Source organism: Flavobacterium ajazii, from assembly GCF_010614725.1.
In the GTDB taxonomy this organism is placed as follows: domain Bacteria; phylum Bacteroidota; class Bacteroidia; order Flavobacteriales; family Flavobacteriaceae; genus Flavobacterium; species Flavobacterium ajazii.
Genome location: NZ_JAAEHL010000003.1, coordinates 1 through 461,373, shown reverse-complemented (window position 1 = coordinate 461,373; position 461,373 = coordinate 1). Strand labels below are relative to the sequence as shown.

The 461,373-nt window shown below is 33.6% G+C and carries 389 protein-coding genes, 10 tRNA genes, 1 other RNA gene and 3 pseudogenes (1 of these 403 only partly in view); 207 read left to right on the top strand and 196 right to left on the bottom strand.

Annotated features, from left to right (window positions below; translation table 11 throughout):
* The 3 genes from GWR14_RS07430 to GWR14_RS07420 form a co-directional block, all read left to right on the top strand.
* Nucleotides 1-381: the end of an undecaprenyl-phosphate glucose phosphotransferase gene (locus tag GWR14_RS07430; protein ID WP_163408394.1), read on the top strand. 1,038 nt of this gene lie to the left of the window's left edge; only the last 381 of its 1,419 coding nucleotides appear in the window; its start codon lies off the left edge, out of view; its stop codon occupies nt 379-381.
* A 131-nt stretch (nt 382-512) separates the two neighbouring features.
* Nucleotides 513-1,304 carry a polysaccharide biosynthesis/export family protein gene (locus GWR14_RS07425; protein ID WP_163408393.1) on the top strand — a complete coding sequence of 264 codons (792 nt, stop codon included), beginning with the start codon at nt 513-515 and terminating at the stop codon, nt 1,302-1,304.
* A 12-nt stretch (nt 1,305-1,316) separates the two neighbouring features.
* The gene (locus GWR14_RS07420) at nt 1,317-3,707 is read left to right on the top strand and encodes a GumC family protein (RefSeq protein ID WP_163408392.1); all 2,391 of its coding nucleotides are present in this window, start codon (nt 1,317-1,319) and stop codon (nt 3,705-3,707) included.
* 74 nt (nt 3,708-3,781) lie between these two features.
* Here GWR14_RS07420 and GWR14_RS07415 read toward each other — a convergent pair whose 3' ends face one another.
* Entirely contained in the window at nt 3,782-4,519 is a 738-nt protein-coding gene (locus tag GWR14_RS07415; protein ID WP_163408391.1) for a tyrosine-protein phosphatase, read from the bottom strand.
* Nucleotides 4,520-4,709: 190 nt separating this feature from the next.
* On the opposite strand from GWR14_RS07415, the gene GWR14_RS07410 reads away from it, so the two are divergent.
* The 13 genes from GWR14_RS07410 (at nt 4,710) to GWR14_RS07350 (ending at nt 14,674) form a co-directional block, all read left to right on the top strand.
* A complete protein-coding gene (locus GWR14_RS07410; RefSeq protein ID WP_246236298.1) occupies nt 4,710-5,894 on the top strand; it encodes a BamA/TamA family outer membrane protein in 1,185 nt (394 codons plus the stop codon).
* Nucleotides 5,895-5,924: 30 nt separating this feature from the next.
* On the top strand, nt 5,925-7,088 hold the full coding sequence (locus GWR14_RS07405; protein WP_163408390.1) for a glycosyltransferase family 2 protein: 1,164 nt from the start codon (nt 5,925-5,927) through the stop codon (nt 7,086-7,088).
* Between the two features lie 83 nt (nt 7,089-7,171).
* Nucleotides 7,172-8,494 carry a dihydrolipoamide acetyltransferase family protein gene (locus tag GWR14_RS07400; RefSeq protein WP_163408389.1) on the top strand — a complete coding sequence of 441 codons (1,323 nt, stop codon included), beginning with the start codon at nt 7,172-7,174 and terminating at the stop codon, nt 8,492-8,494.
* A 162-nt stretch (nt 8,495-8,656) separates the two neighbouring features.
* Complete coding sequence (locus GWR14_RS07395) at nt 8,657-9,427, top strand: 3'-5' exonuclease (protein WP_163408388.1); 771 nt, start codon at nt 8,657-8,659, stop codon at nt 9,425-9,427.
* A gap of 86 nt (nt 9,428-9,513) precedes the next feature.
* A complete protein-coding gene (locus tag GWR14_RS07390; RefSeq protein WP_163408387.1) occupies nt 9,514-10,125 on the top strand; it encodes a fumarylacetoacetate hydrolase family protein in 612 nt (203 codons plus the stop codon).
* Nucleotides 10,125-10,466 carry an Hpt domain-containing protein gene (locus GWR14_RS07385; protein ID WP_163408386.1) on the top strand — a complete coding sequence of 114 codons (342 nt, stop codon included), beginning with the start codon at nt 10,125-10,127 and terminating at the stop codon, nt 10,464-10,466. Before GWR14_RS07390 ends, GWR14_RS07385 begins: the two co-directional genes overlap by 1 nt.
* A gap of 174 nt (nt 10,467-10,640) precedes the next feature.
* On the top strand, nt 10,641-11,891 hold the full coding sequence (locus tag GWR14_RS07380) for a CinA family nicotinamide mononucleotide deamidase-related protein (protein WP_163408385.1): 1,251 nt from the start codon (nt 10,641-10,643) through the stop codon (nt 11,889-11,891).
* A gap of 74 nt (nt 11,892-11,965) precedes the next feature.
* Nucleotides 11,966-12,202 (top strand): 50S ribosomal protein L28, encoded by a 237-nt coding sequence (rpmB, locus tag GWR14_RS07375; RefSeq protein WP_008468080.1) that lies wholly within the window; start codon nt 11,966-11,968, stop codon nt 12,200-12,202.
* 27 nt (nt 12,203-12,229) lie between these two features.
* Nucleotides 12,230-12,412, top strand: a complete 183-nt coding sequence (gene rpmG / locus GWR14_RS07370) for a 50S ribosomal protein L33 (RefSeq protein ID WP_011963553.1) — start codon at nt 12,230-12,232, stop codon at nt 12,410-12,412.
* A gap of 74 nt (nt 12,413-12,486) precedes the next feature.
* Nucleotides 12,487-12,639 carry a DUF4295 domain-containing protein gene (locus GWR14_RS07365; protein WP_070261881.1) on the top strand — a complete coding sequence of 51 codons (153 nt, stop codon included), beginning with the start codon at nt 12,487-12,489 and terminating at the stop codon, nt 12,637-12,639.
* A 270-nt stretch (nt 12,640-12,909) separates the two neighbouring features.
* Nucleotides 12,910-13,863, top strand: a complete 954-nt coding sequence (ftsY, locus tag GWR14_RS07360) for a signal recognition particle-docking protein FtsY (protein WP_163408384.1) — start codon at nt 12,910-12,912, stop codon at nt 13,861-13,863.
* Nucleotides 13,864-13,869: 6 nt separating this feature from the next.
* Nucleotides 13,870-14,049, top strand: coding sequence for a hypothetical protein (locus tag GWR14_RS07355; protein ID WP_163408383.1), 180 nt, complete (start codon nt 13,870-13,872; stop codon nt 14,047-14,049).
* A gap of 28 nt (nt 14,050-14,077) precedes the next feature.
* On the top strand, nt 14,078-14,674 hold the full coding sequence (locus GWR14_RS07350; protein ID WP_163408382.1) for a Zn-dependent protease: 597 nt from the start codon (nt 14,078-14,080) through the stop codon (nt 14,672-14,674).
* 17 nt (nt 14,675-14,691) lie between these two features.
* Here the strand turns inward: GWR14_RS07350 and GWR14_RS07345 are convergent, their stop codons facing one another.
* Nucleotides 14,692-15,756 carry a serine hydrolase domain-containing protein gene (locus GWR14_RS07345; RefSeq protein WP_163408381.1) on the bottom strand — a complete coding sequence of 355 codons (1,065 nt, stop codon included), beginning with the start codon at nt 15,754-15,756 and terminating at the stop codon, nt 14,692-14,694.
* A 227-nt stretch (nt 15,757-15,983) separates the two neighbouring features.
* Here GWR14_RS07345 and GWR14_RS07340 point away from each other — a divergent pair, with 227 nt between their 5' ends.
* The gene (locus tag GWR14_RS07340; protein WP_163408380.1) at nt 15,984-16,424 is read left to right on the top strand and encodes a hypothetical protein; all 441 of its coding nucleotides are present in this window, start codon (nt 15,984-15,986) and stop codon (nt 16,422-16,424) included.
* The gene (locus GWR14_RS07335) at nt 16,405-16,701 is read left to right on the top strand and encodes a DUF721 domain-containing protein (RefSeq protein ID WP_163408379.1); all 297 of its coding nucleotides are present in this window, start codon (nt 16,405-16,407) and stop codon (nt 16,699-16,701) included. Before GWR14_RS07340 ends, GWR14_RS07335 begins: the two co-directional genes overlap by 20 nt.
* Before the next feature lie 142 nt (nt 16,702-16,843).
* Here GWR14_RS07335 and GWR14_RS07330 read toward each other — a convergent pair whose 3' ends face one another.
* From GWR14_RS07330 to bshC, 3 genes are all read right to left on the bottom strand, one after another.
* Nucleotides 16,844-17,263: a nucleoside-diphosphate kinase gene (locus tag GWR14_RS07330; RefSeq protein WP_031456090.1), complete on the bottom strand. Its 420-nt coding sequence runs from the start codon at nt 17,261-17,263 to the stop codon at nt 16,844-16,846.
* 175 nt (nt 17,264-17,438) lie between these two features.
* Nucleotides 17,439-18,710 (bottom strand): acyltransferase family protein, encoded by a 1,272-nt coding sequence (locus GWR14_RS07325; protein ID WP_163408378.1) that lies wholly within the window; start codon nt 18,708-18,710, stop codon nt 17,439-17,441.
* Nucleotides 18,711-18,879: 169 nt separating this feature from the next.
* On the bottom strand, nt 18,880-20,469 hold the full coding sequence (gene bshC, locus GWR14_RS07320; RefSeq protein ID WP_163408377.1) for a bacillithiol biosynthesis cysteine-adding enzyme BshC: 1,590 nt from the start codon (nt 20,467-20,469) through the stop codon (nt 18,880-18,882).
* Nucleotides 20,470-20,742: 273 nt separating this feature from the next.
* Here bshC and GWR14_RS07315 point away from each other — a divergent pair, with 273 nt between their 5' ends.
* From GWR14_RS07315 to GWR14_RS07300, 4 genes are all read left to right on the top strand, one after another.
* Nucleotides 20,743-22,020 (top strand): MFS transporter, encoded by a 1,278-nt coding sequence (locus GWR14_RS07315; protein WP_163408376.1) that lies wholly within the window; start codon nt 20,743-20,745, stop codon nt 22,018-22,020.
* Nucleotides 22,021-22,613: 593 nt separating this feature from the next.
* Complete coding sequence (locus tag GWR14_RS07310; protein WP_163408375.1) at nt 22,614-24,005, top strand: RtcB family protein; 1,392 nt, start codon at nt 22,614-22,616, stop codon at nt 24,003-24,005.
* A gap of 3 nt (nt 24,006-24,008) precedes the next feature.
* A complete protein-coding gene (prfH, locus tag GWR14_RS07305; protein ID WP_163408374.1) occupies nt 24,009-24,698 on the top strand; it encodes a peptide chain release factor H in 690 nt (229 codons plus the stop codon).
* Nucleotides 24,699-24,731: 33 nt separating this feature from the next.
* Complete coding sequence (locus GWR14_RS07300) at nt 24,732-25,256, top strand: tetratricopeptide repeat protein (protein WP_163408373.1); 525 nt, start codon at nt 24,732-24,734, stop codon at nt 25,254-25,256.
* Nucleotides 25,257-25,304: 48 nt separating this feature from the next.
* On the opposite strand, the gene GWR14_RS07295 is transcribed toward GWR14_RS07300, so the two are convergent.
* The gene (locus GWR14_RS07295; RefSeq protein ID WP_163408372.1) at nt 25,305-30,953 is read right to left on the bottom strand and encodes an Ig-like domain-containing protein; all 5,649 of its coding nucleotides are present in this window, start codon (nt 30,951-30,953) and stop codon (nt 25,305-25,307) included.
* 122 nt (nt 30,954-31,075) lie between these two features.
* Here GWR14_RS07295 and GWR14_RS07290 point away from each other — a divergent pair, with 122 nt between their 5' ends.
* Nucleotides 31,076-33,280: a B12-binding domain-containing radical SAM protein gene (locus GWR14_RS07290; protein ID WP_163408371.1), complete on the top strand. Its 2,205-nt coding sequence runs from the start codon at nt 31,076-31,078 to the stop codon at nt 33,278-33,280.
* Here GWR14_RS07290 and GWR14_RS07285 read toward each other — a convergent pair whose 3' ends face one another.
* From GWR14_RS07285 to GWR14_RS07275, 3 genes are read right to left on the bottom strand one after another with little or no spacing between them, the layout of a single operon-like run.
* Nucleotides 33,281-34,045, bottom strand: coding sequence for an MBL fold metallo-hydrolase (locus GWR14_RS07285; RefSeq protein WP_163408370.1), 765 nt, complete (start codon nt 34,043-34,045; stop codon nt 33,281-33,283).
* A 54-nt stretch (nt 34,046-34,099) separates the two neighbouring features.
* The gene (locus tag GWR14_RS07280) at nt 34,100-34,783 is read right to left on the bottom strand and encodes a response regulator transcription factor (protein ID WP_163408369.1); all 684 of its coding nucleotides are present in this window, start codon (nt 34,781-34,783) and stop codon (nt 34,100-34,102) included.
* The gene (locus tag GWR14_RS07275; RefSeq protein WP_163408368.1) at nt 34,770-36,041 is read right to left on the bottom strand and encodes a sensor histidine kinase; all 1,272 of its coding nucleotides are present in this window, start codon (nt 36,039-36,041) and stop codon (nt 34,770-34,772) included. The genes GWR14_RS07280 and GWR14_RS07275 overlap by 14 nt, the downstream gene beginning before the upstream one ends.
* Before the next feature lie 165 nt (nt 36,042-36,206).
* On the opposite strand from GWR14_RS07275, the gene GWR14_RS07270 reads away from it, so the two are divergent.
* Entirely contained in the window at nt 36,207-36,620 is a 414-nt protein-coding gene (locus GWR14_RS07270) for a DUF1573 domain-containing protein (RefSeq protein WP_163408367.1), read from the top strand.
* A gap of 131 nt (nt 36,621-36,751) precedes the next feature.
* Nucleotides 36,752-38,329 (top strand): L,D-transpeptidase family protein, encoded by a 1,578-nt coding sequence (locus GWR14_RS07265; RefSeq protein ID WP_163408366.1) that lies wholly within the window; start codon nt 36,752-36,754, stop codon nt 38,327-38,329.
* Nucleotides 38,330-38,497: 168 nt separating this feature from the next.
* On the opposite strand, the gene GWR14_RS07260 is transcribed toward GWR14_RS07265, so the two are convergent.
* A complete protein-coding gene (locus tag GWR14_RS07260) occupies nt 38,498-39,010 on the bottom strand; it encodes a C40 family peptidase (RefSeq protein WP_163408365.1) in 513 nt (170 codons plus the stop codon).
* A 180-nt stretch (nt 39,011-39,190) separates the two neighbouring features.
* On the opposite strand from GWR14_RS07260, the gene GWR14_RS07255 reads away from it, so the two are divergent.
* From GWR14_RS07255 to bglX, 3 genes are all read left to right on the top strand, one after another.
* On the top strand, nt 39,191-40,285 hold the full coding sequence (locus tag GWR14_RS07255; RefSeq protein WP_163408364.1) for an SGNH/GDSL hydrolase family protein: 1,095 nt from the start codon (nt 39,191-39,193) through the stop codon (nt 40,283-40,285).
* Nucleotides 40,275-41,651 carry a sialate O-acetylesterase gene (locus GWR14_RS07250; protein ID WP_163408363.1) on the top strand — a complete coding sequence of 459 codons (1,377 nt, stop codon included), beginning with the start codon at nt 40,275-40,277 and terminating at the stop codon, nt 41,649-41,651. Before GWR14_RS07255 ends, GWR14_RS07250 begins: the two co-directional genes overlap by 11 nt.
* 247 nt (nt 41,652-41,898) lie before the next feature.
* Nucleotides 41,899-44,193 (top strand): beta-glucosidase BglX, encoded by a 2,295-nt coding sequence (gene bglX / locus GWR14_RS07245; protein ID WP_163408496.1) that lies wholly within the window; start codon nt 41,899-41,901, stop codon nt 44,191-44,193.
* A gap of 205 nt (nt 44,194-44,398) precedes the next feature.
* On the opposite strand, the gene GWR14_RS07240 is transcribed toward bglX, so the two are convergent.
* The 8 genes from GWR14_RS07240 to GWR14_RS07205 all read right to left on the bottom strand — a co-directional run bounded on the left by GWR14_RS07240 (nt 44,399) and on the right by GWR14_RS07205 (nt 55,148).
* Nucleotides 44,399-46,387: a glycoside hydrolase family 97 protein gene (locus tag GWR14_RS07240; RefSeq protein WP_163408362.1), complete on the bottom strand. Its 1,989-nt coding sequence runs from the start codon at nt 46,385-46,387 to the stop codon at nt 44,399-44,401.
* Nucleotides 46,388-46,463: 76 nt separating this feature from the next.
* Nucleotides 46,464-47,753 carry a glycoside hydrolase 5 family protein gene (locus GWR14_RS07235; RefSeq protein ID WP_163408361.1) on the bottom strand — a complete coding sequence of 430 codons (1,290 nt, stop codon included), beginning with the start codon at nt 47,751-47,753 and terminating at the stop codon, nt 46,464-46,466.
* Between the two features lie 112 nt (nt 47,754-47,865).
* Nucleotides 47,866-49,113: a glycoside hydrolase family 26 protein gene (locus tag GWR14_RS07230; RefSeq protein ID WP_163408360.1), complete on the bottom strand. Its 1,248-nt coding sequence runs from the start codon at nt 49,111-49,113 to the stop codon at nt 47,866-47,868.
* An 8-nt stretch (nt 49,114-49,121) separates the two neighbouring features.
* On the bottom strand, nt 49,122-50,144 hold the full coding sequence (locus GWR14_RS07225; RefSeq protein WP_163408359.1) for a carbohydrate binding domain-containing protein: 1,023 nt from the start codon (nt 50,142-50,144) through the stop codon (nt 49,122-49,124).
* Between the two features lie 29 nt (nt 50,145-50,173).
* A complete protein-coding gene (locus GWR14_RS07220) occupies nt 50,174-51,361 on the bottom strand; it encodes an AGE family epimerase/isomerase (protein WP_163408358.1) in 1,188 nt (395 codons plus the stop codon).
* 6 nt (nt 51,362-51,367) lie between these two features.
* Entirely contained in the window at nt 51,368-52,555 is a 1,188-nt protein-coding gene (locus GWR14_RS07215) for a glycoside hydrolase family 130 protein (RefSeq protein WP_163408357.1), read from the bottom strand.
* 25 nt (nt 52,556-52,580) lie between these two features.
* Nucleotides 52,581-53,972 carry an MFS transporter gene (locus GWR14_RS07210; protein ID WP_163408356.1) on the bottom strand — a complete coding sequence of 464 codons (1,392 nt, stop codon included), beginning with the start codon at nt 53,970-53,972 and terminating at the stop codon, nt 52,581-52,583.
* Nucleotides 53,973-54,008: 36 nt separating this feature from the next.
* Nucleotides 54,009-55,148 (bottom strand): glycoside hydrolase family 26 protein, encoded by a 1,140-nt coding sequence (locus GWR14_RS07205; RefSeq protein ID WP_163408355.1) that lies wholly within the window; start codon nt 55,146-55,148, stop codon nt 54,009-54,011.
* A 305-nt stretch (nt 55,149-55,453) separates the two neighbouring features.
* On the opposite strand from GWR14_RS07205, the gene GWR14_RS07200 reads away from it, so the two are divergent.
* The 10 genes from GWR14_RS07200 to GWR14_RS07155 all read left to right on the top strand — a co-directional run bounded on the left by GWR14_RS07200 (nt 55,454) and on the right by GWR14_RS07155 (nt 74,154).
* Complete coding sequence (locus GWR14_RS07200; RefSeq protein WP_163408354.1) at nt 55,454-56,332, top strand: AraC family transcriptional regulator; 879 nt, start codon at nt 55,454-55,456, stop codon at nt 56,330-56,332.
* A 314-nt stretch (nt 56,333-56,646) separates the two neighbouring features.
* Nucleotides 56,647-59,844, top strand: a complete 3,198-nt coding sequence (locus GWR14_RS07195; RefSeq protein ID WP_163408353.1) for a SusC/RagA family TonB-linked outer membrane protein — start codon at nt 56,647-56,649, stop codon at nt 59,842-59,844.
* 11 nt (nt 59,845-59,855) lie between these two features.
* Entirely contained in the window at nt 59,856-61,454 is a 1,599-nt protein-coding gene (locus GWR14_RS07190) for a RagB/SusD family nutrient uptake outer membrane protein (protein ID WP_163408352.1), read from the top strand.
* A 17-nt stretch (nt 61,455-61,471) separates the two neighbouring features.
* Nucleotides 61,472-62,515 (top strand): IPT/TIG domain-containing protein, encoded by a 1,044-nt coding sequence (locus GWR14_RS07185; RefSeq protein WP_163408351.1) that lies wholly within the window; start codon nt 61,472-61,474, stop codon nt 62,513-62,515.
* An 89-nt stretch (nt 62,516-62,604) separates the two neighbouring features.
* Nucleotides 62,605-63,837 carry a glycoside hydrolase family 27 protein gene (locus GWR14_RS07180; protein ID WP_163408350.1) on the top strand — a complete coding sequence of 411 codons (1,233 nt, stop codon included), beginning with the start codon at nt 62,605-62,607 and terminating at the stop codon, nt 63,835-63,837.
* A 10-nt stretch (nt 63,838-63,847) separates the two neighbouring features.
* The gene (locus GWR14_RS07175) at nt 63,848-64,813 is read left to right on the top strand and encodes a glycoside hydrolase family 5 protein (protein WP_163408349.1); all 966 of its coding nucleotides are present in this window, start codon (nt 63,848-63,850) and stop codon (nt 64,811-64,813) included.
* A 576-nt stretch (nt 64,814-65,389) separates the two neighbouring features.
* Entirely contained in the window at nt 65,390-66,445 is a 1,056-nt protein-coding gene (locus tag GWR14_RS07170) for an outer membrane beta-barrel protein (protein ID WP_163408348.1), read from the top strand.
* 319 nt (nt 66,446-66,764) lie between these two features.
* A complete protein-coding gene (locus GWR14_RS07165; RefSeq protein ID WP_163408347.1) occupies nt 66,765-67,211 on the top strand; it encodes a T9SS type A sorting domain-containing protein in 447 nt (148 codons plus the stop codon).
* 2 nt (nt 67,212-67,213) lie between these two features.
* Nucleotides 67,214-73,588, top strand: coding sequence for an RHS repeat-associated core domain-containing protein (locus tag GWR14_RS07160; protein ID WP_163408346.1), 6,375 nt, complete (start codon nt 67,214-67,216; stop codon nt 73,586-73,588).
* A gap of 8 nt (nt 73,589-73,596) precedes the next feature.
* Nucleotides 73,597-74,154 (top strand): hypothetical protein, encoded by a 558-nt coding sequence (locus GWR14_RS07155; protein ID WP_163408345.1) that lies wholly within the window; start codon nt 73,597-73,599, stop codon nt 74,152-74,154.
* A 686-nt stretch (nt 74,155-74,840) separates the two neighbouring features.
* On the opposite strand, the gene GWR14_RS07150 is transcribed toward GWR14_RS07155, so the two are convergent.
* The 5 genes from GWR14_RS07150 to GWR14_RS07130 form a co-directional block, all read right to left on the bottom strand.
* Complete coding sequence (locus tag GWR14_RS07150; protein WP_163408344.1) at nt 74,841-75,752, bottom strand: N-acetylmuramoyl-L-alanine amidase; 912 nt, start codon at nt 75,750-75,752, stop codon at nt 74,841-74,843.
* 33 nt (nt 75,753-75,785) lie between these two features.
* Nucleotides 75,786-76,331 (bottom strand): hypothetical protein, encoded by a 546-nt coding sequence (locus GWR14_RS07145; protein ID WP_163408343.1) that lies wholly within the window; start codon nt 76,329-76,331, stop codon nt 75,786-75,788.
* 33 nt (nt 76,332-76,364) lie between these two features.
* The gene (gene rimO, locus GWR14_RS07140) at nt 76,365-77,678 is read right to left on the bottom strand and encodes a 30S ribosomal protein S12 methylthiotransferase RimO (protein WP_163408342.1); all 1,314 of its coding nucleotides are present in this window, start codon (nt 77,676-77,678) and stop codon (nt 76,365-76,367) included.
* Nucleotides 77,679-77,892: 214 nt separating this feature from the next.
* Complete coding sequence (locus tag GWR14_RS07135; protein ID WP_163408341.1) at nt 77,893-79,401, bottom strand: OmpP1/FadL family transporter; 1,509 nt, start codon at nt 79,399-79,401, stop codon at nt 77,893-77,895.
* 49 nt (nt 79,402-79,450) lie between these two features.
* Nucleotides 79,451-80,425 carry a hypothetical protein gene (locus tag GWR14_RS07130; RefSeq protein WP_163408340.1) on the bottom strand — a complete coding sequence of 325 codons (975 nt, stop codon included), beginning with the start codon at nt 80,423-80,425 and terminating at the stop codon, nt 79,451-79,453.
* Between the two features lie 102 nt (nt 80,426-80,527).
* Between GWR14_RS07130 and proS the strand changes: the two genes are divergently transcribed.
* From proS to rpsT, 4 genes are all read left to right on the top strand, one after another.
* Nucleotides 80,528-82,006 (top strand): proline--tRNA ligase, encoded by a 1,479-nt coding sequence (gene proS / locus GWR14_RS07125; protein WP_163408339.1) that lies wholly within the window; start codon nt 80,528-80,530, stop codon nt 82,004-82,006.
* A gap of 78 nt (nt 82,007-82,084) precedes the next feature.
* Nucleotides 82,085-82,156 (top strand) — tRNA-Glu (locus tag GWR14_RS07120).
* Nucleotides 82,157-82,202: 46 nt separating this feature from the next.
* Nucleotides 82,203-82,274, top strand: a tRNA-Glu gene (locus GWR14_RS07115).
* Between the two features lie 152 nt (nt 82,275-82,426).
* Nucleotides 82,427-82,678: a 30S ribosomal protein S20 gene (gene rpsT, locus GWR14_RS07110; protein WP_091492106.1), complete on the top strand. Its 252-nt coding sequence runs from the start codon at nt 82,427-82,429 to the stop codon at nt 82,676-82,678.
* 176 nt (nt 82,679-82,854) lie between these two features.
* On the opposite strand, the gene GWR14_RS07105 is transcribed toward rpsT, so the two are convergent.
* Together GWR14_RS07105 and GWR14_RS07100 are read right to left on the bottom strand one after the other, a co-directional pair.
* A complete protein-coding gene (locus GWR14_RS07105) occupies nt 82,855-83,484 on the bottom strand; it encodes a TetR/AcrR family transcriptional regulator (RefSeq protein WP_246236297.1) in 630 nt (209 codons plus the stop codon).
* A gap of 24 nt (nt 83,485-83,508) precedes the next feature.
* Nucleotides 83,509-84,261, bottom strand: coding sequence for an SDR family oxidoreductase (locus GWR14_RS07100; protein WP_163408338.1), 753 nt, complete (start codon nt 84,259-84,261; stop codon nt 83,509-83,511).
* 230 nt (nt 84,262-84,491) lie between these two features.
* Here GWR14_RS07100 and GWR14_RS07095 point away from each other — a divergent pair, with 230 nt between their 5' ends.
* Complete coding sequence (locus GWR14_RS07095) at nt 84,492-86,861, top strand: GAF domain-containing protein (protein ID WP_163408337.1); 2,370 nt, start codon at nt 84,492-84,494, stop codon at nt 86,859-86,861.
* A gap of 83 nt (nt 86,862-86,944) precedes the next feature.
* Here GWR14_RS07095 and GWR14_RS07090 read toward each other — a convergent pair whose 3' ends face one another.
* Entirely contained in the window at nt 86,945-88,123 is a 1,179-nt protein-coding gene (locus GWR14_RS07090; protein WP_163408336.1) for a Pycsar system effector family protein, read from the bottom strand.
* Nucleotides 88,124-88,148: 25 nt separating this feature from the next.
* On the opposite strand from GWR14_RS07090, the gene GWR14_RS07085 reads away from it, so the two are divergent.
* Nucleotides 88,149-91,883: a metallophosphoesterase gene (locus tag GWR14_RS07085; RefSeq protein ID WP_163408335.1), complete on the top strand. Its 3,735-nt coding sequence runs from the start codon at nt 88,149-88,151 to the stop codon at nt 91,881-91,883.
* 68 nt (nt 91,884-91,951) lie between these two features.
* Here the strand turns inward: GWR14_RS07085 and GWR14_RS07080 are convergent, their stop codons facing one another.
* Nucleotides 91,952-92,809: an SdiA-regulated domain-containing protein gene (locus GWR14_RS07080; protein WP_163408334.1), complete on the bottom strand. Its 858-nt coding sequence runs from the start codon at nt 92,807-92,809 to the stop codon at nt 91,952-91,954.
* 11 nt (nt 92,810-92,820) lie between these two features.
* The gene (locus GWR14_RS07075; protein WP_163408333.1) at nt 92,821-93,873 is read right to left on the bottom strand and encodes a hypothetical protein; all 1,053 of its coding nucleotides are present in this window, start codon (nt 93,871-93,873) and stop codon (nt 92,821-92,823) included.
* 97 nt (nt 93,874-93,970) lie between these two features.
* Between GWR14_RS07075 and GWR14_RS07070 the strand changes: the two genes are divergently transcribed.
* From GWR14_RS07070 to GWR14_RS07060, 3 genes are all read left to right on the top strand, one after another.
* Entirely contained in the window at nt 93,971-94,876 is a 906-nt protein-coding gene (locus GWR14_RS07070; protein WP_163408332.1) for an ABC transporter ATP-binding protein, read from the top strand.
* Between the two features lie 7 nt (nt 94,877-94,883).
* The gene (locus GWR14_RS07065) at nt 94,884-95,720 is read left to right on the top strand and encodes an ABC transporter permease (protein WP_163408331.1); all 837 of its coding nucleotides are present in this window, start codon (nt 94,884-94,886) and stop codon (nt 95,718-95,720) included.
* A gap of 93 nt (nt 95,721-95,813) precedes the next feature.
* Entirely contained in the window at nt 95,814-100,337 is a 4,524-nt protein-coding gene (locus tag GWR14_RS07060; protein WP_163408330.1) for a T9SS type B sorting domain-containing protein, read from the top strand.
* 112 nt (nt 100,338-100,449) lie between these two features.
* On the opposite strand, the gene typA is transcribed toward GWR14_RS07060, so the two are convergent.
* Nucleotides 100,450-102,246: a translational GTPase TypA gene (gene typA / locus GWR14_RS07055; RefSeq protein ID WP_163408329.1), complete on the bottom strand. Its 1,797-nt coding sequence runs from the start codon at nt 102,244-102,246 to the stop codon at nt 100,450-100,452.
* A gap of 382 nt (nt 102,247-102,628) precedes the next feature.
* Here typA and GWR14_RS07050 point away from each other — a divergent pair, with 382 nt between their 5' ends.
* Together GWR14_RS07050 and GWR14_RS07045 are read left to right on the top strand one after the other, a co-directional pair.
* A complete protein-coding gene (locus GWR14_RS07050; protein WP_246236296.1) occupies nt 102,629-104,122 on the top strand; it encodes a PAS domain-containing sensor histidine kinase in 1,494 nt (497 codons plus the stop codon).
* Between the two features lie 3 nt (nt 104,123-104,125).
* On the top strand, nt 104,126-104,533 hold the full coding sequence (locus tag GWR14_RS07045; protein ID WP_163408327.1) for a response regulator: 408 nt from the start codon (nt 104,126-104,128) through the stop codon (nt 104,531-104,533).
* Between the two features lie 69 nt (nt 104,534-104,602).
* Here GWR14_RS07045 and GWR14_RS07040 read toward each other — a convergent pair whose 3' ends face one another.
* From GWR14_RS07040 to GWR14_RS06985, 12 genes are all read right to left on the bottom strand, one after another.
* Entirely contained in the window at nt 104,603-105,661 is a 1,059-nt protein-coding gene (locus GWR14_RS07040; RefSeq protein WP_163408326.1) for a nucleoid-associated protein, read from the bottom strand.
* Nucleotides 105,662-105,705: 44 nt separating this feature from the next.
* Nucleotides 105,706-106,065, bottom strand: a complete 360-nt coding sequence (locus tag GWR14_RS07035) for a four helix bundle protein (protein ID WP_163408325.1) — start codon at nt 106,063-106,065, stop codon at nt 105,706-105,708.
* A gap of 115 nt (nt 106,066-106,180) precedes the next feature.
* Nucleotides 106,181-106,723 carry an IS1096 element passenger TnpR family protein gene (locus GWR14_RS07030; RefSeq protein WP_163408324.1) on the bottom strand — a complete coding sequence of 181 codons (543 nt, stop codon included), beginning with the start codon at nt 106,721-106,723 and terminating at the stop codon, nt 106,181-106,183.
* Nucleotides 106,724-106,913: 190 nt separating this feature from the next.
* Nucleotides 106,914-107,513 (bottom strand): HPP family protein, encoded by a 600-nt coding sequence (locus GWR14_RS07025; protein ID WP_163408323.1) that lies wholly within the window; start codon nt 107,511-107,513, stop codon nt 106,914-106,916.
* A 102-nt stretch (nt 107,514-107,615) separates the two neighbouring features.
* The gene (locus GWR14_RS07020; RefSeq protein ID WP_163408322.1) at nt 107,616-108,896 is read right to left on the bottom strand and encodes a chloride channel protein; all 1,281 of its coding nucleotides are present in this window, start codon (nt 108,894-108,896) and stop codon (nt 107,616-107,618) included.
* Between the two features lie 340 nt (nt 108,897-109,236).
* Nucleotides 109,237-109,626 (bottom strand): SMU1112c/YaeR family gloxylase I-like metalloprotein, encoded by a 390-nt coding sequence (gloA2, locus tag GWR14_RS07015; RefSeq protein ID WP_163408321.1) that lies wholly within the window; start codon nt 109,624-109,626, stop codon nt 109,237-109,239.
* A gap of 9 nt (nt 109,627-109,635) precedes the next feature.
* Complete coding sequence (locus GWR14_RS07010; protein WP_163408320.1) at nt 109,636-110,178, bottom strand: type II toxin-antitoxin system VapC family toxin; 543 nt, start codon at nt 110,176-110,178, stop codon at nt 109,636-109,638.
* Entirely contained in the window at nt 110,165-110,518 is a 354-nt protein-coding gene (locus GWR14_RS07005; protein ID WP_163408319.1) for an STAS-like domain-containing protein, read from the bottom strand. Before GWR14_RS07005 ends, GWR14_RS07010 begins: the two co-directional genes overlap by 14 nt.
* Before the next feature lie 46 nt (nt 110,519-110,564).
* Entirely contained in the window at nt 110,565-111,446 is an 882-nt protein-coding gene (locus GWR14_RS07000) for an ATP-binding protein (protein ID WP_163408318.1), read from the bottom strand.
* Between the two features lie 92 nt (nt 111,447-111,538).
* Nucleotides 111,539-112,096: a sugar O-acetyltransferase gene (locus GWR14_RS06995; RefSeq protein WP_163408317.1), complete on the bottom strand. Its 558-nt coding sequence runs from the start codon at nt 112,094-112,096 to the stop codon at nt 111,539-111,541.
* Nucleotides 112,097-112,099: 3 nt separating this feature from the next.
* Nucleotides 112,100-112,558, bottom strand: coding sequence for a YciI family protein (locus tag GWR14_RS06990; RefSeq protein ID WP_163408316.1), 459 nt, complete (start codon nt 112,556-112,558; stop codon nt 112,100-112,102).
* Nucleotides 112,559-112,568: 10 nt separating this feature from the next.
* Nucleotides 112,569-113,027 carry a DinB family protein gene (locus tag GWR14_RS06985; RefSeq protein ID WP_163408315.1) on the bottom strand — a complete coding sequence of 153 codons (459 nt, stop codon included), beginning with the start codon at nt 113,025-113,027 and terminating at the stop codon, nt 112,569-112,571.
* A 140-nt stretch (nt 113,028-113,167) separates the two neighbouring features.
* On the opposite strand from GWR14_RS06985, the gene GWR14_RS06980 reads away from it, so the two are divergent.
* The 7 genes from GWR14_RS06980 to GWR14_RS06950 all read left to right on the top strand — a co-directional run bounded on the left by GWR14_RS06980 (nt 113,168) and on the right by GWR14_RS06950 (nt 119,381).
* Nucleotides 113,168-115,333, top strand: coding sequence for a TonB-dependent receptor (locus GWR14_RS06980; protein WP_163408314.1), 2,166 nt, complete (start codon nt 113,168-113,170; stop codon nt 115,331-115,333).
* A 225-nt stretch (nt 115,334-115,558) separates the two neighbouring features.
* Nucleotides 115,559-116,179, top strand: a complete 621-nt coding sequence (locus tag GWR14_RS06975) for a hypothetical protein (RefSeq protein WP_163408313.1) — start codon at nt 115,559-115,561, stop codon at nt 116,177-116,179.
* 21 nt (nt 116,180-116,200) lie between these two features.
* On the top strand, nt 116,201-117,559 hold the full coding sequence (locus GWR14_RS06970) for a 2TM domain-containing protein (RefSeq protein WP_163408312.1): 1,359 nt from the start codon (nt 116,201-116,203) through the stop codon (nt 117,557-117,559).
* The gene (locus GWR14_RS06965; RefSeq protein ID WP_163408311.1) at nt 117,559-117,861 is read left to right on the top strand and encodes a 2TM domain-containing protein; all 303 of its coding nucleotides are present in this window, start codon (nt 117,559-117,561) and stop codon (nt 117,859-117,861) included. The genes GWR14_RS06970 and GWR14_RS06965 overlap by 1 nt, the downstream gene beginning before the upstream one ends.
* Complete coding sequence (locus GWR14_RS06960) at nt 117,852-118,169, top strand: 2TM domain-containing protein (RefSeq protein ID WP_163408310.1); 318 nt, start codon at nt 117,852-117,854, stop codon at nt 118,167-118,169. The genes GWR14_RS06965 and GWR14_RS06960 overlap by 10 nt, the downstream gene beginning before the upstream one ends.
* 20 nt (nt 118,170-118,189) lie before the next feature.
* Nucleotides 118,190-118,558, top strand: a complete 369-nt coding sequence (locus GWR14_RS06955; protein ID WP_163408309.1) for a 2TM domain-containing protein — start codon at nt 118,190-118,192, stop codon at nt 118,556-118,558.
* Nucleotides 118,559-118,613: 55 nt separating this feature from the next.
* Complete coding sequence (locus GWR14_RS06950; protein ID WP_163408308.1) at nt 118,614-119,381, top strand: LytR/AlgR family response regulator transcription factor; 768 nt, start codon at nt 118,614-118,616, stop codon at nt 119,379-119,381.
* A 77-nt stretch (nt 119,382-119,458) separates the two neighbouring features.
* Here the strand turns inward: GWR14_RS06950 and GWR14_RS06945 are convergent, their stop codons facing one another.
* Nucleotides 119,459-120,484: a COX15/CtaA family protein gene (locus GWR14_RS06945; RefSeq protein WP_163408307.1), complete on the bottom strand. Its 1,026-nt coding sequence runs from the start codon at nt 120,482-120,484 to the stop codon at nt 119,459-119,461.
* Between the two features lie 15 nt (nt 120,485-120,499).
* Nucleotides 120,500-121,933: a CCA tRNA nucleotidyltransferase gene (locus tag GWR14_RS06940; RefSeq protein WP_163408306.1), complete on the bottom strand. Its 1,434-nt coding sequence runs from the start codon at nt 121,931-121,933 to the stop codon at nt 120,500-120,502.
* A gap of 346 nt (nt 121,934-122,279) precedes the next feature.
* On the opposite strand from GWR14_RS06940, the gene yaaA reads away from it, so the two are divergent.
* A complete protein-coding gene (yaaA, locus tag GWR14_RS06935) occupies nt 122,280-123,038 on the top strand; it encodes a peroxide stress protein YaaA (protein ID WP_163408305.1) in 759 nt (252 codons plus the stop codon).
* Nucleotides 123,039-123,198: 160 nt separating this feature from the next.
* Here yaaA and GWR14_RS06930 read toward each other — a convergent pair whose 3' ends face one another.
* The 26 genes from GWR14_RS06930 to GWR14_RS06805 form a co-directional block, all read right to left on the bottom strand.
* Nucleotides 123,199-124,788, bottom strand: coding sequence for an MDR family MFS transporter (locus tag GWR14_RS06930; RefSeq protein ID WP_163408304.1), 1,590 nt, complete (start codon nt 124,786-124,788; stop codon nt 123,199-123,201).
* Nucleotides 124,789-124,791: 3 nt separating this feature from the next.
* On the bottom strand, nt 124,792-125,871 hold the full coding sequence (locus GWR14_RS06925; RefSeq protein WP_163408303.1) for an HlyD family secretion protein: 1,080 nt from the start codon (nt 125,869-125,871) through the stop codon (nt 124,792-124,794).
* A gap of 12 nt (nt 125,872-125,883) precedes the next feature.
* Nucleotides 125,884-127,206 (bottom strand): TolC family protein, encoded by a 1,323-nt coding sequence (locus GWR14_RS06920; RefSeq protein WP_163408302.1) that lies wholly within the window; start codon nt 127,204-127,206, stop codon nt 125,884-125,886.
* Nucleotides 127,196-127,825 carry a TetR/AcrR family transcriptional regulator gene (locus tag GWR14_RS06915; RefSeq protein ID WP_163408301.1) on the bottom strand — a complete coding sequence of 210 codons (630 nt, stop codon included), beginning with the start codon at nt 127,823-127,825 and terminating at the stop codon, nt 127,196-127,198. The genes GWR14_RS06920 and GWR14_RS06915 overlap by 11 nt, the downstream gene beginning before the upstream one ends.
* A gap of 148 nt (nt 127,826-127,973) precedes the next feature.
* Nucleotides 127,974-128,291 (bottom strand): type II toxin-antitoxin system RelE/ParE family toxin, encoded by a 318-nt coding sequence (locus tag GWR14_RS06910; RefSeq protein ID WP_163408300.1) that lies wholly within the window; start codon nt 128,289-128,291, stop codon nt 127,974-127,976.
* Nucleotides 128,282-128,524, bottom strand: coding sequence for a hypothetical protein (locus GWR14_RS06905; RefSeq protein ID WP_163408299.1), 243 nt, complete (start codon nt 128,522-128,524; stop codon nt 128,282-128,284). Before GWR14_RS06905 ends, GWR14_RS06910 begins: the two co-directional genes overlap by 10 nt.
* Before the next feature lie 124 nt (nt 128,525-128,648).
* Nucleotides 128,649-129,410, bottom strand: a complete 762-nt coding sequence (gene trpA / locus GWR14_RS06900) for a tryptophan synthase subunit alpha (protein WP_163408298.1) — start codon at nt 129,408-129,410, stop codon at nt 128,649-128,651.
* 114 nt (nt 129,411-129,524) lie between these two features.
* Nucleotides 129,525-129,842: a gamma-glutamylcyclotransferase family protein gene (locus GWR14_RS06895; protein ID WP_163408297.1), complete on the bottom strand. Its 318-nt coding sequence runs from the start codon at nt 129,840-129,842 to the stop codon at nt 129,525-129,527.
* A gap of 163 nt (nt 129,843-130,005) precedes the next feature.
* Nucleotides 130,006-131,187, bottom strand: a complete 1,182-nt coding sequence (trpB, locus tag GWR14_RS06890; RefSeq protein WP_163408296.1) for a tryptophan synthase subunit beta — start codon at nt 131,185-131,187, stop codon at nt 130,006-130,008.
* A gap of 12 nt (nt 131,188-131,199) precedes the next feature.
* A complete protein-coding gene (locus tag GWR14_RS06885; protein ID WP_163408295.1) occupies nt 131,200-131,832 on the bottom strand; it encodes a phosphoribosylanthranilate isomerase in 633 nt (210 codons plus the stop codon).
* 18 nt (nt 131,833-131,850) lie between these two features.
* The gene (locus GWR14_RS06880) at nt 131,851-132,390 is read right to left on the bottom strand and encodes a hypothetical protein (protein ID WP_163408294.1); all 540 of its coding nucleotides are present in this window, start codon (nt 132,388-132,390) and stop codon (nt 131,851-131,853) included.
* 12 nt (nt 132,391-132,402) lie between these two features.
* Nucleotides 132,403-133,182, bottom strand: a complete 780-nt coding sequence (gene trpC, locus GWR14_RS06875) for an indole-3-glycerol phosphate synthase TrpC (protein ID WP_163408293.1) — start codon at nt 133,180-133,182, stop codon at nt 132,403-132,405.
* A gap of 56 nt (nt 133,183-133,238) precedes the next feature.
* Nucleotides 133,239-133,607 carry a four helix bundle protein gene (locus GWR14_RS06870; RefSeq protein WP_163408292.1) on the bottom strand — a complete coding sequence of 123 codons (369 nt, stop codon included), beginning with the start codon at nt 133,605-133,607 and terminating at the stop codon, nt 133,239-133,241.
* A gap of 5 nt (nt 133,608-133,612) precedes the next feature.
* Nucleotides 133,613-134,605: an anthranilate phosphoribosyltransferase gene (gene trpD / locus GWR14_RS06865; RefSeq protein WP_163408291.1), complete on the bottom strand. Its 993-nt coding sequence runs from the start codon at nt 134,603-134,605 to the stop codon at nt 133,613-133,615.
* 48 nt (nt 134,606-134,653) lie between these two features.
* Nucleotides 134,654-136,345, bottom strand: coding sequence for a right-handed parallel beta-helix repeat-containing protein (locus tag GWR14_RS06860; RefSeq protein WP_163408290.1), 1,692 nt, complete (start codon nt 136,343-136,345; stop codon nt 134,654-134,656).
* Between the two features lie 116 nt (nt 136,346-136,461).
* Nucleotides 136,462-137,028, bottom strand: coding sequence for an anthranilate synthase component II (locus GWR14_RS06855; protein ID WP_163408289.1), 567 nt, complete (start codon nt 137,026-137,028; stop codon nt 136,462-136,464).
* An 84-nt stretch (nt 137,029-137,112) separates the two neighbouring features.
* Nucleotides 137,113-138,513: an anthranilate synthase component I family protein gene (locus tag GWR14_RS06850; RefSeq protein ID WP_163408288.1), complete on the bottom strand. Its 1,401-nt coding sequence runs from the start codon at nt 138,511-138,513 to the stop codon at nt 137,113-137,115.
* A gap of 299 nt (nt 138,514-138,812) precedes the next feature.
* Nucleotides 138,813-140,090: a hypothetical protein gene (locus GWR14_RS06845; RefSeq protein WP_163408287.1), complete on the bottom strand. Its 1,278-nt coding sequence runs from the start codon at nt 140,088-140,090 to the stop codon at nt 138,813-138,815.
* Between the two features lie 235 nt (nt 140,091-140,325).
* Nucleotides 140,326-140,892 (bottom strand): YceI family protein, encoded by a 567-nt coding sequence (locus GWR14_RS06840; RefSeq protein WP_163408286.1) that lies wholly within the window; start codon nt 140,890-140,892, stop codon nt 140,326-140,328.
* A gap of 33 nt (nt 140,893-140,925) precedes the next feature.
* The gene (locus GWR14_RS06835; protein ID WP_163408285.1) at nt 140,926-141,558 is read right to left on the bottom strand and encodes an NAD(P)H-dependent oxidoreductase; all 633 of its coding nucleotides are present in this window, start codon (nt 141,556-141,558) and stop codon (nt 140,926-140,928) included.
* A gap of 4 nt (nt 141,559-141,562) precedes the next feature.
* Entirely contained in the window at nt 141,563-142,024 is a 462-nt protein-coding gene (locus tag GWR14_RS06830) for a MarR family winged helix-turn-helix transcriptional regulator (protein ID WP_163408284.1), read from the bottom strand.
* A 286-nt stretch (nt 142,025-142,310) separates the two neighbouring features.
* Nucleotides 142,311-143,888 carry a glycerol-3-phosphate dehydrogenase/oxidase gene (locus GWR14_RS06825; RefSeq protein ID WP_163408283.1) on the bottom strand — a complete coding sequence of 526 codons (1,578 nt, stop codon included), beginning with the start codon at nt 143,886-143,888 and terminating at the stop codon, nt 142,311-142,313.
* Between the two features lie 246 nt (nt 143,889-144,134).
* Nucleotides 144,135-144,908, bottom strand: a complete 774-nt coding sequence (locus GWR14_RS06820; RefSeq protein WP_163408282.1) for an alpha/beta hydrolase family protein — start codon at nt 144,906-144,908, stop codon at nt 144,135-144,137.
* 82 nt (nt 144,909-144,990) lie between these two features.
* Nucleotides 144,991-145,467 carry a DUF6691 family protein gene (locus tag GWR14_RS06815; protein WP_163408281.1) on the bottom strand — a complete coding sequence of 159 codons (477 nt, stop codon included), beginning with the start codon at nt 145,465-145,467 and terminating at the stop codon, nt 144,991-144,993.
* Between the two features lie 10 nt (nt 145,468-145,477).
* Nucleotides 145,478-146,041, bottom strand: a complete 564-nt coding sequence (locus GWR14_RS06810) for a YeeE/YedE family protein (protein WP_163408494.1) — start codon at nt 146,039-146,041, stop codon at nt 145,478-145,480.
* Between the two features lie 219 nt (nt 146,042-146,260).
* Complete coding sequence (locus GWR14_RS06805) at nt 146,261-147,679, bottom strand: MBL fold metallo-hydrolase (protein WP_163408280.1); 1,419 nt, start codon at nt 147,677-147,679, stop codon at nt 146,261-146,263.
* A gap of 200 nt (nt 147,680-147,879) precedes the next feature.
* Here GWR14_RS06805 and GWR14_RS06800 point away from each other — a divergent pair, with 200 nt between their 5' ends.
* From GWR14_RS06800 to GWR14_RS06765, 8 genes are all read left to right on the top strand, one after another.
* Nucleotides 147,880-148,473 (top strand): HD domain-containing protein, encoded by a 594-nt coding sequence (locus GWR14_RS06800; RefSeq protein WP_163408279.1) that lies wholly within the window; start codon nt 147,880-147,882, stop codon nt 148,471-148,473.
* Nucleotides 148,474-148,742: 269 nt separating this feature from the next.
* Nucleotides 148,743-150,089, top strand: coding sequence for a cytochrome ubiquinol oxidase subunit I (locus GWR14_RS06795; RefSeq protein ID WP_163408278.1), 1,347 nt, complete (start codon nt 148,743-148,745; stop codon nt 150,087-150,089).
* Between the two features lie 2 nt (nt 150,090-150,091).
* Nucleotides 150,092-151,168, top strand: a complete 1,077-nt coding sequence (gene cydB, locus GWR14_RS06790; protein WP_163408277.1) for a cytochrome d ubiquinol oxidase subunit II — start codon at nt 150,092-150,094, stop codon at nt 151,166-151,168.
* Nucleotides 151,169-151,334: 166 nt separating this feature from the next.
* Nucleotides 151,335-152,516: a DNA cytosine methyltransferase gene (locus GWR14_RS06785; RefSeq protein ID WP_163408276.1), complete on the top strand. Its 1,182-nt coding sequence runs from the start codon at nt 151,335-151,337 to the stop codon at nt 152,514-152,516.
* Nucleotides 152,494-153,570: a restriction endonuclease gene (locus GWR14_RS06780; protein WP_163408275.1), complete on the top strand. Its 1,077-nt coding sequence runs from the start codon at nt 152,494-152,496 to the stop codon at nt 153,568-153,570. The genes GWR14_RS06785 and GWR14_RS06780 overlap by 23 nt, the downstream gene beginning before the upstream one ends.
* A gap of 69 nt (nt 153,571-153,639) precedes the next feature.
* Nucleotides 153,640-154,206: a hypothetical protein gene (locus GWR14_RS06775; RefSeq protein ID WP_163408274.1), complete on the top strand. Its 567-nt coding sequence runs from the start codon at nt 153,640-153,642 to the stop codon at nt 154,204-154,206.
* 435 nt (nt 154,207-154,641) lie between these two features.
* Nucleotides 154,642-155,046, top strand: coding sequence for a hypothetical protein (locus tag GWR14_RS06770; protein WP_163408273.1), 405 nt, complete (start codon nt 154,642-154,644; stop codon nt 155,044-155,046).
* Between the two features lie 231 nt (nt 155,047-155,277).
* Nucleotides 155,278-155,664, top strand: a complete 387-nt coding sequence (locus tag GWR14_RS06765; protein ID WP_163408272.1) for a helix-turn-helix transcriptional regulator — start codon at nt 155,278-155,280, stop codon at nt 155,662-155,664.
* Nucleotides 155,665-155,907: 243 nt separating this feature from the next.
* Here GWR14_RS06765 and GWR14_RS06760 read toward each other — a convergent pair whose 3' ends face one another.
* Together GWR14_RS06760 and GWR14_RS06755 are read right to left on the bottom strand one after the other, a co-directional pair.
* The gene (locus GWR14_RS06760; protein WP_163408271.1) at nt 155,908-156,699 is read right to left on the bottom strand and encodes a sulfite exporter TauE/SafE family protein; all 792 of its coding nucleotides are present in this window, start codon (nt 156,697-156,699) and stop codon (nt 155,908-155,910) included.
* Nucleotides 156,700-157,040: 341 nt separating this feature from the next.
* Nucleotides 157,041-157,676 (bottom strand): Crp/Fnr family transcriptional regulator, encoded by a 636-nt coding sequence (locus tag GWR14_RS06755; RefSeq protein ID WP_163408270.1) that lies wholly within the window; start codon nt 157,674-157,676, stop codon nt 157,041-157,043.
* Nucleotides 157,677-158,054: 378 nt separating this feature from the next.
* On the opposite strand from GWR14_RS06755, the gene GWR14_RS06750 reads away from it, so the two are divergent.
* From GWR14_RS06750 to GWR14_RS06710, 9 genes are all read left to right on the top strand, one after another.
* Nucleotides 158,055-158,366 carry a rhodanese-like domain-containing protein gene (locus GWR14_RS06750; RefSeq protein ID WP_163408269.1) on the top strand — a complete coding sequence of 104 codons (312 nt, stop codon included), beginning with the start codon at nt 158,055-158,057 and terminating at the stop codon, nt 158,364-158,366.
* A 71-nt stretch (nt 158,367-158,437) separates the two neighbouring features.
* On the top strand, nt 158,438-160,018 hold the full coding sequence (locus GWR14_RS06745; RefSeq protein WP_163408268.1) for an NADP-dependent glyceraldehyde-3-phosphate dehydrogenase: 1,581 nt from the start codon (nt 158,438-158,440) through the stop codon (nt 160,016-160,018).
* A 316-nt stretch (nt 160,019-160,334) separates the two neighbouring features.
* The gene (locus GWR14_RS06740) at nt 160,335-161,795 is read left to right on the top strand and encodes a glycosyltransferase (RefSeq protein ID WP_163408267.1); all 1,461 of its coding nucleotides are present in this window, start codon (nt 160,335-160,337) and stop codon (nt 161,793-161,795) included.
* 67 nt (nt 161,796-161,862) lie between these two features.
* Nucleotides 161,863-162,267, top strand: a complete 405-nt coding sequence (locus GWR14_RS06735) for a GNAT family N-acetyltransferase (RefSeq protein ID WP_163408266.1) — start codon at nt 161,863-161,865, stop codon at nt 162,265-162,267.
* A 100-nt stretch (nt 162,268-162,367) separates the two neighbouring features.
* On the top strand, nt 162,368-164,632 hold the full coding sequence (locus GWR14_RS06730) for an acyl-CoA dehydrogenase family protein (protein ID WP_163408265.1): 2,265 nt from the start codon (nt 162,368-162,370) through the stop codon (nt 164,630-164,632).
* A 43-nt stretch (nt 164,633-164,675) separates the two neighbouring features.
* Nucleotides 164,676-166,319, top strand: coding sequence for a DUF6377 domain-containing protein (locus GWR14_RS06725; RefSeq protein WP_163408264.1), 1,644 nt, complete (start codon nt 164,676-164,678; stop codon nt 166,317-166,319).
* Between the two features lie 185 nt (nt 166,320-166,504).
* Nucleotides 166,505-168,721, top strand: a complete 2,217-nt coding sequence (locus GWR14_RS06720) for a glycoside hydrolase family 3 C-terminal domain-containing protein (RefSeq protein ID WP_163408263.1) — start codon at nt 166,505-166,507, stop codon at nt 168,719-168,721.
* 204 nt (nt 168,722-168,925) lie between these two features.
* A complete protein-coding gene (locus GWR14_RS06715) occupies nt 168,926-170,068 on the top strand; it encodes an acyltransferase family protein (RefSeq protein WP_163408262.1) in 1,143 nt (380 codons plus the stop codon).
* Nucleotides 170,069-170,219: 151 nt separating this feature from the next.
* On the top strand, nt 170,220-170,717 hold the full coding sequence (locus GWR14_RS06710; RefSeq protein ID WP_223150966.1) for a hypothetical protein: 498 nt from the start codon (nt 170,220-170,222) through the stop codon (nt 170,715-170,717).
* 47 nt (nt 170,718-170,764) lie between these two features.
* Here the strand turns inward: GWR14_RS06710 and tyrS are convergent, their stop codons facing one another.
* From tyrS to GWR14_RS06690, 4 genes are all read right to left on the bottom strand, one after another.
* Nucleotides 170,765-171,967: a tyrosine--tRNA ligase gene (gene tyrS / locus GWR14_RS06705; protein WP_163408261.1), complete on the bottom strand. Its 1,203-nt coding sequence runs from the start codon at nt 171,965-171,967 to the stop codon at nt 170,765-170,767.
* 224 nt (nt 171,968-172,191) lie between these two features.
* The gene (locus GWR14_RS06700) at nt 172,192-173,298 is read right to left on the bottom strand and encodes an NADH:flavin oxidoreductase (protein ID WP_163408260.1); all 1,107 of its coding nucleotides are present in this window, start codon (nt 173,296-173,298) and stop codon (nt 172,192-172,194) included.
* A 6-nt stretch (nt 173,299-173,304) separates the two neighbouring features.
* Nucleotides 173,305-173,604 (bottom strand): ArsR/SmtB family transcription factor, encoded by a 300-nt coding sequence (locus GWR14_RS06695; protein WP_163408259.1) that lies wholly within the window; start codon nt 173,602-173,604, stop codon nt 173,305-173,307.
* 78 nt (nt 173,605-173,682) lie between these two features.
* The gene (locus GWR14_RS06690) at nt 173,683-174,618 is read right to left on the bottom strand and encodes an alpha/beta hydrolase (protein WP_246236294.1); all 936 of its coding nucleotides are present in this window, start codon (nt 174,616-174,618) and stop codon (nt 173,683-173,685) included.
* Nucleotides 174,619-175,082: 464 nt separating this feature from the next.
* On the opposite strand from GWR14_RS06690, the gene GWR14_RS06685 reads away from it, so the two are divergent.
* The 9 genes from GWR14_RS06685 (at nt 175,083) to GWR14_RS06645 (ending at nt 186,181) form a co-directional block, all read left to right on the top strand.
* Nucleotides 175,083-176,660, top strand: coding sequence for an MFS transporter (locus GWR14_RS06685; RefSeq protein WP_163408257.1), 1,578 nt, complete (start codon nt 175,083-175,085; stop codon nt 176,658-176,660).
* Nucleotides 176,661-176,703: 43 nt separating this feature from the next.
* On the top strand, nt 176,704-178,020 hold the full coding sequence (locus tag GWR14_RS06680) for an MFS transporter (protein ID WP_163408256.1): 1,317 nt from the start codon (nt 176,704-176,706) through the stop codon (nt 178,018-178,020).
* An 87-nt stretch (nt 178,021-178,107) separates the two neighbouring features.
* The gene (kduI, locus tag GWR14_RS06675) at nt 178,108-178,947 is read left to right on the top strand and encodes a 5-dehydro-4-deoxy-D-glucuronate isomerase (RefSeq protein WP_163408255.1); all 840 of its coding nucleotides are present in this window, start codon (nt 178,108-178,110) and stop codon (nt 178,945-178,947) included.
* A 2-nt stretch (nt 178,948-178,949) separates the two neighbouring features.
* The gene (locus GWR14_RS06670) at nt 178,950-179,741 is read left to right on the top strand and encodes a gluconate 5-dehydrogenase (RefSeq protein WP_163408254.1); all 792 of its coding nucleotides are present in this window, start codon (nt 178,950-178,952) and stop codon (nt 179,739-179,741) included.
* A gap of 21 nt (nt 179,742-179,762) precedes the next feature.
* Complete coding sequence (gene uxaC / locus GWR14_RS06665) at nt 179,763-181,169, top strand: glucuronate isomerase (protein ID WP_163408253.1); 1,407 nt, start codon at nt 179,763-179,765, stop codon at nt 181,167-181,169.
* A 13-nt stretch (nt 181,170-181,182) separates the two neighbouring features.
* A complete protein-coding gene (locus GWR14_RS06660; protein ID WP_163408252.1) occupies nt 181,183-182,205 on the top strand; it encodes a sugar kinase in 1,023 nt (340 codons plus the stop codon).
* Nucleotides 182,206-182,211: 6 nt separating this feature from the next.
* Nucleotides 182,212-182,880: a bifunctional 4-hydroxy-2-oxoglutarate aldolase/2-dehydro-3-deoxy-phosphogluconate aldolase gene (locus GWR14_RS06655; protein ID WP_163408251.1), complete on the top strand. Its 669-nt coding sequence runs from the start codon at nt 182,212-182,214 to the stop codon at nt 182,878-182,880.
* 211 nt (nt 182,881-183,091) lie between these two features.
* Complete coding sequence (locus GWR14_RS06650) at nt 183,092-184,534, top strand: tagaturonate reductase (protein ID WP_163408250.1); 1,443 nt, start codon at nt 183,092-183,094, stop codon at nt 184,532-184,534.
* 33 nt (nt 184,535-184,567) lie between these two features.
* On the top strand, nt 184,568-186,181 hold the full coding sequence (locus tag GWR14_RS06645) for a UxaA family hydrolase (protein WP_163408249.1): 1,614 nt from the start codon (nt 184,568-184,570) through the stop codon (nt 186,179-186,181).
* A gap of 132 nt (nt 186,182-186,313) precedes the next feature.
* On the opposite strand, the gene GWR14_RS06640 is transcribed toward GWR14_RS06645, so the two are convergent.
* Nucleotides 186,314-187,342, bottom strand: a complete 1,029-nt coding sequence (locus GWR14_RS06640) for a LacI family DNA-binding transcriptional regulator (RefSeq protein WP_163408248.1) — start codon at nt 187,340-187,342, stop codon at nt 186,314-186,316.
* Nucleotides 187,343-187,629: 287 nt separating this feature from the next.
* On the opposite strand from GWR14_RS06640, the gene GWR14_RS06635 reads away from it, so the two are divergent.
* The 7 genes from GWR14_RS06635 to GWR14_RS06605 all read left to right on the top strand — a co-directional run bounded on the left by GWR14_RS06635 (nt 187,630) and on the right by GWR14_RS06605 (nt 196,562).
* Nucleotides 187,630-189,066: a glycoside hydrolase family 28 protein gene (locus GWR14_RS06635; protein ID WP_163408247.1), complete on the top strand. Its 1,437-nt coding sequence runs from the start codon at nt 187,630-187,632 to the stop codon at nt 189,064-189,066.
* Nucleotides 189,067-189,157: 91 nt separating this feature from the next.
* Entirely contained in the window at nt 189,158-190,369 is a 1,212-nt protein-coding gene (locus GWR14_RS06630) for a glycoside hydrolase family 88/105 protein (protein ID WP_163408246.1), read from the top strand.
* A gap of 29 nt (nt 190,370-190,398) precedes the next feature.
* Nucleotides 190,399-191,631, top strand: a complete 1,233-nt coding sequence (locus GWR14_RS06625) for a glycoside hydrolase family 88/105 protein (protein WP_163408245.1) — start codon at nt 190,399-190,401, stop codon at nt 191,629-191,631.
* 10 nt (nt 191,632-191,641) lie between these two features.
* Nucleotides 191,642-193,267: a glycoside hydrolase family 43 protein gene (locus GWR14_RS06620; protein ID WP_163408244.1), complete on the top strand. Its 1,626-nt coding sequence runs from the start codon at nt 191,642-191,644 to the stop codon at nt 193,265-193,267.
* A 41-nt stretch (nt 193,268-193,308) separates the two neighbouring features.
* Nucleotides 193,309-194,403 (top strand): pectate lyase, encoded by a 1,095-nt coding sequence (pelA, locus tag GWR14_RS06615; RefSeq protein ID WP_163408243.1) that lies wholly within the window; start codon nt 193,309-193,311, stop codon nt 194,401-194,403.
* Between the two features lie 50 nt (nt 194,404-194,453).
* Complete coding sequence (locus GWR14_RS06610; RefSeq protein WP_163408242.1) at nt 194,454-195,803, top strand: glycoside hydrolase family 28 protein; 1,350 nt, start codon at nt 194,454-194,456, stop codon at nt 195,801-195,803.
* A 15-nt stretch (nt 195,804-195,818) separates the two neighbouring features.
* Complete coding sequence (locus GWR14_RS06605) at nt 195,819-196,562, top strand: rhamnogalacturonan acetylesterase (RefSeq protein ID WP_163408241.1); 744 nt, start codon at nt 195,819-195,821, stop codon at nt 196,560-196,562.
* 94 nt (nt 196,563-196,656) lie between these two features.
* On the opposite strand, the gene GWR14_RS06600 is transcribed toward GWR14_RS06605, so the two are convergent.
* On the bottom strand, nt 196,657-197,598 hold the full coding sequence (locus GWR14_RS06600; RefSeq protein ID WP_163408240.1) for a LysR substrate-binding domain-containing protein: 942 nt from the start codon (nt 197,596-197,598) through the stop codon (nt 196,657-196,659).
* 109 nt (nt 197,599-197,707) lie between these two features.
* Between GWR14_RS06600 and GWR14_RS06595 the strand changes: the two genes are divergently transcribed.
* The 4 genes from GWR14_RS06595 to can all read left to right on the top strand — a co-directional run bounded on the left by GWR14_RS06595 (nt 197,708) and on the right by can (nt 201,060).
* The gene (locus GWR14_RS06595) at nt 197,708-198,187 is read left to right on the top strand and encodes a Dps family protein (RefSeq protein ID WP_163408239.1); all 480 of its coding nucleotides are present in this window, start codon (nt 197,708-197,710) and stop codon (nt 198,185-198,187) included.
* Nucleotides 198,188-198,320: 133 nt separating this feature from the next.
* Entirely contained in the window at nt 198,321-198,605 is a 285-nt protein-coding gene (locus GWR14_RS06590; protein ID WP_163408238.1) for a hypothetical protein, read from the top strand.
* A 77-nt stretch (nt 198,606-198,682) separates the two neighbouring features.
* Nucleotides 198,683-200,332 (top strand): SulP family inorganic anion transporter, encoded by a 1,650-nt coding sequence (locus GWR14_RS06585; RefSeq protein ID WP_163408237.1) that lies wholly within the window; start codon nt 198,683-198,685, stop codon nt 200,330-200,332.
* A gap of 92 nt (nt 200,333-200,424) precedes the next feature.
* Nucleotides 200,425-201,060 carry a carbonate dehydratase gene (can, locus tag GWR14_RS06580; RefSeq protein ID WP_163408236.1) on the top strand — a complete coding sequence of 212 codons (636 nt, stop codon included), beginning with the start codon at nt 200,425-200,427 and terminating at the stop codon, nt 201,058-201,060.
* A gap of 44 nt (nt 201,061-201,104) precedes the next feature.
* Here can and GWR14_RS06575 read toward each other — a convergent pair whose 3' ends face one another.
* Nucleotides 201,105-202,307, bottom strand: coding sequence for an LETM1-related biofilm-associated protein (locus GWR14_RS06575; RefSeq protein ID WP_163408235.1), 1,203 nt, complete (start codon nt 202,305-202,307; stop codon nt 201,105-201,107).
* Nucleotides 202,308-202,428: 121 nt separating this feature from the next.
* On the bottom strand, nt 202,429-202,956 hold the full coding sequence (locus tag GWR14_RS06570; RefSeq protein ID WP_163408234.1) for a superoxide dismutase family protein: 528 nt from the start codon (nt 202,954-202,956) through the stop codon (nt 202,429-202,431).
* A gap of 214 nt (nt 202,957-203,170) precedes the next feature.
* Here GWR14_RS06570 and GWR14_RS06565 point away from each other — a divergent pair, with 214 nt between their 5' ends.
* The 4 genes from GWR14_RS06565 to GWR14_RS06550 all read left to right on the top strand — a co-directional run bounded on the left by GWR14_RS06565 (nt 203,171) and on the right by GWR14_RS06550 (nt 205,691).
* The gene (locus GWR14_RS06565; RefSeq protein ID WP_163408233.1) at nt 203,171-203,605 is read left to right on the top strand and encodes an META domain-containing protein; all 435 of its coding nucleotides are present in this window, start codon (nt 203,171-203,173) and stop codon (nt 203,603-203,605) included.
* A 34-nt stretch (nt 203,606-203,639) separates the two neighbouring features.
* On the top strand, nt 203,640-204,161 hold the full coding sequence (locus GWR14_RS06560; protein WP_163408232.1) for a DUF4251 domain-containing protein: 522 nt from the start codon (nt 203,640-203,642) through the stop codon (nt 204,159-204,161).
* Between the two features lie 43 nt (nt 204,162-204,204).
* On the top strand, nt 204,205-205,122 hold the full coding sequence (locus GWR14_RS06555) for a transporter (RefSeq protein ID WP_163408231.1): 918 nt from the start codon (nt 204,205-204,207) through the stop codon (nt 205,120-205,122).
* 77 nt (nt 205,123-205,199) lie between these two features.
* Nucleotides 205,200-205,691 carry a hypothetical protein gene (locus GWR14_RS06550; protein ID WP_163408230.1) on the top strand — a complete coding sequence of 164 codons (492 nt, stop codon included), beginning with the start codon at nt 205,200-205,202 and terminating at the stop codon, nt 205,689-205,691.
* A 135-nt stretch (nt 205,692-205,826) separates the two neighbouring features.
* Here the strand turns inward: GWR14_RS06550 and GWR14_RS06545 are convergent, their stop codons facing one another.
* The 7 genes from GWR14_RS06545 to GWR14_RS06515 form a co-directional block, all read right to left on the bottom strand.
* Nucleotides 205,827-207,632: an acyl-CoA dehydrogenase family protein gene (locus tag GWR14_RS06545; protein ID WP_163408229.1), complete on the bottom strand. Its 1,806-nt coding sequence runs from the start codon at nt 207,630-207,632 to the stop codon at nt 205,827-205,829.
* Between the two features lie 58 nt (nt 207,633-207,690).
* Complete coding sequence (locus GWR14_RS06540) at nt 207,691-208,041, bottom strand: four helix bundle protein (protein ID WP_163408228.1); 351 nt, start codon at nt 208,039-208,041, stop codon at nt 207,691-207,693.
* Between the two features lie 144 nt (nt 208,042-208,185).
* The gene (locus tag GWR14_RS06535; RefSeq protein WP_163408227.1) at nt 208,186-209,367 is read right to left on the bottom strand and encodes a thiolase family protein; all 1,182 of its coding nucleotides are present in this window, start codon (nt 209,365-209,367) and stop codon (nt 208,186-208,188) included.
* 92 nt (nt 209,368-209,459) lie between these two features.
* Nucleotides 209,460-211,850: a 3-hydroxyacyl-CoA dehydrogenase/enoyl-CoA hydratase family protein gene (locus GWR14_RS06530; protein ID WP_163408226.1), complete on the bottom strand. Its 2,391-nt coding sequence runs from the start codon at nt 211,848-211,850 to the stop codon at nt 209,460-209,462.
* Nucleotides 211,851-211,902: 52 nt separating this feature from the next.
* Complete coding sequence (locus tag GWR14_RS06525; protein WP_163408225.1) at nt 211,903-212,388, bottom strand: MarR family winged helix-turn-helix transcriptional regulator; 486 nt, start codon at nt 212,386-212,388, stop codon at nt 211,903-211,905.
* A gap of 239 nt (nt 212,389-212,627) precedes the next feature.
* Nucleotides 212,628-213,641 (bottom strand): helix-turn-helix transcriptional regulator, encoded by a 1,014-nt coding sequence (locus GWR14_RS06520; RefSeq protein ID WP_163408224.1) that lies wholly within the window; start codon nt 213,639-213,641, stop codon nt 212,628-212,630.
* Nucleotides 213,642-213,850: 209 nt separating this feature from the next.
* Complete coding sequence (locus GWR14_RS06515) at nt 213,851-214,465, bottom strand: HD domain-containing protein (protein ID WP_163408223.1); 615 nt, start codon at nt 214,463-214,465, stop codon at nt 213,851-213,853.
* A gap of 123 nt (nt 214,466-214,588) precedes the next feature.
* On the opposite strand from GWR14_RS06515, the gene GWR14_RS06510 reads away from it, so the two are divergent.
* From GWR14_RS06510 to GWR14_RS06425, 18 genes are all read left to right on the top strand, one after another.
* Nucleotides 214,589-216,106 (top strand): TROVE domain-containing protein, encoded by a 1,518-nt coding sequence (locus GWR14_RS06510; protein WP_163408222.1) that lies wholly within the window; start codon nt 214,589-214,591, stop codon nt 216,104-216,106.
* A 784-nt stretch (nt 216,107-216,890) separates the two neighbouring features.
* Nucleotides 216,891-217,430 carry a hypothetical protein gene (locus tag GWR14_RS06505; RefSeq protein WP_163408221.1) on the top strand — a complete coding sequence of 180 codons (540 nt, stop codon included), beginning with the start codon at nt 216,891-216,893 and terminating at the stop codon, nt 217,428-217,430.
* A 3-nt stretch (nt 217,431-217,433) separates the two neighbouring features.
* Nucleotides 217,434-218,171, top strand: coding sequence for a hypothetical protein (locus tag GWR14_RS06500; protein WP_163408220.1), 738 nt, complete (start codon nt 217,434-217,436; stop codon nt 218,169-218,171).
* 65 nt (nt 218,172-218,236) lie between these two features.
* The gene (locus tag GWR14_RS06495) at nt 218,237-219,253 is read left to right on the top strand and encodes a T4 RnlA family RNA ligase (protein ID WP_163408219.1); all 1,017 of its coding nucleotides are present in this window, start codon (nt 218,237-218,239) and stop codon (nt 219,251-219,253) included.
* Between the two features lie 72 nt (nt 219,254-219,325).
* Nucleotides 219,326-220,603: a methyltransferase domain-containing protein gene (locus tag GWR14_RS06490; RefSeq protein WP_163408218.1), complete on the top strand. Its 1,278-nt coding sequence runs from the start codon at nt 219,326-219,328 to the stop codon at nt 220,601-220,603.
* A gap of 5 nt (nt 220,604-220,608) precedes the next feature.
* Nucleotides 220,609-221,793 carry a DNA ligase-like domain-containing protein gene (locus tag GWR14_RS06485; protein ID WP_163408217.1) on the top strand — a complete coding sequence of 395 codons (1,185 nt, stop codon included), beginning with the start codon at nt 220,609-220,611 and terminating at the stop codon, nt 221,791-221,793.
* A 7-nt stretch (nt 221,794-221,800) separates the two neighbouring features.
* The gene (locus tag GWR14_RS06480) at nt 221,801-222,706 is read left to right on the top strand and encodes a phosphatase domain-containing protein (protein WP_449528530.1); all 906 of its coding nucleotides are present in this window, start codon (nt 221,801-221,803) and stop codon (nt 222,704-222,706) included.
* 102 nt (nt 222,707-222,808) lie between these two features.
* Nucleotides 222,809-223,609, top strand: coding sequence for a TatD family hydrolase (locus GWR14_RS06475; RefSeq protein ID WP_163408215.1), 801 nt, complete (start codon nt 222,809-222,811; stop codon nt 223,607-223,609).
* A gap of 96 nt (nt 223,610-223,705) precedes the next feature.
* On the top strand, nt 223,706-224,422 hold the full coding sequence (locus tag GWR14_RS06470; RefSeq protein WP_163408214.1) for a DUF434 domain-containing protein: 717 nt from the start codon (nt 223,706-223,708) through the stop codon (nt 224,420-224,422).
* A gap of 4 nt (nt 224,423-224,426) precedes the next feature.
* The gene (locus GWR14_RS06465) at nt 224,427-225,113 is read left to right on the top strand and encodes a hypothetical protein (RefSeq protein ID WP_163408213.1); all 687 of its coding nucleotides are present in this window, start codon (nt 224,427-224,429) and stop codon (nt 225,111-225,113) included.
* Nucleotides 225,114-225,115: 2 nt separating this feature from the next.
* Nucleotides 225,116-226,486, top strand: coding sequence for an SDR family NAD(P)-dependent oxidoreductase (locus GWR14_RS06460; protein ID WP_163408212.1), 1,371 nt, complete (start codon nt 225,116-225,118; stop codon nt 226,484-226,486).
* A 78-nt stretch (nt 226,487-226,564) separates the two neighbouring features.
* Nucleotides 226,565-226,638 (top strand) — tRNA-Ser (locus GWR14_RS06455).
* A gap of 266 nt (nt 226,639-226,904) precedes the next feature.
* Nucleotides 226,905-226,977, top strand: a tRNA-Asp gene (locus tag GWR14_RS06450).
* 16 nt (nt 226,978-226,993) lie between these two features.
* Nucleotides 226,994-227,065 (top strand) — tRNA-OTHER (locus tag GWR14_RS06445).
* 399 nt (nt 227,066-227,464) lie between these two features.
* Entirely contained in the window at nt 227,465-228,217 is a 753-nt protein-coding gene (locus tag GWR14_RS06440) for a nucleotidyltransferase domain-containing protein (protein ID WP_163408211.1), read from the top strand.
* Between the two features lie 292 nt (nt 228,218-228,509).
* Entirely contained in the window at nt 228,510-229,622 is a 1,113-nt protein-coding gene (locus GWR14_RS06435; protein ID WP_163408210.1) for a hypothetical protein, read from the top strand.
* On the top strand, nt 229,619-230,098 hold the full coding sequence (locus GWR14_RS06430; protein WP_163408209.1) for a three component ABC system middle component: 480 nt from the start codon (nt 229,619-229,621) through the stop codon (nt 230,096-230,098). The genes GWR14_RS06435 and GWR14_RS06430 overlap by 4 nt, the downstream gene beginning before the upstream one ends.
* A complete protein-coding gene (locus GWR14_RS06425) occupies nt 230,095-232,044 on the top strand; it encodes a DUF3732 domain-containing protein (RefSeq protein WP_163408208.1) in 1,950 nt (649 codons plus the stop codon). The genes GWR14_RS06430 and GWR14_RS06425 overlap by 4 nt, the downstream gene beginning before the upstream one ends.
* A gap of 140 nt (nt 232,045-232,184) precedes the next feature.
* Here GWR14_RS06425 and GWR14_RS06420 read toward each other — a convergent pair whose 3' ends face one another.
* On the bottom strand, nt 232,185-232,583 hold the full coding sequence (locus tag GWR14_RS06420) for a helix-turn-helix domain-containing protein (RefSeq protein WP_163408207.1): 399 nt from the start codon (nt 232,581-232,583) through the stop codon (nt 232,185-232,187).
* 167 nt (nt 232,584-232,750) lie between these two features.
* Between GWR14_RS06420 and GWR14_RS06415 the strand changes: the two genes are divergently transcribed.
* The 16 genes from GWR14_RS06415 (at nt 232,751) to GWR14_RS06340 (ending at nt 245,737) form a co-directional block, all read left to right on the top strand.
* Nucleotides 232,751-232,912: a hypothetical protein gene (locus tag GWR14_RS06415; protein ID WP_163408206.1), complete on the top strand. Its 162-nt coding sequence runs from the start codon at nt 232,751-232,753 to the stop codon at nt 232,910-232,912.
* Nucleotides 232,909-233,991: a nucleotidyltransferase domain-containing protein gene (locus GWR14_RS06410; RefSeq protein ID WP_163408205.1), complete on the top strand. Its 1,083-nt coding sequence runs from the start codon at nt 232,909-232,911 to the stop codon at nt 233,989-233,991. Before GWR14_RS06415 ends, GWR14_RS06410 begins: the two co-directional genes overlap by 4 nt.
* Before the next feature lie 787 nt (nt 233,992-234,778).
* Nucleotides 234,779-234,852 (top strand) — tRNA-Arg (locus tag GWR14_RS06405).
* A gap of 20 nt (nt 234,853-234,872) precedes the next feature.
* Nucleotides 234,873-234,945: transfer RNA gene (locus GWR14_RS06400), tRNA-Asp, on the top strand.
* 102 nt (nt 234,946-235,047) lie between these two features.
* Nucleotides 235,048-235,119: transfer RNA gene (locus GWR14_RS06395), tRNA-Ile, on the top strand.
* A 23-nt stretch (nt 235,120-235,142) separates the two neighbouring features.
* Nucleotides 235,143-235,215, top strand: a tRNA-Leu gene (locus tag GWR14_RS06390).
* Between the two features lie 135 nt (nt 235,216-235,350).
* Nucleotides 235,351-235,929, top strand: coding sequence for an RNA ligase 1 family protein (locus GWR14_RS06385; RefSeq protein ID WP_163408204.1), 579 nt, complete (start codon nt 235,351-235,353; stop codon nt 235,927-235,929).
* Nucleotides 235,930-236,026: 97 nt separating this feature from the next.
* Nucleotides 236,027-236,617, top strand: a complete 591-nt coding sequence (locus GWR14_RS06380; RefSeq protein WP_163408203.1) for a 3'-5' exonuclease — start codon at nt 236,027-236,029, stop codon at nt 236,615-236,617.
* Between the two features lie 11 nt (nt 236,618-236,628).
* A complete protein-coding gene (locus GWR14_RS06375) occupies nt 236,629-237,411 on the top strand; it encodes an ATP-grasp domain-containing protein (protein ID WP_163408202.1) in 783 nt (260 codons plus the stop codon).
* Between the two features lie 119 nt (nt 237,412-237,530).
* Entirely contained in the window at nt 237,531-238,097 is a 567-nt protein-coding gene (locus tag GWR14_RS06370; RefSeq protein ID WP_163408201.1) for a metallophosphoesterase family protein, read from the top strand.
* A gap of 22 nt (nt 238,098-238,119) precedes the next feature.
* Nucleotides 238,120-238,665, top strand: coding sequence for a 3'-5' exonuclease (locus GWR14_RS06365; RefSeq protein ID WP_163408200.1), 546 nt, complete (start codon nt 238,120-238,122; stop codon nt 238,663-238,665).
* Between the two features lie 241 nt (nt 238,666-238,906).
* Nucleotides 238,907-239,533 carry a hypothetical protein gene (locus GWR14_RS06360; protein WP_163408199.1) on the top strand — a complete coding sequence of 209 codons (627 nt, stop codon included), beginning with the start codon at nt 238,907-238,909 and terminating at the stop codon, nt 239,531-239,533.
* A 36-nt stretch (nt 239,534-239,569) separates the two neighbouring features.
* On the top strand, nt 239,570-240,700 hold the full coding sequence (locus GWR14_RS06355) for an AAA family ATPase (RefSeq protein ID WP_163408198.1): 1,131 nt from the start codon (nt 239,570-239,572) through the stop codon (nt 240,698-240,700).
* Between the two features lies 1 nt (nt 240,701).
* Nucleotides 240,702-241,400 carry a hypothetical protein gene (locus tag GWR14_RS06350; protein ID WP_163408197.1) on the top strand — a complete coding sequence of 233 codons (699 nt, stop codon included), beginning with the start codon at nt 240,702-240,704 and terminating at the stop codon, nt 241,398-241,400.
* A 7-nt stretch (nt 241,401-241,407) separates the two neighbouring features.
* Complete coding sequence (locus GWR14_RS06345; protein ID WP_163408196.1) at nt 241,408-243,966, top strand: ribosomal protein L7/L12; 2,559 nt, start codon at nt 241,408-241,410, stop codon at nt 243,964-243,966.
* Nucleotides 243,938-245,737 carry a hypothetical protein gene (locus tag GWR14_RS06340; RefSeq protein ID WP_163408195.1) on the top strand — a complete coding sequence of 600 codons (1,800 nt, stop codon included), beginning with the start codon at nt 243,938-243,940 and terminating at the stop codon, nt 245,735-245,737. The genes GWR14_RS06345 and GWR14_RS06340 overlap by 29 nt, the downstream gene beginning before the upstream one ends.
* 70 nt (nt 245,738-245,807) lie before the next feature.
* Here the strand turns inward: GWR14_RS06340 and GWR14_RS06335 are convergent, their stop codons facing one another.
* Both GWR14_RS06335 and GWR14_RS06330 read right to left on the bottom strand, forming a co-directional pair.
* A complete protein-coding gene (locus GWR14_RS06335) occupies nt 245,808-247,589 on the bottom strand; it encodes an AMP-dependent synthetase/ligase (RefSeq protein WP_163408194.1) in 1,782 nt (593 codons plus the stop codon).
* Nucleotides 247,590-247,727: 138 nt separating this feature from the next.
* The gene (locus tag GWR14_RS06330; RefSeq protein ID WP_163408193.1) at nt 247,728-248,177 is read right to left on the bottom strand and encodes a hypothetical protein; all 450 of its coding nucleotides are present in this window, start codon (nt 248,175-248,177) and stop codon (nt 247,728-247,730) included.
* 248 nt (nt 248,178-248,425) lie between these two features.
* On the opposite strand from GWR14_RS06330, the gene GWR14_RS06325 reads away from it, so the two are divergent.
* Nucleotides 248,426-249,130 (top strand): toxin-antitoxin system YwqK family antitoxin, encoded by a 705-nt coding sequence (locus tag GWR14_RS06325; RefSeq protein ID WP_163408192.1) that lies wholly within the window; start codon nt 248,426-248,428, stop codon nt 249,128-249,130.
* A gap of 98 nt (nt 249,131-249,228) precedes the next feature.
* Complete coding sequence (locus GWR14_RS06320; protein WP_163408191.1) at nt 249,229-249,786, top strand: DUF4956 domain-containing protein; 558 nt, start codon at nt 249,229-249,231, stop codon at nt 249,784-249,786.
* Here GWR14_RS06320 and GWR14_RS06315 read toward each other — a convergent pair whose 3' ends face one another.
* Nucleotides 249,787-251,661 carry a PEP/pyruvate-binding domain-containing protein gene (locus tag GWR14_RS06315; protein WP_163408190.1) on the bottom strand — a complete coding sequence of 625 codons (1,875 nt, stop codon included), beginning with the start codon at nt 251,659-251,661 and terminating at the stop codon, nt 249,787-249,789.
* A 142-nt stretch (nt 251,662-251,803) separates the two neighbouring features.
* Between GWR14_RS06315 and mnmA the strand changes: the two genes are divergently transcribed.
* From mnmA to GWR14_RS06295, 4 genes are read left to right on the top strand one after another with little or no spacing between them, the layout of a single operon-like run.
* Nucleotides 251,804-252,991, top strand: coding sequence for a tRNA 2-thiouridine(34) synthase MnmA (gene mnmA, locus GWR14_RS06310; protein WP_163408189.1), 1,188 nt, complete (start codon nt 251,804-251,806; stop codon nt 252,989-252,991).
* Nucleotides 252,992-253,037: 46 nt separating this feature from the next.
* Entirely contained in the window at nt 253,038-254,639 is a 1,602-nt protein-coding gene (locus GWR14_RS06305) for a S8 family serine peptidase (RefSeq protein WP_163408188.1), read from the top strand.
* A gap of 9 nt (nt 254,640-254,648) precedes the next feature.
* The gene (locus GWR14_RS06300; protein ID WP_163408187.1) at nt 254,649-255,593 is read left to right on the top strand and encodes an NAD(P)H-dependent flavin oxidoreductase; all 945 of its coding nucleotides are present in this window, start codon (nt 254,649-254,651) and stop codon (nt 255,591-255,593) included.
* 17 nt (nt 255,594-255,610) lie between these two features.
* Entirely contained in the window at nt 255,611-256,021 is a 411-nt protein-coding gene (locus GWR14_RS06295; RefSeq protein ID WP_163408186.1) for a hypothetical protein, read from the top strand.
* An 82-nt stretch (nt 256,022-256,103) separates the two neighbouring features.
* On the opposite strand, the gene GWR14_RS06290 is transcribed toward GWR14_RS06295, so the two are convergent.
* Nucleotides 256,104-256,538: a DUF4268 domain-containing protein gene (locus GWR14_RS06290; protein WP_163408185.1), complete on the bottom strand. Its 435-nt coding sequence runs from the start codon at nt 256,536-256,538 to the stop codon at nt 256,104-256,106.
* A gap of 94 nt (nt 256,539-256,632) precedes the next feature.
* Between GWR14_RS06290 and GWR14_RS06285 the strand changes: the two genes are divergently transcribed.
* Together GWR14_RS06285 and GWR14_RS06280 are read left to right on the top strand one after the other, a co-directional pair.
* Complete coding sequence (locus tag GWR14_RS06285; protein WP_163408184.1) at nt 256,633-257,283, top strand: NUDIX hydrolase; 651 nt, start codon at nt 256,633-256,635, stop codon at nt 257,281-257,283.
* Nucleotides 257,284-257,409: 126 nt separating this feature from the next.
* The gene (locus GWR14_RS06280) at nt 257,410-258,240 is read left to right on the top strand and encodes a lysophospholipid acyltransferase family protein (protein WP_163408183.1); all 831 of its coding nucleotides are present in this window, start codon (nt 257,410-257,412) and stop codon (nt 258,238-258,240) included.
* 33 nt (nt 258,241-258,273) lie between these two features.
* On the opposite strand, the gene GWR14_RS06275 is transcribed toward GWR14_RS06280, so the two are convergent.
* From GWR14_RS06275 to GWR14_RS06265, 3 genes are all read right to left on the bottom strand, one after another.
* Nucleotides 258,274-258,906, bottom strand: a complete 633-nt coding sequence (locus GWR14_RS06275) for a hypothetical protein (RefSeq protein WP_163408182.1) — start codon at nt 258,904-258,906, stop codon at nt 258,274-258,276.
* A 9-nt stretch (nt 258,907-258,915) separates the two neighbouring features.
* Complete coding sequence (locus GWR14_RS06270) at nt 258,916-259,410, bottom strand: RNA polymerase sigma factor (protein ID WP_163408181.1); 495 nt, start codon at nt 259,408-259,410, stop codon at nt 258,916-258,918.
* A gap of 93 nt (nt 259,411-259,503) precedes the next feature.
* Complete coding sequence (locus GWR14_RS06265; protein WP_163408180.1) at nt 259,504-260,565, bottom strand: DUF3810 domain-containing protein; 1,062 nt, start codon at nt 260,563-260,565, stop codon at nt 259,504-259,506.
* Nucleotides 260,566-260,741: 176 nt separating this feature from the next.
* Between GWR14_RS06265 and GWR14_RS06260 the strand changes: the two genes are divergently transcribed.
* The gene (locus GWR14_RS06260) at nt 260,742-262,202 is read left to right on the top strand and encodes an aminoacyl-histidine dipeptidase (protein ID WP_163408179.1); all 1,461 of its coding nucleotides are present in this window, start codon (nt 260,742-260,744) and stop codon (nt 262,200-262,202) included.
* Between the two features lie 56 nt (nt 262,203-262,258).
* Here the strand turns inward: GWR14_RS06260 and GWR14_RS06255 are convergent, their stop codons facing one another.
* From GWR14_RS06255 to GWR14_RS06235, 5 genes are all read right to left on the bottom strand, one after another.
* On the bottom strand, nt 262,259-263,533 hold the full coding sequence (locus tag GWR14_RS06255) for a porin (protein WP_163408178.1): 1,275 nt from the start codon (nt 263,531-263,533) through the stop codon (nt 262,259-262,261).
* Nucleotides 263,534-263,808: 275 nt separating this feature from the next.
* The gene (locus GWR14_RS06250) at nt 263,809-264,582 is read right to left on the bottom strand and encodes a carboxypeptidase-like regulatory domain-containing protein (protein ID WP_163408177.1); all 774 of its coding nucleotides are present in this window, start codon (nt 264,580-264,582) and stop codon (nt 263,809-263,811) included.
* A gap of 173 nt (nt 264,583-264,755) precedes the next feature.
* Entirely contained in the window at nt 264,756-266,642 is a 1,887-nt protein-coding gene (locus GWR14_RS06245) for a DEAD/DEAH box helicase (RefSeq protein WP_163408176.1), read from the bottom strand.
* A 194-nt stretch (nt 266,643-266,836) separates the two neighbouring features.
* Complete coding sequence (locus GWR14_RS06240) at nt 266,837-267,415, bottom strand: non-canonical purine NTP diphosphatase (protein WP_163408175.1); 579 nt, start codon at nt 267,413-267,415, stop codon at nt 266,837-266,839.
* Nucleotides 267,381-267,785 carry a ribosomal maturation YjgA family protein gene (locus GWR14_RS06235; protein WP_246236292.1) on the bottom strand — a complete coding sequence of 135 codons (405 nt, stop codon included), beginning with the start codon at nt 267,783-267,785 and terminating at the stop codon, nt 267,381-267,383. Before GWR14_RS06235 ends, GWR14_RS06240 begins: the two co-directional genes overlap by 35 nt.
* A 153-nt stretch (nt 267,786-267,938) precedes the next feature.
* On the opposite strand from GWR14_RS06235, the gene GWR14_RS06230 reads away from it, so the two are divergent.
* Both GWR14_RS06230 and GWR14_RS06225 read left to right on the top strand, forming a co-directional pair.
* Complete coding sequence (locus GWR14_RS06230; RefSeq protein WP_163408174.1) at nt 267,939-268,388, top strand: YhcH/YjgK/YiaL family protein; 450 nt, start codon at nt 267,939-267,941, stop codon at nt 268,386-268,388.
* Between the two features lie 17 nt (nt 268,389-268,405).
* Complete coding sequence (locus tag GWR14_RS06225; protein WP_163408173.1) at nt 268,406-268,810, top strand: hypothetical protein; 405 nt, start codon at nt 268,406-268,408, stop codon at nt 268,808-268,810.
* 49 nt (nt 268,811-268,859) lie between these two features.
* Here GWR14_RS06225 and GWR14_RS06220 read toward each other — a convergent pair whose 3' ends face one another.
* Entirely contained in the window at nt 268,860-270,374 is a 1,515-nt protein-coding gene (locus tag GWR14_RS06220) for an FMN-binding glutamate synthase family protein (protein WP_163408172.1), read from the bottom strand.
* A 33-nt stretch (nt 270,375-270,407) separates the two neighbouring features.
* A complete protein-coding gene (locus GWR14_RS06215; RefSeq protein WP_163408171.1) occupies nt 270,408-271,181 on the bottom strand; it encodes an NYN domain-containing protein in 774 nt (257 codons plus the stop codon).
* A 284-nt stretch (nt 271,182-271,465) separates the two neighbouring features.
* On the opposite strand from GWR14_RS06215, the gene GWR14_RS06210 reads away from it, so the two are divergent.
* Both GWR14_RS06210 and GWR14_RS06205 read left to right on the top strand, forming a co-directional pair.
* Nucleotides 271,466-272,725: an aminotransferase class I/II-fold pyridoxal phosphate-dependent enzyme gene (locus GWR14_RS06210; RefSeq protein ID WP_163408170.1), complete on the top strand. Its 1,260-nt coding sequence runs from the start codon at nt 271,466-271,468 to the stop codon at nt 272,723-272,725.
* 111 nt (nt 272,726-272,836) lie between these two features.
* Nucleotides 272,837-273,316, top strand: coding sequence for a hypothetical protein (locus tag GWR14_RS06205; RefSeq protein ID WP_163408169.1), 480 nt, complete (start codon nt 272,837-272,839; stop codon nt 273,314-273,316).
* A 71-nt stretch (nt 273,317-273,387) separates the two neighbouring features.
* Here GWR14_RS06205 and GWR14_RS06200 read toward each other — a convergent pair whose 3' ends face one another.
* From GWR14_RS06200 to GWR14_RS06190, 3 genes are all read right to left on the bottom strand, one after another.
* Nucleotides 273,388-274,602: an RsmB/NOP family class I SAM-dependent RNA methyltransferase gene (locus tag GWR14_RS06200; protein ID WP_163408168.1), complete on the bottom strand. Its 1,215-nt coding sequence runs from the start codon at nt 274,600-274,602 to the stop codon at nt 273,388-273,390.
* 137 nt (nt 274,603-274,739) lie between these two features.
* Nucleotides 274,740-276,704, bottom strand: coding sequence for a KUP/HAK/KT family potassium transporter (locus GWR14_RS06195; protein WP_163408167.1), 1,965 nt, complete (start codon nt 276,702-276,704; stop codon nt 274,740-274,742).
* Nucleotides 276,705-276,834: 130 nt separating this feature from the next.
* Nucleotides 276,835-278,160 carry a hypothetical protein gene (locus GWR14_RS06190; protein WP_163408166.1) on the bottom strand — a complete coding sequence of 442 codons (1,326 nt, stop codon included), beginning with the start codon at nt 278,158-278,160 and terminating at the stop codon, nt 276,835-276,837.
* Between the two features lie 122 nt (nt 278,161-278,282).
* Here GWR14_RS06190 and GWR14_RS06185 point away from each other — a divergent pair, with 122 nt between their 5' ends.
* Complete coding sequence (locus tag GWR14_RS06185; protein WP_163408165.1) at nt 278,283-279,344, top strand: VPS10 domain-containing protein; 1,062 nt, start codon at nt 278,283-278,285, stop codon at nt 279,342-279,344.
* A gap of 119 nt (nt 279,345-279,463) precedes the next feature.
* Here GWR14_RS06185 and GWR14_RS06180 read toward each other — a convergent pair whose 3' ends face one another.
* From GWR14_RS06180 to GWR14_RS23895, 5 genes are all read right to left on the bottom strand, one after another.
* The gene (locus GWR14_RS06180; protein WP_163408164.1) at nt 279,464-279,922 is read right to left on the bottom strand and encodes a sensor of ECF-type sigma factor; all 459 of its coding nucleotides are present in this window, start codon (nt 279,920-279,922) and stop codon (nt 279,464-279,466) included.
* Nucleotides 279,923-279,938: 16 nt separating this feature from the next.
* Complete coding sequence (locus GWR14_RS06175; RefSeq protein WP_163408163.1) at nt 279,939-280,349, bottom strand: hypothetical protein; 411 nt, start codon at nt 280,347-280,349, stop codon at nt 279,939-279,941.
* A 33-nt stretch (nt 280,350-280,382) separates the two neighbouring features.
* Nucleotides 280,383-280,925: an RNA polymerase sigma factor gene (locus GWR14_RS06170; RefSeq protein ID WP_163408162.1), complete on the bottom strand. Its 543-nt coding sequence runs from the start codon at nt 280,923-280,925 to the stop codon at nt 280,383-280,385.
* Between the two features lie 66 nt (nt 280,926-280,991).
* A complete protein-coding gene (locus GWR14_RS06165) occupies nt 280,992-282,131 on the bottom strand; it encodes an SRPBCC family protein (RefSeq protein ID WP_163408161.1) in 1,140 nt (379 codons plus the stop codon).
* A 184-nt stretch (nt 282,132-282,315) separates the two neighbouring features.
* Complete coding sequence (locus tag GWR14_RS23895) at nt 282,316-282,504, bottom strand: hypothetical protein (RefSeq protein ID WP_163408160.1); 189 nt, start codon at nt 282,502-282,504, stop codon at nt 282,316-282,318.
* Between the two features lie 80 nt (nt 282,505-282,584).
* Here GWR14_RS23895 and GWR14_RS06155 point away from each other — a divergent pair, with 80 nt between their 5' ends.
* Complete coding sequence (locus GWR14_RS06155) at nt 282,585-282,968, top strand: pyrophosphohydrolase domain-containing protein (protein ID WP_163408159.1); 384 nt, start codon at nt 282,585-282,587, stop codon at nt 282,966-282,968.
* A 57-nt stretch (nt 282,969-283,025) separates the two neighbouring features.
* On the opposite strand, the gene GWR14_RS06150 is transcribed toward GWR14_RS06155, so the two are convergent.
* A complete protein-coding gene (locus tag GWR14_RS06150) occupies nt 283,026-284,096 on the bottom strand; it encodes a branched-chain amino acid aminotransferase (protein WP_163408158.1) in 1,071 nt (356 codons plus the stop codon).
* A gap of 307 nt (nt 284,097-284,403) precedes the next feature.
* On the opposite strand from GWR14_RS06150, the gene mnmD reads away from it, so the two are divergent.
* The gene (gene mnmD, locus GWR14_RS06145) at nt 284,404-285,069 is read left to right on the top strand and encodes a tRNA (5-methylaminomethyl-2-thiouridine)(34)-methyltransferase MnmD (protein ID WP_163408157.1); all 666 of its coding nucleotides are present in this window, start codon (nt 284,404-284,406) and stop codon (nt 285,067-285,069) included.
* Between the two features lie 165 nt (nt 285,070-285,234).
* Complete coding sequence (locus tag GWR14_RS06140) at nt 285,235-285,432, top strand: hypothetical protein (protein ID WP_031457182.1); 198 nt, start codon at nt 285,235-285,237, stop codon at nt 285,430-285,432.
* Between the two features lie 180 nt (nt 285,433-285,612).
* Here GWR14_RS06140 and GWR14_RS06135 read toward each other — a convergent pair.
* From GWR14_RS06135 to GWR14_RS06115, 5 genes are all read right to left on the bottom strand, one after another.
* Nucleotides 285,613-285,686 (bottom strand) — tRNA-His (locus GWR14_RS06135).
* 77 nt (nt 285,687-285,763) lie between these two features.
* Nucleotides 285,764-286,480 carry a bacillithiol biosynthesis deacetylase BshB1 gene (gene bshB1 / locus GWR14_RS06130; protein WP_163408156.1) on the bottom strand — a complete coding sequence of 239 codons (717 nt, stop codon included), beginning with the start codon at nt 286,478-286,480 and terminating at the stop codon, nt 285,764-285,766.
* 81 nt (nt 286,481-286,561) lie between these two features.
* Complete coding sequence (locus GWR14_RS06125) at nt 286,562-287,638, bottom strand: chorismate-binding protein (RefSeq protein WP_163408155.1); 1,077 nt, start codon at nt 287,636-287,638, stop codon at nt 286,562-286,564.
* The gene (locus GWR14_RS06120) at nt 287,631-289,646 is read right to left on the bottom strand and encodes a M48 family metalloprotease (protein ID WP_163408154.1); all 2,016 of its coding nucleotides are present in this window, start codon (nt 289,644-289,646) and stop codon (nt 287,631-287,633) included. Before GWR14_RS06120 ends, GWR14_RS06125 begins: the two co-directional genes overlap by 8 nt.
* 66 nt (nt 289,647-289,712) lie before the next feature.
* Nucleotides 289,713-290,141 carry a PaaI family thioesterase gene (locus GWR14_RS06115; protein WP_163408153.1) on the bottom strand — a complete coding sequence of 143 codons (429 nt, stop codon included), beginning with the start codon at nt 290,139-290,141 and terminating at the stop codon, nt 289,713-289,715.
* Between the two features lie 128 nt (nt 290,142-290,269).
* Between GWR14_RS06115 and GWR14_RS06110 the strand changes: the two genes are divergently transcribed.
* The 5 genes from GWR14_RS06110 to GWR14_RS06090 all read left to right on the top strand — a co-directional run bounded on the left by GWR14_RS06110 (nt 290,270) and on the right by GWR14_RS06090 (nt 303,711).
* Nucleotides 290,270-291,781, top strand: coding sequence for a hypothetical protein (locus tag GWR14_RS06110; protein WP_163408152.1), 1,512 nt, complete (start codon nt 290,270-290,272; stop codon nt 291,779-291,781).
* A gap of 300 nt (nt 291,782-292,081) precedes the next feature.
* Nucleotides 292,082-293,926: an endonuclease gene (locus GWR14_RS06105; RefSeq protein ID WP_163408151.1), complete on the top strand. Its 1,845-nt coding sequence runs from the start codon at nt 292,082-292,084 to the stop codon at nt 293,924-293,926.
* Between the two features lie 231 nt (nt 293,927-294,157).
* Entirely contained in the window at nt 294,158-297,811 is a 3,654-nt protein-coding gene (purL, locus tag GWR14_RS06100; protein WP_163408150.1) for a phosphoribosylformylglycinamidine synthase, read from the top strand.
* Nucleotides 297,812-297,956: 145 nt separating this feature from the next.
* Complete coding sequence (locus GWR14_RS06095) at nt 297,957-298,580, top strand: Crp/Fnr family transcriptional regulator (RefSeq protein ID WP_163408149.1); 624 nt, start codon at nt 297,957-297,959, stop codon at nt 298,578-298,580.
* A gap of 217 nt (nt 298,581-298,797) precedes the next feature.
* Complete coding sequence (locus GWR14_RS06090) at nt 298,798-303,711, top strand: FG-GAP-like repeat-containing protein (RefSeq protein WP_163408148.1); 4,914 nt, start codon at nt 298,798-298,800, stop codon at nt 303,709-303,711.
* Between the two features lie 239 nt (nt 303,712-303,950).
* On the opposite strand, the gene GWR14_RS06085 is transcribed toward GWR14_RS06090, so the two are convergent.
* Together GWR14_RS06085 and GWR14_RS06080 are read right to left on the bottom strand one after the other, a co-directional pair.
* Nucleotides 303,951-304,991: an AMP-binding protein gene (locus GWR14_RS06085; protein WP_163408147.1), complete on the bottom strand. Its 1,041-nt coding sequence runs from the start codon at nt 304,989-304,991 to the stop codon at nt 303,951-303,953.
* Nucleotides 304,992-304,997: 6 nt separating this feature from the next.
* Nucleotides 304,998-305,951 carry a CPBP family intramembrane glutamic endopeptidase gene (locus GWR14_RS06080; RefSeq protein WP_163408146.1) on the bottom strand — a complete coding sequence of 318 codons (954 nt, stop codon included), beginning with the start codon at nt 305,949-305,951 and terminating at the stop codon, nt 304,998-305,000.
* Between the two features lie 111 nt (nt 305,952-306,062).
* Between GWR14_RS06080 and GWR14_RS06075 the strand changes: the two genes are divergently transcribed.
* Complete coding sequence (locus tag GWR14_RS06075; RefSeq protein ID WP_163408145.1) at nt 306,063-306,413, top strand: ArsC/Spx/MgsR family protein; 351 nt, start codon at nt 306,063-306,065, stop codon at nt 306,411-306,413.
* 89 nt (nt 306,414-306,502) lie between these two features.
* A complete protein-coding gene (locus tag GWR14_RS06070) occupies nt 306,503-309,025 on the top strand; it encodes an outer membrane beta-barrel family protein (RefSeq protein ID WP_163408144.1) in 2,523 nt (840 codons plus the stop codon).
* A gap of 140 nt (nt 309,026-309,165) precedes the next feature.
* Here GWR14_RS06070 and GWR14_RS23890 read toward each other — a convergent pair whose 3' ends face one another.
* On the bottom strand, nt 309,166-309,345 hold the full coding sequence (locus GWR14_RS23890) for a hypothetical protein (protein ID WP_078226371.1): 180 nt from the start codon (nt 309,343-309,345) through the stop codon (nt 309,166-309,168).
* A gap of 333 nt (nt 309,346-309,678) precedes the next feature.
* On the opposite strand from GWR14_RS23890, the gene fumC reads away from it, so the two are divergent.
* Both fumC and GWR14_RS06060 read left to right on the top strand, forming a co-directional pair.
* The gene (gene fumC / locus GWR14_RS06065; protein WP_163408143.1) at nt 309,679-311,064 is read left to right on the top strand and encodes a class II fumarate hydratase; all 1,386 of its coding nucleotides are present in this window, start codon (nt 309,679-309,681) and stop codon (nt 311,062-311,064) included.
* 285 nt (nt 311,065-311,349) lie between these two features.
* Nucleotides 311,350-313,371: a M13 family metallopeptidase gene (locus tag GWR14_RS06060; RefSeq protein WP_163408142.1), complete on the top strand. Its 2,022-nt coding sequence runs from the start codon at nt 311,350-311,352 to the stop codon at nt 313,369-313,371.
* Between the two features lie 75 nt (nt 313,372-313,446).
* Here GWR14_RS06060 and GWR14_RS06055 read toward each other — a convergent pair whose 3' ends face one another.
* Both GWR14_RS06055 and GWR14_RS06050 read right to left on the bottom strand, forming a co-directional pair.
* Nucleotides 313,447-314,334, bottom strand: coding sequence for an alpha/beta hydrolase (locus tag GWR14_RS06055; RefSeq protein WP_163408141.1), 888 nt, complete (start codon nt 314,332-314,334; stop codon nt 313,447-313,449).
* A 63-nt stretch (nt 314,335-314,397) separates the two neighbouring features.
* Nucleotides 314,398-315,600 (bottom strand): NAD(P)-dependent oxidoreductase, encoded by a 1,203-nt coding sequence (locus GWR14_RS06050; protein ID WP_163408140.1) that lies wholly within the window; start codon nt 315,598-315,600, stop codon nt 314,398-314,400.
* 239 nt (nt 315,601-315,839) lie between these two features.
* Here GWR14_RS06050 and GWR14_RS06045 point away from each other — a divergent pair, with 239 nt between their 5' ends.
* Together GWR14_RS06045 and ssrA are read left to right on the top strand one after the other, a co-directional pair.
* Nucleotides 315,840-317,042 (top strand): serine hydrolase domain-containing protein, encoded by a 1,203-nt coding sequence (locus GWR14_RS06045; RefSeq protein ID WP_163408491.1) that lies wholly within the window; start codon nt 315,840-315,842, stop codon nt 317,040-317,042.
* A 68-nt stretch (nt 317,043-317,110) separates the two neighbouring features.
* Nucleotides 317,111-317,507: a transfer-messenger RNA gene (ssrA, locus tag GWR14_RS06040) on the top strand.
* Here the strand turns inward: ssrA and GWR14_RS06035 are convergent.
* From GWR14_RS06035 to GWR14_RS05880, 32 genes are all read right to left on the bottom strand, one after another.
* A complete protein-coding gene (locus GWR14_RS06035; protein ID WP_163408139.1) occupies nt 317,462-319,018 on the bottom strand; it encodes a recombinase family protein in 1,557 nt (518 codons plus the stop codon). The genes ssrA and GWR14_RS06035 overlap by 46 nt on opposite strands.
* A complete protein-coding gene (locus GWR14_RS06030; protein ID WP_157505961.1) occupies nt 319,002-319,157 on the bottom strand; it encodes a hypothetical protein in 156 nt (51 codons plus the stop codon). Before GWR14_RS06030 ends, GWR14_RS06035 begins: the two co-directional genes overlap by 17 nt.
* A gap of 74 nt (nt 319,158-319,231) precedes the next feature.
* Nucleotides 319,232-319,516, bottom strand: coding sequence for a hypothetical protein (locus GWR14_RS06025; RefSeq protein WP_163408138.1), 285 nt, complete (start codon nt 319,514-319,516; stop codon nt 319,232-319,234).
* A gap of 11 nt (nt 319,517-319,527) precedes the next feature.
* Entirely contained in the window at nt 319,528-320,583 is a 1,056-nt protein-coding gene (locus tag GWR14_RS06020) for a hypothetical protein (protein ID WP_163408137.1), read from the bottom strand.
* Between the two features lie 9 nt (nt 320,584-320,592).
* On the bottom strand, nt 320,593-321,390 hold the full coding sequence (locus GWR14_RS06015) for a hypothetical protein (RefSeq protein WP_163408136.1): 798 nt from the start codon (nt 321,388-321,390) through the stop codon (nt 320,593-320,595).
* Between the two features lie 28 nt (nt 321,391-321,418).
* Nucleotides 321,419-322,264 (bottom strand): conjugative transposon protein TraN, encoded by an 846-nt coding sequence (gene traN, locus GWR14_RS06010; protein WP_163408135.1) that lies wholly within the window; start codon nt 322,262-322,264, stop codon nt 321,419-321,421.
* An 18-nt stretch (nt 322,265-322,282) separates the two neighbouring features.
* A complete protein-coding gene (traM, locus tag GWR14_RS06005; RefSeq protein WP_163408134.1) occupies nt 322,283-323,569 on the bottom strand; it encodes a conjugative transposon protein TraM in 1,287 nt (428 codons plus the stop codon).
* Between the two features lie 4 nt (nt 323,570-323,573).
* On the bottom strand, nt 323,574-324,068 hold the full coding sequence (locus GWR14_RS06000; RefSeq protein WP_163408133.1) for a hypothetical protein: 495 nt from the start codon (nt 324,066-324,068) through the stop codon (nt 323,574-323,576).
* Between the two features lie 14 nt (nt 324,069-324,082).
* Nucleotides 324,083-324,691: a conjugative transposon protein TraK gene (traK, locus tag GWR14_RS05995; RefSeq protein ID WP_246236291.1), complete on the bottom strand. Its 609-nt coding sequence runs from the start codon at nt 324,689-324,691 to the stop codon at nt 324,083-324,085.
* Nucleotides 324,692-324,720: 29 nt separating this feature from the next.
* Nucleotides 324,721-325,785, bottom strand: a complete 1,065-nt coding sequence (gene traJ / locus GWR14_RS05990; RefSeq protein ID WP_394367934.1) for a conjugative transposon protein TraJ — start codon at nt 325,783-325,785, stop codon at nt 324,721-324,723.
* A gap of 144 nt (nt 325,786-325,929) precedes the next feature.
* Complete coding sequence (locus tag GWR14_RS05985; protein ID WP_163408130.1) at nt 325,930-326,565, bottom strand: TerB family tellurite resistance protein; 636 nt, start codon at nt 326,563-326,565, stop codon at nt 325,930-325,932.
* Nucleotides 326,562-327,191, bottom strand: a complete 630-nt coding sequence (locus GWR14_RS05980) for a hypothetical protein (protein ID WP_163408129.1) — start codon at nt 327,189-327,191, stop codon at nt 326,562-326,564. The genes GWR14_RS05985 and GWR14_RS05980 overlap by 4 nt, the downstream gene beginning before the upstream one ends.
* A 15-nt stretch (nt 327,192-327,206) precedes the next feature.
* Entirely contained in the window at nt 327,207-327,893 is a 687-nt protein-coding gene (locus tag GWR14_RS05975) for a conjugal transfer protein TraI (protein ID WP_163408128.1), read from the bottom strand.
* Between the two features lie 25 nt (nt 327,894-327,918).
* Nucleotides 327,919-330,390: a TraG family conjugative transposon ATPase gene (locus GWR14_RS05970; RefSeq protein WP_163408127.1), complete on the bottom strand. Its 2,472-nt coding sequence runs from the start codon at nt 330,388-330,390 to the stop codon at nt 327,919-327,921.
* 39 nt (nt 330,391-330,429) lie between these two features.
* Nucleotides 330,430-330,747, bottom strand: a complete 318-nt coding sequence (locus tag GWR14_RS05965; protein ID WP_163408126.1) for a DUF4133 domain-containing protein — start codon at nt 330,745-330,747, stop codon at nt 330,430-330,432.
* Nucleotides 330,748-330,757: 10 nt separating this feature from the next.
* Nucleotides 330,758-336,328, bottom strand: a complete 5,571-nt coding sequence (locus tag GWR14_RS05960) for an Eco57I restriction-modification methylase domain-containing protein (protein WP_163408125.1) — start codon at nt 336,326-336,328, stop codon at nt 330,758-330,760.
* Nucleotides 336,329-336,366: 38 nt separating this feature from the next.
* Nucleotides 336,367-336,795 carry a DUF1896 family protein gene (locus GWR14_RS05955; RefSeq protein WP_163408124.1) on the bottom strand — a complete coding sequence of 143 codons (429 nt, stop codon included), beginning with the start codon at nt 336,793-336,795 and terminating at the stop codon, nt 336,367-336,369.
* An 11-nt stretch (nt 336,796-336,806) separates the two neighbouring features.
* Complete coding sequence (locus GWR14_RS05950; protein ID WP_163408123.1) at nt 336,807-337,151, bottom strand: DUF4134 domain-containing protein; 345 nt, start codon at nt 337,149-337,151, stop codon at nt 336,807-336,809.
* A 137-nt stretch (nt 337,152-337,288) separates the two neighbouring features.
* The gene (locus GWR14_RS05945) at nt 337,289-337,768 is read right to left on the bottom strand and encodes a hypothetical protein (protein WP_163408122.1); all 480 of its coding nucleotides are present in this window, start codon (nt 337,766-337,768) and stop codon (nt 337,289-337,291) included.
* Nucleotides 337,769-338,157: 389 nt separating this feature from the next.
* Nucleotides 338,158-338,250 (bottom strand): hypothetical protein, encoded by a 93-nt coding sequence (locus tag GWR14_RS23885; RefSeq protein WP_236010701.1) that lies wholly within the window; start codon nt 338,248-338,250, stop codon nt 338,158-338,160.
* Nucleotides 338,251-338,622: 372 nt separating this feature from the next.
* Complete coding sequence (locus GWR14_RS05935) at nt 338,623-338,958, bottom strand: RteC domain-containing protein (RefSeq protein ID WP_236010700.1); 336 nt, start codon at nt 338,956-338,958, stop codon at nt 338,623-338,625.
* 254 nt (nt 338,959-339,212) lie between these two features.
* Entirely contained in the window at nt 339,213-339,362 is a 150-nt protein-coding gene (locus tag GWR14_RS05930; protein ID WP_157505960.1) for a hypothetical protein, read from the bottom strand.
* A 124-nt stretch (nt 339,363-339,486) separates the two neighbouring features.
* The gene (locus GWR14_RS05925; protein WP_157505959.1) at nt 339,487-339,759 is read right to left on the bottom strand and encodes a hypothetical protein; all 273 of its coding nucleotides are present in this window, start codon (nt 339,757-339,759) and stop codon (nt 339,487-339,489) included.
* 16 nt (nt 339,760-339,775) lie between these two features.
* Nucleotides 339,776-339,922: a hypothetical protein gene (locus GWR14_RS05920; RefSeq protein WP_157505958.1), complete on the bottom strand. Its 147-nt coding sequence runs from the start codon at nt 339,920-339,922 to the stop codon at nt 339,776-339,778.
* A 193-nt stretch (nt 339,923-340,115) separates the two neighbouring features.
* Nucleotides 340,116-340,517, bottom strand: a complete 402-nt coding sequence (locus tag GWR14_RS05915) for a TfoX/Sxy family protein (protein WP_209445165.1) — start codon at nt 340,515-340,517, stop codon at nt 340,116-340,118.
* Nucleotides 340,462-340,836 carry a nuclear transport factor 2-like protein gene (locus GWR14_RS05910; RefSeq protein WP_031457135.1) on the bottom strand — a complete coding sequence of 125 codons (375 nt, stop codon included), beginning with the start codon at nt 340,834-340,836 and terminating at the stop codon, nt 340,462-340,464. The genes GWR14_RS05915 and GWR14_RS05910 overlap by 56 nt, the downstream gene beginning before the upstream one ends.
* A 140-nt stretch (nt 340,837-340,976) precedes the next feature.
* Nucleotides 340,977-341,441, bottom strand: a complete 465-nt coding sequence (locus GWR14_RS05905; RefSeq protein ID WP_051872963.1) for a DUF6434 domain-containing protein — start codon at nt 341,439-341,441, stop codon at nt 340,977-340,979.
* A 63-nt stretch (nt 341,442-341,504) separates the two neighbouring features.
* Nucleotides 341,505-342,617 carry a hypothetical protein gene (locus tag GWR14_RS05900; RefSeq protein ID WP_031457134.1) on the bottom strand — a complete coding sequence of 371 codons (1,113 nt, stop codon included), beginning with the start codon at nt 342,615-342,617 and terminating at the stop codon, nt 341,505-341,507.
* A 318-nt stretch (nt 342,618-342,935) separates the two neighbouring features.
* Entirely contained in the window at nt 342,936-343,133 is a 198-nt protein-coding gene (locus GWR14_RS05895) for a hypothetical protein (protein WP_031457133.1), read from the bottom strand.
* A gap of 125 nt (nt 343,134-343,258) precedes the next feature.
* The gene (locus GWR14_RS05890) at nt 343,259-344,437 is read right to left on the bottom strand and encodes a serine hydrolase domain-containing protein (protein ID WP_031457132.1); all 1,179 of its coding nucleotides are present in this window, start codon (nt 344,435-344,437) and stop codon (nt 343,259-343,261) included.
* Nucleotides 344,438-344,618: 181 nt separating this feature from the next.
* Nucleotides 344,619-345,227, bottom strand: coding sequence for a hypothetical protein (locus tag GWR14_RS05885; RefSeq protein ID WP_031457131.1), 609 nt, complete (start codon nt 345,225-345,227; stop codon nt 344,619-344,621).
* 107 nt (nt 345,228-345,334) lie between these two features.
* Nucleotides 345,335-346,162: a LytTR family DNA-binding domain-containing protein gene (locus GWR14_RS05880; RefSeq protein ID WP_031457130.1), complete on the bottom strand. Its 828-nt coding sequence runs from the start codon at nt 346,160-346,162 to the stop codon at nt 345,335-345,337.
* Between the two features lie 318 nt (nt 346,163-346,480).
* Here GWR14_RS05880 and GWR14_RS05875 point away from each other — a divergent pair, with 318 nt between their 5' ends.
* Both GWR14_RS05875 and GWR14_RS05870 read left to right on the top strand, forming a co-directional pair.
* Nucleotides 346,481-346,831, top strand: coding sequence for a hypothetical protein (locus tag GWR14_RS05875; RefSeq protein ID WP_163408121.1), 351 nt, complete (start codon nt 346,481-346,483; stop codon nt 346,829-346,831).
* Nucleotides 346,832-346,892: 61 nt separating this feature from the next.
* On the top strand, nt 346,893-347,219 hold the full coding sequence (locus GWR14_RS05870) for a helix-turn-helix domain-containing protein (RefSeq protein ID WP_031456883.1): 327 nt from the start codon (nt 346,893-346,895) through the stop codon (nt 347,217-347,219).
* A 204-nt stretch (nt 347,220-347,423) separates the two neighbouring features.
* Here the strand turns inward: GWR14_RS05870 and GWR14_RS05865 are convergent, their stop codons facing one another.
* The 3 genes from GWR14_RS05865 to GWR14_RS05855 form a co-directional block, all read right to left on the bottom strand.
* Complete coding sequence (locus tag GWR14_RS05865) at nt 347,424-348,512, bottom strand: PepSY-associated TM helix domain-containing protein (RefSeq protein ID WP_031456884.1); 1,089 nt, start codon at nt 348,510-348,512, stop codon at nt 347,424-347,426.
* Between the two features lie 21 nt (nt 348,513-348,533).
* The gene (locus GWR14_RS05860) at nt 348,534-350,666 is read right to left on the bottom strand and encodes a TonB-dependent siderophore receptor (RefSeq protein WP_163408120.1); all 2,133 of its coding nucleotides are present in this window, start codon (nt 350,664-350,666) and stop codon (nt 348,534-348,536) included.
* Between the two features lie 106 nt (nt 350,667-350,772).
* Nucleotides 350,773-351,150, bottom strand: coding sequence for a hypothetical protein (locus GWR14_RS05855; RefSeq protein WP_031456886.1), 378 nt, complete (start codon nt 351,148-351,150; stop codon nt 350,773-350,775).
* Between the two features lie 189 nt (nt 351,151-351,339).
* On the opposite strand from GWR14_RS05855, the pseudogene GWR14_RS24110 reads away from it, so the two are divergent.
* The 8 genes and pseudogenes from GWR14_RS24110 to GWR14_RS05825 all read left to right on the top strand — a co-directional run.
* Nucleotides 351,340-351,579: pseudogene (locus GWR14_RS24110) on the top strand (IS1595 family transposase); the annotation flags it as partial.
* Between the two features lie 78 nt (nt 351,580-351,657).
* Nucleotides 351,658-351,753, top strand: a pseudogene (locus tag GWR14_RS24105) (IS1595 family transposase); the annotation flags it as partial.
* A gap of 680 nt (nt 351,754-352,433) precedes the next feature.
* Nucleotides 352,434-352,940 carry a hypothetical protein gene (locus tag GWR14_RS05850; RefSeq protein WP_031456887.1) on the top strand — a complete coding sequence of 169 codons (507 nt, stop codon included), beginning with the start codon at nt 352,434-352,436 and terminating at the stop codon, nt 352,938-352,940.
* Between the two features lie 198 nt (nt 352,941-353,138).
* Nucleotides 353,139-354,764: a tetratricopeptide repeat-containing sensor histidine kinase gene (locus tag GWR14_RS05845; RefSeq protein WP_246236290.1), complete on the top strand. Its 1,626-nt coding sequence runs from the start codon at nt 353,139-353,141 to the stop codon at nt 354,762-354,764.
* On the top strand, nt 354,751-355,497 hold the full coding sequence (locus GWR14_RS05840) for a LytR/AlgR family response regulator transcription factor (protein WP_031456889.1): 747 nt from the start codon (nt 354,751-354,753) through the stop codon (nt 355,495-355,497). The genes GWR14_RS05845 and GWR14_RS05840 overlap by 14 nt, the downstream gene beginning before the upstream one ends.
* A 217-nt stretch (nt 355,498-355,714) precedes the next feature.
* Nucleotides 355,715-357,043 (top strand): beta-1,3-glucanase family protein, encoded by a 1,329-nt coding sequence (locus GWR14_RS05835; RefSeq protein ID WP_031456890.1) that lies wholly within the window; start codon nt 355,715-355,717, stop codon nt 357,041-357,043.
* A 331-nt stretch (nt 357,044-357,374) separates the two neighbouring features.
* On the top strand, nt 357,375-357,893 hold the full coding sequence (locus tag GWR14_RS05830) for an AidA/PixA family protein (protein ID WP_031456891.1): 519 nt from the start codon (nt 357,375-357,377) through the stop codon (nt 357,891-357,893).
* A gap of 94 nt (nt 357,894-357,987) precedes the next feature.
* Nucleotides 357,988-358,443, top strand: a complete 456-nt coding sequence (locus GWR14_RS05825; RefSeq protein ID WP_031456892.1) for a hypothetical protein — start codon at nt 357,988-357,990, stop codon at nt 358,441-358,443.
* Nucleotides 358,444-358,671: 228 nt separating this feature from the next.
* Here GWR14_RS05825 and GWR14_RS05820 read toward each other — a convergent pair.
* The 5 genes and pseudogenes from GWR14_RS05820 to GWR14_RS05800 all read right to left on the bottom strand — a co-directional run.
* Nucleotides 358,672-358,942 (bottom strand): annotated as a pseudogene (locus GWR14_RS05820) (hypothetical protein); the annotation flags it as partial.
* Nucleotides 358,943-359,201: 259 nt separating this feature from the next.
* Nucleotides 359,202-359,750 (bottom strand): hypothetical protein, encoded by a 549-nt coding sequence (locus GWR14_RS05815; protein ID WP_031456894.1) that lies wholly within the window; start codon nt 359,748-359,750, stop codon nt 359,202-359,204.
* Nucleotides 359,751-359,781: 31 nt separating this feature from the next.
* Complete coding sequence (locus tag GWR14_RS05810) at nt 359,782-360,462, bottom strand: hypothetical protein (protein ID WP_031456895.1); 681 nt, start codon at nt 360,460-360,462, stop codon at nt 359,782-359,784.
* Nucleotides 360,463-360,570: 108 nt separating this feature from the next.
* Complete coding sequence (locus GWR14_RS05805; protein ID WP_157505946.1) at nt 360,571-361,434, bottom strand: helix-turn-helix domain-containing protein; 864 nt, start codon at nt 361,432-361,434, stop codon at nt 360,571-360,573.
* 337 nt (nt 361,435-361,771) lie between these two features.
* Entirely contained in the window at nt 361,772-362,488 is a 717-nt protein-coding gene (locus GWR14_RS05800; protein WP_157505947.1) for a hypothetical protein, read from the bottom strand.
* Between the two features lie 354 nt (nt 362,489-362,842).
* On the opposite strand from GWR14_RS05800, the gene GWR14_RS05795 reads away from it, so the two are divergent.
* On the top strand, nt 362,843-364,531 hold the full coding sequence (locus tag GWR14_RS05795; protein WP_163408117.1) for an AraC family transcriptional regulator: 1,689 nt from the start codon (nt 362,843-362,845) through the stop codon (nt 364,529-364,531).
* Between the two features lie 104 nt (nt 364,532-364,635).
* Nucleotides 364,636-364,812, top strand: a complete 177-nt coding sequence (locus GWR14_RS05790; protein ID WP_031456899.1) for a histone H1 — start codon at nt 364,636-364,638, stop codon at nt 364,810-364,812.
* A gap of 248 nt (nt 364,813-365,060) precedes the next feature.
* Here GWR14_RS05790 and GWR14_RS05785 read toward each other — a convergent pair whose 3' ends face one another.
* The 11 genes from GWR14_RS05785 to GWR14_RS05735 all read right to left on the bottom strand — a co-directional run bounded on the left by GWR14_RS05785 (nt 365,061) and on the right by GWR14_RS05735 (nt 377,107).
* Nucleotides 365,061-365,681 carry an NADAR family protein gene (locus tag GWR14_RS05785; RefSeq protein ID WP_163408116.1) on the bottom strand — a complete coding sequence of 207 codons (621 nt, stop codon included), beginning with the start codon at nt 365,679-365,681 and terminating at the stop codon, nt 365,061-365,063.
* Between the two features lie 20 nt (nt 365,682-365,701).
* Nucleotides 365,702-366,760, bottom strand: a complete 1,059-nt coding sequence (locus tag GWR14_RS05780) for a phosphoribosyltransferase-like protein (RefSeq protein WP_031456901.1) — start codon at nt 366,758-366,760, stop codon at nt 365,702-365,704.
* A 171-nt stretch (nt 366,761-366,931) separates the two neighbouring features.
* Nucleotides 366,932-367,354, bottom strand: a complete 423-nt coding sequence (locus tag GWR14_RS05775; protein ID WP_163408115.1) for a hypothetical protein — start codon at nt 367,352-367,354, stop codon at nt 366,932-366,934.
* Nucleotides 367,355-367,803: 449 nt separating this feature from the next.
* The gene (locus GWR14_RS05770) at nt 367,804-368,136 is read right to left on the bottom strand and encodes a hypothetical protein (protein ID WP_163408114.1); all 333 of its coding nucleotides are present in this window, start codon (nt 368,134-368,136) and stop codon (nt 367,804-367,806) included.
* A gap of 314 nt (nt 368,137-368,450) precedes the next feature.
* Nucleotides 368,451-369,509 (bottom strand): HNH endonuclease domain-containing protein, encoded by a 1,059-nt coding sequence (locus tag GWR14_RS05765; RefSeq protein WP_163408113.1) that lies wholly within the window; start codon nt 369,507-369,509, stop codon nt 368,451-368,453.
* Nucleotides 369,510-369,598: 89 nt separating this feature from the next.
* Complete coding sequence (locus tag GWR14_RS05760; protein WP_223150965.1) at nt 369,599-370,156, bottom strand: MltR family transcriptional regulator; 558 nt, start codon at nt 370,154-370,156, stop codon at nt 369,599-369,601.
* Between the two features lie 99 nt (nt 370,157-370,255).
* Entirely contained in the window at nt 370,256-371,770 is a 1,515-nt protein-coding gene (locus tag GWR14_RS05755; RefSeq protein WP_163408112.1) for a hypothetical protein, read from the bottom strand.
* Between the two features lie 195 nt (nt 371,771-371,965).
* Entirely contained in the window at nt 371,966-372,583 is a 618-nt protein-coding gene (locus GWR14_RS05750) for a hypothetical protein (RefSeq protein WP_163408111.1), read from the bottom strand.
* Nucleotides 372,584-372,766: 183 nt separating this feature from the next.
* A complete protein-coding gene (gene herA, locus GWR14_RS05745) occupies nt 372,767-374,521 on the bottom strand; it encodes an anti-phage-associated helicase HerA (protein WP_163408110.1) in 1,755 nt (584 codons plus the stop codon).
* A gap of 2 nt (nt 374,522-374,523) precedes the next feature.
* Complete coding sequence (locus GWR14_RS05740) at nt 374,524-375,756, bottom strand: DUF4297 family anti-phage-associated protein (protein ID WP_163408109.1); 1,233 nt, start codon at nt 375,754-375,756, stop codon at nt 374,524-374,526.
* Nucleotides 375,757-375,928: 172 nt separating this feature from the next.
* Entirely contained in the window at nt 375,929-377,107 is a 1,179-nt protein-coding gene (locus tag GWR14_RS05735; RefSeq protein WP_163408108.1) for an ATP-binding protein, read from the bottom strand.
* Nucleotides 377,108-378,155: 1,048 nt separating this feature from the next.
* On the opposite strand from GWR14_RS05735, the gene GWR14_RS05730 reads away from it, so the two are divergent.
* The 3 genes from GWR14_RS05730 to GWR14_RS05720 are packed head-to-tail and all read left to right on the top strand — an operon-like array spanning nt 378,156 to nt 385,253.
* Nucleotides 378,156-381,188 (top strand): SusC/RagA family TonB-linked outer membrane protein, encoded by a 3,033-nt coding sequence (locus GWR14_RS05730; RefSeq protein WP_163408107.1) that lies wholly within the window; start codon nt 378,156-378,158, stop codon nt 381,186-381,188.
* 15 nt (nt 381,189-381,203) lie between these two features.
* Nucleotides 381,204-382,610 carry a RagB/SusD family nutrient uptake outer membrane protein gene (locus tag GWR14_RS05725; RefSeq protein ID WP_163408106.1) on the top strand — a complete coding sequence of 469 codons (1,407 nt, stop codon included), beginning with the start codon at nt 381,204-381,206 and terminating at the stop codon, nt 382,608-382,610.
* Nucleotides 382,611-382,622: 12 nt separating this feature from the next.
* On the top strand, nt 382,623-385,253 hold the full coding sequence (locus GWR14_RS05720) for an alpha/beta hydrolase family protein (protein ID WP_163408105.1): 2,631 nt from the start codon (nt 382,623-382,625) through the stop codon (nt 385,251-385,253).
* Nucleotides 385,254-385,304: 51 nt separating this feature from the next.
* Here GWR14_RS05720 and GWR14_RS05715 read toward each other — a convergent pair whose 3' ends face one another.
* From GWR14_RS05715 to GWR14_RS05705, 3 genes are all read right to left on the bottom strand, one after another.
* Nucleotides 385,305-385,592, bottom strand: coding sequence for a DUF6520 family protein (locus GWR14_RS05715; RefSeq protein WP_163408104.1), 288 nt, complete (start codon nt 385,590-385,592; stop codon nt 385,305-385,307).
* Nucleotides 385,593-385,671: 79 nt separating this feature from the next.
* The gene (locus GWR14_RS05710; RefSeq protein ID WP_163408103.1) at nt 385,672-387,183 is read right to left on the bottom strand and encodes a MauE/DoxX family redox-associated membrane protein; all 1,512 of its coding nucleotides are present in this window, start codon (nt 387,181-387,183) and stop codon (nt 385,672-385,674) included.
* Nucleotides 387,184-387,520: 337 nt separating this feature from the next.
* Nucleotides 387,521-387,811, bottom strand: coding sequence for a hypothetical protein (locus GWR14_RS05705; RefSeq protein ID WP_317041411.1), 291 nt, complete (start codon nt 387,809-387,811; stop codon nt 387,521-387,523).
* Nucleotides 387,812-388,495: 684 nt separating this feature from the next.
* On the opposite strand from GWR14_RS05705, the gene GWR14_RS05700 reads away from it, so the two are divergent.
* The 5 genes from GWR14_RS05700 to GWR14_RS05680 all read left to right on the top strand — a co-directional run bounded on the left by GWR14_RS05700 (nt 388,496) and on the right by GWR14_RS05680 (nt 394,394).
* Nucleotides 388,496-388,888 carry a plasmid mobilization protein gene (locus tag GWR14_RS05700; protein ID WP_187356524.1) on the top strand — a complete coding sequence of 131 codons (393 nt, stop codon included), beginning with the start codon at nt 388,496-388,498 and terminating at the stop codon, nt 388,886-388,888.
* Complete coding sequence (locus tag GWR14_RS05695) at nt 388,873-390,177, top strand: relaxase/mobilization nuclease domain-containing protein (protein ID WP_163408101.1); 1,305 nt, start codon at nt 388,873-388,875, stop codon at nt 390,175-390,177. The genes GWR14_RS05700 and GWR14_RS05695 overlap by 16 nt, the downstream gene beginning before the upstream one ends.
* A 17-nt stretch (nt 390,178-390,194) precedes the next feature.
* Nucleotides 390,195-392,177 (top strand): conjugal transfer protein MobC, encoded by a 1,983-nt coding sequence (gene mobC, locus GWR14_RS05690; protein ID WP_163408100.1) that lies wholly within the window; start codon nt 390,195-390,197, stop codon nt 392,175-392,177.
* Between the two features lie 184 nt (nt 392,178-392,361).
* Complete coding sequence (locus GWR14_RS05685) at nt 392,362-392,895, top strand: DUF4062 domain-containing protein (protein WP_163408099.1); 534 nt, start codon at nt 392,362-392,364, stop codon at nt 392,893-392,895.
* Nucleotides 392,892-394,394: an RNA-binding domain-containing protein gene (locus GWR14_RS05680; protein WP_163408098.1), complete on the top strand. Its 1,503-nt coding sequence runs from the start codon at nt 392,892-392,894 to the stop codon at nt 394,392-394,394. Before GWR14_RS05685 ends, GWR14_RS05680 begins: the two co-directional genes overlap by 4 nt.
* A gap of 125 nt (nt 394,395-394,519) precedes the next feature.
* Here the strand turns inward: GWR14_RS05680 and GWR14_RS05675 are convergent, their stop codons facing one another.
* Together GWR14_RS05675 and GWR14_RS05670 are read right to left on the bottom strand one after the other, a co-directional pair.
* Nucleotides 394,520-396,517, bottom strand: a complete 1,998-nt coding sequence (locus GWR14_RS05675) for a DUF262 domain-containing protein (protein ID WP_163408097.1) — start codon at nt 396,515-396,517, stop codon at nt 394,520-394,522.
* An 8-nt stretch (nt 396,518-396,525) separates the two neighbouring features.
* A complete protein-coding gene (locus tag GWR14_RS05670; RefSeq protein WP_163408096.1) occupies nt 396,526-398,178 on the bottom strand; it encodes a DUF262 domain-containing protein in 1,653 nt (550 codons plus the stop codon).
* 649 nt (nt 398,179-398,827) lie between these two features.
* On the opposite strand from GWR14_RS05670, the gene GWR14_RS05665 reads away from it, so the two are divergent.
* The 21 genes from GWR14_RS05665 to GWR14_RS05565 all read left to right on the top strand — a co-directional run bounded on the left by GWR14_RS05665 (nt 398,828) and on the right by GWR14_RS05565 (nt 416,856).
* Nucleotides 398,828-399,214 carry a single-stranded DNA-binding protein gene (locus GWR14_RS05665; RefSeq protein ID WP_163408095.1) on the top strand — a complete coding sequence of 129 codons (387 nt, stop codon included), beginning with the start codon at nt 398,828-398,830 and terminating at the stop codon, nt 399,212-399,214.
* 31 nt (nt 399,215-399,245) lie between these two features.
* Nucleotides 399,246-400,307 carry a DUF932 domain-containing protein gene (locus GWR14_RS05660; protein ID WP_163408094.1) on the top strand — a complete coding sequence of 354 codons (1,062 nt, stop codon included), beginning with the start codon at nt 399,246-399,248 and terminating at the stop codon, nt 400,305-400,307.
* A 47-nt stretch (nt 400,308-400,354) separates the two neighbouring features.
* Nucleotides 400,355-400,561, top strand: a complete 207-nt coding sequence (locus GWR14_RS05655) for a hypothetical protein (protein WP_083480911.1) — start codon at nt 400,355-400,357, stop codon at nt 400,559-400,561.
* Between the two features lie 4 nt (nt 400,562-400,565).
* Nucleotides 400,566-401,105 carry a PRTRC system protein E gene (locus GWR14_RS05650; protein WP_031456922.1) on the top strand — a complete coding sequence of 180 codons (540 nt, stop codon included), beginning with the start codon at nt 400,566-400,568 and terminating at the stop codon, nt 401,103-401,105.
* Nucleotides 401,099-401,317: a PRTRC system protein C gene (locus tag GWR14_RS05645; RefSeq protein WP_031456923.1), complete on the top strand. Its 219-nt coding sequence runs from the start codon at nt 401,099-401,101 to the stop codon at nt 401,315-401,317. The genes GWR14_RS05650 and GWR14_RS05645 overlap by 7 nt, the downstream gene beginning before the upstream one ends.
* Nucleotides 401,318-401,320: 3 nt before the next feature.
* Nucleotides 401,321-401,497: a hypothetical protein gene (locus GWR14_RS05640; RefSeq protein ID WP_163408093.1), complete on the top strand. Its 177-nt coding sequence runs from the start codon at nt 401,321-401,323 to the stop codon at nt 401,495-401,497.
* Between the two features lie 38 nt (nt 401,498-401,535).
* Entirely contained in the window at nt 401,536-402,465 is a 930-nt protein-coding gene (locus GWR14_RS05635; protein WP_163408092.1) for a hypothetical protein, read from the top strand.
* On the top strand, nt 402,462-403,178 hold the full coding sequence (locus GWR14_RS05630; RefSeq protein WP_031456925.1) for a PRTRC system protein B: 717 nt from the start codon (nt 402,462-402,464) through the stop codon (nt 403,176-403,178). The genes GWR14_RS05635 and GWR14_RS05630 overlap by 4 nt, the downstream gene beginning before the upstream one ends.
* Entirely contained in the window at nt 403,175-403,978 is an 804-nt protein-coding gene (locus GWR14_RS05625; RefSeq protein WP_031456926.1) for a PRTRC system ThiF family protein, read from the top strand. The genes GWR14_RS05630 and GWR14_RS05625 overlap by 4 nt, the downstream gene beginning before the upstream one ends.
* Nucleotides 403,979-404,481: 503 nt before the next feature.
* Nucleotides 404,482-405,672, top strand: coding sequence for a hypothetical protein (locus tag GWR14_RS05620; RefSeq protein WP_163408091.1), 1,191 nt, complete (start codon nt 404,482-404,484; stop codon nt 405,670-405,672).
* Between the two features lie 10 nt (nt 405,673-405,682).
* Nucleotides 405,683-406,180 (top strand): DUF4280 domain-containing protein, encoded by a 498-nt coding sequence (locus GWR14_RS05615; RefSeq protein WP_163408090.1) that lies wholly within the window; start codon nt 405,683-405,685, stop codon nt 406,178-406,180.
* Nucleotides 406,181-406,182: 2 nt separating this feature from the next.
* Nucleotides 406,183-408,303: an OmpA family protein gene (locus GWR14_RS05610; RefSeq protein ID WP_163408089.1), complete on the top strand. Its 2,121-nt coding sequence runs from the start codon at nt 406,183-406,185 to the stop codon at nt 408,301-408,303.
* Nucleotides 408,242-409,036 (top strand): hypothetical protein, encoded by a 795-nt coding sequence (locus tag GWR14_RS05605; RefSeq protein WP_163408088.1) that lies wholly within the window; start codon nt 408,242-408,244, stop codon nt 409,034-409,036. The genes GWR14_RS05610 and GWR14_RS05605 overlap by 62 nt, the downstream gene beginning before the upstream one ends.
* 6 nt (nt 409,037-409,042) lie before the next feature.
* Nucleotides 409,043-410,041: a hypothetical protein gene (locus GWR14_RS05600; protein WP_163408087.1), complete on the top strand. Its 999-nt coding sequence runs from the start codon at nt 409,043-409,045 to the stop codon at nt 410,039-410,041.
* Nucleotides 410,042-410,047: 6 nt separating this feature from the next.
* Nucleotides 410,048-411,037 (top strand): hypothetical protein, encoded by a 990-nt coding sequence (locus GWR14_RS05595; RefSeq protein ID WP_163408086.1) that lies wholly within the window; start codon nt 410,048-410,050, stop codon nt 411,035-411,037.
* A gap of 6 nt (nt 411,038-411,043) precedes the next feature.
* Nucleotides 411,044-412,033, top strand: a complete 990-nt coding sequence (locus GWR14_RS05590; protein WP_163408085.1) for a hypothetical protein — start codon at nt 411,044-411,046, stop codon at nt 412,031-412,033.
* Nucleotides 412,034-412,039: 6 nt separating this feature from the next.
* Nucleotides 412,040-413,026, top strand: a complete 987-nt coding sequence (locus GWR14_RS05585) for a hypothetical protein (protein ID WP_163408084.1) — start codon at nt 412,040-412,042, stop codon at nt 413,024-413,026.
* A 5-nt stretch (nt 413,027-413,031) separates the two neighbouring features.
* Complete coding sequence (locus tag GWR14_RS05580) at nt 413,032-414,015, top strand: hypothetical protein (protein WP_163408083.1); 984 nt, start codon at nt 413,032-413,034, stop codon at nt 414,013-414,015.
* Between the two features lie 3 nt (nt 414,016-414,018).
* A complete protein-coding gene (locus tag GWR14_RS05575; RefSeq protein ID WP_163408082.1) occupies nt 414,019-414,732 on the top strand; it encodes a hypothetical protein in 714 nt (237 codons plus the stop codon).
* Entirely contained in the window at nt 414,719-415,885 is a 1,167-nt protein-coding gene (locus GWR14_RS05570) for an outer membrane protein assembly factor BamB family protein (protein ID WP_163408081.1), read from the top strand. Before GWR14_RS05575 ends, GWR14_RS05570 begins: the two co-directional genes overlap by 14 nt.
* Before the next feature lie 269 nt (nt 415,886-416,154).
* Nucleotides 416,155-416,856, top strand: coding sequence for a hypothetical protein (locus GWR14_RS05565; protein WP_163408080.1), 702 nt, complete (start codon nt 416,155-416,157; stop codon nt 416,854-416,856).
* 615 nt (nt 416,857-417,471) lie between these two features.
* Here the strand turns inward: GWR14_RS05565 and GWR14_RS24010 are convergent.
* Nucleotides 417,472-419,637, bottom strand: coding sequence for a TonB-dependent receptor (locus GWR14_RS24010; protein WP_163408079.1), 2,166 nt, complete (start codon nt 419,635-419,637; stop codon nt 417,472-417,474).
* A gap of 1,468 nt (nt 419,638-421,105) precedes the next feature.
* On the opposite strand from GWR14_RS24010, the gene GWR14_RS05555 reads away from it, so the two are divergent.
* From GWR14_RS05555 to GWR14_RS05545, 3 genes are read left to right on the top strand one after another with little or no spacing between them, the layout of a single operon-like run.
* Entirely contained in the window at nt 421,106-421,297 is a 192-nt protein-coding gene (locus GWR14_RS05555; protein ID WP_163408078.1) for a hypothetical protein, read from the top strand.
* A gap of 54 nt (nt 421,298-421,351) precedes the next feature.
* Nucleotides 421,352-423,145 (top strand): T9SS type A sorting domain-containing protein, encoded by a 1,794-nt coding sequence (locus tag GWR14_RS05550; protein WP_246236289.1) that lies wholly within the window; start codon nt 421,352-421,354, stop codon nt 423,143-423,145.
* Nucleotides 423,146-423,177: 32 nt separating this feature from the next.
* On the top strand, nt 423,178-424,683 hold the full coding sequence (locus GWR14_RS05545) for a hypothetical protein (protein ID WP_246236288.1): 1,506 nt from the start codon (nt 423,178-423,180) through the stop codon (nt 424,681-424,683).
* Nucleotides 424,684-425,119: 436 nt separating this feature from the next.
* On the opposite strand, the gene GWR14_RS05540 is transcribed toward GWR14_RS05545, so the two are convergent.
* From GWR14_RS05540 to GWR14_RS05525, 4 genes are all read right to left on the bottom strand, one after another.
* Nucleotides 425,120-426,394 carry an NHL domain-containing protein gene (locus tag GWR14_RS05540; RefSeq protein WP_163408076.1) on the bottom strand — a complete coding sequence of 425 codons (1,275 nt, stop codon included), beginning with the start codon at nt 426,392-426,394 and terminating at the stop codon, nt 425,120-425,122.
* A gap of 268 nt (nt 426,395-426,662) precedes the next feature.
* Complete coding sequence (locus tag GWR14_RS05535) at nt 426,663-427,538, bottom strand: type IX secretion system membrane protein PorP/SprF (protein WP_163408075.1); 876 nt, start codon at nt 427,536-427,538, stop codon at nt 426,663-426,665.
* A gap of 87 nt (nt 427,539-427,625) precedes the next feature.
* A complete protein-coding gene (locus GWR14_RS05530) occupies nt 427,626-428,312 on the bottom strand; it encodes a T9SS type B sorting domain-containing protein (protein ID WP_163408074.1) in 687 nt (228 codons plus the stop codon).
* A gap of 137 nt (nt 428,313-428,449) precedes the next feature.
* Entirely contained in the window at nt 428,450-438,406 is a 9,957-nt protein-coding gene (locus GWR14_RS05525) for a LamG-like jellyroll fold domain-containing protein (protein ID WP_163408073.1), read from the bottom strand.
* A gap of 240 nt (nt 438,407-438,646) precedes the next feature.
* Here GWR14_RS05525 and GWR14_RS05520 point away from each other — a divergent pair, with 240 nt between their 5' ends.
* A complete protein-coding gene (locus GWR14_RS05520) occupies nt 438,647-439,897 on the top strand; it encodes a helix-turn-helix domain-containing protein (protein WP_031456942.1) in 1,251 nt (416 codons plus the stop codon).
* A gap of 389 nt (nt 439,898-440,286) precedes the next feature.
* On the opposite strand, the gene GWR14_RS05515 is transcribed toward GWR14_RS05520, so the two are convergent.
* From GWR14_RS05515 to GWR14_RS05465, 11 genes are all read right to left on the bottom strand, one after another.
* A complete protein-coding gene (locus GWR14_RS05515; protein ID WP_163408072.1) occupies nt 440,287-441,348 on the bottom strand; it encodes a lipase family protein in 1,062 nt (353 codons plus the stop codon).
* 30 nt (nt 441,349-441,378) lie between these two features.
* Entirely contained in the window at nt 441,379-441,963 is a 585-nt protein-coding gene (locus tag GWR14_RS05510) for a phage tail protein (protein ID WP_163408071.1), read from the bottom strand.
* Between the two features lie 154 nt (nt 441,964-442,117).
* On the bottom strand, nt 442,118-442,816 hold the full coding sequence (locus GWR14_RS05505) for a hypothetical protein (protein ID WP_163408070.1): 699 nt from the start codon (nt 442,814-442,816) through the stop codon (nt 442,118-442,120).
* Nucleotides 442,817-442,843: 27 nt separating this feature from the next.
* Nucleotides 442,844-443,692: a T9SS type A sorting domain-containing protein gene (locus GWR14_RS05500; RefSeq protein WP_163408069.1), complete on the bottom strand. Its 849-nt coding sequence runs from the start codon at nt 443,690-443,692 to the stop codon at nt 442,844-442,846.
* Between the two features lie 64 nt (nt 443,693-443,756).
* Entirely contained in the window at nt 443,757-445,406 is a 1,650-nt protein-coding gene (locus tag GWR14_RS05495; RefSeq protein WP_031456947.1) for a hypothetical protein, read from the bottom strand.
* A gap of 1,747 nt (nt 445,407-447,153) precedes the next feature.
* Nucleotides 447,154-447,612 (bottom strand): GNAT family N-acetyltransferase, encoded by a 459-nt coding sequence (locus GWR14_RS05490; RefSeq protein ID WP_031456948.1) that lies wholly within the window; start codon nt 447,610-447,612, stop codon nt 447,154-447,156.
* Between the two features lie 46 nt (nt 447,613-447,658).
* Nucleotides 447,659-448,033, bottom strand: coding sequence for a hypothetical protein (locus GWR14_RS05485; protein WP_031456949.1), 375 nt, complete (start codon nt 448,031-448,033; stop codon nt 447,659-447,661).
* 81 nt (nt 448,034-448,114) lie between these two features.
* Nucleotides 448,115-448,678 carry a hypothetical protein gene (locus tag GWR14_RS05480; protein WP_163408068.1) on the bottom strand — a complete coding sequence of 188 codons (564 nt, stop codon included), beginning with the start codon at nt 448,676-448,678 and terminating at the stop codon, nt 448,115-448,117.
* Nucleotides 448,679-448,762: 84 nt separating this feature from the next.
* Nucleotides 448,763-449,209 (bottom strand): DUF1569 domain-containing protein, encoded by a 447-nt coding sequence (locus GWR14_RS05475; RefSeq protein ID WP_031456952.1) that lies wholly within the window; start codon nt 449,207-449,209, stop codon nt 448,763-448,765.
* 587 nt (nt 449,210-449,796) lie between these two features.
* Complete coding sequence (locus GWR14_RS05470) at nt 449,797-450,435, bottom strand: LuxR C-terminal-related transcriptional regulator (protein ID WP_163408067.1); 639 nt, start codon at nt 450,433-450,435, stop codon at nt 449,797-449,799.
* The gene (locus tag GWR14_RS05465; RefSeq protein ID WP_163408066.1) at nt 450,432-452,426 is read right to left on the bottom strand and encodes a tetratricopeptide repeat-containing sensor histidine kinase; all 1,995 of its coding nucleotides are present in this window, start codon (nt 452,424-452,426) and stop codon (nt 450,432-450,434) included. The genes GWR14_RS05470 and GWR14_RS05465 overlap by 4 nt, the downstream gene beginning before the upstream one ends.
* 273 nt (nt 452,427-452,699) lie before the next feature.
* On the opposite strand from GWR14_RS05465, the gene GWR14_RS05460 reads away from it, so the two are divergent.
* Both GWR14_RS05460 and GWR14_RS05455 read left to right on the top strand, forming a co-directional pair.
* The gene (locus GWR14_RS05460) at nt 452,700-453,194 is read left to right on the top strand and encodes an outer membrane beta-barrel protein (RefSeq protein WP_163408065.1); all 495 of its coding nucleotides are present in this window, start codon (nt 452,700-452,702) and stop codon (nt 453,192-453,194) included.
* 274 nt (nt 453,195-453,468) lie between these two features.
* On the top strand, nt 453,469-453,816 hold the full coding sequence (locus GWR14_RS05455; RefSeq protein ID WP_246236287.1) for a hypothetical protein: 348 nt from the start codon (nt 453,469-453,471) through the stop codon (nt 453,814-453,816).
* Between the two features lie 241 nt (nt 453,817-454,057).
* Here GWR14_RS05455 and GWR14_RS05450 read toward each other — a convergent pair whose 3' ends face one another.
* The 4 genes from GWR14_RS05450 to GWR14_RS05435 form a co-directional block, all read right to left on the bottom strand.
* Nucleotides 454,058-456,265 carry a patatin-like phospholipase family protein gene (locus GWR14_RS05450; RefSeq protein ID WP_163408064.1) on the bottom strand — a complete coding sequence of 736 codons (2,208 nt, stop codon included), beginning with the start codon at nt 456,263-456,265 and terminating at the stop codon, nt 454,058-454,060.
* Nucleotides 456,266-456,354: 89 nt separating this feature from the next.
* Nucleotides 456,355-458,928: a hypothetical protein gene (locus GWR14_RS05445; RefSeq protein ID WP_163408063.1), complete on the bottom strand. Its 2,574-nt coding sequence runs from the start codon at nt 458,926-458,928 to the stop codon at nt 456,355-456,357.
* 255 nt (nt 458,929-459,183) lie between these two features.
* On the bottom strand, nt 459,184-460,119 hold the full coding sequence (locus GWR14_RS05440) for a PorP/SprF family type IX secretion system membrane protein (protein WP_163408062.1): 936 nt from the start codon (nt 460,117-460,119) through the stop codon (nt 459,184-459,186).
* Between the two features lie 3 nt (nt 460,120-460,122).
* Nucleotides 460,123-461,373 (bottom strand): gliding motility-associated C-terminal domain-containing protein (locus GWR14_RS05435; protein WP_163408061.1); only part of this gene is annotated, 1,251 nt, incomplete at its 5' end.

Below are 461,373 nucleotides of genomic sequence, written 5' to 3'. Positions count from 1 at the left end.
CTGCAAGCAGCAAAAGGAGATCAACGTATTACTAAGTTTGGTGCTTTTATGCGTAAAACGAGTATAGATGAACTGCCACAGTTTTTCAATGTTTTTTTAGGCGATATGTCTGTGGTAGGACCGAGACCCCATATGGTCAATCATACGAAGCAATATACTGATTTGATAGGAAATTACCTGGTACGTCAATATACGAAACCTGGTATTACAGGCTGGGCTCAGGTAAATGGCTACCGGGGTGAAACCAGAGAGCTTATCGATATGGAAAACAGAGTAGAATATGATATCTGGTATATTGAAAACTGGAGTATTTTGTTAGATATCAAAATCATAATTAAAACTATTATTAATGTAGTGAAAGGTGAAGAAAATGCTTATTAGAGTTTATATCTTTATTGTAGATAAAATCGATATTACAGATAAAAATCAGTTTATTGATTATCCTGACAATTATCATATAGATAAGAAAGTAAAAGCTATTCTTTATATTTGCGGTATAAACCAAAGTCCTAATGAATTTCAATTTTTTTAAATTTAGAAAAACAAGTCTGTTTTATCTTACTGTGTTTTTGTTTTTTTCCTGTGCCTCAAAAAAAGATATAGTATATTATCAAAATATTGATGGGACTAATATTTCGCAAAATATAGCCTCTTATGAAATAAAAATTCAGCCGGATGATTTATTAATGATTATAGTTTCTGCTGAAGATCCTGAAATTGCGATTCCCTTCAATTTAACTTCGGTTATAGTACCTAATGCAAACAATTTAATGGCAGCAGGAGGTCAGCAAACACAACAGTCTTATCTGGTTGATAAAGAAGGAAATATCGAATTTCCTGTTTTAGGGAAATTACAAGTGGGGGGGCTGACCAGGACAGAAGTTTTAAGATTACTTAGAGAAAAAATCTCTGTTTACATTAAAAATCCAATTATTAATCTTCGAGTCATTAATTTTAAGGTTTCCCTGCAGGGCGAAGTCAATATGCCCGGAACTTATTCTGTCGCTTCCGAAAGAATTACGCTGATTGAAGCTTTGTCTATGGCAAAAGACTTAAGTGTTTACGGTAAGAGGGATAATATTCTGATTATACGCGAAATTAATGGTATAAAATCATATAATAGGGTTGATATTACTAAAGCAGATTTTATTAATTCGCCCTTTTATTATCTGGCCCAAAATGATGTGATATATGTAGAGCCTAATAAAACCAAAATAAATGCTGCTGCGGTCGGTCCTAATACATCTGTTATTATATCGGGACTTTCAATTTTAATATCGCTTTGCGTTCTAATATTTAAATAAAAATACAGACAAATGCAAGATTTTTATAATGAAGTTATAGAAGATGAAATTAATGATGTAAATCTTCGTGAACAACTGGATAAATATTTAATCCACTGGAAATGGTTTGTTTTAAGCATTTTTCTTTGTTTGGTGTTAGCAGTTTTGTATTTGCGATACACTTCACCTAGTTATGAAGCCAGTACTTCTATATTGGTAAAAGATGAGAATAAAGGAGGGATGCTTTCTGAATTATCTGCTTTTTCAGACTTAGGATTAGGCGGTGGCTCTGTCAATAATTTGGATAACGAGATAGAGGTTTTAAAGTCAAGGACTTTAGTTGAATCAACTGTGAAAAAGCTTAATTTAAATATTAATTTGCAGGTAGAAGGTAATGTTGTAGATAGAGATATATATGGGGGAAGCCCTGTGAACGTTTATTTTTTGAATGAGACAGAATTATTTGATGAAGCAAATGTGGTTTTAAAATTAGATTTGTTGTCTAATGATTTATTTTCTTTAGAAAATGAATTAATTGAAAAAAAAGGGGGTGAAAATGTTATTTTAACAACAAAAAAACAATTTAAGTTTAATGAAAAAATAGCTACCCGTATCGGAACACTGGTTATCGGGAAAACCGCATTTTATAATAAAAACAGTGTTGGAAAAGATAAGTTTATTCGAATTATAATCAGTCCAATTGAGAATATTACAGCAAGTTTTAGAGGAAGAGTAAAAGTTGAACCTGTTAGCAAAACAAGCAGTGTGGTTACCGTATCTATGACTGACCCCGTTCAGAAAAGAGCTGAGGACTTTCTGGATAATATGATTCAGATTTATAATGAAAATGCAGCTGAGGATAAAAATTTTATTTCTGAAAATACTTCTAAATTTATCTCTGAACGTTTAACGTTGATAACTCAGGAATTAGACGGTGTAGAGCAGGATGTGGAAAGTTTTAAAAAATCAAACAGACTGACAGATATCGAATCAGAGGCTAAACTTTTTATTGAAGGTTCAAATGAATACGATAAAAAAGGGGTAGAAACTGAAATACAACTGAATGTAGTTTCGTCATTACTTGATTTTATTAAAAAAAGCACCAATTCAGATTTGTTGCCAACCAATATTATAACAGAAACCGGAGAAGCGGGTGGATTAATTACATCCTATAATCAGTTAGTTTTAGACCGTAATCGAATTCTAAAATCGGCTACGACTGAAAACCCTTCTGTTATAAAATTAGACCAGCAGATTTCTGCATTAAAGGCAAATGTGGCTACAAGTCTGAAAAGGATGCAGTCTAATTTGCAAATTCAAAACCGGGATTTAAAAAGTCAGGAAAGTATCCTGAATAGTAAAATTGGCAAAATACCGGTACAGGAGCGCCAGTTCAGGGTAATTGCCAGACAACAAAAAGTAAAAGAAGAACTGTACTTGTATTTGTTGCAGAAACGTGAAGAAACAGCCATTTCATTAGCGGCTACTGAACCCAATGCTCGTATTATAGACGCAGCAAAAGCCAATAAAATTCCGGTTAGTCCAAAGAAAAAAGTTATTTATCTTGCCGGCTTGTTAATAGGTTTGTTAATTCCTTTTGGTATTATATATGGATATGATTTACTCGACACCAAAATCAAAAGCCGATTAGATCTTGAGGGCAAAACCCAGATTCCTTTTATTGGTGATATTCCGACTTCAGATAATACCAATGAATTGATCAAGGCAGAAAGCAGGACCAGTTCGGCTGAGGCTATTAGGATTGTTAGGACCAATCTTGAGTTTATGCTGACAAATGTTCCTGAGGGCATTGCTAAGACCATTTTTGTAACTTCTACATTTCCCGCAGAAGGTAAAACGTTGGTTTCTGTAAATCTTGCTGCGACATTTGCTTTGTCTGGCAGAAAAGTTTTACTGGTAGGTATGGATATTAGAAATCCGAAATTTTCGGACTATTTTTCAGTACCGAATTTTGGATTAACTAATTATTTGTCTTCAAACGAGACTGACCTTAGCAAATATATTGTTAAACATGATGATTATGAAAATTTCTACATATTGCCATCAGGTGTAATACCGCCAAATCCTGTTGAATTGTTGATGGGCAAAAAAGTTGATAGTCTTTTTGAAACATTAAAAAAAGAATACGATTATATTATTGTAGATACAGCTCCTGTAAGTTTGGTAGCTGATACATTACTAATAGCTAAAAAAGCAGATACTTTTGTTTATGTAATGCGTGCAAATGTTCTTGAAAAGAGAATGATATCTATTGCAAATACTTTTTATAAGGAAAAGAAATTGCCAAATATGTGCCTGGTTCTTAATGATACAGATTCAACCAAAGGTTATGGCTATGGCTATGGATACGGGGTGAAAAGAGAGAAAAAAATATGGTATAAGAAAATCAAAGACATAAGTTAATAAGGATATGTTTCATAAAAAAAAGGTTCAAATTATTTGAACCTTTTTTTTATGAAACGATTTGAAGATTTATTTTAAAATTTAAAAAACTGATTGTTAGATATGATTTTTTTTAAGCCTTCAGAATCTTTTAATTTTATCCTTTGTTCAAACGCTGCTATGTGATTGTCGTGATGTACATCGGTGCCTACAAAATCATACATTCCTTTCTTTAATAACTGTTCGGCAATTTTAGTTACTTCTTCCCCATAATAGCCTACAACAGCCAATAAGTTTAATTGAAATAAACAGCCTGCCTTTTTTAATTTATCGTACTCAGTAATGTTTTTGTGGTAAAACAAATAACGTTCCGGATGTGCTAAAACAGGAATATATCCTGCCACCTGTAAATCAAATAAAATTTTATACAATTGGACCGGAGCATTCATGTACGACATCTCTACTAATACATAATTGTCTTTTAAGGTAAGAAGCTTTTCATCTTTGAAGTGTTTTTCAAACCAATCGTCCATGAAGTATTCTGCCGCTGCGAGGAAAGGTTTTGTAATGTTGCTTTCGGTTAACAGTTTACTTGTCTCGGTATGATTATCCTGAATTGCCTGTGGGGAGTTATTCCAAATATAATGGCTGATATGAGGTGTAGTTATGAATTGTGAAACCCCAATCGTTTCCAATGATTTTATTAATCTTTTAGTTTCAGATATTGTTTTTGCACCATCATCAATTCCGGGCAATAAATGCGAATGGATATCGATATAGCCGCCTGATAGGAGATCCTTTAAATAAGGCTTTTGTTTTAAGAATGATAACATAGGGCAAAAATAGAAAAAATCAGAGAGATGTGGCTACAACTGTAAAAGATTTGATTATTCATTTTAAAGGAATAAAATTCGGTTTTAGTTAAAATAGTAATTTAAAAATTATTTGTTTTATTGTTTGATAATTAGTGAGTTATGATTTTTTAATATTCTAAATTTGTAAGAATAATTTTTATAGATAAATATGGTGTCAATTTATAAATTTTACAAAATCTGGATTTTACTCTTTTTAATGCCGGTTTGTCATGCTCAGAAAGATACACTCTCCTATAAAGAAAAAGATATTCTCGATGTAGTTTATAAAATATTTAACAAGAATGACACCCTGAAAAAAAACAGGGATAAAAAAATTGCGTTTTCTTTATTGCCTGCACCTGTGAATGTTAGTTCCAGCTCAGGGTTGGTGATTTCGTTTCTAACGACTTTTTATTTAGGAGATTCAGAAACGACAAAGATGTCGCAGGTTTCTTTTACTCCTTACTTTAGTTTTACCAATCAGTATGTTTTTCCAATTCAGTCCTATGTTTATACTAAAGATAATGAATGGAGTTTTATCGGGGATTATCGGTTTTTGATTTATCCGCAGCCTACATACGGACTTGGTAATCACTCAACAAAAGATGAAATGTCCACATTAAATTATGAGCAATGGCGTTTTTATCAGTTTATCACAAGAAAAGTAAAAGGAAATTTTCAAATGGGACTAGGCTTCTTATACGATAATTATCAAAATATTAGCGAAGAATCTTATATTGATACAGAAACGGATTATTCAAAATATATGAATGGTGATTTTACCGATGCCAGTTCTTTTGGCTTTGCAGTACAGGCTTTGTATGATTCCAGAAAGAATATAATTAATCCGGAACAGGGAGCTTATATTGAAGCCGATTTTAGACTTAATACCAGTGGAGTAGAAAATAAGAAGTGGAAATCTATTTATCTTGATGCGAGAAAATATCATTCTTTTAGTAAAATCAGACATGAAATTTTAGCTTATCGCGCATTTTATTGGTCAACTTTTTCAGGGAAACCTCATTATCTGGATCTGCCAAGTATTGGTTGGGATCGTGACGGAAGAACAGGAAGGGGATTTACAAGAAACAGATTTAGGAGCAATGCCCTTATTTATTTTGAAACGGAATACAGAACAGATATTTCTAAAAATGGTTTTTTCGGAGCTGTGTTTTTTTCTAATATTTCATCGGTTTCAAAGTTCGAAACGTATCAGTTTCATCAATGGAACCCGGCTGTGGGAACCGGCCTTCGGGTTAAATGGAATAAAAAAAATAACAGTAATCTGGCATTGGATTATGGAGTTAGTAAAAACGACTGGTCTTTACGTTTGGGTTTAGTTGAAAATTTTTAACTTTCCCCAATATTTCAACTTAATTTTTTTATGCAATTATCAGTTATTATTCTTAATTATAATGTACGCTATTTTTTGGAACAATGCGTATTAAGTGTTCAGGAAGCACTTTTTGCAATTGATGGGGAAATTATTGTAGTCGATAATAATTCGGATGATGATAGTTGTTTAATGATGAAAAGTAGATTTCCGGAGGTAACGCTAATTGAGAACAAAGAAAATTCAGGATTTCCAAGGGGAAACAATATTGGGGTAGCTCATGCTAAAGGAAAATATATTTGTATTCTAAATCCGGATACAGTGGTTGCAGAAGATACTTTTGTTAAAATTTTGGCTTTCGCCGAAAAAAAAGTAGATCTCGGAATTGTTAGCTGTAAACTTATTGACGGAACAGGGAATTTTCTGCCTGAAAGTAAACGTGGAACTCCAACGCCCTGGGTCGCTTTCACAAAGATTTTTGGATTGTATAAAATTTTTCCAAATCAAAAGCTTTTTAATCAGTACTATGCTCAGCATCTTTCAGAAAATCAGACAGGAAAAGTTGATATTTTAGTAGGGGCTTTTATGGTAATGGAACGTGAATTGTATTTAGAAACCGGAGGTTTTGATGAAGATTGCTTTATGTATGCCGATGATATAGATTTATCTTATTCTGTTTTGCAAAAGAAAAGAAACAATTATTATTTTCATGAAACTTCTGTCATACATTATAAAGGTGAAAGTACAATAAAGGATCAAAAGTATATGAAAAGATTTCAGGAAGCAATGGAGTTTTTTTATCAGAAGCATTTCAGGAAATCCTTGTTTTTTTCGGTTTTTATCAAAATAGGAATTTTTCTTTTTTCGTTTGTAAAAATGTTTCAGGGAAAATCCAAACCAAATCTGTTGCCGGAAAGCTATATTTTCTTTTCTTCTGATGAAAATAGGTGCAGTCAGTTGTCTTCTGTTTTGAAAAATAAAATCACTTTTATCGATTTCAAAAAGGAAAAAATGGTAAATTCGTCCCTCGTTTCAGAGGGGAGAAGAGTCGAAGTTATTTTGGATAATCAGTATATTTCTTTTAAAAAATGTATAGAAATCTTAGAAACTGTTAAACATAAGAGTGTTACTTTTAAAATTTTACCAAAAAAGGCCAATTTTATTATTGGAAGCAATTCTAAAAATGAACGGGGTGAAGTAATAAAAATTGAGTAAAAATTGTATTTTGTGTAATTTATGTTTAAAATATTCGGTAATTTCGCAATCTGAAAATCAAAATCACCTTTTAGGTTAATAATATGGCAAGATTTGAATTGAAACTTCCAAAAATGGGAGAAAGTGTAGCTGAAGCAACCGTAACAAACTGGTTGAAAGAAGTTGGAGACAAAATTGAAGCTGATGAAGCGGTACTTGAAATTGCAACTGATAAGGTTGATAGTGAAGTACCAAGCGAAGTGTCGGGAATTTTGGTTGAACAATTATTTGGCAAAGATGATTTGGTTCAGGTCGGACAAACTATAGCAATTATTGAAACAGAAGGCGATTCGTCAGAAAGTAATTCATCTGAAATAAAATCCGTACATGAAACTGTAATTCCTGTTGAAGCTCCTGATATTGAAAAAGAAATTGAGATGGTAAAAGAATCTGTTTCGTTTCTTCAGGATTTTTCAGGTTCAGAAAAATTCTTTTCTCCATTAGTAAAAAATATAGCAAAAGAAGAAGGAATTTCTATTGAGGAATTGGAAAGTATTTCAGGATCAGGAAAAGATGGACGTGTTACAAAAGATGATATTCTAAAATATATTGAAGACCGTAAATCACAAGTTACTGAGGAAAAAGTCGTTATTTCTCAAAAAACGGCAGAACCGGTAATTCAAAAAAGTACTCAGGCAGTTCCGGTTTCTGTAAACGGAGAAGACGAAATTGTTGAGATGGACAGGATGCGCAAGCTGATTTCGGGTTATATGGTGGCTTCTGTGCAGACTTCGGCTCACGTGCAGTCGTTTATAGAAGTGGATGTGACAAACATTGTAAAATGGAGAGATAAAGTTAAAATGGCTTTTGAAAAAAGAGAAGGAGAAAAACTGACTTTTACTCCAATTTTTATGGAAGCGGTTGCAAAAGCTATAAAGGATTTTCCTGGAATCAATATTTCGGTTGAAGGTGATTATATTATCAAAAGAAAAAATATCAACTTAGGAATGGCCGCTGCTTTGCCAAACGGAAATTTAATTGTTCCGGTAATTAAAAATGCAGATCAGTTAAATCTTGTAGGTATGGCAAAAGCGGTTAACGATTTAGGGAACCGTGCAAAAGCCGGAAAATTAAAACCTGATGATACGCAGGGAGGAACTTATACGGTGACAAACGTGGGGACTTTTGGAAGTGTTTTTGGTACTCCGATCATCAATCAGCCACAAGTTGGTATTCTTGCATTAGGTGCAATTCGTAAAGTGCCTGCAGTTATTGAGACTCCAGAAGGTGATTTTATCGGAATCCGTCAAAAAATGTTTTTGTCGCATTCTTATGATCATAGAGTTGTAGATGGTGCTCTGGGAGGCAGTTTTGTAAAGAGGGTAGCAGAGTATCTGGAGGCTTTTGATGCTGACAGGGATTTCTAAAATTATATAATTATAGCATTAAATCCGGCAAAATTTTAAAATTTTGCCGGATTTTTTTTCATAAATGCTTATTCATAAAAAATAATTTTAACATTCGTTTGCCTTAATAAATTTGTGATATTTCGGCTTTAAAAATTACATTTGTAAACTTAAAAAATGGAGATGGAATTAAAACTGAACAAACCAATTTGCTTTTTTGATCTTGAAACAACGGGAATTGATATCGGAAAGGATCGAATCGTGGAAATTTCGATATTTAAAGTTTTTCCTAATGGAAATAAAGAAAGCAAAACATGGCTGGTTAATCCAACAATCCCAATTCCTCCACAAACAACGGCAGTTCACGGTATAACGGATGAAAAAGTAGCCAACGAACCTACTTTTGCGGAACTGGCGCCACATATTCATAATATGATAAAAGACAGTGATCTGGGAGGGTTTAATTCGGATCGGTTTGATATTCCGTTGCTGGCAGAAGAATTGCTTCGTGCCGGAGTAGATTTTGATATGAAAAATAAGGTATCTGTAGATGTGCAGACTATTTTTCATAAAATGGAAGAGCGTACTTTGAGTGCAGCGCTAAAGTTTTATTGTGGAAAAAGTCTTGAAAATGCTCATTCGGCTGAGGCAGACACTATGGCGACCTATGAAATATTAAAAGCCCAGTTAGATCGTTATCCGGAATTAGAAAATGATATGAAAGTCTTGTCTGAATTTACTACCCGCAAAAAAATAGCAGATTTTGCAGGAATGATTGCTTTTGATGAAGATAATGAAGAGATTTTTACTTTCGGAAAACACAAAGGCGCAAAAGTTGAAAAAATTATGGAGTCGGAACCGGGCTATTTTAACTGGATTCAGAATGCGGATTTTCCTTTGTATACCAAAAAGGTTCTGACTGGAATTAAATTGAGAAAATTAAACACTAAATAGGTTTCTAAGATGTCAAGTATTAAGATTCTGGGTTTTTAGTTTCTTGATGACTTAGCATCTCAGTGTCTTAGTAATTTAAAAAAAAAATGAAAATCATCTGTATCGGTAGAAATTATACCAATCATATCGAGGAATTGAAAAATGAAAGGCCTGCAGAGCCTGTTATTTTTATGAAACCAGATTCGGCGGTTTTGTTGAAGCAGCACCCGTTTGTGATTCCGGAGTTTTCAGAGGATATTCATCATGAAATTGAGGTGATTGTAAAAATCAACAAGGTAGGAAAGTATATTGAGTCTAAATTTGCACATAAGTATTACGATGAAATAAGTGTTGGTATTGATTTTACGGCCCGTGATTTACAAACAAAGCTAAAAGAGAAAGGCTTGCCTTGGGAAAAAGCAAAAGCTTTTGACGGATCTGCTGTGGTAGGGGATTTTTTGCCGAAAACTCTTTTTAATTCTGTTGAAAATCTTAATTTTGAGCTAACCAACAAAGGACAGACTGTTCAAAAAGGTAATACAGCACTAATGCTTTGGAAAATAGATGAACTCGTTGCTTATGTGTCGCAATATTTTACATTAAAAATTGGTGATATTATTTTTACAGGAACACCTGCAGGAGTTGCTGCTGTTTGTCCAAATGATGTTTTGGAAGGGTTTTTAGAGGATAAAAAATTATTTAGAATTCAAATAAAATAATGGCATTAAAATACAATTTATCAAAAGTATATGCGCTTTCAGATGATTCGGAGTTTGTAAATGAAATTCTAAGATTGTTTGTTACAGAGGTACCGGAAGATTTAAAGCAGATTAAAGAAGGTATTAAGAAAAAAGATCATAAACATGCCTATTCCTATGCACACAAGATAAAACCTACCCTTGATTTAATGGGACTGAATGTTGCTTTTGAGGAAATTCTACAAGTAGAAGCATGGACAAAGTCCGAAGGTAAAAAGAAAGAGATTGTAGAAACTTTTAAAAGTATCAGGACACAGGTTAAAGAAGCAATAAAGGAAATAAAGAAAGACTTTGATCTTTAGTATTGTTTCGGAATTTGAACTAAGAATAATATTGGGGCTTTTTTGAGGATTCTTTTATTCTGAAGTATATTTTGAAATAGCTTGATTGTTTCTTCCCATTATAAAATCCAAATTAAATATTTTTTCTTTAACACGTATCATTAAGTTATGATATAAGTAAAATATTATGTCAGAATGAAAGCAGTTATTATTACCATTGGAGATGAAATTCTAATTGGCCAGATTGTAGATACAAATTCCGCTTTTATTGCTAAATCACTCGATAGGATTGGAGTTGAAATTAGTGAAATGATTTCTATTAGTGATGATAAAAATCAGATACTGAATACTTTTTCGGAGTTGCAGAATAAAGTTGATATCGTAATTATAACAGGTGGATTGGGGCCAACAAAAGATGATGTTACGAAAAAAACATTTTGTGAGTATTTTAATGATGAACTGGTTGTAAATCCTGAGGTTTTAGCACATGTTACACATTTGATAGAAGGATATTTTAAACGTCCTATCACTCAAATGAATAAAGATCAGGCGTTGGTGCCGTCAACCTGTACGATACTTCATAATCAGGTTGGAACTGCACCAGGTATGTGGATGAAAAAAGAGAATACCGTATTTGTTTCGCTTCCGGGTGTGCCTTATGAAATGAAATATTTGGTTGAAGAAGAAATAATTCCAAAAATAGTACGCGAATACAAGCGTCCTTATATCATTCATAAAACCATTTTGACTTACGGGCAGGGCGAGAGTTTAGTTGCAGAACGTATCGAAAATTGGGAAAATAATTTACCAGATTTTATAAAATTAGCTTACCTGCCAAATCCTGGACGGGTGCGTTTACGTTTAACAGCAAGAGGAACTGATAAAGAAGAACTGGAAAAGGCAATTGAAGATAATGTTAAGTTCTTAGATGCTATAATTCATGATATAATAGTAGGTTACGAAGAAAACGAAACAATTGAAACAGTAATTGGTAAGCTATTATCAAAACAAAATAAAACCATTTCAACTGCGGAAAGTTGTACAGGGGGGAGAATTGCTTCGCTTTTGTCTGCAGTTCCCGGTTCGTCAGGTTATTTTAAAGGAAGTGTTGTTTCGTACGCAACAGAAACGAAAGTCAATGTTCTTGGAATTTCACAAAATTTAATAGATCAGTTTTCGGTAGTTAGTGCAGAGGTGGCATCTGCTATGGCTTTGAATGTGAAAAGCTTACTAAAAACAGACTATGCGCTTGCTACAACAGGTAATGCAGGTCCTTCAAAAGGCGATTCTGATGCCGAAATTGGTACTGTTTTTATAGCTTTAGCTACTCCAAACGGTATCATTACTGAACAATTTAACTTCGGACAACCGCGTGAAAAAGTGATAGATAGAGCAACTATTAAGAGTTTGGAAATATTGCAGAAAGAAATTTTGAAAATTGTGTAATATTTTTTTGCTACAATGGTTTATTTTTCTTTTCTTTGCACCCTGATTTTGAATAACGATAAAAGATAAGTATAATGTCAAGAGTTTGTGACCTTACAGGTAAAAGAGCGATGGTAGGAAATAACGTTTCTCACGCTATGAACAAAACTAAGAGAAAGTTTTCTGTAAACTTAGTTAAAAAGCGTTTTTATCTTCCAGAAGAAGATAGATGGATTACTCTTAGAGTAGCAGCATCTACGATAAAAACAATTAATAAAAACGGAATCACTGCTGTTTTGAAAAAAGCACAGTCAGAAGGATTTATCAAATAATCTTTTCCTAAATAAATATATAGCAAGATGGCAAAGAAAGGTAATAGAATCCAGGTAATTTTAGAATGTACTGAGCACAAAGCTTCTGGTGTTGCAGGAACTTCTAGATATATTACAACTAAGAACAAAAAAAATACTCCAGACAGATTAGAGATTAAAAAATTTAATCCAGTTTTGAAAAGAGTAACTGTTCACAAAGAAATTAAGTAATAATTAGAGATTTTTGTAGATCTCAAATGGTTTGGCCATTCGAGTTTTATGAAAAGTTAAATAACATTTGAATCATGGCAAAGAAAACCGTAGCATCGTTACAAACAGCTTCTAAGAGATTGTCAAAAGCCATCAAAATGGTGAAATCTCCTAAAACTGGCGCATATACATTCGTAGAATCTATTATGGCTCCTGAAGAAGTTGATGAATTCTTGAAAAAGAAATAATTACAATTACATTATATAGAAAAGCTACTTTCACTCCGAAAGTAGCTTTTTTATTTTTATATTTGTTTAAAATTTAAAGAAGCATCAAAAATTGGCTTTTTTTAATAATGGATTCCCGCTTTTCGCTATAATCTTTTATTCTGGGGTCCAGAATAAAAGGATTTTCGCTGTAATCGGGGCTAATTAAAAATAATTTGCTTTCTTTAAAGATTTGGATTTCAGATAATCTAAAAATATGGAATCTAAAACAATCTAAATAACCTACACAAAATGAGTTTTTTTAAAAAATTATTCTCTACTGATAAAAAAGAGACTTTAGACAAAGGTCTTGAAAAATCAAAAACTACTTTTTTCTCAAAGTTAAGTAAAGCCGTTGCAGGAAAATCTAAAGTCGATGATGATGTTCTAGATAATCTGGAAGAAATTCTTGTAGCCTCTGATGTTGGGGTTAATACCACTCTGAAAATCATTCAGAGAATCGAAAAACGTGTTGCTGAAGATAAATATTTAGGGACAGATGAATTAAACCAAATTCTTCGTGATGAAATTGGGGCTTTATTGTCTGAAACCAATACAGGTGAAGCAACAGAATTTGAAGTTCCGAAGGATAAAAAGCCTTATGTTTTAATGGTTGTCGGTGTAAATGGTGTTGGTAAAACAACTACGATAGGTAAACTGGCTTATCAGTTTAAAAAAGCCGGACATAAAGTGGTTTTGGGTGCGGCAGATACATTTCGTGCTGCTGCCATTGACCAGCTGCAAATTTGGGCTGACCGTGTTGATGTTCCAATAGTAAGACAAAATATGGGAAGTGATCCTGCTTCTGTAGCTTTTGATACTTTGCAGTCAGCTGTTGCACAGGATGCCGATGTGGTTATAATTGATACTGCAGGGCGTTTGCATAATAAAATCAACCTGATGAACGAGCTTTCAAAAGTAAAACGTGTAATGCAGAAAGTGGTTGCAGATGCACCTCATGATGTGCTTTTAGTTTTAGACGGTTCAACTGGGCAAAATGCTTTTGAACAGGCCAAACAATTTACAGCTGCAACAGAAGTAACTTCTCTGGTAGTTACTAAATTAGACGGAACTGCAAAAGGTGGTGTCGTAATTGGTATTTCAGACCAGTTTCAAATTCCGGTAAAATACATTGGTGTCGGCGAAGGAATTGAAGATTTACAGGTCTTTAATAAATATGAATTCGTAGACAGTTTCTTTAAATAATTTATAATGAGTTTTGAATCTTTAAAAAATATAACACCTGCTGTTTTTTATTTTGCAAGTGTTTTGTGTTTTGTTTTTGCAAATCTATTAAAAGAAGAAAGTTTATCTTTTTATTATGTTTTATTGGTTTTAGGATTGGTGTCCTTTTTTGCAGGAATGCTGAAAAGAATCCGTACCAAACGATAGGTTTTTGTAATTACTTTCTTTTGACTTTATGAGATATTATGGTTTCATTTTGCTGTTTAGTCTTCTTTCATGCGTAGACAAGAAAAGTGAAATATGTAAAGAAGCTCAAAAAGTAATTGTTGTTCAGCCTTTAGGTGACTTTAAACCGAAGCAGGCTGAACAGGTTGTTGCTCAAATCAAGATTGTCAATCCTAATGTGGTTTTAAGGCAAAATATTTCTTTTCCTGAAAAATCTTTTTATAAACCCAGAAACAGATATCGTGCTGACAGTATTATCAAAAGCCTTAGAAATAAAATAGGTTTAGATTCTGTAATTGTAGGATTATCACATGCTGATATCAGTACAACCAAAAATGGAATTAAAGACTGGGGTGTAATGGGGCTCGGGTATAGACCGGGAAAAGCTTGCGTAGTTTCTGATTTTAGACTATCCCGTAAAAATAAAAATGAACAATTTTATAAGTTAGTTTTACATGAGTTGGGACACACAGCAGGTTTGTCTCATTGTAAAATTAAAACTTGTCTAATGCGGGACGCAGAAGGAGGTAACCCTTTGGATGAAGAAAAAAGCTTCTGCAGGGAATGCAAAAGCTTTTTAAAAGATAAAGGTTGGCAATTACTTTAAATTGCTAACTTTTGTATTTATTGATACAAAGCATTAATCTTTTCCCATAAAACTTTGTCAAAATCAGATAAGGCAAGATTTTCATCATCAGCAGCATCTCCCATTCTGATGACTACCATTTTCTTACTTGGAATAACATAGATTTTCTGGTCGTTTTTGCCTAAAGCCATAAACATATCGTTTGGGGCAGTTGGAATTACACTTCCCTGAAAAGTAAGTTGTGACTGAGGCAAGTGATAATTAGCTTTTCCGTTTAACCACCATAAGTATCCATATCCTAAATTGATGTTTTGAGACGTAGTGGTGGCTTCATTGAAATAAGCTTCATTAAGAATGGTGTTGTTGTCCCATTTTCCTTTGTTTAGCATCAGTAATCCAAAACGTGCCATGCTTCTTGTGTTGCTTGTGTAAACGCTGTTTACATCTATTTGAACCCAAGTGCCATTCATGCCGATTTTGTCTCTTAATTTGGCGTTGAAATAGTCTGACCAGTCTTGTCCGCTTGCGGCTTCTACAACATCCTGCAGTTTTACATAGACATTATGATACGCCCAGCGTGTTCCAGCATCAGCTTTGTAGATTAGATCTGCAGGTTCAACATCATCTGTGCTGTCATCAAGACCTGATGTCATCGTTAACAGATGTTTGCAGGTAATTAGGTTTTCTTTTGCAAGTGTTTCGCTTGTCCAGCCAGTGCCCAGATATTGTGAAACTTTGTTATTGATATTCAATAATCCTTCCTGCTGCGCAATTCCTGTAACGGTAGCCGTTAATGTTTTTCCGGCACTTGCCCAGTACCAGAGTTTGGTTGCTGAATGGTCGTTGAAGTAATTTTCTAAAACGATTCGGCCATTTACCAATATGATGAATGATTTGGAGTTTTTGAGTTCTAAATAGTCTAAAAGCGGCTGAACAGCATTCTGATTCCATTTTAGGTCTGAAATTGATGTTGTTTCCCAAGTATTTCCAGTTAAGGGTGGAAAATACATTTTTTGGGTTGTAGTTGTGTCAGAAGTGTTGTCTTCTTTACTGCAACTGATACATGCTAACAGAATCAGTAGTTTACAAAATGTTTTAGTCATGGTAAGTGTTTTTGGTTTGGGGTTTGACCAAAAATATATAAAATAGTTTAATGTGTAATGCAGATTTTTATTTCTTTTAAAGTTTATAAAGTTAACTTTGTAGTTCTCTAAAAATCTTTTGAAAACGGGAGTCATAGCCCTGATGGAAGCGGCATCCTTTTATGGCAGGGTTTGCCGTAAAAGATAGAGCGGACAGCAGGAAACAGCTTCTTATTAAAATGTACATTATGAAAAACACTTTTATTATTTTGGTTTTATCGCTTTTGTTTGTAAGCTGCAAACAGGAAATCAAACCAGCAGATATTGCAAAACTGAATGGTTACTGGGAAATTGAAAAAGTGGTTTTTGATAAGGGTGAGGAGAAGGCTTACGGAATGAATGAGAATTTTGATTATTTTCAGATTAAAGGAACTAAAGGCACTAGAACAAAGGTGATGGCGCAGCTAGACGGAACTTTTTTGACTACAGATACTTTTGAAAATGTTTCAGTTCGGTTTACAGACAAAGGAACTTTTTTAGATTATAAAACGGATTATGCCAAGTGGAGTGAGGAGTTGATTTCGATTTCTGATGAGGCCTTTGTGGTAAAAAATGATCAGAATAAAAAATATCATTATAAAAAATCAGGACCAGTAAATTTATTAAACGATGGCAAAAAGACTAAATAACGAAAGTACGATTGGAGCTGTTTTGCAACAGATTATTCAGGTGAATAAATTGCAGCCCGGAATGGATCAGATTGATGTAAAGGAAGCCTGGGCAAATTTAATGGGGAATGGTGTCAAAACGTACACAAAAAATGTTGTTTTGAAAGGAAGTACATTGTATGTTGAACTGGGATCGGCTGTTTTGCGTGAAGAATTAAGTCATGGAAAGTCTAAAATTGTGAAAATGATAAATGAAGAGTTAGGTCGTGATGTTGTTAAGGATGTGGTTTTACGATAGACTTGCTTAGACATCTTAGATTTTAGACTACTTAGATTAGAAGATTGATTAGATAAAAAAAGCAGACCCATTTCATTGAAAGTGGGTCTGTTTTTTATGGTATCTAAGTTAGTCTAAAATCTAACAATCTAAGAAATCTAAATTAGAATTGCTCTCTTCCAGCAAAGTGGAATGCACCTTCAATGGCAGCATTTTCGTCACTATCAGATCCGTGAACAGCATTTTCTCCAATAGAAGTTGCGTATGCTTTACGAATAGTTCCTTCAGCGGCTTCAGCAGGATTTGTAGCACCTATTAAAGTTCTGAAATCTTCTACAGCGTTGTCTTTTTCTAAAATTGCAGCAACGATTGGTCCGCGAGACATGAATTCTACCAATTCTCCGTAGAAAGGTCTTTCAGCGTGAACTGCGTAAAATGCTTTTGCATCAGCTACAGTTAATTGCGTTAATTTTAATGAAACGATTTTGAAACCTCCGTTAGTGATCATTGCCAGGATGTTGCCGATATGTCCGTTTGCAACAGCATCCGGTTTAATCATGGTAAAAGTTCTATTTGTAGCCATTTTTTGTGTTTTTTAAATTTGGTGCAAAAATATAACTTTTTTGTGAATTGATTTTAATAAATTCATAATTAAAGCACAGTAGAATAATGTTTTGATTAAGAAAGTTGAGAATTATGAATTGTATGCCCAAAAAAGATGCACTGCAATGAGTTTCTATCTATTTCGTTTGAAAAAATTATACTTTAAATATTAATTTGTTTCGGTATAAAATCCATAAAACAAATGTCCAGATAAACACATAAACTATTGCGTAGGCTAATGAAGCAGACATTGGATTACTGAAAAAAGGTGCAATCCAAAAGCGATATAAGAAATCTAAAAGATTGATTTGTTCCTTGGGATTTTTTGGATTAGAAAACTGAATCATTATAAGCGCCTGCGGAATTATCTGCGATGTGAAAAATACAATCATCGGATTTACTCCCCAGATTAAAAATGGTTTAAAGCCTTTTTTATAACCTGCAATATCAATAAGGTAGTATAATATGGTAAAAAACACGGTTGCTAATCCTGTTGTAAATAAAACATAACTGCTTGTCCAAAGAGATTTATTGATTGGAAAAACCAAATCCCAAATTAATCCTAAAGCGATCAGTCCGGCACCGATTCTGCCCATTTTTAATGCTTTTTTTGTTTTAGGACTATCACTTTGCAAGAATTGTCCAATTAACAATCCGATGATTCCGTTTACGATAGACGGGATAGTGCTTAAAATTCCTTCTGGATCCCAGGTTTTAGTTGCAGAGTACATATGATCTTTTAGTAAAATACTATCCAGCCATGAAGCCAAATTTGTTCCTTTTTCAAGATTAGCGGCTCCAATTCCGGGAACAGGAATTAGTGTCATTAAGGCCCAATAGCCTAATAGTAAAACTGCTCCGGTTATAATTTGTGTTTTTTGAGTTGTTTTTAAATATAAAAGCGATACCACGAAATATACAATGGCAATTCGCTGTAAAACTCCCGGAAGGCGAACATCATGATAGGCTTCGATACCACTGTAAGCTAAAAACAGATAAATAAACAGAATAGAAAAAGCCAAAATATTTTTGACTTTAGAACTGAAACTACCCATTAACGCATAACCTACTGCGATAGTTATAGTTAAACGTCCGATAAGAAGCGGAATTCCTTCAATACCAAATAACTGGATTTTTTCGAAAAAGTTGAAGAAAATTCCAAGACAAAGCATTCGCATTGAGCGAACTAAAATTTTACTGAATGTTGTGGCATCGTAAAATTTATCAGGCATTGCAAGAGGAACTGCAACTCCCATAATAAAAATAAAAAAAGGAAAAACTAAGTCGGTTGGCGTACAGCCGTGCCAGCTGGCATGCAATAATGGCGGATAAACATTGCCCCAGTCTCCGGGATTGTTTACAATTGTCATTAATAAAATAGTGAGTCCACGAAAGATATCTAGCGAAATTAAGCGTTCTTTTACCATTGGTTTTGGGTAAATTGGTTAATTAATAATTTTTAAAAATCGCTATTTGGTTTATGGAATAATAATTTTGAGAAGAGAGGTGGTTATTTGTTTCTCAGAATTATTACAAAATTATTTTTGTTGCAAATTAATCTTTTTTTTTGATGAAAATTCAATAATATATGCTCGTTTATATTGTTATGATATCGAAATTGTGTTCTAATGGCTTTAGTTTCTGAATTAAAAGCGGAATCAGTTGTTCTCCTTTCTCTAAATAAAATTCAGAAAAATTAGCCTGACGTTCCTGTAAACTCTTGTTTGGGAATAATTCAAATTGCAAATCGGTTACTCGCAGTAATTCGTCGTCTAATTTTCTTTTTTGAGCTTTTAGTAAACGTTTTTCCAGATTTTCCAATCCTTTTTTCTGTTTGGTTTCCTGTGCTTTTACGGCACCCGAAAATGATTTGTCTGTTTGATCTGCTAATTCGTAAAGATATTTAAATTGTTTTTCTAATGTTTCTTTTTGAGCAGATAAATCAATTGGAAACGCAGATAATTTATGTGTGATTGTATTCACTAAATCATCAGGTTTAGTAAACAAATCAGCCCAGCTTAAATTTAAATTATCGGCTTTTTTAGCTTGTTTTTCAGTTGCTAAAAGAACTGAGTTTCGAACTAAAAGCATTGGGAAAGTAATATTCACGGCATCAAAAAAAGCTTTCAATTCCAGCCAGTACGCGATTTCTCCGCCTCCGCCAATGTAGCACAGATTAGGTAAAATAATTTCCTGATAAAGTGGGCGCATGATCACATTTGGGCTGAATTTTTCAGGATTGCTTTCCAGTAATTTCAAGATTTCGTCTTTTGAAAATGAAATTCGGGTATTGTTTACATAATATTGATCTTTTTCAAAAATGATTCTTTCGCGCAGATTATCTTCGATATAAAACAAATTGATTTCGCGTGGATTTACCTGAACGCTGTAATCCTGAAGCTGTTCAATGGTTTTTTGAACCGTTTTGAAAGAGATCTGATTTTCTAATTCTTCTTTAACAAAAGGAATAAAAGCACGCTTTAAATCTGTATCATCAGCATCTAAAATAATTAAGCCATAATTAGCAAATAAACTATTAGCTAAATAACGTGTTGCGTCAGCCAGATTTTCATGTTTTAAATAGGCTTCTTCAAACAGTTTTTTGAGAACATTTGCATTGGTACTTGACCCCAATTCTTTAGAGTAAATTTCAAAAAAATCAGTTAGGCCTTCAGTCGAAAGCCTTCCAACAGGCCCGGTACTTTCCTTATTCCATCTGAATTTTTTTCCTTTAAAATTAAAATAATTTATCTCTTCAAAATCATGATCTTCTGTCGCCATCCAATACACCGGAACAAAATTGTAAGCGGGGTATTTTGACTTTAATTCTTTAGTCAGATTAATGGTCGAAATAATTTTATATAAAAAATACAAAGGACCGCTAAACAAATTTAACTGATGCCCGGTAGTGATTGTAAAGCTGTTTTGAAGTGCTAAAAGTTCAATATTCTGTTTCGTCGCATCTGAAATATCGATGTTTCGATATTGCTTTTTTAAAGTATTAACCAACGGAATCCGGTTTGTATGATCAAAATTGGATTCTTTTTCAATAATCTGTTTTTCAAAATTTTCTAGTGTCGGAAAGTAATTGTATAAAGGTTGTAAGCCTGGTTTCTGATTTAAATAATCTTGTATCAATTTGGAGAAATATCCTGAGGTCTGATAGCTGATACAGTCGGTTGGCATGTTTTTTTATTTTTTTGACAGTAAATTTAATGAAAATATACAGTTAAAAATGTTTTTAACGATTGCTTATGATTTGATTTTCTGAATTTGTTATAAAGATCTTATTAATCAGGTTTTTAAATATAAAATCAGAAGTTGTTTTTTGAAAAAATATAAAACACATGAAATTTGTTAAAAAAACAGAAGTGTCCTGAAACTAATTCTGCTAAATATGAATTATTAATAATGAAACTCTATTTTTGTAGGCAAAAAAAAAGTTATATCAGTTTTCATATGAAAAATAATCCCAATCAAAAGAACTCTTTAAAACATGTTCTTTTTGGAAGCCTTATTGGTACCACAATCGAATTTTTTGATTTTTATATTTATGCCAATGCAGCTGTATTGGTTTTTCCACAATTATTTTTCCCAGGTGCTGATGCGACCATGGCGACACTGGAATCTTTGGCAACTTTTTCAATTGCCTTTTTATCCCGCCCGTTGGGTTCTGCTTTTTTTGGACATTACGGAGATAAGATTGGGCGTAAATTTACCTTAGTTGCTGCCTTATTGACTATGGGAATCTCAACAGTAACAATAGGATTTTTACCAGGTTACGCCAGTATTGGTGTTGCCGCTCCGTTATTGTTGATGCTGTGCCGATTTGGACAAGGTGTTGGTTTAGGAGGAGAATGGGGAGGAGCTGTTTTGCTTGCGATTGAAAATGCACCACCGCATAAACGTGCCTGGTACGGAATGTTTCCGCAATTGGGAGCACCTATCGGATTGCTGCTTTCCGGAGGAACTTTTTTATTGTTGACGGATTCAATGAGCAATGAAGATTTTATGAATTACGGCTGGAGAATTCCTTTTATAGCTAGTTCATTTTTGGTAATAGTAGGTTTTTATATCCGAACTAAAATCTCTGAAACACCATCTTTTGAAAATTCTAAAAATGCGCACGAAGAAGTAAAAATTCCATTTTTAACGTTAGTTAAATCGTATAAAAATCAATTGATTTTTGGAACATTAGGAGCGGTAACAACCTTTTTGGTATTTTATTTAATGACTGTATTTACACTCAGCTGGGTTACTTCAGATTTAGGTTATGTAAAAAGAGATGCTTTACTGATTCAGTTATTTTCAGTATTGTTTTTCGCTCTTTTTATTCCGATTTCAGCTTTGGTTGCCGATAAAATTGGTCGTCGAAAAATATTAATTTTCACTACAATTGCTATTGCCCTTTTTGGATTTTTCTTTTCGTTATTCCTTAATTCCGGAAGTCCGTTTTTGGTAACCACTTTTGTTTGTATCGGAATGTCTTTGATGGGCTTTACGTATGGACCTCTGGGGACATTTTTATCAGAGTTGTTTCCTACGACTGTTCGTTATTCAGGAGCTTCGTTAACGTTTAATCTAGCTGGAATTTTAGGAGCAGCTTTTGCACCTATGATTGCTATTTGGCTGGCAAGTACGTATGGTTTGAATTATGTTGGTTTTTACCTGACAATTGCAGCTATTGTTTCTTTAGTTTCCTTTTTAGTGATTTCTAAAAAAGTACATCAGTTTTAATATTTCTGAAAACTAATTTATAGGGAGGTAACGAGTCATTCGTTACCTCTTTTTTTTGAAAAAATCTTAAAAACTTCTAATTTATTTGTTTTTGTAAAATATTTTTTATGTATTTAAGGCGTTGTGGTTTAGTTGTTTAAAAATATTTTTAAGAAAATTTTATGATTTAATTTGTTTATTAAAAAAATAATTCACAAAATTTGCATCAGAAAATAAGTAATTAACTATTAATAAGCGAAGACAATGTTTGTATTAAACCTTACCTCTCAAAACATCGCATCAGGATTAGATTCTGTTGGCATGTGTCTTCGTGGCTTTTCTCAATCATAGCAAATCAATTTTAGAGATATGAACAAGCCCGAAGAAAAATAACTTTCGGGCTTTTTTTATTCTAGACACTTCAAAAATTCCCGAATATCCGAACTGAATTTATCTGTTTCAGATAAAATGTTTATCAAAATCTATTGCTCAGATTTTGCATGATGTTTTGTATTACATTCTTATTCCTTAAATGGTTTGATGTAAAGTATTTCATTTTGTAAAAAAGAAACAGGCAATATTGATTTTGGAAGAATTTCAATAGTAAAAAACAAATGGGAAATAAATTATCCGGAAAAGACCTGATTAAAATAGGCTTTCCAAAAAATAATAGTATCAATATTGCTTTGGGGCAAATTAATCGATACAGAAAACGAGAAAAAAAAGAAAGTATATTAACCGAAGCCAAAGAAGTTTTACTGTTTCCGGAAAAATTTACCGGACACGGAACCTGGGGAAAAGTGGCAGAAGGATTGGTGAATCCGGTACAGGTCAGAATGCATCAGCTTAACAACACGAGAGCGCCTTTTTCTATTTTCGGAGAAAACGAAATTGATGAACAGGCAAAATATCAATTGTATGATGCCTTGAAACTACCAATTTCAGTTGCCGGAGCTTTAATGCCGGACGCGCATTCCGGTTACGGATTACCAATTGGCGGAGTCCTGGCAACAGATAATGCCGTGATTCCGTACGGAGTTGGAGTTGATATCGGCTGTCGAATGAGTTTGTCAATTTTTGATATTCCGGCTTCTTTCTTTAAGGGAAAAGAACATCAGCTACAGGCTATTTTAAAAGACAATACCAAATTTGGAATGTATGAAACGCACAGCATTCGCGCAGATCACGAAGTGTTTAGCCGAAGTGAATTTCAGGATATTCCGCTTTTAAAAAACCTTTTGAACAAAGCGTATAAACAATTGGGAACCTCTGGTGGAGGAAATCATTTTGTGGAATTTGGAATTGCAAAAATTACTAATCCCCTGAATGAATGGAAGATTGGAGTTGGAGAATACTTTGCAGTGCTTTCGCATAGTGGTTCCCGTGGACTCGGGGCTAATATCGCAAAACATTACACCTATCTGGCAACTAAACAATGTCCGCTGCCTAAAAATGTCCAGCATTTGGCATGGCTCGATTTGAATACGCACGACGGTCAGGAATACTGGCTGGCTATGAATTTAGCAGGGGATTATGCCAAAGCCTGTCATGATGATATTCATCGTCGAATTGCAAAAGCGATAGGAAAACGAGTGGTTGTAACCATTGAAAACCATCACAATTTTGCATGGAAAGAAATTGTAAATGGTACAGAAGCAATTGTGCATCGTAAAGGGGCAACTCCTGCAAATGCTGGCGAATTGGGGATTATTCCTGGTTCGATGACTGCACCGGGATTTATTGTTCAGGGAAAAGGAAATAGTGAAAGTTTAAACTCTGCCTCTCATGGTGCCGGGCGACTGTTTTCTCGTAAAAAATGTAAAGAATCATTTACCCAAAGTGAGATTAAAAAAGTCCTTAAAGCAAATGATGTGACTCTGATCGGTGGTAATATTGACGAAGCGCCAATGGCTTATAAGGATATCAACAAAGTAATGGCTAACCAAACGGAACTGGTGGATGTTTTAGGAACATTTACACCAAAAATCGTTAGAATGGACAGATAAATTATGGAAAAAATAATTCAAATAACATCAGGGCGCGGCCCGGCTGAATGCAGCTGGGTTGTGGCTCAGGTGCTGAAAACTTTTCTGGAAGAAGCAAATGCGAATAAAATAAAAACAACTTTGCTTCAGCGTGAAAAAGGAATCGAAAACGGAACGGTAGAAACAGTTACAGTTTTACTCGAAAGTGATAATCTAAATGAATTTGTAAACTCATGGACAGGAACTATTCAGTGGATTGGGCAGAGTCAGTTTAGAAAATTGCATAAGCGTAAAAATTGGTTTATCGGAATTTTTGAAGTTGATAAAGTCACAACGACCCAAATCTCGGAGAAGGATATTCAGTATCAGGCGATGCGCAGTTCCGGAGCAGGAGGACAACATGTAAACAAAGTAAGTTCGGCAATACGGGCGACTCATGTTCCTACAGGAATTAGTGTAGTTGCAATGGATTCAAGATCTCAACACCAGAATAAAAAGCTGGCAACCGAAAGATTACTACAGAAGTTTAAGGATGAAACCGTAAAACAATTCAAAGCCGAATTTCAGGCACAATGGATGAACCAATTGCAAATTCAGCGTGGGAATCCGATTCGGGTTTTTGAGGGTTCAGATTTTAAGAAACAAAAACAGGTAAAAAATTACAAACCGGAACGGCAAAGATTAAAACGGGAAGATTATTTCGACCGTGAATAAGATTTGATTTTTGCTTTTTCGAAAAGAAAAATTATGAAAACAGTAGATAAATATCTTTTTCAGGCATTAGACAATTATCCGTATTCATTGGAAGAAACCATCGAATCATTGGATTACGCTTTATCTTATGATGATAAAAATACCATGGCGTTATGTTTATACGGGCAGGTTTTTTCAGATCAGTTATTGAAATATGAAGAAGCGAAAGAGTATTTTCAGAAAGCACTTTCAATTAATATTCATGCTTTAGAGGTGTATCCTTTTTATATTCATACTCTGATCTTGAATGAAGATTACGAAGAAGCAATGAAACTGATTGATTTTGCATTGACAGTCAAAGGAATCAATAAAACGGAGATTTTTTTGAAGAAAGTAATACTTTTTGAGCGTCAGCAGGATTTTAAAAAAGCTTTGAAAGTGATTAAAAAAGCAAAACTTGCCACAATCAATACATGTTATGATTATACGATTGAAGAAACTGAAAAAAGGCTGGACAAAAAACTGAATAGTGATTCGAAAAAGGACAAGTCGGTCAAAAAGAAAAAGAAGAATAAATAAAAAAGAAAGGATGTCAATTATGGCATCCTTTCTTGGGTTTAAATTATTTTATCGTTTAAGGCTAAAATGTCCTCTGTATTCTGTTCCGTTGAACCGGGTAAGAGTAAACCAATAATCCGAAGCGGGTTCATCTTGTCCAAGATAAGTTCCGTCCCAAGCTGTATTTACAGTCAATTCTTTTAGTAATTTGCCATATCGGTCAAAAATTCTGATTCCTGTATTGGGTTTTAAATAAGCAAAATCAATTGTCCAGGTGTCGTTATAACCATCATTATTTGGCGTAAAAAATTTAGGAAAAGGAAGTTCTTCAACATAATTAATACAGTCACCGATTGTCGCGGGAAGGATAGTTATGGCTACAGGAATTCTGTCACTTTCGCAATTATTTATGGTTTGGGAAGCGTAATAGGTAATTCCGTTTTCAAGCAAAGTTGCTTCGGATAAAGAAACAGTAGATGAAGCACTTTCAAACCATTGGATGTTTTCTCCTTTTATAGCAATATTACTAATTTTTGCATTTTTTTGGATACAGAATATTTGTGGGGAATCAGCAATTGGGGTCTGAGTGTCCTGAATTTTCACATTAACAGCTAATCTTTCACTTTCGCAGTTGTTTAATGTTTGTGTAACGAAATATACACTGTTTTGAAGCAAAGTTGTTTGGGTTAAAATATTTCCATTCACTGCAGAATCGTAATATTTTAGAGCTGTTCCTGAAATAGTAAGATTGGCAATAGTTGCATTTTCATCAATACAAAATTGTTGATTTTTATTCCCTGTTGGTAATGCGGTATCGTAAACTTTAACCAAAATAGCTGTTCTGTCACTTTCGCATCCTACCGTTTGGGAAGCGTAATAAGTTCTGTTATTTTCCAGTAAAGTTGTATTAGGTAAAGAGGCTGCTGCAATATTTGTATCGTACCATTTTATATTTTGTCCTGATAGCTGAATATCACTCAGCGTTGCATTTTCTTTTTTGCAGAAAGATTGCGCTGGATTCCCTGTAGGGACAGAAGGTGTATTTACAATTGAAACTGTAACTCCAAATCTTGGGCTTTCACAGTTATTGACAGTTTGAGAAGCATAATAGGTTTTGCCATTTTGTAGATTTGTAGTTTCGGCTAATAAAGAACCATTATTTAAGGCATCATACCATTTTATTTGAGTTCCTGTAACTTGAATATTGGCAATTGTTGAGTTCTGTTTTGAACAAAAAGACTGATTTGCATTTCCAGTTGGAGCTAAGGTTTTTTGAATATTGATAGTTACCGCAATTCTTTCGCTTTCGCAACCATTTATAGTTTGTGATGCATAATATACAACATTGTTTTGAAGTAATGCTGTATTTGTCAAAAGCACTCCTGCGGTTTGAGAATCATACCATTTTATGTTTTGGCCTATAATTTCTATATCATTTATTGTAGGGTTTTGCTGGATACAGAAGGCTTGAGGATTTGAACTTGTTGGTTTGGGTAATGAATTAACAAAAGGTATTATGATAGCTTTAATTGCATCAGAAATACATCCATTAGAATTCTTAATTTTAAGAAAATATTCTCCTGGATTTAAAAAAGTGGAAACTGACGTGTTGTTCCATGATATACCGTTGTCAAAACTATACGCAGATGCAATTGTATTAATTGTAATTATGCCTTTAGAATTATTACAATTCGGTTGAGTAATGCTATAGGTAGGAATATTAGGGAAATCTGTGGGAGTATTTATTTGAACTGTAACAGGTTCTGATTCACAACCTGCAGAATTTTTAATCTTAATTTTGTATAGACCAGAAGATAGATCGGTAGCATTAGCATTTGTTGTCCAACTTAATCCATTATCAAAACTATAGCTATAAGCAACTGTTGTAATGTTAATTGATCCAAAAGGATTTGTACAGCTTGTTGGCTGAGTAATAGTATAATTTGGTATTCCAACAGAATCAAGAGGGGGATTAATAGTAGCTTTAACCGATGGAGAAGGACAACCATTAGAGCTGTTTTTAATTTTAATGAAATAATCGCCTGTTGTTAAATTGGTTGTGGTACGATTAGAAGACCATGTAAGACCATCGTCAAAACTGTATAGATTCGCATTCGTAGTTACAGTTATTTTTCCTGTGGAACTGGTGCAGCTGCTTGGCTGTTGTATCGAAATAGCAGGTGTTTGAGCAGGAGGATTTACATTGTAAAGGTATAGAGAGTAAGGATATGATTCGCATCCTAATTCATTTTTAATTATAATAGTATAACTTCCCTCAGGCAAATCAGATTTTATTGGATTTGAATTCCATGTTTTTCCATTATCAAAACTATATGCAGCTGCTGGAGTAGTTATGGTAATGCTTCCTTTTGTTTCACAGGCAGGAGGGGTTGTTGTGTAATTTGGTCTAGGCAAATAAAAATCATAAAGTGTAGCAACTCTCCACCAGGACTCACAGCCTAAATTATTTTTTACTTTTATGGAATAATTACCAGGAGATAAATTTGTGGCTGTGTTGTATTGACTCCAGGTTCTACCATCATCAAAGCTATATTGATCAAATAGAGGATCTATTGTAATACTTCCTTTATTCTTTGATTCACAAGTAGGTTGGGTTGTTTGTATATTAAAATTAGATAAATATTGTTCTGTGAAATTCACAGTATAAAGTGTTTCTGAGATACATCCGGATTCATTTTTAATTTTAGGATAATAAAAACCAACAGGCAAATTTGTAGCGGTTGGACTTGTGCCCCAGGTTTCACCACCATCAAAACTGTAAAATGGTGCTGGTGTAGTAATTGTAATAGAGCCTCCTTTACCACAGCTTGGATAAACAACAGTATATTCTGCAGTTTTTAATTTAACTGGAGTTAATTCAACGATTATGCTTCCTGACTCACATCCTTCTTTATTTTTAATTTTTAATTTATATTTAAATCCTACAGGAAGATTTGAAGCTGTAGAGTTAGTGCTCCAGCTTAAACCGCCATCAAAACTATAAAAGGCGGCTGATGTCTTAATGCTAATACTTCCGGTAGCATTACTATCACAAGTGGTGGGTTGTACTATTGTATAAGCAGGGACATCAAGGAAATTCTGATTAAGACTAAACCAAATATGTTCACTTATACAGCCTGATTTATTTTTAATCCTAAGATAGCCACTTACGCCACCATTAGGATATTTGGTAAGATTTGGATCTGTACTCCATGTTGCTCCATCATCAAAACTATAAAATGCAGCAGGAGTGGTTATAGTAACACTTGCCGGAGTAGTACAGGTAGGTTGTATAGTCGAAAATTCGGGAGCTTCTAAATAATAAGCATTGCCTATATTGGCAACAGCATAATTTGATTCACAGCCTAAGGAATTTTTTATTTTTAAGAAATAATATCCATAATCCAAATTAGAAATGTTTGGATTTGAGCCCCATGTTAATCCTCCGTCAAAGCTATAAGACGCAGCGGGTGTTGTAATTGAAATACTCCATTTTGATTCTGTTTCACAATTGGGATTTATTATTTTGAATGTAGGCTCATCAAGATAAAAAGGAGGTAAATAGGCATATTCAATATCGGATTCACATCCAATTTCATTTTTAATTCTAATATAATAATAACCCGGAGGTAAATTAGATGCTGTTGGATTTGTTGTCCATGTTTCTCCATTATCAAAACTATAAAAGGATGCAGCAGTATTTATGGTAATACTTCCGTTTTTTGTTTCACATGTAGGTTTTATTGTAGTATAACTCGGTTTAGATAAATAAAAATTTATTTTAACCTGACTGACTTGTGATTCACAACCTAATTCGTTTTGGGTTTTTAATATGTAATTGCCAGGTTGTAAATTATTAAAAGCAGATGTTTCTTGCCATGTTTGCCCGTTGTCAATACTGTATTTATATGAAGAATTAAAAAAAACAATACTTCCGGTATTACTGCAGGTATTGGGTTGGTTAACTTTAAAATCAAGGTAAGGTTTAGAAAATGGATTAAGATAAATTTGATTGAAATAAGGTTTCGATTCACATCCAAATTCATCTTTAATTCTAACATTATAATAACCAGAAGATAAATTAGTAGCTGTTGGATTTGTTGTCCAGGTCACTCCATTATCAAAGCTATATTCGGATGCGGGGCTGGTAATAGTAATAGTAATACTGCCCCCTTGATTACAGTTTGGCTGGGTTAAAGTATAGGCTGGAGAATCAATGTAAGGAGGAAAAAGCAATACGTTTTGTGAATAGGATTCGCATCCGCTGTTGTTTTTTATTTTAAGTAAATAATTTCCAGCAGGTAAATTTGTTTTCGTAGGACCGCTATCCCAAGTCAAACCATCATCAAAACTAAATTGTGATCCCGGCGTTGTTATAGTAATAGTTCCACCAGAACTACAAGTTGGCTGAATAATTGAAAATGTTGGTCGGTCAAGTAATATTGGGGGATCAAGTGTTACAATCGTAGGTGTAGAAATGCATCCCGAAGCAGTTCTTGTTTGAACATAATATTTACCATATTCTTTTGTGGTAAAGTTACCATCTGTTTGCCATACTAAATCTTTTGAAACATAGTTGTCATCTGAAAGAAAGGACAAGCCTTTATCAAAACTATATTCTATGCCAGGGTCGTTAACTTTAATATAACCATTTGGATCCTGACAAGTAGGCTGAACTACTGTTACAGGAGGATTAGTAATTGAATTGTTTATGGTTAATTTTGAACTTAAGAAGCAGTCATTTCCATCTGTAACTTTTAGAGTATATTCTCCCAGATTTGTTTTAACTGAAGGAATGGGATAAGATTTGTTAGTTGCTCCATTTATTGCTATACCATTTTTATACCATTGGAAAGTTGTTGTCAAATTCATGGTTTTAGTTAAGTTAGCAGTCAATATTAAATCATTATTGCAGAAATTGCCACTTTGAATAATAGTAACTCCAAAATTTTCAGCAGTATTTAATCTTAAATTATCATATAAGAAAGAAGGTTCATAATCAGTGTTAAATGATGGAGGTAATGTTTTCTCTGGTCCTAACATTATTGCATTAATGTCAGTACTTGTGGTAAAACTAATTGTTATTTCTCCCCAAGTAGTCTGAGGTTGGTATAAAACTTTTCCAATTTCAATCCAGGATGGGTCAAATGAATTTGGATCTGAAGTGGTATATAATGGTAAATTATCTTTGTTATTACATCCATAAAGTGTTACATATGTAGGCGCTAAAAAATTAAAATCAAAACGTTTACTTAGGTTGGTTGTTTCGATACTCATTAAAGAGGCAATATTAAGTGTCAACTGGTAGTTTACCCCGGCAAGTAATGAAGTTGATAACTTAGCAGCAATATATTCTTTTTTATTGTTTTTGTATACTGCTCTCAGAATTCCTTTACCATCAGGGAAATTTTGAAGATTTTTGGTGTAAATAGTATTGAAAAGGTAGCAGTCTTTATTTAAATAGTCTGGAGACGGGATTGTCCCTTTTGTCCAATTATTGGCTGTAGGGGTATCATCATAACCTTGAGGGCATCCTGTTTTTTCTTCAAAAGAAGGATTTTGAAGAAGTGAAGTTGTTGTGAAATTGTTACAAATACAATCTTCATCATTTAAGTCTATTTTTCCATCCCCATCATCATCAATTCCATTATTACAGTTTTCCTGAGAATAACAAAATAGAGAAATAAATAAAAATACTATAAGTAAAGGATGTTTCATATAAATAAATTGGATGCCCGCAAATGTAATTAAATATCTACAAAATTTAACTAAAGCAACCTGTTGAATCTTTTCCTGAAAACAAAATAAATATCCCGTATTTTTGCAAAAAATAAATCCCTTTGAAAACGAAACTTTTTGTAATCACCCCGCCATTTACCCAACTGAATACTCCGTATCCGGCAACCGCATATATAAAAGGTTTTTTGAATACTAAAAATATAGAATCGGTTCAGGCAGATTTGGGAATTGATGTTATTCTAGAATTGTTTTCAAAGAAAGGATTACAAGATTTGTTTCGGGTTTCAAGTTTTAAGTTTGAAGTTGGTGGAAATGAAATCTCAGATAATTCTAAACGTATTTTTGCTCTTCAAGACGAATATATTAAAACCATTGATTCTGTAATTCAGTTTTTGCAGGGGAAAAATCCAACTTTGGCTTTGCAGATTTGTCAGGAAGATTTTCTGCCCGAGGCCTCCCGTTTTGAGCAGTTGGAAGAATTGGATTGGGCTTTCGGGACAATGGGAACTCAGGATAAAGCAAAACATTTGGCGACTTTGTATCTTGAAGATATTTCGGATTTTATTGTAGAATGTGTTGATGAAAATTTCGGCTTCAGTCGATATGCAGAGCGTTTAGGCCGAAGTGCTAATTCTTTTGATGAATTGTACGAAGCTTTACAAAAAGAACCAACTTATATCGATTCGATTTTAATATCACTTTTGAAAGAAAGAATAGAAGCTGTAAACCCAACGTTGTTTTTAATTTCTGTTCCTTTTCCGGGGAATTTATACAGTGCTTTTCGATGTGCGCAATGGGTAAAACAAAACCGTCCCGAAATTAAAATTTCAATGGGTGGCGGTTTTCCAAATACCGAATTACGTTCACTTTCAGATAAACGTGTTTTCGAGTTTTTCGATTTTATCACTTTGGATGACGGCGAAGTCCCAATAGAAGAATTAATATTTAATTTAGAGAATCCAAATTCCGATTCTTATAAACGAACATTTTTATTAGAAAATGGAGAGGTTGTCTATAAAAACAATTCTTTAAAACACGATTATAAACAATCTCAGGTTGGGACGCCGGATTATTCAGATCTGCCTTTGGATAAATATATTTCGGTTATCGAAATCGTAAATCCGATGCACAGAATGTGGAGTGACGGACGCTGGAATAAGCTTACTATGGCGCACGGCTGTTATTGGGGAAAATGTACCTTTTGTGATATTTCTTTAGATTATATAAAAGTTTATGAACCTGTTGCGGCAAATTTACTTTGTGACCGGATAGAAGAATTAATTGAAAAAACAGGGCAAAACGGATTTCATTTTGTTGATGAAGCTGCTCCGCCTGCTTTAATGCGTGCCTTGGCACTTGAAATCTTAAGGAGAAAATTAGCAGTAACCTGGTGGACTAATATCAGATTCGAAAAAAGCTTTTCAAAAGATTTATGCTTATTGTTAAAAGCTTCCGGTTGTATTGCCGTATCGGGAGGTTTGGAAGTGGCTTCTGACCGATTATTAAAATTAATTGATAAAGGTGTTACCGTTGAACAGGTTGCAAAAGTAACCCGAAATTTTACAGAAGCAGGAATCATGGTTCATGCGTATTTAATGTACGGTTATCCAACACAAACGATTCAGGAAACAGTTGACAGCCTCGAAATGGTGCGCCAGTTATTTGAAGCCGGCGTTTTGCAGTCCGGATTTTGGCATCAGTTTGCACTTACTGCTCATAGCCCGGTTGGGTTGTATCCGGAGCAATTTGGCGTGACCAAAAAAACAGAGGCTATTGGAACTTTTGCGAATAATGATATTGATTATACCGATTCAACAGGAATCAACCATGATAAATTCAGCTTTGGATTAAAAAAATCACTTTTTAATTTCATGCACGGAATCTGTTTTGATTACGAATTACAGGATTGGTTTGATTTCAAAATTCCGAAGACAAAAATCCATCCTGATTTTATTTTTAATGCTTTAGAAGAACAAAATGATTTCAATACCAAGCCAAATGCAAAAGTAGTCTGGCTGGGAGGGAAACCTTCTGCAGAAACCTTTACAAAATCAAAAAAAGGAAGAAGCTGGGAAATGATGGCATTGACTTTTCACGATAAAAAAGAAAGTTTTACTATTCAGACGAGTAAAGACGAAGGCGAGTGGCTGAAGGAAATCCTAAAGAAAATCACAGTTTCAAACAGTAAAAATTATACTTTTCAGGAAGTAAAAACTGATTTTGAAACTGAATTAGAGGATTTTGAGTTGTTTTGGTATTCGAAACCAGTCAATACGCTGCGGGAATTTGGTTTGCTGGTTTTATAATCAATATTCCACACATTCCCCATCATTAGGAATCGCAGCTTTGTTTAAAAGACCATTGTCAGAAAGTGCCGCTTTTAATTGTAGTCTTGTTGTAGGGCAGTGGTTTAAAGCTTCTAAGTGATTGGCAAAAACTTTTCCAGGTGCGAGAGCACAAAATTTCAGGATATCATTCATTCTCATTAATAATGGCTGTCCAAAATCTAATCGTGCTGTACCGCAGGCAACGGTTGCAATGTCAGGTTTTAGTTCTATTAATACTTTTTGCACATCATCAGTAAAAATAGTATCAGAGCTGATGTAAATTGTTTTTTCGTTTAGAAGTTCTATAAAAAAGCCCATGACATTACCCATCAGTTTGGCTATAAAACCATATCCGTGAACGGCTGGAATTCCTGTTATTTTTCCGTCCAGAAAATTTTGCGGTTTCCAGTAATCAAGACTCTGAATTACTGTTAAACCTCGCTGCGTTATCTTTTTTTCATCTTTTGTACTGCAGATTACTGGAATTGATTTTCTTTTTAGAAAAACTTCACCGGCTTTATCAAGATGATCCGGATGTAAATGCGTTATCAGGCAATGTGTGACTTTACTCAAAATTTCCCTGCTGTTTTTGGGAAGCGCAGTCAGTGGATTTCTTTTTGGCGGATAACGAAAAAGGGTAAAAGGAGCGATAGTTTTCCTCTTTCCTAACATGGGATCAATTAATATGACATGTTTTTCTGTTTCAATAACTAAAGTAGCATTGCGTAAATGATGCAGTTTCATATCTTAAAATTTAATATTAAAAATACAAAATTTTTAATAATCATAATCTGTAAATTACATCACAAACCGAAATCCAATTCCATGCAGATTTTCAATAGAAATGCCTTTTTCATTTGCTAAGATTTTACGGAGGCGCGAAATAAAAACATCCAGACTTCGTCCCATAAAATAATCATCGGTACCCCAAAGTGCGGTTAAAATCTGCTCTCTCTTTAAAACTGAATTTTTGTTGTCCAGAAATAGTTTCAGTAATTCGGCTTCGCGTTGTGTGAGCCCAATTTTTTCATCTGCATTAAAAAGAATGAAATTTTTAGTGTCAAATTGATATTTACCAATTTCGTAAATCGATTTTTCAACCTTGCTGTTTTTCTGAGAACGCTTTAGAAAAACCTCAATTTTCAGCATTAATTCCTCAATACTAAAAGGCTTTACCAGATAATCATCGGCACCAAGACGTAAGCCTTTGATTCGGTCTTCTTTTAAAGTTTTGGCCGAAAGAAAAATAATCGGGATATTGGTATCTGTTTTTCTAATCTCTTCAGCCAGTTCAAAACCGTCCATTTTTGGCATCATAATATCAAAAATGCAAATATCAAAATGCTGATCTTTAAAAGACTCTAAACCTGATTTTCCATCAGGACAATGAATGACTTCATAATTATTCTGCTCCAGATTATCTTTGGTTAAAAATGCCAGAGTTTCATCATCTTCGGTATAAAGGATTTTACTTTTTATCATTTTTATAAGGAATAGACAACGTTATGGTAATGCCTTTTTTTAAGTTATTTACAGCTGAAATTTTCCAGTTTTGTAAGTTGCAAATCTTTTTTACATAATACAATCCCAGTCCAAAACCATTGACCTCATTGCTTTTTTCGTTCTGGATGCGGTAAAATTTATCAAATATAAAAGATATATTTTTTGAAGCAATTCCAATTCCGTTATCTATAAATTCTAATTTTAAAACAGAATCTTCTTTGATTATTCTTATGGTGATTTCAGGTTTTGTATCGCAATATTTTACAGCATTATCCAGTAAATTATAAATTAGGTTAGCAAAATGAAAAGCATCTGTTTCAAGTAGGTAATCTTTTGAAGAAGAATCTATTTTGATGCTGGCTTCAGGGTATTTCAAAGAAATATTTTCAATTGTTTCCTCGATGACGGGAATAATTAAAAACGATTCTTTTTTTAATTCCAAAGTAGTGTAATCAGATTTGGCAATGTTTAAAATTTTCTCAATGTGATGATTTAACTTTTGTCCCTGGTTGATAATAATATTGGTATAGGTATGCAGTTTTTTATCTTCTTTGATTGGATTTTGTTCTGCTAAATATTTTGATGCAATTAAAATAGAGGAAAGAGGCGTTTTAAATTCATGTGTCATATTATTGATGAAATCACGCTGTAACTCCGAATATTTTTTTTGCTGTAAAAGAGTAAAAATCGAGTAAACATAAATTAGTAAAATAAAAATCAGAAGAATGGAAAGTACAAACCAAAAACGCATGGAACTGAATAAATAAGTAGTTTCATGCGGAAGACGAAGGGCAAAATAATAAACCAGATTTTTATGTTTAGGAAAATAAACGGTTTGTTTTGCTTTTTGTTTTTCAGATAATGAAACGTAATTTCCATACACCATTTCGTCACTTTGACAATTGTACATAGCGTATTCAAAATCTGTCGTGATGTTCATTTTTTTAAACTCAGTTTTTAGATAAAACTCCAGAATATCGGGTTCAAAATCGTTGTCAATATTTACGATATAATAATCATTGGCAATTTTCTGTACCGGATTTTGCGCCGGTAGTTCATGATTAGTTCCTTCATAAAGTTTTTTTGCGACTTCCAGCAGGGCAATATGTGTTTTTTGGCTTAGCTTTTTCTGTTCTAATGTAAAAGCTTCTTTTGTCCACAGCAATTGAGCGATTAATATGCCGATAATGGCTATTAATCCCAGGATAATGATGCTGTTGAGTCTGTTTATTTTCAAGGAAATCAACTTTTAGAAAGTGTAATATTAATCAAATTTTAAATTAAAAAGATCAGTTAACATGTCATTAACAAACATTTGAAACCGGTTAACAGCGAATTGTTTTTTTGTAAGGTACTTTTGAAATATAAAATTAAACCATTCACCAATTTAAATATACAGATTATGAAAATTATTAGAATTTCGATGATAATCTTAGCTTTAGGATTAATGTCATTCTCAGCAATCGCTCCGGTTAAAGCATTAATTTCAGAGGCTACACAAGTTGCTGCTGAAGGAACTATTGTGTGGAAAGCAGAAACAATTGATGTTGGGCAAATTCCGCAAGGAACGCCAAAAGCAATTGTTTACGAATTTAAAAACACAGGAAAAACAGCTGTAGTAATTACAAATGTACAGGGTTCATGCGGCTGTACTGCAACAGATTATACCAAAGAGCCGATTCTTGCCGGGAAATCTGCTAAAGTTACAGCAACTTACAATGCAGCAAACAAAGGAGCTTTTACCAAAACGGTTACGGTAACTACAAGTGCCGAAAAAACGCCTAAAATCCTGACTCTGAAAGGAACAGTTATCTAAAATAAAGTTGATTATATAAAGGGGAAAAACTCCGGTCATGTTATGTGTCCGGAGTTTTTTTATGCCTAAAATTATTTTGGGAATGAATTTGTTTTTACAGAAACTTTTCTACTTTTATTGAAAAAATCATTATGAAAATTTGGTACAGGTTTGCTGTTATTATGCTTGTTTTTATTGCTGTTTCATGCAATTCAAAAGGAGATAAAAAAGAAGAAAACCAAAAGGAAGAGAAGGTTGTAATACCGGAACTTAAACTTTCAATTGACAGCCTGGCAATCGCCCGCTTTTATGAAGCTTATCCGAAACTGAAAAACTTTCAGGATGAGGTTTTTTCTTTATACAGTAAAAAACAATCTACACAATTGTGGCTTGATAATAAGGGCGTTGTTGAGTTCGGAAATACGTTATATGACAAATATAAAGGTCTGGAAAACGAAGGTTTGAAAGCTAATTTTCCGTACAAAGAAATCAATTCGGTTTTTGAGAACAATTCGGTCAACAAACTTTCAAAAGTAAATACCGATTTGATGATTACCAATTTGTATTTCTACTATGCTGAAAAAGTATACAGAGGTTTTGACGAAAAAACATCCATTTCATTAGAGTGGCTGCTTCCGCGAAAGAAACTTAATTATCAGGTTTTAACCGATTCTCTTTTTGAAAAATCAACTATAAATGACGATAAGAAGAGTAAAATGTTCAGCCAGTACTATAAACTTCGTGATGCACTTCATCAATACAGAGATATTGAAAAAAAGGGAGGATGGAAAACAATTGAAGTAGATGAAGATTATAAAGGCCTAAAATTAGGGGATTCTTCTACAACAATAGCACAAATAAGAGAAAGGCTTTTTGTAACAGGAGATCTTAAGGAGGATAACAAAAGTGCCGTTTGTGATACGGTTTTGATGAAAGCGGTTAAAAATTACGAATTGCGTCATGGTTACGCACCAAAGAATACAATTTTATTAGAACATATTGATGATTTGAATATTCCGGTTTCAGACCGAATCAAAACCATTATTGCTAATATGGAGCGTTGTCGTTGGATTGATCCTGAACTGGAAAAAGGTAAAAAATATATCGAAGTCAATATTCCGGAGTTTAGATTGTATATAATCGAAGATGGTAAAATTGCATTTATATCTCCGGTTGTTGTGGGCAAATCGATGACAAAAACAGTTATTTTCAGTGGAATGATGAATAATATTGTTTTTAGCCCATATTGGAATGTTCCTCCCAGTATTATCAAAAGTGAAATCAAACCCGGGATGGCGAAAGACAAAAATTATCTGGCAAAGAAAAATCTGGAATGGAATAATGGTGCGGTAAGACAGCTTCCTGGGAAAAATAACTCACTTGGACTGGTTAAGTTTTTATTCCCAAATTCCAGTAACATCTATCTGCATGATACACCTGCAAAAAGCTTGTTCGAAAGAGAAAGCAGGGCTTTTAGTCATGGCTGCGTACGTGTTGCAAAACCTCGTGAACTGGCTATTGAGCTATTGAAAGATGACCCGAAATGGACACCGGAAAGAATTGACAAAGCCATGCATGCGGGAAAAGAAAGCTGGTATACCCTGAAGAAAAAAGTTCCGGTTTATATTGGTTATTTCACTGCCTGGGTAGATCGTGATGGTCAGTTGAATTTTTATAAAGATATTTATCAAAAAGATGAAAGTCTGATCAAATTATTGACGGAAGAGTAAAGCAGCTACGTTAATTTTTTACGCAGATTTTGGCAGATTACAGCAGATTTAATTAGATTTTTTGCATTTCAATGAAAAATCTGCTTTAATCTTTTTTAAATCTGCGTGAAAAAACAATTTAGAAAATTCTTCGCTTGTTAGCTAAAGGCTGTTCGTGTTGTTGCAAAATTATTTCGATAAAACATCAACACACTTATAAAATCGCTTGGTATAATGCTCTTCATCAAGTCCCGTGATCGTAACTTTTTGTGCTTTTCCGGAGGAGGCGTGTATAAATTTTGACTGCATTCCGTTGGCTTCGCAGATGATGCCAACATGTCCTATAAAACTCCTGTCTTTGTATCCGTAAAATACAAGGACATCTCCAACCTTAAATTCCTCAGGTTTCAATGACTTACCTATGTTTTTATAACCACCTGAACTTCTCGGTAAGGTTAAACCAAAATTCTTGAAAACATAATAGACAAACCCCGAACAGTCAAAACCTTTATTTGGATTACTGCTCGCATATAAATAAGGTGTTCCCAAATATTGTTTTGCATACGATATAACAGAATCACGCTCAATTGCAGCCTGGATTTTTTTTACCGAATCAGATTGTGTTTTGTTCTCTTTTTTTAAAGTAAATGAGGAGAATAAAACAGTAAGCAGAAGCAACAGGGCATGAACAGTAATTTTCATTTGAGGGCTTGTAAATATTAGTTTATAAAGGTAAAGCGTTTGCTTAGAATATCAAAAAGAGCATGAATTTAATAAACGTTTTTTGGTGTTTTTTTATTGCTTTTTGACATTTTAGTATCTTTCTGCAAAATGTAATTCGGATATATTTGTGAAATGTATTTATATTTTAACGAATAAATTATGTTTATCAAAAAAATACCACTTTTAATTTCGTTTTTACTGATTTCGGCGGTATCGGTTTCCCAAAAAAAAGAAGAAACCTTTCTTTATGCTGGCAGGGTGGATGTGCAACAGGAAAATAAGGTTGTTTTAATCGGAACAGCTTCTTCAGTATCATTTAATTTTACAGGTAATGAATGTACGGTTTCGCTGCAAAGCATTGATTCCTGGGAACATCAAAATTATATCGTTTTGGAACTTGACGGGAAATACCTTGGGAAGTATACAGTCCAAAAGGGCGCTCCTCAGTCCTTTCCGGTAAAAGTTACTTCGAATAAAAAAGTACATAATCTAAAGATCTATAAAGCAACAGAGGCGACAATGGGGAACGTAGTTTTTCTGGGAACAACAGCAAAACTGACTACAATAACAGCAAAAAAGAAAAAGAAAATAGAATTTATAGGCGATTCTATTACATGTGGGGCTGCGAATGATCCTTCTGAAATTCCGTGTGATAAAGGCGAATATTTTGATCATCATAATGGTTATTTCGCTTACGGCCCAATTCTTTCCAGAACTATTGATGCGGACTATCTATTAAGCTCCGTTTCCGGAATCGGGATTTATCGAAACTGGAATGATCAGGGACAGGATGTGCCAATTATGCCTGCTGTTTATGAAAATTTGTATCTGACAAAAGAGGCTTCAAAACCTAAATATGATTTTGCTTTTCAGCCTGAAATTATCAGTATAGCTTTAGGAACTAATGATTTTTCAAATGGTGACGGTATAAAAGAACGTTTGTCTTTTGATTCTGAAAAGTATGTTTCGAATTACATTGATTTTATAAAAATGCTTTATAAACACAATCCAGATGCACAACTGATTTTGACAAACAGTCCAATGGTAAACGGAGAAAAAGCTGTAATTTTTGAAAATTGCCTGAGTAAAATAAAAGCCGAATTTGATGCAGACAAAACACACAAACCAATTCTGATTTTCAAATTCAAACCGATGACACCAAGTGGCTGTTCGGGACATCCAAACATTGCCGAGCATAAAATTATGGCAGATGAATACGGACCATTTTTAAAAAAACTGCTAAATGAAAAATAATATATTTAAGTTTGTTTTCTTACTGATTTCCGGCACTATGATGGCAAACGTTTCTCTTCCCAATATTTTTGGTGATAATATGGTATTGCAGCGCAACTCTGAAGTGAAAATTTGGGGCTGGGGCAATCCAAAAGAGGAAATTAAATTGGTTTCCAGCTGGAACAATCAGGAATATAAAGTTACTGCAAACAATCAGGCGCAATGGGAACTTAAAATCAAAACGCCTGAAGCAGGAGGCCCTTATACGATTTCGATAAAAGGCTACAATGAAGTTATATTGAAAAACATTTTAATTGGCGAAGTCTGGGTTTGTTCCGGTCAGTCGAATATGGAAATGTCTGTAAGCTGGGGAATAGATAATGGCGAGGAAGAAGCTAAAAATGCAACCAATCCTAATATTCGATTTTTTACCGTCCCAAAATTAACGGCGACAACACCACAAAATAATCTTTTAGGCAATTGGACAGAATCGACTCCCGAAACCATGAAATACTTCAGTGCGGTTGGCTACTTCTTCGCCAAACGCTTAAGAGAAGATTTAAAAAACGTTCCTATCGGATTAATTTCCTCCAATTGGGGAGGGACTCCCGCAGAAATCTGGATGCCCGAAGAAGTCGTTAACAGCGATGCTGTTTTATTAGAAAATGCCAAAAAACTAAACGAGCAGGAATACGGACCAAGACAGCCCGGCCGTTCCTACAACGCAATGATTTATCCGTTTGTTGGATTTAAAATTGCGGGAACTCTTTGGTATCAGGGCGAATCCAATGTAGGTTCAGAAGTTTATGATAAAACATTATCGGCTTTAATTACTTCGTGGCGAAAAGGCTGGCAGGATGATTTTCCGTTTTATTATGTACAAATTGCACCTTTTAAGACAGGCAGTAACAACTTCTCAAATGTTACTCTTCGCAACTCTCAGCGAAAGCTTTTAAAGGAAATCAATAATACAGGAATGGTAGTGATTAGTGATGTTTCGGATACGATTGATATTCACCCGAAGGATAAAAAATCTGTTGGGATTCGTTTAGCCAATTTAGCATTGGCGAATACCTATAAAACGAATTCCAATCTTGTAAATGGTCCACTTTTTAAAGAAATCAAAATTGATAAAAACAAAGCAATAGTTTCTTTTGATTATGCTGACGGATTATATTTTAAAAACAAAGTGACGAAACAGTTTGAAGTTGCTGGTGTCGATGGAATTTTTTATCCTGCAGAAGCTTCAATAAAAAATAATCAGGTAATTGTAACGAGTAAAAAAGTGCCGAACCCGGCAAAGGTGAGATTTGCATGGGGAAATACAATTCAGTCTGATTTGTTTAATAAAGCGAATCTGCCGGCTTCCTGTTTTATTTCGGAGTGAAGATAGCAAAGAATATAGAGTAAAGATTTTTAGAGATTAGATTTTTACTTTTTTTGTCAGACTGAGCGGAGTCGAAATCCGTGAAGTGAAATACAAAGTTTATCAAAAAATCCGAAAAGCTCTCGTTTACCCAATGCGTGAGGGATAGAAGAGAAAAGCCCACAGCCCTGACGGAGGAAGGGCGAGGACTTGAAACGGATAGCCCGACCCGGAGGGACACGCCCAAAATATGAAACTATCAACCACTATGAAAAATAAAAGAATACTAATTATTGGGGTTTTTACCCTGTTTACTGCTGGAAATATGAATGCACAGAAGAAACCGCATCTGGATAAAAATAAAACGATCGAACAACGTATAGACTTGCTTTTGCCACTAATGACTTTGGAAGAAAAAGTGGGACAAATGAATCAGTATAATGGATTTTGGGATGTGACTGGTCCAGCTCCAAAAGGTGGAAATGCCGAATTAAAATACGAACATCTGCGAAAAGGATGGGTGGGAAGTATGCTGACCGTGCGCGGTGTGAAAGAAGTTCGTGCGGTGCAGAAAATTGCGGTTGAAGAAACCCGATTAGGAATTCCGTTGATTATTGGTTTTGACGTCATTCACGGCTACAAAACCTTAAGTCCTATACCGTTAGCGGAAGCCGCCAGCTGGGATTTGGAAGCGATAAAAAAATCGGCAGCGATTGCGGCAGATGAAGCTTCGGCATCCGGAATTAACTGGACTTTTGGGCCTAATGTAGATATTACAAATGATGCCCGTTGGGGACGTGTGATGGAGGGAGCAGGAGAAGATCCGTATTTGGGAAGTAAAATTGCGGTTGCGAGAGTAAAAGGATTTCAGGGAGAAACTACTGCTGATTTGGCGAAAGTAAATACAATTGCGGCCTGTGCAAAACATTTTGCAGCGTATGGTTATGTAGAATCGGGTCGTGATTATAATTTGGTGGACATCAGTAATTCTAAATTGTTCAATACTGTTTTGCCTCCTTTCGAAGCGGCTACAAAAGCGGGTGTGAGAACCTTTATGAACTCGTTTAATCTGGTAAACGGAATTCCGGCAACCGGAAATGTTTTTCTGCAAAGAGATATTTTGAAAGGCAAATGGAAGTTTGATGGTTTTGTGGTTTCAGACTGGGCTTCGGTTCGTGAAATGATTCCGCACGGGTATGCTAAAGATGGTGAAGATGCAGCATTAAAAGCGGTTACAGCTGGTTCCGACATGGATATGGAATCGCATTTGTATGTTGCAGAACTTGTGAAATTAGTTAAAGCCGGAAAAGTAAAAGAAGCTTTGATTGACGATGCGGTGAGAAGGATTTTACGAGTGAAATTTGAGTTAGGCTTATTTGATGATCCTTACAAATATTGTGATGAAAAACGTGAAAAAGCGACAATTGGAAATAAAGCCAACAATGACGGAGTTCTGGACATGGCGAAAAAGTCAATTGTTTTATTAAAGAATGATAAAAACTTACTTCCGTTAAAGAAGTCAGGACAAAAAATTGCTTTGATTGGAGCTTTGGCAAATGATAAAAACAGTCCGTTGGGAAGCTGGAGAATTGCGGCAGATGATAATACTGCGGTTTCGGTTTTAGAAGGGATGCAGCAATACAAAGATAATCAGCTGGTTTTTGAAAAAGGAGCCGATTTGATTGTTGGAAAAGCGACTTTCCTGGATGAGGTAGTTTTTAATACAACAGACAAAAGCGGATTTGAAGCAGCGAAAACTGCAGCTAAAAACGCAGATGTTGTGGTAATGGTTTTAGGCGAACATGGTTTTCAGAGTGGGGAAGGACGCAGCAGAACGAACCTTGATTTGCCGGGATTACAACAGGAGTTATTAGAGGAAATTTATAAAGTGAATCCAAATATTGTTTTGGTTTTAAACAATGGCCGTCCGTTGACGATTCCTTGGGCAGCAGAACATGTTCCGGCAATTGTTGAGGCGTGGCATTTGGGAACCCAAACCGGGAATGCAGTAGCGCAGGTTTTATACGGAGATTATAACCCTAGCGGAAAACTGCCGATATCTTTCCCGAGAAATGTAGGTCAGGTGCCTATTTACTACAATAATTACAGTACGGGAAGACCTGTGAATGCGGATAAGAATGTGTTTTGGTCACACTTTTCAGATGTAGAAAAAACACCTCAGTTTCCTTTTGGCTTCGGATTGAGCTACACTAAATTCGATTATAAAAATTTAAAAATAAATAAAACTGCTTTTGCTAAAGGAGAATCGGTTCAGGTAAGTGTTGAGGTGACCAATTCAGGTAGTTATGACGGAAAAGAAGTGGTTCAGTTATACATTCACGATGATTTTGCAAGTATTGCCAGACCGATAGAGGAACTGAAAGGTTTTGAATTAGTGAATTTGAAAAAAGGAGAAACTAAAACAGTAAGCTTTACTTTGACAGATGCTGAACTTGGTTTTTATGATAACAACGGAAACTATTTGGTAGAACCGGGAACTTTTAAAATTAAAGTAGGAGGAAGTTCAGATAAAGGTTTAGAGAGTGAGTTTGAGTTGAAGTAAAAGAGTCTTAAAATATTTTTTCACGCAGATTTTGCAGATTCAGTAGATTTTTTATTCCCTTAATCTGTAAAATCTGCGTGAGTTTTTTATTGAAAGGAGAAGTATGATGATGACGGTTTGTGAGAGATATATTGGTTAGGTTTTAATCCAAAAAAAAGACACACAAACTTGTGCGTCTCTTTGAAAAGGAATGTTTTGTTTTGAATTATTTTGATTGAATAATCATTGCCAATCCACCACCGCTTGCCAATCGATATGTCAATTTACTTGTAGAATCAACGGTAATAACTTCTCTTTTATAATCATTCGCTGCTTTATCAGCATTTACACCATCAGAAAAAATTTCAGCCTGGAATTTTCTGCCTTTTTCAAGGAAAGAAAAATCTATTGTAATTTCTCTGGAAGAATCCCAGTTTGTGATTGCACCTAAATACCAAACATTGTCTTTTTTACGGGCAATTGAAACAAATTTTCCGACCTCACCCTCCAAAGCTACAGTTTCATCAAAAACAGTTGGAATTTTAGCAATGAAATCAGTACTTTCCTGCTCTTTCATATAAGCTGTCGGACTGTCTGCCATCATTTGCAGAGGTGCTTCAAAAATAGTGTAGAGTGCCAGTTGATGACTTCTTGTTCCCTGGCTCATTGGAGTAGAATGGCTTGGTCTGAATTCACTTTTTGTAGCGTTTCGCATAGCACCCGGTGTATAATCCATCGGGCCGGCCATCATACGGATAAACGGAATTGAGCAATCGTATAACGGAACATCGTCATTTGGTGTCCATTTATTGTTTTCTAATCCCTTTACGCCTTCAAAATTTAGAATGTTCGGAAAAGTACGTTGAATTCCGGTTGGTTTGTACATGCCGTGAAAATCCAGTAATAATTTGTGATCAGCCGCTTTTTGCGCAATATCATACACTGAATTTACCATTTTGGCATCGTCGCGATCTAAGAAATCAACTTTAAATCCTTTGATTCCTAAATCAGCATAATTCTTAAAAATACCAACTGTATTTTTTGTTAAAGCCATCCAGGAGCTCCATAAAATGATGCCTACATTTCGTTCTTTTCCGTAAGCAATCAATGCTTCCAGATTAACATTCGGATTGTGTTTCATGATATCATCTTCCAGACTCCAGCCTTCATCCAAAACCACATATTCGACTTTGTTTTTTGAAGCAAAATCTATGTAGTATTTATATGTTTGGGTGTTGATTCCGGCTTTAAAATCGATATTGTAAATATTCCAGTCGTTCCACCAGTCCCAGGCTACTTTTCCGGGTTTTATCCACGAGATATCTTTAATTTTAGTTGGTTCAGATAATTTCTGAACCATATCATTATTGGCTAATTCAGCATCATTTTCAGAGATCACAATCGCTCTCCACGCAAAACTTCGTGTTCCTTTTGTTTTTACCAGATAATCGGCTCTCTCTGTAATTAATCGGTTGATGTTGTTAAATCCGCCGTTGGTTTCCTGCAATGGATATTTAGAAAAACGGGCTTCAAAACCAGATTTCGATTTGTTATTGGTTACAAACAATCCCGGATAATCTTCGAGATTAGCTTCTAGAAAAACAGCTTTTTTATGGTTTTTAAAATCAATTAAAAAAGGTAAAAAAGCTAAAGTATCTTTAGCAAATTCACTGATTTTTTTGTTTTCGTATTGTGCTTCAAACGAAGAAATATAAGAATCTTTCGGATTTCTTAAATCACGAACATACGGCATTAAAGTATTGTAATCCTGATCAAAGTTCAAAGAAACTTCTTCAGATTTCACAGTAATGTCTTTTTTCTTTTTGGTAATGAATCTGTAAGCCACACCATCATCAAAAGCGCGATATTCAATACTGAAATCATTTTTAAAATTCAGAATCAGAAGATTGTACTGATTTTTTATACTACTCTTTTTGTAAAACGGTGATTCAAAAGTCTGATTTACTTTTTCTCTTTTTGAATTCAAAAGCAAAGCATTTTTTCCTAAAACTTCATTTTGACCTAATGTCATAGAAACAGCAGATGACGCCAGGATCATATCTTTCTCATGCGAAACCGACCAGGTAATTTTGTCGTTAATCACAATACTGATTTTTATTTTCCCATTAGGAGATGCAACAGTAAAGTCCTGAATCTTTTGCGAAAAAGAAGCATTAAAAAATAAAATCAATAAGAAGGCAAATAGTGTTTTCATGTTGTATGCTTTTAAATCATAAAAGTGATTACAAGTTCCTTAAATGAACTTATAATCACTTATATGGTAAAGTAAATTATTTCTTCTTCAGTTTCAAATTGTATTTTTTTACAATTTCCAGAGTCGATTTATCGTCATTAAAAACCGAATTTAATCCCTGTGGTTCCTGCGGAGGGTCAGTTGTCAACGGTTCTCCCGGATTCCATTTTCCGGTTTCGTTAACTGCTTTTCCTTCACCGCCAAATCCCCAGAAATTTGCCGCCTGCAACGGACCTTTACTGGCAACACTTTCTGCAACCCTGCCAAAAATATAACTATAAAACTGATCGCGGTAAATTGAAGGTGCTCCCGCATTTAGATTTTCATTTTCTCTTGGCAATCCAAACTCTTCTATGATAATTGGTCGTTGTAAATTATTAGCGACTTTAACATGCGCATCAATATACTTTCCTGCATTTTCAATAGTGGCAGGAATTGTAGTTTCGGCATTATCGGCTTTGAACCAGTTCCAGTTTTTAGGCCAGATGTGCATGGTCAGATAATCAATATTTGGGTTTTTGTGTGTTCTTTCGAAAATATCAATAATGTCATTCGAGCTGTTTAAGCCTTCAGAACCCGTAGAAATCAAATGATTTTTATCCAGGCTGTCCATTAAATTTACAATATTGTTCAGCCAGGTTGTAAATTTAGCTTCATTTTCAACCGTAAAAAGTCTCGGTTCATTGCCAACCTGCCACGCCATGACTGTATTGTCTTCAGTGTATTTCTTTTTTGAATATTTATTAGTTCTTCCCATAATAAATTTCACATGATCTTCCAAAGCTTTCATACAAGGTTCACAACTATGAAACTGCTCGGTATAGGACATAAATTGAGGCCATGTATTCGGAGCGATATTTGGAACCGGAATCGCGCCTTTGCCGTTCCACTCCAGATATTGTGACATTCCGCCGGACCATTCCCAGTTGTTGGTTAGGTACAAAACTGCATACATTTTGCGTTTTCGCATTTCATTCATCAGGAAATCCAGTCCGTCAAGCAAATCTTCGTCATATTTTCCCTGTTCGTATTGCAACGCCGGACGCACCGTAAAATCGTATTTTCCACCATCGGCACCAACCAGAATTCGCAAATTATCGATTCCGTTTTTTTGCATCAAATCGAGCTCGCGAAGCAGTCTTTTGCGGTCTCCTACTTTTTTAGAACCAAGTAAACTTCCGTACCAATAATTTGTGCCTATATAGGTATATGGCTTATCTCCTTTGTAAAATTGCGTTCCTTTTACCGTAATTCTTTCCTGCGCCTGACACGCCATTGTCGAAACGAGTAAAGCTAATCCGAGAGTTTTTAAAAATCTGTTTTTCATAGATATATTTTTAGAAGCTGTTTCCTGCTATACGTTTCAATCTTTTGTGCCGAACCCCGGCACAAAAGGATTTTCACTTCTATCAGGGCTAGGCCTTTACGTGTTTAAGAAACTATTTTGGTAATTCATACATTTTTGGCAATGAATTCAGTAATGCCGATTTAGGTTTTAAGGTAAATGTTTTAAAATCTGCGGCATTCGAAACTGAATTAGTAGGTACATAATAACCGTTCGTGTCATTATACCAAAACATCACATAATTTACCTCAATAATGTTAGCATCGTATGTTGGATTGTCATTTAATGCCGAATATAAATAACCCGAAAACCAATCTGTTATTGGTGGTGTGCTTGCTGTAACCCGATAACCGGTTTCGGTCAGAGCTACAATTTTTTTATTCGTTAAAACCATATTGGATAACATTTTAAGTTTTGCGTTAGCTTTGTTAACTCCTGAACTTCCCTGATTATTAAAATCACCGTAATTATCCATTCCTAAAACATCTACATACGCATCACCGGGATAGCGACTTAAATAACCTTCGGCTGTTGTGTATGAATTGTCAGGAGAGAAAGCGTATAAAAGATTGTGTACGCCCTTGGTATCTCTCAGGTATTCAACTGTAAATTTATAGTTGGTTTTATATTCTTCGGGAGTACAAAAATTAGCTCCCCACCAAAACCAGCTTCCGTCAAATTCGTGAAAAGGCCTGAAAATTACTGGAATCAATTCGCCTTTAGAACCTTTTAAATTTAGAAATACACTTGCTAACTTATCCAGTTTTTTTTTGTACCATTCATGATTGACTCCGCCGGGCAAAATGCTTTTAAAGGCCTTGCTTTTTTGGTCGGTTGTCATTTCATCCGTATAAAAAGTATCTTCATTGTAAGGTTCTCTCAAGTGCCAGGAGAAAGTATTAATCATTCCTTTAGCATAAGCAGCTTTTGTATCGCTGATGATTTTTTGTTCTTGTTGATAAAACCAGTTATCAGACTGATTATTATTGTTTTTATCAGTGATAAACATAAAATCAGATCCTAAAAGAGCAGGATCATAACCCGTATTTTTTTTAATATCCGAATCGCCTCCGGTATCCTGATAAAAACTATCAAAAGCCGATTGCTGACCAATAGCTACTTTGGTTTTGCCTAGTTTTTTAAGGTTGTAAAATAAAGCTACAGTTTCTACAGTTGCTTTTTTATCAACAATATAATTGGTCACATTTTGTGTTGTTAAGCCATCTGTACCTAAAACCGGCGGATCTGTTTCCTCATCTTTTGATTCTTTATCAGATGAGCAACTAATCATAGTGATGAATAAACAACCTAAAAATGCTGTTTTTAGAAATTTGTTTTTCATTTTAAATTTTATTTAGATAGCTTAACTTCAATATTATCAGCAAACAAAGTTCCGGTGCAAACACTCATTGCAACCATAATTCGGTATTGTTTTGCACCTTCCGGAATTTGGAATGTTTTTTTGAAAGATGTCCAGTCGGTATTCCCGGTTACAGTTCCGATAACCTGATCTTCTGAAGCTTTGGTTGTATCGTCTTTTTTAAATTCAATAATAAACATTCCGTTATTCCACGGATCTTTGCCTTGTTGAATATCTTTCGCTTTAAGCCAGCCTGAAACTTCTATAGTTTTATCTCCTTTGTTGATGTCAGCTATCTGATCAATTGCTTTCCATTCGGCTGTTTTTGAAGTGATTTCTACAGCAGTATTTCCCTCTTTTTTTTCTATGGCAGAAATAATTCCTGAACCGTTCCATGAATTTAGACTTTCTTCGAAATTTCCGTTAGAAAATTGTTTCGGTTCAACGTTTGTCTTTTGTCCTTCCGGAATGGTAACAATCGGATGTAGTCTGAAATACTCTTCTTCAGAAAGGGCAATCGCATTTACATCATCAAAAAAAACACTTCCGTTGGTTTGTGCCAAGGCGAGCATAACTCTGATTTTTTTTGCATCAGCTGGAATTTTTATAGTCTTTTTATAATTTGTCCAGTTGGTGGTTTCTTTAGCGCGACCAATTGTTTCAGTACTAATTTGTTTTCCGCCTGCATTTGTAAACTCTAAAATTACTGCTCCCGCTTTATACTCTTCTTTTTGGTTTTCGACACCATCGGTTTTCATCCAAACACTGCATTCTATAGCAAAAGTGTTTTTCGGAATCGAAACAGTCTGATCTAAAGCTTTCCATTCTGCACCTACAAACTGATTGATGACAATGCTGTTTTTGCCGACTTTTTTGTCATAAGGAGAAACGGTAGCGGCGTCCCCATTCCAATTTTGAGTTTCTAATTCGAAACCACCGTTTTTGATCAGATTGGTTTGAGCAAAGTTTGATATAGAAATTAAAAAAAAGCTAAAGATAAAAAGTGGTTTCATAGTCAGTATTGTTAGCGTTATTGATTTTTTTACGGAATTCTACTGATAAGTTCTAAACAGGCTCTTCCGTTGTGATAAGGACATTTCCAAAAACCGGCTTTGTCTTTTTTTATCACCGTATAATCGTGATAAATTCCCCAAAACCATTCCCCGTTTTCGTGATCGATAAGATATTTTTTAGTGAATTCCCAGTTTTTAGATACTATATCTAAATATTTTTGATCACCGGTTAGCTGATAAGCAGTATAAAATCCAATTTGTAATTCAGATTGTGGCCACCAGTGTTTTTCTTTGATTAAATGATTGTTTTTTATTTCTAATTCATACCATAAACCACCATCATTATCTATTCCTTCTGTGGTTACATCGGCAATTTGAATAGCATATTTTTGGAATCGTGCAATGATCTCTTTGTTCTCAATTATCTCAGCGCATTGGAGTAATAACCAAGCAGCTTCGATGTCGTGACCGTAAGATATAACGTCTGCATTTTCATTCCAGTTTTCATCAAAAAACAAATGTAAATGTCCGGTTTCGATATTGATAAAATGCTTTTCAATAGTTGATAGTAAATTTTCGATAATATCTTTTAGCTGTTCATTTTTCCAGACTTTGTACAAATTTGCATAAGCTTCCACAATATGCAAATGCGTATTCATTGTTTTCTTTTCGTTGGCATCTTTTTCGCTTAAGCGTAAATCATCAATTGGCTGCCAATCTCTGGTAAAAGCTTCAAGATAGCCATTGTTTGTTTTGTCAAAACTATGTTTTTCAATTTGTTGGTATAACGAAATCGCTAATTCTAAAGCTTCTTTGTTTTGAGAAATAGCGTAGAATTCAGATAAGCCATAAATAGCAAAAGCTAAGGCATATATTTGATTTTTAGTATCTCTTGGAGTAGTGTCTGCATTGATACTCCAAAATAAACCACCAAATTCTTTATCGTAAAAATGAGCCGAAAGATACTCGAAAGCTCTTTCGGCAATTTTTTTATGATTTTCATTTCGGGTAACAGGATAACTGGCAGAAAATGTCCAAAGAATTCGGGCATTTAAAACAGAGCCCTTTTCAGCATTATCTATGGTTTCGTTTTTGTAATCAATTTGCCCGACAAAACCTCCATTTTTATTATCAATGGTATTGTTTTCCCAATAGTCAAGGATACTATTAAGTTCTACGTGTAATTCTGTTTTTAGTTGTTTTAAATTTAATGACACGACGAATTATATTGCATTGTTTTTTTCGATCTGGCTAATAATTGTTTCTACTGAACCCGCAGAAATAAACGTATCAGCAGGAGTATTAGTTACATAATCAACTAATTTTTCTACAGAAGAAATCGCAACATGCATTCTTGTGTCTGATGAAGCATAATAAATATAAACAGTTCCATCACCATCCTCAATCCAGCCGTTAGAAAATAATACATTCGAGACATCGCCAACTCTTTCAATGCCTTCAGGTCCCATGAAATGACCGGCAGGAACGTGAGTTACTTTAGAAATGTCATTTAAATCCGTCATAAACATATATAATGTATATCGCAAACCTGCGGCAGTGTTACGAACACCATGTGCAAGATGCAGCCATCCTTTTTCAGTTTTGATAGGTGCAGGTCCGAGACCATTTTTTAATTCGTAAACAGTATGGTATTGTTTTCCGAAAATAATTTTCTCCTCTTTTACAATCGGATTTTTCATGTCGTCAACATAGCCCAGACCAATTCCGCCACCTGCTCCAACATCAATAAATCCATCCTGCGGACGTGTGTATAAAGCATATTTTCCGTTTATGAATTCAGGATGTAAAACCACATTGCGTTGCTGACCTGTATTAGAAATTAAATCAGGTAATCTTTCCCAGTTTACCAAATCTTTTGAGCGTACTATTCCGGCATTGGCTACAGCAGAACTCGTATCTCCTTTTGGAGCTTTTGGGTCTTTTCTTTCTGTACAAAAAATTCCGTAAACCCATCCGTCTTCATGATTGATTAGGCGCATGTCATACACATTTGTATCCGCTTCTTCAGTTTGTGGAATTACGCATGGTTTTTCCCAAAATCTGAAATTATCAATCCCGTTTGGACTTTCGGCAATAGCGAAAAATGATTTTCTGTCAATTCCTTCAACACGTACTGCCAATAAATATTTATCGTTCCATTTGATTGCCCCGGCATTAAAAGCTGCATTCATTCCGATACGCTCCTGCAAAAACGGATTTGTTTTTTCGTTTAAGTCAAAACGCCAGTTCAAAGGTACGTGAGCAGCTGTCACTACTGGATTTTTATAACGCTGATAAATACCGTTTCCTATTGTATTTTGAGGCTCATTTTTTTGTTCAATGAGCGTTTGGTGTTCTCTTTCTAATGCTACTTTCCTGTCCTGAAACGTAGCTGTCGCTATTGTTGTCATATCAATTGATTTCTAAATCTCTGTTTTAATTTATATGGTCTCTTTTTTCGTTTAAATCTTGTTCTATGATTTGTAATTTTTCCTCAGATAATGGATAAAATACAATAAAGGCTACTGATACCGCAGCGGCAATGGCAGGCAGAATACTTAGCATTAACTGAATTCCGTTTTGAGCTGTGGCTGTCTGCTCAACATTTGCCTGAAAACCGTAGTAGCCCAAAAGCCACCCTGCTCCGGCACCTCCAATGGTCCATCCGAATTTTTGTGACATTGAGGATGCTGAGAAAACCAAACCAGTCGCTCTGCGTCCTTGTTTCCATTCAGAATAATCAGCACTGTCAGCATACATCGACCAGATAAGAGGGAAGATACAGCCTGCACAAATACTAATTAATACCTGGAAACTCATGATTAAGAAAACATCTTCTTTTCCGAAGAAATAGAAAACAAGGCTTAAAATGGCAGCTAAGGCCATAGCGCCAAAGAAGGTTTTCTTTTTACCTATTTTATTAGCAATTGGTGTTGCGATAATAACTCCGATGATATTGGCCGCCTGTCCTAATACTAAATAGATGGAAGTAGGGGTCATATGAAAATCAGTTCCAAAAAGGGAAAAATCAAAATTTACACTGCTGCTTACATAATACTTAAAGTAGTATACTGCAGCCCCGTCTCTGATTGAATTGAATACCAAAGCTCCAATTCCTGCGCCGAGTAAAATCCACCAGGGTCTGTTTTTTAATAAATCCTTTAAATCTTCTTTTAAGTTTGATTGTTCACCCTCAATTGGTTTTATTCTTTCTTTTGTCCAGAAAAAACAAGCCCAGAAAAATGCTGTTGTTATGATCCCGAATACGGCAATTGTTGCTAACCAGCCGGTTTTTGAATTAAGATTTCCTCCAAAATAATTCACAAGAGGCTCAATTAGCCACAGCGCCAAAAGACTTCCTCCAAACGCAAAAACCATTCGGTAAGAGGATAAAGTGTTTCTGTCTTTTCGGTCAGAAGACATTACGCCCAAAAGTGAAGCGTACGGTACATTGATTAATGAATAAATCATCATCATTAAAGAGTATGTTACGTAGGCATAGATTATTTTTCCTTTTTCGTCAAAATCAGGAGTGTAAAAAGTCAAAACTCCGATAACTGCAAATGGTATGGCAATCCAAAGCAGATAAGGTCTGAATTTTCCCCACTTACTTTTGGTCCGGTCAGCTATAATTCCAACAATTGGATCAAAGCATGAGTCCCAGATTCTGGTGATTAAAAACATGGTTCCTACTACAGCTGGCGCCAATCCGAAAACATCGGTATAGAAAAATAGAAGATACATGCTGAAGATTTTCCAAAACATAGAAGAAGCAGCGTCTCCAAGTCCGTAACCTATTTTTTCTTTTAAGCTGATTTTGTCGTGCATTTAGTTTTTTTTTAAAGGTTGTAGTTTAGTTGTTAGTTATTTCTTTGATACTTTTTGAATGTCTTTTTCAAATAAAGTTTTATCAAGATTGTAAAATTCGACAAAATCTTTTTCGCTTAGCTGACCTGGATAGGGGACATAATAGTGCATTTTTTGTTCTTTTTCCTGCCAGCCATGATTTCTCCAGAGCAAAGCATACGAGATTTTATAATCGCCAATAGCTTTGGAGAAAGTTCCTGTCCACCATTTTGGGTCAGGAATTGCTTCATAACCGGCTTCTGCCAAAGCAATTAATTTATGGTTTTTTTGAGTAATTTCATTTATGATTTTAAGCTGGCTCTGTGTTTCGGTAATAAACTTTTCACCGTTTATGTCATTATTATTTTGATAAGTATCAAAACTTAGAATATCAGCATAATCATCGCCCGGATAGTTTTCTAAAAAAGCTTCTTTTGAATTGAAACTGCTTGTGTTGTAGACATAAATTAAATTATGAACTCCTTTTTTTTGCAGGTATTCAAAAGTGAATTTCCAGATTGTTTTAAAATCTTCAGGGGTGCAATTCCCTTTACCCCACCAGAACCAGCCTCCTGTTAATTCATGATAAGGTCTGAAAAGAATAGGAATGTTTTTTCCTTTTTTATCCTTTAATGATAAAAAGAAACTGGCAGCCTTATCGAGCCATGATGTAAATTTAGCATGGTTTTTTTCGCCCGGTAAAATGGTTTTTAAAGCGTTTGGAGTATTGTCCCAGGCATTTTTTCCAGTTGCAGGATTGTCAAAATGCCAGCTAATTGTTGAAATTCCGCCTCGATCATTTGCTTCTTCAATATATTGTTTCATTTTATCAAAAGGAACTCCGTCTATATTATTAGGATCGTCTTTTTCAAGGCCTGCAATATCCCACCCATAGACTGCGGGATAGTCTCCGGTAACATCTTTTACATCACTTCGATGAGGCTCATATTTCCAGTTTACACCATAAGCCAAATCGTCCTGATGTCCGAACAGGTATCCTTTTTGAGTTAATTGCTGTAGTTTTTTATATAGAACAATTGTCTCTTTTGTTGCTTTTTTATCCGAAAGTGACAAATTTGTATCAATAGTTGTTGCCTTTGTTGAGCATGAAACCCCAATAAAGGTAAGTATAATGAGGAATAAGGGCGTTTTCTGCATAATTTGTTTTAAAAATGGTTTAAGCACTAAAGCTAAAAATATAAAAATACATTTTGAGAAAATAGAATGGTTTTTAAATAAATCTGTATTTGTTGTTTTAACTGTAATATTATTAAAACTGCAAAAATAAAGCAGATTAAAAATGATTGCCGTTTATTGTATTTGCTCTTTTTGAAAAAATGACAATTATATTTTTCAAAGATAAAAGTATGTTTGTCGTGTAATTAATATTATTTTATCAATTATATATCATATTATTGCAAATGATTTCATTGTTTCATGATCTTTTAAATATATATAATAAGATGAGCACAGCTAAAAATTTTTACAGAGAGATTGCGCCTTTGTCAAGTGGGGATAGTTTTTTAGTCTTTGACAGAATTAAAGATAGTTTTGATTTTCCGGTACATTACCATCCTGAGTTTGAAATTAATTTTATTTTAAACGGAAAAGGAGTGAAGCGTGTTGTAGGGGATAATATTGAGGAAATTGACAATGTTGAACTGGTTTTGATTGGCCCGAATTTGTATCACGGTTGGGAATTAAATAAGTGCACAAGCAAAAAAATTCATGAAATTACGATTCAGTTTCATAATGATTTATTTCATGAATCCTTGCTTTCAAGACGAATTATGAATCCAATTCGCGACATGTTCAATCGATCGATTCATGGTATTTTGTTTTCGAAAAAAGTAGCTGAAGAATTAACTCCAAGGCTTGTAAGGCTTTCAAAACTAGATGGTATGGATTATTTTTTGGAAATTACCTCTTTGTTGTATGATTTGGCAAATTCCAGAAATCAGCGTTTGCTTTCAACTTATACGGTAGACTATGATACGTTTGATGATTATGATAAAATGAAAACCGTTTACGAATATGTGCAAAAACATTTTTCAGAAAAAATTACTTTGGAAGATGTCGCCAGTGTAGCAAATATGTCTATAATTTCATTTAATCGTTTTATAAAAAAGCGTACAGGAAAAACCTTTGTCAATTATATAAATGATATTCGGATTGGGTATGCTGCTCGTTGGCTTGTTGAAAAAGATATGAGTGTTTCAGAAGTTGCTTTTAAATCCGGATTCAATAATATTGCAAACTTCAATCGTAGTTTTAAAGCGATTAAAAACTGCACACCAAGTCAGTACAGAGAAGATTTTTCAGGGCTGAAGCGTATTTTGTAGTTGATACTTTTTTTGCATAAACAAATATTATTTTTAACGAAATCGTTTTAAATTTTGCTTTTTTGTTGATTAATGTTTATTTGAAATGAGGTTTTGAATAGTTGTTGTTGCGAAATGTTTAAAAAATAAGCGTTTTTATTTCACTATATGTTTTTTTGTGTTGATCGAGTAAAAATATTATCATTAAATGATATAATACTATTAATATCACATTCACTTCTGTTATAGATTTGTTAAAAGTAAATCGGTTAAAAAAACACTCGTTTTAACTGCTTTTATAAAGTATTAAACTTTAAACTAACCAAACATTTATTATGAAAAAACTAATGACTAATTTTATTCATTGGAACGCTGGCCACAGAGCGATTCCATTGATTTTATTTTTGTTACTGACGAGTAATTTTATTACAGCTCAGGTTAAAATTTCAGGAACGGTATCAGATGAAAAAGGGCTGTCGATTCCAGGCGCAAATATCGCCGTAGTAGGTTCAAAAACATTAACTTCAACTGATTTTGACGGGAAATATACTATTGATGTACCAGCTAATTCAACTTTAGTATTTTCTTTCATTGGATTTAATTCTCAAAAAATTGCTGTTGATGGTAAGTCTACTATAAATGTTGTTCTAAAATCAATTGTTGAGGACTTGAAAGATGTTGTTGTAATTGGTTATGGTACTCAGAAAAGAAAAGATGTAAACAGTGCAATTTCAAGTATTAGTACAAAAGATATCGAAAATCTTAAAGTTGCTTCTTTTGATCAAATGATGCAAGGTAAAGCAGCTGGGGTAGTAGTAAACAGTAACTCTGGAGAGCCGGGAAGTAACGTTTCGGTTCGTATTAGAGGTGTTTCGTCTTTAACAGGAACAAATGAACCTTTGTATGTAATTGACGGAGTGCCAATATCAGGAGATGCAAGAAATTCTTCTACTTCGGGAAGAAATGCACAAGGTGATTCTAACTTTTCAAATAACGGTAATATTACTCAAAGTCCATTAGCACTTATAAATCCTAGTGATATTGAGTCAATCGATATTTTAAAAGATGCCTCTGCAACAGCTATTTATGGTTCCAGAGGAGCAAACGGAGTTGTAATTGTAACTACTAAATCAGGTAAAAAAGGAACAGGTAAATTAACTTTTGAAAACTCTTATACGATAAGTAATTTGCCAAAGAAGCTTAATTCGATGAATTTACAGCAATATGCAAAACATCAAAACGCTTTGGCAGATGTTTATGATCCTTCTTCGAAACGTCCTGAATTTGCTCATCCGGAGCTTTTGGGTAAAGGAACTGACTGGCAGGATGCGATTTACGAAACAGGTATAATGAAGTCGAATCAGCTATCTTTTTCTGGAGGTAAAGAAGGGATCAATTATTATATTTCAGGAGGTGTTTTAAATCAGGATGGTATTGTAATTGAATCGGGATTTAAAAGATATAACGTAAGAGTTAATATTGATGCTAAAGTAAATAGCTTTATTAAAGTAGGAGTTAATATGAGTGGGGCGCTCACAGATGAAAAGCTTACTCTTAACGGACAATTTAATGGTGTAGTTGCTACTTCGTTATTAGCAACTCCAGATGTTGCAGTAAGAGAACTTTCAGGTGCTTTTGCTGGTCCTCCAACTGGCGGTGTAACTTCGTTTGTTAATCCGGTAGCTACATCTTTGTTAGGTTCTAATACATTAGTTAGAAAAAATTACTCAGGCAATTTTTACACCCAAATAGACTTGTTGAAAGGTTTGGATTATCGTTTTGAAGCTGGTGGTTATATCTATGATAACTTAGGGCAGCGATTTGATCCTATGTATACGTTGGGTAATGCTGTTAAGGATTTTGCAAGCCTATACTATAATCCATCTTCAGGTAATTCATGGAATTTAAAAAACATGCTTACTTATAGAAAAACTATTGATAAGCACAATTTTACAATTCTTGCTGCTCAGGAGTCAAACAGAGCGCATTGGGAAGGCTATTCTATGATAGGTAATGGTTATAAAGATAATAGTGATCATTCTCTTGCAGCCTCTGATTGGGCTGAGTCTGAACTTAAAAGTGTTTATTCAGGTACACAAACTTTGACTTCTTATTTAGGTAGGGTAGTTTATGATTATGCAGATAAATATGGTGTTACTGCAGCAGTAAGGACAGATGGTTCGTCTAAGTTTTTCGTTGGAAAAAAATGGGGTACTTTCTTTTCAGGTAGTGGCTCATGGAAAATTTCAAATGAATCTTTTATGGAATCTACAAGAAAATATGTTGACAATATTAAACTGAGAGTAGGCTGGGGGCAAACAGGAAACAATCAGGTACCAAACAATTTGTACGATTCTAATTTACACGTAGTTATTAGTTCTATGGGAACGTCTTATCTTCCTTCTAATACGCCTAATACAAATTTGAAATGGGAAACTCAGGAGCAGACAAATTTAGGTTTAGATTTTACCATGTTTGAGTCTAAGTTAACAGCTTCGGTAGATTTGTATAAAAAAGTTTCTAAAAACTTCCTGTATCAGATTCCGTTACCAAATTACCTTTCTGGAGGAGGTGATTATGAAGGAGGTGTTAATCCTCCGTACTTTAATCTTGGGAGCATGGAAAATAAAGGTATCGAGATTACATTGGGGTATCATAATAAATTTACAGAAAACTTCTCATGGGATTCTAGTTTGAACTTTACCAGATACGTAAACGAGGTAACCGATATGGCTGGTTTGAATATCGTAAAAACAACTGGAACTCTTGCTTATAATACAGTAAGTGTTACCAGAACTCAGGAAGGTTTGCCTATAGGTTCATTCTTAGGATATCAGGCGGTCGGAATCTATAGAACAGATGATGATTTATTGAAATACGGACACGTAGACGGAGCAGGAAACAGAGTGCCTCTGAAAAATGGAACAAATTCTTTATTACCTGAGTTTGTTAAAGGTGATGTAATATATAAAGATTTAAATAATGACGGAAAAATTGACCAAAGTGACTTAACTAATATTGGTAATCCAAATCCAAAATTCACTTATGGTTTTACAAATAACTTTAAGTATAAAGATATTGACTTATCAATTTTTTTACAAGGTACTGTAGGAAACAAACTTTTAAACTTAACACGTGCGTCAGGTACAATGAATAGTAATTTAGGGACTAATTATTTAACAGAAGCGGCTGATTTTTATTCATCCTCTAATTTAGACGGTTCTTTACCTACGCCTTCAGCTTATGATCATATCAATAATGCTGTTTCAAGTCGTATGATTGAAGATGGTTCTTACTTAAGAATTCAGAATGTAACCTTGGGGTATTCTTTACCAATAGATATGATTTCTAAGATTAAATTATCAAGATTAAGAGTTTACGCTTCAGGACAAAACCTTTTTACTTTTACAAAATATAAAGGATATGACCCAGAAGTAGGATCTTATAATCAAGATGCTTTGATGTCAGGAATTGACAATGGACGTTATCCTGTACCAAGACAAATTTCTTTTGGTTTTAATGTTGAATTTTAATAGAAAATAATATGAAAAATATATATAAAAGAGGAAGTGTAGGATTTATGGCATTATTGATGCTTTTCTCGTCCTCTTGCTCTCAAGATTTTATAGATGTTCCTGCAGAAGGTAATCCTACAATAGGGAACTATTTTGATTCTGACTTAAAAGTAGATAATGCAACCAATGGACTTTATGGATTGGTTTGGTTTAATATGAATAAAGCAGGTTTCTATGGTATCACTGATGTTATTTCGGGTAATATGTATGCTGATGTTTACAATGATTTCGGGAAGTTTACCGATTTGAGTTTTACAAATACATCAAGTTATATTTCTGATTCATGGAGATCTTGTTTCGGTGCAATTGCAAATTCAAATGCTTATATTAGTAATTTACCTCAAAGTGTTGGGCCGAATGTAAGTAAAGAAGCTTTAAATAATGCTTTAGGGGAATGTCATTTTATAAGAGCATTTTCATATTTCTTTTTGGTAAGATTATGGGGAAATGTGCCTATTATTGAAAACAATGCTGATTATTCTAAAAATTACGTTACCCCAAGTAATCCTACTGAGGATGTTTATAAATTCATTGAGAATGATTTAAAATTTGCCATAGAAAATTTAAGAACTAAAAACAGAGGTTCAGACTATGCTGCAAATGCACACGTATCCAGCGGTTCTGCAAAAGCTATGTTGGCAAAAGTATATCTGTATCAAAAGAAATATGACTTGGCAAGACAAATGGCCCAGGAAGTAATTAATAGCGGGGAGTTTAAATTATTAGGAGGTGAAGAATTACCAACAAAGTCTTTTGCTGATTTGTTTTTGCAAAAAAATAATAATAATGAGGAGTCTATTTTTGCATGGCAATGGACAGGAACCGGTGGATATTTTGACGGTAATTTTTCTAATACATTGTTTGCTCCTGAAAACAGACTGGTTGAAACTTCTTATTCTGGACAAATTGCTCCTTCTCAGGATTTAATTTACAATGTATTTGAGAGTGGAGATAAAAGAAGAATTGAAACTTTTATGCTTCCGGGAGACTATTATCCAAATTTGACTTATGCGCAAACTCTGGATTTAGGTGCGCCAAAAATTCTAGGTTATACTTTTGATATACAGCATGAGGCTCAGAACTCTGGAGGAGGATTAAAAAAATATGTAATCGGGAAAGAAAATCTGCCAATAACAGGTGCTTTTAACGCAGCGTTTAATGGAGAAAGCAGTATGAATAGCTACATGATGCGTTATGCAGAGTTATTATTAATTCATGCTGAAGCAATTTTAGGAGGACAGACAGGAAGTACTACAGATGCAAATGCACTTAAATCGTATAATGCAGTTAGACAAAGAGCAGGTCTTTCTACAAAAACGGTTATTACATTCGATGATATTTTTAAAGAAAGACGTGCAGAATTAGCTTGCGAAGGAGATTATTATTTTGATTTAGGACGCTTGCCTTTTGATAAAGCTAAAGCTATTCTGGAAGCACAAAATAGAGGGAACAGATTAACCGTAAAACACATTGTTATTTCTGCAACAAACCTTTTATTACCTTATCCGGCTGATGATTTGACTAAAAATCCAAAATTGACAGAAGTAGTACCATATACTTTCAAATAATTTTAAAAATATAAAATATGAAAAATTTTAAAAATGTTTCATTAACAGCATGTTTGTTATTTCTAATGCTTTTTGCTTCATGCTCAAACGATGATAATGATTCGAATGGAGGAGGTACTCCAGTGATTGAGTCAGTAATGCCTTCGGGCTATTATGAAGATGGAACTATTAAGCCATTAGAGCCTGTTAGTATTGTTGATCCTAAAAACTATTATGTAATTCATGGGAAGGGATTTTTGACAACAAAAAAAGTTTATTTTAATGATTATGATACTTATTTTGGGCCAGCATTTGTTACTGATACTGATATAGTTATATTAGTTGATGAAAAAACACCTTATGCAGATGCATCAAACAAAATTAAAGTTGTTACAGAAAACGGAACTGCAGAGTTTGATATAACTGTTGCGCCACCAGTACCTACATTCAACTGGTTTAATTCTGAAAATCCGGCAGAAGGAGATGTTGTTACAATTAATGGGAATTATTTTTTAAATCCTATTGTAAAAGTTGGAACAGAAAATGCAACTGTATTATCTTCTACTTTAACAGAAATCACTTTTAAAATGCCTGCGAATGGAAATGATAAATATGTAACAGTTACTAATATCTCAGGGACAACTCCTTCAAGTGTAGGAGTGGGTTCAGCGTTATACGATGATGTGTTGCAAGGAGATACCGGGCACTGGACATGGAGTGGAAATGAGTTTAATACAAACTATACTACAGATAAAATACAGGGTGATGCATCGATGAAAATAGTTTTTAATGGCTGGGATGGTGCTGATATGAAATTTAATTCCAGAGATGTTTCTAAGTATAAAGCTTTTAGAGTTCGAGTGAAAAGTGCTTCTGCTAATACTAATGCAAGTTTAATATTTGTGTTTGGAGGATGGGCTTATCAAATTAAAAGATCTCTTAGTTCTGTATGGACTTATATCGAAATTCCTTTTTCTGAAATAGGAAATCCGACAACTTTTGATCAGTTAACATTGCAAGAGTCAGGAAATTTTGGAGGTAATACTATATACATGGATGATATGGGATTTGTATTAAAATAAAAAAAAGTTTAATTTGAGTTAGTTAAAAATGTTCCCTGATTGAAAAATTAGGGAACATTTTTTATAAAGTATTTTTAAAATTAAAAAAAATGAAAAAAATAATTTTAGTATTGGCTTTGCATTTTTTCGTATTGGGTTTTAGTCAGGGAAATACACATAACCAAACAGGAGGAAAATTTGAAGGCTTGGCAATGACTCCGCCAATGGGATGGAACTCATGGAATACTTTTGCAACCAATATTGATGAAAAACTGGTAAAAGAAACAGTAGATATTATGGTTTCTTCTGGTTTGGCAGCAGCAGGTTATAATTATATAGTATTAGATGACGGATGGATGGCAAAAGAACGTGATGCAAACGGAGATTTAGTGCCGGATCCGGTTAAATTTCCTAACGGAATGAAAGCTGTGGTGGATTATGTGCATAGTAAAGGTCTTAAATTTGGTTTGTATAATTGTGCCGGAACCCAAACCTGTGCAGGTTATCCGGGTACACGTGGGTATGAATATCAGGATGCTCGCTTTTATGCTAAGCTGGGAATTGATTTCTTAAAATACGATTGGTGTAACACAAAAGGAATTACAGCTCCGGAAGCATACACAACAATGAGTAATGCATTAAAAACTGCCGGAAGACCAATTGTTTTTAGTCTTTGTGAATGGGGAGATAACCAGCCTTGGGAGTGGGGAAAACCAGTTGGAAATCTTTGGAGGATTTCCGGAGATATTTATCCGTGCTTTGATTGTGAATTCAAACATCCTGAAAACTGGTCGTCCTGGGGATTCATGAAAATTGCCGATATGCGAAAAGATATCCGTAAATATTCAGGTCTTGATCATTGGAATGATTTTGATATGATGGAGGTAGGAAATGAAATGAATGATACCGAAGATAAAGCGCATTTTAGTCTATGGTGTATGCTGGCCTCGCCCCTATTTAGTGGAAATGATTATAGAAAAATGTCTAAAGAAACGTTGGCTATTTTAACCAATAAAGAATTAATTGCTGTTAATCAGGATAAATTAGGTGTTCAGGGTTTTAAATATCTTGCAGAAGACGGATTGGAAGTTTGGGTAAAACCTCTTTTCGATGGAAATTGGGCAGTTACTTTTTTAAATAGAAGCGAAGTAACTAAAAAGATCAATTTTGACTGGAAAAAGCATATTATAAAAGATGTAGATTTTGGTTATGAAGCCGATTTTAGTAAAACAGTTTTTAAACTGAAAGACCTATGGAAAAATAAAGAAGCGGGCAATACAAAAAAGAACTTTACAGCAAATCTGGCTTCTCATGATGTAATTACATTGAGATTGATTCCTTAAAAAAAATGTTATGAAATTAATCAATAATTTTTGTCTCATTCTTTTATTGTTGATGTCTTACTTTGCTAATGCTCAATTTGTAAAAAAACATGGACAGCTAAATGTACAGGGGACTCAATTGGTAGATAAGAATAATAATCCCGTAGTCTTGCGTGGAATGAGTTTTGGCTGGCATAGTATGTGGCCAAGATTTTACAATGAGAAAGCTGTTAACTGGCTAAAAAAAGATTTTAAATGTAATGTGGTTCGTGCGGCTATGGGAATCGAACTGGGAGAGAGGTCATATATAAAGGATTCGAAGTTTTCAAAAGATAAAATCGAGGCAGTAATAAAAGGTGCGATAAAGTCGGATATATATGTGATTATCGATTGGCATAGCCATAATGTTAATCTAAAAGAAGCCAAGGTCTTTTTTGCAGAGATGTCTAAAAAGTATGGAAAATACCCCAATATAATATATGAAGTATTTAATGAACCAGATGATGAAACATGGTCAGAAATTAAGACATATGCCGAGGAAGTAATTAAGGTGATAAGAGGAAATGATTCTAACAATGTTATTTTGGTAGGATGCCCCCATTGGGATCAGGATGTCAATCTTCCGGCAGCCGATCCGATTTTAGGATGTAATAATATAATGTATACAATGCATTTTTATGCTGCTACTCACGGAAAAGAATTAAGGGACAGGACTGACGAGGCTATTAAAAATGGTTTGCCAATTTTTGTGTCTGAATCTGCCGGTATGGAAGCTTCAGGAGACGGAGCTTTGAACATGAAGGCCTGGCAGGAATATATAGATTGGATGGAAGCCCGAAATTTAAGTTGGATTACATGGTCGGTATCTGATAAAGAAGAAACCTGTTCTATTTTGTATAAATCTGCTAAATCGGAAGGAAACTGGAAAGAAAAGGATTTGAAAGAATCTGGAATTAAGATTCGTGATTTTTTACGAAAATACAACACTCAGGAGTAAAATCTGTTTGTTTTTTAAGGAAAGCCTGTTCGTTTGGACAGGCTTTTTGTTTTTATTAGAGTTTAAAATGACAGGGCCTTTGCTGGTTTTAAGTGATGTCTTTTTTGTAGGAATTAAATGAGCGTTTTTCTTCTGTTTGTTTTATGTGTTGTAAATATGCTTTTTATTTTGTTTTTGTTTGTTTTTGATTAAACCCCTATAAAAATAAGGGGTATGTGTGTTTTTTGTTTAAATAAAAGTGAGAAATAACGCATTTTTGATGTTATGTTTTGTTTTAAACCCTGTTTTTTATGTATTTATTGATTGAATTGTGTTATTGTATTTTTAAAAACATACCCGTATAAATGTGAAAAAACGATTATTTTAAATTTAATTTTTGTAATCCGTAATTCTGCTTTTAAAATGGCAAAAAAATGGTTTTCGATTGTTCTACTCATACAAAAGTTAATAAATTCGCTGAAGGAAATGATGATGATTTAGACGGGATTTGAAGTTCAAAAGTGAAATCGTATTATAAATAAGAGATAAAAATTTAACTAACCAGAATCAAATTAATTAACTAAAACCAATTTACACATGAAAAAAGTATTATGTATTTTATCATTAGCCTTAACAACAAGTTTTGCATTTGCACAAGATGAAACACCAGAAACTACCCCTTTAGAAATCTCAGGTTCAGGGGATATATATTACAAATATGATTTTGCCAAAGTTCCTAACATCCCAACAAGCTTCGCAACAGATCAGAATTCTGTTTCTTTAGGAATGTTAGATATTGCTTTGAAGAAAAAAATAAAAAATATTTCTTTTGTAGGTGAGTTGTCTTTCGGGCCAAGAGGACAAAGACAATCGCTTCTAAATGATCCAGGTGTAGTATATGATGATAATGGTGATGTTATTCCTAATGTAAGTACTTCTGGGGATTCATTCCATATCCAAAATTTGTATGCTAGTTATGCAGTTACTGATAAACTTACTTTAACTGCAGGTTACATGGGGACTTTTATCGGATATGAAGTAATCTCTCCTGTAGCTAATTTTCACTACTCAACTTCTTATTTGTTCTCATACGGGCCATTCCAAAATGCAGGTGTTAAAGCAAATTATGCAATAACTGAGAAATTTGGTGCAATGGTAGGTGTATTTAATGACTCTTGGAATGTTTACCAAGCTGATCCTCAAAAAGGATTAAATGCTGTAGGTGGTCAATTGTCTTATGTAACTGATAAAGTGAGTGGTTATTTGAATTTTCTAGATGGTTCAGTAAGCGGAACTATTGTTGACTTGACAGGATCGTTCCAATTAACTGATAAATTTAAATTGGGTTTAAATGCTGCTGATTTTTCAAACGAAGGAGATGTTGGTTATACTGGAGCAGCTTTATATCCATCTTATGCAATCAGTGATGCTTTTTCTTTAGGGTTGCGTGGTGAATATTTTAAATTTAAAGAGGGATCTGGAGATACTAAAGTTACAGCTTTTACTTTGTCAGGAAATTATAAAATAAACGGTTTGACTATTATCCCTGAGTTTAGACTTGATTCTAATTCAGAAGAAGTGTTCGTAGATTCTGATTTACTTCCTACTAAATCTGCTTCACAAGTACTTATAGCTTTGGTTTACGGATTCTAAGATTTAATATTAAAAACATACTCTTTTTGGAAAAGAGATAAAGATTGATATTTTTTTTTTTTTTTGGAAGCTGTCAAAAATTGTAAAAATTTTTGGCAGCTTTTTTATTGGTTTCTATAGATCAGTTATTTGCAAAAATAGGCGTTGGTTCTTGTATCTTTTTGGAGATTATTGATAAGCCAGAACAAAAAAACATAGAGTTTTTTCATTTTATTTACACGAATTTATTCATAATATCACTAAAAGTAGGTATTGCTTATAAGTGTCACTTTAAGGGATATTTGCACAAAATTAAAACTTACCCAACAATGCTATTTATATGAAAAAAGAATTACTATTTGTGATATTGCTATTTTCTTTTCTAACACAGGCACAACAAAAATTAGAATTTAGTTACGACAATGCGGGAAATCAGATTACACGTGTATTGTGTTTATCATGCACTTCAAAACCTGCAAAAGAAATAAAAGAGATCGAAGCTCTTACTGAAGATGATTTATTGAAATTTTCTCAGGGAGATGTAATTTCCTACTACCCTAATCCGGTAAAGGAAGAACTTTACCTTGCATGGCAACTCTCGGCAGAGAATAATGTTTCTTTAATTAAGGTTTTCGCCATAACAGGGCAGTTATTAATCGAGTATAAAGTAGATTCTAAAATAAATAGCCAAAATATTCCTTTTCAGAGTTACCCAAGTGGTATTTATGCTGTTTTGCTTAATTACAGTAATGGAGAACAAAAATCAATTAAAATCATTAAAGAATAAATATGAAGCAATTTTACTTTAGCCTAATTTTTTTAGGATTTTCTTTTTTTATGTCTGCACAAGATATGGGAGGTATACCTGTGAAAGGTTTAATTCCTATTAAAAGAATGGATTCTGAAAATAATGTAATAATTACTGAAAAAAAATCATTTAGTTCGACTTCAACTGCAAAGATGCTATCTACAGCAGCAATAACCCCTACGGGTAACTCTAGTGAGGTAGGAATTACCGAAGGGCAATTATCAGTTTCACTTTCAGGAAGTGCAAATTACAATATTCCTATTATGGTTCCTTCCGGAATTAATGGGGTTGTTCCTCAAATAAGTTTAGCCTATAATAGCCAAGGGGGCAATGGCATGGCTGGATATGGCTGGAATATTACCGGAGTTTCTAAAATTACAAGGATACCAGCAACAAAATTTCATGACGGTGTAATTGACGGAGTAGATTTCGATAATTTAGATCGTTTTGCTTTAGATGGTCAACGGTTAATAGCTAAAACAGGGACTTATGGAGCGAATGGAACCGTTTATGAAACCGAAAATTTTTCAAATATAAAGATTACTTCTTATGGAGTACACCCCAATGGCGCTACTTATGGACCATCTTACTTTTTAGTAGAATATCCTGATGGTTCAAAGGCCTATTATGGAAATTCTACAGATTCCAGAAGTATAATTGAATATTCCATTACCTATTGGGAAAATCCACAGGGAGTTCGTATCAGTTATACGTATAATAATGTCAATAATAGTTTGAGTATTGCTACTATTAATTATGGAACATTAGGGGCGACAACTGCTATAAACAAAATTCAGTTTAATTATGCTACGGGTAGTCGTCCGGAAGAATTTTATGTAGGCAATCAAAAGATTGTACAGGACAAAATTTTAAACAACATTGTTGTTACAGCTAATAGTATTGGTTTTAGAAGTTATCAATTGGCTTATAATACAAATTCTCTGGGCTATCAACGATTAACAAGTATAACCGAAAAAAGTGGTGATAATACCAAAAGTTATAATCCTACGGTTTTTACTTATGAAGATACTACTGAATCTATTTCCTACGCTAACATCACTACCAATTTAAGTATTGGAAATATTACCTCATTAAATGCAGGAACTGTTTCCGGGGATTTTGATGGAGATGAAAAAATGGAATTCATACTTTATCCAACTACCGGTACTGACAGCAAGGCTAAATACTGGTTGTTTTCAAGTATAGATTCAGATAATTACGTGAATTTTGGCACTCAGCATAATGTAGGGGCTTTTGAAGAAATTTTTGCAACCACGTGGCTAAGTTGGAATAATCATCTTATGCCTAAACAAGGATGGACAGTCGCTAAAAAAACAGATACTAATTATACTTTTACGGTTTATAGTGCTTCCGCTACTTACCCTATTCTTTATCAATATGAACGTGTTGTTAATTTTCCTACTACATTAGTTGGCTTATTTAAAATTAATGCTTGTACTCCTCCAGAACGAGTTGCTAAAATATTTCCTAAGAGAGTGCTTTCAGGAGATTTTAATGGAGATGGTTTAACAGATATAGTTTCGATTGACACCAGTCTTGATAATTACACTCCTAATCAAATTAGTTGTAAACCATATATAAAATCAACAATTACTTCTAAAAAAGTCTATTTTATTGATTTAAAAAGAGATAATACATCTGATTTTTTAACATACTCAGGAGAATTGTTAACTAATTTAACTACGACTTCCAGAATAGAAGTAGCCGATATCAATGGTGATGGGAAGTCGGACTTTATGGTTTTCGTAAATGGAAAAGTAACCAGTTACACTTTAGATAATACAAATCAGCTGGTTGTATTATGGGATTATTCAGATTCAAATATTTCTGTAGATTCAAGCAAAACAATTATACTAGGGGACTATAATGGTGATGGAAAAACTGATTTTATGATTCCAAAAGCGTATGATTCGTATGATTGGTATAAATATTCCTCTACAGGAACAGGTTTTTATAAACAAACAATTACCGGAGCACCTTATTATAGAAATATTTCAACTGAAACCCACAATTATTCAGCATCTGATTACGATAAAGATGGAAAATCCGATTTATTTAGAGCAACGACTACCCGAAACTCAGGAAATACTTTAGGAAAGATAGCAATAACATGTTACAAAAATAGCAACGGAGCTTTCGGTGCTACTTCAGTTGAAGCAATTAGTCCATATCTATCCGATATATTTCTCAACTCACTTCCTATTTATCTGCCTACAGGAAAAGGAATTCAAAGCAAAGACAAGCCTTATAATCCAACATTGGAAATAGCGTTTTTAAGTAATGATAAAATTTTCTATTTTAATTCTAATAAGGATAATACTAAAGATCAATTACTAGGTTCTATTACTACTGGTAATGGTGTAACAGAATCCATCACTTATAAACCCTTAAACTCAGATGTTGATTATGACAATGGTTTTTATAGTCCTATTTATAACAGCTCTTATTCAGAGACTTATCCTAATTCCAATATTGAAACTGCTTCCAGCATGCAGGTGGTTTTTATGTTAGAAAAACAAAGTGCCACAGGTTATAAAAAACAATTGTATTCCTATTATGACGGAATTTCAAATACTGAAGGATTAGGTTTTTTAGGCTTTAAATCTACGGCTAATACCAATTGGTTTGACAATAATAATCCTATTATTTCAACAGTATCAAAATTTGATACGAACTTGCGTGGAGCTAACATAGAAACCTATACTGTACCTGGTCAACAAAATGCCAGTAGCTACGCTGCTCCGTCTGATTTTATTAGTAAATCAACATCCAGCTACACTAGTACTTTAAGTGCTGCTAAAGTATTCAATCTCAAGCTTACCAGTTCTCAACAATACAATGGACTGGAAAATACCAGCACAGAAACTTCCTCCATTGTGTATGATGTTTATAATAATCCAACAACATCAACAGTTACAGTAAAAGAAGGAGGGGCAACCCAACAAACTACAGTAACTAATTTGACGTATGCTACGCCTACAAGCTCTCCTTATGTTGTAGGCAGGCCCACGAATAAAACACAAAGCGTGACAGTTTCAGGAGACACTATGACTACTGAAGGACAATACGTTTATAATACAGGTGGTTTATTAACTCAAGTAAAGAAAAAGGGACATAATACTAACTTTATCACCGAAGATAATGTCTATGACTCCTTTGGTAACATTACCAAAAAAACAATTTCAGGTAACAATTTTAGTCCGAGAGAAACAAATTATGAATATGACTCTTCAGGAAGGTTTTTAACCAAAAGTATTGATGTAGAAGGACTAGCGACAACCTATAGTTACAATACAGTTACTGGTGTATTAAATTCTGAAACCAATCCGAATGGGCTAACCACTTCTTATTTATATGATGCCTGGTTCAAGAAAACAAAGACTACAGATTATCTAGGAAAAAACAATACTTATACCTATACCCAAATTAACGAAAAAACAAAAATAACTACAACCGGTGATGACGGCAGTTTTAATGAAGAACTCTATGATGATTTAGGACGAAAAATAACCGTCAGTGCAAAAGACTTAAATGGGAATATCTCGAGTGTTTCTTATCTGTATGATATTTATGACCGAAATTTTAAGGTAAGTGAACCCTATGACGGCAGTAGTGCAAGCCAATGGAACGAAACCCAATATGATGCGTTTGGAAGACCAACACAAAATATATCTTTTACAGGCAAAACGACAAGCATCAGTTATTCCGGTTTGACCACTACCATTAATGACGGTACTAAAACAAAATCAGTAACCAAAAATGCATTAGGCAATACAGTATCTTTGACCGATACCCCTGGCGGAACAATTACCTATACTTATTTTGCCAATAGCAATCTAAAATCATCCAATTATAATGGAGAAGTAACGACTATTGAGCAGAATGGCTGGGGCAGAAAAACTAAACTTACTGACCCATCGGCTGGTGAATATAATTACACTTATAATGATGTAGGGCAGGTCTTAACAGAAACAACACCCAATGGCACCACAACTTACACCCTAAACACAGTAGGCAAACTAACCCAAAAAACAATTGCTGGAACGAATACCAACAGTACCACTACGTATGCCTATGATGCTGCCAGCAAATTACTAACATCCAGTACTTTTGTTGATGCCTTAGAAAATAATGCAACTACCACCACTGTTTATACGTACGACAGCAATAAAAGATTGACCTCTTCTGTTGAAACAACTCCGTATGCCAGCTTTACCAAACAATTGACTTATGATGCCTTTGGCAGGATAGATACTGAAACTTCAATAGCTACTGCAGCTGGAAAATCAAGTACCAAAACCGTACAACATACTTATAAAAACGGACAGCCCTGGCAAATAATAGACGCATCCAATTCTCAGGTATTATGGCAAACCAATACCATTAATGCCAGAGGACAGCTTACGGGTGCGACTATGGCTAATGGAAATATTTCCATTACAAATACTTATGATTCTTATGGATTTATTTCTCAAACTAAACAGGATCGATTGATTGTTTCCCCAGGAAACATCATGACCCTTAATACGGTTTTTGATCCTCAAAAAGGAAACTTAACCAGCAGAACCAATAATTTATTCAATTGGAATGAAAGTTTTACTTATGATACTTTAGACCGTCTTACTTCGTTTAAAAATACCGCCGGACTTACCGAAACACAAAGTTATGATGACCGCGGAAGGATAACTCAAAATGCAGTAGGAACTTATAATTATGCCAATACTGCAAAAGCGTACCAAAACACTTCGATAACAGTTACGCCCGATGCTTTAACTCATTATCAAACAAATAACGAGCAAAACATTAGTTACAATGCCTTTAAGAGCCCTTATCAAATCGAGGAAACAGGAAAAGACAAAATTAGTTTTACTTATAACGACGCTAATAGCCGTAGTACCCTATTTTATGGTAGTACAGATAACGACAAATTATTAAGACCATTACGTAAATACTACTCTGCAGATGGCAGCATGGAGATTAAACACAACATCCAGACTGGAGCAGTTGAGTTTATAACATATATAGGCGGCGATGGCTACAGTGTGCCTGTAGTGTTAAAAAGTGATGGCGCTACCCAGAATTATTTATATTTACAAAGAGATTATCAAGGAAGTATAGTTGGTATTAGCGATGCCACAGGCCAAGTGCTGGAAAAACGTTTGTTTGATGCCTGGGGTAATGTAATAGTACAGGATGGGGCAGGAAATACATTAAATGGTCTTAGTTTATTAGATAGAGGTTATACCGGACATGAACATTTGCAAAGTGTAGGGCTCATCCACATGAACGGTCGTTTGTATGATCCTAAACTCCACCGTTTCCTGCAGCCTGATAATTATGTACAGGATCCGGGTGATACGCAAAACTACAACCGTTATAGTTATGTGCTAAATAATCCATTAAAATACACAGATCCTAGTGGGGAGTCTTGGAAGAGTTGGTGGAAAAATAATTGGAAAACCGTTGTAACAGCAACAGCAGCAGTTGCTACAGCAGTTGTGATAGTAGCTTCAATGGGTACTGCGACACCTCTTGTTGCGGCAATGTGGGCTGGTGCAGGAGCAGGTTTTGTAGGTGGCACATTGGGTACTGCACTCAATGGAGGTACTTTAAAACAATCCTTAATGGCAGGATTTACAGGAGCCCTTATGGGTGCTGCTACAGGCTATGCAGGGGCATATATGAGCGCCGCCATAGGGGCAGTTGGAATTATTCCGGGAGCATTATCTGGCGCAGCTACTTCTACTACTTTAGGAGCAATGACCAATTTGATATCAGGCAACGATTGGAATGCCGGTTTGGGCATGTCGGCAGTGTTCGGTGCAATTGGCGGTGGTGTCTCGGGGTTTTCAGCAGCTAAAGCTAGTGGTTCAGGTATTTGGTTTGGGACAGAAGTTAAGCCTTCTGCTACAGTTGTTGCAGGAAATATTAATAATGCAACTGCAGAAGCTCGAGTGGAATATGAAAAATCCTTAAAAACTCAAGCCGAACCGACAGGTATGGGGAATACATCAAGTAATAGTACCGATATGACATTAGTCAGACATCATACTTCACCTGAATCATTGAGAGCTATTAAAGAGTCTAATACACTTTTTCCGTCAAGAGTTTCTGGAGGAATTGATGTTGGTGTTGATGTTGAAATACAACCATTTTCTACCAATCCTAATTTTGGACAAGCTGGTAAAGGTGCTTATGTTGAATTTTCAATTCCAAGTAGTCAATTGACACCTTTACCTCACGTAAGTGGTGGAGCGAGAATATTGACAGGAGGAAACCATTTAAATTTACAAGATTTAAAACCTAAATATGTTACACCTTGGTTTAATTGGTAAATAATATTATGAAAAAGAAAATGTATTTTAATTATAAATTTATAGTTTTTTTATATGCCTATTTGAGGCAAATAGATCTCTCACTTGCGCGATCCAGAGACGAGCCTTTATTAAATCTTAGAATATACTATGAGAATCAAATAAGTCCAGAATTAGTGGTTGATTTTCTGGTCTCGAATTTTTCACTTAAAAAGTCATTAAATTCAAATTTTGTAATTACAAATAAATCATTTTCAGTTTTTAATAAATTTAAATTTTTAATTTATAAACTAATTAGAAAAAACAATTTTTTAAAGTGTACGGAAATTATAGAATCGATTAATGAATTGTTATTATTTAATGGTATTTTAAAAAGTAACAAGGATATTGATGGTTCAGAAATTGAAAAATTAAGAATAAATATAGCTAATTTGTCATCTATCATTGATTATAGATTATTTAAAATGGATAGTAACAAAGCTATGTATGTAGAACATTATAAACAAAATAACCTTATTGTAACAAATTCAATCACTGATTTTATTGTTGATTTTGAATTACCCGATGGATCGGATAATGGAAATTAACTAGAAATAAAGTCAATCAAAGAGGCTGTCTAAAAAGCATAGGCAGCCTCTTTTGTATTTAGACACCTATCTGAAAATTTTTCCAAATATGAGATTCCCCGCTCCGCAAAGTGTTATTTGAAAGCGTGAGTTGCTAGGCAAAGTTTCATGACTTTGCGTATTTTTAAAAGTTCTTGAAAGCCTTAAAACATGATAAAAGTCTCCTGACTTTTTCCGTGAATGTCTTAATAATTGTATTTGTTTCAAGGATTGTCGGTGCGTATACAACTACCCAAAAAGTTTGTAGCAGCATATAGGAACGGTTACAAAATCGGAAAACTTCACATACTCGGGTAACGATTGGAATGCCGGTTCAGGTATTTGGTTTGGGACAGAAGTTAAGCCTTCTGCTACAGTTGTTGCAGGAAATATTAATAATGCAACTGCAGAAGCTCGAGTGGAATATGAAAAATCCTTGAAAACTCAAGCCGAACCGACAGGTATGGGGAATACAGCAAGTAATAGTACCGATCAGACATTACTTAGGTATTATACTTCACCTGAAAGCATAGAAGCTATTAAAAGAGTCTAAAAAACTTTATACGTTGCTGTAGATTTGATATAATTCTTTAGTTTGACTACTATTGTTAAATAAAATGCGTTTCTAATTCAATTTAGAAACGCATTTTTAAATATGAAATTTAAAGTTATTGAACCTGCTTTTTATAAATCGAATAAATAGTGTCAATAGTTTTTCTGTCTAAAACGGAGGTGGTGTCAGTTTGTATATAGTGCAGTTTAAAAGCCTGAATCGCTGCCGAAAGATTTTTGGTGTTATACCCAATTATTCGCAATGCAGGTTCAATTTTAAAATCAAAAGGAGCTTCTTCTAAAACTTCATCAGGCCATATTCCAAATCCTTTTTCAGCCAATGTTTTCCATGGGAATAAGGCGCTAGGGTCTTGTTTTCTTCCGGGAGCAATATCAGCATGACCTAATATGTTTTGTGTCGGGATATTATAGTCTTTTTTCAATTTGGTCAAAAGAGCAACTAAACTGCTTATCTGAGCTTCTGTAAAAGGCTTGAAACCGTTGTTGTCAAGTTCGATACCTATTGATGAAGAATTTAAATCAGTATTTTTTCCCCAGGTAGATGCTCCGGCATGCCAGGCTCTTAAGTAATCATTTAGCATTTGAACCACTTTTCCGTTTTCAGAAATGATATAATGTGCACTTACCTGTGTTCTGGCTTTTGTAAAAGTATTAATCGTTTGTTGTAAAGAATCTTGTGCTGTATGGTGAATAATAACGAAACTCGGTTTTCTTAAATTGAAATTGACAGTTCCTACCCATTCAGTGCTAATACCATTTAATAAAGCAGTAGATCCTGTTTTTGAAAGAGTATCTTTTACAATACCCAATTGTGAAGCATAAGTAGTGTCAATAACGACAGGTGGAACTGCAGGAGGTATTGGCTGGGCTTCTTTACTTGTAATTTGATTTTCTAAATTTTTGAGCTGCTGATCGTAAACCTTTTCAGTAGCCTTGTACGGGTTTTTTGTTCCGCAGGAGGTGATAATAATTGCTGAAATCAGATAAAAAAAATGTTTTTTTAACATGCTTAATTACATTTTTAGGTTAAGTCAGGATAATTATTCTGCAGGTTTGATTGCTTCAGTATCTTCTTTGACTTCTTTTGTTTCTTTTGAATCTTTATCTTTTTTCTTTTTGGATTTTGGCTTTTTTATTTCTTTAAAATTAGCCATAAAAGCAGTGTATTTTTCAACCTGTCCCGGATTCAAAAAAGCTGTTATCTTTTTAGTTGTAACCTCTCTTAATGCATTCATCTGCTCAATTTTCTGATCCTGGCTGCTGCTTTCGTTTTTCAAAAGAACGCCTTGCTCTCTCATGCTGTCGGCCAAAACATTTGTAATGGCAATAGCCTGCAGTTCGTCAAGATTTACCTCAGGCTTCATTTGTTCAACAATTTTGGCAGCTGTTTCTTCCGCAGGAACTTCTTTAGGTTTGCTTGGTGTACTTTGTGGTCCCTGCATCATGCTTCTGTCCATACCCATTCCACTGCCTCTGCCATAACCGTTACCATAACCATTGTTGTATCCATTTCCGTATTGTGCTGAAACAGAGTTATAGCTTAATAAAGCAAAAATTAAAAGATAGAAAGATTGAATAGGTTTCATAATATTTTAAATTGATGATTGGTTAGCGTAAATTTAAGCAGGTTCTCCGTATAAATCAAATTCTGTAGCTTCTATTATCCTGATATTAACAAATTCACCTGTCTTTACATAATGTTTTGATGCGTCTATTAAAACCTCATTATCAACATCCGGACTGTCAAATTCTGTTCTTCCAACAAAATGAGCGCCTTCTTTTCTGTCAATAATACATCTGTAAACCTGACCTACTTTTTCCTGATTCAAATCCCATGAAATTTGCGATTGTAATTCCATGATTTCATTAGCTCTGGCTTGTTTTACATCAGCAGGAACATCATCTTCCAATAAATAAGCGTGAGTGTTTTCTTCATGAGAATAAGCAAAACAGCCCATTCTGTCAAATTTCATTTCCTGAACAAAATCTTTCAAAATTTCAAAATCTTCCTGGGTTTCTCCCGGATAACCTACAATCAAAGTAGTTCTGATAGCCATTCCTGGAACCGCAGCACGGAAGTCTTTCAACAGCTGAGTCGTTTTAGCCTGAGTTGTACCACGACGCATCGATTTCAAAATATTATCCGAAATATGCTGTAACGGAATATCAATGTAATTGCAAATTTTAGGTTCGCGTTTCATTAATTCCAAAACATCCATAGGGAAGCCGGTAGGGTAGGCATAATGCAGACGAATCCATTCAATTCCTTCAACTGCTGCTAATGCTTCTAATAATTCTGCAAGATTTCTTTTTTTATAAAGATCAAGACCATAATAAGTTAGATCCTGAGCAATTAATATTAATTCTTTAACGCCATTTTTAGCTAAACCTTGTGCTTCCTTAACTAATTTTTCAATTGGCTGAGAGACGTGTGAACCACGCATCAGCGGAATTGCACAGAAACTGCACGGTCTGTCGCATCCTTCGGCAATTTTTAAGTAAGCGTAATTTTTTGGAGTAGTCGTTAAACGCTCTCCTAATAATTCATGTTTATAATCTGCGCCCAAAGCTTTCAAAAGCTGAGGTAGTTCCGTAGTTCCAAAATATTGATCCACATTCGGAATTTCTTTTTCCAAATCTGGTCTGTAGCGTTCAGATAGACATCCTGTTACAAAAACCTTATCAACTAAACCTTTGTCTTTTTTGTCAGCATATTCCAAAATCATGTTTACCGATTCTGCTTTCGCATTGTCAATAAAGCCACAAGTGTTGATTACGATAATGTTTCCTTCTTCTTTTGCAGTCGCTTCGTGAGTAACTTCTTTTCCGTTTGCACGAAGCTGCCCCATAAGCACTTCACTGTCATATACATTTTTCGAACACCCAAGAGTGATTACGTTAATTTTGTTCTTTTTTAAAGACTTGGTTCTCATACTTTTATAAATTGGAGTGCAAAATTACACTTTTTTATCCAAACACCGCTTGTTTAGCTTTCATTTAGGTGTTTTTTATGAAGCTAATCCTGCTGTCCGCTATATCTTTTGTGGTGAACCCCACCACAAAAGGATGTCGCTTCCATCAGGGCTAAAAAAAAACCGCCGGGTAAAGACCAGACGGAAATTTTCAATCATCTATTTTGATTTTTAATTACAATTCAAATAATAAGGTAAATGTAACATTGTTAAGTTTTGAAGTGATGTTTGGCGCTCCATCAAATAATCCGGCCTCAAAAAATCGTTGGGTTGAATCTCTTTCAGTATAGGAATAAGCCAAATCGAATTTTGTTGATCCAAAATTATATCCTAAACCTGCAGAGTAGCTGTTTAAGTCTCCAATTGTTTTTCCGTCTTTATAAGGGCTTCCTTCAAAACGATATCCTCCTCGTAAACTTAATCGCTTGATTTTTAATTCTCCACCAATGCGTAATTCACTGTTTGTAGTTAGCTGGTCATTGATGTTGCTGTTTAGCTGTCTGAATCCCGAGTCATTTGTTGGTTTAAATTTGGTGTTTCCGTAATCTTTGATAGAATAGTCGACACTAATTAAACCGGATTTTCCAAATATGTACGCACCGCTGAATGTGAATTTTTCAGGGGTTTGTAAATCATAAGGATCGTAAACGTTTATAATTTCCGGGTTTACGCTTTCGTAAATTTCCGATTGTCCCGCTGCTTGTCTGGTAGAATATAAGCTTTGTGAAATTTCGTCATACAGATGGTACCATGTGTTTGATTCGTAAGCAACTCCAAGTCTGAGGGCATCGGTTACTTTTGCAATAGTTCCTAATTGAAAAGAAAATCCATTTCCGTAGGTGTATAAATTATTATTGAAACGTAGATCAGAGATGGTTGGGGTTGCTTCAAGGTCATTGCTGTTTCTTTCATAAAAATTGCTGGTTCTTCTGTAATCTGTAATATGAAGATTTAAGTTTGCTCCAAAATAAATACGGTCTTTGTACGAGGCAGCGATATTAAAACCTAATTTACTGTTGTAGCCACTTGTGTAAATTTCATTTGTCTGCTCGTAATTACCTCCGGCAGGAACGTTGGTTTCATATTGTGTATTTTCATCGTCAAGCGGATTAACGGGATTTATAACATATCCTTCATATCCAAAATGAGCTTGCTGTTGTCTGTATGACATGTTATTATAAGGAACGTTTTGTAATGTATTTAGGGAAACTCCATCAGCAAAGTCTAAAAAATAGGCGTCTATGGAATTGTATCTATTGATCCCGGCTGAAAAAATATTATTGTTGAAGTTTCCGGTATTTTCATACGTAGTTCCAATAGTAATTTTTTTCCAGTTGCTATTTGGGTTTTGATCCTTGAAAACAAAAACGGCTCCGGCTTGGTTTAGAATAAAAGAATTTTCCTTGTCGCTTGTTGGTGTGCCAAAATAATTAGAGTTGTTTTTAATGTTTTGATTACTAAAAGTAATTCCAATCTGATTGTTCGAAAAGATAGCAGATCCGGCAGGGTTCACTGTCAAAGCAGAAAAATCTCCTCCAAGCGCTCCAAACGCACCGCTCATGGCTCTAAAACGGGCAGTTCCGGTTATATTGTCCTGCGCATACCGCATAGCATCTGAGATTTCCTGAGAATTTGAGACGCTGACAGTTAGTCCTGTTATAAATAGGAAGAATATTTTTTTCATTTTGGTTGAGTTTTAATGTGTAATTAGATACGCTGAAGAAGGAAAAATGTTACCTTCTTCCACCGCCTCCGCCGTACGATCTTCCACCGCCACCTCCACCACCGGATGATCTCATGCTTCCGCCTCCGCCGCTACTGTTGTACGAACGGGAAGATGAAGAACTTGGTGTTGAATAGCTTCTTGATGAGTTACTACTACTGTTGTTGTAGTTATAAGTTCTGTTTGTATTTGTACTGTTTGATCTTCTTGAATAATCGTAGCTATTGTTTTGAGCAGAACTGCTTCTGTTTGTAAAAGTAGGACTTGATGTTCTGCTGTTTATAGAAGAGCCTCTTCTGTAATCTGAAAAATTATTTTGTCTATTGGTGGTGTAGCTTCTATTGGTGGTGTAATTTCTGTTAGAAGTATAGTTCCTGTTTGTTGTGTAATTTCTGTTGGTGCTATAACTTCTGTTAGAAGCATAATTTCTTCCACCATAGTAAGAGGCAGAACCTCTTCTTCCATAACTATAGGAGTAGTTGTTGTATCCATAACCATAAGCTGGCCAGTAACCCGGATAACCCCAACCAGGATAGTAGCCCCATCCCGGATATCCCCATCCGTAATATGGATAACCCCAGCCATAGCCGTAATATGGATATCCCCATCCAAAACCAAATCCCATAGACCAGTAAGGATCTGAGTAAATGTTTACTGATACTTCTGAACTTGAGCTTCCCCAAGCCGGATAAGCTGTGGCTGAAGTTTGAGTGCTGTCGTTCTCAGTATAGTTGCTATAGCTGTCTACATCAGTAAAAATTTCTGTTGGCTGTCCGTCGTTTTGCAGCGATTTGAAGTAATCTTTATACTGATTGTTTGTAGAGTTTGTTTGTTGAACGTAAGTGGATGATGAATTGCCGTAAACTCCGTCGTTATCGTGATAAGAAGAGTTTTGGTAAGAGCCACAAGATGTTAATAGAAAACCCAGTAATGCAATTGCATAAAAATAACCTGAGTTTTGGCGGTAGGAGGTGGAAGTTTTCATATCTGTGGTGTTTTTTATTGTTGCACATTACAAAAATAGTTAGTTTTGTCAAACTATTTAGTTAAAATTATTTAAAACAAAATTTGTGCCAAACTATATAATATGAGTAAGAACCTTACTACACGATCAGAAGATTATTCCAAGTGGTATAATGAGCTGGTTGTCAAAGCGGATTTAGCTGAAAATTCAGGAGTTAGAGGATGTATGGTGATCAAGCCGTACGGTTATGCTATTTGGGAAAAAATGCAGGCAGAGTTAGACAGGATGTTTAAGGAAACCGGACATCAAAATGCGTATTTTCCTTTATTTGTGCCTAAAAGCATGTTTGAGGCGGAAGAAACTAACGCTGAAGGATTTGCAAAAGAATGTGCTGTTGTAACACATTATAGATTGAAAAATGATCCGGATAAGCCTGGAAAACTAATGGTTGATCCAAATGCAAAGTTAGAAGAAGAACTTATTGTTCGTCCGACAAGTGAGGCGATTATTTGGTCTACATATAAAGGATGGGTGCAATCTTACAGAGATTTACCTTTATTGATTAATCAATGGGCAAATGTTGTTCGTTGGGAGATGCGTACACGTTTGTTCTTGAGAACTGCTGAATTTTTATGGCAGGAGGGGCATACTGCTCACGCTACAAAAACGGAAGCTATTGAAGAATCTGAAAAAATGATGAATGTTTATGCTGATTTCGTAGAGAATTTCATGGCAATTCCAGTAGTAAAAGGCTTGAAAACCGAAACAGAACGTTTTGCAGGTGCAGATGAAACTTATTGTATTGAAGCATTAATGCAAGACGGAAAAGCATTACAAGCAGGGACATCTCACTTTTTAGGTCAGAATTTTGCAAAGGCTTTTGATGTTAAGTTTGCGAATGCTGAAGGTAAACAGGAACATGTTTGGGGGACTTCTTGGGGAGTGTCTACTCGTTTGATGGGAGCGTTGATTATGACGCATTCAGATGATCAAGGATTAGTTCTTCCTCCAAATTTAGCTCCAATACAGGTTGTTATTGTTCCTATTTATAAAACAGATGAACAATTGGCTCAAATTGCAGAAGCAGTTAATGAATTAACGGCTAAATTGAGAAAATTAAAGATCACGGTTAAGTTTGATGATAGAACAACACAAAAACCAGGATTTAAGTTTGCTGAATGGGAATTGAAAGGTGTTCCTGTTCGAATTGCTGTTGGTCCAAAAGATTTAGAAAATGGAACTTTTGAGGTGGCACGACGTGATAATTTGACGAAAGAAGTTGTTCAGGGAGATAAAATCGTGGATTATGTAAATGATTTGCTGGAACAGATTCAAAACGATTTATTTAAAAAAGCATTTGACTATCGTGATAGTCATATTACACAAGTGAATAATTTTGAAGAATTTAAAGAAGTTTTAGAGGTTAAAGGAGGCTTTTTGTCTGCTCACTGGGATGGAACTGCTGAAACAGAGGAGAAGATAAAAGATTTAACAAAAGCAACGATTCGTTGTATTCCTTTAGATGCTGTTGAAGAGGCGGGAACCTGTGTGTTTACTGGGAAACCATCTTCTAAAAGAGTGCTTTTTGCAAAGGCTTATTAAAAAAAAATATATTTTTTTGCATTAGGTGTTGCGCAAATAAAAAATAGATGTATCTTTGCATCCGCAATACAGAAGCAGGGTCCGTTCGTCTATCGGTTAGGACGCCAGGTTTTCATCCTGGTAAGGGGGGTTCGATTCCCCCACGGACTACAAGTTATATTACATATTGAAAAGTTTCCAAACTTAGGAGAATTTAGGTCCGTTCGTCTAGGGGTTAGGACGCCAGGTTTTCATCCTGGTAACAGGGGTTCGATTCCCCTACGGACTACAAATTAGTTGTAAATAAGTTTTGTAAAATGAAAATTGGTGTCTCGGTTTTTGTTTTATTAGTTAAAACCAAAGTAATTGTTAATAATTGTGGGAGGTTTTTCTTTTTTAACTAGTATTTATAATAATTATTACATCTAAAATTAAAAGAAAATGGCAAATCATAAGTCAGCATTAAAAAGAATCAGAAGTAACGAAAAGAAAAGAGTTCTTAACAGATACCAACACAAAACTACTCGTAATGCTATCAAAGCATTAAGATTAGCTACAGACAAATCTGATGCTGCTGCAAAATTATCAACTGTAATCTCTATGATTGATAAATTGGCTAAAAAGAACATCATTCATGATAATAAAGCTTCTAATCTGAAGTCTAAGTTAACTAAACATGTTGCTAAATTGTAATTAAAAACAATTTACCAGATATATGAAAGTCCTCAATTGAGGACTTTTTTTTGTTTTAATTAATTATCAAATTAATGAAGAAAGAGAATGGTTATTTTTTTTATTGTTTTATAAATGAAAAAACTCAATTACAAAAGTGTAATTGAGTTTTTTTGATTTGACTGTTTGCTAAGTTCTTAAAAAATGAAAAATATAGCTTTAAGTATGTCGCCATAAAATTGTTTGTCTTTTTCGCCAGCGCGGGCTAAAACCCTTATTCCTGAATAATTATTAAAAATAAATCGGGCTAAGATTCTGGCATCTTGTTGAGCTGAAATCTGTCCGGAATTTTGTCCTTTTTTTATCGCTTTAAAGAAAATTTGTTCAATGGTTTTTCTGTTGTCGCTTACAATCTTAGCAATTTCTTCGTCATGCATAGCAAGCTCTACAGCAGAGTTTACCATAAAACAACCTTTTGTAATTCTGTCTTCAAGACTCTCTAAAACGGCTTGTTTAAAGATTATCGTAAGTGTTGCTTTTATATCAGTCGATTCATCTAAAAGTTTTTCGATATTATCCTCTCCTTGTTTTTGATATCTTCTTAATGCTTTTGAAAACAGTTTTTGCTTATCACCAAAAGTATCATACAAACTAGAGCGACTTAGTTCTAAATGGGTTACTAAATCTTGGGCAGATGTTCCGTTATAGCCTTTGTGCCAAAATATTTCAATAGCTTTATCTAAAGCCTGATCTTCATTAAATTCTTTCGTTCTAGCCATAAGATTCAAATTAAATTCTTTTACAAAGATATTAAAAATACGGAACAATCGTTCCTGAATTAGTCAAAAAAATTATAATACTGTATTTACAGTAAGTCCGCCATCAATAACAATTTCTGTTCCTGTAATGAATGAAGAATCGTCTGAAGCTAAGAAACTTATTGTTTTTGCAACTTCAGCAGCTTGTCCAAAACGTTTCAACAAAATTTTTTCTCCTAAAGCAGCTCCTAAACCTTCTACTTCTTCTTTTTCTAAACCGACTTTACCATATAAAGGTGTTTCAATCGGACCAGGAGAAACTGCATTTACTCTAATTTTTCTTGATGCCAATTCTGCTGCAAATATTCTGTTTAAAGATAAAACTGCTGCTTTACTTGCTCCATATACACTTGAACCCGGCATTCCTAATTGTGCATTTACCGAAGTATTAAAAATAATAGAACCTCCACCATTTAAAATTGGCAATACTTTTTGAACTGTAAAATAGACTCCTTTTACATTCACATTCATAATACTGTCATAATGTTCTTCTGTAGCTAAATCAACTGGAGCAAAAGCGGCAATTCCGGCATTAAGGAATAAGATGTCAACTTTTCCAAATTTCGTTTTTATTTCTTCTACTAAACTATCAATTGATTTTAAATCGGATTGATCTGCAATAATTCCGGTAACGTTTAATTCTGTTTCGGCTTTTACCAAAGCTTCTCTGTTTCTGCCTGTTACAATTACTTTTGCACCTTTTAATACTAATTCTGCTGCAGCAGCATATCCAATTCCGCTGTTTCCTCCAGTTACTATAGCAACTTTGTTTTCTAAATTTTTCATTTTAAATTCTTTTAAAGTTATTGATTATTCAATTAATATGAAGCAAAGATACAATAACGGAACGATCGTTCCGTTATTTATAAAGTTAATTTTTTGTTAAATAGTATAAATCCCAATAAACAGGACTGTTTTCAAAATAGAAATCTATTGTGTCATGAATGAAAGAAATGAGGAAATTAGCTCTGATTCTTAATTTATGTTTAATTTTGTATTCTAAAACTATATTTCAGATGGATACTCATTTGTTTAAAGAAAGTCCTTTCTTTACTATAATCTCATTTCACAAACTGATTGAGTCGTTTGAAGAAATTGCTTTATCTGATGTTGATTACCGATCTAATTATGCTGAGGCAATTTTAAAGCAAATTGAATCTATACCTGAATTACGAACCGGAATTCAGGATTACTCCATTATTAAGAATAACGAAGGTTTAATAAAAAATATATTAGCAGATTTATTCCCGACAGCTTTAACTCATAACGAAATTAAAGCCGTAACCATTCCGTTTCAAAACATATCTTTTAATTATACAGAACGATTTAAAAAAATTCTGAAAAATGCAGGAGATGAATTTTACATGGAAATTCGTGATTTTGATGATCATCAATTTTACATCAATAACTGTTGTCTGATTCTTAGTTATTATTACAATCAGCATATTGATTTCAATAAACCATTTTTCTATGATATTCCTGACGAAGAAGGTGTAGAAAGACATTATCGCATTTTGTATAATGCCGATTTTATGGAGATTACTCCAACTGATAAATCTGTACAACTGACTCAGGAAGATATCGATTTACTGATTGATAATTACAATGATATTAATTTGTGGAAATCTAAATTTCCTCCGGGAAGCTGGATTTTAAAAGGTTTCGGAATCGTTTCTCTTTTTGATGCTACTACAGAAAGTTCTATTTCTACTTTAAAGAGTAATCTATTAAAACCAAATTCTACAAAACTCGATTCAAATGATGTTTTGGAGAATATTTTCAGATCAATATTTAAAATTCCGAGTTTAAGAGTTGGTTTTATTATTTATAACCCTGAAGAAGAAAAATTTATTAGACCTATTAAATTTGATAAACAAATTACAAGTTTTTTACTTCAGGTTGATCAGGAGGTTGACTGTAAAAATGGCTTTTTTGGCTGTTCATTTGAAAATCTTCTCAATAAAAATGAACCTTTTGTAATTTCGAATGTCAATAAATTTATTGAAGAATCTTCGAATAAAAAACTTGGAGAACATTTATTGAAACAAGGAATTCAAAGCTGTGTTTTTGCTCCGGTAACAAAAGATGGTCACTTATTAGGTGTAATCGAATTGGTTTCTGAAAATGCCAGAGAACTAAATAGTGTTAATGCAACAAAATTAGAATTGGTTTTGCCATATTTAACAGATACTATTGATCGTTATAATACTGATATGCAACATCAGATTGAGGCAATTATTCAGCGCGAATATACAACGATACACCCAAGCGTTTATTGGAAATTTAGAAAAGAATCTCAGAATTATTTCCAAAATATGAATTATACAAAAGATTATATTTTTAAGGAAATTGTGTTTAAGAATGTATTCCCTTTGTATGGTCAAATCGATATTAAAGGTTCATCTGAGCATCGAAATGAGACTGTAAAAAGCGATTTAAAAAACCAACTAACGGCTCTTTTAGAAATTTTCGAAAATCAGGATCCAAATTCGAATCTGGTTCTTTTAGAACAAAGAAAATTTGAACTGGAATCGCTTAGAAGCGAATTAGATTTTCCGCTTAAAGCAGATATGGAGCAGCATATTCAGCGCTATATTGAAGAAGAAATTCATCCTATTCTGAAAAACACCAAAAGTAATGCTAAAAACGAAAAGTTAGAAGAATTGTATTTTGAAAGTCTGGACGAAAAAACAGGAATGTTTTATCAGGAAAGAAAGAAGTTTGATAACGCTATGTCGATTATCAATAAAAAACTGGCTTCGGTTCTGGATAAAAAACAAGTTGAAGCGCAACAGATTTATCCGCATTATTATGAGCGTTTTAAAACGGATGGCGTTGAACATAATTTGTATATCGGAGCTTCGATTTCGCCAACCAAACCTTTTGATATTATGTACCTGCACAATCTGCGTTTATGGCAGTTGCAGACTTTATGCGAAATGGAATTGGAGCATCATCAATTAAAAGAATCGCTACCATACGAATTGGATGTTACATCGTTGATTCTGGTTTTCAGTTCGCCACTCTCTATTCGTTTTAGAATGGATGAAAAACGTTTTGATGTTGATGGAACCTATAATGCAAGATATGAAGTTGTTAAAAAACGAATCGATAAATCGCATATAAAAGGAACAGACGAACGTATTACTGAAAAAGAAAAAATTACAATCGTTTATTCTCAAAACAGTGAAGAAGCAGAGTATTTAAAGTACATTAAATATTTACAACACAAAAAAATCCTGGAACCAGCAATTGAACAATTTGAAGTTGAAGATCTTCAAGGTGTTTCTGGTTTAAAAGCGATACGTGTAAAAGTGATTAATAACGTAAAAAATTCTAAATCGAAAAAAATTACTTATCAGGATTTGTTAGACGAGCTCAACTAAAAGTTGAGCTTTTTCTTTTTAACATATAGAAACATAGACTTTGATGTCTTAACAAGGCTGTCAATCTAAATATGTTTTGAATTTTAAATTGATTTAAAAGCGATTACAAACGCAATTACTGTAATGATAATTCCGAACATAAAAAAGTTATAAGCTATTCTAAGCAAATTGTATTTTCGTTGTAAAACCAGTCCCAGATAATATAAATCTTTTATCATGGTTGAATACAAATAATCACGGTCTTTCATCATTTCGTTCATCGCCCAGTCATAATCTTCAAGAGGCATTTTATAGAAATTTCCAAAGAACATCAAATTTACTTTTTTGGCTTCGACATCGTCACGTGTGAAAATTCCGGATGTTACTTTTGGCCTTGTTGAAAGAATCGCAAAAATGATTGTAATTACACTGGACATGAGCATTATAAAAGTAGGAACAACTAAATGTGCATTCTTCGGGCTGTCTAGTTTTGGAATAATAGATGAAAGTGCAATCGAAATAATAATTGCATTTACGGATAATAAAATATTGGCTTTGCTATCTGCAATACCGCTTAATCGTGTATGGTTTCCTAATGTAACACGAAACAAAGTATCGATACCACGATCTGGTTTTTCAGTTTTGTCCTTTTTTTTGTTTTCTGCTTCAATTGCAGCGGAAGCTTTGAGTTCCTGTTTGCTTATTTTTTTCTGAAGAAGAATCAGGTTTTTTTCTTTTAAAGGCTGCCATTTTCTTAAAGCATAATCGGTATAAAAGCGATGTTTGTTGAGTAAAAAGTTCAGGTTTTCCTTTGTCCATTCTGAATTTGTGAAGTTGACAATGCCAGTGTTCTTAAGTTCCAAGCGAAGCAATTCGCAGGTAGTTGCATATTCTGTTCCCATTAAATGAGCATAATCAGCATCTTTAATGATTTTTTCTAAATGTGTTTTAGGGACATAGTCTTTGATCGTTGCCAAAATCAAACTGGAAACACTTTTTATAAATTCATCCGATTGCCCTTTTTCTTTTAAAAAAGTTTCAGCAATTTTTGCACTCTCTTTTTCATGGTTGTCATAACCTTCAATATATCCGGTGTCATGAAACCAGGCAGCAACCAAAAGAGCTGTTTTATCTTCATCATTTACTTCTTCTTTTTTGCAAAGCTCTTTTACAGCACTTACGACTGTAAAAGTATGGTTGAAATTATGATAAGAATATAAATTAGATAGTTTATCTTTGAGTAAATTACTGACGAAATCTTCGGATTGTTCTATTAGATTCATAAAGAATATTTTATACCACTAAATTATGAAATTGTTTTTGGATAATCATTTTGTTACTGCTATTAAAAGTTTTTCTTTAGCAATAATCACTACCTTACTTATAATTTCGTGTGCGACGCATAAAGCGCAATATGGAAAAAATGTGAGTGCCAACGAAACACAAAACGCAACAGATACTATAAAAATTGCACATACTTTCTATTTAGTTGGTGATGCCGGAAATGCTGATGAAGAACAGGCAAAGCAAACATTGGAATTATTACATGAAAAACTTAAAAAGTCGGGTAAAAAAGCGACTTTGTTATTTTTGGGAGACAACATTTATCCTAAAGGTTTTCCAAGTGATAAAAATACCGAAAACAAAGCCTTAGCTGAAACAAAACTAAACAATCAGCTTAAATTATCAGAAGGTTTTAAAGGGAAAACAATCTTTATTCCCGGAAATCATGACTGGTACAGCGGTATCAAAGGCCTGGAACGTCAGGCTGATTATGTGACTAAATATCTGAATGATAAAAAAGCATTTTTACCCAGAAAAGCTTGTCCTATCGAAGATGTAAAAATTGACAGTACAACAACATTGGTTACTGTTGATAGTGAATGGTTTCTTGAAGACTGGGATAATCATCCAACTATGAATGATAATTGTGATATTAAAACCAGAGAAGACTTTTTTGACGAACTGGAAAGTATTCTAAATAAAAATCAGGAGAAAACAGTGGTTTTGGCGATTCATCATCCTTTGATGAGTAACGGAACACACGGCGGGCAATTTTCGTGGGAAAAACAATTATTTCCTTTGGAGAAAAAGATTCCGCTTCCGGTTATTGGGTCGTTTATCAATTTACTTCGAAAAACTTCCGGTGCGAATCCACAGGATCTTCAAAATAAACAATATACAATCTATTCAAAACGAATTAAAACACTGCTTCAAAAGCAGAAAAATGTAATCGTTGTTTCCGGTCATGATCATAATCTGCAGTACATCAGCAAAGAAAATATCAATCAGATTATTAGTGGTGCCGGCTCAAAATCTGAAGCTGCAAGAGCAATAAATGCAACTGATTTTTCGTATGGAGGGAATGGTTATGCAACATTAACGTTATACAAAAGCGGAGATGCAAAAGTGGCTTTCTTTGGAAACGAAAATAATCAGGAAAAAAAGCTTTTTGAACATGAAATCATAAAAGCAAAGGAGATAAACTGGGCTTCTAATATCCCGAACAACTTTCCGGCAACGATTAAAACTTCAATTTATTCTCCAGAGATGACCAGAAAAAGTCTTTTTCATAAATTCTTGTTCGGGAATCATTACAGAAAATATTACAGCATGCCAATTGAAGTCAGAACGGCCACTGTAGATACTTTAAAAGGTGGTTTGAAACCTATTCGTGAAGGAGGAGGACACCAATCTGTTTCGTTGCGTATGTCAGATCCGCAAGGGCGTGAGTATATAATGAGAGCGATGAAAAAAAGTGCGACTGTTTTTTTGCAGTCGGTTGCTTTTAAAGATCAATATATTGTAAATGATTTTAAGGAAACTTATACTGAGGGTTTTCTATATGATTTTTATACCACGTCTCATCCATACGCATCTTTTGTAACTGCGAGTATGTCTGATCAGATAGGACTTTCACATACTAATCCGACTTTATATTATATTCCGAAACAGGACGGGTTGAAAGAGTTTAATTCAAACTTCGGAGATCAGTTGTATATGGTTGAAGAACGTCCGGCTGACAATCATCTGGATGCTAAAAATTTTGGGAATCCATCAAACATTATCAGCACTGATGATATGATGAAAAATCTTCATAAGGATGAAAAATATACAGTTGATGAAAAAGAATACATCAAAGCGCGTTTGTTTGATATATTAATTGGCGATTGGGACAGGCATAGCGATCAGTGGCGCTGGGGCGAATATAAAAAAGGAGATAAGGTTGTTTACAAACCAATTCCGCGTGATCGTGATCAGGCTTTTGTAAAATATGACGGAGCTTTGCTTTCACTTATAATGAATATTCCGGCAATTCGTCACATGCGTACTTTTAAAGGAAATAAAATCAATGTAAAATGGCTGGGAAGAGAGCCGTATCCGATGGATTTGGCTTTTCTAAGAACAGCTGAAGAAAAAGACTGGATAGAACAGGCTAAATATATTCAGGAAAACCTATCGGATGCCGATATTGACGCTGCTTTTAAAAACATGCCAAAAGAAGTTCAGGACGAAACAGTTGAAGACATCAAACAGAAATTAAAAAGCAGAAAAAAAGACCTTCAAAAATATGCTTCGAAATATTCAGATGTGTTAAGCCGAACTGTAATGCTGGCTGGAACTGATAAAAAAGATAAATTTGTAATCAATCATAATGCAAAAAAGAGCATAGAAGTTCAGGTTTTCAGAGTTAAAAAAGAGGGGGATGATTTAGTTTATACCAAAACAGTAACCGATGATAAAACCAAAAACTTATGGATTTATGGTCTTGATGATAATGACGTTTTTGAAGTAAAAGGAGATTCGAAATCCAATATTAAAATTCGTTTGATTGGTGGTCAAAATAATGATACCTATACTATTGAAAACGGTAAAAAGGTGATTGTGTATGATTTTAAATCAAAAGCAAATACCTATAATTTAGATTCAAAAACCAAAACCCAGCTTACAGATGATTATGACGTCAATTTGTATAATTATGAAAAACCAAAATACAATGTTATAGCAGGGCTTCCAAATATTGGTTATAATCCGGATGATGGGGTAAAACTGGGTGTCAATTTAAATTATACAGTCAATAATTTCAAACAAAATCCTTATACACAGCGTCACGTTTTAAACGGGTTCTATTATTTTGCAACTGGTGGTTTAGAATTTAATTACGCAGCACATTTTCCGGGATTATTAGGAAAATGGGTTATTGATGTTGAATCGCAGTATACAACGCCAAATTTTGCGATGAACTATTTTGGATACGGGAATGAAACTGAAAATAATGACGACGAATTTGGAATGGATTACAACAGAGTCCGTATTAGAAAGTTTACTGTTTCCGGAGCAGTAAGACATGTTGGGCGTTTTGGAAGTGAATTTAGCATACAGCCAGTTTTTCAGCGTTTGACAGTTGAAGAAACGGAAAATCGTTTTATTGATATACCGGGCATTATAAATCCGAATGTGTTTGATAGCCAGACTTACGGAGGTTTGAAAGTGAAATATGCGTTTAGAAATTCTGATTTTACAGCAAAACCAACTCTGGGAATGTATTTTATGATTTCGGGAATGTGGGTAACGAACTTAACTGAAACCAACCAAAATTTCCCAACTATTGAAAGTATTTTAGGATTTACACATAAAATTGATCACAACGGGAAATTAGTTTTAGCTACATTTTTGAAAGGAAAAACAATCCTGAATAATAATTTTGATTTTTATCATGGTGCTTTTTTAGGAGGAGATACAGATTTGAGAGGCTATAGAAACGAGCGTTTTTTAGGAAACTCCTATTTTTCTCAAAGCAGTGATTTACGACTCAGTATTGGGAAAATCAATCGTACAATTGTACCAATGACGTACGGGATTCTGGGAGGTTTTGATTACGGAAGAATCTGGCTTGACGGGGAAAATTCAAGAAAATGGCATCAGGATTACGGAGGCGGATTATGGCTGAATGCAATCAATTTAGTAACTGCCAGAATCTCTTATTTCCAGTCTCCTGATGAACCGGGAAGAGTTATTTTTGGAGCAGCGTATAGTTTTTAATTTTAGTTGCTAAGACTCTAAGTTTTTTTAGTATCTCAGGATCTTAGCAACTTAAAATTTCAGGTTACTTAAAGTTTAAATTCATAGACATTTCCGCCAATTTTATCGGCTTTTTCATCAGCGATAAGTAATGTATTGTTGTCTTTGAAAACCGTGGCTTCTTTTTGTGAAAAATGATTTAAATTTACCTCTGTCTGTGAACCTTTATGAAATAAATCTCCTTTGAAGCCTTTCAATAAAACAATTTTATCGTGACTTAACAATGCTACTTTTTTACCGTCCGGACTAATAGTAGCACTGGTTAAAACGCAATGATTGTAGTTGTTGCAGGTTTTAAATTCGCCTATTTTAACTGCTTTTTGAGTTCCTGAAGCATTTTTGATTTTGTAAATAAATACCGTCCCGTCAAAACCTTTGCTTCGGTTTTTGGTGAAAAGATAAAAATAGCCGTTTTGTTCAAAGAAGCTTTCCACATCATAAAACAGTTCTCTTTTTTTTGGAGGAAACTCTTTTTGTTCCGGATAGGAGAATGAAATTTTATATTCGGCCAAAGCAGTTTCTTTATTTAATTGATTTTTATTGACTTTATAAATGCATAAATCCCTGCGTTCATTGTCATTATTGCCAAAATCTCCGATATAAATATTACCGCTTTTATCTTTGGTAATATCTTCCCAGTCTACATTTTTTGCATTTGAAATAGTAATAGTTTTAGCTAATTTTCCTTGAGAATTAATTGCGTAAATAGCATTTTTATTACCGCTGTCTTCCAAAGTATAAAGCGTATTGGTTTCTGGAAAATAGGTTATCCCTGAAACTTCTTTTAATTTTTTAGGAAGCGAATAAAGTTTTTTTAAATCGGTATTAGACTGTTGCTGACAAGCTAATAAAGCAATGGAAACGATTATTAGAAAAGACTTTTTCATAAAATTATTTTTTAAACCAAGTTGGTGTTTTTAAAGTTACGCGTTATAAATTCGAAGGCAGCATGCATGATGTGTCCCATTGATTTTGCGTTTTTAAATTTCATATCATTAGTATAACGGTATAATTCCATTTTTAGCTGATTCAAATGTTCTTCTGTTGAAATAGTATCGTGACACATTATATTCAGTAATTTTTTAATTCTGTTTTCAGCAGAATGGATTCGTTTAGCCAAAATAGCACGTTCCTCATCTTTATACTGAAAAATGGAACGTTCTTCCAGTTTGTCTTTAATTAATTTTATCATTGGGTAATTTTCCTTGAAAAACTGAGGACGATATACTTTAAAATTACCTTCATAGCATTGCTGATCAAAATCGATTGGACGAATTTTATAAACCACCTGATCAAAATCATGAATCGGGACAATTACATAATTATACGCTCTCATATCGCCCAACAACCGAATCATACAGCGCTCATTAAACTTTACAAACTCTTTTGCAATTTGTGCTTTTTCTGTTTCAGTACATTTGTCCAGTAAAGTATCCATAAAAACATCGCCGGGAATTCCAATAATATGTTCTTCTATTAAAGTATCATTGTATACTAAAAAGTTGATTTTATCAGGTGAAAGAATATCTTCTAATTCCAATCCGTAAATTCTCGAAGCATCGGCTTTTTTGATATAAAAATGAACGTAATTGTCGTTCAGGATATTTCGGACTTTGATTCGGAAAGGTTTTGAGTTTCCAAAAGTACAATAGTCAATTGCATCAACATTGAGGTACTGAATAATTTCGCTGTTCCCGTCAGAATGCAGAAGCGAATAGATTTTTTTCAGATTTAGGTCAATTTCATTTCTCTCAAACTCGTTATAGTAAACCCTGATCCATAATGTGTCGGCATCGTTTTTATCATAGACGTTTATAGAACCTGAAAAGCGCAGTAAGTCATCATAAAATACAGAAACTTTGGAGATTCTCTCATATCGCTCCAGATAACTTAAAAGTGGCTGTGTTAGAGGGTAAGAAGGCTTTTTTAACAGCATTAAAGGCTCGCTCATTTTCTATATCTTTATATGCAAATTTACATTAATTTATATTTTGAAGTAACAAAAGCAAGCTTGAAACGTCTTACTAAAAACTAAAACCTCAATAAATTTGGAAACCATACTTACAATTGAGAATCTTCATAAACGATATGGGCGGATCCAAGCTCTGAAAAATATATCTTTTGAAATACAAAAAGGAAGGGTATACGGTATTCTGGGACCGAACGGTAGCGGAAAATCGACCACTTTAGGAATTGTTCTGAACGTTGTAAAACGAACATCAGGGAATTACAGTTGGTTTTGTGGAAAAATGCAGACACATGAAGCTTTGAAAAAAGTGGGCGCTATCATAGAAAGACCTAATTTTTATCCTTATATGACTGCCGAAGAAAATTTGAAACTGGTCTGCAAAATCAAAAGTATTGATTATTCTAAAATCGATGAAAAACTTGTTTTAGTTGGTTTGGTTGAAAGAAAGAATAGTAAGTTCAGTACTTTTTCGCTCGGAATGAAGCAGCGTCTGGCAATTGCTTCTGCACTTTTAAATGACCCTGAAATTTTAATTCTGGATGAACCTACAAATGGTTTAGATCCTCAGGGGATTCATCAGATTCGGGATATTATTAAAAAAATTGCTTCGCAGGGAACCACAATTTTACTAGCATCTCATTTATTGGATGAAGTCGAAAAAGTTTGTTCGCATGTTGTGGTTTTACGAAAAGGGGAGATGCTGTATTCCGGTTCTGTTGACGGAATGTCGGCAAATGAAGGTTTCTTTGAAGTTCAGTCAGAAGATATTGAAACTTTGAAATCGGTTTTGAATGAGCATCCTGCAATCGATAGAATTGCGGAAGAGGAAGAAAAGGTTTTAGTTTATTTAAAGTCAGAATTGTCAGCTTCAGAATTAAACCAATTTCTGTTTTCAAGAAACATTATACTAAGTCATTTGGTAAAACGCAAAAACAGTTTAGAAGCTCAATTTTTAGAATTAACCAAAAATGCACCTTCAAAATAAGCCGGCCATGAATAGACTTCTCTCTATAGAATTACAGAAAATATGGAAAAATAAAGCCAGTAAAATATTGACACTGACGTATTTTATTTTGCTCTCTTTTATTGCATTAATTGCTTCTGTCAAATTTGATATCGGATTTTTTAAATTTCATTTAGCTGAAATGGGGATTTTTAATTTTCCGTTTATCTGGCATTTTAATACTTATATTGCTGCATGGCTCAAGTTTTTTCTCGCTATCGTGATTGTTTCTATGACGGCAAATGAATATAGTTACGGGACTTTAAAACAAAATTTGATTGATGGTTTAAGCAAGAAAGAATTTATTTTATCAAAATTCTTAACGGTTGTATTTCTTGCTTTTGGCTCAACTGTTTATGTTTTTATAATGAGTTTGATTTTAGGATTTTGTTTTTCATCTTATACAGAATTCGATATTGTTTTTAGTGATTTGGATTATCTTTTGGCGTTTTTTATAAAACTTACAGGTTTCTTTTCTTTTTGTTTGTTTTTGGGGATTTTAGTAAAACGATCTGCTTTTGCATTAGGTTTTCTTTTGGTTTGGAGTATTCTGGAAGGAATTGTAAAAGGCCTTTTAATTTTTAAAATTTTTCCCGAAAGTACAATTGGTTATACAATTACAAAATTTTTTCCTTTAGAGGCGATGTCAAATTTAATTGTTGAACCATTCTCGAGATTATCTGTTGTAAAAACTATCGGAAATCAAATAGGCATTCAAAATGCTAAAGATTATAGTGTTAGTTATTTTTCAGTTTTGATTGTATTGATTTGGATATTTTTATTTGTTTTCTTTTCGTATAAAATATTAAAAAATAGGGATTTATAGTTTTTTTGTGATGATATAGTGCTTTTTAGCACTGTCTGAATCAGAAACATTATTTTAGTTTTAAAAGTAATACAAAAATTATTACTTTTAAAAATGCTAAAAAATATACGTTTATATCTTTCACTGTTATTACTGCCGTTTTTGAGTTTTTCACAATTTAGTAAAACTCATTATATTCCGCCTGTAGTGGCTTCAAGTGGTGTGCCTGTTGGCGAACAGTATATTTATATTTCTACTCCAAGTCTGACTCCTGTTAATTTTAGTATTAACGAAATTGGAGGTTCAATTACTACCGGAACAGTTTCAAGGGATACTCCTTATATTTTTAACATCAATACGCACAATGTAAATCAATTGGTTTTAGACCAGACAGAAGCTAGTATTATTAAATCGAACCGGGGTTATACTATTGAAGCTTCGGATGTCGTGTATGCAACAGTAAGGATTATTGACAGAACCGGGAATCAGTCCAGTGAGATAGTTTCTAAAGGTTTGGCAGCATTAGGGACCCAGTTCAGGATTAGCGGTCTTACTAATAGATTAAACAGAGGGTATTCGGATAGGCATTTAACATTTGCATCTGTACTGGCAACAGAAAATAATACGGTAGTTAATTTTACCAATATCAAAACAGGAGCAGTTTTGATTAATAATGCTATAAGCGGAAACTCAGCTCCAAGTGTAACCTTAAATAGTGGTGAGAGTTATACTATTGCGGTGCAGGGCCCCACTGCTGCTAATAATGACGCATTGATTGGGGCTTTAATTTCTTCTAACAAGCCTATAGCTGTAAACTGTGGTTCTTTTGCGGGATCGAATGGCGAATTAAGTAATAATATAGATTTAGGCTTTGATCAGATTGTTTCGGCAGAAAGAACCGGTACCGATTATATTTTTATTAAAAGTACAGGTTCTGTGAATTTAGAAAAAGTGATTTTAATTGCACATGAAGATAATACCGAAATATTTTTAAATGGTTCTGCAACTTCAAATTATACCATTAATGCGGGGGAGTACGTTACGCTTTTAGGTTCAGATTACAATTCTCAGGGAAATTTATATGTACGTTCTGATAAAAATATTTTTGCTTATCAAAGTGTGGGTGACGCATTAAGACAGGATGAAGCCAATCAGGAAATGTTTTTTGTACCGCCTTTAAGCTGTCAGACTCCAAAATCTATAGATAATATTCCATCTATTGAATCAGTTGGAAATCGTGTTTTTACAGGCAGGGTTACTCTTACTACTAAAACAGGCTCAGATTTAAATTTTATAATAGACGGTGTTCCATATGCTTTGGCCACATTGCCAACAAAAGTAAAAGTCTTAGGTCCAACTATTGTAACAGGAAATACTGAATATGAATGTTATGTTCTAACAGGTCTTACTGGAAACGTATCCGTTTTTTCGACATCTCAATTATACTTAGCAGCATATGGGAGCGATGGAGCGGCAACATTTGGAGGGTATTATTCGGGTTTTACCTTTAAACCGGAAATTAATTTTCAGCAATTAAGTGTAACTCAGTCAGGCTGCATACCTAATGTTAGGCTAAATGTGAGTTCAGTTGCAGGATTCGATGTGTTTCAGTGGTATTTTAATAATGTCGAAATTCCGGGAGCTAATTCAAATAGCTATTCGCCAACACAACCGGGATATTATAAAGTAAGAGCAACATTGTCAGCTTGTGGGACAGATTATTTTTCAGATGAAATTCCGGTTAGTGATTGTCCTGGAGATATGGATAATGACAAATCCAATGATAATATAGATCAGGACAATGATGGGGACGGTATAACAAATTGTACTGAATCTTTTGGGAATCAGAATATAGATCTTTCCAATTTAAATTCGAATAGTATTTCTGTTAACACATACGCTAATTCGTTTACAGGAGCAGTCACAACTTCAATGACCGCCGGTAGCGTACCTTTTTCGGGGAACCCTGACGGAAGTTTCGTTAGTGAAGTACCCGCGGGAAAAACGAATTGGGTAAAATATACCATGACTTTTGCTCAGCCTGTTTCAGTTGGACTGGATTATATCACTTCTGGAAATACTTCAGATTTATTGAATTCTGGAGCTGAATATGTTGTAAATTCAGAAACCAACAAAACGATAACTGTATTAAATCCAAACAATCAATTATTAATAGATACCAATTATGATGGATATTATGAAAGTGGTGTAACTGAATTTTCATCCTTCGAAATTCGTTTCAGGTTGAATGGTGCTGTTTCTTTGGCAGCTGGTACGGGTACTTTTAAATTTTTAACGTATCAGTCTAAAATGATTAGTTTTAAACATCAGAATCTTTCCGATACAGTATTAAACAGAACATCCTTAAAATTTTATTTGGCCTGTGTTCCAAAAGATTCTGATAATGAAGGTATTCCGGATCAGTTGGATTTAGATAGTGATAATGATGGAATTCCGGATGCTGTAGAAGCAAAAGGCATAAATTTAAAAGCAGCTTCTAATACTGATACTAATCATGACGGAATTGATGATGTTTATGGGAACGGATTAACGCCTTCCGATTTTGACAATGATACAATTCCTGATTATTTAGATTTGGATAGTGATAATGACGGAATTTACGATTTAATCGAATCCGGATGTAATGCTGCTGATGCCAATCGGGATGGTGTAATTGACGGAAATAATTTTGGTTCAAACGGATTGGCAAATGCTGTAGAAACTACCCCTGAAAGTGGAAAACTAAATTATAGCATAGCTGATACGGATTCAGACGGTATTTATAATTTTGTTGAATGGGATAGTGATAATGATCTTTGTTCAGACGTGATAGAAGCAGGATTTATTGATGCTAATAATGATCGTTATCTTGGAACGGTTTCTCCTCCAGTAGTAAATAAAAACGGTATTGTTACAAGCGGAATTGGTTATACAACTCCAAACTTAAATTATATACTTGCAGCATCAATTGTTATTGATAACCAGCCGGAAAATAAATCGGTTTGCGAATTACAAAATACAATTTTTACAGTAACTGCTGCTTCAATTTCCGGTTATCAATGGCAGGTTTCTACAAATAATGGAGCGACCTGGGCAGATTTGGTTAATAATGCGATATATTCGGGAGTAAATACATTATCCTTGGCAGTTTCAGGTGTTTCGAAAACTATGGATACGTATCAGTACAGAGTGTTTTTGAACCGAACAGGCAATTCATGTGGATTGTATTCCAACGCAGCAATTTTGACAATATTGGCATTGCCGACAGTTAATTCGCTCGTAACGTTAGTACAATGTGATGATGATACAGATGGTATTTCGATGTTTAATCTCACGCAGAAAAATAATGATATTTCTGCAAATTCTGCTTTAGAGAAATTCAGTTATTATACCACTTTTGCAGCAGCAGAATCAAAAGACAATGCATTGTTAATTGCAAATCCATATGCTTACAGGACTTCTGATAAAACCATTTATGTACGAATTGAAAATACAAACGGCTGTTTTACGATTTCACAATTGAATCTTTTGGTTTCGGTAACTCAAATGCCGACTACTTTTCAGATTGCAGATTATAATTTATGCGACGATTTTGTAGATGGTGTGAGTACAGATACAGATGGTGTTTCCGCTTTTAATTTTAGTAGTGTCACACAGCAAATCAAAAACGCACTTCCAGCTTTAGGATCAAATTATACGATAAGTTATTACAAAAATGAGGCAGATTTTCTGGCTGAAACAGACATTTCAGGAAATTCGTTAGCGATTACCAATATTTCAAATTATAGAAATATCGGATATCCAAATAATCAAAAAATATGGGCAAGAATAGAAAATTCGTTATCGAACGATTGCTTCGGATTTGTGAATTTTAATTTAATAGTAAATCCATTTCCAAATATAGATTTAAATGCTAACGGATTAGAAAATGAGATAGTCTGTATTAATTTGCCTGAGTTTATGGTGAAGCTTGAAGCAGGTATTAATGATGGCACATCAATAAATAATTATTCGTATCAATGGAATTTGAATGGTAATGTAATTTCTGGGGCGACTACTTATTCGATAGAAGTAAATAAAGAAGGAGTTTATAGTGTTGAAGTAAAAAATGCAAGTAATTGTTCGAGAATCCGTACTATAAAAGTAGCGGCATCCAATATGGCTGAAATTAAAGATGTTGAAATTAGGGATTTAAGTACTAATAACTCCGTTATGGTAGATGTAACAGGTCCGGGAAATTATGTTTATAGTATTACGGATTCAAATGGGCCTTACCAGGATTCCGGTTTGTTCGAAAATGTTACTGCGGGCTTTCATACAATTTACATCAAAGATTTGAATGGATGCGGTATTGCTGAAAAAGCGATTGCAGTTCTTGGAGCACCGAAATTTTTTACCCCAAACGGAGATGGTTATAATGATACATGGAATGTACAAGGTGTAAGTGCAGATTTTTATTCTAAATCGATAATTTATATTTTTGACAGATACGGAAAATTAATTAACCAAATTTCGCCTTTTGGATCAGGCTGGGATGGAACCTTTCAGGGAAGTCCATTACCTGCTGATGATTACTGGTATACTGCAAAATTTCAAGATGGCCGCGAAGCAAAAGGGCATTTTAGTTTAAAAAGATAACTCTTTTAATCTCAATTTTTTAAATTCCAAATTCTAAAACAAAGCTAAAAAAATATCCCAAACTCCTAAAAAATTGGAATTTGGGATTTTTATATTGAGATTTAAAATCGAATTAGATTTTATATCTTTTTCTATCAGTTTCACTCAAGTAAATCTTTCTTAAACGAAGAGATTTTGGAGTAACTTCAACATACTCATCTTTTTGAATGTACTCTAAAGCTTCTTCTAAAGAGAATTTGATAGCCGGAATAATTCTGGCTTTATCATCAGCTCCGGAAGAACGTACATTAGAAAGTTTTTTCGTTTTAGTAACGTTAACAGTCATATCGTCGCTACGAGTGTTTTCTCCAATAACCTGACCTTCATAGATATCCTCATTTGGATCAACGAAGAATTTACCACGATCTTGTAATTTATCGATAGAGTAAGGAATTGCTTTTCCGTTTTCCATAGAGATTAATGAACCGTTGTTACGTCCAGGAATTTCTCCTTTGTATGGTTCGTATCCAATGAAACGGTGTGCCATGATAGCTTCACCAGCTGTAGCAGTAAGTAATTGGTTTCTTAAACCGATAATTCCACGAGATGGAATGTTGAATTTAATGATCATACGCTCACCTTTACCTTCCATAGAAAGCATTTCACCTTTACGGATAGTAACGAATTCAACCGCTCTACCTGAAAGATTTTCTGGTAAGTCTATAGTTAATTCCTCAATTGGCTCACATTTAACACCATCAACTTCTTTGATGATAACTTGTGGCTGACCAATTTGAAGTTCATAACCTTCTCTTCTCATTGTTTCAATAAGAACTGACAAGTGAAGTACACCACGGCCAAAAACCATGAATTTATCAGCAGAATCAGTTTCGCCAACTTTCATCGCTAAGTTTTTCTCTAACTCTTTTGTTAATCTTTCACGGATATGTCTGGAAGTAACAAATTTACCTTCTTTACCAAAGAAAGGAGAATCGTTAATTGTAAACAACATACTCATTGTTGGCTCATCGATAGCGATAGTTTGTAAAGCTTCTGGATTTTCGAAGTCAGCGATTGTATCACCAATTTCAAAACCTTCAATACCTACAACAGCACAAATATCACCAGCAACAACCTGCTCTACTTTTCTACGGCCTAAACCTTCGAAAGTGTGTAATTCTTTAATTCTAGATTTGATGATTTTTCCATCTCTTTTTACTAAAGAAATTGGCATACCTTCTTTTAAAATACCTCTTTCAAGACGACCAATAGCGATACGACCTGTAAATGAAGAGAAATCCAAAGATGTAATCAACATTTGTGGAGTACCTTCAGAAACTTTAGGAGCTGGAACATTTGCGATAACCATGTCTAATAATGGCTCAATGTTTTGCGTTTGAACTTTCCAGTCATCAGACATCCAGTTGTTTTTAGCAGAACCGTAAACAGCAGGGAAATCCAATTGCTCTTCAGTAGCGCCTAATTCAAACATTAGATCAAAAACTTTCTCATGAACTTCTTCTGGAGTACAGTTTTCTTTATCTACTTTATTGATAACCACGCAAGGTTTCAATCCTAAATCGATCGCTTTTTGTAAAACGAAACGAGTTTGTGGCATTGGACCTTCAAAAGCATCAACTAGCAAACATACACCATCGGCCATGTTCAATACACGTTCTACTTCACCTCCAAAATCGGCGTGGCCTGGAGTATCGATAATATTGATTTTTGTTCCTTTATATTGAACAGAAACGTTTTTAGAAGTAATTGTGATACCTCTCTCACGCTCCAAATCGTTATTATCCAGGATTAAATCACCTGTGTTTTCGTTTTCACGAAATAACTGACAGTGATACATAATTTTATCAACCAAAGTGGTTTTACCGTGATCGACGTGGGCAATAATTGCAATGTTTCTAATAGATTCCATCTGTGATTTTTAATGGGCGCAAAGGTACACTTTATTTTGTAAAAAAAAACGTTTTAAAGATAGTTTGCGTAATGCCAGTGAATTAGTTTAAACAATAGTTTACCAGAGCAGAGTTTAAAATGTTTCAATTTTTTTCAAATTGGTTTATTTAGACTATATTTGAGTAATGAAAAGCAAACCGAAACAAATTACGTTAATATATGTTGTTATTTCGTTGTTTATGGCTATTTTGTGCCATAAGCTATTGGTTTTCTATGCTTTGAAAGCGAATTTTTATTACTTCAGTTTTCTAAAAGATATCATTTTTATTTTTTTTACAGGTATAATTTTTAATTATATTTTGTCTAAAAATGAGAGTAGGAATATTTCTATTTTAAAAAAAATGCAATCTACCAATGAGGAGATTAAGGAATCTAACGAAAAATATGATATTGTGGCAAAAGCTACCAGTGACACAATATGGGATTGGAGGATTCAGGAAGACTACATAACATGGAATAAAGGAATTGAAAATGTTTTTGGTTATAAACAGGAAGAAGTTGGTCTGACTTCAAAATGGTGGTTTGATAAAATTCATCCCGAAGACAGTATCAGAATGTCTGTTAAACTATATTCTTTTATTGAACAAAAAACTGAAAAATGGCAGGACCAGTATCGTTTCAGATGTTCAGACGGGACCTATAAATATGTTTTGGACAGGGGATTTCTTTTGAAGGATGAAAATGGTAAAGCTGTCAGAATGATTGGAGCTATTCAGGACATTACGAAACAAAAGGAGGAAGAGCAGCGACTTAAACTTTTAGAAACCGTTATCATTCAGTCCAAAGATTCTATTTTAATTACCGAAGCTAATTCTACAGATGGAAAAATTCCAAGGATTGTTTATGTAAATCCAGCTTTCTCTAAAATGTCAGGATATGAATCTGATGAAATTCTGGGACAGTCACCAAATGTTTTTAAAGGACCTAATTCAGATTCTGAAGCACTGAAAAAAGTATTAAAGGCCATCAAAGAAGAAAAAGAGTGCTTAATAGAAACCATAAGTTATAGTAAGTCAAAAAATGAATATTGGGTTCGTTTTTCAATGATTCCAATTTTTAATGCAGAAGGTGTTTTGTCGCATTGGATATCTATTCAGCAGGATATTACTGAAGAAAGGAGGATGGAGACGGAAAAAGAACATTTGATCCGCGAACTGACCCAGAATAATAAAGATTTAAAGCAGTTTTCTTATATAACTTCGCATAACCTAAGGGCTCCATTGTCTAATCTAATGGGGCTTCTGAATCTGATTGAGGACATTCCGATTGAAAATCCTGAACTGGAAGAAATTCTGAATGGTTTTTATAAATCAACATACCTTTTAAACGAAACGATTAATGATTTGGTAAAAGTGATTATTATAAAAGATAATCCTTCGATGCAAAAAGAAATGGTTTCGCTGAGCGAGGTCTTTGAAAATGTATTTGGGCAGTTGTCTTTTCAGATAGAAATGCATAAGCCTATCATAAAACTCAAACTGGATAAGGTTCCTTTACTTAATACAAATAAGGCATATATTGAAAGTATATTGCTAAATTTGCTTACAAATTCCATAAAATACAAATCTGAGAATAGAAAACTCAAAATTTCTATAACAGCCGAACAGATAGATCAAACAGTGTTTTTGACTTTTGCCGATAATGGTATAGGTATTGATCTGGAAAGGAACCGCGATAAAGTTTTTGGATTATATCAAAGGTTTCATAATTATCCTGACAGTAAGGGACTTGGGTTGTATCTTGTGAAATCTCAGGTTGAAACTATGGGCGGAACAATTAGTGTAGAAAGCGAGGTTAATAAAGGAACCTCATTTATCATAACATTTAAAAATTAAGTTATGCTGGAGCAAATATTATGTATAGATGATGATCCTATTGCATTGCTGTTGTCTAAAAAAGTAATTGCAAAATCTGGTTTTTCAGATGAAGTTATTACAGCGCAGAATGGAGAAGAGGCATTGTCGTATTTTAATTCCTTAAAGTACAATACCACAAAAGCAGTCAAAAAACCTCAGTTGATTTTTCTGGATTTAAATATGCCTGTCATGGGTGGCTGGGAGTTTCTGGATCATTTTACAGCTGCTGACTATGACGGGTTTAATTCTGTAAGCGTTATTGTGCTGTCTTCTACAATTAACCCTGAAGACTTAGATAAAGCGAAAAAATATCCTATTATAATTGATTTTCTTTCGAAGCCTATTACGATACAAATGCTCGAATATTTAAAAAGCAGAATTGAATCATAATAAAAAACGGCATTACTTCTGTAACTGCCGTTTTCTGTTTTTAGTAAGTAAGTAATAGAAATGAAATACTTAGTTTTTTTCTTCTTTGTTGAAATATACTAAGTAGTAATACATTTGCTTTTCTTCATCCCAGCCTTTTTCAACAAATTTTTCTGCACTTTCAGGATTGATGAAATCCATTTTAATCTGAATATGAGTATCCAGATTAATTACGTTTTTGATCGATTTTCTGGCGTCAGAAACTGCTGCGTTGGCAATAGGGAATGAGGTAACATCTTCGATGCTGTATTTTTCTCCTTTATCAACTTTATAGTTTTTAAATTCAGGAATCAAATCAGGATTGTCTAATACTTCATTCAGGAAATTCTGCTCTTCAAACTGATCGTTTTTAGCGAAATAATTCACAGATCGGTTCATAAACATTACTTCCTCTTTCTTGTCTTCGGCTGGCAAAACAACGTCTTTTGCGAAGTTTTGACAGAATTTCAAATATTTTTTAGTGATGAAATTTTCATCTTCAAAAGCATCAACAGATAAAAAGTGCTCTAACCAGTAACGCGCATCATAACGGTTGCTGTCTACAGTTAGGATTTTATATCCTTCTTCTTTTTTAAAGTTGAAAATTAAACATCCTTTATCTAATTTACTCAGATTGATTCCTTGTTGTAGAATCATTTCAAGATTGCTTCCGTTTTCTTCAAATTGTAAAAAGTCTGCTTGCAACTCACTTTTGAAAATTCCGATTGCATCAACAACATTATTATCGATACTTAAATTAGTCAAATAGGTTACATAAACCTCTCCGTTCTTAATATGCGGATGATTTGACTGCTCATACAAATGTTTTGTAATTTTTTTAGAAATCTCATGAACATTTGCCGGATTATCAAAAATTTCAGTTGCATATTTAAACATGTCGTTGTAGTCCAGATCCACTTCGTGTGCAAACTGATAATAGTTTTCTTCTTTTTCTCTAAAAGGTTTAAAAAAGAATTCTTTTATTAGCGGTACAATTTCATCATTTAAATTAAATGGCTGCTCTGATAAAAAAATAGCCTCATTACGGCTTTTGTTTCCTACGCGGTGTATCGCCAGTGTGTCGATGTGAGTGTTGAATAAATTTATCATTTATTTTTAGGTTTGAAGTAACAGAGTGCCAAAGAGACCAAGTTTTATTTGCTATCTTTTAATTTTTTTATAAAGGCGCTTAACATTCGCTCTAATTCTCTGCTTTCTTCGTTTGTTTTACTGAATTGATACTCGGTTATATATTTTAGATTGAATGAAATTTCAAGCTGAGTCTGCATTTCGAATAATGATGAAATAGAAATATTTAAGAATCTTAGTAATTCGGTTTTTCCATTTCTGCCATATCCTTCGGCAATATTACTTGGTATTGAAATGGAACATCTTCTAATTTGTGAAGATAGTCCGTAAATTTCTTCTTTTGGAAATGAATTTGTTAATTGGTAAATTTCAGTTACCAGATTCATAGATTTTTGCCAGATCAAAAGGTCGCGAAAAGTTTTCATATTTTCATATTAAAAAAATTAAATATAAAATTAAGTAAAAACTTACAAAAAAATATTAACTCTTAACTAGAAAATCTTTGTCACTTTGTCACTTTGCATCTTTGTCCCTTAAAAACTAATTCCAATTCTCCTCAAATCCATAATCTTCGAAACTATCATCTCCTTCGAACATGTCAAGATCGTCTTCGTCTAAATCGTCTTCAAATTCTCCGTAGATATCGTTATGCATATCATCAGATTCAAAGTTTTTTTCGATAGCTTCGTCAGGCATTTGGCCATGAGAAAATAAAGTTTCAGGATAAGTTACCCCAACAGCTTCATCTTCAATAGCAGCCAGTTCAACTAAAAACGTCCACATGCTGATGAAATCATAAACGTAGATAATCTTGGTGTTTTCTTTATCTAAAATGCTGGACAATGGATAATCGTTCATGGTTCTTATTTCTCCAGGAACATCTCCTGTATCGAAAAGCGGAATTTCATCTTCCTGATTCCAGGTGTCATCACAAGTATAGAATGAAGCCACTTCAGATCCGTCAAAACCAAAAGCGTTGAAGATTGCATTGTGTAAATCCTCAAGTGTATCTTCCTCAAGAATGGCAATGTCTCTAAAAATATCTTCTTCGGCGTCTAGAATTACTCTAAATTTATAAACCATAATCTTTGTTTTTATTGAGAGGTCAAAGGTAAAATATAAAAAACGAAATACGAATTATGAATTACGATTTGTTGAAAAGATTTTCAAATAGGATTATTGATTTGAGTATCAGTTGTCAGGATGAGCGGAGCCGAAGCCCCTTCTCAATAGAATCATTACTTAAATTTAGTTCAGGATGGCATTAAATGAACTATTTTTTAGACAGTCTTTTTCGAATCCTATGATAATGTTTATGATACGTGCTATGACTAGGGTAGCTTCTGCTTGATGTCATATTATTAAAAACCAAGGCTGTCAAAAGTAAAATCATAACTCCTGTGAAAACTGGAGAAAGAACATACATATAACCTAGCGCTTTTACTTTTTCTGTTCCGATAACGGCAATTAAAGCAGTTGCTCCTCCCGGAGGGTGAAGCGTTTTGGTAATCTGCATTAAAATAATGGCGATTGAAACTGCTAAAGGAGCGGCAATATACATAATGTCAGGAACCAGCTTATGAACCGTTACCCCGACAATAGCTGAAATTACATGTCCGCCAACTAAATTTCGGGGCTGAGAAAACGGACTCTGAATAATTCCGTAAACCAAAACACTCGAAGCTCCGAAAGAACCAATTAAATAAACGGCGTCAGAACCGGAAAAATGAAGAGATTGCACATAGGCCAAAATTCCAATTCCGACAAAAGAACCTAAAAAAGACCAAAAGTGTTCTTTGTAATCAATTAGAGTTTCTTTGTAAAGAATATAACGTGTTTTGCGGTAGCTTCGTTTTATTTTCTGAACAGGCATAGTATGATATTGTTTTGCTTTATTCGTTATGCTTTTAAATACATTTTGCTGTAGGTTGTTAATTCTGAAGATTTTATTAATCTACAGATTATTAATTTAGTATTATTTTATTAAACTTGGGGAGTAACTATATACAGTATACGGATAAATTGTTTTTGCAGTATATTTGGAAATTAGACAAACTACAAGGATTGGGAAAAACAAAGTATAATCGTTTGTTAGTCCGCAAACTAAGAATATTGCCGTAAAAGGTGCGTGGATACTGGCACTTAGAACTGCGGCCATACCGATAATCATAAAATTGACCGGAATTACATTTACATGAAAGAAACTGTTTAAGACAGAAGCCAGTAATAATCCTAAAAAGGCTCCGATAAACAAACTTGGAGCAAAAACCCCGCCGTCACCACCTGAAGCCAGTGTAATTGAGGTTACAATTGGTTTTAAGATTAAAATAGCGATAAATGTTAAGGCCAAAGTTATTGTTAATTGAGCCTGATGAGCATTCCCAAAGATTCCTTTTATGGCGTGATAACCTTCTCCATATAATTGTGGAAAAAAGAATAAAGAAATACTCAGTACTACTGAACCCATTAATATTTTATAATAATGAGTGTCGATTTTGCCAAATTGTGATTTAAAAAACAAAACACAACGGGTTAAGTAAACCGAATTCATTCCGGCTAAAATTCCTAAAAGGATAAAATATGGAATCGCTTTTAAATTCCATGTTACGATTGAGACTGCAAACAATGGTTCTTCTTTTAAAATAGAAAGTAATCCAAAGGCGATAGAAACCGCGATTAAATTTGAAATAACAAAAGCTCGGGTTACTTTTCTGGATATAACTTCGAAAGCAAATAAAATTCCTGCGATTGGGCTGCTGAAAAGAGCCGTAACTCCCGCGGCAACTCCCGCACAGATCAATTCGGTTTTGTATTGACGGAAGACATTTTCTTTTTCGTGTGCTACAGAGCCTATGGTTGCAGTAGCTACTACGGTAGAGACTTCGATTCCGGTTGAACCTCCAAAAATAACTGTTAATAATCCGTTGATGAAGTGTGACGGAATTTTATAGGAAGGAAGATTTTTAGATTTAGAAGCTGTACTTTCGAAAACTTCTTTGATTCCTTTATTTTCTTTTTTCTTAAAAAGATATTGTCTGAGAAAGTAAATTACAGATAATCCAAAAACTGGAAATACGATGTAGAATATAGGATGAACAGATACTTCATGAAAAAAGATTTCTTCGTAATATTCCGTAATTCGTTTTAAGGAAATTCCAAGAAAAGCTGAAAGAAAACCAATTAAAACAGAAACAATAACTAATTTTCGGAATTTAATGAATTGATGATTTTTTTTGATTTGCGCCGTTTTGTTCATCATTATAAATTTGAAGATTCCGCATTTATTTTTTGCGGATTACAAAATTAAGAATCAAATTCGGTTTTTTATAGGAAATAATCATTTTAATGTGTTAAAACTGATATAAACAGGAAAATTCCTTCAGTATGCTTTTGGTTACATAGCGGTATAAAATTGCTCGTAAAGACTTAGAGATGTAAAGGTTCTAATTTTTAAAGATAGTTTTGTCATTTCGACCGAAGGGAGAAATCTCACGCGGGATTCAACAAAGATTGACGCTAACTTTGCGGAGTTTCTATTGTGATTTCTCTCTTCGGTCGAAATGACATAAAATGAGAAAAATGTTGTGTATTAGTGTTTATCTCTCATAAAACTCAATAGGCAATAAATCAGGATCGGCGATAAATGTAAAACGTTTTTCTGTCGTTTCATCGATTCTAATTGGTTCTGATTCTATGTTTTTTGAATTTAAGAAAGTTATTGTTTCTTCCAGATTAATCACTTCAAAAGCTAAATGCCGTAAACCAACGGCTTCAGGTCTTGAAGGTCTTTTTGGCGGATTAGGAAATGAAAATAATTCGATAGCATAAGAACCATTCAAAGCCAAATCTAATTTGTAAGACTGGCGTTCTTCGCGATAGATTTCACGAATAATAGTTAAACCTAAAATTTTGGTATAGAAATATTTCGATTTTTCGTAATCGGAACATAAAATGGCAATATGATGAACTTTGTTGAGGGTAAGCATTAAGTTTAGTTAAATCTGTGAAGTAATGATGTCTATTTTTGAATTTAATTTTTGAAAATCTTTATCATTAGTAACAATTTTATAATTGTTTAAAGTTGATAATTCCAAAATATATGCATCGTTAAAATCTACAAGTTTAAAATTCTCTACAATATTATTTATGTTAATACAATGGAAGCTGTCGGATATTGGCTGTATATTTGGAAGTTTTAAAATCTTGTTAATCGATTTTGTAATTACATCTACTGAAGTTTCATAATTTTTACTTCCTACGAAATCGGTTTTAAATTTTGCATTTACCAGTTTTTCAATTGATATCCATTGATCATAATCTCTGCGTAACAGAACATTTGCATATTCCGAAATAACAGAAGAAGAAATATATATTGGTTTGTTTTTTGTTATTAATTCTTCTAGAAATTTGGAATATATTTTTTGATCTTTATTTTGAAAATCAGCGACAGTGCCAAAAAGCAAAAGCCAAATATTTGTGTCAAAAAAAAATTGGTCAGTGAAACCAATTTTAAAATCCTGAATTCTAATCGTCCCCATAAATTGCATTATTAGAATTTTTTTCAAAATTTTCTTTGTTTGCAAAATATTCTTTCGCCCTTTGAATTACATCTTTAAATAAACTTCGGTCTTCTAATTCTACATTTTCAAGTTTTAAATATTCATTTAGAAAAGCAGGTGTATATTCTTTCTTGCCATATAATTTTCCAATTGCTGCATTCAAAAATGCTGTAATCATTATTGTTATACCAGCAAAATCTAATTCTACTTTTTCTTTTTTTTGCAGATATGAATCGATCATTTCGAAAACTTTTTCTCCATTTTCAGTAGAGACCGCAAGTTCTGAATTAATTATATCTCTAATAATTAGACGTTTCATAATAATATAATTATTTCGTTAATAATGTAGCGCAAATTTACGCCTTTTAAAATATATTTTCAAAATCTTCCTCTTCGCTTCTTAAGGAATAATAATTTGAATCATTTAAGTTAAATTTTATATTAACAATAGTTCCCTCGAAAATTGAGGCTAATTTCTTTTTTGTTACACTTTCATTTTTATACTCATAAAAACCATCGGATGATATAACTTGGATTTTTCCTCGATTATATTTAATGAACTCAAATATTACAGCTAAACCTAATCCTCCTGAAGTGTCACCACTTTTAGTAGTATTGCCTTTTTTCATTGCCCACTCAATTGCATCCGCAGCATTAATGTCTTGATTATGAAAAGCAGAGACGTTTTGCTTAATGTTAACTCCCTTATCAACTATTGTAAAATGCAATGGTTTGTCTTGTTTTCTTGGGTAAAATTGCCCACAGCTATGAATAAAATCACATTGACCATGAGTACGTGCATTTTCATAAATTTCAAAAATATTTCGAGTAATTTCCTTGCCTAATTTCTCACTGTGAGAAGGAAACTGTTGCTTCTTTAATAATTCCTCTTGTATGTAATTATTAAAACCAATATCATCATTTGGAGTGAATTTTCTATACTTTAAAGCCGTATCGTAGTGATCTGTTATTTTCTCAAATCCAAATGGTATTAAAAATTCATTTTTCCTTAAGATAGTTTCTACTTGAGGTTGAATATTTATTATTTTTATTTGATTGTTTTTTGACTCCAACATTTCAAATATTGTTCCGATTAAAGCGCATAAATTCGCTTCCAAGAACGTAACTCTTCCAAAATCAAATGTAATTCCTGTATTTTTAATAAGCTTGTATTTATTTATCCACGTTATGATGTAATCATAGCCCTCAAATTCACTTTTGATATCATTAGGTATTGTTATAGTCATAAAATTGGCATATGCTTATATCAAATATAATCAAATAAAATACTAAAAAAATATATTTATTCTTTTCAAAATTGCATTTTGAATTTTATGCATCAATTATTTAATTTTCGAATTACCTTCGCCGGATTTCCAACAGCCAACGAATTGTCTGGAATATCTTTTGTAACCACAGATCCGGCACCTATAACACAGCCTTTTCCAATCGTAACTCCCGGGCAGATAACAGAATTTCCACCAATCCAGCAATCGTTTCCAATTGTTACAGGATAAGCATTTTCTAACGTTTTTCTTAATTCTGCGTCAAGCGGATGAGAGGCGGTATAAATTTGAACATTTGGAGCAATGAATACATTTGATCCAATAGTTACAGGTGCACAATCCAAAACAACACAATTCACATTGAAATAAACGTTCTCTCCGCAGAAAATATTATAACCGTAATCACAATGAAAGGGAGGTTCAATATAAAGCCCTGCTCCAGCGTTAGGAATGAGTTCTTTCAGGATTTCTTTTGCTTTTTTGGTAACCCGGTATTCTTTGATATTTAAAGTATGCAGTAAGTTTTTTGCCGCACGACGGCCTTTTAGTAATTCTGGATCAAAAGCGTTGTAATATTCGCCAGTAATCATTTTTTCTTTTTCTGTTTTCATATTTTACATTTTCGTCCTGGAAATTTTGTCATGTATTTTCACAGTTTCCTGTAAAGCTGCGGTACAATACCAGGGCGTTAATTCGGCTTCAAGTAATTTTGCCTGAATTGCCGGGTCAGTAGCAACAAGGGCTTTGGCTTCTTCTACAGTTTCGACATTAAAAACATAAATACCACGATAGTTTCTATCGTTTTTCATGAAGGGGCCGGCAACAACCAGTTTACCTTCTTTAGCCAGTTTATTGATGTTTGCCATGTGGCCTTCAAAAAGTTTTTTACTTTCTTCTTTGGATGCGGTTGTATTACTTCCGGATTTTAAAAGACAAAAAACATATTTCTTCATTCCATATTCATCGGCGTGAAGTGATTTGGCTAAAGCTTCATCATATTTCGCTTCGGTTTCCTGAGAAAATCCAAGCGTGCTTGTCAATAATAATCCGATAACAAAAAGAGATTTTTTCATAGTTGTATTTTTAAAGCATTTTCTTCAAAATAACAATCTGTCCTAAATGATACACATCATGCTGAATAATTCCGTGAATGTGCTCGTAGTAGGTATGGCCGTTATTGGCGTAAATTTTAGCTAAATCTTCGTCGTCAAAATCCTCAAAAAAAGCATTCCATGATTCTTGTGATTTTGAAAGCGTCTGAATGGATTGCGCCCAGGCAACTTCAGATGGATCTATAACCGGAACAAAATAATTATGGTCAGGAGTTATAATGGTTTCTCCCTGCATACGCTGCAGAATGTTTCTTCTCCATTGTATAATATGGTTGACAATTTCCCAAATCGTATTCAGGTTGGGATTTACTTTTTTGTAAGCCTGCTCTGCGGTTACATTTTCCAGTGTATGGGCCAAAGTAACTTCCAGCCACGGATTACCATTGTAAATAGATTGATATAGGTTTGATATTCTTTTGCTTTCTGACATGATCGATGGTTTTGTTATTCTTAGCTAAAGATACAAATAAGTATTTTACAACTCATCCCCGAAATTCTACAATTGGGTTATTTAATATTTTTTAACAAGAATAGTTGAGATACATTTGCTTCATCAAAACCAAAGATGACATGAAAACCAAATTACTTTTTACAATATCTTTTTTACTTTTTGCAGCTTTTATTTTTGCCCAGAATACTATTTATGGAAAGGTAGTTGACCAAAAAGGAAAACCAGTAGCAGGAGCAAATATTTATTTAGATGGAACTTACGACGGAGCCACAAGTTCTGAAACCGGAGAGTTTTCTTTTGAAACTACTGAAGCAGGAAATAAGTTTTTAGTGGTTAGCTTTTTGCTTTTCGAAACTTACAAACAAGAAATAGATGTTACCAATTATAAAAATCAAACAGTAAAATTAAGAGAAAATATAAATGCCCTTGATGCAGTCGTAATTACCGCCGGAACTTTAGAATCAGGCGAAAAAGCAAGAGTATCTGTTCTAAAACCATTAGATATTGTTACTACAGCTGGTTCTGCCGGAAATATTGTAGCTGCTTTGCAGACTTTGCCGGGTACACAAACCGTTGGTGAAGACGGGCGTTTGTTTGTGCGTGGGGGAGAAGCCAGCGAAACCCAAACTTTTGTTGACGGAATCAGAGTAGCGCAGCCATACGGCGCAACTACAAATAATTTACCAACCCGAAGCAGGTTTTCTCCTTTCCTGTTTAGCGGAATTGCTTTTTCTACCGGAGGCTATTCTGCAGAATATGGTGAAGCTCTTTCAAGTGTTTTGCTTTTGAATACTCAGGACGAAGCAGATCACGAAAAAACAGATATCGGATTGATGACGGTGGGTTTGAGCTTAGGGAATACTCAGAAGTGGAATAAAAGTTCTTTGAGTGTAAATATGATGTATGTTAATTTAGCTCCTTATCAGGCGGTAATTCCTCAAAATGTTGACTGGAACAGTCCTTATCAATCGCTTGGAGGTGAAACGGTTTACAGATATAATTTTACAAACGGAATTTTCAAATTGTACGCTTCTTTTGATGGGGAAAAATTCGATTTGAATCAGAAAAATATCAATTTCGAAAATCCAGTCAGGACTGACATGAACAATAACAATTTTTACCTGAATTCTTCATACAAAGGTACTTTTGGAACAGGCTGGCAAATAACTTCAGGGGTTAGTTATGGATACAGTAAAAACAAACTGAAATATGATATCACCGGAATTGACAGTCAGGAAAACGCAGCACAGCTGAAATTAAAATTGTCTAAAAAAGTTTCGAACCATTTTAAAATTTCTTTTGGAACAGATTATTTCATTACAAAATATAATGAAGACATTGCAGATAATGTTTCTATCGATGTTACAAATGATTACGATTCTAACATTTTTGCGGCTTACACAGAAGGAGATATTTCATTCTCTAAAAATTTGGCACTAAAAGTTGGTTTGAGATATTCAAATAATGGTTTGTTAAACGAAAATAATATTGCACCGAGAGCTTCATTAGGATACAAAGTTTCAAAAAGCAGTCAGTTTTCTTTTGCTTACGGAGATTTTTCCCAGATACCGGTTGTTGATTATATTAAATATTCTAAGTATCATCAGTTTGAAAGCGAGAAAGCAAGTCATTATATTCTGAATTATCAGTTCACAAAACCGGGGCAGACTTTCAGGGTTGAGGCTTATTATAAAGATTACAGCAATCTCGTTCAGTATGATACAAAGAATATTCAGTACAATTCGATTTTCAACAACAACGGATCAGGGTATGCAAAAGGAATAGATTTGTTCTGGAGAGACAGCAATTTGTATGAAAACTTAGAATACTGGATATCCTATTCTTATATCGATTCAGAAAGGCAGTATAAAAACTTTCCAAATATGGCAACTCCGAGTTTTATTGCAAATCATAATTTATCTGTGGTAACAAAATATTTTATTACAGACTGGAAATCGCAAGTGGGTTTTACAAACAGTTTCGGTACAGGGCGTCCGTACAACGATCCAAACCAAACACAGTTTATGAACGGAAAAACAAAGTCGTACAATAGTCTTAGTTTTAACTGGGCGTATTTACTGACCACACAAAAAATCCTTTATTTCTCTGTTTCGAATATTTTAGGAACACAAAATATCTTCGGATACGATTATGCCAAAACACCAGATGCATCAGGAGTTTACCAAAGACAGGCTGTAGTACCAACGGCAGACAGGTTTTTCTTCTTAGGTTTCTTCTGGACGATCAGCGATAATAAAAATGAAAATCAGTTGAAGAATCTTTAAAAAGGTTCTGAGGTTCTAAGATATTAAGGGAAAACTTAGAACCTTAGCTCCTCAGAATCTTAGAATCTTCAAAAAAAAACAATTCAGTCATCAAAATCAACAACTCAGTATCATTTAATTTTAAAAGACTAAAAACCAATATACTTTTGAAGTATAAATTAATAGAAAGAGTTTTAATCATCAATAAAAATTTAGTTAAAAATAACCTTTAAAAAATTAGAAATCATGACCAAAATTATCACAGTTATTACATTATTCATCTGTAGTTTATTATCTGCTCAGACACAATTTGAACAAGGAATGGGAAAAGCTTTCGGGCTTTGGAAAGAAGGAAAAAATACAGAAGCTTCTGCAATGTTTGAAAGAATAGCTACTGCTGAAAAAAACAGCTATCTGCCAAATTATTATGTAGCTTTAATTAATACAACATCGGCTTTTTCTGAAAAAGACAAAACTAAAGTAGATTTGTTATTGACAAAAGCACAGGATGCCCTTGACACAGAAATAATTAAAGACCAGGCTAATTCAGAATTATATGTTTTACAGGCTTTGATTTATACGGCGTATGTAGTTGCTGATCCGATGACAAACGGAATGAAATATTCTGCTAAGGTGATGGAAGCTTACGCAAAAGCAAAAGTTTTGAATCCAAATAATCCAAGAGCAGTATTTGGTGAGGCAGATTATCAGTTGGGAGGTGCAAAATGGACAGGTGTAGATACAAAACCTTTATGCGCTCAGGTTAATAAAGCTATTGAACTTTTTGGTACATTTAAACCTGAAACTCCGTTTTCGCCAAAATGGGGATTAGAAAGGGCTTTGGAAACACAAAAAAACTGTAAATAAAAACATTTTAAGCTGGTTACCATGAAAGATTATAGAAATACATTTTCAGATTTAAGAAGCGGTACACTTGTTTGTTTCAAGATTTCTATGGTTTTTACGGTGATATTTTCAGCTTTTTTGGGAGCAGATTTAACTTTTAAAAACGTATTACTAACCTTTCTACTAAGTTGTCTTTATTCTTTTGGGTTAGGTTTTGGAAACGGCTTTTTGAGCGTTCTTTTAGATAAAAAATGGGACTGGCTGGAACACACCAATTTGAGAGTATATTACGGAATATTAGTTACAGTTTTATACACTGTTCCGGCCGTTTTAGGAATCAATTATATCATTTTTGTAATTATTCAGGATTTACCAATTGACAAATTCTTTAGCGAAAGAATGATTTGGGTTCATCTTTTTTACATTATTTTATCTTTAGGAGTTTCGACTTTCATGCAGGCCAGAAGTTTTATGGTAAAATGGAAAATGGCTTCAAAATTTGAAATAACCCAACAAAAGATTATCGCCGGAACGGCAAATGCAAAATTCGAAAGTTTAAAAAATCAGATCGATCCGCATTTTCTTTTCAACAGCCTGAATGTATTAAGTTCTTTGATTGAAGAAAATCCGGATAATGCACAGCGGTTCACCACTTCTTTATCTAAAATTTACCGATATGTTTTAGAACAAAAAGATAAAGAACTGGTTTCTGTAGAAGACGAATTGTCGTTTGCAAAAACATACATGAATTTGCTGAAAATGCGATTTGAAAACAGTTTGTTTTATGAATTGCCAATAGAAAATATCAATCCAGATGCAAAAGTGGTTCCGTTATCGTTACAACTTTTACTCGAAAACACAGTAAAACATAATGTAGTTAGCGAACAAAAACCCTTGCATATTAGAATCTTTATTGATGGAGATTATCTTGCAATTCAAAATGATTTTCAAAAGAAAGAAGTTTTACAGGACAGGCAAGGGGTTGGATTGCAGAATATCGTAAACCGATATGGAATTGTAACCAACAGAAAAGTTTTAGTAGAACAAAATGAAAAAACATTCACAGTTAAGATTCCGATTTTAACGAAACAAATAACAGTTATGGAAACAAGTGCAGACTATAGCGATGAAAACAAAGCTTATTTCAGAGCTAAAAAAAGAGTAGAAGAATTAAAAGGATTTTACGCAAATGTAATTTCGTATTGTTGTGTGATTCCGTTTTTAATTTTTATAAATTTGAGATATTCTCCTGGATTTCAGTGGTTTTGGTTTTCAGCTTTAGGCTGGGGATTTGGAGTTGTAATGCATGCTTTTAAAGTTTTTGGCTACAGTTCAGACTGGGAAGAAAGAAAGATCAGGGAGATTTTGGAAAAAGAAAATAATAAACAAACCTGGAAATGATGGAAAAGAAATATGCTGAAGCTGAACGTTATTATGAAGCTCAAAAAAAAGTGAAACAAATCAGAGAGTTTTATGAGCATCTGACAGTATATCTTCTCTGTAATCCAATTGTTATAATTGTAAATCTTATGACTTCACCGGGTTATCTGTATTTTTGGTATTCTTTGCTGGGCTGGGGAGTTGTGGTTGTTTTACACGGATTAAAAGTCTTTAATTGTTTTCCTTTTTTTAGTAAGGAATGGGAAAAAAGAAAAATAGATAAAATTCTGGAAAAAGAAAATAATAAACAAAAATGGGAGTAATCATGGAAATAAATTATAGCGAAGAAGACAAGTATAATCAGGCTAAAAAGAAAGTCGAGAATATAAAAGGATTTTATAGTAATTTAACTTCTTATATTGGGGTTAATATCGTGTTGATTTTTATTAATTTATATACAACGCCAAATCATTTATGGTTTTACTGGCCTTTGATATGGTGGGGAATAGGGGTAATTTTTCACGGATTAAAAGTTTTTGAGGTTTTTCCGGTTTTTGGGAAAGGCTGGGAAGAAAGAAAAATCAGAGAAATCATGGACAAAGAAAAAGAGAACAAAAACAAATGGCAATAATTTTTTAAATCGGTATAAAAATGGGACGTTTTAGAAAACGCTTTTACGAGGAGTATGGGCAAGAGTTTGAGAATAATGAAAGTTTTGAAATAGCATATAAAAAAGTAAAAAGAATCAAAGGTTTTTATTCGCACTTAAAAGTATATTTAATAGTAAATGCAATTATTATCATTTCAAATATAAACAGAGATTTTATTGGAAACAGATTTAATGATAGTGGATTGTCAGACTGGCACACGTACTCTACTGCATTATTTTGGGGTATTGGTTTGTTGATTCATGCTTTTACCGTTTTCGGACCTGATTTGTTTTTTGGAGCAGAGTGGGAACAGAAAAAAATCCAGAAGTATATGGACAAAGAATCTCAGAATACCAATAAATGGGAATAATTTTAGCAAGACCATGACCCAAAATCAAGATTTTTTAATTTTTCAAATTTAATAAATGACCACCTTAATTATAGAAGACGAAAAACCGGCTGCAAGATTATTACAACGAAAATTAGAAAAATTAGACATCGCTGTACAAACAATGCTGCATTCTGTAGAAGAATCAATTGATTGGTTTGGCAATAACGTACATCCTGATTTGATATTTTTGGATATTCAGCTATCGGATGGTTTATCGTTTGAAATTTTTGAAAAGATAGATATTAAAAGTGCCATCATTTTTACAACAGCGTATGATGAATATGCTTTAAAGGCCTTTAAACTAAACAGTATCGATTATCTTCTAAAACCAATTGATGAAGATGATCTGGAAGTTGCGGTTGCAAAATATAAAACCAGAATTCCGAAACCAGATGCCGGAAATCAAAACCTTCAGCTTAATTTTGAGCAAATACGTCAAATGCTTTCAAATCCTTTCGAAAAGACTTACAGAGAAAGGTTTACAGTTAAAATCTGTCAGCATTTAAAAGTTATTACCAAAGATGAAATTGAATGTTTTTTTAGTGAAAACAAAGGAACTTACATTCATACTTATGACAATCGGGATTATTTGATCGATTCGACTTTAGAAATTCTGGAACAGGAAGTAGATAAGAAGGATTTCTTTCGCATAAGCAGAAAATTCATAGTTCCCTTAAAAGCGATTAAAGAAATTCAGGTGTATACCAATTCTCGATTAAAAGTGATTTTGCCAAGTTATAAAGATGATGAAGTAATTGTTAGCCGTGAAAAGGTTCAGGATTTTAAGAGCTGGCTGGGATAAAAAAACTCTGGAATTAACATAAACAAAAAGAGCTTCAAATTTTTTGAAGCTCTTTTTGTATTTATTGAAAACATATTTTATTTACTCAATCGATGCAATGTGTATGTCATGGCACTCAAAAGGAAAAATGCCATAATTTGGTGAATTAATCCCAATGCCAAAGGTACACTGTACAATAAAGTGAAAACACCAAGCAGAAACTGAATAAAAACAAAAACCACGAGAGTGTTAATTCCGTTTGACTGGGTTCTGGTAAGTGAATATTTTTTGCTTTTAAAGAAAAGATAAAGAATAACAGCAACAACTGCATAAGCAAAAGTTCTGTGTACAAACTGAACACCGCTTTTTCCTTCAATTAAATTTTTTACTAAAGAAGATTGCTCAATAAAAACCGACTCGTGAATAAACTCTCCATCGCTCATTAAAGGCCAGTGGTTGTGAATTAATCCGGCATTTAAACCAGCTACAAACCCGCCATAAATAATCTGGATTAATAATGCAGCTAAAGCATATCTGGCGATAGTGCGTAGCGGAATTATTCTGTTGATATTTCTTTCCGGATAAATTAAATCTAATGCAACCCAAAGAGTGTAGGCAAAAGTAATAAAGGCAAAAGTAAGATGAAGAGAAAGTCTAAAATGACTAACATCCGGATTGTCGATTAAACCGCTTCTTACCATAAACCAGCCTAAAAATCCCTGGAAACCGCCCATTGCCAAAAGCACAATACATTTTTTGATAGTTGGAGTATCTAATTTCTTTTTGATTAAGAAATACACGAAAGGCACAAAGAAAACCAATCCAATAATACGCCCAATGAAACGGTGAAACCATTCCCAGAAATAAATGAATTTATAATCGGCTAACTGGAAATCATTGTGAATGTTGATTTTTTGGTATTCAGGAAACTTTTTATATTCATCAAAAGCGGCCTGCCATTTGGCTTCTGTTAAAGGTGGAAATGTGTCGGTTACCAAATGCCAGTCGGTCATTGACAAACCTGAATTGGTTAGACGAGTGATACCGCCTACAACGACCATTAAAAATAATAAAACACAACCTGATAGTAACCAAATGATTACTGATTTATTCTCTTTTTTCATTTTATTAAATAATACTTATTTCTCAACTTTTTTCAAGCCTAATTTTTCCGCTCTTTTAATCACAAAATCATATGCTGCCTGATATTCGTTCGGAATATCACCTTCCAAAATAGCTTCTTTTACGGCTTCTTTCAAAATACCAATTTCACGAGAAGGTTTCAAATCAAATATTTCCATAATTTCTTCACCCGAAATTGGCGGCTGGAAATTACGTACGTGATCGCGTTCTTCGACTTCTACAATTTTCTTACGGACAACTTCGAAGTTTTTATGGTATTTCCTGAATTTCGCCGGATTTTTGGTTGTGATATCAGCAGCACACAAAGTCATTAAACTTTCTACATCTTCGCCTGCATCAAAAACCAAACGACGAACTGCACTGTCAGTTACAATATCCTCCGCCAAAACAATTGGACGCGAACTCATAATGACCATTTTTTGGACAAATTTCATTTTATGATTCAATGGCATGTGTAAACGTTCAAAGATTTTCTTCGCCATTTTTCCACCCAAAAATTCATGCCCGTGAAAAGTCCAGCCTTGTTTTTTATTGAAACGTTTTGTTGGTGCTTTTCCGATATCATGTAATAAAGCTGCCCAGCGTAACCATACGTCATCTGTATTTGGGCAAATATTATCTACAACCTCAAGTGTATGATAGAAATTGTTTTTATGGGTATGACCTTCAATTTCTTCCACCTGATTCAACGCCGTTAATTCAGGTAAGATTAAATCTAAAAGTCCTGTTTTGTATAAAAGTAAAAATCCAGTCGAAGGTTTTGGTGTAGAAAGAATTTTGTTTAATTCGTCTACAATTCTTTCGCCAGAAATAATTTTAATACGATCCGCATTTTTTGTGATGGCATTCAATGAATTTTCTTCAATTTCGAAATTCAATTGTGTTGCAAAACGAATCGCACGAAGCATACGCAAAGGATCATCAGAATAAGTAATATCTGGATCCAGAGGCGTTTTGATTGTTTTGTTTTCTAAATCGGTTATTCCGTTAAACGGATCTAAAAGATCTCCGAAATTAGTTGAGTTTAATGATAAAGCCAAAGCATTGATCGTAAAATCACGACGGTTTTGATCGTCCTGTAAAGTTCCGTTTTCAACAATTGGATTTCGGCTGTCGCGAGTGTAAGATTCTTTTCGAGCGCCAACAAATTCAATATCAGTATCTTCAAAACGAAGCATCGCTGTTCCATAAGTTTTAAAAACCTGAACTTTTGGTTTGTTCGGAAGTAAATCTGAAACTTTAAGAGCCAATTCGATGCCGCTTCCAACAGCTACTACATCAATGTCTTTTTTAGAACCACGATTTAAAAGTAAATCACGAACAAATCCGCCGATCACATAACAGTCAACATTTAATTCCTGAGAAGCTTTCGAAATGATATCGAAGATTTTGTTTTGTAAAGCAGTTTTGTAGTTTGTTTGTATAGCCACGAATTCACTAATTTTTGAGTAAAAATGCAATATGAATTTTAGTACTAATAATTCGCATCTTTAATATAAATAATTGCATGCAAATTTACAACATAGAAAATGCCTATTATAATCTATGACTCACTTTTTTGAATAAATTAATAGTTTTAAGTAAAAAAGTGTAATATAATTTCAGTATTAATAGGTTGCATTATTAATACTAATTTTTGAATTAAAATTGATTAAAAAAAGAGATGTTCGTTATCGGGTCGTGGCTAAAAAACTATGTTACAATAAAACAAATCAATTACGATGATGTATTTTTAGAAATGCAATTTGTATTTTTGAATCATAGAAAAAAGCACACATGAAAATTGTTATATCTCCAGCGAAGTCATTGAATTTCGAAAAAGAATTACCAACATCTCAATATACTGAACCTTCATTTTTGAAAGAAGCAAAAGTGATTCATAAAGTTGTAAAAACAAAAAAACCAGCTGAATTATCAGAGCTTATGTCAATCTCAGACAAACTAGCCGACTTAAACTGGAAACGCAATCAGGAATGGAAAACTCCTTTTACCGCAGAAAACGCGCGTCCGGCAGTTTATACTTTTGATGGCGATGTTTATACAGGTTTGGATGCGTATACAATTCCGTTTGAGAAATTAGATGTTCTTCAGGAAAAATTGAGAATTTTATCAGGTCTTTACGGTCTTTTAAAACCACTTGATTTAATGCAGGCGTATCGTTTAGAAATGGGAACCAAAATGCAGGTTGGAGAATATAAAAATCTACACGAATTTTGGAAACCTGTTGTTACCAAAGCTTTAAACAAAGAATTAAAGAAAGATGAATTATTCGTGAATTTAGCGAGTAATGAATATTTTTCTGCAGTAGATGTAAAAGCTTTAAAAGTTCCTGTAATCACACCTGACTTTAAAGATTATAAAGACGGAAAACTAAAAATGATCAGCTTTTTTGCTAAAAAGGCGAGAGGTATGATGGTACGTTATATTATTGATACCAACGCAGAAACTATTGATGATTTAAAAGGTTTTAATTACGAAGGATATCAATTTGATGCAAATCTTTCAAAAGGAAATCATTTGGTTTTTACAAGGTAACTTTTGAGGTGCTGAGGCTCTAAGATACTAAGAAGCTAAGTGTTTTTTTAACCGCAATCCCGATAGCCATAGGGATTGCGGTAGAACAGAATGATAAAAAATAAACGCCGAATTCTAAATGATGAATTCGGCGTTTCTGCGTATTATAAAATTATTATTATTAATGCATTGCGTCGGCTGCACTAATTTTGTTCTTCCCTTTTTTAATAAAGAGAATAATCGGTATGCAACATAAAAACATAATTCCTAAGTAAAGGAAAATATCCATATAAGCCATTACAGTACTTTGTTTCATTACAGAAAGATCTATTGCCTGATATGCTTTTTTCAAAGCAACATCGGCGCTATATCCTTTTGCCATAAATGCGTGCTGCATTCCTGCAATTCGCTGCTGTACTTCAAATTTGGCAGGATCTAAATTATTAATTAAATCTACTCGGTGTGACTGGCTGAAACGTGTAATGAAAGTTGTGATAATCGCAATTCCAAAAGATCCGCCTAACTGACGCATCATTCCCGTAAATGCAGCTCCTTCACCAATCTGTTTTCCTTTTAAAGTTGAAAGTGAAAGTGTTGTAATAGGAACGAAAAGTAATCCTAGTCCAATTCCTCTTAAGATTAATGGCCAGTACATATGTTCAACACCCGTATCCGGTGTCATTCGGCTGTACATCATAAAGGTAAAGAAGAAAAAGATTAAAAATCCAACTCCAACCATATAACCTTGTGGAACACCTTTCTGAATCATATTACCCACAAAAGGCATCATAATTGCTGTTGTAATAGATCCCGGAATTAATAATAAACCTGCATCAGTTGCTGTCCATCCTAAAATAGACTGTGTATAAATTGGGATAATCAATGTTGAACCATATAAACCGAAACCAAGGATAAAACACATTACGGTTCCAATTCTTAAGTTTCCGTCTTTTAAAACACTCAAGTTTACGATTGGATGTTTATAAGTAAGCTCTCTCCAGATAAATAAAACCAATCCAAGAACGGTAACAACACTTAAGGTTACAATAAGTGAATCATTAAACCAGTCATCTTGCTGTCCGTGTTCCAATACGAATTGTAAAGAACCAATAAAAGTACTCAGCAAAATTATTCCCCACCAGTCAACCTGATTTGCTTTTAATTTTTCTCCATATTTCGGACTTCTTACAAAAGTTAAAGCCAAAATCGTAGCAATAATTCCAAGAGGAATATTAATGTAAAATATATAAGGCCAGGAATAATTATCTACTAAATATCCTCCCAATGGCGGACCTAAAGTTGGACCAACAATTACACCCATTCCGTAAATAGCCTGCGCCATTCCGCGTTTTGCTACCGGATAACTTTCTGTAATAATCGTCTGGGCTGTTACAAGTAATGCTCCACCACCCATACCTTGTACGAATCGGAAGGCTACAAGTTCCCAAATATTGGTGGCGTTACCACACAAAAAAGAACAGACTGTAAATATTATAATGGAAGCCACAAAATAGTTACGTCTTCCAAATTGCTGCGATAGCCAGCTCGTCATCGGAATCACAATCACATTCGCAATTGCGTATGCTGTAATTACCCATGCCACATCGGTCAAGGTAGCACCAAGACTTCCGCGCATGTCTGTCAGCGCTACGTTTACAATCGTCGTATCTACAATTTCCAGCAATGCACAAAGTACTGCTGTAATCGTAATGATAACACGTCTGTAGCCGTATTCTACTAAATCGTCGTCTGCTTGTACTGCTCCTGCCATGTTTTATTTTAAATGTACATCAACGTCAACATTCATTCCCGGTCTTAGTAATTTTACTTTTTCAGGATCATTTGATGAGTCAATCGTAATTTTTACAGGTAATCTTTGAATCGTTTTTACGAAGTTTCCTGTTGCATTGTCAGGTGGTAATAATGAAAAACGAGACCCAGTTGCAGGAGAGAAAGAAGATACAGTTCCTTTAAATTCATAGTTAGGATAAGCATCAACTTTTAAGCCTACTTTTTGTCCAACAACCATTTTATTCAATTGTGTTTCTTTAAAGTTAGCTACAACCCAAGCTTCGTTATTATTAATGATATAGAATAAAGATTGTCCTGGCTGTACCAATTGTCCTGGCTGAATATCAACTTTAGAAACCTGACCATCAATTGCAGCAGTAACTACGGTATAAGAAAGATTTAAATGAGCAACATCTAACATAGTTTTTGCTTTTTTGATATTAGCTGCAGCAACTTCTGTTTGCTTGTCAGAAACTTTAGATTTTGACTGAATAACCGATTTTTGATAAGAACTCGCTCTTTGCTGTTGTTCTAAAACACGTACCTGATTTTCTGCTTCTTCTTTTGCTGTTAAAGCCTGTTCGTATTGTTGTTTCGTAATGGTATGAGTTTTATATAAATTATTATAACGGTTATAATCGTTTGTAAGCTGTCTCAATCTGATTTTAGCGCTTTCGATAGATCCGCTTGCAGATTTCATGTTTGCATCAGAAACATTAATGCTTGCGTATGCACTTCCAATATCAGCTTTTGCAGCTTCGTACTGACCTTCAGCTCCTAATAAGGCAGCATTAGCTTCATCAATCTTTAACTGATAATCTCTCTTGTCGATTGTAAATAAAGTATCTCCTTTTTTTACATAATCATTATCTTTCACATACACCTTGCTGATATATCCTGAAACTCTTGGGATAATCGGGTTCATTCTTTTCTCGATTTGAGCATCATCTGTTTCTTCGTGTGCCTGAGAGTGTAAATATTTGGATATTCCGTAAGTTCCTCCCACTAAAACCAAAACGGTTAGTATGATGATGAATTTTTTATTTGTTTTTTTCTTTTCCATGAGAGCTATCGATTATATTTTAGAAAGATTGAATGATTGTGATAATTGTCCTGATACTGAAAGTAATTCGTAATATTTTTGAATAATAGTAGCTTTTGATAAAGCAGTATTGATTTTAGCAGTTAAGTGCTCAACATCTGCTTCAACTAAATCATTGGTGTCAGATAAACCGTTATCGAATTTATCTTTTACCAGTCTGTAGTTTTCAGATGCCTGTTGCAACGCTTCATCATAAACCACACTTTGATTGATAGCCAAGTCGTAATCTTCAATAGATTTTTGAACTTCAACTTTGATACGATCAGTTAAAAGTGCTTCAGAATTTTTTACTTCAAGGGCTTTACTTTCAGCTTCTTTTACGTGCGAATTATTTTTTAGAATTCCAGATAAATCATAAGACAAACCAACGCCAAAATTCATCGCATATTTTACAGTAATGAAATCTTTTAGATCAAAAGCAGTATAACCTCCTAACAAAGCAATAGAAGGATAATAACCAGCTTTTGCCACTTTGATGTTAGCTTCGCTTGCCTTCTGTTGTAAACGAATTGCCTCCAGATCTTTTCTGTTTTCCAATGCCAAAGCATCGCTTGTTGGAGCATTACTTGTTTTTAAATTAAAGAAATCCTCCTCATTAACCTGAAGTTTTACAGAAGGCTCTAATTTAAGCAATGTCGTTAAATAGAAATTGATGTTATTGATATTATTATTGGCTTCATCAATAGATAATTGCGTTTTAGAAACCAATAATTGCGCTTTCAATAAATCATTTCTCGGAATAATTCCGTTTTTCTCTAATTCTGTAAAATCAGTTACACGCTGTTTCGCCTGTTTCTGGTTTTCGTTTAAAAGATCTAATGTTTTTTGTGCTTTGTATAACGCAGTATAATAGGTAATCACACGAAGTGCGACATCTTCTTTCGTTTTAGCCGCATTGGCAGTTTCTGCTTCGTATAAATTATCGTACGCATCAATACTGCTCTGAATTTTAAATCCGGAGAAGATTGGCAGACTAAGATTAGCCATTCCTAACATAGCGCGGTCCGGAGATGCCATTGACTCAGAACTAGATCCGTCGTTATGAAGGTCGATTGAAGCTTTTCCTAAACGTTGATACTGTCCTGAAACTTTCAAATCCGGATACTGATTATTCTTAACCGATTGCAATTCATATTTTTTTGTGTTTACCTTAGTGTTGGCAAGCGTAACTTCGTTACTTTTTTCCCAAGCCAGCTTAACGGCTTCGTCTAAGGTTAAACTTGTTTTTTCTTGTGCTTCTATTGAAGATATTCCGATAAAGAAAACTCCAAAGAGCATTAATTGACTAATTTTCATAAACAAGTAGTGCTTTTATAGTTTGTTGAATGTGCTTTTTAAGAGTCGTTTTGATATAATTGTCGTACAATTCTTCGGTGTTTAAATTCAGTAATTCCACGAAGAAAGGTTTATTCATATGAAAATGAAAAAAAGTTCCGATTATTGTAGGTGTGATAAGCGGAATGATAACATCTTTTCTAAAAACGCCTTTTGCCTGACCTTGGGAAATAATACTTTCAACAGATTTTAAATTTCCTTTTTTTAGTTCGGTAAAGGCGGTCATGCTCTTTTCTCTCTCTTTTGAGTTGAGCTCAAAATGCAGAACCCTGAAAATTCCTTTGTTACAATTGATTCTGGTAATGTAAATTTCAATTAATTTATTGACTTTTTCAAGTGGTTCAGTATTTTCCTGTAATAAATTTTCGAGTTTTAATTTTAAATCAGAAGTTTTATAGATAATCAGCGCTTCCAGTAATTGGTCTTTTGAACCAAAATAATACGAGATCATGGCAACATTAATTTTTGCAATCTTTGAGATATCTCTTATTGAGGTGCCTTCAAATCCCTTCTCAGAAAACAGCTTTTCAGCCACTTCCAGAATCTGAATTTTTTTGTCGTTGAATTCGATGTTTGACATGGTATTGTTTCTAATCGAATACAAAACTAAACAGTTGTTTAAATTAAACACTTGTTTAGTTTTTGTTTAACATAATATTAACATAAAACTGTTTCGGTGTTTTTGAATAAAAAAGGCTGAAATATTAACTTATTTCAGCCTTTTTTATTTATTTGCTTAATTTTATTTTGATAGGATTTTGTCTGGTGTCGAAAATATTAGAGATATAAACGGCATTTTTATATTCATCAATCCAGTAAATAATTTTATAATTTTTAAAAACTAAATATCTAAAATCTTGAATTCTTTCAGACAGAAGTTCTTCTTTTTGACCGCCATAAGCATTAAACTCAAGTGAAATTGAGGAATCTACTAAACCATCAATTAATGCTTTTGCAACTTTTAATCCTGCTTTATATTTATAATACTCAAAAATATCCGTAAGCTTATCCTCTGCAAATTGAGTCCAATAAACAGTTAATCCCATTTCTGAATTCTTGATTTTAAATCTTTGGAAGAAATAATTCGGGACTGAGCAGCATCATTTACAGATTGGTCAATTTCGTTATTAAATTGATCCAAATTCATCGGTTTCATTTCCAAGTCTAATAATTGAACTTTTTGTTCATGAAGCAATTTTTCAAGCTGATTGACTATTTCTTCATTTTCCAATCTAAGGAATTCTTGTACAAATGATATTTTACGAGCTTCTAAATCCATAATAATTGATTTTATTCAAAGGTATAAAATATTTGAAAAGGTTATGTTTATAAGATTCTTAAAATAAAAACGGCATTTAAATTTGTTATTAAATACCGTTTTTTGTTATTTTTCAACACATTAATCATCTAATCTCACCAACAAACTCTTCAATTTTTCCACTTCCGCTTTCGCTTAAATGTTTAATAAAAGCACTTCCAATAATGGCACCTTTTGCATATTTTGTAGCCTGAGTGAAGGTTTCTTTATTTGAAATTCCGAAACCAACGATTTGAGGATTTTTCAGGTTTAAATCTGCTATTCTTTCGAAATACGTTTCCTGAGTATCTCCAAATCCTGCCTGAGATCCTGTAACACTTGCAGAACTTACCATATAAATAAATCCGTTTGAAACGCTGTCAATAAAGCGGATACGCTCATCTGAAGTTTGAGGCGTAATCAAAAACACATTGATTAAACCGTATTTTTCGAAAATTGCTTTGTATTCATCGGCATAAACATCAACTGGAAGATCAGGAATAATTAATCCGTCAATTCCGATTTCGGCACATTTTTTACAGAAAGCTTCCACTCCGTATTGCAACATTGGATTGAAATACCCCATGATAATCAACGGAATTTTTACACTTTCGCGGATGTTTTTCAGTTGGTTGAAAAGAATTTCAGTTGTCATTCCGTTATGAAGTGCTGTAGTGGAACTCGCCTGAATTGTTGGTCCGTCTGCTAAAGGATCGCTGAAAGGAAGACCGATTTCGATTAAATCAACGCCGTTTTTTTCTAAATCCTGAATAATCTGAACGGTATCATTTAAGTTTGGATATCCTGCAGAAAAATAGATCGAAAGGATCTTTTTATCTTCTTGTAATTTTTGAGTTATTCTATTCATTTTGATATGTCTTTCTCCTGCAAGGTTTTCAAAACCTTGTAGGTTTGTTATGTTTTTGAGTTATTTTTTATTCCGACAAGTTTTAAAAAAACTTGCAGGATAATCTGAAACAGCTTAATTTTCAATGTAGATCCATGCAACAATTCCGGATTTCAGCGTTATCTGAACTCTTTTGTAGGCGTTGGACTCGAATTGATCCGCTTTTGCCAAATCAGCACTGGAAATATTGTAAACGATACCATCTACAGCATCCGATGGATTTTCACTTGGTGTCGCTACAAAATAGTCTTCAATACCAAATTCTTCTTCTATTTGAAGGTCTTTTAGCTTGTACCCCGTTAACTGATCCGGGGTTCCGGTTAACACTTTGTTAAAAACCTGCATCTGAATTTCTTTTGACTGTAATGTTCCGTAAGAGAATAACTGTTCCATAAATCTATATTTTTCTCGTTATTTTGTGTGCGTTAGGGATGGGAGCGGCATCTCTCGATTAGAAAAACAAGGCTTTTAGCCGTAGTTTTTGTTATCGGGAATATAGCGGACAGCCCTCCCGATAGCTATCGGGATTGGGTAACGCCCAAAAATACAACTTTTATTACAATTTAAAATAGTCAATATAATTGTCTAAATCTTTGTCTCCACGACCAGAAAGGCTGATTACCACCACATCTGTCGGTTTGAATTTTTTCTGATCCAAAACCGCAAAGGCATGCGCACTTTCAATTGCCGGAATGATTCCTTCTAATTTTGTAAGCTGTAAACCTGCATTCATGGCATCGTCATCGGTTACTGAGAAAAATTCGCCACGTCCGGTTTGAGCCAAATGCGCATGCATAGGACCAACGCCAGGATAATCAAGTCCTGCAGAAATCGAGTATGGTTCTGTAATTTGTCCGTCTGGAGTTTGCATTAAAAGGGTTTTACAACCGTGAATAACTCCAACTTTTCCTAATTTGCTTGTTGCAGCACTGTGTCCGCTGTCGACACCTTTTCCTGCTGCTTCAACTGCAATGATTCCAACTTCAGGCTCGTGCAAAAAGTGATAATATGTTCCGGCAGCATTACTTCCTCCGCCGATGCAAGCCACTACATAATCCGGATTTTCACGGCCTTCTTTTTCTTTTAGCTGCCATTTGATTTCCTCAGAAATGATGCTTTGGAAACGGGTAACCATATCCGGATAAGGATGAGGTCCAATTGCAGATCCGATAATATAATGGGTATCAACCGGATTGTTTATCCAGTCACGGATGGCCTCGTTTGTAGCGTCTTTTAAGGTTCGTGAACCAGAAAGTGCCGGACGAACTTCAGCACCCAGCATTTTCATACGGGCCACGTTTGGTGCCTGGCGTGCAATGTCGATTTCGCCCATGTACACGATACATTCAATTCCCATTAAAGCGCAAACTGTTGCAGTTGCCACACCGTGCTGACCTGCTCCGGTTTCGGCAATGATTCTTTTTTTACCCAAACGTTTTGCAAGCAAAATTTGTCCGATGGTGTTGTTTACTTTGTGTGCTCCGGTATGATTTAAATCTTCTCTTTTAAGGTAGATTTTAGTATTGTATTTTTCAGACAAACGTTTTGCAAAATACAATGGACTAGGGCGTCCTACATAATCTTTGAGTAGTTGATTGAACTCTGCTTTAAAATCAGGTTCATCCATGATACTTAAATACTTTTGACGTAATTCTTCTACATTTGGATACAACATTTCAGGGATGTAAGCTCCTCCAAATTCTCCGTAATATCCTTTTTCGTTGACGTTAAAACTCATTTTTTATAAATTTTAAATGTTTACAATTTCAAATTTGCGCTTAAAATTGCTTAATAGATTTTTATTTTTTAGCCCTGGTTCGATTTCAAATTTACTATTTACGTCGACTGCATAAATAGGTAATTTAGTTTTTGAAATTTCTTCAATGGCTTTTAATTCATTCATTCCGATGCCGCCGCTCAAAAAGAAAGGCTTTTTCGAATTGTATTTTTTTAATATGTTCCAGTCGAAAGTTGTTCCGTTTCCGCCCGGTAATTTTCCTTTGGTGTCAAAAAGAAAATAATCACAGACATTTTCAAAAGGTGTAATAAATTCAAAATCAAAATTTTCATCAGCCGAAAATACTTTAATAATTTCGATTTTCTTAGGAAGTTGTTTTTTTAATTCTGAACAAAATTCAACCGATTCATTTCCGTGTAATTGTACAGCCTGTAAATTGTGTTTTTCAACCTTATCCAGAATTTCTTCCTGAGTTTGATTGACGAAAACACCGACTTTTTTAATCGTTTTTATAAGTTCCGGAATATTTCCGTCACAATATCTTGCGGATTTTTCCCAGAAAATAAATCCCATATAATCGGGTAGGAGTGAACCTACTTCGAGGATGTTTTCAGGATATTTCATACCGCATATTTTGAGTTTCATTGTGTTTAGCTTATTTTTTTATTCAAGCAATTTGTAAGTTAAACTGATTTCTTCTTTTTCTATGTTGAAAGAATCAATTCTAACTTTGAATATTTTGCCTTCTGTCATTTTTATTAGAAAAATTGTTCCTGTTTTTATATTTTTTCGCTCAATTGCATATTCACTAAGAGTAAAATCTTTAATGTTTTTTAGATAATTAAATTCCCATTTTTGATTTACTAATTTTAGCTGAGAGGTTTCTTCAGGGAAAGAATTTATTTCTGGATCTCTTGGTTCAATCCATAAATCAGCATTTTTACTTTCCTGGTTAAAATTTTCTGCTTTTTCATATGGGCTATTATTTAAAGAATAAATAAAAGTATTTTGTCTTAAACTCAAAGTAACAGCTGGATAATCTGAATTAAATGAGTATTTTTTTAGAACTTCTTTGTTTATAATAACTTTATACTCTTTAGACTTTTCATCAAATTTAATAGGCGTGTCTTCCTTTTTTTGGGATATACCTTGAAAAGAAATTAAGATTAAAAGTATAAAACCTATAGACTTGTTTATAGTCATAGTTACTGTTTTTTACAATTTCTGGATAAACTCTGTTGCAGCCTGTCCGGCATTATCCGTTTTCATGAAGTTTTCTCCGATTAGAAAACCTTTGTATCCGTAAGGTTTTAATTCCTGAATAGCTTCGACTGATGAAATTCCGCTTTCTGAAACTTTTACAAAATCATTTGGGATTTGTGAAGCCAGTTCTTTACTGAAATTAAGACTTACTTCGAAGGTTTTCAGGTTTCGGTTATTCACGCCAATCATATCTAAACTTGGCATAATTGATTTTTCCAGTTCTTCCTGGTTATGAACTTCCAATAAAACTTCCAAACCTAGTTTTTTAGCAAATTCAGATAATGATTTGATTTCTTCACGAGTTAAAACCGCTGCGATTAACAGAATCAAATCGGCTCCGTGTGCTTTTGCTTCTAAAATCTGGTATTCGTCTACAATAAATTCTTTTCGCAAAAGAGGAATATTTACAGAAGCCCTAGCTAAAAGCAAATCGTCAAGAGAACCTCCAAAATATTTTCCATCGGTTAAAACTGAAATTCCGCAGGCTCCGGCATCTTCGTAACCTCTAACAACTTCTTCAACTGTAAAATTATTGTTGATGATTGATTTTGAAGGAGAACGGCGTTTGTGTTCTGCGATAATTCCGGAGTTGCTTTCCTTTAATTTCTGACTAAGCGAAATAGTTTCTTTTCCAAAGAATACTGAAGCTTCTAATTGAGAAACCGGTATAATCGATTTCTTAAGGGTTACTTCCCTTTTTTTGTCTATTATAATTTTATCTAATATGTTCATTTTATTTATTTAAAGATTGAAAAATTTAAAGATTGAATTATTTGTTATCTGTTAAATTAAGCATCTATTTTAGTGTTTAAGTACTTTATAAAATTTGAAAGGTTCTGAGAAATTTCAATCGTTATGTCGTAACTTTTTTGAATTTCTGACTGATTACATAAACCAAGTTCTCTTGATAAAATAAGCATACTTCTAACTTCTGCACAACTTCCTTTCGAAATTTTCAAATATTTAATCAATTGTTTGTTATTGTTGTATTCCGATCCTTCAGCAATGTTATTTGTTATTGAAATGACGGCTCTTTTTATCTGATCTTTAAAGCCAAATTCTTTTTCAAAGGACTTGTTATTCATCAATTCAAAAATAAATTTAGCTAATAAAATTCCTTTTTTATAGACTTCAAACTCTTCAAAAGATTTAGTCATAATTTTTAAATCATTAAATCTTTCAATTTATTTAATGCTTTTAGTCCCTTTCCAGATAATAAACTTTCTTTTGCTAATTCAAATCCTTCAATTGGAGAACATTTTGTAACCGTTGCAATAGCCATGGCTGCGTTGGCACAAACGACATTATTTTGCGCTTCGGTACCTTTTCCTGAAATAATATTCATGAAAATTTCAGCAGATTCGGCAACAGTTTCTCCACCTTTAATGTCGCTTTGCTTGATTAATTGAACACCAAAATCTTCAGGATTTAACATGCCTTCGGTACTATGAGTAATTATTTTGGTTGGTCCTGTTAAAGAGATTTCGTCATAACCATCCAAAGCATGTACAATTGTAAAATTACTATCGGTGTTTTGATAGAGATAAGCATACATTCGGGCTAATTCCAGATTGAAAACCCCCAGTAATTGATTTTTTGGAAAAGAAGGATTAATTAGTGGTCCGAGAATGTTGAAAATGGTTCTGACAGCCAGTTCTTTACGAAGTGGTCCAACATGTTTCATAGCAGGGTGGAACAGAGGAGCATGCAGAATACAAATACCCGCCTTGTCTACACATTTTTCAAGGAAGCTTGGGTCGTTACTAAATTTAACTCCTAAAGCTTCCATAACATTACTGGAACCTGTAATAGATGAAACCCCGTAATTACCATGCTTAGTCACTTTTATCCCGGCCCCGGCTGTTACAAATGATGCTAAGGTAGAGATGTTAAAAGTGTCTTTTCCGTCACCTCCGGTACCTACCAAATCGATAGTATTATAATCGGATAAATCAATACGGATACACAATTCAGAAAGTGCTTCTCTGAAACCGATTAATTCGTCAATTGTAATGCTTCGCATCATAAATACGGTCAAAAAAGCAGAAATCTGACTTGGATTATACTGACCGCTTGAAATATTAATCAATACATTTTTTGCTTCTTCTTTGGTAAGCACTTCGTGGTTGATTAATTTGTTTAATATTGTTTTCATTTATTTATTTATTGAAGTAAACTCTATTTATTACTATAGAATTTGTCTTTATTTTTTTATAAATTTTCCTGAGTATATGATTGAATTTCCGTTCATAATTACATAAACATACACTCCTGTATTAAAATGGCTGGATACTTTCCATTGATAACTTGACTTAGATTCGTCTAATTTAACATGATCAATGTTTTTTCCATTTATGTCAAAGAATTTTATACTATCAAATGTTTGATTTTGATTGGTTTCAAATGATAGGAAGTCAGTTGTTGGATTTGGAAAGACTTTTATGCTTTCTAGTTTAGAATTATTAAAATCTCCTGTAGATAGATTTCCGCCTAATTCTTTTGCACCAATATCAGCTATAGTACCATTAGATGTTATTGTTGATGGATCTCCAGCATTAATAGCAGGAGAAATACTTTTTAAAATACAAAAAGAAGTTTCAGCAGGATTAATAGATTCAAATTCTGGATTTATAAATATATTGTAATAAGCATCAGATGGAGTGTTATTTTTATTGACGGTAATTATTGGACCAACACCTATAGGTAAATTATTATTACCATTCCCCAATTTGTTATTATAAAATAAATTATAAGAAACTAATTGAGGTTTGTGTGTTCCAGTTGAGTAAATTCCATAGTATAAATTATCTGTTATGACATTATTATTAATCGTTGGTTTTGTTACTATAGATTCATTATTATATATGCTAATACCATATTTATTAGAAAATATAGTGTTGTTTATAATATTTGGCATGGCGTATACAACATTGATTCCGACTCCAGAATTAAATACAATATTACGTTCTATTTTATATGTTCCCTGTACTTGGATAGCATCAAATACACAATTATATACAATATTATTTTTAAAAATTGATTGAGGTGAACTTAAATGTATATTTATACCAATTATTGAAAGGTTAAAAATTTCATTTTCTTCTATGTTCACAATACCTGTTGTGTAAACAGAAAAACCATAAGCGCAGTCATATATCTTATTATTTTTTACTGTGAGGTTACCTGTATTTCGTATACTTATAGCGCTTTGTTCCGAGTTTTTAATTATACTATTAGTAAGAGTTAAATTCCCAGTAATATTTATAAGACCGATATTATCATCATTTTTCGCTTTACCATATTCGACAATACAATAATCCATTTCTGTAATGCCATTTATTACTAGCTGATTCCAATCTTTATTTGTTGGAGAGGTGCTGTTCGACGTGAATTTAATATATTTATCAGCAGTGCCATTTGCCAATAAAGTACCATTTACAATTAAAGAATAATAACCATCAAATTTTATTTCTACACCTTCTTCAATGGTTAAGGTTTGACCTGCAGGAACTGTTATATTACCTGTTACTCTATAAGTATTTCCCTTTTTCCATGAACCGCTTACATTGCCATTTACTAATATTAAGTTGTTAGATGATAGTGTTACATCATTTAGATTTATTGTGCCATTTATAAAATAGTTCAATAATTCATAAGTTTGATAACCGGTTTTTTCATATTTAATATTATAGACTCCATTAGGAACAGTTATCGTAAAATTACCATTTGCTAGAGAGGTAGTTTGGGTAAGTACAGCACTAGGAGAAACTGGCGTAAAAGTGATTGTACAATTTTCAAAAGTTGCACTATTATCTAGTAATACTTTACCACTGACATCAGCTGCGAATGAATAAACGGAAAAGAGAACAAATAAAGCAAGTAAGATTTTTTTCATAGTGTTTTTTATTTGATTATAAATTTATTGGCAAGGTTTTTTTGTTATTCCTTGCGCAATAATTTATAATATTTGAATTGTATTTGTGAGATTATATTTGTTTAAAAAATACTGTCTTAACCCTTAATCCAGTTTTCTAAAATTCTTTTTCCGTTTGGTGTTAATACGCTTTCCGGATGAAATTGTACTCCGCGGACATCGTATGTTTTATGACGTAACGACATTACCTGACCGTGTTCTTCAAACGAAGTAGCTTCTAAAACTTCAGGTAAATCAGCATTCACAACCCATGAATGGTAACGTCCGACTTCAAATTCATCTTCGAGGCCATCAAATAAAGACTCGTCTGTAACTGCCTTTTTTACATTGGTGGCAACACCGTGGTATACTTTGTCAAGGTTAGAAAGTGTTCCTCCAAAAACTTCTCCGATAGCCTGTTGTCCTAAACAAACGCCCAAAATACTTTTGGTTGGGGCATATTTTCGAATTACATCTTTCAGTAAACCTGCTTCATCCGGTATTCCAGGTCCAGGTGAAAGTAAAATTTTATCAAAAGAAGCGATTTCGTCAATATCAAATTCGTCATTTCTGTAAACGGTTACTTCACAGTTTAAATCTTCTAAATAGTGTACTAAGTTGTAAGTGAAACTATCGTAATTGTCTATAACTAATATTTTTTTCATTTCTTTATTGTTTTGTTTTTATTGTTTCAGGTTTCAAGTTTCAGGTTCGCACAACTTGAAACCTGAAACTAAGAAAACTTGAAACTAAATTTTCTCAGCCATTTCCAAAGCTGTATTCAATGCTCTTAATTTATTGTAAACCTCCTGCATTTCGCTTTCTTCGTCAGAGCTTGCTACGATTCCTGCGCCAGCTTGACAATGTAATTGATGATTTTTTGAAAGGAAAGTTCGGATCATTATCGCATGGTTAAAATTGCCTTCAAAATCCATGAAACCAATTGCGCCTCCGTAGAAATTACGATTTGTTTTTTCGTAATCTTCAATAAGCTGCATTGCTCTGTGTTTTGGAGCGCCGCTTAAAGTTCCTGCCGGGAAAGTATCGGCAACTACCTGCATTGTTGTCGCTTTGTCGTGTAAATGTCCAATTACTTTTGAAACCAGGTGAATTACATGTGAGAAAAACTGAACTTCTCTGTATCTTTCTACATTTACGTCATGACCATTTCTGCTTAAATCGTTTCTCGCCAAATCGACCAACATTACGTGTTCGCTGTTTTCTTTTTTATCTTCGGATAGTTTTTTTGCCAGTTCAGCATCTTTTTCATCATTTCCTGTTCTTCTGAAAGTTCCGGCGATTGGATGAATTTCGGCTTTTCTGTTTTTTACAATAATTTGAGCTTCAGGCGAAGATCCAAATATTTTAAAATCTCCATAGTCAAAAAAGAATAAATAAGGAGAAGGGTTGATGCTTCGTAAAGCACGGTACACATTAAACTCGTCACCTTTGAAACCTTGTGTAAAACGACGAGAAAGAACCAATTGGAAAACGTCTCCGCGGAAACAATGTTTTTTAGCCAAAGCTACATTGTGTTTGAATTCTTCGTCAGTCAGGTTTGAGAAACCTTCACCTTCTTTAGTGAATTTATAAGAAGCAATATTTCTGGATTGTAATAATTGTTCAATTTCTGAGATATTATTTCTTCCGTCAACACTGTGACAAAAAATATAAGCTTCGTTTTTGAAGTGATTGATTGCAATGATGTTTTGATAAACAGCATAAAAAACATCGGGAATTAAGGTTGCCGAATCTTTTTTTGCAATTTCTACTTTTTCGAAATAACGAACGGCATCGTACGAAATATATCCAAACAAACCATTATTGATGAATTTAAAATCGTTTTTCTCGGATTTAAACTGACCTGAAAATTGCTGAATTACTTCCGGAATATTCGTTGAAGCATCTATTGAGATTTGCTCTGTTGTTCCGTCAGGGAAAGTTTTCGAAATGAGTTCGTTTTCGATTTTAATCGTAGCAATCGGGTTGCAGCAGATATAGGAGAAACTATTGTCATTTCCGTGATAGTCACTACTTTCCAGTAATAAACTGTTTGGAAATTTATCTCTTATTTTAAAATAAATACTTACCGGCGTAATAGTGTCCGCCAGAATTTGTTTGTAGTGTGTGTTGAGTATAAAAGGTTTCAATTTATGTGTGTTTTTTAGTTTTAATATTTTCTGCTAAAGTTCCGACCAAAAAAAAAGGCTTGTCGTGATGACAAGCCTTTTATATTTATAGTTTTACAATACCATAGGAAGCTTTGTTCACGACGTTTGACGTAAATTCTTCCACCACCAAGTATTGTTCATTGTAATTTTCATAATCTTATTCTGTTGATGCAAATATATAAATGTAATTTGAATTAGAGTACATCAAAAATAAAAAAAAACTTTTCTTAATTCATAAATTTGTTAAAAATGTAAAAAGAAAAGTGATTTTGGATGGCTTAGTTTTGGGATGAAGCGAGATTGTTTTGTCTCATTCGGAAGTCCGTATTTCCTTTAATATTAGGTGCTAAGAACAAATCACTGCTTTTTATTTTGGTAAATTCTATGGCATATTCAGGTTTGCTGTACCAGTTTTTTATTCCAGCATCGTTGCTTGAAGATTCGCTTGTAATTCCTCCGTTACAATTGTTTGCCATTACGTTTTTTAATGAAATTTTTGATAAATTCTCATCACCGTTTCCAATATCACCATTTAAAAGGATAAAAGGAGAGAAACCTGAAACAACACTATTGGTTAAATTAAAAAAGGTATTTTCTCCAATATGAGCAGATTCACGAACTAATCCCTGATTGTTTTCTTCCAGATTTACAAGTGTGATGTTACTGGCATTTATTTTAGTCATTTTTTTAGTCATATCCGTATTTTCAATCTTATCGTATGAATCTACTTCAAAACATCTTGAACCTGAAATATCAGAAGAAAAAGGATGACGAATAGCAATACTGTTACTGATATTGATTTGTGCTCCTTGTGTAAAATCAAAATCATCATCTGTTGTACGGTAAGAAATCAGGTTGTTCATGTTTAATTCCCCTCCGTAACACTCAAATGAATCATCATTTGAGTAACTTATCTGAATATTGCTTAAAACTGTTTTTCTGCCCACTCCGGCCAGTGAAAGTCCGTTAAGCTCTTTCAAGGCACTTAATTTTCTGCCAGAATATTCAATACGTACATATTTAAGTATTCCCGAATTATCATCAACATCAGTACCTCCGTAATGGTTCAGTGTTGCTTCCAGGTTAAATGGAAGCGTTGCAATTCCTCCTAATTTGTTGATAGGTGCTTTTCCTAGGATAATGATACCACCCCAATCACCTGGTTTTCTTTCTGTAGTTCCTTTATTTGAAGTAAAAATAATCGGATCAGTTTCCAGACCTTCGGCCATAATTTTTGCTCCATTTGTAATTACCAGTGTTCCGCAGGTTTTGTCGTCACCTCTAATTACTGTTCCTGGTTCAATGGATAGTATGGCATTATTGGTTACGTATACAATTCCAACTATTTGGTATACATTGCGTTTTAACAGTTTGGTGTCTTTGTCTATGGTTCCGGCAATAATATTAGTTGCTTCGCTGTATTCTATATTCGCAGGTTTAAAATTGCTCCAGTTGTCCATCCAGTTTGATGTTCCGATGATTCCTTTTTGTTGTTGTGCCTGAAGAGAAAATGTGCTGATAAGTGTTATAATGGCAATGAAGAATTTAGTTTTCATAACTATAATTTTGATTTCTAGTTTTTGATTTGTATTGTTTTTTAACGAAGTCAAAATTAGAGGCCGAATGTTAATCAAAACATTTCATTATATTATTATAGTGTTATCACAACTTTAAGAACGTTACTATTGTGTTTTTGGTCAGGTCTTTTAAGTCTTTTATCGATGTTTTATTAAAAAAAGAAACCCCAACTGTTAAATTAACGGTTGGGGTTTCTGAATCAGCAAATGAAATTTAGAATTTCAAAGATACAGCCAATTCGAAATCGTCATTGATAGTTTTATCTCCTAAGTTTTGGAAGAAGTTACCAGAGTTGTATTTGATATCGTATTTAGTTCTGTCAACTTTGAAAGCTGTTGTAGCAGTATTTCCTTTTACAGTGATGTCAAAAGTTACAGGTTTAGTGATTCCTTTGATAGTTAAATCAGCAGTAACTGTGTAAACATCAGCAGATTTAGCTCCGATAGTTTTGAAAACTAATTTTGACGTTGGGAATTTATCAGTTCCGAAGAAATCGTCAGCTTTTAAGTGACCGTTTAGTTTTCCTTGGTATTCTCCAGTTAAATCAGTTGCAGTTAAAGAAGTCATATCAACTGTGAAGCTTCCTCCAGTTAATTTTTTTCCTTTGAAAACTACTGCTCCTTCTTTGAAGTTTACAGTTCCAGAGTGCTCTCCGGTTACTTTTTTACCTACCCATTTGATAGTAGATGCCTTAACGTCGATTTTTTTAGTTTGTGCGTTTACTGAGATACCAGCTGCTGCTACGAATAATGCTATTGCAATTGTTTTTAAATTTTTCATGTTGTGAAATTGAATTTGATTGTTATTAAATAATTATAATGTGATAAATAATTCGTCCTGAGATTTTCTAACTTTTTTGTAATGCTGAGCGTCGTCCTCATCATGTCTGTAACCAATAGTAGCAACAACTGCTGCATTTAGTCCTAGTTTGTCGAAACCTAAAATTTCGTTAAATGCTGCAGGACTGAAACCTTCCATTGGTGTAGTATCTATTTTTAATTCTGCTGCTGCACTTAATAGGGTTCCTAAGGCAATATAAGTTTGTTTAGCAGTCCAGATGTTTTTTGCATCGTTTGATAAACCGGCAATCTGTCCTTTAATCATACCGCTGAATCCTTCTAAAGCTTCAACAGGAACACCTCTGGTTTCGCTGATGTTTTTCATGTACTGATCAACTGAATTTGCATCAAGAGAAGTATCATTTGCAAAAATGAATAAGTGTGAAGCATCTGTAATTTGAGTTTGTCCCCATGCCTCGGCTTTTAATTTTTCTCTTAATTCCGGGTTTTCTACAATAACTACTTTAAATGGCTGTAATCCGTATGAAGAAGCACTCAGTCTGACAGCTTCTTTTAATGTATTTAAATCTGCATCAGAGATTTTTTTTGTTGCATCAAACTTTTTTGTTGCATATCTCCAATTTAAATTGTCTAATAGTGTACTCATAATATTAATTTTGTTGGGTTCGGTATTTTTCTAATAATTGGTTTAATAATTCTAATTCTTCAGGGCTTATATTGGAAGCAAATTCACGCTCGTGTGCATCTACTTTCGGGTCTAATTCTTTTAAAACGTCTAATCCTTTCTGGGTGATCAAAACCTCAATCTTTCTTCTGTTATCAGGGCAGACATTTCTGGTAACATAATCTTTCAATAATAATTTGTCAACCAATCGTGTTGTATTGCTGGTTTTGGCCAGCATACGTTCCTGTATTACACACATATTGGCAGGATTTCCTTTTTGTCCTCTTAATATGCGTAGTACATTATATTGTTCTCCGGACAGATCATACGGTTTTATCAACTCGTTGAAATGATCCTGAATCACATTTTGCGTATACATGATATTCAGAATAACTTTTTTCGCATTATCCATCTTAACAGTACTTTTTATAACCTCTTCAATTGTCATAGTTGTAAGTGTATAATTTGTATATACAAATGTATATCTTTTTATATTTGTATATACAAATGTATTGTTAATATTTTGTTAATATTTTTAAATGCATTTTTTGAAAGCTAAATGAATAGCTGTGTGGGAATAAAAATAAGTAAATTTTAATGTATAACGTGTTCTTATATTGTGAATTAATAATTTTTTTAAAGTTAAGAAGTGCTTTAGGTATTAAATATTATTCAATGACTTTTTGTAAGATAATTTAAAATGCAAAATATTCAAAATCAACTGATTTTACAATTTATTGAAACTCTGATAGAAGAAAACCTTTGGCAATTTGTCTGAAATTTGAAATTTCGTTGTTTATCCAGGCTTCATCGTGACCTAATTCCGAGGCAATTATTCTTGCTGTTTTCTCTGAAACTTCAATTGCAGCCTTGGCATCTAAGAATAATAAACGAACACGTCTTGAGAGAACGTCATCTACCGTTCTGGCCATTTCATAGCGAACGGCGCAGACAACTTCTGCCATTGTGAATTCGTGATTGGGGTGCAGTTTCTCGTTTAATTCAGGTTCATTTTCTTGTAACTCGAGTATCTTTGAAATTTCAGAGCCATATATATAAAGATGGTTTTCTCTGTCAAGAGATGTGGTAGCTTTATTCCCGTGAATGGAAAGATGTTCGGTAACACATTCTTTTTTAGGTAGCTTTCCTGTTTTGATTGCTTTGTTAATAATATCTTCTGCAATTTTCCTGTAGGTTGTCCATTTTCCTCCTGTAATTGTGATAAGTCCTGTTTCTGAAACTATAATTTTATGACTTCTGGAAACTTCTTTGGTGCTTTTACCTTCTTCTTTAGGTGCTGCTAATGGACGTAAACCTGCAAAAACAGATAATACATCGGCTCTGGTTGGCTTTTTTGTTAAGAAACGCTGAGCTGTTTCGAGAACAAACTGAATTTCGCTTTCCAGAGCAACAGGTTCTAAACTATGACTTTTAATTAAAGTATCTGTGGTTCCTACGACAACACGGTTATGCCACGGAACCGCAAATAAAACTCTCCCGTCTTTTGTTTTCGGAATCATCAGTGCGTGATCGCCGGGTAAAAAAGATTTGTCAAACACCAAATGGATTCCCTGACTGGGAACGATATATTTTTTATAAACTTTATCATTGAGTTTCATTATGGCATTTGTAAAAACACCTGTAGCATTTATGATGGCAGATCCTTTTATGTCATATTGAGTTCCGGTTTCCTGATCTATTGCCTGTACGCCAATGATTGTTCCTTTATCATCTTTTAGTAGATTAACAACCTTTATATAATTAATAACACAAGCACCTTTTTCTACAGCAGTCTGTGCAAGATTGATGGCTAATCGCGAATCATCGAATTGCCCGTCATGATAAATAACGCCGTTTGCCAATCCATTTTTCTGCACATTCGGAAGCATTTGGATTGTTTTTTCCTTTGAGATATATTCTGACGCACCTAAACTTAAGCTGCCTGCCAATAAATCATAAATTTTTAATCCGATTGTATAGAAATAACCGCTCCAGCGATTGTAATTCGGAATAACAAACGATTGGTTTTTGACCAAATGACCAGCATTTTGAGCCAGTAAACCTCTTTCTTTTAATGCTTCACGTACCAGATGCACATCGCCTTGTGCCAGATAACGTACACCGCCATGAACCAGTTTTGTACTTCTACTCGAAGTTCCTTTCGCAAAATCTACTGCTTCCAGTAAAATGGTTTTGTAACCTCTGCTGGCAGCATCAAGAGCAGTTCCTAGCCCGCTTGCTCCTCCGCCAATGATTATTACATCCCAATTTTGTGTGTTTTGTAGTTTTGATAATTGTTCTGTGCGATTCATATTTTGCGGAATATTTTGTGGCTTATTGTTACGTAACAAACATAAGAAAAGGAAAGTGAATATTTGATTTTTAAAATAAAAGGTAATTAAAACCTGCTTGTCTGCGTGAGGGATAGAAGCAAACTGCCGAAGCAGTGCGGATAGCCCGACAGCATCCCGATAAGAGGGCGTATATTCACACAGTAAATTTGCCCTCTTTATCGGGATGGTGGCACGCCCAAATGATTTTAAATTTCTTGGATGATATTATTCGTCTAAATAATTTTCGATGTAAGTATTGAGTGTTTTTCGCTCTTCGATTGTAGCATCATTATCCATATCGCTGTGGTTGACAGTTGTGAATTGAACAGTCATTCCATATTTTTTTTGTTCTTCTTCCGTAGGCAAAACACCTTTGTCTGCCTCATAGTTTTTTGAACGGAGCGTATATACTTTTGGCCTATGAACTCTTGGGAGAGGCATTCTTCGATTATCCATTGTTATAATCTTGTAAACTAATTTAGGGTGTTTTGTGGCAAATAAAGCTGTCATGTCTCCACCATTACAATGCCCAATCAAAGCAAGATGGTTGAAGTCTAAATCCGATGATGTTTTTTTGAATTCATTCAGTACAAACAGAATGTTTTCAGAGCCTCTTTCCCAGTTTGGTCTTCTGGTAATTTTAAAATCACCATCCATTGCAAGAAGATCATCCGTTGGTAATTCATGTTGAATACTGATTACAAAATATCCTTTAGAAGCTAAATTCTCAGTTAAATAGGAATATATTTTATTGTCTCCGCCTTTATTCTCGCCATATCCGTGACTGAAAATTACAACCCGCTGATGAATTATTTTTTTCTCTGTTTTCTGATGGTAAATAGCGACAGGAATTTTTCGGTTTCTTGATGGGTCAAACAATTCTAAACTATCTATTTGAACGGGATAAATCGTATTTGAAATTTGAACGTTAGATTTCTTATTTCCGGAACAGCTTGCAAATAACAAGACGATAAATAGTTTAAAATAGAGTTTGTTCATTTTGGAGTGTTTTATAATTATCAAACCCGACAGATTTTTTAAACCTGTCGGGTGTATTTTGTTTTCTAACTAAAATTAATTTTTAATGAGGAAGTTTGTCCTTAATCAAGCCATAAACCCACGTTCCGGCAATAGCACTCGCTAAAGTTACAACAATAACTGTTGCACCAGTACCAATCTGAGCGAACAAAGGTCCCGGACAAGCTCCGGTAATGGCCCATCCGAAACCGAATAATAGTCCGCCGTAGATTTGTCCTTTGCTGAACGTTTTTGGCTGAATTTCGATTTTTTCACCCTGAAGGGTTTTGATATTGAATTTTTTAATCAGAAATACGGAGATTACTCCAACTGCAACTGCACTTCCGATTACGCCGTACATGTGAAATGATTCAAGATTGAACATTTCCTGAATGCGGAACCAGCTGATAATTTCGGCTTTTACGAATACAATTCCGAAAAAGATGCCGACAATTAAATATTTCAGGTTTCCGAATGCAGTTTCTTTTTTTTCGCTTGCGTTGATTCCTTCGCCGTCGATATTTTTATTTTCTAAATTCATTTTTGAAATTTTAAAGTGAAAGAATATGTGGCAAAATCAAAAGAGCCATTACAAAACCTCCAATCATAAAACAGAATGTAGCTACTAATGAAGGCCATTGCAGGTTTGATAATCCCATAATGGCATGTCCGCTCGTGCATCCGCCTGCGTAGCGCGTTCCGAAACCTACTAAAAAACCACCCACAACAATCATGATGAATCCGCGAAGGGTTAATAAACTTTCCCACGAAAATAATTGTGCAGGTACTAAACCTGTATGATCTGTGATTCCGTAAGTAGCTAATTTTGCTGATAATTCAGGCGTGATGACAACATCATTCGGATTGGATAGGAAGTAAGCACCAATAACTCCGCCAAGAAAAATTCCCAGAACAAAAAATAAATTCCAGCTTTCTTTTTTCCAGTCGTATTTAAAAAATGGAATATTTGCGGGAATACACATAGCACAGATATGGCGCAATGATGAACTGATCCCGAAAGATTTATTTCCGATAATTAATAAAATTGGAACAGTTAATCCAATTAACGGGCCAGCAATATACCAAGGCCATGGTTCTTTAATAATTTCAAGTATACTCATGTTTGTTTAAAAATTAGAATGTTTTTTTCTACCATATAAGTGATATAAGTAAATATAAGTTGGAATTTAAATTATGCCGAACTTATGCTCATATAAGTTTATAGAGTAAGATTATGTTTTATACTCAATCTTCATTTATTATTTATAGTCAGCGTATAAATCGAACAGAAATTAAATGAACTTATATCACTTATATGGTAAAAAAATCAATGTTTATGCTTTCAAAATCTTGCTTTGACAAACAAAATCTGATTTTGGGACATTTGTTTTGGAGATTGCTCCAAAACCACCTTCAACTTCAGAGAAATTTCTGAAACCTCTTGCCTGTAAAATAGAAGCAGCAATCATACTGCGGTAACCACCTGCGCAATGCAGATAAAAATGCTCATTTGGGTCAATGTCTTTTACCCAGTCATTAATATAGGCCAAAGGTTTGCTGTAAGCGTCTTCGATATGTTCTGCCTCGTACTCGGTTTCTTTGCGAATATCGATTATTTTGTCTTTTTGAATATCTACTTCGTTTGCAAATTGCTCAGCTGTAATTCGGTTTACGGAATCAACTTCGAAACCAGCATTCTTCCAGGCTTCAAAGCCTCCTTTCAAATGTCCGATAATCGTATCAAAACCTACACGGCTCAAACGGGTTACGGTTTCTTCTTCCATACCGATTGTAGTAACTAATATAATAGGTTGTTTTACATTGGCAATTAATGTTCCAACCCATGGAGCAAAATCGCCGTTGATTCCGATATTAATGGATTGTGGAATATATCCTTTACTGAAATCAGCAGCGCTTCTCGTATCCAGAATTAATGCACCGGTTTCTTCGGTAACAGCTTCAAAATCTTTTACGTCAATTTCTTTCATTCCATTATGCAAAACCGATTCGAAGGTTTCGTAACCTTGTTTGTTCATAGCAACATTCATGCTAAAATAGGCTGGAGGAGGTAACAAACCATCAGTAACCTCTTTGATGAATTCGGCTTCAGTCATGTTGGAGCGCAAAGCATAATTTGTAGCTTTTTGATTCCCAATGGTTGAAACAGTCTCTTTGCTCATGTTTTTTCCGCAGGCACTTCCGGCACCGTGCGCAGGATAAACAATAACGTCATCAGCCAAAGTCATAATTTTATCTCTTAGAGAATGAAATAAAATTCCGGCCAATTCATCCTGAGTCATTCCGGCTGCCTTTTGAGCCAGGTCAGGGCGGCCTACATCTCCAATAAATAAAGTGTCTCCAGAGAAAATTGCGTGATCTTTTCCGTTTTCGTCAATTAATAAAAAAGTAGTACTTTCCATGGTGTGTCCAGGTGTATGCAGGACTTTTATAGTAACCTTTCCAATTTTGAATTCCTGTCCGTCTTTTGCAGAAATGCAGTCAAATTCGCAGGCCGCATTTGGTCCGTAAACGATAGGTGCTCCGGTTTCTTTGCTCAAATCAACATGCCCCGATACAAAATCGGCGTGGAAATGTGTTTCAAAAATATATTTTAATTTAACCTGATCGCGTTCCAGACGGTCTAAATAAGGCTGTGTTTCTCTTAAAGGATCAATAATTGCAGCTTCTCCGTTTGATGTAATATAGTATGCACCTTGTGCGAGGCATCCGGTGTAAATTTGTTCGATTTTCATGATTCATTAATAATAAAGGGATAACAAAGGTAGTTTTGTTTTTTCTTAAAATAGGTGACTAATGTTACAGAAATTTGATTTTTGAGTGAAAAAGTTCAGATTTTGCCATGTGATTTGAGATAAATTAATTTAAAGTTTAGCAATTACGCTTTAAGCTTTAATTTTGTATATGACGAATATCATTTCAAAACAGAAATAAAATGAACACACAAGATTTATTAGATCAGATTGCTTTTATAAAAGAAATTGATAAAGTAAAATACATTCAGCGAAAAACGAAATTGTTTAACAGTGATCGTTGCGAAAATGACGCAGAACACAGCTGGCATCTGGCGTTGATGGCCATCGTGTTAGCAGAGCATTCTAATGTACCGATTGATATTCTGAAAGTGGTAAAAATGGTTCTCATTCATGATATTGTGGAGATTGATGCCGGAGACGTTTTTATTTACGACACTGTAAAAAATCATTCGAATACTGATGAAGAACGATTGGCAGCAAATCGAATTTTTGGCTTACTTCCAAAAAATCAGGCAGAAGAACTAATTTCAATCTGGGAAGAATTTGAAGAAGGGAAAACCAACGAAGCTAAATTTGCAAAATCGATGGACAGACTGGAACCTTTATTGCAAAATACTTCTAACAACGGTGGAACGTGGAAAGAGTTTGGAGTGAATTATGATAAGGTTTATGAAAAGAAAAGCGTGATAAAAGAAGGATCAAAATCATTATGGAATTATGCTGAAGGTTTGATAGACGAAAGCGTTGAAAAAGGGATTCTGAAAAAGGAATGATTTTTAAACACATAGAATCATAGTTTTTTCATGGCTTAAAAAGAGGCGTTTCACTAATTCTAAAGACACATAGCTATTGTGTTTTAAAGCAAGTGAAACGCCTTTTTGCGTTTACAAAATCTATGTTTCTATGTGTTTAAATATTTGCAGCTTATATTTTTTATAATTGTTGAAAAGTTTCACAAATATTAGACGATAAAGTCTTTTTACAGGACAGCAATTCGGGTTATAATCGGTAAATTTGTGGAACTTCATAAACAAATTACCTTATGGAAGAAATGCTCTTTTATGACCGAATGCAATTCGCCTTCACCATTACTTTTCATTATCTTTTTCCGCAGCTTACAATGGGTCTTTCGCTCATTATTGTTTACTTCAAGTGGAAATATCTCAAAACCAGTAACGAACAATACAACCACGCCACCCATTTCTGGATGAAGATTTTCGCCCTGAATTTTGCAATGGGAGTTGTAACCGGAATTCCGATGGAGTTTCAGTTTGGTACCAACTGGGCAAAATTCTCCGAATTAACAGGAGGAATTGTTGGTCAGACGCTGGCAATGGAAGGAATGTTCTCTTTCTTTCTTGAATCTTCTTTTCTGGGATTATTTTTATTTGGAGAAAAACTCCTTGGGCATAAATGGCATTTTGTAACCGGATTACTAATTTGTATCGGTTCCTGGGCCAGCGGATTTCTAATTATAGCCACACATTCGTGGATGCAGAATCCGGTTGGTTATGAAATCCTTGAAAACGGAAAATTTGTACTGAATAATTTTCAGGCATTATTTTTAAACCCATGGCTTTGGCCTTCTTTCCTGCACAATCAGGCGGCTTCCCTGGTAACAAGTTCATTTGTAGTGGCCGGAATAGGCGCTTTTTATATTTTAAGCAGAAAGAATGTTTCTTTTGGTAAACTGTTTTTAAAAACAGGTGTGATTTTCGGATTGATTTCGAGTCTTTTTGTCGCAGTTCCAACGGGAGATTTACTGGCTAAAAATGTAGTAAAATACCAGCCTGTTACTTTTGCGGCTATGGAAGGAATTTTTCACACAGAAGAAAAAGGTTCTGAAATTGTTTTGATAGGACAGCCCGATGTAAAAGATAAAAAGCTGGATAATAAAATTGCAGTTCCTAATATTTTAAGTTTCCTGACGTATGGAAACTGGAATCAGGAAATCCAGGGCTTGGATCAGTTTGAAGAAGACCTGCATCCGACCAATATCTCAGGATTGTATTATGCGTATCATATTATGGTAGGACTCGGAACCGTATTTATCGGTTTGATGGTTATTTCTCTTTTTCAGTTAATCAGAGGGAAATTGTTTGAAACCAAATGGCTTTTATGGTCGCTGATGTTTATGATGCCGTTTCCGTATATCGCCAATACAACTGGCTGGTACACCGCAGAACTAGGAAGACAGCCATGGCTGGTGTACAATTTAATGCGAACGGCTTCTGGTGCTTCGCCAACGGTTTCTTCGGGTAATACCTTATTTACCTTATTAGGTTTTATAGGTTTATACCTTTTGCTCGGAATGCTGTTTTTGCTTTTGGTTGGAAAAATTATCAATAAAGGACCGCATCATGTGGAACTTTCAACAGAAAAAATATAAGTATGGAATTTTTTTGGTATGTAGTTTTAATGGGAATTCTGGCTGTTTATCTGGTATTGGACGGTTACGATTTTGGAGCAGGAATTATTCATTTGTTTTTTGCGAAAACAGAAAGAGACAAAAAAGTTATTACCAATTCGATAGGTCCTTTTTGGGATGCGAATGAAGTCTGGCTGATTGCCGCCGGAGGTGTTTTGTTTTTTGCTTTTCCAACTTTATACGCTTCGTCTTTCAGCGGATTTTATTTGCCTTTGATTATGATTTTATGGCTGTTGATTTTCCGTGCTATCGGATTAGAAATGCGTGGACAGGTACACAATCATATGTGGGAAGCGATTTGGGACAAAGCTTTCGGAATCGCGAGTTTGCTTTTGGCGCTTTTCTTCGGAATTGCTTTAGGGAATATCGTTCGTGGTGTAAATCTCGGAATGGTTCAGAATGGCGTTTCTACGCAGGAAGCACATTATTTCTTCCTGCCTTTATGGAATCCTACGTTTAGCCCGCAGGCAAATGAATTAGGAATTATAGACTGGTTTACACTTTTTCTTGGAGTGGTGAGTGTTGTTGCTTTAACTATTCACGGTGCCAACTGGATTATTTACAAAACCAATTCAGCGCTGAATCCACAGCTTAAAAATGTGGTTTTTAAGCTGAATATCGCTTTGCTGGTTTTGGTTTTTATTTCGCTGCAGGTCTGGCATTTTATTGAGCCTAAACCATTTCACAATTTTGTTGAAAATCCGATTTTGTGGTTTTTTCCGTTATTGACTTTTGTTGGGATTTTAGGATTATTTAAAGTTCGTTCCTTTAAAAAAGACGGTTACGGATTTCTGTTTTCGACTTTGTTTTTAGTGGGCGGATTTGCTTCAACAGCGGTTTCCATTTTTCCGAATGTTTTGCCTTCAACCAATAAAGTGAACCCGTCATTAACGATTTACAATACAGCTGCCGGAGAATACGGTTTAAATGCAGGCTTGAGCTGGTTTTTTATAGCTTTGTTTTTGGTGATTGTTTATTTTATTATTCAGTACCGTATATTTAGTGGAAAGATGGATGATGTTGGGTATGGGGAGCATTGAGTTTTTTAGTTTGTTGTCGCAGTTTTTTCAAACCTGTTTTAGCAAGTATATAACTTAATCTTGTATAGAAAGGTCATTGAGTATTGCATGTAAGTATGTTCAAAAAATATTAATACTTTAGATTTGGAAAAGTAAATAAAGAATCAGAAATGTATAGATTTGTAAAATGAATATAAGTATAGAAAAAGAATTCAAGACTGGTATTTTTTCCTTTTTTGCAGGAGCAGGTTTTCTTGATTTGGGTTTTGAAATGACAAAAGGTTTTGAAACACTCTTAGTTAATGAGTATCACGCTCCATTTATGGAAATATATAAATCTTCTCGTAAAGATTTGGGAATAAAGCAACCTAGATATGGTCATCATGTTTGTGATATAACAAAATTTCTTGAAGATGATAAATCCCAATTTTTAAATGAAAGTATTAGATCAGCAAAGGAAACACATGATTTTGTTGGATTCATTGGAGGGCCACCATGTCCAGACTTTTCAGTTGCTGGGAAAAATAAAGGAGTTAAGGGAGAAAATGGGAAATTGTCAGGTACTTACATTGAGTTAATTATAAAAAACTCTCCAGATTTTTTTCTTTTTGAAAATGTTAAAGGATTATATAGAACTAAAAAACATAGAGAGTTTTTTGATTCTATAAAATTAAAGCTTATTTCAAATGGCTATTATCTAACTGAAAAGCTTATTAATTCAATTGAATATGGAGCACCGCAAGATAGAGAAAGAATTATTTTGATTGGATTTAAAAGAGATGTTCTAACTGAATTAGGATTACAAGTAAATGGTTCGCCAATTCTAAAATCGTTTGATTGGAATAGTAATTTGAAACATTCAGCATCTGAGATATTAGCACAGAATTGGCCAAAGAAAGAAGTTTTTCTGCAAGATTCTGTAAAAGATTGTCCTAAAGAAATAGATAGAAAATTAACCGTTGAATATTGGTTTAACAAGAATGATGTTGAAAATCATCCTAATGCAAACCATTACTTTCAACCTCGTGCAGGTTTAGCAAAGTTTTTGATAATTGAAGAAGGTGATGATTTGAAAAAATCATATAAAAGATTACATCGTTGGAGATATTCACCTACTGCTGCTTATGGAAATAATGAAGTTCATTTGCATCCATACAAAGCAAGAAGAATTTCTGCTGCTGAAGCTCTAGCAATTCAGTCATTACCAAAGAAATTTGTGATGCCTGAATCAACCTCATTGACAAATATGTTTAAGTCGATAGGAAATGGTGTTCCTTATTTAGCAGCTAAAGGATTAGCTGAAACGATTTCTAATTTCATAGAACAAACTAAAATAAACAGTAAGCATGAGGAAGTTATCAGCCAGTAATTTAGTTACTTCAATTAACCAACTTGATAAAAATATCTTTTACAATTATGTAAATCCTAAAACAAGAGGAATAATTAAAATTGACAGTGTTGATTTACCTGAAGGGCCAATTAGAATAAAAAGGTGGGATACTTCAAAGGGTGGAACTGAAGCTAACGCAAAAGTTGAAACGATATCTTCAGAAATGATTTGGAGAGTTGCTAATTCATTTCATAAAAACCAACCGATAAATTTGGATAGAGTACTAGGAGGTAGCTATAATACACGAAGTGTATTGGAAGCTTTATTAGCTTATACTCCCGAATTTTATTTTTGTTACCCAGGTAGAATTGAAAATAAAGCGGGTTTTACTTCTATAAAACATGGTCATAAACATTTAATATGGAAACCAGACACACCTCATAGAATTGGAATTATAGAAAAAATTGATACAGAAATTGTTATTTCTGAAATGCCAGCTTTGGACGCTTTTTATGACTCATTAGTTTTAACTGACACAATAGAAAAACAAGAACTTGATATAGAGATACAACGTAGGCATGCTCAAATCCAAATTGCTTTATATTTTATTGGTCATCAGTTAAACTTTAGAACTTGGATTGCTCAAAATGATAAGGGAATACTTTATCAAAATAAAAAGATTGGTGAATATGATGGAGTTATATCTTCATTGAAAGATGAAAAGTTAATGTCAGCATATAGTGATGCTATTCAAGCGGCACTTTTAATTGATTGTATTTGGTTTAAGAATGGTAAACTTATGCCTGCTGTTATGGAAATTGAACAATCTACAGGTGTCATAAGTGGCTTAAGTAGAATGAAAAATTTCAAAGATAAATTTCCTCCATTCCCAACTCGCTATGTAATTGTTGCTCCTGATGAAGACAGAGATAAAGTTATTAAAGAAGCAAATAAACCACAATTCAAAGATTTAGATACTAGATATTTTCCATATTCTGCTGTTGAAGAACTTTATGCTCTTTGTCAAAGAAGAAAAATAAAAGGAATTAGCGAAGAATTTTTGGATTGTTATATGGAACCAATTTTGAATTAAGTAAGATTTTGATAGTCTTTATTAATCGGAATAAACAAATGTTTTTAGATTAACAAAAAGTTATTCTTTATGATTCGGCAATCAATCTTCGTAATTACATTTTTTTTTACAGCCTCAGGTTTTACAACAATCCTAAAGCCAGATATAGATATAGTCCGGTCAAACATTTGGCATATTGCAGGGCCTTTGAAGGAAAATTTTGAAGTAATTAATACATTCAGACAAAAAGAAGGTGTTGTTCGGGTAACCGCTAAAGATAATCCTGTTGGCGAAATTGAACTGAATGTCCTGATCACATCATCAGTTTCAAATGATGGACCTCCAACTAACTTATCCGATAATTCACGTTTTGTAAAGATTATTTATAAATCAACTCAGCCCATTAAACTGCAGGCACGTGAAGGAAATGAAACAGGAACCGGCTGTGTGCATGGAGGATCGCATCCAAGAGCTGATTTGCCCGCATCTCCAAATGGATTCAAAACTATAAAAATTCCATGGACCCATTTCAGGCAGGACGGATTGCCAAACGGAAAACTTTTGAATATCCACAATCTCTGCAAATTCAATTTTGTCAATTATAATCCGGTTTCAGGAGCTGTGCTGGAAATAAAATCTGTTGTAATTGAAAATTGATATCTGATAAAATGCAACTCAGTTTTAAATAAAATCCAAAATTTCTAATTTTCCCAAGATTGCGTTAGGGATTACTTCACAATGATTTTATTTTTCATCGGAGTTCAGTAAACTTCGTTTGTAGCGGTATTTCCCAATTTAGAAAAACAAGGCTTTTTCAGCCGTAGTTTTTGTTAATTGGGAATTTAGCGGATAGCCTCCCGATAGCTATCGGGATAGGAAACGCCCAAAAGAATATTCTCTATTTTAGTAAAAAAGTATAGGTGATTTGCATCAGTATTTTTTCTAAGGATTTAATTACAACTGTCAGTTATATTCTATAATTTGAGTTGTAAGAAAAAAAAGAAGTTAATGCTTAATATTGCGTATCTAAGAATTTTTTCCTGAAGATTCCTGAAGGAAGATTTTTACGCAAACCTTTATTTTCTTATTATTATGTTCATTACTATTTTTACCGACACAATTAAATTTCACTACAAATCTAAAAACTGGCAGTACCATTTTGATGAAATTCAAGAACTCGGACTGCTCAAAAAAAAGAAAAAATATTTTCTTGAAAACGGTGCCTTTATTGCCGTAACCATCGTTGCTTATTATTGTATGATTTTCACAGATATAGTGGATCTATACTATATCATTCCGACACTTTTATGCTACGTTTTTATTATAATCGCAAGATTTGATAACCCTTCAGAATTTGCATATTTCGTATTTGTAAAAGATATTTACAGAAAAGAAATAAGAATTAAAATTGCATCAAAAGACCGTCTCCTGATAGGCAAACAGATAGATCGTTATCTGGATCTTCAGTTTGAAAGAAATATAAAAAAGACTGCTTAAATAAAAAATCAAAGATGTATTTATTCGGAATTTCCCATTATGATTTAGTTTTCATAATGGCAGCTTTGATGTATGGTTATTTTATTACCAGCAGAAAAAAATAATGAAATACTGCGTTACTATTCCTTACAATGATGCAGTTTTAGAATACCCTAAATAAGGTATAGTTATGCTGTTAAAAAAATTAATAGCGGGCTGTTTTAGCTATACCTGACCCCAAATTGAAAAAATATGGCCACAACAATTAAAAACAAAATCAAAAACATTAGAGAGTTAAAAAATTACACTCAGGAATATATGGCAGAAAAACTAGGCGTAACTCAGGCCGGTTATAGTAAAATAGAAAAAGGAAAAACGTCTTTGAGTTATGAAAAACTGGTCGAAATAGGAAGAATTCTGGATGTGAGTGTTGAAGATATTATCAGTTTTGATTACGACCGATATTTTAATAGTTTTAATAGAATCACCGGAAATAACAATGGAAGTATTTTGATAAATACAGAAAATACTTCTACGTTGAAAGAACTTTATGAAGACAAAATCAGATTATTAGAAAAACTTTTAAACAGGACAGAAATTGAACTTGGGCGTTATAAAGAAAAATATGGGGAAATCTGAAATGACTCTATTGACAATGCGTCCTGTTTTTGGCCCAAAATTCATTTTTGGGCTATTTTTTTGTCCAGATTTGTGAAATAAAGCCCTGGATTCTTTTATTGTATGCTGTCTTGGAATAGAAAAGATGGTTTTAGTTTCATCTTTGCCAAAGTTTAAATTTTGGCAAAGACTACTTTACAAGTACAACTAAATTCAAAATAATTAAAAAAAAAGCTGTGCAGGCTTACTAAACTGCACAAAACTTTAAACGTTAAAGAAAACTTCTTTTGTGATAATATAAAAACCCATTATGAGTACAAACCATCCAAAAAGGGGTTTTAGTTTTGCTCCGTCAATTTTTTTAGAAAGCTGGCTTCCGATTAACATTCCGAGGAGTGCCATGGCTGAAACGCTTAATAAAAAAGAATAATTTATAGGTGTTCCGATGTATAAATCGCCTCCAAAACCTATTGATGAATTTATTGTGATTATCAATAATGAGGTTCCAACGGCCTGTTTCATAGGTAAATTGGCAAAAAACAACAAGGCCGGAATAATAAGGAATCCTCCACCGGCACCAAGGAATCCGGTTACAATTCCGACTACAAAACCTATCAGGCTTAATTGCAGGTAATTGGTTTCGGCATTTTTTATTTCGGGCTGTTCTTTTTTAATCATCGAAATCGCCGCCGTAATCATTAATATTGAAAAAACAATCATAATCAGAAAGTCTTTTGAAACTGAATAAGAGGCTATGCAAAATAAAGTAGCTGCAATTTGAGGAAAAATAACTTCACGGATAATCAGAATTGAAACCACAGACGGAATCGCAAAATACAAAGCCGATTTGAGTTTCAGGTTACCCATTTTGTAATGATTGTAACTGCCAAATAAGGCGGTCAGTCCAACGATAAATAAGGAGTATGAAGTCGCCTGATCCGGATTTACCTTAAACAAATAAACTAAGATCGGAATAGTCAAAATCGATCCGCCACCGCCAATTAAGCCCAGTGAAATTCCGATAATGATTGAGGCAAAATAACCCAGATATTCCATTGCATTTGTTTTGATGCAAAGGTGGTTGGTAAATTAGAAATCTACAGTAACATTTATCACAGAAGGTTTAATTTTACTATTAAGGCATTAAGATGATTAAGTCTAACTTTGTGTTTTTAAGTAGCTAAAGATAATTAAGTAGTAAAAACGTATAATATTTACCATTAAGATATTAAGATATTAAGATGATTAAGTCTAACTTTGTGTTTTTGGTAGCTAAAGATAATTAAGCCGTACTAAAAATTAATCATTAATTTATTAAGTTGAGAAAAGTTAAGCCGAATTCTTAATATTTCTTAAACTTTTTAAGTCTAATATTTATTGAAGTAAAGCTAAATTTCTTAATGGTTAAATTTTAGCAGTTCAATCTGGTTACGGTTCAATTTAACCAGTCCTCTTTGTTCCATTTTTTTTAATAATCTCGAAACAACTTCCCTGGAAGTGTTGAGTTCAGTTGCGATTTCCTGATGTGAAAGGTTAACTTCAGAGCAGCCACAGGAATCAGAATGTCTTTTTAGGTAAAACTCCAAACGTTCATCCATAGAACGGAAAGCGATGTTGTCAACGACTTCCAGAACTTCTTCAAAACGGCTTCTGTAGGTTTCAATTACAAATTCGTACCAGGAGCGGTGTTCCATCATCCATTTGTCCATCATCTGTAGTGGAATCATCATGACCGAAACATCTTCGACTACTTTGGCCATAATCTGGCTTTTTTCGCTTTTTGCGGTACAAATCATCGAAATGGCGCAGGCCTGTCCCGGCTGTAAATAATACATTAAAAACTCTCCGCCATCTTCGCCCTCGCGGTAGATTTTGATTTTTCCTTTGGTAATTAAAACGGTATTTTTAATATACTGCCCGGTTCGCATTAAAACAGTTCCGGCCTTAAAATCTTGTGCACTGCCGTTTTCTTCAATAGTAGCAATCAGTTCGGTTGAGAAATTTGGAAAAAGGGTTTTTAATGAAGGCTGCATGGGTGATATTTAAAAATAAATGATACTGTTTTACTCATTAAATTTTCGTTTTGTATTCCTGCTGTAAAATAAAATCTTAATGTTTTGTTGTTACAGATTTTATCAAAAACAAACTAAAATTTATAATTGTTTGCAAAGATAACAGATTAGAATGGTATAAATTGTCAGAAAACTATTTTTAAGATAAGAAATCCTAAAATGAAAAAATCCTATTTTCTATCGATATTCCAATATGTTTTTTTGAAAATAGTGAGTAAATTTGTAAAACACTAATTATAATACTTATTCTAAAACGTTTTCTGTGAATAATAATCGAAATCGTATTTTGTACGTATTTTATTTAGTAAAAACTTTTAATTTTACAAAAAACACAATGCTATGAATTTATCACAAGAAGATTGGGTTGCACAATTAGGCGCTGACGAAAATGCAGTTATACTTGACGTAAGAACTGAAGACGAGTTTAACGACGGCTATATTGAAAACGCTGTGAACATTGACATCAATAAAGGCCAGGCTTTTATTTATGAAATAGAGGAATTAGATAAAAATAAAAATTACTATGTGTATTGCCGCTCAGGAGCAAGAAGTGCAAAAGCATGTCAGATTATGAATGAATTAGGTTTTGAAAACGCCTATAATCTGCTTGGTGGAATTCTGGACTGGGAAGGCGAAACCGTAAACCCATAAAAAGTGAAAGAGGCGCAAAAGCCTCTTTTTCTTTTAAAACTATTAAATAACCAACTTAAAATTACCAGATTATGAGTTTTATACCAGAGGAGTATCAAATTAAAACCCTTGTAAACCAAGATACATATCTTGTAAACGGGGAATTAAAAAAATGGACAGGACAAACTACACCTGTTTTTTCTACGATATCATCTACAGAGAAATATGCACCGACATTATTAGGATCTATTCCGTTTATGGCAGAAAAAGAAGCCGCTGAGGTTGTTGAAGCTGCTACTGCCGCTTATAACAAGGGACAGGGATTATGGCCAACCATGAAAGTGATTGACCGTATCAAATGCATGGAAAATTTCGTAAAACAGATGAAAGAAACCCGCGAAGAGGTGGTTAAACTTTTGATGTGGGAAATTGGAAAAAACCTTGGTGACTCACAGAAAGAATTTGACAGAACAGTTGAATATATTCAGGATACTATTGATAGTTATAAAGAATTAAACAGACGCAGTTCGCATTTTTCTAAAGTTCAGGGAGTACATGCCATGATTCGCCGTGGACCTCTTGGAGTTGTATTGTGTTTAGGTCCATATAACTATCCTCTTAACGAAACTTTCTCATTACTGATTCCTGCGTTGATTATGGGGAATGCTGTAATCTTTAAACCTGCAAAACATGGAGTTCTTTGTATTACACCATTATTGGAAGCATTTAGAAGCAGTTTTCCAAAAGGGGTTATCAATATCGTTTACGGAAGAGGCCGTGAAGTCGCTTCTCCAATTATGAAATCAGGAAAAATTGATGTACTGGCTTTAATCGGAAATAGTAAATCTGCAATTGCCTTACAGGATCAGCATCCAAACAAAAACAGATTACGTCTGATTTTAGGTCTGGAAGCTAAAAATCCGGCTATCATTTTACCGGATGCCGATTTAGATTTGGCTATTCAGGAATGCATTACGGGTGCATTATCTTTTAATGGTCAGCGTTGTACGGCTTTAAAAGTATTGTATGTACACGAGTCAATTGCTGAAGAATTTAATAAACGTTTTTCTGAAAAAGTTGATGCTTTGGTATTCGGAAATCCTTGGGAAAAAGGAGCTTCTTTAACTCCGCTTCCTGAACCAGAAAAACCGGCTTACATTCAGGGGTTAATCGATGATGCTAAAGCAAAAGGAGCAAAAATATTGAATGAAAAAGGAGGAAAACATACTGAAAATTATATTTTTCCTTCGGTTTTATTCCCTGTAAATAAAGAGATGAGAGTGTATCATGAAGAGCAGTTTGGGCCAGTAGTTCCAATCATTTCTTTCAAAGATATCAATGAACCTCTTGAAGATATGGCAGAATCAAATTACGGACAGCAGGTAAGTTTGTTTGGAAAAAACATCAAAACGCTGGCTCCGCTTATCGATGCTTTGGTAAATTTAGTGTGCAGGGTAAACCTGAACAGTTCTTGTCAGAGAGGTCCGGATGCATTCCCGTTCACAGGGCGTAAGGATTCTGCAGTAGGAACTTTGAGTATTCCGGATGCATTACGTTCATTCTCAATCCGTACGTTTGTTGCTTCAAAAGATATTGATTATAATAATGAAATCCTTCAGGAGTTATTAAACAGTAAAGAGTCTAATTTCATCAATACAGATTATATTTTATAATCTTCAAGGTTATATATTAATTTTCAAAACCGCTTTTTCCTTTTTAGGATTAGGCGGTTTTTTCTTTTTAGCAGGTAGTTTGAAGATTTTTAACTTGCCTGGAAACAAACAAAAAGTGTATAGTGTTTCGTAAAGTGTGTAATAAATACACACATTGAATTTTGATAAAAAAGCTAATTGTTTAATTATCAGTTCAAAAATCTAATGGCATAAGCCTTGTAAAATCACGGTTATAATAATTCTCTAAAAATAGAAACAAGACAGAGAGAATTAGAAATAAAAGCCATTTTAGATAGAAATAGATAATACGACCATAATGAAAAGCGAGACAATTACTTCAGACCAATTTTACGCCTCAACTCTTAGTGAAATCCATAAAGAAGAACTTACAGTAAAAAGTTCGATTTTTAATTTTCAGAATAAATCAAAAAATCATGATGAAAAAACTTCAAGCCCATTGGGGATTGCTGTACTCATAATCAGTTTTATTTTAATGCTTACAGGAGCCTTTTTTGTATATGAATTCCAGTCAGATTTTGATCAGTTTCATATCGAAAGAATAAATTCGACATGGGGTTATCCGTTTCTCATTGTAACGATTTTATTGTTTTTCTTTCAAACGGGTGTTTTTCTATATAATGTTTACCTGTATTTTCGATACAAACCAATCGAATCGGTTACAGACGATTTGCTGCCAACCTGTACTGTAATTGTTCCTGCTTACAATGAAGGAAAATTGGTTTGGGATACTTTATTGAGTCTTGCAGAAAGTGATTTCCCTGAAGAAAAAATGCAGCTGCTGGCAATTGATGACGGAAGCAAAGATGATACATGGTATTGGATGCAGCAGGCAAAACTAAAACTGGGTGATCGTCTTACCATTTTTCAACAGCCTGAAAACAAAGGAAAACGTCACGCCCTATACCGCGGATTTGAACTTGGTACAGGAGAGATTTTTGTAACGGTAGATAGTGATTCAATTGTAAAAAAAGATACTTTGCGAAATTTAGTCAGCCCGTTTGTTGTAGATGAAAAATGCGGAGCCGTTGCAGGAAATGTTCAGGTTTTGAACAATAAAAAAGCAATACTTCCAAAAATGCTTAACGTGAGTTTTGTAATGAGTTTTGAATTCGTGCGCTCGGCAGAAAGTATGTTAGGTTCTGTTCTTTGTACACCAGGAGCAGCAGCAGCTTACAGAAAAACAGCTGTGTTTGGATGCCTTCTGGAATGGATTAATCAGACTTTTATGGGACAGCCTTCTGATATCGGCGAGGATCGTGCAATGACCAATATGATATTAAAACAAGGGTATCACGTTTTATTTCAAAAAAATGCGGTGGTGTTAACTAGCGTACCTGAAGAATATACTGGTTTGTATAAAATGTTTATCAGATGGGGAAGAAGTAATGTCCGTGAGAATCTCATGATGGGACAATATGTTTTTAAGAATTTTAGAAATGAATCTAAATTTGGAGCAAGACTTTTATTTATGAACCAGTCTCTGAAACAGATTATGACCTTTCCGTTATTGTTGTTTATGCTGTTTCTTATTGTTACTCATCCGTTATTATTTCTGAGTTCAACATTTTTAGCCATATTAATTGTATCCAGTTTTCCGGTTATATTCTATGCAAAAAGATATAGTTTTTCAGAGGCATTTTGGGCATATTCTTACAGCATTTTTTACACTTTTGGATTATTCTGGATTGCACCTTACGCACTTGTTACGGCAAATAAAAGAGGCTGGCTAACCCGCGGATTATCAGAAGTTAAATAATAAACAAAAATAAACTAAATTAGAGCCGTCTGTTTCCTGTTGATTCAGACGGTTTTTATTTTTTAAAATGGTAATAAAAGAAATTAAAGGTTCAGACACCTGGCAGATAAGACACGAAGTAATGTGGCCGGAACAGCCTTTTGAATTTGTTCAGTTAGTAGAAGATGAATTCGGTTTGCATTTTGGTGTTTTTACAGAAGATAAGATGGTTTCAATTGTGTCCTGCTTTATTTCAGATGATGAAATGCAGTTTAGAAAACTTGCTACTTTACCCGAATATCAGGGAAAGGGAATAGCTTCTGAACTTTTAAAACACATTTTCGGTCTGGCTCAAAAAAAGAATTTGAAAAGAATCTGGTGCAATGCAAGAAGCAATAAAAAAGCTTTTTATGAAAAACTGGGGATGAAAGACACTTTTCAAACGTTTGATAAAGCAGGTCAGGAATTTACAATAATGGAGCTTTATTTGTGATTCTTTAAATGTGAAAAAAATCTTAATTGAAAGCAATTTTTAGAACAGGTCAATTAATTGTCTTAATTTAACCACAGACAAAATTATAAGTTAGTTTACCATGGAGAATTTAAAAATTAAGGCTTTTATACCACTTTTATATCTAGTTTGGTCTGATGATCTTTTAACTCAAAAAGAGTTTACGACCTTACGCGAATTTATTACTTCTCTAACACTGCTTTCAGCTGAAGAACAGCAATATCTTCTTTCGAAAGTGGATATTTCTAATCCGCCTTCGCGAAATGAACTCACGCAATGGAAATCGGATATTGAGAGAACTATTAAGGATAAATCTTCTATAAAGTCAATTTTTGATATTGCAGCAGCACTTTCTGATAAGGACTCGAATATTGCAGCTTTAGAGCTGAATTTTAAAAAACTGGAAAATGACCTTGGGGTTTTAGGTGAAGAGGTAATTCTGAATTTCAAAACAAAGGCAGGTTCTTTTACCGCCAGTTCTCAGACCAATGATAATTTTGATGTTCAGAAATTAACTGAAATTCTGGATGGAGAACAGGCAGCTATTATCAAAAGGGTAAAATCAATTATTTCAAGACCTGAGTTTGCTTATGAAACTTCTACAGATATAAATGTCTATCGCCAAAAAGTATACGATTGGTGCAAAATTTTAGCTGATGAAAACCTCGGAAACATGGCGTATCCAAAGCAATATGGAGGTGGCGAAAACATTGCGGATTATTTTGCAATTATGGAAACGCTGAGTTATCATGATTTGAGTCTGGTAATAAAATTTGGTGTTCAGTTTGGACTTTGGGGAATGAGTGTTCAGTCACTGGGAACCGAAAAACATTATGCAAAATACCTTAAAGATATTGGCGCATTAAAACTTCCGGGTTGTTTTGCGATGACCGAAACACATCACGGTTCAAATGTAAAAGGGCTGGAAACTACAGCAACTTATAATCACAGCGATCAGACTTTTGTCATTCACACACCACACGAAAAAGCACAAAAAGAATACATTGGTAACGCTGCCGTTCACGGACAAATGGCTACTGTTTTTGCCAAACTGATTATTGATGGTCACGATTATGGTGTAAATGCCTTTGTAGTTCCGTTACGAGATACAAACGGTAATACTTTAGAAGGTGTTACTATTGGTGATTGCGGGCATAAAATGGGATTGAATGGTGTTGATAACGGAAAAATTAGTTTTGATAATGTGGTGATTCCAAAAGAAAATATGCTGGATCGTTTTGCTTCTGTAAACGACAAAGGTGAATTCGAAAGCCCGATTCCGAGTGATAACAGACGTTTTTTTACTATGCTGGGGACTTTAGTAGGCGGTAGAATCGGAATTCCGCGTTCGGCATTGTCGGCTGCTAAATCAGGGCTTACAATTGCCATCAGATATAGTGATCAGCGAAGACAATTTGGTCCCGAAGGAGGATCTGAAGTGCCAATTTTAAATTACAGAATGCATCAGCGCCGATTGCTTATTCCGTTAGCCAAAACTTATGCGGTACATTTTGGCTTACAATATCTTACGAGCCGTTTTTTAAACAGAACCGAATCTGAAATGCAGGATATTGAAGCTCTGGCTGCCGGAATGAAATCGTATTCTACATGGAGTACCAGGGATATTTTGCAGGAATGCCGTGAGGCCTGTGGCGGAAAAGGCTATTTGTCTGAAAACCGAATTGATGCCTTGAAAAATGATACTGAAATTTATACCACTTTTGAAGGAGATAACACTGTTTTGATGCAATTAGTAGCCAAAAACAGGCTGGCAGAATTCAGAAAAGCATTTGGAGAAATGGGATCTTTGGGTATCATCAATTATGTGTTTGAAAATGCCAAAATCGCCATAGCAGAAAAAAATCCGATTGCAACCAGAAGAACAGACGAAGAACATTTACTGGATTATCAGTTTCATTTACAGGCTTTTCAGCATCGCGAAAGAACGATTTTAGCATCGGCTGCAAAACGCATTAAGAAATTGGTTGATAACGGTTTAGAAGCTTATGATGCTTTTAATGTGGTTCAGCACCAAATGATTGAAGTTGCTACGGCTTATTTAGAGCGTGTGATTTTAGAGCAGTTTCAAATCGCCATTGAAAAAACAGAAGATTTAAAAACAAAAGAAATTTTATTGAAATTAAATCAGCTGTATGCGCTTTCGCAAATAGAAAAAAACAAAGCCTGGTATTTGGAGGATGGATATATGGAAGCTGTAAAAACCAAAGCAATCCGTAAAATAGTCAATCAGCTTTGCTGGGATATCAGGCCTGATGCGGTTTCTCTGGTAAATGCATTTGATATTCCTGAAAGTTGTCTGAGAGCGCCAATTGCAGTGTATAATTAAAAATTAAATTCTTTAATATTGTAATTATAAATCTCATTGCCACTTGAAAAAATATTTTCTGTTTTTTATAATCCTTCTGGTTCACTTTCCGGTTTATTCATCGGATAGTACAGATGTTATTTTAGAAAGACTAAATGGCGCTATCAAAAACAAACAGCATTATGTACGTTTAAAAGAAGAACGGATTTTAAATTTCAAAAAGATAAAATCTAAGGATTTATCAAAAGAACAGGAATACAATTACAACAATGCTTTATATAATGAATATCAGAAATTCAACTCAGATTCTGCTATTCATTATGTAAAGAAAAACCTTAAAATAGCAGCTGAGCTTAAGAAAAAAGATTTACTGGACCTGTCGCAGCTGCAATTAGCAAATCTTTATTCTTCATCTGGAAAATACCGTGAATCTGAATCCATTTTAAAAAGTATCAGTAAAAAAGAATTAGACAAATCATTGCTGCCTAATTACTATGTTGTGTACCGTGAATTTTATGAGCATTATAACGCAAATAGTGTCAGTAAGGTGTTTATTGAGCAAATAGGCAAATACCGTGATTCATTGCTGGTTGTTTTAAAACCTAATTCTTTAGACTATAAAATCAATAAAATTCAGCGAAATATTTATTACAAGGAGTTTGATATTGCTGAAAAAGAATTAATGGATTTGCTGAAAGTAACCAAAGACGGAAATCCGCAATATGCCATGATTACCTATCTTTTAGGAAGCATTTATGAAGCCAAAGGCCCGGTAGAGTTAAGAAAGAAATATTATGCTCTTTCTGCAACTTCAGATATTAAGCAAGCCATAAAAGATAACGCTTCACTACAGGAACTTGCACTGGTTTTCTATAAAACTGGCGATGTGGATATGGCTTACAAATTAACACAATCTGCTATTGAGGATGCGCTTTTTTGTAATGTACAGTTTCGTACCCTCCTAATGTCTCAGGTGTATTCCATTATCAATACAGCTTATTTAGAACGTGAAGCCCAACGAAAAGCTGAGCTTAAAGTTTACCTTCTTTGTATTAGTCTGCTATCGCTGTTTTTGATTGCAGCGGTTATTTACGTTTACAAGCAAATGAAAAAAGTATCCAGAATTCGTGGAGAACTTTATGAAACCAGTCAGAAACTGGCCGAATTAAACAAAGATATTTCAGAAACCAATAATCAGCTTCAGGAACGTAATGCCCAATTGTCGGAGTCCAATCATATTAAGGAAGAATACATTGCACATTTCTTCAATTTGTGTTCTGCGTACATCAACAAACTGGAAAATTATCGCGTGATTTTAAACAAAAAAGCGACGGCCAGACAATTTGATGAGATTTACAAAATGTTGAAATCGACTACTCTGGTTGATAATGAACTGGAAGAATTATACAAAAATTTCGACATTATCTTTTTGAGTTTGTATCCCACTTTCGTGAAAGATTTTAATGCTTTGCTCATAAAAGAAGAACAAATTGTATTGAAACAAGGAGAAGTACTCAATACAGAACTTAGAATTTTTGCATTGATCAGACTCGGAATAACCGATAGTGTGAAAATTGCAGCATTTCTTCGTTACTCTTTAAGTACTATTTATAATTATCGTACCAGAGCCAGAAACAAGGCCGTAGTTTCCCGAAATGGCTTTGAAGAAATGGTGATGAAAATAGGTTTGATTTCGTTAAAAGCCTGATTTTATGATTTTAAAAGCACTACTTTTTTTATTGCTTTTTTGAAACTAAAATATTTGTTTTCAGTGATTTAATTTTTAAAATCACTACTTTTTTTATTTAGAATTCCTACGAATACGATAACGTTTTAGTTTTACCATACTATTTAGAAAACCTCATTTTAGTACGGACAAAAAAATTAAAAGTTATGTTTAAAAACGTTAAAGCAATAAGTGTTTTATTATTGCTGATCTCTTTTGGAATTAAAGCACAAAATAAAATTCCAATTTATCTGGATGATAAAAAGCCAATTAATGAACGTTTAGAAGATGCGCTTTCGCGAATGACGACCAGCGAAAAAATTGCGATGATTCATGCACAGTCTAAATTCAGCTCACCTGGTGTACCGCGTCTTGGAATTCCGGAAAACTGGATGACAGACGGTCCACACGGAATTCGTACTGAAGTAAAATGGGACGAATGGGAGCAGGCTGGCTGGACCAACGATTCATGTATTGCATTTCCCGCTCTTACAGCTTTATCTGCAAGTTGGAACAAAGAATTAGCATTGTTGTATGGAAAATCAATAGGTGAAGAAGCACGTTATCGTAATAAAAATGTGCTTTTAGGCCCGGGAGTGAATATTTACAGGAGCCCTTTAAATGGCCGTAACTTTGAATACATGGGCGAAGATCCTTTTCTGGTTTCAAAAATGGTAGTTCCTTACATTAAAGGGGTTCAGTCAATTGGAGTAGCCGCTTGTGTAAAACATTTTGCTTTAAACAATCAGGAAACCAATCGTAATTCGGTAAACGTAATTGTGGATGATCGTGCCTTATATGAAATTTATCTGCCTGCTTTTAAAGCGGCTGTTCAGGAAGGTGAAGTGTGGGCAATTATGGGATCTTACAATAAATACAAAGGACAGCAATGCTGCCATAATGAATTTTTACTAAATGATATCCTTCGAGGGGAATGGGGTTTTAAAGGGGTGGTTGTTTCCGATTGGGGAGGTGTTCACGACACTAAACAAGCCATTCATAATGGTTTGGATATGGAGTTTGGTTCCTGGACAAACGGACTTACATGGGGAACCAGTAATGCGTATGACAACTACTATCTGGCAAAACCGTATGCAGACATGATTGCAAAAGGAGAAGTAGGAACAAAAGAATTAGACGAAAAAGTACGTCGTATTTTGCGTTTGTCCTTCCTGACAAATATGAATAAGAATCGTCCTTTTGGATCATTTGGAACAGAAGAACACGCTAAAGCAGGATTGAAAATTGCAGAAGAAGGAATCGTATTGCTTCAAAACAAAAACAATGTTTTACCAATTGATCTTTCTAAAACTAAAAAGATTGTTGTTATAGGAGAAAATGCAATAAAAATGATGACAGTCGGAGGAGGAAGTTCTTCACTTAAAGCAAGATACGAAATCACTCCGCTTGAAGGACTGAAGAAAAGAATAGGTAATCAGGCTGAAATCGTTTATGCCCGAGGTTATGTTGGAGATCCAACCAGTAATTATAATGGAGTTGTTGCAAAAGTAAGTTTGGAAGAAAAACGTTCTGAGGCTGAATTGACTGCTGAGGCATTAAAAATTGCAAAAGATGCTGATGTCGTTCTTTTTATTGGAGGACTGAACAAAAGTCCCAACCAGGATGATGAAGGATATGATCGTAAAGAATTAAACCTTCCATACAATCAGGATAAACTAATAAGTGAATTGGTTAAAGTAAATAAAAATGTGGTTTTTGTAAATATTTCAGGAAATGCTGTAGCGATGCCGTGGGTAAAAGAAGTTCCCGGAATTGTTCAGGGATGGTTTTTAGGTACTGAAGCCGGAAATGCTTTGGCAGCTGTTTTGGTTGGGGATGTGAATCCATCGGGAAAATTAACTTTTACTTTTCCGGTAAAATTATCGGATAACGGAGCGCACGCATTAGGAGAATTTCCGGGTGGTGATGAGGTTAAATATAATGAAGGGATTTTCGTTGGTTACCGCTGGGCCGAAAAACAAAAAGTAAAACCATTATTTTCTTTCGGTCATGGATTAAGTTATACCACTTTCGAATACGGAAAAGTAACTGCTGATAAAAAACAAATTGGGGCGAATGATCAAATTACATTTTCTGTGAAAGTAAAAAATACAGGTAAGAGGGAAGGTTCAGAGATTGTTCAGCTTTATATCAGTGACTTAAAATCTTCATTGCCGCGTCCGATAAAAGAATTAAAAGGATTTGAGAAAATTTTGCTTCAGGCGGGAGAAGAAAAAACGGTAACTTTTACAGTTGATAAAACAGCTTTAAGCTTTTTTGATGATAAAAAACACGGCTGGGTTGCTGAACCGGGAGCATTTGAAGCTATTGTCGGAGCATCTTCAACGGATATAAAATCTAAAGTGAGTTTTTCACTTCAATAATTTCATTTTCTAAATTGGTTGGTTGTAAAGCTGCAATTGTAAAAAAGTTGCAGCTTTACTTTTAAAAAAATTACCGTTGAAGAAGAGTAATTTTCAGAATTGTAAAAACGAAGTTTCTGTTTGTTGAAAAACTTCAGCTTAATTTAGCTATTTTAGACTCCGCCAAAAAATAAAATTAACTATCTAACCACCAAAAATATTTTTATGAGTTTAACTTTTAATGAAATCAAATCCAAAAAACATTATGAAATTTTAGACGGCCTGCGTGGCGTAGCAGCGATTTTAGTAGTTGCTTTCCATGTTTTCGAAACATTTGCATTAGGAAACCGTTTTAAACAAATTATCAATCACGGTTACCTTGCAGTAGATTTCTTTTTCCTTTTATCCGGATTTGTTGTAGCATATGCATATGATGACCGGTGGGGAAAAATGAGCCAATGGGAGTTTTACAAAAGACGCTTAATCCGACTGCAGCCTATGGTAATTATGGGAATGATTATCGGAGCAGTTTTTTATTATTTTCAGGCTTCGGATAATTTATTTCCACAAATTGCAGGAATGCCAGTATGGAAATTGTTGTTAGTGATGCTGATCGGTTTTACTCTGATTCCGGTTCCAAAGGCTATGGATATTAGAGGCTGGGGAGAAATGCATCCGCTTGATGGACCGGCATGGTCACTTTTTTTCGAATATATTGCTAATATTTTATATGCTTTGTTATTCTGTAAATTTTCAAATAAAGTGCTCGGAATCTTTGTTTTAATATTTGCGGGTATGCTGATTAATTACACTGTTTTTGGCCCTAAAGGTGATGTTATTGGAGGATGGTCCTTAGATCTGGAACAAATGAATATTGGTTTTACCCGTTTATTATATCCTTTTTTCGCCGGAATTCTGCTTTCCCGTTTAGGAAAATTGATTCATATAAAAGGAGCTTTTTGGGTGTGTAGCATATTAATCGCAATTGTTTTGACGATTCCGAGAATTGGAGACGAGAACAGTCTTTGGATGAACGGGCTGTATGAATCTTTTTGTATTATTCTTGTGTTTCCTTTGATTGTATCTATTGGCGCAGGAGGAGAAATAAAAAATCCATTTTCACTTAAAATTTGCAAAGCTTTGGGTGATATTTCGTATCCGCTTTATATCACACATTATCCGCTGATTTATTGGTATTCTGCCTGGGTGGTAGATAATAAAATTTCGTTAGAAGACGGATATTTAGTGGGGATAGGAGTTTTAGTTGCGAGTGTAATCATCGCTTTTATATGTTTGAAATTTTATGACGAACCGGTTAGAAAATGGTTACAAAATAAATTTCAAAAGCGTAAAGTTGTTGTGGAATAAAGAATCGTATCAAGTTTTTATATGTAGAGATGCACTGTTGTGCATCTTTATTTGCTATAGATTGTCGAGATTAAAATATTTTTTCAAATTTAATTTTTCAATATTTTTTAGACGTGATGTTTAATGTCTACTGAAATAAAAAACGATAAAAATGTCAGAGTTAGATCGAATTAATAATATGTCAATATACCAAAAGGCAGAACAAATTTATAAATTAACAGAAGGATTGGTGCAGATAATTCCTTCTGATAATGAATTTTTACAGGAAATGACAGTTCGGTTTATGTTGGGAAATGCTATGATTTTGCCGATAAAAGTTGCAGGAGCAGAAGGAGGGGATTTGTATGATCTTAGAATGGAAAATGCTGCAATTATTCGTAAAGCAGCACGTGAGTTATATGTACAGGCAGGAAGTTTACGTTATGAAGAAGGTATTACGGATACTGATTACATAGATTTATTGCGAAGTACAATTGATGAATTCCGGTTGTTGTTTATTGACTGGGTTGCGAGTTTTGATGTTTGGAATTATATTAAAGACAGTTGGGGATTATTTAATCCGCCCGGAGTAAATGCACTTGACAAAGATCCGGATGATGATATTTCTTTTAATCCAAATGATTTCTTTGAATCTGATGATGAAGATTAATTATAAATGGGATAAATTTTAAGTTTACCCCATTTAAACAAAATCAATCATTTTAATTCATAAAAGTTTCTCTTTCCAATTTTAATTTTTGTTTCTTTTTTTAATTGAATCAACTCATAAGCATGTGTAATTTTCAGATTATTGATTTGAACTGCACCGCTTTCAATTAATCTTCGATTAGCCGATTTTGTAATGTCTTTCTTTAACAAAGTGCAAAGTTCTATTAACGCTATATTTTCTGACTCATTTGATAAAGAAGAAATCAAAATTGGAATAAAAGATTTTGTACTAAAATTTTTATTTTGAAATTGATTTGCAAAGAAATCTTCTGCTTCATCTGCCTTATTTTCATCATGGTATTGAATGATAATATTTTTAGCAATCAATTTTTTAATGTTCATTGGATTTTCAACTTCTAATCTTTTCTTTATTTCTTGCTTTTCTTCGAATGAAAAATCAGTTGCCAATTCTAGAAATTCTAAAATGAGATTATCAGGAATTGACATTGTTTTGCCAAACATTTCATTTGGTTCGTCAATTAAACCGATTGTATTATGAAGCGATTTACTCATTTTTTCTTTTCCATCAAGACCTTTCAACAAAGGCATGCACATTACAATTTGAGAAGGCATTTTGAAGCTTTCCTGCAATTGTCTTCCCATTGTGCAGTTAAACAATTGATCGGTGCCTCCGATTTCGATATCGGCATTAATTTTTACCGAATCAAATCCCTGTAGAATTGGGTAAACTAGTTCATGCATGGCAATGGGTGTGTTCTCAGTGAATCGTTTGTTAAAATCATTTCTGTGCATTAACTGAGCTACTGTTACATTCGACATAATTTGAATAACTTCAGAAAAAGAAAGCTGATCAAGCCATTCTGAATTAAAAACAATTTGAGCTTTTTCAATATCAATAATTTTTGATAATTGGGCAATATAAGTTTCTGCGTTATGTTTGACTTCTTCAGATGTCAAAGGTTTTCTGCTTTTATTTTTTCCGGTTAGATCACCAATTTGGGCAGTGAAGCTTCCTACCAAAATTACGATTTGATGTCCCAAATCCTGAAATTGTTTTAGCTTTTTTAACACAACAGCATGTCCCAAATGAAGATCAGGTGCAGTTGGGTCAAAACCTAGTTTGATGATAAGTTTTCTGTTTTCTTTTTCTACTTGTTTTAATTTTTCTTCCAAACCATTTTCAGGCAAAAAGATTTCTACGTTTTCTTTAAGTTTTTGAATTGTTTCCATTTTTTGTTAAAATAAAAAAAGCCCGGACAATAATGCCCGGGCTTTAAGGTTGATATATAATTTATCTTTTTAATTTACAATCGCGAATACGTTGAATTATATGCATAGCCTTTCCGAGCAAGTATTATTGCATAATAATAAGTGCTGAAAAAAGGAAGGCGTAATATGCTGTTCAAGAATTTCATTTGACTGCAAAGGTAATTTTTAATTGATAACTTTTGAAATTATTCTAAAACTAATGCTCCCAGAGCTTCTTTACTAAAACCTTTCAACTGATCTGTTTTTCCGGCTTTAATTTTAGCAACCCAGTTTGGATCCGATAAAAGCGGTCTTCCAACAGCAACCAAATCAAAATCGCCTCTGTCGAAACGTCTGTTTAATTCTTCTAAAGAAGTCGGCTCAGAACTTTCTCCTGCAAAAGCACCAAAGAAATCACTTGAAAGACCAACTGAACCAACTGTAATAGTTGGAGCTCCGGTTACTTTTTTAGCCCATCCGGCAAAGTTTAAGTCAGAATCCTCAAATTCAGGTTCCCAGAAACGACGTTGGGAACAGTGTAAAATATCAACCCCAGCATCAATAAGAGGAGTAAGCCAAGTTTCTAATTCCTGCGGATTTTTAGCCAGTTTATAATTGTAATCTGAAGGCTTAAATTGAGAGAATCGCATAATGACAGCAAAATCATTTCCAACTTGTTTTCTGATTTCTTTTACAACCTCAATAGCAAAACGGTTACGCTCCGGTAAAGTTTTTCCACCGTAAATATCTTCGCGTAAATTGGTTTCGGCTCTAAAAAACTGATCAATCAAATAACCGTGAGCACCGTGAATTTCGATAGTGTCAAAACCTAATCTTTTGGCATCAGCAGCAGCTTTTCCAAAAGCTAAAATAGTATTTTCAATATCTTTTTCAGACATGGCAATGCCATTTCTGAAATCAGGACGATTGAATCCTGACGGACCTTCAAAAGGAACAGGAGGAACCCATCCTGAATGGTGATTATCCATAATTCCCATATGCCAGATTTGCGGACCCATCTGACCTCCGGCGGTATGAACTCCATCGATGACTTTTTTCCATCCTTTCAAAGCTTCATTACCATAAAAATGTGGGACATTTGCATCGTTTGATGATGATGGTCTGTCAATAACAGTTCCTTCAGATAATATTAGTCCAACTTCGCCTTCAGCTCTTTTTTGGTAGTATGAAGCAACTTGTTCGGTTGGAGTTCCGTTTGGGGAAAAAGAGCGCGTCATTGGCGCCATTACGATTCTATTCTTAAGATGTAACGTTTTTAAGTTAAATGGAGAAAACAGGCTGTTTATACTCATAGTAATTTACAAATTATTTTGAATTAATTTACTGAGTGCTTCAAAGGCACTTTCGTTGCGTTTGTAGTATGTCCATTGCCCAACACGGGTAGATTCTATGAATCCTGCGCGCTGAAGAATTGACAAATATTCAGAAACTGTTGATTGTGTAAGGCCTGCCTTGGCTTGTATTTGTCCCACGCAGACTCCATGTTCAAATCCTGCAGTAATTTGATCCGGAAAGTTAAGCTCAGGTTCTTTTAGCCATTCCAGCATTTGTAATCTGGACTTATTAGACAATGCCTTAAAAATTTCAATTTGTTCCATGATGCAAATATATCGACTTTTCCCGATATATGAATTAATTAAAACTGATTTTAGATAATTTTATGATTTACAGTATGTTTAGAAAATGTAATTGTTGGTTTTTAGCCATTCTTTGCAGGCATTAGTCCAAAATTGGCTGGTGTCTTTTACACCTAAACCAAAACCATGGCCTCCTTTTTCATAAATATGTAATTCGGCTGAAACGTTATTCTTTTTTAAACCTAAATAATAATTGATGCTGTTTTCAGGTAAAACGGCACCATCATCAGAAGCATGAATTAAAAATGTCGGAGGTGTCTGTGGTGTAATTCTTTTGTCATTCGAAAAATTATCAATAATCGCTTGCGAAGGATCTTTTCCCAACAAATTCATTTGTGAACCTTTGTGGGTGATATTGCTGTCCATTGAGATTACTGGATAAATTAATATTGAAAAATCAGGTCTGGCACTAGTGTTGAATTTTGATTCATAGGTTTTGTCGTCAAAATGTGTTGCCAGTGTTGAACCTAAATGTCCGCCTGCAGAGAACCCCATTGTACCAATTTTATTAGGATCGATATTCCATTTTACAGCATTAGACCTAACATACCGAACAGCCTCTTGTGCATCCTGCAAAGGACCGACTGTTTTGTTTTTCATAATTTGATCGCTCGGTAAACGATATTTTAAAACAAAAGCCACAATGCCTAAACTGTTTAGCCACTCTGCAACTTTAGTCCCTTCCTTATCCATTGACAAGTGAGAATATCCTCCGCCGGGAAAAATAATAACAGCAGTTTGATTAGGTTTTGTTTCTTTCGGGATAAAAATGCTTAAAGTTGGAATGGTTACTAAGCTCGTGCTTTGGATTTTTCCTTCCTTTATAACTTCTTTTTCTTTGTACTCAGAAGATTTAATTTCGTCTGGAATGGATTTCCAAAGAGGCAGGATTTTATTTTGAGAATGTAAATTTTGTATAAATCCAAATGCGAAACAGCATATTAAACAGCATTTTTTTAGATTATTTTTCTTCAATGTTTTCAATTTTTAAAGTGTTAGATTTTTATAATACTTAAGTAGTTTTGAGTTTGAAAATTTCGAATTATTATGAATTTTCTATGTTGGAATATTCAATAAACGAAATCGATGTAAAGGCATATTGTTAGCAAGTTTTATTTGGTTTTATATCAGTGTTTTGATTCTGTGTTTTCGAGAGATTGATTTAACAAATGTATTGTTTAATGTGTAATTTTGAATCTGTTTTTTTGCAATATATGTTTAAATTTTTGGGTGAAATAATTTTTTAAGTAATTTATTTGGAATCTAAGTATTTAAACCTATATTTGTGCAATCGATTACATTTTTAGCTTTTGTTTGCAAATTAATTATATTTTAAAAACTTATGGTTAATATGAAAATATTACGTTTGTTTGTAATTGTAAAAAATACATTTTTAATTAATTAAAAGGTTTTAAATAACCAAAACAAACATAGTTACTATGAGTCAAAACAACCAATCTATTGGAAATTATCGCTGGAGTATTTGTGCATTGTTGTTTTTTGCAACAACCATTAATTATTTGGACAGACAAGTTCTATCATTGACATGGAAAGATTTTATTGCTCCTGAATTTCACTGGACTAACAATGATTATGGAAATATTACTGCATTATTTTCTATATTTTATGCTGTAAGTATGTTGTTTGCTGGTCGTTTTGTTGATTGGATGGATACTAAAAAAGGTTTCCTTTGGGCTATTGGTATATGGTCTTTAGGAGCTTGTTTACATGCTTTTGCAGGTATTGCAACATCAGGGATAATTACAGGAAATTGGTTTGTTGGATTTCACGGAGCAAAAGAAGTAATCAGTACTGTAAAAGATACAGCATTAATTATTAATGTGAGTGTTGCTTTATTCATTTTTGCCCGTTTTGTTTTGGCAGTTGGAGAAGCAGGAAACTTTCCTGCAGCTATTAAAACAACAGCTGAGTATTTTCCTAAAAAAGACAGGGCGTTTGCAACAAGTATCTTTAATGCAGGAGCAACCATTGGTGCATTAGCAGCTCCTTTAACAATTCCTGTTATTGCTGATTTATGGGGTTGGGAAATGTCTTTTATTATAATCGGTGCATTAGGATTTTTGTGGATGGGTTTTTGGAAGTTTATGTATGAAAAACCAGAAAACCAGTTAAGAGTTAATGCTGCCGAATTAGCATACATTCAGCAGGATGACATTGCTGATAGTAAAATAGCAGGTTACGTTCCTGAAACTGCTACTAAAGTAACTTTTAAAGATTGTTTTAAATACAAACAAACTTGGGCATTTGCATTTGGAAAATTCATGACTGATGGTGTATGGTGGTTCTTTTTATTCTGGATGCCCGCTTATTTAAGCTCAGTGTATGGAATAAAATCTTCTGATCCAGATGGACAATTCGCATTATTCGTACTTTACGGAATTACGTTACTTTCAATTATTGGCGGATGGTTACCAACTTATTTTGTTGATAAGAAAGGAATGAATCCTTATGAAGGAAGAATGAAAGCGATGTTAATTTTTGCATTTTTTCCATTGTTGGCATTAGCAGCACAGCCTTTAGGATATATCAGTTATTGGGTACCAGTAATTATCATTGGTATTTCAGGTGCTGCTCACCAAGCTTGGTCAGCTAATATTTTTACAACTGTTGGAGATATGTTTCCTAAAAAAGCAATTGCTACTATTACAGGTATTGGTGGTTTAGCAGGAGGTTTAGGATCTACTTTAATTAACAAAGGTTCAGGAGTTTTATTTGATTTTACGCAAAGAAACTGGAGCGTAATAAATGGACAGTCTTTATTAGAAAAATATCCTCAATTTTTAAATCCCGAAACTGAAACGGCTTTCTTAAAAGAAAAGGGAGTTGCTAATTTAGATGAATTTTTAAAATTATTGCATGATTCAGGAGATACTGTTGTTAATGGTATCAATTCAGGATATATGATTATTTTCTCTATCTGTGCGGTTTGTTACTTGATTGGCTGGTTTGTAATGAAAACCTTAGTGCCAAAATATAGACCAATTACAGATCTTTAAAAGATTTTCATGCTAGCACTAACCAACCAAACCAACCAAAATTATGAACCAAACCAATGCAGTGATAGGGAAATATCGCTGGACCATCTGTAGCTTAGTTTTCTTTGCTACTACCGTAAATTATTTAGATCGAAATGTAATCAGTTATTTAAGGCCTTTTTTAGCAGAAGCCTTTCATTGGACTCCCGAACAGGAGGTTATAGATTACTCTAATATAGAATTGGCTTTTAAAATTGCCTATGCACTCGGAATGCTCGTTGCAGGAGGGGTTATTGATAAGTTAGGTACAAAATTAGGTTATGCAATTGCAACCGGTTTGTGGAGTTTGGCTGCTGTAGGGCACGCATTTGCAACCGGAACTGGAGGTTTTTTAATTGCACGTGTTTTTTTAGGAATTACTGAAGCAGGGAATTTTCCCGCAGCAATAAAAGCAACGGCTGAATGGTTCCCTCAAAAAGAACGTGCTCTGGCAACGGGGATTTTTAATTCTGGAAGTAATATTGGGGCAATAATTGTTCCTTTGTCTGTGCCCTTTATCGCTGAAAATTATGGTTGGCAATGGGCTTTTATTGCAACTGGAATTATCGGTTTTATTTGGTTGGCATTATGGTTCGTTTTGTATGAAGTGCCTCATAAACAAAAACGTTTGTCACAGGCAGAGCTTGAATATATTAATGCTGATAAAGCAGATGTTATTGAAGCTGAAGATACCGGGAAAGTTTCATGGTTGAAATTGTTGTCTTTTCGTCAAACCTGGGCTTTTGCAATTGGAAAATTATTGACCGATCCTGTATGGTGGTTTTATTTATTCTGGTTGCCTGATTTTCTGATGAAGCAATACAAACTTTCTGCAACTGAAATTATTTGGCCATGTGCTTTAGTTTATGTTATTGGAAGTGTTGGAAGTATTTTTGGAGGCTGGCTTCCATTGAAATTAATTGAAAAAAACAGGCCGGCTTATAAAGCTCGCAAAACAAGTATGCTAATTTATGCGTTTGCTGTTTTACCTGTGCTATTTTCTCAGTATTTAGGAACTATCAATATGTGGTGGGCAATTTTAGTGATTGGTTTGGCAGTTTCAGCGCATCAGGCCTGGAGTGCTAATATTTTTACAACGGTATCAGATATGTTTCCTAAAAAAGCAACAGCTTCTGTTACAGGAATTGGAGGAATGTTCGGGGCGCTTGGAGGAATTTTGCTAACTTTACTGGTTCAAAAGAACATGTTCGTTTATTATACTAAAATAGGTAAAATAGAAACAGGATATTTTATTATGTTCTGCATTTGTGGAGCATCTTATTTATTGGCCTGGTTTATTATGCATATTTTAGTTCCGAGGATGAAAAAGGTAGAAGTGTAATATTTACACAAATAATTTTTCGTTTCTATTATGATATTTAAATATAAAAATATAATTTTGTGCAATCGATTACATTAATTTAAAATTATGACAAAATATAGTTCAAGATACGCATCAAGCCCAGAAGCTGTAAAAAAATATGATACGCAGCAATTGAGAGAAGAATTCTTAATTGATGACTTAATGCAGGAGGATGAAGTAGTGTTGGTTTACTCTCACTATGACAGATATATTGCAGGGTCTGCAGTTCCTGTAAAAGGTGATTTATCTTTGGATACAATCGATCCGTTAAAAGCACCTTATTTTTTAGAGCGTAGAGAGTTAGGGATTATCAATGTTGGAGGAAGTGGTTCTGTTGTTGTAGAAGGAACAACTTATGAGTTAGGTTTTAAAGATGCTTTGTACATCGGTAGCGGAAACAAAGAAGTAATCTTCAAAAGTGATGATAGTAGTAATCCTGCAAAATTCTATTTGAATTCAGCTCCGGCTCATACAACTTATCCAACTAAAAAAGTAAGTTTAGCTGAAGCTAATAAATTGCAATTAGGGACAATGGAAACAGCTAACCACCGTACCGTTAATCAAATGATTATTGGAAGTGTGGTTACAACTTGCCAATTGCAAATGGGGATGACAGAATTGAAACCAGGAAGCGTTTGGAATACAATGCCGGCACACGTTCATGATCGTCGAATGGAGGTTTATTTCTATTTAGATATTCCGGAAAATCAGGCGGTTTGTCACTTTATGGGACAGCCACAAGAAACAAGACATATCTGGATGAACAATCATCAGGCTGTAATTTCTCCGCCTTGGTCTATTCACTCAGGTTCAGGAACAAGTAATTATACTTTTATCTGGGGAATGGCAGGAGAGAATTTAGATTACGGAGATATGGATGTTTGTAAAATCACTGATTTAAGATAATAATGACAAATTTATTTGATATAAAAGGAAAAGTTGCCCTTATTACAGGAAGTACACACGGTCTGGGAATGGCAATGGCAAAAGGATTAGGTCAGGCTGGAGCAACTATCGTTGTGAATGGGAATTCTTCTCAGGAAAAAATTGACATAGCTGTAAAAGAACTTCAAAGTGAAGGAATTAATGCTGTTGGTTACAAATTTAATGTAACAGAAGAAAAAGAAGTTAGCGCTGCTGTAGCGAAAATTGAAAGCGAAGTTGGGCCAATCGATGTTCTGATTAATAACGCTGGAATCATTAAAAGAATTCCTTTACTTGAAATGGAAGTTTCTGATTTCAGAGAGGTTGTGGATATTGATTTAGTAAGTCCATTTATCGTTTCCAAGCATGTTGCAAAAGGAATGATTGAAAGAAGACAAGGGAAAATCATCAATATTTGCTCTATGATGAGCGAGTTGGGAAGAAATACCGTTTCTGCTTACGCTGCTGCAAAAGGTGGTTTAAAAATGCTGACTAAAAACATGGCAACGGAGTGGGCAAAATACAATGTTCAGATTAATGGAATCGGACCTGGTTATTTTGCAACTGAGCAGACAAAACCAATTAGAGTTGACGGACATCCGTTTAATGATTTTATCATTAGCAGAACTCCGGCTGCAAAATGGGGTGATCCAAGTGATTTAGCCGGTGCAGCAATATTTTTATCATCAAAGGCCAGTGATTTTGTAAACGGCCATATTTTATACGTAGATGGCGGAATTCTTGCGACCATTGGAAAACCGTCAAACGAAGAATAATTTTCTATTATATTAAAAGACATGAGCTCTAATAAAACATTCATAAACGATAATTTTTTACTTGAAAATAAATACGCTGAAGAGTTGTATCATAACTACTCAAAAAATCAGCCGATCATTGATTATCACAATCATTTAAATCCACAGTTTATTGCTGAAGATAAAATTTTTGACAATATCACAAATGTGTGGATAAACGGAGACCACTACAAATGGCGTGCAATGCGTACATTGGGTATTAATGAGCAGTTCATTACAGGAAACGGTGCTGATAAAGATAAATTTCTAAATTGGGCAAAAACAGTTCCGTATACAATGCGTAATCCGTTGTACCACTGGACTCACTTAGAATTAGCGCGTTACTTTGATATTTACGATTTACTAAATGAGAAATCAGCTGAAAGAATATATGAAGAAGCTTCTGCAAAAGTAAATTCACCTGAATACAGTACAAGAAACCTTCTTAAAAAAGTAAATGCTGAATTAGTTTGTACTACTGAAGATCCAATTGATACTTTAGAGTTTCACCAAAAATTGAACAGCAACCCTTTTGAAACTAAAATGAGCACAGCTTTCAGACCTGATAAAGCTATTTTAATTTCAAATGATGGTTATAACGCATATTTAGATACTTTAGGTAATGTTGCCGGAGTAACTATTAATACATATGCTGATTTGCTTGATGCCTTAAGAAAAAGAATTCTGTTTTTCAATGAAAACGGATGTAAATTAAGTGATCATGGTTTAGATCAGATTTATTTCGAAAACTTCACTGAATCTGAGATTAATGCAATCTTCAAAAAGAAAAGAGAAAATCAGGATGTTAGTCCGGAAGAAGCATTGAAATTCCAAAGTGCTGTATTATTGTTTTTATGTGAAACTTATCATGAATTAGGATGGGTCCAGCAGTTTCACTTAGGTGCTTTACGTAACAATAATGCACGTATGCACAGGATTTTAGGTCCTGATACAGGTTGGGACTCTATTGGGGATTACCCACAGGCTCAAAAATTATCTGCTTTCTTAAATACATTAGACAGTAAAGATAAATTAACAAAAACTATTATTTATAATTTAAATCCTGCTGATAACGAAGTTATGGCTACTATGATTGGAAACTTCAATGATGGTAGTGTACGAGGAAAAGTACAGTTCGGTTCAGGATGGTGGTTCTTAGATCAAAAAGACGGAATGACGAAACAATTGAATGCTCTTTCAAACATGAGTTTAATCAGCTGTTTTGTTGGTATGCTTACTGATTCAAGAAGCTTCTTATCTTTCCCAAGACACGAATATTTTAGACGTATTCTTTGTAATCTTCTTGGAGATGAAATTCAAAGAGGTGAACTTCCTGCTGATATGGAATGGATTGGAAAAATGGTTTCTGATATTTCATATAACAATGCAAAAGAATATTTTAAATTTTAATTAAATATTGACAATGAGTAAAGTAGTTGCGTTCGGCGAAATAATGTTGCGTTTTTCAACTGAAAGACATTTGCGTTTTTCTCAGGCTAAAGCATTTACAGCATCTTACGGTGGAGGTGAATTTAATGTTTGTGTTTCTTTGGCTAATTATGGTATCAATGCAGAATTTGTTACCAGATTACCAGAAAACGAAATTGGTTACTGCGCTGTGCAGGAGATGCGTAAGATGAATGTTGAATCTAAGAGTATTGTTTATGGCGGTGAACGTTTAGGGACTTATTATTTAGAAACTGGAGCAGGAACGAGAGGAAGTAATGTTGTTTATGATCGTGCGCACAGCTCGATGGCAACGATAAAAAAAGGAGATGTTGATTGGAAGAAAGTACTTGAAGGAGCGACATGGTTTCATTTTAGCGGAATTTCAGCTGCTATTTCTCAAAGTGCTGCAGAAGCTTGTCTGGAAGCAGTTCAGGTAGCACATGAATTGGGATTGACCATTTCATGTGATTTGAATTACAGATCAAAATTATGGCAATATGGTAAAACTCCAAGCGAGGTTATGCCTGAGTTATTAAAATACAGTCACGTTATTTTAGGAGATATTGACACAGCCTATTTTATGTTAGGAATTCCTAAAGTAAATCCGGATTATCAAAATAAAGAATCATTACCAGCTTTATATTCTAAGTTGTACGAGCTTTGTCCGAACTTAAAAACTGTGGCAACTACATTACGTTATTCAGTTAGTGCTTCACATCAAAGAATTGGTGGGGTTTTATTTGATGGTTCTTCAATTTATAATGCCGCTGTACAAGAAGTAACGCCTGTAATTGACAGAGTAGGTAGTGGAGATGCATTTATGGGAGGATTAATCTATGGATTGGTTGAATATAAAGATGATAAACAAAAGGCATTAGATTTTGCAGTAGCTGCTTGTTGCTTGAAACACACAATTGCCGGAGATTATAATTTAGTTACATTAAAAGAAGTTGAAAACATGGCAGGAGGAAATTCTGCGGGATTAGTATCAAGATAAAAAAGTATGGCAAAGTATTCAAGAATTGAAGTAGCTCAGACAATGAAAGACAACGGGATGGTTCCTTTGTTTTTTCATTCTGATATTGAGTTAAGTAAAAAAGTATTAAAAGCATGTTATGATGGAGGCTCCAGATTAATGGAGTTTACCAGTAGAGGTGACTTTGCTCATGAAGTATTCGGGGCTTTAAATAAATATGCCTTAGCAGAATTACCTGGAATGATTTTGGGGGTTGGTTCTGTTACTGATGCTGCTTCAGCTTCATTGTATATGAGTTTAGGTGCAAATTTTATTGTGACGCCGGTTTTTAGAGAAGATATTGCGATTGCTTGTAATAGAAGAAAAGTATTGTGGTCTCCTGGTTGTGGTACACTTTCTGAAATTGCAAGAGCCGAAGAATTGGGTTGTGAAGTGGTAAAACTGTTTCCTGCTGATACTTACGGGCCAGAGTTTATTAAAGCAATAAAAGGGCCATGTCCATGGACTACAATTATGCCTACAGGAGGTGTTTATCCAACTGAAGAAAGTTTGTCTTCATGGCTGAATGCAGGTGCTACGTGTGTGGGTCTTGGTTCTCAGTTGATTTCGAAGGATTTGTTGGATAAACAGGACTTTGAAGGCTTGAAAAATAAAGTAAGCGATGTTTTGAACATCATTAAAAATATTAGAAAATAATAAATAAGGAATAATCAGTTATTTCTTATTTGGAAAGCAGTTTTTTTTAGAGTTTTAAAGGTTGTAATTGAACATTACGCTTGAAATAAAACTTGTCACTCCTCACAGCAAGTTTTGTTTGTTTTTTACAAGTGTAATGTTTCTTTTACAATAATGAAACGGGTAAGGAATTAATGAGGTTATTTATAACACTTTTAGAGAAGATTTAAAAATGAAAAAATTAAATAGAGTAAATACAGGTTTAGAAGAATTAAAGCCTATTAAAGTAGTTCAGTTTGGTGAAGGTAATTTCCTTAGAGCATTTGTTGATTACGCTTTTCATAGACTAAACAAAGAGCTTGATTTTAATGCCGGTATTGCAATTGTTCAGCCATTAAAAGATGGTATGGTAAACATGATTAATGATCAGGATGGTCTTTATACTTTGTTTATGAACGGTATTAAAAAAGGAGAAAAAATACAAGACATTCAGCTGATTGATAATATTGTAAAAGCTATAAATCCATATAGTGATTTTGCTGATTATTTAGCTTTGGCCAAAGAAGAAGAACTTCAGTTTATTGTTTCAAATACTACTGAGGCAGGAATTGAATTTATCGGAACTGATACTCCGGATATGCAGCCACCTGCTTCATTTCCTGCAAAGCTGACTGTTTTATTATATGAAAGATTCAAACATTTCAATGGCGATGCTTCTAAAGGATTGACTATCATTCCTTGTGAATTGATTGACTATAACTCTGAAACTCTTAAAAAAATTATTTTACAATATGTTGATTTATGGAAATTAGAGGACGCATTCAAAATCTGGGTATCTGATGCTTGTACGTATCATAGTACTTTGGTTGATAGAATTGTACCTGGATATCCAAGAGCTAATATTGAAGAATACAATAGTAAATTAGATTACCAAGATAATTTAATTGTTGCTGCTGAACCATTTTTCCTTTGGGCTATCGAAGGAGGAGATGATTTGAAAGCTAAATTACCATTCCACAAAACGGATTTGAATGTAAAGATTGTTGACGATATTCGTCCTTTCAAAATGATCAAAGTTCGTATTCTAAACGGTGCACATACCGCAATGGTTCCTTGTTCACTTTTATACGGTAACAAATTAGTAATGGAAACTGTTAATGGTGATTTTACCGGACCATTTGTAGACAGCGTTATTGCTGAAATCAGCGAAACCCTTGCTATGGACAAAAATGAAATCACTGCTTATTGTGAAGAGGTAATGGACCGTTTTAGAAATCCGTTTATCAAACACGCATTGGCTGATATTGCTTTAAACTCTATCTCAAAATTTAAAGTGAGAGTTTTGCCAAGTTTATTAGGATATTACAACAGTAATAAAAAATTACCTGTTAGTTTAACTTTCTCATTAGCTTGTTTAATCCAATTCTACAAAGGAACTTGGAACAATGAAGAATTGCCTGTAAAAGATACTCCGGAGTTAGTTGAAGCATTTAAAAATGCCTGGGAATTAGGAGCTTTGGATTCAGTAGTGAATAAAGTTTTAGCTAACACTGAATTCTGGGGTGAAGATTTAACAAAAATTAACGGTCTATCAGAGGCTTTAGTGGTAGCTTTGAATGAAATTGAAGCAAATGGAATTGAAAAAGGTTATGCTAATTTTAGCAACAAAATCTAATAGATTTACGTTACTTTACAAAAAAAAAAGATCATGCAAAAAAAATTGATAAAAGTAAATCCTGCAGATAACGTAATTGTCGCTTTAACCGATTTGGTGCAAAATGAACAAATTATGTTTGAAGGAACTACAGTCTCACCAATAACTGATGTTAAAGCAAAACATAAAATTGCAGAGAAAGATTTTGCAATTGGTGATGAAATTATAATGTACGGCGTTTTGGTAGGAAAAGCTGTAGAGCCTATAAAAAAAGGAGGCGTAATTACGACCGAAAACGTAAAGCATCAAAGCGAAGAAGTTTTTCGTAAAACAGGAAATTTGGGCTGGACTCCGCCAAATGTAGATCGTTGGAAAGACAAAACTTTTAACGGATACCACCGTGCGGATGGGCAGGTTGGAACGAAAAACGTTTGGTTGTTTATTCCTTTGGTTTTTTGTGAAAACAAAAATATCGAAAAATTGAAAGATATTTTCGAAAACGAATTACTGCCAAAAAAAGAAGTTTCTTATAAAAATTTGCTACGCTCTTTAATTGAAGAAAAAAGTGTAGAAGAAGTTGCTGAAAGAAATTCAAATGAAAATCTTCTAGATAATATTGAAGTAAAATTCATCAATCATCAAGGTGGTTGTGGTGGAATTAGACAAGATTCTGAATTGTTGGCAAAACTGCTTGCAGGATATGTGAACAATCCAAATGTTGCTGGTGCAACTATTTTAAGTTTGGGATGTCAAAATTTGCAGGTTAGTATTTTTCAAGATGCTTTGAAAAAAATGAGCCCAAATTATGATAAAGAAATTTTGATCTATGAGCAACAACAAATTGGAACTACCGATCAAATGTTCCAAATGGTGATTAAAGATTCTTATGAAGCTATTAAAAGAGCCAATCAAATTGAACGTAAACCTGCTCCTGTTTCAAAATTAAGTATTGGTTTGGAATGTGGCGGATCCGACGGGTTTTCAGGAATATCTGCAAATCCGGCTTTAGGAGTTGTTTCAGATATTTTCGCAGCTTTGGGAGCCAAATCTATTTTGGCAGAGTTTCCGGAATTATGTGGTGTTGAGCAAGAATTGATGAACCGATGTGTGACCGAAGAAAAAGCAGACAAGTTTTTATCTTTGATGAAAGCTTTTGAAAAATCAGTTGTAGATGCAGGTTCTGGGTTTGATATGAACCCATCTCCAGGAAATATTAAAGACGGATTAATTACCGATGCTATGAAATCTGCTGGTGCATCTAAAAAAGGTGGAACTGCACCTATTGTAGATGTTTTGGATTACGGTGAATACATTTCACAACCGGGTTTAAATCTTCTAAATACGCCAGGAAATGACGCTGAATGTACCACAGGATTAGTTGGAGCGGGAGCGACCGTTGTTTTATTTACAACAGGTTTAGGAAATCCGATGGGAAATCCGGTTGCACCCGTGGTAAAAATTGCTTCAAACACAGCATTAACTAACAGAATGTCGGATATTATCGATTTCAATGCTGGAACCGTAATTACTGGTGAAAAAAACATCACCGAAGTTGGAGAAGAACTGGTAGATTACATTATAGAATTGGCAAGTGGAAACGTTGAAACAAAAGCAGATCAGCTGAAACAAGATGTATTTATTCCTTGGAAAAGAGGAGTTTCGCTTTAAAATAGAAAGTGTTAAAAATAACCATATAAGTTATAAAAGTTCATTTAGTTAGTATTTTATACTTTTCTCAAATGGACTTTATATGGTTTAAAAAATAATCTGGATATATGTTTAATCGTATCCTTAAAACTACTAAGAGGTAGTTCTTGTTGAAGATTTACGAATGTGTAATTCCGGAGCAAGAACTACCTTTTTTTCGATTTTAATGGTATCGGTTTTGTCTACCTGCTCTAAGAATACGCGAGCAGACATTCTTCCCATTTCAAGGGGAGACTGATCTACAGAGGTTATAGACATTTCCATGAATTTTGTAAAAGGTTCGTTACTGAAGCCTGCTACACAAAAATCATCCGGAATGTTTATATTTCTTTCGTTTAGTTCCTGGATGGCGCCTAAAGCAGCAAAATCACTTGAAGAGAATATAGCATCAGGTGGAGTTTCAAGTTCTAATAAGATGTCAACTGCCTCTTTCCCGGCTTCAACGCTACTTTTAGACTGAATAACATATTTTTCGTTAAATTCTATTCCATTATCAAGCAAAGCCTGTTTGTATCCCAAAAACCTGTTTTTGAAAATTTCTAATGACTGATCCCCGGATAAATGTGCGATATGTTTGCATCCCTGATTGATAAGTTGTTTTGTAGCGATGTAGCCTCCTTTAAAGTCATTGATAGTAACAGAACTTACGCCTTCTATATGTTTGCTTCGGTCAAAAAATATCAAAGGGACATTTTTTTCTAATACATTGCGGAAAGCACTGTTGTTTTCATCATTAACATCAGAAACAGACATTAAAATACCGTCAACCTGGGCGTCAATTAATGTGTATAAGTTTTCACTTTCTCTTTTTGGGTTTTCATGAGTCTGACAAATAATAACCTGATAACCGTGAGGGTAAAGTTCTTCTTCAATACCCCTAATTACAGATGCGAAAAAGTTACTGTCAATACGAGGAACGATAACACCAATATTATTGCTTCTTCCACTTTTTAGTGCTAAAGCTAATTTGTTTTGTTTATAGTTCATTGAAGCAGCAGTTTCAAGAACTAATTCTCGTGTGCTTTCTTTTATTTTGGGATTATTATTTAAAGCTCTGGAAACCGTTGCGGCAGTGATGTTTAGCTTCTTTGCAATGTCATAAATGGTTATTTTTTCACTCATTCAAAAAAAATATTTTGATTATTTTAACACAAAAATACATTTTTTTTGGATACCCCAACTTAAAATGTTATCGATTACCTACAATTACTTTATTCGTCAAATATAGTAAGACAATAATAAAAAATTGTATATTTTTTTACAAAAAGTGTAAATTAATTTTATAATAAAAATTAAATGTATAAATTATTTTTAAATAAATTTGTTGAGTTCAATCTATTTTTTTACTTTCGTGTAATCGATTACATTGCCAACAAAAGTTAGATTTAAAAACAGAAAATATTTTAAAAATGAGTGTCTGTAAATCGTTGATGTATAAGTCTTTTTTTATTACTGGATATGTTTTATTGGCTGTGTCGTGTGGTACCAAAACTACAGACATGGCAATTGTTGATCCTTGGATTAAAAAGGATTTGATTATTAAAAGTATTACTGAGGTTAAATTTGCTGACAAAAGTTATAATGTAAAAGATTATGGAGCTCTTGCTGATGGAGTAACAATGAATACTATTGCTTTTGAAAAGGCTATAAAGGAATGTTCTGTAAATGGAGGCGGGAAAGTAATTGTACCAAATGGTAAATATCTGACAGGGCCAATACATATGGAAAGCAATGTTAATTTGCACTTAGAAGATAATGCTGAAATTCTTTTTAGTGTAAATCCAAAAGATTATCCCATAGTCCATACATCTTTTGAAGGAACGGAATTGATGAATTACTCCCCTCTTATTTATGCTAAAAATAAAACAAATATAGCTATAACAGGAAAGGGAATTCTAAACGGTCAGGCTGATAGTACAAACTGGTGGGTCTGGTCAGGGGGTAAAAGTTATGGATGGCAAAAAGGTATTCCTTCTCAAAATGATCCTGCGAATCGTGAAGTTTTAGTTGATATGGCAGAGAAAGGCGTGCCTGTTTCAGAAAGAGTTTTTGGAGATGGACGTTACCTGCGTCCTAATTTTGTTGAGTTTTTTGAATGTAATACTGTTTTGATAAAAGATGTAAAGATTATTAATGCTCCTTTTTGGGTTTTACATCCATTAAAAACAAATAATATTATTATTGATGGAGTTACAGTTAATAGTCATGGTCCAAATAACGACGGTTGTGATCCTGAATATTCCCAAAACATAATTATTAAGAACTGTGTTTTTAATACTGGAGATGATTGTATCGCTATAAAATCAGGAAGAGATGCTGATGGAAGAAGAGTAGCAATGCCAAGTAAGAATATTATTGTAGAAAATTGTAAAATGATTGACGGCCATGGAGGTGTTGTTATTGGAAGTGAAATTTCAGCTGGAGTAAATAATGTTTTTGTTGAGAATTGTGTCATGGACAGCCCAAATCTTGACAGAGCGATTCGTATTAAAACCAATTCGAGAAGAGGAGGAATTATTGAAGATGTTTATGTAAGAAATCTGGAAGTGGGAACGGTTAAAGAATGTGTTTTGAAATTAAACATGTTTTATAATGTATATGGGGCTCAAACAGGCAATTTTATTCCGGTTATCAGAAATATAAGTCTTGAAAATATAAAAGTAAAAAAAGCTGGAAGATATGGTGTTTGGGCTGAAGGTTATAAAGAGTCTCCCGTAGAAAACGTAACACTTAAAAACGTAGTTATCGAAAAAGCAGACTCGATTTATTTACTGAAAAACATCAAAAAATTTAAATTTATTGACACTTACATCAATCAAAAGAAAATAGAGTCAATTAAAGATTAAAATTTTGATCAAATAATATGTTGGGGGATTAGTTTTGTAAGCAAAAATATTCTCATTATAAAAAGCTAAAATCTAATTTTAATAATTAAGGATGATTTCTATAAATACAAATTTCTTTAAAACTGCAATTATCGTATTGCTTTTTTTCTGTGGTAAAACAATTGCTCAGGATAATATTCAAAGTCAGAAGAGTATTGCTGGTAATTTAAAATGGTCAGAAAGAATGGCTTTGTCTATAATTAAAAGACATCCAGAAGCATGGAAAATAGATGACCACGAAGCTCCAAAGTGGGATTATAAAATTGGTATGATTTTGACAGCTTACCAGAAACTTTATGAGAAAACCAATAATCAAAAATATTATGATTATGTAAAAGGATACGCAGATACATTTATCGATGAAACGGGTAACATTAAAAAGTTCGATCCTAAAAATCATAGTCTTGATAATATAAACGCAGGAAAAATACTTTTCGATTTGTACAACAAAACAAAAGAAGAAAAATATCTGACAGCTTTAAAAGCATTAAGAAATAATTTTGATGATTATCCAAGAACACCATCTGGAGGTTTTTGGCATAAAAAAATCTATCCGAACCAGATGTGGCTTGATGGTTTGTATATGGGAGAACCTTTTTATGCAAGATATACAGCTGAGTATGAAAAAGGAGAAAAATTAAATGATGTTGCTCATCAATTTGAATTGCTTCACCAGCATACATTTGATATAAAAACAGATTTGTATTTCCATGCCTGGGATGAAAGCAAGCAAATGGCATGGGCTAATAAAGAAACAGGAACAGCGCCTCATATTTGGTTAAGAGCACTTGGCTGGTATGGTATGGCGTTGGTAGACGCATTGGATTATTTTCCAAAAGATCATCCAAAACGTAATGAATTGATTAAGTATTTAAATGAATTGGCTATTGCGGTAAGCAAATATCAGGATAAAACAGGCTTGTGGTACCAAATTCCGAACCTGCAAAATAAGAAAGGAAATTATTTAGAATCTTCAGGATCTTCAATGTTGGTTTATTTTCTTGCTAAAGGAGTGCATAAAGGTTATTTGCCGGTAAAATTTGAAAAGGTAGCGGATAAAGGTTTTGAAGGATTAATAAAAAATCTTATAAAGGTAGATAAGGATGGTGAAGTTCATATCACACAAGTATGTGCAAGCGCAGGATTGGGTGGAAATCCTTATCGTGATGGTTCGTTTGAATATTATATGAACGAAAAGATTGTAACTGACAATTCTCACGGATTAGGAGCATTTTTATTAGCAGCGATAGAATTAGATAAATAAATTTCAATAAAAAGTCAAAAATAAATATTATGATAAACAGCACGTTAAATACTTTAAAATTTGCAACACTTTTAGTGTCATTTACATTTTTTAGTTGTAAAACTGCCAAGCCGGAAGTAGCAAAGACTTCAGATTCTCAAAATCAGACAGTAGTTTCTAAAGATTTGAAATGGTCTGATAAAATGGCTTTGACATTGATGAAACGTCATCCGGAATCCTGGCAGATTGACGATGCAAAGGCTCCAAAATGGGATTATGTTCATGGACTGGTTTTGTATTCATTTCAGGAGTTATACAAAAAGAATCCGGATATAAGGTATGCAAACTATATCCAGGGATATTTAGATAATTTTATTGAAAGTGATGGTTCAATTAAAACCTATGAACTGGAAAAATACAATATTGATATGATTGTTGCCGGTCGTTTGCTTTTTAATGCGTATGATAAAACAAAAGACGAAAAATACCTGAAGTCATTGCAATTGTTGCGTAAACAGCTGACAGAACAGCCAAGAACCAACAGTGGAGGATTTTGGCATAAAAAGATTTATCCATATCAAATGTGGTTAGACGGGTTGTATATGGGAGAGCCTTTCTATGCACAATATACTGCAACTTTTGAAAATGGAAAAAACCTTGATGATATTGCTCATCAGTTTGAAGAAATTCAATTACATGCAACTGATCCAAAAACTGGTTTGTTATATCACGGTTGGGATGAAAGCAAACAAATGCCTTGGGCAAATAAAGAAACAGGAAATTCTCCAAATTTCTGGTCAAGAGCTCTTGGCTGGTATGTAATGGCTCTTGTTGATGTATTGGATTATTTCCCAAAAGATCATCCAAAACAAAAAGAACTGGTTGGTTATTTGAATAAGGCGTCTGAGAGTTTAGCAAAATATCAGGATAAATCAGGATTATGGTATCAGGTAACTGATAGAGCAGGTTCAAAAGATAATTATTTAGAAGCTTCAGGTTCTTCAATGTTTGCTTATGCATTTGCAAAAGGAGCAAACAAAGGTTATTTACCATCAAAATTTAAAAAACTGGCAAACAAAGCTTTTGATGGATTGACTACTCAATTAATCAAAGTTGATGCTGATGGAACTATTACATTAACCCAGGCTTGTCAGGTTGCTGGACTTGGAGGGACTCCTTACAGAGATGGCTCTTATGAATATTATGTGAATGAAAAAAAGAAAGATAATGATCCTAAAGCAACAGGACCTTTTATTTTAGCAGCATTAGAATTAAACAGATAATACACCTTAAATGAAATTTTTCAAAATAACATCTCTTTTTTTGTGTATTCTAGTGCAAAATTTAGTTGCGCAGCAAAAGGATGAAAACAATTCGAATGTCTGGGTAGCCGATCAGGGTGACGGTACTTATAAAAATCCTATTTTGTATGCCGATTATTCTGATCCTGATGCTATCAGGGTAGGAGATAATTATTATATGACGGCTTCATCTTTTAATTGTATTCCAGGATTACCTATTCTTCACTCAAAAGATTTGGTAAACTGGAAATTAATTGGATATGCCCTTTCTAAACAAAAACCTTTGGAGATATATAATAAAGTTCAACACGGAAACGGAGTGTGGGCTCCCTGCATTCGTTTTCATAAAAATGAATTTTATATTTATTATCCGGATCCTGATTTTGGAATTTATGTTGTGAAAGCTAAAAAAGCTGAAGGGCCATGGTCTGAACCAGTTATGGTAAAAGAAGGCAAAGGTTTAATTGATCCGACGCCTTTGTGGGATGAGGATGGCAAAGCATATCTTGGTTATGCCTTTGCAGGCAGCCGTGCAGGAATAAAAAGTGCTTTGGCTGTCTGTACAATGAATCCGGATGGCTTGTCAGCGAATAATGATGATGTTATGATTATTGACGGACATAAAGATGAACAGACTATTGAAGGTCCTAAATTTTACAAACGTAACGGGTATTATTATATTTTTGCTCCGGCAGGAGGAGTAGCTACTGGCTGGCAGACTGTTATGAGATCTAAGAATGTTTTTGGACCTTATGAGAAAAGAAAAGTGATGGATCAGGGCAAATCAACTATAAATGGTCCTCATCAGGGAGCGTGGGTACAGACCCAAACCGGTGAAGACTGGTTTATTCATTTTCAGGATCAGTTTGCTTACGGAAGAGTTGTCCATTTACAGCCTATGAAGTGGCAGAATGATTGGCCGGTAATCGGAAATGATGAGGATAACGATGGTATAGGGGAGCCCGTTATGGTGTACAAAAAGCCTAATGTTGGTAAAAAAATATTTCCTGTTGCAACACCGCCAGAAAGTGACGAATTCAATAGTCCAAAACTTGGACTTCAATGGCAATGGCATGCCAATCCACAGATAACCTGGGGACTTCCTACTACAATGGGTTATTATAATCTAAGTTGCATTCCTGTACCTAAAGATTATAACAATCTGTTTGATGTTCCAAACTTGCTTTTACAAAAATTACCTGCAAATGAGTTTACAGCAACAACAAAAATTACATTTAATTCCCGATTCGACGGTGAGTTTACCGGATTAGTAATTATGGGACTGGATTATAGTTTTTTATGTTTAAAACAAGATGAGGGAAAGTTATTTCTTTCTCAAAAAACAGCACTAAAATCAGATAAAAAAGGAATTGAATCAGAAAGCAAAAGAATTGCGATAGCCGACAAAACAATTTACCTGCAGGTGAAAGTGAAAGCTGGCGGAATTTGTAATTTTTTCTATAGTGAAGACGGAGAAAAATTTAACCCTGTTGGAGAAAGCTTTACAGCAAGGGAAGGTAAATGGATTGGTGCAAAAATGGGTTTTTTAGCACTTAGGGAAGGAGTAATTAATGATGCCGGAAATGTGGCAATCGATTGGTTTAGAGTAACTAAATAAATAACTGAATATAACTAAAACTAAATTAATAACTAAACTAAATGAATCAACTTAAAAAAACAGCATTATTACTTTTAATCAGTAGCAGTTTTTGTGTAAATGCGCAGGATAAAGCCAAAAAGTGGCCGGATTTAATTTTAAAAAGCTACTCCGCCTGGTTTGGTTCGGAAGAAGGCAAAAAAGTGGGAGAAAATGTTTTGCTTTATCAAAGGGATATTGGTGGGTGGCCAAAAAATATTCCAATGTTGAAGGAATTAACGGAAGAAGAAAAAAGCAAGTTAGTGGCATTAAAATCATCCGGAAAAGATTGCACGATAGATAACAGGGCTACAACGCAGGAAATTCTTTTTGTGTCAAAAATGTATGCACAGACAAAAGATGAAAGATACAAGGATTCATTTTTAAAAGCAGTAAATTATTTGCTTTCAGCACAATATCCAAATGGTGGCTGGCCTCAGTATTTTCCTTTGAAAAAAGGATATTATACACATATTACCTATAATGACAATTCAATGGTGGATGTTTTGAATGTGCTAAAAGAAATAGCAAATGAAACTCCGTATTACAGTATTAAGCCATCGCAAGAGGTTATTGACAAAGCCAAAATTGCAGTTAATAAAGGAATTGAATGTATTTTAAAAACCCAATACAAACAAAATGGCGTTTTGACAGTGTGGTGCGCGCAACATGACGAAGTTACTTTTGCACCAGCTGATGCAAGAGCTTATGAACTTGCTTCTTTAAGCGGAAAGGAATCTGCAAAAGTTGTATTGTTTTTAATGTCAATCGATAATCCTTCGCCGGAAATTAAAACAGCTGTTAAAAGTGCTTACGACTGGTTTGAAAAAACAAAAATAACGAATCTTAAGGAAGAACGTATATATGATGAAGAAGGTAAGGTAATAGGAAAAAAAATGTATCCTATGGTAGATAGTGCGCCAATTTGGCCAAGATTTGCAGAACTAGATACGAACGAAGCATTCTTTTGTGATCGTGACGGGATTAAAAAGAAATATATAACAGATATTGGTGAAGAAAGAAGAAATGGTTATTCATGGTATTCTAATGAGCCTAAAGAAGTTCTAAAAAAATATAAGAAATGGGCAAAAAAGAATAATTTAGAAAATATTGATTAAGAGTGATTTATCGCAGAATCGATTAGGTTTTGTCTGTAAAAATATGGATTATGAATTTTAGACTTTTTTTTCTCATATTGTTTTCAACAGTCATTTTTGCACAGGACAATAAATTTCCAGGAGCAAAAGTAGATTCCATTATAAATGTTATTCAGTTGCCAAAAATACCTTCTTATCAGGTTAATGTAGTAAAGTTGGGTGCTAAAGGCGATTCAATTTCCAATAGCAAACCTTTTTTTGATAAGGCAATGGCATTATGTAAAAAGAAAAACGGCGGAACAATTGTAGTTCCAAAAGGTGTGTATCTTTTAAATGGGCCAATTCATTTTGTGAGTAATGTCAATTTGAAAATTGAAAAGGGTGCTAAAATTAAATTTAGTGACAAGCCCGAAGATTATTTGCCGATGGTCTTAACCAGTTGGGAAGGTACAATGCTTTACAATTACAGTCCGTTAATTTATGCCTATGATTGCAAAAACATTGCCATAACCGGTGAAGGTACTATTGATGGAGAAGGAGGTAAGACATGGAAAACTTTTAAAGCGAAAGAAGGAAGAGGAAAAGAACTAAGCCGTGAAATGAATCATACGAATGTTCCGTTAAAAGACAGAAAATTTGGAACAGATTATTTTTTACGTCCGCAAATGATTCAGTTTTTTAACTGTTCAAATATATTGTTAGAAAATGTACGGATTGAAAACTCTCCTTTTTGGTGCGTTCATTTACTCAAATCTGAAAGTATTACAATTAGAGGGATAAGTTATAAATCATTGAATTATAATAATGATGGTATTGATCCTGAGTACGCCAAAAACGTTTTGATTGAAAACGTAAGTTTCAATAATGGTGACGACAATGTTGCCATAAAAGCTGGAAGAGATCATGAAGGAAGAGCCAATTCAGCGACTCCAAGTGAAAATATTATTATCCGAAACTGTAATTTTAAAGGGCTTCATGGAGTAGTTATTGGCAGCGAAATGTCTGCAGGCGTACAAAATGTATTTGTCGAAAACTGTAAAACGGTTGGTTATCTAAAACGAGGAATTTACTTGAAAACCAACGCTGACAGAGGCGGTTTTATAAAAAATATTTTTGTTAGAAATATTCAATTGGACGAAGTTGAAGATTGTCTTTATATAACAGCAAACTATCATGGAGAAGGAAAAGGATACCAGTCTGAAATATCAAATGTTTCTTTTTCTGATATTTCTTGTAATAAAGCCTCGGCTTCAGGAATAGTTCTTCAGGGATTTCCAGACAAAAAGATTAAAAATATTTCTTTGAACAACATTGAAATTAAATCTGCAAAAAATGCCATTTCAAGTTCAAATGCTGAAAATGTAATTCTAAATGAAGTTTTCATTGGTGAAAAAGCTACAGTTCCTTCAGCAGCAAAATAGTTTAATACAAATAAAATGAAAAAGTATATATTAATTTTTTGGTTGGTTTCAACCGCTTGTTTTGCACAAAAGACTACCGTTTATACCATCGGAGATTCTACTATGGCAAATAAAAAAGATCCTGAAAAGAACCCGGAACACGGTTGGGCACAGGTATTGCAGCAATTTTTTAATGATAATATTGTTATTGAAAATAAAGCTTTAAATGGCAGAAGTACCAGAAGTTTTATTGATGAAAAACAATGGGATGCTGTATACCAAAAACTAAAAAAAGGAGATTATGTTTTTATTGAATTTGGACATAATGATGGGAAAAATATGGATTCATTGCGTTACACTAATCCACATACAGCATACAGGCACAATTTAATCCGTTTTGTAAAAGAAAGTCGCGCAAAAGGTGCAATTCCAATTCTATTAACTTCAATAGCAAGAAGAAATTTCAATGAAAAAGGAGTGTTGATTGGTACTCATGGAGATTACCCTCTTGAAACCAGATTGGTTGCCCAGGAATATAAAGTTCCTTTTATCGATTTAGAATATTATACTGAATTGCTGGAACAATCTTACGGTCCTGAAAAATCAAAGCAATTACATTTGCATTTTAAAGCAGGAGAAAATCCGTATTACAAAGAAGCAAAAGATGATGATACTCACCTTTCTTTAAAAGGAGCTACAGAAATAGCACAGATAGTGGTTAATCAAATAAAACTTTTGGAAGATCCTTCAGTTGAAAAACTTAAAAAAGGAATCAAATAGACTTATTTTAAGCCATAAAAAAATCGTATCCAGAAGTTGTTTTTTACAGTTTTGGATACGATTTTTATTTTATGCTAATGAGAATTAACGGGTATTATTTTTTTTGCAAAGGACTTATAATTTGGACATTCTGAAAAACAATTGCTCCTTTTACAACACCTGCAATTGTACTTCTTAAAGCGTCAATAATTTGTATTTTTAATTCGCTTTTTGGGTAAATTAAGCTGACTTCGCGTGCAGGTTTGGGTTCTTTAAAATTGCGTAGTTTTAATTTGTCTGACTCCTTTAGATCCAAAGTGTGGAGATAAGGTAATAATGTTGTTCCCAAACCTTCTTCTGCTAGTTTTATCAATGTTTCAAAACTTCCGCTTTGAATTTGAAAACTGTTTTGTTCTATATCAGTTCCGTTTTTACACAAATTCAAAATACCATCTCTGAAACAGTGTCCATCCTGTAATAGTAAAATTTCATTGATGTTTAAATCAGAAACTTCAATTTCTTCTTTTTGGTAAACAGAATGATGCTCAGGAATATAAGCAACAAATGGTTCAAAGTATAATACAATTTCTTTGATTTTTTCGTCTTCAAGTGGTGTGGCAGCTATGGCAGCATCCAAATGACCATTTTTTAATTTTATAATAATTTCATCCGTATTTAGCTCTTCAATTAAAAGCTTCACCTTTGGATATTTTTTTATAAAGTTATTTAAAAACATTGGAAGCAGCGTTGGCATAATAGTAGGAATGATTCCAAGTCGAAATTCACCGCCGATAAAGCCTTTTTGCTGCTCAACAATATCTTTTATTCTGTCGGCTTCATTTACAATGTTTTTTGCCTGATTTACAATTTTTTGACCTATATCTGTTAGTTGAATAGGTTTTTTGCTTCTGTCGAAAATTAAAATATTCAGTTCTTCTTCAATCTTTTGAATTTGCATACTTAATGTAGGCTGAGTTACGAAACATTTTTCTGCTGCTAATGTAAAATTCTTATGTTCGGCAACTGCTAAAACATATTGTAATTGAGTAATAGTCATTTTAATAGTATTTTATGATGCAAAAATAAGAAAATATAATTTTTTTTTATAATTATTTCAAAGAAGTTATTTTAAATTTGTAATAAACATACTATAAAATTGATGCATAATGAAAACAAATATTTTAGGATTACCGGTTAAAGAATCAGAATTGTTAGTAAATGAGTTAAATGTATTGCTTTCGAATTTTCAGGTTTATTACCAAAATTTGAGAGGAATTCATTGGAACATTAGAGGGAAACGTTTTTTTGATTTACACGTAAAATTCGAAGAATTATATACTGATTCTCAATTAAAAATTGATATGATTGCGGAAAGGGTACTGACAATTGGAGGGACGCCATTACATACTTTTGAGGATTATATTAAAAATAATAAACTTAAAGTTGGGAAGAATATTTCTAATGATGAAAAAGCAGTTCAGCTGATTGTAAATTCATTATCAGATTTGTTGAAAATTGAAAGAAATATCCTTAATCAGTCAGGTGAAATCAATGATGAAGGTACTAATTCGATGATGAGTGACTTCATTGCAGAGCAGGAAAAAACAATTTGGATGATGAATGCATGGCTTGAAGAAGAGTTGTAAAATATTGTTTATGAAATATTTAAAAAGCTGAATGATCAAATTTGATTATTCAGCTTTTTTGCAAATGTTAAAATTCTATAAAAATTTTAACGAGGTACTTTGATTTTATTTGTTTAAGATTATTTTTGTTCAGATGAAATTAGTAGCCCGCATATTATTATTCATATTTATTGCTTTCTTATCAACGCCGACAATTGTGGCAATGATAAAGAAAAGCAACAATGCGGCTATTACAATCAGCATGTCAGAGGAAGAGAAATCCAATAAAGAAATCAAAGCTGCTGTTTATACTGACGCTATTGAACATGAACTGCTGATGCCTGTTTTTACAGAATCAAAAATCATTTTATCCGGTAATATTGTAAAACTGGATAATATTTCTCCAAGCATTTTTGCACCCCCTCCCAACTTGGTATAATACTTCCGATTATTTTGAACCAACTGTATTTATTACAAATGCAGTAGATTTTTATGTATCATTTTTAGTATTGTATTATGACAAAAAAAGTTAATCTTTTTGCCAGCCTTAAATCTGATTTTGCTTCAGGTTTAGTGGTTTTTTTGGTGGCTCTTCCGTTGTGTTTAGGTATAGCAATGGCTTCGGGTGCACCGTTATTTTCTGGAATTATTGCAGGGGTTATTGGAGGTATTGTAGTTGGTTATTTAAGCCAGTCACATATCAGTGTTTCAGGCCCTGCTGCTGGTTTAACAGCTATTATATTAACCGCTGTTACTGATTTTGGTGCTTTTGATGTGTTTTTACTCTCTGTTCTTATTGCAGGTGTAATTCAGTTAGCATTAGGATTTTTAAAAGCCGGAAGTATATCAAATTATTTTCCAACAAACGTAATCGAAGGAATGCTGGCGGGTATCGGAATTATCATTATTCTGAAACAAATACCGCATGCTTTTGGTTATGATGCTGATTTTGAAGGTGATCAGGCCTTTATTCAAAATGATGGGAGCAATTCTTTTTCATTTTTATTTGATGTTTTAAATCATATCCATTTAGGAGCTGTAGTGGTTTCATTAATTTCACTTGTGGTATTGATTTCCTGGGATAAAGTTCCGTTTTTAAAAAGATTAAAATTGGTCCCTGGTGCTCTTGTGGCAGTAATTTTAGGAGTAGTATTAAATGAGTTTTTTATTTCATCAGGAAGTTCACTGGCAATTGCCAAGGAACATTTAGTTTCTTTACCGGTTCCAAAATCTTTTGATGACTTCAAATCGATTATTGTGACACCGAATTTTTCTGCCATAACAAATCCACAGGTTTGGGTTGTAGGAGTTACAATCGCTATTGTAGCATCTATTGAAACGCTCCTATGTATTGAAGCTTCAGATAGAATGGATGTTCAAAAACGTTATACGGATACGAATGTTGAACTCAAGGCACAAGGAATAGGAAATATTGCAAGCTCACTTTTGGGAGGTTTGCCAATGACTTCTGTTGTGGTTAGATCATCTGCGAACAACAATGCGGGTGCAAAATCTAAAATGTCAACAATCATTCATGGAGTACTATTATTAATGAGCGTGTTGTCTATTCCGGTAATATTAAATAAAATTCCATTAGCGACTCTGGCGACCGTTTTGATTTTAGTGGGATATAAATTAGCCAAACCAGCAACTTTCATGCATTTCTGGGAAAAGGGTAAATACCAGTTTGTACCTTTTATTGCAACATTAGTCTTTGTTGTTGCTACCGATCTGCTGAAAGGTGTTGCGTTGGGAATTATAATAAGTATCATTTTTGTTTTAAGAGGAAATTTAAAAAGAGCTTATATCTTTAAAAAAGAAGAATATGAAGATGGAGACATCATTCATATCGATTTAGCTCAGGAAGTTTCATTTTTAAATAAAGCTGCAATAAAGCAGACCTTAAATGATATTCCGGAAAACTCCAAAGTAATTATTAATGCTCATGATACAGAGTATATTGCTCACGATGTACTCGATTTGATCAGGGAATTTAAAGAAACACGTGCTATCGATGAGAATATCAAAGTAAAGCTTAAAGGTTTCAAAGAAGCTTATGAACTTGAGAACACTCCTGATAACAATAACCACGTTTCTATCGAGCATTATTATGATGTGGCTAAAAGGGCATTGGTGAAAAAAGAAGAAGTGAAAGAAGATTTTTAAAACAAATTAAATTAATTAAAGTATTTCTATGACGTGAGAACCATCAAAATTTAGGTAACTTTACATGGAAATACCATTCAAAAAATAAAAAAATGAGAAAATTTTATGAGCAGTTATTAGAGAATAATAAAAAATGGGTTGAGACTTCATTAGCGAAAGACCCAAATTATTTTGCTGATTTGGCAAAAGGACAACAACCTCCATTGCTATGGATTGGATGTTCGGATAGCCGCGTTCCTGCAAACGAAATAGTTGGAGCAAAACCAGGTGAGGTTTTTGTACACAGAAATATTGCCAACATGGTAGTACACTCTGATATGAATATGTTAAGTGTTCTAGATTATGCAGTGAATGTTTTGAAAATCAAACATATTATTGTTTGTGGACACTATGGATGTGGTGGTGTAAAAGCTGCAATGGGTAATCAGTCTGTTGGTATCATCGATAACTGGCTTCGCCACATTAAAGATGAGTACCGTTTACATGATAAATATTTGAATTCTATTGAAGATGAAGATGCACGTTTTAATGCGTTTGTAGAAATCAATGCAAAAGAACAGGTTTACAATTTAGCTAAAACTTCCATCGTTCAGGGAGCCTGGAAAAACGGTCAGGATTTAATGCTTCATGGCTGGGTTTATGGATTAAATTCAGGTTTTGTAACAGATTTAAATGTGACAATCAGTTCAAATGATGAGCTGGATCAGGTTTACCAGTTAGATTTATAATCTTAACCATTACAATAAAAAAATCGCCTAACTGGCGATTTTTTTTATTCATTTTCGTCAAGATTTTCATTGAAAGCTGACGGTAACATCGTTGGGATAAATTTTATTAAAATCGGCAATAATAAACTTCCGCCCGGAAGTAAAAAAATGGTAAGAGACGGAATTGTTTTGCAAATATCCAAAAGCTGTTTTTTTACTTTTTTCTTTTCCTTAGCATCCAAATCCCTTGTTGTAGAATAGGCCAGTAAAACCATTAACTCCTTACTCTGGACAATTTCTTTTAGAAGTCTGTTCTTGTTTCGAATAATTAATTTTACAACTGTATGGGTCATCTGGTCATAAAAATGCTTTACCGGATTTGAATAATTAAAATACGGAATTTTATTTTTATGAGTAGTAATAAAAGCATTGGTAGTGTTGATGCTCCTGGTTACAAAATTATCAGAAACCTCCATCATAGCACCTAATGAATACAAAAAGTAGGCTTCTTCATTTTCAACAACGCCATCACTCCACAAAGCCATTCCTGCCATGTCGATTAAATAATATTGCTCCAGTTTATTTTTGAAATAATCAAGATTTAAGGTTTCTAAAGTTTCAACGGTTACTTTTGAAAATTTAGAATATCGGATTGAAGCCTCAAAAAGTTTGATCAGTAAATCGTCATGTTGAGATTTTATCGTTTTGGTTTTTAACGCTAAACCTACAATTCCAAGAACAGTTTCTTCAATTCTTTTGAGATATTTATCAGGAATAGCACCGTGTTCCAGATATTGCCTGAAAGCCAGTACATCTATAAATAAAAGTGCATTGGTTACTAAATGCGAAAAGTTTTTACTAATGATACTGTCATTTGTCTGCACTCTCTGATCGATTATGTTTTCTAAAGAAAGTGCAGGAGTATCTTTTGGAAGCAGCATTTTAAATAAATTAAATCCTTCAGGATTCATTTCATTATAAAATTTTAAGACTTCTGTTATAAAATTTTCCGGCTCAGAATTCTTTTTTTCCAGACAGAAAACATTGTACAAGGTATTTAATAAGGCTGTTTTTGAAATTTCGGTTTTAAACCAGCCTTTTATCTGAATTGGAATTTGAGAATCAATAGAAATGATATGACCGTAGATAAAACCGGTTTCCCTAACGTTATAGTAAAACGAATCAGGTGTTTCAAAAGGAATTGCTTCTGAAAACTTTTGCTCACTAAAAAACTTGTCTATCCAGCCAGGTGCCGATGGGTTAATCATTAACTTTTAATTTGAGGATACAAAGCTATATCTTTTTCTTGTGTTAAGATTAATTTTTAAATGAAATAACCACTAAATTTTGTGAAAAATAGTGGTTATTACGGTTTTTGATGTTGTTTTATTATTTAATTATTCCTGCACAAGCAACACGTCCTCCTGCATTTCCTGTAGGCTGAGTGGTAAAATCATCAGCACCCTGATGAACAATTAATCCTTTTCCTAAGATGTTTTTGGTTTCGTCATCACCGCCAATTGCCCATTCGTCTGTAGTCAAAGTGATAGTTCCGTTCCCTTTAGCATCTGCTGTAAAATTGCCGATATCACCTTTATGGTATTCGCCTACTCCCCATTTTCCATGTTTTTTGAAGGTTGGGTTCCAGTGACCTCCGGCAGAACTTCCGTCAGCTGCAGTACAATCTGATTTTTCGTGGATGTGTATTGCGTGAATTCCCGGCTGTAAACCGGCTATTTTTGCTGTAAAAGTTACTTTACCGTTTTTCTCTGTAAAGGTAGCTGTTCCGGTAACTGTGCTATTGCTTTTTGGTTCTAAAGTTACGGTTAAAGTTTTTGCATCGTTTGATTTTGTACTGGTCTTACAGCCAATTATTAAGGCTGTAATTATAGCGAAAGAAACAATTATTTTTTTCATTTGTGAGGCTTTTAAATTAAAGATGAAGTAAATTTAGCTTAAAACCTATGAAATTCATTAACGGTTTACGTTAAAAAAATCTAAAACTATTTGTTCTAATTTAATTCGCTTTGGGTGGCGAACTCGAAAATAATCCTTAAATTCGTACAGGTGTTTAATAAAAAATATCAGGTTCTCTGTTTTCTAATTCATTAATATTTAAACTTTTAAGATTATGATGAAGAATATTTCTATACTTATATTTTGCAGTTTCCTGTTAATTTCCTGTAGCGTTTTTAAATGTAAAAAGAAGGATGCTGTTTCCAAACTGGAAGGAAACTGGGAACTTAATTATATTACCGGACCCCGAATCGCTTTTGATGGTTTATATCCAAATAAAAAACCAACGATAAATTTCAATATTAAAGAAAATCAGGTTTCGGGTAATAGCAGTTGTAATTCCTTTACAGGAAAACTAAATGTGAACGGAAATAAAATCGATTTTACACAGCCAATGGCCATGACAAAAATGATGTGTCTGGACGGGCAGGGTGAACAGGTTTTTATGGCTGCACTTCAAAAAATAACCAGCTATACTATAACTGATGATGGTAAGACATTAAATCTTATCTCGGGCGATATTGCATCTATGCGATTTGTCAAAAAATAGTTTTTGTTTTTATTAACTAATAAAAATTTGTCTTATGAAAAGTAAACTATTCATATTAGTGTTGTCCTGTTGCTTAGTTTTTCCTGTTTTAGCTCAGGAAAAATCAAAGAAACAGCTAAAAGCAGAAAGGGAATTGCAAAAACAAAAAGAAATTGAAGCCTTGATTGATTCTAAAAATTTTGTTTTTGAAGCACAAAAAGCCATGCCACAGGGAGGGAGACTTCTCAATTTAGATTATAATACCTATTTTTTAAAATTTAACGAGGCCAAGACAACCTGCGATCTGCCTTTCTTTGGGCGCGCATTTAATGTCCCTTACGGAGGAGGTGATGGCGGAATAAAATTTGAAGGAGTTCCTGAAAATATCCAAATTGAAAAAAAGAAAAAATCTTACGATGTAAAGGCAACTGTAAAAGGTAAAGATGATGTTTATGACCTTTTTTTTTCAGTTTATATTGACGGAGGAGCATCTCTTTCAGTCAATAGTAACAACAGGGCCTTTATTTCTTATGATGGAGAAATTCATGCACCAAAACCGGAAGAAACTAAAAAATAAAACGAGGTTGTAGTTTATTATTATGTTCTGAAATTATTAATTTATGACAGAAAAAATATTTTATACCTTATTAGAAAAGCATTTTTCTACATTATACTCTTTTTTATTTGTAATTTTTGTTCATGGCCAGGATTTAGAACCCAGAGTGTATGCCAATGTACCTAAAGATTTAAATGTTGTTGGCTTTGGATATGCATATTTAGACGGAAATGTATTGACAGAGCCATCATTACCTATTTCTGATTTTAAAATTCAAAGTCATAATTTACTCGCTACCTATGTAAGAACTTTTGGGATTGCTAACAAACTGGCACGTGTACAGGTTGCATTGCCATATTCTTTTATGGATGGATCGGCTAATGTAAGCGGGGATTTTATAACAGGCTCCAGAACAGGTTTTGGTGATACAAAAATTAGAGTTGGTGTCAATCTATTAGGGTCTCCGGCTCTCGATAGGTCTGAATTTAGAAACTATGAGCAAAAGACAATTTTTGGGATCAGTTTGGTAACCTCAATTCCAACAGGGAAATATTATGGTGACAAACGAGTTAATATTGGTACAAACCGTTGGGCTTTTAAACCTGAAATAGGTATTTCTAAACGATTTTCACAAGTATATGCAGAGCTTTATGGCGGAATGTGGTTTTATACTGATAACGATGATTTTTTAGGTAAAAAACTGGAGCAGAAGCATACTTATAGTTTGCAGGGACATGCAAGTTATTACTTTAAAAACAGTATGTGGCTTGGTTTTAATACGAATTGGTTTTTTGGAGGAAAAACAATAACAGACGGAGTCTCTGATGATAGTGAAATTGATAACTGGAGGATTGGCGGAACTTTTTCTACGCCAATAGCTAAAGGACAATCACTCAGATTTCAATATCATATAGGGGCTTATACCAATAACGGGCTGAATTATTATGCTATAACAGCAGCATACCAATATTCCTTCTTTTAAAGGGAAATAATCTGTTTAAAAACTAAGTGTATTTGATAAAATGTAGAAATGTTATAAATTAATTTAAAATCAAAACCATGAAAAAGTTAAGTATTATTGTTGTTATGGCAATTGCCTCATTTTCATCGTATGCCCAATCTTTATTTAAGAGTGATATTGATTTAGTTCAGAGTATTTATGGAAAATCTAAAGCTGATCTTGTAAAACAATATATGAATTTGTCTGATACTCAGGAAACAGCTTTTACAAAAGTTTACGAAAATTATGAAGCCGCGCGAAAAACACTTGGACAAACAAAGTTAAAACTGATTAATGAATACGCTATTAACTATGCGACTCTTACTGACGAGAAAGCAGATGAATTGGCCAAAGGAACTCTGAAAAATAATCAGGATTATGAAAAATTATTTACCAAAACTTATGGTCAGGCGAAAAAAGCGATAGGAGCAATAAATGCTGCAAAATTCATTCAGTTAGAAGTTTATTTGCAGACCGTAATTCGTAATGAAATTCAGGAATCGATTCCTTTTATAGGTGAAATGGATAAAGGAAAAGTTCAACTGAATTAAAATTTTATTTTAAGATAAAACCGATTAATAAAATTATAGTTTTCGTCTTTTTTAATGAGACAGCGCAAAAAAGCCGCATTTGTTTCGGGACAAATGCGGCTTTAACAAATTAAAAGCTAAAAAACTATTGTGATATTAGAAGCAGTATGAATTTTCTGCAACTAATTTTTCTGCAATTTTTTCTCTTAGTGCCACAACATTTGGCAGGTTAGTGTATTTTGTGAAACGTTTAAGTCCCATTAACATCATACGTTGTTCGTCTCCTTCAGAGAAAGAAGCAATTCCTTCTTTTCCTCTTAAGTTCACAATATCTACAGCTTTGTACAAGTATAATTTTGCCATTGCAATTTGCTCCTGAACTTTATCTTCGCCTTGAGATTTGGCTAATTTTTCAGTTCTCAAAATGGTACTTTCAGCCATGTAGATTTCGATTAAGATATCGGCAGCAGCCATTAATAATTGCTGGTGAGAATCTAATTCAGGACCGTATTTTTGAACAGCGCTTCCGGCAACCATTAAGAAAACTTTTTTCAAGTTAGTTACGATTACTTTTTCTTCTGAGAATAATTCAGAGAAATCCGGAGTATCAAAAGAAGGGATTCCCATTAATTCTTCCTGAACTTTCATTGCTGGTCCAAGTAAATCAACGTGTCCTTTCATTGCTTTTTTGATCAACATCCCTACAGAAAGCATTCTGTTGATTTCGTTTGTTCCTTCGTAGATACGAGCGATACGAGCATCTCTCCAGGCACTTTCCATTGGAGTATCTTCAGAGAATCCCATTCCACCAAAAACCTGAATACCTTCGTCAGAACAGTTTTGAACGTCTTCAGAAACAGCTACTTTCAGGATAGAACACTCGATAGCATATTCTTCAACACCTTTCAATTCAGCTTCTTGGTGAGAAGTTCCTTCCGCTTCACGAGCAGCGATTCTATCTTCGATATCTTTTGCAGCACGGTAAGAAGCACTTTCTCCAGCGTATGCATTAGTTGCCATTTCAGCTAATTTAGAACGAATAGCTCCAAAAGTTGCAATAGGAGTATTGAACTGAATTCTTTCGTTAGCATATTTTACAGCGCCAGAAGTAACTCTTCTTTGAGCATCTAAGCAAGCAGCTGCTAATTTAATACGACCAACGTTTAAAGCATTCATAGCGATTTTGAAACCGTTTCCTCTTTCAGACAACATGTTTTCAACCGGAACTTTTGTTTCGTTGAAGAAAACCTGACGAGTAGATGAAGCACGGATTCCTAATTTATGCTCTTCTTCATTCATAGAAATTCCGTTTGAAGGATCGTTTTCTACGATGAAACCTGTAATATTTTTATCATCTCCAATACGAGCAAAAACGATGAAAACGCTACAGAAACCTGCATTCGAAATCCACATTTTTTGTCCTGTAATAGAGTAGTATTTTCCGTCTTCCGATAAAACCGCTTTAGTTTTTCCTGAGTTAGCATCAGATCCTGCACCTGGCTCAGTTAAACAGTAAGCACCAAACCATTCTCCAGAAGCTAATAACGGAACGTATTTTTTCTTTTGCTCTTCAGATCCGTAAAGGGTAATTGGCATAGTTCCAATTCCTGTATGTGCACCAAAAGCAGTAGAGAATGAACCTGTTGCTCCGGAAATGTAGTCACAAACCAACATTGTAGAAACAAATCCCATTCCTAATCCGCCATATTCTTCCGGAACAGCAACTCCAAGAAGTCCTAGTTCACCTGCTTTACGCATGCTTTCTTCTGTAAATGGGTAATCTTTTTTCTCAAAACGATTTTTGTTAGGCCAAATTTCTTTGTCCACAAACTCTTTTACAGAGTCACGCATCATTAATTGCTCTTCCGAAAAATCTTCTGGTGTAAAGATGTCTTCGCATTTTGTTTCTTTAACTAAAAACTGACCACCACGGGTTACGTTTTTTTCGATTGTATCTGCCATTTTTATTTTTTTTTAGAGAAAAGAAAATAGAATAAAGAGAATAGATTTTATACTTGGCTTACTTTAAACCGTTCTGAAAGCCCATTGTCATTCTTTGGAATTCTTCTATTTTAATTTCTAATTGGTTAAATTGTATCTCGTTTATATATTTTCTATGTTTAGCAATCAATAATTGTGTAATAAGCTCAAATGAAGAACCAAGAGAAATGTCTATAAAGTGACTAAAAGACTTATCGGTTCTTGAAGATCCTTCAGCAATATTACTAGGCATCGAAACCGAACATCTGCTTATTTGAGAACTCAAATCGTATCGTTCGTGTTTAGGAAATTCTATTAATACATCTGAAATTTCATTAGCAATTGAAATTCCAAGTTGCCAAATCTTTAAGTTCTTATAATTATGTCTCATGTTTTTTGAGTCAAGTTAAGAAATTAAAATAAAAAAGTAAGATTAATACTATTTTTATTTGTTTTTGAAACATTTTATCATTCCAAAAAGTATATCTCTTTATTCTCAAAGAAAAACATCTATTCTCTATATTCTATTCTCTTCTTAAAGAACTTCGTAAACCCCCGCAGAACCCTGTCCAGTCCCTACACACATGCTCACAATTCCATATTTATTACCTCTGCGTTTCATTTCATCAAATAACTGAACAGAAAGTTTAGCTCCCGTACATCCCAGCGGGTGTCCTAAGGCTATTGCTCCACCGTTTACGTTTACGATATCCGGATTTAAACCTAATTCGCGAATTACAGCCAAAGACTGAGAAGCAAATGCCTCGTTTAATTCCACCAGATCAATATCTTTCAATTCTAAACCAGCTTGTTTTAATGCTTTTGGAATTGCTTTTACCGGTCCGATACCCATAATTCTTGGCTCAACACCTGAAGAAGCAAAGTTTACTAATCTGGCGATTGGCTCAAGATTCAATTCTTTAACCATGTCCTCACTCATGATTAAAACAAAAGCAGCACCATCACTCATTTGCGAAGAGTTTCCGGCAGTTACACTTCCGTCAGCAGCGAAAACAGGTTTTAAACCAGATAAAGCTGCGATAGAAGTTCCGGCTCTTGGACCTTCATCTTGCTTTACAACATAAGATTTAGTTTCTTTTTTTCCATTTTCATTGATGAAAGTCTGCTCAACAGTAATCGGAACGATTTGTTTATCGAATTTTCCTTCTGCCTGCGCTTTCAACGCTTTCATGTGAGAATTGTAAGCAAACTCATCCTGATCTTCTCTTGAAACATTATATTGTTTGGCAACCGCTTCAGCAGTTAAACCCATTCCCCAGTAATAATCTTCGTGACCTGCAGCAGCAACTTTATAATCCGGAGTTGGTTTATAACCTCCCATCGGAATAAAACTCATACTTTCTGCACCACCTGCAATAATACAGTCTGCCATTCCTGATTGGATTTTAGCCGTTGCCATTCCGATAGTTTCTAATCCGGATGCGCAGTAACGGTTAACCGTAACACCAGGAACATCTTCTACTTTTAATCCCATTAAAGAGATCAAACGTCCAACGTTTAAACCTTGTTCAGCTTCCGGCATGGCATTTCCTACCATAACGTCGTCGATACGTTTTTTGTCAAAATTAGGCAGTTCATCCATCATAAACTGGATCGTTTCTGCAGCTAACTCATCAGGTCTTTTAAATCTAAAAACTCCTTTTGGAGCTTTTCCAACTGCTGTTCTGTATGCTTTTACTATATATGCTGTTTTCATTTGTTTTGTTTGTTAAGAGTATAGAAGATAGAGTATAGAAAATAGACTTTATTCAGTCTTAAATCTATATTCTATTCTCTTTGTTCTATTTTCTAATTTCTAAGTGGTTTTCCTTTAGTCAACATGTACTGGATTCTTTCTAATGTCTTACGTTCTGTACATAAACTCAGGAAAGCTTCACGTTCGATATCTAATAAATATTGTTCAGATACTAAAGTTGCTTCAGATAAATCACCACCAGCCATTACGTAAGCCAGTTTGTTAGCGATTTTCTTGTCGTGCTCAGAAATGTATTTTCCAGCTTCCATTTGGTCAGTTCCAACTAAGAACATTCCAAGAGCTTGTTTACCTAAAACCTTAACATCAGTTCTTCTGATAGGCTGCGTATAACCAGCTTCTGCCATTAACAAAGCATGTTTTTTAGCTTCCGCAATCTGACGATCTTTGTTTACTACAATAACATCTTTTCCATGTTGAAGAAGTCCAGTATCAAAAGCTTCATAACCGGAAGTTGATACTTTTGCCATTGCGATAGTCAAGAAATGTTCCTGAAGAACGTTCAATTCTACATCATTTTTACGGAATAAATCTGAAGCTCTTAAAGCCATTTCTTTAGATCCACCTCCGCCAGGAAGTACACCAACACCAAATTCAACTAATCCCATGTAAGTTTCTGCAGCAGCAACTACTTTATCAGCATGTAAGCTCATTTCGCATCCACCGCCAAAAGTCATTCCGTGAGGTGCCACTACAACTGGAATAGAAGAGTAACGAACACGCATCATTGTATCTTGGAACAATTTAATTGCCATGTTCAATTCGTCGTATTCCTGCTCAACAGCCATCATGAAAATCATTCCGATATTAGCTCCAACAGAGAAATTTGCTGCCTGGTTTCCAATAACCAAACCTTGATATTCTTTTTCAGATAAGTCAATTGCTTTATTGATAGCTTGTAGAACGTCACCGCCAATTGTATTCATTTTAGATTGGAATTCTAAGTTCAAGATTCCGTCTCCTAAATCCTGAATGATTGCACCACTATTGCTCCAAACTTTTTTGCTTTCGCGGATGTTGTTTAGAATAATGAATGAATCTTGTCCAGGAACTTTTACTTGAGATTTTGTTGGAATGTTATAGAAATAAGTTGCTCCTTCTTTTACAGTATAGAAACTTTCGCTTCCGGAAGCCAACATTTCAGTAATCCATGCAGCTGGTTCTAAACCTTCTGCTTTCATGATTTCAATTCCTTTGGCAACACTGATAGCATCCCAGATTTCGAATGGACCATTTTCCCATCCAAAACCAGCTTTCATGGCATCGTCAATTTTGTATAACTCGTCTGAGATTTCAGGAACTCTGTTTGACACATAAGCAAACATTCCAGCGAAACTTTTGCGGTAGAATTCTCCCGCTTTGTCTGTTCCTTTTACTAAAACTTTGAAACGATTGATTGGTTTATCAATAGTTTTTGTTAGTTCAAGAGTAGCAAAATTTGCTTTTTTCGCAGCGCGGTATTCTAATGTATCTAAGTCTAAAGAAAGAATAGCTGCATCTACTTTTTTATAAAAACCTTGACCAGTTTTACTTCCTAACCAATTATTTTCCATCATTTTGTTGATGAAATCTGGAAGTTTAAACAATTCGTGTTGTTCGTCGTTCGGGCAGTTTTCGTAAATACCGTTGGCTACGTGTACCAAAGTATCTAAACCAACAACGTCAACCGTACGGAAAGTAGCCGATTTTGGACGACCAATCACTGGACCAGTCAATTTATCAACTTCTTCAATTGTTAATCCCATTTCTTTTACTAAATGGAATAAACTTTGGATTCCGTAAATACCAATTCTGTTTCCAATAAACGCCGGAGTATCTTTAGCAACAACCGAAGTTTTTCCTAAGAATTTAGATCCGTATTCGTTTAAGAAATCCAATACTTCGGTTGAAGTTTTTGGACCAGGGATAATTTCAAATAATTTTAAGTAACGCGCAGGGTTAAAAAAGTGTGTTCCGCAGAAGTGTTGTTGAAAATCTTCGCTTCTTCCTTCGCTCATAAAGTGAATTGGAATACCAGAAGTGTTTGAAGTAACTAAAGTTCCTGGTTTGCGGAATTTTTCAATTTGTTCAAAAACTAATTTCTTAATGTCTAAACGCTCTACAACAACTTCGATAATCCAGTCAACATTGGCAATTTTTGCCATATCATCAGTTGTATTTCCAGTCGTGATTCGACTTGCAAATTTTTGACTGTAAATAGGAGATGGTTTCGATTTTAATGAATTCGCCAGGTGCTCGTTTACTATACGGTTGCGAACAACTTTACTTTCAAGCGTTAATCCTTTTTTAGTTTCAGCTTCTGTCAACTCGCGGGGAACGATGTCAAGCAGTAAAACTTCAACACCAATGTTGGCAAAATGACAAGCTATTCCTGAACCCATAATTCCGGATCCAATTACAGCGACTTTTTTAATTGTGCGTTTCATATTTGTTAATTGTTTTTATTGCTAGAATTTGAATGGTTTCACTGATTTGAAACTATTCATTTTCTGTGTTTTCTCTTTGCTTCGCCAGTTCGCTGGCGCTCGTGTGATTGAATATATTTTTGTCCTGAATTAATTCATTGATGATTTCAGAAACTTCGATAAAATGTTTCAGTTTTTCGTCTGATACATGTTTTCTAACGGTTTCATTAAATTTCAGAACTGTATTTTTAGATAAATCTCTTTTTTCTTTTCCAAATTCGGTCAGGTAGATTAAAACACCTCTGCCGTCACTTGGGTTTTTTCTGCGAACAATTAAACCTTTTTCTTCCATAGATTTTAAGGTTCTTGTTAAGCTGGTTGCTTCCATACCCATTCGCGGGCCTAAAGCGGTTGATGGAGTTCCTTCTTCTTTATCCATACTTAAAAGAGCAAATCCTGTTGCCATGGTAGCATCGTACTTCGCAGCTTCTTCGTTATACATTCTGGAAACAGCCTGCCATGTAGCTCTCAAAATATAATCTATTGTTTTGTCTTTCATAGGTAACTATATCGATTTCAAATATAATCAAAAAATACTATGCATGCATATTATTTTTTCATAAATTTTAGGTTAATTAGTAAATGCTTTTGAATTTGTGGGTTTTAGAGGATTCTTTTTAATTGAAATATACCATTCTTTTTTTTAGTTTTAATGAATTTACCATAACAATAATTGTTGTTATAATAATTAAGCGTTTGATTTCTATTTTAAGGAATATGGTTTTATTCCGTCGGAATTTACCCTTCATATTTAGCCAGTGCTTTTTGAAGTGTTTCTTTCATACGATTTCTCAGACCTTCAGGCTTTAAAATTTCAAGACAGCTTCCAAAACCTAATAAAAGCCTTTCCATTTCGTAATTCGGTATTACATATATATGTACAATGACACTCCCATCTTCATTTTGTTTAATCAAACGTTGAGAAGTATGCAACGGTTTTGTGATTACGTAAGGCGCATTCGAAGCATCGACCCATAATTCTATTCTTCTAGGTTGTAGACCCGAATTAACCGTTACGCCAATTACATTCTTATAATAGTCATCGGCATCAAAATCTTCTTCTAGATAAGGAAGGTTAAAATCGTAATCAATAGAGATGATTCTGTCCAACGCTAAATTGGTAATCGGCTGTGACGTTTTTTTCTTCCCAATCAGAAACCAGCGATTATTGAATTCCTTTAATATAAAAGGATGAAAATGGAATTTCGTTTCCTCAGCAGATTTAAAAGATTTATACGTAATAATCAGAACCATCTTTTTGATAATCGCCTGATAGATTTCGTCTAAATAATGAAGTCCTTTTAGCTTTTCATTTTTATCCAGATAAATTACAGGTCTTGTATGCGACTTTTCGGCGTAGATTTTATCTTCCAATCGCTGTAAAATATCCGATACATCATTAAATAAGGAGAAATCTTTAAACTGTTTGAGCATTGAAACTGTTTCAGTCAAAACATTCATATCGGTTTCCGTCAGAGGAATATCCGTTATCGAAAAATCTTCTTCTTCATATTTATAATACTTTTTATCGTAAACGACAATTGGCGCATTATAACCGAGTTTTTCACTCCGCATCAGCTGAATATCCATCTGAATTGTTCTTTTGCTTATGGGGCTTTGGCGTCCTTCGTATTCGGATAAAACTTCAGAACATTCTTCGATTAAATCTTCGAGTGTCCATTGCCTGTATTTATTCTGAAGGCATTTGTCAATGGTTTTGTACCGAATTAAGGCGTTTTTGTTTTGTGACATGGCTGTATGTGTTTGCTCGCAAAGACGCGAAGTCGCAAAGATTTTCTAATTAAAAGATTTGTTAAGATTATTTCACGCAGATTAAAAAAGATTTATGCAGATTCAGCAGATTATTTGAAAAAATAGAAATCTTTTTAGATCTGCTCAAATCTGTAAAATCTGCGTGAAAAAAAACTTTGCGACTTCGCGCCTTTGCCAGATTCGATTTTTTAGCTTAATAACTTTATCTCTTTTTCAATATTAGCCCGAGCTTTTTCTTCATACAAACTTCTAAACTCATTGGTTTGAAAAATAAATTCATTCTCCAAAAAATGCTTCAACGCTTTGGCGCGTCCGGGTTTGTAGAGAAAATCAGGATAAATGCGGTATTCTTTTCTAATTTGTTCAAAATAGGTTTTATAATCTTCCCAATCTTTAGCGAGGATTTTCAAATCAAAATCGATTAACCAATTGATATCTTCAATTGCATTTTGCTGATGCTGTTGCGTTGCGCAGATTGCATCAAAAACTAATTGTTTATTTAGATTGACGTTTTCAGGTAAAACAGACAAAGCATATTCGGCACTTTTGAGTTCGTTATCTTTTTTGGAAGCTGAATAGACAATATCATGATAAAAAATAGAAAATAATATTTCGTTGGGGTTCCCAAGTTTGTTTCGATAGGCTTCAAAAAGCTCAATCATTTCTTCTAAATGCGTGAGATTATGATAATGCCTTGATTTTTTGGAATATGCCTTTTCTAAATCCAGCCAGTTCTGCTGAATTTCATTTGTTGAATAGCCAATGTTGGAGAGTAAATCAGAATAAATTCCCTGTAGATTCATCTTGTTTTTTACTCAAATTTAAAATTCTTTTTTTACTACGCAAAATAATTGCGTAGTGGCTTTGAAATCTTTGCTCAAGAAATAAAACAATAACCATTGTCTAATTTTTAAAAACCAGAAATTATGAAATTTAATTTTTTAGCAAAAGAGAAAAAAAATATAGTTAATCATGAAAATGCACCGGCTTTTTCTTTAACATCAGAATACGAATTGTACGCAGCAGTTGTAACAACAAGCTTAAGTGCTTCATTTTATGAAAAAGATACAACTCGTTTAGAGCGAATCAAAAACCTGATTAAAAAATGTAATCCGATGTTTGTAGCAAAGTTGGCGGTTTATGCACGAAACGAAATGCATATGCGTTCTGTGCCATTGGTTTTGATCGTCGAATTGGCTAAGATTTATTCTGGCGATTCATTAATCAGTAAAATGATAATTAATGTTATACAACGTGCAGACGAGATAACAGAATTGTTGGCATATTACCAAATGGCAAACGAACGAAATGGTGTTAAAAAATTAAACCGTTTATCCAAACAAGTACAAAAAGGTTTAGCCGTTTCATTCAACAAATTTGACGAATACCAATTTGCAAAATACAATCGCGATGGTGTGGTTAAATTAAAAGATGCTTTGTTTTTAGTTCATCCAAAAGCAAAAGATGAAGCGCAACAAGTTATCTTTAATAAATTGGTAAATGATACTTTGCAAACGCCATATACTTGGGAAACTGAGTTATCGCAATTAGGTCAAATTAAATTTTATAACGAAACTGAAAAACAAAGAGCATTCAAACAAAAATGGGAAGAATTGATTGACAGCGGTAAAATAGGTTACATGGCATTGTTACGTAACTTACGAAATATCTTAAGTGCCAATGTTTCTGGTTTTCATATGCAAAAAGTTTGCGATTACCTTTCTAACGAAAAAGCAGTCGCAAACTCAAAACAATTACCTTTCCGATTTTTAGCAGCGTATCGTGAATTGAAAGATTTGAATTTCAAATATACTTCAATGGTTTTAGATGCTTTAGAAGATTCTGTAACTGTAAGTTCTCAAAACATAAAAGGTTTTGATGTAAACACATCAGTTGTAATTGCGTGCGACGTTTCGGGTTCAATGCAGCAGCCAATTTCACCAAAAAGTAAAGTATTGCTTTATGATATCGGTTTGATGTTGGGTATGTTGATGCAAAGCCGTTGTAAAAATGTTGTTAGTGGTATGTTTGGTGATCGTTGGAAAATAATCAATATGCCAAAACGAAGCATATTGGCCAATGTTAACGAATATTACAAACGTGAAGGTGAAGTAGGTTACGCTACAAACGGTCATTTGGTTTTAGAAGATTTAATCAGCCGAAAAGAAATTGTAGATAAAGTAATGTTGTTTACCGATGTTCAAATGTGGAATAATACTTATACAAAAGACTCATTTGCAAACTCCTGGAATCGTTACAAAAGTATTGCACCAAACGCAAAATTATATTTGTTTGATTTGGCTGGTTATGGTCAGGCACCAATAAACATCGAAAAAAACGATGTGTATTTAATAGCCGGCTGGTCTGATAAAGTATTTGATGTTTTGAATGCTTTAGAAGATAAAAACAGTGCTTTGAATTACATTAATCGAATAGAATTGTAAATTTTAAACATACTGCGCAAAATAATTGCGCAGTATAATTTGAATATTTGTAAAAGAAATAAGTTCATTGAAAATAAAGAAATAAACAAGTGTCGTAAATAAGTGTTACTTCGCATTGATAACGCCCGGGTCGTGGGTTCGAACCCCACCAATTCTGTTTAATTGCGGAAATGTAGCTCAGTGGTTAGAGCAGGATATGTCACTTATTGCTTATTGCCTTGTTTTAAAAATAACATTGGTGTCGTAGAAAAGAGTTACTTCGAGGGAACTGTATTATAGGTTCGAATCCTGTTCAGATAATCTGATAGTGTAAGTGGTAACACGCATAAAATAGTCTCTTTTCGCTTATAACCCAATAAAATAAAAAAGAATGTCGTAAAAAAGAGATACTTCGTCTCCAATTTTAGGGGAGGAATAACGAAGCTGTAAAATCAGCAAGGTTATCCAGTTCGACTCTGGCACAGACAAAGCCCCGCCCAATTCTCTTATTGCTTTTTACTTCTTTTAAAAACTGAAAAATGTCGTGTGCAAAGAGCTACTTCGTTTAGGGATCAAAATAACTCTTGCCAATTATTACTTTTTCAAAAAATAAGATGCCGTATATAAGTGTTACTTCGTTGGTTGATTAGTTAGGTTCGAGTCCTAAATTATCACTTATAAACTATTGCTCTTAAAAAAAGAGTGTCGTCAGGAAATGGTTACTTCGATCCAAATGAAACTTAAACCATTCCTAAATATTACCTCTTTTAAAATTATTAATGTAAAAAATATAAATATTTACTTTATGATGACAATCAAAGATATCAAATACAAAGCTGAAAAAAGGTTTAAGAAAATAGAAATTAGCGATGATGTCTGGGGATTTCAGATACAACCAAATGCTAAATTTTTAAAAGGAATCAGCAGAAAAGAGATTGATGAACTGCAAATATTTTTTGGATTTGATTTTCCTTGGCAATACAGAGAGATGCTGTTAATTTTTTCAAATATAGATGCGGAGTGGATTTCAATTAATCCAGAAGACAAAACAGATATTGAGTATGAACGGAAAAACTTTTTTCATCAATATCCGGAGGATTATGAAAAGTCGAGATGGATTATTGATGATATTAATGAAAACAAATCTGAAGCAGAATTAGTTCTTACTCAAGCAGGGTTTGATGTTTCAAAAATAGTAGGATATATTCCAATGACTGGTTATCGCGTTCTTGTGGTATTTGAAGATAAATATCTTTCACCTGTTATTTCTGCTTGTGGTGCTGATATTATTATGTATGGAAATAATCTGCGAGAATATTTAAAAAATGAACTTTTAAGATTCTAAAAAATGAAACCGCCAATTTATCAAATATTTGGTTCTGAAAATTCACTCGATCTCGATTTGGTTTTCTTTGTAGAAGAAATGCCGGAAACGATTTTGGAAAAACTTTCGTTATCCAAAAAACTCAGTGAATCTATAACAAAATTTTATTCTGAAAAGAAAATCAACGCTAATCTTGCAGTGCAAAGAAATGGTCATTTAGTTGAGGTTTATAAAGGCACAACAGATGAATTGAATAATGCATTGTTTTATACGTATCAAAATCATCATCAGAAATTCGGAAATCAGATAACAAAACTTTTGGTTAGAGATATTGATTTGAAATTTTTAAGAAGTACCCGAATGATTTTGTCTTTTTTAAGCAAAAGTGAACACAGGATTTTAATTAAAAATGCTTTAAAAGGAAATTTAGACGAAAAGATTCAGGCATTAGAAAAAATAGATTTGAATCAAATTTCTTCTTTCGGAAAAAACATGAATCATTTAGATATTCTAAAATCAATTGCATTTCAGTTAGGACAAGCTATTTCGCTTCATGAAGGAAAAGAATTGTACACCAAAAATGAAATTGCAAATGTATTTCCTGATCTGAAAAAATATCTTTTGAGAGAAGAAAATTCAGATTTTGAAACCTTACAAAAATGGCTTTCTATTTTCATAATGATACTCAAAAGTAGAAGTTTTATAATGAAAAATAAATTGGAGTATAAATATGAAGATAAAAATCCTATAGCGCCAAAGTAAATATTTTTCACCACGCAAAATAATTACGCAGTCAATTTTGAACCTTTGTTCAAAGATTAGAACTCATGAATACAAAATTATTAAAAGAGATGATTTCGCAGAATTATGTCAAGGTAAACAAACATCCTGAACATGATCTGTATATTTATAACTATACTCAAAATGCCCAATTTGAGAAAGTGTGGAATGAAATCACAATAAGCTGTCGTGGTCTTATTCTGGATGCAGAGGGGAATGTTGTGGCAAGACCTTTTCCTAAGTTTTTCAACCTGGGTGAAATAGAAGATGAAATCCTTCCGGATACCACTTTTGAAGTGTATGATAAAATGGATGGTTCACTCGGAATTTTATATTGGATAAACGATAAACCTTTTATGGCAAGCCGTGGTTCATTTTCGAGCGAGCAGTCAGATAAGGCAAATGAAATGTTGCATGGAAAATATGAAGAAACCTGGTCGTTATTGGATAAAACCAAAACCTATTTATTTGAAATTATTTATCCGGAAAACCGAGTTGTTTTAGATTATGGAAAATCAGAAGAATTGGTTTTACTGGCAATTATTGATACAGAGTCAGGAAACGAATTTTCGCTAGAAAATATCGGATTTCCTTTGGTCGAGAAATTTGACGGGATCAAAGATATTCAGACTTTAAAAGAGATGGAACTTGCCAATAAAGAAGGTTTTATTATTAAGTACGCCAACAATTTTCGGGTAAAAATCAAATTTGAAGAATACCTCCGTTTACATAAAATCATTACTCAGGTTTCTAATTTGACTATTTGGGAATATCTAAAAAACAATCAGCCATTTGATGAAATTTTAGAACAGGTTCCAGATGAGTTTTTCAACTGGGTAAAACAAACAAAAGCCGATTTGGAAAATGAATTTAAAGCAATCGAAGATCAATGTAAATTAGATTTTAAAATTCTGGAATCCCGAAAGGAAACCGCTTTTTATTTTCAAACTTGTAAACATCCAAAAGTATTATTTTCAATGCTTGACGAAAGAGATTATTCAGAAATAATCTGGAAAAAGATCCGGCCAAAATTTGAAAAACCCTTTAATAAGGAAGAAGAATAAAAAATAATTTTAAACTGCGCAGAATTACTGCGCAGTGACAAAGCTATATTTGTCAGACAAAAAATAAACGCCATGATTATAAAAATAAAATCAGATAATAAATGCTTTTTGGACATCCTTCATAAAAACCCAAATACAGATCAGGGACTTTATATGAAGGAGTTGAGAAATGGAATTTTAATTGGAAACGTAATAGCCGAAAACGAATATCACTGTCTGTTTTTAGATGGTAAGCACAGTTATCTGCCTGAAGAAGGAAATCAAATCGATTTTCAGAGTCATTGCAGCCCATTATTGGCATTAAACATAATGAGTGAATTTTTTAATCATCTGTATAAAGAAAACAGCACTTTGGCGGCAACCGTGATTCCGTGGTTAGAGAAAAATTACGAAGCAGTAGATACAGAAAAATGTACGATAGAAGTTCCTACGTTTTTTATTGATTCAAATTGGTATAAAAACGGAAAATATCTGTTATCAAAATATATCGACGGAATTACACTTGTCAAAAAAACAGGAAACAATTTCGAACTAAAAATCGAAGGCGCTACAGTAAGAGAAGCTATGCAGAAATTCTCATTGGTATCATTGTTTTCGCATTTTACAAACAAATATGCTGTGTACACTTTTATTGATGATTATTTCATTCAGAAACATATCACAATGTTTACCAATCTTATCGGAATTCCGTATTTCGTATTTTATCTTTTTATAAAAAGAATTATGCGTTCTCCAAGTCAGTTTGAGAAATTTAAACCTCAGTTAGAAGCCTATTTTGATAACGAAATTCAGTTTGGATTTACAGATACGCATCAGTCGAGAAAAGAATTTATCTGCAGCAGAATTAATTTTGAAGAACCAATTTTGGATTTTGGCTGTGGTGAGTTACAGTATTACAAACAGCTTCATAAAAAAGGATTTAGAGAAGAATATTATGCTTACGACGAAGTTGATTTTAAACATATTGCCGATAAAATTCAGGAATCAGACCGAACAGATAATTTGATCTGGACAGAAAATCTCGAAGAACTAAAAGGCTTTGAAGGACAGATTATTTTAAGTGAAGTAATCGAACATAATTCGGTAGAAGAAGCAAAAAACTTGTTGATCTGGATTAGGGACAATACCAAATTTACTCAGTTATTTGTCACAACGCCCGACAAAGAATTTAATGTAAACTACGAATTGACAGAAGAATTCAGACATGACGATCATGATTTCGAATTATCAAATGCAGAGTTCGTATCGCTTATAAATGAAATTTTTCCAAATCCGAAAGAATTTCACGGAGTAGGAGATTGTGTAAAAGGAGTTTATCCGACAAGTGCGGTAATCATTCAAAAAAAGTAGAAAAAATGTTAGACTTTAGAGTAAGAAATAGGATAGACTGGTTTTGTAAAAACAAAATCAATGATTTTTCGCCAACTATTTCGCCAGCGCCAAAATACAAACCGAAGAACGAAATAGAAAGTATTGAAACAGCGATTCATTATTATGTAGAAAGTGGTGTGACCGAATTTGTGGTTCAAAAGAAATACATGGGATCTTACTGTACCATTTATTTAAAGAGAAACATCGAAGAAACGTATTTTGTTTCCAGAAACGGTTTTAAGCTGGATCATATCAATACAGAGCAGGCAATAGAAAGTCTGAGAGATTTACATGCTAAAATGCTTACAGATTTCCCTGAGTTCGAAACCCTTTTGATTGCTTCTGAATTATTGCCTTGGAAAGTGCTTGGAGGAGGATTAATCGAAAAAGAATTTACAGGCTACTACGACGCTTTGCAGACACAAAATTTGTATCTGAAAGAATCCGGATTGATCGAAAAAATAATCAATGTCAAAAATGGCGAAGCGTTTACAACCTATGTTTCAGATAAAGAAAAGCTTTCTAAGAAAGAATTTGCAGCGAAACATAAAACGCACATTATACGTCAGTATGATGCTTTGCAGGCGATAAAAATTCCGGATTTAGAGAAACAGCAAGAATCATTGAATGTGTTTAAAAATCAGATTGATACCTTTGGAATTGAAGGCGAAATCTATTTTAAACCATTTACAATCTTAAAAGAAGTAAAAATTTCTGGTGAAGAAATATTGCCAAACAGCAATTTGACTTACGAATTGATAAACGATGATCCGTTTTTGCATTTGGAAATTACAGCTTCAAACAGAGAAGAAAAGCTGAAAGAAATTTATGCCTTTTTTGAAAAACTGACCGAAGCAAACGAAGAAGGAATCATGATAAAACCGATTCAGAATTACATTAAAGGTTTGCCACCCTGTTTTAAAGTCAGAAACAACAATTACCTGACGATGATTTATGGAGTGAATTTCCATCAGGATTTCGATTATTATTTAGATAAAAGAAACGTAAAAAGAAAATTAGAACAGTCTATAAACGGCTGGGAAATCAATCAGAAGATGCTTCAGATTCCTTATAAAGATTTAGGAGACGAAAATTATTTAATGCGTCTGCTACTTTTGAAAAGAATCAATAATGAAGAAATAGAAAAAACATTAGACCCGAGATTGTAACACGATTATAAAAATGAAAAAGACACCAACATTAACCATATTAGTCGGCTGTCCGGCATCAGGAAAAAGTACGTTTGCCGAATGGAAAATAAGAACTGAAGCCAAAACCATGAGAATTAGTCGTGATGAAATCAGGTTTTCGCAGTTTCAGGAAGTAATGGAACCAGCTGTAGAAAGTATGATTTCCAAAATCATCAATGTTCAGATTAAAACCCTGCTTTCAAATGGATGGAATGTAATTTTGGATACTTGCAACGTTAAAGCCGAATACCTGAAACAACCGGTAACCGAATTTTCAGAAATGGCAAATATCGAATTCAAAGTTTTTGATTTGCCGTTTGAAGAACTTTTGGACCGAAACAACAAAAGAGACCGAAAAGTTCCAAAAAAGGTAATCGAAAAAATGTATTACGAACTGAAGAGAACCAAAGAAAAGTTTGATTTCAAACCAATCAAAAAAGTCGATAAAAATCTGGAATACTGCGAGCAGAATCCGGAACTGCCAAAAGCAATTATCTGTGATCTTGACGGAACTCTGGCTTTAATGAACGGAAGAAACCCTTTTGATGCCAGCAAATGCGACGAAGACGAAATCAACAATCCGGTAGCAAATGTATTGAGGAATTACAAGAAACTAGGATATGAAATTTTACTGGTTTCCGGAAGAGAAGACCGATACAAAGAGCCAACATTACGATTCCTGCAAAAACATGAAATCGAATACGATCATTTGATCATGCGTAAAACAAAAGACAGCCGAAAAGATTCCATCATCAAAACTGAAATCTATAACGAATTTATAAAAGATAAATACTTCGTAGAATTTGTATTAGATGATAGAAACCAGGTTGTCGATACTTGGAGAAATGATTTGAAATTGCCTTGTTTTCAGGTGTATTACGGAGATTTTTAACAAGAAGCAAGAGAATAGAGTAAAGAAAATAGACTTTCAAACTAAGTGTAGAAGTCTTTGCTCTTTATTCTTTGCTCTTTTCTCTAAAATAAAAAACAAAAAATGAAAACATACATAGACATAGGAATTAACCTAACCAACAAACAATTCCACAACGACATAGACGATGTCGTACAAGACGCACTCGACGCCGACGTATCGCAAATGATACTCACAGGCACAAGCGTACGAAATAGTGAAGAATCGGCTAAGATTGCGAGGCAGTACCCGGGCGTGTTGTACGCTACGGCAGGCATACATCCGCATGATGCGAAAAGTTTTGATGCACAGAGCATTTCAAAATTAAAAAATCTGTTACAACAAAAACACGTAATTTCCGTTGGGGAATGCGGACTCGATTTTGATCGTGATTTTTCCCCAAGAAACAAACAAGAAGAATGTTACAGAGCCCAGTTAGAATTAGCGATTGAAGTTCAGAAACCTTTGTTTTTGCACGAAAGAGCCGCTTTTACTTCTTTTATGAATATCACAAAAGACTATCTGCTGAAACTGCCAAAAGGCGTTGTACATTGTTTCACAGGAAGTCTGCAGGAAGCCAAAACCTATCTAGATAACGGATTTTATCTGGGTTTTACGGGAGCAATTTCAGATGCCAAACGTTTCAGCCATTTAAAAGAAATCATTCAGTACGTACCGCTCGACCGAATGATGATCGAAACCGATGCGCCGTTCATGCTTCCGAAAAATGTTCCGAACAGCCTTTTGAAGAAATACCATGAACGCCGTTGCGAACCTGCTTTTCTGCCATATGTTGCCGGAACAATTGCGCAGTTTAAAGGAATTGCTTTGGATAAAGTTGCGGAGGAAACAACGAGGAATGCTAAGAACTTTTTTGGGATTTAGGAAAAAGATCCGAAAATAAAATTTAAAATATTCAGACTAAAGAAAATTTTGCGACTTAGCGTCTTTGCGAGATTAAAAATATACATTTACTAAACTATGACAAATCTCAAAAACCGAGGAAAAGAAGCCAGTGACGACGATTTATTTGGAACGGCAAAAATGCAGTTCAAACTAAAAGAAGCCGTAATCGATATGCATTATTTTTTAAGCAGAGGTTACGGCGAAAAATCGACTTTAACCTTAGTTGGAAACCGTTATAGATTAAATGCACGTCAGCAGCAAGCCGTTCGCGGAATGAGCGCTTCCCAGCAGCAAATCGAAAACAGAAAATCAAAAGAAATTCAAAGTCAGGAACTGGAAGGAAAAGAGATTTGTATTGACGGATTTAATGCTTTGATTTTACTCGAAAGTACTTTGTCGAATGCGTATGTTTTTAAAGGACAAGACGGTTTTATCCGAGATTTGTCGAGTGTTTACGGAACGTATAAAAAAGTGAATCAGACTTCGCAGGCTATTGAAATTATAACTGACTTTTTCAGAAAAGAAAAAATTAAAAAAGCAGTCTGGTTATTTGATAAACCCGTTTCAAACAGCGGAAAGTTAAAACAAATGATAGAAGAAATCGCTCAGAATAATAATTTCAATTGGGAAGTACAACTCGTAAATAATCCCGATAAAGTACTGGCCGAAAGCAGCTGGATTGCCGTAACATCTGATGCCTGGATTTTAGACAATGCCTCTGCAAATTTTAATTTAATGAAATACGTTCTGGAGAAACTAAATATAACCGAAACCATAATTTCCTGCGAATAAAAAAATGAATTCCAATCTCTTTTTCAATGAAATAAAAGCCATAATTCCAGATCTGAATTCGGAATGGAAAGAAAAATACGCTCGGTTTTTAACAGACGAAAATCTGAGTCTTTTTTCGGAAAATCTGATTTTATTGTACAATCAGAAAACAGAAATCTCGAGACTGCCTTATTTTAAAGAAGAAATTATCGTTTCATTGCAGGATGCTGTTTCCTATTTTAAAACTGCGCTGGAAAATTTTGAAAATGATTCAAATGAGTTTCGGAAAAGTTTAATTCAAGCATTCGAAAAAACACCTTTCGAAAGTATTTTACTTATTTCAGGACAGCGTTTAACTCCTGCGAGTGTGCGTGATGAAAACGGAATTCCGCCTGCAAAAGAAATTCTTTTAGAAAGTTGTTTTCAGCCTTATAATAAAGAAATTTCGATAGCAGCGAGAGCTTGGGAAAAACACGTGGGAAGAAATAAAAACAGTATTTTCGGAGAAATAAAAGGAAATACAATCCAGAAAAAAGAAAGGGTAGAAAACCTCATTCAGTACATCATCAGCCATAAAACATGGTGGAATATTTTCTATCATTACAAACACAATCTCGTATACGAAATTCGGGTAGAAAACGGACAAGGACTGCGCTGGACTGCCGACGGAAAACAGTTCATAGGATTTTTAGAAGACTTTTTAGAAGAATAAAAATGGAAACAGAAAACAAATATATTTTTAGTACCGAAGAATGGGAAACCTGCATAAAGGTTTTGCAGACTCTAAAAGACAATCCGTTTGAAAATCCGGACAATGATTTGTTTGCGGGGCTCATTACCAAGATTCATAAAAATGCCAAAAAGAATCTTCGCAGTGTTAGTTATTTTTCAAAAAAAGAAGAAGATCTTCAGGTAAGTCTGGGGGCGACTTTGGTTTCAAAAGCTTTAAACGGAGAAACCTTGTTTGCCGAAAAAGAAAATCCAGACGAACAGCAGTTTACCGAATTGCATCTCCCTAAAAACTGTTATGCCTGCAATAATTCGTATAAACTTGCCCATAGTTTTTACACTCGACTTTGTCCGGTTTGTGCCGAAGAAAATTATGAAAAGCGTTTTCAAAATATTGACCTGTCAGGACGAAATGTAATCCTAACCGGCGGACGTGTAAAAGTAGGTTTTGCAACGGCTTTAAAATTGCTGAGAAATAAGGCAAATGTTGTCCTTACAACCCGTTTTCCGGCACTTGCTTTAGAACAGTTCAAACAAGAAGAAGATTTCGAACAATGGAAAGACAACCTGATCATTTACGGACTTGATTTACGAAATTTAAATGCCATAAATGAATTTGTATCGTTTTACAAATCCAAATTTGATACTTTGGATATTTTGATAAACAATGCCGCGCAAACCATTAAATATCCCGATGAATATTACACGCCTTTGATTCAAAAAGAAGAAAATCTTTTGATTGGATTTTCAGCAAATTCAAAATTGATTGCCAATAAAACTCCGGTCGCTGCCGAAGTAAAAGCACTTGAATATGGATTTGAGGAAAAAACAGAAATAGCACTTTCACGTTTCGGACAGCCGGTTGATAATCGTGAGAAAACAAGCTGGAATTCGACTCTGGAAGAAATCAGTATGTACGAACTCGTTGAGGTGAATTTGATCAACCAGATTGCGCCTTATTTTTTGATAAAAGAATTGAAGTCGTTATTTCTGAATTCAGAATTCAGCGAACGTTTTATAGTCAATGTCACATCATCCGAAGGGATTTTCAGTTACACCAATAAAACGATTTTCCATCCGCACACGAATATGACCAAAGCGGCACTGAATATGATGACGCTTACATCTGCCAAAGAATTTGCTGAAGATTCGATTTATATGACCAGTGTAGATGTCGGCTGGATTTCGACCGGAGCCAAAGAAAGCCTTCGTAAAAAACAATTTGAAAGCGGTTATGTGCCTCCGCTGGATTCTGTAGACGGCGCGAGCAGAATTTTTGATCCAATAGTACAGGGAATCAAAGGAAGCAGTATATTTGGCGTTCTGCTAAAAAATTATAAAGTCTCAGACTGGTAAAAATTTGGATAGTAGTTTAATTGGAAAAATATTCCCACCACCGGAAAAGTTTTGGGTTCGAGTCCCAACTATCCTACTAAGGTGTTAGCTCAATTGGAAGAGCGTCAGTTTGCTAAACTGGAGGATGCAGGTTCGAGTCCAGGCACACCTTTCTTTTTTAGGTTCAAAGTTACAGAGATGCAAAGCAACAAAGTTTTTTTATCTGGGATAAATACACGTAATGTTTGTTATTTCGAGGAACGAGAGCACGAGCGATAGCGAACTGGCGAAGCAATCACACGCAATATTTGACAAAGATTTGCGATTTACGTTGCGAAGATTTGTTTCGCCTGTTCGTGTCTCTAACAGTTGAAATGACAAAAAGTACGTCAAATCTTGACTGTAAATAAAAAAATTAATGTCTTAACGGCAAAGTAAAAAGGTGTTAGCTCAATTGAAAGAGTACCTGCCCGTCACGCAGGAGGTTGCCGGTTTGAGTCCGGCACACCTTTCTTTTTTAAGAAATATGCGGTGTTAGTTCAACGGGAAGAACACTTGCTTCCACGCGAGAGGATGAGGGTTCGAGTCCCGCACACCGTACTTTTAAGATACAAAGAGACAGAATAACAAAGGTTTCTCATTTCATTTTGTCATTTTTGACGAAAGGAGATCCGGGCGATAACGAACAGGAGAAGCAAATCTTCGTGAGCAGCTCGACAATAGTTTGTAAGCATTGTAACCACAAAGTATTGTCATTTCGACGGAAGGAGAAATCACACGCGGGATTCGACAAAGATTGGAGACATTGGTTGTGGATTTTCTAGTGTGATTTGCTTCGCCTGTTAACTATCGCTCAAGTTTTCTTCGTCGAAATGACACAAATGGGATTTGAGAAAAAAACTTAGAACCTTAGCACCTTAGAATCTTAGCACCTTAAAAAAAATCAGGTGTAACTACCTGTTCCAAAACATTCCCGATTAATTACATTTGAAACCAGCCATGAAACCAGAAATACTAAAAAAGCTAAAACAAATCGAACTCGAAAAAGACGTAGAAATACTCTTTGTTGCCGAATCCGGAAGCCGTGCCTGGGGATTTGCTTCTCCGGACAGCGACTACGATATTCGATTTATCTACAAACACAAACCTGAGTACTATTTATCACTTTGGGAAAAACCGGACGTAATCGAATTCATGACCGAAGACGATCTTGACGGTTCCGGCTGGGACTTACGGAAATCCATAAAATTATTAGCAAAATCCAGCGGATCTTTGATGGAATGGCTGTTTTCGCCTGTTGTGTATTATGAGAACGAAGAATTTGCAAAACAAATGCGTGAGATAGCCACAGCATGTTTTTCGCCAATAGCAGTTTTGCATCATTATTTAGGAACGACAAAAAACTTTATGGAAGTCTGCGAAATGGAAGAAGTAAAACTAAAAAGTTATTTCTACGCCTTACGCACCGCTTTAGCCGGAAAATGGATTATAGAAAACAATACTTTTCCGCCCGTAGCTTTTGCAGATCTATTACCAATAGCACCGAAAAACATACAAGAAAAAATACTGGAATTACAAAAAATAAAAGCCACTCAGGACGAAAAATACCTGCACCCAAAAGAAACTTTGATAACTGATTTTTTATTGGAAACGGTACAATTTAATCAGGAAAATGCAAGTAAGTTGGGAAGCGGGAAGAAGATGAATGAGGAGTTGGATTTGTTTTTTAGGAAAACTTTATGGTTAAAATAAGCTATAAGTGCGACTATACTATTGGCATTTAAATCAGATGTTTTTACTTGGTTTGAAGACCTTTTGTTTATTTACATTTGAAGTCGAAGAAATTTTTTAGATTTATGGAAATCCGTAAAATTATTAGCAAAACTAACGCACCTTTGAACTGAAAAGTATTATTATTTAGGGATTATTTATTGGTGTATTTCATATAAAACAAAAAAATAAATTCATTTTATGTTAATAACTTAATGGTGTTATTCCTGTTAAATATTATAAATTAGCAAAACTCACTTTAAATGTAATAATAATGTCCAATATTGATGCGAGTACTAAAATATTAGGGTTTGAATACCAAAAAATGGTAGCTTTGATTAAATGTCTTGATGCAAAAAATAATACTGTAATTCATTTAGAATGTTTTGGAGATGTATCAGATGGAGATAAATCTATTGAAATAAAACATTCTATTTATGATAAAGAATTATACGATACACATATAGATTTTTGGAAAACACTTGGTAATATTATAGATAATCAAAATGATTTTAAAGATTACAATTACTTTATTTTACATACAACAGCTAAAATACGAATTGGGTCAATTTTTGAAAATTGGAATGAACTATCAGAGGTTGAAAAGGAAACAAAAGTTCTCTCAGTAATTTCAAACAAAACTATAAAAACATATTATGATAAAGTTACGTCTTGTAATTCAGTTGATTTAAAAAGTATTCTTAAACGATTTAAAATTGAAGATGAACAAAAAAATGCAAGAGAGTTTTATAGAGATGTTTTAATTGACCATCCAGTAATTACTACTTCAGTGCCTAAAAATAATATTGAATCTTTTTCATGTTTGCTTTTGGGATATATTTCTAAAAAATTGATAATCTCGAATGATTATGTTTGGAAAATTGATAAGAATGAATTCCAAATTGATTTTCAAGTGTATTTAAAAAATTTTCTTATTGATGATTTAATTTTTCCAAATATAAAAGTTGATCCAAAAACGATTATTGATAAAGGATATAAATTTACGGCAGAATTAAAAAACATAGATTACGAAACAAAAATTGCAAATGCATTAAATGATTATTTTAGAGCAAATATCAATAGAATTGAGATGCTCAAAAGTAGAAAATCACTTGCAAAAAGCTTAGATGATTTTGATGAAGAAATATTAGAAAGCTTTAATGATTTGAAAATTACTTTTGAAAATAAATTAGGACTTTCTTTATTTAATAATTATAAAAAAGATTCTAGATCTTTCTATGATAATCATCAAGAAAAAATTTCTTTAAAAAATGATTTGGTTGGTGTTAAATCAGATACGATAAAAAATTATTACCCAAAAGGTAGAACTCATAACATAATTGAAGAATATGATACTTCTTCTTGGAAATTAAATAAACCTAAATGAAATCACAAGAATTAGAACAATTGATTTTTAATCCATTCCATACAAGTAATATTCTTCATCATTTTTTATCAGGTGTTGATTCAAATAATACAAATGGAATTAAAACAGAACTTATAGGTATTGTTTTGCCAATAATTTATAATGATGTATTAGTAAATAATTTTTTATCAACACTAAACGTAAAGTCGAATTTTAAGTCATTAATATTGACATCTGAGTTTAAAATTTTCTCAACTCAAATAAATGAGGAAATTAAAAATTATAAAAGTCTAACCAATAATTCATTGATTGTTTTAGCAAATGCCGATCATTTGATTGTTAACGATTTTATAAAATTAAAAAACAGAATTGATTATCGTCATGAAACAGATCCAGGTTTGAAGATAATATATAAAGCTTCTTATAATTTGGGGAGAATTATATCAAAAGAAAATTATCTTTCAATATTTCTTAAATTAAAAATAACTGAGTTATGAATATCACAATAAAAAAAATTGTCATTTTTAATGATGATGGAGAATCTAGGTATATTAATTTTGAAGGAGGACTAAATATAATAACAGGAGATTCAAAAACAGGAAAAAGTGCAATAATAGAAATTATTGATTATTGCCTTTTCTCTTCACGATCAAGTGTTCCTAAAGGTAAAATAACTGATTTTGCAGAATTATTTGTTGTCATTTTTAAAATTAATGATTTCTATTTAATTGTTGGAAGACCCGCGCAAAAAACAGGTAATATGAATTATGCTTACCTAAATGTTGAGTCGGAATTTGAAGATTATTTAGAAGATATGAAAATATCATATTTTGATAATTTGAGTTTACGTACAATAAAAAATGATATTCAAACAGAATTTGAACAATATATTGGTTTAGCTATTAGTAATTTGAATAGTGGTAGCGAAGTAAGTAAATTAGAAAATAAAGGGAAGCTATCTATAAGAGATACTGTTTCTTTCTTGTTTCAGCATCAAAATTTAATTGCAAATAAGCATGCGTTATTTTATAGATTTGATGATATTATTAAAAGAAGAAGAGTAATTGAGTCATTACCGGTTCTTTTAGGTGCAGTTGATGAAAATTATTATGATTTAATTAGGCAAGAAAAAGAAAAGAATAGAGAAATAAAAACTGAAAAAATGATAATTGATAAAATGAAATTATCCAAAGAAAATGAAATTTCATTTTTAAAGAATTCCATTCAAGTTTACTATTCATTGATTAATCTTACTCTAGATGATAATTTAACAATAACTGATTTAAAAAAGATCGGTAAAAATTTACCAATTCCTCCTGAAATATTAAATGATCAATCAAAAGTTTATCTGGAGATTAACCGATTTGAAAAAGAAAGAAATTTAAAGTATATTGAAAAAGAAGAAATAGAAAAGGCATTGATAAATTTATATCAAACTAGCGATGACGGGTATGATTATGCTAAAGAATTAGTGAAAATTCATTCACATCAAAAGTATAATCAAAATTCAACTAATTTAATTTGTCCAATTTGTGACAGCACAAATAGTTCTTTAAATGAAAATATAGCAGTTTTAGCAACTTCAAAAGAAAAATTAGTTAACGAATTGGTTAAATTAGGAACTTTTTCAGATGACAATACTCCATTAATATCAAACTTAAAATTAGAAAAGAAGAAGATTGAGAAAGAAATAATTGATTTAACAAAAAATATTACTTTATTAAGTAAAGATAATAAGTCATTCACTGAGGCTAAAAATGTAAGAGAGCAGATCATTTATCAAAAAGGAAAAATAGAAAGCTTAATAACAGCCTTTTTAGAAACAAATAATCTAAAAGGGAATTCAAAGGATTTAGTACAATTAGAGAATGATTTGAAAATTATCAAAGAAAGTCTACTAAAATATAATCCAGAAAAATTCAAGCAAGATTCGGAAGTTTTTCTAAAAGAGAATATGAATAGGATTTGTGAAAAATTAGATTTCGAGGAAGAATTAAAACCTATTGATTTAAATTTTAATATCGAGGATTTTAGTTTTTATCATAAGAATAAAGATGGTAAAATTAGACTTGATGAAATGGGGAGTGGCGCTAATTGGCTGGCATCACATTTGTCTATATTCTTATCCTTTTTATATTTGAATTTGAAAAATGAAAAATCTGTAATACCATCATTCTTAGTTTTAGATCAACCAAGTCAAGTCTATTTTCCTCGATCATCAAAAAAAGAAGAGTTAACAGATGAAGACGATTTAATGAAGTTTGATGATAATATAGATCAAGTGAAAAATATTTTTAAAGTATTGAGTGAGGAAATAGAATTGATATATACAAATACAGGAATAAAACCTCAAATTATTGTTTTGGAGCATGCAAATGATGAGAGTTTTGAAAAGTTTATAATTAAAGATTGGAATAAATCCAAAGGTCAAGGATTGATTTAAAAATGCATATTAACAAACTATTTTGTCCTAAAATTTACTTTGTAAATCATAGTATAGTAGATCTAATTCCAATAAAAAGCAAAAAATGCGCAATTCTCATTGCGCATTTTATATTTGATAAATCTTCGTTATCAAGAATATTATTTCCCCTTCATCAATTTCTCTAAATACTCAACCTTGTCTTTTTCAGCCTGAACCAAACGTTCGTAAAGCTCGACAACTTTATCAAGAGGATTGAAAGTAGCATTCATACCTTGATTAAAGCTATTTCCTTGACTTGAACTATTGTCGTAAAAGTTATTGAAGAAATTAAAAACAGATTCTTCTGAAAAGTTTTCAATAGCTTCAACTGTTACGCCAAGAGCTTTTGCTACAGCGATAAGTTTATCGGTATCTATAGTTTCACTATTTTCTAAAACAGAAACGGCTTGCTGGTTTGTGCCCATAGCCTGCGCCAAAGCTTCCTGTTTCATATCACGAAGTTCTCTTATTCGGCTGATGTTTCGGCCTATGTGTTTTGGTTTTATTGCTGTGCTCATACTTCAAAGGTATTTAAAATTTTTAATAAAAACAGCCATCCGTAAAATACACCATTTTTTGATAAAATACGGTTTTCGTTGTTTTTTACCTGTCGTAAATATATTCTTTTTCTTATTTTAAAAAAAGCATTATTTTGCCAGTTGTTAGAACGTTAATAAAATAAAAAATGAAAGTAGAAGACTTAAAGTATGAAACAAAACTAGAAGTTTTAGTTTTGATAGAGCAAAATAATATTCCGGAAGCAGTTTCAATAGTTCATTCAGAATTAAAATGTGGTTTGAGAGTTGCTAAAGAAATTGTAGATAGTTTAAGAAATCAATTTAAATGACCATCCAGGACCTAAAATCCCAAAACCTAATCCTCTTCGAAGTAATTTCGGGAAGTAAATCGTTTGGGTTAAATACACCAACATCCGATACCGATATCAAAGGCGTTTATTATCTGCCAAAAGAAAAATTCTTTGGCTTAGATTATATTCCGCAGGTAAGTAATGAAACCAATGATGAAGTGTATTACGAAATTGGTCGTTTTGTAGAATTACTCATCAAAAACAATCCTAATATTTTAGAAATTCTCGCTTCGCCGGAAGATTGTGTCTTGTACAAACATCCGTTGATGGAGCAGTTAAAAATAGAAGATTTCCTGTCGAAACTCTGTAAAGATACTTTTGCCGGTTATGCCGTAACGCAAATCAAAAAGGCGAGAGGCCTGAACAAAAAAATCGTAAATCCGCTGCCGAAAGAAAAGAAAAGCCTTTTGGATTTTTGTTATGTATTGCATGAAGGGACAAGCCACGACTTGTCCGTACAGGGAGCAATTCCTATTCGGGATTGGTTGATAGAGCATTCTTTTGATGCATCACACATTGGATTAGCAAAAATGCCGAATGTAAGGGATATATTTGCGATGTTTTACGATCATGAGAAAACATTGGGTTACAAAGGAATCATTCAGAAAGAAACCTCCAATGAAGTTTCGGTTTCATCAATTCCAAAAGGTGAAAAACTGATTGGCTATTTATCCTGCAATCAGGACGAGTATTCAAAATATTGCAAAGAATACACCGAATACTGGAACTGGATCGAAAAGCGCAACGAAGACCGCTACAACACCAACCAGCAGCACGGAAAAAATTACGACAGCAAAAACATGATGCACACCATCAGGCTTTTACAGACTGCTGAACAGATTCTTTCCACCGGAAAATTAAATATCAGGGTTTCCAATCGCGAAGAACTTCTGGATATAAAAGCAGGAAACAGAGAATATGATGATTTACTGAAGATGGCAGATAATCTGATTGCTTCCATCGAAAATCATTATCAGACATCAACTTTACCCGAAAGACCAGATGAGCATAAAGCTATTCAGACTTTGATTGCAATACGGGAAAAATTATACCAATAAAAAACGAATTCCAAAGAGGATTTTTCTTTTTTAAAAATAGCTATTTTTAAATTTTGCTAAAAATTTGTTAATTTAAGATATAAAAAGCTACATTTGCACCCGAAATGAAAATACAAAACCAACATATCGACCTGTCAGCAGGACTAAAAAGAAGCTATTTAGTGGGAGAATTTCCGCTTAATAATACAGGACGCGATATGTATTTTATAAAATAGAACCGTAATTTGTAGTTACAAATTCGAAAAAATATAAAAAGCGTCTTGATTTCAAGGCGCTTTTTTTTGTTTAGTAAAGAAAAACGAAGCAAAAAATGAGTAAAAACACCTTAATCAAAAATTATTTAAAAAATTATTACAACAAATGCTTAATGAGTAGTCAAAATAGTGAAATACAATCTTAAGAAGTAATCCGATGAGAGACAGTCATTTGATACAATTAAGGATCTGCATCAGTATGCGGACAGGAATTTCTATTGATTTAATTTGAATATAACTAATTGATATTCAGTAAAATAATTCAAAAAATAATTTGGATAATTGATTTTTTCAACTTTATCTTTGCCGAAGAAAATCAGAACAAAGATTTTCATAAAAAAATGATTTCAAAATATAATACAACATATAAAATGATTTTTGATTTAAAAGTATACAGCGAAAGACAACTACACTCAAGACTAGATCTTGGATGTAACATAATACAGGTGCATGAATATGGACAATAGGATAGGTATATCTTATAAATCTTAAAAGCACCTTTAACCGGGTGCTTTTTTTATGCCCAAAAAAATGATTTTGTAGCTCAGTTGGATAGAGCGTCTGCCTTCTAAGCAGATGGCCGAAGGTTCGAATCCTTCCAAAATCACTTGTTCTCTAGAAGGAACTGGCTCATTGGGGTTACTGGCTAACCTTCCCGACTGTCTCTCGGGAGAAACGGGTTCGACTCCCGTATGAGCCGCTTTTGCTAAGGTACTAAGGAGCTGAGGCTCTAAGGTTCTGAGGTAATAGTTTAAAAAAACTTAGAACCTTAGCATCTTAGTACCTCAGTAGCTTAAAAAAAATGAGAAGAGAACGATGGTCGTTCGTCCGCCTTATATGCGGGAGGCTGCAGGTTCGAGTCCTGCTTCTCATTAATAATAAAAAACGATGAAAATTGCAGGAGTGGTGAAATGGTAAACACGGCTGATTTAGGATCAGTTTTTTGAGAGTTCGAGTCTCTCCTCCTGTACAAAATTTTCTAGTAAGAAAACGAAACGAATTAAAAATTAAAGCTAAACGACTCTGCGACTTTGGAGAGATGCAAACCAAAGTATAGAAAAAAGAAAACATAGCGATTTAGCTGCATAAAAAACAAAGAAAGAACATGAAAAAGATAAGTACATTATTTGCTAAAAACCCTGCTGATTTAGGAAGGGTAATTAATAAAATCAATATAGAAAATATTTGGGTAATTGAAGGAGAAGCCATTGCAACCAGAAAATTTGACGGTACATCAGCAGCTATCATTGGTGGAGAAATATTTAAAAGATTCGATGCTAAAAAAGGAAGAAAAATTCCAGCTGGCGCAATTCCGTGTCAGGAAGCCGATCCAGTTTCAGGACATCACCCGCACTGGTTAAAATGTGACCGATCCAAATCTGAAGACAAACATTTCTTTGAAGCTTTCGACCGTTTAGAAAACAAAATAGACGGAACTTACGAATTATGCGGACCCAAAATACAAGGAAACCCTGAAAAGTTTGAGAAACATACTTTGGTAAAACATGGTTCTGAAATAATCGATTTAGAAAATGTTGCCTTTGAAGATTTAAAAGTCTTCTTAATGAATGATGAAACAGATATGGAAGGTATTGTTTTCCATCATAAATCAGATGATAGAATGTGTAAGTTAAGAAAGTCTGATTTTGGTGTTAAGCGATTGGAAGTGGTGCTTAATGAATAGTAATAGTAAAGAATTATTAGAGATTAGCAGTCCTTCAGTTCCGGTATTTTTATGAGATGCGAACAGCAATTTCAAAAAAAAAGAAAGTATCGGAACATTGTTTATTTATTTAAAAATAATAGTTAAGAATTTGGAAATCATGGTGTTATATGATAAAATTATAGTGATTGATATTGAAGCAACTTGCTGGGAATCTAAGGAGGAAACACTCTTAAATCAGAGAGAAATTATCGAAATAGGAGTATGCAAGTTAATCTTATCGTCGGGAAAAATTGAAAATAAACAAAGTTTTTATATCAAACCAGAAGTTTCTCAAGTTTCTTCTTTTTGTCACCAATTAACTGGAATTACAAATGAAAAACTACAGACAGAAGGAACTTCTCTTGAAAAAGCATTGAAGAAAATTAATTCCAAATATTCGGCAAAGTATAGAACATTTGCCGGTTATGGCGATTTTGATAAAGAAATATTAGAACAAGAATGTAAAGCAAAAGCAATTGAAAATCCATTTAGAAATGACTATTTGAATATAAAGACACTTTTTAATTTAGTTTACCTTCAGGAAAAACCTCAAGGATTATTGAAAGAGCTGGAGTTAATAGGAGAATCTTTTGAAGGAGAGAATCATAATGGAGCGGATGATGCTTACAATGCAGCCAAATTGCTGTATAAAGTTTTAAAGAAATAAAAATTTAAAAAATGCAAATCTATAACAGAATAGCCTTAGTTGGCATAGAACAAGAAGAATATGACATTATAAAAGCCCAATATTCAGGCCATATTATCTGGCACCAGTCTATACCAAAAATTGTGGTAAAAGATGAGGTATTGTATATGGAAAAAGCCAATGGAGTAGGAATGTTACCTGTAGATAAAGTAGTCTATTACGGAATTTACGATAATGATTTTGATTTTATTTCAGGTCTTGCGATCTGGAAAGGAGATTGTTATCCAAATCCGGCTGCAATGCTCGAATGCCGATTTAAGATTCCTTGTCTCGTAAAAGCTTTATCTCTTTCGAGATTTAGTGCGCCGAGAGGTTTTGTAAGTGCAGGGGCCTCTGTAAATACTACGAATGATACAGTCGCAAAATGGGGTAACTGGCATTGTGGTGAAAATAAACACCGTTTTACCGGAGAGTGGGAAAGTGAGTTTACCGCTACCATTGAACCGTATTATGAAGGTGAAGCCGTTCGTATTATGATGATAGGAGATACCTATTGGCAGATTAAGTTAGAAGGTGAAGACTGGCTGAAATCGATTCATCCTGATAATGCAGGTTTTATGCCTGTTGATGATGATTTGCTGGCTGACACGCTTCATATCAAAGAAGTTTTGAAAATGGATATGATTGGAAATGATTATATCGTAGCAAAAGACGGTTCTAAATATTTACTTGAAGTAAATCATATTCCGAACATTACTCGATTTGAAGAAGTCAGACAAGTCTATTTATCGACTGTAATTGAATGGATCAATTAATTTTTTTTCACACTGCGCAAAATAATTGCGCAGTGTAATTTGAATATTTGACCATCAAATTAAAAAGAATGAAAAGAGAAATCATTTGTAGATGGTTTCTGTTAAAAAATTAAAAAACAATGAATCAAAATATATTTTTTACGTCTGATCATCACTTTGGTCATACGAATATAATCAGGTTTAGTGAGCGTCCGTTTGCTTCGGTCGAAGAAATGGATGCAGAGCTCATTAAACGATGGAATGAAAAGGTAAGTCCACGGGATATTGTCTATCACTTAGGTGATATTTCTTTGGCAAGATCAGAACGAACAAAAGAAATTTTAGACCAGTTAAACGGTTCTATCTTTCTTGTAAAAGGCAATCACGATAAATCGGCACTGAGTTATGCGAAACGATTTGAATGGATCAAAGATTATTACGAATTAAGTGTCGCCGATGAAGATGCACCAAATGGCAGACAAAAGATAATCCTGTTTCACTACGCAATGAAAGTATGGAGAAGTTCTTTTAGAGGCACATGGCACTTATACGGTCACTCTCACGGACATTTGTTTGATGATGTAACTTCCCGCTCTTTTGACGTAGGAGTAGACTGCCATAATTACGAACCGCTTTCTTATGATGAGGTAAAAGCCCGCATTTTAGCGAAAGATTGGAAAGCTCCTTTTGGAGACAGAGAATTGTAAATTTTAAAAAAAATTAGAAAAAATGAAAACTACAGATAAAATTATTATTATCGATTTAGAAGCCACATGTTGGCAAGGAGCAGTCCCGCAGGGTCAGCAAAATGAAATTATAGAAATTGGTTTGGCCGTTTTGGATACAGAAACCGGTGCGATTTCTAAAAATAAAGGAATATTGATAAAACCACAACGTTCAGCCGTTAGTTTGTTTTGTACAGAACTGACGACAATTACCCAGGATTTGCTGGATCAGAATGGAGTTAGTTTTGAAGATGCCGTCAATCAGCTTATTGATGAATATAATCCGGATTTGTATACCTGGGCAAGTTACGGTCAGTACGATTTGGATATGCTGAAAAAACAGTGTAAATCGTTTGGTATTTCATATCCAATGGGAGACGAACATATCAACGTAAAAGAACATTTTGCCGAAAAGTTTGGTCTGGTAAAGCCAACAGGAATGAACGGAGCACTGCATTTGCTGAATATTCCGCTGGAAGGAACACATCACAGAGGTATAGACGATGCCAAAAACATCGCTAAGATTTTAAACTGGTGCCTGAAAAATTAGAATTTAATTTGTTAATCGCAGTTATCAAAAAGGATAGTTGATAGCTGCAGAAGGAAACTGCAGTTTTACAGCTGCGGTTTCTCTTTTCCAATTAGATAAATCAGATTTTTAAACATTTGTTACCAATTACTATTTCAATAAAGGTGTGGATTTAATAATATATTTGTGAATATGCATTTTATGAAACAATTCTTAAATGCCCCTGGAAAATTAATTCTATTCAAAAACAAGATTACGCAATATGAGTAAAACGAAAACACCTTTTTTAGATACGATCTATCATCTTAGGACTATTGAGCAGGTTATTTTATATGACAAAATAATTGTTATTTCTAAAGAAGAAGAAAATGAAGCGGTTTTGTTTCTTGAAACAGAATATGAAAAAGAAATTTTGGAATATCCGGGAACTACACCAGGCTTTAATACACAAGCAGCATTATGGGCCGCCAAAACGGTTTATCTGGCAGCACAATTGTTACTCCATAGGGAACATAAAATAAGCGAGCTTGATGCTATTTTGCCAGATTACGAAAAAGAATTTGATGCTTCGGCGGTACTTTCAGCTGATCTCTGTCTTCGATTTTTACCGCAGATTCTCGATGAAATAAGAAGAATAGATCCGGAGGATTTGATTATTCCAATTTTAGAAAAACATCTGTCACGTTTTCATTATTCGGCCATTGGATCAGATTTGAATCTGGAAAATATCAGATTTGATATTCTTCAGGCAAACGACTGTCTACTTCAGCTTTATATAGACCGAATTGTACATAGAAGAGCAATACGATGGACACAGTCCGATTTTATAAAAAAACAATTAGAAATAGGATTTGGAGATTATCAAAAACTATTCTGGGCAGAACTTTAAAAACAAATAAACGAATTATATAAATAGAATAAAGTAATGAACGCTACTATTAAATTAAATGCCGTTTTAAAACATATCAAAGAAACCTTTGTTGGAAAAAATGAAATTATTGACCTGCTTGGAATTGGTTTGCTGGCAAGAGAAAATGCCTTTTTGTTAGGGCCTCCGGGAACGGCGAAAAGTGCCATTGTACGAGCATTGTCTAAAGGAATTGAAGGTGATAAAAACTTTGAATACCTATTGACCCGATTTACAGAGCCTAACGAGATTTTTGGTCCGTTTGATATTCGAAAACTGAAAGAAGGAGAACTGATCACGAATACTGACGGAATGATGCCAGAAGCTTCGATGGTCTTTCTGGATGAGATATTCAATGCCAACTCGGCTATTTTGAATAGTTTGCTGATGGCGCTTAATGAAAAAATCTTCCGTCGTGGTAAAGAAACCAAAAAGCTGCCGGCTTTGATGTTCGTAGGAGCAAGTAACTTTATGCCCGAAGATGAATCGCTGAATGCCTTACTTGACCGTTTTTTGATTCGTATAAAATGCGATTACGTAGAACCCGATTTGCTTTACCAGGTATTGCTTGCGGGATGGAAATTAGAAAGTAATGCAGACGTAAAAACACCAGTAATTTCAGCAGATGAAGTTCGGGAATTGCAGAAACTATGCCGTCAGGTCGATTTGAGTGCTACACGAAACGAATATGTTGATATTATTCACAGCCTTCGAAATACCGGAATTAAAGTATCTGACCGACGTGCAGTAAAACTTCAGAACCTAATCGCTGCCAGTGCTTTAATGTGCGGGAGAAATGAAGCTATTCTTTCTGATTTCTGGGTTTTAAAATACATCTGGGATAATGAAGAACAAATTGAGATACTGGAAGGAATTATCAATAAAATTATCGAAAAAGACAATTCAACAGAAGCACATCCACAGGCTTTGTACAATAAAACTCCAGATGCCGAAAGTGTGATGAAAGAAGTGAATTATCTAACCGAAAAATGGCAGGATGAAAACCTTTCTTTTGAAGAACAAAATGTAATCAAAGACAAATTAAGATTCATTCAGACACGCTGTGACTGGATTAAAGATTCAGAACAGAAAAAATATATTCAGGAACATATAGAATCTTTGTGGCAGAAAATTCTACAAACTATTTAAAATGTATTTTTTAGAAATAAATAAAGAAAACAAAGCTTTTTTAGCAACCATACGACATTGGGAAAATCTCAAAACTGCTTTTGAAGCCAATACAATCTGGGTAAAAGACTTCTCAGCCGAACAAATAAATTCGGCTGAGATTTTACAGATTCCGTATGCGAAAATATACGAGCTGAAAGAAAATCTGTTATTCGAAAAAGGAAAACAGCTGCCGGCCAAGAAACTGCCTTCTGGTTTGTTATGGACGCCTATTTTGCGCTCTTTGCCTGTTTCATTGCCAAGTTTCAATCATAATTTTTTTGGTGTCGGGAAGAAACTTTCGATCACACTAAAACCGTCAGAAGACACCAAAGAAGCGTATGCATTGCTAACCGATCTGAATGAGTTGAAATCGTATATAGAAACTGCTCCAAAATTTCGTCTTCGACCTCTAAAATGGATAGTTATTGATAACAAAGCTTTGATTTTTGGAACACCCTTACTGCCTTTAAAAGGAAATACGTATTGGTTTAAAAACGATTTTTTAATGCCTTCGGGATATGATTTCGAATGGTACGCACTAAACAAAATACTTCAGGAGAAATTAAATCCGTCTGAAGAAAACATAATACTATGGAATGAGGATAACAGTTATTCTCAAATTCCTAAAAACAATATAAAAGAGCTTTCGATAAGCTCATTTCGATTAACTTTTTCATAAAATAAAAATGGAATTTCAAAGATATTTTCAATCATTTGCCGACTATTTTTGGGAATGGGACAATCAAATATTTTCTTCGGATAGTGTATTTGAAACGATCACGATTCCGAATGGACAAACTATTGCTTATGAAAAATTTGTTTTTGAAATTTTAGAACATCTTTCTCAAAATAGCTTTCCACCATTCGGGACCTTATTATTAGCCATAACAGCGACGAATCATGACAGTGATCTGGCGATTGCGATGATTGATACATGGGCAAAAAGCAGGGAAATAAGTAAAACTTTTCCAGTTGAACATTCCTTTAGATTAGGTGCTGCAATTGGTTTTATGAAACAACTTTCGGCTTTGCCTGATGAATATAAAACTGGAGAAAAAAGATTAAAATTGTTTCAGACCATTTTTGAGGGATGCCATAACAGGATTTCTTCTGAAAAAGCAGCAAAAATTCTGGACGAATATAAAAATCACAGACATCATTTGGTAAGAGCATCAGTAAAAGAAGCATTTAATGAAGCTAATTTCATAAAAGATTTCAGAACGCTCGCAATGCTGAAAGTAAGGTTTCCGAAAGTACAGTCAATTTTGAATGCTATGGAAGGTATTCCGCATGAGGATTTGAAAGACAAACTGGAAGAGGAAATTTTAGAAGAAAAGAAGCCATCAGATTCTGCCGATTTTGTTGAAGAACTTATCCAGGATGAGCGTACGTTTCAGGTAGGAAGTCTTATCAAACGACTTTGGTCGGGGCTGAATATTCCGCTTCATCACAGCCATCCGGGTCAACAGCCTCTTGGTGGTATTTCTGATTTGACAAACAAAGGTGATTTTGATAAACTGGTTATTTCTGAATTTGCTTACGACGACGATGTTTTTATGTCCCGAATTGCGAATAACGAAGCATTGTATATTCAGAGAGAAGTTCCGCCGGAAGAGGATAAGTTTGAAAGAATCTTACTGCTGGACATCTCATTGAAAAACTGGGGGAATCCTAAAATTTTGTCATTCGCCTCAGCAATTGCCATTGCAAGACATCCTAAAGCAGATATTAAATGCAGGGTGTTTGTTGTGGGACATGAAGTAAAAGAAGTTTCACTTGATACTATTCATCAGGTGATCGATTCGCTGGGAGAACTTAATAGCAAATTGGACTGTTCTGCAGGACTTGAATCCTTTTTTCAGCAAAATAAAATTAATGGTGAAACACAGGAAGTTTTTCTTTTTTCATCAGAAGACAGTCTGAAACAAGTACGGATGCAAAATGTGATAAGCACTTATTTTTCTGAGATAAAGTATGTTTTTGAAATGGAAATGGAAAGCATTAAAGTTTACAAAAATCAAAACAAAGGCAGAAAGATGCTTCAGCATATCATAATGCCTCTGGATGAGTTGTGGTATAAAGAAAAAAAGGATTTGCTCCCAAAAAGACGAGATGTAACAATAGATAAAATTCCGTTGCTATATCCGGTTGAAAGAAATTACTATACTATATTTCATGAAGGAAAGAATTTTTACACTTATGTAAAAGGAAATTTGTTTTTGTTTAGTAATAATACTTTTGATAAAGGGTTTGAAAAAAGAGCTTCAGATATTCCTTTTGGAAATGGAGAGTTTGCTATCAAAACAAACAATAGAGGACAGAAAATTTTACTGTATTATTTCTGTGATTTACTAGTACATAATGTTAGTATATTAAATCTGGAGACTCGTGAGTTGAAAAGTGAAACTCTTGGTTTAAGTGAATTAAATGGAGGAAAAATTACTGCTTTTGAGTTTGATAAAGATTTTTACTTTACTAACGGGAAAGCATATTGGCATCTTAGCGATGATTTAAAAATAGGGTGGAAAACTGGGAATGCGATAAAAGAAGCTTTTGATATATATTCCAGCTTACGAAATTCGTTTATAGAAAGTTTTAAAAAAAGCAAGTTTAAGTACAGCACTATAAAAAAAGTGCATGGATTTTCTATTACCGATAATCGTATAGAAGTGAACGGATTTGAATTTGTGCATTTAGAATTTCAAAAGAAACATTACAGTCGTTTCAGTAGTTCTGAAGATTCATCCATACGTTTTACGGAAAAAGTAAATCTGGTTCTAAAAACAAAAGGGGCATCTTTAGTGAATGTTATAAAAATAATTAGGGATTACACTAATAAATCGCTGGCTGAATGCAACCAAATTGTGAGCGAGGATTTAGGCGTAATTTTAAATAATGTGACTAGAGAATATGCCGAGAACCTTAAGAAAATGATAGAAGGAAACGGGACAATTTGTTATATAGAAACTTTGTTTTTTGAATCTAATGATGGTAGTACAGTAACCAATAAAGATGGAATTCTTGTGTTTGAAAGCAGCAATGAGGAAATACCTCAGTTTTATATACCTTTTATAATTAACAACAGAACAGTTATGGCGACAGAAAAAGAGTACTCGGGTAACGATTATTTTATTTCTGATCCTGCTATGGAAAGTATAAGGGAAAAAGAATTTGTAGAAAAATATATTGAGGCATTTATAAAAAATATAAAACAGCATGGAACTGAAATTAACCATAACAACTAAAAATTCTTTTCCGAAAGGAGGAATTCTCATCAGGAGTACTACTCCTGATGATTGGCTGCATGAAATTCAGACAATGGGTTTATCACTTGATGCGGTTAAGGTTTTTCCTGTTCCCGGCAGAAATGCAAATGAAGTTTTTGGCTGTCTGGTTGTTTTAATCCAGAACAAAACCAAAATTACAGATTGTGGGAAAAATAATTTTTGCCAATTGATAGGTAATAAATTGTTCATTCCTGAAAACACTGAAATTACACCTCAGCTTACAAAAGAAGAGTGGCAGAATCTGTTTTCAGAATATTATCATTTTATGCATCCTGAGATTGGTTTGACAGAATTAAAAGATGAGATTTCATGGATAGATTTGATAACGATTCCAGTGACAAGAAATGCTGAAATACTGGAGCCTTCAAAAACGATTCATATTCCGGGTTTCATTTCGTCGTTTCGTTACGAGATAGATACAGAACAGATTTTAGAAGAAATTGATAATCCATTTTCAGAAGAAGGAACAAGCGAAGAAATGCCTTTTGAGCTTGAGAAAATAATGAACGGGAATCAGCAGGAAATGGACAAATTCCTGGCTTTTTTTGATAAAAATCCTGAAGCAGCTTTAAAAATGGCTATTCCGCTGGACACGCTTGGGACAGCACGAGGAGGAAATGACGGACAGTTCTCATTTTCGGGCAGCAATTCCAGCAGTACTTCATTTAGAGGAGGAGGAAATGTAACGAATCGTTCTGTTGAATCTGGTGGAGGTTTAGCTGTTTTTAAAGTGGTTTTTGTTCTTTTTATTTTGATTAGTGTACGCGCTTGTAATTTTACAAATATAAATCTCGGATCTGATTCGGCTCTGGCATTATTTGTTATTGTATTCGTAATAGGTTTAATTATAGCGTTCGCCTTAAGTTCAAGTTCTTCTTCCGAGAGTTATTCGAGTCCGAGTTATTCATCAAGTTCTTCCGGGGCAGGATCTAGTAGATCTGGAGGTTCATTTTTGGTAGATTCTGAACGTTTCGCCGGTTTGCAAAACCGATATGAAAAACTGGCTGAGAATTTTATAGAAAAGAAAGAATATTCGAGAGCAGCACATATCTATTTGAAACTTCTAAAGAATCATCAAAAAGCAGCAGATGTTCTTGAAAAAGGCGAAATGTACGGTGAAGCGGCAGCTATTCATTTAAAATTCCTGCATAATAAACATAAAGCAGCCGAGTGTTATGAAAAAGGACATATTTACAAACAGGCTATAGAATTGTATACCGAATTGAATCAGCATGAAAAAGTTGGAGATTTGTATACTGTTCTAAAAAATAGAACTGATGCAGATAAACATTATACTATTGTAATCGACAATTATAAAGCAAACTCACAATATGTAAAAGCATCATTGATTCTTAAAGATAAAATGGACAATCGGGAAGAAGCGCAAAATTTGCTTTTAACAGGTTGGAAAAATCAAAAAGATGCATTGAATTGTTTGAATAACTATTTTGCTAATATACAATCGACAGAAAAATTATCTACTGCCATTACCTCTATTTATGAAAATGAAGTTTCTTCCGATAATTCGGAGTTATTTTTGCAGGCGATAAAACACGAATTTAAAAAGCATCAAAGCATGGAAGAGATTACCAGAAATATAGCATATGAAATCGTATCAGAAAAGATTGCTAAAAGACCAGATATAGCTTCTGAGCTGCTTTTCTTTAATCAAATGAACAAATCACTGCTTAAGGATGTGATGAAGTATAAACTAAAAGCAAAAAGATAAACTTTTATTAATTAAAAAGGCTGACTCATTTTTGAGACAGCCTTTCATTTTTTGGTTAAATTATTTTGATTTATTGAATATTCCCATAGATTTTTGCGTAAAGATCTTTGTAGATTTCTTTAATAATTTTTCGTTTTAATTTTAAGGTTGGGGTCAATTGACCGCCGTCGATGGACCAAATATCAGGAGTAAGTTCAAAACGTTTGATTTGTTCCCAGTGTCCGAATTTTTTGTTGATGCTTTCTATTTCTTCATCTATGCGTTTAATAACATCAGGGTTTGAAGCAATTTCGGCAGTAGAATTACCTAAAGTGATTTTATGGATTTTCGCCCATTCTTTTACAAACTCAAAATTAGGCTGAATAAAAGCTGCCGGCATTTTTTCGCCTTCACCAATTACCATAATCTGTTCAATAAAACGGCTTTGTTTCATAGCATTCTCAATTAGCTGAGGTGCAATGTATTTTCCGCCTGATGTCTTGAACATTTCTTTTTTACGGTCGGTAATTTTAAGGAAGCCTTCGCTGTCAATTTCTCCAATATCTCCCGTGTGGAAATAACCATCTTGTAAGGCTTCGGCCGTTTTTTCCGGATCTTTATAATAGCCTAACATTACGTTCGGACCTTTTAATAAAATTTCACCGTCTTCGGCAATTTTAACTTCAACGTTACGAATTGGTTTTCCAACAGTCCCAATCTTGAACCCTTTGTTTCTTTGGTCGTTTACGGCGATTACAGGAGAGGTTTCTGTTAAGCCATAACCTTCCATAACCGGAATTTCGGCAGCAGCAAAAACTCTGGATAAACGAGGCTGTAAAGCAGCGCTTCCGGAAACCATTAAATCTAGTCTTCCGCCCAGACCTTCTTTCCATTTACTGAAAATAAGCTTGCGGGCAATTTTTAACTGAAACTCATACCAGGAACCATTAGCTCCGTAAGGTTCGTATTTTAAACCTAAATCAATAGCCCAGAAAAACAGTTTTTTCTTGATACCGGTCAATTCAGTTCCTTTCGCATAAATTTTATCGTAAACTTTCTCTAAAAGTCTTGGGACTGCTGTAATTACAGTTGGACGTACTTCTTTTAAGTTATCACTGATTTTATCGATAGATTCTCCAAAATAAACCGACACTCCATAATATTGATAGATGTATAAAATCATTCTTTCAAAAATATGACAGATAGGCAGGAAGCTCAGGGCAGTGCTTTTTCCTGCATCAAAAGGAATTCTTGGTGCACTGTCCAAAACATTTGAAACAATGTTCTGGTGCGAAAGCATAACTCCTTTTGGCCTTCCGGTAGTTCCGGAAGTATAAATGATTGTAGCTAAATCTTCAGTGCTTATACTTTCTTTTCTGGCTTCAACTTCTGCCTGATTGCTTTCATCAGTACCCAAAGTCAGTAATTCCGACCAGTGTTTGCAGCCAGCAATTTCGTTAAACGAATAAACTTCTTTTAAAGTCGGAACATTTGCTTTTATGGCATTTACTTTCTGCAATACTTCTTCATCAGAAACAAAACAATAGATACTGCCGCTATGGTTTAAAATATATTCATAATCTTCTTCCGCAATGGTTGGGTAAATAGGAACATTTTGAGCTCCTGTCTGCAGGATACCAATGTCCATGATATTCCACTCCGTACGGTTGTTAGAGGTGATTAAGGCAATTTTATCGTCTTTTTGCACGCCCATACGCAATAATGCCCTCGAAACAGCATTTGCTTTAGCAATATATTCACTGCTGGACGTTTTTTCCCAAACTCCGTTTTTTTTGGTAGCCAATGCAACCGGAAGACTATAAGTTTCTTGTTGATAATAGGGGAAATCAAAAAGGCGGGTGATTGTAACCATTTTATAAGATTTGTTGAATTTTATTGCAAATTAAATAAAAATTAGATAAAATTTTCATTTTGGTAAAATAAAATCCGAAATTTAAGAATGTGTTTTGAAAAGCAACGAAAACGTTCTATTTTCTCATAAAAACATCTTTTAGTTAGATGCCGGAGTTTTTACTTCATTTGGATCTCCATAATCTTTTACACGATCTCCCAAAAGGTACATTTTTTTCTTGGTTGGAAGAATCAGAAATTGTGTGTAAAGCCATTCACCGCTTCCTTTTAATTTGTACCAGAATGTATAAGATGAACTGTTGTATCCTTCTTTGTAGATCGGAATACCTTCATCGCTGCATTCGATTCCCCATACCATTTCTTTTTTTGACAGATTTTCTAACTGAAAAACACCTGTTCCATCAGCATTTATCTGAATTATGGGTTGTTTTTTCCCTTCAATTAAATAAGTTCCGGCAACAGGCTGACCTATGTCGGTTGTCATAAAATGTGGGTGGTATTTGTAGGTAATAGATTCAATTTTAGCCTGCGCATGTAATTGTGCTGCACCTATAAAAAGGGTTAGAAAAAGTAGTTTTAAGGATTTCATTAAGGGTATGGATTTAATACTTGGGTTTATAATAATTTTTGGTATTTCTTTTTTGCGAATATAGTTTAAATTAGAACAGTTATTCTATAAATTATAAAAGCTTTTTAAAATTTTATTGCAAAAAAAAATGTGCTTTATTTTGAGTTATTTATGATTTTTTATGGGCGAAATAAATGTGTTTCTCTTTAAATGATTATACATTTGCAATACTAAAAAACAATGTTTGCTGTTATATAGAAAAAGAAAATATGAAAAATTTTTGGTTTTTGTTTTTAATGGGAGCTGTTACGTTTGCTCAGGATTTTAACAAGCTGGATTCAAATGGCAAAAAAGACGGTGTATGGAAAGGTATTTATGAAGTTTCTAAAAGACCACGTTATGAGGGCACTTTCAGCCACGGAAAAGAAGTTGGTATTTTTAAGTTTTTTGATGATACTAAAAAAGGAGATGTTATAGCAACACGGGATTTTAGTGCTAATGACGGAAGTGCCTATACTATTTTTTATGATCAGAAGAAAAATATAGTAAGCGAAGGAAAAGTGATAGGAAAAAATTATGAAGGCGAATGGAAATATTATCACAAAGCGTCTAAGGTTTTAATGACGGTTGAAAATTATAAAAATGGAAAGCTGGACGGCAAAAGAACCGTTTATTACCCAAATGCAAAAGTTGCTGAAGAAGTAACATACAAAAGTGGCCTGAAAGAAGGTGTTTATAAAAAATTTGGGCAAAACGGAATCATTCAGGAAGAAACAGCTTATGTGAAAGACCAGTTTAATGGAGAAGCTATTTTTTATGATTTAGATGGCGCAGTGGCTTCAAAAGGTAAATTCCTGAACGGCAAAAAAGTAGGGATGTGGCAGTTTTATCTAAAAGGTAAATTAACGAAAGAAGTAAATATGAGCGATCCGAAAAGCAATTATCAGGCCGACTCAAAACCAAAAATGGAATAGTTTTATTAGTTGTTTCGAAAAAAACAGTAACGAGTATACAGATCTTCCTGAAAGAAAGATAAATTGTTTAAATTTGATTTGCTAAAAATTTGATTTAAATGGATTTAAACGAACTTTCAGGAAGATTTTTTTTATTGTTTTTTTCAATTCTGGTCTTGTATTTTTTCTCTAACAGAAAAGATAATGAAACCATAAATCCATTGATGGTTATTGTCGGGCTTTGTACTTTCTCGCTTTGTTATTTGTTTACCAAAATTGAAATTGGAGTAGGGATAGGTTTTGGGTTATTTGCGATTTTTTCCATTTTAAGATTCAGGACACAATCGTTTACCGTAAACGCTATTATTTTTCTTTTTGCAACCATTACGCTTTCTATTCTGGATATTATGTATCCGTATGAAAAGATTGAAATTTTACTGTTTTTTCAGCTAATTATTATTGGCTTTTATATTATGGCTTCGGTAATTGTAAATAAAAAAGCATTAAAATACCTTAATTCTGTTGAGGTAAAAATTGTTTTAGAAAAGGGCTTTGTCTTAGATAATCAAAACATTCGGAAATCTGTTCAGGAAAAAATTAATATTGAAGATTTTGATTTTAAAATTGTGAATATAAATGGAGTTTTAAACGAAATTGACCTGTTGGTTTTCTATTGATTATTCATTAAATGGGCGTACCTGTTTAATGTATAAATCTCTTTTTTCGCCCACAATTTTAAATTCAATATCAACAGGGTGATACCGGTTCTTTTTCCAGTAACGATACATTTTTTCTTCAATTGTTGTACTGACCAGAAAAAGCCAGCTCATTTCTTTTCGGGTCAATAAAGGCTGATTGTTGTTTAAGTTTGAATTCGAAGTATAATCGGTTTCAAAATCTTCTTCTTTTTCAGAATTAAAATAGTAGCCGACAAATTGTTCACAGATTTCTCCTTTTTCTGGTTTAACAACCGAGTTTTCGCCCTTTTGGACATTAACCGTAATTCCGGGAAAATCTTTTCGAAAGATATTTTTTGTGATTACAACGCCATTGGCAAGTTCGTCAGGAAAAGACCGATGCACCAGGACGCCCATTGCAATGTTTTGCTGATCAATACCAAAAAGTTCTCTTTCGTTATAAGAGCCTTCGTTCCAGGTACTCGCCCAAACCTGTTTAATGGCCTTTTCAAAAGTTTTGATACTGTCTCTTAAAATTCCGGTTTTAGAATCGTATAAACCAGCACCATTAAAATCATCTAAATCTTCGGCATTAGTTGAAGATCGGAACCTAAAATTCTTAAAAGCCCTGTTTTTAAAAGTTTTATTTAGATTAGTAATTAATTCCGGATCAATCGGTTCTTTTTTAATAGCATCCCGAATTTTCTTTAACTGTTGGTTTATCCATTGTGCTGAATCTTTATGTGGTGAAGATAAAAGTTCTTTTATCAAAGGAGAAATAGCTTTTTTCTGAGTGTGTTTCAAATAAAAGTGAAACGGAATGGCATAGGCGTCTTCGGGTGTTTTAAAAGAGATTTCTTTTGAAATAGCAATCAGGTAAGCCATGTTTTGTGCTTTCGAACCAATATAATTCACCCCTTTTTTAGGGATTTTGGATAAATCTACTAATTGAGTAACACTACTGTCGATGACTAATTTTTTCTTTTTTGAATTAGTTTTTAGCATTATTTTTTTGTTGCTTTCTTTGATGAAAAAGGTATCGGTTTCAATTTTTAATTCGACTTTTTTCGAAAGTAATTTTTTGATATTATTGTCTTTATCAACAGTTGTATATGCCATAATGGGAATTTTTCTGTTTTTCCCTAAAAGTACCAAATGGCTCAACGGAGTCTGAAGTTCGTTTACAATGATGCCTCTTACGTTTGGGAGAACATCAGGTGTTCCGTCTAAAATAATAATTTCATCAGATTTTGGTTTTACACTTTCTAAATCCTTTATTTTATACTGTTTCAGTATACCAATGTTGCTTCCTGAAACCACTTCCTGATACGTAACTTCGTTAAAAATATAATCTGATTTTACACAGGGGATTTTAAATTTTCCTTGTTGGAACCATTCTATTTTTTCAGGGTTGTTCAGGTAAAATTTTAAGTTTTTTCCAATAAAAGTCGATTGTACAATTAGATTAAAAAAGCGTTCAGTGAGTGCAATTGGCATGTGGTCAGATGTGGCAAGTTCAAAAATCCATTTATCAGTATTTTTTATGTGATTAAGATTTCCGAGTAAAAACTCTCTGTTTTTTTCGGTATTGCTGTAATTGTTGTTGTTGAAAATCTCCAAACCTTTGTCATAACCTAAATAATTAGTAACGAATTCGAAATGCAGTGGAATAAAACTGCTGTCGAAGTAATACATTTTTTGTTTTTTCAAATCGTAAATAACCTTTACCGATTCTATATTCGAAAATTTATCAGATAAAGGTTTTCCCCGAAATACCTTAAAAGCTTCGTAATTTGGTAAGGAAGATGAATGACGCTGAGCACTCAGAGATAACATTATGAAAAAGAAAAACAGACTGTAAAGATGTTTTTTCATGATTTTTTTATTGAGAATTAAAAGTAATCAAATAAAACATAAGTTTTATCTGTTCCCCGATTGGATAAACTGATTAAAACTGCCCGAATTATCTATAATTTGATTTATCTTTGCACCCTTGTAAAAACATAAACAATTTAGAATGAAACGTGTAGTTGTCGGACTTTCCGGAGGAGTAGATTCCAGTGTTGCGGCTTATTTGCTGCAGCAGCAGGGATATGAAGTTATTGGTCTTTTTATGAAAAACTGGCACGATGACTCCGTTACTATTTCCAATGAATGTCCGTGGTTAGAAGACAGTAATGATGCCTTATTGGTAGCAGAAAAACTCGGAATACCGTTTCAGACTGTTGATTTAAGCGAAGAATATAAAGAAAAAATCGTTGATTACATGTTCAACGAATACGAAAAAGGAAGAACTCCAAATCCTGATGTGCTTTGTAACCGCGAAATCAAATTTGATGTTTTCATGAAAATTGCCCTAAGTCTGGGGGCTGATTATGTGGCGACAGGACATTATTGTCAAAAAAGTGAAATTGAAGTTGATGGCAAATCAGTTTATCAGTTGATTGCAGGAGCAGATAATAACAAAGACCAATCGTATTTTTTATGTCAGTTATCTCAGGAACAATTATCTAAAGCATTATTTCCAATCGGAGCTTTGACTAAACCTGAAGTTCGCGAAATCGCTGCTGAAATGGAATTGGTAACGGCAGAAAAGAAAGATTCACAAGGACTTTGTTTTATTGGAAAAGTACGTTTGCCGGAATTTTTACAGCAAAAATTACAGCCAAAGGAAGGCGAAATTGTTCAGATAGACAAAAATGATCCGATTTATGGTGTTGAAAAACCAGTTGGATTATCTTTAGAAGAAGAATTGAAAATTGACTCCAAAAAATTAAATTATCGTCCTGAGACGGGAAAAATTATGGGGAAACATCAGGGAGCTCATTATTTTACTGTTGGACAAAGAAAAGGATTAAATGTTGGAGGAACTACTGATCCGTTATTTGTTATTGCAACTGATGTTGAAACCAATACGATTTATACAGGTCTTACAAGCAATCATCCTGGATTGTTTAAAAAAGCATTGTTTATAGAAAAATCCGAGGTTCACTGGATTCGTACGGATTTGGCTTTGAAGGCTGGAGAGAGTATGGAAGTAATGGCAAGAATTCGTTATCGTCAGCCTTTACAAAAAGCAACTTTATACCAATTTGAAAAAGGAATGTACGTTCGTTTCGATGAACCGCAATCAGCCATTACTGAAGGACAGTTTGTAGCATGGCATTTAGGAAATGAATTAGTTGGTTCGGGAGTAATTTCATAGCTTTATACTTTTTTAAAAAGGTTCTCACCTTAAAAAGTAAATTTTTATGAAGAAACATTACGCTTTTTTATTTTTATTGATTTCAACTGTGATGTTTTCACAGGAAGATGCCTGGGTGTATTTTAATGCTAAACCCAATGCTCAGACTTATCTGGATTCTCCTTTATTAATGCTTTCACAGCGTGCCCTTGATCGTAGGACGAACCAAAATATTGCTTTGAATATTACTGATGTGCCTTTGGAAACAACTTATGTTAATCAGGTAACAGGAAGTACCGGTATTACAGTTCTGGCACAGTCCAAATGGCTGAATGCGCTTCATGTTAGAGGTACTCAGGTTAATGTGAATGCTTTAAAATCATTTACTTTTGTGGATAAAGTTGTTTTTGCGGATAAGGCATTAAATACAACTTCTAAAAAGGTAATTGAAAATCGAATTGCAGCAACGAACGATAAACTCAAAACAACGATTAATTATAATTACGGAACATCTGCAAACCAGATACAAATGCTCAACGGACAAGTTCTGCACCAGCAAAATTATACAGGTTCCGGAAAAATAATTGCTGTTTTGGATAGTGGTTTTCCAGGTGTAAATACAGCTCAGCCTTTTCAAAAGTTAAGAGATAACAATCAAATTCTGGGGGGGTACAATTACGTTTCCAGAAATGCGAATTTTTATACCGGTGACAGTCATGGAACTTCAGTGCTTTCAACTATGGGAGGATATAAAGAAAACCAGTTGATAGGTACTGCACCCGATGCATCATATTATTTGTTTATTACAGAAAATGGAGCTTCAGAAAACCCAGTTGAGGAATCACTTTGGGTAGAAGCAGCAGAAGAAGCAGATCGTTTAGGTGTCGATATCATTACAACTTCTTTAGGATATTTTGGTTATGATAATGCCAACTATAGTCATGTTTACAGTGATATGAACGGAACAACTAATTTTATATCCAGAGGTGCAGAAATTGCATTCAGTAAAGGAATAATAGTTGTTGCTTCTGCAGGCAATGAAGGAGAGCAGACAGAAAAACATATTGGTTCACCGGCAGATGCTGTTTCGGTTATTACAGTTGGTGCTGTGACGGCTTCTAAAGTAAAATCCAGTTTTAGTTCAATAGGGCCAAGTTACGATGGAAGAATAAAACCTGATGTTATGGCACAAGGGACTGCAGCTGTAGTTTCTGACGTTTCGGGGAATATAGGTACAGCAAACGGAACTTCTTTTTCATGTCCGATTATGGCAGGAACAATTGCCTGTTTGTGGCAGGCTTATCCGTCAAAAACAAATCAGGAAATCAGGGATATGGTCATTCAGTCTTCAGATAAGTATTTAACTCCGAACAATAATTACGGTTACGGAATCCCAAATTTTGGTACTACTCTGGAAGTTGAGAATTTTGTAAATAGTGATTTTAAGGTGTATCCAAATCCTGCAAGAACTCATATTGTATTTTCGTTTTCAAACACAGTTAATAATGCTATGGTTTCGATTTACTCAGTTTTGGGACAAAAAGTGTTATACAAAAAAATTACGGAAGGAAATTCAGTTGTTTCAGTTGAATCCTTAAAAAGTGGACTTTATTTTTACACTTTAGATGCCGATGGTTTGCATAAAACAGGGAAAATCATAAAACAATAATATTTTTGAATGAATAAAATCACTCAGCTTTTCAATATAAAATATCCAATAATTCAGGGAGGAATGGTTTGGAACAGTGGCTATAAGTTAGCTTCTGCAGTTAGTAACGCTGGTGGTTTAGGACTCATCGGAGCAGGGTCAATGTACCCTGAAGTTTTAAGAGAGCACATTCAGAAATGCAAAAAAGCGACCGATAAACCGTTTGGTGTCAATATTCCGATGTTATATCCAAACATTGAAGATATCATGAATATTGTGGTTGACGAAGGAGTGAAAATTGTTTTTACCTCGGCAGGAAATCCTAAAACATGGACCTCTTTTTTAAAATCAAAAGGAATTACGGTTGTGCATGTTGTGAGTAGCAGTATATTTGCCCTTAAAGCTCAGGAAGCGGGAGTAGATGCTATTGTTGCCGAAGGTTTTGAAGCCGGTGGGCATAACGGTCGTGATGAAACGACAACTCTCACGCTGATTCCGATTGTAAAAGAAAAAATAAACATTCCACTTATCGCTGCCGGAGGGATTGCTACAGGAAGAGGAATGCTTGCTGCAATGGTTCTGGGTGCTGACGGTGTTCAGATAGGAAGCCGTTTTGCAGCATCTGTCGAATCTTCAGCCCATAATAATTTCAAAGAAAAAATAGTTAGTATAAAAGAAGGGGGGACTCAATTGACCCTGAAAGAGCTGGCGCCGGTTCGTTTGATTAAAAATAAATTTTATCAGGATGTTCAGGATTTATATGCAAAATGCCCATCAAGAGAAGATTTGGAGCAGCTTTTAGGGAGAGCAAGAGCAAAAAAAGGAATGTTTGAAGGTGATCTTGAGGAAGGAGAGCTTGAAATAGGACAAATTGCAGGATTAATTCATGAAATTTTACCTGTAAAACAAATTATACAACAAATAATGTCCGATTTTGAAGTTGCCTGTCAGGAAAAAAGTAAATTTGAATTTTAATTGCCCCAAACTACATTATGAATACTTTACGTAACTATATTTTGTTTCTTTTTTTAGCATTTGGCGTACAGCAGTCTTACGGCCAGTCATACCGTTTCAAAACTTCAGGTTTTAGTGTTTTACAGAAAAATCAAAAAGGAAAATGGGGAGAGTGGTCCAATTTGGATTTAGTAAATCTTTCTGTGGTTTTAGATACCGATAAACACAGAATTGTAGTGTATTCTCAGGAAATTCAGCTTTTTAATATCCTGGATTATATTGAAAGAGAAGAAAATGATACAGATATAGTGTATTCTTTCATATGCAAAGACAATGAAGGAAGAGATTGCAAACTTTCAATTATAACCCGAAAAAAACAGGATTATCGTAAGCAGCTTTATATAAATTATGATGATCATATTATTGTTTATAATATTTTTACGGTCTGATTTAAAAAAAAGGAAACCCTGCTAATTGTAAAAAGTTGCAGGGTTTTCCTTTTTTATTTTGGTTTCTCAGAAACTTAGAAAGTTACTCAATGTCTTTGATAAATTCATCATATTCCAGATAGAACATTTCAAGGGAATGCATTTTTTCATTGAAGAAATCAAAAATGATATCCCAGGTATTTCGGTTGCTGAAGCCAACGCCAGACTTTTCAACCCAAATTCTGCTGATGGTTTTGCCACTTTCTAAAGTATAGTTTTTTTCGAAAACCAAATCTTTAATGAATTCTTCTTCCAGAATATTTTTTAAAGCCTCAATTTTTTCAAAATAGGCATTTCGTTTTTCGTCACTTCTGTGTTCAATATCTATTAAAACCTGTGCTTTTTTATTGTCTACATAAAATTTAAAAGAAAAGTCTTTGATTTTGGTATTATATAAAACCCATTTACGCGGATATTTTTCGGCGAAAGCTACCCAAAATTCTCTTTTTATTTTTTGTGATTCTTCTCTGCTGTACATTTTCTGGATTTGATTTTAGAAAACTTGTGCAAGCGCGTTTTCTGGACTATATTTATATTTTATTTGTTTGAAAGTACAAAAGTAAACTTTGATTATGGATTTTCAAGATTTTTTACAACATCTTCCTAATATAATTCCGGCTGAACTTCCTGCCGAAAAGGCACATGTAAAAATGGCTCCTTTGGAACGTGTTCAGCTAATGAAGAATCTTGATTTATCAACAAAGAATCCCAGAATTGCAGCCGTAATGATGTTGTTGTATCCCAAAAATGAAAAAGCACATTTGATTTTAATTGTTCGAAATGCTTATAATGGTGTCCACTCATCCCAGATTGCTTTTCCAGGCGGAAAATATGAGGCTTCTGATGCCGATTTTAGTGAAACTGCTTTGCGTGAAACCTATGAAGAGATTGGTGTTTCATCTGAAAAAATTGAAATTATAAAGCAATTTACTCCAATGTATATTCCACCCAGCAATTTTTTGGTGCATCCTTTTTTGGGAATTTCTTCTCAGGAACTTTCGTTTTATCCGGATATAAGAGAAGTTGCGGATATTATAGAACTCCCGCTGTCTGTTTTTTTGAACGATGAAATTATAATTGAGGCTACATTATCAACTTCTTATGCAGATAATATTTCAGTTCCCGCGTTTAATATCCAGAATCATATGGTTTGGGGGGCAACCGCCATGATATTAAGTGAATTAAGGGAAGTTTTGAAAAATGCCTTTGACGGAAAGATTTAAAAACGTAAATTTAATGATTTGATATTCATTATAATACCTGTTTCTTTTTGAAATTGTCTATAGTAATTGCCAAAAAAATAATTTTTGTATGTTTGCGACTTAACAAAAACAACATAATTCACTACTATGGGATTGTTTAAACGAAATCCTTTTGGACATATATTATTCATCAAAAAATGGCTGATCCGTATTTTGGGGGCCATGACGCACAAACGTTACAGAGGTTTCAATGATTTAAAAATTGAAGGTTCGGAGATAATTAAAACATTGCCGGATACGAATGTGTTGTTTATATCTAACCATCAGACTTATTTTGCAGATGTGGTGGCTATGTTTCATGTTTTTAATGCAAGTTTAAGCGGTCGTCAGGATACTATTAAAAATATTGGTTATTTATGGCAGCCCAAACTGAATATTTATTATGTTGGTGCCAAAGAAACAATGCAGGCCGGTTTGCTGCCAAGAATTTTAGCATATGTTGGCGCAATTACAGTCGAAAGAACCTGGAGGGCAAAGGGTGTTGATATTACAGAAAAACGACAAGTTAATCCCAATGATACTGAAAACATCAAAATTGCACTTAATGATGGTTGGGTAATTACATTTCCACAGGGGACAACAAAATCCTTTAAGCCTGTCCGAAAAGGAACTGCGCATATAATCAAACAGCATAAACCAATTGTAATACCTATTGTTATTGACGGTTTTCGTCGTTCTTTTGACAAAAAAGGATTGCGGGTGAAAAAGAAAAATATTCTGCAGTCATTCATTATCAAAGAACCTCTTGAGATTGATTATGAAAATGATACTATTGAAGAAATTGTAGAAAAAGTAGAATATGCAATAGAACAACATCCATCATTTTTAAAAGTTATTCCAGCTGAAGAGTTAAAAGCACAGGAAGAACTTAATGAAATGAGAAGATGGAGTTATAAAGGCCCGGAAAGCGAAAATTAGATTTTAAACAATTATTATAAATTAAATAAATCATTAAAAATCAATTTTCTTCAGCTCTTTATAATTAGCATATAAGCGACGTAACAAAGTTCCGTACAACAATCTGTAAATGCACCAAAACATTCCGAAGAATCCTAATATTATCATAAATAAAATTCCAATAGAAAATAGCATCGCTTTACCATTAAGGGCTAATTTTTCTCTTATGAGTTCCATTTCAGGATTGTAAACGTAACCAATAAAAAAGCTAAATATTGACGAAACGACTATCATTCCTAAGTTGTACCAAACATAATATTGCACAGTTTTACGGGTTTTGAGAATACTGCTCATTAGTAATTTGGTAGATACCGTTGTTGAAATTGTTTTGTAATTTTTATAGAAAAAGTAAATAAAAACCAGAATTACAGCATAATTAAAGTACATCAAAACTTCCATATAAAGTATAATTTCCGGATGATTCATTTTTTTTAGAATATCATCAATATTCGAAAAATAGTTGGAAGCAGTCCAAAATAGTACTTCCAGGATACTGATAATCAAAATCCATTTTACAGTTGAAGATGATTTTTTATGAATCATTTTATAGATTTCCTTTTCAGAAATTTGTTCAAAAGAATCCGAGTTCTTTTTCCAGTCTTTTTTTAATAAATCCAGTTCTTTCATGGTGGTATTTTAAGGATTTAGTATTTTTTTAAGTTTCCCTTTAATTCTGTTCATTTTCACGCGTGCATTCACTTCACTGATGCCTAAAGTTTCGGCTATTTCCTGATAATCTTTGTCTTCGAGATACATAAAAACTAAGGCTTTTTCGATATCATTGAGCTGATAAACGGCTTTATACATCAATTTAATCTGTTCTTCCTCTTCATAATTATAATCAACATCTTTAGCGAAATGCTGATGACTTTCATATGTTACAGTTGATACGGTTCGTTTGGTTTTTCGATATAAAGTAATAGCAGTATTTAAGGCGACACGATAAGCCCAGGTCGAAAATTTGCTCTCGCCTCTAAATTTTGGATACGCTTTCCAGAGCTGAATAGTAATTTCCTGAAACAAGTCTTTATGAGCGTCTTCGCCATCAGTATACAATCTACAAATCTTGTGGATTATATTCTGATTTGCCTGCAGCTGCGCAACAAATGATTGTTCTAAGTTTTCGCTCATGAAATATTAGTAGTTGTGAAATTTATTTTGTTACAGTTGAGTTTTGTTTTTTTGCATTAAAAGTAAAAGTATTTGTTCTTTAGTTGTGTTAAATTATAATTCCCTGGTTTTATAATAATTCACCATTAAATCGATAAACTTGCTGTAGCTTTCCATTCCGTCTTTTTGATTATTTGTTTTTAAGAAATTGTCATAAAGAAAATGAAAACCTTCGTCAATAAAAGTGTCGTATTTTTTCCAGAAATCATGGCTTTCCTTATAATTTTTTAGAATTCCTGTGTGAGTTTGTTTTTTTAACTGTTCGAAAATTTTCTCGTTTTTAAATTGCCAGATTCCAAGGCAATAACGCAGAGCAAAACTGTACCCGGAATACTTATAGTATAAATTTTCATTTTTTACTGTTGCCAGGACACCAATAAAATTACATTCGCTTTCGCTCGCAAATCCTATTTGATGTGCCATTTCATGTGAGCTTGTTATCGGAAAATTATACATTGGAAGCAAATCGTTTACCTGAGCTTCATTGGTAAACGGATTCAGGTAACCTCCAAATCCCATATAAGTCAGAGGGATACTGAATAAAGATTTTTTAACGCTTAAGGTTTTATATTTAAAATAAGGGTATTCTTTAGCCAGATTATCATATCCGTTTAGATTCATTTGAAAAACTTCTTTCTGTGAATAAGGGAAAACAATTTTAATACTGTCATTTTTTGTGATTTTAAAGTGAATTTCATTTGTTTTGACAATCAGCCGTTTTGTAAAAGCCAAAAGCTCAGCGTCGGTATATTCTCTTTTGATTTCCATTTTCTGAAAAAGAGGTTCACGGTAATAATTGAAAGCCCAAAGCAGATGAAAGAAAAAGTAAAAAACAGCTATTTTGCCGGTAATTTTTAAAAGATGGTCCTTCCATTCTGATTTCCATGTTTTTCTGATTTTCCAAAACCAGCGGATTATAGAAATGATTAAAATTGCATAAATACAGTCACCGACAGAAAACGGAATTTTGCCTAAAAGTGTTCTTGAAAAGTGTGAAATTCGGATATAAAAATTATTACTGTAAAAGCCTTCAACAAAATCCGGAAAGTACGGCAGGATTTTTAAAAAGATGATCTGGGCAAGAAGAAATAAAGGTAAAATGTATTTTGATTTCACAGTGTAATGTTTAGATACGTAAATATAAATACAATATTATTATTAAAAAAGATTGTATTTACAAGGTTTAGGTTTGAGGATTTAAAATAGTACTAATTAGTGCAATTCGTGGCGGAAAGAAAATATAAACTTTGTAACTTTGAAGCTGTTAATTGTTAAACATCAAACAAAATATAATGAGTCAGGAAATAAGAAATCTGGAGCCAAAAGCGCTGTGGAATAAATTTGCAGATTTAAACGCTGTCCCGCGTCCGTCAAAAAAGGAAGAGCGTGTAATTGAGTTCATGAAAAATTTCGGAAATAGTTTAGGTTTAGAAACTTTTGAAGATGAAATCAGAAACGTAATCATCAGGAAACCCGCGACTCCGGGAATGGAAAACCGTAAGCCAATCGTAATGCAGGGACATCTTGATATGGTTCATCAAAAAAATGCTGATACCGTTTTTGATTTTGATACACAAGGGATCGATATGTATGTAGATGGTGACTGGGTACGTGCAAGAGGGACAACTCTTGGAGCAGATAATGGGTTAGGAGTAGCGACAATTATGGCAATTCTGGAAAGCAAAGATATTTTGCATCCTGCAATTGAGGCTTTGTTTACGATTGATGAAGAAACCGGAATGACCGGGGCTTTAAATTTGAAAGGCGGTATTTTGCAAGGTCAGATTTTATTGAATCTGGATACTGAAGAAGATGACGAAATTGATATTGGATGTGCCGGTGGAATTGATGTAACGGCAACAAGAACTTATCATGATGAAGAAGTTCCGGAAGCTTCTGTAGGTTATACCATTACAGTAAAAGGGTTAAATGGCGGACATTCAGGAATGGATATTCATAAAGGATTAGGTAATGCTAACAAAATTATGAATCGTTTGTTATTTGATGCTTTTGAAAACTTCGGATTGCAGATTGCTGAAATTAACGGTGGAAGTTTGCGAAATGCGATTCCGAGAGAAAGTGTTGCAAAAGTGATTATTTCTGAAATGTTTGATGAAGCCTATGTTTTTGATATGCAGGAAATTATCAACGATATTAAAGCTGAATATAAAACGACTGAGCCTAATTTATCTATCGAAATTGTAAAAAGTGATTTACCTGATAAAGTAATGGATTTAGGAGTTCAGGAAGGAATTATCAGAGCTATTTATGCTGCTCATAACGGAGTTTACAGAATGAGTGCTGATATGGCTGATTTAGTTGAAACTTCCAATAATATTGCCCGTGTTGTTATTAAAGACGGAGAAATTTTGGTAGGTTGCCTAACGCGTTCTTCAGTTGAATCATCCAAATTTGATCTGGCAAATTCTTTACGTTCTGCTTTTGAGTTAGTAGGTTGTGAAGTGGAACTTTCAGGATCTTATCCGGGCTGGACACCAAATGTAAATTCTGAAATATTAGAAGTTTTAAAAGATATTTACGAAAAACAAAATGGCGAAAAACCAAAAGTGGTTGCTTGTCACGCAGGTTTAGAATGTGGGATTTTAGGAACTAATTATCCTGATATGGATATGATTTCTTTCGGACCAACAATTCATGGTGCACATTCTCCAGATGAAAGAGCAAGTATTTCATCTGCTCAGAAATACTGGAAATTTGTATTGGAAATATTAGAAAATATTCCAGTTAAATAATATTTCTTATAGCAGTTTTCATTCGGAATTGACCGATTGAAAACTGCTATTATTTTTTAATAAATCCACTGAATTCTAAATTGCAGACTGTTGGTAACTCCGATAACGTCGTTTTTGTCTAAGTTTCCAACTCCATAAATAAGTCCGGTTTTCCAATAGTTGGTTGCCCACCAATTTAGTCCTAAAGAATAATGATTGTTTATGCCTCCATGAACATCTCTGGTTTCTAAATCATTTGAGCCTACACGGCCAATAATTTCCCAGGCACCATATTTTCCTGTTGGTTTAATTCTTCTTGCATAAGCAGCTTTTTGGTCATAAGGACGTTGTTCTCCGCTAAAAATATAACTTCCCGTTACATAATAACCGCTAAACTGCTGCATGCCTAAATCGTAAGTGGGCGTCCAGTTGTGTACGTATTCCATTAACACAGAAAAATTGTCTAAGCTCCATAATTGTTCTAAACTAAGATTAAATTGATGAGGTGCATTTAGGTTTCCTGTGTCAACATAATAACTCGATATATTGGATTCGTTTTTACCTTTTAATCGTACAATATTATTTTTTACATCTACATAGCGCAAGCCAATTGCCATATGCATAAATTCTTTGCCATCATTATTCCATTTTGGAAGTCCGGTTATTCTGGCGGTGTATGTTACGTCACTGTTTGAAAAGCTTTTGTCACTTGTTGGCCAGCTACTGTATGCACCTGCAGAAGCAGATATTCTGTTATTTAGGAAAAAGTGGCGATAGATAACACCATTATTTCGGCTATTAAAAAAAGGATTTAAAATTCTTTCAAAGTGAGGTAAATTGGCGGCATCTCCAACCATTTCGTAGATAAAGGTTTCCTTGATTTTTCCAACGATTACATCGCTGTTTTTGGTTATCGGAATGACAAATTTCAAATCTGTTATTCCAATTTGGTCTGCATCTTCTGGTCGGTCAAATCCTTTGTATTCGACACTAATTAAGTATTGCCATGGATTTTTAAAATTTATTTTGCCACTTACCATAACTCTGGCACTTCTAATATCAAATCTGCTTTCTTGTGTACCAACCTGGTTTTTACTATCTTGGTTTTGAAAATTAGCGTTGTAATCTAAAATCGGAGCGAATCCTAGTTTGGCAGTAAACCATTTGTTCTTGGTTCTTGACCATTTCATTCCTTTGTGAGAAGCATCAGGAATAAAATAACTTTTTGTAGTGTCTGCCAGAATTTGAGTTTGGGAGTCATCAACTAAATCGGTGTGTTGAGAAAAACTTTTGCTGTTTATTAAAAAGAAAAGCAATAAAAATACAATTTTGAAAACGTAATTCTTTTTCATAATCCGTTTTTTTAAAATAGTTATTGGATTTTTAACTGGCTGTATTTTAAATTTTTATAAGGATTTTAACTCAAAGATAATGCTTTTCTGTTGTAATGATTAAAATGTTTGGTTTAAAGTTTTTATTGTGAATTTTAATTTGGCAGGGATTCTGTATTTAAACCTTTTTTCTGTCCTCAGGTTTTCTACAATTGTTATTTTTTTTGGGATGATAATAATAAAAAAACCTCAAATTTTAAGGATTTGAGGTTTTTAATATTTTGTTTTCAAGTGAATTAATTTCGTTTAAGTACTTTATATTGCTCATAACAAGCGCTAATGGCATCCATAATCTGCAAATCATTTGCTTCCTGAATAAAAGCTTCCGAATAATTACAGCGTTCCAAAATTTGCGGAATTTCATCTTTACTGATTCCTAAGAGTACAGATACAGTTTCGCGGTCATACTTTGATTCCAATAAATTCCTTACAGTGTCATCTTTCCTCATTTCCTTGAGTTTCTTGAGCTCTCTTCCATTTTTTCCAAAGAAATTATAAAGCATATCTGCGGGGTTAAAAATAGATCCTAAAACCTTTCCAAAAGCATTTGGAGAATATTCACCTGCTTCATAACCTTGCGTAAGTCCTGAAATACTGTAACGGTAATTTTCTTTAGTTGGAATTAATTTTGAATCCACTTCAAGATAACCGGTTAAATTAAAAGGGGCAATTACAACCTCTTCAAGAGCGATTGCTTTTTCTGTAAGCTGAATTCTTGTAACCTTGTTTTTTATCCAGTCATTTGTAACCCTGATTCTTAGGGATTGAAAACCTAAAATAGAGAAGTGAAGTGTATCGTTAGGCTGTACATCTATTTCAAAATATCCTTTTGCATCAGACATGGCACCACGTACTTTGTTGGTGTTGATAACATTTACATTAGGGATTGGTTCTTTACTATTGTCGTTATAAATGTAACCGGAAACCCTTTGAGGAACCGTAGATCCCGTTTCTTGTGCGAAACTGATGCCTGACAAAAGTGTAAAAAAGAAAATTGCGAAATATTTCATATCCTGATTTAAAGCACTAAAAGTAGTAAATCGGGATTAAATATTTCGCAGTATCTGAATATAATTATCAGAAAATTAACAAAGACAGAAGAAGGATTCTTAGATATAAGAAAAAATCCCAAATTCCAGGTATAATTGGAATTTGGGATTAAATATTTTAAGAAATTAAATTATTAATCTCTTCTTGGTCTTCTTGGTCTTGATGAATCACCAAAGCTTTCAGAACGTCTTGGAGCTCTTTCTGAACCTCCTTCGTTTCTTCTAAAACCTCCTTCTCTTGAAGAACTTCTTTCGTTTCTAAAACCTCCACCTGAACCTTCACGTCTTGGAGCTGAGTTTCTGTCACTTCTAAAACCTCCTTCACGTCTTGGAGCAAAGTTTCCATCTCTTCTTCCTGCATCACGTCTTCCTCCGCGGTTGTTGTGGTCACGTCTTCCTCCACCGTCATTTTTAGAAATTTCAACATTAATACGACGACCTTCTAACTGTGTATTGTTTAAGATGTCCATTACTTTATCAGTATGTTCAGGATCAGTGTTGAAGAAAGAGAAACCTTCTTTTACATCTACTTTGAAAACGTCATCACGACCTAAGTCTAATGTTTCTTTAAGGTAGTCCTTCAATGTCATCCAGTCAAAATTGTCTCTTGAACCAATGTTTACAAAATAACGAACAGCTCCGTTATTATTGAATTCTCTTGGTTCAGAATCACCTCTTTCGCGTCTTTCATTAGAAGACTGAACAGAAATATCTCTGTTCTTTTTATAGTAAGTAATGAAACGGTTAAATTCTACTGAAACCATTTTCTTAATCAACTCTTCTTTAGATAAATCTTCAAGAACATTGTTGATTGCTGGCAAGTAGTTGTCAATTTCGTGATCAACTTCAGTATCTTTAATTTTGTTTGCTAAGTGCAATAATTGAATTTCGCAAATTTCGATTCCGGATGGAATAGATTTTTCTTCGAATTTTTGTTTGATGATTCTCTCGATAGAAGAAATCTTACGCAATTCACTTTTAGTTACAATAACAATAGAAGTTCCTAATTTTCCAGCTCTACCAGTACGTCCGGAACGGTGGTTGTAAGTTTCAATTTCATCAGGTAATTGATAGTTAACAACATGCGTTACGTTATCAACGTCAATACCACGCGCAGCAACGTCAGTAGCAACAAGCATCTGAATTTGTCTTCCACGGAACGATTTCATAACGCCATCACGCTGTGCCTGAGATAAATCTCCGTGTAACGCAGCGGCGCTATATCCGTCTTCGATTAATTTTTCGGCAATAGCCTGAGTATCTCTCTTTGTACGACAGAAAACTACTGAGAAAATGTCCGGATTAGCATCGGCTAATCTTTTTAATGCTTCGTAACGGTCACGTGCATTTACTAAGTAAAATTCGTGAGATACAGTAGAAGAACCTGAGTTTTTGGTTCCAACTGTAATTTCTAATGGTTCACTCATGAATTGTTTTGCAATTCTGGCAACCTCCTGTGGCATAGTTGCAGAGAACAACCATGTGCTTTTTTCGTCTGGAGTATCTGATAAAATAGATACAATATCATCATAAAATCCCATGTTTAACATCTCGTCGGCCTCATCAAGAACACAGTAATCTATGTTTTTAATATTAACCAAACCTCTGTTAATCATGTCTTGCATTCTCCCCGGAGTAGCCACAATAATTTGTGCTCCTCTCTTTATTTCTCTTGCCTGCTCTGTAATACTAGCTCCTCCGTAAACTGCTACCACATTAATACCTTTTTCGTATTTTGAGTAGTTTTTAAGTTCGTTGGTAATCTGTAAACAAAGCTCCCTTGTTGGCGATAAAACTAATGCCTGTGTATTTCTGTTGTCAGCATCAATTTTTTGGATTAGCGGAAAACCGAAAGCTGCCGTTTTCCCCGTCCCTGTCTGAGCCAACGCAACCATATCTGTATCTTTTTCCAATAATAGGGGAATCGCTTTCTCCTGTACTTCCGACGGATTCTCAAATCCTAGATCTAAAATCGCCTTCAGTAACGATTCATTCAATCCTAATTGTTCAAATTTATTCATATGTATTTTTAAAATAGGGTGCAAAATTACTGTTAATATTTCAGATAAACTAATGCATTTTTAAGAATTATGTATTTGTTATGATTTGATAATCAAAAAGTTATGTTTATTATAAAATCGATTTGCCGAATAAATGAATAATTTTACGTCTGAGAATATCAATTTTACTCCTTAAAATGTTGTATTTTAAACAATTATTTGATGGAATTCAGAAAATCAATTAGTTGCTGAATTGCTTTTGCACGATGACTGATTTTGTTTTTTACTTCTGAAGTTAGTTCTGCAAAAGTCTCCGTATAATTTTCAGGCTGAAAAACCGGATCGTATCCAAAACCATGATTTCCAGTTTTATCGAAAATAATATTTCCTTTGGCAATTCCGGTAAACAAATGCTGAGAACCATTTAGATTTAATGCAATAACGGTTTTAAACTGGGCGCTTCTGTCAGTTTCGTCTTTTAAGGCTTCTAAAAGTTTGTTCATATTGTCGTTAGAATCTTTTTGTTCCCCGGCATACCTTGCAGAGTAAACGCCCGGCTCTCCGTTTAAAGCAGTAACTTCTAAGCCTGTATCATCTGCAAAACAATCGTAACCGTATTTTTCAGTTACATAATTGGCTTTTAGAATAGCATTTCCCTCAATAGTATCTGCCGTTTCAGGAATTTCTTCGTGACAGCCAATTTCTTCAAGGCTTAAAATTTGTATAGAGCCGTTTAAAATGCTCTGGATTTCTTTGATTTTATTTTTGTTGTTTGATGCGAAAACGAGTTTCATAAGTGCAGTTTTTTAAAATAATTTTTTCAGTGATAATGGTAAAAGCAATGCCAAAAGTATAAGCAACAAGATCTGTCCATAAAAAACCTTGTCCCAAAACATATCTTCCAAAAAGTGTTTTTCGAAGAGTAATAATCCATTCTGCCTGATAAAGCTGAAAGAATTCAATACTGTAACAGATGAGTAATGAAAGGATTGCAGTTTGAATTGGTTTGTGTTTGATCAGAAAAAATCTTATCAAAACATATATCATAACCGCATAGAGAAAATCTCCAAACAATAAAGGAATAAAATCAATTTTTCGTGAAATAATTCCAAGAAAAATAACAATAATCAATGATATGAAATAATAGATTCTCTGAATTTTCAAAGGGAATATTTGCTTGTTTTAAAGAAAATTAATGATAAACAAAGTTACAAAGAAGTTATAACCGATTTACTAAAACATACAATTTATAGAGATTGAAATAAATTAAGTCTTATTTTTACAATAAAAAACTCAACTCAAATTAACATTAGAATTATGATTATAGATTCATTAGAGAATGCAGCGAAATACGAAGTTTTGCATCCATCTTTCAAAAAAGCTTTTGATTATTTACGAAATAATGATGTACAGAATCTTCCTGCCGATTTTAAGCATGAAACTGAAGGAGTGAAGTTTTTCGGGTTTAAGGGAAAAGGAAAAACAGTTGAAGAAAGTTTAACGACTTTTGAATGTCATGACAAAAATATCGATATTCAGTTTTGTATTAGTGAAATTGAAACTTTTGCATGGAAACCGAGAGCAAACTGTAAAATCCCAAACGGAGGTTATAATGATGAAAAGGATGTACGTTTTTTTAGCGACACTCCGGATATGTTTTTTCAGCTAAAAGAAAATCAGTTTGTAATTCTTTTTCCGGAAGATGTACATGCTCCAATGATTACAGAGGGAATGCTTAATAAGATTGTAATAAAAGTTGAAATATAGTATCAAAACCAAAAGATATGATGAACAAAATATCAAAAATCATCTTTACTCTTTTTGTTGTAATGTTGCTGATCAGCTGTAAAAATACAAAGCAAAAATTACAGGAATATGTTGTTGCTTATAATACTGAAGCAGCAAATTTCAAAGCAGATGATGTTACGCTTACTACGGCCAGAGGTTATATTAATGATGGTAAAATTGAATTGAGATTCGAAACAGATTTAGAACAGAACGAATCAAATAAGAAGAAGGCAGAAGAAAGTTTTCCGCTTTTGCTGAAGGAAATGCTGAACAAAAATCAAATTCCTAAAGAATTAATAGAAGAAGGTGTAGTATTTCATGTTTATTTTTTAGCTGATGACAATACGGTTTTTGTCAAGGAAGTCATTAATAAAGAAGAAATGAATAAACTTCTGAAATGATTTTAAAAAAGAAGGCCTCTTTGCTAATTTCAAAGAGGCCTTTATTTTTTTAGTTTCGTTTGGTAACATTGGTTAAGTTATCCGGGAAATACAATTCTGAAAGATTGGTAAATTCATCACCTCTCATGAATATATTAATGTCGACATCTGCAAAAGAAGTTTTTCCGGCTGCAGCCAAAAGTTCGTTTGCGGCATGAAGCGTGTTTTTATGAAAATGATACACACGTTCTGATTTATCTGTAACCACCAAACCTTTCATCAGCATTTTGTTTTGAGTTGCTACTCCGGTCGGACATTCGTTATTATGACAACGTAACGCCTGAATACACCCCAGTGAAAACATAAAACCTCGGGCGCTGTTACACATATCTGCACCTAAGGCTATGGCATGTAGAATAGAATATCCTGAAATGATTTTTCCGCTTCCTATAATGCGTATTTTATCACGAATATTTAATCCAATCAAAGTTTTATTTACAAAAATTAAAGCCGGTTCAAAAGGCATTCCGACACCATCAGCAAATTCTAACGGTGCGGCTCCGGTTCCACCTTCGGCACCGTCAACCGTAATAAAATCGGGATAAATATCTTCAGCGATCATTTCATGGCAGATAGCTTCAAATTCGGCTGTGTTTCCAATACACAATTTGAATCCGATTGGTTTTCCGTTTGACAAATCGCGAAGTTGTTTAATGAAATGAATCAGACCTTTTACATCAGAAAAAGCAGTATGTCCGGGAGGTGAAAGAATCATAGTATGTGGCTCAACACCTCTAATTTTAGCAATCTGTTCCGTATTTTTTCGAGCTGGAAGAACACCTCCATGACCTGGTTTTGCTCCTTGTGAAAGTTTGATTTCAATCATTTTTACATTAGGAAGATTGGCTTTTTCTGAGAATTTTTCAGGACTAAAATTTCCTTCAGCATTCCGGCATCCAAAATATCCTGTACCAATCTGCCAGGTTATATCACCTCCGCCGGCTAAATGAAATTCGGTCAAACCGCCTTCCCCGGTATTTTGATAAAATTTTCCTTTTTGTGCACCAATATTGATAGCACGTACTGCATGTTCGCTTAAAGAACCAAAACTCATGGCAGATACATTAAATAAAGAAGCCGAATAAGGTTGTTTGCAGTCTTTTCCGCCAACTAAAACACGGGGAAGTTCTTCATTGACTTTTGCAGGAAAAATAGAATGTTTGATTCCTTCATAACTTTCTGTGTTTAAGTTTTGCTGGGTTCCAAAAGGAGTACTGGAATCAATATTTTTGGCTCTTTGGTATACTAATGAGCGCTGATTTCTGGAGAAAGGTTTTCCGTCGGTTGATCTTTCGATAAAATACTGTTGAATTTCAGGTGCAATCATTTCGAATAAATACCTGAAATACCCCAAAACAGGAAAGTTTCTTAAAATAGCATGTTTTTTCTGAACCGAGTTAAAAATTCCGATAACCAATAAGAAGGGAAGGATAATCAATAATAAAAAGCCAAGTTTGAAATAATAATAAATGGCAGCAACAATTAGAAACAATAAGAAGCCGTAGATAAAGAATTTTTTTCTCATGTTTATAAAACTTTAAAAATGTAATAATTTGAATTAATTGAATCGCAATCGGACGTAAACGTGTTTAATACCTTTTTTATCTGATTCTCTTTCGTCTATTTCCAGAATATCGGTTAACGATTTCAGCATTGGTGTGAGCTTAGAAAAACCATAATTTCGTGGGTCAAACTCGGGTTTTTTCTTCACAATTAAGTTTCCAACATCACCAAGAAATGCCCAGCCGTCATCATCTTCAATATCTTCAATTGTGGCTTCAATCAAATCAATAGTTGAAGGGTCTATTTTGTGTAATGCCTTTGCAGTAGGTTTTTCTACCGGTTTTTTGGTATCGGCAGCTTTTGGTTTTTTCTTCTGAGTGGCACCATCCAGTACTTCAATATAAATGAATCGGTCGCAGGCAACGATAAAGGAATTTGGTGTTTTCTTTTCTCCAATACCAATTACTTTCATGCCCGATTCACGAAGGCGTACAGCAAGACGTGTAAAATCACTATCACTTGAAACGATACAAAATCCATCTAGTTTTCCTGAATAAAGCAAATCCATAGCATCAATAATCAGAGCTGAATCTGAGGAATTTTTTCCAACCGTATAACTATATTGCTGAATAGGTGTTATGGCATGTTCCAGTAAAACGCTTTTCCAGCCGTTTGAATTTGGTTTTGTCCAGTCGGCATAGATTCTTTTTGTAGTAGGAGTTCCAAGCTTTGCGATTTCTTCCATCATGCCTTTTACATTGCTGTAAGGAACGTTATCAGCGTCAATGAGTACGGCCAGTTTCAGGTCTTTAGTATTGGTTAAAGCCATTTATATCAGGTGTTAAAGATTTTTATATAGAGGTTTTTAAAATTAGTAAAAAATACACAAGTTAGATGAGTTTTATTAGAATTTATAACAACTTTAAATTGGAGTTTTCTCAAAATGAAATTAAAAATTACGAAGAATTTTACTTCAAGTTGAAGATTTTGGTTTAAAAGTTTACAAAAGAGGGGGTTTGGTTTTGAATCATAGTTTAAATTATTATGATACCATAGAATAAATATTTATTTTTGCTCGCTGATTAAATTAAAATTATTACTACGCTATATATTATGGTAAAAGATTTATTCGAAAGAATTCAGGACAATAAAGGACCTTTAGGGAAATGGGCTTCTCAGGCAGAGGGTTATTTTGTATTTCCAAAATTGGAAGGTGAGTTAGGTCCGAGAATGAAATTTCAAGGAAAAGATATTCTAAACTGGAGTTTGAATGATTATTTAGGGTTAGCAAATCATCCGGAAGTACGTAAAGCCGATACAGATGCAGCTATTGCTTATGGTGCAGCTGCGCCAATGGGAGCCAGAATGATGTCTGGTCATACCACATATCACGAACAATTAGAGAATGAACTGGCTGCTTTTGTAATGAAAGAATCGGCTTATCTATTGAATTTTGGTTATCAGGGAATGGTATCAATTATTGATGCTTTGGTTACCAGAAATGATGTTATTGTGTATGATGTAGATGGGCATGCCTGTATTATTGACGGGGTTCGTTTGCATAGCGGAAAACGTTTTACATACAAGCACAATGACATTGAAAGTATGGAAAAAAACCTGCAGCGTGCTACGAAAATAGCAGCAGAAACAGGTGGTGGAATTTTATTCATCACTGAAGGTGTTTTTGGAATGCGTGGTCAGCAGGGAAAATTGAAAGAAATTGTTGAAATGAAAAAGAAATACAATTTCCGTTTACTTGTTGATGACGCTCACGGTTTTGGAACACTTGGAAAAACAGGTGCAGGAGCAGGAGAGGAGCAAGGTTGTCAGGACGGAATTGATGTTTACTTTTCTACTTTTGCCAAGTCGATGGCTAATATTGGAGCTTTTGTAGCAGCTGATAAAGATGTTATAGATTATTTAAAATACAATCTGCGTTCACAAATGTTTGCTAAAGCATTACCAATGATTCAGACAATTGGTTCTTTGAAAAGACTGGAACTGTTGCGTCAATCATCTGAAATAAAAGACAAGCTTTGGGTGAATGTAAATGCATTGCAAAATGGATTGAAAGAAAAAGGATTCAATATTGGTGATACTAATACTTGTATTACTCCTGTTTACTTAGAAGGAAGTATTCCGGAAGCAATGGTAATGGTAAACGATTTAAGAGAAAATTACGGTATTTTCCTTTCTATCGTTGTATATCCGGTTATTCCAAAAGGAATTATATTGTTAAGAATGATTCCTACTGCTTCTCATACTTTAGCTGATATCGAAGAAACATTAACAGCTTTTGAAGCTATCCGTGAAAAATTAACTAACGGAACTTATAAAGAAATTGCAGAGCGTACTACAGTAGACGTTTCGTAATAATATACATAGATTCCTATGTGGGAATTATATAAAAGAATCCATTCGTTATGCGAATGGATTTTTTTTATTTAAATTAATTTTAGGATACTAATCAATAAAAATTGAATTATGAAAAAAGTATCAGCAATAGTAATTATAATGGCAGGTTTTTTTATTTCCTGTAAAAAAGAGACAACACTGCCACCACCACAAATAACTCCAAATCCTCCAAAAGAAGCTGAGATTGTAGAGCCTGCAGGAGATCAGTGCTATATGTGGAATATAAAAGGAAGCGTTATTGAAATGAGTTTTAATGTAAACTCTCATCAGGAAGTTAACGGAAAACTAAGTTATAATATAGTAGGAAAAGATAAAAACGAAGGGACTTTAATCGGAAACATTTACGGGGATACTCTTATAGCCGATTATACCTTTAATTCTGAAGGGGCTTCATCAATTCGTGAAGTAGCATTTCTGCAAAAAGATGGAACCTATATTGAAGGTTACGGGGATGTTGTAGAAGCTAATGGAAAAGTAAGTTTTAAAGACAGAAAAAAACTAAAATTTGATGTAAAAAATACATTGACTAAAGTAGAATGTAAACAATAAAGACTTGTTTTAAAAATTCCTGGTTCCAGTTGTAAAACTGGAACCAGGAATTTTTAAATATAGGTCCATATTTATTTTTTACGCTCCAACAAAGCCATATAAAAGCCGTCAAAACCTGAATCTGAAGCTAGTAATTTTCGGTCTTCAATAAAAGTAAATTGTTTTCCGATTTCAGTTTTCAGGAACTTCTCTACTTGCTCCTGATTTTCAGAAGGCAATACAGAACATGTCGCGTAAACTAATTTTCCGCCTGGTTTAACGATTTTAGAATAACTTTCTAAAACCTCAGACTGAACTTTACGGATGTTATCTATAAATTCTGGCTGTAATTTCCATTTAGAATCAGGATTTCTTTTTAATACTCCCAATCCGCTGCAAGGTGCATCAATTAAAACACGATCTGCTTTTTCATGAAGCTTTTTGATCACTTTTGTAGTGTCAATAATGCGATATTCAATATTAAAAACGCCGTTTCTTTTAGCTCTTAATTTTAATTGTTTCAGTTTGCTTTCATACAAATCCATTGCTATTAATTGTCCTTTGTTTTCCATTAAAGAAGCAATATGTAATGTTTTTCCTCCAGCACCGGCACAGGTGTCAACAACACGCATTCCCGGCTTAACATCAAGAAAACCGGCAACCAATTGTGAGTTCGCATCCTGAACCTCAAAAAGTCCTTCTTTGAAAGCATCTGTCAAAAATACATTTGCTCTTTCTTTTAAAACCAAAGCTTCGGGCTGATCTTTTAAATATTCTGTTTCAATATTTAAATCCATCAATGTATTTCTAAGGCTTTCTTTGGTTCCTTTGAGCGTATTCGTTCTTAAAATAACTTTAGCAGGCTGATTTTGGGCTGCGATTTCTTTTGCCCAGACTTTTTCGCCTAATTCTTTCACTCCTAATTCATCCATCCAGTCAGGAATAGATTCTTTTAAGGCTCTTGTTTTGGAGAGCTCGTCAAAACGACCTTTTATTTTTCTTTCAGGAGTACCTTCCAGTTGTCTCCAATCTGGGATTGGGTATCCTCTTAAAACTGCCCAAACTGCAAACATTCTCCATAAATTATCTCTGTCGTAAGGTTCTTTCACTTCGGCAATTTCAGCATATAATCGTTTCCAGCGAACAATCTCGTATATCGTTTCAGCAACAAACTTCCTGTCGGAACTTCCCCAACGCTTGTCTTTTTTTAAGGCTCTGGCTACCACTTTATCTGCATATTCTCCTTCATTGAAAATTGCATTTAAAGAATCAATGGTAGTATAAACTAAATTTCTGTGTAATCTCATTTTAATTATTTGAGTTGCAAAGGTACTATTAATTGATTGAAAGTTAAATTTTAAATTTTGATTGTTATTTTAGATAAAAAAAGAAAAAACACTCTGATATATAAAAAGAGTGTTTTTGAATTTATTTTTGAAACGGTTTATTTTATAATTCTCGTTAAACCTATATTCTCCGGAGCATGAAGTACCATTGGGAATTTCTCTATTTTAACTGAACTGCTGTCTAATCCAAAAGCGCTTTCTTCAGACAAGCTTAATTTTTTAATTAAGAAATAGGAGTTCATGATTATCTTCTCATGCCATAATAAATCAGAGTCATTAGATAAGAATTTTTCAGACAATACGAATTTAAAATCTCCAACAATATTGTTTTTATTTAATGATTCATAACGGCTGGTAATATCAACTTCTCCATTTTTTACCATGTCACGGATAACTTCCCTAAACATCAAATTGATTTTGGTTGGTTCTCTAAATCCTAAATTGAAATCAATTCTGTAAATATCGTCTTTAGCAATTTCGGTTACCTTATATTGTGTTTTATAAGGTTCAGTTAGAATATTTACGTGTACAAACCAATAGATATCGGCTCTTTTTGGACGCTTTTGCAAGATTGAATAGATTACTTTTTGCTCTAGTTCATCTATACGGTTAGCATTAGTCATATAAACTAAATGAGTGGCGTATTTTGGAATTGATAAATCTTCGCTCAATTCCATTAATACTTTCTTATAATCGTCAATTTTGACGATTTGAGTATAGCTTTTATTAATTTTCTTAGCTAAAAACCATATGGTCATTACTGAAATCAGCATTATTGCAATGATTAAAGTTACATAACCTCCTTCGGCAAATTTGGTGATATTAGCCAGTAAAAAACAACCTTCTATTACAAGATAAATTGTAATTAAGGGAACCATAAAGTACAATTTTACTCTTTTCATGATCAGGTAATAATTTAGCAAAATGGTGGTCATAATCATACATAATACAATAGCCAGACCATAGGCATGTTCCATATTACTTGATTCTTCGAAGTGCAGAACGATTCCGACACAGCCAAAAAATAACAGCCAGTTAATGGACGGAATGTACAATTGTCCTTTTACTTCAGTAGGATATTTGATGCGTACTTTTGGCCAGAAATTTAATCGCATAGCTTCATTTATCAAAGTAAATGAGCCACTGATAAGTGCCTGAGATGCAATTACAGCTGCAAGCGTCGCTACTATAATTCCGAATGGAAGAAACCAGTGTGGCATAATTAAGTAAAATGGATTGCCGTTTTGGCCTCCTAATTGCTGTAAAGTACTTCCTTCATGATGTGTTAGATAAGCTGCCTGACCAAAGTAGTTCAGAACCAAAGTCAGTTTAACAAAAATCCAGCTGATTCTGATGTTTTTTCTTCCACAGTGTCCCATATCTGAGTACAATGCTTCTGCTCCTGTGGTACATAGAAATACAAAACCTAAAACAAAAAAACCATCAGGATGAATAGACAATAATTTGTAGGCATAATAAGGGTTAATCGCTTTTACAACTTCAGGATGCTCCAAAATTTGAATAACCCCTAAAGTTCCCAACATTGCAAACCAGATAAGCATCATTGGTGCAAAAAATTTACCAACGAGTTTGGTCCCAAATTGTTGAATGGTGAATAAAACAAATAAAATTCCGATAACAATTGGAATAGTATTGATTTCAGGATAATACGTTTTTATCCCTTCTACTGCAGATGAAACCGAAATTGGCGGTGTTATAATTCCATCGGCCAACAAGGCACTTCCTCCAATTATGGCCGGTACAATGAGCCATTTTATTTTTGTTTTCTTTACCAGTGCATATAAAGCAAAAATCCCTCCTTCTCCATGATTATCAGCGCTTAAGGTAATAAGTACATATTTAATAGTCGTTTGAAGTGTCAGGGTCCAGAAAACACAGGAAATACCTCCTAAAACAATATCAGCATCAATTGTATGTTCACCAAGAATAGCCTTCATTACATACAATGGAGAAGTCCCAATATCTCCATAAATAATTCCTAATGTGATTAATAAACCTCCAATAGACAACTTACTGTGTAAGTTTTTATGCGCTGCGCTCATGTTATTTTTATAAAAGACGGTTGCAAATTTACTGTTTTAAAATAAATTAGTGTCAATTATAATTAAAAAGAACAAAAAAAAACACAATCGTTAGATTGTGCTCTTTTTGACTTAAAACTTCGTTTTTAAATTATCCTCTTCTTCCTCCACCTCTTGATTCTGAAGTATTTTCTCTTTGTGAATTTCCTCCGCCTCTTGATTCCTGATTTGCTCTCGGAGACTCAGAACGCTGTGAAGCTTGCGGTCTCGCTGATCTGTTTTCAGAAGCTGATCTGCTTTGAGCATAACTTCTTGAAGATTCTGCTCTCGGGCTTGAAACTGATCTGTTTTCAGAGTTTCCTCTTGAAGAATTCATTCTGCTTTCATTAGAATTTCTTCCTGATTCATTTCTTGAAGTATTTTCTACTCTTACAGGATTGTTTACAGTTGCAGAATTATCTCTTCCTGAAGCTATTCTGTTTGAATTGTAATTCCTGTTAGAGATGTTTCTGTTGTCATTCGAATTTCCTCTGGATTCATACCTTGGGGTGTTTTCAACTCTTACAGGATTATCATTTCTGCCTGAAGCAGCTCTGTTTGAATTGTAACTTCTGTCAGATATATTTCGGTTATCGTTATAAACTCTGTTTGAAGTCCTGCTTTCATTATAAACTCTTCCGGAATTCGATCTGTTGTTACTATAAACATTCTGATTTCTGTTATAATCTCTGCTTGCTACACGTCTTTGATCCAATTCATATCGGTTATTAATATTTGCGTGTCTCTGTGAAAAACTATAATTAGGATGTTGTCTTTCGTAACCATAGCAACGTCTTGTTTCATATATCACAGGAGCTCTGTAACTTCTTCTGTAATTTACATAATTGTAACGATTGTTTACATTGATACAAATATTGATGTTACTTCTATATCTGTAAATCGGAAAAGGCCTCCAGGCTACATAATACGTTGGGTAGAAATTCCATGTCCATGTAGAGCAATAAGGGCGATAATTGGTTACCCAAAACGACGTATAGATAACAGGTGTCACATTGTAAACGGGTTCATAAATATAATTAGCCCCATACAAATAACTGTTTCCTACGACCTGAACGCTTACTTTGTTATAATTATCTCTTTCGACATCTATCGTTGCAATATCCTGATAGACATCTCGATCCAAAACAGACTGAATAACAACAACGTGAGTTCTGTCTTCAACCGTTTCGATAACTCGTAAATAATCAACCTGATCATCATTGTTCAAATCAAGATTTGAAATTTGATATTTTGGATCATTTAATCTTCTTTCAAAATCCTGTAGATTGGCTGACTCTCCAAAAATTGAAGCAACTGCTCTTAAATCTAAATTATCACTTATATCCGAATTTTTTGCGTAAACAGTAGTTTGGTTTTGCGCCTGAAGCGAACTAAAACCTAATGTCAAAAGCCCTATCAAAAATAGTCTGGTTTTCATGGCAAATTATTATTAAAATTAATTATTGTAGAATATCCAATTACTGTGCCAGAAAAAAAACATAACATTTTACAATCCTCATTATTAAATTGTATTTTAGCAAAAACTAATTTCCCCGAATTATGAAAAAAACAGTTTTATTTGTATGTTCTTTTATCCTGCTTGTATCATTTAAAACGCTGAATAATAATTTAAAAACCAAATCTTACAATGGTTTTACATCAATTCGAATAGATACTTTGTTTGAAGAAAAAATAAGCATTAGAGCCATTACTATTGATAAAAATAAAATTTGGTATGGTGGAGATAATTCTCGTTACGGGTATTATGATTTAGATAAAAATGAAAAATTTGAAGAACATATTTATCGTGATACTTTAAAATTAGAATTCAGGAGTATTGCTCAGACTTCAAAAAATGTTTATTTGTTAAGTATTGCAAATCCTGCTTTACTTTATCAGATTTCAAAAAAAACACAAAAAGTTAAATTAGTCTACAAAGAGATTCATGAAAAAGTTTTTTATGACAGCATGCAATTCTGGAACGATAACGAAGGAATTGCTGTTGGCGATCCAACAGAAGACACTTTCTCTATAATCATTACCCGTGACGGAGGTGAAACCTGGACAAAAGTACTCTCAGATAAATTACCAACTAATGCAAACGGTGAAGCTGCTTTTGCAGCCAGCAATTCTAATATTGTGATTAAAGGCAATGATACATGGATTGTTTCAGGAGGTAAAAAAGCTCGTGTTTTTTACTCTCCGGATAAAGGAAAAACATGGAAAACGGCTGAAACACCTATTGTTCAGGGAAAGGAAATGACAGGTATTTTTACAGCTGATTTTTATGATTCTAAACAAGGATTTATAGCAGGAGGTGATTATGAATTTCCTAATAATAAAAATGGCAATAAAGCTTTTACCAAAGATGGAGGAAAAACATGGGAACTTATTGGTCAAAACATGGGATTTGGATATGCATCCTGTATACAGTATGTTCCGGGAGGAAATGGCAGGGAAATTATTTGTGTAGGATCTGAAGGTATACAGTATTCCCAAAATGGTGGAGAAAACTGGACACAATTATCTACTGATACAAAGCTATTTACTATTCGCTTTTTAAATAAAAACACAGCAATTGCTGCAGGTTATAACAAAGTAATACGAATTCATTTAAAATAATAAAAAAACAAAACCCCTAAATAATAAAGTAAGTATTATTATATAGGGGTTTTATCGCTGCTGTTCTGTGGTATTTTGCTTCTTGTGGTATTATGCGTGGTATTTTGCTTTTATACTTCTTAGTTCTTAGCTGCTTTTTCTTTATACTGTTTCAATAATTTTCGATTGAAATCATCTTCAGATTTTTTAAGCTTTAATATTTTTTTCGCAGAAAGCACTTTTCTAAGGTTGCTCATGTATTTTTCCTTTAAAAAGTATAATTCTTTATCAGTACTTTCTATTTGAGACAATAAAGTTGCTGCTTCTTTTTCTGAAAGTGAATTAACGTTTTCATCGTTCAGTTTACGCAGATAAGTTTTCATTTTTTCGTGGCGTAGTTCATATTGTTTGTCATCAAACGCATTATAAATTGGCCAGAATTTCTCTGCTTCAGCTTGTGTAAGTTCTAATTCGGTTGTCAAAAAAGAAACTTTAAAGGCTTTAATTTTTTCTCGCTTTTCATCAACTTTATCATTTTGTGCATAGAATGAAAAACTAACTAAAAACAATAATATGGGTAGTATAATTTTAATTTTCATCTTTTATAATTTTAATTTATTCTGAAATTAAATTTTCAATATTTGGATTCGAAGATAAAACATCTTCTAATGTTTCCTGCTCTAAGACAACATTTTGGTTTATTGCTTCAATATCTTTTGTGTCCAGTTCCCTAATCAAATCATACTGATTTAAGTTAGACTGATATGACAAATAGGTTTCTAAAGCTGCTTCGTCAAGTTCTTTCGATTTGTTGTAAGTATTCACTATCGGAATCATTAGAGCTACAATAACTACCGCAGCAGCAAGCATTGTAATAACCTTTTTGCGTTTGTAAATCGGAATTACCTTTACTTCTGTTTCTTCTATTTGTTGTAAAATTCTTGCCGAAAAATCATCAAAATAATGCTCCGGGGTTTTAAATCCGGTTTTTATTTTCGGTTCATTTTCTAATTTAAATTCTTTCATAATGTCTATAAGATATATTTTATAACAAAAGGTTTAATTTGATGTAACATATATTTCGATTTTTCTTACTGCATGATGATACGAAGCTTTCAATGCGCCCACCGAAGTCCCTAGAATTTCAGAGATTTCTTCGTATTTCAATTCTTCGAAATATTTCATTTTAAAGACCAATTGTTGCTTTTCAGGCAAAGTAATAATCGCTTTTTGAAGCTTTATTTGGATTTCATCGCCATCAAAATAAGTGTCTGCCTTTAAATTATCTATTGTTTTATTCTGTAAGGCTTCAGATGTTAAGCCGTTTAATTTTGCTTTTTGGTTTAAAAAAGTCAATGCTTCATTGGTTGCAATCCGGTACATCCATGAAAAAAGTTTGCTTTCTCCTTTGAAATTTTTCAAATACTGAAATACCTTTATAAATGTATTCTGTAAAACATCATCAGCATCATCATGATCCAGAACAATGTTGCGAATATGGGAATACAGGGGCTTTTGGTATTCTGACAAGAGTGTCTGAAACGCAACATTCTGCGTTTTAGGATTTAATAATTGTGCTATAAATTCCTTCTCGTCTGTCAAGTTTTATTTATTTATCTTGTTTGAATGAATTTATTACAAAAGGTTTAATCTGTCATGTATTTTTTTTTAAAATTCAGATTCTTCCTCTGGAGTTGTTGTAGGGGTAGGGGTTTGTATAGGTTTTTTAACAGCCGGAGTTACAGTTGAAGCTGGTTTGTATGCAGGTACTTCAATAACAGGTTTTACTTTTGGAACAAGCGGATAGTAAAACTCTGTGATTAATTTTGAAGAGCTTTTGACATCCAGTTTGCCTGCAGTCAAAATTTCCAAATGCGACCAGGTTAAATCCTGAACAAGTTTTTCTTTGTTGATGAAAGCTGTTGTTTTTGAAATCGCTTCGCTGCTATGTGAATAATCTCCTTTCAAAGTAGTTTTTACCGCTTCAAAACTTTTTAATTTTCCGGATAAAATATCGCTTCCGGTACTTGTCAAAATTTCTTTATTTATAGGTAGACAGATAGAAATTTTAGCCAGATTGGTTTTTGTGTCATAAGTATGGTAAATAATAAAAGGTTTACCATTTGTATATAAATTATTTTTTTTACTGAATTCAATCAGTTTTGGAATCACAGCTCTTGCGTTTTTGTTTACTTTTTGAATTTCACTTGTAAAGGTTTGTTTTATATAAAAAGTCTCTGTTTTTCTAACAACTCCATTTACTTGCACAGCATATGTTTTTGTTTCGTAATCCAGATTTTTATCTATATTGACAAGCGTTTTTTCATAAATTGTCCCAATTATTTTATCAGATCCGCCGTTTAAAACCGTATAGATTTTAAATAAAAAACTCATTTCACCTTTTGCTTTCCAGGTAACTTTCGTTTTTCCGTTAAGCGTATCTTTAAAAATCCAATGAACATCAGAATCAGTTCCGTCAAAGTTTATTTTCTGATGAATACTTTCTCCTTCTTTCGTTTCTAATGTTATTCCACTTCCCCTTCCTTCGCTGTTTTCCCACGAAAATGAAGCTCCGTTTCCGGTTGTTTTTTCAGGAAAAGACATTTTTACCGTAGGGTCTTCCACCGCCCAGGATTCAAAATCTTCAAAATTCCTAAAATCATTTACATAGTGATATACAGTAGCTCTGGGTGAATTGATCACCTTGCTTCTTTCGACAGTAAAAAGACCTTTTTGGGTGGCTACAAAAACGCTTAAAGCAACAAAACTTAGTAATAATAAAAGGAATAGGTATTTGAGGATTTTCATTGTGCGGATATTTGGTGTCGTAAAGTTATAAATTTATTACCTGTGTTACGAAAAACAAAAATAAAATACTTCTTTCATTAATTACATTCATAATCACAAGATGTATAACTAAACGATTTTAAAAAGGTTAGCGTATATTTTATTTCTTAATTTACATTTTTAAATATAGAAATAAATTTTTCATTTATCTTTTAAAAAAGAATTTGATTAAAAAAAGAATCAGAATAAAAAGTAGAAAAGTGATTAAAACCTTATAATTTCCTTTGTAAAAAATTTTGTGCAGTGCTAAATCTTTTCGGTAAGCAAAAATCATTACGATTACAAAAGCAATAAAAAAACAAACTGCAAATATTAATTGTCCCTGACTAAACATAGTATAAAATTATTTTGGCAAATTTAGAGAATTGTATACGAATAGTTGCTAATTTGGCAGTCCATTTAATTGAATAAACAATGAAAAAACAAATAGATGCTGTAAAAGAATTTCATACCGCTTTTAAGATAGGGCATAGTGAAACTCCAATTGCTGATTTAGGAGAGACCAAAAAAATCCTTCGTTATAATTTAATGAAAGAAGAAAATGAAGAATATCTTGAAGCGGTTCAGAATAATGATTTGGTTGAAATTGCTGATGCCCTTGGGGATATGATGTATATTTTATGCGGTACAATTATCGAACATGGGCTACAGGACAAAATTGAAGCTGTTTTTGATGAAATTCAGCGCAGTAATATGAGTAAATTAGGTGCAGACGGACAGCCTGTTTATCGTGAAGACGGAAAAGTAATGAAAGGACCAAATTATTTTAAACCTGATTTTTCGAAATTATTTTTATAAAAATAAAACCCGACAATTTTAATTTGTCGGGTTCTTTTTTTATAAAAATCTTTTAAACTATTGAACTTTTACAGTCCAGCCAAATGTGTCTTCAGCAAGTTTGTTTTGAAGATTTGTTAGTTTTTCTTTTAAAAGAGAAGCGTATGAATTCTCAACAGGAGTCATTTCATAGTAAACATCCTGATAAGAGAATCCTTTGATAATACTTATAACTGCAGCAGTACCTGCTCCAAAAATCTCTTTCAAAGAACCGTTTTTAGCTGCTTCTACCAGTTCAGAAACAATAACCGGGCGAACTTCTACATTTAAACCTTCTTTTTCAGCCATAGCAATTAAACTTTTTCTGGTGATACCATCCAAAATTCTTTCGCTTGTTGGTGCAGTTAATAATGTATCATTAATTCTAAAGAATACATTCATTGTGCCTGCTTCTTCCAATTTAGTATGCGTTGCGTCATCAGTCCAGATTACCTGTTGGAAACCATCTTTGTTAGCTAGGTTGGTTGGGTAAAACTGTGCAGCATAGTTCCCTGCAGCTTTTGCAGCTCCAATTCCACCATTAGCAGCTCTACTGTAATGTTCTGCAATAATTACTTTTACTTCGCCAGCATAATACGATTTTGCAGGAGAAAGTAAAATCATAAATTTATATTCATCAGACGGATTAGCCACAACGCCAGGGCCTGTAGCAATCATAAAAGGACGGATATACATACTGCTTCCGTTACCTCTCTGAATCCAGTCTTTGTCAATTTTCAATAATTCATTCAAACCATCCATAAAAACTGATTCAGGAACTTCAGGCATTGCCATACGAACAGCTGAATTGTTAAAACGTTTGTAGTTTTCGTCAGGTCTGAACAACCAAACATCATTATTGTCATCTTTGTAAGCTTTCATTCCTTCAAAAATTGCCTGACCATAATGAAAGACTTTAGAAGATGGATCCATTAAAATAGGAGCATACGGCTTAATGACCGGTGTTTGCCATTCCCCATTTTTAAAATCACATTCAAATAAATGGTCTGTAAACACAGCACCAAAGCTTAAGTTTTCAAAGTCTACACTGCTAATTTTAGAAGAAGTGGCTTTTCTGATTTCAATTTTGCTTGCTTGAGTTGTACTCATAATAATGTAAGTTTTACGTAATTTTCATCATCAAAGAAGATCTCTTAAAGTGATGATATGATATAAAATAGAATTTATTGAATGCAAAATTAAGTAAAAATATATAATTTCCTTGCCAAAAAAACACTAATTAGCTCATTTGACTGCGATTTATTTATCTTATAATAAACTTAAAATTTTAACTGGTTTTTATAAAGAATTTATGAAAAAACCTTGATTTTTTAAGGCTTTACGCATTTGTTTTGACTAAATTTGACATAAAACACAATGTTTGATTTTAAAATCACATTGCAAAATTCAAATTTTAATGAAAAGGGAAATTATAAAAACGCTAGATGGCTCAACTACAATTCATTTAAAGGAATGGGATGAATGTTATCATTCAAAACATGGCGCAATTCAGGAGGCCAAACATGTTTTTATAAAAAACGGACTTGATTTGTTTAAAGATAAACCGGTAAGTATTCTTGAAATTGGTTTTGGAACAGGTCTGAATGCTTTTATTACTTTTCTTGATGCTAATGATTCGCAGCAATATATTGATTATACAGGAGTAGAGGCTTATCCTGTTAATTCGGAGGAAGTTTTGGCTATGAATTATGTTTCTGAATTAGAGGCTGGCTCGTTTGAAAATATATTTAAAAAAATGCATGAATGCGAATGGAATCAGAAAAATGAAATTACCTCTAATTTTTCATTAACCAAAAGAAAACAATTTTTTGATGAAATAAACGATTTGGAAGTTTTTGATTTGATTTACTTTGATGCTTTCGGATATCGGGTGCAGCCGGAACTATGGACTGCTGATATTTTTCAGAAAATGTATAATAGTTTAAAACCAAATGGTGTTTTGGTTACGTATGCTGCCCGTGGAATTATCAAAAGAAATATGCTATCTGTCGGATTTACAGTTGAAAAATTGGCTGGACCTCCGGGAAAAAGAGAAATGTTCAGAGCTCGTAAAGAGGTTTAAGCGAGTTATTTAGAATTATTCTATATTGATTTATACTCATTAAGAAAACGTATTCGTTCTTAATCTTTTGAAAAAAATAAGTTAAAATAATATTTTATATATGATATTTGTTTAAATTTGGCTCGAGTTTAAAAATAGAGATAACCCCCAAAATCTTATTTTATTATGTCAAAAATGATGTTTGATTACACGAAATCAATACTTGAAAGAGTAAGTTTCGACCCGGTGCTTTTTTGCAAAGAATTAGAAAAAGCTATCAAAACACTGTTACCTTACGAAATGGAACAATTGCAAGAATGGTTATTAAACTTCATCGTCGAAAAACCAGAATTAAAAGAATGTTTACTATTAGTTAAAGTATAAAAATGAAAGACTGTCTAAAAAGGCAGTCTTTTTTTTGTAACACTGTTTTGGTTTCAGTTTTTAAACTAAATCTCAGTATCGTTTGGGAATGGGATTATTATCTAAAAAATACAGGAGCTGGGTTAAATGAATTTAAGCTACAAAAAAAGCCCTGAATTTCTTCAAGGCTTTAAATTTCTGGGTGGCTGACCGGGTTCGAACCGGCGACCCGCGGCACCACAAACCGCTACTCTAACCAGCTGAGCTACAACCACCATTTTTGCTTAGCGAGTGCAAATATATAACAAAGGTTTGCTTCTACAAAGAAAAAAATGAAAAAAAATCATCTTTTTTACATCAAATCTCCTAAGCTGTTGACAGCCAAACATCTTTCAACTGTAAAACCTTCGGCAAAATCTTTGTTAACCAGTCTTCCTAAGTCCTGAGCTCTGTAATTTAAGCTCTCCAGAAAGTTTTTACTTGTAATGGGTGTTGCAGGCTCTTTTGAATCCGGGTCATAAAATTGTGTTTTATAAGCTAGGATTGCTTCAATCTTTTTTTCTTCAAATCCGGTAATGTCTACTACAAAATCCGGTTCGATGTTTTTCCATTGAATATAATGATAGACAACTTTAGGTCTCCAGGCTTCCTGTTTCTCTCCATCTAGTGAAGTTTCAATTTTCATTAGACCTGACAAAAAGCACGAGTCAGAAACTAATTTGCTTCCTTTCCCGTGATCGATATGACGATCGTCGATTGCATTACATAAAACAATCTCAGGTCTGTATTTTCGGATCATTTTTATAACTTCTAACTGATGTTTTTCGTCATTCGTAAAAAAAGCATCACGCATGGCTAGATTTTCACGTACGACAACTCCCAGTATTTTTGCTGCGTCTTTTGCTTCCTGATCTCTGGTTTCTGCTGTTCCCCGTGTTCCCAGTTCACCTCGGGTCAAATCAACAATTCCGACTTTTTTTCCAAGAGAAACTTCTTTTAAAATTGTTCCGGCACAGCCCAATTCTACATCATCAGGATGTGCCCCGAAGGCTAGTATATCTAATTTCATAATTTTCAATGTCAATTTCAAAAATCAATATCAATTACAATTCTGAAAATTAAAATTGATCTTTTATCTATTTTCTTTACTCTATTCTCTTTTTTCCTTTTTCAATACTCTCTTCATCGTCATCGATTTATTGACGCTTTCTTCCCATTCTTTTTCAGGAATGCTTTCGTTGGTGATGCCGCATCCCATATATAGAATGGCTTTGTTTTCCTGAATCTGCATGCTGCGCAAATTTACGAATAAATCAGAACTTGAATCTGATTCTGCAAAACTGCTGTTTAATTCGCCAAGGAAACCTGTATAGAAAGTCCTGTCGTAATTTTCATTTTCTAAAATAAATGCTTTTGCTTTTTTCTTTGGTAAACCACAAACCGCGGGTGTTGGATGTAATGTATCAATAACCTCTTGTAAAGTCGATTTTTCATTTAAAACTCCCGATATATCCGTTTTTATATGCCAAATCGATCCGGCTTTTAAGCTATACGGTTTTGTAACAACAACCGAATTGGCAACTTCACGTAAACGTTTTATAATAAAATCGGTTACATACTGCTGTTCGTCTCTTTCTTTTTGTTCCCAGCGAATCTCAGTTTCTAAATTTGCTTTTTGCGTTCCGGCTAAAGCTGTAGTTTCAAAAACATTTCCGTTTGCTTTTAAAAGCTGTTCAGGCGTTGCTCCCATCCAAAATCCTATTTCAGGATGAAAAAAACAATAACAAAATGTGGTAGGGTATAATTGAACCAAATGCTGAAAAGTACTGATAAAATCAAATTCCTTCAATGGCACTTCTTCACTTCTTGATAAAACTACTTTTTTGAATTCTTCGTTTTTGATAGCCTGAATTCCTTTCGAAACCAAACTTTCATATTGCAGTTTAGCGTTAATATCAAAATTTAAATCATCAGTTTCTATAGATTCGAACGCGGTGATTTCTTTTTCAGCCGTAATAATTTCAGATTCACTTTCAGGAATTAAAACAAGTTGTTTTTCGTCAAAAGAAGCAAAAACAAATCCTTTTTCGCTGTAATCAGCAATTGTATGTAAAATGTTATTTTGCTGTAAAATTCCAAAAATATTAGATGAATTTGGTTTTGAATAAATTACAAAAGGTAAATTTTGATTGTAATGTTGTTTTGTTTTTGAGAAAAAATTATTCATGATTTAAAAGTTGAACTTGGTAATCTAAAAGTTCTTTTTTTGTTTCAAAGAAGGTTCTTGAAATAACAAACTGATAATTCACAAGAGATTCCGTTAATAATTGCAATACTTCTTCCAGATATTGATTGCCATTAAAATAAACCCATTCTTCAGATAAATATTTATTGAATGAAACTCTCATTTCTACAGTTATCACAGGTCTGTAAACATTATCCTCTAAGAGTTTTTCAATTTGTTTTCTAAATTTCTCTTCTTCTTTTTTGAGGAGTTTCATGTTCTGATTAATTGTTTCGACCGGACATGTTCGATAAATAAACTCAGAAGCATTCATCATTTTGATATAAAAATCTATCCTCTCATCATAGCTTTTATCTAATTCAAAGATTTTTTTATAGAGTTCCTTTAGCTCAATATCTTTATTTTGATTTTTTGCCAGTTCTAAAAAGTATAAATAGATTTGTTTGTCGTTTTCAATGATTTCTTCTTTAGATTTTTTTAAATCAAGTTCTAATTCGTTTATTAGTTCCTGAGCATTTTTGGCAAAAAACTTATGTCCATCATAAGAAAATGATTTTATTTCAAAATTTCCGCCGGCGATTTGCTTCAATGTGTTTATATCATTTTCTAAAGAAATTGTACTGTAAATTAAATCAACGGCATTATTGCTAAACAAATCTTTAAGATCTTTTTTAGCTGATTCGTGTGTTAAGGAATTAAAATCGAGAATTTCAGGATTTTTACTATCGTAATATTTATTGTAAATTACATCAAATGAATTAGCAAAAAAATCTTTTTTGTATTCTTTTACAAATTCTTCATTATTATGAAAAACAACATTATTCGTATATGTTACAGAAGAAAACACTTTGTTTGTAAACTTGTTTTGTAATGCAACTCCATCATTAAACAGCCCAATGGCTAATGCATTATTTTCGTTGATTACATCCAGATTTAATCTTTCTAATTCCTTAATTCTGTCTTCTGTACTTGGGTGCGTTCCCCATTTATTTTCGATTACCAGTTTAGATTTATTAAACCTGCTTAAAAATTCCGGTGTTAACTGAGGTAAATCATTTTCGACTTTTAAATTGCTATTTACAGCAATAAAATTCATTACAAAGGATTGCTGCGAATAGAGATTTTCTGTAGTTATCGAATCTGAGATTTTTTTTCCGTAGTAATCTAAAACGGTAGTAAAAGAATGATCAGCAAGATCAAGTCTTAAAAGGGAAGTAATTAAAGGCTTTGAACCTGTAACACTGGCAGCCACAGCATCTGCATGAAACTCCATTTGTCTCGACAATGCATGATAACTAATGTTTACAACATTATAAACCTGCTGTAAAATCCACTGAATTCCTCCAACAATTTTAACAGCAAGCGCAGTAAAAAAAGCAAAATATCCGTTTACGCTTCCCCAGCTTTGAGCTATCGAATTATACGAATCGTTATCATAAAGCATGTTGTGAATAATTTGATTTACATTGTAAACATAACTGCCCACTTTCATACTTTTTTGAGAAAAATGTCCAAATTCATGTGCAAGAATAGCTTTAAGTTCAATTTCTGAAACAGAATTTACAAGGCCAACTCCTATCTGAAGGTTTTTCTTGATAGGCAAAAACATACTCCAAAAAGTAGAATCGTAAAAAACACAAGCATTAACGTCCGAAGATAAATAGACTTTTTTTGGAAAATCAGTTTCTACAACATTTACAATTTCATCAATAAAAGCAAATAATCTTGGTTCGTCTTCACGCGTAATTTCAATTAAATGAGAACGATCTACTTTATGTTTGACGAACATAAACTTAAAAAGAAAAATCAAAACAAGTATTCCCATGCACAATAATCCTGCGCCAATCATAATGGTAATAAATGTTGGTTTAGCGGCGATAATTGCAATACCGCCAATAGCCGCCAGAACTGTAATACCTATTCCGCAAATAATCAGGAAAATATAAACAAGAAAGAAGAACAAAACAGAAAGAATCGCTTTCGTGGTCATCTTTTTAAAAGCGGAAGAAACTGAAACAGTATGTTTTTGGGTCATTAAAATTTGAAATATAAATTGTTAAACTTTCTTTTTATCCAAAACCATATTTGTCAGTTTACAAAGCGAAATCAGGTTTCCGGCTTCATCAGTAATTTTAATTTCCCAAAGGTGTAGGCTTCTGCCTTTATGAATTATGCGGGCTGTCCCGAAAACAACTCCTTCACGGATACTTTTTAGATGGTTTGCTGAAATTTCTATTCCGCGTACTTCCTGTTCTTTTGCATTGATGAAAAAATGTGATGCCGCACTTCCAACACTTTCTGCGAGAGCTACAGAAGCTCCTCCATGCAGTAATCCCATTGGCTGATGAACACTTGGATTTACAGGCATTTTGGCAGTCAAAAAGTCTTCTCCGGCGTCAATATATTCTATTTTTAGCGTTTCCATCAAGGTGTTTTTCGAAAACTCATTGCAATACGCTATAATTTGCTCTTTTGTGTAATTCATTAAAATCAGCTTTAAAATCGTAAAATTAAATAAAAAGATGAGACAGAATTTAGAAAATACTATTCTAATAATTAAAAATCCCTTTTCGCATATAAGATTTTTGTTATTTTTACAGAAAAACAATTCAAATGCGTCATTATTTTGTGCTCTTTATTTTTGGAATTCTTTTAGCAGCCACTTCATGTCGAACTGATTTTGATACGGTTGCCAGTTCCGGAGATTTAAAATTTTCAAAAGACACGGTTTATTTAGATACTGTGTTTAAAAATATCGGATCGAGCACTTATAATTTAAAAGTATACAACCGCAGTAAAAATGATATCAATATTCCTGTCATTCAGCTAAAAAACGGTTTGACCTCAAAATACAGAATGACTGTTGACGGAATGAACGGTAATAATGGCAAGATTTTCAACAATGTTACACTTTTAGCCAAAGACAGTTTATATATTTTTATTGAAACCACAGCAGACATTACAGATGCTGATCCTGTTGATTTTTTATATACAGATGAAATTCAGTTTGACAGTGGCTCCAATCTTCAAAAAGTTGCTTTGGTAACTCTGATTCAGGACGCTGTATTTTTATATCCGAAGAAAAATTCTGATGGGACTAAAGAAAAAATTCAGATTGATGGTAAAGATGTAGACGGATTTTATCTGGATGAGAATGATGACACAAACGGAAATGAATTACTTTTTACGAATGATAAACCGTATGTGATTTACGGATACGCAGGAGTACCCGAAAACAAAACAGTAACTTTTGAAGCCGGAGCGAGAGTACACTTTCATGATAATTCGGGGCTTTTTGTAAGTAATAAAGCTTCACTTCAGATTAATGGAAATGTTTCAACGACTAAAAACCTGGAAAATGAAGTGATTTTTGAAGGCGACCGTTTAGAACCTGAGTATTCAGATGTTCCGGGACAATGGAATTCGATTATTTTTGATGAAGGAAGTACGAATCATTCTATAAATCACCTTACTTTAAAGAATGCCAAAATTGGTCTTGATATACGAAATCAGGATGCAACTACTTTTCAGATTAAAAACACCCAGATTTATGATTGTTCCAATTACGGAATTCTTGCTCAAAATGCTAAAATTAACGGAGAGAATATCGTTATTAATTATGCGGGTTTAGCAGCTTTATCCTGCGTTTATGGAGGCGATTATAAATTTACGCACTGTACTTTTAATAATAACTGGTCTGGTGGACAGCAATATGCGGTTAATTTAAGTAACAAACTAGCTGAAGCAACACCTGAAACCAATCCGCTTACTCAGGCTACTTTTAACAATTGTATCATTTATGGCTCAAATACCAATGAATTCAATTTAGATAAAAATGTAAATACTGCTTTTGTTTATCAGTTAAATAATTGTCTGCTTAAATTTGGTAACACATCAAATCCGGACTATCAGTTTGGTACAGATACAGCACATTATAATGCCATTATTTTAAACGAAAATCCGAAGTTTTTTAATATCAATCTGAATAGGCTTAATATTGACAATACTTCTGCCGCTTTCGCTAAAGGTAATCAGGTATATATCATTCCGTTGGATATTATTGGAAACACAAGAACCTCTCCACCAGATTTGGGAGCTTATCAGAATAAGGATTTTCCGAAATAAGTTTATTTATTTAAGCTGGATTTTTTTGCTCGCAAAGACGCTAAATCGCTAAATCTAATCTTTAAAAGTTAAAAAAACTTTGCGACTTAGCGTATTTGCGAGATTAAGAAACTTGCTATACTGCTCCTTTGTTCCTTAAAATCAAACTACGTAAGAAAATATATCTAAAATTAAACATCACTTAACGTTTTCGATTCATAAAAGTAGTAGATTTGTTATAATTAATTTTTAAATCTTTAAAATTCAGTGTTTTATAAAATTAAAAATTCAATTCAAACCAAATCTTAAAAACTATTAATTATGAAAAAAAACTACTTTTTACTGTTATTGATGTTTGTTACAATTGGTTTTGCTCAAATTCCTTCGGGTTATTACAGCACCGCAACTGGAACCGGTTATGCCTTAAAAACGCAATTGTATAACATTATTAAAGACCATACCAATAATGGTTATGCCGGACTTTACACAACCTATCTAACTTCAGACGTCGATAATTTCTACGAAAACGACGGTACAATACTAGATATGTATTCTGAAAATCCATCAGGAACAGATCCATACAATTACACAACCGGAACTACTCAAAGATGTGGAAACTATTCAGTGGAGGGCGATTGCTACAATAGAGAACATATTATTCCACAGTCGGTTTTTAACGAACAATCTCCAATGGTTGCCGACGCACATTTTATTACACCAACGGACGGAAAAGTAAACGGCGTACGCTCAAATTACCCACACGGAACTGTGAGTTCTGCTACTTATACTTCTCAAAACGGAAGCAAATTAGGGTCAAGTTCCGTATCCGGATATTCAGGAACTGTTTTTGAACCTGTTAATGCATTTAAAGGTGATATTGCGAGAATGTATTTTTACTTTGCAACACGATATGAAAATACCGTTGCAGGATATTCTTATGCCATGTTTAATGGTTCCAGCAATCAGGTTTTTACAACCGCTTTTTTAAATCTGCTTTTGGCGTGGCATGCGCAAGATCCTGTAAGCGCAAGAGAAGTTGCAAGAAATAATGCGATTTACGCACGTCAGAATAACAGAAATCCATTTATTGATCATCCCGAATATGTAAATCTAATTTGGGGAGGAACATCCTCAGGCGATACTCAGGTGCCTACTACTCCAACAAGTTTAGCTTCGACTTCAAAAACAGCAACTTCAATTTCACTTTCGTGGACAGCTTCTACAGACAATGTTGCCGTTACAGGTTACGATATTTATGCAAATAATGTTCTAAAAACGACGGTTTCTGGCACAACCGCAACAATTACAGGTTTAACGGCTTCTACTGCTTATTCAATTTATGTAAAAGCAAAAGATGCGGCCGGAAATACTTCATCTTCAAGCAATACAATTTCAGTTACAACCAACAGCAGCGGAACAGGAACAGCAACCGATTTGCTTTTCTCTGAATACATTGAAGGCTCTGGGAATAATAAGGCTTTAGAAATTGCAAATAATACCGGAAGTTCTGTTAGTTTATCTGCTTACACTATTAAAAAACAAACCAATGGTTCCGGTTCATGGAGTACAGGTTTAGTTTTAAGTGGAACTTTAGCAACGGGAAGTAAATTTGTAATTGTAAACAGTTCTATTTCTTCAAGCTGTTTTTCTACTAGTGCAGCCAATATTTCAACAACGGCAACAGAATTAACTTTTAACGGAAATGATGCCGTAGGTTTATTTAAAAACGGAGTTCTAATCGATATCATCGGAACTTTTAATGGAGGGACAGCTAATTTTGCAATTGACGTTACTTTAAGAAGAAAATCGACTGTAACTTCTCCGAGTGCGACTTTTAATCTGAGTGGAGAATGGGATTCGTATACAACAGATACTTGCAATAATTTATCCGGTAAAATGGCAATAACGATTGAGGAAGAAGCTCTTCAGATTTCAAATGATGTTTTGATTTTTCCAAATCCTTCTAATGGAAATTTCAATATTGGTTTAAGCAACTTTGATTCTCCTTATCACTTAGAAATATTCTCTGTTACAGGACAAAAAGTTTTCGAAAAACAAAATAGTACCGATGCAGTAATTAGATTAGGTCATATTGCAAAAGGAATTTATGTGGTTAAAATTGAAAAAGATTCCAAAACTATTATTAAAAAGATAGTGGTAGAGTAAGTAATTATTACGCAGATTTGGCAGATTTTTTTTAGTTCTGTCAAATCTACGTGAAATAAAAAATATCAGAATCTGCTTGTTATGGTCTCTTAGCCAAAAACAAGCAGATTCTTAATTTTTAACTTAATTTCAGTTCAATTTTATTTTTTTCGAAAGAGTTTGTTATCAAATTTGCGCTTGCTATTTATTTAAACTAAATTTGCACCTCAATACAACAAACTACACACAAAAATGATCCATTTCTTTGAAAACCAAAGCAAAACTGTTTTTGCCGTACAAACGCAAAACGAAATTTCAGATCAAGACATTTCAAAATTAAACTGGCTTTTTGCCGACGCAAATAAGATCGAAAAATCCGCACTGACGGGTTTTTTTGTTGGTCCGCGTGCCACTATGATCACACCTTGGAGTACAAATGCTGTAGAAATTACTCAGAATATGGGAATTTCCGGTATTATCAGAATTGAGGAATTTCATCCTGCAACTGAAGATTTTACTGATTTTGACCCAATGCTTTCTCAAAAATTCAACGAATTAGATCAGGAAATCTTCACTATCAACATTCAGCCGGAACCAATTCTGGAAATTGATGATATCGCTGCTTACAACAAAGTGGAAGGTTTAGCTTTAAGCGAAGAAGAAGTTGAGTATTTAAATAATCTTTCAACTAAACTTGGAAGAAAACTAACTGATTCTGAGATTTTTGCTTTCTCTCAAGCAAACTCAGAGCACTGCCGTCACAAAATCTTCAACGGAACATTTGTGATCGACGGAGAAGAAAAAGAAACTTCTCTTTTCAAATTAATCAAAAAAACATCTCAGGAAAATCCTAACGATATTGTTTCTGCTTACAAAGACAACGTTGCTTTTGTAAAAGGTCCAAAAGTGCAGCAATTCGCACCAAAATCAGCAGACAAACCTGATTTTTACGAAATAAAAGAATTCGATTCTGTAATCTCATTAAAAGCAGAAACACACAATTTCCCAACAACAGTGGAGCCTTTCAACGGAGCTGCAACAGGATCTGGAGGAGAAATTCGTGACCGTTTAGCTGGAGGACAAGGATCGTTGCCACTTGCTGGAACTGCAGTTTACATGACTTCTTACTCTCGTTTGAAAGAAGACAGAAAATGGGAAAACGCAGTTGAAGAAAGAAAATGGTTGTACCAAACTCCAATGGATATCTTAATCAAAGCTTCAAACGGAGCTTCTGATTTTGGAAATAAATTTGGTCAGCCACTTATTACAGGTTCTGTTTTAACTTTCGAACACGAAGAAGAAAACAGAAAAATTGGTTACGATAAAGTAATCATGCAAGCGGGTGGAATTGGTTACGGAAAATTAGATCAATCTATCAAACACAAACCAAAAGAAGGCGATAAAATCGTTATTCTTGGAGGTGAAAACTATAGAATCGGAATGGGTGGTGCTGCGGTTTCTTCTGCAGATACAGGAGCTTTTGGTTCAGGAATTGAGTTGAATGCAATTCAGCGTTCTAACCCAGAAATGCAAAAACGTGCTGCTAATGCAATTCGTGGTTTAGTAGAAAGCGACAATAACCCAATTGTTTCTATTCACGATCACGGTGCGGGTGGACACTTAAACTGTCTTTCTGAATTGGTTGAAGAAACTGGAGGTTTGATCGATTTAGATAAATTGCCTGTTGGTGACCCAACACTTTCTGCAAAAGAAATTATCGGTAACGAATCTCAAGAAAGAATGGGATTGGTTATTGGTCAAAAAGATATTGATACGTTACAAAGAATTGCCGACAGAGAGCGTTCTCCAATGTATCAGGTTGGAGATGTAACGGGAGATCACCGTTTTACATTCGAATCACAAACAAATGGTTCAAAACCGATGGATTATGCTTTAGAAGATTTCTTCGGAAGTTCTCCAAAAACGGTTATGACTGACAATACAGTTGACAGAAAATATGCTGACGTTGCTTATAACGCTGCAGATTTCGAAAGCTATTTAAAAGACGTTTTACGTTTAGAGGCCGTTGCTTCAAAAGACTGGTTAACAAACAAAGTTGACCGTTGTGTTGGAGGAAAAGTAGCGAAACAACAAAATGCTGGTCCGTTACAATTGCCTTTGAATAATGTTGGGGTTATGGCGCTGGATTATTTAGGAAAAGAAGGTATTGCAACTTCTATCGGCCACGCTCCTATTGCAGCTTTGATTGATCCGGTTGCAGGATCTAGAAATGCAATTGCAGAATCGTTATCAAACCTTATCTGGGCACCTATAAAAGAGCAGTTAAAAGGAGTTTCTTTATCTGCAAACTGGATGTGGGCTTGTAAAAACGAAGGTGAAGACGCTCGTTTATACGCTGCTGTTGAAGGTTGTTCTGAATTTGCAATTGAATTGGGAATCAATATTCCAACAGGAAAAGATTCACTTTCAATGAAACAAAAATATCCAAACGACGAAGTAATTGCGCCAGGAACGGTTATTATTTCGGCTGCCGGAAACTGTACAGATATCAGAAAAGTAGTTGAACCAGTTTTACAGAAAAACGGAGATTCAATCTTTTATATCAATTTGTCTCAAGATGATTTCAAATTAGGAGGTTCATCTTTTGCACAAATCAGAAACACTATTGGAAACGAGACATCTACTATTAAAGACGCTTCTTTCTTCAAAAATACATTTAATACCATTCAGGAATTAATCGGCGAAAGCCAAATCTTAGCGGGTCACGATATCGGAAGCGGTGGTTTAATCACTACTTTATTAGAATTGTGTTTTGCTGATGTGAATCTTGGAGCTAAAATTGATTTCAGCTCTTTCGCGGAAAAAGACTTGCTGAAAATCCTTTTCGCAGAAAACATCGGAATCGTATTCCAAGCTAAATCTGATGCAGCTGTTGAAGCTAAATTAAAAGCTAATAATGTTGAATTCTTCAAAATTGGTTCTGTAACTTCTACAGCATCTTTAGAAGTTGGAAACTGGATTTTAGATATTCCAACTTATAGAGACGTTTGGTTTGAAACTTCTTATTTATTAGATCAAAAACAATCTAAAAATGGAAGAGCTCAGGCACGTTTTGAAAACTATAAAAATCAGGTTTTAAATTATACTTTCCCAACACATTTTACAGGAAAGAAACCAGAAATTGACAATTCTAAGCCAAGACCAAAAGCGGCAATTATCCGTGAAAAAGGAAGTAACTCTGAGCGTGAAATGGCGAATGCTATGTACTTGGCAGGTTTTGACGTAAAAGACGTTCACATGACAGACTTAATCTCGGGACGTGAAACTTTAGAAGATATCCAGTTTATCGGAGCTGTTGGAGGATTCTCTAACTCAGACGTTTTAGGTTCTGCTAAAGGTTGGGCGGGGGCTTTCTTATACAACGAAAAAGCAAAAACAGCTTTAGATAATTTCTTCAAAAGAGAAGATACTCTTTCTGTTGGGATCTGTAACGGATGTCAGTTGTTTATGGAATTAGAAGTTATCAATCCAGAACATGAAGTTCACGGAAAAATGCACCATAACGAAAGCCAGAAACACGAAAGTATCTTTACTTCTGTAAAAGTTCAGGAAAATAACTCAGTTATGTTATCTACTTTAGCAGGAAGTACTTTAGGAGTTTGGGTTTCTCACGGAGAAGGTAAATTCAAATTGCCTTATGCAGAAGACCAATACAATATTGTTTCGAAATATGCTTACGAAGGTTATCCAGCAAATCCTAACGGTTCTGATTACAACACGGCTATGATGTGTGACAAAACCGGAAGGCATTTAGTGATGATGCCTCACATTGAGCGTTCGACTTTCCAATGGAACTGGGCGCATTATCCAAAAGACAGAAATGACGAGGTTTCGCCTTGGCACGAAGCTTTTGTTAATGCCAGAAAATGGATTGAAAAAAACTAAAAATATAAAAACTCATTCTGTAAAACGAATGAGTTTTTTGTTTTTTATAAGTTTGTCAGATAATAGAAGAAACAATTGTAGATTTGGCAAGTTATAATACCTCACCAAGAACAAAGCCAAAAACAAATTTAAAAAACCTACACTAATGGATAAAATACTTAAAAACTTACCTCACAGTACACCTGAAGAGGCTGCTATCCTTTTATATGTTTTTAATAGTGTTTATCCAATTTCTGATGTAGCGAGAACCTTTTTAATCCAAAATACGTATCCTATTAAAGTAAGAAAAGGCAAAAAATTACATAAATCAGGAGAAATCTGCGATATGATTTATTTTGTAAAGAAAGGTGCTATCAGAGGATATGTTGAAGACGTAAAAGATATTACTACCTGGATTACTGTTGAAAATGAATTAGTTGCCTGTATTCATAGTTTTGTATTACAAATTCCGAGTTATGAAAATATGGAAGCTATTGAAGATTCTGAATTATTAGGTATGAAACACTCTGACTTACAGCAATTGTATACTATTGATCCCGATTTCAATATCATGGCAAGACGTATTTATGAAAAATATTATGCAGATGCCGAAGTAAGGGCTTTAATGGGAAGATTAAGCAAAGCCGAATTAAAATACGAATATTTCCTTAAATCCTACCAACATCTTTCAACCCGGATTCCGTTAAAGTTTATTGCTTCTTTTTTAGGTATTAATCTCGAAACACTCAGCAGGGTTCGTGCGAAAATTCGTAACCATTCTAAAAAATAAAATTTGACAATTGTCAAAAAATGATCTTATTCGTTTTTTGTTATTTTTTTAAAGCAAAAACATAATAATCTAAAAATCAGTTATTTGATTTTTGATTCTTTAAGTTTTGAAATACTTCATGTCGTTTTTAGACTATCCATTAGTTAGCTGATTTTCCTCTTTTTAACTATAGTTTTGTTGCGTTAAATACACTTTATAGTCTTCAAAATGTAGTTTTATGAAACAATTTTACGCCTTATTACTGACTTTTTTTTCCTTTTTAACTTCGTATTCCCAAACGGGTGCTGCACTTGATTTTGATGGTGCAAATGATTATGTAGCATTAAATTCAGGTACAGCCATTTATGACTCTTTTACTATTGAAGCCTGGATAAAGCCCGGAGATGCTACTAAAACAATGCATATTGTAAGTACTCGAAACAACAGTGATCCAGGATTTGATATACAAATTAAAAATGGCAATACCCTTCATGCAGACATTGGCAATGGAGGTTATTGGATAAATACCTCCGCTGATGCTACTTATGCGTATTCCGTAGATGTATGGTTTCACCTTGCTTACGTAATTACAAAAACGGGATATAAAATTTATGCCAATGGCAATCTGGTTGGCTCAGGGACTTATTCAGATTATCCATTACTGCTTGATGGTATCAGAGAGTTTAGAATTGGGAGTGATAGCACAGAATCTACTTTTTTTAAAGGGCAAATGGATGAAGTTCGTGTCTGGAAACGAGCATTGACAAAGTGTGAAATTGTAAACAATATGAATTCCGAACTATCCTCAGGACAAAAAAGTTTAGCACTTTACTATAAATTTAACCAGGGAACAGCTTCCGGAACAAATACAGCAGTTACATCAATTACTGATTCCAGCGGAAATTCCAATAATGGAACTCTTACTAATTTTAATTTAAGTTCTAATACATCCAACTTAGTTTCTCCCGGAGCAGTTGTATCAGGCAGTACAAGTTTAGCCTATTCACATATTCCACTGGTAGTTTCAAGTCCTCAAGTTTTTGATGCTAACATAACAGTAGCTGATTTAGCAGCAACGGGCACAGACATAAAATGGTATTCTGCAGAAATTGGCGGAACAGCTTTGGCTGCAAATACGCCTATAAAAACCGGGATTTATTATGTAAGCCAGACTATCGGAGGTTGTGAAAGCGACCGAACTTCAGTAAATGTTATATCAAATATGGTTATTACTGATTTTTCGCCGTCTGCTGCAAAACCCGGTGATGTAGTAATTATTACGGGAGCGAATTTTAATACAACACCTGTAAATAATGTTGTCTTTTTTGGAGCCACACAGGCTACTGTAACAGCCTCAACAGAAGGTAATTTAACGGTCAGGGTTCCTACAGGAGCAACTTATGGTCCTATTACAGTTTTGAATACCGCAACAACATTAGCCTGTAGCAGTTTAAGTAATTTCAACCCCGTTTATAGTCCAGTAAAAAGTACTATAACTACCAGTGATTTTGCTTTCAACGCTGATTTTGCCACTGGTAGTAATCCGCGAAAAACAGCTATTGGAGATTTAGACGGTGATGGGAAACCTGATTTAGTTGTGGTAAACTACGACAGTAATACCATTTCGATCTATCATAATGAGTCAACAAGCGGTAATCTTGGATCTGGTAGCTTTGCTCCCAAAATTAATCTTATAACTGGAGATAAACCTTCTTCAGTTACTATAGGAGATTTAGATGGTGATGGGAAACCTGATTTAGTAATTGCTGCCATCAGCAGTGTTTCTGTATTTCGTAATGTAACAACCAATGGCAGTATTACTGTTAACAGTTTTGAATCCAGAATAGATATTGATACAGGAAAAGATTACGAAGCAATTGCAATTGGAGATTTAAACGGGGATGGAAAACCTGATTTAGCTGCACCAAGCTATTTTGCAGGATCAATTTATCTTTTCAGTAATACAAGCAGCATTGGAATTATTAGTTTTGCTGCTAAATTTGAGATTGTCACATCACCCTACCTATCCTCAATGACGATATGCGATTTTGACGGAGATGGAAAACCTGATTTGTTAACTGCATATCCAGCTTCTTTCAATCAATCAGGAGGTTTTTACATATATCGCAACACAGCAACCGTTGGCAGTTTTACAAATAGTAGTTTTGCACCAAGGGTTGAAATTGGGAAAGGCAATTATTCACCTCAGTCATTAAAAATAGGGGATTTAGACGGAGATGGAAAACCCGATTTAGTTTTTAGAAATTCCAAATACATTTCTATCCTTCGCAATGCAATAACAAATGGCAGTATAACCAGTAGTAGTTTTGAACCAAAAGTAGATATAGCAGCCACTAATTTTATAAATTTTTCAGACGTTGCTATAGGAGATATTGATGGTGATGGTAAACCTGATTTAGTCGCGACAGAAGTAGGGGTTAAAATCGCTCATTTGCTTCGTAATACTGCAACCATCGGCTCTTTTAATACGGATAGTTTTGCTCCTAAAGTTACTTTAACAACCACTTATAATCATTCTTCAGTTGCAATAGGTGATTTAGATGGCGATGGAAAACCTGATTTAATTATGAGCAGTTCAGAAAGTAATACCATTTCTATATTTCGTAATACAAATAATAATTCCAATTTAAGTACTTTAACCACAACAGCAGGAATAATAAGTCCGGCTTTTGCAACAGGAACTACAGCATACACTGCAACTGTTTCTAATATATCAGACATCACAATCACACCAACAGTAGAAGATCTATTTGCAACGGTACAAGTACAGGTAAACGGAAACGGTTATAATACTGTAATAAGCGGAAGTGCTTCTGGCTCCTTAACTTTGGCTGAAGGACTTAATACAATTGAAATAAAAGTTACAGCACAAAATGCAGAGACCAAAACTTATACCCTAAAAATAAACAGAATAGTTACGGTACTTGATAATGTTGGATTATCTAATACAACACTTGCGACAACAGCTTATTCTCTTCGTAAACTGGCCAGTACATACAGTGGTTATGCCATAAAAGTTCGCCGAAGCAGTGACAATACTTTACTGGATATTGGTTTTAATACCAATGGAGAACTTGATACTGATGCTTTAAAAACTTTTACTGGCAATTCAAGTGGTTTTGTAACTAAATGGTACGACCAAAGCGGTAATGAAAATCATGTAGAACAAACCAATATCAACCTACAGCCCCGAATTGTAAATGGAGGTATAATAGAAGTTTTAAATAAGAGACCAGCCCTGTATTTTGGTACTGCTCATCTGGCTACAGCCAAAACTACTCTTTTTGACACAGCGGCTTCTATGGTAGGTTTTGCAAAAGGAAACAGCAGTACTCCATCATCATTGGTAACTAAAACAGGAACTTCTGTTGATACAAATACCCATTATCCAGCTCCTTTTGATTTTACAAATAACGGTGGTGAATTTTATACAGGTAATGCCAGCATAACATCAGGTTCCAGTGTCAATATTGCCAATAGTTCAACCAGATCAGATATAAGTATTTCCGTGCCTGCATCTGTATATTCGTTTGTTATTCCTTCTTCGGGTACTTATTATTCGTATATGAATGGGGTTCAAAGCAGCAGTAATACCATTTCTGCTTATGCTGATAATGGCAATGCTTTACAAATAGGCAATCGAAATGATGGGGGCGGTTCCGGTAACTTCTGGACAACAGAACTCATTCTTTTTAATAGTGTATTGAGTACAGTAGACAGACAAACAGTTGAAGAGTCTCAAAAAAATTACTATAATAATAACAATGCTTCTTTAACTGCATTAACAATAAGCGATGGTATCTTTTCTCCAGGCTTCTCGTCTTCAGTTACAAATTATACTGCTTCTGTAAGTAATCAAACCAATACTATAACGGTAACACCAACGTTGGAAAATACATTAGCATCAGCAAAATTGCAGCTAAATGGAGCTGGATACATAGCTATAGCAAGTGGAACTGCTTCTGATGTTTTGGATTTAAATGTAGGCAGTAATACCATTGAAGTAAAAGTTACGGCGCAAAACGGGGAGGAAAAAATCTATACCCTTACAATTTACAGAAAGGCTGTACCAACTTTTGCTGCAATTGACCCAATATGTTCCGGCAATAATTTCACATTGCCAACTATATCCAATAATGGTATAACCGGAACATGGTCACCGGCTGTAAATACAACAACAACTACTCTTTATACTTTTACACCTGCCAATAGTGCAACAGCAGAGACCGTTGCAATTACCGTTTCTATAGTCCAAAGTTCAGATAATATAACTCAGATTTCTGCCTGTGGAAGTTACACCTGGAACAATCAAACCTATACACAATCGGGAATTTACACTGGAACAACAAACAATTGTGTGACCGAAAAATTAGATTTGACCATTACGCCAAACTCCGATAATGTAACTCAGATTACTGCCTGCGGAAGTTACACCTGGAACAATCAAACCTATACGCAATCCGGAATTTACACAGGAGTAACAAACAATTGTGTTACCGAAAAGCTAGATTTAACTATCACACCAAACTCAGATAATATAACTCAGATTACTGCCTGCGGAAGTTATACCTGGAACAATCAAACCTATACGCAATCCGGAATATATACAGGAACAACAAACAATTGTGTGACCGAAAAACTGGATTTGACCATAACTGCAATACCAGTAAATATCCTGACTACTGTTAATCAAAATAATGGTGTACTAACAGCCGATCAGTCAGGAATAGGTTATCAATGGCTCAACTGTGATGGTACTGAAATAACAGGTGAAACAAATCAATTTTTCACACCGACAACTTCAGGTCAATATGCAGTTCGTTTAATTGTGGCTTGTTCTGTTCCAATTATAAGCGATTGTGTAACAATTACATCTTTAAAAACAGATGATTTTGAAGCCCGATCAAGTATAAAAATCTATCCAAATCCAAGCACTGGGATATTTTATTTGCAACCTCCATCGGATAAGCAACTTGAAATTTATAATAGTTTAGGACAACTACTAATAACAAAAAAAGTAAATTCGGGAACAAATAAAATAGATATTTCAGATAAAGCCGATGGTGTTTATTTTGTAAAAATCATCGAAAATGGCAATACAAGCAATTTTAAGGTAATAAAGAAACACTAATTATCTTTTCTCCAATTGGAAACGGGATTTTTAAGTCTGAATATTTTAAGAATAAAAAATCCATTCGTTATGCGAATGGATTTTTGATATAATTCATACTTTATCTATGCTTAGAGCAGCTTTTGTATTTCGAAAAAAGTAGTTTATTAATTTTTAGAAAATATGATTTTACCAAAAGAAAAGGCCTGAGTGTATAACTTTTTGGGTATTCTATTTTTTTTTAGACTGCCCTTTGTTTATTAGTGTAAACTTGGCTTGCGCAACAATTTTCCGTTTTCGTTTTCCTTAAATTTAGGGACAAAAACGATTTCTTTTGGTTTTTCATATTTGTCTAAAACATCAAAAAAATCAGCTGGAAAATCGTTTTTTTCTCCTTCAATAACCAAAATTAATTTTTCTCCCAAAACAGAATCCGGGATTCCGGTAACAAAGAATCTGGAATTAATTTTATCAATTAGTTTTGCTTCAATTTGTTCAGGGATTAATTTTACACCGCCACTGTTAATTACATTGTCAATTCTTCCTAAAAAAACAAATTGATTTTCTTTTACAAATTCAATCAGATCATTGGTAATTATGGGATTGTCGGAAATAGCAGGAACTGTAATCGCCAAGCAGCCTCTGCTGTCCTGGGCAATTTTTACGTTTGGCAGAACGCTAAAAGCTTTTTCTCCTACTTTCTTAGCAGCAATATGAGTGATAGTTTCGGTCATTCCGTAGGTTTCGTAAATTTCAGTTTTTAATGACAAAACTTTTTCTTCCAGAACTGAATCCATTTTAGCCCCGCCAACAATTAATTTTTTGACATTTTTTAATGCTTCAATCGAATTTTGAACCTGCAAAGGTACCATTGCTACAAAATCATACAATTTGTCATTTGAGGCTAACGGAGTTGTGCTGGGTTCTGTAACATCTAACTCCAAACCCAGAATAAAACTTCGTACGAGCATCATTTTACCGGCGATAAATTTTACCGGAAGACAAAGTAAAGCTTTGTCCCCGGGTTTTAAACCGAAAAAATCACCTGTTGCCAATGCTGATTGTATCATGGCTTGTTTTTGTAACCGAACCAGTTTAGGAAGTCCTGTGGTTCCGGATGTTTTCATTTCGATATATTCTTTTTCATCAAACCAGTCCAGTAAAAACTCTCCAATAGCCTGTTCGTTGGCATCGCCTTCCTTAACATAGCTATAAGCAACAGAACGTAAATCGTCTCCGTTTAAATGATAACCATTTATTTTAAAATAATTATGAACGTTTTTATGAGTAAGGTTTAGCATGGTGTATTAATTTAAATTTAAAAATTCGGTCACTTCATCGTCTGTTTTTTTGATGTTTCCGGTTAATTTTTCTTTCCAGTTTGTCCAGTTGTATTTTTTGCTGAAAATAAAAAGCAAAATAGGGTAGATGATAACTACAGGTAATATAACATCAAACCCGGCAGAAGGTTCAGATTTATCAATAAAAAGAGAATAGGTTTGAAAAACTGTCCAGTCTGAAGTTACAAGTAAAGCGCCTATCAGATTATTGGCAGCATGAAAACCAAGTGCGAGTTCCATACCTTCATCCATTAAAGTAATAATTCCTAAAAAAAATCCGGTACCTATATAATAAATCATAATAATATTACCCATTTTTTCAACTTCAGGATTGTACCAATGCAGTGAACCAAATATAAGCGATGTCATGAATAACGGAAACCATTTGTTCTTTGCTAAATTAGCAAAGCCCTGCATTAAATAGCCTCTGAAAATATATTCTTCGGTACTGGTTTGTATCGGAATCATCAGGGTTCCAATAACAACTAATAGTAGAAAAGGAATTGGTTTGAAATTAAAAATAAAGTTTTCAGGCGATTGTAAATAAACAAACAAAAAGCTCAGTATAGAAAATCCTGCCCATAATAAAAAAGAAAACAAAATACGTTTGATGTCTGCTTTTTTTCGCGAAGTTGTTACAGATAAGAAACTTTGATGATGCATGTATCTGACAACGTAATAAACTCCTGCCAAGGCAAAAGCAAACGAAACCATAACTAAAAATAAAGTCAGGTTGGAATCAAACATTTTCATTAGCATTTTATCATTTTCCGGTTCAGGTTTTTTGTTGATCAGGGTTTCATATTGTACCGCCAGCCATAAAGGGAACTGACCAAAAACCGATGCCGATATTATGACTACTGAGCCTAAAAGATATTTCCAGAATTTATTTTCAGGTTTAATTCCTTGTTCTAAAAACATGTTATTTAAAATTTAAAATGGAGTTCTAATTAATAAGTAAATCTTATTTTTGGGGATTGCTAAAATACCTTTTTTTAGCCCAATTATTTTAGAACATCTTAAAAAAATAAAATGATACAAGTTTACCATAATCCACGATGTGGAAAATCAAGAAGTTGTCTGGCTTTTCTGGATGATGCAAAACAGGACTATGAAATTATTCCATATCTTACTGAAGCGCCAACTTTTGAGGAGCTGAAAAGTTTAATCGAAAAATTAAATCTGAAGCCAATTGAATTAGTTAGGGTTAAAGAAAAAATCTGGATTGAAGAATATAAAGGAAAAACCCTGACAGACTCGCAAGTTATTCAGGCTATGACGGATAACCCGATTTTGATAGAAAGACCAATTGTAATAAAAGATGGTAAAGCTATAATTGGCCGTGATCTGGATAAAGTCGCTTCTTTTTTAGAAGAAATATAAAATGCCTGATTAACATTTTTTTGTGATTTACTCTTTTAAACCAAAAGCTATATTTGCGGTCTAAAAAGAAAAGAAATACCAGAAAAATAATGAAAAAAATCAAATTTGCAATATTAACCCTATTGCTGCTTTCAGGATTATGTAACTATGCACAACATCCGCCCTCGGGACAAAACAAAGTAAAAGTTACGGGGAAAGTTTTAGAAAAAGTGACAAAACAGCCACTGGAATATGCTACAATCTCGATTACACCCGTTAATCAGACAAAAGTAGTTGCAGGTGGAATTACAAATCCGAAAGGGGAATTTGATTTAGCAGTTCCTCCCGGGACTTATGATATCAAAGTTGAATTTATTTCGTTTAAAGCTACTGAAATCAAAGCAAAAAGCATTTCTGCTGATACTGATTTAGGAGTCGTAAACTTGTCTGAAGATGCTGCACAATTGAATGAAGTTGTGGTTCGTGCCGAAAAATCATCTGTTGAAATAAAACTGGACAAAAAGGTTTATAATGTAGGGCAGGACATGATGGTAAAAGGAGGGACGGTTAGTGATGTTCTGGATAACGTTCCGTCAGTTTCGGTTGATACAGAAGGGAATGTAAGCTTAAGAGGAAGTGATAATATCCGAATTTTAATTGACGGAAGACCTTCAAATGCAATCAATATTGCAGAAGCTTTACGCCAGCTTCCGGCAGATGCTATTGATAAAGTTGAGGTAATTACTAATCCATCAGCACGATATGATGCAGAAGGAGGCTCGGGATTGATTAATATTATTCTTAAAAAAGGTAAAAATCAGGGATTCAACGGAACTTTTATTGCTTCAACAGGTATTCCTGAGACGTATGGTTTAAGTGCGAATCTGAATTATAAAACAGAGAAATTTAATTATTTCGCTACAGCAGGTTATAACTACAGAACAAACGAAGGTGCGGGAAAAACCAATTCAGAATACTTTAACGCAGACGGTTCTACAAAAGGTTATCTGGATGAAACCCGTGACACCAAAAGAACAAGAGATGGTTTTAATGGAAGAGCCGGAATAGAATGGTCAATCACTCCAACTACTTTCTGGACAAATGCCATCAATTACCAAAAAAACACCGGTGAAGACAGAGATCTGATCAATTATTATAATTACGATGCTAATCGCGTATCTACAGGAAATTCATATCGATTAAATAATGGAGATACCGGAAGTGAAAACGTAGAATATACATCCAACTTAATCAAAAACTTCAACGATAAAGGACACAAACTTACTGCCGATTTATCGATTTCACGTAATACTGATGATAGCAATAGTGTGATTACAGCATCGCCTAATTTTAATACCACTTTAAATAATCAGGTGCAAAAACAAATTCAGCTACAGGCGGATTATGTTCTTCCTTTAGGTGAGGGCAGTCAGTTTGAAGTAGGATACAAAGGAAGTTTTGGAGATTTAAATAACGTATATTCTGTTCGTGATCAAGATTCTGATACTCCGATTTCAGACCTGTCCAACACTTTAGAATACAAGGAAAACATAAATGCGCTTTATACTTCTTATGGTTTCAAAGTAAATAAATTTTCGTACTTATTCGGGTTACGCTGGGAGGATACCAATATTGAGGTTAATTTGTTACAGGACCCTAAGGACTTCAATACTAAAAATTACAATAACTTATTTCCAAGTGCTTTTGTAAGTTATGAAATTTCAGACCAGAGCAATTTTACTGCAAGTTATAGTAAGCGTTTAACCAGACCGAGAGGACGTTTTATGAATCCGGCGGTAAACTACGCCAGTAATGTCAATATTTTTCAGGGAAATCCGGATTTAAATCCTTCGCTGACTGATAAATATGATGTTGGTTACCTAAAACGTTGGGATAAAGTAACTTTTAGCACATCAGCTTATTTTGAAGATACAAAAAATGTTTTCAGTTTCGTACGAATGCCAACAGGTGATGTTGTAACTCCTGATGGTGATGTTGTAACTCCGTTGCCGGGAGAAACAGTTGACGGTATTCCGGTTATTAAAAGCAGTCCTATCAATTTAGGTAAAGAGCAAAAATTTGGTTTTGAATTTACATTCAATTATACCCCATTCAAATGGTGGAAGTTAAACAGTAATTTTAATTTTTATAACGTAAAAACAACCGGAGAAAATAGCTATACAGACAATAAAGGTAATCTTGTTGTGCAAAATTTAGATAATCAGGCCAATACATGGTTTGCCAGAATGAGTTCTAAAATTACCCTGCCATACAAAATTGACTGGCAGTTAAACGGTACTTACAACGGACAGCAAAAAACGGCACAAGGCAGAAATTTAGATCAGTTTGGTTTAAACACAGCTTTCAGTAAAGATGTTTTAAAAGATAAGGCTACAATTGCTTTCAATATTAGTGATATTTTCAACTCGAGAGTCATGAGGTCTTATACTAATCTTTATGATGATAATGTAGAGCCGTCTGTAAAAACTCAGACCTCTTACAATGAATTCCAGTTTCGTAAGCGTCAGTTCAATTTGTCATTTACATATCGTTTCAACAAGCCAAAAGGAGAAAGAGATAAAAACGCAGCACCGAGAAATGAAGGTGAAGGCGGTGGAGATTTCCCTGGATAAGACAGGTTAAATTTCAAAACTTTAAATTCCAAATTCCAAATGTAAAAGTTGGAATTTGGAATTTCGTTTTTATTGGCATTTGCTTTTTTTTAGCATAAAAAAAAGGACTCGTTTTAGCGGGTCCTTTTTTATGAAATCAATTAAAGTTTAACTGATTGTTCTTCTTGTCTTTTTTTGGCTCTTTTTTCTTTGAACATTTCCCAGCTAGCTCCCGTAACCCAATAAGATACGAAACCAACTAAGAAAAACATTAACCAAAACCCTATAGTTAGTATGGTTAAGAAAAGTAAAAAACCTAAGTACTGTGAAAATTCAAACATGTTTTCCGGAATTTTTGAATGTTATGGCAAATGTAGGTTATATATCTTTCGTTAGCAATAAAAACCAAATCAATTTTCGTAAAATAACATTTATATGTATATTTATACTCATTTTAAATAAGCTTTTTTTTGAATGCGAAACCTTTTAAATAAAGACTTCATAGAAAATCATAATAATTTTCAGGAGCCTATTCCTGCTGTCCGCTATATCTTTTGTGCCGAACCCCGGCATAAAAGGATGTCGCTTCCATCAGGGCTAAAACACTCGTTTTCAAAAAGAAACTTCAGTTTTTAAATCTCATAAATAACATTTCACATTTTACAAACTACAAAATGAAATACAGAATAGAAAAAGACACCATGGGCGAAGTTCAGGTCCCTGCCGATAAGTATTGGGGTGCACAAACAGAACGTTCCAGAAATAATTTTAAAATTGGCGATGCAGGTTCGATGCCAAAGGAAATCATAGAAGGATTTGCCTATCTAAAAAAAGCGGCTGCTTATACCAATTATGATTTAGGCGTTTTACCAATCGAAAAAAGAGATGCGATTGCAACAGTTTGCGATGAAATTTTAGATGGCAAACTAGACGATCAGTTTCCGCTTGTAATCTGGCAGACCGGTTCAGGGACGCAAAGTAATATGAACGTCAATGAAGTAATTGCGAATCGTGCTCAGGTTCTAAAAGGATTTGAAATTGGAGAAGGTGAGCAATTCATAAAAGCAAATGATGACGTAAACAAATCTCAGTCATCAAACGATACTTTTCCAACCGGAATGCATATTGCAGCTTATAAAGTGGTGGTAGAAACCACAATTCCTGGAGTTGAGAAACTGCATGCTACATTAGTCAAAAAAGCAGCCGAATTTAAAGACGTTATAAAAATTGGCCGTACTCACTTAATGGACGCAACGCCTTTAACTCTGGGACAAGAAATTTCAGGTTATGCTGCTCAGTTAGCTTATGGTTTAAAAGCGCTTAAAAATACATTAGCACATTTATCTGAAATTGCTTTAGGCGGAACAGCTGTAGGTACGGGACTTAACACTCCAAAAGGCTATGATGTAAAAGTAGCCGAATACATTGCTCAATTCACGGGACACCCTTTTGTAACTGCCGAAAACAAATTTGAAGCTTTGGCTGCACACGATGCCATTGTTGAAACCCACGGAGCGTTAAAACAATTGGCTGTAGCTTTAAATAAAATAGCAAATGATGTCAGGATGCTGGCTTCAGGTCCGCGTTCCGGAATCGGCGAAATTCATATCCCGGAAAATGAACCGGGTTCATCCATCATGCCTGGAAAAGTAAATCCAACCCAGTGCGAAGCTCTAACAATGGTTTGCGCTCAGGTCATTGGAAATGATGTAGCAATTGCTGTAGGAGGAATGCAGGGACATTATGAATTGAATGTTTTCAAGCCTGTTATGGCAGCAAACTTTTTACAGTCAGCAAGATTGTTAGGCGATGCCTGTGTATCATTTGATGAACATTGCGCTCAGGGAATTGAACCAAATTACAAACGTATCAAAGAACTGGTAGATAACTCATTGATGTTGGTAACAGCCTTAAATACAAAAATAGGGTATTACAAAGCTGCTGAAATAGCTCAGACTGCTCATAAAAACGGAACAACACTTAAAGAAGAAGCTGTTCGTTTAGGATACATAACCCCGGAAGATTTTGATGCCTGGGTAAAACCTGAAGATATGGTTTAGAAAAATTATAATCATATACATATAGATTTAAACTTTGTAAAAAAACGGTAGAAATAGTTCGATTTTCTATCGTTTTTTTATGCTGAATCATTAAAATCATCTATTGAGTTGTAATATACAATCTCTAAAAATAAATAAATAATTCTCTCGATATTTGGTATATATGTTATATTTTTATTGATTAAAGACTTGTGTTTTGAATTTTATAACAAAACAGCTGTTTTATTTCAATACAAATATTTAGGACCAAAATTATTATTGTCTATAATTAAAAACCATAATTAAATGAGAAACTATTCAATAGCTTGTGTAAGCATTTTACTAGCAGCAGCAGTATCCTGCCAAAAAAAAGAAGCTCCTATTTCTGGGATCATCAAAAAAAACATGGATACATTAGTGAAACCAGGCGATGATTTTAACAAATTTGTAAATGGTAATTGGGAGAAAAGAACTCAAATACCTGCAGATAAGGCTTCTTACGGAGCAGGTTATATTCTTTATGACCAATCACAAAAAGATGTAAAAGACATAATTGAAGATGCTGCAAAAGCAAACAATGTTAAAGGTAGTGATGAACAAAAAATAGGTGATTATTACGCTTCATTTATAGATAGAAAAACACGAGACAGTAAAGGTGTTACTCCTATTAAGCCTGAATTTGCAAAAATTGATGCTATTAATGACTATAAAGATTTAGCCGCCTATTTTGGACGAGCTAATCGCTTAGGAATAAATACTCCTTTAACGCTTGCGGTTTATAGTGATTTTAAAGACCCGACCAAATATACTACTATCACCTGGCAAGGGGGCTTAGGATTGCCAGACAGGGATTATTACCTTTCTGCTGATGCTAAAATGAAGGAAATAAGAGCCAAATATTTAGTACATATTGATGCTATGTTAAAATTAGCAGGTCTGGAAAATTCTGCTGCAAATGCAAAAACAATTCTGGCACTTGAAACTGCTTTGGCTTCAAAGCAAATGAAGAAAGAGGATACCCGGGACATGATTAAATTATATAATCCTTATGTTGTAAAAGATTTAAACACTTTAATGCCTGATTTTGATTGGTCAGCCATGTTAAAAGCATCTGGTTTTGACAAAGAGAGTAAATTAGTCGTTACTCAGGTAGAATATACAAAAAGTTTGAACAATATAATCAAATCTACTCCAATAAACACATGGAAAACTTTTCTAAAATGGGGTGTTATACATAATGCAGCTACAAGTTTAACTACAGAAATAGACAATCAAAATTTTGATTTTTTCGGTAAAACAATGTATGGAACAGAAAAACAAAAAGAAGACTGGGAACGTGCCGTAACCAGAGTAAATAGTGGTTTAGGTGAAATTGTTGGTAAAGTATATGTTAAAAAACGTTTTTCTCCGGAAGCCAAAGAGAAAATGACTGTTTTAGTGAAAAATCTATTGAAGGCCTATTCAGAAAGCATCAAAAAATTAGATTGGATGAGTGAAACCACAAAAAAAGAAGCTCTTAAAAAAGTGGACAAATTCATGATTAAAATTGGATATCCTGATACCTGGAAAGATTATTCAAAAGTAACTATTGATAAAAACGATTTATACGGAAATACAGAAAGAGCAACCGCTTTTGAATACCAACGCAATCTGGACAAACTTGGAAAACCAGTAGACAGAAATGAATGGCAAATGAATCCACAAGAGGTTAATGCTTACTACAATCCTACGTTAAATGAGATTGTATTTCCGGCAGCTATACTTCAACCTCCATTTTTTGACATGAATGCTGATGATGCAGTAAATTATGGTGGTATTGGTGCGGTAATAGGTCATGAAATTGGTCATGGTTTTGACGATCAGGGAAGTACTTTTGATGGAGATGGTGTTATGAAAAACTGGTGGTCAGCAGCTGATTTAAAAGCTTTTAAATTAAAAACAAATGCATTAGTAGAGCAATACAACGCTTTCAAAGCATTTCCGGATCTAAATATAAATGGTGAATATACTCTTGGTGAAAACATTGGTGACCTTGGCGGATTAAGTATTGCTATCAAAGCTTACAAAATTTCATTAAATGGAAAAGAAGCTCCTGTTTTAGATGGTTACACAGGGATTCAGCGTGTATTTCTGGGTTGGGGACAAGTATGGGCAGATAAAACCAGAGAAAAAGCATTACGCCAACAAATAGCAACTGATCCTCATTCACCTGCAAACTTCAGAGTAAATGGAGTGGTTCGCAATGTACCTGAATTCTATGAAGCATTCAATGTAAAACCAACCGACAAATTGTACCTTGCCCCGGAAAAAAGGGTGAAAATCTGGTAAAATAGGTAAATGCAAAATATAAAAATCCGTCTTAAGATCTACTTGAGACGGATTTTTTTTAATGTTTGATATGTTTTACTTATTGTAAATATCCAGTAACCAGTCGTAAAAACTGTCTTTCCATTTTGAAACCGAATGTCCTTTGTCATAAGCCAGTCCAAAACCATGATCACCTTTGGAATAGATATGTAATTCCGATTTTTTTACTTCGGCAGCAATGGCAGCCAGACCCGGAATAATTTCTTTTACAGGCATTTTCTTGTCGTCACGGGCAATCGCCATAAAAATAGGAGGTAAGGCCTGAATATTATCGATTCTTTTAAAATTACTCAGCGTATTACCATGGTAAATTAAAGCAGCAAAAGCCGGTTTCCAGTCTGCCGTTTCTTTTGTTTCAGTAGATTTGATAACAATGCGTTCGCTCAGCCAGCCTCCGGCCGAAAAACCTAAAATCCCAATTTTGTCTTTATCTATTTTCAGGTTTTCTGCCAGTTCTTTCATTTTTAAAATACCCGTTCTTGCATCCTGATAAACGGCTCCTTTATAATCATCCATTGGAATGATCATTTCTCCTTTTTCATCTTTTCTGTTGGTTCTGTATTTTACGACCATGCAGTTAATGCCCTGTTCAGAAAGCCACATCGCAAGATCTGTTCCTTCTTTATCAACCCAATTCGTAGTTAAACCACCGCCAGGAAATATAACTACTCCAATATGTTTATTGTTCGATTCTGAAGCTGGGAATAACTGATATGTCGGAATCGAAATATTACTGATTACCCTGTTTTTATGAGACAATGACAACGGATTAATTACGGAGTCTACTACCTTTTCAGGATTGGGATGCGTTACCGGATTTTTTTCAATACCGTTTGGATATAAAGGAGTTTCGGGATTGGTTTGGGCAAATAGATGTGCGTAGTTTAATAATAAAATAAAAAAAGTGAATACGGTTTTTTTCATGTTTTGGTTAGTTAATTGTAAGTATGCTCTTTTTAAAACGGGTTAAAAATAGTTACAATTAATTTAAATCCCATCAACATAATCCTGTAAATAACTGAATCTCTCTGTTAATTTACCATTTTCGGTGATTTTTGCCCTTTCCAGAATTCCGTCTTTGTCTTTATTAAAAAATGCCGGAATAACATGTTCCATAAATTGTTCTCCAAAACCTTCGCTGGCATCTTTTGGAATTTCGCAAGGCAAATTATCAACCGCCATAACTACAATTGCTGCCGGATGAAAAACATCCACTTCTTTATTTTCAGATGGGAGATACCCATATAAAGGCTCTGCAATGGTAGATGAACGGAGTGTGCTCGCAATTGGACCGTCTACATCGCACGAAATATCGGCAACAACTCTTATTTTACAGTCTTTTGCATTTAGCATTTCCTGAGTCAGAATCATAGGTGCATTGGCAGCGTGAAAATGTCCGGCAATATAAATGTCACTTACTTTAGTGAATTTTTCAAAATCAGAGATATAAGCTTCAGGATGTTGAGTAAAATCTACAAAGTCAAGAATCTGCCCATCAGTTCTTTTATTATATTCCAAAGCATCCAGCTGTACATAAACAGATTGGGTATAATTTTTAGTCAGGTAATTATCAATCGTGATTTCCTTTACTTTAATTGCTTTTAAAATTTCCTGGGCGCCACTCCCTACTTTTCCGGTTCCGGTAATCACAAATTTTAATGGAGGTAAAGTGATTCTTTTCAATTGCATGATTAGCGCATCTTTCCCCGAAAGAGTTTCTGCTTTTGGAAGTTTGAACAATTCGAATTTTATTCCGAACGCACGGATTCCATTGTAAACACCTACCATTCCAGCGTATTTTCCAAACCCGATTAATCTGCGGTTATGCTCATCAACAATGGTTTCATGATCATATAGAGTGATGTTTTTTTCTAAAATAGTCTGTAAAAGTTTTCGGTTATGAAGCTGTTTTTTTATGGTATGCGAAAAAAAGAAATAAGATTTATTCGGAATTAAATTTTCAATAGGAACTTCTTTTACTCCGAATAAGACATCACAATCTGAAATATCCTCAGTAACAGTAATCCCCATACTTTTATATTGTAAATCTGAAAAAACTCTAATATCTGAACTTTCTACGACTACAGAAGTTTCAGGATACAGCTGTTTTAGTTTTGCTAATGCATCAGGAGCAAATACAACACGTCTGTCAGGCGGATTTTTTCTTTCTTTTATAATTCCGAATTTCATTTATTAGATTTTAGATATTTAATAATGTAACTTTTTGTGTTTATTTTGTTTTAAATATAACAAATATAGTTAAATTTTTGTTGTGATTTTCTTATTTTTAATCATTATGAATCCTTAAAGTCTGATGGACAATAAGCTAACGAAAAAAGATATTAATTAGATGTTAATTTTAAGAATTTTCTTCTCTGAAAATCTTTAATCGTCAATTTTGAATTCTATATATTTGTTTTTAAAGAATGATGAAAATGAGTTTCCTTAAAAAAACAAATATACCACAAATACTTTTCTCAATTTTAGTTTTAAGTTCATGTGGAAAAGATAAAAACAGTAATCAGGATGAAGCTGTAAAAGAAAAAGATACATTAGGTAAAATGGTTCCGATGGGGCCTGAAAAGAAAATATCAGCAGCTTATATTAATTCGGTAAAAGGTAAAATAAGCCATTTTTATAATAAAAACTGGCCAAACAACAGCATGAACGGAAGCTTTCTGGTGGCAAAAAACGGTCAGATTATTTTTGAAAGATATAATGGTTTCGCTAATAAAAATAAAGACACTAAAATTACGGCCGATACTCCTGTTCAAATTGCTTCTGTGAGCAAAGTACTTACTGCAACTGCTGTTTTAAAATTAATCAATTTAGGTAAGATTGGCCTGGATCAAAAAGTAAATACCATTTTAAAGACCTTTCCTTACGAGGAATGTACAATTCGCATGCTTTTGGCTCATCGTAGCGGAATGCGGAATTATGCTTATTTCACAGACAGGGACAAATCGGTTTGGGACAGACACAACCAACTTACCAACAAAGATATTTTAGATATTCTGGCGACTAAAAATGTAGGTTTGGAGTCAAGAGTAGGTACCCGTTTTGCTTATTGCAATACCAATTATGCTATGCTTGCCCTTATTATTGAAAAAATAACAGGACTGACCTATAAAGAAGCAATGTCTCAAATGATTTTCAAACCTCTTGGAATGACACATACTTATGTGTTTGATGATGATAAAGAAAGAAAAAACATTGTGCCATCTTATAAAGGCAATGGGGTAGAAATAGGTTTCGATTATCTGGACAATGTGTATGGAGATAAAAATGTTTTCTCAACAGTGCGTGATCTTTTAAAGTTTGACAGAGCCAGAAATGCTCCTGACTTTTTAAAACCGGCTTTATTAAAAGAAGTTTACACAGGACAAAGCAATGAACGTAAAGGAACCAAAAATTATGGTCTCGGAATCAGAATGATCAATTGGGAAAGCGGACAGAATTTTTATTTTCATAATGGCTGGTGGCACGGAAACACATCGTCTTATATTACGCTTAAAGAAGAAGGTGTAACGATACTTGCACTGTCAAACAAGATGACAAGAAACACGTATGCAGTCCGCAAACTGGCTCCGGTTTTTGGAGATTATCCTTTTCAGTTTAAAGACGAAGAGTAATACAATTTTTTCTGAAAAATTTAATAGAAAGTAATTTCAAATAGTATAAATTTGCAAACTCATTTTTCGGGGTCGACTGGTTTTGACAGCAAGTCGAATTGAAAAGTAAGCACGTCGAGCATTAAGACCTTGCTCGTAAATATAAGATCTTACACTTTTAAACGGCGAAAATAATTACGCTTTAGCTGCATAATCTGAATTATAGTACGATTAGCCACGTCCCTACAAGGTAGGGAAGCTGGATTCTCCTTGAAAGCCTTGGTTTGTGGCGTTCTGTTTAGGGGAACCGTAAAAATAAACCTAGATTTCCATGAGCTTCGGGTGGATTTCGAAAATTAAGAAGATAAGTGTTGAGTGGTTGTTCCTGACCTAGCTTAACATCGAAAATTCAATCAGGAAATAAACGTGTAGAAAGCTCTTTAGTTGCTTGTTTGGACCCGGGTTCGATTCCCGGCGACTCCACTGGACGGGATGATTGATAAATCATCCCGTTTTTTTTCATAAATCAAGCACCCTTTTTCCTTCATTAATAGGGTGTTATGAGTGAAAATGCTTCTCATTGTAGGTGTTCGATAAATGCCTTCCTGATAGTACAAATTGCTATCGAACACCATATTTATAAAATCTCTTTTCTGCAAAGTATTAGATTTATTGTACACGTAATGCATGTCTGTAAGTAAATTCAAGTTTTTCTCTAAAATTAAAAATACCTTACTCTGATCTGTATTAAGCCTTTTAATGGTCTGTTTCAAATTTTGTATAGTACCATTGTAAGTTGCATACCATCGATCATAAGTTTCTTTTGTGATCTCATTGTTAATCCATTTTTCTTCAACTGAGAACATTTTTTCTTGTACACTCTCTAATTCAAGCTTTTTTTCTTGAACTTTTTGTTTATTGGCTTTCATTTCTAGTTGAATAGAAGTCATGCAACCATCTTTTATTTCACGAAGCCTCTTTTCTGGCAAACTCATTAATTCGCATATATTTTGAAATTGACTATGAGCCTTTGTTGCGCTTATATTATTGTGCTTAGAAGAATTACATTTGTAGTAATAAAAATATTTCCCAGATTTTCCACGAGATGGTGCTCCTGTTAGCGGAATACCACAATGACATTTTAATAATCCACGTAGTGGAATATTTTCATCAATTATAGTCCTTATTTTTTCTGGCTTTTTCATTTTACTTTGTACCATTTGCCATGTGCTCATATCAATTATGGCTTCATGAATTGCAGGGAAAAGACCACCAGGGTATTCTTTATAAGCTTGGACATTTAACATACCAGCGTAAACCGGATTAGTAAGAATTCTTTCAATAGCAGTATTGCCTTTCTTTTTAAACCCAAGTTCATTGGCATTTTTCTTAATGAGATATAATGGTACGTCCAATAAATAAGAATCATAAATAAATTTCACGATTTTAGCCTCAGACTCATTAATTATCAATCTACGTTCTTTTCTTTCACCCTCTTTTAAATATCCAAAAGGAGCGCTCGTTGCTATATATCTACCTTCCTTTGCTCTAGCAGTGTAAAGCCCCCCTCTTATTTTTATGCTTCTATTAATATTATCTTCCTCAGCCAATAATAATTGTAAACCAGCCCTAAAAAAACTACCAGGGGTATCATAGTCAAATGTAATACCTTCTGTTACACTAACGACTTGAATACTATATCTTTTCTGAAGCATTTTTACCATATTCATTGCTTCTCCTGCGTCGCGACTAAACCTGTCTAGTTGATCTACTAAGAGATAATCAACATTTTTATAATACTTCACAATGAAAGCTTGTAGTTTTATAAAATCAGGACGATCAAAAGTTTTAGCACTTTTCCCTCTATCAATAAAAGAATCCACCAGTTCTACTTTATTAAAATGTAACCACTGATCGGTATACATTTCCTGACGTTCTATTGAACCGTTGCTTTGTCCTAATTGACTAAATCGTAAATATCTAATTGCCTTTTTCATAATATTCTTTTAAAGTAGATGAAACAATTATTTCAATTATTAAATTTACTAACTTTTGCTCTCGTTCCTGCTCAATCATTTCAAAAGTTTCAAAAATTATTTGATCTACTTCCAATAATTTCTCATTTTCATTTTCCATCACACACCTCCTTTAATTACTTTTGATAGGTAAAGCCCTTAAGAGGGCTTTACTAATTAAATTGATTCAATTATTCATATGGGGAAATAAATCGTACTTCTCTGGTTTCTGTTACGTTTTGGCAGATAACTTATGTAACCATACTCATTTAGCTCACGCATACATTTATGATAGGTAACAGGCCCAGTTATCTTCGCTAACTTCATAATTTCATATCGATAGACCTCAATAGGATTAACAAAACCTTTTTCTACCCGAAATTGAAGCAATGCAGCATATATACCGATATGAGTGATACTAATACGGTAATCTTTCTCTATTGCCTTAAAGAAATCAGATAAAGGTTGTAGTGCTTTCATATTTCAGTTTCTCAGCTTATATGCATGCCATTCAGTTTGGAATGATTAACCTGATGGCTCTCGTTCGTTTTTTGTATTTGTTTTACAGTTTCCATTGTTTTATTACCCAATGCCGTTGATAGCGTAATTTTTCTGGAATGCTCATCATAAATATTTACCGATTTAAACTGAGGATTTGCTTCAATATAAAACCGGTGTTCATTTCCATTTTTAATCAAGGTTACTGGCAACCGATTTCCTTGTTTTAGACTATCCTTTAATTTATCAGCTCCATTTTTATTTGATAATTCCTTTAAGGGAAGCTGCTGTACTGCCTTTTCAAGATCATAGCCGTATCCCGAATGAAATTCTTTGATACGATGATTTCCATTTGCTTCTTTATCATTAAGATCTAACTGTATCCAGGATTTTTCCTTTTGAACTGCCCGGCCCGCTAACAAATTATAAGCCTGTTTTGTGTCAAAAGAATTTCCTTCCTGTAATTTGAAATAATGGCTTCTGTTTTCTTCAGGTTTTAGTTCATTTTGCAAAGTGGTTTTATAACCATTAAATTGATATTTTCCACTTTGGTCTTTAGAAAAAGATAACTCATGATCCAGTCTTTCTTTTTCGTTGATGTAATAGGAAACCGGAATAGTAAACTGCTCGTGACCTAACTTGATTTGCTGTTCAATTTTGTCTGATAAATCTCTAAAACCAATACGCTGCACCTGTTCCTGCAGCGATTGGTTGTTTTTTTTTTCTTCTTTTACATCCTTGCGTACCGCAATTTGGTCTATAAGTGGCGCAACGAGAAGTTTACGAACAAGACGAACTAATAAATTAGGATAAAGCTGTTTTAAAATCTTACTTTTTTCCTGTTTGAGCATCTGCAAAGCAAAACGTTCATCTAAATTTGTAGTGTCCTTATACTTTGTTCCAATACGTTCGTAGTGGTGCAGCTTTTCTTTAAGGAATGATCTATTGTTGGAAAGGCTGAAATTAAACAGTTTGCTAAAACGCTCTTCCCTGGAGTGCCACTGTTTTAATTCCATTTCTACTCTGTTAACGGGAAGTTGTTCGCTCATAATTACTAATTACATGGATTGACTTTTCTTTTTTTTCTTAGCTTCCTTTGGCACTTCAGGTCCATCATCGTCGGCTGTTTGGTTTTGCTTTTTACTGCCTTGTTTCTCTGAGGTCTGCTGGCTTTCGGATTGTTTTTCTTCTTGAGCTTTACGATTGTCAATTCGTTTCATATTATTATCATAGATATTAATTGTTTTGAATTGCGGGCTTGCTTCAATATACTGCTTGATCTCATTGCCTTCTTTTAAGAAAGTAGCGCTCTGCAGATTTCCTTTTTTCAAAGAATTCATCAAGTCTTCTTTGTATTTTGGGGTTTCCAGTTCTTTAATTGGATGTTTGGACAGTGCTGCTTCTAAATCATAGCCGTAATTCTGGTGGTAATGGTTTAGTTTAAAGTTTCCATTAGTTTCGGATTGTTTGAAGTCCATTTGAACCCAGGAATTGTAAACTTCACCCTCTTTACTGGTGAGATCTTTATTGACTGATCTGCCTTCCATAAGATTGTAAGCTTCTTTCATGGTTATGTTACTGCCTTTATTGATATAAAAGGTTTGCTCCAAAGATTCTTTAGAATTCTCTTTTTGCAATTCCACTTTATAAGAATTAAAGAAATACAGATCACTTTCTTTCGACTTATTGAAATTTAATGTCGCTAGAGTCGTATCATTACCATATTGCGTATTATGTGTCAAAGTAAAATTAGGCTCTTCCTTCTGCATTTTTTCCTTTAATTGAGATTCCAGTGCTTCACCGAATCCGGTATACTTAATCTGATCTCTTAAGTATTCAAAATTTTTCTCGTTCATGATTTCAATTTTTAAATTATTATATAGTTTATAGTTTAGGGAGTACAGTAACCTGCACCAGTTTTGTATTCTTGACATGTTCTTCTAAATGTCTGCCTCCGTTTTTTTCCATTAGCTGTATGGCTAAGAATTTTTTTTCCGGAATTGTAAATTTTGGCAGTGCAAATACAAAGATGTTTTCTGCTTCTGCTTCAATTTTATCAACATTATTCAGGATATAAATGGGTGTAATTTCAATTTCCTGTGAGGCAGTACGTTTTATTTTTTTTGTGTCACGGATAAAAAAACGAAGCTGGTCGATCTCATAATTGATTTTAGAATGGTTGGTTATTTTTATCCTGTAATACATTACTTCGTCACGTATAAAAATTCCGTTGAGCCTAAAATCAATATCGTACTTACTTTCCTTTTGACCTCGCAGCTTTTTTTTGTCGTATAGTGCTAATTTTGAATATTCCTCAATATCCTGATCATTAATAGCTTCATCTGAAAAATAAATTTCCTGTCCGTTCAGTTTTGTTTTATTCAAGGTAAGATTCAGCTGCGGGAAATCTTCATTATAATCCAATACGAAGGAATAGAGTTTGCCATCTGCAGTGACTACCGTAAGATTGGTTTGAAAAAATCCTTTTTGGGCAGCTTTGATCTGAAGGATGTTTTCAAGACCTTTTGCTTTTTGTACGAGTATATCAGGACTTCCTTTGTCAACACTTTTTATGGCAAAAGGAAATATAATATTGGTCGTTTTTGAATAGGCTATCCTTAGAGAGTCTGATTCTGTTTTGGATAAACGGTTTTTACTTGTTTGCTGTGCAAATACATCGATGGTCATCAATAATAAATACCCCATCACCAATAGTTTAAAATTTTTCATCTGTATCATTTTTAGTTTTTAATTGGAATTATTTTGTTTCTGCTTTTCATCGTGCAGCAGTACCTTATAACCAGCTTTTACAACTACTTTAACTAGCTTTACTTTTTTACTCAGAAGACTTTTTGCCGCTTCAATTCCGGCTCCTGCCGCCTGAGCTCCCCATGAGTCGTCAAGTGATGCAACTCCCAAAGTCTGCATGGATCGATCAGCAGAAGCTTTGGCTACATCACGATTAATAGCTCCCGGAATATAGATTCCAACAAGTCCATCCATATCGTAAACAGACAAATCCACCGGGAATAAGGAGTTGTTGTATCTGATACTGCTGATGTTGATCGTTAGCCTTTCTCCCTTTAAGGAAGCTGTTCCAAACAGAAAATTGTCTTTTACAATTTTAACTCCGTTTATGAAAATATCATTCATGAGTCGGAATTTAACTGTGGATCCATTTACAATGGTTTGTGTTTCGTGGATAATGGCTTGTACTGCATTTTGCATTAAATCATCATTTTCAGGTTCGTCCAGAGAGTAAAATCTATTCGGTCCTGACTCAGTATGATTAACAGTTTTGTTTTGTAAAGAAGAAACAGGATCTTCCTGCTCCTTGGTGGAAATAGTGAAGACTTGTCCACGCTCAGCCTCGGACGCTTTTTTTAATTTTTCCTGCATTCTGTTGGGATGTTGGATATCCAGAATACTCTCCAGCATTCCACCGAGCTGTTTTAATTCCGGATCCTGGCTTTCCTGTCCATCATTCATAGACTGCATCATTTGTTCCAGTCTGTCCACATCATTGGAATGCATCAAGGCGTCTTCATTTGATTTTGAAATTTTAGCATACTCTCTGTTTTGCTCCGGAATTGGAACAGGTGCATTAATTGCTTTTTGCAATGCTTCCAATTTTTGATGTACTTTTTCTTCATTTGGATCACGATAAACGGATTTGTTTAAACCATTTCGTTCTTTTCTATGGGTAACAGCACTGCTGTCCTCGGTGGAATCAATCTGAAAGGACTGGCTTAAATAATTAGGATCTTTTTTAATAAGTTCATCCAGCTTTGCGGAATCAAGAGCAGCCAGATCATAATAATTCATTTTATCCAGCGGAAGTCCTTCTTTCAGGTTCGCATCAGGAAGTTTTAGATTAAAACCTTTTTGCTGTGTTACTGCTGAGTTAGAGGCATCCATTTTTCCACCACCCAATGCCCAAAAAATGGCAGTTAGAAATGGTAAAGCCAATATTGGCAATACCAACAGCATCTTACGCTGCTTTAGTACTTTTAGAGATTTTGTGTTTTGTTCCATGATATTAATTTTTAAGATGTGAGTAATAATAATTTTCTATTATTGTCAGACTGTCCAGAAGTCCGGGTCGCTCTGAAACAATACTGTCATAAGTTTTTTTTCCTGTGGGACTGCGGTCCAGACTATCCATATATTTCCGAAAACTTGCAATTTTTTCAAATTCTGTTTTACTAATAACTTCATTGAGTTCAAGAGGCTTTTCCTTTAAGGGTATTGCATTGGCTGGTTTGGTTATTGGGATTACAGTAATATTTTCAGTTGGATTACCTGAAAAACTTTTCACAATCAGATAAATACTGCATCCACCTGTAAACACTATAAAGGCCAATAGAATCACTATCCAGTTAAGACGTGAAAAGTGAGCCGTTTTACGTTCGAGCCAATGGGCACATTTATACTGTAATCGGAGATTGGCCTGTTCAAACTTTTGCCATAGATTATTTTTAGCCCTTTCCACAACATCGCTTTTTTGGCTATTTCGTTTAAAAGTGAATTTCATGATGTAGAGTTTTATTATTTTCTGTTTTCAGTACTTATATCTCGATTCTCAATAGTATTCCATCGCTCGATTAAAAAGCCGTGTGGATTGTTGTCGCTTCGCGACACATTACGAAGGTTACCTTCAGTTATAAGGTTCCGATGTGCAATACTGGTCGTGCGTATAATATTTTGAGTAGCATAACATCGGAATCCATACGGATAATTACTAAGGTCAATAGCTACACTGTCAATCTGAATGGTCTGGCTGACATTTCCCGATATGATACCGGAGTAATAACCATTTTCTTTTAAATCATCGTAAACGCGTTTGGCACTGTCATCCGCCAGATAAAGTGCTTTGGTTACATTACTTTTAATTACTTTATCATCCGGGTCAAGTGTAAAAAACAGCTTATGGAAGGTTTTCACATGATCTCTGGCTTCTACGGGAATATTATCTTTTCGGTCTGAAGCATAGGCTTCAAGTGCTTTTCCGTTAGCCAGTATATAAACCTTGTTCTGCATTTGCGATACGAGTGTGAAACTCTTATAAAGTGAAAAGCAGCTAATCAGGATACACCCAGTAATGACAAGCATCGTAAAACCGCGGACATGACGAAAAGCAGTGTCAATATTTTTCATTTTACTAAACATAAGCTTTGAATTTAGGATTAAGATTTACCTTTTAACTTATCGGCCATATAATTCTCCTTGTCTTTGAAGTAAGGCTCAGAATTACCGGAATTCGCCATGCTCTGATACATACGCCCTGCAGCATTTCCCATTGCATCAGCTGCCATTGTAGTGCCTTGAGATGCAGTACTCATCACTGAAGTTGTTGAACTACTAAACATACTGGTCACTTTTTGTCCCAGTGCACCGCCACCTCCGGCATGAACAATGTAATTAGCGACTGAGGGAACAGTGAAATAGCCAATAATGCCAATAATCATAAAGACCAAATAGGCAACATCAGTCCTGCTAAAGAAAGTATCTCCATATTCTCCAGCTTGGGCTATGTCAATTTTTAGCATATTCTCCTGAATTTTCCCGATGATACTTCCAAATATATTAGCCACAGGGAGCCAGAGATAAATGTTGATGTAACGTGCCAGCCAAACGGTCAAGGTATGTTGAAAACCATCGAAGACCGAAATACCAAAAACGATTGGGCCTAAAATAGAGAGTACCACCAATTGAAAAGTCCGCAGCGTATCGATGCATAGGGAAGCAGATTCAAATAATACACGCAGTACCTCGCTCATCCATTCTTTTACTGAATTTCGGAAATTATAAGAGGCTTTGCTCATCGCAAATTTGATATCATTTCCAATACCATCCAGCATTCCCTGTCCACTCGGATCTGCGTCATCATGGGTATATCGGTACCATTTATCCTGATCGCCGCTTCCTGTGGAACCCACATACATTTTCCATGGATCTGTTTCTTTGAGCGCTTCTTCTTTTTCTTTAAGCAGCCTTTCAATCGCTTTATTTGACCCTTCGACCATTGCAGCAGTTGCGGTAACAGTAGGTTTCATGACACCATTAATCATATACAGTACAGACGGGAAAATCATAATGCAAAACCCGATAACAAAAGGACGAAAGAGCGGATAGAAATCTATGGGTTCGGCACTTGCAATATGTCTCCAGACTCTTGAAGCGATATACCACATCGCTGCAAAACCGGCAAGACCTTGACCGACGCCAATGAGATTACTGCACAAAGGCATCATTTCATCATACAATTGTTCCAGCACGCTATGCAGACCGTTCATGTCGTCTGCAATTCCTTGTGAGTGGCTCAGAAAGGGGGATAAAATCATTATTACGACAAGTGATATGTGCTTATTTATCTTTATCATGAGAGTGGATATTTAGTTATTTAACTTATAAATATTACGCATTGCGCGGGTATCATTATGCTCTTTGGCACGTTGCAAAGCCAGTACAGCCGTATTGTTGTTGAAGTTTCTCAGGAACAAAAGTTTGTCCTGCATATCTGCATATATTTTGTCAATAGCCGCTAGCCTTTCATCATCTGACATTCGCATTTTATTAGCGGTAATCACCGAAGTCAATTCATCAAGATTTCTAAGACTTTGTTTAAACAGATTATCATACACTCTTTCGAGATAGGCGATTTCTTCAGGATTAAAATTTTTACTATCCCTAAAGCGGTTAAAAGCGGACTTGTATTCTTTTACCAGCAGCACCTGATAATTAACAATATCACCAATATGCCTGTAATTCTTAACTGTGGGACTAACCTGCATGAGCGCATCAAGAAATGTTTCATGAAGGTTGAAATTTCCTTCAGACAAATCTTTTACCGTATTATAACCTCCACTTAGTATTTCATAGCCCTTTTTCATGTCCTTTAGAATCTGTTTGAACTGAGCCAATTTTTCTATGTTCAAAATCAATTGCTGGATTTCCTGTTTTTGGGCTGTTACTTTAGACGGAAGTAAAAAAAGAATAAATACAGTTCCTATAATCAGTAATTTTTTCATGGCAAATCAGTATTTATGCCGCTGAGGACACGGCTGTTTTTAGCTTCTTTTAATTCGGCTGCTTTTGATACAGCGAGGATTTTAGTTTGATTACTAAAACTCTCACAGAAAGTATAATTATCAAGCATACTCTGGTAAATCCTATCAATGCGTTTCACTCGCTCATCATCTTTCATTTCGAGTTGTCCGTCCGTAACGATTGTTAAAAGTTCATCCAAATTGGTATCACAATTTTTGATTAATCGTTCAAATACCCTTTTGACATAATCGATTTCATCTCCATGAAACAAATCATCCTGCCGGATTTGCTGATACAAACTTTTGTAGCTTTTCATGATTTTGATCTGGAGCGCTATAATTTCCGTTACCCTTGCATACTTTTTTATTTTGGGATTGACTGTCTTAAGGGAATTCAGGTAATCTTTATGAAGATTAAATTCTCCGCGTTTGAAATCTCCAATGGTGTTGAGCCCTTTTTTGACTACCGAATAACCTTTTTTGGCATATCCTATATACACCTGCAGGGCTGCAATTTGCTGTAAAAGCATCCTTTGCTGTTTGGCTTGTGCCTGAAGATGCCCTGTAGTGAGCACAGTAATAAGCACTAGTAAAAATATCTTTTTCATGATTTTTTAGGTTGTTTACGGAATTCCGTAAAATTGTTTGATGGATTTGACATCATGTTCTGTTTTGGCTCTTTGAAGACTCAGCAGTATATTCTGTCTGTTAAAGAGTGTCAGGTCATCATAATTGGCATCAATCTGATCCGCAGCGCTGTTGATGATCTCCAATCTTTTGGCATCACTCATCTGCGTGGTAAAAGAATCCAAAACCATGAAAATCTGATCGATGTTTTTCAGGCTTTCATCTAATATTCCCGAGTACACACTTTGCATATAATTGAGTTCGCTTGCATTAAAATGAGCATCCTTTTGAAACAAGTTCCAGGCTCTTTCATATTCCTCTACCAAACGAACCTGTTTTTTACTGATGTCTTTGATACGCTGATAATAGGTAATGATGGATTTGACTTTTGCGAGTTCTTCATAGTAATTTTTGTACAGCTCTTTTTGCTTTTGTGTCCACTCGGATATCTCATCTAATTTTAGTTTGGATAAAACATTCTCTATTTTTTTCTGCGCATTCTGAAGCCAGATCGTTTTGTTCTGCAGTTTTTGAATCCTTAGATCAATAGCCTTTATTACCTTTTTGGCAACCGCTTTTACGATTTCTAAAATTGGTATTGCCGCCACTGTTGCCGGTCTTGCCGGAGTGCTAATGAGTAAAAAGCACAATAGGCAGATCGTGATTTTAGTTTTTGCTTTCATATTATTGTTGTTTGGGTTTAATTTTTCATGATGTTTTTACTCTTAGGTCAATGGCGAGCGCCGCAATACCTTTTTTAATGTCACCATCAAATTTCCTGGCATATGCCTGTACTTTTACTTTTTCAGTTTCTTCGGTGGTGTAGGCCAAATATTCCTCCAGCGACACTTCCGTACGGTAGACTTTAGATTGCATGCCTCCCAGGGAGATAAACACTTCTTTGTACTTTTTATCAGGATCATTGGCTTTGTTAACCGAGAGCACTAGTGCCTTTTCTTTATCAGTAAGCCCAAGCAGTTCCTGAATTTGTTCGAATTTATTTTGATACTTGCTCTGATCCAGTAATATCTTGCAGTCACTGTTATTGATGATAGCCTGCTTGACTACCGGGGAAGAAATTATATCTTCGACTTCCTGAGTCACTACAATGGCTTCGCCAAAGAATTTACGCACGGTCTTGAATAAATACCGAATGTAATCTGCCATCCCTTCCTTGGCAATTGCCTTCCAGGCTTCTTCAATAAGGATCATTTTTCGAATGCCTTTGAGTTTGCGCATCTTACTGATAAACACTTCCATGATGATAATTGTTACCACCGGAAAAAGTATTGGATGGTCTTTGATATTATCGAGTTCAAAAACAATAAATCGTTCTTTTAACAGATCCAGATTCTCGGTAGCGTTGAGCAGGTAATCAAATTCACCTCCCTTGTAATATGGACGAAGCACATAAAGAAAATTATTCACATCAAAATCTTTTTCTTTTACCTTATCACCTTCCAATATGGTAACAAACTCGTTTTTTAGAAATTCATAAAAGCTGTCAAAACAGGGAAACAAATCCGAGTTACTGTCTAACTTTTCATAATACAATTGCAACGCATTGGACAGTGCTACATATTCACTTCTATTAAAAGTCTCATTGTCTTTTTTCCAGAGTGCGAGTAGCAATGTTTTAATACTTTCTTTTTTCTCGGTATCGAGCGTATCACCTTCGCTGATGTAAAATGGATTAAACCTAATCGGGTTCTTTTCATCGTATGTAAAGTAGTAGCCCTTTACCATATCACACAATCCTTTGTAGCTATGTCCAACATCCACCAGTACAATATGAGTTCCCTGCTCATAATAACTCCTAACCATATGGTTGGTGAAAAAAGATTTACCGCTTCCCGAAGGTCCCAGTATAAATTTGTTTCGATTGGTGCAGATTCCCATCTTAACAGGCTCGTCGCTAATATCTACATGAACCGGTTTTCCTGTCAAGCGATCTCCCAATCGAATACCCGTTGGACTCAGTGAAGAGCGGTAACCTGTTTCCAGATTCAGGAAGCAAGTCGCTTGTTCCGTGAACGTATCGAAAGTGTCATTCATTGGGAAATCTGCGGAATTCCCGGGAATTCCTGCCCAAAATATTTGTGCAGCTCCAACCGTTTCTTGTTTCGCAGCAGCATCCATCTGAGCTAAAGCTGAAGAAACTTTATTTTTCAGGTCTTTGAGCTCTTCTTTATTGTCTGTCCAAATCAGTACATTAAAATGTGCTTTTACTGGAAGTCGTTGCTGGCTAATAGCCTCGTTAAGAAAATCATTGGTCGCGTCACGCGCAATCAGGTTTTCCCTGCTGTAGGCTGATAAGGATTGGAGACGTAATCTTTTACTTTCGAGTTTTTGAAGTGTTTTCTGAAAATCTTCTATAAAAATATATTGATTGTAAATATGATTACAGGAAAGCAATTGCCCGAGTGTTGAAGCAAATCCAATACTGAATTTGGTCTTATCAGTTGAATATCGGTCGTAGTTGATTCGGGAACCACATAAGGCAGGCAGATCAGCTGCATCTCCCAATGTATAAATCTGACAGTGTTTATCTCCAACCTGCAGGCCATCATCAAAAGCGATATCTTTAAAAACAAAGGAGTTTTCTTTTTCAGAAAGAAAACAATATCTTTCTATAATCCCAATTTTTCTGCTATGGCTTTTGAGTTCATCGTTTCCAAGACGAGTCAGTTTTACAAAACCACTGTCTTCCAGTATGCGTCTGAATTGCCCGGTACTGTCAATAAACTCCTGACGTACTTGCACTTTTAATGTTTCTTCCGGAACTATTGAACTTCTAAGTAAATTTGAAAATAAGGAACTCGATGTTTTTCTTCCTGCCGGTTTTTTAGTTAAAAAAATGTAACAAGAATGATCCAGAAAGGGCCGTTCATTAAAAAAACGTTCACTGCTTCGGGTAAGAAAACTGGAATCTTCACTTGTGAAATCAGGTTCAAACTTACTATCGATAAACCAGTCCTGTTTATGGAATACGCTAAATTTCGGAAGCAGTTTTATGGCTTTAAGCCATGCCTGATGAAATGCTTCGTATTCCTGATCCGACAAGGTAAATATCTCAGGCAGTTCTGCTTTGAAAACCACTGTTACATCTCCTTGTTTGGACAGGATGCAATCGTGCTCCACATCCATAATTGGTAAAATATCATCTATCATCTTTTCCATCATCCTCTTTTTTACCGCTCAGGCAGAGCTGAGCAAATTCTATTTCATCATCCTAAATATTTTTCTGCTTTGGGACTTTACTGCTTTGGGAATCTGTCGTTTTGCCAAAGCTTTCATCATTCCATATTCACCGTATTTGTGGCTCATTTTATATATTTTCAATACCCATAATGTTCCTGAAATACCAATAATCCCTATACAGATTATAGAGGGTAAGCCAGCTATGTACATAATGGCAAACAGTATCATAAGTACAATTACGCCACCACCCAGATACCAGATATATTGTGCCTTTAAACCTTTAAACTCGATGCTCTGGTTAATTCCTTTGTTGATTTGATAAACACTGTTTGACATGGGATCTATTTTAAAATTTCATTCTGTTACTGCGTCTCATTTCTGAAAAAGAACGCTCCTGCCATTTATCAGTATTACTTTCAGCAGTTGTACAACCCTTTGCCTCTTCACCATTCTTTATTGGCAGTTGAATGACCGGCACTGCATCGGTTAATTTTGTTTCATTATTAAGCTTATCATCCTGTGGATTAGCTTCTTTCAATTGGTTCTCCTGAATTTTCAGGGCTATTTCCCTTTCCAAACTAGAGAGGTCGCTTTTCATTTTTTGCAGTTCATGCTCCTGGCTGAATACTTTTGTACTTAATTGCTGTAATTCTGGAAGCTGGTTTTCAATATCATTCAGGGACTTTTGATATTTCTGTGTGAGATATTCGACCTTATCAATTGCATTAAGAAAATGGCGGGCTGCCAATTTTGGATTGTCCACATTGGGAGTTCCTCCATTGGAAGTATATTTGATACCATCTTCCAAACGTTGTGCGTAAAAGCTGTTAGAGTAACGGTATTGGTACAAACCATCATTTTGAAACGCTTCACGTTCTCTTTTTATGTAGAGTTTAAAATCATATAACTTTCCAATCTCTCTAGGCTGGTTTTCTACTTCGGGAGGTTTCCAGTTTTTATAGAGCAGGATAATTTCTTTACCTATACTTTCCGGATCTGCTGTCCTGCAGTTATACAACTGGATTGGATTGGCTTTAGAGCCATCAGGCTCATACTTGAGATTGTTTTTGTAAAAGCTGTGATCAGCAGTTAATTTATCCAATGTTTTAGTGGTGATTCCCTTTTCTTCTATGAGGTATTCAACCTGATATTTGGTTCTGGAAATTTCTTTGTAATGTGCTTTTTTGAGGCTTTCCATTACCGCCACTTTTTTCTCCAGTTTTGATTTTTCCAATAAAGAAGTATCTCCTGATAATACTGCGATGTATTCCGAAAAGTTCATTCCGCTCTGCTCATCCATGGCTCCTTCATCAATAGTCCTGACATTAAGTTCACAATTTTTCATCTGACTGATAAAAGTCTGTTTGTTCTTCAAAAGGTTGAATTTGTAATTGTCCAGTGACTGCTCCGTGGCATAGATGAAATTCTTTACCTTATTACCATAATGCTGTTTAGCAACTTCGTTTCCTTGTCTGCTTCCTCGGCCATTGCGTTGTCCGAGATCAGATGGCCTCCAGGGAATGTCCATATGATGCATCGCCACAACACGCTTTTGCACATTAAGTCCTGTTCCTGCTTTTTCGGTACTGCCCAAAAGAATACGTATTTCACCCGTATTCATTTTAGAAAACAATTCTGGTTTCTTCTTGTCAGTCCAATCGTGGATGTAGGTAATCTCATGGGCAGGGATATTAAAATCCCGTATCAGTTTTTCTTTAAGGGCATCGTACATATTAAAGTCATCCGGCTTGGGTGTACCGATATCCGAAAAAACAATCTGAGTGCCTTTATGTTCCATGGAAACCTGGTAAATTTCAGCCACATTTCTGGCGCATGTATTGACTTTATTGTTTGGATGATCATCGTAACGATCACTTATGAGTCTCATATCAGCAGCCATTTTTTTAGCATAGTTAGTAGCGATGAGCATTCTGCCTTTATCTTCCTGCTGGGTAAGGGGCGCTCTGCCGATAAGGGTTGCATTACCTGTTTTGGCAAACTGCATGAGCTGGATAATAAACTGGCTTTGCTCAGGTGTAGGACTGATATTGACAAGCCGTTCCTCAATTTCCGGTTTGTCGAGATCAATATGTTTTGCTGTTTTATAATCGGTAATTTCATTGTAGAATAGCGCCAATTCCGGAACTTTAATAAAATGGCGAAAACGCTCTTTGGCAATAATTTCGTTGGTAACCGAAAATTCAAAATCAGTTGTTTTTCTGGCGAAGACAGCTGCCCATCCGTCAAAGTTTTCAATCTGCTGGCGTTCCATTTCTTTAGGCCGCAGGTATTTGAAAAGCAAGTACATTTCTGTCAGGCTGTTTGAAATAGGAGTGCCCGAAAGAAAAGTTACACACAAATCCGAATCGAATTTTTCCTGCAGCGTGCGTACAGCAAATAACATATTAAGCGCCTTTTGGCTTCCCTGCATATTTCCAATTCCTGCAACACGATCATGACGGGTCGTGAAAGTCAGGTTCTTGAATTTATGTGATTCATCCACAAACAAATGATCAATTCCCATTTCTTTAAAGTTGATCCCGCTGTCCTTTTTATCTTCTATATCTTTGAGCAGTGTTTTTAGTCTGCCATCCAGATTATTTTTTCGTATTTCAAGACCTTTTAAGATCTTTTTAGAGATGTCGTCTCCCAAATCTCTGGCTGTATCAAGGTCTCGTTCTATATTATCTAGCTCATTTTGTAAGATCTCTTTTTGTATTTCCGGTGACTGCGGAATTTTACCAAACTGGTCGTGCGTTAAAATGATGCAGTCCCAATTGTTATTTTTAATCTCATGGAAGAGTCTCATTCTTTTAGCCGGAGTAAAATCATTCTCACCCGGAGCTAAAATCCTTGCATTGGGATAAGCCTTTCGATAGGTTGCTGCAATTTGATTTACATTGGCATTGAGTGCCAGTATTGCAGGTTTGTGAATAATTCCTAATCGTTTCATTTCATTGGCCGCTACAATCATAGTCAGTGTCTTGCCAAGCCCGACCTCATGATCGATTAAAGCACCACGGTTTTGGATAATACGCCATGCCGCATTTTTCTGAGAGCTGTATAAATCATCGATTTCAAGCGCTTTTTTATCCAGACTCGGAAAACTCAGGTGGCTTCCGTCATATTCGCGTAATACATAACAATTGAAGGTATTATTATATAGACTTTCCAGTTCATTTTTGTCGCTTATTGGTAATTCCTGCAGCCACTCTATAAAACCATTACGGATGTTCTCAATTTTTTGATGTGCAAGCTGTATCGCTTCATTGTCGGGCATTCGGATTGGTTTTCCGCCTGGTCCCTCAACTTCATAGGTGAAAAACGGTGCAGTATTTTCAAGGGCATGCTCCAGTATCGTGTAGCCATAAGTGGTTCTGCCGCTTTTTGGAGTTACCGAAAACTCTCGGTCTATTTTGGTATTGTGTCCTGTACTTACTTTAAAGGTATCCAGTGATGGGAAATAATTAATTTCAGTTGGCTGATCAAATAATTTTCCAGCGAAATTCTCATAGTAGCGGCTGGGAATCCATCGTTCACCAAGGTTAAAATCCAATAATTCAAAAGGGATACGCTCAGGCTGTACTTTTTCAAGTGCCTGCAATCCTTTGTAATATTGCGTATTTTCGGGATATAGCTCCACAGCTTGTTTTGCCTGCCGTAACTTTTCCACAACATTACCGCTTAAGTAGAGGTCTGAAGTTTCCCAATTCTGACCTGTTGGATTCAAATAGATATGATGGTTCAAACGTTCTATAACCTCATTTTGTTCAAGTCCTGTCGCCGCAGTTATAAATCCTAAGTCAACAGCTCCAATTTCGTTTAGACTTCGGGCTAATGCTTCAATGGGATCGTCTGTATAATAACGTTTTTGCTGTTTTAATACAGATTCGATTAAAATATCCGATTTTAAATAACGTTCTCCTTCTTTGCGTTCCAATGAAGAAAGAATGGTGAAACCAAAAGCGGAATCCTGCATGATGAGCCTGCGATTCTCAGCACCATTTAAAATACCATAGTGAGAAACAAATTTTGTATACTGCTCATCGAGATTTTTTCGAACTTCATCACTGGCTGTTTGGTCTGACTGCTCTTTCTCAAACAATTCCAGATAATGATCCCGAACAGTTATATAGGAATCATAAAATTTGAGATTACCCTGTGTTGCTAATGGCTGAAAAAAGGCCTGTTTATGCTTGTCATTTATGTCACTGATAATCCCAACGGACTCTCCAAGCCGAACCAGTGTTCCTTCTTTATAGAACGATTTGAACGGCGCCAGTTCTTCATAAAGCTGTCTTTCCAGATTAAAGGCAGATTCAAGGGTTTGGTCTCCTTCATAAATATATTTATGATCATAGTACTGAAGGGTATTGGATAAAGCCAGTAATTCATGAGGCAGTAATCCACCATTCATCCAATTGGCTGAAAAGCCATCAATTTCTTTTACATTAGAATATAATTTATACAAATACCGATTGGACTTGTTTTGTTTGGCAGCAATCAGCACCACATTTTCATGTGATGGATTATCAGTGGTACGTATAGTGCTGAGTATCCTTGCTGTTTTTTTATCTACTACTGTTTCATCAAGGGGATTGATGTAATCCATCGCACGGTTGATGTTCTCCGCAGGGACAGTATCAAACAAGCCAAGCTGAACTGAAATACCGCTTGCTTTGCTCTCAGGCATGGGTAAATAAGTAAATTTCGGCCCGATTGTTTCAGCGGGTTGAGCGATCTCGATTTTTTGAGCTTTTTCAAAAAGTTCCTTTTTAAAGTTATCTTTTAGTCCTTTGGAAATATTTTCTGCAAGACGATCTTTAATAGAATTGATATCCCCATTTTGTCTCACACTTTGATGTGCCTGCCCGTATTGGTTTTTACCGGCTTGTATTTCATTACCAACGATAAGTTCGGGTCTGTTGTGCAGGTATTTATTAATACTGTATTTTCCAAATTCATTTTCCAGTTCAACGGTTTGCAGCAGTTCATTTTCATGGTCAGACAGCATTTCTTTATGCTCGTTTTTCTGTACAATAAGCAGATGATTAGGAGCATCCGTATTTCCGGTTTCCTTCATCAGGTTATCAGGCATAACGGTGGCACTCACAAAATCTGCATTTTGAAAAAGATATGCGCGGGCACTCTTATTGGAAGGGCTGTTTAAAAAACCGTCTGTAGTTATGTAGGCCATAAGACCGCCATCCGCGAGTTTGTCCAGTCCTTTGGCAAAGAAGTAATTATGAATTTTTCCTGAAATCGCTTTATCAGGATAGGCTTCGTCGTAAACAGAAAAATTACCAAAAGGAATATTACTGACCACAAAATCATAACTGTTATTATCACTTGTTGGAGCTTCTTCAAGTCCTATAATATGAGTGGTGTTTTTGGTTAAAAGTGTACTGTTTAATGCAGAAAGCACCAGTCCGCTTAATCGGTCTTTTTCCACAGCAGTAATTTGTTCCAGATTTGGAAATACTTTTTCTGCTTCAGTTATAAAAATACCTGATCCTGCTGATGGCTCATATAAGTTTTTAGGGTTTATGTCTTGCTCTTTTAAAACAGTGTACAAAGTTTTGGGAACAATCTCCGGGGTATAAAATGCCGTAAGGACACTATTACGAAGTGATGAAACAACTGCATTATAATCCTTTTCAGAATAATGTTCCTGCAATATTGCATGCAGTCTTGTCATCTCTGGATGAAGCTTCAGGTCTTCTTTTGTCGCTCCGGATTTTATCCAGTCTTCGGTAGTACTATGAGGATATAATACAGCCTTGATACCTCCAAATCCGGCATATGCCTTTAGTGTAGCAACTGCTTCTTCCGATAAAGCATTACCTTGCTGCCATTGCATGGCAATGGTAATTGCCTCGATATTGATACTTAGTTTTTGGGATAGATTGTAAGCCATAATTACTCATTTTCATACTACACACTGCTATAAATAGCTCAATTCAGATAGTCAGCAATCTGACCAATAAGGGCATTTCTCAAAGCAAGATCTTCTTCATTTTCTTTAGTAAAACCAATGGTCTCAAAAATGGGTTTGCAGCTTTCCATAAGGTTGATTACCTCAAAGGTCAGGATACCTGATTCCTGAAAATCTACATAGGTTTTCTCAAACTCATCAGAAAGCAGGGAGCGGATATATAAAAACCGGGAAGGTTTTAGATCTTCGGTAAGTATATTGAGACAGATTTCTTCGATGATATATTTAGGTGTCCCATCAGAAAGCATATCGTCCAATAGGAATTTAATTCCATTTATTTTTTCATTGAGATAATCTAGTACGCTGTAATCTTCCTGAAGGGTAAACATCAAATCGGGATTGTTATGGATAATATAGAACCATAACTTTTCTTTGAGTAGCTCTTCCATAGCAATTCATTTTAAATCCCAAAGAAGGATTTGATTACTGTCGCTACTACTACCAGAAAGACACAGCTTCCAAACCAGGCTGCAGCTACTTTTCCGGTATCGGGATCACCTGCGTTCCATTTTTGATATACTTTCACAGCGCCTATTAATCCGAGTAATGCGCCTACGGCATACATTAGTTCTGTGCCTGCATCAAAATAACTTCGTACCTGCTGGTTGGCTTCATTGATTCCTGCCAGACCATCTTGGGCGTAGGTTTCATAACTGATCACAAAAAGAATTTGTGTCAGAAGAATACCAATAGTATATGTTTTTTTCTCAATAAACTTCTTAAAATTCCAGTTCCATTTTTTCATCACACATTATTTTTAAAGTTCAAAAATTCGGATAAAAAACGGAGGTGTAGCCGCTGTCGCAGTCCTCTTTCCTGTTACATCTGTCCTGCTGCGCCGGGATGGACAGGGGCAGTTCCTCCGTTATATTGTTTTAGAGTTTATTCCCAAAGTGCTTCTGCTTCCTTCTGGGTTAAAGTGATGGATTCGAGTTTATCACATTCTGAAACTATCAGCTCGCTTATTGAAGAATTGAAAGGCGAGTCTTTTACTGAGGGAAATTCTCTTAAAAGAAGTTGCAGATAATAGGTAAATTCTTTTTTTACCAATTTTTTCTTTGTGGCATCTGTGATAAAACTCTTTAATCTTGCCACCAGAGCATCAACATCCTGAAAAGTGGTGTCAAATTCTTCTAAAGAAGTTTGGTCTGAAATTGTTTCTGGTAATTCCTGATAGTTTTGTTCAGTTTGAGGATCTTGATAATTTGGGTTTTCAAATCCACGAAATTGAAGTTTCCGTTTTCCTGATATGAGTTCTTTGAGGTCATCAAAATAAAATCGAAATCCAATAAATAAATACCAGCTTGCCAATAGCAGAATAACTACAACTATGTAATTACCCCATGAAATGTTTGTAAACATACGCTCTTCATTTTATCATTCTACATTAGTTTCTCATAATCCAGTTGACAATTCAATTCTGGATCTTCATCATTACAGGGCAAAGAAACAATAGACTACAAACAGCCACAAGTACAACTTTTTGTTGTACCCCAGTTGTACCCCATTGAACCCCCAGTAAAATAAAGGAGAAAAAAAATAAAAAAATGTAGAAAAACAGAATTGACTTCCATTGAGCAAAAGATACAGTTATCCATTGCAACAGAAACTAAATAGCAGACTGTGGGACAGGTAGAAAAAGAAAAGCAAAACAGTTCGGAGAATATTGTATATACAAAAGGTATTCATTTACTTGGTGGTATATTGTAAAAAAAATTATTCTTCTTCGTATTTTTCATCCATTTTGCTGATTAGTACATCAAGTAGACTGTCAAGGAATTTCGGTTGGTTAATTTTCGGGGCTTCAGTTCCATAAACGTATGATAGGAATCAACTAAATCAATATTAAAAGTGCTTTCAAATGTCTTTGCAATTACCTTAATAACGAACTAAAAAAACTCAAAAGGTATTGTGATAACAATCTTTAATTTTATAAATAATACCGAAACAATAATTCTTTTATTGATGATAAGTTGTTTGTTCGTGGGAAACACTATATTAAGCTCAGTTTAGACCCCTTCTATTTTGAAGTAGACCATACTTTTCAACCTCACACTATTTTAAGGCACCAAAAATTATAGCTAACGAGCTGATAAAAGTTTATATTGAAGACCAGCTTCACAATACATTATTATAGATATAAGAACAAATCAATAGATCTGTCAAAATTAAATTGGACTGGAAGTAAAACAGAATTGACTTATTCCCTATATTAATTAGGGAGATTTGATAACGGAAATGCAGATATTAAGGTATTTAATGATAAGCTTTACGTCATAAGTTTTTTTTGTTTCGATTTTATAAATGGTATTATAGTAAATTAATTTTGAAACAATAACCGGTTTCTTATATTTGAAAAAATGTATTTCTTCATCCGTATTCTTAAATCCTTTTTCTAATACAAACATCTTTAATTTATATAAAGAATTAACAATAAGGTTTACAATAATTTCTATTCTTTGAATGGAGCAATCTGCTTCAATCTCTAATTCGTGGATTTCCGTTTCTAATTTACGAAGTGTTTCAACATAGAATTTTTCCATACGAGCCATAAGTACTGTTCAGGAATTTGAATAATTTGATTATTTACTCGTTATGTAGCTTTTCTAAGTTATATAGGATTAGATTATTATAATATCAGACTTATTACTGGAAACTATCCAGATTGAGCCATACTTTCGAAAACATTCCTGTATCAGGTCTTCTGTCTGTGTTTCGCTACAGATAGCTGTAACAAAAATGGAAAACCCAATCCTTAATAATCGTTAAAAAGGCTTTCGAATATCTTTTGCTTATTCTCCAATTATTATTTTAAAAATTTATTCATTTCAGTAATGAACCATTGTGGCTCGTCTGTAGCCATAAAGTCTTTGGCATCTTCTGTTACCTTGTGCGTTACATTAGGTGTATTGCCGTACATTTCTTTCAGCTTTTTATTGGCTTCGGAAATCGGCATATTCTTATATGTTGTGGTAAAATACCAAGTGGTAAATACCAGTATTGGAATTTTATTATTTTCAAGTGTTAGGCGCAAATCACTACTGAACTGTTCGCAAAGTGTTTCTGTCAGATTTTACCTGTCATTCTACAAATCTCGCTACATCTTCTGACTTGGTAAAGTTCATCATTTCGGCTGTTTGTCTTTGAGTGGCTTTAAATGTTTCAGCCTCCATTTCCATAGTTCCTTTACGAATACTGCTTTTCATTTGTTCCAATTCTTCTGTAGTGATATTGGCATTCAACACCATATTTAATTTGGGATAAAAATCGGAAGCAACGATGGCTTTTATTTTCAAATCCTCATACTGCGCCGTTTTAACTGTTATAAAAGTTACATAATTTTGTCCGATCAAAACCACATCTTTTAACTTATTCTTTTTTTATGAACTGCTGAATTTCATTCACATAAGCATCTTTGAAAAGTGCATCAATGGTTTTTTCTCCATTAAATCCCGGAAAGTCGGCAAGGTAAACGGTATTTGTTTTTTCATAATTATTAGAAACTCCTTTCCACATTTCGGAAGAACAGCCTATATGTGGCAAGAAAATAATGGGATTTCCCTTTTTGCTAAGCTATGTGAAATGAACGGCGTTTTGGGCAAAAGCAAATGTGGTAAATAAAATAATGACAATAAAAAGTGACAGTTTTTTCATGATTTTTGAATTATTTTATAGGTTTAGATGTCAGATTATATTAAATCTTACAAACTTATTTCTTCTTTGCTTTAATTTCTTTGTTAAATTGCAATGCAATGTCCAGCCATTTGTTCAGTTGGTTATTCGTTTTAATATAATCAGGGTTAATGTATCCGTAACCTTTATATTCTCTGCCTTTTGTAAGCATCGCTCGAAAACCATTCTGTTCACAAAATTCGTTGTGAAGATTAGGATCAAAGCGTACCATCAGTTCATCGCCACTTACGCCTACACACATTTTTTTGTTGACCATAAAAGTAAGCCCATGAAACATTTTCTTTTCAACGATCTCCAATTCTGGAAATTCTGCCAGATATTCCCTTACTCTTTTGGCTAATTCTTCATCATATGCCATCGTACTATGTTTTATTTTTATCAAAACCTGCATTTCGAAGCTCGTGGGTATCGTGTACATGGCTAATGAATGTAATTTTACTCTCACGTACTTTAAAATGTTCGCAGATTTGTAATGGGGCAAGTCCTGTTAGCTTAAGGGTATAAATAAGAACAGCTTCTTCTTTATTACCCAAATGTGTGAGCAGAATAACTTCCTGTAAAGTACTTGCAGTGAACTGTACAGCTTGCAAAAACTCAGCTTTGCTGACATAACTGTTAATAAGCATTTCGAATGCGATTTTGTCTGAGAGAAAGGACGAAGTCTTTTCAAAATCATTTTGGCACCAGGCATTAAAGTATTTTAAGGCTATACTTAAGGAAGTTTGGTTTGTATCCATTTTTATATTATTTCTGTTCAATCAATTTTAAATCCTCTGGTTCATATTCATTTGTACCACGTTGTTCTTTTTTCAATTTCCAGTATTTCATTGTGTCCTTTGCTGTAAAGGGGGGATCGTCTGCCAAAAAAAGCACGCATCTAACGGTTGTATTCAAACTGTGGGGCAATTTCGGTCTGGTAATCTTTATCTTTTTTCAGGGCGCTAATTTTCTTCCATTTTTCAATGGCATCCTGCAAGGTCTTTCCTTTAGCTTGTTTCATCCAGTTCATCAACTTTACGCTGAATGAAAAGTACGAACCTATTTCGGTAAGAAAAAATGCCCTTACATTTTCCGAGTTTTTATAATTGTCGGTAATGATGGTCGATTTTGTTAGCGTTTCGGTCTTCCGGTCAAAGGTGTATTTTGATTTTTTGATTGCTGTTTTCACCTTCACAATTTCGCTAGTGGAAATATAAGCTCTTATTCTTTTTGCCAGTTCCTGATTTCCGCCAACTGTACCGATGCTTTCGTTCCTGCAAAAAGAAACCAGTTCTTCCTTTAACCAATAAAAATCATTAAAGTCTGTAAGAGAGATATTTTTATTGAGTGTTGGTATTTGCATTTTTTTATTAAACCTTATAGATTTTTAAAACCTATAAGGTTTTGTTATCTAATCATTTTCTATTTAAAATTCCTGATAGTCGATGGTACGGCTTTCTTTTAAAGAACCGTTGTTAGCATCCTTAATTTTCATTACGGTAACCTGATTTTTATTGTTGTAGGTGTATTCCAAAGTAGATGTGTTAATTACATTACCTGATGTAAGCGACTTCCTTATATAAGCCTGCGGATTATTGGGCGCAGGAAAATTTGTTCCCGGAAAACCCATCATAATAAAGGCTATCATATCATTTACCGGATTTGAAATAGAACGTAATTTAGTATCGTAATTACTAAAAATATATTCCCAATCTTCCACTGTAACATTTACATCATCTATTACCACACGTTCGATATTTCCAGTTGCACCAAAACGGTAATACCAGGTTGTCAAGAGATTTCCTGAAGTGTTTTTTATTCTTCTCTCTTTTCCACCATCAGGGCGGTAGTACCAATCTATGATATAACGAAGTGTGCCATTAAAAAACTGTTCTTCTTTATACACTCCATTAGCATTGTAATAATAGATTTGTTTTTTAGTCTGTATTGCTGGGTCATTATATTCTATTATTTCAGTGATTTTATCGGCTTCATAGCTAAAGGTATTTGTTAAGTTTTGGTTAGGGGTTTGATTAACAATTGTGACTTTATTGATACGCTTTTGATTATCGTAGGTTATGGTACTGGTTTGGGTAACCGCTCCACTTATATTTGTGTGAGTTACTTTCACGGGCAAGCTCTTGGTGGCAGGTACAGTTGCAACAGTTGTAAATTTAAACACACTGCTTGCCGTGGTTGCACCTTTGGCATCGGTAGCTACTACTTTCCAGTAATAGACAATATTGTTTGCCAGCGCAGTAGTTGGCATATAACTAACAGCGGTTAACCCACTTTTTATCAGTGTTATGGGATTGACGTTCTGGTCAAGATAAACACTGTACGTTACCGTATCACCATCAGGGTCAGTTGCGGCTTGCCAGCTTAGTGCCGGTGTTGTGGCAAAACCAGTTGCATTACTTGCAGGAGAAGTAAGCGTAAAGGCTTTTGGAGCCTGATTATCTGGTACGATGTCTTCATCTCCTGACTTTGAACAGGACAGTAACGATACAAACAATAAGGATAAAAATAAGTACTTCATAAATTGCAGTTTTAGAAAATTTATACTCTTTAGATACGCTGCGTTAAAAGATCTTACAGCTTTATTTTTTATTTATTAATTGATTAAAAGTTATTGGTAAACCAAATGGATTATATTTAAAATTAGATGTACTGAAAAAGAAAATCTTACTAGATGACGAATTACGGTCAAAAAACTTAGGGCAGTGCATTAACTGACCCAAGCTCCTTAATTATTACCAAATTTGTTGATTGTCTAAACTGTGATTTTTCAACAATTACTTCCGTTTTACTCAACTGTTTATTACTGTTTTGCTATTGCTATATCTAATGCTAATGCTTATTGTGTACAATTGGTAAGATTGGTTGCTGTGTCGTTTTTCCAGATTTTGGCCAAATTTTTACCATCGTTCTTTTCCCAGCCAATTACGTAAACATTGGTTGCTTTTGAGGTACTGTTATCGTCTTCTGTGTCTTTACTGCAAGACATTGTTATGCTTAATAATGTAAGTGCAAATACTGCTTGTCTGAATTTCATAATTGTATTGTTTTAAGGATTTTGCAAATAAAGTTTTTCATATTCATTCATGATTGTAAAAAACGCTAGCTTGAAAAGTAATTTATCATTCGTTTTTTGCTTCTTATTATCTGGTATTAAAATGTTTACCAGACTGTTTCCAATATATTTTCGATAGCTTTTTTGGTAGAGACCCATTCGTCCAGTTTGCCATAATTACTGTTTACAGCATATACGATTACGGATTTTGATGAGGTTATGTAAATCATATTGGCATAATAGCCAATGGCATCTCCACTGTGATAATAGACATCGCCTTTGGGGGTTTTCATTTTAAAAATACCCAATCCGTACTCAATTGGGAAGAAATCGGGATCCTGTTCATGGGGCGTTTTCCATGTCAGCATTTCGGCCAATAGTTTCGGATTTACAACTTCTCCATTCATTAACTTTTGAAAGAATAGTGACATATCATAAGGATTGGAAATCAGCCCGCCATCGGCAGTATAATAATCCCAACCGCTGAAATAAGTGCTTTCGGTTATTTTAAAATTACTGTATAAGTCTATATAGCCCCGAACAATATTGTGTGGCACAGGATTTTTTGAGGCGAATAACGATTTTGTCATTCCAAAAGCCTTAAAAATGCGTTGTTCGAAAACTTCATGCAAAGGTTTGCCTTCAATCTGTTCTATTAAAATTCCGAGCAGTATGTAATTGGTATTGGAATATCGCACATCTGTACCCGATGCAAAATAGGCGTCCTGATTGTAGGCATAGGACATTAAGTCTTCAGCATGCCATTCTTTTTTGAGGTTGTTCATCGAAGCGGTCTGAAACTTCGGGTTCTGAATGTAGTTGTAAATACCACTACTGTGCTGTAATAACTGGCGGATGGTAGCAGTTTCTGCATTTTGGATTTTGCCGATGTAACTGCCTTTGAGGTAATGTGCTATTTTTTCGTCCAGATTGATTTTATTTTCATCATAAAGCATCATTGTTACTGTGGCAGTAAACATTTTTATCGTCGATCCCATCCGTGAGATCATACAGGGTTGCATGGGCACATTGTTAGAAATATCAGCTTTGCCGGAAGCTCCCAGCCATTGTATCGAATTGGGATGGTACACGCTCATCATAATACCGACAGTTCCTTTTTTTACTATTTCATCCAATTTTGCCTGGTATTGCTGTGCTTTGGGATGGCTTGCGCTATTGTCGACAAAATCAAAATTGCAGGAATAAGCTTTAGGGTCGATAACTTCGTCTTTTTCGCAAGCTGTAAACAGCAATGCAAAAAATGATACTACAAAAATTTTTTTCATTGTCAATTATTTTATCTGGTAGAGGATTGGCTAATCAATTTATATACTGTTAGATATTCGTTTAATTAAATAGGTCTTTTTCTGTAACTACCTGCTTTATATTTATGCTTCTCATATTCTGGTCTATTTTCAGGCTGTTTTGCTGATGTGTTTTAGGCTTAATATTCAATTAGTTGGCTAATTATTTATTTGCACCTATAAAAAACTTTACACCTAAGTGTAAGTTGTTATGTGGCATCAAATCGATAAATCCGAGCGAAAAAGGATATTCGACCCATACCTGATAGCGAACGAATAGTTTAAGGCTGGTTATGCTTTTTGGATGTAGATAATAGCCTGTCTCTAAAGAAAAGGAGGGTGCAAAACGTCCTGTACCTGTATTCTTTGTGGCAGAATAACTTCCGTTTTCAAAGGCATATTCTGTTGCGTTACGAAAGCTTCGCATATAGCCCACACCGAGCAGTGCTGATAATTCGATGCCTGGCTTAAAACGATATTCGTAACCCATTTCAGAAAAAACAGTTACAGCCTGATTTAAATACCTGTGATAGTAATAACTGGCTCCAATGGTTTGAAACAGTCTGCTGTGCTTTGGCTGTTTGCTGTAGTTCAATTCGGTTGCTACTGCTATTCCGGGATGGATTGGGGAGGTTAGCAGTTCTGAAAAGGGCATTGATGTAGCCTGATTAAAAGCAGATACGGTGATAGGAATACCCTTTTCCTGTGCATAAACCAGGGAGGAAAATAGTAAACCAATTAATAGTGATGAATAAATCGTTTTTGTATGCATGAAATAATTCTGTATTTTGCTACAAAATTATTTCTACATACGGTTGTTTGCTAGTAACTTACGATCTAAAAAACTAAAACGGACATATTACAGACTGAAACGGACAGCTATTTTTTCCACCATTTTCTGAAATCGGAAGTATTGGTTTTTGAAATGTAAACGGCATCGTTTACAGGAATTACGAAATCTACTTTTAGTTTTCGGGTTTCGGTAGCTATAACAGCCTGAATAGCCTCGGCCGATGTTAAATATTGACGGTTGATCCGAAAAAAGCTGCTTTCTAATTTCTTTTCCCACTCCTCCAGTGTACCATCTAAACGAAAGACTTCGTTGTCGAAAGTGTAAAGCCAGAGCAATTTTTCATGGCTTTTAATGAAGGCGCAATCGGTCGTTTCTATTTTTAGTTCATTGAAGCCTTTGTGCACCACAAAATAAGGTATCGTCGCTTTGTTTTCGAGCGTTATTATTTTTTCAACAGTAATGATTTCAGTTTTTTTGTTCTGAAATAGGTATACGCCAACATAAAAGCTATTTACAAGCAACAGCAGTAAAAAAGCCAGAGGAAGTTCTAAATGAAGGATAGAGGAATTGGCAAAATTGATATTGATAGCGATTAAATACAGTACTTCCAATATCATCGCAACAAGGAGTGGCACCAGAATGCCATACAAGGCCTGGAGCCACAGTCTGGTTTTGAGATGTTCTTGCCAAGGATGTTTTTTATCAAAGTACAATATTATCTGCCTTACATAAAGTCCGGTGGAAAAGGTAATGAGCAATGCAAAAACAAGATCGGTGAAAAAGGAAGGCAAGCGAATCAGTTTTGCTATTGGATTGTCATTGGCAAAAAAAAGAAACGATATTGCTGACAGCGGATAGAAAGCTATCCATAAAATACGGTCTTTGTAGGTTACCTTCGAAACTTCACTCTTCATGATAGGTTGATTTGTGCAAAGTTAATCTTTTTTGTAATCATCTGGTTAAGGATTCTTTACTTCTCAAAAAGGTGTTTTTTAGCAATAATAATATTCAGAGATCTTACACATTTTAAAATAAAACAGCGCATAATTCCAAATAAAATCTTTATTTTTTTATTCCATTGTAAAAAAGGCTAAGCCCAAAAGCATTTTTTATTTACGGCTTTATTTACTTTTGCATGCTGTAATCTAATTTTTTTTTCTATTGAAAATTTACACCCTACATCCTCTGCTTCAGTATCTTGCTATCGTATCATCTACTTTGGTAATGATCCGGTGTTCAGACAGCCCTGGGTAGTCTCCCCAACAGTCAGTAATACACTGGCTATTCTTGTTTCGCCTGCCAGTGTAATTGATATTGGCAGGAAAGAACAGCACTCGGCACGCATCCGTTTTAGCGGGCAGACTGATGAGGTAAAATATTTTACAAGTGAAGCCATTGTCAATTCAGAAATCCTGGTAGAACTTAAGGCGGGTGCTGCTTTTGAATTGTTTGGAATTCCCAAAAACTATTTTACCAATAAATGGATGGAAGCAGATAATTTTTTACCGGATACTGTCACATTTTATAATCAACTGGATGACTGCGGTCTGGATATTGACAGTATGATTCCTAGTAGTAGATAATTGGCTCCTCCAAATTGCTGTAAGGTCTAAGAATAAAACAAAGACAGAAATTCTAGTGGCTATGGAGCATATCATTACAAGTTTAGGCCAGATGGATATTGTTCAGCTGCGCAATAAAGTAGGAATGACCAGAGCCTCTTTTCAAAACCATTTTAAACAGCAGATCGGCGTTTCTCCAAAAACCTACAGCCGTATTGTAAGGGAAAATGTAGCTTACAAAGAAATACAACAGATAAAAAATGTTGACTGGGAGCAGGCAACCCACGATTTCAGATACTTTGACCAGTCCCATTTTATAAAAGATTTTAAACATTTCTTTGGTTGTAAACCATCAGATCTTCATCGTGGCGGGTTTTTACAGTTTCTTTATAAAAATTCTCATTTTTAATAAGTGTAAAGATGGAAAAAAAGATCGTTACAATCTTGTAAAATAAGGTTCTTTGGGCTCTTTTGCTAAGGTTTACGATGATTCTGACCTGCTTCATTGGAGATTTATTTATGAATATTTACAAGAAATGTATTCTAAATTATAAGTATTTGTCACCCAATTCTATTATTTTTTATAATGAAGTTTCAAACTGTTTTTAAGCAGTTATTGCTTTTTGCCTTTTGTTTTCCAAAGAATAAATCCCGTAATAGAAAGTATTCCAGGGCTAAATCCGGCAATTACATACAAAATTTTAATCCAAAAATTATCATAATCCCCTCTGTGAAGCTGTTTCATGATCCAATAAAACCGGTCAGAAAATGATTTTTCTTCAATGCGTATGGTTTTGATCCAATTGCCATTATCACTGTCATAATAAACGTCGCTGCCTTTCCCAAAATACAATGGATTTTCAGTATCCGAAAACTCGCCGCTTACTATAATGTCTGTTTTTTTATCAGCAGCTATTTTTACGGCAATTGGATTAAAATTCGGAATCTCCCGAGCCTGTTTTATTACTTGGTCAATATTTGCCTTTACCTGATAATTCTGTTCTTTCTTAGGAATTAATTCCCATTCAGCAGGTAAAAAAAGACTTTTATTCATCCAGAAACCGGTAAAAAAAAGAATGAAATTAAGCATCAAAGTCCAGACACTAATAATCCTGTGCAATGAAGAAGAAAGCGTTCTGGAAGATTTACGATTTAACTTCTCTTTAAAAATAAGTACGGCAAATATCTTTTTACGATAAATGATCACACCTGTAATTAAGTTTAATAATAAAGTAATGGCCGCAATTGCCGTTATAAGCCGGCCTGGTTTATCAATTAAAAGCGAGTAATGCGCAGCATACAGCCAGCGGAAAAAAGGGGATTGCAAAGAACCAAAACTGCCCTCTCTCATAATTTTTCCAGAATAAGGGTCTATCATACAGCAATAGAGATAATTATCGTTTGCCTTGTCCTGATAATTAAAAATCATAAATTCATAGGTGTCGCAGGTATTTCTGGGAAAAGTCTGAAGCATGATCTGCCGCGCCTGGGGATACCTCTCAGAGACTTTATGATACATCTGGTTTAATGAAATGGTTTTACTGCCTTTAACGCAATAATGCATCGGCGGATTATTGAAATACTCGATCTCTTTTTTAAAAACCAATAAAGCGCCCGAAATTCCAAAAAATAAATACAGTACCCCGAAAAACAATCCGAGGTAACTATGCAGTTTAAATGAGGTTTTTGTAATTTTTTTCACTAGAAGTTCTGAATTACAGTATTATAATTTTAATTTTAGAGATAAAATCACTTGGCGAAGAGTTCCTGGAGTAATCATACCACGACCGCCGTACCAATAGTGCTCATTGAGCAGGTTATTGGCAGAAAGTGAAAATACATAACGGGTTTTCTCAAAACTTAGAACCGAATTGATCAAGGTATAAGGATTCGTGTAAAAAGAACCATTGGTATTATTAATCATCAAATCTTTACCATAATGACTCCCCCCTATACCAAACGAAAAGCCATTTAAAGCTTTTGACTGCGGAGCATAATTAACATACCACGTTCCGGAAAATTTAGGGCCGGCATCTACAGGTCTTAAACCTTGAGTAAGCGCATCTGAAACAATAAGTTTACTGTCATTATAAGCAAAACCGGCATGCAGAAAGAGTCCTCTTATCGGATTTGATTCTAAATCTGCCTCAAAACCTTTACTGCACTGCTCGCCGTCCTGCATGTAGGAAGCCGTATCATTTGGGTTTTGTCTTACCGCATTGGTTACATCAATATTATAATAACTCAAAACGGCATCTAAAAGGTTCTTTTTCAAAGAAACTTTAACTCCAGATTCCCATTGATTTCCATAAACGGGCTGGAAATTTGTCATTTGTCCGTTTACTGATTGTGGTGCCTGCGGCTGAAAACCATTCATATAATTGGCAAACAATGCTATTCTTTCAGGGATAATCTGGTAATTGATTCCCAATTTCGGAGAAACAGCCGTTTGTGTATAATCCCCGGTAGTTGTTGCTGTTAATAAATCCTCAGTCCCTTTGTTATTGATGTAATTTATTCGGGCGCTAAGCATTACACTTAAATTCTCCAATGGGTTGATAACATCTGAAACATATAGGGAATAATGATCTTGAATCGCCTTATAATTCTCTCCATAAGGTTTTGAATCCAATTGACCGGAAATATATTCATTATTGAAATAAGCATTTTGAGGATCTGGAGCAGTAGCCGAAACTTTAGTAAAATTCATAGATTTACTGGCAATCCCATAGAGATAATGATAATATTCAACACCTGCAATTAGTCGGTTTTTGATGTTGCCAATTTTGAAATTCCCGACAAAGTCCTGTTGGATTTGTTGGCTGGTAATATTTTCCGGATACATTCTGTACACTCTTCGTGTCACATTTTTGCTGTCGTCATCTAATCTTAGCCTAATGTAATACCCCGGAGTCTTATTATTGACTGAGATTAAATTGGTCTCTGATTTCCAATTCTCTGAAAGCCTGTAAATGATTTTTCCATAAATATTTACCGCCTTGTTATTCATCGTAACCGAGTTGTCATTGAAAGATCGGTAATAATCTAAATTAAGTTCATCAGCTGATTTAGCAGTCCCCAAAGCCACTTGGTACAGCGTATTGTTCGTAGCTGTTTTGTTTAAAATTTCGGCATCAAGCTGAATATTTAAATCATCGCTGATTTTATAAGAAATGCTGGGCGCTAAAAAAAATGTTTTTGAAAAACCTTGGTCCTGAAAAGTATCATTGTAGCTATAAGCACCGGTTAATCGAGCAAGAACCTTTCCGTCTTTGTCAAGAGGTCTGTTGATATCAAGAGTTGTCCGTTGCAGATTGTAAGATCCGCCCATTACACTAATGTCAGCAAAAGTGGTCTGCTGGGGTTTTACAGTAACACGATTAATGAGTCCTCCAAAAGTAATCATGGTTGTGCCACCACCTCCAAAAATTACGGCGCTCGGCCCTTTTATCACTTCTAACTGAGCGATGTTAACTGGATCCATATCAGAGGCTACATAACCGTTTACACCATTTCTGAAGCTGGAACGGGTACGAAATCCCCTGATGGAATAATAAGGTGAAATTCCCGCCCAACTAGGGGCAACACCAGTGGCATTTTTCAGCATTTCGCCTTGGGTGAAAAAATTTCTGTTTTTAATAAGTTGTGGTGAAACCGAAGCGGTCACCTGAGGATTTTCCAGGTTCTTGAGTGGCAATTTAGAAGCCAGTTCACTGGAAACATCTTTGGACTTTCTGACTCCTTCAATAATTACCTCGTCCATTAAGGTATATTTGTTGGTTATGCTATCTTTTTTTTGCGCATATATTTGTAGTGAAGCCGCCAAAGCTGCCGCAAAAAATATCCCTTTTTTCATTTTATAATTTTTATATAATTGTAATTTTATTAGAGTGCAAGCACTATTTCATTGTTGTATAACAATGAAAAGTAATTCCAATACGAATTGAAATTGAAATTAGAATTTATATAAAAAAAGAAGGGGGACGGAAAGTCTCGGTTGAAACAGAAATAGGTTTATTGTCGAATCTAGCTGGAAAGTCTGCTTTGATTTCAATAGGTTCTATTAATTTGAAAGTATTATTTGAAGTATGTAAAATGTAAACCAACTCTGTTTTTTCTTTCAGGTTGTTCTGCATTTTCTTTTCGTTGTCGTCGTATTTCTTTAGACTTTTTTGAAGTTCACAGTGTCCGTTACAGGTATTAAAAACCATTTTTCGCTGTACGCAGATGGTTTTTACAATCTCTTGTTGCTCTAGTTTAAAAGATAAATAAACAAACACACTACCAAATGATGGTACTAAAATAATGCAGCTAAGCAATATGATTAGATACTTTTTCAAAGTTGTTGTTTTGTTTAATCAGTGCAAAAGTACCATTTTTTGGATTTATTTTCGAGAAAGTTCTTATTAACGTAATTATAAGGTTATATACTGCTCATTGATAATCATTTAAGACTCCTGCTTTTTGAAGATAAAATTTTACGAGTTACTAATTTAGTTTCTATATATTATTTCTTTAATTTTAAGACAATGGAGGAATTTAAAGGTCAAAAAATACTCAATTTAACAACAAAATTCCAGATGATTGATTTAAGCAAAATCAAGTGGTATGATGGCTTTAAATGTAGTAAATGCGGATCAGAGAAAGGATGTGAGAAATCATATCATAATTATCACTGCTATGGCTGTAATCAAGTTGAGAGTTCAACTGCCAATACCCTTTTTCATAAAGTTAAATTTGGTTTGCAAAAGGTATTTTTAATTGTGTTTTAAATGAGTATATTTACTGGTGTTTTGTATAATTGTTTGATTTTTAAAATTTTATGGTATAGGTCAGACCACAGCTTGTTTTTTATGCAAAAAGTAAGAGTTGCCATGAAGATTAGTCAACAATATCCTTTGTCTGAAACTGTACATGTATATGAATTTGTCCTTGGAGGAAAATAAGGTTGAGGTTATGAGACAGGAAAGACAAAAGCTGTGGACACTGTCCTAAAAAGTGTGTAAGTTTAAAAATAATGGGATTTGACTTTTTAATTAAAGTAAAAGGAGACAACCTTAACTTTTTGTGGCAAAAAAGGTATGATGTTCATGCTCATATCTTTGTTCGTCTCATTTAAATTTTACTTCGTTCCAAAAAAAGACCACTTCGTACCAATTTACTCAATAAAAGTTATCCTTTTAATTTTCTTTGTACAGTATTAAATTAATGCTTTTAACCGAGATCAATTCGATTTGTTCCTGCAAAAGAAAAAATTTCGTTAGGAACCTTGGTATTTTAAAATAGCCTACGTTCTTAAAATTTTGATTGTTAAAGTAAATTAATCAAATTATAACAAACAAAATAACAAAGTACTACCCAGGATTCGTATTTAGTTTTGGCGTTTGTATTTATGAATGCTAAACGCTATCAGGCGGCGAACGAGATCAACGGATCCATTTTCTTATACTATTGAGAAGTGGTCTGTACTACAAATACAGATTCAACGATACTGTTGAACAAGAAGCGGAATAAACAATAAGTAAACAATTGTATATCGTATTAGGATCATAAAAACAAGCTCTCGTTAAAACGGAATCTTATTTTTTTAATTTAATAGATTTTAATCTAAAAACAAATAATTATGAGTACAATAGATCAACAAGATACTTCTTGCTGTCGAATAGAAAAACCGGCTGGTATTAAAATAAAAGGAGTTAAAGTAAAGAGCTTGGGATATCAAATAAAATTCCCTAACCCTAGACATAAAAAACCGCTACCTCCGATTGCGCAAGTAACAATAAATAAAAAATACGAGATGCAGATTAGTATTGTCGTATTTATTAGTGAAAAAACAAAAGTTACAGCTGATCAATTGACGGTTATACAGGATTTCAGTTATACTAATAATAAAATGCCTTATGCTAATTTTTATGTATGCTATGATGTAGCTCCTGAACCATGCTCAACATTCAATATTTTTCAATTGAGTTTTAAAGCAAATCCTAAAGATTATACTCCCAATAGGATATTGCCTAAAGACTTGCCAATACCAGACCTTTTAAAATTAAAGGAAATTGTTACTTTTTTGTGGGATGAAGATCCAACGGGTTCCAGAGGAACAGTAACGACTGTGCAAACTGGTTTATGATAATCAGGGAAGTAAAAAAACAGTGGCTTAGTTAGTCTCTGTTTTTTTTATTTTGACTAAATTGCTAACAAAAATTAGCAAATGAAAGTTGTTTCTAAAATAGTAATCTTTATTTTTTTACTTTTTCCTCAATTATTTTTTCCCCAACAAAATCATAGTGCTTTTGAAAAAGAAATTATAGCGAAAAGCAAAAAAAATATGGGTGAATCTAATTTTAATAAAGCACGATATTCTTTTTTGCAAAAAGAATGGGATTCAACTTTAGTTTACTCGATGAAACAGTTGAGTATTGGGAATCAAAGTAAGGAGATTGAAAACTTTTGCCATTTTTTTAGAGGATTTAGTTTTAAAGAGAAAAAAATTTTAAAGGAAAGTAAAAAGGAATTTACTTCAATTTCTAAAGATTTTGAATTCTTTAATCACAGTAAAATGCTCCTTGGTCAAATAGTTTTGGAAGAAAAAAAATTCAAAGAGGCAATTAATTACTTTCAGGAAATTGAAAAACTCCATGAAGATAAGCTTTTGGGTATAAAAAAAAGTAGTGTGAAACACAATCTGGGGCTGTGTTATTTGCATTTAAAAGAATTTAAAAAAGCTGAGTATTATTTACTGGAGAGTATAAAATTAGAGGAAAAACAAAATAATTCTTCAATATTGGTAGGCTCTTATGGAGATATTGCCACATTATACTATGACCAGTACAAAGATAATCTGGCCATTCCTTATTTTGAGAAAGCGTATAATCTTTCCAAAAAAGTAAAAAATTACCAATTAAAACAAAATGCAGCACTCAATATGGCTGTAGTAGAAAAAAACCGTAACCATTTCGCAAAGGCATTAACATACAGAGAAGAATATGATCAATGGAAAGATTCTTTGAACAATCAAAATAAAATATGGGAAGTTGCGGAGCTAGAAAAACAATTTGCAATAAAACAAAAACAAAAAGAAGTAGGTTTGCTTCAAGCCGAAAATAAAATTAAAATAGCCGAAAGAAATGGGCTGTTCTACTCATCGATTGTGCTTTTATTGTTATTAGGAACGGCTGTTTATTTTTACAGAGAAAAAATAAAAACCAACAAAATCATCTTAACCCAGAAAGAGACACTTGATGAATTGAATGATACTAAAGATACCTTGTTTTCTATAGTAAGTCATGATTTGCGTTCCTCTGTCAATGCAATGAAAACCAGCAATACTAAATTAAGGGAAAATTTAGCTACCAAAAATCTGGACGAACTGGATTCTCTTTTACATCAAAACAGTGCTATTGCAAATGGTACTTATAACTTATTGGATAATTTATTGCACTGGGCTCTACTCCAGACAAAACAATCTTTCTTTGAGGTAACTTCCATGCGTTTGTATTTTATTGTAGAGCTGATGGCATATAATTATCTCCCTTTAATATCTGAAAAAAATCTTGTTTTTGAAAATTCAGTTTCTAAGAAAGATATAGTTTTTGCCGATCAGGAATCTTTAAAAATAATACTTCGTAATTTTTTAGACAATGCAATTAAATTTTCAAAACAGAATGGAATCTTGAAAATTTATACTCAAAATACTAATGAAGAGTATTGCGAGTTGATTATTGAAGATAACGGGATAGGCATGAGCGAAAACACAAGAACATCTTTTCTGAAAGAAACCACCTTAATGTCTAAAAAAGAGAATGCAGAAATAATCGGTACTGGTTTAGGAATGCAATTGTGTAAATCAATGATCCAAAAAAATAATGGGAAATTGGATATAGAAAGCGAATTAGGGAAAGGAACAAAAATCATCGTATCTTTGGCTAAAAAGTACCACAATGGACAATATTAATGTATTAATTATTGAGGACATACCATCAGAAAGTGATGCTCTAATAAAAGGATTACAAGCCAATAACTATACAATTGCAGGCTTGGCTAGAAATCATAAAGATGCTTTATCCCTGTTTTATAACAATAAGGTTGACATAGTGATAATTGATATTTTTTTGAATGGTTCGCCTGATGGTCTTGCTTTTGCGGAAAGCATCAATGCCGTTCCAAATGCTTCAAAGCCTTTTGTTTTTCTAACGAGTTCTACAGACAGAAAAATATTTGAACGTGCAAAATTGACAAAGCCATTTAGTTATCTGATGAAACCATTTAATGAGCTTGAACTTTTATATGCTCTTGAGTTGGCTGTCGAAAAATTCTATGCCCAAGATGATGTTTTTCTGAGCGAAGAAGAAAACACAGTAATTAGCAAAGAATATTTATTTATTAAAAAAGGGAAATCACTTAAAAAGGTAGATATCAGTGATATTATCTATATTGAAGTCGAAGAAAAATATTGTAATATTATAACAGAAAAAGAAAAATTTATCATCCTTATATCATTAACAAAAATCTTAGAATTGTTTGACAGTACTGTTTTTTGCAGGACACATAGAAATTTTATTGTGAACACTAAAAAAATGACAGAGATTATTCCTGCAGATAATTTGATTATACTACAAGGAAATCATAGAGTGATACTAAGTGATAAATACAAAGATATCATTAGCAAGACATACATTTTAAAATAATCTCTATGTCCTGCTTTGTTCCAAAAAGACATCCATTCGCTTGGTTTATTTTTTTGCATCACGATAAAACATCTGAAAATAATTTTTAGGACTGATTTTCTATTCTTATTCAAAAAAATCACGGTTTCGTTCCTTTTTTTTAAATCGGAATGATTTGCCATACTACCTTTATTGGACTAAAATTATAAATAGTTCATAAACTAAAAAAAACAATAGTATGGCAACATTAAAAGTAATTTTCAAGAACAACAGTGGCTTATCTGATAAACTTGTATCAATAGGTTTTGTTTCCGGAAGTGATACAGCTCTATTTAGCATACACTATCCGGATCCAAATCAGTTACAACCTTTAGAACTCGAAATACAACCGTTAAATAAAGAAGCAGGAAAAGGGAACTGGTATTCTTTAACTGATTTGGGTGCAGGAGTGTCCATTCAAAATTTTAGTGGCAGGATTTATATATCGTATGGTCAGACATGGTCTGTTCTGAATGCGGGTTATGAGCCTGCCCAAAATATTACCGACCCCAATTTTTTTCTTCGCTATGATAAAATGGAATTAACGTTTAATGGAAATCCGACTGATGTAGCCGATTTAACCAGTATTGACTATTGGAGTATTCCCATGCAGCTAGAGACTTTTTTGCATAAGGCAATTGTACAAACAGATAATGGCATTAAAACAGGTAAAACTTCTCAAATGATTTATACACAATTAAGTGCTATTACAGCTACACCACAGTCTGGTTTAAGCAATGCTTTGCCTGCTCTTGTCCCTGGCAGTTTTGAACAGTTGCCAACGCAACCTGGAACTGGTTTTGCACGTGTTATTGGGCCTTCTTCTTATCCGCCAATTGGTGGTGTTCCAGTTACGCCTTATGATCTTTTTGAGGACTATCTTAACTCACTGATTCAAAATTTTGGACCCAATACGATGGTTGGAAAAGTGATACCCGGATTAGGAAATGGAATTATAGCCACAATTGCAGGTCAGTTTAATGGCGTTGGGCCAAATGTACCAACCACCGGGCCTCAAAGTGCCCAAGCTTATAATTTAACAGCTACAATTGACAATACAGGTGATATTACTTTAACCGGGACTATAGGCAGTGTAGTTGGGACAACAATTATCGTTTATAAAAAAAATGATTTAATCAATCCAAGTGGTATTTATGGTGCCAATGCCTCTTTTTCAATTAATGGAGAAACTTCTCAAAATCCTGCAAACGACGTTTATGGGTGGATAACCGGCGATTTATTGGCAGGATTTAATATTGGAGCGATTGGTTCTGAAACAATAATTGGCAAAACAAAAGTGGGAGCGATTTCAAGTACTGATTGGTTTTCCATACCCAGTACTTCTCTATTTAGTGCTTTGCAAAATAACCCATTGTACTACAACCAATATGCTGCTGTTTTACAAAAACTTTCTGATGCTTATAATTTTGCTTATTCCGATCGTTTTTCAGCTGTATTGGTTTCAGTGAATCCTGCTATTGCAGATACATTGCAAATTTCGTTGCTTAATGTTGCAGAAGACAATTAATTAAATACATTTTTTTAATCCAATGAGCTCAACAATTGTTGAGCTCATTTTGTATATTATAATTAACAGGCAAACCTATTTTGTTTTGTAAAAATGCTGATAAAAAATTCTTGTTCCGTAGTTTCGCCTTCTTATGGATAAAAACTTCATACTTATGGGATTTTTTAAATTTAAACTATTGTAAAACAATACTTTTACTAAAGAAATTAAAAAGCTAGCTAGTTTTATTTTTACTCATTTATTTAAAAGTGGAGTTCAGAAACCACTATAAAAACGGGGTGAAATCCGAAAAGCCTTATGAGTAGGAACAACTAAATAAATTTTAGAAATCATGGCAAAAACAATAAACATTCTTAGTGTAATAGATGTTGAAACGATTCTTGCAAAGAATCTTAAAGGAGGAACAGCAACAAGTCCAACATCTCTGGGATCAAACGATGATTCAGATATATATGTGTATATGATAACAAGCAGGGGCTACATAGATAGTAAAGAGCATAACGGCAGGGCTAGCTCCGAATTGGAAATTGATGCTAATGTAGGAGATACTATTCAATGGGAATTAACATGTCCAGGATCTGGTTTACAGCATAATGCAATAATTGCAGGTATAACTCCAGGCTTTCAACCTAATCCCCCGTCAATTTCTGTTCCAGTTTCTGTTGTTACTTACCGAAATATTTATGATACAGCGGGGTCTTCTGGTTATCAAGTGGTTAAGCAGACGGACTATAACTCTAATGTACTGGCTTCAGGAACTACACAGTATTCAATTACTTTTCAAATAATGGATAATTCAGGGAATAGCCTTGGTTATTATTTTTGGGATCCCTTCGTAAAGGTAAACTAGTGGACATTGGAAATTATCTAAAAAATACGTGACACTTACCAGAATAAATAGGAAACAGTAATTAAAAAACAAAGAACTTTTAAAACATAAAAATATGGCGACAAATACAGTATTTCAATTATCTGCTCTAAGTCAAAACGATGCAGGAGCAGCAGACGGAAGTCAACTATTCTGTGAAGTAACAAAAATTACTAATGGAAATTTAAGAACCGGCTCTTTTTCAATTAACGAAATGGTAGCCTTGCCAATACCTCCCGGACAAAATGGTTCCGGACCTACACCTACTTGGTTTTTGGTTCCAGATGATAATATTCTGGACACTTCTTTCAACCTGGAGATCTCTTGTCCATCAGATTCAGGCTATCCTACAACCAAAATAACAGTTAAAGCTTCTGATGTTCAAAAATGGGCAGCTATACCTTATAATGAAAGAGACAACCAAATTTATCAGGAAGGACAATATGGTATTTTTGGGTTTGCGCAAGAAGGCCCTAATGGATTAATTTATACCGTTACAGCTGGGGTTTTAAACCCACAATTACAAGGATAATAATTTATTTGAAAAAAGATTACCATTATTTTTTTTAAAGAGGCCATGAAAGTTTTCGTGGCTTCTTTGTATAAATTTGTCCGACATGAAAAACGAAACCTAAATATCTGGTATTAATTTTGGCTAATACTTAAAGTTTTTCCATACACCTTATGTGCTATAAATAATCATACGTTTACGAGATTAAAGGAACAATCTTCGATAAAATATTTTGGAGATTTTTAACTGTCAACTAAATTTTTGCATATTTAACGTGAGTTTGATATTAATCATTAAAAAAAATAGTTGTTTAGTCTCAAAAAAAAGCCTTTTAAAGAGGATTTATCAACACAGTTATAACGATTAAAGCTGAAAATATGTTGCTAGAGTAATTGGTTTGTGATTGATTTCTTGAATGCTCAACTTGAAAAAAAATTTTTAATTGACCAAAAATTGTTTCAATAATAGCTTTTTTTCTCAAAGAGACTGCTGCATATATCGCAATATTCTTTTTCAGTCTTTTACCCGAAAAGAAAAACTTGAGTGGTGGAGACATCATTTTTCAATTTTGAAACTTGAAGGAAATGAATGTTTTTACTGCAATACACTAACCTTTTTACTATAAATAAAATTCACCATTGAAATTTTCTTTAAATGTTGTAAAAATGGTTCTTAAACAGTTCGTAAGGACCACTATAAAAAAGCCTGAGAATATTTTTTTAGATTTTCAGGCTTTTTTTATGATCAAATCAATTATTTTAGGATCGTTTATCCCTATTCTAAAATGACAAAAAATCAATCTCCGACTTTTTATCCAACAGTTGCCAGCCACCATCGCTTTGTATAAAATACACTTCATGATTGAGTGTGTCTTTCAGCCCATTTTTCATTGCTGCAGCAAAAATATTCTTTCTTCGAATCGTAGTATACTCTACAATTGCCTTATTGCCGGAACTCATCATTCTTATTTCTTTGATTGCTCCAAATTCTTCATCTGCTACTTTTACACGTTGAATTTTAGATATTTTGTCGTCTTTCGGCGTCGGTTGTAAATAGGGTTTTGCTGCAATAGTAAAACTTATAAAGGAAGTTGTATCACCAAATTTCTTCGACTGAAGCACTTTTACAAATCCTTTTTCTACAAGCCCGGATTTAAAAATGGTATAAGCGTGTGAAGGATCACCGCAGAAAATATCATGATCTACAACACGAGGATACTTATTTTTTTCTAAGATAAGCTCAGTAGCCAATTTTTCATCTAATGTTTTTGAGGTACAGCCAGTCACTATAATAAAGACAAAGGTTAAAATGTAAGATAGCTTTTTCATGTTTTTTAATTTTAAATTATTAATGTTTTAGTTAATATTCTTTAATCTGCTCAATCATCCGTTCCAATGTTTCGATTGCTATTTCCTTATCTCTCTCTTCAGCAGTGTATGCTTTGCTTCTCATAGAATTATAAGAAATATCTGTTTTGTTTGGAGTGGATAGAAAAGGAACAATTGTTTTAAATAAATGATTCATTGATTTTGAAATAAGAATTTTTAATTCATCGGATGCTCTCAATATTAAGGCAGTCTGATCTGTTGAAAGCTTGCATAAAATTTTACTCGAAGGGTTATTGATTGTTAAACGGTCATCTGTTTTCTTTTCAGTAGTTTGAACGCTGGCATTTAAATAAATTGAAAATCTTGATTCTAGAAAGGTTATTAACTCATCCAGACAAGATATTAGAGCCGTTGTGACCTCCGTTAGATTATCTTTGTTAAGATCTGTATCATTGCTTATCTCTCTGATTCTATTTAAAAGAAAGAGTAATGAAGAATAATAATTTCCAACTAAAATTTTGATCTGTTTCTCTTTGGTAAGAGAAAAAACCTGTACAGTAAACTGTGATTGAATAAAAAATGTTTGTTCAGCAGCTTTTTCTATAATCGCCCTTGATTGAGCTGGAGTAATCATAGTAAGATCTGTTTTGTTAGGATTAAGGGTTGAGGTTACCGTTAAGTCCATCCATTCTAAAAGATAGGTTTGAGTCATTTCTTTTACTTTTACTTAGTAAATATTTCTCCCGGATTATTGCCGACAGTACTCTGAATCAATGCTTATAGAACATCCTTTTCCCAGTCAAAAAACTTTATTATTTAATTATTTATGTGAGTTTAATTGTAATCGGTATTCGGAAGGAGACAGGGAAGTATGCTTTTTAAAAAAAGTACTAAAAAAAGAAGTATTTGCAAATTTCAATTCTTCTGAAATATGTAAAATGGTTAAATCATTATTTTGAAGAAGAATTTTGGCTTCCAGAATTATTGCATTTTCGATACATTGTTTTGCTGTTATTTCTATAACTTGTTTGATAGTTTTAGTAAGATGGCCTGTTGTTACATTTAAAGCATCTGCATAGAACTTTACACTGTGTTCTTTTCTGCAGTTAAGTTCTAGTAATCTGAGAAAATGGATAGCGATTTTTTCATTTCCAGTATGCTTTACATTTTCATACCATGCCGATCTATAGTAAGACCTTGCCAATTCGTAGAGAAAAAGATTAAAACTCAAAAGCAATAATTCCTTTTTAAAAATGTGCTTATTTGAACGACTTACTTTACTATTGATTATTTTAAGCAAATCAACCAGCAATCCGATTTCTTTGTCCTTTAAAAAAATTTTAGTAGCATCTTTTGCAACAAAAAATTCAAAATATCCTACATGGGGCCATCTGGTACTATTATGAAAAGCAAACTCAGAGGTAAAAGACAGCAGGCTAATTTTAAAGGGATTAGTTATGATTAAAATTTCACATAATGACCTTTTTGGAATAACGATAACCTCGTTTACAAACAAATGGATCTTTCTGCTGTTAACGTGCATACATACAGCCCCGGAATTTATCATCAAGACGGTAAATCTATCTACTGTAAGTATTTCTCTCAAAACAATCCTGGATGTGATGGCTTCAAAAATGTAAATTTGTATGCCTAAGCGATTATAAATTGATTTAATAGATGCCAAAATAAATGCTTTATAAAGTTTAATTTTATTTGTGCTCTAAGTGTTTGCTTTGTATTGATGAAATCAAACACAAAGTACTACTTGTCAAATAATCTGGCCATCAATGAAACGCAGACAAAAAATAAATTAGAGACTCCGTTTATAAAAAATAAATAGGCCAGTCTTCAGGGACAATCAGTTTTTATCCCGCCATCACTTAAATAGCCTATTATTTCATCATAGGATAATAAATCCATGATGAAATAAAGGCTTACAAGGGTGAAAAGAATCAAAAACATGCAATAGAGATATTGCAGCTGTTTTTCCTTCAACTCAGTTAAGTACATCACTATTAAGCTTAGAGATTGTGAATCAGGAGTCCAGTCAAGATTGACTTGTTAACTGCAGTTGAAGAATTAGCTACCGCGCCTTGTACCGCACCAACACGATTGCCAACAGAAGTTTCCCAGTCTTTGTCTTTGCGCTCTTTTGCGTAATAGGTAGAATATCTTACTATAGATGAAGTGGTCAGAATGATTCTCTTATCCTCACTGCTAAACTGCGTATTCGCTATAACAGATGCTTCAAATGAAATTATGGACTGATGAATTACAGAATATTCATTTATTTCCCATAAAATTAAGGATGCCATGTAGTTGGACAGACAAATTTTAGCAGCATTTGTCATTGAGGAGTTTGCAATCGCCTGTTCTAATTTTGTCTGAGGATTATCTACAGTTTCTTGTATTTCTTGAAAATTTACTGGAAGATTTGTTCCCAAAATTAAAAGGTCATTATTTAAAGCCGAAATGGAATCTACTATTTGGCTTATTTGAGGAATTGTATTAAATGTGTAATTACACGACAGGTAAACATCAAGAAGATCATTGTGTATTTTACCTGCTATATCATATGTATTAGCAGGATTTTCAGGACTCAGATTTTGAAATAGTTTTGCTGTGTTTTTAGATTTCTCTTCAACCAAATTACCAATTGAGCTTTCCATATTCTCGCTTGTACAAGAAAACAATAGTGATGTAAGAATCACCACCAACAATAATAAAAAATTTTTCATGATTAAAAAGTGTTAAATGTAACGACTGCTTTTTTTTCAGTCAGTTCATTTCACCCGGGCTAGCAGAACTTTTATCCGACACGATGCCAAATGTTTTTTTTGCTATTGAATTCGAAACAAATCTAAATGTAGATTTTCTAGTTTGCAAAACATTGTATATCGATTTTCCGAATTTAGGGTATCGATTTTCCGAAAATCGACACCCTTTTTTCATGGTAAATCATACTAAAAATCAATTAATTATGTTAACATCAATACTCTTTTAAGCTTCCCATTAAATTATATTTACCAAATAGTGCTTTTTGCTTAAAAAAATGCATTTAAGGACAATTGCTTCAATTTAAAACTTAATTTATGTTTAAACAATATATAATGATACTGGTCTTTTTATTTGGAGATCAATTTCATGCTCAGGAAAATAAAGTTAGAGCCTCCGATTCACTTATAAGAAAAACGTATGACTATCTATTTGAGAGAATAGAATCAACCGCAGATATTAAAAATCGGCAGGCATTTTATCTTGAATACTTTCTACAAAAAGCTAAAAGAGAGAGAAATTCTAAAGAAATAGTAAACGGATATAAAAATTATGTACACTATACCTCCGATAAGTTTCAACTAGCTTATGCTGACAGCATGATTTTAACAGCACGAAAATCACATGACAATGAGCTTATAGGATCCTCTTATCTTTCTAAAGGAATTGTTTACTATTCACGAAAAGAGCATAAAAATGCGCTGGATAATTATCTCATTGCTGATAATTTTATATCTAAAACCAATGATCAGTACTTAATACATAAGGTTAAATATCATATTGCCAGTATAAAATATTTTCTGGGCTTCTATGATGAAGCAATTTCTTTATTGATAGAGTGTACGGATTATTTTAGAAAGGGAAACGCAAGGGCATATTTAAATTCATTGCATTTACTTGGTTTATGTCAAAATAGAATTGGCAATTACGGATTATGTTCTAAAATAAATGAAAAGGGTATTCAGGAAGGTATAAGACTCGACAATTATGAAATGAAAGATTACTTTATTCATTCAGAAGGAATCAATCAGTATTTTAAAAACAACTATGCAGAAGCTATAAAAAAAATTAAATATTCAATTCCGTCTATAAATAAAAACAAAGATTTTGGCAATGTGTCTGTCGGATATTTTTATATTGGTAAAAGCTACTGGAATCTTCATAAACCTGAAATGGCACTTCCGTATTTTATTAAGGTAGATCGTATTTTTGATACCAAAGGATACATACGTCCAGATCTTCGTCAGAACTATGAATTGCTATTAAAGTATTACAAATCAAAAAAAGATCTTCATAAGCAGCTCTATTATACAGACAAGCTCCTAAAGGCGGACAGCATATTAGATAACAAGTTCATCTATCTTTCAGGTCGGGTGCGTAAAGATTATGATACGAAAGTATTATTAAAAGACAAGCTGCATATTGAAATCTTGTTTAAGAAAAGGAAGTATAATGACTTTATTTACATTGGTATAGTAGTTCTGTTTTTTTTAGTTGTATTATTCATTGCTTACAGACATATCAGAAATAAGAATATTTACAGGCAGAAATTTGAGGAATTGATGGCAAAGAATGAAGCTGATTCCAAAGTGGAAGTCAAAAATGTAGATAGAGGAATTGGAAATATGAATAAAGATACTGTTGCAGATATACTCAGGCAATTAGAAAAATTTGAAAGGGATAAAAAATTTCTTTTAAAAGACTTAACTTCCGTAAAGCTTGCTGCTGTATTCAATTCCAACCCAAAATATTTATCAAATGTAATTTATAAATACAGAGGGAAGAGATTTGTAAAATACATTGCTGATCTTAAAATACATTATCTAATAAAGTTGTTAAAAGAGGACAGTAAAATAAGAAAATATTCAAATAGTGCATTGGCTGAAGAAGTTGGCTTTAGCAGTACTAAAAAATTCAGCCAAGCCTTTTTTGCAGAAGTCGGATGTCCAACTTCTTATTTTATTGATGAACTAAATAAGATGTCTCAAGAAAATGAGGTTCGATAATATAGGAAATACAGATTAAAGTTTTTCTAATTTTTGTCGTAAAGTTTTGCTTTATAAAAAAAGCAAAACTTTACTTTTGCCATCTTAAATTTAAAAAAAATATCATGAAAGATTTAGTAGCAAAAATAAACGCTGAAATCGAAACATTTAAAACAGAATCTGAATCATTAATTGATAAAGGTTTTAAAGCAGCAGGAGCGAGAGCTCGTAAATCAACTTTGGAAATTGAAAAACTTTTAAAAGAGTTTAGAAAAGTTTCTATTGAGGAATCTAAAAAATAAATTCATTCTTACTTTTACTTAATTAGCCTTACAGATTTTTGGAAGGTTTTTTATTTTCGAAATATGCAAATCGATAAACCTTAGAAATGGTTTAAATCATTCCATTTTTCAGGAGTGTTAAGGTAGAGGTATTGAAATCTAACTTTGGCAAAATTTATATTTTTTTGCCAAAGCTAAATTGTTTTATCATTAAGTTAACAGTAGGTTTATTTGCTGTTTTTTTAAGAAAAATAGCAAATAACTCTTAGTTAAGCATAATCTAAATCAAAAAGGAAGTGGTTTTCATATTCAATTTCTGGATTGCAGACAGTTTCAATTTCCGAACCATAAAGAAGGAAGCCGTTTATATTTAAAGGGGCAACACAATCAATAGAATTATTGTTATTAATATATTCAGATCTTAGTTGCATCAACAATCTTCCTAATGCATTTTTACCTCTTAAAGAATTATGCCCTTCAGGGACGACAGCCCAGTCTTTATCTTTATTAGATAGTTCAACTATAGGGGAATTTCCTGTTTTTTGTAAAAGGTTATAAAACTTCTCTAAGTTTTGAGAAAGCTTTACCTTCAATACCCAGTACATTATATCGTATTTTACTTCTTCCCAATCTTGTCTTGTATGTCCATGATACTTACGACTAATCATTTTAGCAGTCATAGGACTGTTTTGAGATATAATTTCTTCCTGAATATGAGGAAACAAAGGAAAACGGCAAACTTGATATAAAGCTTCAGCTGAAGGTATAATTATATCATTGACACGTAAAGAATATCCAGGAGCCATATTAGACAATCCTCCAAATTCTTCTTTTGTACTTTTAAAAGCAATAACATCAGCCGTGTTATATGTTCTTTCAGATATTTTCATATTGCAAATTAATGAAAAAATTAATTAGTTCCTCTATTTCTTAAACAAAATAATGGAATCCAGTCATGACCGGGAACATCCCACCAAAATACAACGGGACAGGTATTCGATATGTTTCTCCATGTAAAAAATAAAGTGCCAGTTCCTAGGGTGCGATGAGATCTCACAGTATCTCCAAGAGGTCTTTTTCGAGGATCGGGATCAGCTTTTTTTATTTTTTGAATTAGTTCCAATCCTTTTTCTAATACTATATTTTCAAAACGTATTCTACTCTCAGGACTTGAAAAAAAGATTTCCTTAAGAGGAAGATTTTCTGGTCTAAAAGCTGCAACACCAGTATTCTCTCCTTCAAGTGATGCTAAATATTCTAAGACTTCTTTAGGTTGTTTTTCCAAAGGATAAATACAATTCAGCGCTTGCTTTTCTGCAATCCATTTGGGTTTGAGTTGATTTTCTATTTTATAATCAAATCCAACTAGCAGAAAATTTTTAATTCGATCGTCAAACGCTTTCATTAACCGCCATTCAATATTATCAAAACCTAGTTTGTGATAACAAAACAAACTTAGTGCTATTGTTTTTTCTTTACTTAAAACATCTTTAAGATGAGTAGATTCAGATAACCAATTTGAAAGATCTTTATAAACAGTTCCCCCAGTAGCTAATACATCATCAAAATATATATAATGCTTTTTGGGCTGATCAATCAAAAGATCGTAATTAATTCCATACTTTTCATCTAAAATGTTTCTCAGAATTGAAAGGACTTCTTTTTGACTTTTTTCTGGTTTTTGAGTATCAATAAAGTTTGTATTATTGATGAATTCCTGCATTGAACTATATTTATAAAACGCTTGAAAATCGACAAGGCGTTTCTCTAGTAATTCTATTGCTCTGTTTTTTGAAATATAGATTTGCGGTAAAAAATATAACAATTCAGTAAGAACAAATTCTGCATCATCGTCAAATTGATTTGCCCATTCAATTATATGCTCAATTGACATTCTATGATCAGTTTCAGGACTATCGCAGTGATAATCTTGTAGAATCTCAAATATCTTTCCCGCTATTTCCTTCATTTATTTTAAATTTTCAATAAAGGATAAAAGTATGATAATGCTTAATAAGATACAAGGAACAATCTTTAAACATTTACATGCTCTTTAGATCACTGTGAAAGATTATTAATATATTGGTTACTACCTTAACAGGATTCTTGTAAATTTCCAAGTCTGAAAAACTTGAGAGGCTTATTTTATAACCAACTCAATTTTAAATAGAGTTTTGATATAGGATATTGGGATAATTTGGTCACTATAATTTGGATTATAAGATCTTAATGAGACCATATTATTAACTGAATCTAAAAAAAATATAGTTTTACACAAACAAAAATCATTTCCTTTCGATGTTGTGCCCATAATTAAAAGAGGTTCGCCCGTAGGTATTTCAAACCATGGATAAAAACCGGATTCAAATTCTATTTGTAATTGATAAGCTAAAACTTTAGCCCCGTTCGGTATTGTCTTGTTTTGGTCGTCACAAGTCATACTATCTCCAACAACAGGAAATGCACCATAAAATATACTTTTCTGCTCCCATTCCAATATTTTCTGCTTTAGATTTTCATCTACAATTATCGGAACTCTTGAAGTTGATTTTAGAAATTCCATGATATCTTAATAATCTAATTAAACAATTATCTATCTTCCGTGTTTCATGGACCTTTGCTTCTACAACTGTTTCCTTTGAAAGTTCTGATAGTAGATCTTTGTTTTTCGTCGATTTGATTAAATCTACTTTTATAGCTTTTGTTCTTTGAACAAATGACAAACATTCATAAGTAAACTTCGGAAGGCTAAGAATTTATTTAAACTGCAAACGCTCTTTTTCTAATACAATTTAACTAGTCACTAATTCAAAATGAGCGCCAGTTGCGTAGAACTTTTAAAAGAGTTTTGAAAAGTTTCTATTGATAAATCTAAAAAATAAAATTCAGTATTATTATTATAAAGGGCTGTTTTAAAGACAGCCCTTTCTGTATATTTGCGATGTGGAAGGGAAACTCCCTTTATCGTTTTTCTTATTATTTAGGCTAATTCTGCACTAAATTATATTGAAACTAATCTTCACTTTCTTCAGTCTCATCGAGATTGTACCAGCATCTACCAACATCCGCAATAGGATTTACTAAAATTGAAAAATTTTGTCCAGTAGCCTTACCAGCTTCTTTAGCTGCTCCCAATATGTCATGTTTTGTGACACCATTATTGCTTGATATATAATTATACTCTGCTGAAGGTAAATCATGGATTGTTCCTCGGACTGATTCTATTGTTTTAGTAAAACCTAAACTTTGCATTTCAGCATGCAAGACTTTATAAGTTTCAGAGTCTAAATCATATTGTTTACCCTCTTTGGTATGTAGTTGCACTCTAACAGTAAATCTCTTCATAATTAATCATTTTTAATTAAAATTTTCACAAAAGTAATAAGTGGAAAAATCTATTTATTACGGTTTTCCGTAATTGTAGAATTTAAAGGACAAATTAGTTCATTAAGGAGTAAACTAGTCAGGTAGAAATACTTGTTTTAGATTTTAATAAAAAAAGATGTTAAAAATAGAAATCTTTGACTGTTACAATTATTGCTTAGTGGTATTGTATTAAATATGATAACTATAGCTTCTTAGAATATATCAGCTAGATTGTTTTTTATCTGAGATGATATAAAAGACAAGTTAAACCTCTTCATATACAATCTGAGTATTTATTCAAAAAATGCTGAATCTTTCATGTATAAAAACCCGTTATTACTAGCAATAGTAATCAAAGGCTGGATTGTTTCTTTGTATCTCAAATAATCAAATTCATTATCTTCTAAATCAGGAAAAATAGTAAGATATTCCTCTAAGTATTTATTTTTAGAATTATGATTTTTAACTATTTCATAAGCTGTTTTTTGAAGATCATAAAACTTATCAAAATACCTGTTTACCGATGGAAGTTTATCTCCTTTTGAAGAATTAAAAATTTTATCGATGGGAATTAAATTCCAAATTAAATCATGAGAAACAAATGCATGAGGAACAAAATGGTCCAAGGCATATTTTTTTTCGTCAAAAACTAATCGGTTGTTCGTAAAAATACAATCAATCGATCCCAATTCATTAAATACTAATTTCCAATATTCGTTGGTTTGTTTAACTAAAGAATTTCTCGTGATTGATTTGCTTATTTTATTTGGAATGTCTGGAACATTTAAATTTTTTTTCTGAAGGAATAAAGACAAATTCCACAAACAAAAATCTTTGAGTATTTTTGAATTCAATTTTAAATACGAAATCCAGACCGGATTTATCTCTATAAAATCTTTTTCTAAACGGTAAAGGCATCCATGATCAAAATTTTGAGAAAGAGAATAAATTTCGTTACGATTTCCTGAAAACCAAGATGAAATAAACCAATGCGGTACATTTTTATCAAAATGATTCAAGATTTTGATAGTTTCGATCTTATTAGTATTTTTTAAAACAGTATTTATGGTGTTTTTATTTTCATTTATAGTAAGGTTCTCTATTTTTATAATAGCTCTAACTGAATCTTGAATAAGATCTTGTTTACCAAAAGAAACATGAAAATAATTAACTGTATACCAGGCATTACTTATCATTCTTGAGAATAATCTTCTTTTTTCAATGTTCGTGTTACCTTCTTCAACCAGTTCAAGAATAGCCAAAAACCAGTAAAACTTATAAGTTGCAGAAGTATTAGCAAATACTGAAGATAATTTATTTATTGGAAGATTTTCAAAATAGGGTAAGTTCATAAGCCCGGTTAAATTATTACAATTATAAATTCTCAAATATTCAACAAATATTCAACAAATATTCAACAAATAGTTAGCATATAATGCTCTTATAAAAACTGCTTAAGATCATCAATAATTTTACGTTTTTCTTTTTTGCTTGATGATATTAATCCACTTAGGTGTGAAATGATTTGATTAACTCCTACTTGAAAAATTTCTAATTCATTAACTTCTGGTGGTGCTTTCATCATCATTGAAATTTCATGAAATTTTAATTCGTTGCACCACGATTTTATTTGTTGATCCTGAAAAGAAGTATATAAATCATGGGCAAACTTATTGCGTATTTTTCTAACAAGATCTAAATCTTGTTTAATTAGTTTATCAATTAAGCCTAAAGAATATGCAATGGTGATTTTGCTGCTAAAGTTTCCTAGAGGCTGATTGAATTCGAAAAGTTTATCAACTTCTTTTTCGTCTTCCGGGAAAAATGACCTTAAGACATGTTCCAAAGCCATTTCGCTAAATGTTCCACCTATAATTGCAATAGCTCGTTCATCCTTATTCTTTTCGTTGAATAATTTATGAAACTCAAATAATGCATTATTGAATTCAAAATAACGTTCAGTTACTTTATCAAATTTTAATTCATTTTCGTTTTTCATAAAGGTAAGTTTGATTAGAGTTAATAGGGAAGTGAAATGTAAACTTATTACATTTACTAAAAAAGTACTTCTTTAAAAAGACTTTGGTTAAAGTAAATATTAATAAAGTCTCGATTCTTTTAATTCTTTAAAATCTGAATAGTCAATTTTTTTTTCATAATTGCGATCCAAAAAGCCTTCAATATATGGTTCCTTACCATCTTTAAATTCGAAAATTGCCTTACCATTCTCATCTTTCATCTCTATTTTTCTTTCCTTTCCATTAAGTCTTGAATACGCTGTCTGAAAAGATCTTAACCAATCTTCACGATTAGATTCTTTTACTTTCAGCATCCAGGTTAGCATCCACCAGATTCGCTCATCTGCATGATCGACAGGTTCCAAAGCACAACTGCTCCAGAAGCATTTCAATTCATTAGCACGAGACTCTCTACCGAGTTGAACCAGTGAGTCTAAACAACTAACACCAATAATATGATTATCTAATTTAACTGCTGTACATCCTAAATATCCAATTTCTTCGAGACATCTAAATAAAAAATCAGAATTTTTTAAAGTAATTGCTTTTTGTCCAATTTGTTTAATAAGAATAGGGTATAGGGTTAATCGGTTATTGAAAAACAAATCATCTTTTGGTAAATTATATAATCCTTTTTGACATAGTTGTCTTAAAGTCGAAATAATAATTATAGCATCATCGTAGTTGTCGTGTTCTAATAGAGTTTCTATACTTTTACAAATTAGAGTCAAAAATTTTCGTGAAGTACTGTCAGTATGCTCATTTGTCAATGCTTTGCGTTTTATATAAATAGATAAAGTACCAATAAGAATATTTTGGAAATCCTTTCGTTCAGCGTTAGCACATACTTGAAAAGAAATCTTTTCAAATGAGATGCACAATAATTTTTCAATGCGATTTCTTAAATTATATGTTTCTAAAATCTTATTTTTTTTAATATTATCAACTGCTTCAAAGTACATCTTTAAACATGCAGCAAATTTTTCAATATCATTGTTTTGGATTGTTATAGAGATTGAATTGTAAATTAGCGAAAACGGATTGTCCTTTATATTTATTAGCTTAAAATTAGTTTCTCCATAATCGTGCATTGGGGTTTCATCTGGTTTAGAAAATTCCAATTCAGATATTTCCTTTATTTGTTTTTTATCTTCTAAATTGAAATTTTCAATAAATTGATTTATTTTTTTAGTAGAGATTTTCCGCTTCACTAAAATTATAGGATTGGTTTCTTCATTTGCTACGACAACTAATAAAATTATTAAGTAACTAAGAATTGGAATACAGATTAATCCTGCTAATGGAACATATTTTAAATTATAAAAAAGACAGAATAGTGGAATTAGAGATATGAATATTGTTAAATAAGAAAAAATTAATTGCCTTCTTGACATTGATCGATGTAAGGCTTTATAAGGAGAAAATTGATATTGTAAAAGGGAAAAGCTAATTGAAAATGTCGCGATAGTCATAGATATCGAAACAAATCCAATATTATAAATTGTCAAATCTTCAATAATTGTCAAATTTAATACTAACAAAATGACAACTAGAAATGGAATAAAGGAAAGTGTTTTTATAAATAAAGAATTCATTAATTTATTTTGTAGTTAATACTTTAGGAACATGTAACCAAAAAAGATTACAAATGATAGAGGAGGCTATTTAAACGCTTATTCTTTTAACGTTATAAAAATTTTAATGATTTTATTGTGTCAAGGAGTGTGACACTTACACCAGCCTTGGGAAAGCATCTATATAACTAAATTACTGTTGTTTATTCAGTTTTTTTATCTCATTAAATTTGTATTTTCAATCTTAATTTCACTTTCCACTATAAAATTATCGATTTTGTATTGATCACCAAAAAATAAACCATTGATGTAAAATTTTATTGGATGATATAAATCCTTTGGATATTTTTTGCCACTGTAGCTTTGAATAGTTTTATATAAATTTCTGTTGCTATAAAGACCACTAAATTGATTTCTTCCATTTCTAATAACCCCCACTTTGACTAAAAATCTTGAGATTTTATGTTTGGTTTCTCCTCCAAATTTATCTTTAGTAATTAGATAATAATTTTTTACATAAAATGTTCTTATGTTGCTTATTATATTGTGATTATTAGTTTTTAAATCTTCCAAGCTTGGTTTTTTCTCATAAGTTACATTAGCCAATTCACAAATTACTTGAAATACATTGTCCATTTCTATAAAATAATCGCCGTCAACTAAAAGCATTCTTTTATGAGTGTAAATACCAAAAAGCATTTCAGAAATTTCTTCTTCTGAATAATCATAAATATTCTTTGATTTACCAAATTCTTCAAACCTAATACCGCTACCATTAGGATTTCTTCTCGTCTTGTTTATTTCTGCAATTGGTTTGTTTTTTATTAAACTCATTTTTTTCGGTTTTCTGTTGTTATAAACTTGCGCATAACGTTCTGGGTTTACAGCGGGTTTGAGACTGAAATATACTCTTATTCGGTTTTTCCAAATCATCCCAAATCGAAAACCAAATTTCCTTTAAGCCTATTGCCCAAATCTGTTGTAATCGTTGTTTTTCCTGTGTCCTTTTTAGATTTTTTATTTATACCATTCTTTTTTTAATTCCTCAAAATCCATGTCTTTCCATTCTGTTTTCCATAATTCCCAATATGGAATATCATTTGATGACGGTTGGGGGTCACATCTGTCTATTGTTACAATTGAAGGTAAAATTATAGATTCACCAACTAGTAATGCGTCTCCTTGTTTTAATGAAGTCATTTTGTCAACCAATGAACCCAAAGAATCGGGTAATAATTTTTTGACATAACTTTGGTCTACAGGATTTGTTAATCTCATTGCTATGAAATTATTGCATTGCGAAAAAATTGTCTCTGAAATTTCAGAAGGTCTTTGGCTAGCTAAAAGTAAAGTTATCCCATATTTTCTGCCTTCTTTAGCAATTCGTTCTATTGATTGTTTAGCAGATCTATATTTTGCTAAATCACTATCAGGTACATATTTATGTGCTTCTTCAAACACTAATAAAATGGGGATGTCATTATTTATTTTTTCGTTGGGATCTTTTAAACATCGTAGTCTTTTGTATATATATCCATACTCAAAAACAAGTCTTGATATTAAAGAAACAGTAATACTTAATACATCAAAAGGAACACCACTTAAATCAAGTATTGTAACGTTTGAATTTGTTGATGAGTAACCAATCAAATTTTTGATTGTATCTTCAAATGATATTTTTGTTGATTTTTCACCTAGTAAAAAATCTAATCTTTTATCACTAAGTTTATTTTCAAGTCTATTTATAAAATTAATTAATTTGCCATTGTGCCCAGCAGCAGCTGTTCCAGTTGGAATTAATTTTTCTGTGAAAAGGCGAAAACAATTTTCTTCATTAAATATAAATTTATGACCAGTTGAATCTTCCCAGGTTATATCATTGTTAGTGATTTTCCTTTCATTATTTCTGTTTGAAACATATTGTAATATTTCTTTTAAGTCAAATGGGAGAGGAGAGTCAAAATGGATTCTATTTTTTTCTTCATCGCCTCCCGAAAATTTTAATTTTCGGTTATTTACAATTGCCTCTTTCAAAATTGCTCTTTGATTATGATCATTAGCTTCTGTATCCAAAAAAAATTCCTCTAACTCTTCACCTTTTAAAAGCCAATAAGGTAATATTAAGCTGCCAATATCTATAATATTTGCATCTGGAAAAGAAGCTTTATATTCAGAATGAATATCAAAAATAATTATGTGAGAATTATTTAAAGAGAAACTTCCATCCTTAGATGATACTGCTTTTTGAATAATTGATGATAAGGTATGTGATTTACCTGAACCAGTGGAACCCACAACCGCTATATGTTTATTGAAAAACTTATTGCCATTAATAGGGACTTTAACAGAAGGATTTGAAGCAAGAGATGAAAAACAAAAACTTTCATGTGGAGCAATAGATTCTTCGTATATCTTCTTTATTTCTTCAATTGTTGCTGGAAATACATCTTTTGGTGGAATAGCTAAGGAATCACCACCTCTTTCAAATTTCCCGCTTCTTAAAACACCAAGAGGGAAAGCTTCGATAATATGTTCTCTTACATGTATTATTTCTCCTTTTTCGTCTTTGGTATCTCGAATTGAAATTTGAAAATTTTCAATTATTGCAATAAGACTTGCATTTTCACTATCCTCTATTTTTAAGTATGAGCCTACTTTCAATGTCTCATCAACATTTTTAAATATTTCAAGATCTTTAACAACTATCTTAACTTTATCAGGAAAAACGGCAACAACTTGAGCATTTTGCTCTATGGAATTTTCTGTGCTCATTGTTATATTATATTTTTAATTTTATTTAAATTGTCAACTTGGATTTTTATTTCTTTAATAGAACTTGAATTATAATCAAAAAAAATGTCGTTTAGATAAAACTGATAAATCTCGGACCGTCTTCCAGTTAATGCAATAGTATCTTTTAAAAAATTTATGTTATTAATAAATTTTAGTTTGATTTGATTTGAAATTGCTGGTTTTTTTATAACAGATTTTGGATTGAATTCGGCTCCTTCAAAATCAAAACCATCGATAATGATTATTTCATCTTCAATTAAATCTTTTTTTAATTCTATTAATTCTAAATTATCTACACCATGAATATATATGTAGGGGCTAAATGGAGTAGGTTGATTTATTATTTTTGTATAATTTTTAATTACCAAATTTAAAAGAGTTTTTAAATCACTTCTTGAATATGAGTTTGGATTAATTTCAAATAGAAAAAAACGTTCTTTGAACAATATATTTACACTTCCAAAATATTCTTTTCTTAAATTTGAATAGTGAGCATTCTCTCCTTTTTTCAAAATAAACCATTCGTTAAATAATACACTTGAATTATTTATTCTTTTAAGAAATTCAATTTTACTAATATTTCTATTTAATTGGTTTTTATCTTTTGAAATATCTCTAATAACTTTTAATGAACTATTATAAAAGTAGAATTCAGCTAAAAATGCACTGCAACTAAAAGTTGACTTCAATAAACTGATAATATCGTTATACTGTTTTTCGAATTCAATTGCATTAATATCTATTTCAAGTAGTTGCAAAAAATCATTCAATTCTACATCATTCAGTTTAAGATCATCGTGATGAAAATGTTTAACTTTAGTGTTTACATTATTAATTTTTTCAGTTTGAGTATATGTCAAAAAATCATCTTTAAGATTTTGAAGACTTAAAGGTAATGACAGTTTTGAATGACCTGACTCATAATATCCTCTTAACTTATATTTTATTTGAGGTTGATTTCCTAATTTTACTTGCTTAAAATGATCCAGCATAAACATTATTGGCTTTTTAATAACTGAATGATTATACTCTGTATTCTCGTAGTATTTACATTGAGTTGCTACAGTATCATTTGCTGTTTTGATATCAACATCCTCTATTCCTTCAATTAAGATTGAATCTGTATCATTTGATAATTTTAAGATAGATGCTATTGAATAATCAAATTGATAAAAATAACCTCGGATTGCGTCTATTGCTGTTCTGTCTGCCATATATTTTATTGTTTCTATCTTTTTTTACCTGACGGTTTGGAATTAAAGCGGGTTTAGACTAAATAAATCCTATTCTTCGGATTTGCTAAATCACTCCAAATATGAAACCAACTTTCTATTAAACTAAGTGCCAAAAATAAATAGAAGCAGCTGTTGGGGGCTTTTTTTTTATTTAGGCGATCTTCAAATTGTCTTGTTTTTGCTTTTTGCTATTCTCTTTTTCCGTTAGTATTTTATTAAATATTTCTTGGTGTTTTTCTTGATTATTTATTACTTTGAGTAACTCTAAAATTGATTCAGATGAAAAATAAACTTTGGATTTTTTAGATAAACTATCAATTGTTTCAATCCAAATTAATTGTTTACAATCAGGATTTATAGTTTTTTCATCGGGATTATCTACTTTAAATTCTGCAATAGTTGCCCATTTTAAGTAACAAATTAAGATTTTTATTTGTGCTGTTGTTATTTTATAATTTGCTTTTTGTTGAACTGCTTTAACCAAATTACTTAAAATTATATGGTCTCTATTATCTTGAAATTCGCCAACAATTTTATACAATGGTTTTCCTTCATTTGTTGTTATCTTTCCAATTTCTCCAGCAGCTATTGCATTTAAAATAATATTAAAAACTCCGTTGTTAGTTTTGTCAATTTCGATATCGCTTCCAGATAATACATTGTCTTTACTATTAAATCCGTAAACTTTGTTCTGCATTGGATTCAAAATCAAAACTTCTCTAGGATTTATATCCACCATTTCAGGAAGTAGTTTTGACCAGATTTCCATAAATTCTTTGCTTTTTTCACCTGCTTTCATTTGCAGAAATCTATTAAAGCTTGCAGTTGATTGATTAGCGTGTTCATTTTTACTTGCACCACGATAGTAAATTGCACCATTTAAAATTTTAAAATCAGGATAATTATCTTTTGGTACTAATATGTTATTACTTTTTTCAATTATTAAATAATAAAACTTTCTTGATACAAGTTGAAACATTTGTAAATCCAATGAAACACCAACATTTGTAATTTTAACAAATTGTTGAGTAACTTCATTTAAATCAATGTTAGTCAATAAATTTATATTTGCTATATCAAGTCCAGTATCATTATAAACTCCAGCTGTTGTTTCATTTATTCCAATTAAAATTATTCCGCCATCTGCATTGGAAAAAGAAAGTATATCTTTCGCAAAATTCATCAAAAAATTTTCGATAGGAGTCTTTGATGACGTTATGTTTAACTTAAGTTTATAATCAATAATATTGTTTTCCTTTGGATAAATGCCATTATCTTTTATATCTGATATTACCAAATTAACTCTGTTTTCTAATTCTAATAAGTTCATATTCAGATTTTTTATTTATTATTAGCTTTTATTTTAGATTTATGTAGCTCGAAAATACACACAATTTATTTTTATATTAGCAATAAAAATCGCCTTAAAGAGTTCTATTTTGGTTGGCTTTAGGCTATTTTCCTAATTTAAAGACCAAACATAAAAAACTACTTTTATTGTATTTTATGGATTTCCATAATCTGTATCATTAAAGAGCCACAAAATAATTCTTTTAATGATGAAAAGGATACCGTATAAATACCTGTTTTAAATTTTATTGAGCATAAAAAAAGATGCCTAAGCATCTTTTTATTTATCTATAAGTTTAAAAAATTCTGAAAGCCTCATATTTCTAGCTTCACAAATTTTTTCCAATGTATTTACAGGAATATTATAATTAGAATCCTTAATTTGAAGTGCAGTAGTTTTTATTTTTCTAACAATACTTTCTTCAATTCCATGATCCAAACCGAAAGAGCGCTGAGACTTGTAAGATTCAATCCAATTCTTATAGATATAATTGCATACTATTTTATTTGCCTCATTCATACATAACAAAGAAAAGCGAATGCAAAAAAAATAATGCGCACGAAAATACGCATTTTAAATTATTTTGTTATATTTGCAATGAAATACATATTTTTGCGATACTTCATAAAAGATATTTGAAGCATTCGCTTTGAATCTTGCTTAGAAAAACTGGACACTTTTTAGCGCGCAAGATGATAAGTGCAAATGCCTACGCTTAAAAGTGCGTGGGCTCACTTATTTGTGCGCAGGTAGTCCAGTAAATCCTCTAAGCAATAAAGTCGAGTTCCACGTCACTTTTTTTTGATCAACTATTCGATAAATTCTTAGCACACTTCTTCATTATTTTAAATGTTTCGCCTCATGCCAAACTTTTAATTCATTATGCCTGTGTATTAAAAAAAACTTCCTATTATGTCTATTAAGCCGTTTACTTAATACATAAAAAATGGCCCTCTACTGCAGCGACCAAACTATTGCAGAGGACCATAGCTAATCAAATCTTCGTTTAACTAACCAATCCAATATTATGAATATTTTTTCATTTTTCAAGGATGGGAAAGCTCTTTATTGCCTTTTTTTTATCTGGCTTTGCCTGTCTTTCTCGTCTCTTTTTGCCAAATCTTCTTATCGGCACAACTCTTTTATTTATCAACAGCATCAAGTTCAGGGTACTGTAACCGATGGCATTAATCCTTTGCCGGGTGTAACCATTGCGGTTAAAGGTAAATCTAATGTTTCATCTATTTCAGATTATAGCGGGCAGTATAACCTTTTCGCCTCTGCTGCCGATACCTTAATTGTTTCGTTTATAGGATTTAAAACTACCCTTGTACCTATAAAAGGGCGTAACACCGTAGATGTCCAATTGATTTATGACACTACAACTTTGCAAGAGGTTCGGGTGAATGCTGGATATTATTCCGTAAAAGAAAGTGAACGTACCGGAAGCATCGCCCAAATTACTTCAAAAGACATAGAGAAACAGCCCGTAACAAACGTGCTTGCTGCCATGCAGGGGCGGATGGCCGGAGTAAATATTACCCAGACAACCGGTGTTGCCGGTGGAGGGTTTGATATTCAAATTCGAGGACGAAACAGTATTCGAAGTGATGGAAACGCACCTTTGTATATTATTGACGGAGTTCCTTATTCTTCACAAACTGTCGGCAGCAGTCGCAGTACTGTTGTGCTTCCTTCTGCTTATGATCCTTTAAATTCTATTAATCCTGCTGATATCGAAAGCATTGAAGTGCTGAAAGATGCTGACGCAACTGCTATTTACGGTTCACGTGGAGCGAATGGTGTTGTTTTGATTACAACTAAAAAAGGAAAAGAAGGATTGACTCGTTACACAGTAGATGTACGGCAAGGTATAGGCAAGGTTACAAATTTTATGGATCTGTTAAAGACAGATCAATATCTGGAGATGCGTCGGGAAGCTTTTGCTAATGACGGTATTGATTATGGCCCTAGTGATTATGATGTAAATGGCACATGGGATCAAAGCAGATATACCAACTGGCAGAAAGAACTTCTGGGAGGAATGGCGAGCTACACAGACGTTCAGGCATCAATATCCGGCGGATCATCCAAAACCCAGTTTTTGATTAGCTCTTCACTGCACAACGAAACAACCGTTTTTCCGGGAGACTACCACTATAACAAAGCAAACGTGCGTTTTAATCTTAATCATCAATCTGAAGATGGCAGATTTCAAATCAACACGACAACAGGATTTACGGCACAGAAAAATAACCAGCCGGGAATTGACCTCTCACAATTTGTGGTTCTTCTGGCTCCAAATGCACCTTCTTTATACGATGAGTCTGGAAACCTTAATTGGGAGAACAGCACTTGGGAAAACCCTCTGTCTTATCTGGAGGGCAAATATAAAACTGCAACCAATGACCTTATTGCAAATACAATGCTATCATATGCAATATTGCCTAGTTTAACTGCAAAAGCAAGTCTGGGTTTTACCAATACAAATCATAACGAAACCCGCACCCAGCCTTCTACTATGTTTGATCCTGCCTATCAGCTCGGAAGCGAATATTCTATTATAACTGCAACCGACACCCAAAGGCAGTCATGGATTATAGAACCCCAAATCGAATGGCAGAAATCCTATGGGAAATTAAAAACACAGGCATTATTGGGTAGTACATTTCAAAAATTATCCGGCAGTCAGCTTGTACAGGAAGCAACCGGATTTACAAGCAATGCCCTTATTTACAGCTTATCTTCAGCAACGCTTCTCAAAGCAATAGCAGATACAGAATCCATTTATAAATATCAGGCAGTATTTGCCCGTTTGAATTTTGTTTTTAACGAGAGGTATATTTTAAACCTGACTGGAAGACGTGATGGTTCAAGCCGTTTTGGTCCCGGAAATCAGTTTGCTAATTTTGGCGCTGTTGGAGGCGCATGGATTTTCTCTAATAAAAACCAGACTAAAACCATTAATCCTGTTATTAGTTTTGGTAAGTTAAGAGCCAGTTACGGAACTACGGGCAGTGATCAGATTGGGGATTATCAGTTCATGGACACGTATTCTACTGCCAGTACAAATTATGGAGGCGTAACCGGAATAGCGCCAACTCGTTTATTTAATGCAGACTTTGCCTGGGAAATTAATAAAAAAGCGGAAGCTGCCATAGAGCTTGGTTTTTTCAGGGACAGGATTTTCTTTACGGGTGCATGGTATCAAAACCGTTCCTCCAATCAGCTCGTTGGTATTCCATTACCTGGAACAACAGGTTTTCCCTCTATTCAATCTAATTTGGATGCATCAGTACAAAATAGCGGAGTTGAACTCACTTTAAGAACTGTCAATTTTGAAAAAGAGAGTTTTAAATGGATCACGAACTTCAATATCTCTTTTGCCAAAAATAAATTATTGTCCTTTCCCAATTTAAAGGGGTCGACTTATCAGAACCAATTTGTAATCGGTGCCCCCCTTACTATAATAAAAGCCTACCATTATATCGGAATAGATGCGCAGAGCGGAATTTATCAATTTGAAGATATTAATAATGACGGCCGTATAACATCGCCCGAAGACAAGCAAACTGTTGTGGATTTCAGTCCTGATTTTTTTGGCGGATTGCAGAATCAAATTAATTGGAGAAGATGGCAGGTTGATTTTCTGCTCCAGTTCTCAAAGCAAAAAAATTATAGTGAGGAATATAGTCTCGGCTTACCAGGAGCAAAGAGTAATCAAACAACCAGAATTCTTAATAGATGGCAGAACAGCGGAGACAATGCCGAATTTCAAAGATTTAGCACCAGTGCTGACGGGAAGGTTCTGGATGCCTCGGATAAATATTTCAACAGTGACGGAATCATTACTGATGCCTCTTATATACGCCTGAAGAACATCGCAATATCCTACACATTACCTGAGGACTGGATAAAAGGAGTCCGATGCCGTCTTTCTTTTGAAGGACAGAACCTGCTGACTTTTACTCCCTATAAAGGCAATGACCCTGAATTTAAGTTTACTGGATACCTGCCGCCATTGAAAGTATTTACAACTGGACTTAATCTAACTTTTTAAACTAATACTAACATTATGGAAACTAAATTATATCTACGGAAGCAAATAACCCTTTTTAAAAGAATAATTATCTCTTTATTAGTGATTTCGGGTTACAGTTGTGAATCGTTTGTCGAGGTTAACAGCCCTTCTGGGCAGCTTTCTACAGAAGCAGTATTTGAAGATAAGAGTACTGCCAATGCCGCAGTTTCAAATATTTATGCCAGCCTGCGCGATTCGGGGATGCTTACTGGAAACAGTGTATCGATAACCACAAAAATGGGTGCTTATACAGATGAACTGAATTTCTACGGTATTAGTTCAGGTACGACATTGAATTTTTACAGCAATACACTGCTGCCGACTAACCCGCAAGTGGTAAGCTGGTGGAAAACTGCCTACTCTCAAATCTATGCGGCCAATTCAGTAATACAGGGAGTAACGGCTTCCGCTGCTCTTACCAGTGCAGATAAAAACCAGTTCATTGGTGAAGCCCTGTTTATAAGATCGCTTTTGCATTTCTATTTATTGAATCTGTATGGTGATGTCCCTTATGTTACAGCAACAGATTACAAACAGAACACTGCAATAGGCCGCACCAGTACAAACCTGTTGTATTCGAAAATAATAGAAGATCTGCAGACTTCATATGCTTTTCTTCCTGAGAGTTATTTGTCCGCTGATCGCAGCCGTGCGAACAAAGCTGTCGCGATGGCGCTTCTTGCAAGGGTTTACCTTTATTCCAAAGCGTGGGCTGAAGCTGCCAATGCGGCTTCTTATCTCCTAAACAACACCGAAACATACAAGTGGGAAAATGATCTGAGTAAGATATTTCTAAAAGGAAGTTCTGTAACCATCTGGCAGTACAAACCGGCAATCGAAGGTCAGAACAGCGCAGAGGGAGGATCAATGATTTTACTGACCGGACCACCTGCTGATGTGGCACTTAATCCAAATTTTGTCAATGCCTTTGAAATTGGAGACCAGAGAAGACAAAAATGGATTGGCTCGGTTACGAAAGGGACTTTGATCTGGTATTTCTCCAGCAAGTACAAAGTCAAATTAAAGACTGCCGCTTCAACTGAATATAACATTTTATTCAGGCTTGCTGAACAGTATCTCATACGTGCTGAGGCAAGAGCACAGCAGGGAGACCTGATAGGGGCTAAAGAAGACCTCAACAAAATAAGGCAGAATGCAGGATTAGGCAATACCACAGCAGTTTCACAGCAGGAAATATTGGAAGCTGTTATGAGGGAACGCCGATTTGAACTGTTTACGGAATCTGCCCACCGGTTCTTTGACTTGAAAAGAAACGGACAGCTGGACTCCCAGTTGACAGGAGTAAAAAATGGATGGAACTCCACCGACAATCTTCTCCCTGTTCCTGAATCTGAACTGACGCTCAATCCTAATTTACTTCCTCAGAATCCAGGATATTAATACAGTATAAAGATGAAAAAGGATTTAAGATTTGTTTACGGAATACTTTCTGTACTCATATTTGAATTAGTAACCTGTTCCGCATCGGGACAGGGACTAATCAAAAAAAATATCAGTAATGCTGATTATAAATTGTGGAGCACCATGGAATTAAAAGACATTTCAGAAAATGGGCAATGGTACACCTACAGTTTATCTTATGAGCAAGGTGCTGATACGCTGTTTGTAAAAAGCAGTAAGGCAAATAAAAACTATGCATTTTCAGGAACTCTCAAGGGAACTTTTCTGAAAGAAAAATGGTTTTGCAGCCGAAACGATCAAAATGAACTTTCACTGCTTAATCTGGTTTCAGGAAAAATTGAAAAGATAAAAAATGCAGATAACTACTTATTTACTTCGGATCAAAAATATCTGATTATTTTTCTCCGTACAGACAACAAAACAAAAATAATCATTAAAACATTAGACGGTTCTGCAGCTTATGAAATAGAAAATGTAAAGGGGTATGCTTACAATCCAAAATCAAACCAGCTGATCTACAGCAAATCTGCATCAAGCGGCTGCAGGGTTTGTATTTTAACACTAAACGAAAAATTTTCAGAATCAAAAATCATAGAAAGCGGCAATTATAATTATACAAATTTTGTCTGGCAGCCAAATGCTGCATCCGCAGTATTTATAAGGTCAAAAAGAGTTGCAGATTCAGACATTAAAGAATTGGTTTGCTATAAAACCAATACACAAAAAATATTTGTTTTCGAGCCTGACAGTACTTTTAATTTTGATGAAAAATACAGGATAAAACAGGAAACTGTGACAGATCTGATCATATCAGAAGATGGTAAACGGGTGTTTTTTAAAATTGAGACCCTAAATCAGAAATTAAAACAGGCAGAGAAAAAAATTGTGCAGGTATGGAATGCAGATGATAAATATTTAGAACCTGCTGAAAGGGAAAAAGACGGGAGTATTAAGATGCCCAAGATAGCTGTATGGCAGCCTGAAAAAAATGATTTTAGAATACTCACCGATACCGTTTTTTCTAAAATTATGCTGGCGGGAAGTGAAAATTTTGCAGTGTTATGGAACCCGGTCGCCAATGAGCCTCAGCCTTATCTTCATTCCGCCAGAGATTACAAAACAATCAATCTGGATAATGGGGTGCAGCAGCTTTTTTTAAAAGATTTTAATTATCGTGTTAATAACATCTCTTTATCTCCAGCAGGAAAATACATTACATACTTTAAAAATAATCATTGGTGGATTTATGACATTCAGAAAAATATACATACTAATCTCACTGCAGATTTAGATGAATCTTTCTCTGTTGAAGATTTGGATCGTGGAGAGGGTTCGTTTCCTTATGGAAATCCCGCGTGGACACCGGGCGATCAATCCATTCTGCTCTATGATCAGTATGATGTATGGGAAATAACAGCCGAAAATTTGAAAGCTGAAAAATTAACACACGGAAGACAGGAAAAGGTAACTTACCGTTTTAAGACTACCTCAATTGAACAAAAGCAAAAAAACAATTTTGATGGTGTAAGCTCAGGAATAATTAATCTTGGTAAATCAATTATTATGGAGTCAAAAAATGGAAATACAACTGGTTTATGGTGGTATAAAAAGAATAATTTATTACGTTCAATTGTACTCAGCGAAAATAAAATATCAGATCCTGTATTAGCATCAGGAAGTGAAAGTGTAGTTTACAAAGAAGAAAGTTTTGAAACACCGCCAGAGCTTTTTTTACGAGACAAAAAAGAAAAAAAAGTACGCACACTTTATCAGAGTAATTCTCATTTTAAAAATTTCAATTCAGGAACCTCTTCAGTAATTCACTACCGTAATAGCAATGGAAATAGTATAAAGGGAGCATTATTTTATCCTGCAAATTACAGCTCCGAAAAACTTTATCCTATGATCGTTCACGTGTATGAAAAACAGTCAGAAACGGTACACGATTATATTAATCCATCACTATACAGCGGCAATGGTTTTAATGTCAGCCACTATACCAATAATGGGTATTTTGTTTTGCTCCCGGACATTGTATATGAGTTTGGAAATCCGGGAAATTCTGCAGTTGATTGTGTAGTGGCAGCAACAAAAAAAGCGTTGGAAATTGCTCCCGTCGATCCTAAAAGGATAGGCCTGATTGGGCATTCATTTGGAGGATATGAAGCCGATTATATAATCACGCAAACTGATATTTTTTCTGCAGCCGTAGCGGGTGCCGCAATTACTGATCTTATAAGCGGGTACCTTTATGTGTCCTGGAATTTCAACCGTCCCAATTTTTTTCAGTACGAGTATGGGCAGCTTCGAATGAACGGCTCAATTTTTAAAAATTTTCTCGGTTATCTCGCTAACTCCCCTGTATATTATGCTGATAGGGTAACAACGCCGCTCTTGTCGTGGGCAGGAGAGGCAGATAGGCATGTACATTATTATCAGACTTTAGAATTCTATCTTGCCTTACGCCGTCTGGGAAAAAAACATGTAATGCTTTTATATCCGGATCAGCAGCATGTTTTAAGTGATAAAGAACAGCAAAAACATTTAACAGAATATGTCATGCGGTGGTTTGACCATTACTTATCAGCAAAGAGCAACTCTGAATTTGTTAAAGCAAATTAAATAAAAATGAAAAAAATAAATGCAGTTCTTTTGGAACTGCATTTACCGTTTTTATTGCGGTCTGTAAACTTCGACCGTACAGGCACCATTGGCATTTTTAGCATAGACCTGTTGTGAAGAAGGACTAGCAGACACTCGGCAGATTGCTCCTGTGTTTACCGATTCACAAGAATAGGACTGTTCATCATCACATAATCCTGCTGGATTTAGCCTTTTAAAACCATCGATAGCATCTACAGATCTACTGTTTCTTTCCATGGCATTGGTTGTAAAAGCACCTGCTATTGCAAGGGCAAATACCGCAACAGGAAGTACCTGTTTTGAAAAAATTGTTTTCATGATTAAAATAATTTGTGGTTAATGATCTACTCTATCACAGGTTTTCGATCTTCTCCTGATACTGCGCTGTATATTGTAATTACTTTTTATAATGTTTTGTAATGGCACTGCTAAGTCCGTAACTGACCAAATGAGTTCCGATTAGGGCATACAATTGTTTATCAGTCACAATAAAATCTTTTAGCTTTTCTTTATCAATATGGTAGATATAAAAACTGGATATATAGGATTTGTCATTCAAATTGTACACATCAATTATAGAAGCCTGATTCCACATTTTTTTATCTTCATATCGTCCTATTATTCCTGAATTTATAAACAGCAGATTTTTGTAAATGGCAGCAGATTTATTGACAATTACGGGTGGAGCGGCAAACTTTTTTTCGCCTCTGCTGCTTACATAAGCAACTTTTACTTTTTCGGGACTTAGCGTATCGATCGTATTGCTTCTAAAAGCAAGATTTAAATTTTGGTCAGCAGCTATAAATTCATTGCGGTAATAATAGATGTAGACGTGTTTCCGGGAATAAAAATCATAATAAAATCTTCCGTCAACATCAAAGATTCCATCAACTTGCTTTTGTAATAAATCATGCTTCACAGTTACTTTAGAGGGATTTCCAAAGTATAAAATTCCTAATTCACTTTGACTGCTTTGTTTGTCAACAGTTCTAAATGATACATGAACCGAATCAATGACCTTAGGCTGTGTGAATCGAATAGAACCATTCCATTTATACTTTGCTTTCCAATTTGAAATAGTGCCTCTAAATATTGAAGCAACATTTCCATCAATCAAATAAAAAGAAGAATCAATAACTTTTAACTGTACAGCGGTAGACAAAAGGTCACTATTCACTGTGATTTTATGTCTCGTATTGCCTCTAAGTAAAGTATCCAATTCCGATACCAGCAATGGACTACTTGTATTACCCAGATAGATTTTACCCTTTGAGAAACCTGAAAAATAAAAAGAATTGTATTGTATCTGTGTATCATATTTTTTTTCTGTACCCTGAGGATAGCGCCTGATAAATGAATTATCATAATGCATCATATTTTCTGACTTGATAAATAATCCGGCCATTAGCATAACAGCCAACAAAGTACAGCCAGCTAGGTATAAATATTTTTTCTTTCTTCCTTTTCGAAAGCCTCTCTCTGAAGCTTTCTCAAATGGGATGATCAGTATCGCAACTGCAGATATAATAACAAAGAAAATATTAAAAACCAGATGCTCTTTCCAATTTAATTTTTCCAGTATGCCTCCACAGGAACAAGGTATAAAAGAACTGTAATTTAAAATAATGTATATATAAACCGTAAACATTACCATCAGCCCAAAAGCAGAATATAATGCCAATATTCTGGTACTTTTAAATACAAGTAAAACTGAAATCAAAAGCTCTAAAATGATAACTCCCCAAGAAATTATTCCGGCAAATGCACTAAGTAATGGAGATTGTGCTAATTGTATTTGAAAATTCTCAAAGTCAAGCATTTTACTTATTGCCGCATAGACAAACAATAGTACCAGCAATAAGCAAATTGAGTCCAAAATTATAGTCTTAAGTTTTGCATTTGATTTCATTGTAATTGAAATTAATTAAACGAAGCAATTAATCATATTTGAAATAATAGCAATTCTTTAGATGAGGTTTTATTCAAGAACCAATTTAGTTGTAGTATTTAATAAGTTTTAAGCCTGGCAGAAATTAACAACTTGTAATTAAAGAATTGATTTATAATGTCATGGACAAAATTAAATCACTTGCTGATATAAATTATTATCAAAAACCTGCCAAGATTTTTCAATAACATTCAATCGTAGTTAAAAAACAGGATAAGGTGCAGTTTATAATGAAAAAGATGTCATTAGAAAAATAATTTCTAATGACATCAAAGTAATTTGTAATTTTTAACTGTTGCTACTTTATTGTATCGCCAAGTAAACTTAGTTTTTCACTAAGTTCAATTAGCCCGGCTTTTTGTAAACATTCCTCTCCAAATAGTTTTAACTCCTGAAGATTTTCTTCTTGAATACTTGTCATAAGAATCGATGGTTTATCATTGTCCTTAGCAGATAATCCACGTTCAATAACATGGTTTAATAGCAATACATTTTTTCGTGAAATTTTCAAATCAATCTTCACTACATCATTCATGCCAGGTATACTAAGCACAGTATCAAAAACCCTGGCTACATCATTTGTTGTCATAATCTTCACGTTTTTAATTAATAATTTATTTATACAAAGGTATAAAGCCAGTCTTAAAGTGTCATGGACATAATATGTCCATCATAGGTAAAATCCATTTCGCTTACTTAATTTTGTATAAGAAATAACAGGAAAGGTTAAAGGAACAATCAAAAACCTTCCTTAAAACAGTCAGGATTTTGTTGCTTTAAAATTTGGTTTATTGCTTTGAAAGAGCACGTTTTTAAATCTAAAATCGAGAGGATAAATTGACATTACAGCTAGCCCGTTACAGTAGTTTCAAATTATATGCAGTGTGCACTTTCTTTGAGTTCTAAAAATGAAATAGATTTTTTATGAAAAATCTAAAGTTTTAATGACTGTCTAAAGGTTTATCTAGTTCCAAGAACAAAACAGTTAACATTTCAAATTGTCCAAAAGAAGTAATAATTGGATATTTTAATTTTTAAAATCTTAAGAATACTAGAATGTCTAAAGAACATTTAAAAGTATCAGTAAGATTGCAACGTTCCTGCAACGGCCAGATGTCCGGTTGTTAAACAACCGATCTGGCTGCTCTACACTCGGAACTCGTGAGCAGTGAAACTACAAGGATAAAAAAGAGTTTGATAACAATGAAATGAAGCGCAGCAAATTCACGAATACCATAAAAACAATTTGAATTAATGAGTAAAAAGAGAGATGATGGAAAAAGAAAATTTAAACAGAACACGTATAGTCGGGTTACGATTTACACCCGAAGAGTATATGAAAATTGAGCGCAAATGGAAAGCCAGTACTTGCCGTAAGCTAAGTGACTACATTCGCAGACACTTATTTGACAAACCTGTTACGACTAAATTTCGCAACGAATCCCTTGACGAATTTATGCTGGAAATTATTCGTCTTCGAGGGGAACTAAGTGCCATTGGAAATAACTTTAACCAGGCAGTAAAAAAACTGCATACACTGAATCAGATTCCGGAATTTAAAGTATGGATTATTAGCGCTGAACTGGATAAAAAAAAACTCTTGGAGAAGGTTGAAGAAATCAAGCAATACATACAGCAAATTTCACTAAGATGGTTGCGATCATAAAAACCGGACATTCGATACACAGTATTTTTAACTACAACGAAAACAAAGTAAAACAAGGAGTAGCAGAATGTATCGGCGAAGGAAATTATCCTTTGGATGTGGATAAAATGAGTGATACTATGAAACTAAACAGGTTTCTAAAACAAGCCGCTTTAAATGACAATGTAAAGCGTAACAGCGTACATATATCACTAAACTTTGATTCGTCTGAAAATTATTCAAAAGATAAACTGATGGAAGTCGCTAATTTATATATGGAAAAAATTGGTTTTGGAGAACAACCCTATCTGGTATACCAGCATCACGATTCCGGACATCCGCACATTCACATCACCTCCATCAAAGTTAGAGCTGACGGAAGCAGGATCGATATGCATAATATAGGCTGCAATCAATCTGAAACGGCACGAAAAGAAATCGAAAAATCCTTTGGACTCGTCGTAGCTGAGGGACGTACAAAGAATCAGAATATCGAACTTCAGCCTATTTCAAAAGGCAAAGTCAGATACGGAAGAATCCAGTCCAAAAAAGCAATTTCAAATGTATTGTCTCAGGTTCTTTCGTCTTATAAATTTGCCAGCCTTGCGGAGCTCAATGCCGTACTCAAACAATATAATATTTTGGCTGACCGGGGCAATGAAAATTCAAGAATATTTAAAGCTAAAGGACTAGTTTATCGCATACTTGATGAAAATGGTAAACCTATCGGAGTACCTATAAAAGCTAGTGACTTTTATTATAAACCAACTCTAAAGTTTTTAGAAGAAAAATTTAAATCCAATAGTGCCAATCAAATTTCAGATATCAGAAGGGTAAAAAATGCTATCGATATGGCTTTTTTGAGAACGGAAATATCGATTACAGACCTTGTGAAAATACTCGAAAAAGAGGGAATCAATACCGTTTTTAGAAAAAATGCAGAAGGATTGCTTTATGGGATTACCTATGTGGATCATACCACAAAATGTGTTTTTAACGGAAGTACACTTGGTAAACAATACAGTGCTAAAGCAATACAGGAACGTTGTGCATCCATTAATCCAACCGAGCAAAAAAATCCAAATTTGATTAGTAAAAAATTACACGAAATCACATTTGAAACACCGAAGTCAGAAATAGTTGCAGTACTGTTTGGAGATGATTTTAGGGATAACAAATATGTAGGATCCAGTACTATCATGAGCCAATTAGCAGAGATGATCACGCAAGCTGAACAGACAGCTAATTACCTTCCTTACGAGCTTAGAAACAAAAAGAAAAAAAGAAAAGGACAGTCTAATAATCGATAAAATTTAAAATTATGGCTATGCAGACAGGAGAAAACGAACAGGCGCTAAGAAAGGTCTTAGATATGACAAGACTAATTGGCATCATTATTTTAGTAATTCATTTTTATTATTACTGCTACGCTGCCTTTCAGCATTGGAATCTGGTTAGTGGGTTTAGTGATAAAATTATGGGTAATATCTACCAGACAGGATTATTCAGTGATTTTCATAAATCTAAACTTTTTGCGCTGGGATTTTTGATTATTTCCTTAATTGGTGTTAAAGGGCGAAAAGATGAAAAACTGAATTACAAAATAGCTTTCGCCTACATCATTACTGGTATTCTAATTTATTTTATAAGCGGCCTTTCACTATACCTTAAAATAGAACTGATGCTGGCAGCAATTACCTACATGACTCTAACGTCGAGCGGATTTCTTCTGATCCTTTCCGGCGGTACATTACTCTCGCGTATTATAAAAAACAGGCTCAACAGCAAAGATATTTTTAATAAAGAAAATGAAACTTTTCCTCAGGAAGAAAGACTTCTGGAAAATGAATATTCTATTAATCTGCCTGCCAAATATCATTTAAAGGATAAGTTACGGGACAGCTGGATAAATATTATTAATCCCTTTCGGGGATTGCTGGTTTCAGGTACTCCCGGATCCGGGAAATCTTATTTCGTTATACGCCATGTTATTACCCAGCACATACGGAAAAAATTCACCATGTTTGTCTATGATTTCAAGTTTGATGACCTGACTAGAATTGTCTACAATACCTGGCTTAAATACAAACATCTATACCCGAAATTACCTCAGTTTTATGTTATTAATTTTGATGACCTGACCAGAACCAACCGGTGTAATCCGTTAGAGCCGTCTGGTATGAGTGATATTACCGATGCCTCCGAATCAGCCCGGACTATTTTACTGGGACTCAACAGGGAATGGATCAAAAGACAGGGTGACTTTTTTGTAGAATCTCCGATTAATTTTCTTTCCGCCATAATATGGTATCTGCGGAAATACAAAGACGGCGAATTCTGTACACTTCCCCATGTAATTGAACTCATGCAGGAAGATTACGATAGTCTGTTTACTCTACTTAGAACCGAAAAAGAAATTGAGGTACTTATTAATCCCTTTGTGAATGCCTACCTGAATAATGTTATGGACCAATTAGAGGGACAAATTGCCTCGGCAAAAATCGCTATGGCAAGGCTTTCCTCACCACAATTGTATTATGTTTTGTCTGGCAGCGATTTCACATTGGACATCAATAATCCAGACGATCCCAAGATTGTATGTATGGGAAATAATCCGCAGAAAATCCAGATATATGGAGCTGTATTATCACTTTATGTAAACCGATTGGTAAAGCAGGTAAACCAAAAGAACAAACAGAAAAGCAGTTTGATATTCGATGAATTTCCAACTATTTATCTCAACAATATGGATAGTCTAATTGCAACTGCAAGAAGTAATAAAGTAGCAACCTGTTTGGGAATTCAGGATTTTAGCCAGCTGCGTAAAGATTATGGACGGGAACAGGCCGATGTGATTATGAATATTGTTGGGAACATAGTCAGCGGACAGGTTACCGGAGATACTGCTAAGCAATTATCAGAGCGTTTCGGCAAGATCATGCAGGACAGGGAAAGCCTTTCGATTAATAGTGGAGATACTTCAATCAGCCGTTCCAAACAGTTGGAATCAGCAGTACCTCCATCCAAAATTTCCGGACTTAGTTCCGGTGAATTCGTAGGTATGGTAGCCGATGATCCTGATTGCAAAATAGAACTTAAAACTTTTCATTCTGAAATAATAAATGACCATGAAGCACTGAAAAAAGAACAGGATAATTACATTGATATTCCTATCATTCGCAAAGTCGATAATGCAATGGTACAACGAAATTACCTACAGATAAAAAAAGATATCAAGGACATTATTTTTGCTGAAAAAGAAAGACTATTAAATGATCTTGAATTGAGCCATTTAGTCATTAAGAAGTGATACTCCCGATTAGAAATAATAAACATACTATGACTTTAGAACAGAATTGTTTGTGTAAGTAATATTAGCTTAAATTGTTATATTTACAATGCAGATGAATTATTTGTTTTGATTTAAATTTCGTTGATAGTAATCTTTTCTTTCTCTTGATCGAAATAAGAAATAAACAATAAAACTACCCCGAATGGTTAATAAGCTTAAAATAATGGTATCGTCAACAGTTTACGGATCTGAATCCGACCTTGACCAGATCAAATATATATTAGAAAATTTTGGTTATGAGGTAATCATGTCCAAAGAAGGTAATATCTATGTTCCGATTGGCAGTAATCCGGAAGCAGCTTGTCTTAAAGCTGTAGAAAATTGTGATTTGTTTTTAGGAATTATTTTTCCAAGGTATGGTTCCGGAATTACCCACAAGGAATTTGAGAAGGCTGTAGAACTTGATAAACCCCGATGGTTTGTAACTCATAAATATATTGAATATACACGAAAGTTAATGCATCAATTCATGCATGGAGAAGATGGAAAAAGAAATGGATTTGATATAAAATCAACTTCTGTTTTAGATAGTGTTAAGGTTGTAGATATGTATAATATTGCCAGAAAAGATTGGTGCCAGCCCTTTTTTAACACAAGTGAAATACACCTTTTCATTAGTACACAATTTCACGATATATCACTTAGAAAGAAAGAATTACAAAATAGAACAAAATGAACAACGAAGAACTTATAGAGAGCTTACTTAGACAAGGCAAAAGCGATCAACTCGAATTTCTAAAAGTTGTGAATAAGGAAACTATTGGTAAAACGATAGGTAGCTTTTTAAATAACGAGGGAGGTCAAGTACTAATTGGTATTGGAGAAAAAAAAGAAGTTCTTGGAGTTGAAAACCCAGAAAGATTACAATCAGAATTAACGGAATATTTGAACGCAGAAATAATTCCGGAATCACCCATTATGATATCAGTTGAACCTTTACAGAATAAAAAAATTATTTCGATCAAGGTATGGACCGGTTCTAAGCAACCTTATATTTTTAATGGTGGAATTTATTATCGAAAAGGCAGCCAGACAATCAAAGCGACATCAACCGAAATTTCAGAATTAATCCACAATCGGCAGTCCACAGAACTGCATTGGGAAAGACAATTAGCAATGGGTGTTGATCTCGAAGATCTGGACTTAGATGAAATACAGAAAACAATTAATGAAACAATAAATAAAACCAAACTAAAAGAATATAAAAAAGAGCCAATTGCTTTTTTAACTCATTTTGGGCTATATCAAAACGGAAGTTTTACCAATGCAGCTGTCATTCTTTTTGCAAAAAATCCAGCCAGGTTTATTCCGCAATCAAGGGTTAGAATTGCATTTTTGCAGGACGGTAAAACTGGGGACAAATTTCTTGATGATCAACTTTTGGAAGGTAACCTTTTTGAAAATATTGAATCAATACTGAAATTTTTGGAAAAGCATTTAACCACTTCAAGTAAATTTAATGATAACGATTGGAAGCGTAAAGACAATTATATATTTCCGATGTCTGCACTACGGGAAGGTATCATAAATGCATTAGTACATCGGGACTATTTTTCTATTTCCGGATCAGTTTCGATATTAATTTATAAGGATCGTTTAGAGATATCCAATTCCGGAAAATCTCCGTTAAAAGCTACAGAGCTTAAAAAAAATCATCTATCCATGCCTGTAAATCCGGATATTGCTCATATTATATTTCTGAGAGGTTTCATGGAAAAGATTGGAAGAGGTACTTTGAAGATATTAGATGCTTGTAAAGTAGCTGGTCTTGCAGAACCAGTATGGATAACTAATGAAACGGATGTTAGACTTACATTTTTTAATAATATTGATTCTTATCAAGATAATGCTAGTATTGGTAATCCTAATAAAGAACTTGAGGGAGCTACTGAGGGAGCTACTGAGGGAGCAATTGAGGGAGCAATTGAGGGAGCAATTGAGGGAGCAACTAAATCTTTGAAAATAAAACTTATACTTCTTTTAAAAGCAATTGCAGATAACGAAGGAAAAAGAATTCCTGATTATGAACAGATTACTAAGATAAATAAAAAAAGTATTGAACGTTATATCAGTCAGCTCCGGGATGCAGATTTGGTAGAATTTAAAGGAGATGCTCCTCAAACAGGCGGATATCATTTGACTACTGTTTTAAAAGAAAAAATCAAAGAGAAATAGTAAAGCGGCTCTAATTACACAGGTAATGGATAGGATGCTTTCATATAAGTTTCAACAACATACCAATTCTCTTAAATAAAAACGACACTCATATTGAGTGTCGTTCAGAACGTTCAGAACTATAATTACTTTATTAATTTACACTTTTTTGCTCCTTCTTTATTATTCGCTACTTTACTCTCAGGAATTAACCAACAGCATTCATCTTCTTTAATAGCGATATAATGTTTGTTGCTGTAATCAAGTAGTCCTTTTTCTTTGATTAACCTTATTTTCCAATTGGGCATATCGATGGGAATTTCGTAACCTTCTATAATTTCATCTAATCCTTTCTCTGTTAATTGTTGTAATAGCCCAATTAAATATTTCCTGAAATTGGCTTTGTAAGCAAAACTTTTTAAATCATAGATACTTCCAATCATACATCTTTTAGGCGCGTCAACAGCATATAGCCAAGATGTATCCCAATAATTATAAAAATGATTATCATCAATAGTGAATAAACCTCTTCTAAAGTCATTTGAAACATCATTATCATCACTTAAATAATGATCTAATACCTTTTCAATTTTAGATAATTTTTCTGAAGAAAAAGATTCAATGTTATTTTTATCAAATGCTATAGAATCTAATGCAATGGTAATTCTCCCTTTACAGAAATTTGTGTCTTCTGTTTTGAAAATGATTTCTTTATAACTATCATTAAAACAGATTATTTTTGACTTTGTAACTTCTTCCTTTACTTGGTCTTTAGCGAATTCAGATTTAATACTATTTTCTGAAATATACTTATAGATACCTATACCTTTGCTTCCAATTGATAATTCGTTTATTAATCGAATTGCTCCTGTAAAAGTTTCTGCACTGTCAATAGTTGAATTCACAACTATATTTCTCGCTACTCTAATCCAATCTGAGAAATTTGTAGAGTCTATTTCTCCATTATTTAGCAGATATTGGGTTTGGGCATAAAATAATACTATTTTCTGATATTCTATTTTATCCCCTTTTGCTATTGTATCAAAAAAGTTAATTTCATTATCTGAGTAACTCCAGAGATTGAAATTAAATTGTATTTTATCTTTTACACTTGAATATCCGTCAAGTGCTTCTTTCAAATAACAAAAAGAATTGAAGTCAAAATCTTCGGGTTGAATAACGTTTGGCTGGTTTAATATTTGTCTAATTCGTCTTTCTTTCGCATCTTTTTCTTTTTCAGATAAGGCTAGACAACTAAGTAAAATAGAACTAATAATTTTTATAGAGGGACTGTCTGTTAAATTCTCCCCATCCTTAACAGTCCAAAATAAATCGGCCCAAATGGTGTCTATTTTATGAGTAAATTTTTCAGTTGGATTTGTGATTTTTTCTTCCCAAAATTCTATTTTGATTTTATTCTCAAAGGAAGCCTTAAAGTTTTCAAAATCGGTAAGAGGTTTTCCTCTTGCATTCATCTTGATATATAAATCATCTGAAAGTCCAAAGTCTTTCAGTTCGATGTAATTAAATGTTATGCTATGATCTTCAGTAAATTTACGCCAAAAGTCTTTTATGTTTTCAAACTTTTTATCAGTTGCTTTTTGATGAATAGCATCTAACATAAAGAGCATTGCTTTTATTGTTGGGTCTTTTTTCCAGGACAGAAAAAACCAGGAAGAATCAATTATAGTTTTAGAAAACTGGTTATTTTTAGGAATACCATTTTTGTCATAATCGGTTTCTAACAGGTTCACGAAATTAATCCCTTTTTGTACCAGCTCAATACAGAATTCACGTGAACTTGTTCTAGTTTCGTATGTAAAATTTTCAAGTAAAACTTTGTCGGCCATCTTGTTTTCTTTGCAGGCAATATACCAATGCAAAAGAAAAAGGGTAGTTAAACGTTGCTGTCCATCCAACGGCTGCATACAATTATCAATAACACTTCCATAAATAAAATCTAATTCCAATGGTTTATTTAAGGATAGAGCATTAAATATCGTGTTTAAAAATCTTTGTCTTATTTCTGATTTGTCTTCTCTTCCCTGAGCATAATCTCTTTGAATAATAGGTATTTCTACTTTATGTAATTGTAGTAATTGCCAAAAAGACATTGTTTTTGAAGTTTCTATATCTGAATTCATCTTTTGCGCTATTTTTTAAAAATTTCTAAAGTTGTTAAAATGTCATTTAGGTATGCCTCTCTGTCCTCTTTTCCCCAAATACTCATCTGACTAACATCTTTGTTGTAAAACTTCATAAACACATTTTTGGTACACAAAGGAATAAATGTACCCGTTTTTTCACGCTCTATAATGGTACTTCGTTTTAGAGGAAAAACAGCGTTTTTGTAACTCCTGTTTGTTGCGGAATCTAATAACGTAAGATTCGATATATCATTAATATCAATTCCATCGGTAAAAACATCTGAAATTTCTTTTGCTGTTTTCAAAAAAGAATCTTTATCGTAATTAATCCATTCGGGTTTTATTTTTTCTTTTGGAACAAACTTTAAAGTATCTTTTAACCAGTCTTCCTGATGTTTCTCTGTAGATAATTTATCTGCAACTGCTGTTATATGCTCTACATCCCATTTTTCTTTTTTGTATCTGTCAAAAGGAAAACGATTAGTTTCGTTTTCATTATTTAGCATTGATTGTATATTATGGAGCAATAATATGTTTTTAATTTTCCATGTATCATTACCATATTCTAACTCATCAATGTCAATTGGTACTTTGGCTGTAATTTGAGCATTTAATTCTTTTAAAAATTCATTCTTAGATTTATTTTCATTCAATTTTAAAAGTTCCTTTATCTTGATTCCGTTGACAATAAGAAAACCTACTTTATGATATAGTTCTCTCTCAGAAAACCATTCTTCTAAAATTTGAAAATATTTTTTAACATCCAGCCAGTTAGCATTTATTTCTTTAGTTGTTTTTTTTACGAATTTGTCATTAAAGTATCTGAAAGTAAAATGTTCATCATCTTTATCTGTCTTATTTGACATTAAATCAAAAATAAATTCAATCCTTGTCGATAACTTGTTTTCTTTTTCGTTTATGAACCACCAGAAACTTTCATTTTGTAGACTGTACTCTATTTTATCCCATTCTGAAGCTATTTCTAATTGTCGCAATTTAATTTTTTCAGGGTCTATTTTGCTAAAATTTGAACTATTTAAAAATAATGCCTTGATTAGCTCTCCATTTGTCAAAGGGATTTTTCCACTATTAATTCTTGTAAAAATTGCTATAGAATCATCGCCAACAGATTCATACCAAATTACTTTTGTATGGTGTAGTATTTTTGATTCAAAGGAGGATATGTCAAAATTTGGTACTTGTCCCTGTTCATAAAACCATTTTGAAATTGTTTGGTAGGCTTCAGAAATAAAAAAGTAGTCAATATTAGAATCATCGATACATTTGTTCGAAAGTTTTGTTTTCAGGAAATCAGCCGAGCCTTCTCGTGTTTCGTAGTCTAAATCAAATAGTTTCCTTCTTCTCTCTTCGACATACCCCTGATTAAGATAATGCAGTATTAAATAGATCGTAGTTAATCGCTGCTGTCCATCTATAACTTCAAAAACACTTTCCTGTTTTTTTACTACAACAGGCTGTAAACAATACCATGTTTTATCACCCGTTTCCAATTCTTTAGGAGTGAAATTAGAAATGTCATTTAATAAATCTATTACTTCTCTGCTGGTCCATCTGTATCCTCTTTGATAAGATGGTATAAAAAAACTATCAGGAAGCAAATTCCCAATAGTCTTTAATTGTATGCTGTTTTGCTCCATTGCTATAATTTTACTGTATATGCTTATTTATTAAATATAATTTTCACTATCTGTTAAACTTCTCACAAACAAACCCTTACAGAACTTTTCATTGCTCAGTGAAACTTTACTATTCAAGGGGATCTTTCTGGAACAATTTAGATGTTTTTAAACTATAAATCTTACAAGTACAAAAAATATTTCTAATTTTTATATATGCGAATCTTTCAGCTATACCAATGAGCTGTTTCAAAATAAATTGCTGTAAAGCAGTAATACTTATTGACATTCCATCGTCCTTCCAGCTATTCCTATCATTGATTTTCTTCTAAATCTATTTGGATAGACGAGATAATTGAATCTTGTTTGAGATTCTATATTTTCATTTTTTTCTGATGATTTAAAACTCCATTATAAAGACACTTCAAAAATTTCACTTAAAGCTTTCACTCGAAACGGACTAAAAGGGCAGCTAAGATAGTGGCTCAAGCATGCTGCGTGCGCATAATGGCGGCGTTCCCCTTGCCACCCTTCGGGACTTATAGCACTTGCGCATCCTTAATCCACTGGCATCTTGCTTTCTTTTTTCCCGTTTTTTCTTTTGAAAACATTTTTTGTTAGGGCAGGATTAGAGAAAAGTAAACAGTAGTAATCTTTAAAAATTAAAATTATGGAAATCACAGGACGAGTAACAGCAGATGCATCAGTTCAAAAAGTGAACGGGGACAAACAAGTAGTCAATTTCAGTATTGCCATCAATGACACCTACAAGCCTAAAGGCAGTACAGAAGTAAAAGAAGTAACAACCTATATCAATTGTTCCTATTGGCTGAATGCCACAACAGCACAGTGGCTTAAAAAAGGAACTCTAGTACAGCTCTTTGGACGCATTGGTTTGAATGTGTACAATAACAGCGAAGGTGTAGCAGTGGGCACTTTGACCTTTCACACCAATAACATTAAAATTTTGGTTTTTCCTAAAAAAGAAGAAACAGCTAAAGCCAGTTCAACAGTAAAGGAAAAGAAAGCAAAAAAAGCACAGGACGTACCTTTTTAACAAACATAACAATAACTTAAAATTTAACATCATGGCACATAATATAAATTACAACGAGCAGTCAGGAAAACACAGTTTTTTCAGCACTAAACAAACAGCATGGCACAATTTAGGACAGATCATTACCGATTACCCAACAAGCGCCGAAGCTATTTTACACGCAGGTTTGGATTATGAAGTAGAAAAACGAAAGCTGTTTACACCCACTTCAGCCGAAATTATTTTGGATAATGAAAGCATTCACAATAAAATAGAAGTCCCGAATTATTTCAGTACGGTACGCACCGATAATGATGCCGTACTCGGTGTGGTAGGCAAAGATTACCAGATTGTACAAAACAGGGATGCCTTTTCTTTTTTTGACAGTATCGTAGGCGGTGACGGAATTTTATATGAAACCGCAGGGGCACTCGGAAAAGGAGAACGCATTTTTATAACAGCAAAACTGCCTGATTATATCAGGCTTGGTAACGATGATTTGATCGAAAAATACTTGTTCTTAACAACTTCCCATGACGGAAGCGGAAGCATTACAGCAGCATTCACACCCATACGAATAGTATGTAACAATACGCTTAATGCCGCTATGAACAACAAGACCAATACCGTTCGCATTCGTCATACTTCTAATGCTAAACAGCGTTTAGAACAGGCACACAAAGTAATGGGTATATCCGATATGCTCTCAGCACAGATGGAATCCATTTTTAACCATTGGACAAAAATCCGAATCACAGACAATGAAGTTAAAAAACTAATACAGTCTGCCCTTGTTCCGAGCAAAGAAGTGCTTAAAACCATACAAGATGGTAAAGAGGATGAACTTTCAACTTGTTTTACCAATATGGTTGATAGTGCTTTCGAGTATGCTATGAGCAACCCCACACAGCTTATGGACACCACTAAAGGAACTGTCTTTGGTGCGTACAACGCCGTAACGGGCTACTTCCAGAATATGAGAAATTACAAAGATGAAGAAGCCAAATTAACTTCTCTTTTGATGGGTGGCACAGCGCAGATTCGCACACAATCGGCTTTTAATCTTTGTGTGGATTTTGCAAGTAAAGGTTCGGATGCTTTGATTCTTAATTAACCAATCAGGAGAGGCAGTTTCTGCCTCTTCTTTTAAACCCTGACAGCATGATACAGATAGAAGATAAAAACGGAGAAAATGTAGAGGTTACCAATTTAAACCAAGCAATAAAGCAGGCAGATTATTTCAAAAATTTTTCCCATACCGATAAACTCTTTGAAAAGTTTGATAAGAAACGACAAGCCTATTGGCAGGATATGTATGAAAAACTTATAAAAATTAGCGATTTAAAGGTAAAAGAAACAAAACAGTAAAGCAATGGAAACCAATTTTTTTAAAGCAGTCCTTTCCTTGCAGGTAGCAGGGAATTGGAAAATAAACATAGCCAGGGAAGATACTGACAAGTTCATTGTATCGGTTTTGTTTTTTAACGATACTGTTGGCGATGATGCCCGTAAAAAAGTACCGCCTATTCTGCTCAAAGGTACGGCTGAGGAACTCGACAAAGGATTTTTTGAAGCGATTGCACAGCCTGTACGAGATACCGCACAGCTTTTTGCCAATATGGAGCAGTTCCTTAAAGAAAAAGAGCAGGCTAAAGTGACCTCGCAGATGGAAAAAGACAACATTCTGAAGATGGGCAAAGAAAAATTCGAATTGCAGAAACAGTACGAATCTGCTATGAAAAAAGCAGAAGAACTCGAAATAGCAGGAAAGTTTAAAGAAGCATGGATGAAAGTGCCGTCTGCTGAACTTTATCCTGAATATAAAGACATTATTCACGCCCGCAAAGCAGAGCTTTCCGATAAATTCCCAATAGACCTTTTCAATGACCCTAATACAGATGAACCATGTTAACAGCAACCACCTTAGAGCGCATATTTACTTTTAGGGATAAAGAAATAGATATTAAACTCGCTGACCCATCTCCGTCATTCAGTCCCGAAGCGGTACTAAACTTTTATGCCCAGACCTATCCAATATTGACAACCGCATCCATAGAAGGACCTGTTATAAATGATGATGCAGTGCAGTACAAATTTGTATCACAAATCGGCACAAAAGGATAAACCATGAAAACGCAAACGATAACAGGCAGTATCAAACTACCCAAAAATAAAAAGTTATGCAGACTATACAGACAGTTAGGAAAATGGGCAGAAAACACAGACCGGCTTGCAGATGCGCAGGAAGTAAAAAACAGCCCGAACAGCTCCGCTCCGCTCGCCCTTTTGCCGATGGTTTTTTAAGACATTCCTTTCTGCCGTTGTTCGAGATGGGTAAAAAAATGCCAAACCAAAATCAGGTGGAAAAAGATTTTTTCAGTTCGCTTGCTCTACTTACAGGGCTGTATGGTTTTGAAGTTTTGGATACCACAGGCAAATCCTATCCCTATAATATACTCTTGGCACATTCGGATGCGCAGAAACAGCTTAATGGTTTGGGGTGTGATATTGAATTGTCTATTATGCAGGATGATGATGGAAGTATAAAATTAGCGACCAGACATATATATAATACATGCAATACGCTGTACTATATTCCTGTACTGCCCCTGTACAGACTGTTGCAAAACAGGAAACAGAAAACAACCGCAGAATTACTGCTCTCTGTTTTTGCTTATCTCTACCATATTGCAGGGATTCCCTATTACAGGGAAGACAGCAGTTGTCTGTATTATCATTATGAATGTATGGAAGAATGGCTGATTGATGAATTGGAGGATGAAGATTGCCAAGGCGAAAATAGTATGATTTCAGAATTAAACACAGCTTCTTACTATGGAGATGTGATGCACCGTAAAATGTATAATCCCTATCATTTAAACGTCTTTCAAAAACGTATCCACAGTTATAAATCCAATACTGATTTTGAAAAAGACTGTCTGAGTGTTGCCAAACAGGCATTGGCATTAATGTTCGAATATCCTTCGGGTACAATTTTTCAAAATACATCGAATCGGGAATTTGAAAGTGAGGAAGGGATTATAAGGGCAGAACAGTATATTTCTTTTATCGCAGATACCGATGGAGCACTTTATGAGAATATTGCACGGGTAATCAATGATGAATTTAACGAGTGCTCCGAAATAGAAGAACCGACACTACTGCAAATCTATGATACCCAAAACGAGTTAAGACCTAAAGCGCTCGATTTTGAATACAGATTGTTTCCGCTTCTAAATGATTTATGCACCCTTTTAAATAATACGCTATGAAAGATATAACCCAAAAATTCGGAAGCCTATACAATCCTGTAAAAGCCTTTGTGGTCTATCAGAAAGATTCTGCTGAAAAATCCATTTATGTGGAAGCCTATGACATGGATAAAAATGGCTGTCCCATAAACGCCCATCCCTTAAGCCTGAAAGAAAGTACACAGCTCGCCAGTACCCTTGATACGTCAGACGAACTCACACGTAAATTTCTAAAACCATCAGGAATGCTTCCTAAAAATGTACTGCATCTCAATCCCGAGCAGAATGGTTCTGCTATTTGGTTCACGCCTGCCCAAAAAGTCAGTTTGTTTTTTGTGGAAAGTTTAGGGATAAAAAACGGCGAAGCATTTGTACCGCCTTTGCTGTGGAAAGCTTCTAAAAACACCCTTTACATTTATGCAATGGATACTGAAACGCAGATAAATGAACAGACTAATTTATATCATGCACCCTTTTTTAATGTATACACCGATGGCAGGGTTTGTATGGGAACGGTATCAGTTAACATAAAGCCCAACTGCCATTTGGAAGAGTTTATCTTACTTTGGGAGCAGTATTTTTTTAACAGCTATTTCAGTCATTTGATTATAGAAAAAAGTCCTATCAAGACTAATTTAGTCCAAATGTGGCAAAAACTTGTAAATACAGAAAAACATTTCCCGTTAAAATCCTTACTTAAAAATGATTTAACAATTAAAAATATACTATCATGAACACACAAAATACCATGCATTATACGCACAATTACCTGATAAACCCAGCCAACCCAATAACGGTAAATCTCATTGGGGCAGGAGGGACAGGAAGCAGGATGCTCACCGAACTCGCAAGAATGAACCACAGCCTTATCGCTTTGGGTCATGTAGGATTGCAGGTCAATTTATTTGATGATGATGTAGTCACTAATGCCAATCAGGGACGACAGCTTTTTGCTGATGCTGAGGTAGGACTTCCTAAAGCCGTAGCACTCATCAACCGCACCAACCGTTTTTTCGGAACGAATTGGAAAGCTGTAATCGAGCAGTTCTCAACAGCAAATCTGAAATCCCTGCCCAATCGTGGCAGGTCGAACCTCTATGTAAGTTGTGTGGATACCATATCGGCACGTTTTGATGTTGCAGATTTCCTGCTGAATTGCAACGCAAACAGCGATTTTGAACGTACCAAATCCCTATATTGGCTTGACCTCGGCAATGCTCAAAATACAGGACAGGCAATACTTTCCACAATCAGCGAAATCCAACAGCCTGATTCCAAACTATACAACACTGTGTCGAGTCTTCCAATGGTAACCGATGAATTTAAGGAATTACTGCAAGCCCAGAGCGATAACAATGAGCCGAGTTGTTCCCTTGCCGAGGCACTCGAAAAACAGGATTTGTTTATAAATGCAACACTTGCCAGTATGGGAGCATCGCTTTTATGGAAGTTATTTCGTGAAGGAATGACCGCCCACAGAGGATTTTTTCTGAATCTGGGAAATTTTAAAACAGAACCCATAATGGTGGGCTGATTCCCACCGAACCGCAATTGAGCTTCCTACGGGTGGGCAATTGCGGGGCGCTTTAAAACGGAACAACATCATTAGCTATATTGCTCATTACGCAATCGCAATATAGCTAATGATGTTTGTGTTTTAGTATTTTATTTTTAGACACTTCAATAATGGAGAAACACACCTCTACGCTTTAAATATAAGTTAGTTTCTTATCAGCGTATTAATTTACTTTTTATCGATTTTTTCAAGACAAGATTCAAAAATTAATACATATATTCGCAAAAAAATTTCACATTCAAAAGTATTATTAAACTTGTTAATATTTAAAAAGCACATTGTACGAAAAGTAAAACTAATATGATTTAAAGACTAAAGCCTTAATTTAATTTCGTGGTTTTTTACTTACAATTTAAAAATAAATAGATATTAATCTTCAAAATAGTGATTTGAAAACAAAAATGGCCAGGAAGATTGATCAATAAAAAAATATAATAAACCCCGAAAATAAATTTAACCTCATGTTATATATTCCTGATTTCGCTTATGAAAATCATTTAGTTTACAAAATAAAAGAAGGTGATACATTAAAAAAGGTAGCAGAAAAACTAGAAGTTGATTCTTATTCTTTGAGATCTTATCATAATATGCGATGTCCCTTAGATGATTTAATCGAAGCTGACTTTAAACCACATTTGAAGTTTCTGATCATTGAATCAGAAGAATCTAAAATCGCCAGAGCGACGCATCGTGAAAATGTACATTTTGCAAACAACTTCAAATTACCATTTACACCTCAGGGACTTAACAATAATTACTTAGCAATGTACACCATAGAAAATGGTGAAGAGCAGCACACAGTAAAAGAAGAAATTAATGTGAAGTTTATAAATAAAGATAAAAATGATTTTTCGCTAATAGAAATTAATAGAATATCCCAAGTATATATTGATGGAAAAGAGGCTGATACAATGGCCGATGAATTAGCTGAGAAAACGGCTAAAGTCTTTTATCCCCTGCAAGTAGTTATTGATACAAAAGGAGAATTAGTGGCCATATATAATTATGAAGATATCCGCAACCGCTGGCAGAAAGTAAAGCGCAAAGTACTTAAGGATTTTCAGGGAGAAGTATTACATGAAGCACTGCTTAAATTTGAAGACAGACTGCAAAATGATGAAATTATTTTTGATTCATTATCCAAAGATTGGTTTTTAAAAGTCTTTTTTAACAGCCTAAACATTGAATATACCCAAAACCTTACCATTCAACAGGTGATAGAATTTCCTATATCACAAAAAACAGGAAATGTGTCATTTACTGCTGAGCAGATTATTTTACCCACTCTTGATGCTTATAATTTAATTAATATAACGCAAACCGGTATACTTTCAGATCTAAGAAGCAAAAATGACTTTGAAAACAATTTGTTATTTGCTGAAGATGATTCAGAAGAAAACAATGCCGAAAAAGCAGAGGGTAGCTATACAGCGTATTATTTTCTGGACCCGAACACCAACGTCCTGGAAAGCGTTTATTTGGAGTGTGAAATTAAATTAGATCTTCCTCAAAAACTAACTATTGTTATTTCAAATATAGAAGAAAACGCCAAATTGAACTTAAGTTCAAATTTTTCATTCTTAGATGAAGAAATAAAAGAGAAAAAATCAAGCATTTTTAAGTTATTTCTGGAAGTAATAACAGGAAGATAAATTAAATATTATGAGCGAAAAACATATTGTCGTACAAGGTGCGACTTGTACATGCAAGTACAGCAATGAATCACAAAATGATGCTTTAAAAGTAAAAACACAATCGAAACATTATACAAACGATAAAGATGGTTCTGAAAAGTTAACAGCCACTACAAAAGATATTGGACAAACTTTAGAGAAGAACACTTTTGGAACTTGTAAAATGCAGCCAAACGGTAGTGGAAGTTACAATCCATGCAAAGTAGATATTTCTGAGTGGAAAAACTTTTACGATAAGGTAACGCTAAGCAATGGCGGAAATATACTGCTCGAAGATAGTAAAGCTACCTGTAAAATGGGAACACCGGATTGTATCGAAATAATAGATCATGGACAAATCGCAGAACCATCAGAACAAAATCTTAAAAATGCAAATCCAGACGTTCAAAATAAAATTAATCCATTATTGGGTTTGAATGATTTAACGAAACCAAAATTTGATTTCACTGGTATAGCACAAATATAATTATGGCAAAAGGAATTAAAAAAATCGAATGGGCTGGTAAGGGTGAAATAGCAGGTAACTTTTCAGTTAAAAACCCTAGAGCTAAAATTAAAGCAGACCAGTTTGTTTACTTTAAAATAGCAGAATGGCATGATGGCACCACTGCAGAAGAGAAAAAAGGAACTGTTTTATGGCATTTTCAAACCTATTCTCCAAGAAAAAGTGTTTTGAAATTGACAAAAAAAGGCGATGAAATTTACGGAATCAAATTGGCTAAAAAATTTTGTGGCCCTTTTACGTATTATCTCCAGACAAGTCTGCTAAATTCGTCATACTCAAAATCTGCAGGTTTACTGATTAGCGGATGGTGTGAGCCTAAGATAATCTTCAGTGCATGGGCTACTGAAACCAAAGGGCAGGATGTTAGAAAAACACATCCGTTTTCTTATGGAGAACCGCTTAATCTTACTACCGAAGGATTAAATGGAGTAAATAATCTGATTATCGAAATATACAGAAGAGTTCAGCGAGGAGAGGGTGTAAATGACGATCAGTTAATAAAAGTTTATAGTAAAATCCCTGTAAATAATGGTGAAGTTAATATCATCATTAAAGATTCGCTTTCCTGGCAAGGCAAGATAACAAATAGGGACAATCCAGAACAATTTTATATAAAAGTAAAAGACCCTTCAACAAATAAATATATAAAAGACGATAATAATGATGTTTATCATGCTCGTTATTTAAAGGTTAAGGATGAAAATAAATTTGATTTGCCCACAATAGACCTTGGTTTAAGCAAGGCAAAAGTTGGTAAGTTAAAAACATATGAAAAAAATGCAGGGACCTGCAAGTTTAAAAAAATTGAAGTAACCTATCTGGAAGAAAAAGACTTGCTTTTTGATGAAGGAAAATTTATCCGTAAAATGGATCCGAAGGATAATTTTAATATTGTAGAGCAAATTCACTATGATTATGATAAATGGGATATTCGTAACGATGCAAAACCCATTTTAGATAAAGTAGCTGCTTATTTAAAACAGCCTCCTTTTCTGCCTGTTGAACTCGGTGCTCATACAGACAGTAGAGGGACAGAGGAATACAATCTGGATTTATCTTCAAAAAGAGCAGATGCTGCAGTTAAATATTTAATTTCAAAAGGAGTTCCTTCGCATTTAATTTCCGGAAAAGGATACGGAAAAACAAAGCCGGTTCGCTCAGGAGCTAATCTGTCTGAAGCGCAGCACCAGGAAAACAGAAGAACCACTCTGCGGTTTAAGATTTTCGAAAATAACGCACAAACACTTGTGTACGATGTTGTAGTACCAAGTTATAAAAAACCGGCAGAGTTAAAAATTAATATAGACGGATTTATTAGAATAGGCTGTCATAAAAAAAAGGAACACCTGAATACCATTAAATCGTTTGATAGTTATAAGCAACCCGTTACTTATGATTTAACTGAAAACAAACCTAATTCAATTGATGTTAAACTGAATTCCAGACTGTCTACCGTACCGAAAATAACTGATTTTTTTAATTTTGGAGAAAATTATAGAAATATTTACAGTTATTATCTTCATTCCTGTACGTATTATTCCGGCACCAAGTATCCTAGTTTCGCCATAAATGCTTATCCTGATATTGTATGGATCGGGCATTTTATGTACAATTATAATATTAGCGAAGCTGAAAAACCCAAAGCACCTTATTTTTTTCACGATATAAAAACGTTAGAATTAAAGAACGGAATTCAACAGGAAATAAACGAACTTACAAACTCTATTATAGGTTTTATTTTGAATTTTGTTCCAGGAGGCTGGCTTACAAAGGAGGTTCTATTGCCATACATGCAAAGTCAGGCAAAATATTTCGATGCAGGATTACACGCTGTATACGATCGTGATATTGAGAAAAGAGAAGAACCGTTAAGTCTTAAAGGTACGGCTCTTGACTTTATTAAATCGGATACAACCACCAGACGTATTGTAGCGTTTATCATTTATGAAATGGTCGCAATAGGCATCGTAATAGATTTACTGATGCTCTACGTAACCAGAGGAGGCAGTGCAGAAGCCAAAATTGTTAAAATTGCATCTAAAGCAAAAAAAAATAAAAGATGCTTTAGACAATGCTGGACTTGAAATTATATCTCCCTCTATTGCAGTAAATACAGGTATTTATTACAAAATGCAGGCAGACAGAAGAATGGCATTAATCTTTGAAGCCAATATTAAGGCAGACCCTCTTATAGGTATAGACTTTACAAAAAATTATACTATAAAAAGCCTCCTTCATGCTAAAGCAACAAAAAATGAAACAGATGAAGAAAAGAAAGAAACAAATGGGGCAATAAATGATATATTGTCTGAAATGGGAGAAGATGATGTAAAATTTAGCTTAACTATCGCTGGAGACATAATCATACAACAAAATATACAATATAATGTACTAACTGAGCAGTACACATTAAAGGATAAATTTAATAATTTACCACAAAGAGGCATCATTAGTTATAGCAGTAAAGTAAAAGGCAATGTTTCATTTGAAGTAGATTATCATACAGAACTCTTCAAATTTTCTCCATTAGAAACCAAAATTGATGCTAATATTGCTTTTACAATGGAATGTGAAGCTTTTGTAATAACCGAATATGGATTTGACAAAGTAAATGGAAGAGGATTATTTATGACACAGAAGCTAAAGTTTTCCGGATTGAAAGGAACTTATTTGGGTAATATTAAGGTTCAAGTTAAAAGACGAAAATCTGCTGGATCCTCCAAAAAAAATGGTAAACCAATTGATTTTACAGTTTTAGAAGGCTTTACAAAGACGCTGAAAACCATTTACCTTTTTAATACCATACCACAAAAATAAAATAATATGAAAAATACAATCCTAATTTTAGTATTACTTTTTATACTTCCATCTTGTAAAGAAAACAACAATACAAAAACAAAAAAAATGAGTGATTTAACTAGTACAAATTATATAGAGACGATGCTTAAAACGATTAAGCATTACGATTATGAACCAGTATTTTATTTACGATATGTCCAAAATACCTGTTATTCAGAAATATTAATAAATGATATTCCTGTAAATAAAAATTACACAGAAGTTGGAGATGGCGGAACAGTAATAATTAATAATTATATTTTTAAGAGTGGTATTCAAAAAATAACCTTTAGATTGTACCCCGCAAGCAAAGGTAAAGATTTTGATTATCACATATTAAATGAAGAAACTAATATGAAAATTGTTATTACCGAATCTGACAATGTTATTAGAAATAAGAAAGGAAAAGAAATAGCTTCTTATTTAACTCCTACAATAACTAAAACAGACCAGTATGGTAATCCTGTAACTCAATTTATAGCGACAGGAAAAACATATTATGAAGCCAGTTTTACTTTTGAAGCAAAAGTACCTTACGAATTTAAGAACTTAGAGAAGGGACAGGATTTAAGAAAATGGAATCCTGAAAGACTACAAAAGAAGGTTACTGATTTTTACAAAAACCAAATGAGACTTTTAAAAGAGAAAAAAACTGAAGAATATTTTTCTTATTTAGAATTAAAAGAAAAAGAAACTTGTCAAAGTTTATTTTATAATAAAAAGGATCTACAAGAGGTTTTAGATGCTTATTTAGAATCTTTTACTATTCCCAATTATGAATTTCAGCCATTAGAAAATTATAAATTGAAATTGTACGGGGATGGAAGAATTGTTTGTTTAGAAATAGACAGTTTAGATAATAAATTGAAAGGAGAATCTGCTTTGTGGGCAAAATTTGATGAAGGAGACGGTATCATGCTAGATTTTTTACAATACTACCTTTATATTCCAGAAGGTGAAGACGAACTCGTAATTTTAAGATAAATTTTGATGAAGAAGTATCTGTTTTGTAATTTATTATTGGTGTGTTTTGGTGCTTGTTCTCAGAAAAGTACATCGAGAACTGGTAATTTAACTAATGAAAATTATGTTGAAACAATGCTTAGAACTATTAAGCATTACGATTATGAACCCATATATTATTTAACGTATGAACAAAACATTTGCTATTCAGAAATATTAATAAATGATATACCGGTTAATAGAAATTACAAAGAAATTGCATATGGTGACGGAAATTCCATTAATGATTACATTTTTAAAAGTGGTATTCAAAAAGTAACTTTTAGATTATATCCTGCCGCTAAAGGGAAAGATTTTGATTATCATACGTTAAATGAAGAAACCGATATGAAAATTGTTATTAGCGAATCTGACAATATTGATAGAAATAAAAAAGGAAAAGAAATAGCCACTTATTTAACTCCAACCATAAATAAATTAGACCAGTATGGTAATTCTATAACTCAATTTATAGCGACAGGAAAAACGTATTATGAAGCTAGTTTTACTTTTGAAGCTAAAGTCCCTTACAAGTTTAATAGCTTAGATAAAGGGCAGGATTTAAGAAAATGGAATCAGGAAAAACTACAAAAGAAAGTGGTTGATTTTTATAAAAACCAATTAATGCTTCTAAACGAGAAGAAAATAGAGGAATATTTTTCGTACTTAGAATTAAAAGAAAAAGAAACTTGCCAAAGTTTGTTTTATAACAGAAAGGAATTGCAAGAGGTCTTAGATTCGTATTTAGAATCTTTCACTATTCCAAATTATGAATTTCAGCCATTAGAAAACTATAAATTAAAATCGTACGGAGATGGTAAAATTGTTTGCTTAGAATTAATAAGTAGTGATCCAAAGATGAAAGATAAATCAGCATTATGGGCAAAATTTGATGAAGGAGATGGTATGATGGCAGATTTTTTACAATACTATCTATACATTCCAGAAGGTGAAGACGAACTCGTAATTTTAAGATAAATTTTGATGAAGAGGTATTTCTTGTGTTTTTTATTGTTGATTTGTCTTGGTGCTTGTTCTCAAAAAAGTAAACCTAGAGTTAGTAATTTGACTAGCGAAAATTATGTAGAAACTATGCTTAAAACCATTAAGCATTATGATTATGAACCCATGTATTATTTAAAATACTCTCAAAATATCTGTTATTCGGAAATTTTAGTAAATGATATACCCCTAAATAAAAACTATAAAGAACTTGGAAGTGGCCGAACAATTAGTATTAATAATTATATTTTCAAGAGTGGTATTCAAAAAATAACTTTTCGATTGTACCCCGCTGTTAAAGGGAAAGATTTTGATTATCATACATTAAATGAAGAAACAGATATGAAAATTGTTATTACAGAATCAGACAACGCTAAAAGAAATAATAAAGGAAAAGAGATGGCTTCTTATTTAACACCCACAATAACTAAAACAGACCAGTATGGTAATCCTGTAACTCAATTTATAGCAACAGGAAAAACCTATTACGAAGCCAGTTTTACTTTTGAAGCAAAAGTACCTTATGAATTTCCCAGTCTTGATAATGGACAGGATTTAAGAGAATGGAATAAAGAAAAACTGGAACAAAAAGTCGTTGATTTTTATAAAAACCAGTTGACACTGCTAAAAGCGAAAAAAAAGGAAGAATATTTTTCGTATTTAGATTTAAAAGAAAAGGAAACGCGTCAGAGTTTATTTTTTAATAAAAGAGAGTTACAGGGGATTTTAGACTTGTATTTAGATCCTTTTACCATTCCAAATCATCAAATGCAGCCATTAGAAAATTATAAACTTAAATTTTATGGAGATGGGAGAATTGTTTGTTTAGAACTTACAAGTCAAGAATCTAAAATGAGAGGTAAGTCAGCATTGTGGGCAAAGTTTGGTGAAGGAGATGAGATGATGTTAGATTTTTTTAAATTTTACCTTTACATTCCAGAAGGTGAAGAGGAATTAGTAATGATAAGATAAATTTTGATGAAGAAGAATTTACTGTTTACTTTATTAATGGTTTGTTTTGGTGCTTGTTCTCAAAAAAGTAAACCTAGAGTTAGTAATTTGACTAGCGAAAATTATGTAGAAACAATGCTTAAAACCATTAAGCATTATGATTATGAACCTGTATACTATTTGAGATACGGTCAAAATATTTGTTATTCTGAAATTTTAGTCAATGATATTCCGATAAACAAGAATTTCACAGAACTTGTAGATGGCGGAACAATAAAGATTAACGATTATATTTTTAAGAGTGGCTTACAAAAAGTAACTTTTCGATTATACCCGGCAATTAAAGGTAAAGACTTTGATTATCATATATTAAGAGAAGATACTGATATGAAGATTAGTATAAGTGAATCAGATAATATCAATAGAGATAAGAAAGGTAAAGAAATGGCATCTTATTTAACTCCTACTGTAGATGGAGTTGATGAGAACGGTCCAAAAAAGATATTTGCTGCCGCAGGAAAAACCTATTACGAAGCCAGTTTTACTTTTGAAGCAAAAGTTCCTTACGAATTTAATAGTTTGGAGAAAGGTCAGGATTTAAGAAAATGGAATCCCGAAAAATTGAAACAGAAGGTGGTTGACTTTTATAAAAACCAATTAACACTTCTAAAGGAAAAGAAAACTGACGAATATTTTTCATTCTTAGAATTAAAAGAAAAAGAAACTAGTCAAAGTTTGTTTTATGCTAAAAAAGACTTAGAAGAAACTTTAGTCGAATATCTTGAGCCATTCACTATTAAAGATTATAAAATAGAACCTTTAGAAAATTATAAATTAAAATTTTATGGAGATGGAAGAATAGTTTGTTTAGAACTTACTAGTCTTGATAGTAGGTTAAGAGGTGAATCAGCATTATGGGCAAAATATAAAGAAGATGGAGGTACAATGGCAGCATTTAGAAAATACTATTTATACATTCCAGAAGGCAAAGACGAATTAGAAATTTTGAGATAATCGTAATGAAAAAATATTTGCTATATGCTTTATTGATGGTTTGTTTTGGAGCTTGTTCGCAAAAAAAGGCTTCTAGAACTAGCGATTTAACTAGCGAAAATTATATACAAACAATGCTAAAAACAATTAAGCATTGTGATTATGAACCCATGTATTCTCTAACATTTGAACAATATTCATGTTTTTCAGAAATTTTGGTTAATGATATTCCTCTTCATAAAAATTTTCAAAAAGAACTTTCAGGCAGAACATTTGATATCAATCACTATATATTTAAGAGTGGTATTCAAAAAGTAACTTTTAGATTGTATCCAGCAGGTAAAATTGGGGAGAGAGATCTTTCAAAGTTTGTTTATGATACAGAAATGAAAATCGAAATATCAGAATATGATAATGCTAAGCGAGATCAAGCAGAAAAAAAAATTGTGAATTATGTTACACCAACGGTTCCAAATAATAATGTATATGGGGAGAAAGAATTTATAGGCATAGGAAAAACCTATTATGAAGCCAGTTTTACTTTTGAAGCAAAAGTACCTTATGAGTTTAATAGTTTAGAGAAAGGTCAGGATTTAAGAAAATGGAACCCTGAAAAACTGGAAAATAAAGTAGTTGATTTTTATAAAAATCAGTTAACATTACTAAAAGAGAAAAAAAAGGAAGAATATTTTTCATACTTAGATTTAAAAGAAAAAGAAACTCGTCAAAGTCTGTTTTTTAATGAGAAAGAATTACGAGAGATTTTAGACTTGTATTTAGATCCTTTTACTATTCCAAATTATCAAATGCAGCCCTTAGAAAATTATAAACTTAAATTCTATGGAAATGGGAAAATTGTTTGTTTAGAACTTAACAGTTTAGATAATAACTTTAGAGGAGAATCAGCTTTATGGGCAATATTTGATGAAGGTGATGGTGAAATGCTTGATTTTTTTAAGTTTTACTTATACATTCCAGAGGGTGAAGATGAATTAGTAATGATAAGGTAGTCTATGAAAAAAAAGAGTTTTTTTAGAAATCATAAAAAAAAGATTATTACAATTTCCTTTTTAGGATTTGCAATACTTCTTTTTATGCATTGGGTAGGATTTAAACATGTTCCAGGGCACATACACGATCTTTGGCGAGAATACATTGTTTATAAATTTACTACTGAGGAAAGAAATAATAACCAACTTATAACAAAAGAGTATGATAAACAATTCGTTAAAAATCCTCCGGATACTATTGTAGTGCTTCAACCACCAAAATATCCTCTTGACAGTTTATTATATATTCACGATGGTGAAGTTGAGGATGATTTTAAAGAAGAGTTGGAAGAATTAAGAAAAGTTGATTTTTCAAAATTAAAAGTTGCAGAAGATTTTCCAACTGATACAGAAGGTCAATATGCAATAGTAAGGCATTATGGTGAGCCCGTTATAAAGTTACTCAAAAAGTATGAAGCAAGCTTAAAAATGGGAAAATGCTATGTTGCTCCTTTATTAAATAATGATCCCGATAGAGTTGAAATCGCAAGAATTACTTGTATGGTATCTGGTTTTAATACGAAAAATGAAAACCTAAGTAATATTGAAATGCCATTAAGAATAGCATATGATTTTGTTAGATACTCTTTCGATCCAGAAAACTGGTATGTTGAAAATCTTTCACAGAGAATTCCTTTTGATTATGAATTAAATCCACATAATAATGATGTCGACTAAAAATTATTTTTACTTTTTATTGTTTTTATTCTTTATTTCTTGCAATAACAAAGAAAGGAAATATAATACGCTTTATTTATCAACTAGTAATGGAGATATGTACAGTATTAATCTTAAACAAGAAAAATTAAACTGGAAAATATCGGGTAATAAAGACACTGATGAAATCACATACTTTACAATCCTAGACAGCGTTATTTATAGAACATATTGTGATGGAAGAATTATTGAACTCAATAAAGTATCGGGAAAAATAAATTGGGAATATAATGATAAAGTTTCACCTGATCAATCTTCCTATGGGTATGACTTTTCAGATGTTGATTTTCTATTATTTTATCAATATCCTATTGTTTTTGGTAAATCAATAATTTTTGCAAACAGTCATGGAGAATTAAAATCCATAGACATCCAAACAAAGAAAACGAATTGGACTAATCAGTATCCTTTTCCGATACAAAGTTCTCCAATTATTTATAAAAATTTTCTTGCAGTAAGTTTAGCTAGTAATGTTTCTATAATCGATCCACATACAGGAAAAGGAATTATGTATGTAGATTCCCAAAATTCTATTTATAATGAAGTTATAAAAGATGAAAAGTTTTTTTATTCAGTTGATGAACACGGAATTGTCTTATGTATGGATGAAAAAGATGTTCAATGGCAATATACCCCAGAGAAAAAACTTTACATTACGAATAATTTAGTAATAGATGAAAACAATGTTTTTTATGGACGTGATGAAATAGTTTGCTTAGATAAATTATCCGGAACTAAAAAATGGCAAATAAGAGTTTGTAAAATAGAATTCCCCAAAAGTGATGAAGAAGTTTTGGGAAATAAACATTTTTTAATCCCAAATGAAGAATATCTAGAAGCAATAGAAACAAATTTTGATGATTTAGTTGCTAATACAGAACATTATATATTATTAATAAATAAAAATAATGGTAAATTAACTAAAAGAAAATATTTTTCAAACAGAAAAATAGTTGGTAAGGTTAATTATGTTAATAGTTTTTTTTACTATTTATGTTCGGATAATAATTTATATAAAATTGATACTAAATTACAAAATGAATCTATAGTATTAAAAGATGTTCATTACAAAACGGATAGAAATTTAGATGAAACCTTTATGGTTTTCGAATAATGGAAATTACTAGAAAATTAGAATCTTAACTAGAAGCTTTTACAATTAAGGATTATAAACTTCAGCCATTAGAAGACTATGAGCTTAAACTTTATGGTAATGGCAGAATAGTTTGTTTAGAGCTTAGAAGTCAGGAAGCAAAAATGAGAGGTAAATCAGCATTATGGGCAAAATTTGATGAAGGAGATGGTACGATTGCTGATTTCTTTAAGATCTACCTGTACATTCCTAAAGGCAAAGACGAATTAGAAATTTTAAGGTAAATTTTGATGAAAAAGATTTTTTTTAAAAGACATAAGAACAAACTTATAGCACTTTTTATTTTTTGTACTGGCACACTTTGGTTTGCAAATTATATTGGTTATCAACACATTCCTGGTCACGTAGAATATGTTGTACAAAATTTTATTGGGCGTTATTTTATAAAAGAAGAAGCTCCAATAGATTTTGAAAGAGCTCAATTTTTAAACGATAGTTTACAAGTTGAAAGTCAAAAAAGCAATGAAGTTACTCATAAAATAAAGGGTAATTTTGACGGCACCGGTTTTATCGATTATGCTTTCATTTCTCCAAATAGCGGGCATATTGTTTTTTCTAAAGGAAAAGCATTCTCTGTAGTTGATCTTATAGAACTAAATCCCAATGATGATAAATTATTTGAAGAAGGAGATTTAGATAATGACGGAGCAGATGATTTTTCTGTTTACAGATATAAAAAAGGATGGCATAATGAAATTATCACTTACCTTCATTCTGATAACGAACCATGGACACGATGCCTCACTATTGATTTAAACAGTGATGAAAAAGCAAGTGATGAAGAGGTAAAAACAAGAATATTTAGGAAAAATGGTAAGATCTATTTTTTAGATAAAGTAAGAGATAAAAAAAATAATGACTACAAACTTGTTTCTAAAAGTTTAAATAGCTTTAAAGCGGAACAAAGTGGAATTGATATAATGGTGAAGTAAATGTTATACACAATAGAGTGATCTATTGTATATCCTATTTGATGATTAAAGATTTACATTCTTTTGTCTTAAAAAAAAGTGATACTTTACAAAACATTGGGTAATTTTATTAGTTCGCAAAATAAATTTACTAAACGGTTGCTTCGTTTTTTTATGCAATACAAACCTAGCAGCTTGAATTAATTTACGAAATTAAACAGCTTATTTTTAGTTTGTATAAGAAAGTTTATTATTAGTCAAGTTGTTTAGAGGCTGAGGCAATTGAAAATAAGATTCATTTATAAATGCCTCTCTTACTATTATGTAGGGTTTTTTGTTCTGTAAATTGTTCAGGGAAGAATGACCTCTAAAGAGGATTTTTTTTTAAATTTTGCTGTTTTAGGCAGAACCTATTTTTTCGTGCTGAATATTCACCCACCTGCAATTTAGCTTTCTGTGTTCAAAGAAATTGTTTGTCGCTCCAATTAGTTTAAACCCGTCCGCTGTGCTGTATCACATCTTTTTGATCAATTCAAAATGGGCGGGTATAAAGCTTTTTATATAATAAAGTAAAAGAAATCTTCTTTAAACAAAAAATAATACAGATGATCGGTTTTAATATTACTTAATAATTAACTAAAATCTTGCAGATAATGTTACTCCTATCTGACTTGGCATTGCTGCTACAGATGATCTTCTTAAACTGGTATCACTGCTTCCATAAAACAAATAATGTTCATTTGTTAAATTTTTAGTCCATAAAAATAATCCATAATTGTCATAACTTAATCCAAATCTTGTATTTACGATTTGATAGGTAGGCTGGTAAAGACTGTTTTGAATATCAGTATAATACCCTCCAACATTTCTAAATTCAACCCTAAACAGTAAATTTACATTTTCAGAAGTTTTAATTGAATATTGAGTGGCAGCGTAAAATGTTGTTTTAGGGGCATTAGATAATTTATTGCCTCCTATTGGTGTTATAATCTGTGAACCTGTTATAAAATTTAATCTTTTTAAATCGAAATCTTTGTATTGAGCATCATTGATAGAATAAGCAAAATCTAATTGCAATCCTTTTACAGGAATAATATTAGCCTCTAATTCGATACCTTTTGAATAAGCATCACCTACATTTTCCATGGAATAAGTAGTTGGTGCGACTAAATTAGAGAATTGTAAATCCTGCCAATTGATAATAAATGCAGCAGCGTTAAAATTAACTCTGTTATTCCAAAAACCGGTTTTATAACCTAATTCGAAATTATCTGAATATTCCGGGTCATAATCTTGACGAACTCCTGCTGGAACAGCCTGTGAACTTATTCCTCCGGCTCTAAAACCTCGTGTAAAAGTTGCATATATGTTTGATTTTTTATCAAGACTGAAAATTAAAGAGGTTTTAGGAGAAAAGGCATTGTATTTTACCGATTTTGTAAGGTCAGGATTAATTTGTGTAAATACCCCGCCTACAAAAATAGCATCTCCAAAACCATTAAAAATAGATTCGCGTTCTTCTATATCATAACGAACTCCAGCAATTGCTTTTAGTTTGTCGAAAATTCTATAGCTGATTTCTCCAAAAGCTGCATATCCATTATTGTTTCTTTTATTTCTATAAATTACATAATTGGCTGGAGATAACTCATAGGCTAAATTATTTGTAGGATCGTAGCTAATTTGTTTAAAACCGTATAGACCCACAATATATTGAAATTTATTCTCTTTGTGAGCAGAATTAATTCGAATCTCTTGACTCCAAACATTTTGTGTTGGTAGTTTTTCTCCAATAGCAGTTCTGTAAAATGATTCATAATAACCTGGGAAATCCATATTTCTAAATGAAAAAGAAATTTGCTGGAAAGCAGTAATAGAAGTTATTTCAAAGTTTTGCGTCTGATACTTTCCTATAAGGGAATAATTAGTCATTTCTCTCTCATGTCTTCCTATTCTGGTCAGATTAATAACTGTTGGAGTTTCTAATGCGATTTTTTCTGTTTTTTGTGCAACCAGATAACCGGAAGCATTTGAAAAATCTCTTTGATGTTTTACATTTGCAGTAAAATTTAGCTTACTATTAACAAGCCATTTTAAAAAAATGTTTCCATAGGTGTTTTCTTCGTCGCCAATGGTTCTTCCATTTAAGCTAGTATCGGTTGAAGTCGTCCCTTTGATGTTATTTTTCATAAAGCCATCTCTTTTTTGGAATAGTCCATTTAAACCAAAAAATAATTTATCCTTGATAATAGGGGATTTAATACCTGCAGAAAAACGCTGTAAAGCAAAATTCCCATTTTCAAGTTCTATGAATCCCGTAGTTTTATTGATAGGCTTTTTTGTGAAAATATTTATAACACCTCCCATAGCATTTCGTCCAAAAAGAGTACTTTGCGGGCCACGTAAAACTTCAATTCTTTCAATGTCAGTAAGCTCTAATCCTCCAGCCATAATATCTAATGAGTTTACATCATCTACATAAATGGATACTGCAGGGTTATAGCTAAATACCTGAATACCTCTAATCGAATTTATAGATTGGAAACCAACACTAGAACCCTGATATAAATAATTAGGAACTCTGCCTGTTAAGTCAGAATAGCTTACCAATCTTGAGTCTAATATTGCTTTGGCAGAAATAGAAGTAACTGCTACAGGGACCTCTATGTTTTTCTGTTCTATTTTGTTTGCAGTAACGATAACCTCCTCAAGCTGATTATTTTTTGTACTGTCTTTTTCAGTTTTGTGTTGCGAGTAAATATATTGTATTGATAGTATTAAGAACAGAATAGTTTTTTTCATTTAGATGATTATAATTGATTTAAAGTCTATTTTATTTGAACTAATTTTTGCAATGATATTGAGGTTAATTGTTTAATGAGTTTTAAGAATATAAGATTTTGAATCTAAGGTCATTTTTGGTTGAACATTACAGATGTTTCTGTTTTACATTTCTAAATTAGGTTTAATGTAATATACTTTGAATGAAAATATAATTGTTTAAATACTTGTAAGTCAGTTTTTTGTTAAAATACAAACTCTTTCAATAAGTTCACGTTTTACATAATTATATACTTAGCAGTTTCGTGACCAAAAGCTGAGAAATTTATTCATTTTAAGTTCAGATTTTTTTTTAACTATATAAGCATTTTTTTCTTTGTTAATATGATCCTTAATAAAGAAAAGTAAAAGTAGCGTATCAATAATTACTAATACCCAAACCGTTATTTCAGAATTCAAGACAAGATCAAAATAAATTTTCCACATAAACTTTGTTTTTCACGATTATTTTAATTTTAGGTATTAGAAATAAATCTTGATCTGTTGTATTTCAATATTACCTAATGTTTAATTTCCAAAAAAGGGTTTTATTTTAATCTATACATTTAATCAGGATTTATTTTTGAATTTTAGTAAGTGTTAAATAATAACTCCTTGCATGTGTTAAATTAAAAATAAATGACAAGATGAGTGGGGAAAGTTAAAAGTCTTATTCTCTGATAGTGTTAACCTCATTTCTAAAACTACTGTTTTTACTTCTAAATTTTGTTTTCCACTCTACTTTTCTTTAAGTATTGATTTTTGCATGTATTGTATTGTTAAAAAAGGGGGGCGCAATAAAACCGGCGCAAATATAAATAATATTGTCTTTACTATAGAAGGAATTTTAAGAAGAAATTTGTAAAAAAAGAAATCATTTTTCTTAGCAGTTCTAAATATTGTTAGTTTAAAGTTGCCAAAGTTATGAATTGAAAGGGACACGCGAAACGAAATAAAGTGTTTAAACCTAATGTTTTAAAATTATTATTGCATTAAGTTAGATAAATTGATGATAATTGATAGAATTTTAATAATCACTATTGGTATTTCAGCGTTTTTTTTTACAGTTAATCGACTAAATGCAGACTTTTTTTTTATTATATAGTGATTTATTTTTGATTTTTAAATAAAAACACTTGATTAACAGTGATTTATTTTTGATTAAACTGTAAAAAACGGTATTGTTGTTTTAAATTTATTAAGAAAAAAGCGTCTATTTAGTTAAAATTAATTTTATTTAAAAAAAAATACCTACAAGGTAATTTATGCAGAATGGATTCATATTTATAATTTACATTTGATAGGCAAAGAGTTAGACTTAATGAGTTTTGATTTTAATAAAAATTGATTTATTAAAATACTTAATTTTTTTATAGAGAATTACTCTTTCATGTTTCTTTAAATGCAGGATTATAATTTGTTAATTATCTTAAATGTAAAAATGAAATTTATGAAAAAAATCTTAATCTCAGTAGTTTTTATAAATTATGTAACTTATGGAGCTCCAACACCGCCACCGCCTGGTTTACCTCCACCAGCATCAGTAAATATTAATAAAGAAATTCATGTTTTAGTTGTAGCAGGCCTTTTTTTAGGAGTATTCTGGATTCGTAAATCAAGGAGAAGTCAAACACAATTATGAGTGTCTTTAATGTAGATAAAGACAAAAAAATAAATTAGTGTAAATATGATAATTATGAAAAAAGTAATATTAATATATCTGTTATTCATCAGTTCTAAATCTCTTTCTCAAATTTATTTTGGTAATAATGCAGCGATGTATGTAAGAGATCAGGTCTTGTATGTAGGGCAAGATATAAATTTAGCGACAAATTCAAATCTTTATCTGAGAAATAATTCCCAGCTTGTACAGGGGACAACTAGTACATCAGGAAACACAGGGAATGGTATTTTTTCTGTTTATCAGGAAGGAACGTCTGATAATTTTGAATATAATTATTGGTGTTCTCCTGTTGGTGTACCATCTGGGGCTATTGGTAATACCAATTTCGGTATTACATTATTAAACAGACCAACTACTTCAATAGCTGCAGTTCCGGCTATAAGCCTTGGGACAGGTATATATGATGGAATTGCAAATCCTCTCTCAATAGCATCATCCTGGATTTATAAACTAACTAATGCAAACAATTACTCACAATGGATTGCTGTAGGTAATGCAACAACAATTGCACCAGGAGAGGGGTTTACAATGAAAGGAACAAGCGGAAGTGATTCTACAGATCCTGAAAGCACCGGAGTAACTAATAATCCGGGTACTGGTGCACAGAGGTATGATTTTAGAGGTAAACCGAATGATGGAAATATTACTATAGCAGTAGGACTAAATAGTTCAACTTTGACAGGAAATCCTTATCCATCGGCCTTACATCTTAATGCATTTCTTTTAGATGCCGTAAATAGTGCCTCTGGTGGGGTAGCGTATTTTTGGGAGCAGGATAAAACAATAAACTCCCATTATGTTGCTGATTACAGAGGAGGGTATGGGACATATTCCCCAGGTACTTTAGGTTCAAACGGTGTTTATGTACCAGCTACTTTTAATTCGTATAATACGGATGGATCATTAAACACAACCGGAACATCTTCAGGACTTGTAATAGAACGTAAATATTCTCCAATTGGACAGGGGTTTGTAATTAATGGAACGGCAAACGGAAGTCTTACATTTAAAAATGCACACAGAGTGTACTATAAAGAAAACAGCGGGCTGTCAAAATTTGAAAAACCTGCTAAAACTTCCAAAAAAATGGGAGTCGATGAAGTGGCTTCAGTCGAGATTTCGCATTTTAAGTTAAATACAATAATTAATAATCAGTTTACCAGACAATTAGCATTAGCGTTTTTACCAGAGGCTACAGACGGAATCGATTTTGGTATTGATGCTTTGAATATGGATGAGAGTCTTCCTAATGATGTCCTTTTTTCTATAGAAAATGGGGCTTACGTTATTCAGGGAACTAATTTTGAGCCTTCTAAAAGAATATCATTAACAGTAAAAGCTACTATTAATTCTACATTTAAATTCTATATTCCTGAGGTTATAAATTTTACTCCATCAGAAACGATCTACTTGTATGATGCCTTTGATTCATCTTATCATGATATAAAAAACGGATCATATCAGGTTACTGTTACACCGGGTGTGTATTCAGATCGTTTTAAAATAACCTTTGCAAGTCAACAACTGGGAACTGTTAAAGAAGATATAACAAATTTTATAATCAGTCAGGATAATACAAATCATAGTTTAAATGCCACAAATACAAATCTTTTAGACATAGAATCATTGATATTATATGATATGCTTGGTAAAGTTATATTATTCAAAAAGGATTTGGGTTCTAACGTTAATTACGCTTTTTCAACCAGTACTTTGAGCCAGGGTGTCTATATTGCAGAATTCTTAACAGCCAACAATGAAAAAATAACACAAAAAGTTTTTATTTCAAATTCAGACCACAAATAAATTAAAACATTAAATAAATTATTTTAGAAATTATGATGACAATAACTACTTTAAAAAATCGTAATACGAAATTTTTCTTGCTATTTTTCTTTCTGTTAACATTTTTAGTAAATGCTCAAATTGGAATTGGAACTGTTACTCCAAATGCAAGTTCTGTATTAGATGTAACTTCTACTACTCAGGGAATGTTAACACCAAGAATGACTACAGCACAAAGAACTGCAATTGCAAGTCCGGCTAATGGGTTAATCGTTTATGATACGGATCTTAATGCTTTTGAATATTATGATTCCAGTGTTCCGGTTTGGAGAAAAATTTATGGAGATGCTCAGGGAAGGCTTAATTACAAGCTAATTAAATCAACCGATGTTTTATCAACTGTTTTAGCTGCAGAATTAACTGCAGGGGGAGGAGCCAAGTATCTTTTGAATTCTAATACATTATATGAAATTAACGGAACAATAAATCTTAATTTTCCGATAGAGTTAAATAATGCTTATATAATGGGACTGGACTCATCTGATGACAAGTTAATTAAAGCAAGCGGAGATTTATTTGTAGGTACAACTGGCGGATCAATAAGAGTTTTGACTCTTACAGCCGCAGGTAAGGTTTTTGATATTACCGGAACAGGATCAATAGCTGCAAATACCCAAACACAGAGTTTAATTCTTAGAGATTGTATTGTTACAGGGTCTGGTAATGTAGGTAAAATTGAGAATATGGCATTTGCGTTTCTAAGTATTGTTCAGTTCCTTGGTAATACAAATGGGATTATCTATAAGGATATAAGCAAAGTATTGCTTAGTAATGTAGGTTGGTTTGGAAATAATTCAGGGACTTACGAAACCCTGCAAGGGACTTTTGGTTTAGTTGAAAAAGTAGGAGGATTTACTCAGGTTGTCGGAATTCCAATTGGGCTTGATGTATCAAGCAATCCTGTTATAACCGGAGATGCAGTAATGGAATCAGTAGTATATACAGGAACACTTACAACAGGTAAGTATGTTAATGGTTACTCAACAGGAAGTTATTCAGGATATAATTTCAACAACAAATGGAGTGTAAGATGTCCGGGAATTCCAACGGAAACTGATGCTAATGCAACAGGTGAGTTTAGTGTTAATTTGACACCAGGTACCGGGGTTGCGGCTACAGTCGATAATTCAGGGACAGCTGCAAAAATAACAGTAACAACGGCCACAACTTCTATTTTTAGATTTTCTGCCAATAATACAGCAAGGCTTACTTATACCGGATTTAAAAAGCGAATAGTACAGTTTGCAGGAAGTCTTTCATTTGTTGCAGATAGTAATGGAAAAACAGGAATATATATATTTTATATTGCTAAAAATGGAGTGATAGTAGGTCAGTCAAAAGTATATGGTTATACAGGTTCAATTTCTGATACAGTAGCTATTCCTTTGTCAGGGTCTATAGACATGAATACTAATGATTATATAGAAGTATTTGTGGATTACTATTCCGGATCAGCAGGTAAAATAAAGGTAACTTCTTTAACTTTAACTGCATTTTAATTTGTATTAACAATTTACCAATTACCCATTGAGGATAATTATTTAAAAACAAAATTATGTTTATATTATTTATGAGTAGATTTGCAATCGTACACAAAAAAACTAACTTTTTGTGTACGATTACAAATAATGTAATCTGTCATTTCAATAAAAACAGACTTTTTAGTTTAGATTCTTAACTTTTTTTATAATTTAAAATTAAAAAGTATTCTTTTATTGATTATTAAATCAATACATTGATGAGTGTATCTTAGAAAGTTCTCTAACTAAATTTTCATTTATCTTTAACATTTCTGCAATTTTATCTGCAATTTTTCTTTTCAATAACATGCTATGAGCTATATATTTGACTTCAATATAGGTTTACTTCTTTCAGCTTTGAGTACTGAGTAGTGACTAATTGATTTTTGATAAACTCAAAATACAAAGTTTAAAGTTACTTTTTAATCACTTTTACGGTTTTTGTTTCTCCGTTTTGGGTAGTTACCTTTACTAAATAAGTGCCAATTTTTAAACCTGACGTTTCTATTGAAGATTGATTAGCAGAGACTATTTTTTGACCAAGTATATTAAAAATTTCTACTTCTTTTATTTGGGTATTGAGTTCGATATTTAAAACATCTTTCACTGGGTTTGGGTAAACATTGATTTCATTATTAGCAGAGAAATCGTTTGTTCCTAGATTGCTAATAGTGATTTTTCGGATTTTGTGATTACTAGTATCTCCTACATAGACATTGCCTGAAGCGTCTACTGCAATTCCGGTTGGAAAATTAAAACTTGAAGCGGTACCTTCTGTACTACCAGTTTTTCCGGTTCCTGCCAACGTAGTAACCTCTCCTAAAGGTGTGATTTTTCGGATTTGCTGGTTGGTATAATCAGCAACATATATGTTACCTGCATCATCTATAGTTATTCCTCTAGGATTATTAAAACTTGCTTCAGAGCCTGTTGCATTTGTATTACCATTTATTCCATTACCTGCCAAAGTAGATACTTCTCCTAAAGGTGTGATTTTTCGGATTTTTTGATTTTTTGAATCTGCAACATATACATTACCTGAAACATCAACTGTAATTCCTCTAGGAAGATTAAAACTTGCTTCAGAGCCTGTTGCATCTGTACTTCCTACAGTTCCACTTCCTGCCAGTGTTGTAACTACTCCTGTAGCAGTTATTTTTCGAATTTTATTATTATAGGTATCTGCAACATATACATTCCCAGAAATATCAACTGCTATACCTGCTGGATACCTAAAACTTGCTGATGTTCCTGTTGCATCTGTACTACCTGCAACATTTCCTGCCAAAGTAGTAACCACCCCTGCAAATGTAATTTTTCTAATTTTATGACTATAATTATCTGCTACATACACATTCCCCGAACCATCTACAGCAACTCCTGTAGGGGAATTAAAACTAGCCTCTGTACCTGTCGCATTAATACTCCCTGCTGTTCCACTCCCAGCGAGAGTAGTAACAACTCCTGTAGCAGTTATTTTTCGGATTTTATTATTAGTCCCATCTGCTACATACACATTACCCGAAGCATCTACAGCAACTCCATATGGATTATTAAACTGAGCTATTGTCTCTGTTCCATCTGTACTACCAGCTGTTCCACTTCCTGCCAATGTAGATACTACTTGTGCCTCAGACAGATTAAATGCCAATACCATGACTAGACTCATTTTTTGAAATAATTTGTTCATGAATTTTATTTTTTAATTTTATAAATCAACTTTTTAAGATTTTTTAGACTGCTGCTTTTTAATGTAAAACAATTGCTTTTAGTTTTCAAAATTGTTACAAACTACAAACTTTCTAGAGCAATAGGATTTAATTAAAGAAACTTTTCCATTTAGTTTTTTGCCTTTTCAAGAAAATCAACAATAATGAATATTTTTAACTAGCTCTTAATGGTTTAAAAAAACAATTGGTTACAATTGATAATGCCCAAAGATTACATTTTTAAAAGTCTCAGATAGAGAAAAACAATCCTATCTGTTGTGTACTGCCTACTAAGGATTTAAACTCAGAATTGGAAGAAAAAGAATAATTATAAACAAAATTTATTTTTTTATAATTAATTCCAAAACCCATTGCAGCCTGCTTAAAATTGCTGTAGCCTATTTGAAATGATGCTTTTTTAATATAATTTAAATTAAAAGAAGTTAATGCTTCTACTTTTTTATTTTGTGCTTCCTGCATTAAAACAGAAGGTGTTAAATCGAATTTTTCGTTTAGCTTAAACTCGTATTCTGTATAAGCCGTTAGTCCTGTATTTTTTTGCTTTTGTTTTAATAAAGAAGGAAGCGCTAATGCAACTTGCAATTTTTTGTACTTATAAACAAAACCAACTTCCATGTCAAATCCGTCTTTAGAGAAACTGTTTTCTAACAAGTAAGGATCTTCTAAATCAACGTTATCATTGGGATCAAAACCATTGCTGTAGTGAACAGATTGTTTATTAAAAGTTATTCCAAAACCAGCAGATAATGACTGAGAATCCGCAATGTCAATTTTATAAGCAAAGGCTTGCTTTATTTCGAATTGTGTAAAATCGCCTTGTTTGACATTGGTAAAAAGAGTTGCCATGGCTACTTTTTTGGCCAATGGCAAATCTAATATCGCTTGTTGCCAGACTAAATTTTGGGCATCGTCTAATTTTTTAGATGTAATTCCGTACACACCTGCTATACGGATTTTTTCAAATTCACCGGTATATCCTACGTTAATAGCCGTTTTATTATCTTTAAATAGCCTATTGCTCAATTGAAATTGAGCATGGGCTAAGGGGGCAAAAAAGATGGTAAAGCTTAATAGATAAAATATTCTTTTTGATATATTTTTCATTTAATTTTTTTGTTTTAGAAATGGACTATTTATAACCTTTTTTGATGTGAGGTTTTATAGTACAATTGGTATTTTGTTCAATTGGTTTTAATTTTTTATTAAATGCAAAACCTCTTTATAAACAAACTTGTTTTTATCCTGACCTCTTCCGTTAATGTAGATGTAGTATTCTCCGTTTAATAAATTATTTCCACTCCAATCATTTTGATAATTGGTTGTTTCATACACTTTTTGTCCTCTAACATCATAGATAGACAAGTTATACTGATCGAATAATGCTAATTTTTCTATAACCAAAAGATCGTTATGTCCGTCTCCGTTTGGAGTAATTAAATTGTTGTACTTTATTTTTTTTGGAATACTGCTATCACTAAAAACAAAAGGGTTTTCGAGCGTTCCAACGATTCCATCGGCTACAAAATTGATGGGTGCTACGGATGAATTAGAAATTATATTATTGGTTTGATCATACACTTTAAAAGTAATAGGAACATCTTGGTCGTTACTATAAACGATTAAGGTAGCAACATAACGATCCAGACTTTTTAAATAGGTTATAGGAGAAGCAACTCCCCGGACATCTGAGCCTATAAAAGCTGCAATTACATCTTGTGTGTTACGGGATTCTTCAGAATTAATATTTAGAACACAAGTGATTACCATAGAATGATTATAATCGCTTGGCTTTACAGTCCAATTTGTCGGTACTTGAGCGTAAACTCTGGTGATACTCAAAAGCAACACAAAAAAGGTATGCATTATTATTTTTTTCATTTTTTACTTTATTAAATTTCGTGGTTTGAACTTACGCTTCTTATATCGAATAATTTCATTGTAAATCGTTGGCAAAAGTTTTAAAAATAACACTGCTACAAAATTCATAGCAGTGTTATTAACCCAATTAAGAAGGTTTATCTGTTTTTTATCATACGTTTGGACTCCAGCACATCTCCATTAAAATCATAAAACAATACCAAATAAACTCCCGAAGGAAGGGTTGATACATTTATGATTACTTTAGAATCTGTTGGCAAAACCTTATTAGTTTTAACAGTAGCTCCTTTCATGTCTGCTATACCAATACTACTAATTTTATGATTTTGATAAAGATCAATATTAATCACATTGGCAAACGGATTAGGATATACCATTAAACTCATTACATCTTCTTGAGGTATTTCTGAAGCAATTGTTAACTCTTTTGGAGTTGTCAAACCTCCGATAACCACATTATTATTAAAAGTGACTATTTCATTAATTGCAGCAGATTTTTCATCGTTTAAAAATTCGAAATGCACTTTATCGTTATCATTACTACCATAAATAGTCATAAAATACGAGGTTTTGTTTGTTGTTGGATTGTAAATAGCAGGCGCCTGACCTCTTAATTCTTCTCCAACAAAAGCTTTCAAATAATTGTTTTTCGATTGATTATCGCCTGCTACTTCTGCAATAACGTTCATTGTATTAGCATATTTAGTAACCGCTTCTATAGTCTGATTTGCGTACAGATTTTCGTTATTTAACATTTTACTAGTCGCCGAATAACTCAAATTTGGATAATAAAAATGTCCATCAGAAGCTGTTTTCATCATATATCCTTCACCTGGTTTTAGCGCTGTTAAATCGCCGACCCAACCAATGTTCTTGTTGTAAATCGCTAAATGATATTGATTTTTGATAACATCTCCTTCCTGTACGTTTGCAAAACCAGCCAGAGCCTGATTGATTGGCGTATTTTTAAAACCAATGTAACCAATCCAGTTCCAACCTTTTACCAAATCAATTTTTACATCGCTTCCTTTTAATAAAAGTCCGTTATATTTTAACTGATTTTCGTTTGTTACATAAATTTTGTAACCGCTTCCATTTTTAACACCTCCTTTGGCAGTAAGTGTTCCTAACCATCCTTCTTTAGTGCTATAGCTATCTACTGCATCAATACCACGAATCAAATCGCCGCTTACTGCTTTGATTGGTTTTAGCAAATCGTTTGTTGTAAGCTGTTTACTCGGATTGTAATTATAATTTAAGTGAGACGAAATCCACGTCCAGCCTTTTGGCAAATCATACGTATATTCGATAACATCTACTGCTTTAAGCATTTCCGGATTAATCGCAGTTCCTTTTACCGTATTCGAGTCAAAAGTATAAGATGGTGTCACATCCCTGTGAATTTGTCCGTCGCTGGCATTCCAGATACGAAACTCTACAGCTTCTCCCAAAGGTTTGTTACTGTAAATACTCACATAAGCCTGATAATTGTCTAAGGCTTTTATGTAGGTTAGTTTTGCAATTCCACGGCATTCATCACCAACAAAAGCAGCTACTTGATCATTAGGATCTCTTGAAACATCTCCGTTAATATTCAATTGTGCAATGACGTTCATCGAATATTGATAATTAGCCGGATTAACTTTCCAATCTGCAGGCAATGGCTTGGCAACATCCAAACTAAGATTTAGCACCTCGGCAAATCCAAATTCTGTTTCCAGTAAAATGTCCTGAACATAATTCCCAATGTTCACATTTTTATCAACGGTAAATGTAACCGGAATTGAACTTACAGGAGTCAAAACACCGCTGCTTGGGCTAACAGTAAGCCACGAAGGCAGGTTACTAATGTTGAAATTAAACACTTTTCCACCAGTGTTTTCGATTCTGGTTTCGAATGTAAATCCTGCACCTGATTCTATAGCAAAATGTTTATCCGATTCTGTCCAAATTACCTGATTTTTATCTACATAAGCTGTCCAGCTTACAGGCGCTCTCATGATATTTCCGTTCAAATCCTGTACTCCGGTCACGCTAATATCCAAAATAACATTTTCCAGAATACTGTCAGGATCGGTAGTCGTTAAAATAATTTTATCCTGATTGGCCGAATAACCAAAATTTACTTTTCTAACCGGTCTTGGCAATTTTACCAAAGGAGTATCTTGCATATAAGCCAGTTGTCCATTCAATTCTGCAGCCACACCATTAGATTTTACTGCAGTATTTCCGGTAGCTGCAGAGGCTTTTGAAGCTTCTAGCATTTCGATACCCATTGTAGTTTTGTATTTATCAAAAGGGAGATACAAATCCAATCCAACCTCATCGCCCGTTAACATATAATGCATATCACGCTTAATTTGTAAGGCAGAACGAGTACCTTGCCAAATTCTAACCTCGTCTAATGAACCTGTAAAATGTTGTGACTGATGTGTGGTTCCAAAGGCATCTACCCAGCCCATAGCACCCAAATGCAGTGCCGCTCCACCAAATCCAATAAATCCAGTTTTATCTGTTTCAATAGTATTTTGTTGATTTCCATCAATAAAACAAACCGTATTTGTCGCACGATTGACAACTAACGCAAAATGATGCCATTGATTATCAAAATAATTGGTTGGCGATGCCGTAAACGTATTGTTGTTGTTCCAAACCTCTAATAAGCCTGAAGCATTGGCACGAATAGACCAACCATTTTTGTTTAAGTCCAAATCGTCTCCTTTACCATTAGACAACAAAGTTGTTCCGGTAGTTTTATCGCCTTTAAACCAAAATTCGATACTAAAATTGGCTACATCCAAATAAGCAGGCGAGCTAATTGATGGGGCATTAGTAGCCGAAGTTGACAACGCATTGCCAGACAAAGCCACTTGCCAAGAACCCGAAATTAATTGTGCGTGACGTTCTCTAACAATATCATTGATTATAACACCCTCTGTTTCTTCCATTGTCCAGTTTCCTAAAAGACCTGGCTCATTATTTTTCAAACGTTTTGTCGCTACAACATTGATTTGAGATACTGTGAGTGATTTGCCCCAGAAACGTAATTCGTGCATGTTTCCTTTGAAAGAAGATGCTCTCGATAAAACATCTTTTCCAACAAAAATTTTACCTGTTGCTTCATAATTTGGAGCATAACCTTGTTTTACAACATCTAATAATCCATTGATATACAATTTACCTTCTTGGCTTGTTGCATCATAAGCAAAAGCATAATGTACCCATGTGTCATCGACTGGAATCGTTTTAACCGAATTTAATTTGACACCCGCCAAAGCAACCTCAAATTGATTAGCAGCATTAAACCCAACACTTAATGATTGTGCTTCGGTGCTACCTTGAGAAAGCAATATCTCTGAACCTGTTTTTTTACGTTTAGCATAAAAATCAAGTGAGAATGAACGACGGTTTAATTGAATACCCTCTGGTATTTCCATATAATCATTGTCACCGTTAAAATAAACGCTGGCAGGATGTTTTAATTCGCCCCCCTGAATGACACCTCGAATATCAAAATTGTACGGATTTAACAAACCAGCATTCACAGGTTCATTAAATTGTATCATGATTTCGTCACCCGCAGATAGGATTCCGTCTGAAGGTTGTGGGGCACCAAACGAACTTGGATTGATACGATCGATAATCCCCGTAATAGTTGGGGATGTAAAAACAACATCATCAGCCTCTCCCTGGCACATACTCTGGATACGTACATCATACAAATCATCGGTTAGTTTGGACACATCCCAATTGTAAATAAAGTCTGTACCACCTTGTTCTGTTAATAAAGGCGCTTTTCTGGCTACTTCTTCAGAACCAGCATTGATACGTGCCTCATCATTTCGATAATAGGTTTCTAAAAGTTTCCAGCTAGACTCTGATTCGCTAGCACGTTTGTACTGAATTTTAATTCCTTTAAACCCTTGATAATTTACATCGTAATTGTTTACTTTAATCGGTAAACGGTTATTACCATCATAATTTACAGTCCAATTATTTCCTGGACTAACAATAGTTGCTTCAGAACAAACCGGAATGTATTCAATATCCATAGTGATTTCTTTGTGGATACTTTCGTCGCAGGTTGATTCTAAAACTAAGGTTAAATCTTTGTATTTGTATTCTTTTGGTCCTCGTAAAACAGTTAAGGTTTGACGGATTTTTTGTCCGAAAGGAATAGAAACCTCCACAGGTTTCACCAAGGTTTCTCCATTCAGTAATACCACCAGACCATCAGGATTAGATGCAGGATCTACCGACATTTGATACGTAATCTCCTGATCTGTCGAAGAAGGAATTAGCTCGGTTTCGTTGCGTAATTCTAAATCAAAAGTAGCGGCTTTGCTCGATGGTACGTTTACCATTGTGGCTTTGTCGTTACCATTTACCAATATGCCCGGTTTTTCGATTTGAACGGTACGTTTGCTTAATAACGGTTTTTCAGCATCATTATACATCGTCAATAACTGGCTGTAAATTGCTTTTTTCTCTTCGATAACTGCAGTTACAGCTTCAATTTCTTGATTTTGTTCGTCAAGATTATCAATCATTTGTACTCCTAAAGGACTTACAACAAGATGTTTATTCTTTATACTTTTTATTTGTTCATCTAAAACTGTTGGAAACATTTTTATCCAATAATCCAAATAATATGTATGTTCTTTGGTTACTTCTAATTCTTTTTCTCTTTCGAAAGGACAAGACGTTTGTCCTCCTACAATTTGAAAGATAGGGCCATCACTACCTTTTCCGTCATAAATATTCATGCTATAAGCATTGTACTTATCATTATCTTGTATTGTATAAGATGTTGTAACGGTGTTAATGCTTGTGTCGTTTGCGCTATCGCTAAAAGTTTTATCTCCTCCACCGTGAATACTATAGGCTGGGCCTATTAAAACTCCTGCTCCTAATAAAAATTTCCCCTCTGCATCTGCAGAAGCTCCCGCCATCACTTCAGTAGAAGATATGGTGGTTTCGGTAGTTTCGGTAGTCGAAGTGTTAGAATATGCAATTCCTGAACTAATAGAAATATTTTTCTGTTTCGGTTTGTTACCAGAAATAGCGGTGTATTTTTGAATTTCGTTCGTCATCAAAATTTCTTCCCAAGCTCTAATCTGAGTATTATACCAACGTACTTTATCCTGAATAATACCGTTTGTTTTAGGAGCTATTGATCGATTGAAACTATAACTTGCTCCTGTATCATCTGCAGCATCATCTTTCGTATAATCATTTTGATTCGCCAAAGTTCCCAAACGAGGATCGTCATTATTTACTCCATATAATGGGTTTGAAGCATCCAACTTTGTAACATATACATTGGCCTGGTCTATAAAAAGACTATTTCTAATGGCTGCTAATTTCGGAATTATATCCGTTTTGATATGGTCTTCTGAATATAATAATAAGGTTTCGCCTTTTTCTTTTTGGTAATAAGTTTCGCCTTTATTCAAAATGTATTCTTGACCATCATCTCCAGTTACTTTTGGCCCTACACATCCCACACATTTATTAGCCAAAATAAATTTTAAATTATTAGCCCGACCAATTTCTATGTTTTTAGAATCGGCAATAAAGAAATCGCCTTTTTCAAAAGCATCTTCGGCTGTAATCGTAAGATTTTGTGTTGTACTATTTGCTTTCGCACTTGTTTTTTCATTACCTAAATACCTTGAACCATAAGTGGTAGCCATTACTTGATTTTCACTTTTACCAAGATGAAGACCCGCTAAAGGAGTTTCTAATTCATAATCAAAAGCAACTCCCGCACCAAAACTCCAATCTCCACCTGCTTGTGTACCGCTAGTAGTTTCTTTGGTTATTGTACTCCCTTTTTCTAAAGTTACGCTACTGCCGCTTCCTGGGGGAATTCTAATAGTAGTGGTTATAGAAGCAGGTGCTTCAGTAATAAAATCGGTACCGGGCATTTTAGAACCTCCCAAAACATACGCCTTATATCCTTTGGAAGCATCATTTGAATTAGGCCAATAAATAGTATAATCGCCCGTTTTTAAGGTAATTGACATTGATTTCACAAAAGTATCTTCAACACCAGAACCTTGAATTAAATCTGGATCTCCACCTACAAAATTATAGTTGACACTACCATCATTTTGCAAATCAAACTGATGTGTGTTTCCTGAAAGAGTAACCCATTCTTCATCGGTTAACTGATAAGCTGCTGATGAACCTCCATCTGCTTTAGCACTTATATTGTTGCTTATCGTAACTTGACCATCCAAAACTGGTACTTGATCTGTAGCTGGATTTTTGACAGGTTTTGTTCCGTAATACGCATATTTTTCAACCGCTTTAATCGTTACCTGATACCCTTTTCCTTGTAAAAAAGCAGGATATGGCAATGTTTTGGTAGGTAAATTAATGTCTTTAGATAATTCTTTGTCGTATATTTTTACCGTAGTTTCTCCCACTAATGTTTTTTCGGTAATGATATTTCCATTACTATCAAGTTCTTGGGTGTTAGGTAAATAATCTAACGAAGTATTACTTTGTACCACCATACTTGGGGTGCTTCTATAAATCAATCGTTTGGCTGCGTTGTATCTTACTTTTTGGGCAACATACCCTCCAGAAACCAAAACAGGCTCTTCTTCTTCAATTCCTTTATAGGCCGCATCATCGTCTAATTTTATAGAAGATATGTCTTTTGATAAAAACAAAATTTTATCATCAGCTGGATTTGCTTCGTCTCCAATAAAAGACACATCTGAGAACTCGTACTCATTTGGAGGCAACTTAATTTCAAACTCTCCCGTCTCAGGATCTGTTTGTACTGAACGTTTAATACGAGTATCTTTTGAAGTCAATGTAAAATAAGTTGCTCCAATATTGTTAATACGTTGTACGTCTGTTTGTAATTTTCCTTTATAATCGGAAAATCCTAATTTTTTGTTCGCCTGAACCAATCCGCCAACTACGCAACCTGTAAGAGTATGCTTGGTATTGTCTAAGACTTCTATGCCAGACAAAATATCCTGATAATCGTAAGTACCTGTTGCTGGAAATTTATTGCTTACAAACGTGTGTCCGTCTTTTCTAAATTCTAAAAAGTGTTTACCAATAGGTACAACTACTTGAAATTGTCCAAACTCATCTGATAAAATTGCTTGTCCGTTTTTCATCAATTGTTGTGTTCCGTCCAACCAAATAGAAACTCCTTTTGAGCCCGAACTCTGAAAATGAGTTGGGTCATTTTCGGTATTATCAAAATCATATCGAATGGTTCCTGTTACATTAAAGGAAGACTGATCGATAAAATCGATATTGTTTTCGATGCTTCTGCCTTCACCTAAAAATAAAACACGATTGCTTGGCGAAAAGGCATGAATAGCACCACTAAGCGTTATAGTTGGTGTTATACTAAAATTTTCTCCCGAACCAGTGTAAGAAATACCCTCGATAACGTAATTTCCGTTTTTATCTGTAAATCCTGCAAAACCTAATTGTTCTCTCGAAGGAACTTCTTTACTCCAAGTAGCACCAATTAAATCGCCATCAATTTTATTAAAGACACCCGATTCTTTAGACGAGTCAAATACAAAAGGCCCAACCCCCTCATCAAAACGCCAGTTTCCAACAATATTTGGAGTTTCGGCCTGCACCAATCGGCTGTAATCTCGTTCTACATCTGCAGCGGTAAGAGCGTTTTTGTAAATACGGAATTCATCTAACAATCCGTTATAATAATCACCAGACCCGTTACTTGCTAAATAAATAGCATTGCTAACATTGGCTGTTAATGCACCATTAGCATTAATCGATTTATCTAGTTTTCCGTTGATGTATAATACTAATTTACTATTATCATACGTAGCAAAAATATTAGAATAATTACCGTCAACCAGTTTTGCTTTTGAAGTTATAGTAGTTCCGGCGATAGTAACTTCTACTCTTTCATTATGCAAGGCCATTTCAAAAACACCTGACTGACTGGCTAAAACTTGTTTAGAAGTCCACGCTTTTGGTTTTGCCCATATCGAAACTGAGATTCCGGTTGTATTATACACAATATTTTCTTGGTTCGGATTGATTTTTACGGTTTGGTTTACACCATCAAAAGCCAAAGCATTTCCTGTAGCTGTTCCGTCTTTCTCGGCAACCACCTTTACATTAGGTACGGCAACACCGCCTACATATGTTACATTCCCGGTTACAACTGCCGATGGCAATCGGAACCCAATACCTGCTGCCAGGCCTTTTACCCCTGTTAATTGTGTGTATGGAGTCCCTGAAACTTCGTTTATATCATAACTGGTTATTTTTTCTAAACCACAATCGGCAGTAGCTACTACAAAATATTCATAAAGTGTTTGTGCAATGGCTTTATTATCTGCCCAAGAACGAACGGTTTTATCAACTGTAGCTTGCAATTCGGGAGCAACTGTGCTGTTTAACACTCGACGATAAATTTTGTAATTGCCTACAAAGTCGGCATTTTCATCGATTTTCCAGTCCAATTGTACTAAATTCCCAAAATATCCTTTTGAGGTTTCCAGATTATTAGCCAAAAACACACTCGAAAGATCAATATTGGTAATACTCAATTTGTCTGAAGCATTGTCCTGAACAAAAACTGCAGCTGCAGACGACTGACAACTGTTTACTGCTACAATTTTGTACGAATACGATTCGCAGGTACTTATTTCTTTGTCTGTATAAGTTAGCAAATACCCGTTGTTTCCGGCTACTTGATCCTTAATTTGCCCTTCGTAGAAATCACCTATTGGTAACTCGATAGTTGTTTCAGTACCTTTTTTTAAATCCTTTCTAAAAATTTTGTATTTCTGATCGGTTGCTTTTTCAAAATCTTCCAAACTCCACTGAGACTCATTCCAAGATAGTTTCACTCCAGAGTCAGCACCTGTAACCATAACCATTTGGGCATTTGTGGGTGCTACTGGATTAGCAGGAGAAATTCCCATTGTAGCATCTTCCGATTTATCGCCTTTGGCATCAGGACATTTCCCTCCATTGGCGGCTATTTTAAAATAATATTTTTGTCCACGAGTAAGTCCGGTAATAGTATAAGAACGTTTAGACCCCGAAATAACATCGGATAAAGCCGTAAAAACACCATTTGGACTAGTAGAACTATACACCACAAAATTACTCGGACTGGCTTGCATCCATTGCCATTTTAAATCGACTGAACCATCACATTTGGTCGTACTAGCAGTCAAATCGGCGGGTATAGGCAACGGGTCGTAGGCAGAACCTTCGGTAGAAGCTTCGTCTATGTAAGTTCCTTGCCAATACAACCGTACAATTGGACTAATAGCACCAGTAACACCTGTTATCACAAAACTAGTCTTGTCAATTGATACCTCGGTATTAAGACCACTGCCGTTATCGACTACATACTTAAAATCGCCAGAATTAAAACTCGAAGGAATAGTCATTTTATCCCAGGATAATTTTACTGAATTACAACCTTGAGTCGCTCTTACGGTTGGCATACCAGGTAAAGTTGGAGTACTCAAAGAAGCATTTAAATAAGTAGTTTTACCACTTTTGCCACCATTACCATTGTCAAGCGTCTCTGCCTCACCACCAATAGTAAGCTGATTTCCATTTAAAAACTTTGCCGGAAGCTGGTAGGTAATATACAACACACCTTTGTCTCCGTATCTTTTACCTTCATAGTACGAAATATTATTAGGCCCTGCGGTTCTATAGGAATCGAAATACCAATAACTATCATCAAGATCGCCATCTCCTGAGGTAAGAAAAATAGTAGTACTCATGTTTGGCAAATAAAGAAGCTTAGTCAAATGAAAAATATCACCTTCGTCACCTACGCTAATGTATAATCTTTTTAGATAATCATCCATGTTTTCTGGATCACCATCGGCAATCATAGCCGAAATATACAATTTAGAACCAACAATCTTAGCATTCCAATGTTCGCCAAAGTTGTATGAACTTCTTAAATCCACACTGGCGGTATTTAGTATTGTGTGTCCATTCTGTGCATTTCCCCACAACGGAGTCAAGAGTAGTGCTAAAAGGAGCAATAGCATTTTAAGTTTTTGAAAGACTTTCCAAAAATCAAAGAGTAGTGTTTTTTCCATAAAAGTATATTAGAAATTAAGAACTTGCAAAACAACAAAAACCTTTAAAAACATACTTGTGTAAAGATTTAAAGCTTGTCCAAAAATGAAGATTTTGGCAAACAAAAATATTTTGCCAGTAAATACTTAATTTTAAAAAACAGGCATTGTTGATTTTAAAAAATCTTGTTTTTAAAACTGTATTTTTTAACTTTGCAGAACTTAAAAGCCGATAGCTTATAAGTTTAAAAAATAACTTTGATGCACCCTTATATTTCGGTATTTACTATTTTTCTGGCAATTTTGATGACTTATCATAATTGGAATATTAACCGTAATTCCATTTTTTTATCCGGATTCATTTATGTACTCTCATCATATTCCTTAATACACTATGTATTGTTTTTTAAAAAGAGTGTGTTTTTACTGGCTATTTTTTATAATAATACCGCTCCGATTGGTTTTTTGATTGGGCCATTATTATATTTTTATGTGAGAGGTACTTTATTTGATGATAGTAAGTTAACCAAAAAAGATTGTTTACACTTGATTCCAGCCTTTGTCAATCTGGTTAGTATAACACCTTACCTACTAACGCCTTTTACTTACAAATTATCATTGGCACATAGAATAGTCAAAGATACTATGGTTGCAAAAACGTTTACAGTAGGACTTTATCCTAATATTGTAAACATCATTGCAAGACCTGCTTTGCTTTGTATTTATGTTGTATCGGTACTTATTATGTTATTTCGTTTTTGGGCTAAAATGAATACCAATAATCGTATTCCTAAAAAGCAAACTCGCAAAATGCTAATATGGCTCTTTAGTTTTGTCTTTATAATTGTCTTTATAATTGTTTCTTTTGCGATACTTTCCTATTCTTTTTTGAAGGAACCAAATCCAGATCTTAGGCAATTTAAAACTAGTTTACCAATGGATATTGTTAGTTTTTGCTTGTTAATAATACCTTTAAGCATGTTATTTTTTCCTGAATTATTGTATGGAATTCCGCAAAGAGGAAGAAATATAAATGATTATTTTGTAAAACAAAATGAAAAAATACAACCTGAAGTAAAAGATGTTTTTTCAACCGAAACGTCAGATGTTTTAGATAAAGAAGAAAGAAACCTACCCGAAGAAGAGCTACAACAAAAAGATATTGAACCAAGATTTATTGAATTATCTCAATCAATTTTAGATTACATTAAAAAGAGTGAAATTTTTCTAAATGCTAATTTTTCAATGGAAGAACTTTCCCGATCTATGAATGTACCCAAACATCATCTTTATTATTGTTTCAATAGTATATTAAAAGTTAAATTGACAAAAATACGAGCAGAACTGAGGGTAGAATATGCAAAAAAACTAATAGAAGATGGTCTTTTAGATACATTAACGCTTGATGCAATAGGAAATAAAGCTGGATTTTCTTCACGGTCTTCTTTTCAAAGTACCTTTAAAGAAGAAGTTGGTTGTACACCTGGCGAATATTTAAAAACAAAATCCTAAGCTGTCATTATTTTTTTGATTTAGCATTTTTGTTATTATAACTAAACAAATTTGTATTGAGAATTAAAAGTGAGTTCTAATTAAGCAAGCTACTATTTTTGAAAATTACAAAGCAACATTCGTCACTTACAACCACTCTCAATCGGGTAGTCGATAACATTTCAGATGAAACGCAAGCTGTGTTAACGTTTTCTATCGTCTAATTCTAACGTTTTCTATCGCCTAATACTAATGTTTGTTATCAAAATAAAGAGCTATTAGTCTTTTAAACCTTAGAAAATCTTAAAAATACAACGGTTTGTGATTATTTAGTTATTAAAGTTAACTATTTAGTTGTTAAAAAAACTAAGTAGTTAACTTTAAAATGTCACAAAAAGTTCTTTTCATTATTAATGTCCCAAATATACGTTTACTGCATTAGCTACTCCATCATCATAATGAAAAGCTTTGGGTGAATTATAAGCATCAATATGTTGAAATCCTGCTTCGCGAATAAAAGTTGCAGCTACTTCTGGCTCACCATAAAATCTATATTCTTGTGACTTTCCATCAAAAATTCGGGTATATTCACTATTTTTTAAACAATTTTTTTCTGAATATTCCAAAGCTTTTTTTACCTTTTCTGAAATAGTTAAAAATCCGAATGGAGCAGTATTATAGATATCTGGAATTTGTAAAAGCGTTTTAGAGTTCCAAGCATGAGGAACTATATCATAATTATTAATAACGGAATGATAATGGTTGCCAAATTTACTTTCGGCATATTCTACAAAAGCTTTGTTACCAGAACTTGCACCTGCACTTGGATAGGTAGAAACTAAAAATGATTTGTGTTCTTTTTCTTTCCATTCAATTATTTTAAGAGCTAATAATGGAGATAAAGTACCTGCTAAACTATGTCCGCAAGTTGCTACTTCTGTATTTTGGTCTAATGGTAATTGATTTAAAAAAGAAATGATGTTTTGATTTTTATCGTTTTTTAAATTCTTCAAAATTTTTACTCCATCATAGCTACCACCTGCTATTTTTGCATTAGGAATAGTTTTCCAACTTTTCATAAATTTAGTTTCAACTTTAAAATCTTCATCAAGCCATCCAAATTTTGAAATAAGATTAGTCCCTGAAATAGAAATTACGTAAAGTGTTTTAGTTTTATCATCAGGATCCTGACCTTTTGCAACAAACATAGCATTGTCTGTAACGAATTCAATTTTTAAGTTTTTACCTATTTGCTTACTATTTTTAGTACAAGGTCCCCAAACAATATCCCAATCACCAATGTATGCTTTTATGATGTCGTTGTTCAAAGCCGAAGTTACTTGCGTGCATAAATGATCCTGCAATTCTTTTTCGGTATTTCCTACAATACCTTGATTGCAATTAGACAATGCAGATAAAATAGAAATTACCTGATGTTTTTTGGTCAATGGATTCAAATTGTTGCTTTTCATAAGTATTGAGTTTGATACTTTCTAATTTTATTATTGTTCTCTTTCGGGAAATAATCCTTGGTAACAAATAATGTAAATAATTCCCAAAACAGGTTGAACATTGCTAACAGGCACAATTGGTTCTTTATTGAAATTGATGTAAACAATATGGTCATCACTTATTGCTTTGTTTAAATTAAACGGCTTAAGTGTGTCTGTAGGATTTGGCGTAGCGTTACTAAAAATAGTAGTATTACCATCACCTATTGTTTTACCAACAGGGCTGCTATCACCTCCTGATGCTGCACAAGGTATTCCTAATGTAGCCTTATCAGAAAAACCACCTCTAAGAGGAGGGATATTTGCAGAGTTAAGTATTGTACTTTCTTCTCCTGCTTTTTCTCCAATATAATAAGATTTAGATTTCTCATCAATACTACCAATGCCCACGGGTACTCTACCACATAAATCGGGTATTCTAAAAGTATGGGGTTTTGCTTCTCCATAACTTTTACCAATAACTGAATATAGAGGGGTATATTTTACAATATCTAATTCCTGACCGTTACAAAACATCCAACCTTTTGGAATGAAATTTCCTGAAAATAATTTAATTACTCCTATATAATCTTCCATCTTTTCTTTAATATTTTAATTCATTTAAAAAGACCTACTCTTTGTTACGATTTTCGGCTTTCTCGTTAATACTATTTTTTTATGCTATTCAAAAAAGAAAAATCTCTATTTTTTCTTCATCTTTTTTTTACTTCAAAAATTATGATGAGTATCTCTAATTTGCCGAGAACATTGTATAGAAACCTCCTGTTGTGGTATTTGATACTCCAGAAGGTTTGTATATTTTTATGGTTAGTAATTGTCCTGCTACTGCGCTATAAGTAAATGATGTATTAGTGGGAGCACCACTAGAATATGCAGTACTATTAGCTGTTGCAAGCACTGTACCTGTTGTAGTGTAATTAACAGCGTTTGCAACTGGAGCTACATTCCAAAGTTCATAGGTATATGCTTCATCATCATATGAATAAAAATTTATGGTAAAAGTAATATCCCCAGGGATATAGAAAGATGTTGCTGATGATACAGATGTCCCTGTTGTAGTTGTAAAAGCACTTGTGTAAAGTGTTATTGGAGTTGATGAAGCAGTTACATTGTGTCCGATAGAAAAATTAGGAAGAACTGTTGCATTAGCTGTACTTGATCCGATTAAACTTTTCCAAGCACTACCATCATAAGAATAAAATCCAGAAGTACCATCAGTTTGATAAACTAACAATCCAGTAGCAGGGGTAGCAATAGCAGTACGTTGAGTAGCTGTCATTCTAGGTACAAGCATACCTTTAGTAGTGCTATTTACGTCTAGGATGGCAGAAGTATCAGGAGTTAAGGTACCAATTCCCATGTTATTTTGTGAGAATACGGTTCCGCATAAAAGCATTAATGCAATTAAAAATAATTTGTTATTTTTCATGATATAAGTAATTTTGAATTTATTGTTTTAGTTTATGACCTTTTTGATTGATAATTTGTGATTTTCATCGAGAATATGTACAAAATAGAGTCCATTATTTAAGTGAAATTCTTTTGAATAATCATTGTTTTTTATTTTAGTTTGATAAAACAATTTTTTGCCATTGACATCATATATAGTTACATCTTGTATCGCTATTTCTGAGGTTATGTACAAAACATGGTTTTTAAAATAAACTATTGGCGCTTTTTTTTCAAAGGTTTCATTGGCTAAATTTCCGTTATACTTTAGCAAAGCTTTGGTTGCGGTGTATTCTATAGTCCAATTGGCAGGTAAATTTTTTGTAGCAAAAGTTCCGGAAAGGCTTGAGGCATTAACAAGTTCAAAAATAGTATTACTAGCTGGCGTAAATCCCGATATTGTAGCTACATTAATAGTTCCAGAACAGCTAAAATTGCCTGTAATATTTAGTTGGTCATATTGAGTAGCAGCTGTAGTACCTGCTAATTTAAAATTTAAAACACCTGTTCCATTGCTAAAGTTACCGTTAATTGCCAATGCTCCTGCAGATGAATTACCAGGCGAAAAACTACCAGAATTTGTAAAATCAGAAACATAAAGCAAGATGCCATTTCCTGTTACACTTCCGTTATTGACCAAATTACTGTCTATATTTAATGTACCGTTAATATCCAGAACAGCATTTGCGGTGTTGCTAAAATTTCCGTTAACTTTTACAGCAAGTCCATCAGAAATTTTTACTTTATCACAATTATTAGTCACTAGTTGTGCCGTACAAAAGCCATAAAAAAGCAGACATGCAATTTTTAAAGTTTTCCCCCTAGCTAGAGAAAGAAGCATAGATTTTTTTTTCATTTTGATGATTTTAATTAATTCTTTATTTGTTTGATTTTTCTTTTAAAAACCTATCTTCAAAAAATTAAGCTGCTGACGCTTTATTAGATATTAAATCAATAATTGATGTGTGTTTTTTAGAAAGTTCTTCAACTAACTTTTCTTCTATATTCAACATCTCGGCAATTTCTCTTGGTGTTTTTCCTTGCAATAGCATATTAACAGCTTTTGCATCTATTATGTATTTAGCTTCAATACCCGTTTGAGAGCTAATTTCAGAAACCGATTTTGATTCATCTTTCAATAAATACATTGCTTTTAATATATCTTTTTTTTCTTTTTTATTATAATATGTAATAGAATCAAGATTAACGACTGCGAAACGTATTGATGTATTTAAGTCAAATTCTTCATTATCAGCTTTAGCATCTTCTTCAGTGTTTTCTATCATTTTAATGGCAGCAGTCCATTTGTTCATTTCAGTTCTTTGCATTATTATGAACTCTGTAAATTCATGATAAGCATTATCTTTGCTAGTGTCAATTTCTTTAAATTTTTTATATTCTACTTCAGTAAGAAATCCTGCAACATAAAATGTTGTCAAAATATTTTTATAGAATGTTTTAATTTTTTCCATAGAAGAATTAATTTCCGATCGAACTGATTTTATTTTTTCATTTGACTTTTTGGTTTCATTCATTATTTTTTCAAAAAAATCTTTTCTTTCTTCCGCAGCAAAAATGGCCGTAATTATTTCAATAATCCCAAAAAGTGCTAATGCAATTGGTAGAATAGGTGCAGCAAATATCGAGATTCCTATTCCTATACCAACGACTGTATCAATTGTGTTAAATTTTGTGAATGAATCCTGAAATGCTGGTACAGTTAAACTTAAGGATACTAGTTGAATATTAACATCTTTTTTCCATGACTCATAGTTGTTTATTATTTGTTGAATATCTCCTTTCAAAAGATCTTTTAATTTATCTAACTCGTCAATAACAATGTCAATATTTGTTATAATACCATCCTTTCCTTTTATAGCTTCTATTGCATTTTTCTTTCTCTCTGGATTATCGGGTCTAAACACATTATCACCAATCCAAGCTGATATTGAAAACGTCTCGTTTTCTATCTTATTTAAAAGACTATCATAATCTTTTCGAACTGTTTTTAAATCTGAAATTGCTTTTACAACTTGATCTGTATTTTCCATATTATCGTATTTAAAAGTGTAAATTTTATCTTCTGGTTGCCATAGTGTGCCAAATTTCGCTTTCACAACTCCTTGTTCCATAACAATCCAAGAATCGTTATCATTTGTATTGAACGTAGTACTGAATTGAAAGTTTTTGGTATAAATAAATAATGTTTTGTTTGAAGCTCCCAATTCAGAGAAAATGCCACTTATAGATGTGTATTTCAATATAGTGTCACTAGTTACTTCTTTAAATTCGTGTGAGGGTATCTTTATTGCGTTTGGACGAAGTTGGTCAAATATTTTTACAGCTACTCCTGCTGGAAAATAGGTGGCTTTACCTATGGTTTTGATATAACTAAATGCAGTCCACAAAGTTTTTAACGAATTAATAGCAACAGGTGCATTTAATGTAGCAAGGCTAGCGGCTAGTGATATCGTATCAAAACCAACATCTGCTAATAACCAATCTGTGTTTTTTGTGGCAATTACGTATACGTCCTCTCTTAGATTATTACTTATGTAGATTTTACTCATTGTTTTCGCTTTATTTGTTTTTAAAATTAAACCTACCTATGGGATTGATTTTTGTACTCACAAAAAAAAAGTAAAATCTTCCTACAAAATAATGTTTTACACTTCAATATTGTCCAAAAACGAAGAATTTGGCATGGAAAATATTTTTAACAATTATTATCTTATATTTTTATATTTGGTTTGAAAAAAGCAAGCATTGTTGATTTTAAAAAATCTTGTTTTTAAAACTGCATTTTTTAACTTTTAAGAACATAAAAGCCAATAATTTATAAGTTAAAAAAAATAACTTTGTAGTACTCTATATTTCTGTATTTACTATTTTTATAGCAATTTTGATGACTTACCATAATTGGAGCATCAACCGTAACTCTATATTTTTTGACTAGGTTTTATTTATGTTCTTTCCTCGTTTAATGCACAATGTGTTGTTTTTTATCAAAAAGTATCTTTTAACGGCTGTGTTTTATAGCAATACCGCTAGAAGAAATATAAATGATTATTTTCTACAACAAAATGAAAAAATACAGCCTATAAGAGCGAATGATTTTTTAAGAGTTTTTTAGCCTAAATGTCAGATGCTTTAGATAAAAAAATCTACCCAAAAAGCCTCCTACAAAAAGATATTGAATTAAGATTTATTGAATTATCTCAATCGATTTTAGATTACATTAAAAATGAGTAAAATTTTTCTAAATGTTTATTTTTCAATAGAATGACTTTACTAATCTATGAACGTACCTAAACATCATCTTTATTATTGTTTCAATAGTATATTAAAGTTAAATTGACAAAAATACGTACTAAACTGAGTATAGAAGATGAAAAAGCTAATAGAAGATAGGTGTCTTTTAGATTCGTTAACGCTTGATATAATAGGAGATAAAGTTAGATTTTCTTCACGGACTTCTTTTCAAGTACCTTTAAAGAAGAAATTGGTTGTACATCTCGAGAGTATTTAAAAACAAAATACTAAGTATCTTTAATAATAAAAATTAACTAAAAATCCGTTTTTTATTAGATTAATAATAGTCAATTTTTTTATTATAACTAAATAAATTTGTATTGAGAATTAAAAGTGAATTCTAATTTTATTGAGCTATTATACAAAAAGGATTTTAAGAGAAGTTATTTGGTATCAAAGATATTGATGGTCTCATTTTTTCCGCTTCTTTGATATAAAATAAATGATATAAAAGCCCTGAATTTAAGAATAACAGAGCTTTTATTTTGAATCTAAATCTTCCAAAAATTTAAATATACTCAAATATAGTAATTTTTATTCTACTTAATTGTATATTACAATTAAGTTATCTTTTTAATATATGAAAAACAAAAGGTCGTTGCTTAAAGTGTTTTCTTAAATTTCGTTTGTACTTTTCATCATCTTTAAAATTCTTAGAACTTTTTGAACATAGGCACTCTGGAAAAAATGCTTTATAGTCTGTTTCCTATGGAAGTGATTTTGTCAAAAAAGGATAAATAGAAATATCAAAGAAATTACAATTACTTTTTTCTTGTATTATAGCTTTTTATTATTGTTCAAGTTTCGGTAAGGACCTGTAATATCTCTTAAAAAATTCAGAGAGAGGTTTCTATCACAACTCCTGTCAGATTTGCTACTAATAGTTTAAGGTTGGTTGCATTTGATAAAAATTGTAAATCCACATTATATTAGTATTGTAAAAAGATAGAGTCACTTTTATGTCTATTGTTTTATTATCATTCAAAAACGGAACACCTGCAACAGTTATTGATGTCGGTGGTCCGTTGTTATTCTCTGCCAATCTTCAAATGCCATTTCAAATTTCGTTTCGTCAGATCCGTGCATTCCTACAATTGTCCAACCTCTGTTTTTGTAAAAAATTTCAGCTTTGGTATTTTGCTCTGTCCCTAACCAAATAGTTTCACTTGTCTGTTTAAAATACCAATTAATCATAATATCGTGAAGTTTTCTGCCAATACCCTTTCCTTCAAACTCTGGAAGCACAAAAAGAGCCCAAACATTGTGTTGCGTCAATCCTACAACTGAAAAACCAACAATTACATTATCAATTTCACATACCCAACCTTTTCCATATTTTGTTAAATACTCCACATTGTCTTCTCTTGGTACTAACGCTGGATTATTCAATACATTTTCCTTTACAGCCATTCTCACAACCATATAGTTGTCAATATCATCAACTGTTGCTTCTCTAAAAATCATATAATTAAATTTTAAGTAATATTTTTTCTAAAATACTATTAAAATATTATTTTTCTTCTAAAGGTTTCCTTCGTAATAAATAAATGGTTTCGATAGTTGCAGAACCAGCTTCTCTACTGTTTTTAAAAGCGACCTCCCAGCCATTTTCGCTCATATAGTTTAAAGCGTCCATTCCGTCTTTTTGCAACTTTATAAAATCGCTTTCTGTAGTCTGGTTTTTGTATTCTGATTTGGAGCCAAAATTTAGAAATATGGTTGTTCGTACTCCGTCAAGCCGATATACATCCTGCTGCACCAGTTCGCAATAAATATATTTAGTACTTTCGGATATGCTGATATTTTTACTTGTGCCAGACTGGCTATAAGTTGATATGAAGTTAATGGTAAAAAATAAGAGGAAGAGTAAAGTATATTTTTTCATTTTATTTGTATTAAATATTAATTATGACTTTTGGACATTAATATTGTTGTTTATAATTTTAATCGTTTGCTTCTCATTAAATTATTTACCTTTTTCAAAAACTCCAATTTTAGTTCCAATAAATACGAAAATTGGTCCTATGTAATTAAACAAAAGATAGAAGACAGTTGACAAAACAAGTGCAATGATTACAGGCAGAGCTCCACCAAAAGTGTAAGTAAGTCCAAGAACAAACCCTAAAAAATATTCTGATTTATAGATAGGAACAAATAATGCTACCACAAATAGAATTAAAAACATTGAATAGGATATTTTAGAATTTCCTGTTGAAGAAAATACAACTATAAAAATACCATAAACAAGAGCAATTAAAAATGGCACAATATGTTTTTTAAAAAATATTTGATTAGTGAAATCTGTTTTAAAGTCGATTCGCTTTTCAATTCTTTTTAATGAAATAAAGGTTACTAATGGAATTGATAATAATCCCCACCAATTTGAAATTTTTGGCAAATCTTTTCTTTTTAAGAGGTTATGTCCTGGTACACCACCATGAAAATAATCCCAAAGTGTTAATCCTAAAATTCCAGTTATTGTAAATAGTGTAAAAAATATTACTATTTTGCTAAATGTTTTTTTTGTCATAGAATTATCTTTATTAAGTAAATTAATAATTGTCCTTATAAATAAGTCAGCTAAACGCATTTCTTGTTACAAAATCAATTTAAGTTAGGAATTAAATTGTCTAAGATGATGGTCGATATGTTTGTAAACTGATATTCCTATCTGGTATTTGGTCATTTTTCCATAAAACCAATGAATGAATTCTTTTTCAGTGTAAGTTTCATATTCTTGAACAAGTTTTATCCACTTCAATTTTTCTGTTTCAATATTCCCTAATAGTTCAAAGTTCTTAAAATCAACCTTTGTTGGGGAGTTCTTTTTTTTAGGATTTTCATTTTTTATCAATATATTCAATGCAATTTTTCCAAATAGGAATCCAATAAAACTACGTTTGTATTTAGTTTTTCCCAAATACATTTCTTCACATAGAATGCAATGCTTTATCATTTGATGAATATTCATCTTTCCCCATTGACGAATAGAACTGTCATTTAAAGTCATTATCCTATTAATTAATTCTACTCTTGTTGTATTATCGAATATTGATTTCATTTTGGATTTAGAAATTAAATATCTTGGTTATAGCAACCTCTATTTTTTTATTGCTGCTCAATAATTTAACGAACATTTTAATGTGTTTAAAATTAATTCATTTACAAAAAAACTATTAATTCATTTATTTTCTCCTTGTCTACGATTAGCTTCTTTATTCAGAGCGATAGCTTTTACTTTCATGAATTTTATGATTAAATAAATATCGTTTTTTCTGAGACCCATTTTTCAAATGTATAGATTCTAGTACTCTCCTGATATACCCAATAACAAGTAAATTTATCTACCTGATTTTAGGTAATTTATTCAATTATTGTGACCTACTTTGATTTAATGACTATTTAGCTAAGCGATTAAACAAACAGATTTTAAGGGTATTTTTGGACAGGCAATGGTGACGTAGTACGTTTTCGGTTATCATTGAGATGGAAGAAGCAAAAACCTCAAAATTGTAGAGATCTCGGATTTGTTATTCAATGTAGGTGTTAGAGTTTGACGAACATAACATCTTTTCACTTACATACTTTATGATATAATGCCAATAACAGTATCACTGAAAATTGTGATAAGACAAAAGTAACTCTCAACTATAACAATCCATTTTGATTTACAAAATTTATTAATTCAACTGCATTTTTAAGTTGAAATTTATTTAACATATTACGTCTGTGTGTTTGTACTGTTAAAAAACTTAAAAACAAAATTTCTGATATTTCTTGAGTTGATTTACCTTGAATTAAAAGTTGTAAAATTTCTTTTTCTCTCTGGGTTAGTCTAGGAATACTTTTTAAGTCAGAAAAATGGGCTATATTCATTAATGTCTCAACTTCTTTACTGAAAACAATTTTACCTTCTATTGCATTTTTTATGCAATAAATAAACTCATCCAGATTGGCACTTTTTAATAAATATCCATTTGCTCCATTTTTTATCATTTGCAAAACAATACTTCTTTCAGACTGACTGCTCATTCCTAATACAATTATTTTTGGATTGTATTTTTTAACTTTTAAGCATACATCTATTCCATTATCATCTTTTAAAAAGACATCAAGCAACAAAATATCAATTGAATTTAGTTTTTTGAAATTAAATAAACTGGTACTATTGGTAAATCCAGAAATAACTTCATAATCTTCAGATTTAGAAAAAAGTAGATTTAATCCTTCTATTATTAAAGGATGATCATCTAAAATTGCTATTTTTATTTTTTTGGAAGTATTCATATTTTAAGTTCAATATTATAATAAGTTCCTGATTTATTGCTTTCAAGATTGAATGCTCCACTAAATAATTCTACTCTGTTTTTTAAGTTTTTTATTCCTAACCCTGTTTTTTTTTCAATACTGTAAACATCAAACCCTTTTCCATTATCTTCTACCGAAATAAAAAACGAATCTTCATTCTGACTACATGAAACTAGAATTTCAGAACAATCTGAATGCTTTAAAGCATTATTTAATAATTCTTGGATAATTCTGTAAATATTTATTTGAATCGAAATAGGAATTGTATTTGTAATATTAAACACTTGGAATTCTATTTTTACTTTTTCAGAATGTAAAAGATAACATAAATCGCTTAAAGCATTTTCTAAGCCTAATTTTAAAAGTGATTCTGGGACTAAATTATAGGAAACTTGTCTTAATTCAGTAATTGATGTACTTAGTAATTCATTAAATTGAGCCAAATTATCATTGCTAATCTGCTTATTGTTAAATCGAAACATTAAAATCTTTAGTGCAGAGAGTTTACTTCCAATTCCATCGTGCAATTCTCGTGCAATTCTTTTACGCTCTATTTCTTCACCATCAATCATTGCTTGCATTACTTCAATTTCTTTTTGAGTTTTTAAAAAAGAGAGTTTCTGATTGTAATTTTTATCCTTTTCTAATGTCAATAATTTTTGTGCCTTCGCATTTTGCCAAAGAAAATATATAACCAATAATAAAATTAAAGATAACAAGCCAAACATTACACTATACAATCTAGTGTTTTCAGCAATAAGTGTTGCCTTTTGTTTTTCTTTTTCAAGGCTAATAATTTTCTTTTGCTTTTCTGAATTATCGTATTTGGCTTCGAGTTCTATTATGTTATTATTTGTTTTGGTAGCATTCAAACTATCACTTAATTCAATGTATTTTTCATAATATTTTACAGAATTTGAAAAATCTTTGAGCTGCTTACAGAAAAATGCAATCTCTTTATAATTATCTCTTTTTTCATCTATTTGCTGGTATTCACTTTCTAAAACCTGAGCCATTAGAACTTTAGCCTCAAGGTATTTTTTTTGGTGTCTTAGTAATTCAATTTTTAATAATTTCAGTCTATAAACAAAAAAAAAGTCTTCAAATGTGGTTGCTTTTTTTATCCCTTCATTTACATAGAAAAGTGATTTTAAATAGTTACTTCTTTTAAGTTCTATGAAACTTTTTGTATAGTAATAATTACAATATAAATTTGAATTTGGATAATGCTTTAGTAAATGATTCGCTTTATCTAAAATATTTTCAGACTCATTAAACTTTTTTTTAAGTGAAAGAGTTTCTGCATAAGATATATAAGCTAAGAATAGATTTTCGTCATATTTAGAGGATTTCAATTTTCTACTTTCAATAATTTTTATTGCTTGATTACCATAATATTCGGCTTTGTCCAAATTATTTTCATTAAAAAAAGTTTTGGCAAGAGAGAGGTAAATTGTGCCTAATAGTTCATTATTATAAATGCTTTTTGCAAGAGGAATAGCTTCTTCAATTTGAATCCTTTTCGATTCCAACTCATTGTTTTTCCAGCCTTGAATTACACTTAAGTTGATTAGTGTTTTTAATCTTAAGATCTTGGCTTCAGGAATATTGTATTTTAATAATTTTTCATTTATAACAATTAAATCCTTTAAATAAGTATCTAGGTTTTTTGAAGTGTAATAGCTATACGGGGCATTATAGTAATAAGAAACATCTTTCAAATACGGATTGCCATGAATTAATTTCTTAGCCTCTGATAAGTTATTTTTGACCTGTTTTAAATCAATCCCAATATAAAGCCGTGAAAGTTCAAAATAAATAATACTTCGTAAGCTATCTGATTTTTCTTTTGCTAAAATTGTCTTTAAACTATCAATAATTTTTTGACTACTGCCTAACTCATATGGTTTTTGAGCATGTAAACTTAAAAAAGACATGACTGTTATTATTAGTAAAATAAATTTCTTCATAGATCTAACATTTATATTAGTGTGATAGCAGGCAACACACTATAGGGAGAAACAATAAAGTAAAGTTGAATAAGCCTTTCGATAACAAATGTGGTTTCAAAAATACAAATTAGAAGCTAAATCTTAACTAGATAAAACTACCTGAAATCAGGTAAAAATAATTACTTTTTTATAGGTATTTGTCCCCCTCAAATTATAAAGTAATATTGTGAAGACTAATAGTCTTTTTTATTAAACAATAACAACTAAAAAATATTAAAAAAATCATTTCTTATGAAAAATTTATTTCTTTTTTTATCATTATTAGCAATTACAGTTTCTAAAGCTCAAGCACCTTTGGAAAAGCAAAAAATACAATTAAATGCAGGGTTTGGTTCTTCCGGATGGGGTACGCCAATATATATAGGATTGGACTACGGAATTACAGATAATATAACTATTGGTGCGGAAGCATCTTATCAATCCTATAAAATATATGATATTAAAAGTACTATTCTTGGTTTACAAGTTAATGCTAACTATCATTTTAATAAAGTTTTAAATATTCAAAACAAGTGGGACTGCTATGCAGGCTTAAGCGTAAACTATTATAATTGGACTATAAAAGATGCAGATACTAATACTTCGTTTGTAGATGATAAACCATTTGGAGTCGCTGGACAAGTGGGCGGCAGGTATTTTTTCAATCAAAAGATTGCAGTAAATTTTGAGCTTGGGGGAGGTAATGCAACAAGCGGAGGTAAAATTGGCATTACATATAAACTTTAAAAATAATTATTCAAAAGAGTAGTTGCTAATAACAAGAATCATTTAGATAATTACAGATATGACAAAAAAACTTCTTTAACTTAAATTACAACGTGGTGTACACATTAAAAAAATAGAATTTATAAAAAAAAGGGGATGCAACCTTTTTATTTATTAATCTCTATACAGCATGAATTAACTTATAACAATCAAATTAAAATTTATGAATTCAAAACCAAAAAAAATGAAAAATCTATTTTCGCAAAAAGCATTATTTCTATTATTATTTTCTACATTGCTATTAACTTCTTGTAATAGTGATGATGATTCACCTGCTTCATCTAATACTTCAAAAAAGGTCGTATTCAAAGCTGTAACTTCTTCTGATGCTAATGTAGGAATGGTTGTTTATGGGTATGATACCAGTTTAACAACCGCATCAAGTCTTAGTGGAACAACTTGGAATAGCTCGGAGATTGTTGTGCCAGCAAATGCATACGTAGCTAACATTGTGATGAACGGAGTTGGAGCTTCTACATCATCAACACTTAAAGTTCAAATTTATGTAGATGGAATATTAAAAAAAGAGGCGACATCTACAGGGAAAGCGTTGTCAGCAACTGCCCAATATAATCTCCAATAAAAATCGTATTATTTAGTTTGTTTTAACAAAGAAAGCGATAATTCTAATAAAATGAATTATCGCTTTTTGTTTCTAGACTCTATATATAAAATCAATTTGACTTCTGTTGGGCATCATTTTTAATTTTTTTAGGGTTTCGATTTTGTCCTTTTCAAATTAAGATTGAATGAATAATTTTTCTGCTGAACTTGTGTGTGATTTCAAAGTTAACTATTTTTAGAATAGGGTTATTTTTTTGTATTTACGTATCAAAATATTTTAAAACAGCTGTTTTGGCTTTTCGGTTGGATAAATTAATTAAGTTTGTAAATTTGTTTAACTCAAAGTCATAGGTGTCAATTCCATAGCTGTATAAAGGGATAATATGATTGTGATCTGATAGGTATTTGATTTGGTTCGTTTCAGATAGATTATGTTGTAGTGTCCCAACCAATGATAGAATACTTACCTGCTTTTTCCATGGCGGTATACTTTTTTCAGCAGCATATGATTTTAGAAGTTTAAATATGATGTCTTGAAATGTTCCATATTCTTTTATGTTAATTTTGTTTATTGATAAAATTCTTTTAGCTTCAGATTCAATTTTGGTATTGATTTTTCTTTGCCTTGTTCCATCAATATCCATCCAATGATCGTTATAAGAACGCTTTAAAACTTTTCTGTTTATTTTTTTTTCTGTATCTTTTTTTTCTGTATCTTTTTTTTCTGCATCTTCTTTTAAAATCTTATCCATGGCTTCATTAAAAGCAATATAAATTTCCGGAGGAAATAGGCCATCTAGTTTAAGAGCCAATACTCCTTGCATACTAGAAATGTCATTTTTAATTTTAGGAGGAAGAGGCATTTCGTTAACTAAATTTTCTTCTCTAAAAAAACTATAGGGAATGTTATTTACTGTACCTCCATCTACAAGCATACCTTTGTAGGCAGAATTGTAATAATACTTTATCAAATCTTTTGTTACGGGAATAATATTTTTTTCATCAACAGTTATTTCTTCATCTTTGAAATTTTGATAATTAAAAACTTCTCGCATTAGGTTTAAATACCCACTATTGTTTATTGAATTATTTGTGTCAATGTGTATACCTGCTTTATTCTTTACTGAAATATATTTCTTTACAGCAAACTCGTGAATTTGATACATATCCATATCGAAATTTTTGCCTTGAATTATTTTTTCAGGAATTTTTTCTTTGTTAAATTCAAAAACATCCAATTCTGTGTACAAAGGCTTTATCGCTGGAGGTATTGTCATAGATGCAGCAGCGGCTTCCAAGAGTAAAAAATTTGGGGTATGTTTGTGTGAAAAAAGCAAGGATGTTCCGTGGGTCATGTTGGTTACATTAAATCCAAGGTTGATATTTGTAATTTTGTAGAAATCATCAAAAGTAAGACTTTGCAAATATTTAAAATATCTTTCATGTCCCAATTTGGCATCTGGTCTTTTTCCTATTTCGAAATGTTTGTATGCTTTATTAATATCATCAATTTCTGTTTTGGTAAACAACTTTTTTTCTAAAAGTCCTCGCTGAAAATGAGTATCTCTCGTCGCTGCGTAAATAATAAGATCAAAAAAAAATTCTCTAACACTAAAGCCGGCAAACATACCTCTGTCCCAAATTAGGTTACAAATAGTATCTATTTCCAGTTTCAATGGCTTTCGAAACGTCTTTCTAAATAGACCTTCTGTAAAAAGAATTTGTAAAAATTTGTAAACTCCTATTGATTTTATATAACCAAAGCGCCTATCAATCCATCCTGGTCCTGGTAATGGTAGTTGGATAAAATCTCTAAAATTGTCTTGAGAAATCGTTTTTTGAATTGCATCTATTTTATGGATTACTCCTGAAAAGATAGTTTCTAAAATTGTACCAACTAGAGTTTGACGTAAAATTAGCTTAGGTATTTCTCCGTTTACTTTTGCATAACGGTTAAACTGATACTCAAATTTTTCCTGTTGTTTTTCACCTCCACCAACTTTTTTATAATGATCTTGTGCGATTTTTAAATTTCCCAAGTTGTCAATCATGCGGTATTTACCAACAGCTTTCTCTTCTAAAAAATTAGTAAAGGGATAATTTAGCACTTTTTCTATATCACTTGAGTTTAGCCCCAATGTTAGTGCTAAAGCTGTTATTGCTCCCGCGGATGAACCTGCTATACTTTTGATTTTAGTTTGTTGTTGCCCGTTGATGTCGAAATAATTTAAAATACTGGGTCTGTTTATTTTTTTTAAATCATTGTAAAGTGAATTGTATTTTACTTTTTTATGTATAGGAGATAGGTGAGGTGTTATTTCTTCAATCATTTTTAAAACTTCACCTTTACGCCAAATTTCTTCCATTTTTTCTTCTAATGCCTCAATAGCACCAAGATAAACAACGCCTTTTGCTCCGCCACCTTCAAGAGCTATATGCTCTAACTCTTTAAATTCTATTTTTGCCATTCCTTAATATTTTATAGATACCGTCTCCAAAATGATTCGTTGTAAATTTGATTATTTCAAAATAGTATTCTCAAATTATTTTTTCATTTTTAATGTACACAAGGATCAGCGATAATAGCAGGCGATTTAAATTGATCTAATATAGCTGTAGAAAGAGCATGATCTTCTCTTGGTTTAATACCTCTTTCGGTACCACATTCTAATATAACAAGATCTGTAGGGACTTCAAACATACCAATATCTACAGTAGTAATTGGTTTAGGTGGAATTGAAGGGTTTGCATTAATTTCGTAATCAAAAGGACTTGCGGGTTCATTTTCCAGTTCAGCAATAAGATTTTGTGCGTTAGCAGGTATAGCTGCATAGTTTGCAATCGAATTGTTTAAGATAAAATTGATAGCAGCACGTTCTTTCATAGTATCTCGGTGTACCGGAATCTGTATACTAGCGTAGGATGCTTTTAAGAATGCTTCAAAATGAGGATCTTCGTCATTTAATTTTAGTTGTGCATCCCAGTTATTTTTATTTCCATAAAAGTATGGGAATAATTCATAGGTCATGTTTTTAAAATCAAAACAGTTTTCTATGAAACGAACTTTTTCTGCATTAATAGCATCTACACAGCAACTTTGATTGTATTCTTCACCAATTATGTATTCATCATTAACAGTAAAATTGAGTCCGGCAATATTACAATCAAGAATTTTTTTCAAAGCATCTCTTTTTAATTCTGATGCGATGAGTTCTCTTTTTTTAGTTGGATTCATATCAATATCATTAATATTCCATGAATTCATTTTTATATCTGCAGCTTCTTTAAGAGTATTGTATCCTTCAATTAATAACTTGTAGCACTCTTGTTTCCATGCCAATTCTCCTTCATCTGTTAGTTCTAGTTTAATTTCTAGATTTAGAATTGAATAATGTGGACCCTTGAAAAAAACTGAAATAGCAATATTTTTTGTGGAACGATTTAAGCCAAATGCTCTTGCTCCTCCCCACATATGATGTTCGCCAGGACCATTAAATTGCCCCTCAACACCGATAAAATAACCGACCTGACTGTCGGCATTCCAATCGTCTCTCAAGTCAACTGCTTTTACTTCAATTGCACAGTAGCCTTTTTCAATATCCATTATGTCCTTTTCTATCAAACCATCTTTTCCACAGAAAGATTTACCTATCAACAATTCCTTATCTTTTGGAAAAGGTAAGGTTACTTGATAAATATCAGCAAACTCTTGATAATTATTTCGGTTTAGATAATCAAACAATTTAATGCCATCTTTTTCAGTGATTTCATTATCTCTAATTTTGGCTATTCTAGGGTCTAATGGATAGTTGGCTTTTTCGACTGGACTATTCATGGTGCGATACAAATAATAATGGGATGGATGTGCAATATCGATTTGAAAAATTAAACGTTTGCCATAATTTTTCAAAGTTCCTTTTACAATTTTACTAAGCCATCTGTAGACATAAGATTTAGGTTCGGACGAATTGGTGTTGTCTATAATATGCTCTACATTTTCTTCAAATTCTTCTATCGTTTTTAGACTACGTTCACTTCTAATTTTATTACTTACTCGATCGATCACTTTTTGTACCACTTCTTTGGCATATGTCTGAGATGTAGCGTTTGCAGTCTGCTCAGATTGGGTATTCTGAAAACCAGCATCCAAAGAAGCTTTGGCGACACCGTAAGAAGCCGATACACTAGCATTTACATTAATTGAGCTTTCCTCTTCTTTTACTTGAGCAGCTTCACGTTCAATACTAAATTTTTCGGTAGATTGGGTATCGGTTTCTTTGGTAATCTCGTTCTCAGAAATAAATGAATCGAAAGTTTCTATTCGTTTTAATCTTCTGGTAGTTTTGGTATGTTTTTCATTGCCTTGTACATTATTTACATGTGCGATTTCCTTAGGTAAATAACCAATAGTTTCAATTTCAACAACTCTTAAATCGGCAATTTGAAATGGAATTTTTGTATGACAGCCATCGTTGTATATCATAATATTATTGCCTGTTTGCTGGTTTATGTCTATATAATTACCCATTAGTTCAGCATCATACCATTTACCATGTGAAGCTTGTATAAATGTTCTTGGTTTTGAAATTAATCTTTCTTCAGATTCAGTAGCTGTTGTTTTTTTTGAGATAACAGTTTCTTTTTTATTTATAGATTCTGTTAGATTACTTTTGCCTAAATTAAGTAACAATCCTTTTGGTAGTATTATATTTACTGTTTTAGGATCTTTAATAGTTTCTTCATTTAATTTTTGAAATATTGTTTGTAGTTCTTCTATTATGAGTTTATATACCAATGATTGAGTGTTTCCAATTAAGACATTAACTACTATGTTGTCATATAATTGTTCTACAAGATCAGTTGTTTTTTTATCTTTAATGTTTGGATCAGACACTACTTGTTTAGATAATTCGTGTTCTGTTTTGAAAAATTTTGAACCTTCTACATAATTTTTTAAAAATGTGTTTAGAGCCTTAATCTTTTCATCTCTTAATTTATTTGTTTCTATGATTTGCACTATTTTTTTTGATAAATCGGTGCTTGGCATCACACTTTTATTAAGATCTATTTTTTTCTTGTCTGATGCATTACGTATAGTCGCAAAACTGAAAATGGAGGTAGAGTGAATCATAATTTTAGCAATTATTTAAATTATTTATTTAACAAATTTAATCTTGTTATTTTTGTTTTTCAAGTTCAAATATAGAGATAATTCTTAATAAAATAAATAAATTTTTAAATTTTACTTGAAAAATTGTATAGTTTTTAAATTTTAAGTAGGCTAATAGTAAATGAGTTATGTTAAAATATTGAAATTGGTTAGTTAATATAAAAAATGGAATTATTAGCCTAGTAAAATTTTTGATTAAATTAGAATAATTGAATCTTATTTAAAACCTTTTTCTTCGTACCCTTTGCCAAACCTGTAATTCAATATAATTCCGTGGGTATTGATATTATTATATTGTTTTAGGGCATAGCTGTAATTGTATAATAATTTAAAATTAGTTCCTAAATGAAATCCTGCCAGCAAATTGACGGTTTCGCTGGTACGGTATCCTGCTCCAAATTCTACTTTATTGATGTAGTTTATCATTAGATTAAAATCGGCCTGAAGTGGTGCTCCAGGAACATATTTAATCAGCATGCTTGGATTTACAAGTATTTCCTCTAATTGAGTGGTAAAAAAACGATAGCCAAAATAGCTGTAAAAAGGATTTTTTAAATTAATATTTCTTTCAGAAGACAGCGAGTTTCCTAATATATTGGGTGCCGAAATTCCCCAATAAATATGATCTTTATTGTACAAAAGACCAAGACCAACAGTAGGAACAAAGGCATTGACATTGTTTTGAAATTCAGGGTCATTTTCGATTTTTAGACTTAATAAATCTTCGCTGTACATGGTGCCTCCTGCACTAATTCCAAATGATAAGATATTAGGGTCATAAGCCCACCATCTTCCTTGGTCGTATTCCGAATCGAAGAAGATTTTGTACGAGTAAGCACCAAAAAAACTAGTTGCTGTTGTAACTCCTATTTGGTCTCTTGCAATTCCCGCTGCCAATCCCAAATGTTTGGAACGCAGCGGTGCATTTACAGTTAGTCCTATGTTTTTAGGACTTCCCTCAACCGAATTAAAGAATCCAGAATTTATAAAAGTTACATCAACATCTTCATAATAACCAGAATGTGCGGGATTAATGACCACCGTGTTGTAGCTGTAATTAGCAAAAACTGGGGTTTGCTGTGCAAAAACAAACTGAAGTTGCATTGTAAACAAAACGGCAATAATAGTCCGTGTAAAAAAGTTGTTTTTCATTATTTATCGTTTTATTACAAGGTATCCCTTGGTTTTTTTAAGATGGTGATTACCGTTTATTTTAATGTCAAAAAAGTAAGTTCCTTCGGGTAAAACATCGGCTCCTAGACTTCTTTTTTTATTAGCAATACCACTAAAGACATTACTGGCATTGTCATAATTTTTAATATTAAAAACCAAATCACCCCATCGGTTATATATGTAAACTTCGTTATTAGGATATTCTTCTATAGTATCAATTTTCCAAAAATCGTTTATTCCATCGTCGTTTGGAGAAAAACCATATTTGGTATCATCTTTTGGGGTTTGTTCTACAAAAATGGTGATACTATCTTCTATGGTACAGCCTTTCGAATTTCTAAAAACAACCTTATAAGTAGTCGTTTCCGAAGGTGTTGCAAAAGGAGTGGCGCTATGCAAATTATCTAAGCTTGAAGTTGTATCCCACTCAAAATTTCCTGTAGCCGATGCTGTTGCATGAAGTTGAATGCTTTCGCCTTCTTTTATGTAAACATCATCCCCAGCGTTTACCCAAATGGCTTCTTCGAATACTGTAAAGTTGCATTCCGAACTGTTTCCGTTCTTATCAGTAGCTGTAATTTTTATGTTCATACCGTTAATAAGTGTCGTTCCAGCAGCAGGATTCTGTGTAATTACTGGAGAATCATCACAATTGTCAATAGCCGAAATTAAGTTTCTAAAATCGGGTATTGTTGTGTCACATGATAAAGTTTGATCACTTATGCAAGAAATGTTAGGTTTAGTGGTGTCTTGAATAGTAACAATTTGATTTTGTTGGGATGAATTAACCCCATCCGAATACGTCCAAGTTATGGTTGTGGAAGCCGTGATTGGGAACACTGCATTTGTTGTTGCTGTGATTGTTCCTGCACAATTGTCCGTAGCGGTTGGAGCGGTTAAACTCGCAACCGAACATTGGGCGTTTATAGTTGGCAAGGTCGAAACATCAGCAACTGGAGCGGCGGTGTCTTGAATGGTAATGGTTTGATTTTGTTGCGATGAATTAACACCGTCCGAATACGTCCAAGTTATGGTTGTGGAAGCCGTGATTGGGAAAACTACATTGGTTGTTCCAACAATACTTCCTGCACAATTGTCCGTAGCAGTTGGAGCGGTTAAACTCGCAACCGAACATTGAGCGTTTACAGTTGGCAAAGTCGAAACATCAGCAACTGGAGCGGTAGTATCGGCAATAGTTACAGTTTGGTTTTGTTGCGATGAATTAACACCATC

What these genes read in the sequence shown, in the direction of transcription:
- GWR14_RS06700 (WP_163408260.1), bottom strand. Translation starts at nt 173,298, where the DNA reads ATGAGTATAAACAGCCTGTTTTCTCCATTTAACTTAAAAACGTTACAT.
- GWR14_RS05825 (WP_031456892.1), top strand. Translation starts at nt 357,988, where the DNA reads ATGGCGACAAATACAGTATTTCAATTATCTGCTCTAAGTCAAAACGAT.
- GWR14_RS06605 (WP_163408241.1), top strand. Translation starts at nt 195,819, where the DNA reads ATGAAAAAGTATATATTAATTTTTTGGTTGGTTTCAACCGCTTGTTTT.
- GWR14_RS06945 (WP_163408307.1), bottom strand. Translation starts at nt 120,484, where the DNA reads ATGAAAAAAGAGAATAAATCAGTAATCATTTGGTTACTATCAGGTTGT.
- GWR14_RS05780 (WP_031456901.1), bottom strand. Translation starts at nt 366,760, where the DNA reads ATGAAGGAAATAGCGGGAAAGATATTTGAGATTCTACAAGATTATCAC.
- GWR14_RS05915 (WP_209445165.1), bottom strand. Translation starts at nt 340,517, where the DNA reads ATGTACACGATACCCACGAGCTTCGAAATGCAGGTTTTGATAAAAATA.
- GWR14_RS05900 (WP_031457134.1), bottom strand. Translation starts at nt 342,617, where the DNA reads ATGAAGTACTTATTTTTATCCTTATTGTTTGTATCGTTACTGTCCTGT.
- GWR14_RS07285 (WP_163408370.1), bottom strand. Translation starts at nt 34,045, where the DNA reads ATGAAACTGCATCATTTACGCAATGCTACTTTAGTTATTGAAACAGAA.
- GWR14_RS06520 (WP_163408224.1), bottom strand. Translation starts at nt 213,641, where the DNA reads ATGTCACAAAACAAAAACGCCTTAATTCGGTACAAAACCATTGACAAA.
- GWR14_RS06885 (WP_163408295.1), bottom strand. Translation starts at nt 131,832, where the DNA reads ATGAAACTCAAAATATGCGGTATGAAATATCCTGAAAACATCCTCGAA.
- GWR14_RS06260 (WP_163408179.1), top strand. Translation starts at nt 260,742, where the DNA reads ATGAGTCAGGAAATAAGAAATCTGGAGCCAAAAGCGCTGTGGAATAAA.
- GWR14_RS06495 (WP_163408219.1), top strand. Translation starts at nt 218,237, where the DNA reads ATGAATACAAAATTATTAAAAGAGATGATTTCGCAGAATTATGTCAAG.
- rimO (WP_163408342.1), bottom strand. Translation starts at nt 77,678, where the DNA reads ATGAGAACCAAGTCTTTAAAAAAGAACAAAATTAACGTAATCACTCTT.
- GWR14_RS06205 (WP_163408169.1), top strand. Translation starts at nt 272,837, where the DNA reads ATGAAAAAAGTATCAGCAATAGTAATTATAATGGCAGGTTTTTTTATT.
- GWR14_RS07080 (WP_163408334.1), bottom strand. Translation starts at nt 92,809, where the DNA reads ATGAAAAAGTCTTTTCTAATAATCGTTTCCATTGCTTTATTAGCTTGT.
- GWR14_RS07355 (WP_163408383.1), top strand. Translation starts at nt 13,870, where the DNA reads ATGAGTTTTGAATCTTTAAAAAATATAACACCTGCTGTTTTTTATTTT.
- GWR14_RS05550 (WP_246236289.1), top strand. Translation starts at nt 421,352, where the DNA reads ATGAAAAAAGTAATATTAATATATCTGTTATTCATCAGTTCTAAATCT.
- GWR14_RS05775 (WP_163408115.1), bottom strand. Translation starts at nt 367,354, where the DNA reads ATGGAATTTCTAAAATCAACTTCAAGAGTTCCGATAATTGTAGATGAA.
- GWR14_RS06215 (WP_163408171.1), bottom strand. Translation starts at nt 271,181, where the DNA reads ATGGCTTTAACCAATACTAAAGACCTGAAACTGGCCGTACTCATTGAC.
- GWR14_RS07075 (WP_163408333.1), bottom strand. Translation starts at nt 93,873, where the DNA reads ATGAGCGAGCCTTTAATGCTGTTAAAAAAGCCTTCTTACCCTCTAACA.
- GWR14_RS06370 (WP_163408201.1), top strand. Translation starts at nt 237,531, where the DNA reads ATGAATCAAAATATATTTTTTACGTCTGATCATCACTTTGGTCATACG.
- GWR14_RS06610 (WP_163408242.1), top strand. Translation starts at nt 194,454, where the DNA reads ATGAATTTTAGACTTTTTTTTCTCATATTGTTTTCAACAGTCATTTTT.
- GWR14_RS06815 (WP_163408281.1), bottom strand. Translation starts at nt 145,467, where the DNA reads ATGAATTTAGAAAATAAAAATATCGACGGCGAAGGAATCAACGCAAGC.
- GWR14_RS05625 (WP_031456926.1), top strand. Translation starts at nt 403,175, where the DNA reads ATGAACACACAAAATACCATGCATTATACGCACAATTACCTGATAAAC.
- GWR14_RS06570 (WP_163408234.1), bottom strand. Translation starts at nt 202,956, where the DNA reads ATGAAAAAAATAATTGTTTCTTTCGCTATAATTACAGCCTTAATAATT.
- pelA (WP_163408243.1), top strand. Translation starts at nt 193,309, where the DNA reads ATGAATCAACTTAAAAAAACAGCATTATTACTTTTAATCAGTAGCAGT.
- GWR14_RS06360 (WP_163408199.1), top strand. Translation starts at nt 238,907, where the DNA reads ATGAGTAAAACGAAAACACCTTTTTTAGATACGATCTATCATCTTAGG.
- GWR14_RS07380 (WP_163408385.1), top strand. Translation starts at nt 10,641, where the DNA reads ATGAAAGCAGTTATTATTACCATTGGAGATGAAATTCTAATTGGCCAG.
- GWR14_RS05655 (WP_083480911.1), top strand. Translation starts at nt 400,355, where the DNA reads ATGATACAGATAGAAGATAAAAACGGAGAAAATGTAGAGGTTACCAAT.
- GWR14_RS05960 (WP_163408125.1), bottom strand. Translation starts at nt 336,328, where the DNA reads ATGGCTTACAATCTATCCCAAAAACTAAGTATCAATATCGAGGCAATT.
- GWR14_RS05800 (WP_157505947.1), bottom strand. Translation starts at nt 362,488, where the DNA reads ATGAAAAATTTTTTATTATTGTTGGTGGTGATTCTTACATCACTATTG.
- GWR14_RS07050 (WP_246236296.1), top strand. Translation starts at nt 102,629, where the DNA reads ATGCAATCTACCAATGAGGAGATTAAGGAATCTAACGAAAAATATGAT.
- GWR14_RS24010 (WP_163408079.1), bottom strand. Translation starts at nt 419,637, where the DNA reads ATGAAAAAAACTATTCTGTTCTTAATACTATCAATACAATATATTTAC.
- GWR14_RS06575 (WP_163408235.1), bottom strand. Translation starts at nt 202,307, where the DNA reads ATGATTAACCCATCGGCACCTGGCTGGATAGACAAGTTTTTTAGTGAG.
- GWR14_RS06095 (WP_163408149.1), top strand. Translation starts at nt 297,957, where the DNA reads ATGGATAAAATACTTAAAAACTTACCTCACAGTACACCTGAAGAGGCT.
- GWR14_RS06680 (WP_163408256.1), top strand. Translation starts at nt 176,704, where the DNA reads ATGAACCAAACCAATGCAGTGATAGGGAAATATCGCTGGACCATCTGT.
- GWR14_RS06050 (WP_163408140.1), bottom strand. Translation starts at nt 315,600, where the DNA reads ATGAAATTCGGAATTATAAAAGAAAGAAAAAATCCGCCTGACAGACGT.
- GWR14_RS07180 (WP_163408350.1), top strand. Translation starts at nt 62,605, where the DNA reads ATGAAAAAAATAATTTTAGTATTGGCTTTGCATTTTTTCGTATTGGGT.
- GWR14_RS07085 (WP_163408335.1), top strand. Translation starts at nt 88,149, where the DNA reads ATGAAATTGTTTTTGGATAATCATTTTGTTACTGCTATTAAAAGTTTT.
- GWR14_RS06325 (WP_163408192.1), top strand. Translation starts at nt 248,426, where the DNA reads ATGAAAAATTTTTGGTTTTTGTTTTTAATGGGAGCTGTTACGTTTGCT.
- GWR14_RS07250 (WP_163408363.1), top strand. Translation starts at nt 40,275, where the DNA reads ATGAAAAATAATATATTTAAGTTTGTTTTCTTACTGATTTCCGGCACT.
- GWR14_RS06835 (WP_163408285.1), bottom strand. Translation starts at nt 141,558, where the DNA reads ATGAGTACACTATTAGACAATTTAAATTGGAGATATGCAACAAAAAAG.
- GWR14_RS06280 (WP_163408183.1), top strand. Translation starts at nt 257,410, where the DNA reads ATGGGATTGTTTAAACGAAATCCTTTTGGACATATATTATTCATCAAA.
- yaaA (WP_163408305.1), top strand. Translation starts at nt 122,280, where the DNA reads ATGAAAATTGTTATATCTCCAGCGAAGTCATTGAATTTCGAAAAAGAA.
- GWR14_RS05790 (WP_031456899.1), top strand. Translation starts at nt 364,636, where the DNA reads ATGAAAGATTTAGTAGCAAAAATAAACGCTGAAATCGAAACATTTAAA.
- GWR14_RS05815 (WP_031456894.1), bottom strand. Translation starts at nt 359,750, where the DNA reads ATGAAAAAGCTATCTTACATTTTAACCTTTGTCTTTATTATAGTGACT.
- GWR14_RS07240 (WP_163408362.1), bottom strand. Translation starts at nt 46,387, where the DNA reads ATGAAAACACTATTTGCCTTCTTATTGATTTTATTTTTTAATGCTTCT.
- GWR14_RS05765 (WP_163408113.1), bottom strand. Translation starts at nt 369,509, where the DNA reads ATGAACTTACCCTATTTTGAAAATCTTCCAATAAATAAATTATCTTCA.
- GWR14_RS06555 (WP_163408231.1), top strand. Translation starts at nt 204,205, where the DNA reads ATGACAGAAAAAATATTTTATACCTTATTAGAAAAGCATTTTTCTACA.
- GWR14_RS06200 (WP_163408168.1), bottom strand. Translation starts at nt 274,602, where the DNA reads ATGAGATTACACAGAAATTTAGTTTATACTACCATTGATTCTTTAAAT.
- GWR14_RS06125 (WP_163408155.1), bottom strand. Translation starts at nt 287,638, where the DNA reads ATGAATAATTTTTTCTCAAAAACAAAACAACATTACAATCAAAATTTA.
- GWR14_RS06185 (WP_163408165.1), top strand. Translation starts at nt 278,283, where the DNA reads ATGAAAAAAACAGTTTTATTTGTATGTTCTTTTATCCTGCTTGTATCA.
- GWR14_RS05505 (WP_163408070.1), bottom strand. Translation starts at nt 442,816, where the DNA reads ATGAAAAATAACAAATTATTTTTAATTGCATTAATGCTTTTATGCGGA.
- GWR14_RS06715 (WP_163408262.1), top strand. Translation starts at nt 168,926, where the DNA reads ATGAGTTTAACTTTTAATGAAATCAAATCCAAAAAACATTATGAAATT.
- GWR14_RS06440 (WP_163408211.1), top strand. Translation starts at nt 227,465, where the DNA reads ATGAAACCAGAAATACTAAAAAAGCTAAAACAAATCGAACTCGAAAAA.
- GWR14_RS06860 (WP_163408290.1), bottom strand. Translation starts at nt 136,345, where the DNA reads ATGAAAAAAATCTTACTTGCTTTATTTGTTCTCTTTTCCGTTTATTCA.
- cydB (WP_163408277.1), top strand. Translation starts at nt 150,092, where the DNA reads ATGGAATTTTTTTGGTATGTAGTTTTAATGGGAATTCTGGCTGTTTAT.
- GWR14_RS06105 (WP_163408151.1), top strand. Translation starts at nt 292,082, where the DNA reads ATGAAAAAAAACTACTTTTTACTGTTATTGATGTTTGTTACAATTGGT.
- GWR14_RS07390 (WP_163408387.1), top strand. Translation starts at nt 9,514, where the DNA reads ATGAAAATCATCTGTATCGGTAGAAATTATACCAATCATATCGAGGAA.
- GWR14_RS07060 (WP_163408330.1), top strand. Translation starts at nt 95,814, where the DNA reads ATGCTAAAAAATATACGTTTATATCTTTCACTGTTATTACTGCCGTTT.
- GWR14_RS07270 (WP_163408367.1), top strand. Translation starts at nt 36,207, where the DNA reads ATGAAAATTATTAGAATTTCGATGATAATCTTAGCTTTAGGATTAATG.
- GWR14_RS07325 (WP_163408378.1), bottom strand. Translation starts at nt 18,710, where the DNA reads ATGGTAAAAGAACGCTTAATTTCGCTAGATATCTTTCGTGGACTCACT.
- GWR14_RS05880 (WP_031457130.1), bottom strand. Translation starts at nt 346,162, where the DNA reads ATGAAGAGTGAAGTTTCGAAGGTAACCTACAAAGACCGTATTTTATGG.
- rpmG (WP_011963553.1), top strand. Translation starts at nt 12,230, where the DNA reads ATGGCAAAGAAAGGTAATAGAATCCAGGTAATTTTAGAATGTACTGAG.
- GWR14_RS05810 (WP_031456895.1), bottom strand. Translation starts at nt 360,462, where the DNA reads ATGACTCAAACCTATCTTTTAGAATGGATGGACTTAACGGTAACCTCA.
- GWR14_RS06225 (WP_163408173.1), top strand. Translation starts at nt 268,406, where the DNA reads ATGATGAACAAAATATCAAAAATCATCTTTACTCTTTTTGTTGTAATG.
- GWR14_RS05970 (WP_163408127.1), bottom strand. Translation starts at nt 330,390, where the DNA reads ATGGAAAAGATGATAGATGATATTTTACCAATTATGGATGTGGAGCAC.
- GWR14_RS05740 (WP_163408109.1), bottom strand. Translation starts at nt 375,756, where the DNA reads ATGGCAGACAGAACAGCAATAGACGCAATCCGAGGTTATTTTTATCAA.
- GWR14_RS07395 (WP_163408388.1), top strand. Translation starts at nt 8,657, where the DNA reads ATGGAATTAAAACTGAACAAACCAATTTGCTTTTTTGATCTTGAAACA.
- GWR14_RS06775 (WP_163408274.1), top strand. Translation starts at nt 153,640, where the DNA reads ATGATTCGGCAATCAATCTTCGTAATTACATTTTTTTTTACAGCCTCA.
- GWR14_RS05870 (WP_031456883.1), top strand. Translation starts at nt 346,893, where the DNA reads ATGGAGCATATCATTACAAGTTTAGGCCAGATGGATATTGTTCAGCTG.
- GWR14_RS06240 (WP_163408175.1), bottom strand. Translation starts at nt 267,415, where the DNA reads ATGAAACTCGTTTTCGCATCAAACAACAAAAATAAAATCAAAGAAATC.
- GWR14_RS05700 (WP_187356524.1), top strand. Translation starts at nt 388,496, where the DNA reads ATGGAAAAAGAAAATTTAAACAGAACACGTATAGTCGGGTTACGATTT.
- GWR14_RS07090 (WP_163408336.1), bottom strand. Translation starts at nt 88,123, where the DNA reads ATGAATCTAATAGAACAATCCGAAGATTTCGTCAGTAATTTACTCAAA.
- GWR14_RS06765 (WP_163408272.1), top strand. Translation starts at nt 155,278, where the DNA reads ATGGCCACAACAATTAAAAACAAAATCAAAAACATTAGAGAGTTAAAA.
- GWR14_RS06960 (WP_163408310.1), top strand. Translation starts at nt 117,852, where the DNA reads ATGGGAGTAATCATGGAAATAAATTATAGCGAAGAAGACAAGTATAAT.
- GWR14_RS05950 (WP_163408123.1), bottom strand. Translation starts at nt 337,151, where the DNA reads ATGAAAAAATGGAACTGGAATTTTAAGAAGTTTATTGAGAAAAAAACA.
- GWR14_RS05680 (WP_163408098.1), top strand. Translation starts at nt 392,892, where the DNA reads ATGAACAACGAAGAACTTATAGAGAGCTTACTTAGACAAGGCAAAAGC.
- GWR14_RS05525 (WP_163408073.1), bottom strand. Translation starts at nt 438,406, where the DNA reads ATGGAAAAAACACTACTCTTTGATTTTTGGAAAGTCTTTCAAAAACTT.
- GWR14_RS06825 (WP_163408283.1), bottom strand. Translation starts at nt 143,888, where the DNA reads ATGAATCGCACAGAACAATTATCAAAACTACAAAACACACAAAATTGG.
- GWR14_RS06640 (WP_163408248.1), bottom strand. Translation starts at nt 187,342, where the DNA reads ATGAGTGAAAAAATAACCATTTATGACATTGCAAAGAAGCTAAACATC.
- GWR14_RS06320 (WP_163408191.1), top strand. Translation starts at nt 249,229, where the DNA reads ATGGATTTAAACGAACTTTCAGGAAGATTTTTTTTATTGTTTTTTTCA.
- GWR14_RS06745 (WP_163408268.1), top strand. Translation starts at nt 158,438, where the DNA reads ATGAGTTTTATACCAGAGGAGTATCAAATTAAAACCCTTGTAAACCAA.
- GWR14_RS06000 (WP_163408133.1), bottom strand. Translation starts at nt 324,068, where the DNA reads ATGAAATTCACTTTTAAACGAAATAGCCAAAAAAGCGATGTTGTGGAA.
- GWR14_RS07155 (WP_163408345.1), top strand. Translation starts at nt 73,597, where the DNA reads ATGAAAAAGAAAATGTATTTTAATTATAAATTTATAGTTTTTTTATAT.
- GWR14_RS06470 (WP_163408214.1), top strand. Translation starts at nt 223,706, where the DNA reads ATGACAAATCTCAAAAACCGAGGAAAAGAAGCCAGTGACGACGATTTA.
- GWR14_RS06330 (WP_163408193.1), bottom strand. Translation starts at nt 248,177, where the DNA reads ATGAAATCCTTAAAACTACTTTTTCTAACCCTTTTTATAGGTGCAGCA.
- GWR14_RS06635 (WP_163408247.1), top strand. Translation starts at nt 187,630, where the DNA reads ATGAGTGTCTGTAAATCGTTGATGTATAAGTCTTTTTTTATTACTGGA.
- GWR14_RS06990 (WP_163408316.1), bottom strand. Translation starts at nt 112,558, where the DNA reads ATGAAAAAATCTCTTTTTGTTATCGGATTATTATTGACAAGCACGCTT.
- bglX (WP_163408496.1), top strand. Translation starts at nt 41,899, where the DNA reads ATGAAAAATAAAAGAATACTAATTATTGGGGTTTTTACCCTGTTTACT.
- gloA2 (WP_163408321.1), bottom strand. Translation starts at nt 109,626, where the DNA reads ATGCTTACCCTCAACAAAGTTCATCATATTGCCATTTTATGTTCCGAT.
- GWR14_RS06985 (WP_163408315.1), bottom strand. Translation starts at nt 113,027, where the DNA reads ATGTCAGAAAGCAAAAGAATATCAAACCTATATCAATCTATTTACAAT.
- GWR14_RS05935 (WP_236010700.1), bottom strand. Translation starts at nt 338,958, where the DNA reads ATGGCTCGTATGGAAAAATTCTATGTTGAAACACTTCGTAAATTAGAA.
- mnmD (WP_163408157.1), top strand. Translation starts at nt 284,404, where the DNA reads ATGAAAAGGGAAATTATAAAAACGCTAGATGGCTCAACTACAATTCAT.
- GWR14_RS06250 (WP_163408177.1), bottom strand. Translation starts at nt 264,582, where the DNA reads ATGAAATATTTCGCAATTTTCTTTTTTACACTTTTGTCAGGCATCAGT.
- GWR14_RS06545 (WP_163408229.1), bottom strand. Translation starts at nt 207,632, where the DNA reads ATGGCAGATACAATCGAAAAAAACGTAACCCGTGGTGGTCAGTTTTTA.
- GWR14_RS05980 (WP_163408129.1), bottom strand. Translation starts at nt 327,191, where the DNA reads ATGAAAAAGATATTTTTACTAGTGCTTATTACTGTGCTCACTACAGGG.
- GWR14_RS05465 (WP_163408066.1), bottom strand. Translation starts at nt 452,426, where the DNA reads ATGAAGAAATTTATTTTACTAATAATAACAGTCATGTCTTTTTTAAGT.
- GWR14_RS07280 (WP_163408369.1), bottom strand. Translation starts at nt 34,783, where the DNA reads ATGATAAAAAGTAAAATCCTTTATACCGAAGATGATGAAACTCTGGCA.
- prfH (WP_163408374.1), top strand. Translation starts at nt 24,009, where the DNA reads ATGGAAAAAATAATTCAAATAACATCAGGGCGCGGCCCGGCTGAATGC.
- GWR14_RS05730 (WP_163408107.1), top strand. Translation starts at nt 378,156, where the DNA reads ATGAATATTTTTTCATTTTTCAAGGATGGGAAAGCTCTTTATTGCCTT.
- GWR14_RS06435 (WP_163408210.1), top strand. Translation starts at nt 228,510, where the DNA reads ATGTCCAATATTGATGCGAGTACTAAAATATTAGGGTTTGAATACCAA.
- GWR14_RS06965 (WP_163408311.1), top strand. Translation starts at nt 117,559, where the DNA reads ATGGAAAAGAAATATGCTGAAGCTGAACGTTATTATGAAGCTCAAAAA.
- GWR14_RS06740 (WP_163408267.1), top strand. Translation starts at nt 160,335, where the DNA reads ATGAAAAGCGAGACAATTACTTCAGACCAATTTTACGCCTCAACTCTT.
- GWR14_RS05450 (WP_163408064.1), bottom strand. Translation starts at nt 456,265, where the DNA reads ATGGCAAAAATAGAATTTAAAGAGTTAGAGCATATAGCTCTTGAAGGT.
- traN (WP_163408135.1), bottom strand. Translation starts at nt 322,264, where the DNA reads ATGAAAAATTTTAAACTATTGGTGATGGGGTATTTATTATTGATGACC.
- GWR14_RS06970 (WP_163408312.1), top strand. Translation starts at nt 116,201, where the DNA reads ATGAAAGATTATAGAAATACATTTTCAGATTTAAGAAGCGGTACACTT.
- GWR14_RS07030 (WP_163408324.1), bottom strand. Translation starts at nt 106,723, where the DNA reads ATGGTTTATAAATTTAGAGTAATTCTAGACGCCGAAGAAGATATTTTT.
- GWR14_RS06350 (WP_163408197.1), top strand. Translation starts at nt 240,702, where the DNA reads ATGTATTTTTTAGAAATAAATAAAGAAAACAAAGCTTTTTTAGCAACC.
- GWR14_RS05975 (WP_163408128.1), bottom strand. Translation starts at nt 327,893, where the DNA reads ATGAAAGCAAAAACTAAAATCACGATCTGCCTATTGTGCTTTTTACTC.
- GWR14_RS06085 (WP_163408147.1), bottom strand. Translation starts at nt 304,991, where the DNA reads ATGCTAAACCTTACTCATAAAAACGTTCATAATTATTTTAAAATAAAT.
- trpC (WP_163408293.1), bottom strand. Translation starts at nt 133,182, where the DNA reads ATGAACATATTAGATAAAATTATAATAGACAAAAAAAGGGAAGTAACC.
- GWR14_RS07020 (WP_163408322.1), bottom strand. Translation starts at nt 108,896, where the DNA reads ATGAACAAAACGGCGCAAATCAAAAAAAATCATCAATTCATTAAATTC.
- GWR14_RS06335 (WP_163408194.1), bottom strand. Translation starts at nt 247,589, where the DNA reads ATGGTTACAATCACCCGCCTTTTTGATTTCCCCTATTATCAACAAGAA.
- GWR14_RS06880 (WP_163408294.1), bottom strand. Translation starts at nt 132,390, where the DNA reads ATGACTATAAACAAGTCTATAGGTTTTATACTTTTAATCTTAATTTCT.
- GWR14_RS07310 (WP_163408375.1), top strand. Translation starts at nt 22,614, where the DNA reads ATGGGAAATAAATTATCCGGAAAAGACCTGATTAAAATAGGCTTTCCA.
- GWR14_RS07165 (WP_163408347.1), top strand. Translation starts at nt 66,765, where the DNA reads ATGAAAAAAGAATTACTATTTGTGATATTGCTATTTTCTTTTCTAACA.
- GWR14_RS05500 (WP_163408069.1), bottom strand. Translation starts at nt 443,692, where the DNA reads ATGAAAAAAAAATCTATGCTTCTTTCTCTAGCTAGGGGGAAAACTTTA.
- GWR14_RS06955 (WP_163408309.1), top strand. Translation starts at nt 118,190, where the DNA reads ATGGGACGTTTTAGAAAACGCTTTTACGAGGAGTATGGGCAAGAGTTT.
- GWR14_RS05840 (WP_031456889.1), top strand. Translation starts at nt 354,751, where the DNA reads ATGGACAATATTAATGTATTAATTATTGAGGACATACCATCAGAAAGT.
- GWR14_RS07145 (WP_163408343.1), bottom strand. Translation starts at nt 76,331, where the DNA reads ATGAAACCTATTCAATCTTTCTATCTTTTAATTTTTGCTTTATTAAGC.
- GWR14_RS06710 (WP_223150966.1), top strand. Translation starts at nt 170,220, where the DNA reads ATGTCAGAGTTAGATCGAATTAATAATATGTCAATATACCAAAAGGCA.
- GWR14_RS05645 (WP_031456923.1), top strand. Translation starts at nt 401,099, where the DNA reads ATGTTAACAGCAACCACCTTAGAGCGCATATTTACTTTTAGGGATAAA.
- can (WP_163408236.1), top strand. Translation starts at nt 200,425, where the DNA reads ATGAGAAAATTTTATGAGCAGTTATTAGAGAATAATAAAAAATGGGTT.
- GWR14_RS05520 (WP_031456942.1), top strand. Translation starts at nt 438,647, where the DNA reads ATGCACCCTTATATTTCGGTATTTACTATTTTTCTGGCAATTTTGATG.
- GWR14_RS06015 (WP_163408136.1), bottom strand. Translation starts at nt 321,390, where the DNA reads ATGAACGAGAAAAATTTTGAATACTTAAGAGATCAGATTAAGTATACC.
- GWR14_RS06780 (WP_163408275.1), top strand. Translation starts at nt 152,494, where the DNA reads ATGAGGAAGTTATCAGCCAGTAATTTAGTTACTTCAATTAACCAACTT.
- GWR14_RS05665 (WP_163408095.1), top strand. Translation starts at nt 398,828, where the DNA reads ATGGAAATCACAGGACGAGTAACAGCAGATGCATCAGTTCAAAAAGTG.
- GWR14_RS06190 (WP_163408166.1), bottom strand. Translation starts at nt 278,160, where the DNA reads ATGAAAACCAGACTATTTTTGATAGGGCTTTTGACATTAGGTTTTAGT.
- GWR14_RS07100 (WP_163408338.1), bottom strand. Translation starts at nt 84,261, where the DNA reads ATGAAAAATTTAGAAAACAAAGTTGCTATAGTAACTGGAGGAAACAGC.
- GWR14_RS06735 (WP_163408266.1), top strand. Translation starts at nt 161,863, where the DNA reads ATGGTAATAAAAGAAATTAAAGGTTCAGACACCTGGCAGATAAGACAC.
- GWR14_RS06600 (WP_163408240.1), bottom strand. Translation starts at nt 197,598, where the DNA reads ATGACTATTACTCAATTACAATATGTTTTAGCAGTTGCCGAACATAAG.
- GWR14_RS06375 (WP_163408202.1), top strand. Translation starts at nt 236,629, where the DNA reads ATGCAAATCTATAACAGAATAGCCTTAGTTGGCATAGAACAAGAAGAA.
- GWR14_RS06055 (WP_163408141.1), bottom strand. Translation starts at nt 314,334, where the DNA reads ATGAAAAAAACCGTATTCACTTTTTTTATTTTATTATTAAACTACGCA.
- GWR14_RS06995 (WP_163408317.1), bottom strand. Translation starts at nt 112,096, where the DNA reads ATGAAAACAGAAAAAGAAAAAATGATTACTGGCGAATATTACAACGCT.
- GWR14_RS05965 (WP_163408126.1), bottom strand. Translation starts at nt 330,747, where the DNA reads ATGTCAAACAGTGTTTATCAAATCAACAAAGGAATTAACCAGAGCATC.
- GWR14_RS05650 (WP_031456922.1), top strand. Translation starts at nt 400,566, where the DNA reads ATGGAAACCAATTTTTTTAAAGCAGTCCTTTCCTTGCAGGTAGCAGGG.
- typA (WP_163408329.1), bottom strand. Translation starts at nt 102,246, where the DNA reads ATGGAATCTATTAGAAACATTGCAATTATTGCCCACGTCGATCACGGT.
- GWR14_RS06500 (WP_163408220.1), top strand. Translation starts at nt 217,434, where the DNA reads ATGAAACCGCCAATTTATCAAATATTTGGTTCTGAAAATTCACTCGAT.
- GWR14_RS06155 (WP_163408159.1), top strand. Translation starts at nt 282,585, where the DNA reads ATGAAAAAACAAATAGATGCTGTAAAAGAATTTCATACCGCTTTTAAG.
- GWR14_RS06540 (WP_163408228.1), bottom strand. Translation starts at nt 208,041, where the DNA reads ATGAGACATAATTATAAGAACTTAAAGATTTGGCAACTTGGAATTTCA.
- GWR14_RS06695 (WP_163408259.1), bottom strand. Translation starts at nt 173,604, where the DNA reads ATGGAACAAATTGAAATTTTTAAGGCATTGTCTAATAAGTCCAGATTA.
- GWR14_RS05675 (WP_163408097.1), bottom strand. Translation starts at nt 396,517, where the DNA reads ATGAATTCAGATATAGAAACTTCAAAAACAATGTCTTTTTGGCAATTA.
- GWR14_RS05595 (WP_163408086.1), top strand. Translation starts at nt 410,048, where the DNA reads ATGAAGAAGTATCTGTTTTGTAATTTATTATTGGTGTGTTTTGGTGCT.
- GWR14_RS06975 (WP_163408313.1), top strand. Translation starts at nt 115,559, where the DNA reads ATGACCAAAATTATCACAGTTATTACATTATTCATCTGTAGTTTATTA.
- GWR14_RS06560 (WP_163408232.1), top strand. Translation starts at nt 203,640, where the DNA reads ATGAAAAGTAAACTATTCATATTAGTGTTGTCCTGTTGCTTAGTTTTT.
- GWR14_RS05890 (WP_031457132.1), bottom strand. Translation starts at nt 344,437, where the DNA reads ATGAAAAAAATTTTTGTAGTATCATTTTTTGCATTGCTGTTTACAGCT.
- GWR14_RS07260 (WP_163408365.1), bottom strand. Translation starts at nt 39,010, where the DNA reads ATGAAAATTACTGTTCATGCCCTGTTGCTTCTGCTTACTGTTTTATTC.
- GWR14_RS05770 (WP_163408114.1), bottom strand. Translation starts at nt 368,136, where the DNA reads ATGAAGAGATTTACTGTTAGAGTGCAACTACATACCAAAGAGGGTAAA.
- GWR14_RS06430 (WP_163408209.1), top strand. Translation starts at nt 229,619, where the DNA reads ATGAAATCACAAGAATTAGAACAATTGATTTTTAATCCATTCCATACA.
- GWR14_RS05905 (WP_051872963.1), bottom strand. Translation starts at nt 341,441, where the DNA reads ATGCAAATACCAACACTCAATAAAAATATCTCTCTTACAGACTTTAAT.
- GWR14_RS05570 (WP_163408081.1), top strand. Translation starts at nt 414,719, where the DNA reads ATGATGTCGACTAAAAATTATTTTTACTTTTTATTGTTTTTATTCTTT.
- GWR14_RS06290 (WP_163408185.1), bottom strand. Translation starts at nt 256,538, where the DNA reads ATGTACAGCAGAGAAGAATCACAAAAAATAAAAAGAGAATTTTGGGTA.
- GWR14_RS05830 (WP_031456891.1), top strand. Translation starts at nt 357,375, where the DNA reads ATGGCAAAAACAATAAACATTCTTAGTGTAATAGATGTTGAAACGATT.
- GWR14_RS07385 (WP_163408386.1), top strand. Translation starts at nt 10,125, where the DNA reads ATGGCATTAAAATACAATTTATCAAAAGTATATGCGCTTTCAGATGAT.
- GWR14_RS06080 (WP_163408146.1), bottom strand. Translation starts at nt 305,951, where the DNA reads ATGTTTTTAGAACAAGGAATTAAACCTGAAAATAAATTCTGGAAATAT.
- uxaC (WP_163408253.1), top strand. Translation starts at nt 179,763, where the DNA reads ATGAGCTCTAATAAAACATTCATAAACGATAATTTTTTACTTGAAAAT.
- GWR14_RS05495 (WP_031456947.1), bottom strand. Translation starts at nt 445,406, where the DNA reads ATGAGTAAAATCTACATAAGTAATAATCTAAGAGAGGACGTATACGTA.
- GWR14_RS07000 (WP_163408318.1), bottom strand. Translation starts at nt 111,446, where the DNA reads ATGACTATAACAATACCTAATGATATCAAAAGTGAATTTGAGGGCTAT.
- GWR14_RS07350 (WP_163408382.1), top strand. Translation starts at nt 14,078, where the DNA reads ATGAGATATTATGGTTTCATTTTGCTGTTTAGTCTTCTTTCATGCGTA.
- GWR14_RS06075 (WP_163408145.1), top strand. Translation starts at nt 306,063, where the DNA reads ATGATACAAGTTTACCATAATCCACGATGTGGAAAATCAAGAAGTTGT.
- GWR14_RS06895 (WP_163408297.1), bottom strand. Translation starts at nt 129,842, where the DNA reads ATGGAACAGTTATTCTCTTACGGAACATTACAGTCAAAAGAAATTCAG.
- GWR14_RS07010 (WP_163408320.1), bottom strand. Translation starts at nt 110,178, where the DNA reads ATGGGGACGATTAGAATTCAGGATTTTAAAATTGGTTTCACTGACCAA.
- GWR14_RS06140 (WP_031457182.1), top strand. Translation starts at nt 285,235, where the DNA reads ATGTCAAAAATGATGTTTGATTACACGAAATCAATACTTGAAAGAGTA.
- GWR14_RS07170 (WP_163408348.1), top strand. Translation starts at nt 65,390, where the DNA reads ATGAAAAAAGTATTATGTATTTTATCATTAGCCTTAACAACAAGTTTT.
- GWR14_RS07255 (WP_163408364.1), top strand. Translation starts at nt 39,191, where the DNA reads ATGTTTATCAAAAAAATACCACTTTTAATTTCGTTTTTACTGATTTCG.
- GWR14_RS05985 (WP_163408130.1), bottom strand. Translation starts at nt 326,565, where the DNA reads ATGAAAAAATTACTGATTATAGGAACTGTATTTATTCTTTTTTTACTT.
- GWR14_RS07215 (WP_163408357.1), bottom strand. Translation starts at nt 52,555, where the DNA reads ATGACAACAATAGCGACAGCTACGTTTCAGGACAGGAAAGTAGCATTA.
- GWR14_RS07365 (WP_070261881.1), top strand. Translation starts at nt 12,487, where the DNA reads ATGGCAAAGAAAACCGTAGCATCGTTACAAACAGCTTCTAAGAGATTG.
- mobC (WP_163408100.1), top strand. Translation starts at nt 390,195, where the DNA reads ATGCAGACAGGAGAAAACGAACAGGCGCTAAGAAAGGTCTTAGATATG.
- GWR14_RS06720 (WP_163408263.1), top strand. Translation starts at nt 166,505, where the DNA reads ATGTTTAAAAACGTTAAAGCAATAAGTGTTTTATTATTGCTGATCTCT.
- GWR14_RS06830 (WP_163408284.1), bottom strand. Translation starts at nt 142,024, where the DNA reads ATGACAATTGAAGAGGTTATAAAAAGTACTGTTAAGATGGATAATGCG.
- GWR14_RS06070 (WP_163408144.1), top strand. Translation starts at nt 306,503, where the DNA reads ATGAAAAAAATCAAATTTGCAATATTAACCCTATTGCTGCTTTCAGGA.
- traM (WP_163408134.1), bottom strand. Translation starts at nt 323,569, where the DNA reads ATGGAACAAAACACAAAATCTCTAAAAGTACTAAAGCAGCGTAAGATG.
- GWR14_RS05610 (WP_163408089.1), top strand. Translation starts at nt 406,183, where the DNA reads ATGGCAAAAGGAATTAAAAAAATCGAATGGGCTGGTAAGGGTGAAATA.
- GWR14_RS06925 (WP_163408303.1), bottom strand. Translation starts at nt 125,871, where the DNA reads ATGGAAAAGAAAAAAACAAATAAAAAATTCATCATCATACTAACCGTT.
- GWR14_RS07150 (WP_163408344.1), bottom strand. Translation starts at nt 75,752, where the DNA reads ATGTTAAAAAAACATTTTTTTTATCTGATTTCAGCAATTATTATCACC.
- GWR14_RS06465 (WP_163408213.1), top strand. Translation starts at nt 224,427, where the DNA reads ATGAATTCCAATCTCTTTTTCAATGAAATAAAAGCCATAATTCCAGAT.
- GWR14_RS06490 (WP_163408218.1), top strand. Translation starts at nt 219,326, where the DNA reads ATGATTATAAAAATAAAATCAGATAATAAATGCTTTTTGGACATCCTT.
- GWR14_RS07175 (WP_163408349.1), top strand. Translation starts at nt 63,848, where the DNA reads ATGAAATTAATCAATAATTTTTGTCTCATTCTTTTATTGTTGATGTCT.
- GWR14_RS06475 (WP_163408215.1), top strand. Translation starts at nt 222,809, where the DNA reads ATGAAAACATACATAGACATAGGAATTAACCTAACCAACAAACAATTC.
- GWR14_RS05555 (WP_163408078.1), top strand. Translation starts at nt 421,106, where the DNA reads ATGAAAAAAATCTTAATCTCAGTAGTTTTTATAAATTATGTAACTTAT.
- GWR14_RS06300 (WP_163408187.1), top strand. Translation starts at nt 254,649, where the DNA reads ATGAATAAAATCACTCAGCTTTTCAATATAAAATATCCAATAATTCAG.
- GWR14_RS06595 (WP_163408239.1), top strand. Translation starts at nt 197,708, where the DNA reads ATGAAAACAAATATTTTAGGATTACCGGTTAAAGAATCAGAATTGTTA.
- traJ (WP_394367934.1), bottom strand. Translation starts at nt 325,785, where the DNA reads ATGCCTTTGTGCAGTAATCTCATTGGCGTCGGTCAAGGTCTTGCCGGT.
- GWR14_RS07130 (WP_163408340.1), bottom strand. Translation starts at nt 80,425, where the DNA reads ATGAAAACTTCCACCTCCTACCGCCAAAACTCAGGTTATTTTTATGCA.
- GWR14_RS06425 (WP_163408208.1), top strand. Translation starts at nt 230,095, where the DNA reads ATGAATATCACAATAAAAAAAATTGTCATTTTTAATGATGATGGAGAA.
- GWR14_RS06645 (WP_163408249.1), top strand. Translation starts at nt 184,568, where the DNA reads ATGCAAAAAAAATTGATAAAAGTAAATCCTGCAGATAACGTAATTGTC.
- GWR14_RS06090 (WP_163408148.1), top strand. Translation starts at nt 298,798, where the DNA reads ATGAAACAATTTTACGCCTTATTACTGACTTTTTTTTCCTTTTTAACT.
- kduI (WP_163408255.1), top strand. Translation starts at nt 178,108, where the DNA reads ATGACAAAATATAGTTCAAGATACGCATCAAGCCCAGAAGCTGTAAAA.
- GWR14_RS06550 (WP_163408230.1), top strand. Translation starts at nt 205,200, where the DNA reads ATGAAAAAGTTAAGTATTATTGTTGTTATGGCAATTGCCTCATTTTCA.
- purL (WP_163408150.1), top strand. Translation starts at nt 294,158, where the DNA reads ATGATCCATTTCTTTGAAAACCAAAGCAAAACTGTTTTTGCCGTACAA.
- GWR14_RS05685 (WP_163408099.1), top strand. Translation starts at nt 392,362, where the DNA reads ATGGTTAATAAGCTTAAAATAATGGTATCGTCAACAGTTTACGGATCT.
- GWR14_RS05835 (WP_031456890.1), top strand. Translation starts at nt 355,715, where the DNA reads ATGGCAACATTAAAAGTAATTTTCAAGAACAACAGTGGCTTATCTGAT.
- GWR14_RS06585 (WP_163408237.1), top strand. Translation starts at nt 198,683, where the DNA reads ATGACAAAAAAAGTTAATCTTTTTGCCAGCCTTAAATCTGATTTTGCT.
- GWR14_RS05920 (WP_157505958.1), bottom strand. Translation starts at nt 339,922, where the DNA reads ATGTGGAAAGGAGTTTCTAATAATTATGAAAAAACAAATACCGTTTAC.
- GWR14_RS05860 (WP_163408120.1), bottom strand. Translation starts at nt 350,666, where the DNA reads ATGAAAAAAGGGATATTTTTTGCGGCAGCTTTGGCGGCTTCACTACAA.
- GWR14_RS07200 (WP_163408354.1), top strand. Translation starts at nt 55,454, where the DNA reads ATGAGCACAGCTAAAAATTTTTACAGAGAGATTGCGCCTTTGTCAAGT.
- GWR14_RS05735 (WP_163408108.1), bottom strand. Translation starts at nt 377,107, where the DNA reads ATGAACTTATTAGAATTAGAAAACAGAGTTAATTTGGTAATATCAGAT.
- GWR14_RS06755 (WP_163408270.1), bottom strand. Translation starts at nt 157,676, where the DNA reads ATGCAGCCTTCATTAAAAACCCTTTTTCCAAATTTCTCAACCGAACTG.
- GWR14_RS06245 (WP_163408176.1), bottom strand. Translation starts at nt 266,642, where the DNA reads ATGAATAAATTTGAACAATTAGGATTGAATGAATCGTTACTGAAGGCG.
- GWR14_RS06530 (WP_163408226.1), bottom strand. Translation starts at nt 211,850, where the DNA reads ATGAAACGCACAATTAAAAAAGTCGCTGTAATTGGATCCGGAATTATG.
- GWR14_RS06195 (WP_163408167.1), bottom strand. Translation starts at nt 276,704, where the DNA reads ATGAGCGCAGCGCATAAAAACTTACACAGTAAGTTGTCTATTGGAGGT.
- GWR14_RS06415 (WP_163408206.1), top strand. Translation starts at nt 232,751, where the DNA reads ATGAAAGTAGAAGACTTAAAGTATGAAACAAAACTAGAAGTTTTAGTT.
- GWR14_RS05615 (WP_163408090.1), top strand. Translation starts at nt 405,683, where the DNA reads ATGAGCGAAAAACATATTGTCGTACAAGGTGCGACTTGTACATGCAAG.
- GWR14_RS06345 (WP_163408196.1), top strand. Translation starts at nt 241,408, where the DNA reads ATGGAATTTCAAAGATATTTTCAATCATTTGCCGACTATTTTTGGGAA.
- GWR14_RS05895 (WP_031457133.1), bottom strand. Translation starts at nt 343,133, where the DNA reads ATGAAATTCAGACAAGCAGTATTTGCACTTACATTATTAAGCATAACA.
- GWR14_RS07035 (WP_163408325.1), bottom strand. Translation starts at nt 106,065, where the DNA reads ATGAAAACTTTTCGCGACCTTTTGATCTGGCAAAAATCTATGAATCTG.
- GWR14_RS07300 (WP_163408373.1), top strand. Translation starts at nt 24,732, where the DNA reads ATGAAAACAGTAGATAAATATCTTTTTCAGGCATTAGACAATTATCCG.
- GWR14_RS07420 (WP_163408392.1), top strand. Translation starts at nt 1,317, where the DNA reads ATGCAAGATTTTTATAATGAAGTTATAGAAGATGAAATTAATGATGTA.
- GWR14_RS05440 (WP_163408062.1), bottom strand. Translation starts at nt 460,119, where the DNA reads ATGAAAAACAACTTTTTTACACGGACTATTATTGCCGTTTTGTTTACA.
- GWR14_RS23890 (WP_078226371.1), bottom strand. Translation starts at nt 309,345, where the DNA reads ATGTTTGAATTTTCACAGTACTTAGGTTTTTTACTTTTCTTAACCATA.
- GWR14_RS06255 (WP_163408178.1), bottom strand. Translation starts at nt 263,533, where the DNA reads ATGAAAAAGAATTACGTTTTCAAAATTGTATTTTTATTGCTTTTCTTT.
- GWR14_RS05705 (WP_317041411.1), bottom strand. Translation starts at nt 387,811, where the DNA reads ATGACAACAAATGATGTAGCCAGGGTTTTTGATACTGTGCTTAGTATA.
- rpsT (WP_091492106.1), top strand. Translation starts at nt 82,427, where the DNA reads ATGGCAAATCATAAGTCAGCATTAAAAAGAATCAGAAGTAACGAAAAG.
- GWR14_RS06420 (WP_163408207.1), bottom strand. Translation starts at nt 232,583, where the DNA reads ATGAGCACAGCAATAAAACCAAAACACATAGGCCGAAACATCAGCCGA.
- GWR14_RS05580 (WP_163408083.1), top strand. Translation starts at nt 413,032, where the DNA reads ATGAAAAAATATTTGCTATATGCTTTATTGATGGTTTGTTTTGGAGCT.
- GWR14_RS06060 (WP_163408142.1), top strand. Translation starts at nt 311,350, where the DNA reads ATGAGAAACTATTCAATAGCTTGTGTAAGCATTTTACTAGCAGCAGCA.
- GWR14_RS06905 (WP_163408299.1), bottom strand. Translation starts at nt 128,524, where the DNA reads ATGGATTTAGAAGCTCGTAAAATATCATTTGTACAAGAATTCCTTAGA.
- GWR14_RS06525 (WP_163408225.1), bottom strand. Translation starts at nt 212,388, where the DNA reads ATGAAAGACAAAACAATAGATTATATTTTGAGAGCTACATGGCAGGCT.
- GWR14_RS07005 (WP_163408319.1), bottom strand. Translation starts at nt 110,518, where the DNA reads ATGAAACGTCTAATTATTAGAGATATAATTAATTCAGAACTTGCGGTC.
- GWR14_RS06035 (WP_163408139.1), bottom strand. Translation starts at nt 319,018, where the DNA reads ATGAAAAAGGCAATTAGATATTTACGATTTAGTCAATTAGGACAAAGC.
- GWR14_RS06220 (WP_163408172.1), bottom strand. Translation starts at nt 270,374, where the DNA reads ATGAGAAAAAAATTCTTTATCTACGGCTTCTTATTGTTTCTAATTGTT.
- GWR14_RS05670 (WP_163408096.1), bottom strand. Translation starts at nt 398,178, where the DNA reads ATGGAGCAAAACAGCATACAATTAAAGACTATTGGGAATTTGCTTCCT.
- GWR14_RS07295 (WP_163408372.1), bottom strand. Translation starts at nt 30,953, where the DNA reads ATGAAACATCCTTTACTTATAGTATTTTTATTTATTTCTCTATTTTGT.
- GWR14_RS05725 (WP_163408106.1), top strand. Translation starts at nt 381,204, where the DNA reads ATGGAAACTAAATTATATCTACGGAAGCAAATAACCCTTTTTAAAAGA.
- GWR14_RS06295 (WP_163408186.1), top strand. Translation starts at nt 255,611, where the DNA reads ATGAATACTTTACGTAACTATATTTTGTTTCTTTTTTTAGCATTTGGC.
- GWR14_RS06150 (WP_163408158.1), bottom strand. Translation starts at nt 284,096, where the DNA reads ATGAGTACAACTCAAGCAAGCAAAATTGAAATCAGAAAAGCCACTTCT.
- GWR14_RS07340 (WP_163408380.1), top strand. Translation starts at nt 15,984, where the DNA reads ATGAAAAACACTTTTATTATTTTGGTTTTATCGCTTTTGTTTGTAAGC.
- GWR14_RS06565 (WP_163408233.1), top strand. Translation starts at nt 203,171, where the DNA reads ATGATGAAGAATATTTCTATACTTATATTTTGCAGTTTCCTGTTAATT.
- GWR14_RS05535 (WP_163408075.1), bottom strand. Translation starts at nt 427,538, where the DNA reads ATGAAAAATATATCAAAAAGAATATTTTATCTATTAAGCTTTACCATC.
- GWR14_RS05575 (WP_163408082.1), top strand. Translation starts at nt 414,019, where the DNA reads ATGAAAAAAAAGAGTTTTTTTAGAAATCATAAAAAAAAGATTATTACA.
- GWR14_RS06510 (WP_163408222.1), top strand. Translation starts at nt 214,589, where the DNA reads ATGAAATTTAATTTTTTAGCAAAAGAGAAAAAAAATATAGTTAATCAT.
- GWR14_RS06980 (WP_163408314.1), top strand. Translation starts at nt 113,168, where the DNA reads ATGAAAACCAAATTACTTTTTACAATATCTTTTTTACTTTTTGCAGCT.
- GWR14_RS05635 (WP_163408092.1), top strand. Translation starts at nt 401,536, where the DNA reads ATGCCAAACCAAAATCAGGTGGAAAAAGATTTTTTCAGTTCGCTTGCT.
- GWR14_RS07135 (WP_163408341.1), bottom strand. Translation starts at nt 79,401, where the DNA reads ATGAAAAAAATATTCTTCCTATTTATAACAGGACTAACTGTCAGCGTC.
- GWR14_RS05630 (WP_031456925.1), top strand. Translation starts at nt 402,462, where the DNA reads ATGAAAGATATAACCCAAAAATTCGGAAGCCTATACAATCCTGTAAAA.
- GWR14_RS07415 (WP_163408391.1), bottom strand. Translation starts at nt 4,519, where the DNA reads ATGTTATCATTCTTAAAACAAAAGCCTTATTTAAAGGATCTCCTATCA.
- GWR14_RS05930 (WP_157505960.1), bottom strand. Translation starts at nt 339,362, where the DNA reads ATGCCGATTTCCGAAGCCAATAAAAAGCTGAAAGAAATGTACGGCAAT.
- GWR14_RS06840 (WP_163408286.1), bottom strand. Translation starts at nt 140,892, where the DNA reads ATGAAAAATTTAAAAACAATTGCAATAGCATTATTCGTAGCAGCAGCT.
- GWR14_RS07335 (WP_163408379.1), top strand. Translation starts at nt 16,405, where the DNA reads ATGGCAAAAAGACTAAATAACGAAAGTACGATTGGAGCTGTTTTGCAA.
- GWR14_RS05460 (WP_163408065.1), top strand. Translation starts at nt 452,700, where the DNA reads ATGAAAAATTTATTTCTTTTTTTATCATTATTAGCAATTACAGTTTCT.
- GWR14_RS06315 (WP_163408190.1), bottom strand. Translation starts at nt 251,661, where the DNA reads ATGAAAAAACATCTTTACAGTCTGTTTTTCTTTTTCATAATGTTATCT.
- GWR14_RS07330 (WP_031456090.1), bottom strand. Translation starts at nt 17,263, where the DNA reads ATGGCTACAAATAGAACTTTTACCATGATTAAACCGGATGCTGTTGCA.
- GWR14_RS06750 (WP_163408269.1), top strand. Translation starts at nt 158,055, where the DNA reads ATGAATTTATCACAAGAAGATTGGGTTGCACAATTAGGCGCTGACGAA.
- GWR14_RS07265 (WP_163408366.1), top strand. Translation starts at nt 36,752, where the DNA reads ATGAAAATTTGGTACAGGTTTGCTGTTATTATGCTTGTTTTTATTGCT.
- GWR14_RS06115 (WP_163408153.1), bottom strand. Translation starts at nt 290,141, where the DNA reads ATGAATTACACAAAAGAGCAAATTATAGCGTATTGCAATGAGTTTTCG.
- GWR14_RS07045 (WP_163408327.1), top strand. Translation starts at nt 104,126, where the DNA reads ATGCTGGAGCAAATATTATGTATAGATGATGATCCTATTGCATTGCTG.
- GWR14_RS06950 (WP_163408308.1), top strand. Translation starts at nt 118,614, where the DNA reads ATGACCACCTTAATTATAGAAGACGAAAAACCGGCTGCAAGATTATTA.
- GWR14_RS05585 (WP_163408084.1), top strand. Translation starts at nt 412,040, where the DNA reads ATGAAGAAGAATTTACTGTTTACTTTATTAATGGTTTGTTTTGGTGCT.
- bshC (WP_163408377.1), bottom strand. Translation starts at nt 20,469, where the DNA reads ATGCCAACCGACTGTATCAGCTATCAGACCTCAGGATATTTCTCCAAA.
- GWR14_RS05640 (WP_163408093.1), top strand. Translation starts at nt 401,321, where the DNA reads ATGAAAACGCAAACGATAACAGGCAGTATCAAACTACCCAAAAATAAA.
- GWR14_RS06535 (WP_163408227.1), bottom strand. Translation starts at nt 209,367, where the DNA reads ATGAAAACAGCATATATAGTAAAAGCATACAGAACAGCAGTTGGAAAA.
- GWR14_RS06385 (WP_163408204.1), top strand. Translation starts at nt 235,351, where the DNA reads ATGAAAAAGATAAGTACATTATTTGCTAAAAACCCTGCTGATTTAGGA.
- GWR14_RS05590 (WP_163408085.1), top strand. Translation starts at nt 411,044, where the DNA reads ATGAAGAGGTATTTCTTGTGTTTTTTATTGTTGATTTGTCTTGGTGCT.
- GWR14_RS06030 (WP_157505961.1), bottom strand. Translation starts at nt 319,157, where the DNA reads ATGGAAAATGAAAATGAGAAATTATTGGAAGTAGATCAAATAATTTTT.
- GWR14_RS06590 (WP_163408238.1), top strand. Translation starts at nt 198,321, where the DNA reads ATGAAATTAGTAGCCCGCATATTATTATTCATATTTATTGCTTTCTTA.
- GWR14_RS05785 (WP_163408116.1), bottom strand. Translation starts at nt 365,681, where the DNA reads ATGAAAATATCTGAAAGAACATATAACACGGCTGATGTTATTGCTTTT.
- GWR14_RS05910 (WP_031457135.1), bottom strand. Translation starts at nt 340,836, where the DNA reads ATGGATACAAACCAAACTTCCTTAAGTATAGCCTTAAAATACTTTAAT.
- GWR14_RS07185 (WP_163408351.1), top strand. Translation starts at nt 61,472, where the DNA reads ATGAAAAATTTTAAAAATGTTTCATTAACAGCATGTTTGTTATTTCTA.
- GWR14_RS05715 (WP_163408104.1), bottom strand. Translation starts at nt 385,592, where the DNA reads ATGAAAACAATTTTTTCAAAACAGGTACTTCCTGTTGCGGTATTTGCC.
- GWR14_RS06460 (WP_163408212.1), top strand. Translation starts at nt 225,116, where the DNA reads ATGGAAACAGAAAACAAATATATTTTTAGTACCGAAGAATGGGAAACC.
- GWR14_RS06285 (WP_163408184.1), top strand. Translation starts at nt 256,633, where the DNA reads ATGGATTTTCAAGATTTTTTACAACATCTTCCTAATATAATTCCGGCT.
- GWR14_RS06180 (WP_163408164.1), bottom strand. Translation starts at nt 279,922, where the DNA reads ATGAAAATTAAAATTATACTACCCATATTATTGTTTTTAGTTAGTTTT.
- proS (WP_163408339.1), top strand. Translation starts at nt 80,528, where the DNA reads ATGAGTAAGAACCTTACTACACGATCAGAAGATTATTCCAAGTGGTAT.
- GWR14_RS06340 (WP_163408195.1), top strand. Translation starts at nt 243,938, where the DNA reads ATGGAACTGAAATTAACCATAACAACTAAAAATTCTTTTCCGAAAGGA.
- GWR14_RS06655 (WP_163408251.1), top strand. Translation starts at nt 182,212, where the DNA reads ATGGCAAAGTATTCAAGAATTGAAGTAGCTCAGACAATGAAAGACAAC.
- GWR14_RS07210 (WP_163408356.1), bottom strand. Translation starts at nt 53,972, where the DNA reads ATGCACGACAAAATCAGCTTAAAAGAAAAAATAGGTTACGGACTTGGA.
- GWR14_RS06110 (WP_163408152.1), top strand. Translation starts at nt 290,270, where the DNA reads ATGCGTCATTATTTTGTGCTCTTTATTTTTGGAATTCTTTTAGCAGCC.
- GWR14_RS05945 (WP_163408122.1), bottom strand. Translation starts at nt 337,768, where the DNA reads ATGTTTACAAACATTTCATGGGGTAATTACATAGTTGTAGTTATTCTG.
- GWR14_RS06275 (WP_163408182.1), bottom strand. Translation starts at nt 258,906, where the DNA reads ATGAAAGAACTGGATTTATTAAAAAAAGACTGGAAAAAGAACTCGGAT.
- GWR14_RS05510 (WP_163408071.1), bottom strand. Translation starts at nt 441,963, where the DNA reads ATGGAAGATTATATAGGAGTAATTAAATTATTTTCAGGAAATTTCATT.
- GWR14_RS06515 (WP_163408223.1), bottom strand. Translation starts at nt 214,465, where the DNA reads ATGAATCTACAGGGAATTTATTCTGATTTACTCTCCAACATTGGCTAT.
- GWR14_RS05480 (WP_163408068.1), bottom strand. Translation starts at nt 448,678, where the DNA reads ATGACAAAAAAAACATTTAGCAAAATAGTAATATTTTTTACACTATTT.
- GWR14_RS06800 (WP_163408279.1), top strand. Translation starts at nt 147,880, where the DNA reads ATGAACACACAAGATTTATTAGATCAGATTGCTTTTATAAAAGAAATT.
- GWR14_RS06630 (WP_163408246.1), top strand. Translation starts at nt 189,158, where the DNA reads ATGATTTCTATAAATACAAATTTCTTTAAAACTGCAATTATCGTATTG.
- GWR14_RS07345 (WP_163408381.1), bottom strand. Translation starts at nt 15,756, where the DNA reads ATGACTAAAACATTTTGTAAACTACTGATTCTGTTAGCATGTATCAGT.
- traK (WP_246236291.1), bottom strand. Translation starts at nt 324,691, where the DNA reads ATGAAAAATATTGACACTGCTTTTCGTCATGTCCGCGGTTTTACGATG.
- fumC (WP_163408143.1), top strand. Translation starts at nt 309,679, where the DNA reads ATGAAATACAGAATAGAAAAAGACACCATGGGCGAAGTTCAGGTCCCT.
- GWR14_RS07410 (WP_246236298.1), top strand. Translation starts at nt 4,710, where the DNA reads ATGGTGTCAATTTATAAATTTTACAAAATCTGGATTTTACTCTTTTTA.
- GWR14_RS06920 (WP_163408302.1), bottom strand. Translation starts at nt 127,206, where the DNA reads ATGAAAATTAGTCAATTAATGCTCTTTGGAGTTTTCTTTATCGGAATA.
- GWR14_RS23895 (WP_163408160.1), bottom strand. Translation starts at nt 282,504, where the DNA reads ATGTTTAGTCAGGGACAATTAATATTTGCAGTTTGTTTTTTTATTGCT.
- GWR14_RS05760 (WP_223150965.1), bottom strand. Translation starts at nt 370,156, where the DNA reads ATGAAAAACGAAAATGAATTAAAATTTGATAAAGTAACTGAACGTTAT.
- trpB (WP_163408296.1), bottom strand. Translation starts at nt 131,187, where the DNA reads ATGAGTTTTAACGTCAACGAAAAAGGATATTACGGAGAATTTGGAGGA.
- GWR14_RS05445 (WP_163408063.1), bottom strand. Translation starts at nt 458,928, where the DNA reads ATGATTCACTCTACCTCCATTTTCAGTTTTGCGACTATACGTAATGCA.
- GWR14_RS06305 (WP_163408188.1), top strand. Translation starts at nt 253,038, where the DNA reads ATGAAGAAACATTACGCTTTTTTATTTTTATTGATTTCAACTGTGATG.
- GWR14_RS06855 (WP_163408289.1), bottom strand. Translation starts at nt 137,028, where the DNA reads ATGAAAAAAATATTAGTTATAGACAATTACGATAGTTTCACTTACAAC.
- trpD (WP_163408291.1), bottom strand. Translation starts at nt 134,605, where the DNA reads ATGAAAACAATATTAAACAAATTAATCAACCACGAAGTGCTTACCAAA.
- GWR14_RS06845 (WP_163408287.1), bottom strand. Translation starts at nt 140,090, where the DNA reads ATGAAAACTAAATTCTTCATTGCCATTATAACACTTATCAGCACATTT.
- GWR14_RS07425 (WP_163408393.1), top strand. Translation starts at nt 513, where the DNA reads ATGAATTTCAATTTTTTTAAATTTAGAAAAACAAGTCTGTTTTATCTT.
- GWR14_RS05490 (WP_031456948.1), bottom strand. Translation starts at nt 447,612, where the DNA reads ATGATTTTTAGAGAAGCAACAGTTGATGATATTGACAACTATATGGTT.
- GWR14_RS07025 (WP_163408323.1), bottom strand. Translation starts at nt 107,513, where the DNA reads ATGCCTGTTCAGAAAATAAAACGAAGCTACCGCAAAACACGTTATATT.
- GWR14_RS06910 (WP_163408300.1), bottom strand. Translation starts at nt 128,291, where the DNA reads ATGGGATTAACTGTTTATTGGACTCAATTTGCAGAGGATAAGCTTACG.
- ftsY (WP_163408384.1), top strand. Translation starts at nt 12,910, where the DNA reads ATGAGTTTTTTTAAAAAATTATTCTCTACTGATAAAAAAGAGACTTTA.
- GWR14_RS07195 (WP_163408353.1), top strand. Translation starts at nt 56,647, where the DNA reads ATGAAAAAACTAATGACTAATTTTATTCATTGGAACGCTGGCCACAGA.
- GWR14_RS06820 (WP_163408282.1), bottom strand. Translation starts at nt 144,908, where the DNA reads ATGAACAAACTCTATTTTAAACTATTTATCGTCTTGTTATTTGCAAGC.
- GWR14_RS05475 (WP_031456952.1), bottom strand. Translation starts at nt 449,209, where the DNA reads ATGAAATCAATATTCGATAATACAACAAGAGTAGAATTAATTAATAGG.
- herA (WP_163408110.1), bottom strand. Translation starts at nt 374,521, where the DNA reads ATGAGCACAGAAAATTCCATAGAGCAAAATGCTCAAGTTGTTGCCGTT.
- GWR14_RS06870 (WP_163408292.1), bottom strand. Translation starts at nt 133,607, where the DNA reads ATGACTAAATCTTTTGAAGAGTTTGAAGTCTATAAAAAAGGAATTTTA.
- GWR14_RS05515 (WP_163408072.1), bottom strand. Translation starts at nt 441,348, where the DNA reads ATGAAAAGCAACAATTTGAATCCATTGACCAAAAAACATCAGGTAATT.
- GWR14_RS06230 (WP_163408174.1), top strand. Translation starts at nt 267,939, where the DNA reads ATGATTATAGATTCATTAGAGAATGCAGCGAAATACGAAGTTTTGCAT.
- GWR14_RS06770 (WP_163408273.1), top strand. Translation starts at nt 154,642, where the DNA reads ATGTTCATTACTATTTTTACCGACACAATTAAATTTCACTACAAATCT.
- GWR14_RS06410 (WP_163408205.1), top strand. Translation starts at nt 232,909, where the DNA reads ATGACCATCCAGGACCTAAAATCCCAAAACCTAATCCTCTTCGAAGTA.
- GWR14_RS06685 (WP_163408257.1), top strand. Translation starts at nt 175,083, where the DNA reads ATGAGTCAAAACAACCAATCTATTGGAAATTATCGCTGGAGTATTTGT.
- GWR14_RS05710 (WP_163408103.1), bottom strand. Translation starts at nt 387,183, where the DNA reads ATGAAATCAAATGCAAAACTTAAGACTATAATTTTGGACTCAATTTGC.
- GWR14_RS06795 (WP_163408278.1), top strand. Translation starts at nt 148,743, where the DNA reads ATGGAAGAAATGCTCTTTTATGACCGAATGCAATTCGCCTTCACCATT.
- GWR14_RS05850 (WP_031456887.1), top strand. Translation starts at nt 352,434, where the DNA reads ATGAGTACAATAGATCAACAAGATACTTCTTGCTGTCGAATAGAAAAA.
- GWR14_RS07230 (WP_163408360.1), bottom strand. Translation starts at nt 49,113, where the DNA reads ATGAAAAACAAATTTCTAAAAACAGCATTTTTAGGTTGTTTATTCATC.
- tyrS (WP_163408261.1), bottom strand. Translation starts at nt 171,967, where the DNA reads ATGGAAACAATTCAAAAACTTAAAGAAAACGTAGAAATCTTTTTGCCT.
- GWR14_RS05750 (WP_163408111.1), bottom strand. Translation starts at nt 372,583, where the DNA reads ATGAGTTTAATAAAAAACAAACCAATTGCAGAAATAAACAAGACGAGA.
- GWR14_RS06175 (WP_163408163.1), bottom strand. Translation starts at nt 280,349, where the DNA reads ATGAAAGAATTTAAATTAGAAAATGAACCGAAAATAAAAACCGGATTT.
- GWR14_RS06270 (WP_163408181.1), bottom strand. Translation starts at nt 259,410, where the DNA reads ATGAGCGAAAACTTAGAACAATCATTTGTTGCGCAGCTGCAGGCAAAT.
- GWR14_RS06165 (WP_163408161.1), bottom strand. Translation starts at nt 282,131, where the DNA reads ATGAAAATCCTCAAATACCTATTCCTTTTATTATTACTAAGTTTTGTT.
- trpA (WP_163408298.1), bottom strand. Translation starts at nt 129,410, where the DNA reads ATGAATAGAATAACTCAAAAATTACAAGAAGATAAAAAGATCCTTTCG.
- GWR14_RS07160 (WP_163408346.1), top strand. Translation starts at nt 67,214, where the DNA reads ATGAAGCAATTTTACTTTAGCCTAATTTTTTTAGGATTTTCTTTTTTT.
- GWR14_RS05540 (WP_163408076.1), bottom strand. Translation starts at nt 426,394, where the DNA reads ATGAACAAATTATTTCAAAAAATGAGTCTAGTCATGGTATTGGCATTT.
- GWR14_RS07205 (WP_163408355.1), bottom strand. Translation starts at nt 55,148, where the DNA reads ATGCAGAAAACGCCCTTATTCCTCATTATACTTACCTTTATTGGGGTT.
- GWR14_RS06365 (WP_163408200.1), top strand. Translation starts at nt 238,120, where the DNA reads ATGAAAACTACAGATAAAATTATTATTATCGATTTAGAAGCCACATGT.
- GWR14_RS05600 (WP_163408087.1), top strand. Translation starts at nt 409,043, where the DNA reads ATGAAAAATACAATCCTAATTTTAGTATTACTTTTTATACTTCCATCT.
- GWR14_RS07095 (WP_163408337.1), top strand. Translation starts at nt 84,492, where the DNA reads ATGGATACTCATTTGTTTAAAGAAAGTCCTTTCTTTACTATAATCTCA.
- GWR14_RS05885 (WP_031457131.1), bottom strand. Translation starts at nt 345,227, where the DNA reads ATGCATACAAAAACGATTTATTCATCACTATTAATTGGTTTACTATTT.
- GWR14_RS07405 (WP_163408390.1), top strand. Translation starts at nt 5,925, where the DNA reads ATGCAATTATCAGTTATTATTCTTAATTATAATGTACGCTATTTTTTG.
- GWR14_RS05565 (WP_163408080.1), top strand. Translation starts at nt 416,155, where the DNA reads ATGAAAAAGATTTTTTTTAAAAGACATAAGAACAAACTTATAGCACTT.
- GWR14_RS06670 (WP_163408254.1), top strand. Translation starts at nt 178,950, where the DNA reads ATGACAAATTTATTTGATATAAAAGGAAAAGTTGCCCTTATTACAGGA.
- GWR14_RS05530 (WP_163408074.1), bottom strand. Translation starts at nt 428,312, where the DNA reads ATGAAAAAAATAATAATGCATACCTTTTTTGTGTTGCTTTTGAGTATC.
- GWR14_RS07065 (WP_163408331.1), top strand. Translation starts at nt 94,884, where the DNA reads ATGAATAGACTTCTCTCTATAGAATTACAGAAAATATGGAAAAATAAA.
- GWR14_RS06120 (WP_163408154.1), bottom strand. Translation starts at nt 289,646, where the DNA reads ATGACCACGAAAGCGATTCTTTCTGTTTTGTTCTTCTTTCTTGTTTAT.
- GWR14_RS07225 (WP_163408359.1), bottom strand. Translation starts at nt 50,144, where the DNA reads ATGAAACCACTTTTTATCTTTAGCTTTTTTTTAATTTCTATATCAAAC.
- GWR14_RS07235 (WP_163408361.1), bottom strand. Translation starts at nt 47,753, where the DNA reads ATGAAAAACAGATTTTTAAAAACTCTCGGATTAGCTTTACTCGTTTCG.
- GWR14_RS07190 (WP_163408352.1), top strand. Translation starts at nt 59,856, where the DNA reads ATGAAAAATATATATAAAAGAGGAAGTGTAGGATTTATGGCATTATTG.
- GWR14_RS05755 (WP_163408112.1), bottom strand. Translation starts at nt 371,770, where the DNA reads ATGAATTCTTTATTTATAAAAACACTTTCCTTTATTCCATTTCTAGTT.
- GWR14_RS05955 (WP_163408124.1), bottom strand. Translation starts at nt 336,795, where the DNA reads ATGGAAGAGCTACTCAAAGAAAAGTTATGGTTCTATATTATCCATAAC.
- mnmA (WP_163408189.1), top strand. Translation starts at nt 251,804, where the DNA reads ATGAAACGTGTAGTTGTCGGACTTTCCGGAGGAGTAGATTCCAGTGTT.
- GWR14_RS06355 (WP_163408198.1), top strand. Translation starts at nt 239,570, where the DNA reads ATGAACGCTACTATTAAATTAAATGCCGTTTTAAAACATATCAAAGAA.
- GWR14_RS05545 (WP_246236288.1), top strand. Translation starts at nt 423,178, where the DNA reads ATGATGACAATAACTACTTTAAAAAATCGTAATACGAAATTTTTCTTG.
- GWR14_RS06505 (WP_163408221.1), top strand. Translation starts at nt 216,891, where the DNA reads ATGATGACAATCAAAGATATCAAATACAAAGCTGAAAAAAGGTTTAAG.
- GWR14_RS05660 (WP_163408094.1), top strand. Translation starts at nt 399,246, where the DNA reads ATGGCACATAATATAAATTACAACGAGCAGTCAGGAAAACACAGTTTT.
- GWR14_RS06660 (WP_163408252.1), top strand. Translation starts at nt 181,183, where the DNA reads ATGAGTAAAGTAGTTGCGTTCGGCGAAATAATGTTGCGTTTTTCAACT.
- GWR14_RS06025 (WP_163408138.1), bottom strand. Translation starts at nt 319,516, where the DNA reads ATGAAAGCACTACAACCTTTATCTGATTTCTTTAAGGCAATAGAGAAA.
- GWR14_RS05720 (WP_163408105.1), top strand. Translation starts at nt 382,623, where the DNA reads ATGAAAAAGGATTTAAGATTTGTTTACGGAATACTTTCTGTACTCATA.
- GWR14_RS06620 (WP_163408244.1), top strand. Translation starts at nt 191,642, where the DNA reads ATGAAATTTTTCAAAATAACATCTCTTTTTTTGTGTATTCTAGTGCAA.
- GWR14_RS05620 (WP_163408091.1), top strand. Translation starts at nt 404,482, where the DNA reads ATGTTATATATTCCTGATTTCGCTTATGAAAATCATTTAGTTTACAAA.
- GWR14_RS06045 (WP_163408491.1), top strand. Translation starts at nt 315,840, where the DNA reads ATGAAAATGAGTTTCCTTAAAAAAACAAATATACCACAAATACTTTTC.
- GWR14_RS06930 (WP_163408304.1), bottom strand. Translation starts at nt 124,788, where the DNA reads ATGGCAGGAGCAGTACAAGCAGACGACGATTTAGTAGAATACGGCTAC.
- GWR14_RS05470 (WP_163408067.1), bottom strand. Translation starts at nt 450,435, where the DNA reads ATGAATACTTCCAAAAAAATAAAAATAGCAATTTTAGATGATCATCCT.
- GWR14_RS06485 (WP_163408217.1), top strand. Translation starts at nt 220,609, where the DNA reads ATGTTAGACTTTAGAGTAAGAAATAGGATAGACTGGTTTTGTAAAAAC.
- GWR14_RS07315 (WP_163408376.1), top strand. Translation starts at nt 20,743, where the DNA reads ATGAAAAATAATCCCAATCAAAAGAACTCTTTAAAACATGTTCTTTTT.
- GWR14_RS06020 (WP_163408137.1), bottom strand. Translation starts at nt 320,583, where the DNA reads ATGAGCGAACAACTTCCCGTTAACAGAGTAGAAATGGAATTAAAACAG.
- GWR14_RS05845 (WP_246236290.1), top strand. Translation starts at nt 353,139, where the DNA reads ATGGGTGAATCTAATTTTAATAAAGCACGATATTCTTTTTTGCAAAAA.
- GWR14_RS07040 (WP_163408326.1), bottom strand. Translation starts at nt 105,661, where the DNA reads ATGATAAATTTATTCAACACTCACATCGACACACTGGCGATACACCGC.
- GWR14_RS06805 (WP_163408280.1), bottom strand. Translation starts at nt 147,679, where the DNA reads ATGAAAATCGAACAAATTTACACCGGATGCCTCGCACAAGGTGCATAC.
- GWR14_RS06650 (WP_163408250.1), top strand. Translation starts at nt 183,092, where the DNA reads ATGAAAAAATTAAATAGAGTAAATACAGGTTTAGAAGAATTAAAGCCT.
- GWR14_RS06760 (WP_163408271.1), bottom strand. Translation starts at nt 156,699, where the DNA reads ATGGAATATCTGGGTTATTTTGCCTCAATCATTATCGGAATTTCACTG.
- GWR14_RS06210 (WP_163408170.1), top strand. Translation starts at nt 271,466, where the DNA reads ATGGTAAAAGATTTATTCGAAAGAATTCAGGACAATAAAGGACCTTTA.
- GWR14_RS06625 (WP_163408245.1), top strand. Translation starts at nt 190,399, where the DNA reads ATGATAAACAGCACGTTAAATACTTTAAAATTTGCAACACTTTTAGTG.
- GWR14_RS05795 (WP_163408117.1), top strand. Translation starts at nt 362,843, where the DNA reads ATGTTTAAACAATATATAATGATACTGGTCTTTTTATTTGGAGATCAA.
- rpmB (WP_008468080.1), top strand. Translation starts at nt 11,966, where the DNA reads ATGTCAAGAGTTTGTGACCTTACAGGTAAAAGAGCGATGGTAGGAAAT.
- GWR14_RS05695 (WP_163408101.1), top strand. Translation starts at nt 388,873, where the DNA reads ATGGTTGCGATCATAAAAACCGGACATTCGATACACAGTATTTTTAAC.
- GWR14_RS07400 (WP_163408389.1), top strand. Translation starts at nt 7,172, where the DNA reads ATGGCAAGATTTGAATTGAAACTTCCAAAAATGGGAGAAAGTGTAGCT.
- GWR14_RS06730 (WP_163408265.1), top strand. Translation starts at nt 162,368, where the DNA reads ATGGAGAATTTAAAAATTAAGGCTTTTATACCACTTTTATATCTAGTT.
- bshB1 (WP_163408156.1), bottom strand. Translation starts at nt 286,480, where the DNA reads ATGAAATTAGATATACTAGCCTTCGGGGCACATCCTGATGATGTAGAA.
- GWR14_RS05485 (WP_031456949.1), bottom strand. Translation starts at nt 448,033, where the DNA reads ATGAAAAAATATACTTTACTCTTCCTCTTATTTTTTACCATTAACTTC.
- GWR14_RS06785 (WP_163408276.1), top strand. Translation starts at nt 151,335, where the DNA reads ATGAATATAAGTATAGAAAAAGAATTCAAGACTGGTATTTTTTCCTTT.
- GWR14_RS06915 (WP_163408301.1), bottom strand. Translation starts at nt 127,825, where the DNA reads ATGTCAAACATCGAATTCAACGACAAAAAAATTCAGATTCTGGAAGTG.